The organism is Nonlabens sp. Asnod3-H03 (genome assembly GCF_045063665.1).
Lineage (GTDB): Bacteria > Bacteroidota > Bacteroidia > Flavobacteriales > Flavobacteriaceae > Nonlabens > Nonlabens ulvanivorans.
This window is the reverse complement of sequence record NZ_JBEFOD010000008.1, coordinates 1,341,077-1,802,449: the sequence shown is the minus strand read 5'-3', so window position 1 is coordinate 1,802,449 and position 461,373 is coordinate 1,341,077. Positions and strand designations below refer to the sequence as shown.

The window sequence follows — 461,373 nt, the reverse complement described above, 5'->3', positions numbered from 1 at the left end:
CAGACTGGATTACATTAAAGAGCTTTATAATGACGCTATAGAAAATAACTTTATAGTAGGAGTAAAGATTGTGCGCGGTGCATATATGGAAAAAGAGCGCGCTCGTGCTGAAGAGATGAATTATGAGTCACCTATATGTGCTAATAAAATGGCGACGGATGAGATGTTTAATAGTGCCATGTATTTTATTCTAGATCATCTAGACGTCATTAAGTTATGTATAGGAACGCATAATGAGTCTAGTACATTACAAGCAATGGAAATTCTTACAAAGAAAGGTATTGCTGCAAATAATAAAGATGTATGGTTTGGGCAGCTATATGGTATGAGTGATAATCTTACTTTTAACCTAGCGCAGATGAATTATAATACGTTTAAGATTTTGCCCTTTGGTCCTATAAGAGATGTGATGCCTTATTTAATACGTAGAGCTCAAGAAAACACCTCTGTCGCTGGACAAACTGGACGTGAATTGATATTGATCAGGCAAGAAATGAAAAGGCGTGGTCTTTAATCGTTATCGTTATAAATGATTTTTTCTACCGTTGCATAGCGTTCACAATTCTTTACCCATAAAGTAGTATTAGCTAATTCTTCACGACCAGAAATGTGGTAAAATTTACATGGTGTTGCGTCTCGATCTGATTTTGAAAAATTGACATCTCCATACTTTAAGATCAGTTGAATACTTAAGGTATCGATATCATTTTGAGCTAGATTTTCTCTTAATTCTGGAGAAAGTCTAATGGATTTCTTACCGATGTCTGCAAGTACTCTAGATTCTGGAAACCAGGTACATTGTGTTCTTTTACCAGTAAGAAAGAAAACTAAAAATATTAAACCTATGGAAACACCACCTAGGTAAAAACTCAATCGTTGAATAAATTTCATTGCTGCTCTTTAAAAGATGAGCAAATTTACGTCGCTATAAGGTAAGTTATACCATGAACCTACAGATTTGTTTGTGATGATACCATGATACATATAGATACCACATTTAAGACCTTTATCCATTCTTATGGCATGTTCAATTCCGCCATCTTCAGCAATGTTTAATAAATAAGGCGTAAAAATGTTACTTAAAGAAATAGATGCGGTTTTTGAGTAACGCGACGGTATGTTAGGAACACAATAGTGAGTAACTCCATATTTTTCAAAAGTAGGTTTATCATGTGTGGTGACTTCACTCGTTTCAAAACAACCACCCATATCGATACTTATGTCCATAATTACAGATCCTTGCTTCATATTTTCTACCATCGTCTTAGTCACTACTACAGGAGCTCTATTGCTTCCAGATAAAGCACCTACCACAACATCACATCTTCTCAAGGCTTTAAGTAGATATTTGGGTTGTAGGGTAGAGGTATATAACTGCTGACTTACCTTATCTTGAAGGTTGCGCAATTTTGTAATAGAGTTGTCAAAGACTTTCACATTTGCACCTAATCCTAAGGCCGTACGAGCCGCAAATTCACCTACAACTCCAGCACCCATAATGACAACATCGACAGGTGGAACGCCAGTGATGTTACCAAACAATTGTCCGGTACGATTTGCGCCACTGCTTAATAATTCACTTGCAATAAGAATGGAAGCAATTCCTGAAATTTCGCTTAATGCGCTGACTGCAGGATAATTACCACTGTCATCTTGAATGAATTCAAAAGCAAGTGCGGTTACTTTTTTTGCAGCTAATTTTTCAAAATAAATTTTGTTCCTTGTTTTTATCTGTAGTGCAGATATTAAAACGCTTTGTGGTTTAATAAGCTCTATCTCTTCTAATGATGGTGGAGCAACTTTTAATATAGTAGGACAAGAGAATACTTTACTGCGGTCGGAAGTAAGTTCTGCTCCAGCCTCATTATATTGAGAGTCTGTAAAGTTAGATCCGTTTCCAGCTCCTTTCTCCATTAAGATACGATGGCCATGTGCTGTAAGTGCAGCCACAGCATCTGGAGTTAAAACAATTCGTTTTTCTTGATGTTGTGTTTCTTTAGGAATCCCTAAAAGTAATTCTTGCTTAGAGCGTTGTATCTCTAGGCGTTCCTCTTGTGGTAAGAGTTGATCTTTAGTAAATGGAGATAATTGTTGACTCATAAGAACTAGTATAATCCCTAAAATTAGTCAATTTAACTGAAGAATCGATCACTAGGTTTTTTAATACCATCTTCAATTTCAGAGATGTCTATTCCGTGAATTTTATCAAATACTTTAATACGAGCTAGATAACTAGCAGAAAGCGACCCGATAACTACTGGAATAATAAAATAGATTTCATGATGGTCTATATATTCTAAGTTTGGTAAGAACACCGATATTAATTGGAAAAAATACATAGAAAAAGGTATAATGATAACATGATACCACCAATGTTTGCAGGTTAAAAACCATAAAAAGAATAGAAGAGCTGGAAGTAGTTTTATCATTATTAACCAAGTAGTTACATAAGGATCTCCACCAAAACTTTCATTAACAGCTTTCAAAGCTTCTAGTTCCCATAAGCTTTCAGGAACAGCCTCGTAACTATAAAATAAATAAGGTATAACAGCTAGGATGACAGCAACTACGGTACCGTATATCAGTGAACTTGAACTATTATTTGGCATTTATTTATTTAATCTATTATGTAACAAAAAAAATCTTCGTTTTCACGAAGATTTTTAAAGATAATAAAAACAATGGATTAACCTAATAGTCCGTTTGCTTTTGCAACTGCTAATTTCTTAGCTAGTGTTTTTTTCTCAATTTTCTTCGATGTTGGCGCTTGTGGCGCAAATTGTACTGCAGCTCCTGCTATCGATACACTGAATATCGCTAACAAAGCCATTGCTTTGAGGGACTTGTTGTTCATAATAATTTGGTTTAAGTAAATAAGTGATACTAATGTATAGTGTTTATTCCTGTAAACCAATAAAAAAATAAAGAAAAAGATTAAGGAATTCGATAATCGGGCAAAACGTCAGTTATGTTAAAATGATTAACAATGTTTTTAACAACTGTTAAAATTACATTTATTTAGCAATTATGGAAGTACTACTTTTCTTTGATTAACGCTTAAATTCTCAATCGTTATTGTTGTAAAGCTCTCTAAATAAGGCGTTAACAGTTCTGGCCATTCTACAAATAAATATGCTTCAGAATCAAGATATTCTTCTATTCCGATGTTTAAAAGCTCTTCTTTATCTTGTAATCTATAAAGATCAAAGTGATAAACGGTTACTTTATCGGATTTATACTCGTTAACTATAGAAAAAGTAGGAGAAGAGGTTACTTCATTTATTCCCAATTGTTTACACATCGCATTTATAAGCGTTGTTTTACCAGCACCCATAGGTGCATTGAATAAAATCACCTTCTCTGTGGTATGTGCTAATATTTGACGCGCTACTTGTTCAATATCGTCTATATGATATGTAATATTCATCTATCTCGGATTAAAAACAGCAAATGGTATGAGCATTTCTTCTAGAGAAACACCACCATGTTGATAGGTGTTTCTGTAATAGCTTACATAATGGTTGTAGTTATTAGGATAAGCAAAAAATAAATCACCTTTTGCAAATATGAAGCTACTGCTCATATTGATTTTAGGTAGTTTTATAGTGCTTGGGTCTTTGGCCGCTAAAACATCTTTATCTTCATAACTTAAACTACGACCTGTTTTGTATCTTAAATTAAGGCTAGTATCTCTATCGCCTACAACTTTACTAGGGTTGGTCACGTTAATGGTTCCGTGATCAGTGGTTAATATTAATTTGAAACCTAAATCTTGTGCTCGTTGAATAATCTCTAATAAAGGAGAGTTTTTAAACCAGCTCAACGTTAATGAACGATAAGATTTATCATTACTCGCTAGATCTTTGATGACCTTCATTTCAGTTTTGGAGTGAGAAAGCATATCCACAAAATTGTAAACGACAACAGTTAAATCATTATCCTTTTGAGATTTAAAATTTTCTGCAAGTTTTCTTCCTTGTTGTTCACTTGTTATTTTATGATATTGATGTGTTAATCCTAAGCCCAATCTTTTAAGTTGTGCAGTAAGAAAAGCATCTTCATTCATATTTTTTCCTCCTTCATCTGTGTCATTTAACCATAAGTCAGGATGCCTTTTGGCCATATCTTCTGGCATCAGACCAGAGAACAATGCATTTCTAGCATACTGTGTTGCTGTAGGTAGTATAGAGCAGTACGTTTCTTCGGTTTCTTTTTTATAATGACCATTTATAATGTTTTCAAACACTTTAAATTGGTCATAACGCAAATTGTCTACTACCACTAATAAAACAGGTTTGTCTTTCTTTAAATGTGGTGCAATCCTTTTCTTAAACAAATTATGAGACATAATAGGTGCCTCGTCGTCCTCGTCAAACCACTCAGGATAGTTGCGATCTATAAATTTGCAAAACTGATTATTAGCTTCATTTTTTTGAGTCGTTAAAATTTCAAGCATTCCGCTATCATCAATATCTTCTAGCTCTAATTCCCAATAAATCAACTTTTGATATAATTGAACCCATTCTTCATATGAATTAATCATCGATAAATCCATAGAGATTTTTCTAAATTCTCTTTGATAGTCAGAAGTAGTTTTATTAGATACTAATCTCGAGTGATCTAGATTCTTTTTTAAAGAAAGTAAAATCTGATTAGGGTTTACAGGCTTAATTAAGTAATCAGCAATTTTAGAACCTATCGCTTCTTCCATAATATACTCTTCTTCACTCTTAGTAATCATGATTACAGGTAGTTGAGCCTGTTTTTCTTTAATTTCATGTAATGTTTCTAGACCGGTAAGGCCAGGCATATTTTCATCTAGTAATACGATATCATAATTGACTTCTTCAATGGCTTCTAAAGCTTCTGTACCACTTACTCGAGTATCGATACTGTACCCTTTATTTTCTAAAAATATAATGTGTGGCTTTAATAAATCCACTTCATCATCTACCCAAAGGATTTTTATGTCTGTCATATCAGTATCTTTGTAATTAAATCGCTGTTCCTTTTGAATCAACAGAACAAACTTAAAATATTAAACGATCCCATTTATGGTTTTATTACCATTCCTAATGAGGACTTATTTACAATAATAGAACATCCTTTTTTTCAAAGGTTGCGTCGCATCACTCAAATGGGATTGAGCTACCTGGTTTATCCAGGTGCACATCACACTCGATTTCATCATGCATTAGGTTGCTTGCACTTAATGCAAAAAGCTGTCCAAGTGCTTCGTTCTAAAGATGTTGAAATATCTATAGAAGAAGAAGATGCTCTTTATAAGGCAATATTATTACATGATATTGGACATGGTCCATTCTCACATGCTATGGAACACAGCTTTGTAAATAATGTTAGTCACGAAGATATTTCTATCCTTTTTATGGAGGCTCTTAATAAAGAGTTTAACGGTAGTTTAACGCTAGCCATTAAAATATTTAAGGGAGAATATCATCGTCCCTTTATGATGCAGCTTATATCTAGCCAGCTTGACATGGATCGATTAGACTATTTAAAGAGAGATAGTTTTTACACAGGTGTCGCAGAAGGTAATATTAATAGTCAGCGTTTAATTGCGATGCTTAATGTAAAAGAAGATGAATTAGTTGTTGAACAAAAAGGGATATATTCTGTCGAGCATTTTTTAAGCAGTCGTAGATTGATGTACTGGCAGGTCTACCTTCATAAAACAGGAATAGGAGCAGAGCATTTATTACAATCCGTTTTTGTACGTATTAAAGAGTTGATTAAATCTGGTGAAACAATGGAAATCCCAGCAGATTTATTCTTTTTTCTTAAAAATGAGGTCTCTTTAAGCGATTTTGATCTCGATACTTTAAGTAGATTCTCAAGATTAGATGATACCGATTTGATAAGCACCTTGAAATTTGGTTCTCAACACAATGATTTTGTGCTTAAAGAATTATGTCAAATGATTCTCAACCGACAATTGCTCAAAATCAAGTTTACAAAACAGCCTGTTACCGCTTCAAAACTTGATAAGAAAATCAAAACTTTAAAGACCGTATATGACCTTTCTGACCACGAGGCAAGATATTTTGTTTTCTCAGGTGCTGTTCATAATCTCGCTTACGCGAAAGCAAAACCTATAAAAATCCTTTTCAAAAATGGGAAATTAGTAGAGCTCATAAAGGCTGGCGAGGAAGCAAGCTTTAAAGCACTCACTAAACAAGTGACTAAATATTACTATTGCTATCCTAAGATTCAGGATTAACTAAAATTACTATTTTTGCGATAATGAAATTTACCGTACAACAAATTGCAGATATACTAGAAGGAACTATTGTAGGTGACTCTGAAACCCAAGTTTCTAAGCTCTCTAAAATAGAAGAAGGTGAGGCTGGTAGTATCAGCTTTTTATCAAATACTAAGTATACTCCATTTATATATACCACAAAGGCAAGCGCAGTCATCGTAAACGCTGATTTTGTTCCAGATCAAAGTGTGTCTACAACGTTAATTCAAGTAGAAGACTCTTATAGCGCTTTTACTAAATTGCTTGAATACTATCAAATGATTAAGCTTAATAAAAGTGGCATAGAACAACCTAGTTTTATGCATGAATCAGTGGTTAAAGGCGACGGTTTTTACCTAGCCGCATTTGCATACGTCTCTCAAAATGTCAAACTAGGTGATAACGTGAAAATATTTTCACAAGTTCATATTTCAGATAATGTTACCATAGGAGATAACTGTGTCATACATGCCGGCGCAAAAATTATGTCGGACACGATAATAGGTAATAATGTAACTATTCATGCAGGAGCTGTTGTAGGAGCAGATGGGTTTGGTTTTTCACCTAATCCGGATGGGACGTATAATAAAATCCCTCAAACAGGTATCGTTATTATAGAAGACAATGTTGACATAGGAGCGTTAACCACTATAGATAGAGCAACCTTGGGTGCTACCATTATTAAAAAAGGAGCTAAACTTGATAATCAGATACAAATCGGGCATAATGTAGAAATAGGTGAAAACACCGTTATTGCTGCTCAGACAGGTGTTGCTGGTTCATCAAAAGTAGGCAGAAACTGTCGTATAGGTGGTCAAGTAGGTATCGCAGGACATATAACTATAGGTGATAATGTTGGAATACAAGCACAAAGTGGTGTAGGCAAAAACATTAAAAATGATATGGTGATACAAGGTTCTCCAGCATTTGATTATGGTGATTGGAACCGATCTTATGTATATTTCAAAAATTTAAAAAAGCTAGACAGCAGGATTGCTGATCTTGAGAAAAAGAATTCATAGATGACAACTACAGATTTTAAACAAACGACTATATCTAAAGATATTTCCTTAACAGGTGTAGGATTGCACACAGGAAACAATGTTACTTTAGTCTTTAAACCGGCACCAGCAAATCATGGCTATAAATTTCAGCGTGTTGATTTAGAAGGTCAACCAGTAATTGAAGCAGATGCTAACTATGTAACAGATACCAAACGCGGTACCACGTTAGATAAAAATGGTGTTCACATTAATACTTGTGAGCATGTCCTAGCAGCCCTAGTAGGTTTAGAAATAGATAATTGTCTTATTGAAATAGATAATAGTGAACCACCTATCATGGATGGGTCATCAAAATTCTTTATCGAGGCTTTAGAGAAAGCAGGTATTGATGATTTAGATGTAAACCGTAAAGAATATGTCGTTAAAGACGTTATATCTTATCGTGATGAAGAGACTGGTAGTGAAATTATTCTTATGCCTTCAGACTCTTATCAAGTAACAACGATGGTAGATTTTGGAACTAAGGTTTTAGGAACTCAAAATGCTACCTTAGAAAAATTATCTGACTTTAAATCGGAAATATCAGATTCTAGAACTTTTAGTTTCTTACATGAAATTGAAATGTTATTAGAACATGGGTTAATAAAAGGTGGAGATTTAAATAACGCTATAGTTTATGTAGATAAAGAGTTGTCTACTAAAACGATGGAAAACCTTAAGAAGGCTTTTAATAAAGATAATGTCTCTGTAAAGCCTAATGGGATTCTAGATAATCTAACATTACACTATCCTAATGAAGCGGCACGTCACAAATTACTAGATGTAATTGGTGATCTAGCTTTAGTCGGCACTAGAATCAGAGGTAAAGTTATTGCAAATAAGCCTGGGCATTATGTAAATACTCAATTTGCAAAAAAACTATCTAAACTTATCAAGTTAGAAGCTCGTAATAATGTGCCTAAAGTAGATTTTAATAAAGAGCCTTTAATGGATGTGGTGAAAATTATGGAAGTTTTACCTCACAGGCCACCATTTCTTTTAATTGATAAGATTTTTGAACTATCAGATAGTCATGTCATAGGATTAAAAAATGTGACGATGAATGAGCAGTTCTTTAATGGTCACTTTCCAGGTGCTCCTGTGATGCCTGGTGTTCTTATTGTAGAAGCAATGGCGCAAACTGGTGGTATACTAGTATTAAGTACGGTACCAGATCCAGAAAATTATTTAACATTCTTCATGAAGATGGATAATGTAAAGTTCAAGCGTAAAGTTTCTCCAGGAGACACGCTTATATTTAAATGTGATTTAATAACTCCTATTAGAAGAGGTATATGTCACATGCAAGCTTATGCTTATGCAAACGGTGTACTATGTGCCGAGGCTGAGTTAATGGCACAAATCTCAAAAGTAAAATAATGAATCAACCATTAGCATACGTACATCCAGGAGCAAAAATAGCCAAGAATGTAGTTATAGAACCCTTTACAACAATTCACAATGACGTCATTATAGGTGAAGGGACATGGATAGGATCAAATGTTACTATCATGGAAGGTGCTCGCATCGGTAAGAACGTAAGTATTTTTCCAGGAGCGGTAATAAGCGCCATTCCACAAGATAAAAAGTTTGAGGATGAAGACACCACCACAGTAATAGGTGATAACACAACGATTAGAGAATGTGTAACTATCAATCGAGGAACGTCTGATCGAATGAAAACCGTAATCGGTAAGAATTGCTGGATTATGGCTTACTGTCATATCGCACACGATTGTGTAGTTGGAGATAACTGTATTTTTTCAAACAACAGTACTCTTGCAGGACACATAACCGTAGGAGATCACGTTGTACTAGCTGGTATGGCTGCTGTTCAACAATTCTGTCAGATAGGTAGTCATGCGTTTGTAACCGGTGGATCATTGGTAAGAAAAGATGTGCCACCATTTGTAAAAGCAGGACGTGAACCTTTAAGTTATGTAGGTATCAATTCTGTAGGTTTAAGAAGAAGAGGTTTTGAATTAGAGAAAATCAGAGAAATTCAAGATATTTACCGCATTCTTTATCAAAAAAATTATAACGTATCTCAAGCTGTTCAAATAATAGAAGCAGAAATGAGTGCGACTAATGAAAGAGATGAAATAATAGAATTTATAAAAAACTCAAAGCGAGGTATCATGAGAGGATACGTAGCTAGTAATTAATAAGATATGGCAAGTACAAGCGACATTAGAAAAGGATTGTGTATTAGATACAATCACGATATTTATAAAATAGTTGAATTTTTACACGTTAAACCAGGTAAAGGACCAGCATTTGTAAGAACAAAATTAAAAAGTGTTACTAATGGTAAAGTGATTGATAATACTTTTTCTGCAGGACATAAAATTGAAGATATTAGAGTAGAAACTCAATCATTTCAATTTTTATATCAAGATCCTGAAGGTTATCATTTCATGAATACCGATACTTATGAGCAAATTCAATTACAAGAATCAGTATTAGATGCTCCAGGTCTATTAAAAGAAGGTGAAGTAGTAAAAATTCAAATTAATACTGAAGATGATTCTCCACTTTCTGTAGATATGCCACAATATGTAGTTTTAGAAGTTACAGCAACAGAACCTGGCCTTAAAGGTAATACAGCTACAAACGCTACTAAGCCAGCAACAGTAGAAACAGGTGCAGAGGTTAATGTACCTCTTTTCATCAATGAAGGAGATAAAATACGTATTGATACAGATAAAGGTGCTTATCACGAGCGCATGAAGTAATACATGAAGTTCTCACAAACACATCGTTTAAAGGATATCGCGGCACTCATAGATTGTGAGTATGTAGGTGATGATCAATTTCCGGTTACTGGTATGAATGAGATTCATGTAGTGACACCAGGAGATATTGTGTTTGTGGACCATCCCAAATATTATGATAAGGCCTTGCAAAGTGATGCGACTATTGTTTTAATTAATAAAAAAGTAGAAGCACCTTCTGGTAAAGCTCTTTTAATATCAGATGATCCTTTCAGAGACTTTAATAAACTAACACAACACTTTGCTCCTTTTCATGCTTTCGCGGAAGCGAATACCAAAGCGCCTATAGTAGGTGAAGGGTCCATAATACAACCTAATGTCTTTTTAGGTAATGATGTTGTCATCGGAACAAATTGTGTCATACACAGTAATGTTTCAATTAATGATCGATGTATCGTTGGTGATAATGTAACTATTCATTCTGGAACTGTGTTAGGGGCAGACGCTTTCTACTACAAACGTAGACCAGAAGGTTATGATAAATTACTAAGTAATGGACGCGTTGTCATTGATAACGATGTAGAGATTGGTAGTTTATGTACGATTGATCGTGGTGTGAGTGGTGATACAACGATAGGTAGCGGTAGTAAATTAGATAATCAAGTCCATATAGGACATGACACAGTAATTGGTCAACATGTTCTTATCGCTAGTCAAACTGGTATTTCAGGTTGTGTAATCATTGAAGATGAGGTGAAGATTTGGGGTCAAGTAGGGATACGCAGTGATATAAGACTAGGAAAGGGATGTGAAATAATGGCACAAAGTGGTGTCTCAAAAGATGTTAAACCAGGTGATGTATTATTCGGTTCACCAGCCTCAAATGCTAAAGAAAAGTTTAGAGAGCTGGCAGCTATAAGAATGTTACCTAACTTTATCAAAAATAAATAAATGTCAGCAGCAGCTAAAAAAATTATAAGATCATTCTTAGAATCAGATATGTTTATCAATCCTGATCTATTTAAAGATTTCATACATCCAGATTTTAGAACACACTGGCATGCTAGTTCTGGTTATAGAGAATACGATTATAATGAATATTATAGACTGACTGAGTCAACTGCGTCGTCATATGAAAGTATGAGAACAGAAATCACGCACATGATCAGTGAAAAGGATGAAGTAGCAGCACGATTTACTGTGTTTGTAAAAACCGTAGAAAATCCTCGAGAAGAAATTCCTATAGGGTATTTTATTTCTATCTTTAAAGTCTCAGAAAATAAAATTATAGAGATTCATCAAACGAGTCACCCAAGCGAAAAGTAAAAAAAATAAAACTCAACTTAAATATATATAAATGAGCGTTTTAGTAAACAAAGATTCTAATATTATAGTACAAGGTTTCACTGGTAGTGAAGGAACATTCCACGCTGGCCAGATGATTGAATATGGTACAAACGTAGTAGGTGGAGTAACACCAGGTAAAGGTGGACAGACTCACTTAGATAAGCCTGTTTTCAACACTGTTTCTGAAGCGGTTGAGAAAGTTGGAGCAAACGTAACTATCATTTTTGTGCCACCAGCATTTGCTGCAGATGCAATTATGGAAGCTGCAGACGCAGGAATTGAAGTAATTATCACAATTACTGAAGGGATTCCAGTAGCTGATATGGTAAAGGCTGCAGACTATATTAAAGATAAAAACTGTCGATTAGTAGGTCCTAACTGTCCAGGTGTTATCACTCCAGGAGAAGCAAAAGTAGGTATCATGCCAGGTTTTGTATTCAAAAAAGGAAAAGTAGGTATTGTTTCAAAATCAGGAACACTTACTTATGAAGCATCTGACCAAGTTGTAAAACAAGGTTATGGAATATCAACAGCTATCGGAATAGGTGGAGATCCTATCATAGGAACTACAACAAAAGAAGCTGTAGAATTATTTATGAATGATCCAGAAACTGAAGCTATCGTTATGATAGGAGAGATAGGTGGACAATTAGAGGCTGATGCAGCACAATGGATTAAAGCAACTGGTAACAAGAAACCAGTTATAGGCTTTATAGCAGGAGAAACTGCTCCAGCTGGTCGTACTATGGGGCACGCAGGTGCTATTGTAGGTGGATCTGAAGATACTGCACAAGCTAAAAAAGCGATCATGAGAGAATGTGGAATTCACGTTGTAGATTCTCCAGCAGAAATAGGTAAAAAAGTAGCTGAAGTAATAGGCTAATTTTTAAATCATATGGTCTAGACTTTTCTTTTATGAAGAGAAGTCTAGACTTTTTTAATTGAACCAACTATGAAATTACTTGAAGGTAAAACGGCTCTTATTACAGGAGCTAGTAGAGGTATAGGTAAAGGAATTGCACAAGTCTATGCACAGCACGGAGCAAATGTTGCATTTACATACAGCAGCTCTGAAGCACCTGCCTTAGAATTAGAAAAAGAACTCATCGCACTAGGCGTTAAAGCCAAAGCTTATAAAAGTAATGCTGCTAGTTTTCAAGAATCACAAGACCTAGTTGTACAGGTTGTTGAAGATTTTGGGACTGTTGATATATTAATCAATAATGCAGGTATTACAAAGGATAATCTTTTAATGCGTATTAGTGAAGAAGACTTTGATCAGGTAATAGAAGTGAATCTAAAGTCTGTGTTTAATATGACTAAAGCTGTTCAACGTACGATGTTGAAAAAACGCTCAGGTAGTATTATAAACATGAGTAGTGTCGTAGGAGTGAAAGGTAATGCTGGACAGACTAACTATGCCGCTAGTAAAGCAGGAATCATAGGTTTCTCAAAATCTGTAGCGTTAGAACTAGGATCTAGAAATATAAGATGTAACTCTATTGCTCCAGGATTTATTGAGACAGAAATGACTGGTAAATTAAATGAAGATGTCGTTCAAGGATGGAGAGATGCTATTCCATTAAAACGTGGTGGCTCTCCAGTAGATGTTGCAAATGCGTGTGTATTTTTAGGTAGTGATCTTTCAACTTATGTGACTGGTCAGACTCTTAACGTGGATGGTGGTATGCTTACCTAGTAAATAGATTGATTATATGACTATATTTTGGATTATTCTTGCGGCTATTGTTGCAGCCCTTGTAGCCTTATTCCAGTATGGTTATATATTTTCTAATAAAAAAAATAATAAAAGAAAACCGTGGTTTGCCTTATTAAGGTTTCTCACGGTTTTTACTATTTTAATTCTTTTTTTAGACCTTAAGTTTGATAAAACAACTTATCAAACTATTAAACCATTATTATTATTAGAACTTGATAATTCTAGTTCTATAGTCCAATTAAAAGCTGATGAAGAATTAAAAGCAGATTACAATTCTTTAATCAATCATCCATCTATAAAGGAAAATTTTGAAGTTCAAGAATTTCTATTTTCTGATGTTATTAAACCATTAGATAGTTTAAAATTCGCTGGTGTTGAAACTAATATCTTTAACGCTATTGAACAGCCACAAAAATTATTCAAGGATCGTAATAAAGCCATTATAATCCTTACCGACGGTAATCAAACTAGTGGTAATAGTTATAGCTATGCTTCTATTGATGCAAAATCTGCTGTTTTCCCTGTGATTTATGGGGATACTACAAATTATCCTGATCTTAAGATCACTCAGCTCAATGTTAATCGGTACTCTTATTTAAATAATGAATTTCCTGTAGAAATTTTCACAACTTATACTGGATCAGAGGCCATCACTACTCAGTTTAAAATAACGAATGGAAATACGACTTTGCATCAAGAACAAATACGTTTCTCTAAAGACAACCCTTCTCAGATTGTTAACCTTAATCTAACGAGTAAAAAAGTAGGTACCCAATCTTTAAGGGCATCGCTCACACCACTAACGTTAGAGAAAAACATAAGCAATAATAATCGCAATTTTGCTGTAGAAGTAATTGATCAACAGACTAAAGTATTGATTTTAAGTAATGTCATACATCCAGATATTGCAGCCCTCAAAAAAGCGATAGCTTCAAACCAGCAGCGTGACGTTAGTATTCAAAATACAGACGATAATCCAGATTTAAATGACTATAACATGGTCATTTTTTATAGTCCTGATAACGCTTTCGCGAAAGCGTATAACCAAGCCAAACAGCTTAATAAAAATACATGGACTATTACAGGACCTAGTACGGATTATGAATTTTTAAATAGTCAGATGACCGCTTATAGTATTGAAGTGGATGAAGAAGTCGATGAGGTACAACCCATTTTAAATACATCGTACACAACTTTTAATTTAGAAGACTACAGTTATGACGATTATCCGCCGGTACAAGTTCCCTTTGGAGCAGTAAAGATGAATACAGCACCTGACGTTTTAATTTACAAATCTATAGGTGATGTAGAGACACAACAGCCGTTGTGGTTTACTTATGAAGAAAATGAGACAAGACACGCAGTGTTTCTTGCTGAAGGATTCTGGAGATGGCGAGCACAAAGCTATTTGGACGAAAAAGATTTTAAAAATTGGGATGAGTTAGTAGGTAGTCAGATACAATACCTTGCTTCAAATAAAAGGCGTAATCGATTAGAACTTGATTACAAGACTTTTTATTATCAAAACCAAAAAATCATTATTAATGCTCAATACTTAGATAAGAATTATGAGTTTGAAGATAATGGTATTCTCAATATAACATTAATTCATAAAAAATCTAACAATCGTACGGTAAGACCTTTTATTTTAGATGGGAATAGCTATACAGTGGATTTAAGTGGATTAGAAGCAGGTGATTATAAATTCACCGTTAAGGTAGAAAATGATCAATTGAGTCAAAGCGGTGCGTTAAGTATTTTAGAATTTGACGTAGAAAAACAATTTATCAGCGCACATGATCAAGGTATGAAACAATTAGTGGGCATTGATGGAGTTTATTATCAAGGTCAGATAGATGAAGTTATTACTCAATTATTAAAAAATCCTCTTTTAAAACCTGTGGAACGTTCTAGTACGAGCTATGCTAGTTTAGTAGATTGGCAGTATTTACTAGGTTTCATTCTTTTGTTGTTAGGTCTAGAATGGTTCTTAAGAAAATACAGTGGTCTTGTATAAAAAGGTATTGAACACGTACAATTTTAGATTTTAGTTCTACAGCTTTTTAACTAGACATTGCCATCAATTCATTTGTTGTGTTGTATTTTAACACTTCAAAACTAAATTTAGATTATAATGGAAAAATTACCCAAGGCAGGATTAGTTGCCATCATAGCAGTTGTTTTATTAATCATTGTTATTCTTAAAAGTTCTGTGGTAATAGGAGCAGGACAAGCAGGTGTTTTATTTAAGACTTTAGGAAATGGTGTAGATCTTGAAAATACATATGGAGAAGGTTTTCACATCATCGCGCCGTGGAATGATATGATTATATATCCAACTAGACAGCAATCAGTGTCTGATAAAATGCAGGTTCTATCAGTAAATGGACTGGAAGTAAAAGTAGATGCTACTGTATGGTTTCAGCCAGAATATGATAAATTACCATTTTTACATCAAGAAAAAGGTACTCAATATGAGTCTGAAATTCTTGCTCCAGCTATTAGTGCAGCAGCGCGTAGTGTTGTCGGTCGTTATACACCAGAGCAATTATATTCTAGTAAAAGAGATGTCATCCAACAAGAGATTCTTGAAGAAGTGCAAAAAGAGCTTAAAACTCAATACGTCATTGTGAATAGAGTTTTAGTAAAGGATGTTACTTTGCCTATTAAAATTAAAGAAGCTATCGAGCGTAAGTTAAAGCAAGAGCAGGAATCATTAGAATATGAATTCCGTTTAACTAAGGCAACTAAGGAAGCAGAACGTCAAAAAATTGATGCCGAAGGTAAAGCGGTTGCAAACCGTATTTTAAGTGCCTCACTTACAGATAAGATTTTAACTGAAAAAGGTATAGAGGCAACATTGATGCTTTCTCAATCTCCTAATTCAAAAGTTATCGTAATAGGTGGTAGCGAGAGCGGTGGTTTACCTATTATACTGGGAAATCAATAAGTAAATAAGCAAGTAAAATTAAAAAAGCGCAAATCCTACGATTTGCGCTTTTCTATTTTATGACTTTTAAAGTTTGAGAATTATTTCTCTTTATTTTTAAGTTTTAATAGTGCAGCAGCTTGACCTTTCCAATCATCTCTATGTATACGTCCTGGAAAAAACTCAATAAGCATGGTTATTGCTTCGGTATCCTGATCGCGTAGTTTTGAGAGTTGTTCATAACTGTTTATCCCTATAATTTTAAGTTTTTCTTCTACGAAAGGACCGATTCCAACAATCTTTTGGAAATCATCGGGACGTGAAGGATTGCCTTTACCTATGAACTCTAGGTCTAGAACACTTTCAACAATCTCAGTTTTAGCATCATCAGACAATTTACCAGTTCGATCTCTAGTCTTCATAGCACGCACTTGACCAGGTTCACTTAAATCTGATATTTCGACACGTTTTTCTACACGGTCTAACTTGCGTTCTACTTCTCGCACTTGTGCAACAACCTGTTTAACTTTATCATTAACAACTTGTTTTTCATCCTTTTGATTACCAAAAAGATATCCAATTAAAAAAGCACCTAGTAACATCAAAAAGAGAACTAAGTATATACCCCATTGGGAATTTAAAAATGACTCCATATCTCTATTTTACGATAACTACTATACTGCGATTATTGCCAGTGGCACCAGAAGATTCTTCTCCTTTTGATATAGAAACGATACGATTAGACGTAATTCCATTTTGTATCATTAGACGTCTTGCTGTGTTAACATTATCTTTTCCTATGTTAAAGTTGTCTGTTGCATTACCTACAGTATCCGTATATGCATATACATAAACTTTTTTACTAGGGTTTTCACTTAGATAGTTCTCTATATCTTTTATATAGGCTGTAAAAGCTCTATTGCCATAAAAGAAATCACCTTGATATCCTTTAGTAAATCTCTGATAAGCATATGGTCCTGATCCTGCGGTAACAGATGGTTTTGCTGCCGTTACTATAGTAGATTTTGTAGAATTACTGATTGAAGAATTCTCATTTATGTTTAATACTTGAATATCTATTCCACCTTGTGCAATTCCTGATTTAAATGGAATATCTTTTATGGCACTTTTAAGTGTAATTTGATTTTCGTTTACACCTATGTTAGTTAATAGTCTCTTTACATATTGTGCTCTTCTCATTCCCATATCTGCATCTTCTGTAGATGAGGCATAACCGTTGATTATAATTTGAGATTTAGGATTAGTAATGATAATTCCCTTCAATTCATTACCATATGCTCTACAAGGATATGGTATTTTGACTTTAGGATTGTTTTTATAAATAGTGGTAAAGGTGGTACAACTGGTTAATTGATTTCCATGTTGATCGGTGATTATAAAAGTATTGGCTTCATAAACTGTTGTTTCTTTATTGTTTAAAGCCATGTTTGATTCATCATTCAAATCATGCTGTACCGTATCTGTATCTATAATATTGTTATCTATTGGGATAAGAGAATCTTCACTAGTCAAAATAGAATTAGTCAAGGCTTTTGCAGCAGCTATTGAATCTAATTGTTGATCTAGGGTAGTATTGGTTGAAGGAGTGGAATCGATTTCAATTGCGATTAATTCATCGATAATCGGTTCTTCTTCAATAATATTATTGTCTACTAAGTTCGTATCATCAACAGATAGTCGACCTATAAAAAAATAGCCGAAAACAGCTAAGCATAAGCCTGCGTAGACTATAAAGGCTAATGTGCCTGTAAAAAAGTTCTTCACTAAATTAAATTTAACGCTAAATATAAGAAACCTAGACCTTTGATAAACAAATGATTCATTCTACTTATGTAGGAATTTATCACGTAACTCTTCCGTAGGGATCATACAGCTCTCTTGCTTTCCAAACCATTTATATCTATTTGTGGCTATATAATCATATATCGCATTAGAGATAAACTTTGGAATTATGATTAAAATATAAAGTAGAGGCCACAATCCACTCAATTTCTGAGCAGTGCGCAAGGCAGCACTTGCTTTAACATAAGCACGTTCACCACGTATTAAAACTATACTATCAACCTCTTCAGGATTGATATTATGTTTTTTTAAATATAGGACACCTATATCGCTTTCTAAAGCAGCAAACCTGAAATGATTTTTACGGTCTCTTTTAATAATAAAAGTTACGGCGCCATTGCATAAGTTGCAAACACCATCAAAGAGAATCACATCATTTTGCTTATTCTTCATTATACCTTTTCTAATTGTTCTACAGAAACAATGGTAGTAAACATGCCATAATTAACTGTAGCCTTTCCTTTTTCAATCTGATCTATTGTTCCTACAGATTTTGAGTCCATTAAGCGTACGCGATCATTCTTTTTAAGTATTACCTTAGGTTTAGGAGCAACAACAGGCTTTGGGTTTTTCTTTTTCTGTTCCCTAATTTTTGCAACCTTTTGGATAACCTCATTTTCTAGTTGCTTCTTTTTACCTTGTTCTTGCTTGTGCTTTTTTGCCTCAGCTTTTTTAGGTGCTGGCTGGCGTTTTACGTTTTCAGTGATGACCATCTTCATAAGCTCATCAACTAATAGTTTTTTCTTTTTGTTGTTTGAAAAATCCTTAGCCAGTCCATCAAATTTCTTCCCTAATTGTATATAGCGTTGATAGCTATCATACATTTCTTGAAAGTCCAGTAATTTTTGCTGCACACGATCTTGAGTATCGTCTAACTTATTAACTTTTTGAGTGGCTTTAATCTCACGTTCTCTAAGAGCCTCATTGTTTTTACGCAAATTAGAGCGCTCTTTTTGTAATGCAGCGATAGATTTATCAAATCTTATTTTACCGCGCTCTACTTTCTTTTTTGCTTTATTGATAAGCGAGTAAGGTATACCATTCTTTTGCGCTACTTCAAATGTAAATGAACTACCAGCTTCTCCTAGTTGTAATTTATAAATAGGCTCTAGTGATTGCGCATCAAAAAGCATATTTGCATTAGTCATCTCTGGCAATTCGTTTGCCAGCATCTTTAAGTTCGTATAATGTGTGGTGATGATACCAAAACTTTTACGGCTATAGAGTTCTTCTAGCATACTTTCTGCCAGTGCGCCACCTAGTTCTGGATCTGATCCTGTACCAAATTCGTCAATAAGAAACAGTGTTTTATCATCGGCCTTTTTAAGAAAACCTCGCATATTTTTCAAACGATAGCTATAAGTACTCAAGTGATTATCGATACTTTGATTATCACCTATATCAGTAAGAACATGCTTAAATATGCTCATTCTACTTTTCTCATGAACTGGAATTAAAAATCCAGTTTGTATCATCAATTGTAATAAACCTATTGTTTTAAGAGTAATTGATTTTCCACCAGCATTAGGTCCTGATATCACAATGATGCGATTGTCTGCTTTAAGACCTATGGTTTGTGGATAGGTTTTTTCATTTCGCGCTCTATTAGATACTAGCAATAACGGGTGATAAGCATCAACTAATTCTAGTTCTCGATGTTCTACCATAATAGGTAAAAGAGCATTGATGGATTGTGCATATCGAGACTTTCCCGCGATAATGTCTGTGTGAGTTAAATAATCTCTGTAAATCTTAAATTCTTCCAGAAACGGACGTAAAGTCTCTGTTAGAGCTTTAAGAATACGGTGGATTTCTTCTGCCTCTTCAACTTCTAGTTCAGCAAGCTTTCGCGAAAGCGTTAACACACGTTCTGGTTCGATATAAGAAATGCTTCCCGTTTTAGAACTTCCCATTACCTTACCTTTTACTTTACGGCGGTACATGGCTTTAACGGCTAAAACGCGACGGTTTTCAATCACCGTTTCACGGATTTCATCGAGATAATCCATTTGAGAGTAATGACTGAGTGCTGCGCCAAAGCTACCATTGAGCTGGCCTTTAACACTATTCATTTCTCTTCTTAAGTTTTTAAGATCTGGTGATGCGTCATCTTTAACCTCACCAAAACGATCTAGAACAGCGTCTACTGCTTGTGGTACATATTCATTCTTTTCTATCTTCTCCAGTCTAGAAAATAGTTTAGGAAATAAAAGCTGCTGCTTTTTAAAGAAGGTAAGATGTTCATTTACAGTACGTGGCAGTACTGCTAGTTTACGAATACTGTCTTTTTCTAACGTCGAATTTTCTATACCTAGCAATTGCAATTCCTTCTCTATAGGGTCAAACCCATGATTAGGTATGCGGTACTCACTAGCATACGATTGTAAATACTCATTTGTATGTTGTAAAGAGTCTTTAACCGCATTGCGATAGGTAAGTGGCTCAAGTAAAAGCATGTTTTTCTTACCATCTGTTGTGGTGCAAAAAGAAGATGCCTGATCCAACACTACGTTGAATTCTAAATCTTGAATGGTTTTATTGGAAATTTTACTCATAATTGTTATACAAAAATACACTAGCACAGTGTAGTAGTCGCAGGTTTTAGAATTAATTATAAGTAAGTTTTATAATTATAACTTAAGGATCTATTTTGATCTGCGATTTACAAATTGTTTTGTGATGTATGCCTTTATTACAACAGCTATTTTTTTAAATTTGAAACTATGGAAGTATCAATTGAAAGCAGCTGGCAAAAAGTACTACAAGATGAATTTAATAGTGATTACTTTAAAGAATTATCTGAGTTTGTAAAAGCTGAGTATTCAAATCAAATCGTTTATCCACCAGCTAGTAAAATCTTTGCGTCTTTTGATGCGGCACCTTTAGATCAAGTTAAAGTGGTCATTATAGGTCAGGATCCTTATCATGGTGACGGACAGGCAAACGGTTTGTGTTTTTCTGTTGCTGATGGAATCGTACATCCTCCATCACTAAAGAATATATTTAAAGAGATAGAATCTGATCTTTCCTTACCTATTCCTGAAAGCGGAAATCTAGAACGATGGGCAAAGCAAGGTGTGCTATTATTAAACGCAGTTCTTACAGTACGACAATCTGATGCTGGATCTCATGCAAAAAAAGGTTGGGAACGTTTTACAAATGCCGTTATTAAAACTATTTCTCAAGAAAGAGAAGATGTTATATTTCTTCTTTGGGGTGGATTTGCAAAAGGAAAAGCAAAGCTTATCGATAAGAAAAAACATCACATCCTTACTAGCGGTCATCCATCACCATTAAGTGCAAATCGTGGATACTGGTTTGGGAATAAACATTTTTCTCAGGTGAATGAGATACTTCTAAAGATGGGTAAAGAGGCTATCCAATGGTAAATGAAGTCATTTAATTATTCTTCTTCATCCGTTTTGGGAATATCATAGATCAGCTCATCTAAAGCGACTTTTCTATCGATAATACCTACAGCACTAAATTCCTCATTAATTTTATCGACTGTAGAGTTCCATAATTGGTCATCACTAAATTCTGTGCGTAACAACCATTGTTGTACATCACCAACCTGTAAATCATAATGCGATGCTATAGTCCGGTCTATGGAAGGTATTTGCTTAAAATCTGCTGTATAACGATTTATGATTGCTAGCATTTTTCCTAGGGCTTCTTCTTTTTCTGAAATACAATCTTGCGTTGCAGCAATAACAAAACTAGGCCATGGTGTAGCGATGGTCTCTAACCTTTTAAATATACCTTGATCGACTATAGGTTGTGTCATGTAACGTTCCCATAAGAAAAGTTGTGCTTTGTTTTGAGAAAGAGCTTCAACAGCACCATCTAATGTGTTTACTAATTCAAAGCTTAGGTCTTCAATATCCCAACCATGTCTTTTGGCCAATAAATAGCTCATCAAATGAGAACCACTACCATATCTACTAATTGCAAACTTACCGTCTTCTAGTTGTTGTGTCTTTTCTGCTTCAATAGTTCCTGGTGCATGAACGCCCCATAATAGAGGAGATGCTACATACACTTGTAAAATACGAGTTGGGTTTCCTGCAATAATATCTTTAACGATTCCGTCTGTAAGAATACACGCTACATCCAGTTCTTGAGTGCGCAGTAATTTACTCATGCGTCCAGTACCTTCTGGAACATCTTGCCACTGTAAATCAATTCCTTCTTTTTCAAAGGCTCCATCTTCTATAGCAAAATGCCATGGTAGATTAAAATGCTCTGGTACGCCGCCTATCTTTATTGTAGTCATAATGAGTAAAAGTCTAACAAAGATAGATTACTTCATCCTAATGTTTACTTAATAATTTGTTGGTACTTGTAATAAATAATCACATAATGTGAATAAATAGGTTCCTTGTTCTGTTCGTGTTTCGGTAAGTATGGTATGTTTGTTGAAGGTAATTACTTATAAATACTTTGAAAAATTAATCTTATGAAATCAATATTTATACTACTGACCATATGTTTTATCACTATTTCATGCACACCAGACGATAATTTTGAAACCTTAAGTGGAGAAGCTAATGTCACATTAAATATAGATGAGGAGTTTAAAACCTTACTTAATGGAGCTGCTTACCATGAGATATATGAAATTACACGACAAGCAAATATTTATAATACGAGTGAAATAACACTTGATAATAGTACAGGAACAGACTTATATTTTTATACATTTAAACCAGCGATGTCGTATGAAGGATCACAGTCGGTGATTATCGTAACAAATGAATTATCAGAAAACTCATCCAATGTGAGAAGAGTTTTAACGACCACCTATAATTTTACGATCCGATAACCATCAGCTTGTCGATCCTATCTAATGATGTTTTTTTAAAAGATAAGAGTATATTTCAAATTGTGATCTAATCTCTTTTTCTTGATTATGAACCATTGTATTATCCTCATTTATGGTATGAACACGCGCTTTTACGTTGTCTGATAATTGAATATTTAAAATATCGTCTAGTTCATTAAAGATATCTTCATCATAAATAGGTGTCAGAACTTCAATTCTTCTATCTAGGTTGCGCGTCATCCAGTCTGCACTACCTGTATAAATAAGAGGAGCTCCATTATTATGAAATTTATAAATACGACCATGTTCTAAAAATTGGTCTACAATACTAGTTATGTATATGTGTTCGCTTATTTTATCTAGACCTGGGATAAGTCTGGAAAATCCTCTAACAATTAACCTTATAGGTACACCAGATTGACTTGCTTTATAGAGTAGTTTGATCATCTTCTCATCCTCGAGCTGATTCATTTTTGCGGTGATACCACACGGTTTTCCTGCAATGGCAGCATCTATTTCATTTCTTATAAGTTCTTCAAAGGTAGAGCGAGTGGTAAAAGGTGATATCAATAGATTTTTTGCTCTAGGAATAATCATATCTCCTTGTAGCACTTTAAAAACTCTATGTAACTCTTTGGTAATTTTATTGTGAGCTGTAAATAGTCCATGATCACAGTAAAACTTTGAAGTCTGCGCATTAAAATTACCAGTACCTATATATGCATATCGTTGTACTTTAGCTTTCTCTTCTCGCAGGATTAGTAACACCTTACTATGTACCTTGATTTTAGGATAACTATAAATGACGTGAGCACCTTTTTCTTCAAAGATGCGTCCCCATTTAATATTGTTCTCTTCGTCAAATCTAGCTTTAGCCTCAATAAAAACAGTTAGTTTTTTACCATTTTCTAGTGCCAGAAGTAGAGCATCTGTTAAAGCAGAATGATCTGCAACACGATATAAGGATATCTTAATATCTAAAACATCTTGATCTGTTGCAGCCTGGTTGATTAAATTTTGCACATAGTCAAAGGACATATATGGAAAATGTACTAGTTGATCTTTTTCTTTAATAACTTTAAAATAATCCTTAGTTCCATGTAAAGACCTATGCTCAATAGGATCCAGTTTTTTAGCTTTCAAGGATTTATTATTTGTTAAATCCGGAAACTTAATGAAATCATCAAAGTTGTGATAATTACCACCGGCAACCATGTCTATTTTTCCTAAACCAAGACTTTTCCTTAAGTTTTTACGAACTTCTTTAGGAAGAGTACTGTCATATAGTAACCTAGTAGGTTGACCATTTAATCGCTGACTTAACGACTCATAAATTTGATCTGCTAGCGTTTGATCTACATCCACCTCTTGTTCTAGATACAACTCTGCATCGCGTGATAATTTAATTGCATAAGCTCTTAAAACATCTTGTTTTTGAAACAATGTTTGTAACTGAGATTTTACAATATCATCTATAAAAGCAATCACATGCGTGCCGTCTTTTACCTTTAATGGGATAAATCTTTTTAACTTATCTGACGGTATATTTACGATGCCATAGTGATGTTCTGACATAAAAGTGACGAGAAAATACAGCTCGCTATTTTCAAGAAACACGCCTGAATCTGTAGTAGCTTTAATCGTTATTGGTTCTATTAACTCTTCTATGTGGTCTTTAAAATAACTCTGTGCTTCTTCATTATAATTCTCTATGAGCTCTTCATAAGATAGCAATTGAATACCATTTTCCTTTAATTCTGGTACAATAGACTCATAAAAGATAGCGCCCAATTCTTCTTGCTGCTCATTTACTTTTAATAATATCTCTTTGAGAATTTTATTGGGTCTTAGGGCAAGCTTCTTTCGCAGTTTCTTTTTTACCTTTTTAATCTGGCGCAATTGAGAAACACGCACTCTAAAAAACTCATCAAGATTTGAAGAAAATATACTGATAAATTTTAATCGCTCGTATAGTGGATTTGAAGAATCTTTTGCTTCTTGAAGTACACGGTCGTTAAAGCTTAACCAGTTAAGGTCTCTATGTCTTATGGGATATTTAGTTTGTTTTTTCACATTTGAAAAATACAAACTCTGTTAAAGGATTTGCGTAAAAGCCTTGTTAATTATCAACGATTTGTTGTAAGGTAAATGTTATCAATTTTTCTACAATCGACTTAGGGTTTTTAGAAAATTCTCCAGTCGCTCTATTGGCTAAAATAGCATTTAAAGATACGGCACGATGTCCTAACAGACTGGACATAGCATAGATTCCCGCAGTTTCCATCTCGAGATTTGTTAATTTTTCTCCATCATAGTTAAATGATTCAATACTCGAATTTAAATGAAGATGAGCAGGCTTCAATCGCAACTGTCTACTTTGCGGACCATAAAATCCTACGTTAGTAATCGTATTTCCTATTAATACTTCATCGCTTTTAAAAATTTCAGCAAGTTGTAGATCGCAATTCACAGTATAAGGTCTTGCTGCTAGTTCTGATAGATGTAATTGTTCTGCCACCGCTTTCGCGAAAGCGGAATCACCACCATCATTGTCATACCAGTGAAATAAAGTATCAAAACCAATTCCTCGCTGTGATAATAGGAAAGAATCCACTGGAATATCAGATTGTACAGCTCCAGAAGTTCCAACTCGAATAATATCTAATTGTGTCAATTGCGATTTAATGGTGCGTGTTTCAAAATCAATATTAACTAACGCGTCTAGTTCATTAAACACAATATCTATGTTATCAGTACCGATACCAGTGGATACGACACTAATACGTTTACCTTTTAAAGTACCCGTGTGCGTGTGAAACTCGCGTTTCCCTACACGGTGCTCAATGGTGTCAAAGTGTTTTGAAACTTCACCTACACGATCTGGATCACCTACCGTTATAATGGTGTGTGCTAGTTGATGCGGCTGTAAGTTGAGATGATAGATGCTTCCATCATCGTTTAATATAAGTTCTGATGCTTCTAGAGACATAATTAAAAAGTCATTGCGATTACTGAAATTTCAACGTTTACATACTTAGGTAGATTAGCTACTTCTACCGTTTCTCTGGCAGGTGCAGTAGCTTCATTAAAATAACTGCCGTATACTTCATTAACTATCGCAAAATTGCTCATATCACTCAAAAAAATGGATGTCTTTATCACATTTTCAAAGGTCATATCAACTTGTTTTAATAAACTTTCTAGGTGTTTCATCACTAGATGAGTTTCTTCTTTAAGGTCATCTATTTTTAATTCTCCAGTTGCTGGGTCGATAGCGATCTGTCCACTAGTATATAAAGTTTTTTGATGTGGTGTGTCTACGAGTACAGCTTGATTATAAGGTCCTATAGGACTAGGAGCAAGGTCTGTGTATATGATTTTTTTCATTAGATAAATATAGTTAAAAATAGGAGTAGAGGCGCGTTCTAGAACTGCGGATCTGGTTGCTTACGTTGATCCCACTTAATGTCACTTAATGCACCAGATTTAATACCAATAAAGAAGAACCAGCTGTTTTGCGGTCCTATAGGAGTCCAGTTAAAACTTAATCTCCAGCTTTCTAGGTCTCGGTTAAAACGCAATGTGGTAAAGGATACACCTTTATTTGCAAAATCATAACCTGTATTACCACCGACACTCCATCGTGGAGATAGTTCTACATCACCAGATACCATTAAAGACTGATTGTTGATTTCATTTTGTCTTTGCGCATTATTATAGGTCATCGTGTAAGCAAAGTTCAAATTCCATGGTATTTTGAAACGATATCTAGTTTTGTCTATATCAACGTTTTCTTTTTCAGGTTCTCGTTGATCATAGGTAGTACCGTCGGCATAGTCTATGGATGCTCCAAAGAGATCATCTTCACGTCCACCATTTTGTAAATTTCTATTTTGTAAAGGATCGTCTGGTTTGTCATCCTTTTTATCGGTCTGTTTTTCAAAGTCTGTATTACTCAATCTAAAATTAAATCGAGCACCGGCACGCGTTAAACGGAATAAACTACCACCATTATTGATGTTAAATCGATCGATGCGTTGATTTGTATTATCTAATGCATATGGATCTAAATTTGCATCCAGATTTAAATCTATATTTTTATAAATAGGGATAACACCTCTCAATTGTAAAGGACTCCAGTTTAAAGAATCTCCTGCGAGATTGTAGGATGTGTTAACGTTAAATGATTTGATTAAAGATATCTTTTTGAGTTCGGTTTTAGTAGAATCTCTGTCTCTTACCTTTGCCTCAAGTGTATTTTGAAGACCTATACCTAGACTACTAGAATATACCCTACCAGGCGCATTATAAAGCGTACCTTCAAAACGACTATAAAAACGTTCTTCTTCAGACACGTCTAGCCCTTGCTCATCCAATAATCGATCATAATACTGTTCAAAACTAGGATTTGCACTATAGGTTACACTAGGCCTCATCACGTGTCTTATGGCCTGTATCTTAGACTCTTTATCAGTCGATTTCCAGTTACCATAAACTGTAGTTCCTATACTAGCACCATAGTTATAAGTGCGATATGCGTCAAAACCGCTTACCGTATCGCGTACTGTATTAAACCCACCAGATCCGTTGTCTTCGAGAAACTGTCTATAGGTTTCAAAAACCCATGATTCATCATAACTCGCATTTAAACCAACAGAGAAGTAATTTGCTATTTTAAAATTTGTAGAAATAGGAATGGTGTGACGTAAACCACTTATGGCACCATCAAACATCTTACTGGTTAAAAAGTCATCATCAGTAGTAGCAATACGATTTTCTCCTCTCAAATTGTATTGAAGGTTAATGTTATGGATTAACCCTTTTTTTGCACCTTCCTTAGGTGCAAATGGGAAAACTCTAGACACACTAGCTTGTAAAGTTGGTAAGGTCAGGTTGACTACATCTGTATTGGTGTTCTGGTTATGAGAAACTGTGGTGGTAACATTTACTTGAGGTTCACCAGGAAAAGTTTTTGAATATGAAATAGAGGAACTTAAGTTGTTTACCAGTGTGGCACTTTGATTAACTTGATTAAATGATTGTCTGAAAAATTGACTACTTCCTAGGTTTACACTAGCGCTGAAACGGCTATTAGGATTACTTTTTGCGTCCTGACTGTGTTGCCAGTTGATGTTATAACGATTGGTTTGCTGGAAGTCAGAAAAGCCTCGTTCACTTTGAATTTGATTTTCATATAAAAAACGGAAACTACCATTAAATGCATACCGTTTTCTATAGCTACTCTCGATTCTAGAACCCCAACTACCATTTGTAAAATAATCACCTAATACAGTAAGGTCAACATAATCATTGATGGCAAAATAATATCCACCATTTTGTAAAAAGTATCCTTGATTATTGTTGTTACCAAAAGAAGGAATAATTACACCACTTTTACGATCTGTAGTCATCGGGAAATATGCAAAAGGTAACCCTATAGGTGTTGGAACATCTGCTATATACATATTGACCAGTCCAGTAACGATCTTCTCTCCTGGAACAAATTTTATTTTACGGGCAAGAAAGTAATAATCAGGATTATTTGGGTCCTTAGAAGTCGTGAAAATGGCTCTTTTCATATAGTAAACAGAGTCATTCACTCGCTTTGTTACTTCGGCTTTAACATTAAACTCGCCTTGTGCTGTAATAGAGTTATAAGTAAGAGCCTTGCGTGTGTCTTTATTAAAGATAATAGAGTCTGGTTTAACGACATTTTGTCCTTGAGTAAATATCGGTTTTTGAACATAAACACCTGCTGTGTCAATTACACCGTAGGCAAAAATATCACCGGTATTCATATTCATAATAATCTTACCAGCCTCTAGAGTAATGTCACCGTATATAATTTTTGCCTCATTATAGAGCGTGATGGTATTGTTAATACGGTCAATTTCTTTATAATCTGTTGCACTAGAGATAAGCTTGTGCTCTAGGATAGGTTTACGCTTAGTAGAATCTTTAGGTTTATTAAGTTGTAAAGTGTCTAAATCTATTTCTATAGTTTCTGCAACAGGTTGTTGTGGTTTTTTATCCTCATTCTCAACTGGTTTTTCAGCAGGAATTGGGGTACTGTTATTAGGCAGCTCTTGAGCATGACAGATCAGGCTCGCTGTTAAAAAAACTATTGATAAAATAATGTACCTCTTCAAATAATGCAATCTTCAGTAAACTATATTCGTTAATAGAAATGGTCTGGTTTTTGAAACCTCAAAACTACGTATAATTTTTATGCGTTTTATTGTAATTACGCTTTCGCGAAAGCGTAGTTATCAAAAGCACCTTAACACCTATGAACACTATAATGAAAACGTATATACTTTTAATTATTGCATTAATCACTTTTCCTGTTGTAATTCAGGCAAATACGCCTTTAGATTCTACCATTGTAAGTAGTAAAAAGTTCACTATAGTACTAGATGCTGGTCATGGTGGAAATGATCCAGGAAAGAAAGTAGGAAGCGTAAATGAAAAGGATATCGCTCTCAAAGTGGTTAAGAAAATAGGCGCTTTACTAAATAAAAACCCTGATATTAAAGTTGTTTATACACGTACTACAGATAAGTTTTTAGAATTACATGAACGTGCATCTATTGCAAATAAGGCAAAAGCCGATCTTTTTGTGTCTGTACATTGTAATGCTGCGGCAAATAAAAGTGCCAAAGGAAACGAAACATGGGTGCTAGGCCTGCATCGCAGTGATGATAATCTAGAAGTAGTTCAAAGAGAGAACTCTGTAATTCTATTAGAAGATAATTATGAAGAGAAGTATGCAGGATTTGATCCTAATGACCCTTCGTCATTTGCAGCAAGCCTCTTGACACAAGAAGATTTTTTAGATAACAGTATAGAAATGGCTGCAAATGTGCAGACCAAATTTGAAGAAGCTTTAAAAAGAAAAAATCGTGGTGTAAAACAAGCTGGATTTGCAGTGTTACGATTATCCTACATGCCTAGTGTTTTAATTGAAACTGGGTTTATAACAAATACAGAAGAGCGTAATTTCTTAAATAGTAATGCGGGACAAGATAAAGTAGCACAGTCTATTTTTAAGGCTATTCTTAATTATCAAAAAAATAGGGATATCAATAACTTTGAGGTAGAACCTGTTGATATTGAAGAAGGTAACGGGTCTCAAATTATTGCTCCTAAGGAAAGCGTTGAAAAGGGATCTATCGTTTACATGGTTCAAATTGCTGCAAGTTCTAATGAAGTAGCTGCAAAATCTTATAATTTTAAAAAGCTTCCTGAAATCTCTAGAGAGAAATCAGGCGGTATTTATAGGTATTATACCGGTATATTAAGCAATCTTGAAGCTGCAGTCGAGCTTAAAAAACGCGCCAATAACGCAGGATATGATGGCGCTTTTATAGTCGTTGTAGAGAATGGTGTGACCAGACGTTTATAATGTATTGCTAAATATGTTGAGAATAGGCTACAAAATAGGTAGCTTTATTTAAATTTGTCAAAAACACCGTATCTGTGAAATTATCCAAAGAAGTTAAAGTAGGTATTCTTACCGTAGTAGCGATAGCGCTGTTTATTTTTGGTTACTCGTATTTGAAAGGTAGTAATCTTTTAGAGGATAATAGAGTCTATTATGCTGTCTACGATAATGTTGAAGGACTTACTAAGTCTGCTCCTGTAACTATTAATGGTTTAAGAGTAGGTAATATAGACGATATTAAATTTTTAGATGATAGTGGTAGGCTTATTGTAAAATTTCATGTGAATGGAGAATTCTCTTTTTCATCTGAAAGTACAGCTAGTGTTTACAGTACTAGTCTTATTGGAGGGAAAGCACTGGCTATCGTTCCTAATTTTGAATCTACCGCCATTGCCGCAAAATCTGGAGACACCTTAAAGTCTAAACTAGATAAAGGTTTACAAGGTGAGGTTATGGATCAATTTATTCCTTTAAAAGATAAGATTGAACATATGGTAGTAAGTGCAGATAGTGTGCTAGTTGCGGTTAATAAAACTCTTAATCCTGATGCTAGAGCTGCGATTACTGCCTCATTAGAAGAGCTTAATAAGACACTTGTAGAATTTAAGGCTTTATCTCGCAATGCAAATACATTGTTAGCAGATAATAAAGAAAGTCTAGGGAGAACTATTAAGAACCTAGATGTCACAACAGAGAATTTTGCTAAAATATCTGATACTCTTGCACAAGTAGAAATAGCTGGTACAGTAAAACAGTTAGAGGAAACGATAGGTAAATTTAATACTGTACTTGATAAAGTAAGTAATGGAGAAGGCTCGTTAGGGAAGTTAATGACCGACGACAAACTTTATACAAATTTGGAAAGAGCAACAGAACAAGCAGCAGACTTGTTGCAGGATATGAAGCTTAATCCTAAACGTTATGTCCATTTCTCTGTCTTTGGAAAGAGACCAGGACCATACGAAGAACCAGAAGACCCAACTAAATAATTTTTATACATGGAATACATTCCACAAATCATTTTTGCCCTTTTATTAATCGCTGGTGTAGGTTACTTTACAAGTAACATTCGCAAGATGATACGCAATATCAAGCTAGGTAGAGAAGTTGATCGCTCAGATAACAAAAAAGAACGATGGGCCCAAATGGCACGTATCGCTTTAGGGCAATCCAAAATGGTACGTAGGCCTATTGCTGGTTTCTTACATGTTGTTGTATATGTAGGTTTTGTGATTATCAATATAGAAGTCCTAGAAATTATTATTGATGGACTTTTTGGTACACACCGCATATTTGCACCTTACCTAGGTGGTGTTTATGATTTTCTGATCGGTACGTTTGAAATACTAGCTTTATTAGTATTAGTAACTGTTGTCGTTTTTTGGATAAGAAGAAATGCAATGAACATCAAACGATTCACTATGGGTGAGTTAAAAGGATGGCCTAAAAATGATGCCAACTACATTCTATATTTTGAAGTTGTATTAATGAGTTTATTTTTAATAATGAACGCAACAGATTTTATCCTTCAAACTAGAGGCGTGGAAGGTTATGCTCATGCAGGCGAGATATTTGGATCGTTTCCAGTTTCTCAATTTGTAGCAGTGTTTTTTGAAAACATGGCTGATACTACTCTTATCGTTATAGAAAGAGCGGCATGGTGGATTCACATCGTTGGAATTCTTATTTTCTTAAACTATTTATATTGGTCTAAGCATTTACACATCATGCTTGCTTTCCCTAATGTTTATTTTGCAAAATTAACTCCTAAAGGACAGTTTACAAATATGGAAGCTGTGACTGCCGAGGTGAAACTGATGATGGATCCAGATGCTGATCCATTTGCTGCGCCAGATCCTGCTGCGATGGATGAAGATCCAGCCTCATTAGGAGCTAGCGATATTTTTGACCTTGATCAAGTCCAGCTATTAAACGCATACACTTGTACAGAATGTGGTCGTTGTACCTCAGAATGTCCGGCAAATATTACTGGTAAAAAATTAAGTCCACGTGCCATAATGATGAAGACACGTGATCGACTAGAGGAAGTAGGATCTGTTATTAATAAAGAAGGTGAATGGAAAGATGATGGGAAAAAGCTATTAAATGATCATATCACAACAGAAGAGTTATGGGCATGTACAACATGTAATGCTTGTGTTGAAGCTTGTCCTATTGGTATTGATCCATTAAGTATCATCATGGATATGAGAAGATATCTAGTACTAGAAAATAGTGCTGCACCTACAGATTTAAATAATGCTTTAACAAATATTGAAAACAACGGTGCACCATGGCCATATAACCAGATGGATCGATTAAACTGGGCAGACGAATTATAGTATGAAAGAAAAAAACGAATACCTAGAAGCAAAAAATGATGATGGTTCTTTAGCGAGTCCTATATTACCAGAAGGCGTTAAGAATTATTTAATCGATATTGATGGAACTATTACTGATGATGTGCCTAATGAAGAACCTGAGCGCATGGCAACTTGCGCTCCTTTTCCAGACGCATTAAAAACGCTTAATGAGTGGTTTGATGCAGGTCACGTGATTTGTTTTTTCACCTCTAGAACAGAAGAACATAGAGAGGTAACAGAAGTGTGGTTAAAAAAGCATGGTTTTAAATATCATAGTTTATTGATGGGTAAACCTAGAGGTGGTAACTATCATTGGATCGATAATCATATGGTACGTGCGACTAGATATAAAGGCAAATTTACGCATCTAGTAGAGCAAGAAGTAACAATAGAAGTGTTTAAAAAATAGAAAGATGATGATTTTGCTTTTGCGAAAGCATAGTAAAGATATCTCAACATAACAATTATGAGTGAATTGATAAAAGTACCTACAGCAGCAGAGTTTATAGCTCAAGGAAAAACTCCAGAAGTTTTATTTTGGGTAGGATGTAGTGGAAGTTTTGATGACCGTTCAAAGAAGATTACAAAAGCGTTTGTAAAGTTATTGAATAAAGCTGGTGTTGAATTTGCCGTTTTAGGAGCAGAAGAAAGCTGTACAGGTGATCCAGCAAAAAGAGCTGGAAATGAATTCCTATTTCAAATGCAGGCCATGATGAACATAGAGGTTCTTAATGGTTATGAAATTAAAAAAATAGTGACGGCATGTCCTCATTGCTTTAATACACTTAAAAATGAATATCCTGAATTAGGTGGTAATTATGAAGTTATCCACCATACCTCATTCTTAAAAGATCTTATAGCAAACGGTAAATTAACTATATCTGGCGGGAAATTTAAAGGCAAAAAAATCACTTATCACGATCCTTGTTATTTAGGACGTGCAAACGAGATTTATGAAGCACCAAGAGAACTTATAGAAAAATTAGACGCAGCACTAGTAGAAATGAAGCGCAGTAAGCGCAACGGTTTGTGTTGTGGAGCTGGTGGAGCCCAAATGTTTAAAGAACCAGAACCAGGTAATAAAGATATTAATATTGAGCGCACAGATGAAGCACTAGATACAGGTGCAGATATTATAGCAGCTGCCTGCCCTTTCTGTAACACAATGATGAGCGATGGAATCAAAGCGGCAGAGAAAGAAGGTAATGTGGAGGTTTTAGACATTGCTGAGATGATCGCAAGTGCCGAAGATCTTTAAAATGAACAATAACGAGCCCGATAAAATTCCATGGAAAAATCGAATAGTTCTAGGCTTATTTTCTGGTTTAGTCTATGCAGGAATCATGGCGGCATTTGATTATGCCAGTGATTTACCTTTTCATGAAGTAAAGTTCGTTTTTAGTACATTAATTTTTGGAACATTTATGGCCATTGCTACTCGGTGGATGGTGAAAAAAAAGAAAAAGTAAAACCTGATGAAATTTAAAATTACACTCTTACTATTGTTGGTTACTTTAGTTTCTAATGCACAAAAGTTAGAAGAAGAAGTGCTAGATAAATTATCTAACAGTATATGTACACATCTAAAAGAAGAAGGTGATATGGATAACTTAACCAGTGTTGAAGCCTTGAAGGTCTTCACAGAGAGTATGTTTAAAGCATATGCTACTGATCCAGAGTATTATAAAGAAAATGGATTGGACTTTACCGCTGGTGATGAGGTGCTCGAGGCATATGGAGAACAATTAGGGATGCATATGGTAGTTAATTGCCCGTCATCTATATCATTATTCCTGTCCATGGCAGGTGATGAAGATTTTGAAGAAATGGGTTATACCTCAGAAAGTGTTCCAATGACTTTTACCTTGACAGGTAAGGTTGTAGATTTTTCTAATGAACAATTTTATACCATTAATATAAAAGATGAGACCGGAAGAGTACGTAAGTTCCTCTGGTTAGAATATGTAGAAAATGATCACTTGTTAGAAATAGCAATGAAAAAAAAGAAGAAGTACACCTTTACTTATGTAGAAAAAAACATGTATGATCTGAGGATACAGGAATATAGAAACATGTTAGTACTCACTAAAATAGAAGAATAACTATGCACGCAAATTTTAAAGATTTACCAGAAGAAGCTAGAGTGTGGATCTATCAAGCAAATAGACCATTTACAACAGATGAGCTTAATGAATTAAAGCCTCAAATGGATAACTTTTTACAGCAATGGACAGCTCATGGTAAGGATTTAAAAGCTGGTGTAGAGTATCCATATAATAGGTTTATTGTAATAGGATTAGATCAAACTACAGCTGGAGCAACTGGTTGTTCTATAGATGCTAGTGTACGTTTTATACAATCGATAGAAAAATCTTTTAGGATTGATCTTATGGATAAAATGAATGTCACCTTTAAAAATGGTCAATATGTGGCGCATAAAGAATTAAGCGACTTTAAAAAAATGGCCAAAGCAAAGTCTGTTTCTCCTAACACAATCGTTTTTAATAACCTTGTGACTAATGTAGGTGAGTACCGTGAGCATTGGGAAGTTCCTGCAAGTGAGAGCTGGCACTCACGCTTTTTCTAGTTGATAAACTAGTTTAAAAGTCCGCTATTATTTTCTCTTTATTAACTTAAGATGAAGCGTTAAGTCTTTATCTTGTTGCTTTAGGAACGGTTCTTGAAACCTTTTCCTTAAATGCTATTGTACATTATGAATAGGACACTTTTACAAAGTTTGATTTTGATATTCGCTTTCGCGAAAGCGTATACCTCACAAGCTCAATTCTCTTCTCATGACCCTTTAATTACCAATGATTCTATTGCCCAAATAAAATGGGTTGATAGTGTTTATAACAGTTTGAATCAACGTGAAAAAGTTGGTCAATTGTTTATGGTTGATCTTTTTTCAAATAAAGGAAAAGCCCATGTTGCTGCGGTTAGAAAATTAGTTGAAGAACAAAAAATAGGAGGAATTATTTTTTCTAAAGGTGGACCTCTTCAACAAGCTCATTTAACAAATGAGCTACAAGCTAAGTCTAAAACACCAATGCTTATTGCAATGGATGCAGAATGGGGCTTGAGTATGCGATTAGACAGTACATATGCATTTCCGTGGAATATGACACTAGGAGCAACACCTAGTACACGTTCTAGCTATGATGTAGGTAGACGTATAGGGCAACATTGCAAGAGATTAGGAGTACATATCAATTTTGCACCTGATGTTGATATTAATACAAATCCAGATAACCCGATTATAGGTAATCGTAGCTTTGGTGAGGATATGTATAATGTGACAGATAAATCACAAGCATTTATGAAAGGTATGCAGAGTACAGGAACTTTGGCCTGTGCTAAGCATTTTCCTGGACATGGAGATACAGATCAAGATAGCCATAAAACATTGCCTACTGTGGATTTCAGTGCAGAGCGTATCGATAGTGTAGAGCTGTATCCATATCGTAAACTTTTTAAAGAAGGAATGGCCAGCGTTATGGTTGCGCATTTAAATATACCTAGTTTAGAACCTAGACCAGGTTACCCAACCAGTATAAGTGAGAAAGTAGTTACAGATTTATTAAAAAATAGAATGGGCTTTAAAGGTCTCATTTTTACAGATGCTTTAAATATGAAAGGAGCGTCTAATTTTAGTGAGCCTGGACAGATAGATTTACAAGCTTTTAAGGCAGGTAATGATGTGCTGCTTATTTCTGAAAATGTCCCTAAGGCAATTGATAAAATTATTGCATCATGGAATAGTGGAGAAATTACTGATGAGCGCATAGAGCATTCAGTTAAAAAGATTTTAAAGGCTAAATATGCATCTGGTTTACACAAATATCGTCCTATAAGTACTTTTAATCTTATTAATGATTTAAATACAGAGAGTGATGACGTAGTGTATGAACGAGCTATTTCTGAAGCGGTAACTGTCTTGCGTAATAAAGATTCCATTTTACCACTAAAAAATCTAGAACTTAAAAAAATTGCATATGTTGAATTAGGTGACGATAGTGGAGCTATTTTTCTTAAGGAATTAAATAAATACTCAAAAGTTACACAAGTAAAAGCAACTCAACTAGATGAGTTACTTAGAAAACTAGAATCCTATAATACAGTTATTGTTGGTTTGCATCGCAGCAATGAAAGCCCTTGGAAAGGTTATCAATTGAAATCCACACAATTGACATGGTTGTATGAAATAGCAAGAACGCATGAAGTTATTTTTGATGCATTTGTTAGACCTTATATGCTTGCACAGCTCAATACCATTGAAAACTTTGAGGGTATCTTAATGAGTTATCAAAACAGTGAATGGAGTCAGAAGGTTAGTGCTCAAATTATCTTTGGAGCTAGACCAGCGGTAGGAAGATTGCCTGTAACCGCAGGTAGCCAGTTTCAAGTAGGTGATGGTGTAGATACACCTTACCTGCGTCGTCTAGCTTATGGCAATACGCCTAGCAGTGTAGGCTTAGATACTTATAAACTTTCTAAGATTGATAGTATTGCAAACCATACCGTTAATAGTTTAGGTGCTCCAGGTATGCAAATATTAGTTGCCCGTCGTGGTAAAGTTGTTTATCAGAAAAATTTTGGATATCATACTTATTCCAAAGAGCTTGCTGTTAAGGATGAAGATGTTTATGATATTGCCTCGTTAACTAAAATTATGGGGACCTTACCACTAGTCATGGAGCTTGAAGAAAATGGTGTTATAGATTTAGAAGATTCAATTGGTACTTTAATTCCTGCGCTATCTACTACAAATAAAAAGGACATTACAATTAAATCTATGCTGTCACATTATGCAAGATTACAGGCATGGATTCCTTTTTATAGATATACTTTAGATAGTATAACATCTAGACCGATGTCACAATATTATAGTAGTTCAAAATCATCAGTTTATAATGTAGAGGTAGCACAGAATTTATTTACAAATAGAATTATACAGGATACTATATTCAATAGAATTGCAAATAGTGAACTGAGAAGCCGTCAGGAGTATAAATATAGTGACCTGCCATACTACTTGCTTAAAAAATATATGGAGGATAGGTCTAAAAAAACTTTACATGAATTAACTACTAATCATTTCTATAAAAGAATGGGAATGAATTCTATGGGTTATTTACCATTACAACGTTTTTCTAAAGATGAAATAGTGCCTACTGAAAATGATATGGCATATCGGGGTCAGTTAATACATGGTTTTGTACATGACCAAGGCGCAGCAATGCAAGGTGGGATAGGTGGTCACGCTGGATTATTCTCTAATGCAAATGATGTTGCAAAAATGATGCAAATGTATTTGCAAAATGGTAGCTATGGAGATGTTACTTATTTTAAACCAGAAACAATATCTAAATTTAATACCTGCTATTACTGTGATCAAGAAGTGAGACGTGGTGTAGGGTTTGATAAACCACAATTAGATGAAGTAGGTCCTACCTGTGGTTGTGTTAGTATGACTAGCTTTGGTCATAGTGGTTTTACAGGAGCCTATACTTGGGCAGATCCAGACTCGGAAATAGTATATGTGTTTCTGTCAAATCGTATTTTCCCTAGTGCAGAGAATAGATTTCTTCTATCTGAGAATATAAGAACTAATATCCAGCAAATCATTTATGATGCAATAATTGATTAGTTTTAGTAACCAATTATAAAATAAATTTTAATGAAAATTGCAATAGTATGTTATCCTACCTATGGTGGTAGTGGAGTAGTGGCAACCATGTTAGGGACTGCTCTTGCTCAACGAGGACATGAGATTCATTTTGTGACTTATAAACAACCAGTAAGACTAGAACTACTTGCAAAAAATATTTTCTTTCATGAAGTTAATGTAGAAGAATATCCATTATTCCATTATCAACCATACGATCTTGCTTTATCTAGTAAACTCGTTAATGTCGTGCAAGAATATGATATAGAGTTATTACACGTGCATTATGCCATTCCACATGCATATGCCGGTTACATGGCGCAACAAATGTTGAAGGATTTAGGTATAAAATTGCCTATGGTGACTACCTTGCATGGAACAGATATTACATTGGTAGGTAACCATCCTGTTTATAAACCTAGTGTAACCTTTAGTATCAACAACAGTGATGTGGTCACGTCAGTTTCTGACAGTCTTAAAAGAGATACTTTAGATTTATTTGACATAACAAAGCATATTGATGTAGTACCTAACTTCATTGATATGTCTAATTATAAAACAGAGTTTACAGATTGCGACCGAACAGTGATGGCTTTTCCAGAAGAGCGTATTATAACTCATGTAAGTAATATGAGACCTGTAAAACGTATCATGGATGTGGTGAAGATCTTTGAGAAGATTCAAGAAAAAATTCCTGCTATTTTAATTATGGTAGGAGATGGACCAGAACGATTTGAAGCAGAGGAATATGCCAAATCTAAGAAGTTGCAATTGCAAATTAAATGGGTAGGAAATAGTACTGAGATAGATCGTATTTTATGTTTTACAGATTTATTTTTACTGCCTTCTGAGAAAGAAAGTTTTGGGCTAGCGGCTCTAGAAGCAATGGCAAATAAAACTCCTGTTATATCATCAAACACAGGTGGTTTACCAGAGGTTAACGAAGATGGAGTCACAGGTTTTACGAGCAATGTAGGTGATATTGATGAAATGGCACTAAAGGCTATTCATATTTTAGAAGATGATGCGAGACTATTAAAATTTAAAAACAACGCTTTCGCGAAAGCAAAAGAATTTGACATTCAGTTAATAATACCACAATATGAAAAATTATATAAAAACGTTCTCTCTGCTGTTTCTAGCAATAAGTAGTTTAACTTTAACTACAGGCTGTGGAGGCAAAAAAATAGATACACCAGAAAAAACATTTGGGCTTACTTCTTACTACGATGTAATGCTAGAAGGCAACAATAGTAATCATGAAAATCAAGAGGCTATTATAGTAGTATCTGAAGAAGCCATGCAAGAGATGATGGCGCAAATCAATAGTACTCGCAAACCAGGTTTAAAAATACCTAGCGTTAATTTTAAAAAAGAGGCCTTAATCTTTGCTTATGGAGGTCAGAAATCGACAGGTGGATTCTCTGTCGAAGTTACTGAGGTGCGCAATGAGAAGAGTTTATTACATTTTAACTTTGAGCTCATTAAAGCAGATGGTGACATGGCCACTATGAGTATAACAACACCGTTCAAGATTATAAAGGTGGAACGTGATGATAAAAAAATAACGGCTTCTTTTTAAGAAGCCGTTATCGGTTATTGTTATTTAGATATTTCTTAGAACTGATATCTCAAACCTAATGCGATGTCTAGATCATTACCATCTCTAAAGTCTCCAAAATAAAATTCTGGCCTTACATCGAGCGATATCAATAAAGGAATATCAAAATTGTATTCTATCCCAACTTGCGCTGCTCCAAAAAGAAATGTTTCAGAATCATCGTCAAAATTACCTCTTCCTGGAAAATCGTCATCTAGACTTACTGTTCCTAAACCACCACCAGCACCTGCGTACCAGTTAAAGCCACCTTCAATATTCCAAATCCACTGGTATAAACCTGTTGCTTTAAATCCGTCAAAGTTGTCTCCATCTTCATAACCTAGGTCGATTTCAAGTCTATTGTTATCACTTAAGGCTCTTTGGTAAGATATTTCAGTACCAAAACCATCACCATCACCAGCTCTTATACCTATTGCGTTTTCAGATACTGTTTGAGCATTTGTCATAAATGCTGTGCTAAATGCAATTCCTAGAATCAAAAGTGTTTTTTTCATAATTATTTATTTTGATTCAAATTTACAATGGTTGCTTTGTTGAATGTTTTATATTTTGTTAATTATTGTGAGAATACCTTAAAATTTTAAGATTACCCTTCGAATTCAAAATCATCACCATCACCACCACCATTACTACGACTGTTTTTCTTCTTTTGATTAAATCTATATACAAAACTTAAGTTCACTTGTCTTTCTCTCCATTGAAACTCGCTATCGGTTATAAAATCGTCGGTTATTGTAGTGCTTTGTCTCTTACGACTATTAAATAAATCGCTAACGTTTAAGGATATAGTCGCGTCATCACCCATGATATCTTTACTAGCTGCAAGATTCATAGTGAAAATTCCGTCATTAGTACTTTGTGCGTTCTCTGATGCGCCTCGATAATTTAATCTAGTTTGTAAATCGATACCAGAAGGGATACTAAATTTTTGATTTAATCTAGCAAAGTAGGAAGTATTCTCATTATCAAAATTAGTCCCGTTAAAATCACCATCTGTAGTTGCATGGAATAAATTGAAGTCAGTATTTATAGTCCACCATTTAAAAGGTCTATAGGTAAGTGTTAGTTCATACCCTATACGTTCTTGCGTAGATAGGTTTACTGGTGTACGTCTGATGATAGGGTCTCCATTATCTGTTATCTCACCTGTATCTTCTTGTATGAATTCCCAGTTATCATCACTACGGTTGTAATATATAGAAGTGCTTAAGGTTACTTTTTTCCATCTTCTTAAATATCCTAAATCTAAAGAGTTTGTAAAAGTAGGATCTAAATCTACATTACCTTGAAACACATTAGATTCACTAGATCTACTAGGGAAAGGGTTTAAGAAACGACCACGTGGTCTTCTTACACGTCTATTGTATCCTAAAGTAATATTTTCACCATCTTGGATTTCATAACCTAAGTTAAGAGTAGGGAAGAGGCTGCTATAATCTTTCTTCTCTTCAGTATCAACTGTTTCTTGTCTTATGGTTACATTGGTTTGCTCAAACCTTAAACCAGCAAGGAATGAGAATTTACCATATTCTTTACCGTATTGACCATAAACAGCATTTACTAATTCTTCATAATCAAAGGTGTTATTAAGACCAGCATCTGGCACAAGAGGACCAGTAGGGAAAGTTAATTGTTCTTCTAAGTAAAAGGAGTTACTAATATCGCGGTAATTTCCTCTATAACCAGCCTCAAATTGAGTATCTTCTCCTATAGGTAATACATAGTCAAATTGTGCCGTGGCATTTTGCTCATCTTCCTCACTTAATGTTCTCTCCACATCATTAATCGTATTTGTGGTTGTTTCAGTTTCTAAGATATTTGCATTTTGATCTTCCACTGACGTTGAGTATTGAATACTAGCTGTAATCTTCTGACCATTATCATCAAGATCATTTTTGTAATCTAATGAATACTGTATTCGCGTATCATCTTCTGATTCTGCTTCAGTACGAGAGGTAGCTTCATTTAGGTTACCATTTGCGTCTAAACGGTCAATAATGTTAGTGTTTAAATCATCGTCATTACCTAAACGATAAACAATGTTTGCTACAATACTAGATTGATCATTAATAAAATACTCTGCACCTAAACTGGTAAAAAAGTTTCGACCTAATCGATCAAATACGCGCTCTTCATTCACAAAACTGTTTTGAGCTGTAGGTGATAAATATTCTGTGCTTGTGGTACTATTACCTGGTGTTTCTCTGTATCTAAAACCTGTATTTGTAAATAAGTTCCATTTCTCACTACGTAAGTTACCATTAAATGATAATCCTAACTGTGGATTATAACCGGTGTCTAATTGCATAGAACCATTAAAGCCTAAAAGCTTGTTTTTTCTAAGTATAATATTCAATATACCTGCTGTACCTTCTGCATCATAACGTGCGCTTGGAGAAGTAATTACCTCTATCTTTTCAATTGCGTCAGATGGAATTTGTCTTAAAGCTTCGGCTCCATTAAAACCAACGAGCGCACTAGGTCTTCCGTCGATTAAAATAGTTACATTGTCATTTCCTCTTAAGGCTACATTACCTTCTACGTCTACAGATACTGATGGTACATTGTCTAATACGTCACTGGCGCTACCACCGCGTACAGTTAAATCTTTACCTATATTATATATTTTTTTATCTAATCGTATATCAACAGTCGTTTTCTCTGCAATAACAATTGCTGCATCTAATTCTGCAACATCAATTTCAAGTTCTATTGTACCATAATCCTTATCGGCAGTTAGAACTTCTGCTTTTTTAATTAAGGTCTTAAATGTGATGTATTCCCACTTCACATCATAAGTTCCAGGAGTTACTTGAATATTGTATTTTCCATCGATGTCAGTTATTCCACCTTGAGGAGTTGATCCTGGTTCAGTGCTTAGTAAGGATACGGTTGCAAATTCCAGAGGGCTTTTAGTAGACTGATCTACTAGAGTACCAGAAATGGTTATCATACCATCGGAATCTGGTTTTTGTGCTATCGCAAGAATAGGAAGGATTAAAATTGCGAGAAATAAGTATTGTAGTTTCATTGTAGTTAATTTAGTTTCTACTAGGACTACAAATCTATCAGACGGTTTAAGCCGTCATTACTAAAGTTAAGTTAACTTAATGTTGGTTTTTTTCTCAAATTTAAATTGACAATTGACACTTAACTACCATGTGACTAGGCTTATAACTCATCGGACGGTTTTTCTTGACCACTTTCCATTAAGAAGGCTTTAAGAAACGCATCGATATCACCGTTCATAACGGCATCAACATTACCGGTTTCGTGACCAGTTCTCACATCCTTAACTAACTTATAAGGATGCATTACATAATTACGTATTTGCGAGCCCCATTCTATCTTCATCTTTCCAGATTCTATCTCATCTCTCGCGGCATTACGTTTTTGTAGCTCAATTTCAAAAAGTTGAGATTTCAACATTTGCATTGCTTTTTCACGATTTTCTAATTGAGATCTGGTTTCAGAATTATGAATAACGATACCAGATGGATGGTGCGTCAGTATTGCTTTAGTCTCTACTTTGTTAACGTTTTGTCCACCAGCACCACTTGATCTTGCAAAATCCCATTTAATATCTGCTGGATTAATATCTATTTCTATAGTATCATCTGCAAGAGGATAAACGTAAACAGAGGCAAATGAAGTGTGACGTTTTGCATTAGAATCAAATGGAGATATACGTACTAATCGATGTACACCGTTTTCTCCTTTTAACCACCCAAAACTATAATCGCCCTCAATTTCTAAGGTTACCGTTTTAATACCGGCTACATCACCAGCTTGAAAATTGAGCTCTTTTACTTTATAATTATTTTTTTGCGCCCACATCATGTACATTCTCATCAACATCTCTGCCCAGTCGCAGGATTCTGTTCCACCAGCACCAGCAGTTATTTGTAAAACAGCACTCATGTCATCACCTTCATTAGAAAGCATATTTTTAAACTCTAACTTTTCTGTGATGTCAATCGCGGCATTATATTTAACCATGACTTCTTCTTCAGTAGCGTCACCTTCTTTAAAGAACTCATAAAGAACTTCTGCATCTTCGGCTAGAGTTGTGGCAGTGTCATAATCTGTAGTCCATTGTTTCTTATTACGCAATTCTTTCATGATCAGTTCTGCGGCCTTTGCGTCATTCCAGAAGTCAGGAGAAAAAGTCTTCTCTTCAAGATTAGTAATCTCGATTTCCTTAGCATCTATTTGTAAATAATCTTTTAAAGCGATAACACGTTCTTGTAACGTTTTGAGCTGATCTGTTGTGATCATATATGGACTATGTTTAATTACAAAAATAGGATTATTATCTGTCTTCTCAGCTATAGCAATAGGTCTATAATATATGAGAACTTACTAGGATGATATGTATGGCAGTTGTTATTTTTATCTCGCTTTCGCGGAAGCGTAATTAATACAGACATGAAAATAGATTTAAGGAGTGATACAGTAACAAAACCTACTGCTGCCATGATGCAGGCTATAATTAATGCTAATGTGGGCGATGACGTTTATAAGGAAGATCCAACAGTGAACCTGCTAGAGCAACGTATTGCAGAAATGTTTGGTATGGAAACAGCTTTATACTTTCCTACAGGTAGTATGGCAAATCAGGCAGCTATAAAGCTACATACGCAACCTGGTGAGCAATTGATATGTGATAAGTATGCTCATGTTTATAATTATGAAGGTGGTGGTGTTTCATTTAATAGCGGTGTTTCTTGTAAATTGGTTGATGGTCATCGCGGTATGATTACCGCCCAACAGGTAGAGGATCATATTAATCCGCCAGATTTTTATCATAGTCCTTTAACGACATTAGTATGTTTAGAAAACACTACAAATAAAGGTGGAGGCGCTTGTTATTCCCTAGATACTTTTAGAGAGATAAAAGCAGTAACAGATAAACATCAACTGGGACTACATCTAGATGGTGCACGTTTATGGAATGCACTGGTTGCCACCAATCAAGATCCTAAGTCGTATGGTGAGATCTTTGACACGATATCTGTATGCTTATCTAAAGGAATGGGAGCACCTATGGGGACTGTTTTAATAGGGAAAAATGAAATAATGAAAAATGCCATAAGAGTACGTAAGGTTCTAGGTGGTGGAATGAGACAAGTAGGGTTTATGGCAGCAGCAGGATTACATGCATTAGATCATCATTTCCCACTATTAAAAGAAGATCATAATAGGGCAAAGCAGCTAGCGATTGCTTTATCTGAAATGAGTGCTGTTATCAAGGTGGAACCTGTAGAAACCAACATTGTTATTTTTAATGTGAATAATGAAGATGCCTTTACAAAATACCTTGATAAGCATCAAATTATTTATAGTGATATGGGGCATGGAAAATTAAGATTAGTTACCCATTATGATTACACTGCAGAAATGCATGAACAAATGTTGGCTGTTTTAAGAAAATTTTAATATATTTATAGTTGTAGAGTCCTGTTTTTATGTAGTTGGTCGATGATAGTGGTCATTTTAACAAACTGTTGTCATTTAGTAGAGAAAATATTCTAGTAAAACTTCTTATTGACTGACCTTTGCAACTCAAATTAATTATTAAAACAAATTAACACCTCAAAAATGAAAAGACTAATACTTTCTTTAGTAGCTGTAGCTACTGCGACTGTAGGTTTTGCACAAGACTTACCTTCTAATCCAGAGCCAGGAAAATGTTACGTTCGTTGTACTACACCAGATGTGTATGAAAATGAAACTGTATCCATACAATCTACACCTTCTTATAAGAAGTTAAGTGTTGTACCTGCAACTTATGAAACTGTAACTGAAAGAGTTCTTGTAAAAGAAGCTTCTAAGCAATTACGTGTTATACCTGCAACTTATAAGACTGAAACTCGTACTTATGTAAAGAAACAAGCAGGATCTACTATTACTATTTCTCCAGCTTCTTTTGGTAAGTCTACTGAAACTATTGAAATTAAGCCAGCTTATGCACAATGGGAAATGAGTTCTGTACCACCAGCAGAGTGTACTTCTTCTAACCCAGATGACTGTCGTTACTGGTGTTATAAAGGTTACCCAGCTGAGTATACTACAGTTTCTGTAACTACTCTTGCAAATGATGCTAGCTTTAACAGAGTACCTGTAGCTGAGCAATCAGGTACTTATACTGTACGTGTAGTTGATCAACCAGCTCGTGTTGAAGAAATCGCTATCCCAGAAGAATATGCTAACATTACTCGTACAATCCTTAAGTCTGATGCTGCTACTACAGAGTCTGTAGTTCCTTCAACTCAACAAACTATTACTCGTGAGAAGTTAGTTTCTAAAGGTGGTCTTACTGTATGGTCTGAGGTTGATTGTGCTCTTGTTGAAGAGAACAACCTTCAAATCAACTGGGCAACTGGAAGTTCTACATTAACTTCAGCTGATAAAGCCGAGATCGATGCAAAGTTACTTTCTGTTCTTAACAACACTCCAGGTTCTAAAGTAGAAGTTGCTTCACATACAGATTCTAGAGGTTCTAAGACTTCTAACCAAGCTTTATCTGAAAGACGTGCACAGTCTGTTGCTAACTACTTAATCTCTAAAGGTATCAACAACTCTCGTATCGTTGCAAATGGTTATGGTGAAAACCGTCTTAAAAACCGTTGTGCTGATGGAGTTTCTTGTACTGAGCGTGAGCACAAAGCAAACCGTCGTACTACATTCCGTTTAATCAACAACTAATCATTGATTAGTAGTCGATAGACTATCAAGTATAAAAAAATCCCGTCTAGTTTACTAGACGGGATTTTTGCTTTTACAATGTTTTATAATTTCGCGGCGATGTTACATCGTTTATATTGTAATTAATATTATTTAAACATGTCCATACCAGGTATATTAGGCATTCCGTCCTTTGCAACCGCTGCTACTTCATTTTCATAAATGTCTTCTGCTTTATTTAAAGCTTTATTAAGTACTAAAATCAGATAATCTTCTAACTGTTCTTTATCTTCTAATAACGCATCATCAATATGAATACTTTTAATGATACGACTTGCTGTAACGGTTACATTTAGTAAATCATCAGATGATTTTTCATCGACAAGAACGGTATCCATTCTTTTCTTTGTCTCTTCAACTTTTTGCTGGGTTTCTTTAAGTTTCCCCATCATACCCATCATATCTCCAAACATAATTTATAAGTTTTAATTGTTTGCAACAAAATTATAACATCCGTTAAACCTCACCTAAATAAGAGGTCTGTTTTATATATTGCAACGTTTTTTAATAAGCACGAATGAAAGAGCATCAAGCACCGATTGCAAAGAAAATACCTCACGTACACGAGGCTCATGGACATCAACGAATCGATAATTACCACTGGATGACACAACGAGATGCTCCAGAAGTAATTAATTATCTTAATCAAGAGAACGATTATTATGAAAAGATGACAGCTCATACTAAACAGTTGAAGGTTGATCTATTTGAAGAAATTAAAAGTCGCATTAATGAGGATGATGAATCAGTTCCTTATTTCTGGAATGGTTACTGGTATTACACTAAAATGAAAAAAGGAGAAAGTTATCCTTTTTACTATCGTAAAAAAGAATCTCTTTCTAATAAAGAAGAGCTGCTTTTTAATGTAAACGAGATGGCAATCGGTCATGAGTTTTTTCAATTAACTGGTATGAGTGTATCGCCAGATAATAAAATGGTTTCTTACGGAGTAGATACTGTAGGAAGACGTCAATACACCATTTATATTAAAGACCTGCAAACTCATAAAGTTATGCCTCAGGCATTAGAGTTAACTACCGGTGGTGCTGTTTGGGATGCAAATAATAACACACTATTTTTTGTTAGAAAAGATGAACAAACTCTAAGAGCAAATCAGATTTTTAAATATAAATTGGGTGCTCATCCAGATACAGCCACTATTGTCTATCAAGAGGATGATGAGATTTACAATTGTTATGTATATAAATCAAAGTCTAGAGAATACATCATGATTAAATCATCATCAACATTAACTGATGAAGTAAGATTTATAAAAGCAAATCAACCTGATAGTGAATTTAAAGTAGTGCAACCTCGTACAGACCAAATTGAATATAGTGTACTACATTACGGTGATCATTTTTATATAATGACTAATAAAGATGATGCGACCAACTTTAAAATAATGAAGACTGAAGTTACTAAACCTGAAATGGAGAATTGGGTAGATGTAATTCCTCATCAGTCAGATGTACTTCTAGAAGATTTTGAAATTTTTAAAAAATACCTTGTAATATCTGATCGTTTTAATGGTCTCAATAGAATCCGTATTAAATCCTGGGATGATACCGTAGATTACTTTCTGCCTTTTGATAATGAAACTTATACCGCATTCACTGGCGGTAATTATGATTTTGATACTGTAAAATTAAGATATCAATATAATTCATTAACCACGCCACCTTCTGTTATTGAATTTGACATGGATAATAGGGAAGAAGAAGCACTTAAAATTCAAAAGGTACAAGACCCTAAGTTTACACCTGATGATTACACATCAGAACGAGTTTGGGCAACGGCCGCCGATGGTGTTAAAGTTCCGATAAGCCTTGTCTATAAAAAAAGTCTAAAGAGGAGTTCTGGTAACCCTTTACTATTATATGGTTATGGTAGTTATGGATCGACAATAGATCCTTACTTTTCAATCTCTAGATTAAGTTTATTAGATCGTGGTTTTATATATGCTATTGCACACATACGTGGAAGTGAGTATTTAGGTAGGCCATGGTATGAAGACGGTAAAATGTTTGCAAAACGCAATACTTTTACTGATTTTATTGCGTGTAGTGAACACCTTATTAATAACAACTACACATCGCCATCACATTTATACGCAAGTGGTGGTTCTGCTGGTGGTTTATTAATGGGTGCCATTATGAATATGGCTCCACAATTATATAACGGTATTCTAAGCGCTGTTCCATTTGTAGATGTGGTCACAACGATGCTCGATGACTCCATTCCATTAACTACTGGAGAATATGATGAATGGGGAAATCCCAACCATAAAGATAGCTATGAATACATGTTGAGTTACTCACCATATGATCAAGTGGCTAAACATGATTACCCTAACGTACTTATCACAACCGGTTATCACGATTCACAAGTTCAGTATTGGGAACCTGCAAAATGGGTTGCAAGGTTAAGAGAACTTAAAACAGATAACAATTTATTGTTATTTAAAACAGACATGACTAGCGGTCATAGCGGTGCTTCTGGAAGATATGATGCTTTAAAAGAGGTGGCGATAGACTATGCATTTTTGCTAGATTTAGAACAAATAGAAAGCTAGCAAAATTTTATGTAAATTTGCCAAGTTTTTGGAATGTTCTGAACGTTCAAAAAATTAAACCCTATTTATGAATAAAGACATAAAAGCTTACGATAGTGTGCTAGATCTTATAGGTGATACTCCACTTATTAAACTATCAACTACAACAGCTCATTATACTGGAGAATTTTTTGCAAAAGTAGAAGCATTCAATCCAGGTCACTCCTCAAAGGATCGAATAGCTCTTCATATCATTGAAGAAGCAGAACGTAAAGGAATATTAAAACCAGGCGATACTATAATTGAAACTACCTCTGGTAATACAGGTTTTAGTATAGCCATGGTAAGTCGCATTAAAGGATATGATTGTATTCTTGCTGTAAGTTCTAAATCAAGTGCAGATAAAATTGACATGCTCAAATCAATGGGAGCAAAAGTTTATGTATGTCCTGCACATGTTAGTGCAGATGATCCTCGCAGTTATTACGAGGTCGCTAAGCGTCTACATGAAGAGATTAAAAATAGCATATACATCAATCAATATTTCAATGAACTCAATATAGAAGCTCATTATAGAAGTACAGGACCTGAAATCTGGGAACAAACTGGCGGACAGATTACGCACCTAGTAGCCTGTAGTGGTACTGGTGGTACGATATCTGGTACCGCACGTTTTCTTAAAGAGCAAAACCCTGATATCGAGATTTTAGGAGTTGATGCTTACGGTAGTGTTCTTAAAAAATATCACGAAACTAAAGAATTTGACTCAGAAGAGATTTATCCATATCGTATAGAAGGTCTAGGTAAAAATTTAATTCCTACCGCAACAGATTTTGACAGCATCGATTACTTTGTAAAAGTTAAAGATGAAGATGCAGCACATATGGCTCGTAAAATATCTCAAACCGAAGGCCTTTTTGTTGGGTATACTAGTGGTGCAGCAATGCAGGCAGTAAAACTTCTCAATGACGAAGGGCGATTTGATGAGAACTCTAAAGTAGTCATCATTTTTCCTGATCATGGCTCACGTTACATGAGTAAAATTTATAATGATCAGTGGATGCAGGATCAAGGCTTTTTTGACTCTAAATCGACGGCTACAGAGCAGCATATAGAGTACATTAAGTAATCTTAATATTTTTTTCACATAACATAAGCCACTGTCTTTTAATAAGATAGTGGCTTTTTTTTATGCTTTCGCGAAAGCGTAAAAACTAACACATGTTAACTATCTATTTATCAACAGTTTATTGTTATAAACTTATTTCCTATGCATGCATAATGAATGGTCAATTTGCGTTTAGAATTGTATCTTTGCATGTTTAAAATATTCTTATGAAGGATTTATTTGATAAAATATACAAGGATAAAGGACCATTGGGTAAATGGGCTTCTGTGGCCGAAGGTTATTTTGTGTTTCCAAAGCTAGAAGGTCCGATTGCAAATCGTATGCAGTTTAAAGGTAGAGAAGTAATTACCTGGAGTGTGAATGATTACCTAGGGTTAGCAAATCATCCTGAAGTACGTAAAGTAGATGCAGAGGCTGGTGCTCAATTTGGTAGTGCTTATCCTATGGGTGCTCGTATGATGAGTGGTCATACAGATTTACATGAACAATTACAAAATGAGCTGGCTGCATTTGTACAAAAAGAAGCAGCTTATTTATTGAACTTTGGTTACCAAGGTATGGTGTCTACGGTAGATGCATTAGTATCTAAAGATGATGTTATTGTATATGATGTGGATGCTCATGCTTGTATCATAGATGGTGTTAGATTACACCATGGTAAGCGTTTTACCTATAAGCACAATGATATTGAAAGTATAGAAAAGAATTTACAACGTGCTACTAAAATTGCAGAACAAACTGGTGGTGGAATTCTTGTGATTTCTGAAGGTGTATTCGGTATGCGAGGTGAGCAAGGTCGCTTAAAAGAAATTGTTGCCCTTAAGAAAAAGTATAATTTCCGTTTATTTGTTGACGATGCACATGGTTTTGGTACCTTAGGTAAAACTGGTGCTGGAGCAGGAGAAGAGCAAGGAGTACAAGATGAAATTGATGTTTATTTTGCAACTTTTGCAAAGTCTCTAGCGAGTACGGGTGCTTTTATAGCAGCAGACAAAGAAATCATTGATTACTTAAAGTATAATTTAAGATCTCAGATGTTTGCAAAATCATTACAATCACAATTGGTTGTAGGTGCTTTAAAGCGTCTAGATATGTTACGTACCATGCCAGAACTTAAAGAAAAGTTATGGGTAAATGTTAACGCACTACAAAACGGATTAAAAGAAAGAGGTTTTGACATAGGGACAACACAATCTTGTGTGACTCCAGTTTATCTTAAAGGTAGTATTCCAGAGGCTATGGCACTGGTTAAGGATTTAAGGGAAAACTTTGGTGTTTTCTGTTCCATAGTGGTGTATCCTGTAATACCTAAAGGATTGATCTTATTAAGACTGATACCTACGGCATCGCATACGTTAGAAGATGTTAATGAAACACTAGATGCATTCTCTGCTATACGTGATCGATTAGAAGGTGGTATTTATAAAAGGTTAAGTGCTTCAGTAGCTGCTGCATTTGAATAAATAGATAATTTTACGCTTGCGCGAAAAAATGTTATAAAAAAAGCTCTAGGAAACTAGAGCTTTTTTTGTTGTTTAAAATGACATTACTTTGATATACATTTTTAATTCATGAATATCAGAAAGGTTAATAAATAATCTTAAACTGCAAAATTTTTAAGATGTGATTCAACTTACTACTCTTTATACAACACAGCTTTCTGCATCACAGAAAGCGGATAGTTTTTCACAATGGCACTTTCTTCATTACCTGTCATAGACGTATCTTGAACACGAGCCATGGTAATCATAAACTCCATATAATCATCGTGAAATACTTCTGTACAGTTTAATAGGTTGCCCATTACCTCATAGGTGCTGAACAAAGTTTGATCTGCATATGCCGTTTCTAAAACAATTCCATTATTCTCATCAACTAGGTATAGATTAGGATTATGTGTCTTTTTTAAATTATAAGCTCTTTCAGATCGCTCTTCACCATAGAAGATTTTATATTGATAGTTCAAACTGTCAGTCGTTTCTAATAAGTGAAACTCCATAGGTATGGATTCCTTACCTCTACTAGTGGTAATGTTGAGTTTACCTTTATAAGCACCTAGAAAATCTTGCGGAAATATTTTGTCGGTAGATAGTATGTTTTTATTGGCGGTTAATTGCGATTCTACATTATCGTTATAGACAGTGGTGCTAGATTCTTGCGCCTCTTTACAGCCAACGCTAGAAATTAAAAGTAGTAAAAGGAGTAGTTGTTTCATACCATAAAAATAGGTATAAATGAGGAAATCCCGAGTTGTCGCAATGACTTCTCAGGATTTCCTACTAACCAACCAAAAAACTTTATGAATGTAAATTACTCTAATAATTACCTTCATCTATTAATATTCAAATTGCGTGCCAAACTATTATGCATGCATAATTAATTTATATGCTGACAAATCTATAAAAGAAGAATTCTCAAGAGCATAATGCACCTTGAGAATTCTCACTAACCAACCAAAAACTTTATGAAAGAAACTACTCTTACATTTTCTCTTTCAATTATAACAATTCAATTTGTGTGCCATAAATGGTAAAACTGAATTTACATTTCATAATATGTTAGTCTATGACGAGAGCGGTACCTTACAGTATATATAAGAATTTGAGTAGGTGAGATAAATTACATAATAAACTATTATCCATTACATCATCTTGCTAAAACTTGATATTAGATGTTGGATATCTGATATTGTATAATAATAAAAATTACAGCCATTTTTTCCATTTAAAGAAAGTAAGAAGCACTATAAAGATACCACCGCTCATAATCCAGAAATACTGATAACCGTCCTCCCAACTTAATTCTGGTATATGTTCAAAATTCATCCCATAAATACCAGCTAGAAATGTCAGAGGTATAAAAATAGAAGACATGATGGTTAACACCTGCATGATTTGGTTCATCTTATGGCTTACACTAGATAAATACATGTCTTTAAGTCCAGTATTGATTTCCCTATAGGATTCTATTGTCTCTGTGATTTGTATACAATGATCATAAGCATCATGAAAATAAGTCACGATTTTAGGGTCTATTAAATGACTTTGTTCTTTTAACAATTTACTAATCGATTCTCTTAAAGGATATATAGCACGTCTTAAGGCTAGTAACAATCGTTTATTGCGTTGTACCTTATTAAGAGACTCTTTATCAGGTTCTTCAAAAATTTCGTCTTCTAGGTCATTTAAATATTCACCTATTTGTTCTACAGCAATAAAATAGTGGTCAATTATACTATCAATTAATGCATAAAAGAGATAATCATTTTTGCTGGACCTTATTCTACCACGGCTAGTTTCTATACGTTCCCTAATGTTTTCAAATACATCACCCGTTTTTTCTTGAAAGGTGATTACCGCATTATTTTTTAGAACAATAGATACTTGTTCTTCATTAAGTTCATGCTGCTCAGCATCGTAAGATATCATTTTAATACATTGATAGATACAGTTGTCAAAAAATTCGGTCTTAGGACGTTGAGTCGTATTTGCAATGTCTTCTACTAGTAAATGATGTAGGTCAAAGTCTTTCCCTAACTGTTCTAGTAGTTCAATATCGTGCACACCTTCTATATTAAACCAGTTAACCTGTTCACTTTCGTCACTTACTAGATGAATGTTCTCGTACTTTTTATAAAAAGTTTCATCATAACATATGGTTTCAGTAGCTACATTTCCCTCTCTTTCTAGTCCTACATAGGATATAGTACCAGGTGGTTGAAATACAGAGTTTCTAGATTTGGGTGTAGCTTTACGTTTACGTCTGCGCGCCATAGTTAATGCAATGATGAATAGTAAACTTACTAAAAGTTAATGGGATTATATGATTTAATAATCATGTTTAGAACTATATAAATATTATAGATACGCTTTCGCGAAATCGTATCTATAACATCACATAAACTTTCAAAAGTTAAGCGATTTTTTCTGCAATATGCGGTGCCGTAATGCTCTTTTTAATTTTTGCAACTTCTTCTGGAGTACCCGTTGCCGTTAAATAACCACCATTCATACCACCATCTGGACCTAAATCAATAACATAATCGGCACATTTTACTAAATCCATATTATGTTCTATAACAATAACAGAATGTCCTTTCTCAATCAGTGCATTAAAACTATCAAGGAGCTTGTTTACATCGTGAAAATGCAGACCTGTTGTAGGTTCATCAAATATAAATAGTGTTTTATCTGCTGTTGTTCCTTTTACTAAAAAGCTAGCCAGTTTAATACGTTGTGCCTCGCCACCAGATAGGGTAGAAGAGCTTTGTCCCAAGGTGACATATCCTAATCCTACATCTTGTAAAGGCTTTAATTTTCTGATGATTTTAGAAATTTCAGCTTCTTCAAAAAAGCTGATCGCATCATCAATAGTCATATTTAAAAGATCATCGATATTCTTATCTTTAAACTGAACCTCTAGAACGTCTTTTTTAAATCTTTTACCATTACAAGTCTCACAGGTTAAGGTCACGTCTGCCATAAACTGCATCTCAATAGTAACTTCGCCATCACCTTTACAGGTTTCACATCTTCCTCCTTCAACATTGAAAGAGAAGTGTTTAGGTTTATAGTTTCTTATTTTAGCAACTTTTTGATCTGCATATAGGTTACGGATGTCATCATATGCTTTTATATAAGTTACAGGATTAGATCTTGAGCTGCGTCCGATAGGGTTTTGATCAACAAATTCGACCGTTTTTATGTTTTCAAATTTCCCGTCTATACTGGTGAATTGTCCCGCTTTTTTACCGTAGCCACCTAGTTTTTTGAGAATTGCTGGATATAAAATTTGTTTAACGAGTGTACTTTTTCCACTACCAGAAACTCCAGTAATCATAGTTAGTACACCTAAAGGGAAACGAACATCAATATTTTTAAGATTGTTTTGTCTCGCACCTTTAATGTCTATATAATGTTTGAACTTTCTTCTTTTCTTAGGTAATGGTATTTCTAGATTACCATTTAAATAGCGCGCTGTGAGACTAGATGATTTTAAAATTTCTTTTAAAGTTCCTGCTGCAACTACCTCACCGCCATGAGTACCAGCCTCTGGACCTATATCTATAATCATGTCGGCTGCCTGCATGATTTCCTCATCATGTTCCACAACGATAACTGTGTTACCCAAATCACGCAAATTTTTAAGAACTTTAATTAATCTCGCAGTATCTCTAGGATGCAATCCTATGCTGGGTTCATCTAGTATATACATACTACCGACTAAACTACTACCTAAAGAGGTAGCGAGATTGATACGTTGCGACTCTCCGCCAGATAATGAATTAGACTTTCTGTTAAGTGTAAGATAATTTAATCCAACATCTGATAAGAAATTGAGTCTACTTTGAATTTCTGCAAGTAGTCTTTTTGCTATATCTAGTTCGTTTTGAGATAATTCAACTTTTTCAAAGAATTCCTTAAGGTCTTTAATAGGTTGATTTACTAAATCTGATATAGAAACACCTGCAACTTTTACATAACTGGCTTCTACACGCAATCTTTTTCCTTTACAAACGCTACACTTCGTTTTTCCTCTATAACGAGAAAGCATAACGCGGTTTTGAATTTTATATGCTTTTGCTTCAAGTTCTGCAAAGAAGTCATTGATACCTTCAAAATGCTTATTTCCTGACCATACAAGATCCTTTTGTGCGTCTGATAATTCAAACCAAGGTCTATGAATAGGGAAGTCAAATTTACTTGCGTTTTTAATAAGTTGGTCTTTATACCAGCTCATATTATCACCACGCCATGGGAAAACAGCGTTTTCATAGATAGAAAGAGCTGTGTTAGGAATTACTAACTCTTCATCAATACCTATTACATCTCCATAACCTTCACAGTTAGGGCAGGCACCATATGGATTATTGAAACTAAACAAATGAGGATTAGGCTCTAAGAATTCCATGCCGTCCAACTCAAACTTATTACTGAACTCTCGGTGAGTGCTGCCGTCCATATGTTCTATCATACAAACTCCTTTGCCTTCAAAGAAAGCCGTGTCAATGGCATCTGCAAGTCGATTAAAAAAATCTTCATCATCTCGTTTAATGATACGATCTATAACAATAGAGACTTTATCTGACTTTTTAAAAGAATATTCTAATCCTTCAATACGTTCTACGGTATCATTAATTTTAATACGTGTGAAACCTTGTTGTAGTAAAACGTCCAGTTGATCCTTTACCTCACGTTTACCTTTTACTATGAGTCTAGTAAGCAGTAAAAGTTTAGTTCCTTCATCTTGTGTTTTTACATAATTAACGATGTCTGTAACGGTATCCTTTTTCACTTCATTACCTGAAATAGGTGAATAGGTGCGACCTACACGAGCAAAAAATAGTTTTAAGTAATCATAAATTTCTGTAGTCGTTCCTACTGTACTACGCGGATTTGTAGAATTTACTTTTTGTTCAATAGCGATTGCAGGAGCAATCCCTTTGATATACTCAACCTTAGGTTTATTGAGACGACCTAAGAATTGTCTAGCATAAGAAGAAAGACTTTCTACGTATCGTCGTTGACCTTCTGCATAAAGAGTATCAAATGCTAGTGAGGATTTACCACTACCAGATAATCCTGTAATGACAACTAGCTTATTACGTGGTATTACAGCGTTTAAGTCTTTTAAGTTATGAAGTCCAGCTCCTTTAATAAGTATATTGTCTTTAGGGCTAAGCTCGTCAATGTTTGCAAATAAGGTATCGTGCGTCATATGCACAAAGATAAAACGCTCAACGACCAATAAAAACAATGTATTTCATATAATATGTTAAATTGTTGGGTAGTATTTTGTTGGTTTGGAACAAATGTTGTTATATTTAACCCGTTACTAATTCTAAACAGACTGCGTATAGCTATATAATTACTTTAAATCAGAGATCTTGAACCTTAATTAAGGTCTTAAAGTTTGTTATAGTTATGAAGTTAGAAAACACTACCACAGATGCGGTTCTAGTAACCCAGTACCTTAAAGGTGATGAAAGCGGCCTTGAGGTGCTTATCACAAGACACAAGCAAAGAATTTACAGTTTTATCTATTCCAAAGTATTGGATCGCGATGTGACGGAAGATATTTTTCAAGATACCTTCATAAAAGTAATTCGTACTTTAAAAAGAGGTAAGTATAATGAAGAAGGTAAGTTTCTTCCATGGGTCATGCGTATCGCCCATAACCTAGTTATAGATCATTTCCGTAGAAATAAGCGTATGCCTAAGTTTTCTTCTAGTAATAGCGACTTTGACATTTTTGACGTGATTAGTAATGGTCAAGAAAGTACAGAGAATGAGATGATATCTTTACAGGTGCAGCAGGACGTTAAGAAACTTATTGAAGAATTACCTGATGATCAAAAAGAGGTCTTGATCATGCGCATGTATAAGGACATGTCATTTAAAGAAATAGCAGAATGTACTGATGTAAGTATTAATACCGCGTTAGGTAGAATGCGTTATGCATTAATCAACTTGCGCAAAGTGATTGATAAACACAATATCATATTAACAAATTAAAGGCTTGATTTTATAATAAAGTTTAAAATGCCTCGTTTATATTGAAAATAAACGCAACACATGGCAAAACTTTACAATGAATCAATTCCTGAAAGAGTGACTCCACTAGGACCAAAAGATGACACGGTGAAATTCCTGCTCAACTTCTCAAAAGCATTGAGTGTTATGAAGATAAAGAACATGACGTTTGAGACACTTAACAATTAATTTTTGTTTTCAGCTATAAAAACCCATTGAAACTTTAAGGTTTTAATGGGTTTTTTGATTTAAATGAAGAAATTTTAACATGTGGAGAAATTTAGGTCATAACCGATATTATGAAATTATAACCTATACGTTTCTTCTGATAAGTTCTGTTTAGCGTCTACTTTTTCAACTTCTTATAGTATTCATCTAACACCGTTTTTCTTCCCACAGTTTTAGTAATGATATCCTTTTCTAGATCCCAACCACGCGCAGGACTGTATTCACGACCGTACCAAATAATCTGAAGATGTAAATCATTCCATTTTTCTTCTGGGAAAAGGCGTTTTGCATCTTTCTCTGTTTGAACCACGTTTTTACCGTTGGTCAGATTCCAGCGGTACATTAATCTGTGAATGTGAGTGTCCACGGGAAATGCTGGTATGCCAAAGGCTTGTGACAACACCACCGCAGCGGTTTTATGTCCTACAGCTGGCATAGCTTCAAGTTCTTCATAAGTCTGTGGCACTTTACCATCATGCAAATCAATAATCATGTGTGACAGTCCATGAATTCCTTTTGCTTTCATAGGCGATAAGCCTACAGGTTTTATGATTTCTCTGATTTCATCTATTGACATTCTAATCATGTCATATGGATTATCGGCACGTTCAAAAAGTAAAGGTGTAATTTGATTAACGCGCACGTCCGTACTTTGAGCACTCATTAAAACGGCAATCAATAAAGTATAAGGATCTTTATGATCTAGAGGTATTGGAATTTGTGGGTAAAATTCTTCCAATTTATTTATGATAAAATTGACCTTTTCCTCTTTATTCATTTTTTAAATTTATGCTTTCAACAAAAATACAACTATGACGACATTAAAAGCAGGAGATAAAGCTCCAGATTTTTCAGTACTTAATCAAGATGGTAATACCGTTTCATTATCTGATTTCCAAGGTAAAAAGTTAGTGTTGTTCTTTTATCCTAAAGCGAGTACACCTGGTTGTACTGCCGAAGCTTGTAATCTGAGAGATAATGTATTACGCTTTCGCGAAAGCGGATATGAAATCCTAGGTGCCAGTGCAGATAGTCCTAAAAGGCAATTGAATTTTAAAAATAAATATGAACTTCCTTATGACCTTCTAGCAGATGAGGACCATTCCTTATTGAATGCTTTTCAAGTTTGGGGTCCTAAAAAGTTTATGGGTAAAGAATATGACGGAATTCATAGAACCACATTTGTGATTGATGAAAATGGTATTATTGAAGATGTTATTACTAAGGTGAAAACCAAAGATCACGCAGCTCAAATTCTGTAGTTGAGTAGATTTACAACTTCATAAAAAAAGACCGCTATTAAAGCGGTCTTTTTTATTATTATAATCATATGGTTTGTTATGATGTACCTAATAAATCTACGGTATTACATCCAAATAGATTTTGCTCATCAATAAGGTCAGCAATTCCAGGAGGTAACATTTCTCTCCATCCTTCTTCACCATCTGCAATCATGCGCAATACTTCTCTAGAGAATATATGCATGACTTCTTTATTATAGTCTTCTATATCAATAACGCGACCGTTATATTTAAAGAACTTATAAAGCTCTTTCATACGTGGATGAACTTTTATGTTATCGCTGGTCGTTAATTCACCAGTTTCTGCATCAATCATTGGGTATAGATAGACTCTTAAGTCTTTAAAGAATAATTTACCAAAGGCTTCTAATATCCCACCACTTAAATGTGTATAGTATTTTGTGTCAAAAATATCTACTAGATTGTTGACACCCATAACTAGTCCGATACGCTCTTTGGTATAGTTATTAAAGTACTCAACAAGTCTATAATATTCTTTAAAATTAGATATCATAACTGTCTGCCCTAGAGAACACAATAGTTCTGCACGGTGCATGAAATCTTCTTCATCAATTTCTCCTTGAGCCTTTAGATTAGAAAGTGTTATCTCAAAGATCGTCTCGAGCTTATCTTCTTTAACTTTACCAGACTTTATGAACATGGCCTTTGCAGTTTCATACATATCCATGTTCACTTTTGTAACTGGTCTAAAGCTACCTCTTAATGCTAGGACATTCTTCTTATATAGAATGCGTGCGCTTAATATATTTTTACCGTCTGGACCGAACATGACAGCCTCAGTCATGTCATTACGTAATAACTGTAGGGACATCAGGCGATTGTCCACTTGTTTAAAACGTGGTCCATCAAAGTTGATCATATCTATTTCAATCTTATCCTTATCGATATGATCATATAGATATTTCAATAATTTTTTAGGTTGATCATGTTTATAGAAAGCACCATAAATTAGATTAACACCTAATATTCCTAAAGTAATTTGCTGCAATCGAGCATCAGTTTCTTTAAAACGAACATGTAAAATAATTTCAGAGTATTCTTCTAAAGGAGCTGCTTGAAATTTAATTCCTACCCAACCATGACCTTTATACTTTTTTGCAAAATCAATAGTAGCTACGGTATTTGCATAAGTAAAAAACATCTTTTCTGGATGTTTATCACGTGCAATACGTTCTTCAATAAGGTTAGATTCGTGTTGAAGCATGCGTTTAAGACGTGCCTCAGTCACATAACGGCCATCATCTTGCACGCCATAAACAGCATCAGAGAAGTCTTTGTCATAGGCACTCATGGCTTTGGCAATAGTTCCAGATGCACCACCAGCCCTGAAAAAATGACGTACCGTTTCTTGTCCAGCACCTATCTCAGCAAATGTTCCGTAAATATTACGATTCAAATTGATTCTAAGCGACTTGTTTTTTATTGATGGAACTGATTCAAAATCATTATCTCCAGGTAAGGTAACTCCCATTATGGTGTTGTTATATCGTTTACACAAAGGTAGCAAACCACAACGTAGAACAAAAAAATATAGCTATTTTTAACCTAAAATAGTTCAAGTGAAAATCACAATTTTAGGAACAGGAACTTCACAAGGAATTCCTGTCATAGGAAGTGACCATCCCGTTTGTAAAAGTACTGACTCTAAAGATAAAAGATTGCGAGTAAGTGCTATGATAGAATATAAAGACAAAAGACTCGTAATTGATTGTGGACCAGATTTTAGACAGCAAATGTTGCGACATGATGTAAGCCATTTAGATGGCGTTCTTTTTACACATGAGCATGCAGATCATACCGCCGGACTCGATGATTTAAGACCCTTCTTTTTTAGACAAGGAGAGATTAATTGTCATATGACATCTCGTGTCCACAAAGCGTTGCAGGAACGTTTCAGTTATATGTTTGCTACCGTTAATAAATATCCAGGTGTGGCAGACCTAACGGTTCACGAATTTGAGAATGATTCTTTTATGGCCTCTGGCATTAAAATCATACCAGTACTAGCAGATCATGGATTTATACCTGTACACGGTTTTAGGATCGAGGATTTTGCTTATATGACAGACGTGAAAACCATTAGTACTAGCGAAAAGCAAAAACTGAAAAATCTAGATGTGCTAGTACTTAATATGTTGCGAGAACAAGAGCATCATACACATCTTAATTTAGAAGAAGCTCTAGAATTAGTAAGGGAATTACAACCACAGCGTACTTACTTTACACACATCAGCCATCATCTAGGATTCCATGAAGAAGTAGAGAAAAACTTACCAGAAGGAGTCTATTTAGCCTATGATAATTTAGAAATCAATTTATAATATGAAACGTAACCTTTATTTATACCTATTTATTTTTGCCTCTTTAATAGCATTAATTCTATATGTAAATGGTAGAAATATACAAGAGTCACAAGACCGCGCTTATCGAACATTAGAAGAAAAACTAGAAAACACACAAAAGCAACTAGACGCAGCTCAAGCAGCAAAAGCAGATGCTACTGTGTTTTCACTAGATAATAATGAAGAAGCCTATAATTACTTTGAGTCATCAGGTCTAGATCGTAATAAAATAGAAACCGTGTTACAGGATTACCTACTAGAACAAAACCTTACAGATGGTGGCAATCCGCTTGTTGATTACATAGGTGAAGGACGTGGATATCAAATTAATGATTTACAGGTTTTAAATCACAAATGGTTAATTGCAAATTTTACTGATAATACTAATTGGGGTGAAGTATTGATACAATACAACTTTGACGAGAACAATAATTTATCGATGCAGACTTTAAAAGCGGTACTTTATAATAAGTATCGATAATTAAAGATCTCTTTCTAACCATTCTTTCATGTCGTAAAAATTATCTCTAGCCACGCCGTGTCCTATAGGATAATCTTTAAACACATGGTCAATGTTTAATTTCTTCAAAAAATCTGGAGCCAGTTTTGCCCATGCATAAGGAACGACCTGATCTACTGTTCCGTGAGAGATAAAGTAAGATGGTTGATTTTCGCTTTCGCGAAAGCGAGATTCAAGATCTTCTGGCTGTTCAATCATTTCTTCATTTAAATAACCACTCATGCAAACCACTTTATTGAATAATGCTGGATGAGAAAGGGATAGACCATATGAAAGAATAGCGCCCTGACTAAAACCAAGAATATTGATTTTATCTTTTGAAATAGGGTAGTGAGCTTTTAATTCTTCAATGAATTTAAGTAATAAGGCCATACTTTCTTTTGCCTGATTCACATCGCTAAACTTACCACCGGTTGCGTCAAAGTTAATAGCATACCAAGCTGCACCTTGAGGTACCATATTATATGGAGCTCGTGCAGATACTATAAAAAAGTCTTGAGAAATCTCTGGAGCAAAAGAAAATAAATCTTCTTCATTACTACCATATCCATGCAGGAGTAGAAGTAGAGGTGCATTTTCTTTATTTGCAGGTCTTATGACATGCTTAAGGGATAAATCTGAGAAAGTCTTCATTACTTGATAAAATTAAACCATTTCTGGAATAGTGGACCGACTATAGGTAATTCGTCTTTTTGATTTCGTAAAGCACTAACAAGTCCTAAAACGGCTAAAAGAACAAAGAAGCATATCATTAAAAGAGGTATAATACCCGTAGGGATAATGCTAGAAAAAGTACTTACAATAACTGCAGCAGCTATAATTCCAAACATTTGTCTTAAATGGAAAGCAGCAAATGGTTGATTTTTTCCATTGTTTAGTATTATGGCTACACCAAAAATGGCAATACAAACGATTAAATGAAAAAATAGAAATAGCGCACTTGCATATGCTATGATTGCGATTGATTTACCTGCAGGTTCTTTAACCATTCCAAACTATTTTTTTGTTATTAATAATACCAAGAGCTTTACCTTTTAGTTTATTACCTATAATAGCACTGTTTTTAGAAATTGATAAAATATCTTTTTTCTCAAAGGTGTATTTTACGTCTGGTATAAAAAGACTCAAGTTAGCTAGTTCATCTACTTTAATTTGTGGTCTTTGTAATCCAAAAATTAGGTAACCAGATGTTAAGGCCTTAATCGCTGATTCTGTATCAAGCAATGATTGTAATATACCATAACTACTTTCTAATCCAGTACTACCGTAACTTGCTTGATCAAATTCAACTGCTTTGTGTTCTATGTTCAAAGGTATGTGGTCTGACGTTACTGTGTCGATAACACCGCTCTTTAAACCATTTATTAAAGCGTTTTTTTGTTTCTCATCACGTAATGGTGGTTGGATTTTGAAATGCGTATTAAAGTCTGATAGATTTTTAGTATCTAACAGTAAATGATTAGTAGACACACTACAGGAGATATTAGAATATTTCTTTTTTGCTTCCTTTATTAGTTGTACGCTAGCGGCAGTTGTTATGGTAGGTATATGCAACCTAGCACCCGTATATGCGGCCACTTGAATATCACGCGCGATTTGAACTTCTTCTGCAATTGCAGGTTTTGTTTTAATCCCTAAATGAATGGTCGTTTCATCTTCATTTACCATTCCCTTACCGGCAAGATAATTGTCTTGTGGAAAGGACTGAATGATGCCACCAAAGGATTTTACATATTGCAAACCTACTTTTAGTAAGTTAGTATTCTGTATGGATTGCTTGAAGTCATAGAAAGATATCGCACCAGCTTGTTGCATGTCATACAACTCTGCAAGGTGTTCTCCTTTTTGTTGCAAAGTGAAACTTCCAACAGGTAAAACGGTAACAGCTTCTCCAGATGCTTTCCCTTTTAAATAATTAATACCCGACTCATCTTGTGGATTAGGTTGATTATTTGGGTTTAACATCACTGTAGTAAAACCACTTTTTGCAGCAGTTTCTAATCCATTTTTTATAGTTTGTCGTTCTTCAAAACCAGGTTCTCCAAAACATACACTACTATCGAACCAACCTATAGAAATGTGAAGATTTTCTTTTTCAATGATTCGAGCTTCCTCACTTTCAATACTTGTCCCTATTTGAGAAATCTTTCCATTCTTAATTAAAAGATCTCTTTTCTTAAGATGTAGATCACTACCAGCATCAACTATAGTAACGTTCTTTAATAATATCATTTCAAAAACTTTAAAATCAATAATTCACATATTAAAAAGAAGAGAGCACCGATAACAAAATACCTCCATAGACTTAATACTCCATCTTCTTCATTCAATTTGTATACTAAATCCTCTACGGAATATGCAATATTATTACTGCCTAATTCTGATGCGGTAAAGTAATTAAGCTTATTTTCTTGACGACTGCTATTAAAGCTCAGTGTAGTAATACTTTCATTGTCTTTTATGACTTTATAGTTTCCTGAGTTATTTAATTCATCCTCAACCTCTATTAATACAAAAGATTCAAATGCACGTTGTTTTGGAATTATCGCATTACTTTCGTTTCTTAATTCCAAGATTTCATCACGGATTATCTTTTCTGGTATTGCAATAGAGTTTTTATCTCCTATGTGATAATATAATTGTTGTACTGGTAAACTATTGCGCCCCATATTATATAAAATAGGAACTATTAAAGGAGAATTCTTAAAATTAGAATTTTGATTATTTAATGGAGCTGTAAAGTTAAATACATTGCCTTTTTGAAATAAAAAGCTACTACCATCTTCAAATTTAAGAATCGGATTTAAAGCACTTATAGTGTTTATAGTAGCGTTAACTTTAGGGTATTGAAAGTTTGAAATTTGTTTATTAAATACACCTTTTAATAAAGGATGATTATAATTAATTTCAGTAATACGCTTTTCATTTTCACTAATGTTATCTGTACTTTGAATATTGTTAATAGAGCTATAACCCGATTGATCTAAAGCCGGTATCATTACTAGATAGCCACCATTTCTCAGGTAGGTATTTATTTCTTTAGCGAGATTAACTGATATACTATTTAATTCGTTAAGAATTATTAAGTTTTGTTCCTTTAAAAGGTTGAAGTTTAGATCTCTAGATTTAACCGCTGTAAAGTCAAACTCGTCTTCGGTATAAATCCTTTTTAAAAAATCACCATCAACAGTATTTATAGCTAGTACTTTAATCTTACGATCTATATTGTTACTGATAAAAAGTTCATTGTCAAATGAAAGACTATTGTCTTCAAGGTAAATGCGACCTTGTAAGGGTTGACTAGTTTCAAAATTAAAAACACCTGTATCTTTCAAATTAGTGAGGTCAACACTAGTCTTAGCTACTAGAACATCGTTGTTTTCTAAGCTCAACGTCACTGGATTATTAATGGCTTTATCACTAGTTACTGAAACACTAATATCTATTGAGTTTGTTTCTCTTCTACTAATGTATGCCGTATCAATGGATATATTATTAGAGCCTTCGGCTTCAAGAAATACTAATTCTCTTTTTAAACCTTTAATGGTATCGGGAAAAGTTTCATCAATTTTTTGAAAATCTGAAATAATGATTAATTCCTTTCTCCTCTTATTATCGTTTAATAAGGCATTAGCTTTAAGCTGTATTTGCTCATAACTTAAAGGTTTGGATTGATATTCAGAATTTAATAAATCGTTAGCGACCTCTTTTTTAGTGGTGTTGGTGTAGGTATTACTATTTGTAAAAAGAGTGAATTTTTGATCATTAGGCAATCGCTCTAATAAATCTGTGACAGCTGTCTTAAAAAGCTCTCCTTTTGATCCACTAGATTGCATAGAGTAGGAGTTGTCTAAGTATATGGCAGTTTCTTTTTCTTGGGTAGCGACATTACTACCTGGTATAAATGGTTGAGCAAATGCTATTACAATACAAGCAATCACAGCCATACGTGCTAGTAATGTCAGCCATTTTTTAAGTTGTCTACTCTTGCGTGTTTGAGTAATGAGAGGTTTTAAAAAAGCAACATTTGTAAAAGGTACTTTTGTAAAACGCCTTAATTGAAATAAATGAACAATAATAGGGACGATAAGAAATAGAAGTCCGTATAGTATTGAAGGGTTTTTAAATATCATTTAAATCTAGGATTATTCAAAGATAATATCTTATCTCAGATTCACCTACTTTATTTTGATAGAGTAATGACGAATTCTGTTCCCAATCCAAGTTCAGAATTAACGGTAATCATACCGTTTAATTTTTTGACTAACTTTTGAACTGTGCTCAGGCCTATTCCATTACCACGTTTACCATTACGATCTGGCTGATTAAGAGTTTGAAACATTTTAAAAATCTCATCCTTTTTGTCGTCTGCGATACCTATACCATTGTCTGAAACTTTAATAATATAGTACTCTTCCTTATCAATAATATCTGTTTTAATTTCAATGGTCTTCTTATCATTATACTTTAATGCATTACCAATAAGGTTAATTAAAATTTGCTCCAGAGCACTTTTATTGATTTGTAATTCAATATTGTCCTCTGGTAAAATATAATCGATATCATCTGGTATAGCAAGAATCTCGTGTATATGCTCTAATAATGTATATGCATCAAACGTTTCTTTTTCTTCCACGAGTAACGACTCACTTTCATAGTGTGCTAGTATTTGAGTTACATAATCAGATAAACCAAAGGCAGCATCTTTTATATAATTCAAATAATTTTTCCCAGCCTCATCTATATTACTGCCATATTTTTTTGCAACGATGTCAGTCGTTAAAACCATATTTGCGAGTGGCATTTTCATATCATGAGATACAGTATGGGCAAAACTCTTCAACATCTCATTATTCTCTTCAAGAATAGCGGTCTGTTTTAATAACTCAGTATTTTTTTTATGTAATTCTAATTGTCTTTTTGCTAGATCTGCTACCATTAATAGAGAAGCTCTTTCTTCTTCAGTTAATTTATGAGGTTTATTATCTAAAACACAAAGAGTACCCAGTGGTAGGCCTTGTTCACTTTCTAGTTTAACACCTGCATAAAAAATTAATGGATCAGGCGCATTAACAAACGGATGATCTCTAAATTCTTCTAATTTACGAGCGTCTTCAATCAGGTAAATATCCTCTTCAGAATTAATTGCATGACTGCAAAATGATAATTCCCGAGTGCTGGAATTAAGCTCTAAACCTCTTTGAGATTTAAACCATACTTCTTCCTTATCCACTATGCTTATAAGAGATCTAGGAATTGAAGTAAGACGACATACTAATTCTGTTAAATCATCAAATACTTTTTCTCGCTCTTTAGAAATACCATATTCCTTTAAAGCTTTAAGTCTTTGATTTTCATTCTTATGAGCTATTGCGTTCATTCATTTGCCGGTTAGTGGACACAAAGGTAAACGAAACATTTGCGGTTTAAACTATATTCCTACAAATCATTAAAAACTCCTACACCAAATAATGCAAAGTCATACTTCACAGGATCATTGGGATCTAGTTTACGTAAGTAGGTATCTAATTCTGCGACTGCTTTGCCATCATTTTGCTTTCTCTTAAGCATTTTTAATTTACGAGCAATATTACCGGTATGAACGTCTAGTGGTAAAGAAAGTGCACTCATCGGTATTTGATCCCATATTCCAAAATCTACACCGGCATTATCCTGACGTACCATCCATCTTAAAAACATATTTATACGCTTTGCACTGCTATTTTTCAAAGGATCACTAACATGTTTTTGTGTCCGTGGTAAGTGTTCAATTTCAAAGAATATTTCTTTAAATCTAGAGATAGCATGTTGAAGATGATTTTTTTCTAAATACGCTTTCGCGAAAGCGTTTTCTAAACCATCATATTCTAGTTCTATATTTCTTAATGATCGTATAAAAGTCTTACAGTCCTCACTATTAAAGGTGCGATGCACAAACCCATCAAACCGATCTAAGTCATCAGGTTCATGATTTATTATAAAATCTGCAGGAGCGTGATCCATTAATTCCATCAATTTATTGGAATTATTAATAATAGACTTGCGATTTCCCCACGAGATTGTTGCAACTAGAAAACCTGCAATTTCAATGTCTTTTTTACTTGTAAAAAGATGTGGTATTTGAATAGGATCGTGTGGTATAAAGTCAGGAACATTGTACTGTTCCACTTTTGCATCTAGATATTCTTTGAGCTGTGCTCTATTCATTTGTTAAAAATCTACCATCCTGCATGACTAACTTTCTATCTGCAAGGTTTGCTAGTTCATCGTTATGCGTTACGATAACAAAAGTTTGGTTCAACTCTGATCGCAGTTTAAATATTAATTCGTGTAAATCATTTGCTGTATTACTGTCTAGATTTCCTGTAGGCTCATCTGCATAAATAACTTTAGGATTATTAATTAAGGCTCTAGCAACAGCTACTCTTTGTTGTTCACCACCACTTAAAGCGCCCGGTTTATGGTCGAAACGATCAGAGAGTTTTAAGTAATCTAGTAATTCTTTGGCCCTTTTTATGGCTACATCTTTAGGTGTTTTCTTAATAAAGGCTGGCAGACACACATTTTCTAAAGCACTAAATTCAGGTAATAACTGATGAAATTGAAATATAAATCCCAAAGATTCATTACGGAAACGACTCAACATTTTTGAATTTAACCTGGTAACATCTGTACCGTCTATTGTTAACGAGGTATTTGTATGAAGATCTGGACGTTCTAAAGTTCCTAGTATGTGCAATAATGTTGTTTTACCTGCACCAGAACTACCTACAACGCTAACAATCTCGCCGGTGTTAATTGTAAGATCTACATCTTTAAGTACTTGTAAATCACCAAAGCTTTTATATATATGTCGTGCTTGTATCATGTAAGACAAATGTAGCGAGTTTTAAGCTTTAAACCACTTTCTTGCAGCATTCACATCTAAAAAATAGGTGATGCGCAAGGACAGATTGTGTCGTACTGGTTCCATAAAAAGATTGTCCAGACTTTCTTCAAATTGGATTGCTCCTTGATTATCAAAATTAGAAATAGAATTACGATACAATAAAGAAGCTTCACTACCTGGTGCAAAACGCCATCTATATGATAAATCTAGATTCCACACATTAAAATTAGCATCTGGATTAAAATCCTCTTCAAGCTCATAATCACTATTTTCCAAAGAACCGTCTGATTGCAGTTCTTTAAAATCACGGCTAAAGGTAGCTCGAGACCAAAAGTTTCTAAATGATATACTTAAGGCCTGTCGATTATTAAAATTATAAGTCCCAGTTAATCTATTCTCAACACTATGAGTGTCTCGTTCACTGAGTATAGAAGTGGTATCATCATCAGTTAAAGTGACATAGCTCATTCTGTCATTATTCTTATCCCAGTTTAAACTATAGATAAGTAAGAATTGATCAGAAAAACGATAGCGTGGTGCGATTCTAAAATCATAATTATGCTCTTTCTCATTCAGTCTTTTAAATCGACCAGCTCTTATATCAATTGCAAATTTTTTACGATAATCACTAGAGATAAAACCACCTGTAAAAATTCCTTGTCCATATTTAACGACTAAGTCTTCTATTCTAGATTCAAACTGATCCTTGCGGTCTGTGTAATAATTAAAATCTGCTCCAAACGCAAAACGTTCTTTAGTAATAAAAAACGGATTTAAATTTATTTCAGAACCCGTATGATATCCAGGCGATGCTGCACGTCTATGTCTAGTGCGCAGACTAATTTCATATCTATTAAAAATACCTTTTTGAGTTAACTGCACATAATCCAAATCTGCTGCAAACGTGTGAAAATTAGTTTGAAAGTTTCTTCCTAGATCATTTGGGTTATAATTGCGATCTCTAAAGAAGTGTCCTAATCGAGGACGCCATTTACCGCTGGTTTTTCTCCAATTTGCTTCAGTGGCAAAACCTGTTTCTGTCCCGTCTGGTGTGAAGCGATTGGTCATTTTAACCTCTGCACTTATATTATCAGTTGCGGCCTTATTGTTATGATTAAGAACAATGGCATTTGAATTTGCATCTGTAAAAGAGCCATTGCGCAAGGTACTAGCATTAACTAGGGCGATAGAAGAGTTGTTTCCATATTGCTGGTCTAGTACTAACATATTATAATTAGTTAGCGGTTCTGTCTCTACCTCGCGTCTTGTGCCGTCGACTCTATTTTGTATGGTTGCGTTTGTCTTTTCTGTAATAGCATTAAGAATTCCTATTCCTAGACCTTTCTCTGTACGACCTGTAACCTTAATAGCGTTTAATAATTGAGCGTTTCTAGGATTATTGATGATATCTTCATCATCGAGAACTTCTAGATTTCTAGATCCGCTAGGTCGTTGTCCTATACGTCTAGAGAAAAACAAATCACCTTTTCTAAAAAGGTCTGTTCCTTCTGTAAAGAAGGCTCTATTCTCATTAAAAGTTTGTTCAAATGGGCCCAAATTAAGTACTACCTGATCAAAAGCTACCTGTCCAAAGTCTGGAATTAAAGTGGCATCTAATGTAAATGCATCACTAATACCGTATTTTAAATCCATACCAGCATTAAAGCTAGTAGATTCTATACCGTCAAAACGATCATGTATGACAGATACATATGGATATAGATTTAATCGCAGTGGCGGATCTATATTTTCTATTCCCGTTAATAAGGCATCATATTGTGTATCAGTACCGGTAGTAACATCTATATAATTATATGTATACTCTTCATTAAGTGATTTAATAACACGCAATATTTGAAAACTCCAGTCTTGCACATCTTGTTCTGGAAAACGTAAGGTTCTATATGGAATCTTCATTTCAACATACCAGCCGCGTTCATCAAAAGAGACCTCAGATAAGAAAACTACATTATAGCTAAAATCTTGACTATTACCTTCGGCTATGGCATCTCCTAGAGCATTTGCACTAGTGGCATAAAAACGAGTTTGATTAATCTGGTTGTTATATGTATTAATAAAAAAGCCAAATAGATCTGCTTGCTCAAATACTTGATCACGTTGAGAGAACTGCCTTAAAACAGATTCAGGATTCTCGTCATACATATAACCGGCTACATAAATAGCGGCATCATCATAGGCTACTTTGAATTCTGTTCTGTGTGTGTCCCTTTCGGCGTCACCATTATTAGGTTGTGCCATTATAAAATTACCACCAGTAGTAACTCGATCCCATATTTTATCAAAAGGTTTACCGTCTATTTTGGGTGGTGTAGATATACGAGTAGCTCGGTAAACTTTTCTCGCGATATTGGTTGTGTCTTGTAATGTTGTAGTCGTATTCGCTTTCGCGAAAGCGTAACTAAAAAATAACAATGTGAAAACAATAATTCTGAGCATGACTTTTTATGAATTTCCAAAGCTAAAAGCTAAAAACTATAGATTCATTAAACCCATGTTAATTTAACATATGATTTACAATCTGTAAATTAACTTGCTTAAAAAGCAATCATGAATATAGCAATTCTAGCAGGTGGATGTTTCTGGTGTACAGAAGCCGTATTTCAAAGAGTTAAAGGAGTAGAGGAAGTAAAGTCTGGTTTCTGCGGTGGACATATTAAAAACCCAGCTTATAGAGAAGTCGTAACCCAACGTACCGGTCATGCCGAAGCTGTTAAAATAACCTATGATCCTGAAATTATCAGTTATAAAGAGCTATTGATGGTGTTTATGGCAACTCATGATCCTACCACGCTTAATAGACAAGGACATGATGTGGGGACGCATTATCGTAGTGCCATTTATTATACAAGTGAAGGACAACATGAAATCGCTTTGCATTATATTAAAGAACTCACTGATCAAGGTGTTTTTGAAAATGCAATTGTTACAGAAGTAGCGCCAGCAACACCATTTTATGATGCAGATGACATACACGATGATTATTATAATAATAATCGTTTACAAGGCTATTGCCAATATGTAATCGATCCTAAAGTGCGCAATTTAATGACGCAATATGCAGATCTTGTAAGATAATTATGATTCTACATCGATGACTTGTTTAGGGTCTTCTTTTTTAATAACATAAGTGTAGATCCACGTGATTGTAAATGTAGGGATTACATCTAGTCCTGGAACTAATTCTTCAATAGTGGTTATGATACCAGCGGTTACACCAGTTTTTCCTGGATAAAGTTTTGTCATTAAATAGCCGGCAACGGGTGCCCAACCTATATCGGTAAACTCACCTATACCAGGAATGATATAAGAAGCCATACCGACTAGGTCAAAGATGATTCCGAAAATAAGTTTAGAGCGTTTTGATTCAAACATGTAATTATAATTTAACTACTTAAAGATAGTCAAATAACGTTCCAAAAATGAATCTAGTGTAGTTTTGCCGTGATCAGTTTTAAGAATTCGTTACGTGTTTCTACTTTTTCAAACTGTCCTCTGAAACCACTTGTGGTAGTGACACTATTCTGTTTTTGCACTCCACGCATCATCATACACATGTGAGAAGCTTCAATAACAACGGCAACACCCAATGGTTTTAAAGTATTATGAATACACTCTAGTATATCGTGTGTTAACCTTTCTTGAACCTGTAGTCGACGAGCAAATACATCTACGATACGTGGGATTTTTGAAAGTCCTACAATATGTCCATTAGGTATGTAAGCGATATGTGCTTTTCCAAAAAATGGTAGCATGTGATGTTCACATAAAGAATACAGTTCTATATCCTTAATAATGATCATGTCATTATAGTCTTCTGCAAACATGGCGCCTTTCAGAATCTCTGCAGGGTCCTTATCATAACCAGAGGTTAAGAACTGCATGGCTTTTGCAGCACGTTCTGGAGTTTTAATCAAGCCTTCACGTTCAACGTTTTCACCTATATTTTGAATTACTCCTTTATATTGATTTTTTATATCTTCTGTAACCTCGATATTGTACTCTTCAAAAACTCTGTAGGGCATTATTTAATATTTTTAGTAAAGTTACGTCATATTTGTTTAAGTAAATAAATATTTTGTTAAACATTATTTTGAAGTTTTTATTTTAATAATAAATATTACCAGATGAAAAACCTTGAAATATAGGCTAGTGGAGCACCGATTGTAAAAAGTGATTAAAAACCTTTAATTTTTTAAATAAAATAGAGAGAGAGGTTGTAAAATATATATATATTTGCAACCGCTTAGAAATTAAGTGGTATTAGGTCGCGTAGCTCAGCTGGATAGAGCATCTGCCTTCTAAGCAGACGGTCACAGGTTCGAATCCTGTCGCGATCACAGATTCACAGTATTATTGTGAGCATTCTAAAAAAAGTCCTGATCAATTTATTGATCAGGACTTTTTAGTTTAAATATGTTTTCTAATATTATAAGTTCATTAAAAGAGAATGTATCAATACATAGTATTAGGATTAGCAGCCTTTTTAGGGATCTGTTGAATAGCGTCCCAATGCTCACATATCTTACCTTCCTTATCAAATCTAAAAAAGTCCATGGTCACATATTGATCATCATCGGGCCATATTTGATGTGTGTGTAGTGCTACTAAATCATCTTGTGCAATAGCTCTAACAAACTCAATGGACTTTTGTGGATATTCTATTTGCATTCTTTCAAAATAATCAATAAAACCAGCTGTTCCATCTGCTACATCTGGATTGTGCTGTATATATTGCTTACCTACATACTTTGCTATAGCTTCCTTAGGATTTCCTTCATATGCCATTTTATAAAAAGCGATGGCATTACTCTTGTTAATTTCTAGTGACATAATATTATAATTTAAGTCCAAATCTTGCCAGCATCTTTTTCTCAAAAGCCCAAAAGAATTCAAACTGACCAAAAATCCATCCCATAACTACTAATAGTACTTGATAAATAGGGAAGATAATTATAAGCCTTAATGGCCAGAAAAACCATCCAGACATAGAGTCTCTATCAATTCCTATAACCTCTAATAATGGAGCAGATAGTCTCGCAGATGCTGATCCAGTGATCGCAAACACAATGAATATAGCAATCATTTCCCAACGGTTTTTAATATTCCATTTATTTATTAATTTAGGAAAAACCCACATACAAAACCGATAAAACGCATATGCTAGTACTAGGGTGATTCCATAAATAAAAATATACTCATACGTTACGTCCTCAAAGGTAGAAGGCATGATGCGTGTAGCTACAAAATAGCCACAGCCCAATAAGCCTATAATACCTAAAAAAGGAAAAATGAGTTGCCAGTTACTGGTAATATCCCAGTTTTTTTTGAATGTTTGCATAGTGCAAAAATACACTACCGCAACTTCTGTCCATATCGTTTTTCAAAGAAAAGAAAATAATTATACAACAGATAATTGACTTCATAACCATAATCTACCTTACGATCATAATCGATACGCCATACGTACAGGTCTGGACTATAGTTGATAGAATTGTTAACTCTTAAGTTATACTCTCTTACATAAAAATCATTACGCAGTTCTAAAGTACTTTGTGAATAAAAACCACAAGGTGGTTGTGTTGCCAGCCAAGAGTTAAAGCCTGGTTCTATAATAATAACCTCATACTCTAAACTATCATTTGCAATACGCAATGTGTCCGTTACTGGTCCGTTAGCATTATTATTGTTCACAGTAGGCTGGTATGAGTTGCAGCTTATTATAATTGTGAGCAGTGCTATAAAAAAAAAGGTTGTTTTCATGTGGTAAAAGTACCTACATAAAAACAACCTTGCATGCCATAACTCGTCTATACTATATATGGATGAGCCTATGACCTGTTTCATTGAGTTAAGAATTATTTTCCAAATAAACCTCCTATAAGTCCACCTAGACCGCCTTTCTTTTTATCTCCACCTAGTACCATACCAGCTACATCATCGATGATGCTACCATCACCATCTGCATCAAGAATTTGCTCTATAAAAGATTGATCATGTGAACCAGATTGTCCAAGAACAGATCCTAATAAATCACCTATTCCGTTTTGATCTACATTTGAAGTTTGTTTTTGCTTTCCTATAACACCCATTAAGATAGGAGCAGCTATTTTAATAATCTGGCTTACAGAATCCATATCCATACCACTAGATTTAGAAAGGGCATTTTCTACTTGTGGTTGTTTGGTACCTAAAACATGACCTAATATACCAGCACCATCTTGTAAAAGATCGTCTGGGCTACCAGCACCATCACCAAAAAGACCACCTAGCATATCTAAAACACCACCACTGTGACGTTGATCGCTCAATGCATTATTTAACGCACTAGCACCTTCAGGTGTCGATGCGTTACGTTGCATTGCACCTAGTATTAAAGGCATTGCTTGAGAAAGTACGTTTGCTGTTTTATCTGCAGGTTGACCTGTTTTCTGTGCTGCACCATTAATAAGAGTTTGTCCTATATCTGATTGTAATAAGTCTAATATTGAAGCCATTGTTGTTTAAATTAATTAAGGTTAATAATATGTAAATTACGATATAATAAGACTTTTATGCTTGTTTGGAAGACCTATTTAATTTCGCTTTCGCGAAAGCGTAATTAAAAGCCGATGAAAAGCATGTTATATTTTTGTGTTTTGTGAATTTATCGTCCTTTAACCTTCTTCTTTTTATAACTGGCTATATGCTTTGCGATAACCTCAGAGGTAAGCTCGTTTCCTGCTAATAATGGATAACCTTCCCATACTACTATACCATCTGGGTCAATCAATATAGCATGAGGGATCGCTTTTACTTCTAGAGCTGTTTTCATGCGTTGTTGAGAATCGAGTGCGCTGTAGTATTCTATTTTAGGGTTGCGCTGTCTCAGTACTTTTTCTTTTGATTCATCACTAATGCCAATAACTACCAAGTCATCCTTAAATTCTGTTTGAAATTCATTTAAATCTGCTATCGCTCTTTTACATGGTGCACACCAAGTAGCCCAAAAATCAACTAATATAAATTTACCTTCAGTTTCTGGTTGGTTAGAAACCCATTCTTCTACTACCAATTGCGGAGCAGGTTTATGAAGAAATGATTTTGCCCACATCTTTTTCTTCTGACCATGACACGTAATGCTTAATAATGTAAATGCTATGATAATAAGATGTTTCATAATGTAAAGGCTTTAGTTGCAGAGAATATTTAAAGATACAAAAATGAGAAGTGTAATAGCTTGATTAATTATTTGAGATGATTAGATTATAATCATTAAACCATTAACAAACGTTTAAAAATTTAAAAGTATAATAACCTATAATTAGCCCAAATGATATCGTGAATAGTAAATTAATGAGGTTAGGCTCGGGATGATTGTTTGAGCTCGAGCCAAAATCATAAAAAAGTTCCATCACGACATTAGGATTATGGAAATGATAATAGCACGGATCAGGAAAGAGGACATTGTGTAGCCAGCTGTAATTGAGAACAAACATTAAAACAGCACCTAAAAACATAAAGCTATATTTTAATACAAGCTTTTTCATTTCCAAAATCTCCACCACTTTTTTTCTGCTTTTTCAGTATGATTCTTTTTGGTTTCTGATGAAGCTCTATGGTCAATAAATTTTAAATCATTAAAGTATTTCTTGCCACCTAAAAGGATAACATTTTCATTTAGTAACCACTGTTCGACTTCGTTAACAGCTTCTATTATGGAAGGATAAAATTCATTAATAAGTTGATTTTGCTTAAACGTAGTTAATTCGTTAAAATCATAGGTTCCATATTTCCCAAATGGATAGTTCATATAAAAAGAGTAGTCATAAGCAAGTTTGCTCATAAAGGTATATCCATAATAATCTAGATTATAAAAATTTTCAATGAATTTATAATAATCACCTTTACGCTGCTTTACACAATCTAATTGATGTAATAATGACCAAGTTTCAAGCTGACTTATCGATATTTCTTTAGAAATGAGACTTTTTAAATCATGATAAGCTGTTTCACTTTTATAATTCAAGTCTAAAAAATCAAAATAAGCATCTGCAGATAAATACTCCTTTAGTTCCTCGGATTGATAAACCCATTGTTCAAATTCTGCTATCAACGATTCATTCATCCATACTTTGAATAAATGTTCTTCGATTGAATTAGTGGTGATTGACATAGATTATGAATCTACAATTTAATTATGTTTCTGGAATTACTTTTTTAATTATCAACCTTGATAATCACCTTATTCAAATGTATTTAAAAATAGCTCATAAAAAAAGCGCCCAAGAGGCGCTTTTAGTAAATTATGTAGGGACTGACTACCCTAAATATGACTTAAGGATTTTACTTCTTGAGTTTTGACGCAATCTTTTGATTCCTTTTTCTTTAATCTGGCGCACGCGCTCACGAGTTAAATCAAAAGTCTCACCGATTTCCTCTAGGCTCATAGGCTGCTGATTTCCTATACCGAAGTATAGAGAAATAACATCTGCCTCTTTTTGCGATAGTGTCTCTAGTGCGCGAGTAATCTCAAGTGTAAGAGATTCATGCATCAACTCTCTATCAGGATTAGGCGACTCACCACTACGTACTACGTCGTAAAGGTTAGAAGTTTCTCCTTCTTTAAGAGGTGCATCCATCGATACGTGACGACCTGCGTTTTTAAGAGACTGCTTCACGTCACTTACCGTCATGTCTAGCTCTTTTGCTAGTTCTTCTGGTGAAGGTGGACGCTCGTGCAATTGCTCAAGATGTGAAAATGCCTTATTAATCTTGTTAATAGATCCAATTTTGTTCAAAGGTAAACGCACGATACGTGACTGCTCTGCTAGTGCCTGAAGAATCGACTGACGGATCCACCATACTGCGTATGAGATGAATTTAAATCCACGAGTTTCATCAAATCTTTTGGCAGCCTTTACAAGACCTGCATTACCTTCATTAATAAGATCTGGAAGTTTAAGCCCTTGATTTTGATACTGCTTAGCCACAGAAACCACAAAACGTAAGTTTGCTGTAGTTAATTTCTCAAGAGCTCTCTGATCACCTTTTTTAATAAGCTGTGCAAGTTCCACTTCTTCCTCTGCAGTGATTAAATCAATTTTAGAGATGTCTTGTAGGTACTTATCTAGCGATTTAGACTCACGGTTAGTAACCTGCTTGGTGATTTTGAGTTGTCTCATTTAATGTATAAAGATTAAAAAGTTAATAGTCGCATGACAGCTTTTGCCATACAAAATAATAGTAGCAATAATCATACCAAAACAACTTTCTCTGACACTTATTCAGACCAGTAATAGTGCGAGATACGCTACAATTCATTAGTCGTGATAACGCAGTTTTTGTTACATATATTGTTTGATAATTCTGCTTTCGCGAAAGCGTATACATCAACAGCGCTAGTAATACAAAGACTTTACAATTGATAAATAATTTTTATTTTATTGTTAGAATTGGGTTAAGAATACCTTTTTTGTGATTTCAGAGTACTTTATTTGTTAGTTATTTTTAAATTATGAGACAGGTTACACTCCTTATTATATTGTTGATGTCATGTTTAATTCTGTCAGGGCAAGAGTCTATAGACAAAACAGGTCTGTGGACTCAATACTTTGTAAATAGCAATATAGGTGCTCGATTAAAAGTGGCTGTTGATTTTCAATATCGAACTTATGAAATTCCTGATGATTTTCAACAATTTATAGGTCGTGTATCTATAGGCTATCAACCTAAAAGAACTCAAATTAAATTATATACTGGATATGGCTATTTTAATAGCGGTTCTTTTGGTAGTAGTGACGCTACTAGTTACGAGCACCGCTTACATCAAGACATTTGGTGGGATAGTGAGGTATCGGATTTTTTTGAAATCAAGCATCGTATAAGAATTGAAGAAAGATTTGTAGAGAATCAAGATTTCCGTACCCGTTTTAGATACATGCTATTTGTAAATGTGCCTTTTAATAATAAACAAATTGTCGACGATACCTATTATCTTGCTCTGTGGAATGAGATCTTTATTAATGGTCAGACCAGCACAGGTTTAGGAAGTGTACAGTATTTTGATAGAAACTGGACTTTTGCAGGAATAGGTTATAAGCTTAATGATGACTTTAAGTTTCAGGCAGGCTATATGCATGAATTATCTCCATCGATTAAAAAAGGTCAATTAGTGTTGAGTGTATTTCAAAATATTTAATACAACAAGAATAGATCAAGAACTAAAATAGCATTCCATAATAGTACACGCATCCAGTTCCAGTTTGTTAACTTATTCAATAGTTTTAAATCGGTTGCGTTTTTATCTATATTGGCGTGCATTGGGATAAAAAATATCATAGTTGTTAGCCATGTTAAAGACACTAAAATGGTATATAGGATATTTGGGGCAAGCATCGCTGGATAATACATCCAGAAATACACCATTATAGCTAGCTGTATTATCATCATAGGAGCTACAATAAATGTTATATTACGGGTATAAATACGATGCCAGCTGGATAGTCCTTTATTGCCAAAATATTTAAAACCGGGATATATTAATAGTTGTACCATCCAAATTAGTACAACCAAACCAAAATCTATTGCAAGCCTTATTATTTCAATTCTCATAACACAAATCTATATAATATAATTCTAGAAAGGAAGTCGTTATGGTGGTTAGAAAATTACCATTTGTGAAATAAAATAAGCATGTCTTTTAAAACTGATAATTAGATGAATTTCTTAATCAAATTCATCATTCTTTATCATATAATATCTTCTATATTTGATGCCTGAAATAACGTTGTAGTACTAATAAAATAGCAATGTTTTAAGATATGATAGAGACCGCTAAAAAGATAGAATCCATAAGTGTATTTGACATGCTCAAAATAGGTGTAGGACCTTCGAGTTCTCATACTCTAGGACCATGGCGTGCTGCAAGACGTTTTATTAAAAAATTGCAAGACACTAATAAAATTGCACTTGTTAAAGGTATTGAGGTTGATTTATATGGATCTCTATCATTAACAGGTATAGGTCATGCTACAGACATTGCAGTTATCATGGGATTATTAGATGCAGATCCTGAGACCTGTGAGATTGATCAAATACCTGTAGAAGTTGATTATCTGAAAGAGCATAAGAAACTACAAATAGATGGTGTTCATCTTGTTGATTTTGATCCCAATACTCATATCCATTTTCACAAGAAGTTTTTACCTTATCATCCTAACGGTATGCGTTTTAGAGCGTTTTTAGAAAATGGAAAAATTGTATCAGAAAAATATTATTCTATAGGTGGTGGTTTTGTCGTTCAAGAAGAACGTAAAAGAGCAAAGCAAAAAAGACTGGATTTTGAATGTTTTCCAAGACCTATAGAGAAAGCAAAAGATCTACAAGATTATTGTGATCGAGAAGGTCGTCGTGTATCTGATATCGTTTTAGAGAATGAACTATATCTTCATACTGAAGAGGAAATAGATAAGCGTTTTAAAGAAATATGGGACGTAATGCTAGATTCTATGTACATAGGATGTCATACTGAAGGTACCCTGCCAGGAGGATTAAATGTAAGACGTCGTGCTTATGATACACATTTTAAACTCAAAAAAGGAGCTGAATACTCTGACAAATATGAATGGATTGATGCCATCAGAGCTACTGAAGTAAAATTTAGAGAAATTTTAAAATGGGTTTCTTGTTTTGCGCTAGCCGTAAATGAGGTAAATGCTTCTTTAGGTCGTGTAGTGACCGCACCTACTAATGGTAGCGCAGGAGTTATTCCTGCAGTTATGATGTACTACATGGTAATAGAAAATCATGATGCAGATTTTGAGGATATAAAAAAATATTTACTAGTTGCCGGTGCGATAGGTTCTTTATTTAAAAAAGGAGCAACCATTAGTGCAGCAATGGGTGGTTGCCAGGCAGAAATAGGAGTGAGTAGTGCTATGGCTGCTGGTGCTCTTACTGAATTAATGGGAGGAACACCAGCTCAAGTTCTTATGGCTAGTGAGATAGCGATGGAACACCATCTAGGTATGACATGTGATCCTATAGGTGGACTTGTACAAGTACCATGTATAGAACGTAATGCTATGGGAGCGATAAAGGCTATTAATGCTTGTGAAATGGCACTAGATGCAGACGCTGCAAATGCTAAAGTGCCTCTAGATAAAGTGATCGAGACGATGTGGCAAACTGCACAAGACATGAATACAAAATATAAAGAAACTAGTGAAGGCGGACTTGCTGTTAATGTTGCATTATCTGATTGTTAGAATTGTCTTTCTTTGATATTAATGAATGTGTTATTTTTATGCAGATAAATGCGATTATGTAACATTTCTTAATCTTATTAGACTCATGAATTAATATGACTAATGAACAATTATTATCTCATCAACTTCCTGTAGTAGAACATAGCAATTTTGAAAAACATCCTAGACGTTTTTTAAATAAAAAGTTAGTAGCAAAATTATTCTTTTTTATTCCTGTACTTGCTGGAGTAATTATTCTATTTTTTATGGTAGAGGAATATCCTTGGATTTGGAAAGCTGCAGGTGTTGCTTGGTTCGTATTTTTAATACTCAGTGTTTTTATTTCTTATAAGGAATTCTTTGTTCGTGGATACGTACTACGTGAACATGATATTACTTACAGGCATGGATGGTTATTCCATCATCAGATAACGATACCATTTAATCGCATTCAACATACAGAGATTAATCACGGACCTATCGATAGATATTTTAAGTTATGTGAATTAGATATTTATACGGCAGGTGGATCTAGTAGTGATCTTAGCATATCAGGATTAGATATAGATAAAGCGGTTGCTATAAAAGAATACATTTCTGAAAAGACGGCACAGCATGCTTGATATTTCAAAGCCAACTAGACAAAGTAAACTTTCCATATTATTTTATCTTTTTAAAGGTATAAAAGGTCTGATTGCATTCGTTTTTTTTGCTGCATTTTCTATGCGTTCATGGAATAGTTTTATGGGGATAGCGGCAGTCTCTTTACTAGTTATAATGGCAACTTTAGTGGGGCCAATTGTACAGTATTGGTTTTTTAAATTTCATGTTGAAAACGATGAGCTAATTATCCAAAAAGGATGGATTTTTAAAAAGCGTAAAGCAATTCCTGTAGAGCGTATACAATCCATTAATATCACACAAAATATTGCGCAGCGCGTTCTAGGTCTGGTTGCTGTAGAAATTGATACAGCAGGATCTAAAGCAAAAGAATTAGAAATACCTGCGCTAGATCGACATTTTGCTGAGCAGCTTAAGACATTATTAGGACGAGAAAAACAAAAGAAGGCTGTAGAAGCTAGTCCTATCACTTATGTCGAAACGTCTGATACAGAAGACATCCCTTCTGTAAAAAATGATTCCAAAATTATTTTGCAATTGAGTTTTATAGACCTATTAAAAGTTGGTATAACTCAAAATCATTTGCGCAGTGGTGGACTTGCTATAGGAGTGGTTGTAGGTTTTTGGTATAAAATTAAAGATGTTGTAGAGAATTTTTTTGGTGATATTTTTGAATCTGTAGATGTTGATATTGAACAAGCTGTAAAACAACCAGAAGCTTTCGGTTCATCAATTTTATTAATAGGAATAGGAGCTATTATTATATTTATAATAGCCTCAGTAATGGTGAGTTTAGTAATGTCGATTAATAAGTTTTATGATTATAAAATGGAATTAAAAGATGATTATCTAGAAGTAAGAATGGGCTTACTGAGTAAAAAAGAAATTAAGATTCCATTATCTAAGATTCAACTTTTAGAATTTCATTCCAACCCATTACGCAAGCTTCTTGATTTTAAAACGGCTCGCATTTATCAAGCGCAATCGCAAAACAATCAAATATCTAGTGTAGAAGTCCCGGCATGTCAATCAGTTTTACAGTCTCAATTACAACACCTCATTTTTGAAGATACATTAGAACAGCCAAAGAAAGAATTGTTAGCAAACCCATGGTCTCATGCGAGATTAGATATGTACATCGCTAGTATTTTTGGTTTACCGTTGATTGGTATAGCTATATTTTTTGAGTTTTACTGGGCTATTTTTATACCAGTAGTATTTGTTGGTATAGTAGGAGTCATGGCTTACCAGTACGGTAAGTATAGTAAACTTACCAGAGATGATGATTTTATAGTCTTTTATAAAGGATGGTTATTTAATTCCATCATAATCTCACCAGTTTATAAAACACAAGCGGTTGAGAAATGGCGCAGTATTTTTATTAAACGTAGAGGAGAAGCTCATCTTAAAGTACATACTGCTGGTGGCTCTAGACAACTTAAATATCTGAAAGATGAAGATATTAACGCGATGCAAAACGATATTAATAATCAAGTCATCCAATCTAACAAAAGCTGGATGTAGTCCTTATGGGTACTGTCTAGTGTCTGTAATACCAGCAACCATCCATTTATCATCTATGTAAATTAATGTAAAAACGTTAGTCCCGTTATGTGTGAATCCTTTATTCATATAAAACTCATAACTAGCACTTACCGTGGCAATATCAACACTATTTGTGGTTTTTATTTGAATTAACCGTTCTTCAAAACTTACACTGTCAGGAATTTGAGCAATACCTTTAAGAAAATCATCGACAGTAGTATCTATCACTCTTCTTCCATTACTCTCAGATATGATCAGTGAATTAATTGTTACCTTATCGGCCATCATTTCTCTCATTGCCAGTGTATCTTTTTGATGAAAATATTCAAAAAATTTTATAACAGCATCTGCAGGTTTAACCTTTTCTACTATGCTTACTGTAGTAGTAACGCTGTCTGTAACAGTAGGTTGTTGAGCAAACGCTTTCGCGAAAGCGAGTATCATAAAACCTATCAATAATAAAGAGCTTCTCATGTTGTCCTATTTAGTGTGGTAATATTAGTATTTTTACTAAATATATATTGCCAAAATTATGTCAACTGCAAAAAAAGAGTACAAAAGAATCACAGTAAAATCCCTTACTGAGATGAAACGTAATAATGAGAAAATATCGATGCTTACCGCTTACGATTATACAATGGCGCGCATTATAGATAATGCTGGTGTAGACGTTATTCTTGTAGGCGATAGTGCTAGTAATGTAATGGCAGGTCATGAGACGACTTTACCTATAACGCTAGATCAAATGATTTATCATGCAAGTAGTGTGGTGAGAGCTGTAGAGCGATCGCTGGTTGTTGTCGATTTACCTTTTGGTAGTTATCAGAGTGATCCCAAAGAGGCGTTGCGTAGTGCTATTAGAATCATGAAAGAAAGTGGTGGGCATTCTGTAAAACTAGAAGGTGGTAGTGAGGTTAAAGACTCCATTAAGCGCATATTGCATGCAGGTATACCAGTGATGGGACACTTAGGCTTGACACCGCAATCGATTTATAAATTTGGAACCTATACTGTCAGAGCAAAAGAAAAAGCAGAGGCCGAAAAACTTAAAGAAGATGCTCTGGCATTGCAACGTTGGGGTTGTTTTGCCATTGTTCTGGAAAAAGTTCCCGCTGCATTAGCACAAGAGGTAGCAGACAGTCTTACCATTCCTGTGATAGGAATAGGAGCTGGTAGTGGTGTGGATGGTCAGGTGCTGGTTTCTCATGATATGTTTGGTATGACTCATGAGTTTAATCCTCGCTTTTTAAGACGTTATTTAAATCTTTATGAAGAGATGGGTAATGCTGTTGGTCAATATGTAAAAGATGTGAAGGATGTTGATTTCCCTAACGATAAAGAGCAATATTAACTATCAATAGTGCTTTTTAAAATCTTTAAATCTGCTGGATTTTTAATTCCATTTTCTGCATCATGCATCATCAATTTTAATTGATGGTCTAATGCAGCTTTGTTATCATTACTAAGGTTTTTACATTTTTTCAAACGATTCATCATTTGAATTAACGACATCATTACCGTGAAATCATGGCTGCAGTAATTCCTATATGGCGCAACGATATTATGCATGAAATGATCAAATGGAATAATAGATAGTTTTAAAATGGGTTTGTTATCATTCATGATAATGGAATGATCAGATTTTTTTAATCGTATAGCAAATAGATCTGTAAGAAAGTTAATGGTATTAATAGCGGTTCCAGGATCATTAATTCCCGGAGACATTGCTTTAATACCTATTTCAGTAATTTGTTTAAAGCCTAATACGTAGTTGTCTTTTACAATTTCTGATTCTTGATATAAAAAGTTTTTAAGTATTTCGTCAATTTCCTCTTTGTCTAGTTCTTTATTGCATTTAAACAAAGGACTATCCATGATAAGGTATTCACCTTTATGAAATAATACTTCTAGTTGGATATCATTATCGGCACAATAACTTTTTAAACTTGTAGAGCTTATGTTTTGAATAGTTCCGGACTGTATAGAGTTGTAAGTTTTCCAGTTTTTACTAATAGGAAATTCCTTTTTACCATTATCATGTTCAATTTCCGTTTCTAATTGACTTTTTGAGTTTTGGTATATATTATTAAGAATATTATTGATTTGTATGCTGGTAGAAATACTATGTATAAAGTAAACAAATGCTGCTAGTGCAATTAATGCTGTTATGATACCGATGAGTACTGAAAAACCAGGTATCTGATAATCTTTTCCAGATGGTTCTATACCTATAATGGTTATGATATTGTATATTATACTAGATAAAAATGCCCCTAAAATTACCTGATGAGTTTTGTTAGAAATCAGACTCGGTAGAACTCTAGGAGAATAATTTGTTGCTGCTTGACTCAATAAAAGCATTACCATTGAAAATGAAAAAACTAATATACTAATGCCACCAGCGATAAGTGTGGTTAATATATTTCTTGCCGTTTCAATATCATTAACTACTAATGGGGAAAATGAATTTTGTAAATATCTCGATATACCGATGGATTCTAACCATTTCATAAGAAATGCAAATCCTAATGCTAGAACAGCATATAAAGTAGGGTAGAAGGCAATACTTCCTGTAATAGAATTAAAAAATGATTTTATTCTTAGATAAATGAATTTCATTACCTCAATTTAAGGCTAGATAATATAATAGCTGGTTAAAATAATCACAACTATCCTAATTTGAAATTATAGGTCATTAATCCATACGTGATAAAATGTAAGAAAGGTGGCTCGCCATTGAGCCTCATTGTGTTGTGCTCCTTTTTCTTCAAGATAAGTAACTGTGGCGCCTTTGCGAAGTGTCAAATCATGCATACTCTTCATGTCTATTAACATATCTTTTCCTTCTTCTGTTCCTGCTGCAAAAAAATAATGTTGATTTTTTATTCCTTCAATTTGGTCTATGAGTTGAAAGGATTTTTTGCTCCACCAAAATGATGGAGAAAATATACCTGCTGATTGGAAAAAATTAGGATGTTGAATCGCTGCATAATATGCAAATAAACCTCCTAAAGAACTACCAGCTATGGCAATTTTATTCCTATTGATTTTTAATTCAAATTTTGTTATGGTCTCTGGAAGCGCCTTTTCCATAATCCATAGCAGAAAGTTTTCTGCATCGCCACCACCATATTTTTCATTTTCAAAAGGAGTTAATTCTTCCATACGCAACTCGTTGCCATGATCTATGGCAATCACAATAGATTGCTTATTCTCTGGAAAAGAAGCAATACTTTCGTCTACATTCCACTCACCAGAATAGCTCGTCTGTTCATCAAACAGGTTTTGCCCATCTAACATTACTAATAGCGGTAGTTGATTTGTTTGATAATTATCAGGAAGATATAATCTAACCTTACGATAGTCTTCTTTATACCGGACAGAATCAACAACTACCTTTTGAGCAGAAATAAGTTGAGTAATTAAAAAACAAAAGATTAGTAAAGGTTTCATAGATTAATCAGATTAATTATAGACAGTTACAAATATAGACTCAAATAAATCTATTAAATTGCTAACTGAAAATTAGAAAAATGACTTATACTCTAGAAGAAAAGAAAGCCATATTGAGTGAACTTATTATGATGGCACATGCCGATCAGCACATTAAAAAAGAGGAAATAGCTTTTATTCATGCAATAGGTAAACGACTAGAGTTAGACGAGAAGGAGTTATCACATATGTTGGAACATCCTGAGGAGTTAGAAACTATGATACCCAAACAATTTGTAAAAAGAGTAGTGCATTTTCATAGACTTATGTTGATGATGCACATCGATGGCCATGTAGATGCTGCTGAATTACAGTTATTATATCAGACTGCTTTAAGATATGGGATTCGTAAATCGACTGTAGATACCTTACTCAATACCATGGAAAAGTATCCACATGGAGAGATTCCACCTTCTGAATTGATGTCAATTCATCAACGAAATCATAATTAATTGACATAACGTCATTATTTAATTGAAAAAGCACGACATTATGTCGTGCTTTTTGTGTTGGTATTAGTTTTGTCTAATAGAAAGCAAGTTCAACTTTAAAAATAATAATTATGAAACTTGCACATAGAACAACAACAAACAACTGGTTACCATCATTAATTGATGAAATGTTTACTAATGATTATATGGGTGGCACTGCGCCGATTAAATCATGGAATCCTGCGGTTAATATATCTGAGGCAGATGACAAATTTGAATTAGATATGATCATTCCAGGTTTTAAAAAAGAGAATATTACTATCGAGGTTGATCAAGATGTATTAACCATCTCTTCTGAAGTAATTAACGATAAAGAAGAGAAAACAGAGCAATTTACACGCAAGGAGTTTACATTAAAATCTTTCAGTCGTAGCTTCAATTTGCCAGATACGGTAAATAAAGAAGATATAGCAGCAGATTATAATGATGGTATCTTAAATATTGTACTTCCTAAAAAGGAAGAAGCATTACCACAGCCTAAGCGTATGATTACATTGAAGTAATAACGGATAGAGATTGTGAAATTATAAATGCTGCACAATTGAGAGTTAAGAGGTTTTTTTGGTTAGTTACAAGTCCTTATACTTAACGTAAGGTAAAAAAAATCCCAGCCGATAGGCTGGGATTTTTTGTTGATTGAATTTTTCCATTAGTTATCTCTTATTGAGATTTAACTAAAATATAAGCACTATTAAATCTAACATCTCCTCCTGTATTGCTTGATGTAAATCCTGTTAATTGAATTAAACTAGGGTCTGTGCTTGGATTCCAATTAATCCAATTACTTTCAAATAAAGCTCCAAAAGGAAGAGGAGTTGAAACAAAACTTGTATTAGTTATAGTATAATTAGTTCCATCTGTTACATTATTTGTAGTCAGTTGAAAATTGGCATTTCCTTGTCCAGATGTTACACGAATTATAACTTTTATTTGAAGATTTGCTGATGGATTGATTAATGTAGGGTTAAGTACTGTTTCGCAATTTGATAAATTGAAATCACCAGTGTTTCCTTGAGGAATAACATATTCAGATCCAGCTTGCCATAAACTGTATTGAACAGGAGCAGCAGAATTTGCATCACTCCAACTTGCTGTTCCAGAACCGTCTGTGGTTAAAACTTGACCGGCATTTCCAGAAATAGTAGGCATGTCATATCCGTCGGTAGCATCCTGATTTCTTATGGCAAAACTTCTACCTTGAAACCAACCCGAGTATGAATTTTGTGAGCCATCATTAATAACTGTACTATGTACGCCATATCTTATTCCTGAACTGTTTGTATTTCCTGTTACAGATTTAATTCCATAGGCAGGTCCTGTTGCCGTAGAGTTTCCATCAACGATATTATGAATTCCAAAATTTTCTACGACACTGCTGTTATTAACTAAGACCGTATTTTCGATACCTACATGGCTACCTGTTCCGGTACTACTGATATTTAAAAGAGCACCAGCTTTCTGTCCGCCTGGTGTACTAGTATTGCTCCCGTTGATTAAAGATGTGTTTGTCCCCATTGCTGTACTTGAATTTCTGTTTTCAAGATCCAATAACCTTTTATCTCCTCCAGCAGGTGTTTCGTTTTCTATACTTACAATTGCAGCATTGGATGAGTCTTGCCCAAAAGCTGTGCGTCCGATTCTGTAAGAATCAGAAGATGTATCAACAGTAACATCAGTTGTGGTACCTCGATCATAAAAGGCTCCCGTACCACTAGCACTCAATATATCAGTTACATTTTGAAAAGAGCTTCCATTACTAAAATAGAATCCTGCATTTGCGCCACCTTCAAGATATAATATTGTACCAGATGGTGCTACTGTTGCTGGTAATGCCGTTACTTTAGGAATTATAATTCCATTAAATTCTCCTGCGGCTAAACTAGGTCTAGCCATAATCTCCAAATCAGCAGTTGGAGCAACGGTTCCTATACCGACTTGTGAAAATCCTATAAAGGAAAGTAAAAGTGCGAATAATAATATATTTGGTTTGAGCATGGTGAACGTTTTAAAGTATCTCAATATACTTGAAAACTATCGGTTTACATAGGCTCAATGGTCCTGCTTCTAAGGTTTTATGTTCTTAATCGTGATTTATATCGATATATCGAATAAAAACGTTAAAAACCGATTAAAATCGTTGAAAAAGATTGTTTTTTTAATGAATAAGTAAGTATTAAGCTTCTTTTACTTTTTCTTGTAGCATTTTAATCTGATCTCGCAGTCTCGCAGCCTCCATAAAATCTAATTCCTTTGCTGCTTTCTCCATTTGTTTGCGTGTATCCCTTATTTTTTGCTCTAGTTTATCCTTACTTAAATAAGTAGCTTCTTCTTCAGCAGCAGCTAGATTAAGAGATTTTTCGATGGTATATGTCGCTTCCCGCTTTTTAGTAAGAGCTGTTTCTAAACTTTTCTTGATCGCCATAGGTTTTAAACCATGAGCTTTATTGTAAGCAATTTGTTTGGATCTTCTATATTCAGTCTGGTCTATGGTCTGTTGCATGCTGTTTGTAATCTTATCTGCATAAAGAATTGCTAGTCCGTTGACGTTACGTGCGGCACGTCCTATAGTTTGCGTTAAAGATCTATTATTTCTTAAAAAACCTTCTTTATCTGCATCTAAAATGGCAACTAATGACACCTCTGGTAGATCTAATCCTTCTCTCAATAAATTAACTCCGATTAGTACGTCAAAAATACCACTACGTAAGTCGTGCATTATAGCAACACGTTCTAAAGTGTCTACGTCACTATGGATATATCGACATCTTATAGAAATACGCGACATGTATTTCGTTAATTCTTCAGCCATTCTTTTAGTAAGTGTAGTTACTAAAACACGTTCATCAAGATCAACACGCTTTTGAATTTCTTCTACTAGATCATCAATTTGATTTTGACTAGGTCTCACTTCAATAATCGGGTCTAACAGTCCTGTAGGTCTTATAATTTGCTCCGTATATACACCTTCAGTTTTTGCAAGCTCATAATCTGCTGGTGTTGCACTCACATATAAGACTTGGTTTTGCAGCATCTCAAATTCTTCAAATTTTAAAGGTCTGTTATCCATTGCTGCAGGCAAACGGAAACCATAATCGACTAAATTTTCTTTCCGAGAGCGATCACCACCGTACATAGCACTTACCTGAGGTACGGTAACATGACTCTCATCAATAACCATTAAAAAATCTTCAGGGAAATAATCAAGAAGACAAAAAGGTCGTGTGCCTGGTAATCGTCCATCTAAATAGCGACTATAGTTTTCAATACCAGAACAGTAACCCAATTCTCTTATCATTTCTAAATCAAATTCTGTACGTTCCTGAAGTCGTTTAGCCTCAAGTGGTTTTCCTATTTCTTTAAAATAATCAACCTGCTTTACCAGGTCTTCTTGTATGCTGTGTATGGCATTTTGCAATACATCTGGTGATGTAACAAACATATTTGCAGGATATATGGTGATTTCTTGCCATTGTTCCATCAATCGTCCATCGACAGGATTAAAAGTTTCTATTAACTCAATTTCATCGCCAAAAAAATGAATTTTAAAAGCATAATCTACATAACTCGGAAACACGTCAATCGTATCACCATTGATTCTAAAATTACCTCGATTAAAATCTGCAGTGGTTCTAGAATAAAGGCTTTGAACTAGTTTATGTAATAATTGTGTGCGAGCTATAACTTCATCGCGCTTTAGTCTAATAACGTTTTTCTGAAACTCAACAGGATTCCCTATACCATATAAACAAGATACAGAAGCCACTACAATAACATCACGACGACCTGATAACAGGGCAGATGTAGTGCTCAATCGCATCTTTTCAATATCCTCGTTTATAGAGAGATCTTTCTCAATATAAGTACCGCTACTAGGTATAAAAGCTTCTGGCTGGTAATAATCATAATAAGACACAAAATATTCTACAGCATTATCTGGAAAGAAAGCTTTCATTTCAGAATAGAGTTGTGCGGCTAGTGTTTTATTATGTGAAAGGATTAATGTAGGACGCTGTGTTTGTTGAATCACATTTGCCGCAGTAAATGTTTTACCACTACCTGTAACACCTAAAAGTGTTTGATATTGATCTCCATTATTGATTCCTTCGACTAATGATTTAATCGCTTTAGGTTGATCACCTGTGGGCTTAAATTCTGACTGTATCTTAAATTTCATGTGTTGTAAAAATAAGATTTTTTGAATTCCGCTTTCGCGAAAGCGAAGTTAAAAACTTACCTCTTCAAACTAAAATGTCCTCTAAAAGATTGACCATCATTTAGCACCACCTTAAACCAATAATCGGTACTAGGCATCGGGTTTCCATTGTATGTACCATCCCAACCGATACCTGTAGGAGAGAGCTGTTTTAATAATTTACCAAATCTATCAAATATAAATATTTGTGCATCGGGTTCAGTTTCTATGGCAATTACTTGCCAGTAATCATGAAATCCATCTTGATTAGGTGTAAAAAAGTTAGGTGCTGCAATTATTGTTGCTGGAGCAGTTACTTGATCACAGCCATTTAAAGAACGTACATAAACATCATAATAACCTGGTAATAAATTAGCGAAAACTGGTGACGATTGATAAAAGAAGTTATCGATGCTATATTCCCATGGGCCACTACCGGTAACACTCACTTCTAATCGATTGTCTCTTAAAGTAAATTGTCTTACCTCAATATTGGTAATGACTGTAGTTTCATAATTTGAGACTGTGATGGTTTCTGTATCTGTACATCCATTATCATCTGTAACGGTTACCGTATAATTGCCTGCCGCTTGAACATTTATACTGCGCGTTGTTTCTCCACTATCCCAACTATACTGGTTAAATCCAGGAGTTGCTGCTATAGTGACCACATCATCTACACATTTAGTTATATTTTCAGGTAAATCAACCACAGGATGCGGAAAAACAGTAATTTGTAATGGTTCAATTGTGTAACAAACTTGCTGTTGATTATTTTCTAATCGTGCCCATATCATGGTTGTCCCAGAATCGATATTATTAGGTAGCGCATTAATATTTTGTTCTGCCTCCATCATACTATTGTGATAGCTAATAACAAATGTTGATGGTTGATTGCCTAACACTTGAGCATCCATTGTTGATAAATCAAAATTTTCGATTCCGTCGTTACTCTCATCATCACACAATTCATAATCATTTAAAAGATTAATTTCTGGCTGTTGTATTAGGTTAATGGTAAAGTTATCTATGGCATAGCAGTTCGTATTATTTACATTTTCAATTCTTAACCATATTGATTCGTTGATTGTATTGTTATCATAAAATGAGCTAATCGAATTTGAATTAGTCATTGCGTCGCCCATACCATTGTGATATGAAATATCAAATACTATAGGGTCTTGAGTTCCTAGAGCTTGTAAACCGGCGATATTAAGATCAAAATTTTCTACATTATCATTATCTATATCGCACAAGTACAAATCATCTATATTATTAATTATAGGTAGAGGATTGATAATAATATCGAATGCTGTAGTAGCATAGCAACCGTTTGAGACACTACTATCTATTCTGGCATAATATGTACCACTTATAGCATCATAACTATCTGGTAAAGCATTAAAATCATTTTGTGCATCTGTAAGCGTTTCATGTATGGTCACTTGAAAATCTGTACTGGATTGAGAGCCTAAAACAGTAGATCTAATTGGTACTAAATCTAACGTTGCTATTCCATCGTTGCTCATATCATCGCAAATTATAATATCACTGACTGTATTTGTTACAGGTTGTGGTACTATAGTGATTTCTTTACTGGTCGTATAATTGCCTCTAATTGTATCAATACTCAGTGTCACATTAAAAGTACCAGCACTATTGTAAATATGTGTTGGGTCTGGTAATGTTGATGTGTTATTTAAACCGCTAGAAGGATCTCCAAAATCCCAAATAACGCTGCTGCCAGGACAGTTTGCAATATCATCTGCAAAAAACTGACTAGCGTCTGTTTCACAAGCTTCTATAAAAGAGAAAGACGGATTAAAAAAGGCATTATAGAATGGAGGCAATCCTTCATTCACTTGTGTTCCTGTAGCAACTTGTACACCATCAAACATAAAATTACTGGCAGCGCCTAATTGATCAGGATCATTAATAACGCTTAACCATTGTGTAGATTTACGTGAGTAGTATATTTTATTATCTGGGCCTATTTGTAAAGCGCCGCGTGCGACATCATCTGTAAAATCTGTAGGATCTGTGCTATAAATTGTTAAAGGGCTATCTTCAAAATTAGGAGCGTCCAAATTGTATTGTAGTAAAATACGATCTCCATCATTTCCATTGCTTTGAGTATTGATATCCACATAAATTTTTCTAGAGTCAGGAGAAAATTCAGTACCGTAAGCCTGATGTGTTAAAGGAAAATTGAGTCTTACTGAATTACTAACCAATCCAGTACTATTATCAAAGTCAAATAACCAAGCACCACGACCAGTCTGTCCTACTATTCCTGGAGTTACCGGTAATTGAGTCATGATTGCTATTTTTGATCCATCTGGTGAGATTCTTAAATAACCTCGACGATCGTCTGCTTGAACATTATTAAATATAGAGGTAACGGTAGCACTTAAATCCATACCGCTAGATGTTAATTTAAAGGCGTAAAAGGTATCAAATAAGCCAGAACCTATAACATCTTCTGCATAAGTAACAATCCAAGCATCGCCATTATCTGTAACTGCTGCAGCTACTTTTTCAGTGCTATCTGCAATCAAATTAATGTTTTTTTGAGAAGGAATTATATCACCTAGTCCACCGTTAAGAGTCATATCCACCACACTATAATTAAGTCCATTTCTAGGGTTAAAATCTCCTACCGTAAATATGTAATACAAATCTGGTGTATCTGGTTGCGGAATTATTAACGCAGATTGTGAACTCGATGGATCGCCTAATAAATTCATACCATTAGGCATTACTATATGATTTTGATTCCATACAGTAATACCATCGGTATAAAAGAGTAGGGCACCACAGGCATCTGCAATGGATGCACAACCTTCATTGGTGCTCAATTGTCCTAGATTATTGGGAATAGGTGTGCCGGTATTAAAGTCTAATCCTGAGTTATTCCCAAAAAACCACCAGTTTGCTTGATTCTGGCTATAGGAACTTATAGATAGTATAAGAAAACAGATGTAGAGAAGATTCTTTTTCACATCTATAAAAATATGGAATTGTTAGTTATGATTTTTATCGCTTTTGCGAAAGCGTTATTAAAAATTAGACTCATAAAAAAAGCGAGCCTAAGCTCGCTTTTATATATAGATTATTGGGTTATCTCTTCAGGGCAAAGTGTCCTTTAAAGCTACGTCCATCGCTTAGTTCTACTAAATACCAGTAGTCACTAGATGGCATTGGGTTACCATTATATGTTCCATCCCAATATCCACTAGAGTCGTGATCGTTTCCAAGTTCTGAACCAGAGCTGTAAAATCTAATTGAGTCGTTACACCATCTTCATCGGTATAATCCAAATTCGTATCATCAGCATTCAGCACTAAAGTCGTAAGCGTCTCAGCAGCATTCGTATCAATGGTAACTGGCGTTCCAGCTTCATTAGTATACGTAAACGTACCATCGGTGTTATCCACTAGAGTCGTGATCGTTTCCAAGTTCTGAACAACGGTGGTTAAATCTAATGTAGTGATTACTCCATCCTCATCGGTATATTCTAGCCCAGTTTGGGAAGCATTTAAACCTAATGATGTAAGTGATTCAATAAAAGATGTATCGATTATTGTCTGGTTACCTAATTCGTCGGTATAAGTATAAGTCCCATCGGTGTTATCTATTAATGTAGATATACTTGTGTCTGCTATAGTAACTGTATTACCAGCGGCATCTGTAAATGTATATGTACCGTCTGCATTATCGATTAAAGAGACATTAGATGCGAGTCCACTTAGTTCATCGATAGCATCTTGAATGTTCATTGCGGCTAGACCTGATGTTGCATTGTTATATGGATTAGCAATGGCGTTAGTATCAATAGAGACAATACCACCGTTATCATTAGTAAAAGTGTATGTTCCATCATTGTTATCTACTAGAATACCACCGTTACAAAGACTTTCCCAGTTGTTATTTCGGTATTGAAATAAACAGTTTTGCGAGGTGTTGTAAATAATCGCACCATTAAGTGGTAAAATGGCAACCATCTCTGCATCAGTGATACGAGTAACGACTAATACAGTTTCAGAACTTTCTAACTCTAAAATAGAGAAAGGATCAATTGTATTAGGGTTGTTTCCTATCTTAACTTGTGCGGTTGTAATTGCACCCATTAGGAGAAACAAAACACACAATAAATTCAATAATAATTTCATAATAAAAAATTAACTTCAAACAAAAATCACATATACTTTTCTCAAAACGCAATGCGTTAAATCCATTTATAAATAATTGGATGAAATACTGAGTTTAACGCTGTAATACGTTAAATTGTTCATTATTGAACGTTTCTTGAAAATATTCTTGGTAAGTCGAATTGGTTATTAAGTATTGATATTAAATTGTTATTTTCACTTTCGCGAAAGCGATATGAAATGGAATTACATAAAAAAAACAGCATATTCTTACATAAAGAATATGCTGTTTTATCATTTTGTGCCTATTAAATTATACTTCTACAGCGTCTGTTTCATTCCTAAAAACTATTTGACTTTCAAAAGCATCGATAAGGACGATACTTTCTGTAGAAATTTCTCCAGAAAGAATCTGTTTTGAAAGTTCGTTGAGTACATTTTTCTGTATGACTCTTTTAACTGGTCTAGCACCATATTGTGGATCATAGCCTTGTATAGCAAGTAGTTCAATCGCAGCTGGTGTAGCATCAATAGTAATACCTTGAAGGGCTAACATTTTAGTAACACCTTTTAACTGTAAACCGACTATTTGCTGAATCTCCTTTTTTGTGAGTGGTGTAAACATTACAATATCATCAATACGGTTGATAAATTCTGGTCTAACACGTTGTTTTAAGGCTACTAAAACCTCTTTTTTTGTTTCCTCTAATAAAGATTCGGTCACAGAACTTGCGTTTTCAAAACGATCTTGTATTAAATCTGCTCCCATGTTAGAAGTCATTATAATGATAGTGTTTTTAAAATCTGCTACTCGTCCTTTATTATCTGTTAATCTTCCTTCATCTAGTACCTGTAATAAAATATTGAAGGTGTCTGGATGAGCTTTCTCAATCTCATCTAAAAGAACTACACTATAAGGCTTTCTTCTAACAGCTTCTGTTAATTGTCCTCCTTCATCATACCCTACATATCCTGGAGGTGCACCTACAAGCCTGCTCACGCTGTGACGTTCTTGATATTCACTCATATCAATACGTGTCATAGAATTCTCGTCGTTAAAGAGGTAGTCTGCTAACGCTTTTGCAAGTTCTGTTTTACCTACACCTGTGGTACCTAAGAATAGAAACGATCCAACAGGCTTTTTTTGATCTTGTAAACCTGCACGACTGCGTCGCACGGCATCACTCACAGCGATAATTGCCTCTTGCTGACCTACAACACGCTTATGTAATTCATCTTCTAATTTCAATAATTTGTCACGCTCACTTTGTAACATTTTTGTAACAGGTATACCAGTCCATTTTGCAATGACTTCGGCAATATCATCATAAGTAACTTCTTCTTGTATTAAAGATTTACCGGTATCATTATGCGCTACTTCTTTTTGTAATTTATCTAGCTCTTCTTGAGCTTCTTTTATCTTTCCATAACGCAGTTCTGCTACTTGACCATAGTCTCCATCACGTTCTGCACGTTCTGCCTGTTGTTTATAGTTTTCTATGTCACTTTTTGCATTTTGAATGGCATCGACAATGTCTTTCTCATTCACCCATTGAGCATTAATCTCATTACGAGATTCTTTGAAATTTGCTAGTTCACTGCGTAAAGCCTTTAATTTAGTCTCATCATTCTCACGTTTAATGGCCTCAATTTCAATTTCTAATTGCATGATCTTGCGATCCAGTACATCTAGTTCTTCTGGCTTTGAGTTAATTTCCATACGCAACTTTGCAGCAGCCTCATCCATTAAGTCAATAGCTTTGTCTGGTAAAAAGCGATTTGTAATGTATCGTTGTGATAATTCAACAGCACCTATAATGGCTTCATCCATGATTCGTACTTTGTGATGCGTCTCGTATTTATCTTTAATACCACGCAAAATGGATATAGCGCTCTCTGTATCTGGCTCATCTACTAATACACGTTGAAAACGTCTTTCTAATGCTTTATCTTTTTCAAAATATTTCTGATACTCATCTAGAGTAGTGGCTCCTATAGCACGTAATTCTCCTCGTGCTAGCGCTGGTTTTAAAATATTAGCAGCATCCATAGCACCTTGTCCACCACCAGCACCTACTAGTGTATGTATTTCGTCTATAAATAAAACAATATCTCCAGAACTTTCTGTAACCTCTTTAATAACTGCTTTTAATCGTTCTTCAAATTCCCCTTTATATTTTGCACCAGCAATTAGTGCTCCCATATCAAGTGAAAATATTTGTTTATCCTTAAGGTTTTCAGGCACATCACCAGCAACGATTCTATGTGCAAGACCTTCTGCAATAGCTGTTTTACCTACACCAGGTTCTCCAACTAACATAGGGTTATTTTTAGTACGTCTGGAAAGGATTTGTAAAATACGTCTGATTTCTTCATCTCTGCCTATCACTGGATCGAGTTTTCCCTGATCTGCGAGCTGGTTTAAATTTTTAGCATATTTATTAAGACTATTATATGTTTCTTCTGCGCTAGCACTGGTTACACGACTGCCTTGTCTTAGTTCTTCGATAGCCTTTTCTAGTTGACTTTTAGTAATTCCTTGATCTTTTAGAATATGTGCGGCTGTTGATTTACCATCAAATAAAGAGAGTAATAGATGTTCTAAGCTTACATATTCATCATCCATTTTTGTAGCAATACTCATGGCGCTATTAACGGTTTTAGAAGCATCTCTAGATAATTGAATATCACCGCCTTCTACTTTAGGAAGAGCGCTAAGACTACTGTCTATAAGCTGTATGACCAATGCTAAGTTTACATTTAATTTTTTAAAGATAAAAGGAAGTACATTTTCGTCTATTTGTATCATTCCTTTTAAAAGGTGCAGGTTTTCTATAAATTGATGACCTGACTCTTGTGCAAGTTGTTGCGCTGCATGGAGCGCTTCTTGCGACTTTATTGTAAGTTGATTCATGTTCATGTCTTTTTCTTTGTTTCCTTTTAGTAGTCAAATGTTATACCTCTTCTAAAAATTGCCAAAAAGTCACATGAAACGCAAATAAATACGACAAACTGTCTGTTAGTAAATCATTAGCGAGATTTAATTGTTACATCCCTTATCTTTGTAATTTAGTAGTGGAATGAGTTAGGTTCCGCTTTCGCGAAAGCGAGATAATTAATAAATATACAACATGGGATTGTTAGATAAGTTGTTTAAGTCACAACGTGATATTGCAAAAGATGAAATTCAAGAAGGATTACCATGGCAAATGCTGGAGTCTGAAGATCAATTGAATAACTTGATCTCAAATTCAAAAAGAATTCCTAAGGTAATCTTTAAACACAGTACTAGATGTGGTATTTCTAGAATGGTACTCAAGAATTTTGAAGCCGGTTATTCTTTAAAAGATGAAGATGCTAGTTTTTACTTATTAGATTTATTAAATCATAGAGAATTAAGTAACACTATAGCTAGTAAGTTAAATGTGATGCATCAATCGCCTCAAATTATTGTTATTGATAATGAGGAGATTATACACACAGATTCCCACCACGGAATCGATATTAAAAGAGTTGAACAATTAATAAAAAAAGAGAAATAATATGAGGTTTAATAAATTACTGATCCTTACCATCGCGGTGACCTTGTTTTCTTGTAAAACAAACGTTTTTACTGGTAAAAAGACCCTTAATTTTATGTCTAATAGTCAGTTGTTTCCTATGGCTTTTAGTCAGTATGGAGAATTTCTCAATACTAATAAGGTAGTCACAGGTACGGCAGACTCTGAAATGATTAATCGTGTAGGAAGTAAGATAAAGGTAGCTTCTCAACGCTGGTTGAATGCATTAGGAGAAGAACAGTATTTAAAAGATTATGCGTGGGAATATAATTTAGTAGATGACCCAACGGTAAATGCATGGTGTATGCCTGGTGGGAAAATTGTTTTTTACACAGGTATTTTACCTATTTGTCAAGATGAAACAGGTGTTGCTATAGTAATGGGTCACGAGGTGGCGCATGCCCTTGCTGATCATGGTGCACAACGCATGAGTGCTGGTCAAGTTCAAGCACTAGGTGCTGTAGGTGTTGCTGTAGGTGGACAACTAGGTGGTCTTAATGAAGGTACACAACAAATATTAAATCAGGCTTATGGTATTGGTTCTCAGGTAGGTGGAATGCTACCTTTCTCAAGGTCTCATGAAACTGAAGCAGATAAAATAGGATTGTACCTTGCTGCAATTGCTGGTTATAACCCAGACGCAGGCTCTGAATTATGGGAACGTATGAAAGCTAATAGTGGTGGAGAAGCACCACCAGAATTTATGAGTACGCACCCATCTAACGATAGTCGTATCGCATTTTTGAAAGAACTAGCACCGCTAGCAAAAGCTGAAGCTCGTAAATATGGTGTGACAAGTTTCAAATAAACGCTCGTTTTTATATACTTTTAAAGGGTTCTTAATAGAACCCTTTTTTTATGAAAAATATTTTACCGAGAGGTCACAAAAAGTTACTACATGCTTGGGCATTTTATGATTGGGCAAACTCTGTTTATTCCCTAGTAATCACCAGTGCTATATTTCCGATATTTTATTCGGCCGTTAGTAAAACAGCCTATGAGGAAGGAAATGTGCCTGATTTTCTTAAGGATGTTAATAATGAGAATATCATATTTGTCACCACGGCAATCGCCTTTTTAGTAGTCAGTGTATTGTCTCCTATCTTATCTGGTATTGCAGATTATTCTGGGCAAAAAAAGCGATTCATGCAGTTCTTTTGCTATTTAGGTGCGTCTTGCTGTATCGGTTTAGCCTTTTTTAGTTTTGATTATTTGTGGTTTAGTCTTGCTATGTATTTTCTTGCTTTGATAGGTTTTTGGGGTAGCTTGGTTTTTTATAATAGTTATTTACCAGATGTTGCTTTACCAGAACAGCAAGATGCAACTAGTGCCAAGGGTTTTTCTTTAGGTTATATAGGTAGTGTAATTTTGTTGGTTTTTTGTCTAGCAATGAATGAATTTGGTCTTTATCCTGAAAGTGGCTATTTATTAGGACTTGATGCCGTACAAATGTCATTTATTCTTGTAGGAGTCTGGTGGATGGGATTTGCTCAATATACATATGCCTATTTACCTCTAGGAAATAAAAAAGACACCAGTGAGGTTAAAAACATTTTTACAAATGGTTTTAAAGAACTACATAAAATCTGGGATCAACTAGGTGATAATATACAAATGAAACGTTATCTAGCTGCATTTTTTGTCTACAGTATGGCAGTCCAAACAGTGATGCTGGTCGCTACCTACTTTGGTACAGAGGAAGTACAATGGGAAGAAGGTGGCGCAACTATGGGATTAATTGTATCTATATTACTCATTCAAATAGTTGCTATTGCTGGAGCTTTTATAGCAAGCAAATTATCTAACTATTATGGTAATATAAAAGTGCTTATAGGTATCAATATGATATGGGTAGCTATATGCATTTATGGATATTTTGTGTATTCACCAATGGAATTCTATTTAACAGCCGCGGCAGTGGGATTTGTCATGGGGTCCATTCAATCGCTTTCGAGAAGTACATTTTCTAAAATGATACCAGAAGGTAATCCAGATACTGCTTCTTACTTTAGTTTTTATGATGTTGCCGAGAAAATAGGAATTGTAATCGGTATGACCATTTTTACCTTAGTTACACAATGGAGCGGTTCTATGCGTGGTAGTATTTTATTTTTAGTAGTATTTTTTGCAATAGGAGTGGTGCTTTTATTAAGAGTGCCTAAGATTAAAACAGCAATCTTAGATCATAAAGTTTAGAAAGGTTTAGGATGTTATTAATAGGTTAAGGAGTTTTACGCACTCCTTCTAATAAATCTTGGTGTAGAGAATCTTCACCTTCTGTGCGGTGTAAAACTGAAATATCACCAGTAGATTCTAATACAACAGCTTCTACTTGATCAAAACTCATAACATTAGCCTCTCTTAATTTTGCAATAATCTGTTCTTTTTCAATTCGAGCGTGTTTTAAATTTTCATTTAAAATTTGATTACCATTCATTAATAGTAATGGTTTATTAGACGTTAGTTTTTTAATACTAGGAAGTACTCTTTGTAAATACGAAAATATAAACGTTAAAAACAGAAGAGTAGCAATCGCGGTAACTCCATGAACTACTGTTGTGCTTGAAGTAAGCGTCGCAGATATAATACTACCTATGGCTATGGTAAAAGCAAAATCATAAGCAGTAAATTTAGCAAAAGACCTCAAACCTACGAGACGTGTGATAATGATAATGGCAAAGAATATTAAAAAGCTTCCTGCTATTGTGATTAAAATTGGGTCGTCCGATTGATAAATCCAGTCCATATTAATATTTTATGTAAATAGTTGATGTTTATATCATAAAAATAAAAGTATTTAAGAGTTATTAAGTGAGTATTATGTTAAATCATTATTGATAATTGATTTTCTTTAAAAAGAAACTAAAGGGTTGACTTAATGTCAACCCTTTAGTAATAATGATTTTGGTCAATCTGTAGGATTACACAAAAATATTAATAGACTCTAATGTAGTCATTGTTGTAGGCCTCGTATCTGATGTATGTAGGATCTCATCTAATTTCTGTTTCCAGCTATGAGCCAGTGCTATTTCACCATCGAGTTGTGAGTTATCTTCATCGTTATAAAGTTCAAATTGTTCTTCTTCACTGTTTTTTGAGTTGTAAAATACTAATTTAACTCGTTCGATTAATTCATAATTCGACTTACCATTTGTGATACGCTTTGTAACTTTCACAACCTGACAGGTAGAAATTTGAGTTAGTTTGATCTTTTTAAATTGTTCCATCTCGCTCTTTTTAATATAAAAATAAATGAGACTGTTATTGCTGTCTATGCCGATAGCAAAACTATTATGAACTTCGTAATCCCCTAAAATCTTATTGTCCTTTTGAATTTTAGTTTCGAGAGTTGATTTAATTAATTGAGCTCTCTTTTTGGCCTTACCATTTATGATTAAAAAAGGTAAGACGCATATAATTATAAGTGTGATTGAAATAATCACCTTTGATGTTTCCATAATTTGAAATAATTTGATAATATAAATAGTTAGCAACCATTCATTATACTAATAATGATGGATGCCATAATCGAAGTAAGGTCAACTATGAGATTACCAAAATGTATGAAAAGGAAATATTAAAGCTTTTTTATAAGAGTTCTGAAAGGATAAGTGAGCATATAATAACAGACGATTTATACTCACGGAAGTTAATAACTGACTTCTTTTTAAAAGACCTTTTATCGTAATAGTGAAGTAATCTAATGAATAAGAATAACCATCAGTAGTGGATGTATTTACGACTAATTCTGTTTGAGAATCAATAACAAACAGTTTTGTGATGCTTGATTTCTGTTGAACAGTAGATTCTACATTAATTGATGTGACTATGGAGGATTCACTTAATAAAGGTCCATGAGCACTTGCTTTTCCTAGAAAAAGAAGGGCTAATGCTGTAAAAATAAATATGTTGTGAATCGCTCTCACTATAATTTGAATCCTTAGGTTATATAAAACTTGTCAGTTTTGAACTCTTAAATCACATAACAAATGAAAAGTAAATAAATTAGTTCTATTATAATTTTACGTTATTTTTTAGATGTCATTATTAACTTCTATCCAATAGGCATCGGGATCCTGAAAGTAAACTTGTTGAATTCCATCTTTTCGTATATAATCTTTGAGAGCTGTTCCTAGCCAGTCCGAATATTCAATATTTAATTTTTTTAACCTTAAAACAAAATTTTCAAATTCAGAAGTAGTTAAGGCAAAATGAACTGCTTTATTTGTTTTAATTAAAGCATTTGGTCGCGGTATTAAATGTAATTGCATACCATTTCCTATGGAAAGCCATCTAGTTAAAGAATTAGAAGCTGTGTTCTCAATCTCTTTAAAATTAAATACTTTTTGATAAAACGATACAGATTTATCTACATCCTTAACAGATAATGCGATGTGATTGATAAAGAATTTTGACATGAAAAATAATATTCTTTTAAAGCTAACTGATTTCTATTATTACTCTTCAACTTGCGTGTATCCCGCTAATCCATGTAAACACTTTATTATTTGGTTGCCACCAGGTTCTCCGGCGTGATAGTGATATCCTCTGATTTCATCTGAATGTCCACCACATTCATCTAAATCTGTAGGTTGATGACCTTGTTCATCTAACATTGAATAAATACCAAATCCATCAATAGCATATCCAATAATAGCCGAATGTAAATCTGTTTGAGAAACTTCTTTTGTGGATCCTGTAGCGGCATGATAATGATAACCGCCATGTGGATTTACATGTCCACCATGATCATCTAATGGAGCTATAGTATGTGCTGCAAGGATGGCGTCAGTAGGAGCAGGCGGATCATAATTAACGCCATTAAAAGCAACACCTATAGCACCTCTTCCAAAGCTTTGAGAGGTATTAACGTAAACTGGTGTCACAGGTATAACATACGTGGTGATTTGATCCTTGAAATATTCTGGTAAGCATTCTACACAATAATTTTGATAGGCTTCTTCAACATCTGGCTTTGCAGCTGCTAAACAACCTTCTTTGGTATCTGTATATTTCACAGTTCCATCTTCGCGATAAAGTTTCCATTTATCATCATTATAGAAATCATCTAAACTAGCAATAAAATGACCAGAAACGTCATAAACCTTACCACCATCAAACCATATTCCAGCTTTTTCATCGGTATCAGTGATTAATTCTGGGCACCATGGACCCATTTGATGTTCCGTAGCTTGTGAGTTGGTCTTGAATACATAACAAAGGGTTTCTATTCCATTTAAATTAATCAATTGTTCTTGAATGCCATCAATCATATTTTCTGAAATAAAATAATCTGTATTTACAGGAACAACCTTGATATCATGATTAACCTCTTTTGATAAATCCTTATCGTTGTTAGATGGTTTAGGAGGCCTATTTCCTGGATTTGTCCCTGTAGTATTTAATTCTTTTAAGGTTAAAAAGCCATCTTGATCTGTATCTATATTTTTAAAATCACTAGATATTGGTCCTTGAGCCTCTTCCTTAGATAATCGACCATCGTTGTTACGGTCCATTTCTGTTATCAATTGCGCTGCAGATGGTTTGTTGTCTTTAGATAAGTTAGAACTGCCTTGTTCTTGATTTGATTTACAAGAAAGTAAAATAAATAATAAGAAAAATAAGTAGATATAAGACTTCATAAGTGTGATATTATTTATTTGAGACTTAGCTATATTGAATTAGTTTAAAATTACTAAAACTATTGTTAAGTGGCGATGATTAAAAAAAACAAAACCCTACCAGCACATGCCAGTAGGGTTTTAAATTGTTTAAAATAAATTTTATGCTAGAGTAGTGGGCTACTACTAGAATAAACCTTCATTATTATTGTTGAAGTAATTAAAATCATGATTGTTTTCAATCTTTAATAAAGACTGATAGATCATTTTAATCACATTTTCAACATCATCTCTATGTACCATTTCAACAGTAGTATGCATATAACGTAGAGGTAGTGAGATAAGCGCACTAGGGACACCACCATTAGAATATGCAAACGCATCAGTGTCAGTACCAGTAGAACGTGATGTCGCACGTCGCTGGTATGGAATTTCATGAGCATCTGCTGCATCCATTATCAGGTTGCGCAAGTTATTTTGTATTGCTGGCGCATAGGCTAGTACAGGACCTTTTCCTATAGCAGCCTCACCATTTGATTTTTTATCGATCATTGGTGTAGTCGTGTCATGGGTTACGTCAGTAACGATAGCTACATTAGGCTTTATAGTCTGCGTGATCATTTCTGCACCTCGTAATCCTATTTCCTCTTGAACAGAATTGGTTACATAAAGGCCAAAGTCTAATTCTTGTTTATTTTCTTTCAATAGACGAGCTACCTCTGCAATCATAAAACCACCCATGCGGTTATCTAATGCACGACATACAAATTTATTTTTGTTCAATACAAAAAACTCATCTGGATAGGTGATTACACAACCTACATCCACACCTAGAGCAAGAACTTCTTCTTTAGTCTCACAACCAGTATCTATAAAAATATTATCAGGTTTAGGCGGTTGCTCTTTTGCACGTGATCGTGTATGAATTGCTGGCCAGCCAAAAACGCCCGTCACGATTCCATTCTTAGTATGAATATTTACTTTTTTAGACGGTGCAATCTGGTGATCTGATCCACCATTGCGCACAACATATATAAGTCCATCGTCTGTAATATAGTTGACGTACCACGATATCTCGTCTGCGTGTCCTTCAATAACAACTTTAAACTTAGCATCCGGATTTATCACACCTACTGCTGTACCATAATTATCTGTAATAAACTCATCTACATACGGTTTCAGGTAGTCCATCCATACTTTCTGACCATTCCATTCATAACCAGTCGGTGATGCCGTGTTTAGGTATTTTTCTAGAAAATCTAGAGATTTTTTATTTAAAATGCTTTCTTGAGCCATGTGATAAAATTTAGTTTGTGAAGATAATAAACACCTTCATAAATCGCTATTAATAGACAGCTTTCTTATTTTTGGAATGCTTTTGGCAATTAACATTTTATGATCAATAAGATAATTATTATAGGACTAGTATTGTTGGGTTCCGCTTTCGCGAAAGCGCAAACAACACCTACCACATTGCCTATAGAATCAGATACGATTCAAACACCACAGTACTTTTTTATAGATGGTGATTCTTTGAGTGCGATAGAACTGGATCGAGTAATGTTATTACAATCTCTAAAATTTGATAGCCGGTATGAAAATATACGCTACCAAATCATCAAGCGCAAGGTTAAAAAAGTGTGGCCTTATGCAAAACTAGCGGCAGAACGATTAACCGAGCTAGATCGTAGGCTTGCATCGCTAGAGTATGAAAGCGATAAAAAGAAGTACACAAAAATAGTCCAACGCTATGTAGAAGAAGAGTTTACAGCCGAGCTTAAAAAATTAACCACAACAGAAGGTCAGATATTAATTAAGCTATTGCATCGTCAAACTGGTATGACCACTTTTGAACTTTTAAAACAATTGCGTAGTGGCTGGAGTGCTTTTTGGTTCAAAAATGCGGCAAGTCTCTTTGATATTGATTTAAAAGCAGAGTATAGCCCAGAAACTAATATCGAAGATTTTTATATCGAAGATGTCTTGCTCAATGAGTTCAAAAAAGAAACCCTTGAAGAACAAGCACCTGCAATAGATTATGATTATTTTAAAGGTCGTACTGCATGGAATGAATATGAAGATAATCTACCCAAAGACTATGATTCTATACAATTGGCAGAGCGTGCCAGAATACGTAAAGAGTATCTTGAAAAAAAGGCTAAAGAAAACGAGAAGAAACGCAAAAAACTAGAGCGCAAAAGACGTCGTGCTAGTAAACAATAACTAAATCTGTGTCGGGATTAATAGGATATCTTTCTAATAAACCATGCCCACCATATAAGTAATGGGTGGATAATTAACAATCTCACCCATGCAATCCATGGTGCAATGCAAAAAGTACCTGCACAACTACCTTGTTGTATAAAATATACATGTGATATAGTAAAGGCTAGTAACATGGCAATTGTAATGTAAACGGCAACTACACGAGTATTTTTAGAGTAAGCAAGTATGGCAACCAGCAGTTCCATAGCACCAGCGAGGTAATTAATGATTACTTTATTACCCAGCCATTCAGGTATGACTTCTAGATATAAATCTGGTTGAACAAAATGTAAAATACCAGCGATGCCATATAAAAAGATAAAAGAATAGAGTAGTAGTTTATGGATCATGTTAGTCTCCATTTATAGTCCGTATGGACTTTTTTCAAAATTAAGAAGAATGGTATCCACCAGATAAAATCATTAGTTATTAGAGTATAACTAAATTCAAATGGTACTACATCTTGCAAATAATTAAAGATAAAACCTAATGGGCCAAATATTTTTCCTAAAAAACCTACAGCAACTATAGGCCAGTGGCGCATCGGATTATAACTAGCCCACCAATATCCCAATCCATAAACACCTATAACCATTCCCATACCTTGCCACACCATGGGATGGTTTAAAGGCTCCATACCTACAAGTTCAAAAAAATGATTGGGCATAAGGACTACCCATGCACCCCAAATAAGGTTATAGATTGCCGCTAATTGTAAGGTAAGTTTCATAATCTTTTTTGTGTAAGTCCGATAGTAAGACGAATCATTACACAATTAGAATTATGAAATATCTTTTCTATAAGTACGCCTGCGTTTGTGCAGTATAGGGTCATAATTTTTCCAAGATGCTTGTACTGCAAGATTATCCTCTAGTTCTGGATTGGTCTCACATAAGGTGATACCGTAGTCTATGAAATTTTGTGTAACATTTCTAAACATCATAGCAGTAACGCCTTTACCTTGGTACTCTGGATCGATACCTATCAAATAAAAAGCGGCTCTGTCATTTTTCTTTTTGGCTTTCAATAAATGTAAAAAGCCTAAAGGAAATAGTTTGCCATTTGCTTTTTGTAAGGCTTTAGAAAAAGAAGGCATTGTGATTGCAAACCCGATTAGTTTTCCTTTCTCATCTACCACTAACTCTAGGAAATCAGGATTAATAAATGGTAGGTATTTTTCTTTATAAAGATCAATCTGATATTGTTGTATAGGAACAAAAGTAACCAGTTGACTATAAGTCTTGTTTAGTAAATCAAACATGTCATCTACATAAGGCAGAATCTCTTTAGTAGATTTAAATTTAAGGGTTTTCAACTTATAACGTCTACCTATGATGTCAGCAAACTTGTTGATTTTTTCTGGTATAGGATTTGGCGGTTTAAATTTAAACTCTACCCATTCTGCTGCTTTTTCATAACCTAACTGCTCTAAATGCTCTTTGTAGTAAGGAGCATTGTACCAAGTGATCATGGTGCTTAATTCTTCAAATCCTTTTATTAGCAAGCCAGCTTTATCCATGTTAGAAAATCCTACCGGACCTTCTACAAATTCGAGCTCTTTTTCTTTTCCTATTTGGTGTACTTTATCGAGTAGGGCTTTTGTAACTTCTATATCATCAATCATGTCCAGCCATCCAAAACGCATCTTAGATTTTTTCTGTTCATTGATTTCTACATAGTTAATAATAGCGGCAATACGTCCTACGATCTTTTTACCTTCATATGCTAGAAAAAGCCAGCAGTCTGCATTTTTAAATACTTGATTCTTTTCAGGATCAAAGTTGGACATTTCGTCATTGACGATAGGCGGTACATAATAAGTATTGTCTTGATACAGCTCTTGCTGGAATTTGACAAATTTTTTGATATCAGCTTTTGCTGTAATTCTCTTGATTTCAATCATAATAGATTCCTAGAAATCGATTTTTTTCTTTTTTTCTTTTTTGGCTTTTCTACCGCTATCGTCACCAGTACCTTTCAAATTCTTTTTCTGGCTTATTGTTTCATCATCTTTATGAAAATCAAAACGATAAGACATTCCTACATTTGCTTGAAATACTGAAGGTGTGTCTTTAAAATTAAAAGTAGCACTAGCATCAACTTGCCAGTCTTTAGTGATTAAATAAGCTAATCCACCACGGCCTAAATCATCACTATAAAAGTCTGATTTAAATCCTTGATATTCTCCAAAAACAGCCCATCGTCCGTTAATACTATGTGTCATCGTTAGTATCCATTCATAAGAAGGATAGTCTGTGGTAATGCGATCTACAATAAAATTAGTCACAAATACCCATTGTCCCCAATTGTTTTGAGTTATTAATTCAAAGCGCGGTGAGAATGTTGGATCATTAGGCGGCGTTAATAAATTATTATCTGATAAATCAATATTTGCACCAGCATAGACAGATATCGCTGGTACAAAATCTCTCCAGTTCAATCTATTGTTTGCTTTCCAACTCATGATATTTACTTTTTTCTCTCCAAAGAATTTTAAAGGATCAAATACTAAATATTTTGCTCCTATTGTACTTCTAGAAAAATTAGAAAAGCTGCTCTCGACATTACCAAAACCTCTGTTATCCATTTGATTTACAGAAGCAAAGCTACCTATAAAAGAAAATTCTAGTCGTTCCATAAATACACCATAACGTAGTTGCATACTTAATCCGGTATAATCTCTTTCATATCGTTGCAAATCATGTTGTTCTGTTCGATAGAATAGATTTCCCTCAATTTGAGCAACTCCTTTACCTACTGCAAATGCGCCTTGAGATAAACCAGGATTGTTAGTATTAATAGTTTCTGTGTATTGCGCCGTTGCCATCACACTTAATAGGCATAGGGATACAAATAATAGTTTTTGCGTAAAAGCAGTCATAAAATGATTCCTTAAAAGTTCAAATTTAAGATATATTAAAGAGTAATAATAAAATGACTTTTTAATTTTACTTAAAATTACTTCTATTGAAACTTCTTCAAGTCATACTTATTGTTTTAGTGATCTATGTATCTGTGCGATTAATACTTAAATATTATGGCGCTAGTATTATAAAGTGGTTAGGTAAAAAGGCAATGCAGCGCATGTCTCGCAGCTTTGAAAAACGCAGTGGCATGTCTACAGATGACTTATTTAATCAACAACAAGGCTCTAATACAAATCAGAAAAAAGTTAATAATCCTAAGGAAAAGAAAACCGTAGGTGAGTATGTGGACTTTGAGGAAATTGATTAATTTTCAACTTTCATCCACCTAGACGACTTCATGACTTTTAATTTTAAGAAATTAGTACCACATCTGGCTGTTCTAGCCGTATTGGTTATTGCTGCATTAGCTTATTTTAATCCAGTGTTAAGCGGTAAAAAACTATACCAAAATGATATTGTTCAATATAAAGGTAACGCCAGACAACTTATAGAGCATCGCGCTGCTACTGGTGAGGAATTGTATTGGACGGATTCCGTCTTTGGAGGAATGCCTACATATCAGTTAGGAGCAAGATATCCTTATGATTTTATAGATGGATTAGATCGTGCTTTAAGATTTTTACCTCGTCCGGCAGATTACCTATTTCTGTATTTCTTTTCTTTTTATATGCTCATGCTTGTCATGCGTGTGAATTGGAAGATAGGTTTGTTAGGTGCATTAGCCTTTGGTTTTTCAACTTATCTCATAATTATTTTAGGTGTAGGGCACAATGCCAAAGCTCATGCCATTGCTTATTTCCCACTTGTACTCAGTGGAATTATATTAGTCTTTCAGAAACGATATTTATTAGGGTTTATCGTGACTGCACTAGCTATGGCACTAGAACTACAGGCTAATCATCCACAGATGACTTACTATTTATTATTAGCTGTTTTGATTTTAGGTATCGCATATCTAATCGATGCAATTCGTAAAAATATGGTGCCACATTATTTTAAGTCTATAGGTATCATGGTGGCTGCTGTCCTATTAGCTTTAGGAACTAATGCTGGAAACCTTATGGCAACTAGCGAGTATTCAAAAGAAAGTACTCGTGGTAAATCTGATCTTTCCATCAATGCTCAAGGCGAAGAAGTAATTCCACAATCAGGTCTAGATTATGATTATATCACGCAATACAGCTATGGACTTAGCGAGAGCTTAAATTTATTAGTCCCTAGATTTGCTGGTGGTGGTAGTAGTGCAAGACCAGATGAGGATTCTAATACGGTAAAGTATCTCACAGATCAAGGCTTACCTAAAGCAGACGTGGTGCGTTTTGTAAACGACAATGTACCTTTATATTGGGGTGATCAAATAATTGTTGAAGCACCACCTTACTTAGGGATAGGTGTAGTATTTCTTGCAGTGCTAGGATTGTTTTTAATTAAGGGTAGATTAAGATGGTGGACTAGTTCTGTGATTATTCTTGCCTTGCTATTATCTTATGGTAAAAACGCAGATTGGATTACTAGTTTTTTCATTGAGGTTGTACCGTTGTATAATAAATTCCGTGCCGTTACATCTATCCAGGTTTTAATTGAATTGTGCGTTCCCATATTGGCTGCAATAGGACTTTGGCAGTATTTCAATGAAAAGAATACCGAAGAGACAAAAGCAAAAGCCCTAAAATATGCTGGTATAATTGTCGGTGGTTTTCTATTAATTTTAATCACTTTAGGTGGTCAATTATTTGATTTTGCCAGTGCTATGGATCAGTATTATATGGATAGTGATCAATTAGGAATCGGTTTTGTAGATGCGTTACGAGATGATCGATTTGAAGTTATGCGAGCAGATGCATTACGATCTTTGTTAATTGTAGGAGTAATCGCTGGTGCTTTATTCTTATTGCTTAAAAAGAAACTATCAGAAAATCTAGTTTTAGTAATTGCTGGAGTCGTTATTCTATTTGACTTAGTGAGCTTTGATATGAACTATGTCAACAGTGATGATTATGTAACAGCTAGTGAATATGACAATGCACATCGCAAAACTCCTGCAGATGATATCGCTATGAAAGACGCACAAGCTGGTGACCATTATCGTGTTTATGACTTATTGCTTAATCCGTTTAACTCAGGTAGAGCACCTTATTTTCATAAATCTATAGGTGGTTATCATGGAGCAAAGCCTAGACGTATTCAAGAATTATCTGAATTTTATCTTTTTGATGATAATGGAATAGCTCCTATAGGTCGTGAAAATATTGAAATTTTAAGTATGTTCAACGTACGTTATGTCATCGATACAGAAGAAACAGGCTATGTTGCTAAAGAAAATCCTATGGCGATGGGTAATGCTTGGTTCGTCGATTCCTTAAAAACGGTATCTAGCGATAATGAAGAGATAACAGGACTTTCTGAACTTAATGGAAATCAACTTGCGGTTATACAGCAAAGTCAAAAAGAATTACTGGATCTTACGACCACACATGCAGATTCTACAGCCAGCATACAATTAGTAGATTATGATACGCAACGATTGGTCTATAGAAGTAGTAATACTCAAGAAGCATTAGCTGTTTTTAGTGAGATGTTTTATCCTTATGGCTGGAAAGCAACTATTGATGGGTCAGAAACACCTATTGCTAGAGTTAATTATACCCTACGTGGTATTAAAGTACCTGCGGGATCACATGAAATTGTTATGAGTTTTGAGCCTCAGGTTGTTAAAACAGGAAGCAATATCATGCTAGGAAGTAATATTATGTTGTTGCTTATCATTTTAGGTGGGTTATTCTATACGTTTAAGAAAAATTCTTAAATGAAAAATCCTGTTCTTATTATAGCTTATTACTGGCCACCAGCTGGTGGTCCTGGTGTTCAACGTTGGTTAAAATTTGCTACATACCTAGGTCGACATAATTTTGATGTAACGGTAGTCGTACCAGATAATGCAGATTATCCAGTGGTTGATGAATCACTAATAGCAGAAGTACCTGATCATATTAGTATTATTAAAGTTCCTATTAATGAGCCTAGTCGTCTGGCGAGTTCGCTTTCGCGAAAGCGAACTAAAAATCTACAAAAAGGTATACTACCTAAGAATGCTGGACCTTTACAACGCGCAATGATATGGATGAGAGGTAATTTATTTGTGCCAGATGCTCGAGTAGGATGGAAGTCTAGAGTTCTTAAAGGGATACATCCTTACCTATTAGCACATAAAAATCCAACAATTATTACGACTGGTCCTCCACATTCAATTCATTTAGTAGGATTAGAACTTAAGAAAAAATATACAGGTTTTAAATGGCTGGCAGACTTTAGGGATCCATGGACAACAATAGGCTATCATAAACATTTAAAAATAGGAACGAGAGCTCAAAAAAAGCATGAAAGATTAGAGCAAGAGGTTTTAGATAGTGCGGATATGATAATTGTTACCAGTCCGCATACTGGAAGAGAATTTGCGTCTAAATCTAGTACACCTATCCAGGTAATTACTAATGGGTTTGATATAACAACAGCTTCAACGACACGTCAACCTGATGGTGCTTTTACACTATCACATGTAGGTACATTATTATCAGACCGTAATCCTTTAGTTTTATGGGAAGTTCTTGCAGATTTGTGTAATGATGATGCTAGTTTTAAGGCTGTTTTTCAATTGCAATTAGCTGGTAATGTAAGTGATGAGATTATAGGTTCCATTAAGGAATATGGTCTAGGCACGAATTTAAAACAGTTAGGTTACCTTTCTCATCAAGAGGCTGTAGAGGTCATGTTCAACTCACAATGTTTATTGTTAATTGAAATTGATAGCCATGATACTAAAGCGATTATACCAGGTAAGATTTTTGAGTATTTTGCCAGTGCAAGACCCATTATAGCGATAGGACCAAAAGATGCCGATATCGAAAACCTTATTCAACACACGCACTCTGGTCAATATTTTAATTATCTTGAAAAGCAAAATCTTAAAAATTATATTCTTGAAAAATATAAGTTATATAAGAATGGTAATAATGAAGGTCAATTGAATGATAACATTACCAGCTATAAAAGAGAAAACCTTTCAAAGACACTAGCTAAAACGATCGCCTATACATGGGAATAGTTATTAAACAATCTGGATGGAATCTTGCTATTACTGCGGCTGGGTTTGTATTAGGTGCGCTTAATGTATTGCTACTAGCAACGACTTATCTAGATGATGAATATTATGGGTTATGGGGCTATATATTATCGACAGCTTTTTTATTATTTCCTTTAATGTCTTTTGGTATTCATAACACTATTGTGAAATTCTATTCTAGATATGATGATAAGAAAGAACGTGATTCTTTTTTAACCCAAATGTTATTATGGCCACTTATTGTTATTATTCCAGTATTTATCCTCATCTATATTTTTTATGATCCTATCCGATTGTATATCGCAAATCGCAATCAAATAACGAGTGATTATGTGTGGTCTATTGCTATCATAGCAGTTTTTCAAGCCTATTTTGAAATATTTTATGCTTGGACTAAGGTTCACATGAAAACCATAGGCGGGAATTTTTTAAAGGAAGTCTTTTATCGGTTTGGTGCTACTATAATGTTAATATTACTAGCACTGGACAGTATTACGCAGGTACAATTTATATATAGTCTTGTTTTAATATATGGATTAAGGGCTTTTATAATGAAAATGGTTGCTTTGAAAACATACACACCGCAATGGCAGTTGGGTAGAATTAAAGCTAGTAAGGATTTAGTTAATTATTCATTATTAATGATTGTCGCAGGTTCTGTAGGTACAGCACTGCTAGATCTAGATAAATTTATGATTAATGATTATCTTATAATAGATAATATATCCTGGTACAATGTCGCTGTTTTTATCGCTACTGTAATTGCTGTCCCTGCGCGTGGTATGGCTCAAATTATGCATCCTTTAACGGCTGGCCACTTTAATCGAGGTGAGATGGTAGAGGTAGAGCATCTTTACAAGCGCAGCTCACTTAACCTAAGTATTATAGCTGGATTTTTAGTAATTATTATTGTGTGTAATGTTAATGAATTTTACGAGTTGATGCGTCCAGAATATCGCGTGGGAATACCAGTCGTAATGTTGATTGCTGTTGTTAAATTTTCAGAAAGTCTTTTAGGTAGCAATAATGCCATACTATATAATTCTGATTTATATCGTGTGACTTTATGGTTAGGTTTATTGCTAGCGGTTTTGGCTATAGTACTTAATATGTGGTTGATCCCACTTTATGGGTTGATGGGAGCAGCTATTTCGACATGTATAGCTTATGTTTCCTACGCTTTCGCAAAAGCGTTATATGTATATCATAAATTAAATATACATCCTTGGACTGCTAGAACTAGCCATTCGATTTTATTAATCTTAATATTTATCGGGATATTTTATTTCTGGGATTTTAATTGGCATCCTGTGGCTAATATATTTTTAAAGAGCGTTCTACTTACCATATCTTATATTTTGATTGTCAGGAAACTAAAATTATCTGATGAAATAAATGGATTGCTTGCTAAATATCTACTATAAAAAAAGCCAACTCTTTATTGAGTTGGCTTTTTAATGCTTTATCAAATATAATATTAACTTCTTCCAGATCTTCTCGTTGAAGTTGAACGTTTTCTAGTTGTTGTAGCTTTACGACTGCTAGAATTGGTAGCTCTAGTATTTACTCTCGCTGAACTATTTCTTGAAGTAGCCGTATTAGACCTTGAACTTCTGGAAGAACCAGAAACAGTACTAGTGCTTCTGTTAGTTCTAGATGAACTACTTACTGCAGGCGTAGACCTTCTACTTGTTCTAGAATTAGAGACTGCTGGTGTCGATCTACTACTGCGATTAGAAATTGCAGGTGCGCTCGTTCTATTACTACGAGTTGTCGTTGCTGTAGTTGCTCTTCTCGATGTTCTACTATTTCTAGCTACTTGTGGTGATCTTGTCGTTGTAGTAGTCGCTCTTGAACTTCTATTACTTCTACTAGATGTTACATTATTATCACTACGCCTGGTTGATCTAGCCTGACTGTTACGACTATTATTAGCAACACGGTTATCACTTCTGGTAATAGTTCTACGACCTCTAGTAATTGCCTCACGATCTCTTCTAGCATCTGTAGTAGCTATCGCACGACCATTGTTATTTCTACGACCTCTTTCAAAATTACGATAAGTTACTCTATCGTTAGGTCTATGGAAAGAACGTCTAACATTAGCTCTTGTAAATCGACCGTTATAATAGTTAGGTCTGTTCCAGTTTGTACGGTGATAGCTCCATCCATATCTATAAGGATTATAGTATAGACGATAAGGATTATTCCATACAATACAATTGTTCACTAATGGGATTCCATAGTAACCATGCCATGGTTGATAAACATAATGTCTATTAAACCTATTGATGTATCCGCTGGTCCTTAAAATTATTCCAGGTCTATTATAATAAACACGTAGGTTTCCAACACGGTTTACATAACCATTGCGATAATTTATAAAAACGTCTCCTGCTTGAATAATGCGACCATAACTATCATAATAGATAGGAGTGTTTTCTATTTGAATAACAGCTCCATATGTATCATATTGTACATAAGCATCATAGTCATATCCTGTATTAAATGATATACTTACGTTAGGAGTATTGATAACGGCTCCAAATTGAGGACCATCATTAAGATAATTAAAGTCAAATTGACCATCAGGAAAAACTGCAAATTCAATTCCACCTTCATTGAATATAAAACTGTTATCATATCCTTGATAACGATCATCTTCAATTGTGGTTGCATAGCTTATCCCGATTCCCATCAAGAATACTAATAGTAGGGTAGATAGCTTTTTCATAATTACTGGGTATTATAAGTAGACTTCAATGTCGTACTTGATTATGTAATTACAATCAGCGTGCCAAAAACCGAAATCGTTATAGTTACTCCTTTAAATATGAAGTAATAATTATAAATAAAAAAGGTCACTATTTCTAGTGACCTTACTTAATTAGGGGATATTAGGGTTCTATTATTTTAAAATTGAGATAAGGCATCGATTAATTCTGATTTACGATTTCTACTTAATGGTAACACTTCACTACCCAATTCAACTGCTTTAGAATTAAACTTTTCTATTTTACGTAAATTAACAATGTATGACTTATGAATACGTAAGAACTCATCTGAGGGAAGTTCGTTTTCAAAACTTTTCATTGTAGATAAAACAACTAGGCTATCATCTTCGGTTATTAGTTTTACATAATCACCTAACGCTTGAATATATTTTAATTCTTTAAGGTAGACTTTACGTTTCTTCAGATTACTTTTAACAAAAATAAATTCTCCACGATCTTCAATCATTTCTGTACGTAACTTGTGCGCAAGTAATGCTCTTTCTACAGCATAAAGAAAACGATCTTTCTTAATAGGCTTTTGTAAATAATCTATCGCGGCATAGTCAAAAGCTTTAAAAGCATATTTCGTCTGACCGGTTACAAAAATAACGCCTGGTTTTTCTGTAATATCATCTAGTAAATCAAAACCAGTAAGTATAGGCATCTCTACATCTAAGAAGATAAGATCTACTTTTTGATCCTTAATAGCCGCTTTAGTTTCAATAGCATTACTAAATTCACCAATTAATTTTAAATTAGGATGATTCTCAATCATCTTCACTATAGCAAGGCGTTGAATACTTGAGTCATCAACTACATAACAGTTTAAAATAGTGTTGTTCATCGTTTAAGTGTTATATTAACGTGACAATGTTAACACTTTAACTGATGTAATGCAAATAAATCTGTTGTTTAAACGATTTTATTTTGTTTTTCATCGAATTTATATGCAAATATGTTGTGCTGAATTATTTTATCTCTATGGTTTAAAAGTGTTGCGAGAACAAAAGAAAAGGAGTATTTTTGCAACCGTTTTAAACAATATATTATGAATCAATACGAAACTGTTTTCATTTTGAATCCCGTTTTATCTGATGATCAGGTAAAGGAAGCAGTAAAGAAGTTTGAAAATTTCCTTACTACACGTGGTGCAAAAATGGTAGCCAAAGAAGATTGGGGCTTGAAAAAACTAGCTTACACAATCGAAAACAAGAAGAGTGGTTTTTACACACTTTTCCAATTTGAAGTACCAGGTGAGGTAATCAACGACTTTGAAGTTGAATTCCGTCGTGATGAACGTGTAATGCGTTATCTTACTGTAAAACTTGATAAGTATGCTATCGAGTGGGCTGGTAAAAGAAGAGATAGAATGTCTAACAAAGCTAAAGCGTAACCGATGGCAACTTTACAACAACAAGCTAAAGGAAAAAAAGATGGTGACATCCGTTACTTATCTCCTTTAAAAATTGAAACTCAACAAAGAAAAAAATACTGTCGTTTTAAGCGTAGCGGTATTAAATACATAGACTATAAAGATCCTGATTTCTTAATGGGCTTTGTTAACGAACAAGGTAAATTGTTACCACGTCGTTTAACAGGTACTTCATTAAAATATCAACGTAAAGTGGCTGTAGCTGTTAAGCGTGCGCGTCACATCGCTATCATGCCTTACGTAGGTGATTTATTAAAATAAAACCAGATTAACGATATGGAACTTATATTAAAGAAAGACGTAGAACATTTAGGTTTTACTGACGATGTAGTAACTGTTAAGCCTGGATATGGTCGTAACTTCTTAATTCCTAACGGTATGGCTATTATGGCTACACCTGGTGCTAAGAAACAATTAGCTGAAACCATCAAGCAACGTGCTCATAAAGAAGCAAACAATATTAAACTTGCTCAAGAGCAGTCTGATAAGTTAAACGGTCTTGATGTTAAAATCGCCGCCAAAACTGGTGACGGTGATAAGCTTTTTGGATCTGTAACTACACAAGATCTTGCAGATGCACTTGCTAAGCAAGGTGTTGAATTAGATAAGAAATTTATTACTGTAGCTGGTGGAAACATCAAGCGTCTAGGTCAGTATGAAGCAACTTTACGTTTCCACAGAGAGGTAACAACTGCTTTTAGTTTTGACGTAGTTGGTGCTAAGAACTAGTCATTTCAATTTAGAATAATAACTAAGCCGTTCCTTTACTGGAGCGGCTTTTTTACATCATATTATGAAGTATAGAAGGTTAACAAAAGAACAATTAGAAGAATTACATCCAGAATTCATCAATTTTCTAGCGACACAAACCATCACAGCTGGAGAATGGGATGAAATAAAAAATAATAAACCAGAAGTTGCAGAGCAAGAACTCGATGTCTTCTCTGATTTGGTATGGGAAGGAGTACTTACTAAAGCTCAGTACTTGGAACATATCTCACCTCAAACCATGAATTTATTTCATTTACAAGAAAAAGAAATTTCTTTAATATCTGTAATGGTAGGTGATGAGCTGATCGATATAACTACCAAGGAAGGTTATGCCTGGTTACAGAAGAATTTGATGGACGACACTGTAAAGTTATTCACAGCAGTAAAAAAATATAGTGATGATCCTAACGGCGATAAATTTAAGTTGATTGAACAAGGAGCGGTAATCACAAAAGGTGATCTTTTCAACTACTTTGATGATTTAATGGAACTAGGAAAAGAAAAAAACGGATTCTAGAATAAATTTAATTGTCCTCTATTTAAAGCTCCTTCAATTTGTAGGAGCTTTTTCTTTACAGTTAATCCACCTGCATAACCTGTTAATTCACCATTAGACGCAATCACTCGATGACATGGTATGAGTATAGATAAGGCATTTGCACCATTTGCACTAGCTACTGCTCTAATAGCTTTTTCATGGTTTAGCTTTCGCGAAAGCGTTAAATATGAAATTGTGTGCCCATATGGAATTTTCATTAACTCATTCCAGACTGTTTGTTGAAATGCGCTTCCGGTTAATAGTAGAGGAATTTCAAATTGTTTACGTTTTTTACAAAAGTATTCTTGTAGTTGCTCAATAACCCTTTGGTGAAGTGGATGATCTTCAAAAATATAAGAAGCATCTAAATACTTGGTAACTCGGTGGTCAATAGCCACGCGTTGTTTGCGATATTGCCAGTCTAATAAGCAAAGTTGATGATCATAAATACCTATTAATACATTACCTAGATGAGATTGGTAAGGCTTTATAAATATTTTATTCATGCCTTAAAGCCTCAATAGGATCTAATCGAGCAGCTTTAATTGCAGGGATTACACCAGAGAAAATGGCTATAATAATAGAAATAATCGTGGCCCAAATCACTGGTGTCCATGGCATCATAAATTCAACTTCCAGATAATTTGAAACGGCATATCCTATAAGGATACCGAATAATATACCCAAAATACTTCCATACTGACTGATGAGCATGGTTTCTATAAAAAATTGCCACGATATGGTAGAACGCTTTGCGCCCAAAGCTTTTCGTACACCTATTTCTCGAGTACGTTCTGTAACTGATACAAGCATGATATTCATCAACGCTATAGAGCTTCCAAAGATTGTAATGATACTAATAATAAATCCTGCAGCATATAGGGCTACTTTTATCTCATTTGCGGCACCTAGTAATTGATCACTTTGAATCACACCAAAGTTGTTCTCCTCTACTGGTGCAAGACCTCTAATATTACGGAAAAGGACAACAGCACGATCTTTAGCTCCTTCCATAAATTGATCATCTTTAACTTTCACACTTAAATCATAATTGATATTAGGACTAGTGTATATACTACGTGCAACATCTATGGGAATTAATACTCTCAAATCTATATTGTTTCCAAACGTGGAACCTTTTTCCTCAAGTAAACCTACAACTGTAAACTTATTACCTCTTATACTTAAAACCTGTCCTATAGGATTAAGACCTTGAAAGAGTTCATCTTCCATATCACTTCCTATAATACAAACACGGGCATTATTCTTTATGTCAAAACTTGAAAATCCACGACCTTCATTAATTGTTAATCCCGCATTCTCAACATAGTTTGCATTAACACCAGAGATGATAACCTTAGGTTTTGTTTTGCGATCTTCACTTTTAACTTCGGCTTGTGACGTGGCCTGAAAAGATACTCCTACTTGAGAAAATGGGTAGTCCCATTGATTTTCAAAATCTTTCACCTCGCGGTAACTAATGATTGGATTTACTTTTACACGTTCACCACCACCACGACGCTGCATGGTGAAGGGATAGCGTTGCATGCTAAAGGTATTAGCACCTATACCAGAAAAGCCACCACCGATAGTGCTTTCTAAAGCACGTACTGAGCTTAAAATACCAACTAGTGCCGTAATTCCTATAGCTATAATTATAACAGTAAGAGCAGTTCTCAAGAATTGTCCCTTAATACTTTGCTGTGCAATATTGATATTTTGCCTTAATAATCCTGCCATACGTTGTTAGACTCATTTTTCTACACAATGTTACAAGTTCTAGAAAGTAAATCCCATTACTTTAAAATATAATTATGAAGTCTAGCCTGATTGATGTGTTTATATTTGCATCTTTAAATAAAGTTATGGCACAAAAACCTTCTATACCTAAAGGAACTAGAGATTTCAGTCCTGTTGAAGTACAGCGACGTCAATATGTTATGAATACCATTAAGCATCATTTTGAGCATTATGGTTTTATGCCTATTGAAACACCTAGTTTTGAGAATAGTGATACTCTACTAGGTAAATATGGTGAAGAAGGTGATCGTCTCATTTTTAAAATTTTGAATAATGGTCAGTACTTGAGTAAAGTAAATGATCAAGACCTACAATCTAAAAATGAATATAAAGTTTCACCACAAATCAGTAAACGTGCTTTACGTTATGATTTAACGGTACCATTTGCTAGATATGTCGTACAACATCAAAATGATATTGCTTTCCCATTTAAGCGTTATCAAATCCAACCGGTATGGCGAGCAGATCGACCACAGCATGGTCGTTTTCAGGAATTTTATCAATGTGATGCCGATGTGGTAGGAAGCGATTCTTTATTGCAAGAAGTTGAGCTAGTCAAATTATATGACGCTGTATTTTCAGATTTAAAATTAGATGGCTGCACTATAAAGATTAATAATAGAAAAATACTGGCAGGTATTGCTCAAATGATAGGTGCAGAAGATCAACTGATCGATTTTACCGTAGCACTGGATAAACTAGATAAAATAGGGGCAGATAAGGTTAAAGAAGAAATGGTACAAAAAGGTATTTCTGAAACAGCCATTGAAAAGCTTAATCCTGTTTTTAGTCTTCAAGGTGACTTTGCGACAAAACTTCAGGTAATGAGATCTCTATTATCAGAATCTGAAATAGGATTAAAGGGTATTGAAGAGCTTGAATTTATTAATCATAAAGTTGTGAAATTAGGCTTAAAATCGGCAACCTTAGATCTAGATATCACTCTTGCTCGTGGACTTAATTATTATACAGGTTGTATTTTTGAAGTAGCTGCTCCAGAAGGAGTGAAGATGGGTAGTATAGGTGGTGGTGGTCGATATGATGATCTTACTAGTATGTTTGGCTTAAAGAATGTGAGCGGTGTTGGGATTAGTTTTGGATTAGATCGTATTTATCTAGTGATTGAAGAGTTAGGGTTATTCCCAGATTCTGTAAGAGCTGGAGTTGACGTGTTATTCATAAATTTTGGAGATAAAGAAGCAGCGCATGCTATGGATTTAGTATTCCGTTTCCGTGATAACGGTATCAAAACAGAGTTATATCCTGAAGCTACCAAAACTAATAAACAAATGAAGTATGCTGATCGTAACCAGATTCCTTATGTCATATTACTAGGTGAAGATGAAATGGCTGCAGGAGCTTTACTTTTAAAAAATATGGAAACTGGTGAGCAAGAATTGTTACAACCAGAAGCCGTTATTGAAAAGTTTAAATAATTTAAAAATAAACGTATAAAAAAAGCGCCCATCGGGCGCTTTTTTATTTTCATTTAACTTAGGAAATTAATCTTGTGGTAAGATTTCCATTTCAAAAATAAGCTCAGTATTAGGTGGAATTACATTTCCAGCACCACGCTCACCATATCCTAGATCAGATGGTACAAAAGCCACAATCTTATCACCATAGTTCATCGTTAAATAAGCATATTTAAAACCTACAGCACCCATAGGTGTTGCAGGATCATATTTAACAGGTATTTCTTGATAAGCTCCAGCTTGATCTTTACGCTCATTATAGTTTCCATAAGTCTGAGCAATTTCTACATCACTAGTGTCAAAAAGTTTACCATCCATAAAGAAGCCGCTATAATCTATGAAAACTTCAGATCCCATCGCTGGTTGAACGCCACTACCTTCAGAAATTTTATAAACTAATACATCACTATCTTTAAGTTTAGTTGCTTTAGCCTTCCATTCTTTTAATTGTGCAGCTTTTTTAGCTTGCATCTCTGGCGCTTGTGCCATTCTTTTTTGTAAAAGTTCTGCGGCCTCTTGTGCAGCCATAGCTTTGTCTTCTTGAACTGTTTTGAAAACTTCAACAGCATCCCATTTTTTTGCAGCTTTACCTTTTCTAATAATGCGAATAGTTTGCATTTTAACATCGTCAATAGGTCTGTTATTTGCTTGAGCATTCACTGGTACTGCAGCAATAGAATCGATAACAGCAAGGCCTTCTACCACTTTTCCAAAAACATTATACTTACCGTTTAAGAATGGAGTTTCCTTATGCATGATAAAGAATTGAGTTCCATTAGTATTGGGACCAGCATTTGCCATAGAAAGAATACCTTTTGCATTATGGTTTAAGGTGTCAACAATTTCTTGATCAAATTTATAACCTACGTTCCCTGATCCAGTGCCTGTATAATCACCACCTTGAATCATAAAATCCTTCATTACCCTATGAAACAATAATCCATCATAATAAGGTTTTCCTTTAAGGCTATCCACGCCTAATTGTGGATGGTTTCCTTCTGCAAGGGCTACATAATTTGCAACAGTCAACGGTGCAGCCTCATAATATAATTCAGCAAGCATAGTTCCTTTATCGGTAACTATTTCGGCATAAATTCCATCTGGAGCATCTGCATATTTATCCTCGCAAGATGCTGCTGTAAGAATGACAGCTAGTAATAAAAGTAATCCGTGTACTTTTTTCATTATTCTAATTTTTAATAATTGGGTTGTTATTTTAAATTCTAGTTTGAAACTTGTTTTGTTACTGATAATTACGCTTTCGCGAAAGCGAATATCATATACCAATCGCAATGATAAGAATTATTCTTCTATATTAATACCTAGTAATTTGACATCACTTTTAAAAGGTACATTAGTTCCTATACGGTTTTGATCACCATAATATCCGTAACCTGTGTATGATGGAAAATAAAAGGTAGCTTCTTCACCGGTTTGCATCAATTTTAAAGCATCACGCATACCGCGGAAGATCCCATATTCTTGCTCCATACTTTTAGTAATAGGTGAAAGTTCATCTTTACTATAAATCGTATCACCATTAAGCGCTATAACATTGTATTCAAAAGTAACACGATCACCAAAAGCAGGAGTTTTTCCTTTTAGACTATCCTTATGAGTAAAGGAGTAATAGAATCCATAAGTTGAGCGCTCAAACTTTTGATCTAATCCGGCAATAACTTTTTCAATGGCGGCTTCTTCGGCAGCATATATTTGTTTATTGTTTTCGATAGATAATTCTGTAGTAGAACTGGTAGTACGACTTATAGGTTTACGAGGTTCTGGTGTTTTACAACTATAGGTAACTAGTACAAATAGTAATAGTATAGCTTTAAATAATGGTATCGCTAAGTGCTTTTTCATAAGAAGGCAATATACTAATTAATTTTCGCTCTGTAGCTTTCATATCTAGGTCTGAACGCCCACCAGCTGCATTTTTATGACCACCACCGTGAAAGTGTTCTCTTGCTAATAGATTAACGTCAAAATCACTTTTAGATCGTAAAGAAATTTTTATAATTCCGTCGTCTTTATTCTCTATAAAAATAAGAGCAAACACGATACCTTTTAAACTTAATCCATAGTTTACAAAACCTTCTGTGTCACCTTTTTTAAAATTATTATCGTTAAGCTCTTGCTGTGTTAGAGTGATGTAGGCTGTTTTAAACTCTGGTAATATCTGTAAATTATTAAGCGCTACACCTAGTAATTTCATACGCGATGGCGTATTTACATCATATATATTACGATTAATCGCCTCGCTGTCTGCACCTTTATCTTTTAAATGAGCTGCGACTCTTAATGTTGCACTGGTAGTGGATCGGTATTTAAAATTACCAGTATCTGTGATAATACCGGTGTACATTGAAGAAGCCATGTCTACCGTAATAAGGTCTGTATGTCCCATCATATCTATGAAATGATAAATCATCTCGCAAGTAGAACTCATAGATGTGTCGCTATACATATATGTTGCAAAATCATCTGGTTGCTGGTGATGATCAATCATTACATAAGTCGTGTCAGTGGCAGTAAGTATGGTTTCCATATCACCAGCTCTATGAAAAGCATTTTGATCTAGTATAAAAATAAAGTCTGCGTCCTGAATTAATGAATCGGCTACAGTCTTTTGTTTTTCATAAACCATAATCTCATCTGTAAATGGCATCCATTTTAAAAAGTCTGGATAATCGTTAGGTGAGATAATAGTACAATTGTGGCCTAATTGCTTCAAGTAACCATATAAAGCAGTGGTAGATCCTATGGCGTCACCGTCTGGATTACGATGTGGTACGATTACAATTTTTTGAGGTGTGCTCAAGTGATTTTTGAGCTCTTGAATTTGTGCTGTGTTCATAATTACAAAAGTAATCCATAGTCATTGAAATAGGAGTGTAGCGGGCTGGAAATGCAATGGATTGTAGTTTAAGCAAGCAGTCCTTAAAAAACTAAAGGCTATTGTATTGCCACTGCGACTTTTAATAGTACTTTTGCAGCCTATTTAAAAAAATAAAGATGGCAACTAATAGAACATTTACAATGATTAAGCCTGATGGCGTTGAAAACGGACACATCGGTGCTATACTTGAAAAAATCACAGCAAGCGGTTTTAGAATCGTAGCGTTGAAGAAAACTCAAATGACTAAGGCAGATGCTGAGTCTTTTTATGCTGTGCATAACGAGCGTCCGTTCTTTGGTGAGTTAGTTGAATTTATGACTCGCGGACCTATCGTTGCTGCTATTCTTGAAAAAGAAAACGCAGTTGCAGATTTCCGTACGCTTATAGGTGCTACTAACCCAGCAGATGCTGCAGAAGGTACAATCCGTCAGTTATATGCAACTAGTATGGGAGAAAATGCTGTTCACGGTAGTGATAGCGATGAGAATGCTGCTATAGAAGGCGCGTTCCATTTCTCTGGTCGTGAGATGTTTTAATTAGAAGACATTTATCATATTATCTAGGGCTGGTCTCTAGAAAAAAAATCCACCGATAGGTGGATTTTTTTGTTTATAAAGATTTGAACTAGATGGCTTTGTTCTGAAAGTCTTGGTTGTTTATATCATTATTGAATTTTATATCTGTCCAATTAACATATATCCAAGGAGCATCTGTTACCGTTCCTTGCCAGTCGGATGCTTTATATTTTCGTTTTGTAGGTATTAATAATCCATCAATATTTTCATATTCCATTTGCATCAATGAAGGTTCCATTTTATTGAAGTCTGCAACGGTAAACAAAAATTGGTCAACTAATTTTGTATCGCGATTGATATACAATTGATAAATATCCTTAAGTGAATTATCTGTTGATTCAAATGATACTTTTATGATATCATAGGTATTATCACCTATAGACTCTTCCTTTATATAATCATAATTTACACCAGGATCTAATAATTTAGGCATCATGGTGAACCAGTAATAATTTGTAGGCCTATTAAAAGCAACCCTTTTTAATTTTTGTTCATCTAGAATGTTATGGTTGTTATGATTGAGCCAGTAATTGGTTCCATCATATCCTTGTACAATAGTTCCAGTTAAATCAGGGAAAGTACGTTCATGTTTTTGATAGGCACCATAAGAAAGCTCGCCTTCAAATTGATACATTTCTGTTGACTGGTCTGTCTTACCATCAGGCGTTTGGTAAGTATACGTGTAAATAACGTTTTGTTTTTCTAACAGTTGATTATAGTTGCCCACATTTTGCACCATATCATAAACTAATTGATGAGCTTGATTTGCAAATTGAACATCTGTTTCTAAGTCAGGTTTCTGATCGTTTGTAGAAACATTGGTTTCCATCTGTTCTTTGCAGCTGGTAGTTATCAAACTGGCGATAAAAGCTATGGCTAAAAGTTTTTTCATTTTATTCTTAATATAAGTTAGAGAAGTTTACTTTTTATTTTTAATTATGGTGTCTAGCGACCAATTATTATAATTGATGTGCCATAAAAGAAATGCAAAAACGGCTGCATGAATAAGTTGTGAGTTAATCACAGACCAGTTTTCAACCATCGTGCTTCCTAAGACTAATAACATCATCGTAATGATGCTACCGGTTAGTGCTTGTCTAGTAAACAATCCAATTACTAATAAAACACCTAGTAAAAATTCTGCTATTGTCAGAACATAACCAAAGGGTTCTACTAAAAAGGATGGGATCATAGATTCACTGAATTTTGCCACCATACCGTTGCTAAATGCTACAATCTTAGGTAAACGTACTAATCCATGACCCAGCATACTTATACCTATTATAAGACGCATTAATAGATAGGTAAGGTTTTTATCTTTCATAATTATAATTTTATTGATTATTAAACGACAGCTCCGTTTGCTAGTATGACCTGACCAGATATCCATTTTGAATCATCACTAGCGAGAAATAATACCACCTTTGCGATGTCTATAGGGTCTGCGATTCTATCAAATGCAGACATACCTTTTAGTTTTTCTATAAATTCTTCTGATTTTCCCTCTAAAAAAAGTTCCGTTTCTGTAGGACCTGGCGCAATGGAGTTTACTGAAATTCCACGACCTATTTCTTTTGAAAACACTCTAGTTAGTTGCTCTACAGCTGCTTTAGAGGCAGAGTATAACCCATAAGTAGGCAACATCATTTTTACAGTGCTCGAAGAGAAATTAATGATGTTTCCGTGATCTGCTAATTTTTCATCAGCTTCTTGTAGCCCGTTAAAAACACCTTTAAGGTTGACATTCATAATAGCTTGAAAATCATCTTCTGTATAATCTTTAACATGCTTGTTAATCATAATACCAGCATTATTAATAAGAACGTCTACTTTACCATAAGCCTTTATCGCAGTGTCAAATAATCTAGTAAAATCTGCTTTAACACTTACATCTGCTTGAACAGCAATGGCTTTACCACCTAAGTTAAGGATTTCTTTAACTGTCCGATCTGCGGCATCCTTATTTGAATGATAGTTCACGACTAATTCTGCACCGTTTTGAGCGAGTAGAAGAGCAATTTCCTTACCTATTCCTTTGGAGGAACCTGTTACGATTATGGATTTGTTTTTTAGTTTCATAATTCTTGTATTTATGAACTATAAAACTAAACAATCGTTTAGTAATCGTATAGCATTTTAACTTTTTAGAAAGTTTAAGTTTGCTTTCGCGAAAGCGTAATCACATCAAGTTTGTGTAATTAATTATTGACTTTCATCTTTTTTCCGGCTCCATCGTTTGCCATGCCTTAACGAGATAAAGCCACTAATAGCTCCTACTACTAGATAAAATAATAGCTCACTGGCCCATACTTTAAAATTAAAGGCATCTATTTGAAAGGAAATACGTGAGAAGTAAAAAAGTGTCCCCAACGCAATGGATAGAATGATGATTAATAGAATGACTTTTTTCATTTTATAAACTCTTCAAAAACCCATACACCTTAGGCAATGGTAATCCCATTACATTGTAATAGCAGCCTTCAAGCCTGGTAACCGCTGCATAGCCTAACCAGTCCTGAATACCGTATGCACCGGCTTTATCCATTGGTCGGTATGTTTTTACGTAATATTCAATCTCTGCAGCAGTTAAATTTGCAAAATGCACTTTAGTACAATCGTTAATTACGGTTTGTTGAGTAGTAGAGGTAAAACAAACTGAGGTAAAAACTTCATGAACTTGACCACTCATTGAAGTAATCATGTCGATAGCATGCTGATCATTTTTAGGTTTTTCCAGCGGTGCATCATTGAACCAAACAATCGTATCACTTGTAATTAATAGTTGATCATCCTTTAAATCATTTATGAAGGCATCAGCTTTAAGAACTGATAGGTAATCAGTGATTTGTGCACCTTTTAAATCATTAGAATATACTTCATTTACTGGTCTGGTCTCAATCTTGAAATTGATGTCTAGTCCTTTTAAAAGCTCTTGTCTTCTAGGTGATTGCGACGCTAGAATGATTTCGGTATTCTTAAATTTTTCTTGAAGCATAGTTATACAGTTAGGGAGATGACTGCCATAGAGCATATTCCGGCAAATAATACGATTTTAAGAATCATACTCAACAGTGTGAATTGAGCTGTTTTTTCAGAACTCCATAGCCTTAACATCACATACATAAGTGGTGCAATAATGATAAATACAAAGTAGAATAGTGCTATTTGATTTTGATAAAGGTAATTATAGATGTACCACACAAATAAGGCTATCACGCCTAATAGAAAAATACTTACAACTCGTGCAGCTCTTATTCTGCCTATGGCAATCGCTAGCGTATTTCTACCACCAGAATGATCTCCATTAATATCCTCGCAATCTTTTACCCATTCACGAGCTAGATTTATTAAAAATGCACCAGTGGCAAAATCAAATAATATCTTTAACATGACTTGTTGCGCACTTTGATTTACCGGTGTTATCACTGGATATAATTCAAAGATTCCAGTAATCATAATCACTAATCCCACTAATATTGAAATCAACAGGTTGCCTAACAATAACATACTTTTTAAGGTAGTTGCATAGATGTAAAGTACAAAGGCTATAAAAACAAAAACAGTGGCCATGATAGGTTTATCAAGACTGTTTGAAAGAACAAAACCAGCAATAACCGCTATAATCGTTAATACACCATAGATGGTAAACGCATTATTCTCGCTAATTACTTTGCCTACTAGAACTTTTTCAGGTTTATTGACTTTATCGATTTCTACATCTTGTATATCATTAATAACATTACCACCAGCGGTTAATAATGCGGTCGATAGAATAAGTAATGTAAGTTGCCACCAGTTTAAAGCGAGATCAACACCAGACGGATTTAAAATAGCATAAACGATGACCAATTGTGTAAGTATGGTCATCAAAACATTAGGCCAGCGAATTAATTTAAGAAATGTAAGCATTGTCATTATAATAGTAGAAAGTGTATAATCTATTTAAGATGATTGAATATTCTTTCCACCAGCCACATGCCATTTTCCTTGTACTTTGAGAACCTGCTCTATGACATCACGCACACAACCATCACCACCATGCTTGTGTGATATATAATCGCTTACAGCTTTAACTTCGGCAATGGCATCTTGTGGGCAAGTTCCTAGGCCTACAAACTCGATAGCCTCGACATCTGGCATATCATCACCCATGTAAAGCATTTGTTCGGGTTTTAAATCATGTGCAGCAGCATATTGATGAAGGTATTTCATTTTATCATGCGCATCTAGAAATACATCTTTAACGCCTAGACCTTCTAACCTAGACTTTACTCCATTATTACGGCCACCAGTAATAATACAAACATTAAAACCTTGCTGTAGCGCAGTTTTAATTGCATAACCATCTTTGGCATTCATCGTTCTTAATAACTCGCCACTTTCTGATATTAACATTCTACCATCGGTAAGTACGCCATCTACATCAAAGAAGAAGGTTGTAATCTCGTGTAATAATTCTTTATAACTAATTGCCATAGGTGTTTTTAATTGATTGTGTAATCGCGTCATACATATTGCGATCATTAGATTTTAAAGCTTCAAGATGTCTCGCAATGGTTTGCACATCGTTACGTCTTGCAGGACCTGTTTGCGCCTCATATGGGCTTATTTCTTGTGCTTTTGCAAGCGTTTCATTCATTAAAGGATATAGTAAAGAAGCATCAATATTAGCTTCATTTAAAATTTCATCGGCTTTTGTATAACAGTGGTTGACAAAGTTATTCATATAAACGGCAGCGATGTGTAAACGTCCACGTTGTTGTGAATTAAGATATGTAAGCTTGCTAGACAACTGATTGCCTAATTTCTCCAATCCTTCTTGAGCAATACTGTTATTAAACTCGACACAGATAGGCAATTCTTCAAAGTTCATTTCTCTAGACTTACTGAAACTTTGTGGTATATAAAAAACACCGTGATTAACATGGTTAGATACAGCCTGCATTGCAACGCTACCACTGGTATGAGCAACAATGGCGTTACTGTTAATAGTAGTACTTACATTAACAATGTGATCATCTGGTGTTGCGATAATAACCAGATCTGCTTTAGGAAGAGCCTTAATAGAGTAGAGAAGTGGTGCCTTTAGAGTATCTATACACATAGCGCTCGTGTTGTAGTAACCTATTAATTTTAGGGTATTTTTAACGTTCGTGTTTTTTGCTTTCGCGAAAGCGGAATCATTATTAACGTATTGATTTTCAATAGCCTTACATAGATTTAAACCTAGGTTACCAGTACCGATTACAATTATCTCCATCATGTTGTAAAAATACAAACTGTGGAACGACCTACAAGCTAGGTGAAACGGGTTTTGTAAAGTATCTTTGCAAACTGTAAAACAGCGCTATGAAAGACCACTGGATTGTCAAGTTACTCTTCTCTACTAGAACCATGACTTTTTTATTATTTGCATTTGCGTTGAGCATGGCGGTAGGTACATGGATAGAACATATTTATGACACACCTACTTCAAAAAAGTGGATTTATAACGCATGGTGGTTTAGTGCAATGATGTTCTTATTGGTGCTCAATTTTATAGGGAATATAAAGCGTTATCAATTATTACAGTGGAAAAAGTGGGCAACGCTAACTTTACATTTATCATGGATACTTATCATTATAGGAGCTGGTATTACACGTTATATTTCTTTTGAAGGAATGATGTTGATACGTGAAGGAAATACAGAAGAGGCTTTTTATTCTGATGAAACTTATATGAGTGTGATCATGCAAGGAATGAGTCCAGATGGGCAAGAAATGCAGCGTGAGATAAAGGATAAGATGTTAATCACACCATACGATTATGATTACTCTTTAAATGAAGAGTTTTATGATAAAGACATTTCCATAACAATCGACACATTGATTTTTGATGCTGTAGAAGGTTTAATACCTAGTGAAGATGGAAAAGAACGTTATCTTAAAATTGTAGAAGCCGGACAAGGAACACGTCATGATCACTTATTGAAAGATGGTGAAAAGGCTTTAATACACAATACACTTTTTGGAGTTAATTTAGATCCAGAACTAGCAGCAGCAGAGGACATTGTCAATATTGTAGAAAACTGGAATGGTTATACTATTCAAACTCCTTTTGAAGGTCAGTTCATGCGTATGGCAGATCAGATGCAAGGAGAAGTTTTTAAAGATAGTATTCAGACTTTAAATTTAAGATCTCTATATACTTTAGGGAATATGCAGTTTGTGATTCCAGAACCGATTACAGCTGGTAACGTTGGTATTATTAAATCACCTGAGCCTACTGCGGCAAAAGCTTATGGTATAAAGGCAACGGTAACATCTGGTGGTGATAGTAAGAGAATAGAAATGCTAGGTGGAAAAGGTATAGTGTCTGATTATGTAGATGTTGAAGTTAATGGAGTGAATCTTTACATTAAGTATGGTTCTATCATGCGTGAACTTCCATTTTCTATCACTCTTGAGGATTTTATAGCAGATAAGCATCCTGGTACCGAGAAGGCGTATGCCGCTTTTGAGAGTAAAGTTTTAGTAAACGACGATAATGGGAGTACCTCAGAACGTATTTATATGAACAACGTTTTAGATAAAGAAGGATATCGATTTTTTCAAGCAGGATTTGATCCTGACGAACTAGGAACTCACTTATCTGTTAATTATGATTTTTGGGGTAAGACTGTGACTTATGCTGGTTATTATCTTTTATATCTAGGATTACTAGCCCTATTATTTGATCCTAATACTCGATTTGGTGAATTAGGACGATTGATAAAACGTGTTAATAAAAGAAAAGCCAAATTGAATATCACCGCTGTTCTCATCTTATTGATGTCTACTTTTAGCTTTGCCCAAGATGGACATGAAGGTCACGATCACGCTCCTGGAGAACATCAAGAGGTAACGGCTACAAACACTAAATTAAGACAAACGCCAGTATCTAGGTTGGATAGCATCATTGTTGCTAATATGATACCGCAAGAACAGGCAGATAAGTTTGGTGAAGTGATTATACAGGATAATGGTCGTATGAAGCCTATTAGTACACTAGCTTCTGAATTATTGCGTAAGATATCAGAGCGTGATTATTATGAAGCAACGGTAGGAGATAGTGTTGTGCGTCTATCGCCAGAACAGACTTTGTTAAGTATGATGCAGTTTGGTAACCTATGGTATGAGGTTCCATTGATTAGATTAAAAAGAGGTAATGATTCTATCAGAGATATTTTAGGTATAGATCGTTCTAGAAAATATGCTGCTGGTATGGACTTTTTTAGATCTCCAGACGGTGAGTTTATAGCTTTCAAACTTGCACCATATCTAGATGAAGCAAATCAGTCGGATCGCAAAAATGCTTTTCAAAAAGATTTTATCGATGTTAACTCAAACCTAGGAATACTAGATCAGGTGGTTTCTAGTTCTATGATTAGAATATTTCCTAAACCTAATGATCCTATCAATAAATGGTATTCTTATCCAGAATTGAATGATGCAGGATTTAAATCTACTGACTCTGTACTAACTAAACAGTTTATACCAGCATATCTTCAAACATTGAGATATGGAAAGGTAAAAGGAGATTATACCGAGGCCGATCAAGTATTAGCAAGTCTTAATCGTTTTCAAAAAGCATATGGAGGCGAGGTGATGCCTAGCGAGAATAAAATTAAAGCTGAAATCCTCTATAACAAATATGATGTTTTTAGAAACCTTTACATGTGGTATGCATGGTTTGGTGTTTTCTTAATCATTCTACTGGTTTCTGAAATTTTAATGAAGAAACCGTTGAAAGAATTACGATACGCTATTCAATTTCATAAAGTAGTGATTATTGGACTGTTTGTCGTTCACATGGCAGGTTTAGTTACTAGATGGTATATCAGTGGTCACGCACCATGGTCTGATGCATATGAGTCTTTGCTGTATGTAGCTTGGGCAATCATGCTATTCGGTTTGCTATTAGGTCGTAAGAGCGAATTAACGATGGCAGCGGCAGCTTTTGTGGTAGCTATAGTATTATGGGTTGCACATTTAAACTGGTTAGATCCAGATGTGGCAAACATACAACCAGTCCTAGATAGTTATTGGTTGATGATACATGTTGCTGTTATTGTGGCTAGTTATGGACCATTTGCTTTAGGAATGATTTTAGGAATTATCACTTTTATACTTATGATTTTTTCAAATGATAAGAATAAAAAGCGCATGGATTTAAATATTAAGCAACTTACTTATATCAATGAAGCAGCCATTACCATAGGATTAATAATGCTCACCATAGGTAACTTTTTAGGTGGTATGTGGGCAAATGAAAGTTGGGGACGTTACTGGGGCTGGGATCCTAAAGAGACCTGGGCGCTTATTAGCATCTTTGTTTATGCCATTGTACTCCACTTAAGATTAGTACCAGGACTAAAAAGTAGGTGGACATTTAATTTGTGGTCTATCCTTGCTTTTCTATCGATTTTAATGACTTATTTCGGTGTGAATTTCTACTTATCTGGCTTACATAGTTATGCTAGTGGAGATCAAGTCTTGTCTTTAAAATATGTTGGATACTTCTTAATATTTGTTGCTGCCATCGGTATACCAGCTTATATAAAAGAAAAGAAAGTCTTTAAAAAGAAGGATCGAGAAGAATAATCCTTGAATGAAACTATGCATAAAAAAAGCCTCATCATTAACGATGAGGCTTTTTTTATATATTACTTTTTGTAAGAGTTCCGTTTCTCCTCTTTTTCACGTTGTGTTTTACGCTGAATTTGAAAGCCTTTTAAAAACTTACGTAAGTATTGATCATTTAAGTATTTATACTTAGCATGTGTTTTTTTTCTAAAGAAAGCACTTAGTTCTGTTTCACTTATTTCGACATCTGCCTTTTTCCAGATATAAATTAATTCATCTGACTTAAAGTTAAAAGCAATTTTAAGTTTACGCAGAATCGTATTGTTGTCCAGAACCATTTCTGCTTCAGGAGTAACGCCATCTTTTTTACCACGATAATTAACAATCACACCATTGAGAAAGGTCGCTAGATTAACATCTACAACTTCTTTAAAATCTACATCTTCTTCCTTTTTAAGCCAGTCACTTACTTCAGCACGTGTAACTGGTGCGCCACCTTTTGCATAAGTATCAATCATTGCATCATCACTCAAATTGAGTATAAATCGCAAGCGTCTTAAAATGTCATTATTGTCCATAAAATGTTATTGGATTGCAAAGGTAAGGATAGTGTTGTGTTGTTACGCTTTCGCGAAAGCGTATTTATCTAGCATAAAAAAACCGAGAAAAATATCTCGGTTTCAATAATTATTTTAATACTTTAATTAAAAACTATAGTCGTGGAAACCTTTGATATTAATACCACCAGTGAAATTAGCATCAAAAAAGAAAAATATTTCTGTACTGTCTAATATATGTTTGGTGATATGTATAGTCCCACTTTCCAATTGTGCCTTGTTTCCAGAGGCATCTATATAATAACCGCTAAAATCTCCAAGACCTGAGGAAAGATCATAAGAACCAGTTCTAACATTCAGAGGAACTCTTATAACCAATAAGTAATCACCATTATTGTTAAAAGCAATGGCTTCATAGATATCAACGTCTGTTTCGCGTAAGATAACTTCACTATCTAAACGTTTATCAAAATTAGGAGTATTATTAATGATAATCTCATCGTTTGTAAGTCCCAAACTACTACTAACTTCATCAAAATCAAATACATTATTAAAGGAACCATTAGAAACAATCGCTGTATTAATTATAGGATTACCACTACTGTCTGTATCTATACCACCATTTGCATCCAGTTGCTCTCTGCTCAAGGTTCCACTAAACGTACCACTATAAGTTAAATTTGTAGGGTCTTGTGATATATTTAATACACCAATATCACTGCTTGCAACTCCAATTATGTAACGATCTTGAACTGGAAAGTCATCATCAAAAAATCGCATAGTTTGTTCTCCATTAGGTAACGTTATTGGAAAATTAAAAGCACCTGGTGTGAAATCATCTATATTAAATATTACACTTTGATCATCAGCAATAAAATCATTTATCTCTAAACTTAAACTAGGTGAACTGGCTCCTTGTACCCTTAAATCTATAGAAACAGGAGTTGCAGGAATCCCATCAGCATCAAAATTAAAATTAGTATTGAGAGCGTTATAAGTTTGACCTGTTTTTAAAGGGTCAACCATTAGATATGGTAAACAAAATTCGCCCATGGTGATTGCAATTACATTATTAGAATCATCATCATCAATAACATTTGCTTCAAAAGTACCACTCGCTGATCTAGATGACAAATCCACATTAATATCTAATACTCCTGACTCACCTGATTCAGGAATTAATCCATTAAGTGATATTGAATCATGTGTCCTATCATCTGCCTCGAAATATCTAATTTCTACAATCCTTAATGCGCCACTTGTACCGACCGTGTATGTTCCAGTAGTAGGAGTATTTGTAGTAATTGCAAGTTGTCTTCCTGTCAACGGATCTCTACCGACTAATGTGTTAATGGCAATGAAATTATTGAATTCTTCCAAATAAAATTCTGTTGCCTCAAAAAATTGGCCATTAATCTCTGCTCTAAAGAAATAATTACCACAAGTACCTGTTCCTCCATTTCCATTTCCATTTCCGTTTCCATTTCCATTTCCGTTTCCAGAACCATTGGGATTGAGACCTGGGTCGATGGGTTCAATGTTATCAGAACAGGAAATAACTAGAGTAATTGCAAATAAGGCTAATAATAATTTTTTCATTAAAATAATTTTAGAAGTGTAAATATAGGAGTAAAGTAAGTAAAAAACTACATCAAATTAAATCTAAGCATTCATCTATTTATCCTAATATCTCAATAATCTGATCTGCAAGTTCAGTTCCTATACGGTCTTGAGCTTCATTAGTCGCAGCACCGATGTGCGGACTTAAAGATAGATTAGAATTCATAAGTAAGACCATTTCTGGTTGTGGTTCTTTTTCAAAAGTATCGAGTGCGGCAAATGAAATATGCTCAGATTCCAATGCGTTTACAAGTGCCACCTCATCTATAACACCACCACGAGCTGCATTTATAATAGCAGCGCCTTTTTTCATTTGATTAAATTCTAGCTCGCCAATTACGTAATCTTTTTGAGCAGGAACATGTAAAGTGACAAAGTCTGATTGTGCTAGCAATTCTTCTTTACTAACTAATGGAATCTCTACAGAAACGGTTTGTCCGTCAAATAATTCCCAAGAAACGGTAGGAGCAGTGTCTGCATAAGAATCATGAGCCACAACTTTCATTCCTACACCAGCAGCAATTTTAGCAACTTCTTGACCTATACGACCTATTCCTATAATACCGAGAGTTCTACCACGTAGTTCAGAACCTTTTGCATATTGTTTTTTCAATCCTTTAAAATTCGTATCTCCTTCTAGAGGCATATTGCGGTTACTGTCGTAAAGGAAACGGACACCACCATAAAGGTGAGCAAAAACTAACTCAGCCACACTGGCGCTACTTGCAGCTGGTGTATTGATAACCTTTAAGCCTTTCTCACGTGCATATTCTACATCGATGTTATCCATTCCTACACCGCCACGACCTATAATCTTAAGGCTAGGGCAGTTATCTATAAGTTCTTTGCGAGCTGTCGTTGCTGATCGCACTAACAATACTGCAATTTCATGTTTATTGATATAACTTTCTAGTTGATCTTGTGCTACGTTGGTAGTAATCACCTCATAACCAGCTGCTGTTAACTTGTCTATTCCGCTTTGTGAAACTCCATCGTTTGCTAATACTTTTTTGCTCATCTTAATTGTATTGTCTATTGTCAGTTAATCAATAACTGTAGTTTTTAATTAGGTTTTATACTACTCTTTATTTCTATGAGATTCGTGATAAAATTTTATCAGTAAATCTCCCTTTACGCATCTATAAAATCTGTACTGCTTATGCCTTTTTTTCTAATTCTTTCATTACATCTACTAGCACTTGAACACTTTCTAAAGGTAATGCATTGTACATACTCGCTCTATAACCGCCTACAGATCTATGACCGTTAAGGCCGCTTATGTTTGCTGCATTCCATAAGTTATCAAATGCTTCTTTATGAGCCTCATCTTTTAGAGAGAAAGTAGCATTCATATTAGAACGATCTTCTACAGCTGCAAATCCTTGGAATAGTTCATTACGATCTATTTCACCATAAATTAATGCTGCTTTTTCATTGTTAGCTTTTTCTATGGCATCAATTCCTCCATTATTTTTCAACCATTCTAGGGTTAACATGCTTACATATATAGGAAATACAGGTGGCGTGTTAAACATAGAATCTTTACTGATATGTGTTTTATAGTTTAACATAGAAGGAATGTGACGTGTCACTTTTCCTAAAAGATCCTCATTAACTACTACTAATGTAGCACCAGCTGGTCCCATATTTTTTTGAGCTCCTGCATAAATCAAATCAAACTTCGTAAAATCTAGTTGACGAGAGAAAATGTCACTACTCATGTCGCAAACTAGAGGAATATCAACTTGAGGAACTGTTTTTAATTGTGTGCCAAAGATGGTATTATTGCTAGTGATATGAAAATAATCTGCATCAGTAGGCACCTGATAATCCTTAGGTATAAAATTATAATTAGCATCTTTAGAAGAAGCTACTTCTATAATATCACCAAAAGCTTTAGCTTCTTTAATAGCTTTATCTGACCAAGTTCCTGTATTTAAATAAGCTGCCTTTTTCTCTAATAAGTTATAAGCAGTCATTAAAAACTGCATACTTGCTCCACCACCTAAAAAGAGTGCTTTATAGCCTTTATTAGTAAGGCCTAAGTGCTCTAATGCCAGTGATTGAGCCTTTTCCATAACAGCAACAAAGTCTTTACTACGATGCGATATCTCAAGAATACTAAGGCCGTTAAAGTCTAAAACCGCTTTTGAAGCTTGTTGAAATACGTCTTGTGGTAGAATACATGGTCCTGCCGAAAAATTATGGATTTTCATAATTGAGAGTTTACGATATTTACAAAAATGCAAATTATCAACCCAAAGCACGTTAGAAAATCAATAAATGATTAAGATAATGTCAACAAGAAATCAACCGTATCCACACCATCTGCATAATCGTTTAACATAGGACATTGTGTTGTGCCAAAATCTACCACAGCTGGAGCAGTTAAATTTCCAAGATTTGCTTTAATTGTTTGTGCAGCTTTTCCTTGAGCAACTACACATTGTAGCTTATCAGCGTCGTTTTTGATTTGGTCTGCCACATCACTGATATCATCATAAAAACTGTACCCTAAAGAAGCTATTGGTGAACTATAACTCTCATTTTCTTCCTTAATTAATAAGAATTCATTGTCCAATAAATCAAATTCACTCATTAGATAAACAGCTTTGTTATAGTCATAGTTGTTGACATACTTTTCGTTCTTTATCAAGTGTTGCTGTTTAAACATACCGTTAAAGAATAAATCAAAGTTGTATCCACGTGGCACCATTAAATGACTAACGCTACGACATCCTAAACCAAAGTAATTGAACACATCTTCACTTAAAGCCTCCATGTGATTAATAGTTTCAGAACCGGTAAGCACAGCAATACTATTTCTGTTTTTACGTATAATATTAGGTTTAGAACCAAAATAATACTCAAAATAACGAGCCGTATTGTCGCTTCCAGTGGCAATTACAGCATCATAGCCCGTAAGTCGACCATCATTATAGCTGTAAGATGGTGATAATTCTGGTAAATGATCTGTCGCAAGTTGCAATAACATAGGAGTTAACACATCATCATTACTACTATTTTTAATCATGGCATGGTGACCTGTAATAATTACAGATAACACATCATGAAATCCTACTAATGGTAAATTACCTGCTGTGATAATGGCAACCGTTCTCGGTGAAATATTTTTAAGATGGTATGGTGCAGTCCATATTTTAAGAGCATCTTCAGTGAGAGCTAGAGACCATTGCTCAAAGGCATGATTTAGATTTTCATCTGTAAACCATGAGTTTTTAGCCTGTGCTTTATAAAAAGCAGCTTCAATTCTAGTCGTTGCGTCTGTAGGCTCCTTTTTTAAATAGGAGGTAAGTAGAGATCCCGCTTTCGCGAAAGCGGAAATTCTATCATTTAACGTGGTATTAATTGCCAGTGAGTTCAATGGGCATTATTTTTGCACAAAAGTAAATAAAACAGCTATGGCAATCATCATAACAGACGAATGTATTAACTGCGGTGCTTGTGAACCTGAGTGTCCTAATACCGCAATCTATGAAGCAGCAGACGACTGGCGCTATGCAGATGGTACAGATCTAGATGGAAATGTAGTTCTTCCTAATGGAAAAGAAGTAGATTCTAATCAGACTCAAGAACCTGTAAGTGACGAGTTTTATTATATCGTACCAGATAAATGTACAGAGTGTGTAGGTTTTCATGAGGAGCCACAATGTGCGGCAGTATGTCCTGTAGATTGTTGTGTGCCAGATGATAACCATGTGGAAGATGAAACAACTCTTAGAGCAAAACAGGCGTTTATGCACAAAGAATAAATTTATTATTTGATATAATTAAGGCCATAAGTTCTATAAACTAGAAGTTGTGGCCTTTTTTTATAGCTGTTACGCAACTATTATAATTACTTTGCATCTATTGTAAAATAGGAAACATGAAATATTTAATATGCTTAAGCCTTATAGTATTATTAATTTCTTGCGAGGCCAGAATTGATAATAATAAAAGAGCATTGTTTTCTACAACTGTTGTAGATGGAGCTAATAATCCTGTTGAGAATGTAGAAGTCGTTGTGTATAGCGGATTTTATTCTTATGATTTTCAATCCAGTAGCTTTACTAAATTTAGTCCTGCAGATGAGGATTTTATTCTAGGTTCTGGTATTACTGATTCTAATGGTGATGTTTCTTTTTTAATGCTTGTTAATACAGATGAGCAAACCAGTTTTAGTCTTACATCTACAGATTATCCTAGACGTAACATAAGTATTAGTAATGGAAATTATGCCGGTACGTTAGATTATAATATTCCAACTCAGACATTGAAACAGTCGGCCGTGGTCAACTTAAGTTTCTCAAACACAACTGCCGTGACAGAGGTTTTTAATGCTTCAATATTTTTTGAATCATTAAACTGTTCCCAGTTTACAGAAGAAGGAATTACAACTGAGGTTGTATGTGAAGATCGAGAGTTTTTACCTTTTAATCAGTCGTCTAGCGATACATTTATCGATATTGAAACGGTTTATCCTTCTATAATGACGGTTGAATATGAAGATGCTACAGGTGCTTTAATTACAGAGCAATTTATGGTTACTAATGCAACAGAGAATTATGTCGTTCAATTTTAGATTCTTAATTATTGCAATAACTCTATTGCTTTCTAATAGCATGTTTGCACAAACAGATTCAATATCTGATCCAGAAAGTAGTCGGTTAAGAAGAAATGTGACTGATCTTTTTATACAGCGAGGTACGCCTATGGGTGATAATTATATAGGTAATGGATTAAGCGGTGGTTTAGGCTTTGGTATTCGTACACAGGCATATCTTTATAAAGGTCTTTATATCGGTGCAGCATTATCTAATGATTTTATGAAAGTTAACGATATGGATATCGTTGGTAATTATGATAGAGCTACAAAATTTAACGTATACCTGTTTGCAGGATATGATTACCGCTTTACAGATTTATGGCATGTTACTGGAGACATAGGGATAGGATACAGCCAGAATAAGAATCGTCAAACAACAGCTCAAGGCGGCGCAAAATTTAGAGATAGTGGAACTCTATTCAGGTTTACAACGAGTATTGAATATGAGTTTACTCCAGCGATATCTGTATTTGCTAGTCCTAGCTTTGAAATGGTAGATTATAAAATAGCGACAGCACCAGCTTTAAGTAATACTTTTAATAGCGGTAATTACTTTAATGTTGCGATAGGAGTAAGAATTAGTGATAATATAGCAAGTATCGACCGATTAAAAAGAGATATCGATAGGATAGAGGCGATACCTGAAGATCAACGTGGTGGAGTACAGCGTATCCGTTTAAAGATTTATAAAAAACGTCTCGCTAGAAGATTAGCGAGAAAAAATTAAATCACGGTAAAGTAATATGCTATTAGTATCATGAACAAATATCCCGATGCTAGATAATAGCAAATGGTAGAAAGATTTTTGTTTGATTCACGCTTTAAATAACCAAAGGTAAAGAGAGTTATAGCAGGTCCTAAAATGATGATACTAGCAATTATAATAGCTAATGGACCAACGGGTGAATGAATGAGTAGCATATTTTAATATCTGAATAGAATTAATATTCTAATTTAGGCTTTCTAAAATTATTCAGACTATGCGATTTTTTTACTTATTTCTTTTTATAAACGCTTTTATCTTACAAGCTCAAGAATTAACAGGACAACAATTGCTAGATAAGGCGATCCAACATCATGATCCTGATGGGAACTGGCGAACGTTTCAAGATTATTTTCAAGTAACTATGACTACTCCTGGGAATCCTGATCGTGTAAGTAATATTGATATAAACCTACCAGCTGAGCGATTTGCATTAGTGGTCAACCGTGATAGTATTACAACCTCATATGTAGTAGAAAAAGGTGATGCTACCGTACTCAAGATAGATGAGAAGAAACCAATGGCTCAACTAGAAACCACTTTTAAAGATGAAGAACGAGCGTTATTTATGCAAAACTATTACACTTATCTCTACGGCTTACCTATGAAGCTAGAAGATCCAGGAACTTTTATAACAAATCAAGTAGAACGTAAAAGCTTTAAAGGTAAAGAATACCTAGTCCTTGAAGTGATGTATGATGAAAATGTAGGTAGCGACGTGTGGTACTTTTATTTTGACCCTACGACCTATAAAATGGAAATATATCAGTTTTTCAAGCGTGATCAAAAAGGTGATATCGATAGAACTAGTGGTGAATACATTATTCTAACTGAAAATTATGAAACCAGCGGAATCAATATGCCTAAAGTGCGCCAATGGTATTATAATAAAGATGATAAGTTCTTGGGGACTGATGTGATAACGAATTAAAATAAAATAGTAACGCCAAAAAGGAACAATAATGCTCCTGCAAAGGAAAACACAAAATCTAAAGTTCTAATTTTTCTTCCGTTTTGATGCTGTCCCAAACGATTACCAGGTCCAGTAATGATTAAATCATCTTTATATATGAATCGATTTAATAGATTAAATAAATGATAAGAAATTAACATGGCTGGTAAGAACAAGAGTGTACTTAAATATGTTCCTCCAATTCTATCAAAAAAGATGGATTCATTTTTGAAACTTACATAAATAATAATTTGAATTATAGAAAATACAATAAAGCTTGTTACAATAAAAGGTTGTTTTAATTTTTTGTAAAATAATCCATAAAGCATAAATGACCATCCGATACCAAATGCAACAAATAATTTGTGAATGACCGCAATAGGCAAAAGAGCATAATAATATGTTACAAAAAGTAACAAACCAGATAATAGATAAAGAAGCACTACTATTTTATCCCATATCGTAATAATGGTTCCAAGTCCTTTCAATTTAATCCTCCATCAACAACCCTAAAATATCAATTGCTGCATCACTGATTTTAGTACCAGGACCAAAGACAGCAGCTACTCCAGCGTCAAATAAATACTGGTAATCTTTGCGTGGAATCACACCACCAACGACGATCATTATGTCTTCACGCCCATATTTTTTGAGCTCTTCCATTACTTGAGGAACAAGGGTTTTATGTCCTGCAGCTAAAGAGCTTACGCCTAACACATGCACATCGTTTTCTACAGCCTGTTTTGCAGCTTCGGCTGGTGTTTGAAACAGTGGACCTATGTCTACGTCAAAGCCTACATCAGCATAACCAGTAGCGACTACTTTTGCTCCACGATCATGTCCATCTTGTCCCATTTTGGCAATCATGATTCTAGGGCGGCGACCTTCTTTTTGAGCAAATTGGTCAGCTAGTTGTTGCGCTTTCGCGAAAGCAGGATCATTCATAATCTCTTTTTTATAAACACCTTGAACACTTTTTATTTGTGCACGATATCTTCCATAAACGCTCTCCAAAGCATCTGATATTTCACCGAGAGTAGCACGTTCTTGAGCAGCTATAACAGCGAGTTCTAGTAAGTTGCCATTCTTGCTTCTTGCACAATCTGTAAGATTTTCAAGCGCTTTCTGAACCTTTTCGGTATTTCGAGAAGCTCTTATCTCTTTTAAACGATTGACTTGTTCAATGCGCACGGCAGCATTATCAACTTCTAGCGTATCAATCAGATCTTCATCTGGACTTGGGTATTTATTAACGCCTACGATGGTGTCTATACCGCTATCTATGCGCGCTTGCTTCTTAGCAGCAGCTTCTTCAATACGCATTTTAGGAATTCCGGCTTCAATCGCCTTGGTCATTCCGCCTAGTTCTTCTACCTCTTCTATAAGTTCCCAGGCTTTATGAGCGATATCGTTAGTTAGAGACTCGACGTAATAAGAACCAGCCCAAGGATCTACTGTTTTAGTAATTCCAGTTTCTTCTTGTAAGAACAACTGTGTATTACGAGCTATGCGTGCGCTGAAGTCTGTAGGCAAAGCAATAGCTTCATCTAGTGCGTTGGTGTGTAGGCTTTGTGTACCACCAAAGGCGGCCGCAGCAGCTTCAATAGTCGTACGCGCCACGTTATTAAAAGGATCTTGTTCTGTAAGCGACCAACCAGATGTCTGGCAATGTGTTCTTAAAGCTAGAGACTTAGCGTTTTTAGGATTAAACTGTTGAATCATTTTAGCCCATAACATGCGTGCAGCACGCATTTTGGCTATTTCCATAAAGTGATTCATTCCTATGGCCCAGAAAAACGATAGTCTAGGAGCAAAGGTGTCGATGTCCATTCCGGCAGCAAGCCCTTTACGCACGTATTCCAATCCATCTGCTAGCGTGTAGGCAAGTTCTATATCACTAGTCGCACCAGCTTCATACATGTGATAACCCGATATAGAAATCGAGTTGAATTTAGGCATGTTTTTGCTCGTGTATTCAAAGATGTCAGAGATAATCTGCATACTAGGCGATGGCGGATAGATATAAGTATTACGCACCATAAATTCCTTTAAAATGTCGTTTTGTATTGTTCCACTTAATAAAGCAGGATCTACGCCTTGCTCCATAGCAGCAACGATGTAAAATGCCATGATAGGTAACACAGCACCATTCATGGTCATAGAAACAGACATTTTATCTAATGGTATTCCATCAAAAAGAACTTTCATGTCTTCAACACTATCGATTGCAACACCAGCTTTTCCTACATCACCAACGACACGATCATGGTCAGAATCATAACCTCTGTGAGTTGCTAGATCAAAGGCAACAGAAAGTCCTTTCTGCCCAGCAGCAAGATTACGTCTATAGAACGCATTAGACTCTGTAGCACTTGAGAAACCAGCATATTGGCGAACGGTCCATGGACGACGCACGTACATTGTAGAATAAGGACCACGTAAATTAGGCGCAAGTCCAGCTACAAAATTTAAATGTTCTAAATGTTCAGTATCTTCTTTAGAATAGTACCTTTTGATATCAATTCCTTCAGATGTTTCATAAACTGGTAAATCAGCTTTTTGAGAAGAAGCAAAATTAAAATCGGCTTTTACTTGAGATATATCTTTTCTTTTCATTACAACTGTGCTTTTTCAATAGACTCGGCTAGTCGAGTAGGAACAATAGGAGCTATAAGAGTCTTACGAGGATTTGCTTTTACAAATGGGTATAATTCATACTCCTTCTGTAGTGGTAAATCTGCATTTGGATATTTATTGACACCAACGAGAATTTTTTTACCATTGCCTAAGTCACTTAATTCTTGTGCCGCACTTTCTTTTATTTTGCGTTGTATCGTGCCATCAAATAACGATTGTACAAAACCACCGCCATTTTCAATCATTTTAAAAAGCTCTAAGGCTTTTTCTGTAAGTTGTTTTGTTAGCGTATCGATATAGTAAGAACCATCTGCTGCATTATTTATTTTTTCTAAATAAGCTTCATCTTTTAAGATGCGTAGTTGGTTGCGAGCTATACGATCTCCAAACTCATTTTCTTTATTAAAGAACGCGTCATAAGATAAATTATATACGGTATCTGCGCCTCCTAAGACGGCACTCATACATTCTGTCGTGGTGCGTAATAAGTTGACATTATAGTCAAGTAAAGATTTATTTCGGAGACTTGGACTCGCTGTGATATAGCATTTTAAGTCTACACTATAGAGGTTACCTATAGCTTTGGTTATTAACCGATATGCTCTATATTTTGCAATTTCCATAAAGTAATTATTACCTATGGTAGTGTCTATGTTGATTCTTTTTTCTGCTTTCGCGAAAGCGTCATAAACACCTGCATCATGCTCTTTACTGGTATCGCAATAGTGATTTAAATACTCGTTTAAATGTGCTGCATAGTAGCCTAATTCTTGAGTGGTAGTAGCACCAGTATTTTGATATAAACTCGTGTTTACTGTAAACTGAGAAAAGTATCCTGAGAATGATTTAATGAACTCAGCATAGTTGTAATGATCCTTTTTAGAATCATTAAACCAGTTTCCATCACTTGCTAATTGATTGATAATATCAATATGTACGTAAGCTTTAGGATTGATATCATGTACCTGTTTTATGTAATCCAAGTCCATAAATTGTGGATGGATTTGAATTCCATATTCCGGTAATCCTTTAAGTAAAACCGTTGGGTCAATTTCTTTATTAGGGATAACAAAAAGTACACCTTCACTACCACGATTTAATACGTCTTTTGCTTTCTTGTTTGCTGCCGTAGCATTACCAGCATAGATTCTTTGAGAAATAAACCAGTTATCTGTGGCACGAGCAGGAATATTTAATTGTGGAGCACTGTCACTGTGATATATCGGTTTAATATCGATTCCAGTATTTGTTTTAGTGACTAGTGTCTCGTTATAATCTGCACCTTTAAGGTCCATCTGGATTTTTTGTTTCCAGGCTGTTTCTGAGACAGGTTCAAAATCTTCAAACAATCGATTACTCATTTGTGTCTTTTTTTAGGGAATCTGCGTGTTGTATGATAAACACTTCTTCATTTTCTCTTTTCATTAAATACCGTTCACGAGCAAATTTTTCAATGCCAGCGCTATCTTTTAATGCCTTAATTCTATTTTGATCCTTCTGGATACCTCGTTTATAGAAATCAACATTTTGTTCTTTTTCTACGATTTGTTGGTCCAGTTCTCTATGGGAAGTAAGCCAAGCGTTTGCATCTAAGAACAAAATCCATATCACAAATATGATACTGATAAGTACGTACTTATTAGTAAAAACTTTCCAATATTTATTCTGTTTTAACTGATTCCACTTCATTATGTGAAATTTAAGAAAATTCAGCCAATCGTTGGTCGATTATACCTCTTAAGATTTGAACACCTACTGTATTAAATCGATTAGTAGGTATAATCACATCTGCATAGGCCTTAGTAGGCTCAATAAATTGCTGATGCATGGGTTTTAATGTGTTTTGGTAACGTTCCAGAACTTCTGTGAGATCACGACCGCGATCTGCGATATCTCTTTTCAACCTGCGTATCAATCGTTCATCACTATCACAATCTATGTAGACTTTAATGTCAAATAGATCTCTAATGCGTGGTTGGGTAAGTATTAAAATCCCTTCAACGATTACCACTTTAGAAGGTGCTGTTTTAACCACTTCACCAGTACGGTTGTGCTCGACAAAAGAATAAACTGGTTGATCAATTGTTTTACCTTCTTTAAGCTCCAGCAGGTGTTTCTCTAATAATTCAAAGTCGATACTTCCTGGATGATCAAAGTTGATTTTCACACGTTCTTCATAACTCAAATGGGAAGTGTCTTTATAATAGGAGTCTTGCGAGATTACATTTACTTCATGATCTGGATAGGTATGGACCATTTGGTCCACGACTGTGGTTTTTCCACTTCCAGTTCCACCAGCTATTCCTAGTATAAGCATTTGATTTTTTTATTTGTGCAAAAATAGGGATTTGAACTTGAATTTGAACTCGAACTAATGGGCTAACTTTAATTTGAAATTAATGGTTATTTCAAATAAATTTTCTGATTGAAATGAAATTTTGCATCTTGGCAATTAATTGAATTTCATTGATGGATACAATTGTCTAATTTTCTCTCATCGCCATCATTCTTTGATATAGTGTAGGATGCGAGTAGTTGAAGAAGACATAAGCTGGATGCGGTGTAAGATTGCTTAAACTGGTTTTATTCAATTTTTTAAGTGCATCGATGAGCGGTTCTCCTTTATAAGTATCTTTTGCAAAAGCATCGGCTTCATATTCAAATTTTCGCGAAAGCGAACTCATCACTATTCCAGTAATCGTAGAAATAGGCGAGTAGAGCAGTCCAAATGCCACTAAACCGACATGGAAAGAAGGTATGGCCACACCTAGAGCCTCTGAAAGTGTAGCGCTATCGACAAATAATGAAAACAACCAAAGTGTAAAACCTGTCGTTATAGTACTTGCTATCAAGTTATAAATGATATGTTTACGTTTATAATGCCCAACCTCGTGAGCTAGTACGGCAACGATTTCTTCTTCAGTTAATTTAGAAATTAATGTGTCATAAAGTGTTACACGTTTCTCACTTCCAAAACCACTGAAGTACGCATTAGCCTTAGTAGATCTTTTACTACCATCAATCACAAAAATCTTATCGAGTTGAAAACCTACACCTTGTGCATAATTTCCAATAGACGTTTTTAAAGTTCCTTCTTCTAGAGGTGTTTGTTTATTAAAAAGTGGAACAAACCAGCGCGCATAGAACATATTCATCAATAGAGAGATCGCAAAAATCAAAATCCATACATACCACCAGAAATTTGCTCCAGCCCAATCATAACATACAATTACGAGAGACAATATTCCACCGCCTAGAATTGCGGTAAGCAACCAACCTTTGATTTTATCGATGATAAAAGTCTTTATCGTTGTTTTATTAAAACCAAATTTTTCTTCAATCACAAAAGTAGAGTAGTAGGAAAAAGGTAGTGAGATGATTTCACCAGCGGCCGCAATGACTGTAAAAAATAATAAGCCAACTAGTATATCGTGATTTACTAAAGTGCGTGCCCATGTGTCGATAATAGCAAATCCATCATAAAATAAAAAAATCAGAATTGCAATAAAGGAAATACTGCTGCTTAAAAGACTGAATCGATAATTGGTCTTTTTATACTCTTGTGATTTAGCATACTCATCGGCATCATAGACGTCATTCAATTCTTGGGGAACATCTTTAGAATACCATGTATAATTAAGATAACCTAATAATTGATCTAATATAAAATCAAAAACAAGTATTCCTATAATAAGATAGAACAATGAAATAGCGTCCATAGGTTAATTTTTCACAAATGTAATGGTAAATAAGAAGCTTTGATTATTTAAAATCTCGTTGCCTTTTTGCTTCAAATATTAATATCGCTGCACTTACTGAAAGATTCATAGAATCTATAGCACCACTCATGGGGATAATTATGTTTTTCAAGGCAGCGTCTCGCATTTCTTGAGATAATCCGGTTGCCTCAGTTCCTAGTGCAATGGCGCTTCCGGTAGTATAATCCATGACATCATAGCGTTCACTAGATTGTAATGTAGCTGCATATAAGTTGATGTTTTTGGACTTTAAGAAATCCACTACTTCGCTAGTTGTACCTGTTGCAGTAGGAACGGTAAACACACAACCTACGCTAGATCGTACTACGTTAGGATTAAAAAGATCTGCTACTGGATTTGCGATGATAAAGGCATCTACTTTTGCAGCATCTGCAGTTCTTAAAATAGCACCTAAATTCCCAGGTTTTTCAGGTGATTCTGCTATAAGGATTAAAGGATTCTTAGATAATTTTAAATCTTGTAGTTGTTGAGATTTCGCTTTTGCGAAAGCGATAACACCTTCTGTTCCTGTCCTGTATGCAAGTTTCTCATACACTTCTTGAGTAACTGATATAACTTCTGGATTACTATTGATATTTATTTTGTGGTAGACATCACTAGCTTCAAAATCTTCTGTATTTAATAGAATAGATCCACAGACTAATAATTGCTGTAACTCAAAACCACCATGATCACCTAGCATGATCTCGCGTTGTCCTTCAATAAGAAATAGGCCTTCTTTTTTACGTGCTTTACTCTTGCGTTGCAATAATTCTGCATGACGGATGATGGCGTTGTGTGGACTGGTAATGTGTTTCATTAAAGCAAAGGTAAGTGGAAATTGAGTGATATTTAAAATGATGATACAATCTTTTAAATAGATAATAGATTGCGTTTATAGTCAGTTTTTCTTATTTAATTATTGATTTTGAGTATCTACTTTTACTCGGCTGCAACCATGATTCTATTATCTTTATATTAAAATAAATGTTATGAATTTTCACACTAGAAAATGGATCAAACCCGAAGATTTAAATCCTAATGGCACCTTGTTTGGTGGCCGATTGCTAGAATGGATTGATGAGGAAGCAGCGCTTTATGCTATAATCCAAATAGAGAATCAAAAGGTGGTAACTAAATACATGAGTGAGATCAACTTTAGAGCCAGTGCAAAACCTGGAGATATTGTTGAAATAGGACTAGAGGTTAACAAATTCGGTAGATCATCTATAGATCTTAAATGCGAGGTGCGTAATAAGATGACTTATGAAACAATCATTACTATTGAAAACATCATCTTAGTAAATCTTGATGAAGATGGTAAACCTCTCGCACATGGAAAGACCGAAGTTGAATATCAATCTGATCGAATGAAAAAGAAAGGCTTTTAAGCTTTTACTTGATTATCGTTCAAGTATTTTTCTTCCATCCAGAAAGTTCCAAATGGTACAACAGACATCGCTAAAACAATAAGTAAAGTTTTAAAGCTCCATTTATTTAATTGAGCTACTAATATCGCTACGACTATGTAAGAAAGAAAAAGGACACCATGTGCCATTCCTATAATCTTGTTAGGCATAGGCATTGCTGCTAGATACTTCAACGGCATGGTTACAAAAAGGATTAATAAAAAAGAATAACCTTCTGTAATGGCTAGATATTTGAAAAACTTGTTCATAGCAGTGAATTATAAATGCAAAGATAAGCTCTAGCGATTTTTTTACTGCTTATCATGATTGTAAAAGCATGTATTTGTTGGTAAAATATTTGTTAAAATGGAAGTAGATGATGTCGCGCTATTATCTTTGTATTCTTAATAAATATTGATGGCTCATAAAGACGTAAAGATTCATATAATAGGTGCTGGTGTAAGTGGACTAGCTGCGGCTCTTACATTAAAAAAAGCTGGTTATAATGCTCAAGTATTAGAACAGGCTGCTACAATTGGTGGTCGAGTAAACACAACTATCAATGGCGCAATGAAGCTTGATCATGGTTTCCAGGTCTTGTTAGATCATTATCCAGCAGCGCAAGAGTTCCTTAATTTAGATTCTTTAGACTTAGTAAAGTTTAGTCCTGCGTCTGTCATTTATATAGATGGTAAAAAGCACGTAATAGGTGATGCGCAACGTGATATGAAGTATGCGTGGAAAACGATTGTTGCTGGAGTAGGTAGTGTCAGTGATAAATGGAAGGTATACACGCTTTCGCGAAAGCTAAAACAGAAAAATCTAATAGATATTTTTAAAAGCCCAGAAAAAACTACTCTTCAATATCTTCAAGATTATGGTTTTTCTGAAAAGATGATCAAAAGCTTTTTTAAGCCTTTTTATTCCGGTATTTTTCTAGAAACTCAACTGCAAACGAGTAGTCGTATGTTTGAGTTTGTCTTTAAAATGTTCAGTGAAGGAAACGCAACTATTCCTGCTGCTGGAATCAAAGCAATACCTGAACAAATGGCTCATCAATTAGATGGACAAATCCAATTAAACACCACCGTTAAAGAAGTTGTTGCAGATACAATTCAACTAGTTAACGGCGACAATCTTAAGAGTGATTATACTATTATAGCTACTCCTGCAGATGTTTTAGTGCCCAATTTACCTAAGTCAAATAAGCCATGGCACAGTGTTCAGACTTTATATTTTGATACAGATGATCATGGTTTTGACCAGCCTATCATTGGTTTAATTGCTGGTGATGATTGTTTAAGTAATAACTTTCATTTTCTAAATGATGTTTTTGAAAATCATCCAAAGGTGATTAGTGTAAGCGTTGTGGCAAAACATGATCTCACTAAAGATCAACTAGAAGAACGTGTGCGTAAAGAACTTATAGAGCAGGCTCATATTAAGGCTGGCGATTTGATTCAAATGATGGAAATTAAAAAGGCATTGCCAACCTTTGATAGCATTCAATATGCTATGAGCCCTACTGAAACTCAACTTACTCAAAACATCTTCTTAGCTGGTGATCAATTGAGTAATGGATCGTTAAATGCAGCAATGCTGAATGGTAAGGCTGCAGCGCAAGCGGTAATTAGTAATATCGAGAATGGAATTTTTGTTTAACTAAAAGTGCGTGATTTCTATAATTTGAGATGTAGAAAAATCAATATGATATACTTTTCCCATGATTCTGAATAGTTCTTCAGTTATTTCTACGGTTGTAATTTGATTTCGATCGTATTCCTTAGAGTAGTTAGATTTATATTCTAGCTCTTTAGAGAAACCGTTTTTTAATAATAGAGAATAATTGGGTTCTATAGTTCTGACAACTGTTTTATTAAAATCACCACTTGAAGCCTCGCAATAAATAGGACGTGGCTTGATATCCCTTCTTGAATAGATGGCATATTGTACATAATCATTATCAAAAGCTATTACAGCACTTCTGTTTTTATTACTGTCTTCATAGAACAGATTAGTAAGGTATTGTTGTAATTCTTTTCTTTGAGTTAATAAATCAAATGTATTTATTGTTTCGTTTGAAATCCATTGATTTTTAGAACGATCCTTAAAGAAATTGCTATATATGATATAAAATAAAGCACTAGCAATTGCTAAAGTACCTGCAATGTTGAAAACATAATCTATCACAGTCCGTTTATCTTGCTGTAGGATCAGCATCTACATGGTTAATATCAAAAACAGACTCTTTTTTATTTCCTAGAATGCTAACACCTTTTTGCATTAGTAGGTTATTAGGGTAGGTGATGGTCTCGCCATCATTAGTTTTAAGTACGGTATAAAAGCCTTTAATGTCTTCTATTACAGCAGTTACCGGTAAATCTTTATCATGTATTCTAATACGATCACCTATTTTAAATGGAAAGGCAAAATATAGTATAAAACTAGAGGTTAAGTTGCTTAAAATACTCCAGTTTGCAAACAACGCAACACCTATTACTGCAAACGTAGATGCCAGTGCTGTCCAGAAACCGTCTTTAGAAATTCCCCAAACAAAAATAATTGCAATGGTTGATAACGTCCATAGTAAGTAACCTACATATCTATTGATATACTGACGTCTTAATTTTGATCGATTAAGATCTTTTGAAAGTTTTGCAGCACTCCAAGTCACAAATCGGTGTACACCTATTGTTAGTATTAGGATAACAATTGTGAATATAACTTCAGTCCTAATTAAGAAATCGATCATAATTGTAAACTATCTCTTAAAACTTGATACTCACTACCTTTTTGCGACCAGTATGGTGTATTTAATGTTTTAATTAACGTACCTGTAGAAACGGCAGGTTTACCATTATCATTATAACGCTCCATCCAAGAAAGGATTTTATAAGGAGCCTCTTTTTGAGTTTTAAAAGCAATAATACGATCTAAGTCTTTGTACCTAACACTGTATAAATAACCATCCTCAATCTCTCTAAAACTTGCAGTTGCTTCATAAGGTTTAGTCTCGACATGCTTTAATCTTAAATACTCAAGACTAGGAATTAATTTTAAATCGCCTGTAGGCATTGAAGTCGGGTCTATCCTTAATTGCACAGGAATTTGATTTTCAGTCATGACATGCTCGACTTCAAAATAATCTTCTTGTTCAGACTGGAAATAAGAAAACAAACTTACATCATACACCTTATCGTATTGATTTAATTGCATGTATGTATGTCCACACCATTCTTGAATACTAGAAGATATTTTAATCGCATTATCCTTCTTATCTAATGGTAAAAAGGTGCTACTCATAATAGAATAAGGATAGATACCTGTATTAAAATCTCTAGTTACATTTAGTTTCATAATAGGACGATTATCATCTGATGGATTATCAGCCTTAACTTCATCTACTGTATTGAATGGTTCAGTAACAAAAATCATCACAGATTTTCCATCACGCATTTCTCCATATCTAGATTGTGAGAGTTCATAACTAGAAATTTCTGCCTTACCACTGTACCAATAGTCTTTAAAGTCTTGTGTTAAGGTAAGATCTTCTAGTGATTCTAGACGATTGTTATCAGTACTATGATCTGTATTGGTGCTTGATGTTTTAGAATTACAAGAAGTTATAATTAAAGCAATAGCGATGTAGAGAAATTTATTCATGGTTTTTAATCTTATAGTAAAGATACTGTTTGTCATTTCAATACTAATTTAAAATGGCGTTAAGTATTTCTTTTTAAAATTAAACACTTTATGATTTCTCTAGTACCATCAATCAATAATTTTTATAAATTTTGTATCTACAATTAATAACTATGAAAGAAGTAAAAGCATATGCAGCATCTGCAAACGATGCGCCTTTAAAAGAAGTTAATATTAACCGCCGTGATTTATTAGATAACGATGTTTCCATAGACATCATGTATTGCGGTGTATGTCATAGTGATATACACGCAAAGCTTAATGATTGGGGAAATGCAAAATATCCTATCGTACCAGGACATGAGATAATAGGTAAAGTGACAGCTGTGGGAAGCAATGTTTCTAATCATAAAATAGGAGACTTAGTAGGAGTAGGCTGTATGGTTGACTCTTGTCAGGAATGTAGTGCTTGTAAGGAAGATCAAGAAATGTGGTGTGAGAATGGTTCTACCAGTACTTATAATAGTAAAGATCCACATTTAGGAGGTCATACACTAGGAGGATATTCTAAACTTATAGTGGTAAGAGAGGAATTTGTTCTTAAAGTACCGACTAACCTTGATACTAAAGCAGTTGCACCACTTTTATGCGCTGGTATTACAACCTATTCACCATTAAAACACTGGAATGTTAAAAAAGGTGATAAAGTAGGTATTATTGGCCTTGGTGGTCTAGGTCACATGGGAATCAAATTTGCTGCTGCAATGGGAGCAGAAACAGTGATGATTACCACTAGTGAAGAAAAAGCAAAGGATGCTAAAAGACTAGGAGCAGATCAAGTAATTATTTCAAAAGATGAAAGTCAAATGAAAGAACACAATGATTCTTTTGATTTTATTCTTAACACGATACCGGTAGGCCATGACGTTAATCCTTATCTAGCCTTGCTTAAAAGAGATTGTACCATGTGTTTAGTAGGAGCCATTGAACCTTTAGAGAATGTGCACGGTGCAAATCTTATTTTAAGAAGAAAAAAATTAGCTGGATCATTAATAGGTGGTATTAAAGAAACGCAAGAGATGTTAGATTTCTGTGGTGAACATAATATCACATCAGATATTGAAATGATTGACATGCAAGATATTAATAATGCCTTTGAACGCGTTCAGAAAAACGATGTTAAGTATCGTTTTGTAATTGATATGGAGACGTTGTAGTATCTCGCTTTCGCGAAAGCGTATTTATTAAAACTCTTAAAAACTCAGCATCTATGGTGCTGAGTTTTTTTTTATGCCTGTTAAGAGTTAGTTTTACCATTCATCTTTATATATTTTAATGAATTCATTTACTGCCCAACAAGTTTGTGACGTTTTAGAAGGTACCCTTATAGGATCTACAACTCAAGAAATCACAGGAATAGAAGAAATAAGAAAAGCTACAAAATCTGACTTAACCTTTATAGGAAATAAGAAGTATGCAAAATTCTGGGCAGATTCTAAGGCATCAATTGCAATCATTAGTGAAAATATTGAACTAGCGCCAGGTGATAATCGCGTTTTAATAAAAGTAAAAAACGCAGATCTAGCTATGGCTAACATGTTAGAAGCTTTTTTACCACCTACACCTGTTTTTGAAACAGATATTCATCCTACAGCAGTGGTACACGAAACGGCAACTATAGGAAAAGGTGTCCAAATAGGTGCGCATTGCTATGTAGGTAAAAATGTAACCTTAGGCGATGGAGTGAAATTATATCATAATGTAAGCGTGTTTGATGACTCTACTATTGGTTCACAAACAGTTGCCTGGTCTGGAACAGTGATTAGAGAACGTTCTCAAATAGGTGCTCAATGTATATTTCATAATAACGTGAGTATAGGTGCAGATGGTTTTGGATATCGTCCATCAAATGATGGTCGTGGACTTATTAAAATACCACACATAGGAAATGTTGTAATAGGTAATGCCGTGGAGATAGGTGCTAATTCTTGTGTGGATAGAGCTAAGTTTAATTCAACCATAATAGGTGATGGTTGTAAAATTGATAATCTAGTACAAATTGCACATAATTGTATATTAGGAAGATGTTGTATCATGGCAGGTCATAGTGGTCTTGCTGGGTCTGTAACCTTAGGTGATGGAGTAATTATAGGTGGTAGTGCATCTATAAAAGATCATACAACTATTGAGTCAGGAGCAACGGTAGGTGCTGGTAGTGGCGTTATGAATAATGTAGCTGCTGGTAAAACAGTACTGGGCTATCCAGCAACGGACTCTCGAGAGATGCTTAAGCAATGGGTTGCACTGCGCAAGCTTGCTAAATAAAGATGTTTTTTAATATTACTATTTGATCATGAATCAGTTTGTGAAGTTATTATCATTACTATTATTTGTGAGTGTTTCAAACGCGCAAACAGATCAATTAAAAGGATTTAAAGATTATTATCCAATATCAGTAAGACCAGAAGCGTCTATAGGATTAGGTAATAATCCATATGAACAAATTCTTTTAGAGGCAACTCCTGTGGTTTACTATGGTTTCTATAATGATATGCGTCGTTCTTTAAATCAGGATACAATTACTAGCGGTGATGCAGTTTACTTATCTTTTCAGCCTCATTTTAGAATCTATAATGAAGAATCTAAGCCAGTTAAAACACCTAGTTATAAAGTTCTTATAGGATGGCAACGTATTATTAAAACTGATGATGATAACTTCCTAACGGCAGCTATAGAGTCAGGTCATTTCAGTAATGGGCAAGCAGGCAGTGCTTTCAGTACTGAGTTTGAAGATAATTCTGAAGAAAGTATAGCTATCTATGATAGTATTACTGATGATACTGATCTTGCAGCGCTACTTAATAGGAGTACAGGTAATTTCTCTACTAACTTGACTCGTTTTAGTTTTAATTATAGATTAAATACGTTTAACGAAGACAATATTCCCCAAAAAATACATTCTATGACGGCTACCTATCAATTGTATCATGATAAATTTATGGGCTTAATTGATTTTGGTGGTTATAATCCACAGGATATTGACATTTACGGTAGACATAAGTTTGAGCTAGGATATGAGTTTACTTCCCATCTTAAAAAAATGCGTTTTACATTAAGTCAGCAGTTTGATTATACCATAGGTTCTCATCCTTCCAGTGTCCCGTATCGATCAGTCACTACTGGAATTTTATATCCATGGGATAATGATTTAGGCTTTTTTACAAAATTCTCTTTTGGAAGAGATAACTATAATTACCGTTTTGTAGATAATTTTCCTCGCTTTACAGTTGGTGTGACATGGGATTGGTTTACGCCATTTGTGATTAAACCTAAAAAATTACAGTTAGATCCTAACGAACTTGAAAATAAAAATCAAGGCTAGCATATTTAACGTAATTATCGTTAAAGAATAGACTACTTTTGCGCGCTATAAAAAAGTAGAAAATGAAGCGTATTAATCAGTACAAGAAGATGTTCAGTGTTGAAAAGAATATTGATCTTAAAGAACTTAAGAAGAGTTATCGCAATCTTGTAAAGGAATGGCATCCAGATAAATTTCAGGATGGTGATGATAAGAAGGAAGAAGCAGAGGTTATGAGTCGTCAGATTATTGATGGTTATCATTTTCTAGTAAGTATTGCTCCAGAAACTAAGGAAGCAAACCTAGAGGCTTATACAGAAACAATAACTAATACAGGTATTGAAGACTTTGATCATAAAGGTCAAGTACTAGAAGTAACCTTTACTGATGGGTCAACTTATGAATATTTTGGTGTTCAAAAGCCTGTTTTCCGTAAGTTAGTAAACGCAGACAACCGTTATAGATTTGGTAAACGTAATATCTTTAGTAATTACCTTTATCGCAAGTCTAAAAAAGATCAAGACCAAGATCAAGCATAATTATATCCTTGTATTTTTGTTTTAATAGTTAGGGCCATGGCAGAATTTAAATCATCTCAACAATCTTTATCTCCAGAAGAGATACAACAGTGTATTGATATTCTTAATAGATTGAATACAGATACTGATGAGATATTTGAAATTCCTATGGAGACGCGTATAGAGCTTATTAAACAAGCTGGAATGCTCTCTAGACCTAGTCGTGACGAATATAAAAGAAGAAAAAAGGATGCTGTAAAAGCTGCAAAACGTAAAAGAGCAACTAGAGATAAACACGCTCGTAAAGAAACTGGAATACGTAGTGCTCGTGAAGCTAGTGTCTTTGTTGCTCCACAAATCTTACTGCAACAACAGCTTGAACAACAGGAACCAGGAGAATTAAGTACTCCAAGAAACTGTTATGTCTGTAAAACGATGTTCACAAAGTTGCATCATTTTTATGACCAGATGTGTACAGATTGTGGTGATTTCAATTACGCAAAGCGCTTTCAAACTGCAGACGTTAAAGGTCAGGTAGCTCTAATTACAGGTTCAAGATTGAAAATAGGATATCATATATCCTTAATGTTACTACGTGGTGGCGCTACCGTAATTGCTACAACACGTTTCCCTGCAGATAGTGCTATACGTTTTTCAAAAGAACCCGATTATAATGATTGGGCACATAATTTGAAAATTCATGGTTTAGATTTAAGACATATTCCTAGTGTAGAAATCTTTTGTAATTTCATAGAACAACGCTATGAAAAGCTAGATATTCTCATTAATAATGCAGCACAAACAGTACGTAGGCCATCCGGTTTTTATGCGCATTTAATGCCAAATGAAAACTTAGACTACAGTGAGTTACCACCTTATGCTCAAGAGTTACTTAAGGATCATCAAGATTGCCTTGCAGAGATTAAAGCACTTTCACCAGCAGCTTCATCAAATAAGAACATGCCTGTAACATGGCATGGTCCAGAACCTGGAATAGGATTAAGAGCTAGTGCTCAACTTTCTCAAATTCCTTATAGTTTTGACAAAGCCCTTAGTGCTCCAGAAGTTTTTCCCGAAGGTGAACTGGATGCAGATTTACAACAGGTAGATTTGAGGAAAACAAACAGCTGGAGACTAAAATTAGGGGAAATTGAAACAACTGAGATGATTGAGGTACAGTTAGTAAATTCTGTGGCTCCATTTGTACTTTGTAATCGTCTTGCTGAGTTGATGAAAAAAGAAAATACTGGTAAAAAACATATTATCAATGTTAGCGCCATGGAAGGTAAGTTTCATACCTTTTTTAAAGAAGATCGTCATCCACATACTAATATGGCAAAAGCAGCCCTTAATATGCTTACCCATACTGCTGCGGGAACACTAGCTAAGGATGGAATATACATGAATGCTGTTGATACCGGATGGGTCACAGATGAAGATCCGGCCGAGCTTTCAAAACGAAAACAAGAATTACACGATTTTCAGCCACCATTAGATATTGTAGATGGTGCGGCACGAGTTTTAGATCCTTTATTTGACGGTATCAATACTGGAAAGCATTGGTGTGGTAAGTTCTTAAAAGATTACAGACCTATAAGCTGGTAATGGAAAAGAAACCAGTATTAATCATCCTTTCTTTTTTTGCGGTTTACGTTTTTTGGGGTTCTACATATTTATGGAATAAAATGGCGGTAACAGAACTGCCACCATTTATGCTTGCTTCCATAAGATTTAGCACAGCAAGTGCTATTATATTTGTTATTGCAGTTTTGTCGGGTAAAAAACTTACCATCACAAAAAAACAACTTCTCAATACTGTCTTAGCTGGGTTTTTATTTCTAGCCTATGGAAATGGTGTTTTTGTATGGGCATTAAAATATGTTGATAGTGGTTTTGCTTCTTTATTAGCTTCATTACAACCGTTAGTCTTGTTATTAATGATGCGATTTGTACAACGCAAATCATTAAAAATTAAATCTATAATAGGTGTTCTTCTTGGTCTTTTTGGAATGTATTTATTGGTAAGTCAGAAAGATTTACAGATGCAAGAAGATAGTTGGATAGGAATTCTCATGATTATGAGTTGTATCATAAGTTGGAGTGCTGGTAGCTTATTTGTGGCAAAAGCTGATACTCCATCTAATTTTTTTATAACAACTGGATATCAAATGTTGAGTGCAGGAGTTATACTAGCCATAGGAAGTTGGGCGTTTGATGAAAGTTGGTCAGAACCATTGAGCTGGCAATTGAATACACAAATTGCTATAGTCTGTTTAATTTTATTTGGTAGCATTGCGGCTTTTACAGCTTTTAACTATTTACTTAAAGTAGTGAGTACAGAAAAGGTAGCTACATCATCTTATGTTAATCCAATTATCGCTTTGTTACTGGGTTGGTATTTTCTCAATGAAAGCATTACAGTACAATCTATGATTGCAGCAGCAATAATGTTAACAGGTGTATATTTTATAAATTCTCGTAAAGTACGTTGATTTAACAATCCCTAACAGTAATTATTATAGTCTTAAGACATGTATTACTTTAAGTGTAGTACATTGTTAGAAAATTAAGAACATGAGAATTACCATACTATCTTTTTTAATATTATTTATCTACACCACGGCTAGTTGTCAGGAGCAGTCGGACAAAGTGCCTCAAGTGGTTCTCAATGCTTTTCAAGCTAAATATCCTGGAGAAAATGACCCAGATTTTGAGCTAGATGATCATGGTTATTGGGAAGCTCATTTTAAAAAAGATGGTGAAAGTTATCGTGCCGATTTTCATGCCGATGGTTCATGGAGAGAAACTGAAAATTCAATTAAGAAATCAGAGATTCCTAAAGCCATTCAAGATGCAATAGAAAAAGAATATCCCGATAAGAAAATCACTGAGGCAGAACACGTTATTAGCGCAACACAAGGTGAATTCTATGATATTGAATTCAAACAGGAAGGAAAAAATATGGACGTCATGTACCGAAAAGACGGTACTAAAGTCTAAGTTTATAATTTAAAATTTAGAAACGTTGAAATAAAATTTCAACGTTTTTTTTATACCTCTTTTTTAGGAAGAAAAATTTTAAATTCAGTCCATTTTCCTAATTCTGAGCTTACTTCAATTCTACCATTCATGTGTTCTAAAAGTCTAGCGACGGTAGCAAGACCAATTCCTGTCCCTGGTTTACCATTCTTATCCTCTTGAGTGGCTATATAGAATAACTTAAAAATTGATTGTATTCTATCTGGCGCAATACCCATTCCGTTATCTTTAATATGTAGTTCATATTCATTAGAATGATTTATCAGAACAACGTCTATAGCTGTTTTTGATTTATCGCTGTATTTTACAGCATTAGTAAATAAATTAATTAGAATTTGTTGAAGTGCTATTTCATTAGTTACCAGCGTTGTGTCTGTTTCTGGTATATAAATAACCTCTACACTATCATCCATTATAGTCATAGAAATAACATCTTCAATTAAATCCACGTAACTTACATTATCATAGTTCTCAGTAACCAATTCTTCACTGCGATAAAATTGCAACATGCCGTCTATATAACGGCTCATACTTTTAGTACTATCTTTAAGAATACCTAGATACTCTATAGATTGTGAGGATAGGCTATTTGAATCTTCTTTAAGTAAATCTGATATCATAAGGATATTGGACAACGGTGCTTTTAAGTCGTGTGACACAATACCTGCAAAATCTTTTAACTCATCATTTCGCTCCTTTAATATGTTGCCTAATCTATCTAATTCAAAAGTTTTAAATCGTTCTTCAAAGAGAGACATCACCTGTTTAGCCATTGCTTTAAGAGCACTAATTTGATGACTAGTTAATACTCGTGGCTTATGATCATAAACGCATAAAGTCCCTAATTTATAACCGTTTACATCTACAAGAGGTACACCTGCATAAAATATAGCCTTTAAACCTTCTACTAATGGATTGTCTTTAAATCGTTCATCTTCTCTAGCATCAGGCACAATCATTATATCTTCCTCACTTACAATAGCATGCCCACAAAAAGAAATATCTCGTGGTGATTCACTTAAATCAACACCTTGTCTTGATTTTAAAAAATTCCTGTCTTTATCCACTAGAGTAATCAATGAAATAGGAGCCTCACAAATACTAGAAATAATAGAAGTGATGTTATCATAGTTTTCCTCGGGCATGGTATCTAGTAATTTATACTTTTCTACAGCAGCCTGTCTTTGAATCTCATCTTTAGGAATAGGTGGAGCTATCATTGTTGTCAAATTATAAATGCAAATTAAGAGTATTATCCATTGATATATACTCTGAAAATCACTTTTTTAAAGACTATATGTTATTACTTATCATTATTATAGTTAATGTTATATAGATCATGATAATTGCGCTTTCGCGAAAGCGAGATCGTTAAAAACCTCACAGATTAAAATAAAATATTTAATTAAACACTTTGGTTGCTGTTGCTTACTTTTGCCATTCGTTTGAAATAAAACAATGGCGTCTTCTAAAAAAGTCAATAATTATCGCAGGAAAATCATGAAATCTCTAACGAGAAAGTTAGGGAGCAATCATGAACCGATGCCTGGCGATTTAAAAGACCTTAAAGAAGTAAAAAGAGTGTTAATCGTGCGCACTAATCATAGATTGGGCAATCTTATTTTAATAACACCTTTAGTACAAGAAGTCATACGTACTTTTCCTAATGCAAAAATTGACCTAATTGTTCAAGGGTTTCTAGGACCTATAATCTTTGAAAATTATGAAGCAGTTGATCATATCACTAGACTTCCTAAAAAGCCATTTAAGAATCTTAAAGATTATATTAAAGGAGCAACATCAGTTCGCAAATACAAATATGATTTTGCTATTAACGCTGTGATAGGCTCTTCTTCTGGTCGATTATATACACAAATGGCTAGAGCTAAGTATAAAGTCTTTGGAGAAGAAGGACAAGACTTTACTCAACAGTTTGAGGATGGACGTCATATCGCAAAAGAACAAGTCTATGCCTTCAGAGCTTATATGACAAGATTAGGTTTTATTAGTGATAATTTACCAGTACCTAACCTAAGTTTAAAACTTAGTAATAAGGAATTACAAAGTGGACTAAAAAGACTACGAGAAATAGTTGATGATTCAAAGAAGGTCATTTCAATTTTCACATTTGCTACTGGAGATAAATGTTATCAACCAGAGTGGTGGATACCGTTTTATAAAAGATTACAATTAGAGTATCCAGATTATCACATTGTAGAGGTGTTGCCTTATGAAAATGTTTCACAAATCAATTTTACAGCGCCATCTTATTACAGTAAGGATATAAGAGAAATTGCAGCTTTCATTTCTCATACTGATGTGTGGATAGGTGCCGATTGTGGAATCATGCATCTTGCAAGCGCATCTGGAGCACCTGTTGTAGGATTGTTTTCAAGAACTAATCGTCACGTATACGAACCTTTTAACGGAAAGAGTTTTTCCTTATTTACAGGAGACTTAACCTATGATGAAATAATTAAAGCCGTAGATGGCGTTATTAAATAAATTTAAACTTTATATATTATGGCAAGACCAAGTGCTACATCGCTTAAAATGAGAATATTTCACCGCTATTTAGGGTTTTTCCTTGCAGGAATAATGGCTATTTATGCAATAAGTGGTATTGTTTTAATTTTCCGTGATAGTGATGTAATGAAACGCGAGGTTTCCTATACAAAAACAATTAATGCACAACTCAATGAGAAAGCTTTAGGACAGGCTATAGGTGATAAGCGATTAAAGATTGAAAAAGTGAATGGCGATGTATTGACCTTTAAAAATGGAGATTATAACAAAGCAACTGGTACTGTAAATTATACAAAAATGGAATTACCATATGTTTTGGATAAAATGACTCACTTACACAAAGCAAAATCTAGCCAACCTTTATTCTTTTTAAATATCACATTTGGTCTTGGATTATTATTCTTTGTATTATCCAGTTTCTGGATGTTTATGCCTGGTACTTCTATATTCAAAAAAGGAATGTATTATACGGCAGCTGGTATAGTGCTAGCCTTAGTTTTGTTATTTATTTAAAGAATTGAAGACATTTAAAAAAATACTACGACGCATGATTTGGACCATCCTTAGCATCATTATTTTACTTGTTGTAGTATATTTTGTATTTGTCAATTTCTATCCCACTTTTGGAGGTGATGTAAATGAAGATAGACAACGTTTATATCAATCATCATCAAACTTTTCTGATCATAAGTTTAGAAACATTGATGCTAGTGTACCGCCTGATTTAGGGTTAAGTAAAACTTTAGGTATCGCTTATAAGTTCTTTACTACTAAGGTTCCTAATGGATCACCATCACATGATCTTCAGGTACAAAAAGTCAATAAAAAGATATTAAAAGAACAGGATTCTACACAATTGATATGGTTTGGTCATTCTGCTTTTTATTTAAAAATGAATGATAAAAGCATTCTCATAGATCCTATGTTTGGTAAAGTGGCAGCTCCACATCCATGGTTAGGTGCAAATCGTTTTAATAGTGAATTACCTATTGAAATTGAAGATTTACCGTCTATTGATGCCGTTATTATATCTCACGATCATTACGATCACTTAGATTATGATTCTATTATAGCTTTAAAAGATAAAGTTTCTCATTATTATGTCCCATTAGGTGTAGGCGTTCATTTAGAAGCATGGGGAATAGAGTCCAGTGCTATTACAGAACTAGACTGGTGGCAAGAGGTGACACTAGGTGATATACAACTAGCGTGTACTCCCGCACAACATTTTTCTGGTAGAAAGATAGGAGCAGAGCAAAGTACTTTATGGAGTAGTTGGGTGATACAAAATGAGACTGAAAAGTTATTCTTTAGTGGTGATAGTGGCTATAGCGATCATTTTAAAGCTATTGGGAATCAATATGGTCCATTTGATCTAGCTTTAATGGAATGCGGTCAGTACAACGAGTTGTGGTCTGATATTCACATGATGCCAGAGGAAACAGCTCAAGCTGGTAAGGATCTTAATGCTCGCGCAATAATGCCTATTCACTGGGCAGGATTCAAACTAGCTTTACATGATTGGCGAGATCCAGTGAATCGTGTTACTACTGCTGGTGAATTATTAAATCTACCTGTTATCACACCTCAAATTGGTGATGTGATACATCTTGATGATACTGCATCAGCTTATGGGCAGTGGTGGAAGTAGAGGTTCTATTTATTGAACATTACATTGCATAATATCCGTCTTTAACCTCGCTTTCGCGAAAGCGGAACACCTATTTACTGAACAAGTACATCATCAAATTCACTTATGATCATTCTTAAGGCATCACCTTATAAGAAACGACTACTTTTGCACTATGTCAACAACTATAAAGAATCAAGAACAAATACTTGCAAAATTAGGAATCACAACACTGAATCCTATGCAAGAACAGGCCTTACTAACCATACCTGCCTATCCTAATACTATTTTACTGTCACCTACAGGTACCGGAAAAACGCTCGCTTTTCTATTACCCGTCATTGATTTATTAAAACCACAAATTAAAGAGGTACAGCTCCTTATCATAGTTCCGTCGAGAGAACTAGCTATTCAAATTGAGCAAGTGATACGTGATATGGGAACTGGTTTTAAGGCAAACGCGGTATATGGTGGACGTCCTATATCAAAAGATAAAATAGAACTTGCCCATACACCAACTATATTAATAGGTACTCCAGGTCGTGTGCTAGATCATCTAGATCGTGAAAGTTTCTCAATTGATGATCTTAAAACAATTGTACTTGATGAATTTGATAAGTCTCTAGAAATAGGGTTTGAACGTGAAATGAGTGATATCATGAGTATCCTAGTCAATGTTAAAAAGCGAATTCTAACTAGTGCTACTCAAAACATACGTATACCAGATTTTGCGAGAGTTAAAAATCCTAAGGTAATAGATTATACCGCTACAGGTGTTAAAGAGTTGGCTATTAAAAAAGTGAGCTCTCCAGATAAGGATAAATTAAAAACGTTAGTAGAATTATTACATCATATAGGAAACCAGCCAGGTATCATATTTTGTAATTTTAAGGATACGATCAATTTTGTTAGCGAATACTTAAGTACTCACGATATTGAACATGGACTTTTCTATGGTGGTATGGAGCAACAAGAGCGTGAACGTGCACTGATAAAATTTAGAAACGGTACTCACCAAATTATCATTGCAACAGATCTTGCAGCACGTGGATTAGATATTCCAGAATTGAAATATATCATACACTATCAATTGCCTCTAAAAGCAGAAGAGTTTACGCATAGAAATGGTAGAACAGCACGAATGAATGCTGCTGGAACTGCATATGTATTGCAATGGAATAAAGAAACAGTGCCGGAATTTATAACAACAGAAGACGTTCTGGTACCAGATGCTATTAAAAGTTCTTTACAAACAGAATGGGCTACCGTATTTATTTCTGGTGGTCGTAAGGATAAAATTTCTAAAGGTGATATCGCTGGGTTATTCTTTAAGCAAGGTGGATTAAATAAAAATGAGTTAGGAGTTATAGAGTTGAAACAGGATTGTGCTTTTGTAGCCGTACCTAAGAAAAAACTTTATGATGTGATTGAAAAGACTAATAATACGCGGCTTAAAAAGAAAAAGGTGCGCATTTATGAACTTTAGTTAATCTAATTGCTTGAAAAAGAATGCCTTTTAGTAGTGATATATTAGTTTTATAAGCTTGAAAGGCTTGTTAAACCTCAATAAATGAAGATATATCAAAAAATAAAGCCGATTAGCAGTTTAATGGCTCTATCTTTGCAACTTACATTATATAATTTAATTACATTAAGATGAGTAAAGGAACAGTAAAATTTTTCAACGAGACTAAAGGATTTGGTTTTATCACTGAAGAAGGAGTAGACAAAGATCACTTCGTACACATTTCAGGATTAATCGACGAGATCCGTGAAGGTGACGAGGTTGAATTTGACCTTAAAGAAGGTAACAAAGGATTAAATGCAGTGAACGTAAAAGTTCTTTAAGACATATATTCAAAGTTTAAGAAAAAGCCCATCCATGTGATGGGCTTTTTTATGCGCTATTTTTTGTGAATTGGTGATGAGTGGTATTCATAAGAATAGAGATATGATTATAATAAATGTTTTAAAAGATGGCACGTGCTTTGCTAACTAAATATTATAATAAATTTAATTACATTACAATGAGTAAAGGAACAGTAAAATTTTTCAACGACACCAAAGGATTTGGATTCATCACTGAAGAAGGAGTAGACAAAGATCATTTTGTACACATTTCAGGATTAATCGATGAGATCCGTGAAGGTGACGAAGTAGAATTTGATCTTAAAGAAGGAAACAAAGGATTAAATGCCGTGAACGTTAAAGTTCTATAGGAAATATATTTTTAAAGTTTTAGAAAAAGCCCATCCATAGTGATGGGCTTTTTTATGATCTATTTTCTAGAATAATCAGTAATTAGAGATAAAGCTTGAGATAAGTTTAACAGCACATCACAACTCAAATGATAATTAATATTGAAATTTGTATTTCCAAAAAAATAAAATATAATTATGAAAAAAATCTTACTGATATGGGTCTTAGCCATAGCTATTACGAGTTGTAAGGAAGCACAAAAAGAAATTGAGATAACAAAAGAAACGACCAAAGTTACTGATATAGTTGATTTAGAGCCTATTAGTGAGTTTACAGCAGCGATTGAAATGGCACACAAAAAAGATGCTTTTTTAAATAAGGATGCAGTACAATATGACTTTAGTGTAGCATTTGGTGGTAATACAATCTTTGAAGGTGTAATTACTCAGGAAACAGATGGTTCAATGATACATATGGTGAAAAACGATGGTAGTGTAATTGTTTTTGATGGTGATAAAGTATTTGCTAGTAATGAAGCTGATTTAACTAACCCAATGACTAGATTTCACATCTTCACTTGGCCATATTTCTTTTCTATGCCATATAAATTAAATGATGGCGGTACGATTTGGCAAGATGAAAAAGCAATGACATGGGGCGATACAACTTTTCCGACAGCTCGATTATCTTTTGAAAATGGAGTAGGTGATACCTCTGAGGACTGGTACGAGGTTTACAAAAACCCAGAAACTAATGTTCTTGCAGGAGTTGCTTACATCGTTAGTTATGGTAAAGGAGTTGAGGCTGCAGAAAAAGAACCACATGCTGCAAAATATAACGAGTTAACTATGGTTGACGGTGTGCCGTTTGCTACTAATTGGTCTTTTCATAATTGGAATCCACAAGATGGTTATACCAATCAAATAGGTCTGGCTACTATAAAAAATATCCAGTTTGTTAATAAAGAAGATTCATTCTATGCACAACCTGATGGTGCTGGAGAGGTTGCTATGCCTGGTGAGTAAAACTTATCTGATATAAAAAAAGCCTGTCACGAGACAGGCTTTTTTTATATCAAAATTTTAACCTTGTAGAGATACGCTCGCATTACATGCTGCACAAGTCATAGCTTTTCCTGCAGTCAAATCCTTTGTTTTAAAGCTTATTATCGTGCCGCAGTCAGGACATGGAATTGTTGTTTCATTAACTTTTTTACTTTTAGTAAATAGTTTCAATTCTTTAAGCTTTTGAGCATCGACATCAGTAGGCTCATTTATTCCTAGAATAGTGTCACATTTTGAACAAGTAAATGTTTGACCTTTTAAATATAGCTCTGTGTCTACAGCGATAGGTGTGTCACATTTAATGCATGGTATATCATTAATCATATTCAATAGGATTTTAAGTATGCAAAATTATTCTTTAAACTTATCATATACTATTAAGTGCTATGAATAAATGATATTTACATAAATTAGTAATTCATAAAAGATATTACACTATCGCGCTTCAATATTTATTCATATGTTCTGCAAATAAGGATCGATCAAAAACGGCCGAAGACTTTTTCAGTTCTCAATATAGACAAATGTCCTTTGAATCTGCAGGCACAAATGATGTGACTTGTAAAAAGTTAGGGACGAACCTAGTTACAAAAGATATGATGGAAAAATCCCATAAAGTATATGTTATGGAGACCAAACATCAGATCTCTTTACAAAAGAAATTTGGGAATCAATTCTTTAATAAGATTACAATTCTACATATTCCCGACATCTATAAATATGGATCTTCAGAATTAATAGATATTCTTAAAAAAAGAGTTTGTTTTGATTCTTAGATTGATTTTAACATAAATTCATACATGTTCCTTTAAATTTATTAAAAATATAAAGAGAGTATTTAAATCTGCTTTCGCGAAAGCATAATAAAAAAAACATGGAATATTTTATCATCGCCCTTAAGGCTGTAGTAGCAATTAGTTTATTAAATGTATGGTTATTACAATTTAATAAAGCCACCAAATGGCGCGGTGGAAATGCACAAAATATGATTGAAGAATTTAGGGTTTATGGTTTACCAGCATGGATGTGCTATGCTGTTGGCTTTTTTAAAGTAACTCTATCGTTACTCTTAATAGCTTCTATATGGTATTCTAACTTAGAAAATATGGCTGCAATAGGTCTTGCTTTATTGTTATCGGGTTCTATATCTATGCATATTAGAATTAAGGATCCAATGTTTAAATCTATTCCTGCAGCTATATTTTTAGCAATGTGTTTAATCATTGCTATTATATAAAGGTTAAAGCATAAGGAAAAAGCGGTAGGCCAAATAAGCATTTAATAAACCAAACAGAAATGCTGGTGCAGATAGCACAAAACTATCCTTGATTTTTAAACGTACTCCAAATCCTAAAAACATCAGTAAGGATAAGCCTAGAGCACCCATAAACCCAAGTATCGATATGGTATAAAGGCCTAGTATTATACTTAAACCACCTAATATTTGAAGTATACCAGTCAAATTGCGATATTGTGGAATACCAAATCGCTCAAACTCTAATACCATACGGTTAGAAAGTAGACAACTGAAACCGTAAAAAAGGAAACAGGCGCCAGAGAATAAGGCTATTACTGTAAAGGAAGTCATATATTATTAATGAGTTAGTAATTTACTCTTATTGAATTTATATCACAAGCTTTTACAGAAAGATTAGGATTGTACTATTCATTTAATTTACGTGAGATATTTAATAACATAATTAGCTCAGCTTCTCATAAAGCGGTAACAAAAAAGGTTCCTAAGAATTACTTAGGAACCTTTTTTTAAACCATTAAACTTCATAAATATCATGAAGGATAGAGGATACGTTTTAGTTCTAAAAATGGAGTTGCTTATAAAATAAAATTAAACTCTTTTTAATTTAATAACACCTATTGAATTCAATACTTTAATGACTAAGTAGGTCATGTCTATTTCATACCATTTCACACCAAAATTTGCTCTACTAGCATGTTTATGATGATTGTTATGATAACCTTCTCCCATCATTAAAAAATCAAATCGGAATAAGTTTTTACTCGTGTTTTTCATTTTAAAGTTTACATAGCCATATATATGACCGAACCAGTTGATGATCACACCATGAACAGGTGCCATCAAAAAAGTAAGCGGTAATAATAACCATTGCCACCAGGCTGTTGCAAATAGGGCAAAGAATAATACATAACCAGTAATCCATAAAAGTCTAGAGAATCTAGAACTAGCAAATTGATCAAAGCCTTTCCACTGTGGCACGTCTTTAGTAAAACGTTGATCTACCTCAATACGTTGTTTATTAATATCTTGATATATGGTTTTAGTCTTCCACATCATGGCAAATAAATTTGCGTCATGTGATGGAGAATGAGGATCTTTTTCAGTGTCTGTATAGGCATGGTGCATGCGGTGCATAATCCCATATCCATAAGCACTTAAATAACTAGCGCCTTGAAATATCCAAGTAAGGATAAAAGTAATGCGCTCCATCGTCTTAGACATCGTAAATACTTGATGAGCAGCATATCGATGCAGGAAAAACGATTGAAAAAACAAACCGCCATACCACAGCACCAAAACAAAAATTATAATAGTCATGTTTTTTTTACAAAGGTAATTTCAGGCAGCAAGCTAAACAATGAACCTAAATCAATTAAATGCGCTTTCTTATCCTACTTAAAGCTTGTGCGGTTACACCTATATAAGAACTGATATACTTTAACGGTATATCTTTTAAAAGCTCTGGACGCTCTTTAAATAGCTTGATGTAACGTTCTTCAGCAGTAAGATTAAGAAGATTTTGTTCTCTCTTTGATTTTATTAAAAATAGACGTTCTGCAGTAAGTCGACCTATAAGATTACCTATTTGAGTGGTTTGATAAACCGACTGTAAATCTGCATAAGTAATGCTTAAAATTGTGGTGTCTGTTAAAGCTTGTAATTGATATGCCGACGGAGATTGTGTTAAGAAAGAATCATAAGCACTTATAAATTGATCCTTAAAACTAAAACCAAAAGTGATTTCTTTCTCGGTATCTTCTTTAGGTATGTATAAACGTACCACACCAGATTCTATAAATGAAATATGATTCTCTATTTGATTTATTTTTAAGAACACCTCTTTTTTGGCAACAAAACGGCGCTGTAATTTTGACATAAAAAACTCCCAATCTTCATTAGATATGGAGGCAATTTGCTCGAGATATGCTTTAATCTGCTTCACTAGAATAGGGACTTTAATAGAATTCGAAGATAGTAATTCATTAGATTTATAATCTATGACGATTATCATTTAAGCCTATGTAATTATAGTTCATATCAAGTAATGCATTAAGGCTAGTCCATTAAAAAAGCTCTCCTAATGCAGAGAGCTTTGAATGAATTATATTTTTGTGACCATTATCGGGCAGCATCGTCACGTTCTAGGTTGTTTTTGCGTTCAGATCCCTGACTATGCAATTTATTTTCCTCATCATTGAGTCCATTAGAGCCATGATTTTTTTGTGCACTTGTGCGTCCTGGTATATCAAGATTTTTTCCAGTAAAATCGACCTTTTCTTCTCGATTGATTAATTGCTGATCTGATTGATCATCCGTATGAATGTTAGCATTATCATTACGTAAGGTTTGTAAATCTTCTTGAGTCACGTCTGGATTATAAGGTAAGTTTTCTTTGTTTTTTGATTCTTCAGTCTTCATAATTTTTCCTTTTACTTAAAGATAAAGAACTCATAGAAGACCTAGGTCTCAATTAACAATACCACAACAATGATTAACAATAGATTGTAATTTATATAGCACTTCTGTTAAAGTAGTTAAGATAAATCAACGATTTACTAATAGAGTCAAATACTAGCTCGGTATAATGCTGTGTGATGATATAATTACGCTTTCGCGAAAGCGTAATTCATAGTCCAGTTATGCCATAATATCCTTAAAACTTGAATTACTAGGATACTCAAAAATCTCAAGATTGAAATAAGGAACAGCTGCAATCGTGTGGTCAAATATATCTGCCATGATATATTCATAATTTTTCCATCTCTTATCACTACTAAAGGCATAGATTTCTATAGGAATTCCGTGGGCAGTAGGAGCGAGCTGTCGTACCATGATCATCATGTCTTTATTTACACCACTGTGTTGTTCAATATAGGTTTCAAGGTACTTTCTAAATACACCGATATTAGTCAGGTTGCGGCCATTTAACAAGACGTCTTTATTGATATTTTGCTCACTATTATAACTGTCTATGTCTGATTGTCGAGTCTCTAGATAACTCGATATCAAGCTTATATCTTTTAAGGTATCTACTTCATCTTTAGTCAAATAACTAACGCTATCTAATTTAATGTTTAAGGCTCTTTTAATACGTCTACCATCAGACACTTCCATACCACGCCAGTTTTTAAAAGAGTCTGATATTAACGCATAAGTAGGTATTGTGGTAATAGTTTTATCAAAGTTTTGAACCTTAACGGTTGATAAGTTAATTTCTATCACGTCGCCATCTGCACCATATTTTTCAAAGGTGATCCAGTCACCTATACGCACCATATCGTTAATAGAGACTTGTATACTTGCCACAAATCCTAAAATAGTATCTCTAAAGACCAAAATAATAATAGCAGATGCAGCACCTAGAGTGGTAAAGAATTTAATAAACTCAACACTGGTTATAATAGCAAACGCAGATAATAATCCCAGTGCCCAAGCAAAGATCATAAACACCTGTATATAGCTGTCTATGGGCTTATCTCTTAATCGAGGTAAGGTTTTAAAATAATCTTTAAGCGCGTTTAATAAACTGCGTACAATCCATAATGTCAATATGATAGCAAAAACTTTAAAGCCTTTTTCTACCATGTTTTCAAAATAAGGAAAGTCCTGAAAAACAATAGGAATAAACTCAAGTCCAAAAATAAGTGGAATGATATGCGCTATGTTTTGAGGTACTTTATTAGAAACTAAAAAATTGTCAAAATTAGTCTTGGTCTTTACCGTAAACTGTGTGAACAGCTTTATAAATATCTTTTTAATGATATAATCCACTAAAAATGCAATGACCAGTAAAGCTACAAGAAGAATGAGCATATTTAAATACTTAGCATACACTGCAGTCATACCAGTCTCTACTAGATAATCATATATAAAGTGTTTCATACTCATAGTTGTACCGTTTTAATCTTGTACTGTGTATCAATGATTTGATCAAGCTAACAGGCTGTAAAATTAACCATCAATAAATCAATAAAAGTCTGTTTAACAATCTTTATGAAATCTAGTGGATTATGGAATCTTTAAGCACTCCATTAGCCTAGAAAAAGGGTAGGAGCTTATGGTTAGAAAACTTAAAAGCCCAACAATCATCGATGATTGTTGGGCTTTTATAAAACTATAAAAAATATTACTCCTCTTCGTCTGCAGTAGCGAGAACATCTGCCATTTCTAGATCTTCATCCATAGCGTGATTTGCCGGTACTGAATCTTTAAGAGCTACAAAAGCTTTTAAACGTTCCATATCTTCATCTTCACCCGTAAAATATGGAAATACATCCATAATAGGTGATTCTGTAATGGCAGGTATGGTATATTCTCCCATGGTATCCTTCATGGTACTCACGGTATTATCATATGCCTCTTTTACATCGTTTGCCTGTACTAATAGATACAGGTTGGTCTTACGTTCTTTACCACTTTCTTCATCAAACGCGATTAGGGACACACGTGATTTAAACCATCGATCAGTATTCTCAAACGGATGGATTTCGGCAAAATTTGCCACTTTTATATTAGTGATTTTAATCTCTTCACTTTCTGGCAAGTAAGCTGCCATTTCTTGAGTGATTCTACTTTCTGCCTCTGTATAAGAAATGGCATCTACTAGAAACGGTTCTGTTTTAATTTTTTGTGTGCCTGACGCTTCATCAAATTTTCTATATTTCACTTTACATTCGTACCAGGTTGCGCTCATCTTTTTTGTTTTTAGGGTGCCAAATATACCCTAGCACAACAACTCAAATCTTCAAAAAACCGAATAGATATTCACAATTTGAAGTGGTCGTTTTTAGGTGGTTTAATCCTAGTGGTTTAGGAGATTTATTTTTTTTTAAATAATGGATTGCAATAATCTCGCTTATGCGAAAAGAGAATCATAAAAAACATTGGAATTATGCATTTACTAAACTTTCTAGCGCATAAAACAATCGATTCTTAGCATTATCTTGAGAACCGAAGATAGAACGGTAAAGCTCACCTGTTGCGGTGATGAGTAACCATTGTGGTGTACCTTCTGCTTTAAACTGGTCATATACCTGATGATGCTGGTCGATGTAAATAGGAAATGGGATCTCACCACTGGTAAAAATAGCTTTAATATTCTCTTTTGTGCCTTCGCGATTTGTAAAGTCACTGTGTATAGCAGCTACTTCTATGTCTGGATATTGTAATTGGAATTCATAGGCGAGTGGTATGGCACGTCCAGTACAGCCTAGACAGTCATTATTATAAATAAGTAATAATTGCACCTTACCAGAGTGCTGTTGTATCAAGTCTACTTGATTTAAATCTAGATCTTTAACGTCTATGGATGTGATAGAAGAATACATCTTTTAATTTTAATGATGATGATAATAGGTTACTTTAAAAAGACGTTTGTGCTGCGTTAAGGATTGTAACGGCATCCTTTTGCGATGGAGCAAAAGATATAGTGAAAAGCCTGACCCAATAGGGAAACGTCCTAAAAACATTTATAGTTATAAATGATCAAGGATTATTTTTTAAAGATTTGCTTTATTGATTTAAGTAAACGAGTTTTGATATGGTCTAAAGACTTTGGATTCATGGCAGTGATGCTAGTAGTAGCTACGGGCGCATCTTTTGACGTTTTGTTGATATCATAAACTGCTGCCTCAATAACATAGGTCGTAACTTGATCGGTCTCATACTCTAGATCGTCATCATAACCTTCTATACTTAAGGCATGTAAATCGTTCATATAATTATGCAAGGATTTACTCATTACAGTATCTACAGTTTGGGACTTTTTTGAGGCAAAAAGTATTTTGTTGATTTGCTTTTCTTTACAATGTTTTAGAAAAGCGGCAATTTCTTCTTGTGTTCTCTCTTCTTTATAGGTCACGTCAGGAAAGGTATCATGCATTTTAAAGGTAGTAATATCTAGATCTGATAAAACCTGTGCTGTCTCATTTTCAAATTCTTTTTGTAAAACGATATCTGGTGTACTGGCATAGATTAGTACTTTATCTGTAGGTTGATTATTAAAATCGTCTGCTAACCATTTTGAAGTCGTCATTTTTGAAGAAGAACATGCTACACAAAGTATGATGATTCCTATAATAAAAGTAATTTTTTTCATGAAGCTTGGTTTTACCGCAAGTTAAATAAAATCATAATATCAATTGATCTATAGCTATTTCATTAAAAAGTATGTCGCATCTCACCGGTTGATGAGGCTCCTAGAAGTTGATTAAAGGTTTTAATGCTATTAAAATCTTGTTGTATGGCTTCTGATACAACAAGTCCAGAGATACCTGTATCTAGTAAGCTATTTACATCGGCCGTTGTGATGTCGCCATAAGCGAGTAGTGGTGTCTCTGTTTTTAATGTTTCTATGAGTACTGAATAAGCTGTGAGATCTAAAGCTTTTATAGAATCATTTGTTGAATTTTTAAATGGACCTAGTACAATATAATCTACATCGCTATTTTTTAAATCCTCGCAGTCTTGCAGATGATGTGCTGCGGCACCAATGGATTGCCAGCTATGCAATTGCTCGCGTACATGAGTAGGGCTGGAGTCACTAGGCAATAGATAGACACCATCTAACTTAAGTTCTACAGCAATTTTATAATGGGACCTGATGATTAATCTAGTTTGAAAATGAGAGGTGATTTTAAGAACCTCTGTGGCTAGTGTCATTCGTTCATTTTCTAAAATGTGTTCGAGATCCAGTTGTATTAGCTCAGCTCCTGAACTACAGGCTTTTTGAATGTTTTCTAGGTGAAGTGCGGCGGTTGCTGCTTGTGATATGTAATGAAGTTTAGGTATCATTTTTAGAATCTGAGTATAAGGAATATCATTATAATATTGATAAATATCGATTTAAAATCAATCCTCAAAAGTATATCAATAATATGGGATTATAGAAAGCGTTGACTAGAGATAATAGCTTCAAAAAATAGACAAAGAATCGATAAACCAGTACTATTATATTAATTAAAAGAAGATGGATTCATCGTTTGTAACTATCAGAAAATGGTGGGTAAAATCCTTAGTTTATACTATATAAAGTACGTCATCTGGCTTTTATGAAAATTTTAATTTAATCTTAAAACATTGATTATTAATTATTTGTGTTGTATTGTGATTATTAAAAAGGTACTATCATTTATGACCGTTATTGTGTGCAAAGTATACTATACATACTTTTGTCACTATACTTTTGATAGTATGATTTTAATCAATTAAAAAATAACAGATGAATTTAAAAGAAATATTAAACTGGAGATACACAACTAAGGAATACGATGTAACTAAGAAAATATCTGAATCAGATATGTCAGAGGTTAAAAACTTGCTAAGGATGAGTCCATCAAGCGTAAATCTTCAACCTTGGCATTTTATAATTGCTGAAACTGAAGAAGGAAAAACACGTATGGCAAAAGGAGCACAAGGTTTCTTTCATTTTAATGAGCCTAAAATCACTAATGCTTCAGCTGTAGTTTTATTTTGTGTTAAAACGGATGCAGATGACGAGTATTACCAACATATTGCAGACACTGAAGATAAAAATGGTAGGTTTCCAAATGAAGACATAAAAAACGGTTTTCTAGGAGCTGTTAAAGCTTTTGCAGGTATTCACAAGTATGATTTAAAAGATCAACAACACTGGATGGAAAAACAAGTTTACTTAAACATAGGAAGCTTTTTATTAGGTGTTGCTAGTTTAGGTATTGATGCTACTCCAATGGAAGGTATAGATGTAAAGGCATTAGATGAAGAATTCGGGTTAAGAGAGAAAGGTTTTACCGCTTTAGTAGCTGTTTCTATAGGATATAGAGCCGAATCTGATTTTAATACTACAGATAAAACACCAAAATCAAGATTACCTGAAAGTGAAATTTTTACGGTGCTTTAATTAGTGTTTAAATTTAAGCTTAATATGATGAGAAAGTATATTTTAATACTATTAGTATTTGTGATAACAGCATTTGCTGAAGCACAAACGCCAACAACAGACGATATTAAGTCTATAAACGAAGTAGTCACTGCAGATAATGTTGAATGGGGTTGGTTAAATCCGTTACGAGGCGATAAAAGTCCTGCAGCTGGAAAACTTTGGGGAGACAGGACCAAAAACGAACCAGCAGGTTTTCTAGTGAAATTCAATAAAGGATTTTCCTCGCCGCCACATATTCACAATATCACGTATCGTGGTGTAGTCATTAAAGGTTTATTGCATAATGATGATGAAAATGCCGAGAAACAATGGCTACCAGCAGGTTCTTACTGGCAACAACCGGCAGGAGAGGCGCATATTACAGCTGCTGATGGTGAAGATAATATGGCTTTTCTAGATATTCAAGAAGGACCATACTTAGTACAACCTACATCGGAAGCTTTCGATAATGGTGAAAGACCTATTAATGTCGATGAATCCAATCTAGTGTGGTTAAATGCCAACGATATCGAATGGGTTTCTGAAAAAAGTAATGTAGAAACCGCTTTTTTATGGGGAAGTCATGAAAAAAATCAATTACGAGCTACTTTAATAAAATTACCAGCTGGTTTTAAGGGAAAGATTAAAAATTTAAGTACAAATTTTAGAGCTGTGCTTATTTCTGGGGAAGTCACTCATCAATTTTCTAGAAAAGATGATGAAAATATATTGGAACCAGGTTCTTATTTTGGTGCAGAAGAAAAAGCTACACCTCTTATAAAAACTGATGTAGAAACGGTCATATACATCCGTAGTAATGGGGATTTTAAGGTGAAATAACCATAAGAATTGTTATGAAATGGAATGATGGGGATTACTATTAGGTATTTCCCCTTTTTTGTTTTAATTTTTAAAGAATGGCAAGAACTATTTTAGAAAATATCGTTATACAACAATATAAAGACCAAACTTTCTTTTCATTTTGTGAGTATACCAATATTCGTTTTTTTGAAATCTTATATTTTGAGAAGGGTAGTGGCAGTATAAAAATAAATGGAAAAACCATTAGTTATACTTCCGGTAGTGTCTTTGTATTTATCCCAGATGACACTTACATCGTAGAAGCTAAAACACCTTCAAGTACCATTGCTATTAAATTCTTAAAAAGTTTTTTTAGAAATACCAGTACGGTAAGCCAAGGACTTCCGGTAAACGATTGGTTTCGTAAAATCGAAGAAATCTTGAACAGTGAAAGCCATCAATTAAGAGAAATGCAGTTTGAAACGGCTTTGGATAGAGCGCATCTTATATCGCTTACAAATATGGTTGCTGCCGAGTATTTAAATAAAACATCCCACGATATTTTTATCATTCAAAATTCATTGTCCGTAATTCTGCATTTAATTGCACGTAATATTCAATATTTAAACGCTTCTGAAGTAAAGGAAGTTAAGTCCTCCAAAATCCAGCAAATCATTAATTACATTCATTCCAACATTTATAATACTGATTTGTTAACTACTAAACGTTTGGCCAATGAGTTTCATATGGCCGATAATTATATCAGTGAGTACTTCAAAAAACATACGGATGTGTCACTAAAAAAGTACATTATCAACTACAAATTAAAATTGGTAGAAACCCGATTAAAGTATACCGATGCACAAGATTCCGAAATTGCTGCAGAACTCGGTTTTACAGATTCTAGCCACTTAAACAAAATCTTTAAAACCTATCGTGGCATTAGTCTAAGTGCATTTAAGGCCAATCTGGTCTAAGTCTTTACCAGAAACCTTATTTTTTACTAATACCTCTGGTTTTTGTACCAAAGGCAAGCAGTTGTACGTGCTTAATTTTGTTACAGATAAAAACAATAGCAATAGCTATTCTTAAAATAGATATTATGAAAACAATGGAACATACAAATGCACTTGCAGAAGCTAGAGCTCTAGAAGTACCATCACGAGAATTATCATTACGACGCGACCCTTCTGTTTCTCAATTTTGGAATAATAACCGAAGATTACTTGAAGAAGCTTGGGCAGAGTGGGAAATAGAAAACAAAGACGATTTACTAGTTCCTGATGAAACACTACTTGATCCAAAATTGCGTAAAGCAATAAATGACGCTTGGGAAAACCCAGAAAAAGAAAATGCTGTAGCCGATTTATGGGAAGAAATTATTCCTGGTGTTTATGTTGCACAGTTTTTTGATGTGGAACGCTTAGCAGATTTCCGGACTTATTTAGAAGCTGTTGCAAACTCAAGAGTGCCAAAACGTGCACCTTACGGTATACAGTTAAACCGATATGGTTTGATGCTAGATCCACGTTCTGAAGGTCATTTAGCTGCACCAAGTTTCCAAGCCTTTTATAACGACATGATGGATCGTTTTATGCGTCCAATTGCACGTTTATTACTTGGTACTTATGGTTACGATAACCAAACTTTTGGTTTTTCAATTCAATATAATCCAGATAAGGACAAGGATTTACATGCACATACCGATGCTTCAGCAGCTACTTTAAATATTAATATTAATTTACCTGATGAAGTATTTACAGGATCTGAAGTTGATTTTTATGATAAAGCTTCAAGAAAAACAATACAAGCTATTTTTGAACCAGGTAAAGCTATCATCCATAGAGGTAATGTGCCACATGCAACGCACCCAATTACAAGCGGACAACGCAGTAATTTAGTGGTTTGGCTATATGGCGATAATATGGAAATACCACGTGGAAGCACAAGTAGTTATGGAAATACTAGCAGTAATTCTATCAAGGATGTTGCTTTAGAAAGCGTTACGGCTCGACAACGATGGAGTTTGCCAGATGGTCCTAAAGATACTGTTGCACCGTTTTAAAAATGAGAAAATAATTGAAATGTAAGTTCGAGTGATTGTTCTCAAAAAGATATTCTGAAGAAAAAGTATCGAGAATATCTCTCGAACTGACAATTCATTAAAAAATAAATAAATAAATGAAAACTATATTAATAACAGGAAGTACCGACGGCATAGGGAAACTTACAGCCTTAAAACTAGCCAAAGAAGGACACAAATTATTTCTTCATGGTAGGAGTGAAGACAAGTTAAATACAGTGATTAATGAAATACAAGAGGCTTCAAACAACGAAAACATCAAAGGTTTTGTAGCGGATTTTTCAGATCTAAATGCTGTAAAACAAATGGCAGAAAATATCAAAAATGAAGTTGAAAAATTAGATATAATTATCAATAACGCCGGAATATTTAAAACAGCTTCAGATAAAACCAAAGATGGTTTAGATATTAGAATGGCAGTAAATTACTTGGCACCTTATATATTGACAGAAAGCATTATTTCAGTATTAGAAAAAGGTTCAGAAACTAGAGTTATCAATTTAAGTTCTGCAGCACAATCTACAGTTAAAAAAGGTGTTCTTACAGGAGCTGTAGCTATTAACGCAAGCGATGCTTATGCACAAAGTAAATTAGCTTTAACGATGTGGAGTTTTCATTTTGCAAAACAGCATCCTAATATTACGACCATAGCCGTAAACCCAGGATCTTTATTAAATACAAAAATGGTCAAAGAAGCGTATGGACAACATTGGTCTCCAGCAGATAAAGGTGCTAATATATTGTTCAATTTAGCTTTATCAGAGGAATTTAAAAATGATTCTGGAAAATATTTTGACAATGATAAAGGAAGTTTTGCCATGGCTCATCCGGATTCTACTAATCAAGAGAAAATTAATATTTTATTGAATCTTACTAATGAAATAATTAGAGGCAATTAATGTAGTTTTTTAGATTGGTTACAACAATATTCAAAATACTTAATTATCAAACCTTAATTAATGATCAATTGATGTTCTTTAACAAACAAGTAAAAGAATTTTATTTTTTTTAAAATTAATGATCTTGTGACAATCCACGAGAATCGTCTAAAATTTTTTATCACGTACATTTTATCGAATACGCGATTTTTAATTAAAGTAGTAATGAATCCCAAGTTCCAAGTATTCTTATAAAAAGTATACTTCAGGTATACTTTTCATAATACTACATTATAGCTGTCAAATGGATAAAGTGCTCTTATGAACTAAACTATCCTTTTGTTCTATAATTTATATTATGTCAAATAGAATATTTGTGAATAATACTACTCTTTTAAAAGAGCTTTCAAATCTTTTATATGATTATGGATAATAAATTCAAACTGATATAGTATCATTCTATAATGGTAATTCTTTAATCTGCTCCATTACACCAGTATATCTGATATTAGAACGATGTGAACTGCTCACATTTATATTTGCCTTGCGGTTTGTAAATATTTCAATGGTAATGTCAAATGATTCTGCCTGATTGCTGATTTGATATTCAACTCGTACTAAGCCTTTTTTATAATCGATATATTGTGTATAGTTGGTCGGTATGCCATTAAATTCGATTCCAGTATCTTGATTTCCATAACCTGATGATATGCGTCGTTCTCCATAATATGATAATTCACCTTTTACAGATTTGTTTCCTAACTCGATATAATCATCTCGATCAGATAAATCAATACGGTTTGCACTATCGCCGTTAGGAATTAAAATACCGTTAAGAACATTAGTCACAGCATTAGTTGCTAGTGGATAAGCAGTATTCATCACAATTTGAAAATCGTCTTGTTTTACCTTAACCGCTATCTGTTCAAGCTGTTGGTTTTGTTGTGCAATCTCTGCACTATTAAGGTTTGACTTACAACCTATTAATGTTAATACTACAAGAATGGCTATTGTTATATGTTTCATTTAAAATTAGTTGATATAAAATAGTACGCTCTAAAAGGTAATTGCAACATGGACCTTATAATTACGCTTTCGCGAAAGCGTATATAAAATTTACCTTATAAAAATACAGCATCAGAATTAAATACAATCTTTTCTTTAAGGAAATTGCCTCATTGATTCAGAAAAAGACGACCAAATGAATAGCTATAATCCATATTAACCGATATTCAGGTGATTTAACGATTGTTAATGAACTTTTAATAACTCTATACATCTCTTACTATTAAAGGGTTTACCGACAACTTATTTTTGCAAGTTGAATAATAGATGACTATTTTTTATGAAAAAAAACTTACTCACTAGCTGGACCAAAAGAAAATTGCTGTTCATTGCACTTTTAGGTCTACCTTTTTTAAGCATACAGGCACAATGCCCAACAGTACCGATTTCACCTCAAGTGATTTGTGATGCTTCTCAACTTACCTTTAATGATTTAGATGCATTTGTAACATCAGGACCAAATGCTGTACGTTGGTTCTTAAATCCTACTGGTGGTAGTGCAATACCACAAACACAACTAGTTCGACAAGGAACATACTATGCTGGTGATACTACAGGTGCTTGTGGTACTAGATCACCATTAGTCATTGATTTTACTGTAGATCCTAGTGGACAAAGTCTAGATGCTATTTTTTGTTCTAATGAAACGCCTACCGTACAAAGTTACATAGACACTGCTCTTGCGGTTAATATACCTGCTGGTGGTAGCGTTGAAGTTTATTCAGACTTTGCATTGACAATGATGGTTAGTCCATCGAGCGCTTTATCTGGAAATGCAAACTATTTTATAGTTTTTGTAGATGCTACAGGTTGTAAAGGACAGATAGAATCTGGTAGTACTGCTGTATTTCCTTCCCCTAATGCTCCTACTCCACCTTTAACTCAAGAATTTTGTAGTGATACCAATCCTACTGTTGCCGATTTGAATCCTGGAACTACAGATAATTTTAATTGGTATAGTGATGTTGATATAGCAAATAATCCTATTCCGCCAGCATTACAGCTTACGACTCCATTAATAGATGGTGAAACATATTACATACAAGCAGATAATTTCTTTTGTGAAAGTGATGTCGTTGCGGTAACGGTTCAAATTGATGACCCTGCAAATCCTGGTATAGGAGACACGATAGAGTATTGTGTTGATAGTTTACCAGCTTCAGATTTTGATTTATTTCCTCTATTAACGGGTATGCCAGATACATCAGGTACGTGGTCTGGTCCTACTACTATAACAAATGGTAATCAAGGAACAACTAATATTAGTACTCTAATTGCGGGAACATATAATTATGTCTATACTGTTCCTGGACCAGGTGCATGTCCAGATGAAAACACAACGATAGTCATTGTTATTAATGATGTTTTATCATCAGGAATAGCATCTGCAATCGTTCCTCTTAATTTTTGTGAGTCACAAGCTCCTACTGCTTATGATTTATTTTTATTATTAGACAATGAAGATGCTGGTGGTACATGGACACAAGGTTCTACAAGCGCTTCGCCAGTTATCAATTCACCATTTGATTTTACTGGATTAATGCCTGGTACGTATGCTTTTACTTATAGTCAAAACCTAAGCCCTAATCCATGTCCAGAAGAATCTACAACGGTTCAAGTTACGGTTCTTCAAGATCCTAATGCAGGAACCGCAATCGCAACTGAGTTTTGTGAGAATGATTTAGTAACTAATTCACCATATGATTTATTTAGTTCATTAGATGGAACACAAGACAATAACCTAGGAACATGGATGGATGCTTCAAACTCTGTAGTAGCCAACCCTATTGACATAACTGGTTTAACTGTTGCAGGAAGTCCTTATAATTATACTTATACGATTGATAACGGTTCTTGTACAGATACAGAATCGATTGTTATTACTATTTTACCAGCACCAGAGTCTGGTAATTATATAGGAACACCATTTGAGATTTGTGAAGATCAAGTAGCAGCTAACTCTCCATATGATTTATTCAATTTACTAGATGGAACTCAAGATACAAACGGTACATGGTATGCTGGGAATTCTTCAACAGGAACAGCAGTAACAAATCCTATTGACTTAACAACACTAGGAAACGGAACCTTTAATTTCACTTATAATGTTCCAGCCATAGGAACTTGTACTGATGTTGATGTAACGGTAACGGTTATTATTAATCCACTACCAGATACAGGAGTTCCTACTCCACTTTCAGTATGTATCAATGATCTAGCAGCTAATTCTCCTGTTGATTTATTTAATCAATTAACAGGTCAGGACGCAGGAGGAACATGGTCTGATGATAATGCAACTGGTGCCTTAACAGGTAGTACTGTCGATATCACTGGATTTGCTGTAGGTACTTATAACTTTTCTTATTCTATAACAGATGTTAATGGATGTATGAATAGCTCAACAGTTGCTATAACTATAGAGCCAGCACCAGAATCGGGTAATTATGTAGGAACGCCATTTGAGATTTGTGAAGATCAAGTAGCGGCTAACTCGCCATATGATTTATTCAATTTACTAGATGGATCTCAAGATACAAACGGTACATGGTATGCTGGAAACTCTTCAACAGGAACAGCAGTAACAAATCCTATTGACTTAACAACACTAGGAAACGGAACCTTTAATTTCACTTATAATGTTCCAGCCATAGGAACTTGTACTGATGTTGATGTAACCGTAACGGTTATTATTAATCCACTACCAGATACAGGAGTTCCTACTCCACTTTCAGTATGTATCAATGATCTAGCAGCTAATTCTCCTGTTGATTTATTTAATCAATTAACAGGTCAGGACGCAGGAGGAACATGGTCTGATGATAATGCAACTGGTGCCTTAACAGGTAGTACTGTCGATATCACTGGATTTGCTGTAGGTACTTATAACTTTTCTTATTCTATAACAGATGTTAATGGATGTATGAATAGCTCAACAGTTGCTATAACTATAGAGCCAGCACCAGAATCGGGTAATTATGTAGGAACGCCATTTGAGATTTGTGAAGATCAAGTAGCGGCTAACTCGCCATATGATTTATTCAATTTACTAGATGGATCTCAAGATACAAACGGTACATGGTATGCTGGAAACTCTTCAACAGGAACAGCAGTAACAAATCCTATTGACTTAACAACACTAGGAAACGGAACCTTTAATTTCACTTATAATGTTCCAGCCATAGGAACTTGTACTGATGTTGATGTAACGGTAACGGTTGTAATTTATGAGTTGGCAAACTCAGGCACAGTGACACCTTTTCTTGTTTGTGAAACCGATTTGGCAGCAAACTCTCCTTTAGACTTATTTGGTCAGTTGACAGGTGAAGATATAGGTGGTAATTGGAATGATGATAACGCTACTGGTGCTTTAACTGCTGCAAATGTAGATTTAACCTTACTTGCAATAGGAACTTATAATTTTAGCTATACAGTAGTTAATGGTAATTGTACCTCTACATCAATAGTTCCTGTGACTGTAGAGATAGCTCCTGAAGCTGGAACAGCAACTAATTTTGATATTTGCATTAGTGACATAACTACAGGACAAACGTTAGACTTGTTTAATCAACTAACTGGTAATGATGCTGGTGGAGCATGGAATGACGATGATACTACTGGAGTTTTATCAGGTTCAAATGTGGACCTGACACTTTTGTCAACTGGATCTTATGATTTTACATATACTGTTCCAGCCTTAGGAACTTGTGCAAGTGATTCTGTTACTGTTACTATAACTTTAAATGACATAGCAGCACCTAGTGCTTCTATGAATCAAGATTTTTGCGACAATGCTACAGTAGCAGATTTAGTCGCGACTGGAAATAATATTCAATGGTATGAAGATGCGGCACTAACGATGTTATCAAATTCTACGGATGCACTTATTGATGGAGAAGACTATTATGCGACTCAAATAGATGGACTTACAAATTGTGAATCCTCGGTTGCGGTAGCTGTAGTTGTTACTATTTCTAATACACCTAATACTGGAATTGTTGTACCATTAACCGTATGTAGTGATGTGACAGCAGTAGATTTATTCTCAGCGTTGGATGGTTCACAAGATAATGGTGGAATTTGGTTAGATACAGATGGAACTGGTGCTTTAACTGGTAATTTGTTTAATGCTTCTATGGTTGTTGATGGAAGTTATGATTTTGAATATGCAATTACTGGAAATGCTCCGTGTGCAGATAGTTCTACTGTCGTAACTATTGTTGTACAATCACCAGTAACAGCAGGTAGTAGTACATCTATAGATTTGTGTAATGATAATGGAATGATTGACTTATTTACTTTACTTGGAAGTGCTGATATAGGAGGTACTTGGACTCCTATGTTAAATAGTACTACAGGTGTTTTTGATCCTTTAGTAGATAGCGCAGGTTCTTATCAATATACAGTGATGAATGATTGCAATACAGATACAGCTACAATTACTGTTAATCTGACTACAGCGCCTAACGCTGGTTTAGATAGTACATTAGATATCTGTGTGATTGATGCGCCCATTGATTTATTAACGCAATTAGGTGGTACTCCTGATTCAACCGGAACATGGTTGCCTATGTTAAACGGTGGTGGAAATATTTTTGATCCGTCCGTAGATACCGCAGGTGTATATGTTTACACTGTTGCCGCTACAACACCATGTAGTGCTGATGCTACATCGCAAATCGTAATACAAGTCGATGATAGTGCTGCTCCAACGGTTGTAAATGCTACCCTTGAATTTTGTGCCACTGATGATGCCATGGTAATGGATTTAGATGCTGCTGTGAATGGTACAATGATTACTTGGTATAATTCTATCGATAGTACAACTCCATTGGCAGATGCAGACTTGCTAATAGATGGAACTACATATTATGCAACTCAGACGAATGCTACAGGATGTGAATCTAGTGTAAGAGCTCAAGTTTCAGTAGTAGTTGGTGATGCACCTACTCCTACTCTATCTATAGATGGAAACTTATTCTGTATCAATGATAGTCCAACCTTAGAAAACTTGATTGTCAACATTAACGAATACGATATGATTAGCTCTAATGTGGTCTGGTATGATGCTGTTGATAGTTCTACGGCACTTTCTTTATCAACGATTTTAGTTAATGGAACTACGTATTATGCTGCTCTTATTGATTCTGTTACCGGATGTGAGAGTAATGTAAGATTAGCCGTGACAACAGATTTAACGGCATGTGGTAAAGTAATAGTCCCTGATGGTTTTTCACCTAATAATGATGGTGTAAACGACACTTTTGATGTCGAAAACTTAGGCTTTTTATATCCAAACTTTAAAATGGAAATCTATAACAGATATGGAAATCTAGTTTATGAAGGAACTAACAGCACTCCAAGATTTAATGGTTTTGCTAATCAAAAAGCCCTTTTAAGTGATGGTGAACTGCCTGTAGGAGTATATTTCTACATTTTAAATTTTAATGACGGAAGCACAAAGCCTGAACAAGGAAGACTTTACCTAAGCCGATAGTGGTTAGAAAGAAAACAAACATGAAAAACATTTATACAATATATATATTCCTAGCAGTAGCATTATGTACTGCGTGGAATAGTACTGCACAACAAGATCCACAGTTCACGCAGTATATGTACAACCAAAACATCATCAATCCAGCTTATGCTACTGGTAATAAGTCCGAATTAAACATAGGAGCTTTATACCGTACTCAATGGGTAGGATTAGAAGGTGCTCCTAAAACAGCCTCCTTATTTGTACATTATCCAGTAAGTGAGCGCATTGAATTAGGCCTTTCATTTACAAATGATGATATCGGTAATGTTGTTACTGAAAATAACATTTATGCTGATTTTGCGTACATTTTACCAGTTTCAGAAGAGGCAAAATTATCTTTAGGGATAAAAGCTGGTGTTACATTATTTGATGCCAACTTTAATGGATTTAATTTACAGTCTGGTGGTGTAGATACAGACGTAGCATTCAATGAAAACGTAACTCAAACCTTTCCTAATGTAGGTCTAGGTGCCTTTTACTTTACTGATAAATATTACGTCGGTCTATCTGCTCCTAATTTATTGACAACAACCCATCTAGAGAATGAAAATGGAATCCAATCCACAGGTGTTCAAGACATTCATTTCTTTTTAACTGGTGGTTATGTCTTTGACATTAATAATGATTTGAAGTTTAAACCGGCATTTATGGTAAAAGGTGTTAAAGGGTCTCCTCTTAGTTTAGACCTGACAGCAAATGTTTTATTTAATGAGAAATTTGAAGCTGGTCTAGCATATCGTTTTGGAGATGCTTTAAGCGGATTAGTCAATTATAGAGTAGCACCTAATTTGAGAATTGGATATGCTTATGATTATACGGTTAATAATTTAGGTAACTACAACACAGGTTCGCATGAAATCATGTTACTCTTCAATGTAAAATCAAAATTCTGGAAAAGTGGTTATGACCGCTCACCTAGATTCTTTTAAAAAATATTATATCTACTATTATGAGATTAATCATAACCTCTATACTGATTATTTTATGCTCCACTAGCCTTGTTGGAGCACAAAATTTGAGCTTAAAAAAGACCAATAGGCTTTTCAAAAATCAAGCTTATAAAGAAGCAATTGAAAACTATAAGAACCTCAAACAAACGGAAGAAGTTCTTAAGAAATTAGGTGATTGTTATTACTACACTGGTGATATGGCACAGGCTGCTTTCACCTACTCTTCTATTGAAGATAATAATGGACAAATAACAGATTATAATAGGATCTATCGATATGCTCAATCTCTTCTAGCTCTTAAAGATTATGATAAAGCAGATAGTTATTTACTCTATTATCAAGGTAAAGATTGGGATACAAAAGAGTTTTTAAAAGAATTAGAGAAAAGTACACCACATAATTTTACTGTAGCTACTATACGTAATGAAGGATCTAACAGCGATTTTGGAATGAGTTTCTTAAACGATACTGAAGTGGTTTTTGCCTCTTCCCGCAATATGGAAAGACCTGTATATGCATGGAATGGATTACCATATCTGGATTTGTATAAGGCAACTCTAGAACGAGATGGAGCTCTTAAATCCATTGTGCCATTCTCTGATATTAATACAGACTTACATGAGAGCAATGCCGTTTTTACTGAAAACGGTACTGTAATGTACTTTAATAGAAATAATGAGAAACGTGTTAAAATTAATGACATACCAGTTTCTAATATGAAAATCTATAAGGCAGAATTAGTAGATGGTATATGGACCAATGTACAAGCTCTTTCCTTTAATAATGATATGTATAGTGTTCAACATCCTGCAATTAGTAAAGACGGTTCTACTTTATATTTTTCAAGTGATATGCCTGGTGGATATGGAGAATTTGACTTATACAAAGTTAGCGTCAATAGTGATGGAACATACGGTGAACCAGTAAACTTAGGAAAGGAAATTAATACACAACATCTTGATCAATTTCCTTATATCAGTGATATTAATACCTTATATTTTTCTACTAATGGTAAACAAGGTGTTGGTGGATTAGATATACATAGAAGTGATATGGTAAACGGTGAATTTACCACACCTATCAATTTGGGAACTACTATTAATAGTTCGAGAGATGATTTTGCATTTATCATAAATGAAAACCTTAATAAAGCATATTTCTCGTCTAACAGAACTGGTATTGATAAACTATACAGAACAACGAGAGAAGAAAATGTTCTTACTAAATATGCGGTAAAAGGTATCGTTAAAGACAGTATTTCTAATAAATTATTGCCAGGATCACTAGTATCATTGCTTGACGAACGCGAAATTCTAATCGATGATATGATTGTAGGTGATGACGCTACATACTTCTTTAAATTAGAACCTAATAAAAAATATACCTTAAGAGGTACGCGTAAATTATACATTCCTCAAGATGTTCAATTTTCAACAGACAGAAATGGCCGCATAAGTCATGATATTTACTTAACCTTATTATCCTATCAAGATGCTGAAGCTACAATTAAACCAGATCGTAAAGGTGATGTGCAGGTAGAACTAGATCAGATATTCTTTGATTTTGATGAGGCTATTATCAAGCCTGAAGCGGCACATACTCTTGATGAGTTAGTAGATATCATGAAGAAATATCCAGCGATGTATATTGAAGTATCTGCGCACACCGATGTACGTGGACCTAGTGCATACAATCTTGAATTATCTAAGAAACGTGCTGCGTCAACGCTTGAATACTTGGTAAGCAAAGGTGTAGAAAGACGTAGACTTAGAAGTATAGGTTATGGAGAAATGCAACCACTTAATAATTGCATCCAAGAAGGTATTTGTACTGATAAAGAATATGAGATCAATAGACGATGTGAGTTTAAAATTGTTCAGTAATCATCTTTATGATTACTGATAAAAATCCCAATAGGCCTTTGCTTATTGGGATTTTTTTATATCATAAAATTTAGATTAATCCGCTTTCGCGAAAGCGGAATACCTACCAACCACTAACCCATTATCTCTTTAAAGTAACATGTCCCGTTAGCACCTGATTGTTATAATGTAGTTTATACCAGTAATCACTGCTAGGTAACGGTTGATTATCATACATCCCATCCCAACCTACTACAAGATTGTTAATTTGCTTAAGTAGTTTTCCATGTCGATCAAAAATCTCTAATATAGCTCCTGGAAAAGCTTCTATATTATTAATGTCCCATGTATCGTGATATCCATCATCATTAGGTGTGAAAAATTGAGGGATTTTTATACGGTTATAAGTAAAAAATGAAACCTCACAACCAGTTCTATCCTTTACTCTCACATTAACCTGTAGCAAACCACTAATATTAAATATAGAACTATTATAATAATCTAAACCATTGATACTATATTGAAAATCACCCGTGTTTTCTGTGATAATATTTAGCTCATCATTATTAACTTCAACACCAGCTATTATAGGTGTTTCAATATATTCTACTTGAAATATTGCGGTACTAGTGCATCCTTCTAGGTTAGTTACCTCACACGTATAAATGCCAGCAACATCTACACTAATACGATCTGTAGTTTCCCCACTACTCCATCTATAAAAACCATTTGGAAATTGAGTGTTTAGTAAAGCTATTTCTTCAGGACATAGTAAAAAGTCTTCGCTATTTACAATGGGTGAAGATCGATTTATAAAATTAACAGGTACTCTAGAATTACTGATACAACCGGAAACAATATCTTCTGTTTCAACCCAGTAAGTGCCATCGATTTGCGTGGTGTAGTCTAAAGAATCATCATGTATAGAATTACCACCTGTTGCGTTCTCATACCAGTATGCCGTTGTACCAGGAGAAACATCTACTATTAAATCGACCAGTTCGCCATCACAAGATATATATGGACTTTGTCTAGGAACGGCTAGTGGAACTACGACATTTCTAAATTCAAAAATTTGTGAAAAAGAATAACAACTAGAATTAGTAAGGTTTGCAGGTGCGCCTGCTATTTTAACTCTATAATAAGTTGTAGAATTTAATGGTGGTGTGGTAAACGAAAAGCTGTTCTCACCTACTATATCTGTAAAGTTACTTCCATCAGCACTTTGCTGCCATTGATATGCTGTTAAAGATGGAGCGCCGTTTTGAACAGTTGCATTAAGTTGTAAACTTTGTGCAGGATCATTTTCACATTTTGTTACTACAGTTTCGCCAGTAATCGTCGTTACTAAAACATCATCACCGCATACATTAAAACTTATATCATCAATGGCGAGATCATTACCACAGCCGCCAGCACCTACATTAATCATTTTAAGAACAACACCGTTCTGTCCAGTGCTTGTGGTAAATTTTAAACCATATTTAATCCATGTAGGACGTTGATCTGCAAATTTAGGACTCATGGTACCATTTGCTAATAAAATTGTGTCTGTAGCATCCCATATTTCAAAACGCACTTGTATCGGTATTTCTGTATTACCACACACATTTTGTACGCCATCGAGTACATTCATAATCCATGCACTAAATTCATAAGGTGTGTTTTCACACAATCCATTTATAGGCGTTCTATAAAACTGACCAGCATTAAAACCAGCATTAACAATAAGCATTTTACCATCATTATTACCTGTATGATCAGGGAAAGAAAACCAACTACCCAATTGACCAGAGTCACTAGAAATAGTGTATTCACCATCTTGCGGTGCAGCATTTACATATTGATATGAAGTTACTGCATTAGAAAGTGATGGACCATTATTTGTGCCTGACCCAAAATCTTCTGTAAATATGGCTGGACCTAATATTCCATCACAGAATTGTAATTGCGCTTTCGCGAAAGCGTAACTCAATAAAGCCAGTAAGGTTAGAGTAATCCTATTTATCATACTGAAAATATACGGTAGAATTTTATATGATTGCCCAACATAATCAAAGATTAATCATAGAAAACAGAATAACAAAACAATACATCTTTAATAGAATTGGTATAAATTTATGAATACGTCTGTAAATCTCATAATTTCTTACTAATAACACGTTAAAGCTTTATGAAAGCACATGTAATAATCAGATATTGAATGTAACTTCAATAAAAAAATAATATGCAAATCCAATTCAATTATCAGCATGTCTCTGGAAGTACAGAGCTAGAAAATTTTACTAAAGAAAAATTGCAAGTTATTGCAGATCGATATAGCTGGGTAACCAGAGCAGATGTTTTTTACAGAGTAGAAAATACGGAAAGTAAAGAATCTGGAATGATTGCAGAAATAAGGCTAAGCGCACCAGGTCCTAGATTATTTGCAGAAGAATCACAATCTAATTTTAACGATGCTGTTTCTAAAGTAGTGAATCAATTAAAAACGCAGTGTGAGAAACGTAAATCAGAACTTATAGACCATGCCTAATCAGATGTCAGTACTCAATACCAAAGAAAACTTATTAATCCTTTTTTATAATTCTGAGATAAAGAATCACAAGGAAATCTATGCTTATACTAAAAGTGCAGAAAAGGATTATCATGCCGTGGACATTAGCAAAACAAAAGTAACAGGTACCGTATGGGCAGAAGTAGCTGAAAAACTTTCTATAACCGTACATGGACTGATTGATACAGATCATTCTGCCTTTGAGAATCGATATGGTAAGGAAAAAGAACTTAGTGCAGACGATACTATAAAGATTTTACAAAACGATCCCGAGATGCTCATCTTCCCTATTATGGTGAAAGATGATACCGCTAAAATCATTAAGAATTACAGCGAAGTAACTAGGTTTCATGACCCTGACAGCATAGGAATTGATAAAACAGAAATAGGAAAAGAAAACGATTATTAATTAATAATCATAATTTTAAAAAAGGCTTTGATTTGCATAAATCAAAGCCTTTTTACATGTAACTGTATTAACTTTGATATTATGACAATTTGGATATCCTTTATAATATTTGTGACCATTCTGCTAGCATTAGATCTGTTAGTCTTCAATAGGAATGCACATGTAATATCAACAAAAGAAGCAACGAAATATACTATACTATGGGTTTCTATAGCACTAGCGTTTACAGGTGTTATTTATTTGATCTATAACGGATCTTATATGGCAAATCCTGAAGGTTTATCTGCTAATAAGGCTTCTATAAAATATATTACCGGTTATCTAATTGAACTATCATTAAGTATTGATAACATCTTTGTGATAGCTATAATATTTAAGTCTTTTGCGATTGAACAACGGTATCAACATCGTGTTCTATTTTGGGGTATCGTTGGAGCTTTAATTTTTAGAGCTGCTATGATCTTTTTTGGTGTAGCCTTGATAAGGGAAATAGACTGGATGACTTATATTTTTGGTGCTTTTCTATTATATACAGCCTTTAAAATGCTAGTTAGTAAAGATGATGATTTCAATCCAAAGGAATCTGTAATCTATAAACTTGCACGTCGCTGGTTTCCTGTTACTGATCGTATTGAAGGACAAGACTTATTTATTAGAAAAATGGGGAAATTAATAGCGACTCCTCTTTTTTTAGCCTTAATCGTAATTGAATTAACAGATGTACTATTTGCTTTAGATTCTATTCCTGCAATCCTAGCCATTACCTCTGATCCATTTTTGGTCTTCTCTAGTAACATTATGGCTATAATCGGATTACGTAGTATGTACTTCTTCTTATCTAATCTATTAGATAAATTTCAATACATCCATTATAGTCTTATAGCTATTCTAACTTTTGTAGGTCTTAAAATGATATTAGTACACTACATTCATTTCCCTGAATGGGTATCCTTAACTTTTATCTTTACTGCTTTACTGGTAGGCGCACTTACCTCAAAATTTCTACCTCATGAAAGCTAATAACGATTGATTAAAATAAATACAGATTATTAAGCTCTCTATTTTTAACATTTTTTTCAAAACCATATGGTGACATTCTAGCGTATATCTATAAAATATGCTCGATGATTACGTACACTTATAAACATACACAACAAAAACAACGACTTGAAAATTTATTTCAACAAGAATTATTGCCGGTATTTGAATCCAATGCCATAGAGCATGTTCAGGTTGATTTTCAACTTGTTATAGATCATAACGGACGAACAAAAGAATCTGCCTCCATATACTTGAGATATAATAATCGTTTAATATCCTTTAAAGCTATTAAAGGACGATTTAAAAAATCTGCAAGTATCATTATTGAGGATGTTAAAAGCTATTTTGATCAAACAGATCGATTTTTATCTGCATAAAAAAAGGCTCCTAATTGAATTAGGAGCCTTTTTAAGTTTGTAATCATTTTATAAAGATTCTCTTTCTATAAAATCACCGTTAAAGAGAAATTCATCTTGTTTTTTACGTTTTCTAGGAGTATTTTCTTCTTTTTGTAAGTCTTCATTTAAATCATCATCATTTCCCCCATAATAACCAGCGGTTATTGCTGTAGCAACATGATATTCTTCAGGAAATCCAAAATCTTCTTTTGCAGACTCAAAATCCACACCGGCCATTTGGTGTATAGCTATTCCCATACTGTGTGCTTGAATAGCCATATTTGCTGTAAATTGACCTAGATCATGTAAGGCGTGATAATTTTCTTTACCATCAGGAGTTTTAGTATTTATTACTCCTAGCATTAGTACTGGCGCATTAGTCGCCCACGACTGGTTAAATTCCACAAGATGATTCATTATACGATCATATGTTTCACTTCCTTTTATTCCCCAAACGATATTCCATGGCTGAAAGTTATTGCTGCTAGCAGCCCATCTTCCAGCTTCAAACATTGATTGTAAATCTGTTTGAGAAACTGGCATATCTGCAAATACCCTTGGACTCCATCTATCTTTAATATTGTCAATTATAGGATGGTCATTAGGTGTTTCTTTAAGAGCTGTATTTTCTTTATTCATCTTTTTATTTACAAGATAAAACCATAGGGTTTAGATATCACTACCTTTTAAATAGTATTATTATAATATTAATAGATATTTATGAAAATACAATTTAATAGTTTAAAAGTTTAAGGTTTTAGTTTTCTTTGAACAATCTGGACAGAATCTGATACGGTCTGCATTGCTTCCATATCGCTTTCATCTAAGGTGATATCAAAAGCATCTTCAACATCTAAAGCAATATCTACTAGGTGAGCACTATTTATTCCTAGATCCTGCATTAGATGGCTATCAGCCCGTATGTCATCAGCATTTACATCTTGTGGTAAGTATACTTTAACGATATCATGTAATTGATTCTCTATTTCTTCTTTTTTCATTTATAATTATATTCTAGACCTTAGTCATTATTTAATTCATCTTTCCATCGTTTTAATACTACAGCGGCGTTCACATCACCAAAACCAAAACTTGCTTTAATTAAAATGTCTATATCTGTTTGAACCACTTTAGTCGGTATTTTCTCAGCTGGATAAATAGCATTAATATCAGAGTGTAATTTTGTTATATTTTGATTAGGAAATATCTCTTGATGCTTTAATTGTAATATAGCACCTACTAATTCAATACTACCAGCTGCAGCAAGACAATGCCCTACTGTTGATTTAAAGCTATTTAAATAAGGGAATTGATTAATCAATTGCAATCCTTCAACCCAGTTACTTACTTCATAACCATCTTTGCCAGTAGCTGTTATATGACCATTTATGGCGTCTATATCCTTATTAGAAACACCTGATTGCTCGACCGCTTGCTGAATACATTGTTGCACGGCATCACCATTAGGAGCAGTCATACTACCACTACCGCGATGGCCACCAGAATTTAGTGAACCACCTAAGACCTCTCCATATATAGTTGCTCCACGTTTTAAAGCACTGTCCAATTCTTCAAGAACCATTACTCCAGCGCCACTACCAGGCACAAAACCTGCTGCATCATCAGAAAATGGTCGACTAGCTTGTTCTGGATGATTATTATAACCTGTAGGCAATATGCGCATGGCATCAAAACCACCCCAAATATATGGACCAGAATCACTTGTAGAGCCTACAAGCATTTGAGTAGCTTTTCCATAAGCTATGCGCTCATATCCCATTATAAAAGCTTCTGTACCCGTACAACAAGCACTAGAATTGCTTGTGACCATATTCCCAGCTCCTAGTTCACCTGACAACCATGCACTTACACCACTAGTCATAGTTTGGATCACACTGGTACTTCCTAACCTGCGCACACGACCGTCGTCTATCAAGTGAATTGCTTCTCTGAATTTTTCACCACCACTTTGGCCAGTTCCCATTACGATTCCAAAATCAGACAATGCACAACCTTTATCAGCTACGGTTAATCCAGCGTCCTTAAAAGCGTCTTTTCCTGCGATAACACCATATACTAATCCGCTTGCCTTTAAACCTCTAAGCTGTAACGGTGTAAAATATTTTGCAATATGTTCTACAGTTAAATGAGGTGTACCAGATACCCGACATCCAAAACTTAAATCTGCTAACTGCTGGTCATATGTTAAGCCACTTTTGCCAATTTTCAATGATTTGTAAAAATCGGAAACATTAATAGCATTAGGAGCTACCACGCCCATACCTGTTATTACAACTCGTTTAAGGATTTGCTTACTCATCATTTTCCAGTTTCATCAGACTTTATAATCATACCACTCACCCAACCTTCTGCAATTTTCTTCTCGTTTTCATCCATCATCTTTACTAGACATTTTAATTTTCCAAATCTGAAATATTCCTTTCTAGCACTAACTATAACTGCGGTTCCTGGCTTAACGATTGAATTAAACATTACATGACTTTCATTAAAAACAAAATCAAAAGATTGTGTGTTATTTTTATTTAAATAAGTACCTAGACAAGCTAGTCCGATTTGTGCCATGCATTCAATAAGAATAACTCCTGGAGTTACTGGGTTTTGTAAAAAATGATGCTTGTAGAAATATTCGCTTTCGCGAAAGCGGTAAACACCTATCACATGGTTATCATCCATTTCTAAGATGTGGTCCACAAATTTAAATCCGTCACCATAGGGTAAATTTGCTACTATTTTTTCAAAGGGATCTAAAAGCAATTTGTAAAGTATTAGTTAATATGATTAAATATAATATGTTTAAAATCAAACTATTGTAAAGATTCTCCACCATCAACTTTAATTACATTTCCTGTAATCCATTGGGATTCTTTAAGAGCTAATAAATAAACGACGTTTGCGACATCTTCTGGCTGTGTAAGCCTGTGATTAGGATTACGCTTTAGACTCGTCTTTTTAAGAGCTTCATACATAGGTATGCGTTTAAGACTATCTGTATCTGTAACACCAGCCTGTATACAATTACAGGTGATTTGTGATGTAGCAAACTCTATAGCCATACTTCTATTAATCGCCTCAAGAGTTGCCTTTGCGGCACTAACCGCAGCATAGCCTTCCATAGGCTTTAAACTGCCTTCACTAGTGAAACTAATTACTCTTGCAGGAGTTGCAAACATAGATTGTGAATGTAAATTAGAAACCCAACTGTAGAGACTTATTCCCATGGATTGCACCGTTTGTTGAAAATCACCACTAGACAATCTATTTTCACCAGTCATAGGCTTTAAATTACCTTTAGAAATACTATGAAGTAAAACACTTAGCTTGTTCTCGTTTAAAAATGGTTTGATTTGAGATAGTGCTTCGATAATTTTATCCTCGCGAGCGGCATCCATATTAAGAGTTAATAATTGATTCCCAAAACTTTTTATCTTTTGAAAATCTGCTTCAATTTTTGAAGTTTGTAATCGAGAGGCTCTATAAAGAATGATAAGATTCATGCCATGCTGTGCTAGTTTTAGAGCGCTTGCATACCCTAGACCGCTACTACCGCCTAGAATTATTCCATACTGACCTTCAAATTCTTTTACCATTCTAATAAAATGCGTTGTGCTGTGAAACCTGGACCAAAACTAAGCATCAATCCTCGCTCACCAGTTTGTAGATTTTGAGTCATAAATCGTTCTAATACAAATAGAACGGTCGCACTACTCATATTACCATAAAGTCTCAAAACCTCTTTAGTATCATTAATATCTTTACCTAGTCCTGCAAATAGCTCCTCTACGGTTTGTACAATCTTTTTTCCTCCAGGATGAAATATTAAATGATCAATATCTTCAATAGACAATCCTTGTTTTTCAAGAAACGGATGAATTATCGCAGGAAAATGACTGGCTATCGTTTCTGGTACAGCTTTATCGAGCACCATTTGTAATCCACTATTTACTAAGTCAAAACCCATCATATGCGTTGCATCAGGGAAGTGATACATCTCGTGTGCTTTCATTACAGGTCCATCATCATCATGTGATGATAATAGTACACATGCGCATCCATCGCCAAATATGGCTGCACTTACCATATTTGCCATAGAATAATCCTCTAATTGAAATGTAGCTGTTGGTGCTTCTATCGCTACAACAGCAGCTTTTTTGCCAGGATTTGCTGTTAAAAATTGTTGTGCATAAATTAAACCAGATACGCCAGCAACACAGCCCATCTCAGTAACGGGTAGTCGATAAATATCAGGCCTCATTCCCATGCTATTAATTAAATATGCATCGATAGAAGGAATCATTATACCCGTACAACTTACCGATATGATATAATCTAAATCAGTTGCTTGCCAGCAGGCTTTATCTAATGCTTTTTGAACAGCCTTCTCGGCTAGTGGTACTACTTCTCTTTTATAGATGGCGTTACGATCCTCAAAAGATGTTTTTGTAAAAACCTCAATAGGATCCATTATAGAGTACCTTTTATCAACTCCAGCACCTTCAAATATCTTGATCGTTTTACGTCTCAATCTATCATCTTGATCTGCAAGCCAGGTTTCAACAAAAGGTAAAATCTCTTTAGTTTCTTTATAATACTTAGGTAGTTGCGTTGCAACCGCTTTAATTTTTACGCTCATAGATAGGTATTAACCATATAAATCGGAATGACCACTTCCATTGTATTAAGTCATTTTTAAAAGGTACCAATTTTGCATATCGTTTAAGATCTGCACGCTTGAAACCACTTGCGATAGAAATTAAGCCATCGTGTTTTGAAATTTCATTTCTTATAAAAATAAGACATACTAGTTGAAATAGTATAAAAGCCGTTCTGCTTCTATGTAAATCATTAATAATTATAGAGTAAGTCGTTATTTCCTTAAATTTCTTTAAAAAATCAATGATTTCTATATCATCAAAATGATGCATGGTTAAAGTACTTATAAGTATATCACATTCAATTTCTGTCGAATCGATTTTTAAAATATCGCTTTCGCGAAAGAGAATATCCTTAAATCCTTCACTCTTTAAATATCCTTTCTTGATTGAATTTGCACTAAAATCTAATCCCAAGAACTGAACTCTAGAATCATTAATATTAGTGGAAAGATAACGTAACATCTCACCATCACCGCAACCAGCGTCAACAATCGTTATGGTTCTCTTATTTATTTTTTTAAGTTCTTTTTGAACAGCTTTTAAGGTAAATTTAAATCCACCTAGCCATTTATTAACTCTATTAATATCATCAACAGCATTTTGTAAAGTTTGCTCATCAAGATTGGGATCATCCATCCACTCTGGATCAGAGTTTCTTTTATGGTCTACGTAAATCATGGTTGTATCTCTTTACCGTGTGTTTTTTTAATGATTATAGGAAGTAGAAACGGTAAACGCTCTAAGATCCAATAAGATAATGTTGTTAATTTTTTATGTAATAAAACCTTTTGCAGCAACCTTCCATAAAGCAATCTAGATGAAAATGTTTTTCTCCAGCTTTTAGAGTACTTAATTAACATTTGATCTCTGGTTATTTCATCTTGTAAATACTGAGTCACATACTTAGACGCAATCTGCGCACTGTGAATAGCCATTGCCATACCATTACCGCATAATGGATGAATTAATCCTGCGGTATCACCTATCATTAATAATTTAGCTTCTACAGGTTGTTTTTGTTCAAATGAAATCTGAGAGATAGTGATCGGCTTTTCCCATATTGGAACAGCCACTTTAAAGAATTCTTTCAAAGCTATATTTTGTGTTAACACCTCTTTATTAAAGGCATTAATATCTTTATACTCTTTAAAAGATTCAAAATTTACTAAATAGCATAAATTCACATTACCGTTTTCTATCTTAGATAACCCTGCATATCCACCTTTAAAAGCATGTAATTCCACGATATCATTAGACATTTTAAACTTATAATGCATTTTAACGGCGAGCCATGGAGATTTTTTCTGAATAAAAGGTCTTGCTAACTTTTTGTCAAGTAATGATCTTTTACCTGTAGCGATGATGACTTGTCTAGCAGTTAATTTTTGATCAGTAGTAATTACCTCATAATGATTATGATTCAAAGTTATATCTGAAACACGATCGAGAAGAAAATCTGTCTTTTCTTTGGCTTTATTATATAATTCTAAATCTAAAGAATATCTAGATACACCTATGCCTCCTAAAGGTAACGTGGCCGTTTTAATAGATTGCGATCCACGTGTAAATCTAAAATTATTAATAGTAACTTGAGAAAGATCATTAATTTGAATACCTAACGATTTTAAATATGAATCAACCTCCATACTTAAATACTCTCCACACATCTTGTGACGTGGATACGTATCAGGATCAATAACCAGTACTTTAAAATGTTGAGATAGGTGTATAGCGGCCGTTAGTCCGGCAAGACCACCACCAGCAATAATGACATCATAGTTCTTCTTCACCTGTTAAAGGTAAGAACTTTCATATCATTTAAGAATTAAATCTAATTAATTGGAATTAGACTTTTCTGCTTCTTTTCTCTTGTTGCGCTTATAGTTGTATTTTAATAGTAAATACAATCCTAGAAGCGATGCAAAGAGACATAGTAAGATTTTGCCTGTAATACCTAATGAACCATCACTAGGACCAAAAGTTACCAAGAAGGTGAATAAAACAGTAAGAATCCACAACGCATAACGAAAGTTGTGTAATTCATTAAGAATACCTAATAATTTCATTTTTACTTTTATGTAGTTATTCAGGGGAAACCAAATTTATTAATTCCTACAAATAAAAGCTTAATAATCTAACAATTCTTTTACACAAATTTTAAGTCTACTTGTTGGTAAGTAGTTATTTTCCAATCCTTTTTCAAAAGGTATAGGCGTATCTAGGCTTCCTACTCTTCTAATGGGAGCGTCTAAATACTCAAAACATTCTTCACCTATAAAACCAGCAATATCAGCTGCTACACTACCGGTAAGATTATCTTCGGTTAAGATAATTACCTTACCTGTTTTACGTACAGATGCTTTAATAGACTCTGTATCGAGAGGTGCTAATGTTCTTAAATCTATAAGATCGATATCAAAATGCATTTCATCGATTAATTGCTTTGCCCAGTGAACACCAGCACCATAAGTAATTATCGATAGGTCATTTCCATGATTAATTGTAGCTGCTTTCCCTAAAGGCAGATTATAATACCCATGAGGAACATCTCCATAAACACTACGATATAAAGCCTTATGCTCAAAGAATAAAACTGGATTAGGATTTTCTATCGAAGCTGTTAGGAGTCCTTTTGCATCGGCAGGAAAAGCAGGATAAACTATCTTAAGACCAGGAATGGTATAAAACCAAGCTTCATTAGTTTGTGAGTGAAACGGTCCTGCTCCTACACCAGCACCGCAAGGCATTCTTACTACAATATCGGCTTTTTGATTCCATCTATAATATGATTTTGCTAGATAATTAACTATTGGATTAAAGCCACTACTTACAAAATCAGCAAACTGCATTTCAACAACGGCTTTCATACCAGCGATACTTAATCCCATCGCAGCTTCTACAATAGCACTCTCACAAATTGGTGTATTACGAACTCGTTCACGACCAAATTTTTCTACAAAACCGTCAGTAATTTTAAAAACACCACCATATTCGGCGATATCTTGTCCCATGATTACTAAATTATCATAACGATTCATAGATTCTTCAAGTCCATCTTTAATGGCGTCTACTAATCTTATGTTGGTGTTTTCACCACTAGGCTCAACTTGAACATATTCATGTGGCGCAAAGACGTCTGCTAGTTCTTGTTGTGGTGTGGATTGAGGTAACGCTTTCGCGAAAGCGGTTTCTAAACCTGCATTAATATCATTTTTAATCTCATTTCTCCAATCTTCAATCTGATCGCTAGTAATGATATTTTCATCTATAAGATACTGCTCAAAACGAGTTAATGGATCGCGCTGTTCCCAGTATTGCATCAGTTCATCAGGAACATACTTGGTTCCACTTGCCTCTTCGTGTCCTCGACGTCTAAAGGTTTTGAACTCCACAAGCACTGGTTTTGGATTTTCTCTAATATCATTTAAGATTGATGATATTTTTGTATAAACTTCAACAATATTATTACCATCAATAATATGTGATTCCATACCATAACCTATTGCACGGTCTGCAAGATTCTCGCAGTTGTATTGTTCACTTGTGGGCGTGCTTAATCCATAACCATTGTTTTCAATACAAAATAAAACAGGCAAACTCCATACACTAGCAACGTTAAGAGCTTCGTGAAAATCGCCCTCACTGGTACCACCTTCACCCGTAAATACAGCCGTTGCAAGCCCAGTATTTTTTAATTTTTGAGCAAGTGCAATCCCATCTGCGACACCTAATTGTGGTCCCAGATGAGAAATCATACCGACAATATTATAATCTTGGGTACCAAAGTGGAAACTGCGATCTCTTCCTTTAGTAAAACCATCTTCTTTACCTTGCCATTGTGCAAACAACTTCCATAATGGAATATCACGAGTTGTAAAAACTCCTAGATTGCGATGCATGGGTAAAATGTACTCGCTCTTTTGCATAGCCATGGTTACACCTATCGCGATAGCTTCCTGTCCTATTCCCGAAAACCATTTTGAAATTCTTCCCTGACGCAATAGAATAAGCATCTTTTCCTCAATTAATCGAGGTAACAACATTCTCTTGTACAAATTTATTAATGTATCTGTATCAAGATTATTCTTATATAATTCTGTAAGTTTAAGAGGACTAGTTTCTATCATGATGTTTTGCTGTATCCCAAATGTAGTATAATCAACGATTATACCTAGAAAAGCTATTAAAATGTGTGAGGCATTTACTAACTTTGTTATCAACACAATTTTTTATCATGAATAATATTCCAAGCGTTGATCTAGCAGACTTCCTGAGCGATGACCCTAGTAGAAAACAAAAATTTATAAATGAAATTGGTAAAGCTTATGAAGATATAGGTTTTGTAGCTCTCAAGAATCACTTTTTATCTGATCAATTAGTTGAGAATCTATATAATGAAGTTGAGAATTTTTTTAAACTTCCCGTAGAAACCAAAAAAGGATATGAACGTCCAGAAATAGGCGGACAACGTGGTTATGTATCTTTTGGTAAAGAACATGCAAAAGGCAAAAAAGAAGGTGATTTAAAGGAGTTTTGGCATTTTGGCCAAGAGGTTGCGCCAGACGCTAATATTGAAGAAGACTATCCTGAAAATGTAATCGTTAAGGAATTACCTGATTTTAATAAAACAGGTATGGAAGCGTATCGAATGTTAGAAAAAACAGGGATTTACGTTTTAAGAGCTCTTGCTTTACATATTGGTATAGATGAGCACTACTTTGATCATTGGGCTAGTAATGGTAATTCTATTTTGAGACCTATACATTATCCACCTATCACTAGAGAACCGGATAACGCTGTGCGCGCTGGTGCACATGGTGATATTAACTTAATTACGTTACTAATGGGTGCAAGCGCCCCAGGTTTACAAGTTCAGAATCGTCAAGGCGAATGGCTAGACGCTATCGCGCAAGAAGATGAACTCGTTATTAATGTAGGTGATATGTTGCAACGTCATACTAACAATAAATTGAAATCAACAATTCATAGAGTCGTAAATCCGCCACGTGAATTATGGCACACTAGCCGCTACTCTATTCCGTTCTTTTTACATCCTCGTAGTGATATGAAATTGGATTGTCTAGAAGAATGTGTTGATGAGAATAATCCAAAACAACATGATGATATTACTGCTGGAGATTTCTTACATCAACGATTAGTTGAAATAGGATTAATAAAGAAGTAAACTGTTTAAATTATCAGATAAAAAATAAAATTTTGGACTTAAGCGATCAATTAAAAAATTTATTCCCTGAACATCAATTTAAGGAAGAAGTAGAACCTGAAAAAAGTAATGTGTGGTTACAAGAGGATCCTTTACAATGTAAGTTTGAAAAACGTAAAGGAAAAGTAAACACGATTATAGCTGGTTATACGGGTGCTACTTCGGATTTTAAAATTCTTGCTAAAGAGATTAAAACCATGCTAGGTGTAGGTGGTAGTTTTAAAAATGACGAAATCATCATTCAAGGTGATTATCGAGATCGTATTATGGATTTCTTAAAAGAGAAAGGTTTTAAGGTCAAACGCGTCGGTGGTTAAACCATAAAACCCTACTAATAATAAAAAAGCGCTCTTATTTCAACATAAGAGCGCTTTTTTATGTGAATTATTCATTAAATACTATTCCTACAAAATATTCGTTGTGTAAATTCATAACCTGAAACTTAACTATTCAGATTATTAACCAAACTATTGAGTAACTAAATCAATCATTATGAAAAAACACTATCTAAGTCTGTTAGGAATAGCAGCTTTATTAGTTGTGGCATGCGGTGGTCCTAAATCAACTACAGCAAATAAAACCACTACTACAACCACAACAAGTACTGCTACCAGTACCACGACTAGTGCAGCTGAAGCTGCATTGACTGCAGTTGGTATTGACTTAAATGCAAAAATACCGTTAGACCCTACCGTAAAAACAGGAGTACTTTCAAATGGTCTTACATACTATATCCAAAATAATGGTAAACCAGAAGATAAAGTAGAACTACGACTTGCGATCAACGCAGGTTCTATTCTTGAAGATGACGACCAGCAAGGTCTTGCTCATATGATGGAACATATGAATTTTAATGGAACGACTAACTTCCAGAAAAATGAGCTAGTAGATTACCTTCAAGGAATAGGTGTCAAATTTGGTGCAGATTTAAATGCATACACCAGTTTTGATGAGACTGTATACATTCTTCCTATACCTAGTGATGATCCAGAAAAATTAGACAATGGATTTACAATTCTTTCTGATTGGGCAGGTGGAGCGTTGTTAGAAACTGAGGCTATTAATGACGAACGTGGAGTAATTTTAGAAGAATCTAGAACTGGTAAAGGTGCCAATGATAGAATGAATAAAGTTACTTTTCCAGTCATCTTTGCGAATTCTAAATATGCAGAGCGTCTTCCTATAGGAAAAGATGAAATCATAGCAAATTTTGATCCTGACGCAATCAGACGGTTCCAAAAAGACTGGTACAGACCAGACTTAATGGCTGTTATTGCTGTTGGTGATTTAGACGTTGCAACACTTGAAGCTAAAATTAAAGAACATTTTGGGGATATTCCAGCAGCTGAAAACCCAAGAAAACGAGAAGAATTTGGTTTACCTAATCATGAAGAAACTCTTATCGCAATAGCACAAGATCCTGAGGCAAGTTTTGCTCAGGTAAGAATTCAATATAAGGATTCAAAGAAGGCTGAACCTACCACAACGGTTTCAGATTTAAGAGATGATTTAGTAAATGGATTATTCTCTCAAATGATGAATAATCGTTTACAAGAACTGACCACAAAGCCTAATCCACCATTTATATTTGGATCTTCTAGTTATGGTGGCACTGGTATACGAGGTAAGAATTCCTATTCTTCTTTTGCAGGAACATCACCAGATGGTCAATTAACCGCTTTGAAAACTTTATTAGAAGAAAATCAAAGAGTAAAGTTATATGGTTTTCAGGCTAGTGAATTTGAGAGAGCTAAAACTAGTTATAAGTCATTTTATGAAACATTCTATAAGGATAGAGACAAAAGAGAAAGTGGTCGTATTGTAGGAGCTTATGTAAATCATTTCTTAGTCGGTGATATGGTACCAAGCGTTGAGTATAGTTATGAAATGGCTATGAAATTAATGCCTACTATTACTATAGAAGAGATTAATGCAAAAATGGCAGACTATATTCATGATGACAATCGTAGTATTGTTTTTACGGGACCAGAAACAGAAAACAAGCCTACAGAAGCTGATATCTTAAAAATCTTGAATGATGTAGCAAATAGTAAGATCGATAATTATCAAGATACTGAGGTACGTGAAAATTTAATTGAAAAATTACCTATTGCAGGTGCTATTGCCAAAACCACAAAAAATGATAAGCTAGGTACAACAACTTATACATTAAGTAATGGAGCAACAATAACAACTAAAAAAACAGACTTTAAGAACGACGAGATTCTAATGACTGCTTATTCTTATGGTGGGACTAGTTTGTTCTCTGATGCAGAATATAAAGCGGTGAGTCAAGCAATGGGCGGTGTTACTCAAGGTGGAGTTGCTGGAATGAATCAAACAGATATGGGTAAATATATGTCTGGGAAATTAGTCAGAGTAAGCCCACGAGTAGGATCGATAAGCGAGAATTTTAATGGTAGCTCAACACCAGACGATCTTGAAACAATGTTTCAGTTGATTCACCTTTATTTTACAGATATTAATAAAGATGATGAAGCTTATCAATCATACATTGATAAACAAAAATCCTTTTTGGGTAGTTATTTATCAAGACCAGAAAGCTACTTCAGTAATGAGGTAAATAAATATAGATTCGAGTCTAGTCCTAGATATACAGGCTTCCCTACTCCAGAGATGATGGATGCTGCAGATTATGATAAGGCATATGAACTTTTTAAAGAACGTTTTTCAGATGCTGGAGATTTTAATTTCTACCTAGTTGGTAATATAGATGATGCACAAATTCAAGAATTTGCAAAAACCTATATTGCTAGTCTTCCAAGTTCTGGTAAAAAAGAAATGTATAAGATGAACGAATGGAGAGAAGATACTTCTAAACCACGTAAGAAGATTGTAAAGAAAGGACTTGAGGAAAAAAGTACTGTGCAAATTGTGTGGACTGGTGAAGCAAATTCTTATAGCGCTAAAGAAAACATGGCTCTAGATGCTCTAGGAGAAATTGCTACAATTAAAATCATCGAGACGCTACGTGAGCAAGAAGGTGGTATCTACGGTGGTGGCGCTAGAGGTTCTTTAAGTAAGATTACATATCCACGTTATAACTTCAGCATTTCTTTTCCTTGTGGACCAGATAACGTAGATAAACTAGTTGCTGCGGCTCTTAATGAACTAGAGATGATTAAGAATGATGGCCCTACAGATAAGGATATGAATAAAGTGAAAGAAGCCTATTTATTAGAGTATAAAGAGAATCTTGAAAGTAATAGATTCTGGTTAAACTCTTTATACAGCGCTGACTATGAGCAAAAAGATCCAAATAAAATACTTGACTTTGAAGCATCAGTTGCTAAGTTAACAAAGGCAGATGTTCAAGCCGCTGCTAAAAAGTATATAGATGAAAATTACCTACTAGCGGTACTTTTACCTGAAGACAAATAATAAATAGTATTACAACTAAATTAAAAAGGTGCTATAATAATAGCACCTTTTTTTATTCTCTTTAATCCACAAAAAAACCGTCCAGATATACTCTAGACGGTTTTTACTATATGATAATCAGGTAATTATGCGTTACCTGTTTCCTGAGCATTTTTCTTAGCTTCTCTTTTCATTTTCATTTTTTCCATTAGTGAGCCTGTAATCCAGTACGGAATTACAAATGCTGTTAAGAAAATCATTAACCAGAATCCTATGGTTAATATTCCTAAAAATGCTAAAAATCCTAAGTATTGATCAAATTCAAACATCGTAATTGTATTTGCTGCAAAGATAAAAGCTTTCCGTAAAAAAATGAAACGATTTCTATGATTTATTAACAGGTTATTGTTAGTAAGGTGTTGATGGCATTACGCTTTCGCGAAAGCGTTTAAAAAAACAAGCCTAAAGCCTTCTAAAATTGATTCATTAAAAGAATTACACCTATTATATTTGTGAAAAATATGAAATCATGGCATATCGTATAGAAAAAGATACAATGGGACCTGTCGAAGTTCCTGCAGATAAATTATGGGGCGCGCAAACACAGCGTTCTAGAGACAACTTTAAAATAGGTGTCGCTGGTAGCATGCCGCTAGAAATCGTTTATGGATTTGCTTATCTTAAAAAAGCAGCAGCCTACACCAACAGCGAACTAGGTGTTCTTGCGGAAGAAAAAAGGGATCTTATCGCACAGGTTTGTGATGAAATTCTTGCTGGAAAGCATGATGACCAATTTCCTCTTGTAATATGGCAAACGGGATCTGGTACACAATCTAATATGAATGTGAATGAGGTCATTGCAAACCGTGCGCACCAAATCGCTGGCAAAACAATAGGTGAAGGCGAGAAAACAATACAACCTAATGATGATGTAAACAAGTCTCAGTCCTCAAATGACACCTTCCCTACTGGAATGCATATTGCATGTTATAAAAAGATTGTAGAAAGCACCATTCCTGGTGTAGAACAATTGCGCAATACGTTACACGCCAAGGCGGTTGCTTTTAAAGACATCGTTAAAATAGGTCGTACTCATTTAATGGATGCTACACCTTTAACTATAGGACAAGAGTTTTCTGGTTATGTATCGCAACTAGATCATGGAATGATTGCTCTTAAAAATACACTAGCTCATTTAAGTGAACTTGCATTAGGTGGAACAGCTGTAGGTACCGGTTTAAATACTCCTGCGGGATATGATGTAAAGGTTGCTGAGTACATCGCACAGTTTACCGGTTTACCTTTTATCACTGCTGGTAATAAATTTGAAGCTCTTGCTGCACATGATGCCCTAGTAGAAACACACGGTGCATTAAAGCAAATAGCAGTATCTCTTAATAAAATTGCACACGACATAAGAATGCTGGCTAGTGGTCCACGTTCTGGAATAGGAGAATTAATTATTCCAGCAAATGAGCCTGGTAGTTCTATCATGCCAGGAAAAGTAAACCCTACGCAAGCCGAAGCTATTACAATGGTTTGTGCACGTGTTATGGGTAACGATACTACTGTAACTGTAGGTGGTATGCAAGGTCATTTTGAACTTAATGTTTTTAAACCAGTAATGGCGGCAGCAGTTCTAGAAAGCGCACAGTTAATAGGAGATTCTTGTAGAAGTTTTGAAGAGAATTGTGCTGCAGGAATAGAACCTAATCATGATAAGATTAAATCATTATTAGACAATTCATTAATGCTTGTAACGGCTTTAAATACAAAAATAGGATATTATAAAGCTGCGGAAATTGCCAACAAAGCACATGAAGAAGGTTCTACATTAAAAGAAGCTGCGCTTGCATTAGGCTATGTAACTTCTGAAGAATTTGATGCTTGGGTTAAACCAGAAGATATGGTAGGACATAAATAAAGTTCTCATAATCATAACATTAAAAAGCCACTTTTCAACAGTGGCTTTTTTTTATAAAACATATTTTCTTAGCTTTTAATTAAAAGAATTCTCAATAAAAAATGGGTTCTTTGTTTAACCATAAGGTGATTATAAAAAACACTGATAAACAAATTGTTATATTAGTATCAATCAGTAAATGAAATGATGAAGAGATATTTTTCTATTGTATTAGTGATTCTACTTTTTAGCTGTGAAGAGAAAGTGGAAATGAGTTCTATTAATCCAGAAAACTGGAAGAAAAGAAGTGTATCCATAGAACAAACAGACTCTTTAGAGTATGGGAAATCATATCTTTCTATTTACTCTCAGATTTATAGTATATCAGAAAGCCGTACACAAAATCTAACCGGAATGGTAAGCTTGAGAAATACAAGTGATTTAGATACCATTTATTTATTAAAAGCAGAATATTATGATACACACGGTAAGTCTGTTAGAACATACTTTGACTACCCTATTTATTTAGCTCCACTAGAAACTACTGAGATTATTATTGATGAAAAAGACATATCTGGTGGTACTGGTTCTAATTTCATATTTGAATGGCAAAAGCCTCACGACTCTCCTGAACCTATATTTGAAGCAGTAATGACTTCTATTCTAGGTCAACAAGGTTTATCCTTTACAACTCAATCCAAAAGAATTAAGTAACATGGCCGAAATTTTAACCGCTATATTTTTCTTATTTGCAGTAATAGATCCTATAGGTACTGTACCTGTATATCTAGAAGCTACTAAAGAATTTGATAAACTTCATAAACGCAAAGTGGCCATAAGAGCGTCTGTTGTAGCATTTTTGATATTGTTATTTTTTATAGTAATAGGTCAAATCATTCTAGAAGGAATGGAAATAACGCTAGATGCTTTTCAAATATCTGGTGGTGTTATTTTATTTTTATTTGCACTTACGATGATATTTGGTGGAGGAAAACCTGAAGATGAAAAAAGTCATATCTCTGACTATAAACATGTTACCATTTTTCCGGTTGCGATTCCGTCCATTGCCTCACCAGGTGCAATTCTAGCAGTTGTACTTCTTACTGATAATCATATCTATTCTATAGAGCAACAAGCGTTTACTACGCTATTGGTACTTTTAGTAATAGGTATAACGTGCGTCACTTTATTACTTGCAAATAATATTCAAAAAGCAATAGGTAGTTATGGTATTACCGTAATTAGTAAAGTTATGGGATTAATACTAGCTGCTTATGCAGTACAAAGTATATTATCTGGTATTGCAGACTATTTTAAGTAATGCAGACATTTATACATTACTTTTTACATTTTGTAGCACCATTAGGGATAGCCCTATTATTCTTTAAAAAAGATTGGAAAACTGCGTATATACTATTTCTGTTGACAATGCTAGTAGATTTAGATCATCTACTCGCCTCTCCTATTTTTCAAGCTAACCGCTGTAGTATTCATTTTCATCCTTTACATACTTACTATGCAATGATTGTTTATGTAGTGATGTTATTCTTTAAAAAACCAATTCGTATATTAGGAATTGGTTTGTTATTTCACATGTTGACTGACTATGTGGATTGTTTGATGATGTAATGAAACAAGGTTTAGATTATATTTAAAACTTTAATTAAAAATACCCCAAAAAGGGTATTTAACAATCCAATAAAAATACTTTTCTTTATCAAGTATTATATTAACATTTATATATGACAACTCTTAGAACAAGCATTACGGTTGCTATTTTTACAGTATCAACATTATGTTTTGGCCAAGGATCTGCTGTGAAAATTGAAAATAAAGCAACTAATGAAGAAACTAATAGAAGTATAATTTTACAGGAAATTGATGTTAAAAGGAATCAATTAAAAAAGGAAATTGCTTCTGCAGGCTTTAGATATATTTATCCAAATAGTATATGCTATGACATTGACGGTTGTGAAAAGGAAATAGCTAAAATTCAAAAGAGAAAACAACTCATTAATAAAATAAATTATGTAGCTAAAGCGACTGAATTAGATAACTTATATAAACAAATAGGAATAGAAGGAGGTTTTGTTGAAAATTACCACACAGCATTACATAAGTACGATAGGTCAGAACTTCTATTGAACGAAAAGATTGATGAAATAAATGGTAAGGTGACTGAGAAAATCGTAAAAGCTAAAAGCGATCGAAGAAAAGATTTGGATATAGCGAATGAAATTGTTGAAGTCGCTAACATGACTGACCTTTCTACAAACTTAAGTAAGACTGTTTCCTTAAATGATTTTTTAGCAGAAAATGTAGTTAATTTAAAACCATCTACCACTGAAGATTTTCTAAGTGATTATAATACTTATTCTGATGATGAAGATTTCTTAGAAGAAGCTTCAATTAAAGAAAAAGATAGTTTCAAAATTTATATTAAGAACGGTAAGATGGGCGTAGAAGATTTAAATGGTAATATTCTTATACCTTATAAATTTGAGCGTATCCTAGAGTATCAAGATGGAGTAGCAAAGGTTTCAAGTGTTTTAGAGAGAATTACATTAGATAAAGGAGGCTATGGGGTTTGTAATAGTGTGCCAACAAGTGTTTACGTGTCTGAAGTTGGGTTTGTAAACTCAACAGGTGAATATATTTTACCTCCTAAAAAAGAAATTGACATATCTTATTCCTTTGATGGCGGTTGTTTAGAAGTTATTTTAGAAGGTGACAATCGTACATCAGAAGAACGTAAAGCTGATAGCAATCGAGCAAACAAAAGGGAAGAATTATTTTTTGAAAGGCAAATTATTATAGCTCAAAATAAACTTATTAAAAAACATAATATTAAATAAATGAAAAATTTACTCATCATAATTATTCTTTTAAGTCATTCCATGATAAGTGCTCAAACTTTAGATATAAAAACTAAGAATATTATAACTGCCAAATTTATAGAGGCTAAAAATTATTTTGAGGTAGAGAAATTTAACGAAGTAATTTCAAACATTGAAGAAATTGAAGAATTAACTGGTAAGCCTACCCTAGCAACAGCAATCGACTTAAAAGTTAAAACTTTAATTGAGTTAGATCAATTAGAGCTGGCTGAACAGCAAATCGAAGTATTGATGAATATGAATTTATCTACGGAAATAATTAAAAACATTGCTATCTATAACTCTGATATTTTAGAAAGAAAGAAAGAAATTGAAATCGAAATATCTAGAAAGAAAGAAATTGAAAGAAAGAAAAAAGAGGAAGATGAAGCTTTAGCCAATGCTTATAAAGACTTTAGATACATCTCTTGTACTAATAGTCGTTGTGATGGTGGTCAGATTCATTATACCGAAAGAGTGAAATGTGGTGGAGATGATGACCCTGAATCTTATCGTGGCGTTGGGTGCAGAGGAAAGGGTTACATAATGGTTGGAGTATTGAGAGGTCCCGGCATACCATATGATAGTGGAAGAAGAACTCACGAAAAGTGCAAAGGCACAGGAAATATTACTGTTAAAAAATCAAAAACATGCAATGTTTGTAAAGGGGAAAATAAGTTATTGGATTACACTGGTGACTATCCTTTTAGCTCCTCACAAATAACAAGTATAATTGAAAATCAAAAATATTCTATTGATAAGGCATTGCTTACCAAGGCTAAATTTTTAAATAATACTTCTCTTAAATTACTATCTTTTAAATCTGGAGGTAAAGTTGGGTTTATAAATGAAAGCCTTGATATAGTTATTCCCGCACAATATGATCATGCTGATGATATGATTGATGATAGAGCAATTGTTCGAAAAGATGGCTTACAAGGGATTATTAACATGAAGAATGAACAGATTACTCCTATCGTTTTTGACAACATTAAACGTTATGATAATTTTTACATTTTCAAAAAAGATGGAGTTTATATGAAATCGAATTTTGATGGGGAAATTGAAGATGAAAAATTTTCATCACTCACGCAAATATTTGATGATGTGATTTTGCTTACTCCAATCGGTTCTAACAGTTCTAAATTAATTACCAGAAATTCAGAAATAGATAAAGTCGATAGCGCTGTCTATTCATATCTAAATAAAAATATAATTTATAGTAAGAATGGTTTATTTGGTATGCTGGATATTAAAGGATATCAGATTTTAGAACCTATTTATTTGGAAATTGACAATATTGGTGATTATTTGTATCGTTGTAAATCGAGTATGAATAAATGGATAATTTTTGATATTAAAAATAGTTTTAAATCTGTGGAATTTGATGAGGTAACCAAAGGTAAAACCAATTCATTTATAAATATAAAAAATGACAACAAGTATGGTATTTATAGTGATGGCCAATTAACAGATCCCATCTACAAAATGATTTATACTCCTGAAAATTCTAATTTTCATGGAACCTTAATAGCCACTAATTTCTTATCTCAAAAAGGTGTAATCAATAATAAGGGAGAAATTATTATTCCATTCAACTTTTATGATATTAAAATGGTAGAGTATGAATTATACAATAGATTTTTATGTATGGAAACTGAAAAAAGTAAACGAAAAAGGCTATTGTATAGTGTTACAGGCGAATTTGTTAAAAAAGTGAAAATTGATCGTTAAATAAATATTGAATTAAACTATTTATTCTTCTCCTCGATCCACTGACTGAAATATTTAGTGCTATTAAATGCTTGTTGTTGCAGCAATTGCCCCATAAAATTTTGCAAACGATGATGTTCTAGATTTATCATCACATCATTAATTCTAGTGATAAATTTATCTTTAAATAATGTTATTTCAAACCTTTTGCGAAGTGTTTGAAAACCTAACTCTTGTTGTTGCTTCCATAAGTTTTCGTGAGAATATAGCTCTATGGCTTGTTGAGCAAAATCTGCTGGAGTTTGATTTAAGCTTGACGTTGTTGTTGAATAGATACCTTCCATCGCTATAGGTGTTCCCACAAATGGAGTTCCGGTTTCCATGGCTGTGAAAAGTTTTCCTTTCAATCCTGCACCGAACCTGATAGGAGCCAGTACTACTCTACTGTTCTCTATTACCTCTTTTGCTTCTATCGCTCTACCATTAATGTAAAATCCTTGCTTCTCATTTTGTAATTGCGAAACTTTTGGACTCTCATAGGCACCGTAAACTTGCATTTCTGCTTTGGGAAGTTCCTTTCTAATTAAGGGCCATATTTTGGTCTTTAAGTAAAGAACAGCATCATAATTAGGCTTATGAATAAAATTACCAATGGTAGAAAAATGACTGCGCTCTTGAAAGCTTTTAAAATTGGTTGATTTTAAGTTTTTTAGTGTTCCCGAACCAACTAAGAATGGTAAATAATGTAATAACTCTCTAGGTATACGGAATTGATTTTGAAGTAATTCCATTTCATATTCAGAAATAATCAAACTTACATCACAACGATACATACTAGCTATCTCACGCATAGCCTGCTCGCTATGCAAGTGTTTTAAACTTACCTCTTCGTTATTTTTAAGAGCTACTTCCCTAGCCTTTCTTAAAAAATGTAAATCTTCTGTATCAAGGATATTGATACTGTTAGGGCAGCTTTCGCGGAAGCGCCATCCAAACTGCTCCTCTATCATAAAACGATCATACATGACCGCATTGAATTGTTCTTCTTTAACCCAATCATTAAAGCTATGATTGTTTAATAAAATAGCCTTTTCTTCAACTTCAATACTGGCAAGTTGAAAGCTATAATCACTACGTGATGCTGCACTGGCAAAGGTTATTGCAAAACCAGCATCTTTAAACAATTCAATTAATTGCAACATGCGCGTTCCGGCAGCTGTGCTTTGAGGTTCTGGCCAAGTATGACCTATAATTAAGAGTTTATTTTTCACCAGTCAAAGGTAAGAAAATGAAGAAGGCTTTTATTTTTCAAAATGATTTCACCTACTTAAAGGCTTAAAATTAAGAGCTTAAATAAGTTGAGTAATTCTAAGAATAAAGTTTCATGTAAGTCATTTTTTAAGAACTACCATTCTCATGTTCAATATGATGAAATACAACTCATGGATATCGTTAATAAAGTATATGGTAAAGCACTTTTTTTAAGTTGTAAATTTTTACCTTAGCAGCTTAAATTGATTCGTTTTAAATGGGTAAAATAATAGCAATTGCTAACCAAAAAGGTGGTGTAGGTAAAACAACTACAGCGGTAAATCTAGCGGCATCACTAGGTGTACTAGAGAAAAAAGTACTTCTTATTGATGCAGATCCGCAAGCAAACGCTACATCGGGTCTAGGTATTGATGTTGAAACTGTAGAGAATGGTACTTATCAATTGCTAGAACATACTGTTCCTGCTCTAGAATTAGTTATTAAGACCGATTCTCCTAACTTAGATATTATCCCTGCTCATATAGATTTAGTAGCCATTGAGATAGAGCTAGTTGATAAGGATCAACGTGAGTATATGATGCGCGAGGCTGTAGTGCCTCTGAAAGAAGTTTATGATTATATTATTATCGACTGTGCTCCATCATTGGGCCTTTTAACTCTTAATGCACTTACTGCTAGTGATTCTGTATTAATACCTATACAATGTGAGTACTTTGCACTTGAAGGTTTAGGTAAGTTATTGAATACGGTAAAGAGTATTCAAAAAATTCATAATGATCAATTAGATATTGAAGGTTTATTACTTACGATGTATGATAGTCGTTTAAGACTTTCTAATCAAGTTGTAGAAGAAGTTAATAAGCACTTTAAAGCCTTAACGTTTAAGACAATTATACAACGCAATGTGCGTTTAAGTGAAGCACCATCATATGGTGAAAGTATTATCAATTATGATGCTGCTAGTAAAGGTTCTGAAAATTACCTGAGTCTAGCTAATGAATTGATTCAAAAAAATGCCTCTAATTAATTATGGCCAAAGCAACTAAAAAACAAGCATTAGGTCGTGGTCTTTCTGCATTATTGAAAGATCCATCTAACGATATCACTAATGCAAACGATAAGAACGCAGACAAAATCGTAGGTAATGTAGTAGATCTCAATCTAGCAGATATTGAGATGAACCCTTTTCAACCACGTACTAGTTTTAATGAAGAAAACTTGCGTGAATTAGCCTCTTCTATAAAAGAACTAGGTGTTATACAGCCCATCACTGTGCGTAAAATGGGCTTTAATAAGTATGAATTAGTAAGTGGTGAGCGTCGCTGTCGTGCTTCTAAACTATTAGGACTAGATACGATTCCGGCTTATGTGCGTATTGCAAATGACCAGGAATCATTAGAAATGGCACTGGTTGAGAATATACAACGTCAGGATTTAGATCCAATAGAAATTGCTCTATCCTACCAGCGTTTAATAGAAGAAATAGATCTTACACAAGAGCAAATGAGTGATCGTGTAGGTAAAAGTCGTAGTGCTATTACTAACTATTTAAGGTTATTAAAACTGGACCCTATTATTCAAACAGGAATGCGTGACGGGTTTATTTCCATGGGTCATGGACGTGCCTTAATCGCGGTTGATAGTTTAGATAAACAACTAGATATCTATCAACAAATATTATCAAACGGTCTTTCTGTAAGAGACACAGAGGCAATTGTTAAAGCAGAAAAAGGTGGTGATACGCTTCCGCGAAAGCAAGCTAAAACAAATAAACTGCCATCTGAAATAGTTGATGCTACTAAAGAATTATCAGAAGCCATAGGTGCTAAGGTAAATGCTACAGTAGATGCAAAAGGGAAAGGGAAATTAACTATTTCCTTTAAATCTCAAAAAGAATTAGAACGTATTATCAAACAATTGAATGCGTAATTATTTATTTTACATATTCATTATTTTAGGAGCTTTAACGGCTGGTGCGCAAGATGATACATCTCTACCACCTGGTGAATTTAAGGTTATAGCAGCCGACTCAGTAAACACGGCAATAGATGCTAACAGACCTGCAAGAGCGGCATTTTATAGTGCCATTTTACCAGGATTAGGGCAAGCATATAATGGTCGTTACTGGAAGGTGCCACTTGTCTATGGAGCTCTAGGTACTAGTGTTGCTGTATATCTTTATAATGAAAATCAATATCAAGAATTAAGAGACGCTTTCAGAATAAGACTAGCCGGTGGGACCAATGATGCATTCTCTGATGCAGATGGAAATCCTATTATCTCTGATGCAGGATTAGAACGTGCACAACGCACAGCACAACGTAATAAAGAATTAACCCTATTGATAACGGCTGGTATTTATATATTACAAATAATAGACGCTAACGTAGATGGCCACTTAGATGATTTTAATGTTGATCGTAATTTAAGTCTTACTCCTACTATTATCAACATTGAACATGTACCATCAGGTGCAAATGTTGGTCTATCACTTATTTATAACTTTTGATATGAAAATAGCTTTACTGGGTTATGGAAAAATGGGGCAAACAATAGAACGTGTTGCCTTAGAACGTGGTCATGATGTTGTGACTCGTATAGGTAGAAATGATTCTATTGAGGACATTCAAAAAGCCGACGTGGTTATCGAATTTACAGCTCCAGATAGTGCTGTAAGTAATATTAAATTTTGTGCAGACATGGGTTTACCTGTGGTTTGTGGTACAACTGGATGGAATGAAGAATTACAAGAGGTCACAGATTATATTAATTCCAAAAATGGAACTTTAGTTCATGCCTCAAATTTTAGTCTAGGCGTTAATTTATTCTTTGAACTCAATCGCAAACTCGCTGCAATGATGGCGCCATATGAAGAATATAGAATTAGTATGGAGGAGATACATCATACAGAAAAAAAAGATGCTCCTAGTGGTACAGCTGTTACTCTTGCTCAAGGAATATCTGAATTTACTAGATTGAATAAGTGGCATTTAGGCATAGACAGTGAAAGTGATTCTTTACCTATTGATGCACAGCGTATTGAAGATGTTAAAGGAACTCATAGCATACATTACAGTAGTATAATAGATGACATTGAAATAAAGCACACGGCTCACAGTCGTGATGGTTTTGCCATAGGCGCCGTTATCGCTGCTGAATGGATTACAAAACATAAAGGAATATTTACTATGAAAGACGTTTTGAACTTATCATAGTAGCTATCATTAAAAATATTAAAGAGTAAACAGATGAGTTGGACAGGATGGTTAATTTTTTTCTTAGTACTTCAAGTAGTACATGCATTAGGTACTTGGAAAATGTACGTCGCCGCTGGTAGAAAAGCATGGGAAGCATTTGTGCCTGTGTACAATGCTGTGATCTTCATGAAGATATTAAATAGACCATGGTGGTATGTTTTCTTACTTTTCTTACCTGTTGTAAACTTAATCATGTTTATAGTCGTCTGGGTAGAAGCCTTACGTTCATTTGGTTATAACAAAGCAAAAGATACAGTCTTAGTTATTGTGACATTAGGACTTTATTTATATTTCATAAACTATACACAACCATTAAACTATATTGAAAATCGTAGTCTTCATCCACGCACAAGTGCTGGTGAATGGACTAGTTCTATATTATTTGCGGTAATTGCAGCGACAATAGTACATACCTATGTGATGCAACCTTTCATAATTCCATCGCCATCCTTAGAAAAAACCTTATTAACTGGTGATTTTTTATTTGTGAGTAAGATGCACTATGGACCTCGTATCCCTATGACACCAGTGGCTTTACCAATGGTACATGATACTATACCAGTCTTACATGTTAAAAGTTATCTAGAAACACCACAAATACCATACACTCGTATTCCTGGTTTTTCAAAAATAAAAAGAAATGACATTGTTGTTTTCAACTGGCCAGCAGATACCTTATACGGATTTCCTTCTATAGATAATTTACATCACGATAAGCCTATTGATAAAAAATCTAATTATGTTAAGCGATGTGTGGCTATCGCTGGTGATCTATTTTCAATAGTAGATGGTAAAGTCCATATCGATGGTCAACCTACTGTTTTACCAGAAAGAGCGAGATTACAGCACACCTATAAGTCAGTCACAACACCACAACCTATAGATCCTGCCATGCTCAAAAAAGAGTATGATATTACAGATGCAGTTGGACATTATTACGATACAGAAAATGATAATGCTCCTACTCTAGCAGTAAGTGCTGCAACTGTAGAAGCCGCAGCTGCTTTACAGGCTAATCCTAATATTCTAGACCTTAATAAAAGAATAGACAAGAAAGGAAGTTGGGATCCAGCAATATTCCCGTATGATTCTAAAATTGCTAATAACAATGATAATTTTGGCCCTGTACTAATCCCTCAAAAAGATGCTACTGTAGAAATCAACTATAACAACATCGGATATTACAAAAGAATTATTGAGGTGTATGAAGGTAGTGAGATGAATATCATAAACACTATTTCAGTTAATGGTAAATCGGTTTTACTCAATGGTAAGCCATTAAATGCATACACTTTTAAACAAAATTACTATTGGCTAATGGGTGATAACCGCCATAACAGTTACGATAGTCGTGGTTGGGGTTTTGTACCAGAAAATCACGTTGTTGGTAAACCTGTTTTTGTGTGGATGAGTATGGACTGGAGCGGTAGTTTCCCTTCATTGAGATTTGACCGTATGTTTACGACTGTAAATGGTTCAGGACAACCTACATCATATTTATGGATATTGATAGTTGGACTATTAGGATATTTTGGTTACAAGAAATTTATCAAAAAGAAAAGTAATAAGTAAGCTATGGAGCTGATACTACATCCTAGCTATTTTATAGATGTAGTGAGTTTAGTGCACCTGTATCATTGCAACCAGTTGATGCTGGAGACTCATGATAACTACGTAAAACAGACTTATCGTAATCGTTGCTATATCGCAGCTGCAAATGGTAAACTGGCTCTAAACATACCTATAGTTCATCAAAAATCAGGTCACTCTGTACCTTACAATAGTATTGAAATCAACCAGACAGATGATTGGGTTACACAACATTTAAAAAGTATAAAAAGTGCTTACAACAGTAGTCCTTTTTATGAATATTATGAGGCTGATTTACATGATTTATTTAGTGATATTCCAAAGCTATTAATAGACTGGAATATTAAAACACTGAAATGGTCGCTTCATCTACTACATATTACAAAATCAATTATATCATCAGAAGAATACCTGGATGATATAAGAGCTAGACAACTAATTACTGCAAAGCAAGATCCTATTCTATCAACTGATTCTTACATTCAAGTATTTCAAGAGAAACATGGATTTTTAAATGGATTAAGTGCTTTAGACCTATTATTTAATTTAGGTCCTAGTGCTGGCGTTTATTTGAAAGAACAGCAATATTTAATAAAAGAATAAATAAATGGCTCAAAACGATATTCAACGGTTTAGAGCCTTTTTAAAAACAGCAAGCCTATGGAATGGTAAGCTTGCAGGTGTACAACAGTTTCCTCTAAATAAATTAGACCTATCTCATTTAAAAGATGATGATATCCTTACAGGTTTTCCAGAGATTCCTGTAAATACGGTTTTAGGTAAACGAGCAGAATATTACTATGAGTATTGCATAAAGCAAAGTTTGAATTATCAATTAATTGATTCAAATATTCAAATCAATGTAGCAAAAATCACTAAAGGCGAATTAGATTACCTGATCAGAGAAGTCAACACCAATAAAATGTACCACGTAGAATTAGTTTATAAATTCTATTGTTATGATCCTGATGTTTCAGAAAAATCGAACTATTTAAATGAAGACCATGCAACCGAATTATCTAAATATGTGGGACCTAATAAGCGTGATAATTTCGTTTTCAAATTTGACCGATTAGTAGATCATCAATTACCTCTACTCTACAAGCCAGCTACTTATCAAGCATTATCTTCTTTAAATCTAGAAATTGATTCTATAGAACAACGTGTTTGCTATCTAGCCCATGTGTATATACCTCGGGATTTATGGAAACATAATTTTAAGTATATCAATAAACGATGTATTGCTGGTTATTATATGAATTATGACGCTTTCGCGAAAGCGAATACCAACAACCTATACTACTTACCTAAAAAGCATCTATGGATTGGTAACTGTCACGCCTTAAAAGATTCTTATAACTATGAAGAAATGTTACTAATCGTAAAGGATAGTCTGGCACGAGGCTTTGCTCCCATGGTCTGGATGCAATTAGAATCTGAAGAATTTGAGTCCTTTTTCATTATTGCATAATTCACAATAAATTCTACATATCATTAAATAATCTATGCTTATTTAAGATAACATAAACATGTTTTAACCTTTTATTCTCAATGCTCAGGTCATATCATTATTATCTTTATATCAAATAATAATAAACGCCATGCAAACTAAATTTAAAAGAAAAAGTCAAGATCGTCCTTTAGGAAATCTAGGCAAAGTGAATAAAAACAAAGACTTTGATATAAAGTCAGAAACATTAACTGAAAAGAACCAACAAAAGACTAAATAATGAATTACCTAAATCTAGACAAAGATAAAACTGAAAAAACAGTTCAAGAATTAAATGTATTACTATCAGACTATCATGTTTACTATCAAAAATTAAGAAATTTTCACTGGAATGTAGTGGGGAAAAACTTTTTTGATTTGCATATTAAGTTCGAGGAAATGTATGATGATGCAAAATTAAAAGTAGATGAGATAGCAGAACGGATTCTTACGTTGCGATACCAGCCTACTTCTAATTTATCTGACTACCTGAAGAAGTCTAATTTAAAAGAATCTAAATCAGAACATACAGATGTTGAAATGGTGAATACCTTGCTAGAAGACCACGGTACGTTAATACAACAAATGCGTAAAGTGGTAGAACGTGCAGATAAAGCTGGTGATGAAGGTACTATAGATTTAATAGGTGCATATATCAGAGAGTTAGAAAAAACAAGCTGGATGTTAGATGCGTGGAGAATGAATACAAGTGACAATCATCAATCCGTATAATTAATTTTATAAATTAACTAAACACCGTCTAAGTTATTTATTTACTTAGACGGTGTTTTCGTTTGACTATAATATGAAAGTATTTCAATTACTATTATTTACAATTCTATTTCAAAATGCTAGTTGCCAGGACTATGGTAAACTTACTTATTTAGAACATCTACCAGAAGACCTTGAAGAAATAAGTGGAATGGAGTCTATCGAGGGCTCTGATTTATTATATGCGGTTAATGATTCTGGAAATGAACCAGTACTTTACTTATATGATCAAGAATTAGGTTATTATGAGCTTACAGCTCCCATCTTAAAAAATAATGACTGGGAAGATTTAAGTAGTTATACTAATACCGTTACTGGCAAAACCTATTTGTATATAGCTGATTTAGGAAACAACAAAAATAAACGTAGAGACTTAGCTATTTATGAAATTGATATTACTGATCTAGAACCTAAAGACCAAGAACTAGTTAACATTCGCGAGATTTCTGTATTCTATTCCAATCAAAAAGACTTTCCTCCTAAAAAGAAAGAACGCTTCTATGACTGTGAGGCTTTTGTGCGCGTTGAGGATTATTTCTATTTATTCAGTAAGAATAGAAGTAGTGATTTTAATGGTAAAACTCAAGTATACCGATTGAAAGCTGACGGAACTTCAAATAATGCTCAATTTCTCGTAGAAATTGAAATTTGTAACGATTCAAAAGATTGTTTAATTACCAGCGCAGATGTGAATAGTCATGGAGAAATTGCTCTACTTACCAGTGACAAAGTATTTATACTCTCTAACTATGACGAAGATTTCACTAATTATGATATCGAAAGACATGATCTCAATCACTACTCTCAAAAAGAATCTATTATTTATAAAACTGACAACATTTTATGGATAAGTGATGAACAGACTAAAAAAACTGGTGGAAACCTTTATCAATTGAAACTATAAACTAGCGTTTCCTATTTTTCCAGAAAATATAAGCACCAGCAAGTTCTACCGCTATACCTAGTAAGATCATACCAGTTGCTCCTATAATCTCCATTAAATAGAGCACTATTCCTATAAACACTATTGCACTACCTAGTGCAATAAGCATGACACCACTTTTCTTATCATTCATTTGTTAAAAATACAAAAGGCTCGCAATAACTGCGAGCCTTTATTATAATAAAACAGGTATTAACTTTAGAAACTGAACCCAACTTGAAAACTAAATCTTAAACCATCATCACCATGAAAGAAATTAAAATTAGCTCCTATAGCCTCAGCTGAGTTTACCCAAAAACCACCACCAAAATCATTGTGCCATTGATCACTAAACTCTCCATCTACCCAAACACGACCTACGTCTGCACCGGCAAATAATCCCATCTGTAAAGGAATTAAACCAGTTTTAAATTCATTAAAGCTATATCTCAAATCACCACTTGCAGCAAATGATCGTTGACCAGAGAATCGTTGTGTACGATAACCTCTTAGTCCGTTATTCTGTCCCAACTCAGCTAATTGAAAAAATTGATAATTGTTACCTACATTAATCTGACCTTGAATAGTAGATTTTATAACCCATTTGCGATTTCTAGATATGGCGTTATAGAAACCTAATTTTGGTTTAAAGTATAATAGACTTTGATCTACATCTTCTGTAGCAATGGTACCACCTATGGTGGTTTCAAATATCATACCTCTAGTAGGATTAAGTTTGTTATCATAACTTTCGTAATTATAGGTTGCTTTTGTGTCCACGTACCATTTGCGTTCATAAAAATCAGAATTAGTTTCAGGATCGATTAAATCAGTAATAAAACGCTCATTACCTTCCTCTACCTCTATTCCTTGTAAATTTGATAATATTGTTAAATTAGAACCATATTCACCATTATACTTAATCCCTAGACCAACGGTAGCCTCACTGATACGAACTCTATTGTAGTCAAAATTAAAATCGTCTTGTAAATTTTCAGAATCATTTCCTATCCCAAAAAAGTTCTCAGTAAAAGTAGGTCCTGCAAATCGTCCATTTACAAGTAAGTTTACACCATTAAAAACACCAGCAAATTCACCTGTGTAATTAATGTCATAACCATTAGTAGCAAAATAATAACCTGCTGTTATTTTATGAACTCTTGTATGTGGATTGCGATTAAAACCATTTACCGTATAAACATTTTGAATTCCTAATTTAAAACCATCATCTGGATTAAAACCTATTGCTGGTGTTAGTGCATTACTAGTCAATATGTTTTTACGTGGATTGTATAAATTAGTATCATAATTATCAGATAGCCTTACACGAGCTCCATTTTTAGCTTTAAAAGTGTTATCCTTTGATTTATGATCATAAATCGATATTGCCTTTCCTTCTTCAAGATCATAAATATCATTATTCTGTCCACCAATTACTCGCACTTTAATTTTGTTTTTCCCAGTTCCCATCGCTTTAATGATGTCATCATCATCTAATGCATAAATCCAAATTTCATTAGTATCCTTACTATCAAAAACTCTTTGCGCAACGATATCTGCTTTTTCTCCATCTTTATTACGATAGATAGTAACCTCTGTTTTACCATCTTCTATACGATTGATTTCTATAATATCATCCTTATCGGTTCCCGTCATGATAGCTAGGCTTGCGAGATAATCATAGTAGTCATTAACGGTTTCTAATAAATTATCACGACGTTTCTTCATATTCTCTACAATTACTTGAGTAGATTCATGTGGATAGATTTCGGCTGGTAAATTTTTAAAAGCGTTTTCTATTTGTTCATCAGTTAAGTTTTCTTGTATATACCTGGCTTGTGATTCCCATACAAAACGATCACTGTTTTGAGCAAGTGCTCTATCTAAGTAATTTGCAGCAGTATTAAACCACTTTACATCTGTAAGTTGTTCATCATAAGTAGCAAATTGATTTGTAATACCGATCATAGTGCGTAATGTCGCAAAAAGAGCTCCATCAAAGTTTGAATAAACTTGATCACGATCTCTGGGAATAGCACGGAAAAGGTGTGTTCCATCTTCTAATTCAAACTCTGACCAGCGCCATTGATCCTGATGTCTATCCCAATCACCTATAAGCATGTCAAAGATTCTAGCCTTAATATAATGAGGCTCGTCAATCTTATATTTCTCGTCTCTGCGTAGACGCTCAAAAACATCTGCAGTACTCTCTATATCATCTGGCTTACCAAAACTTAATAGATCTTTGTGATTTTCTTCAGGTCGTTCTACTAATAAATATAATTCATCTCCATAGTCATTATTATATTTTCCTAAGGCTTGTTGTTTTGGCAAATAAAAGACTTCTGGATTAGTATGATATACACCTACTGCACTTGCTAAATCCGGTATTGTTAATGCTGCATAAGGATGCGCTGCGGTATAAAAGTCAAACAATAAGTCCTCTGTCGTAGTGTTTTCAAAACCTTCAACAACTTGATTCTCCTTAAAAACAGTCGTTTGTAAAAACTGTACAGCGCTTTTCTTAAGAGCTCTTATATTATATTCTTTACCGTCTTTATCCTTTAACCTTAGTGCTCTCGTCTGGTGTCCACCACCAGCTCTTACTACTTCTAATCCGCCATATAGAGTATCTAATAGTGCTACTTTGGCATTAACTTCAATACCGTATAAATCTCGATATTTATTACCCCATACAGATTCGTAAAAACCTGAGACATCGGTACGTTCTGTTTCATATATACTCGCTTTCGCGAAAGCGGGATAACTACTAGGTAATTGTTTTATATCAAATTCCTTAGGTTTCTCAATCGCTTGTACCGTATAAATTAATTCAACTTTACCATTACGCAAGGTGTAATATCTTACCCAACCACTACCATCTTTAAGAATATCAAATCTTGCAAAACCTTTACCACCGTATGCAAAAAGTCCATCATTGCTTAAGGTAGCATAACTTTGCTTAGATCCACTACCAGAAACAATCTGGCGTATTCCATCGTTCTCAATATATTGTAAGGTATGCTCGTGACCGCTGGCAAAGATTATACGTGCTGCTTGTGACGACCTAGCAAGAGTGGTTACCCGATTGACCATTTCTTGATAACGTTCATTTTGTTTGTCTTGAGAGCTTATCCCACCACTAGTGCGCACTTGATTTACTAGAGATGCAATAAGCGGTAGCGGTATGTTTCTTTGAGTTGGAAACAAGTGCTTTGTAGCAGCATATTGACCACCATGTACACCATTAGTGTATAATGGATGATGCATCGCTACAAGAATAACCTTATCCTGATTTTTTTTGAATTCTCCTTCTATCTCTAGAAATAATTGCTCTCTTGTCTTGATTTGATCGCAATCATCATTAATTGTAGGGTGCTTATCCCATTGGGCTAGATACCACTGACTATCTAAAATAATAAGTTGAACATCATCTGATATTTCTATACTTTCTAATGGACAACCTACTTTAGGTTCCCATATATTTTTATCCTTAAGAGCTTTTTCTATATAGTCCTTTTCCCTTTCTACATTCTTTAAGCCTTGATCATACCAGTCATGATTTCCAGGTATAAAAATAGTTTTACCATCAAAAGCTTGAGCAACCGCAATTTGTGCGTTCAAATGATTTTCTGCCAGTGATCTAAAAGAATCATCCTTATCTGGCATCCCTACAGGATAAATATTATCACCTAGAAAAATCAAATGCGCTTTCTTTGTATCTTGATTTTCAATATGTTGTTCTAGCGCAAGTAAACCTTCACTTTTACCATTAATTGGAGATTTACCTGCATCACCTATAAGATAAAATGATTTGGTAATCTGTGCATTATCAGGAAAAGCGTTCTGTGTTTCCTCCCTATATTGCTCCTTGTAAGAGGCACATCCTACTAAGATGAAAACGGCAATAAAAAAAAGAGTAGTATTTTTAATCATAAATTAAGAGGTTTTTATTCCATTTTGAGGTATCATTGAGATTATGACAGATAACATTTTTCTAAAAGTAGACGATTTTGTTCTTGAGTTGTTTAAAACACAACTTGATGAAACTTATGTGTATCATAACTACATGCATACCGCAAGAGTTGTTAAAAGTACTAAAGAGATAATTGAAAACACCGAAATCGATGTTAAAGAAGAACAAGCGTTAATAATTGCGGCATGGTTACATGATACAGGCTACATACATGGTGCAGATGGTCATGAAGAACGTAGCGCAACTATCGCTGAGGATTTTTTAAAAGATAATGGTGCAGATCAATCCTTAATTGAACTGGTTAAACAATTAATATTAGCCACAAAATTCAATGGCACACCTAAAACTACTTTAGAAGAAATCTTAAGAGATGCAGATGCCTCACATTTTGCAAAAGATTATTATGATGAAACTAGCGAACTTCTCAAAAAGGAACTTGAACTGCGCGGTATAGCTACCTATACCAATAAAGAATGGCGTAAGGAAAACATAAGAGTATTTACAGAAAAGCACCGTTATTATTCTGACTATGCTATCAAGAACTGGAATAAGGATAAGAATGAAAACCTTATGAAGTTGTTGAAGAAAAAGAAAAAGAATAAACAAAAACTAAAAAAGGAAAAATTAAAGGTAGACCTAAAGAATCAAAGTCCTGAACGTGCGATTCAAACACTTTTTAGAACAGCATTACGTAATCATATCAAACTTAGCGATATAGCTGATACTAAAGCAAACATACTTCTATCTGTAAACGCGATTATTATCTCACTAGCACTAGCTAATTTGATACCTAAATTAGAACAGGTAAGTAATAGACACTTGCTATGGCCTACTCTTATTTTAGTTTTGTTTTCAGTAGCAAGTATTGTACTCTCTATAATGTCTACCAGACCTAATATAACATCTGGCGAGTTTACAGACGATGAAGTCCGAGAACGTAAGGTAAATTTACTTTTTTTTGGTAATTTTCATAAAATGCCATTGAATAAGTACAAGGACTCAGTAATGGATTTACTTGAAGAAAAAGAGGAAGTTTATGAATCTCTTATCAAGGATTTATACTACCTAGGTGTTGTACTTGCAAGAAAATACAAATTATTAAGGCTTACTTATACCATCTTTATGATAGGAATTATAGGATCAGTACTTGCGTTTGTTATTGCCTTTGCCCTACTCGATCTAGACTCTATTGTTGATGTAATTCCTGCAACAAATCCTTAAAGGTAAGACGTTTTTTATCTTCAGATTTTTTGTTGTAAAGCACGCCTACTCGTATCGCTTTAAGACCTATAACACCTTGTACGTCTTCTAGTTCTAGTAGTTCGATTTTATCGTTGAGATATTTTTGATCTTGAAGAAATGAAATGTATCTTAAGTACTCCAGTTCGCTCTCATGATTTGTATAGATGATTGAAATTTTACCTTTTTGGGTAATTCTTTCTTGAGTTCCTTTGATATTTGCTTTATCAATTCTCTTTTTAATCACCTCATACCTTGCGTTATAAGCTCCGTCGACATCAAAACGTTTCTCATCAATACGGTATCGAATACTTAACGTATTACCAAAGACTAAAACCATAGACGCTGCCTCTATTTGAACAGGAAGACTCTCTTGATACTGATAAAATTTATTTTCCATCTGTATCATGGTCTGTAACTGCCATAATCTAAGGTTATATAAATAGACCGGATTATAAGATTGACCTCTTACAATACTTGACCCTACATATATGTTGTGCTCTACACCGTCAGTTTTATAGCGTTCAAAGAAATGAGGATAAATTTCCTGAGCTTCCTTTTGCTTACGGTCTAAGAAACGAGCTAGTCTTTCATTAACAACCTGAACTGTTGTGTCGTAATTATCTCTATTAGTGAAGACAACGCCAGAGTCATGATTTAAAGTATTTTCATAATCTGTAACAAGCTGTTTTAATTTCTTAGATAAATCCTTAATATGAACCATAAAAGGATTTACTTCACTTTCAAGAATACTAATTATCTCACGTTCAGTATTTGCATTAATACTATTCAACTCAAGTTCGACTTGGAATTTGTGGATCCTATGAATAATTTGATCATAAATAGGTAATGGTTCATTCGCTTTCGCGAAAGCGAAAATCTCACTGACCAATTCGAGTTGTGATATTAAGTCGGTTTTAATCGCTTCATTACGTGCATCACTACTACCTACCACGTCAATTTGCCCATATAAGGGACTGACATCTTCAAATACTAAATCATTAAAATTGTCATCAGAAGACTCTGCTCGCGATCTAATCAACCTACGAGCTTCTTGTTCAAATTTCCACTGCACACTAGGATGAATAGATGTACATTCTGTTTGTATAAGCGCTTTAATAGTCGTCTCATATTCTTGCTCTGAACGGATTAAAGCCATTTTAAGATAGTCTGAAATACCTTCTAATTTCTGTGCATTAAACGTGTTTAACAAATATGGTGTATAGCTGGCTAGTTCTAATATACCTAGCAATCTACCTTCGTGAGATATAGGATAAAATATAGCACTATTAAAACCAGCCTCAATTAAATTATCAGGTAGAAAAGTGTTTTCAATGTTATCGCGATAATTTTTAACGTCCGTTATTACTAGCGGTGTAAAATCTCTTAAAAGATGAGCATATGAATCTGCACAAAGAGCATTATTACAATTTTTTTCGTGACTAGAGCCTAGTAAAAAACTGCTTGAATCACTATAAACCATATTTTCAAAAAGCATGTCTACATTATTATAAATAGTAAACCCAACATGCAAATCCTCCATATTGAACATTTGCTTGAATATCTTTTCTACTTTTTCTGTCTCATGATTTGACTTTTCACCTAAATTACCAAGTAAAACTGTTTTTAAATCTGAAATAGCGTTATCCATAGTTACATCAGTAAGACTGATGATACCGAACCCTTTAAATGTGTAACTATTCTTAGGGAACTTAGATTTCCATAATTTTTTGTTTTCAGGATTGCGCAATAACTCTTTAATATCAACATCTGTCAGTCTGTACTTTTCATCCTTAAGGGCTACTTCAACAAAATCTGCATTGTAAGTGATGCGATAAGTTTTTAAATTACCATTTCCATCAGGTATTTGACAATGTAAAGGTTTACTTAAATCGATTTGAGCATTGTATACATCCTTAAGTATAACGCCGCTTGCCATAGAGAAATAGTCAAAGTCTGTGTTAGAAAGAAGTGAAAATTTCTCATCTTTAATATGAGATAATAAATTTTCAAAGCGTTCTGATTTATTGAATAAGAAATCAGAAAATGGTACCGTTGCTGCTTTTATTTCGTTAAGTGTTAAAGCTCTTGGAAAAAGATCTGATAATAAAGTATTTATGACTTCTTTCTCTTGCTCAATCTCTTCAACCTGTAATCCTTCTTCTAATCGTGGATGGTTGCTTACATAATCTAACGTAGCAGTAAGAAATGCAATTGCAATAGGATTGGTCTCGGTCTTGAGACGTTCCCTATAATGATCTATTACCTTATGAAAACTTAAGGTAACTTCCATCATAAAATCTTCAGGTAACATATTCATAGGTACAAAGGTAAAACTATTGCGTCTAGGATAACTATAGGTCCTATAGTTTTAGAAAGTTTTAACCTGTTCTATAGCTGTAAAACCACTATTTTTGAAAAAATAATTAGCATGAGATTTCTACTTCCTATTGTCGCACTTTTATTAATAATTTCTTGTAAAACTGAAACTAGTAATGATAACACTCACTTTATTGAAGGTACAGCGCCTGGTGTTTATAATGGAATGAGAGTATACATGAATAAACTGAACAGTACTAATAAACCTATGATTATTGATACTGCGGTAGTTATGAATGAGAAGTTTTATTTTGAACAAGGAGAAAAGAAAGATTTTGCCGAGGTACGTTTCTTATCTATGGAGACTGGTAATGATCGTATGATTTTTATTGAAGGAGATGAACCTTTAAAAATCACATTAAACCAAGACTCGTTATGGGCTAGTTCTGTTACAGGAAGTGAAGAAAATAGAATTCTTTATGACTTTAGAGCTGACCAAGCTACTTATCAAAAAAGAACAAACGAATTTAAAACTGCTCGCGGTAATGCTTACCGATCAGGTGATCAGCAAAAAGGCGATGATGTTACAAAAATATGGATGGATGCTGAAGAAACTTATAAAAACGAGGTGTTTAACATCGTAAAGTCTAATCCTAATAAGTTAGTAAGCAGTATGATAATAGGCGATTTAGTGAATTCTAAATTAATTGATACCGACAAGGCTTTGGAATTATTTAATGTGTTAGAAGGTGACGTAAAGGAAACAGCTATCACTAAGAGTCTAGAGAGTTACCTGACTAAATTTACTACTACAGCCATAGGTGCAAAAGCACCATTATTTGAAGGTAAAACACCAGATGGTGATGTTTTAAAATTAGAAAATGTTTTAGGAAAAGTGACACTTATTGATTTCTGGGCTTCATGGTGTGGACCATGTAGACGTGAAAACCCTAATGTGGTTAGAGCTTATAAAGAATATCACGATAAAGGATTTAATATCATAAGTGTATCTCTAGATCGACAAAATGCTGAAGCAGCATGGAAAGCCGCTATCGAAAAAGATGAAATGGACTGGTACCATATTTCTAGATTAATGCACTGGCAGGACCCTATTGCCAAGCTATATAATGTAAGCAGCATACCTGCTACATTTTTACTAGATGAAAATGGAGTTATTATAGCAAAAGATTTACGAGGTCAAGCTTTACATAACAAACTAGCAGAGCTACTATAATTTGCCCATTTTTTTGAGTATAAATAAGGCTACTATCGGCAATAGCATTAAAACCACGGTAAGCGTTTGTTCAAATATGATATGGTAATTATATAGAATAGTCACAACATAACCGGCTACTGCTCCACCAAAATGGGCATCATGTCCAATATTATCTGATTTATTTTTCATACCATAAATAGAATAAGCTAAATATCCTATTGCAAAAACAAATCCTGGTATTATACCATATATATATATGCCAGGCTCTAACAATATTGCTGAATATATAATTCCCATTACTGCACCACTCGCTCCTATGGCACTATAGTGATATTCATCTTGATGAAAAAGATAACTGAGAACACCACCACCCAATAAGCTGGCAAAATAAACTACTAGAAAACCTATATCACCTAAATCTACAACTACGTAATGTGCAAAGAAATACAAGGTTAACATATTAAATATGAGGTGCTGTAGATCTGCATGTAAAAAACCGCTGGTTAAAAACCTTAACTGTTCACCACGCTGAATTCCTGCAATATTAAATTTGTATTTATCGAAGAAAAAACGGTCTTGAAACCCTTTAAAACTTACTAATGCACATGCTACTATAATCACTATAGTTACTATATCTAATCCTTGATTCATATCATTCTTTTACTACGCAACAAGATAGTATATTTGTCCAAATTTTATTTATGCAAGCGATTGCTTTTTATTTGTTTTATCCACTACTCTGGATCATTTCTAGACTTCCAGCACGATTAACGTATTTATTAAGTGATTTTGCATTTCTGATTGTTTACTATATGATTGGATACCGTAAAAAAGTAATTATTAATAACTTAAAAATTGCTTTTCCTGAAAAATCAGAAATTGAGTTAAAAGAACTATGCCGGAAAACAACGCAGCATTTTTGCGATAGTTTTATTGAGGTTATCATGTCTATGTCTATGAGTCATGATGAGATGTTGAGTAGATTTGAATATACAAATCTTGAATTAATACATCAATTTAGAGATCAAAAAAGGCCGATTATAGTCATGTTTGGGCATCAAGCTAGTTATGAGTGGACAATGTGTATAGATGGTCTAGTCGATTATAAAATCATTGCTGTATACAAACCACTAGCCAATAAGTATTTTAATAAACTAATTGTTGATATAAGACAAAAGTTCAATTCTACTATGATCACTATGCGTGAAGCTAGTAGTAATATCTCTCAAAGTATAAGTAATGGTGATATGGCAATGTATGGCTTAATAGCTGACCAATCACCAGCTAAGTATAGAGCACAACATTTCACAACTTTTTTCGGTAAAACAAGCGCCGTCTTTATGGGTAGCGAAAAGCTTGCTAAGGCTCATGATACAGCTGTAGTATATCTAGCTGTAGAGAAAATTAAAAGAGGTCACTATAAAGCTAATTTCCAAACCATAACGGAAAATGCTGCGCAAACTAAAGATTGGGAAATAACAGATACTTTCTTGGACTTATTAGAAAAACAAATCAGAAAGCAACCAGAGTATTATCTCTGGTCGCATAAAAGATGGAAGGCAACACCAGAAAACATTAAGCGTAAGCCTGTGCTATCGCCTCGAGTTCAGCAATAAAACGATTTGCTAGATCATCAGCTTTAGTTTGGGTTGGTGCTTCTGTATATATTCTAATAATAGGTTCCGTATTTGATTTACGCATGTGAACCCATTCTGTTGGGAAATCTATTTTAACACCATCTATAGTGGTTAACTCTTCATTTACATATTGAGTAGCAATATCTTTCATGATATCATCTACAGGCATGCCTTTAGTTAATTGCACTTTATTCTTACTCATATAATACTCAGGATAACTTGCTCTTAAGGCACTTACTTTCATTTTCTTTTCAGTAAGTAATGATAAGAACATCGCTATACCTACTAAAGCATCACGACCATAATGAGAGTCTGGATAGATAATTCCACCATTACCTTCACCACCGATAACGGCGTTCATTTCCTTCATTTTAGTTACAACATTCACTTCTCCTACTGCTGCAGCATAATATATACCACCATGTGCTTCAGTAATGTCTCTCAGTGCACGAGAAGATGATAAATTAGAAACTGTATTTCCTTTATGATGACCTAAGATATAATCTGCACAAGCGACAAGTGTATATTCCTCACCAAACATTTCTCCTTCTTCAGTCATAAAAGCAAGTCTATCCACATCTGGATCTACAGTTATTCCAAAATCTGCCTTATGCTCTACTACTGCAGCAGCAAGATCACCTAAATGCTCTTTTAAGGGCTCTGGATTATGTGGAAAATGACCTGTAGGATCACAATATAACTCAACTACTTCTACTCCTAATTTCTTTAATAATGCCGGCACAGCAATTCCTCCAGTAGAATTCACACCATCAACAACAACTTTTAAGTTCATTGCTTTTATGGCATCTACCTTAGTTACAGGCATATCTAAAACTAAATCAACATGCCTATCTATATAGTCCGTAACCACTTTTACAGTTCCTAGATCATCAACTTCTACATAATTAAAATCTTCTGCAGCCGCAGTATCTAGAATTTTCTGTCCTTCTACACCATTTAAAAATTCTCCTTTATTGTTTAAGAGTTTAAGGGCATTCCATTGTTTAGGATTATGACTGGCCGTTAAAATAATTCCTCCATCTGCATTTTCTATAGGCACTGCTACTTCTACCGTTGGTGTAGTACTCAAACCTAAATCTATGATGTGGCAGCCCATACCAACTAAAGTATTTTGAACTAAAGCTTGAATCATCGCACCGCTTAAACGAGCGTCTCTTCCTATTACCACTGTTGGATCACTTTTCCCAGAGGCTTCTTTAATCCATTTTGCATAAGCAGATGCAAATTTTACTGCATCTAATGGTGTTAAATTATCACCTGGCTCACCACCAATGGTTCCGCGAATTCCAGAAATAGATTTTATAAGTGTCATAGAAAAAATACTTTACATTTACCACAAAAGTAAGAGTACTCAACGCCATCTACAACTGCAACCATGAATTATCTCGCACATATTTATCTTTCAGGAAATGATACTGAATTACGTATTGGAAACTTTATCGCAGATTCTGTACGTGGTAAAGATTTTACTATGTTTCCAGAACGTGTTGCTCAAGGTATTATTTTACATAGACATATTGATACGTTTACAGACTCACACCCTATAGTTAAGTTAAGTAAAGACCTAATACGCAGTGAGTACGGACATTGGAGCAGCGTCATCGTTGATTTATATTATGATCACTTTCTTGCTGCAAACTGGGCTGATTTCCATAAGGAACCGCTTGATATATATGTTGAACAATTCTATTCTGATTTAAAAGAGAATTATAACATACTTCCAGAAAAGGTTCAGAAGTTTTTACCTTACATGGTAGATCAAAATTGGATTAGCAGCTATGCAACTGTAGATGGGATTTCACGCATCTTTCATCAAATGAATCATCGTACAAAAAACCGGAGTAAAATGAACTTTGCGCCTATAGAGCTTGTTAAATACTATAATGAAATGGAGCGTCACTTTAGAGAGTTTTTTGAGGATCTAGAGTTTCATGTGAAGAAGCAGTTAGTTTACATTGATAATGGATAATACGCTTTCGCGAAAGCGTAAAAAAAAAGCCTTTGTTGTAAAACAGAGGCTTTTTTAATAGAATTTTTTTTTATTTAATCTAGTATAATCTTATGCGATGAAAGTCGATTTGCATCCATAATATTCATAATGTAAGTTCCTTTCTTTAAAGTAATAGGTAAATTGATTTTTAACGTATTACCTATAGAGCTAATCGATTGAGGATCAATTTTAATTTCCTGACCAAGCATGTTTGATAATTTGAAGTTTGCTTCATCTTTTAAACCAGAAATATGAATAGTATGATCATCTGTAGGGTTAGGATATACACTAATTTCATTAACTAAATTGAAGTTATCATTTGATAAGGTTACATTAGAAAATTTAATTTGAAAACGATTTTCATTTACACTTTCAGGTATAGATGAATCTATAGTAAAACTATAAGTTGTGGAACCATTTGACGATAAAGCAGTATATGAATCTAAAAATGAATCATATAAATATGCTGGAGTAATAATTCCCTCTATTGAAATGTTCAAATCATATTGAGACGATCTATAATTAGTTGCAATTAAATCGATATTATCACCATCTTGTATAGATTGTCTATTTTCAATACTTAATAATTGACCAGCATTTTTAATAGATATGTTTTCATCAATGTTAGTGAATTTTAAAGCATCTCGTGAATTAACTAGATTACTAGAAGTAGCATTAACATTAAGGATCACGGCATCTCTTTCTCTAGATCCTTGTGCAAATTCTGTAGATTCAAATAACTGAATTTTTAAACGAGAATTATTGATAGGTACTGAAAAGATATTTAATGCTTGTTGATTTACCTCTTTATTATTTTCTTCAAAAGTCAAGCTTGTTGAACCATTATTTAAAGTGGTTACAAAAAATGCAGAATTAGGTTGAAGATAATTATTAAAACCACTACTAACATTTGAAGTATTATTACTAATATCAACAGTGACATAAGATCCTCTAGTGTTAATAGTAGGATCCCAGAAATAAACAAAATTTGAATTAAGGTTAGTAGAGGCTCCTAGAACCTGACTTAAATCAACAGGTGCTTGATATGGATTACCAACAAAATTAAATTCTCCTGCAATTGAACTTAAATTTGTGATTGTTTCGGCACCTGTCTTTAAACTTCCTGTTGCTCTTAATACAGTGTTAGTTGCAACCGCAGTATTGATGGATAGGTCGGTAGTACGGTCACCTCTGACAAATAATCGATAAGGTGATCCCGCAACAAGAGTCGTTACATCTGTATTTTGAGGAGTTGTCCAAGACTGATTTATATTATCATATCCAAATAAAGAAGGACTACCAGTAGCCGTAATGTCAAAACCATTTGCACCAGTTATTGAACCTGTAATATGAGTTCCAAATGATCCTAAAGTAGATCCGTTTTCTTGCCAATTTTCATAGATACTTCCAGTAGAATTTACAGAAGAAGATATAAATCTGAATGCTCTCTTTGCAGGTATGAAACGCTCTGTTGTGAATAATCCATTTACTATACCAGTTACTTCATCAACAAAGGCTGTTCCATTAATATCACTTTTTAAGGTTATAATATTATTGCTGTTGACGGTTAAATCATCTTCAATACTGAGTAATTCTGTAATGTCTAAATTGAGATTAACCGTGGTTTCATTTTCTATTATAAATACATTAATATTAAAATCATTACCATTAACCTGTTGAGGAACTGTTCCCGACATGATGATACTCGTTCCAAGATCTGTTATCGACCCATCATTATAAAGGTTTTCTGTAATAGTTATTCCTCCATTAGACAAAGCTAAATCTGCTCCACTATCGATAGTAACATTTTTAAACAATGTCATATCTGAAATTAAACCAGATCCATTTTGAATTGTTGCATCCGTAGCTTGATAGCTTGATCCACTTGGATCATAAGGTGTCCAACCGTTATCATAAATAAAATTAATATTTTCTCCCATTCCATCAGTAGTTTCATTATAACTTGTGATGCCTTCTATAATCCATTCTGATGCAATCCAAGTATCACTAGCTTGAGATACTGTAATTTTTCTAATTGCTCGAGAATCATTGTAATCCCAAGCCTGACCATCTCCATTCTGACCTACTACACCATAAATATCGACAATTTGTGATGTTCCAGTATGTAATATATAAGCATCATTACCATTACCATTGATATAACTATAAGCTACAAGATCTGGGTTTGAGGATCCTTCTGCCCTACCAATTGTATAGTATTGACCAGGCTGTAAAATACCTGTTAAACTAACGGAATTGAAATTTGAACCACCGTCGTAAGTTATAGCTAGTTTAAAATCTTCGGACAGTAAATCTACAGGACTACTTCCATAATTAAATATCTCAACGTAGGCGTCATTAACATCTGTGCTTACCACCTCTGATATAATTACAGTTGGCTCTAAAGAAATAGTTGTTGTTGCATTTGCCTCTGGAGCGGCTTGAGTCGTTAGAAAATCAATATCTAATCCAATATTAGCATATGCAGTAATTTGAAAATAGTAAGTTGTATTCTCATCAAGATCATCAAATGAATACGTTTCTAAACCATTATTAACCAATACTAAACCACTACCGTCTGCTATATCTAAATCCTGAGATGGTTGAGTACCATCGATAAAAACAGGAAAATTACCTGATGTAGTACTAATTGCAATAGCATAACCATCTGCAAGATTAGTCCCTATTACATCTGTCCAATTGAGAACTATATCTAGTCCTGCATCAGTAGCAGTAAATCCTGTTACTTGATTAGATGGTTCTGGGAAAACTTGATATTCAAATTTAAATACTGCACCTGGGTTTTGAATCGTTAAAAAAGAACTTCCCGATGGTCCAGAAGTCGATCCACCACTATCCGTGACTGCATAAATAGTATTACCATCAGGTGAAATTGCGATATCTCTATATCTATCTATTGAAGAATGAAATTCTATTAAATCTGTATTTACAGTATTAGTTGCATCAACACCATATCTATAGATAGCTCCTTTTTTCAAGGTAGGCACAAAGATATTTTTTGAAAAAGGGAAGTTTCCGTTATCTTCATAAATATCAATACTAGAAGGTGCAACAGTAGGCCATGATAAAAAACCTCCTTGAGGAACACTAGATACAGTACTACCATATGTCGCAATAGGTCCTTGAAAATCTACTGGTAAGGTAAAATCTGTTTCCTTATGAGTTACAGAACCTGCTGGACACTCGTTGTCATTAGTATTACATCCAGGTGCAGAAGCTTTAATACATTGCTCATATCCCTGATCATCCTGCTCACCTACAATTAGTGGCCATCCATAATTTTTACCTGGTACTATAATATTCACTTCATCATCAACACGATCACCATGTTCTGATTGAAATAAAGTTCCGTTGCTGTCAAAAATGATACCTTGAGCATTTCTATGACCATAAGTATAGATATGACTTCTTACTTTATCAGAGTCTGGACGATTAGTATCTGCATTATCAGGCAAGGGAGAATTTGAGAATGGATTTGCCACAGAGCCATCAGGGACTTCAAATGGATAAAACTTTGGATTATCAGAAGGTATAGATCCATCTAAATTGATTCGAAGTAATTTTCCTTGATAACTACTCCAATCTTGACTGTTAACCTGAGATTGTGTTGGTAAAGCTTGCGCCTGCACAAGTTTACATTTATTTGCAAATTGATTATGTCCTTGATCACCTACAGTATAATAGATTTTTAAGTCAGGACCAATTTTCATTCTTCCAGAATTATGATCATTACTTGCATTTATTCCTTCAATAAGTACAAATCTTGAAGCTGGAATTAAAGTTGAAGTTGCATTATCATACTCAAAACGAGTTATTCTTAATCTACGTGGTTGTCCTGTTGTATCTGTATTATCATAATATGTATAAGCTAGATAGACATAATTATTAACTGTAGTAGTAACATCTGAAAATAAATCCGGATGAATAGCCATTCCCATTAATCCATCTTGACCTGCATCACTATACACCTCATTATGAAGATCTAACATTATAGTTTTTACACCAGTAGTGGGATTTACTCTTACGACTCTTTCTCCGTATAACGTGCCATCATCATTATTATCATTTGTAGCTCTCTCTGTTATCCAAAGCCAAGCATCAGGCCCATAAGAGATTTCATTTGGGTAAGATACTAACTGATTTGTATTAGCTAATTTGGTCACTGTCCAATTCCTACTATTTGTTTCTGGGTTCTGTGCAAACAAAATGGTAGTACAGCATAGTACTATTAAAAAAATAGATTTTTTCATTAGTTATAAATAAATTGATTGGTTAGTAAAATAATTATTGAACAGCTAGTTTTACTGTTCTATTGGAGTCATTAGTGCTAAGAGTTACCAAATAAATACCCGTTGAAATTTGAGGGACTTTAATACCTGATTGCTCGTTAATTAATTCGCTTTCGCGAAAGCTTGAAATTAGTTTTCCTGATAGGTCATAAATTTCTAAACCAGTCAATGATTGATTTAATCCTTGAATTGAAATTATCGAACTATCATTATCATAGTACACTAATAAATCATCAATCTCTTGAGATGAATTAGATAAAGTCGTCGGGTTATAGAATACAATATCAAATCGATCTTCATCAAGACCATCGATACTAAAATAAAAATGATAATCTGATGTTCTTATATCATGGTATACATTTAACTCATTGTCCTTTAACCAAACCTCTTGAGTTAAATCTATATTAGTAAAGTCAGTTGATGTAATTTTATATAAATTACCCGTGATTCCTTTAACTGCGAGATTTACTACTTTATCATCAGTTATATCATTAAATGATTTTATGACAAATTGTTGGCCTTGAGAAGGTACAAAGAAATCAGTTTCATTCAATGTTCCCGTTAAATAAGCATCATAACCATAATCATAGCCATCAGAAAGTCCACTATCAAAACCAATTGCTATTTGACGACTAGCACCAGTATCTGAAATTAACTCAAGACGAATTAATTTAATACTCAAGTCTTGATAACTAGACCTGTCAACAGTAGCCTGATTAGAACCAGGAGCTGCTAAAAATATACTTTCATTTAATGCCTCTTGTTTAAATACCCTTTGAGAATTATTAAACTCAATAGACCCATTATTTGTAATAGTTACAAAAAACGCCTGAGATACTGGTAAGAAGAATGTAGGTAATATAGCTGGACCAGCACCACCATTAAGATACCCTAAACCTGCATATTGCGCTGCTTTAACGGTTGTCATTTTAGTGATTGTAGCATATCCACCTTCATAGTAGGCTAATTGATGATTTGTGCCTCTAAATTGATCCCATAAATAAACAGCTCCATCTATCACACCTGCATTATCATCAATAAATTCTCTTGCATCAAATGCAGATGGGTAAGGATTACCTAATAAAGAAGATGTTATATTTCCACTTATATGAGGTGTTGCAGGAATACTAATTAAACCGTTATTGGGTTTACCTTTAAATAAAAACTCTTGATAGCCTAAAACATTTCCAGTTCCTTTTTGTGACCATCCTTGTCCGGCTGCAATTTGAGTAACTGATGGATCGATTCTACTCCAGTCAGAATATGTAGCACCATTTATGAAAGTATGTAACCATCTTCCACTAATAGTAACAGGAGATGTTACTGGTGGTGTTCCTATATTGATACCCGTAAATTGCACAGGTCCTACATTATCTTCTAAATTAGATAATTGAAAAGAATTATTATTAGTTGTTGAGTTAATCTCACCTACCGGAGAACTCCAATAATTATAGGAATAAACATTTGCTTCTCCTTGCTGCTTTCTAGTAATAAAACCATTACTAGTTACGTCTAAATCACTACTAATAGTTTGGACTAATTGAGCATCACCTTCTAAATCTATATTCCCTTCTAGTAAAACATACCAAGAATTCTCTATATAATTACCATCATTAACATCAATAGACCCTAAAGTTTCAAGCACAATACCAATAGTTGAAATACTATTGTCTAATACGGTTTCATGATTAATTCTTAAAATGGTATAATCATAATTAAAAAGATCACTAGCTTCCCATACTGTATTTTGAACAAACGTATTATTTGATGATAACAGTCCATCTTGAATGGTTACATAAGGAATAGGTGCTGTTTGAAGTACAATTTCCTTTACATTATACATTTTGATGTCCATATTATTGGTAACATCGTAAACAATATCACCTTCAATACGAGTGAAATCATAATAAATTGCTAATTCATTCCACAATATGCTAGTATCCTTAGGTAACACTACTCCTGTCACATAAGAACCATTTGCCTCAATCTCTTGATACATAATTCTTCTCAAGTCATTGATATCTTGTGCACTATTAAAAACACGTATTTCATCCAGATATCCTCGATAGTAATTAGAACTACCTGCTATAGAAGAATTTCCAACCGTAAATGAGTTACCAGATAAGGATGATAATGGTAAACCTGTTGTACCTATTACTCCTTCTTCTACTCCATTGATATAGAGTGTCATATTTACTGAATCATAACTTGCCGCTATATGCATCCATTTAACGTCTGAAATAGTATTAGTTGATGTGATAGAGAAATTACTTCCTCCACTATCTACTGCGCTTAATATAACATTTCCAGAAGGGTTTAATACAATGTTAAAGTTGTCCTCTCCCATTATGACAGCATCAGAAGCTGTATGATCTGCTAAAACCCAAACCATCATTGATGAACTATTTAATCCAGCTGTTACGGGTACAGCAGTTTGTAAGTAATCGTTACGTCCGTCAAAATATATAGATAAGTCATCATCAAGATCTATAGGTGCTCCATAAATTCCAGTATCAAAATCATTATTACCATCATTAATACCATCCCTATCTACATCGCCTGTATCATCAACTCTTCCATCATTATCCAAATCTTGATCAGCATAGTAAGAGTTATCTATATCACTTCCGTCAGATAAATCATTAGTTGCATCGTCACTATCAATATCTAAATAATCTGGAATACCATCATTATCTGTATCTAGAGGTAAAACAAAAGATGATGTTCCGTGATCAATATCATCTGTATCATCATCATTATTATCAATACCTGATAGTAAACCATCTCCATCAAATTGATCATCAGATATTCCAGTTGTGTTATCAATTCCTTCTCCTATACCATCACCATTTACATCTAGATCTCCTAAACCATCGTATTCTAATACATCAAAAATACCATCGTTGTCACTATCTAAATCTAAATAGTCAGGTACAGAATCACCATCACTGTCATCAGGACTATAAGTATCATAGGCGTCATGTAGCCCATCATTATTAAGGTCTACCCAAGTAGCATCGCCAAAAGTGGTACCATCTAAATTAGTGTCAACGGTAGATAGGGCCATTGGTTGTCCTATCTCGTAAATATTTGGAATACCATCATTATCATTATCTAAGTCAATAACATCAGCAACTCCATCACCATCTAAATCACATAAAGTTTGGGTGATTTTAATATCGTCTAGTGCTAAATCATTACCTAAACCACCTGGCGAGTTATTAACCATTTGAATAATAAAATCACTATCTGCTAATGTGATAGTTGTATTAAATTGAATCCATTGTGATAAAGACCCACAACCATTATGAGAACCATCTGTACATCGCTCTACGTCACCAGGATTATAAGTAGCAAGTAATGCTGATTTATCAGAATTGAAAAAATTAACTGTTACATTAGGTAGAATTCGCGGTAATTCACCTGCTGAAAAGTCAGAGTCCTGTCTATCTATGTTCAATGCCCAAAACTCATAGAATATCGGTGCACCTGGAACCGTTCCTACTATTTCTGTTTCATAAAAAACTCCTGGATCCACATCGGCATTAAAAATAGCCATTCTTCCATTCACATCTCCAGTAGTATGATCTTCACCATAATACCATACACCTTCTGCCCAATTAGAAACATCAGGATTTGATGGACCGATGTCAGTCACTCCATTGTTATCACTAATTGAGTAATGAACTGTATAGTTACCATCACCAAGATTCACTTCTGTATCACATTCATCTGGACCTTGTACAATAGTACCATCTTCATAACAATAATCAGTTGTTACACCAGGTGTGGAACCGTCAATAGTAACTCTGTTCAAACCTGCACCAAAAGTCTCATTCAAAAATATAACATCTGCTGTAGTACTTAACGGACTCATTAAACAGGCATTTTGTTCATCTATATCTCTTATACCATCATTATCATCATCAACATCTACATTATCCGGCACACCATCACCATCACTATCTGGATAGATTTGAGCTCCTTCACCTTGGATTGCAAAAACAAAAGGGTTTTCATTAGCATCATCACTCGCAATCTCTATAGTTGCATTGTGTTGCCCTACAGTTCTAGGTGTATATCTTACTTGAAAAGTTGTTGATGCACCTGAACTAATAATTGTACCAGGAGCTGGCGTATTTAATAATGTGAAGGAACTATGGGATCCTATACCAAAGTTAACCGGTCCTATCAATCCTAAGGTTAAATCAGTAGAACCGTTATTTGTAATCACAAAAGTATGATCATCTTCTCCTATATTGCTATCAACTACACCAAAGTTGGTCCCATCTGCAAGCGATGTAGTAGTACTATTATGAGAGATTGCTACAGCATTTCCTGACAACGAGATATTAGCACCAGCGATAGGCAAAATATCTATTACATAATCTTCAAATTCTTCTGAATTCCCTGAATCATTTCCACAAGACTGAACACTAGCCCAATATCTTCTACTACCTATTCTTAATACTCTTCTACCGGTAGTTGCAGATGTAGGTATAGTAATGGTTCTAACAACATATGGTACTGCTTCAGTTCCACCAGTTCCATTGGTAGCATAAATATTATCACCGACATCATTAAAACTTCCATTATTATTGTAGTCAATATAGGCTGCCCAACCAGAATTATTACTTCCAGTATTAGAAACTTCTAAATCTATAGTATAAGAGTTACCTGGTATCATGTCAGCTGGTGGAACAGAAATATAATTACCGTAACCACCATCATCACCAGAACTATTATCAATATTTTGCGATTCCCCTGAAACTTGAACTCTAGTTATATAATGTACCTCATTACCCGTTCTCTCATTAGAATTGGAAGTTGGTACACAGGCACCAGAATTAACATAAACATTTACTATCGCCGTATCACAATCTCCTAATGCGTCACATATTGTATAAGTAAATGAGTCACCGCCTATGAAATTCATTGCAGGTATATATTCAAATACACCATCTGTTAATTCAGTCACTGTTCCACCGTTTACAGTAGTCAAAGGAAGAGCGCCGGTAGAAATAGAATAATCGTCTATATCTCCACCATCTGTTCCGATTATATCATTCGTACTCACATCAACTTGTCCAACACCTCCTGTTGCTACCGATAAGTTATCATCGGAAGCGATAGGATCGTCCCCAACAGGTACAGTTATAGTATAATCCTCAGCTTCTCCGTTAGCCCAGCTAAGATTTGGGCAAGCGCTATTTATGTTACTGTAACGAACAGCCAAAATCCTTAGTCTATAATCACCAGGAGATAACGTAGGCATTGTAAATGAAAGTGTTTGAACTACGTTTGTATTTTGATTTGCATCATCTAATAAAGTTTCAAATACAGTATTTCCTGAAACATCATCTAACCATAATCCATATCCAAAATTTTCATTAACATTTTGGCGGACTACTTCTATTTCTACCACATAGTCTAAGCCACCAATAAAATTACCACTTATAGAAGTGTAATCAGAATTACCATTGGCTCCAGTAGGTGCTCCAGTATTTGTATTTGTTATTACTATATTATTGGTAAGGACATCTTTTATAATTACATCGTTAATGTAATGGGTTGAATTACTATTATTAAAATTAGCTGAGCAAGGTGTCTGTGAATAGCATAAATAACTAAAAAACATAAACCCAACTAAAGTCAGGAGCATTTTAATCTCTACTCTATTTAATTTTGAGAACAATGTAGGAAATAATATAGGCGAGTAATAGTTTCTCATAACATTCAACTAATAATTACTTTACGAATTTATTCGGTAGTAAGCAAATAATTAACAAGTTAATGTTATCAATAACATTTATCGATATAATACATTTTAAAAAGGTAAAATACATTGTTTGCATTAACAAATGTGTATTTCCTCGATAAATAATGTATTAACATCTTAACATTTTATTAAAAACAAAAAAAAATCTGTAAATTAATACAGATTTTTTAAATTAATATTTCTAGAAGTTTAATACCTTCAGAAAACTCTATAAATTAGGAATTACTAATTCTTGTCCTGGATGTATCACATCTGGGTTAGAAAGTACGCCAGTATTTGCAGCAAATATTTGCTTATACTTCATTGGGTCTTTGAAATAGTGCTTTGCAATAAGGCTTAATGACTCACCGCTTTTGACAGTGTGACGTGCATAAACAGATGCATCTTCAACCTTAATGTCTGCCATTAAATCACTAGGATTTTCTCCACCTACCTTTTTAATTTCGTCCCATAATTGATCTTTGTCATAAGGAGTCGCCGCTGTACCTCTTATTTCAAGACGCTCTCCATTTACTTGAACATCACCATCTTTAATTGCTAATTTCTCTCCTAAGTCAAGAACGCTTTGATATTTTGCTTTTACCATTTTAGTTGTTTTAATTAATATGTTTAAAGTTAAGAATGATTTGTGATAAAAAAGATAATCAGAAATGAAAACTTTTTCATTCGATGAAATGTACGATTATTTCTTTAAAATACGCTTTCGCGAAAGCGTAACTTAAAATTAATTATTCTTCATCCTGCATGGTCGTGTATACATTATTCACGTCGTCGTCTTCATCCAGTTTTTCAAGAAGTTTCTCTACGTCCTCGCGCTGTTCTGCAGTGACTTCTTTTTGCATAGTCGGTATATATTCAAATCCGGAACTAAGTATCTCGTGTCCTAACTCTTCAATACCTTTCTGTAAAGCTCCATAATTTTGGAATTCTGCATAAATCATTATTCCATCTACTGAGTTATCATCTTCTTCATCTTTCTCGTCTAGAAATAATTCTTCAGCGCCAAAATCAATCAACTCTAACTCTAATTCTTCTAAATCCACATTACCAGCCGGGATTCTAAAATGACATTTATGATCAAACATAAATTCGACAGAACCCGACGTACTTAAATTCCCGTCACATTTAGTAAAGTAACTGCGCACATTTGCAACGGTTCTATTATTATTATCTGTAGAAGTCTCTACAAGAATCGCTATTCCATGAGGTGCATAACCTTCAAAAAGAACAGTTTCATAGTTTGCTGTGTCCTTATCTGTAGCTTTCTTAATTGCTCGTTCAACATTTGCCTTAGGCATGTTAACGGCTTTTGCATTTTGTATTACCGCACGTAACTTTGCATTGGATTCTGGATCTGGTCCGCCTTCTTTTACTGCGATAACGATATCCTTACCTATTCTAGTAAATGCTTTAGACATAGCGCTCCATCTTTTCATCTTGCGCGCCTTGCGGAATTCAAATGCTCTTCCCATTTAATGTTTTGTTATTTGTTAAAGTTCAAATTTAAGATTCTGTGACTATCCTTGCAAGTACATTGATATTCTTATATTATTCTAACTCTGATAATAATATTTTTAAATATTGACTCGTACCATATGACCATATAGTATATGCTTTTTTTCTGTTTATATTAAACCAGGTTTTTGATTGATTAAATGCGTCTGTTTTTTGTAAAATATCTGTTCTATCATTATTAGCAGCTGCTGTTAGATAAACGGTAATGGGTGATGTTTTCTCAAAAAAGGTATGGCTATACAATTTTGTAAAATCATTATAAACACTTTGCAAGCTAGCAATATCAATAGATTCTGATAATTCTATTGCTTTATTATTATTAACTTCAATGGTGTTTTTAAGTTCTATCAGTCTATTATTAAATTGTTGTGGTGTTAACTGGGATATATCTTGCCATAGAAAGGCCTCGGCGTTTTTAATTTGCAGCACCAACATATTCATCTCATTATAATAATCATATATCTTAATGGTTGCAGCCATTTTTTGAGCTAGTTCATTATCATTTTCTGAGATAATTAAATTATGCCTTAACCCATAATTTACAACTGCTCTATCATAATCTTTACGCAACTGATACATAGCATTTCTTATCTTTCTAAATATGGTACTCTTATCTACTAATGGCTCTTTAGAACTGTCTAACTTAAGGAGTTGTACATAATCTTCCTTCACAATAGCTAGATTACCATTCAAATATTTTACAGCAGCCTGTTGAAAATCTGTATCAAATGGGCGATCTTTTTCAATATTGCGTATAGCTCTTTTTAATACATTTTCTAAAACCTTACGTTGCCCATTGCGTTTTTGTAAATTAGGTTCTTGAGAATACCTGTACATATAGTTCCACGTTTGCTCAATAACTTGTTCGTGATTTTTATCTACAAATTCTAGATAAGTCTTCGGTGAATTGTAGCGCTGTGCCTGAACATTTATTCCTATTAATATAAAAAATATAAAATATCGCATAAAAAAATAGCTGCCCTTTAATGGGACAGCTACAATATTACAAAATGAATGCCGTAATTACTCGTCACCAACGATATGCTCTATAGCAGCAGCCAGTTTGAAGTCGTTTTCTGTTAGGCCGTTTACGTCATGAGTACTTAGAGTAATCTCTAACGTGTTGTAAACATTATGCCAGTCTGGATGGTGCTCCATTTTCTCGGCTATTAATGCGATGCGTGTCATTACAGAAAATGCATCCATAAAATTATCAAATTCAAAGGTTGTATGAATGGCATCATCATAATAATCCCAACCTTCAATATTTTCTAAATGCTTGTATATCTGATCTTCAGTTAATTTTTCCATTGTTTTTTATTTATCGTCAAAGGTATTTTTAATTTTTCTTTTAGCCTCACCTAGACCTTCTTTAATTTCACCTTTTACTTGATCAGTTTTACCTTCTGCTTCAGTAGATTTATCGTCAGTTAATTTCCCAAATTCCTCTTTAGCTTTTCCTTTCGCCTGATCCCATTTTCCTTCTAATTCTTTATCGCTCATAGTATTTGTTTTTTGAATGAGTTTAAATTTACTTATGATAGCTTAAAATGTGACACAATAAAATCTTAATCCTTCATTAAAGTATTCCCAATACAAGTAGGAACTCCTATATTTAACCCATGAAAAAAATCGCTCTACTCCTATCGTTAATAAGCACCATTGCTTTTTCACAAGATGACCTCAAACAGGTAAAGCCAGAAACAGCTGTACATTTAAGAGAAATCCCGAGACATAACTTATCACTCGCCTTTGGTGTCGCACAACCATCTGGAGATTTTAGTGACATTGCTAGATCAGGTCTTAATGTAGGTCTTGAGTATACTTACTACACAAATAAATATTTAGGACTTAGTGCTGGTTTAAGACATCAATACAACGAGTTTGGATATCTAGACACAGATACTAATCCTGAAAATAATATTAGCTCAAACAATTATACCACTACCAGCATTTCTATAGGACCCAGTTTTAGTTACACTAGAAATAGATTTCAACTAGATGTGATGTTAAAGGGTGGAATAGCTTTTTACAATAATCCAGATAACGTTGTATCTAATAATGAATTGCAGGATGCACCAACAACCATATTATATCAATCTGATGCTGCAAACTCAAAATCTGCAAGTGCTTATCTTGAAGGTGGATTAAGATTTAACTATTATTTCCGTAGATCTGTACAACTATTCTTCTCTCCACAATACAATACTACCTTAGGTAATCCTATAGGTTATAATTATATAGATGAGAATAGCACGACATTTATACCAGAAGAAGTACGCACGATTAATGCTTCTAATTTCACTTTAAATTTTGGTATTAAAATAGCTTTATCACCAGAATATACAAGTGGTGAGGACCGCTACGACGGTGATGAGTAGATTTTAATCTATTATTAAATTAAAGGAGCATTCCCTACTTTTTCATAGTATAAAGTAGGGAATGTATATTTTAACAAACTCTTACTAAAACACATTTGTTTAATGTTTAACTTTATAACCTAAACAAAACAAGTGAAACTATATCAATTCTCATCACAGCAAAAGTTACCAATTTCCATAGATGAGGCATGGAAATTCTTAACGGATGCAAATAACCTTAAATTATTAACACCGCCAGAACTGGAGATGAAAGTCCAGTATGGTACAGAAAGAGGCATGTATCCAGGTCAGTTAATAGAGTATTCGGTAAAACCATTACCTCTCTATCGTACAAATTGGGTGACACATATCACACAAGTAAAAGAAAGAGATTTTTTTGTAGATGAGCAAATGTATGGACCATACGCAACATGGCATCACAAACACTTCATTAGTGAAATACCTGGAGGAACTTTAATGGAAGATTTAATTCACTATCGCTTACCATTAGGTTTCATAGGCAAGATAGGTGCACCATTTGTTAAGAAGCAATTAGATGAAATATTCCGCTTTCGCGAAAGCGCACTAATTAAGCATTTTGGTGAATATAAAGAAAATGCTCACATACAAAACGATTTACAAGAAACACAAAAACACGAAATACTAAACTAAAATGTCTAAAAATATATTACTTATAGGTGGAAGCCACGGAATAGGAAACGCTATCGTGCAACATATGCATAGTGATAATAATTTATTTGTCGCGTCTAGGGAAAATGAAAATTTACCTGATGGTGTTACTCACATAAGTTTTGATGCATTAACAGATGAATTGGATACAAGCTCTTTACCAGAATCTTTAGACGGTTTTGTATACTGTCCTGGAAGCATTAATTTAAAACCTTTTAAGATGCTTAAACAACAGCATTTTGAAGATGATATGAATATTAATTTCTTTTCAATGCTTAAGGTAACACGAGCAGTTTTACCTTTATTAACTAAAGAAGGAACTAGTAGTATGGTCTATTTTTCAACTGTTGCGGTAGGTACAGGAATGCCATTTCATACTAGTGTTGCAGCTGCTAAAGGTGCAATTGAAGGTTTTGCAAAGGCACTTGCTGCAGAGTATGCACCAACTATACGTGTTAATGTGATCGCCCCATCGTTAGTAGACACACCACTTGCTGGTAGATTGCTTAACAATGATGCCAAGAAAGAAAAAATGGGAGAAATGCATCCTTTAAAACGTGTAGGTACACCAGATGATATCGCTAGTGTTGCAGCATTCTTACTAGAGCAAAACGCAGGTTGGATTACTGGACAGGTTATAGGAGTTGATGGTGGAAAAGGCACCTTGAATCTGGGATAAATAATAATAGAATTTAGCACAAAGCTATGAAGTAGTAATTTCTTTAAATCAGTTCTATCAAGCTACAAACTAACCTAACAAAATGAGTGAAAAAGTAAATATTTTTTGGTTCCGCAGGGATTTAAGATTGGATGATAATGTAGGTTTTCTAGAGGCTCTTAAAAGCGACTTACCCGTCTTACCTATTTTTATTTTTGATAAAGAGATTCTAGATCACTTACCAGAAGATGATGCTCGTGTCACTTTTATATATGAAGAATTGCAACGCATGCGTAGCAATCTTCAAGAAAATCATGATAGTTCACTAGCTATGTTTTATGGGAAACCGTTAAGTATATGGCAAGAGATTATAGATAATTATGAAGTTAATGCTGTCTTTACCAATAGAGATTATGAGCCCTATGCACAAGAAAGAGACCTAAAATTAACCTCTTTCTTTAATGACCAAAAAATAGAATTCTTTACTTTTAAGGATCAAGTTATCTATGAAAAAGATGACATCGTAAAAAGCGATGGCGATCCCTATGTGGTTTATACACCTTATAAAAATAAATGGCTAGAGAATTTCCGCAATGATTTTGGTAAAGCTGATAATCTTACCATTCATTATACTAGCGAGTATTTGGATAATTGTATTAAAAATAGTCGATTACCCAACTTAGATTTATCTGATATGGGATTTAAAAAATCAGATATTGAGATTCCTGATTATAATGTAAAGCCTACACTCATAGAGGATTATGAGAAGACAAGAAATTTCCCTGCTTTAGAAAATGGTACATCGCGTTTAGGCGTGTATTTAAGATTTGGTGTCGTTAGCATCCGTAAAATGATGAAAAAGGCAGATTTGGCAAGTGAAAAAACTTTTATGAGCGAGCTCATTTGGCGTGAGTTTTTTATGACTATACTGTATCATTTTCCTCATACAGTAGATAACGCCTTTAGGTCAAAATATGATCGTATAGAGTGGAGAAATAATGAGGCCGAATTTGAGAAGTGGAAAAATGGACAAACAGGATATGCCATCGTTGATGCTGGTATGCGCCAATTAAATACTACTGGCTATATGCATAACCGAGTGCGTATGCTAGTTGCCAGTTTTTTATGCAAACATTTATTAATAGATTGGCGTTGGGGCGAGCGTTATTTTGCAGAGAAGCTTCTGGACTTTGACCTTTCTGCAAACGTTGGTAACTGGCAATGGGCTGCTGGTAGCGGTGTAGATGCGGCTCCATATTTTAGGATATTTAATCCTATCACTCAGAAAGATAAATTTGATAAGAATTATAAATATATCAAGCAATGGGTTCCAGAGTTTGATACAGATAATTATGTAGAGAAAATGGTAGATCATAAAGAGGCACGTGAACGATGCCTAAAAACCTATAAAGAAGCTGTGGCTTAAGACTGTAGATCAGATACAATCACAACCGCTAGGCTAAACATCATTCATTTGTCAATTTGAAACAATCCATTAATATAGTTTGGTTTAAAAGAGATTTAAGAATTCTAGATCACGAGCCTTTATTAAAGGCAATGCAATCTGGACTGCCTACACTCCTACTCTATATTTTTGAACCTATGCTGCTTAAAGATTGCCATTACAGCAAGAGACACTTTGATTTTATAAAGCAATCGTTAGAAAACATGAACGATAAGCTAGCATCTTTAGATACTAAAGTATTAACCATAGAGTCTGAAGCACTCACTGCTTTCAAAATATTAGAGCAACAGTACCAAATCAAAAATGTATATTCCTATCAAGAAACAGGATTACTAAAGACCTTTAAAAGAGATCTTGCAATTGCTGGATATTTTAAGAAAGTTAGTATTCATTGGGAAGAAAGCATTTCTAATGGTGTGGTACGAGGAATAAAAAACAGAACCAACTGGAAAGAACAATGGATTCAATTTATAAATGCAGACTTACAACATCCAGACTTTGATAAAGCGATTGTCATTAAAACCAAAACCATAACTCAACTTGAAGAACACTTCAACACTACCGATTTAACCACTTCAAAAACTACTCATTTTCAACCTGGAGGAACCACCACAGGCTTAAAATACTTTGATAGTTTTCTTACGGAGCGCATTACCGGATACAATCACCATTATTCAAAACCACTGACCAGCAGATTGCATAGCAGTAGGTTATCACCATACATCGCATGGGGCAATATAAGTGTGCGCATGGTTGCTCAAAAGGCTAGTGCTGCAAAACAATATGTAAAAGATAAAAGAACACTCAATTCCTTTCTATCAAGACTAAGATGGCAAGCTCATTTTATTGAAAAATTTGAAATGGAGCATGAAATGGAATGGCAGAGCGTTCATATGGCATATCGTGATATAAAAAAACCTATCAATAAAGAGTTTCAGCAAGCCTGGCGTGTAGGTAGAACAGGTTATCCTCTTGTTGATGCCGCCATGCGTTGTTTAAATACTACGGGATTTATCAACTTCAGGTTACGGGCGATGCTCACTGGATTTTTCACCCATCATTTATGGCAACCATGGCAAGATGCTAGCAATCATCTAGCGTCTCAATTCTTAGATTTTGAGCCTGGTATTCATTATCTGCAATTGCAAATGCAGGCTGGTGAAACCGGAATCAATATAGTACGCGTTTATAATCCTGTAAAAAATAGTCTCGAGCATGACCCAAAAGGCATTTTTATTAAAAAATGGGTTCCAGAACTAGCTCATCTACCATTACGATTTATTCACGAGCCATGGAAAATGACAATGATGGATGAACAGTTTTCTAACTTTAAACTTGGGATTGATTATCCAGTAAGGTTGGTGGAAAATACGCTTTCGCGAAAGCGTGCTCAAGATATTCTCTATGGAATACAGAAAGACCTTAAAAGTAAAGCCGAATCAAAACGTATTATCTCAAAACATACTAATCCTAATCGTGAAATATGGCCAGGTGGTCATGAATTGAAGTAAATAATTCTCAGGTTTCCATTATGCTTATTAAAATTTTTATAACTTGATAAACATTAATACAGTAAACCTTAATGGAACAAATCAACATCATATTTTTTGCTATTCTATCTTTTTTTAACGTTGAAAATGGACGCATTGCAGCGACCAAAACAACAGTCACTGTAGATACATCTCGTAAAACGGTGCTGATTGAACAAGAAAACTTATTCTCTATTATTAAAAATGAATCGGAAGATAATGTCGTTGTAGATCAATGGAATCACTTCATAACTATGATGGATAATGATATTATATGGTCTGAGGATCTGAAATCTTTCACTGATAAGAAAGTTATAGTTGATACTGTTGAAGAAGGTATTCTACCTAAAATAACTTTAAGCTACAGCCATACTGATGATTTACGTGATTTGGGAATTTGGTTTAATGAATTGAAAAATGATTACTCTATTAATAATGTACCTGTTCAAAACTTAAAGACTAGCGATGGAGTATTACATGGTAATTATTGGGTATTTGAAGGTGACCAAGTGTTCTCATTTACTTTAGAACCTTTTTTAGACTTACCAGAAGGATATCAATCTTTTGTAAAACCACTAGAAGAAATATTATCAGAAGCCAAAAAGTAATTATATTTTCGTTGTTTAAAAATTAGGAATAGATATGGCTTCAGGATTTTTTGCATTACTAGATGATATTGCAGTACTTATGGATGACGTAGCAGCGATGAGTAAAATTGCTACTAAGAAAACTGCTGGTATTCTAGGTGATGATCTTGCGGTAAATGCAGAGAAAGCGTCTGGATTTGTGTCTTCACGAGAGATTCCTGTTTTATGGGCTATTACTAAAGGCTCCTTTATCAATAAACTTATCATCTTACCTCTAGCCTTTCTATTGAGTGCCTTCTTGCCTATCGCGGTCACCATTATATTAATACTAGGTGCGATATACCTTGCATATGAAGGTGCAGAAAAGATTTATGAATATGCTTTTCCACATGAACATCCCAAAGCTCATTTAGAGTCTAAAGAATATACTGAAGAAGAAATATTGACCTTTGAAAAAGAGAAAATAAAATCTGCAATTTTTACTGATTTTATATTATCTGTAGAGATTGTTATCATCGCTTTAGGAACTGTTTTAGGAGAAGATATTACAACTCAAATTATGGTTGTATCGTTTGTTGCTATTGTTGCTACCATCGGAGTTTATGGAATAGTTGCGTTAATTGTAAGAATGGATGATCTAGGTTATCGTTTAATTAAAGCTAGTAAGAGTGAAAAAAGTTTTACTAAAACAATAGGTCAACTATTAGTAAAAGCCTTACCACTTATTATTAAAGGATTAGCTATTGTGGGAACTATCGCATTGTTACTAGTGGCTGGTGGTATATTTCTTCATAATATCGAGTACTTACACGATTTATTACACGGTTTACCTTCTATTGTTGCTGAGTTTTTAGTAGGTCTAGCGGTAGGTATTGTCACTCTTGTTATTATTAAGGCCTTTAAAAAAGTATTTTTAAGCAAGAAATCAGTTTCATAAAAGAAAGTTTTAGTAACAGTCTACATCTACATTACATCTTACAGAATTGAATCCTTTAATAGATTCAAAACTGCGCTTTACTTTACGGATATAATCTTTTATGGTATTGGGATGATGTTGTTTTCCCATTTTAACCATGACGTGTACTTGATACAAATTACGTACACGAGCTACAGCAGGAAATTCTGGTCCTAACACTTCTACTCCATGCTCAATTTGATTTAATGCGTTTACAAACCATTGTCCTGCCTGTAACGTCGTATTATAATCACGATTTTTAAAAGTTAATCTTATCAATCGCTGATATGGAGGATATTTAAATTGATAACGATCTTCTAATTGGTCTTTAAACATCGCACCATAGTCATAAGTACTAACCTGTTGTAGGATTTGATGCTCTGGATTATAACTCTGAATCAATACTTTGCCACGCTCTGCAGTACGTCCTGCACGTCCAGACACTTGTGTTAATAGATGAAAGCATCTTTCATGTGCTCTAAAGTCTGGAAAATTAAGCATGGTATCTGCACTCAAAACACCGACTAAACTTACATTTCTAAAATCCAAACCTTTAGTAAGCATTTGTGTTCCTACAAGACAATGAACCTCACCAGTATCAATTTGCTCAATAATTTTTTCAATACTATTCTTTCCTCTGGTCGTATCTAAGTCCATACGAGCAATCTTAAGATCTGGAAATAATTCTTTAAATTCTTCTTCAATTTGCTGTGTACCAAAACCTTTAGTATCAAGAGATGTACTAGAGCAAGAAGGACATTCTGGAGGCACAATTGTGTGATAGCCGCAATAATGACATCGCAACTGTTTTTTATATTGATGGAATGTTAAGCTCACATCACAGTTAGGACATTGAGGAGCATTACCACAAGTGTTACATTCTAGGATAGGTGCATATCCACGTCTATTTTGGAATAAAATTACTTGATTATTATTCTTAAAAGCCTCTTGCATTTGCTCTATTAAGCTATCAGAAAAATGACCTTTCATTTTCTTACGCTTATGCTTATCTTTTATATCAATTATTTGAATTTCAGGCATTAACACTTTACCATAACGCTCTTTTAATTCAACTAATCCATATTTTCCTAACGTTGTATTATAATAACTCTCTAATGATGGAGTCGCAGACCCTAATAAGACATCAGCTTTTTTCATATGTCCTAAGACTACCGCTGCATCACGTGCATGATATCGAGGATCTGGATCAAACTGTTTAAAACTCGTTTCATGCTCCTCATCTACAATAATGAGCTTTACATTTTGAAATGGTAATAGAATAGCACTACGAGCTCCTACAATTACATAGGGCTCTTTATTTTCAATAACATGATTCCATACTTCTAATCTTTCATTAAGATTATATCTAGAATGATAAACGAGCACCTGATGTTTGAAATAATGCTTTAAACGAGATATAAGTTGGGTAGTTAAAGCTATCTCTGGTAATAGATATAACACCTGGTTACCTAACTCTAACTGTTCTTGAATAAGTCTTACATAAATTTCGGTTTTACCACTTGATGTGACTCCATGTAACAAAGTTGTTTTACCGGCTGCAAATTGCTCTCTAATCTCATTAAGTGCTTCTTGTTGCGCTGGTTGAAGTTCAAAAAGTTCGCTTCCTTGTTCTTTTTCATCGAGAACACGATCTATAGCTTGTTCTTCTTCAATAAAAATGTTTTTATCTATTAAAGCTTTAATGGTTGCTCTAGAAACTCCTGCTCTATCCTGCAATAATTTTGATGTGACTAATTTGTTTCCTGTTTGTAACATGAATAATGACATTACAGTATCACGCTGTTTTGGCGCTCGAGTCATATCATCTAGCAAATTTTTAAGCTGCTCTTCATCTTTATATCTTTTGTTGAGAAAGATATACTTTACCGTTTTTGGCTTATAAGTAGAATAGACTTCTTCTTGAAGAATGATCCACTCTTGTTCGAGCATCTTTTTAAGAATAGGCAATACAGATTTTCTGTCTAAAATATCCATTACCTCTTTTACCTTCAAGGCTGGTCTATGAAGTAGCGCTTCCATTATTAAGAATTGCTTATCATCTAAAAAATCATCATTAACTTCTGTATCTGGATTTTTAAGAATAATTGTCTCACTCTCCAGTAGTAATGACTTAGGCAATGCAGCACGCATCACTTGACCTATACTACATACATAATATGAGGCTATCCATTCCCAAAACTTTAGTTGATCTTTTGTTACTGTAGGTAACTCATCAACTATGAGTTCAATATCTTTTACCTCATAATTAAGTGGTGGTGATTGATGAATGTGATGAACAATACCAGTGTATATTTTAGATTTTCCAAACGGGACAGCAACACGCATTCCAGGTTCTAAAAAATCAGCCTCGGCAGCAGTAACTCGATAAGCAAAAAGCCTTTCAAGCGGTAATGGTATGATAACATCAATATAATGGGACATAAAAAAATCTACTATGTAAAAATAGTAGATGATTTAAAGTGTTGCATGATAAATATCGGTTATTTATCCAATAATTATTTTTACTTGAGTCTTACCCAAGTCTGTGTGCGATATAAAAATAGAATATATCCTCTAACCATTAACAGATCTGGATTATCCTCATTGAGCCAAATCTTGCAATCGTATGATTTACCATTTTCTGGGTCAAGCACAGTACCATTTTTATAGACCTTACCTTTTGCCTCTAAGTCATTAATAATGACTAGACCTTCAATCGGTGCGTCCTTTAAGTCACCATCACAACTAATACATAGCGGTTTTTCAGGTGCTTCTGGATCAAGTACTTTTAATACTTTACCATAGTATTTCCCATCTTTCTCAAAGATTTCTACATGCGATTTAACAATACCAGATTCTTCGTCAACAGTTTTCCAAACACCCGTGATATCTTGTGAATACGCTTTCGCGAAAGCGATAAAAATAAAAGCTACGGTAATCAATAATCTCATATCTGTAAATTAAAAAACCCACGCAAAGTTACTTCACGTGGGTCATAATATTCTAAAAGTAATATTAAGACTTACCTAACATTCCTTCTTTTAAATCTTCATCTGCTGGATCGTCTCCTAACCAAATTCCGAATAAAGCTCTTTTAAATTCAATACCAGCAATAGTACCTAAAGCTTTACCGTTTTTAGAAACCATTGTCCCTTTTCCTGGTACATAAGCGATTTGAAACTCATCACCTTCTACTATAGCATCTTTAAAAAATCCTATAAATCTTGTAATATCTCCTTTAATTGCAGCACGCTCTGCATCAGTACAGCTATCTTCAAAGCCATCTTCTACAGCACTCTTCATTTTGTCCTGAGTCACTTTACTATCAGTAATATCTAGTGTGATAGCCATAGCTAAATCTGCATCTACTAGTGTAGAGCCATCACCAGACTTGACCGTTGTGTATAAAGCACCTACATATAGATCAAACCATAATTTTTCTCTAAGTCCTGCTCCATTAAGCATCAATTCTTGTCCTTCAACAGTAAGTGATTTTTCAACCTTTACATCATTAATGGTTACTTGAGCATTTGTAGTAAAAGTAGCTACTAAGGCTACCGCTAATAAAATTAATTTTTTCATTGTGATTCTTATTTTGGGTTTTTAAAGATAATATTAAGTATTCAAATTCTGTGCCTTTAATTTTCTTAGTGAAGCATTTAATTCAAAACCTAATAGTAAAATGTTGGAATTGAGCCATATATAAATCATTAAGATTAGTAAAGCACCTATCGATCCATAAATTTCATTATACGAAGTAAAATTATCTATATAAATACCGTAAAGAACTGACAATAAAACAATTAATACTGTAGTTACGGTCGCTCCGATTGAGAAAAATCGAGATTGTCGTCCATCTCTTGTCCCAAAATAATAGAGCACGGCAACAAAGATATAGGTAAGTATTATCACAATTAAATATCTAACAAATACTAGTGTTCCACCTTGACCGGTTTCACTCATAATATTAGATTTACGCAACTCCTCTAGTAAGTATTCCACATAACCAGCTACAATTACCATAATTAAAAGAAAAAAGGTAAGCATCACCGATACGGCAAGTGAAATAGCATATTGCCTAAAAAATCCACGATTGAAATCTGTATGATAAGATCTTTCAAAGCCGTTAAAAACAGCATTAACACCGTTAGACATAAAGATTAATGAAGATACAAATGCGATGGTTAATAAACCTGTATTACCTTGAAGTGCAATTTCTTTAAATATTTGATCAAAAATACTTACCGCTTGTGCTGGTAGTAATTCAATTACAAATTCTAAAAACTCATTCTGAAAATTCTCAATAGGAATAAAAGGTATAAGATTTAATACAAATAGAAGAAAAGGAAATATGGCCATAAAAAAGCTATAGCTAATAGCACTAGCCCTTGCAGAAAAAGCTCCTTGTGCAATTCCTATAATGTAGGTCTCTGCTACATCATAAAGAGTCATCCCTTCTAATCCAGGTATACGTATTTTATTTGCAAGATTAACTGGCCATCTTAAAACCGGTATACGATCTAGTAAATCTTTGGTTTTACTCATGGACCGCTTTAAGACTTAAATCTAAATTATAAACGCTATGTGTTAAAGCGCCACTTGAGATAAAGTCTACTCCACAGGCTGCATATTGAGGTGCGGTGTCTAAAGTGATACCACCGCTACTTTCTGTAAGGCATTGATCACCTATTAGTTCGACAGCTTTGCGTGTATCTTCATAATTAAAATTATCAATAAGAATGCGGTAAACACCATCATTTGTAAGGATCTCTTTAATCTCATTGAGATCCCTGGCCTCAACAATAATCTTCAAATCACGATTAGTATCTTTAAGATATTGTTGCGTTTTTTGGATCGCTTTACTAACACCACCGGCAAAATCTATATGATTATCCTTAAGCATGATTACATCATAAAGGCCAAATCTATGATTAACTCCACCACCAATCTTTACAGCCCATTTTTCAAGTACTCTAATACCAGGCGTCGTTTTTCTAGTATCAAGTATTTTTGTTTTTGTACCTTCTAAAGCATCAACAAAAGTTCTTGTTTTAGTAGCAATAGCACTCATGCGCTGCATTGCGTTTAATGCTAAACGTTCTGCCTTTAAAATAGACTGTGATGAACCTGTTACATAAAACGCCTCGTCACCATATTTTACAGGACTGCCATCCTCTATTCTCACATCAATCTTTAAATCCGGATCTACTTCATGAAATACAGCTTTTGCAAATTCTACACCAGCAAGAATACCATCATCTTTTACTAATAAACGGGCTTTACCTGTCGCTGTTCTAGGAATACAGGATAAGCTACTGTGATCTCCATCACCTACATCTTCTCTTAAGGCATTAGTGATAATGCGTTTAATTTCTTCCTTAAATGCTGTGCTTCCGTATTCCATTAGTATATTTTATTAATCAAAAATAAGCTAAACATCTGTTTTTACATATTGTTAAAATGCAATTAACTTTGTCAATATGAAAATTACACTCCTAGCCGTAGGCAAAACAGATGATTCTCGAATCGAACAACTTACACAGATGTATGTCGATCGCCTAAAGCATTATATAAACTTTGAATTAGAAATAATTCCAGATTTAAAAAAAACAAAAAATCTGAGTGAAGATCAACAGAAAAATGAGGAAGGCAAACTAATCTTAAATAAACTTGAAAAAAGTGATTTTGTCACCCTTCTAGATGAAAGAGGTAAAAAACTATCCAGTCTTCAATTTGCTGAGTTAATTAACAAACGTAGTGTATCAGGCTTAAAAAGGCTGGTCTTCATAATAGGAGGCCCTTATGGATTTTCTAGTGATGTTTATCAAAGAGCAAATTCAAAATTATCTTTGAGTGACATGACTTTTTCTCATCAAATGGTACGGTTATTTGGCACAGAACAAATTTATAGAGCTTTTACTATTCTAAGAAATGAGCCTTATCATCATGAGTAAATAAAAATACCCCATAAAGGGTATGTCTATTTTCTACAAAAATTTGTTAATTGCAGATTATAAACCAACGAATTATGAAAAACCTTCTATTATTAATGCTTGGAATGCTTTCTTTACAAGCAATTGCTCAAATTGAAATTAATGATGATAATGCCGAAGAAAAATTACTAATAAATAATGATAAACTTATCATTGTAGACTTTTATGCTACGTGGTGTGGTCCATGTAAAAGAATGGATCCGATTATAGAACGTCTCGCTGAAAAATATGGTGACCGTATTTCTATCTACAAAATTGATGTTGATGAAAATGAGGTTGATGACGCTTTAAGTGTCACGTCAATACCAACTTATTACTTTATAAAAAATAAGGAAACTCTAGATTATATGGAAGGTGCTATGTCTGAAGAAGATTTTGAAGATCTTATCATTGAACATGGTGGTTTTTCAAGTAGTTCTTCAAATGCTGGGAATTCTGAAGGTACAGAAGGTGAATATAGTCAAGACAGTATAGATGCGATATGGTATGATAGCAACGCTTTAAATAGTAAAGCATGGCATGCTTATCTAGAACACTCTGAAATTGATGTTTTATTAAAATCTATTAAGATGGTAAAACGATCTATAGAGTTAGATGCTAACTACAATAATACCGATACTTATGCAGCATTATTATATAAGACAGGTCGATATGATGAAGCATGGAAACAAGCTAAAGCAGCTATTTTACTAGCTAAAGAAGAAGACGTAAGTTATAGTAGCACGCAAGAATTATTACTTAAGATTGTAGATAAAATGTAAATTATCAAACACCAGTAAAAAAGCCGTTCTACACATAGAACGGCTTTTTTTATGTCATTTTTCTTCCTCTTAACATCTCACGTTTGCCTGGTGGACCAGGTAACCTCTCTATGATAAAGCCTGCTTCTTGCATATTTCTACGCGCTTGACCTTGTGCACAATAGGTAGTTAAAATTCCTTCGGGCTTTAATGCTTTAAAAGCTGCATTAAATATATCTACCGTCCACAATTCAGGTTGAACTCTAGGCCCAAAAGCATCAAAGTAGATAATGTCAAAACGTGACACATCATTAATCTGATCAAATTTTTTCTCTAACTTTTTAATAGTAAACTGATCTGTAAGCTGCACAGATTGCTCCCATTCACATTGATGAAGTTTTTCATACAATACTTGATTTCCTAACAACTGTCCATAATTAACTTCAACAGCTTCAGATACAGCTATAGGAAAAGCTTCTACGGCGGTGTAATAAATAGAGTGTTCAGTTGGAAACTGTGCCGTAATCATAGCGTTAAGTCCAGTCCCTAAACCATATTCTAATATAGAAATAGGTTGTGTTTGTTCACGCTTTCGCGAAAGCGTATCCTTAAGACCCATCTCTATAAAAACATGAAGCGCCTCTTGTAAGGCGCCATGTTTTGAATGATATTGTTCATTCCACTCTGGCATATGAATAGTTTTGGAACCATCGCCAGTAGTGATTATTTCACGTTTCATCTACTCTTCTGTAGTAGGTTCCATACCTTCTACATCTGGATTTTCAAATTCTTCCACCAAAGCACCGTCTGCCATAAAAGCATAGGTTACTTTGTCCTCAGTAATCTTTGCTATTTCTTCTTCACTTTCTCCAGCGTCTTGTGCATAATGAATCAACTCATCTTTAGGAGTAACACTTTTATAAGCCTTACCTCTTAAAATAACTTCTTTATCTGTACCATTTTTAGGCAAAAAGAAACCATAGTCTTTAAATTTTACAAAAGCAGACTCTGTATCATTAACAGGTAATTTAATCCAGCATCCTTTATTGACACATACCTCTTGAATCATTCCTTTTACTTTAACTTGCATGGTATCTCCTTCTTTCATCCCTTCATAAAAGCTACCTAACTTTGCCGCTTCAATGGCGTCAGATGCGTCAATTTTTTCTCCATAGCTCATATAAGCCATTTCTTGAACTTGCTCATCGTTGACAGCTGGTGTCATGTCTTCTTTTACCTCTTCTTTACATCCTACCATAGCAGCTGCTGCTAGTAAGGCGAATACAATTTTTTTCATAATGTTGATAGTTTAATGCAAATTTAAGAATTCGTTTAGGTAATTGATGTATAGATATCCAGTATCTTTGCAAAAAACTTTGACAAGCCATGACAGACGCCTACGAAATCGTTATCGATAAGATTCAAGAATCAAAATTAAGCCATACTGATTTTGATAATTTGACATTCGGTAAAACATTTACAGACCACATGCTAGAGTGTACATGGCGTGATGGTAAATGGGAAACTGCTGTTATAAAACCTTACGGCCCTATAATGGTAGAGCCTAGTTGCAAGGTATTCCATTATGGACAAGCGATTTTTGAAGGAATGAAGGCGTTTAAAGATGATGCTGGAGATGTTTTTCTTTTTCGCCCAGAAGATAACTGGATACGTTTTAATGAAAGTGCAAAGCGTCTAGCAATGCCAGAAGTACCTGAAGAAGTATTTATTGAAGGTCTTAAAACACTTGTCAATTTAGATAAAGATTGGGTACGTCATGGTGAAGGATTATCTCTTTACTTACGACCTTTTATGATTGCTAGTGAAAATGGTGTGGCAGCTGCCCCATCAACTGAATATAAATTTATGATTGTAATGTCTCCTGCATTTGCTTATTACAAAGGTGATGTAAGAGTTATTATCGCGTCTGATTATTCTCGTGCTGCAGATGGTGGTGTAGGATATGCCAAAGCAGCAGGAAACTATGCGGCTAGCTTCTACCCTAATAATCTTGCACTAGCAGAAGGTTATCAACAAATCATTTGGACTGATGCTGCCTCTCATGAATATCTAGAAGAAGCAGGCACGATGAACATTTTTGTTCGTATAGGAGATACACTTTTAACGGCACCTAATAATGATCGTATTCTTAATGGAGTTACCAGACGTAGTGTTCTACAGTTAGCGAAAGATGCAGGTTTAACAATTGAGGAACGCAGAATAAGTGTTAAAGAACTTAATGAAGCTGCACAAAACGGCAGCCTTAAAGAAATATTTGGATCTGGTACCGCTGCGGTTATTGTACCTATTAAAGGTTACAAGCATAAAGATTTTAAATATGAGCTTCCTATTTTAGAAGACAGCTATGCAGAACAGTTTAAAACTGCTTTAAAAGATATACAATACAATCGTGCAGATGATCAGCACGGTTGGAGAGTAAAAATATAAGTAAATAAAATATCCTAATTCAAAAAAAGCCATCAACTAATGATGGCTTTTTTTTGATAATACTTTATGAAGTCTTTAAAATCTTCTCAAAATTAGGTTTGAAATAATTAGGCCCTTTAAGTACTTTACCATCCTCACGATAAATAGGTTTTCCATCTTCTCCCAATTTACTCATATTAGATCTTTGTATTTCATCAAATACATCTTCAATAACGTCTTGCATACCATGCTCTATAATAGTACCGCAAAGTATATATAGCATATCACCCAATGCATCTGCAACCTCTACTAAATCATTGTTTTGTGCAGCCTCAAGATATTCCTCATTTTCCTCTTTCATTAATTCAAAACGTAATTTATTTCGACGTTCTGTAATATCACCTTGTGGTTGATGATTCATTCCTAGTTTAAATGCTGTGTGAAATTCTTCTACTGCTTTAATTTGTTTCTTCATGTGCTGTTATTGATAAGATCGTGTTGTAATTTTGTCAAAAATAGTTATTCTATGTCTCATTTATTATTACTTGCAAAAGACTCTATGTTCTCTAGTGGTCAAATTACCTTTGGTATTATATTCTTTATTGCTTTTGTAATAATCATATCATTCATGTATTTGAAAGATAAAGGAATGCATAAAAAAAACTATAAAGGCGTTAAATGGATTCTTGTAGGCTTTATAGCCTTCATTCTTTTACTTTTCATTATTAAAGTCTCCCTAAAAAGTTAAGTTACATTTTAAATATACCCTTTAAAGGGTATTGACTTGAAGCATTGATTAGGTTTAATTTTGAATTTAAACTTAACCAATGAGAAAATTATTTTATAGTGCTATAGTGTTCTTAATAAGCTTTTTAAGTATCGCACAAAGTTATTCTGGAAAAGAAACTGATAATTATTCAGGCATTACTAGCCTTTCTTTTAATCCTGCAAATCTGGCAGATTCAAGATTTAAAACGGATATTAATTTATTTCAAGTATCCTCTACAACCTCTAATGATTACTATGCTTTCAACTTTTCAGAACTTTTTAATGATGCTAGCGGTATCAGTTTTGAAGAATCTGGAATGCGTTTCCCTAGTCAAAATAATAATGTGTATCAAAACTTAGATGTACTAGGACCATCTTTTCTTTTTAATCTATCAGATAAGCATAGTCTAGCTATATCGACTCGTGTTAGAGGTTATTTAAATTTAAGAGAGGTAAATGGTAATCTATTTGAAACCTTACAAGATGGCGATATCCTCAATAAAGACTTTAACATCGATATGGAAAACCTTAATGGTACCGCACATGCCTGGGCAGAGGCTGGATTAACCTACGGATTTGTAGTGATGAATAAAAAAAATCATTTCTTAAAAGCTGGTGTAACAGCAAAATATTTATTGGGAGCTGGTGGCTTTTTCATGAACTCAAATAGTATCAATGGTTCTTATGATTCTGTTGCTGAAACTATATCTGCAAATGGTGATTTATCATATGCCGCTGCTAATTCGACAGATGAAGATGACGACTTTGATTTTGGTAACGGTAGTTCAAGTATAGGTGGTGATATTGGTTTAATTTATGAGTATCGTCCAGAACTTAAAAAGGACCGTAAATTAGACTCACTAGCTTTAAGAGGTCATAATCAATACCGCCTTAAACTAGGTTTAAGTATAACTGATATAGGAAGCATTACTTATCAAGACGTCAATATCGACACATACTCTGTATCTGGTACGGTAAGTGCTTCAGATTTTGACGAGGATTTTGAACAAGGTCTTGAAGACAATTATTCTTTTATTTCTAATACACAGGATGTGACTGTTCAATTACCTACTGCTCTCAGATATGCCATAGACCTACGCGTTGATCGCAATATTTACATTGCTGCAACAGGCGCTGTGGGATTAAATGCATCGACAGATCCTTATAGTAATAATCAATTGAATTACACAACTATAGTTCCTAGATATGAATCAAGACTATTTACATTATATACTAATATTAGTTTTGTAGAATATGCTGATATGACTTGGGGCGCAGGATTAAGGTTTGGCCCATTGAGCTTTGGTTCTGGATCTATTCTTAGTAACCTTATTTCAGAAGATTCTCAAGCTGCTGATTTTTATATAGGTCTCAAAATACCATTCCATCATCGTTTAAAATCAAAAAAGCAAAAGAATAAATTTAAAGAGTTGATCTAAAAGAAATCAAAAAACTATTTTATTTAAACCAAAGTAAAGAGGCTCATAAAAAGATTTTATAATCTTTTTATGAGCCTCTTAAATTTTAAACTATAACTGATTAGTCTAGATGACCATACTTTTCTGAATACATCAACATTTGATCTGCAAACGTCTCTGGTTGTTCGATGGTAAACGATGTAATCTCATCACCTTCCATAATTGGTGTAATCATAGGATTTACAAAACCTCTATAAGCTGGTGTTTTAAATTGACTATTACGATCTAACACCTCACGATGTAAATCTTGATCTACCTTAACACCATAGTCTTCAACTAGTGCTTGTGCAGCCTCAAAATCACCTTCACTAGTAATACGTTGAGTCTCTCTCAATAATTCACCAAAAAGTGTTCTCAACTTTTCGTAATCTTTAATGTCATAATAGGTCTTTCCGTCTTTAGTTACTTTTTCAATAACATTATCTTCTAGTCCTCTTTCATAAACCCATGCACTCACCCATTGTCTATTACGCATATGGTCTTCTTCTACATCTTGACCTAACTCTAAACGTACTAATTGAGAAATCAATCCATTTCTTATATAACCATCATATGCAGCTGTTCCAGTTTTTTTCCAATCTTTTACAAGACCTAGCTCTTCTAGTTTAGGGTCCATTAAGTAATATAGACCAAATAAATCGGCTCTACCTTCCTCAATAGTAGATTTATAACTTTTTAAAGTTTCTTTAGGCGTTGCAACACCTTCATTAATTTGTCCAGATGCGTGACCTACTACTTCATGTAATGCAGTATGTAATTTATCTGCAAGCGCACCATATTCTTTTTCAAGTGCAATCTCTTCATCATCAAAGGCAAATTCTTCTAATCTACCTGAGCTACCAGAACTACCATAAGCCTCGATAATGTTACCTAAAGAAACCGATTTACTACCATGCACTTCTCTAATCCATACATTATTAGGTAAATTAACTCCTATTGGAGTCGCAGGGCTAGCATCTCCAGCCTCACCTGCCACATTTACCGTTTTATAACTTACACCGGTAACTTTCTCCTTTTTATGTTCATCCATTAAAGGCGAGTTATCTTCAAACCATTGAGCATTCGAACTTAACACTTCCATCTTACGTGACATATCAAAATCCTTAATCTGTACAATAGTTTCATAACTACCCTTATATGCGATAGGATCATTATAAACTTCTACAAAACCTGTTATCCAGTCTACTGCACCATCTGTTGATTTAGACCATACAATAGCGTATTCATCCCATTTATGTAAATCACCTGTTTCATAATACTCTATAAGCAAACCTATAGCTTTTGCTTGTTCAACGGTTTCTGCCACTCCTTGAGCTTTTTGCAACCAGTAAATCATTTGATCCATCGCTGGACCATATAAACCGCCACTTTTGTAAGCTTTCTCTACGAGTTTACCATTCTCTTTTACAAGTTGAGAATTTAATCCCACTTCAATAGGTTCATTAGGGTCGACATTAATACTTTTATAATATGCTCTGGCTTCTTCCTCAGTTACATCAGGACCATAAAAATTTACCGCACTCGCTAGTACAATATCTTTTCCTTTTGCTTTATCAACTTTTTTAGCATCTTGATCATTAAACATGACCATCCACACGTCTTCAGCTATAGTCACATTAGTCTGTGCCATTAAACGCTTAAAATAGTCCTCATCAAATCCTGGTTTCATCTTATCCATACTGTAGTGATGATGGATTCCATTTGCAAACCATACTCTATGAAGATAAATTTCAAACTCTTTCCAGTCTACATCATTTACATCACCTTTATAAGACGTGTAAATAGATTCTAGACCTTTACGCAGTTCTAGATTATGGCGATAATTTTGATCCCAGATAATATCTCTACCACTCAATCCTGCCTGAGTTAAATAATAAACAAGTTTTTGTTGTTGAAGATTTAATTCTTCCCATCCTGGGATTTGATATCTTAAAACTCCTATGTCAGCAAATTCAGTCACATCATAGCTAAATTCTGTAACAGGAGCCTCCATTGTTTCAGGTACTTTATCATTACAAGAAATTAACGCTGTTGTTGCTAGTACGATGCTAGCAATCTTTAAATATTTCATAAAATACAATTGTTTAAAATGATTTAATGGTTTGGATTACGCTTTCGCGAAAGCGTAACATGATAACCCATACTAAATGAAACCAAATTTAAGAAAATAAACAAGTAGTAATTAACGTGTAGGAATAGATTTTATAAGAGGAAGATTCCTAACCGATAGTTTATTATATTTGAAAGTATAACGTTCCCTACTTATATAATGGCTCGACTTTTCCCTTACAATCACCAATCGACAACTCGATTTATAATCACTATCGTGTTAATCCTTACATCTATTCAGCAGGTTATTGCGCAAGCACAACCACTAGATAGTGTCATGAATATATTGAACCGTAATGACATCGCGCAATTAAGAGAAATAGTAAAAAATCACGATGTTAATGACCTAAATAAAAGTGATCAAGCACTTTATTTTCTAGCTACTGGCGGTATTAAATGTGCCATAGATGATTTTGAAAATGCTTATAAAGATTTACAAAAAGCAAAAAATCATTCTGATGATAAGCGTGTCATTTTTATGGCAAACGACTATATGATGGAACTTAGTAATTCAGCATCAGAATTACAGGTAGCGCCAGAGTCGCTAATGATTGAAAATCTATCTATCGCGACAGAGCTTAACGACCCTACTCTTTTGATTAAAAGTAAATTCTATTTCATGTTCAAAGAAATACAATTGGGTAATTATGCACAAGCACAAAATATTTGTTATGAGATGAGAAACATAAGTATCGAGAATGATTTAAAACAAGAATTGATTGATACCGAATTTAATCTAGGAACCTTACATTACTATCAGGCACAAAATGATTCTGCTTTATTCTATTATCAAAAAAATCTTGCAGACGTCATTGCAAAAAAAGACACTTTTGATATCGCTGTGAGACTTAATAATCTAGCCATGTTACAAATGGCTATAGGTAAAAATCAAGCTGCGGTAGATAATTTAATTGAAGCCAAAGAACTGATTAAAAATAAAAACGATAAAGAATTAAGTGTAGGCTTGTTGCGCAACATAGCCGATGCTCAAACGGCTGCTGGTAATTACAAAGAAGCAATTGATTACTACAATCAGTTCATATCAGAAGAGGATTCTTTGGAACGTAGTGACATCGCTCAAAACTTAAAGGAACTACAGACCAAATATGAAACAGCAGAAAAAGATCTTGAAAACGCTGAGCTAACTGCTAAAAACCTGACTAGTAAGAACAAAATTTATTTATTGCTCTTTATTCTTGCCTGTATTACGGGAATAGGTGCTTATCTATTTAATAGAATGAGACAAAAGCAAAAATTACTTGCCGCACAAGCTGAAGCTCAAAAACAAAGAGAAGAAAAATTACTGCGTGATCAAGAATTAGCAGGTATTGATGCCATGATCACTGGACAGGAAAAAGAACGTAAGAAAATCGCTCAAGATTTACATGACGATATAGGCAGTTCCTTGACTACTGCTCGTATGTGTATTGAAAATGTTATAGGTAAAAGTAATCAAGTAGAAAATAAAAAAATACTAGAAAACGCCTATGATTTATTGAATGACACGTATACTAAAGTTCGCAATATATCACACGCTCAAAAAAGTAGTGTTCTAAGTTCACATGGTTTAATAGGTACATTAGAGCAACTTGCTAGCCGTATTAACGCCGGTAAGTCCATACAGGTTGAAGTTATACATCATGGTTTACAAGGTAATTTAAGCAATAGTATGGAGTTAGGTCTTTTTAGAATTATTCAAGAACTGCTCAACAACACTATCAAACATGCCGAAGCACAAAACGCAAGCATTATATTAACTGGCTATGAGGACCATGTAAGTATTATGGTGGAAGATGATGGTAATGGTTTTATTCCAGAAAATTTAAATAATAATGGAACAGGTCTTGATAGCATTAATACTAGAGTTCAAAACTTAGATGGTACTATGGAAATTGATACTAAACTAAAACGTGGAACCACTATTAATATTGAAATTCCCCTAGTATGATATTTATAACTATTGCCGAAGATCACATCTCGCTCAGTGATGGTCTTAAGGTTTTTCTAGAACAAGATTCTAATATCGAGGTCATAGGGAACGCGCCTAACGGAAAAGAAATGTTAGAAATGCTCAAGTTTGTAAAACCACAAGTGGTACTTACAGATATTAACATGCCTATTATGAATGGTGTTGAGTTATGCACTGCTATTAAATCTTTAAATAAAAACATTAAAGTAATCGCTTTAAGTATGTATGATAATCCTGGCGCCATTAAGGAGATGATAGATGCAGGTGCAGATGGATATGTCCTTAAAATAAGTCCCTTAACAGAACTTAAGAAAGCGATTGAAACAGTCGCATCTGGTAAAAATTACTTTGATCAAGCAATTGACCTTGAAGAGGTCAATAAAAAAGAACAAAATGATGATGTACAACCTTTATCGCGCAGCGAGACTGAAATCCTGAAGCTTATTGCATTAGGAAAAACATCTGCAGAGATTGCCGAAGAAAGACAAACCGCAGTGAGTACCGTTGTTAAACATAGAAAAAATATGATTCATAAATTACAATTAGAAGGTAAAAATGAGCTCTACAAATATGCCTTACAACGTTATGGCCATTATAACCAGTAAACATGAAAGCATTTAAATATCTTCTTTTCATTTTTATAATTATCTCCTGTAAAGATCAGTCGCCCACTAATGTATTTACACCTATCGCGACAACAAATATCAGTAGTTTTGAAATTCAAAATCCAATAGAGAACGACACTATTCTATATTTTAATAACTTTAAGTCTAGTTATGTTGACCAGCGTCAACTAGAAATCTGGTTACCGCAAGGTTATCCTTTGACCGGCGTAGATTATAAATTATTATATATGCATGATGGGCAAAATGTATTCAACAAAAGTTCTTCAAATTATGGCAAAGCATGGGAAATAGATGAGAAAATGGATTCCCTATCTGTCATTAATGCTATTAAGCCTACCATTGTAGTTACGACGTGGTCACATTCTAAGAAGCGCATGAATGAGTATATGCCACAACAACCTAAGGAATTAACACAATCCAAATTTGCAAAATCTGAATTAAAGAAAAACACTGGTTATGACCAACTCTACTCAGACGAGTATTTAAAATTTGTAACCACGGAAGTATTACCTTTTGTAAGAAACAAATTTCAAGTATCTGAAGAACCTAAAGATAATATCATCATGGGAAGCAGTATGGGCGGATTAATATCTCTGTATGCAATGATGGAATATCCTAACATTTTTGGTAACGCAGGTTGTTTGAGTACACACTGGCCTGTTCCTTATTTAGGTGAAGCTTTTATAGAAAGTCTACCGGAAACCATACCACCGGCAAAGAATCATCGCATTTACTTTGATTATGGAACAGAAACACTAGATAAAGATTATGAACCATACCAACTGCGTGTTGATAGTATGTTTATAGAAAAAGGTTATACATCAGTTAATTATAGGTCTATCAAATTTGAAGGACATGAGCATGATGAAAACTATTGGAGACAAAGAGTAGCACCAGCATTAGTCTACTTACTAAACTAATTGAAGTATTTAATTAGTTTAAAATATAAAAAATCCCATTTCAAAAAAGACATTTGAAATGGGATTTATAATTAAAGATAGACCTAATTTAAAATTGGTACCTCACACCTACTTTATATGTTCTACCTCTAGTTTGATATCCAAACAATTCTTGGAAATCAGTATCTGTAACGTTGTTGATACCAGCAAAAAATGTAGCCGATACATTTTTTAACCCGTAAGTTAGGTCTAGATCCACTGTATGATAACTACTCAATACCACAGCATCATTAGTAAAAGTATTTGAGTTAAAGAAAGAATCTCCTCTATCATCATTGTACTGATATCTTAAGGTTATAAATCCTCTTGCGATAGCTTCAACTCTTGCACTAGCATTAACTTTGTGTTTTGGTATACGGCGCAATAAAGATTGATCATTACGTTCTATAAAACTATAGTTTGCTGTCAGCATTAATTTATCAAACAATGTGGTCTGACCACTAACTTCTATACCTTTTGCAGTTAACTCTTCTTCAACATTCTGATATTGTGAAATAAAATTTAAAGGATCAATGGTTACGAACTGTACAAGATTATTTTCATCACGTTGAAAAGCACTTACAGTGACTGTACTCTTACCTTTAGTCCAAGATAAACCAGCTTCAAGAGTAGTATTTTCTTCTGGTTCTAGCTCATCATTGCCAAAACCGGCAGCATATAATTGAAATAATGATGGTGTAATATAAGCCGTACTATAACTACCATAGACTTTAAAAGTAGATTTACCTAAATCAAATCTATATGATGGATTTAAATTATAAACCACCTGTCCATCATAATTACTATGCTTATTATAACGAGCACCAGCATTTACATTGAGACCAAAATCACTGATATAAACAACATTTAAATACGGATCATAAATCTGTGCATTAACGTTATCTTTATCAGCATTTTGTTCAAAACTAGAACTTCCGAAAGGGATGCTAAAATCCTCATAGCGATCTGTTCTAAAGTTAAATCCTAATATCGTTTTTAATGAAGATTCCTCTCCTAGATCAAAGGTGTACTTATTATATAAGTCTAATGAATAACCATCTGCATTATAAAGTGATGGAAAACTACTTCTCGTGTCACGACGGGTATGTGTACTCACATCTGTATAAACAATTTCTCCTTTTTTAGAATATTTCCAGTTGACATTAGTTCCCCATCGTACCTGACGGCTATAGGTTTCATTATTTGCGTCAACTAATGTAAAATCATCAAATTCGGCAGTATACTCATCAAAAGACAAATAACTAGAAATTTTAAAGTTTTCTCTGTTGTCATATCCTATTCTACCTAATAGGTTGACCCTATTAAAGTCGTCAGACTCATTAGGTGAGGCTCCATCTGCAGCTTCGGCAGCACTTAGACCACCATTAGTTGCTTGATGGTTAAAACCTACTCCATAGGTCAAACCATTTTTTGCAGTACCTTGTAATTGAACACTATTAGTAAACTCATCGGGACCATTATTAGCTTGTTCTACGCTTTTATTAGTACCTATAAATGAGGCAACAGTTACACGCACACCAGTTACTGGCGACTTGCGCAGCTTGATATTAATTACAGCAGTACTAGCATTTGCACCATATAAAGTACTCGCAGCTCCTTTAAGTATTTCTATTTCCTCGATTTGATTAAGGTCTACTAATCTTATATCAAACTCATTACTGATGTTACTTGCATCACTGACTTGTGCACCATCAATTAAAAATGCGACCTGTCTAGTGCTACCACCACGTACAAAATATCCTAGATTCTGTCCAGCATTGCTGCGTGCGCCATTCATTTCAATACCAGCATATTGATTTAATAAGTCTGCTAGACTTGCTGCGCTTTGTGCTTCAATGTCTGCTCTGGTAATTTTGATAACAGGTTTACCGCTATCTTTTCTTGTTAATTCAAATTTAGAATCTGCACTAATAAGTACTTGATCCAGTTTAGTTGCAGTAGAATCCACTTGTGCAATTCCCGACACAGCAGCTACCATCATAGCGCTCATGGCAATGATTTTTTTGTTCATTTTAATGATTTTAAATACGGGAAAAGAGAAGAGAAATCATATCAAGCACGGTACTAATGGGTGATCATATAAGAAAGGATCAACCATTAAACTTACTTAAAAGACTCGCTACCTTTATCCCGAAGGTTAACAATTAGTTTGTGTAAGCTGGCAGGTCTCCTGACTTATTTATTTCTATCGCCTTCCCAAGTACAAGACTCAGTGACTTTTTGATAGAAATCTCTACGAGACATCTTATTAAAAGATGTAAACTTTACAGTTGCGGGAACAGTTCTAGATTTACACTAGATTCCCTTTTAATTCTCTAATCTTCATTTATCTCGCTTTCGCGAAAGCGTAATCCAACTAGAGAAACCAATTTTACAGGGCAAATGTATGCTAATAATAGTATTTTTGAGGCGCTATGAAGAACTTATATTTTCTGTTATTTTCCATATTCTTGATCACGTCGTGTAAAAACAGTGATACCTCAACAACAATAGAAAAGGTTAAAGCATCTAAACTTAAATATCCAGATGTAGAAATAAAATACGCTACTGGATTTAGTATTAATTCCACAGATACAGGATATTACATCACTATAAAAAACCCATGGCCAGAAGCAGATTTAGAATATTCTTTTAAATTAGAAAACGGTAATTCTACAAATCGCATACCAGAACCTGATGCACCTCAGATTATTAACATTCCTATTAAAGAAATAATTCTAAGCTCTACTACTCATATACCACCAGTCGTTTTAATTGATGAGCAATCTTCAATTATAGGATTTCCTGGTACTGATTACATCAGTGATAGCAGCGTTAGAGCACTTATCGATAAAGGTCGTATTGAAGAACTAGGACAAAATCAGACCATAAGCGTTGAAAAAGTATTAACCATGCAACCAGATCTAGTAATGGGATATGGAATTGATGGTGATAATCCTATCTATGAATCAATTCAAAAAGCTGGAATACCGGTTATATACAATGGTGACTGGATAGAGAAACATCCATTAGGTAAAGCAGAGTGGATTAAGCTTTTTGGTGTGTTATATGGTAAAGAAAAAGAAGCAGATCGTATTTTTAAAGAAATTGAGAAAGAATATCTTGAGACCAAAATACTTGCTCAAACCTTAGAATCACCTAGTGTCATCGCTGGTGCAACTTGGAAAGATACTTGGTATCTACCTTATGGAAACTCGTGGCAAGGTAAAATTATTGCAGATGCAAATGGTAATTACATCTATACAAATACCACTGGTACAGGTTCTTTATCGTATAATGTAGAACGTGTACTTACAGATGCGCAAAATGCTGACATATGGATAGCGCCTGGGCAGTATACCAGCTATAGAGCCATGGAGAAAGATAATAGCGCTTACAGCCAGTTTGATGCCTTTAAAAACAGACAGGTCTATACCTTTGCACTTAATGTAGGTGCACGTGGTGGTGTTACTTATTATGAAGAGGCTTCTATGAGACCAGATTTAGTATTAAAAGATCTGGTTAAAATACTGCATCCTAATAGTTTACCGCAACATCAACTCTACTTTTTTAAGCCGCTTAACGATTGAAAAATAAAGTCCTTTTTTTATTAATTATAGCTGTCATTGTACTATTTATAGCAGACATATGTCTGGGCACTGTGTTTATTAAACCACATAAAATTTGGGACGTATTGATAGGCGCAAATAATAGCGCATCAGAGAATTATATTATCACCCAAATGCGTTTACCACGTGCCGTAATGGCCATTTTAACTGGTGCTGGACTTGCGATTGCTGGGTTATTAATGCAAACACTATTTAGAAATCCGCTAGCAGGACCATTTGTACTGGGAATATCATCTGGTGCAGGATTAGGAGTTGCACTTGTTGTTATGGGCAGTGCTGTATTAGGGATAAGTGCTGTGTCAGGATTAGGGCTTGTTACGGCTAGTGTTATAGGTAGTATATTAGTAATGATGCTTATTATTCTCATGTCGTTGCGCATTAAAGATACTATGGGATTACTTATCGTTGGGTTAATGGTAGGAAGCTTAAGTAGCGCTATAGTTGGTATTTTATCATATTTCAGTTCTAGCGAGCAATTGAAACGTTATGTATTCTGGTCTTTGGGTAGTTTAGGTAATCTCGAATGGAGCGATATTTTAATCTTGACAGTTATTTTGTTGATTTCTAGCTTACTAGTTATTATCATATTAAAACCACTCAATGCGATGTTGTTAGGTGAGACCTACGCTCGCAGTTTGGGAATCAACATTAAATCTACTCGATGGATCATTATAATAATTACTAGTCTACTAGCTGGTAGCATAACCGCATTTGCAGGACCGATAGCATTTATAGGACTAGCGGTACCTCATCTAGCACGATTACTATTGCCTACGGTAAATCATAAAATATTAATTCCCACCGCTGCTTTATTAGGTGCTTCACTCCTATTAGCTTGTGATATTATATCACAATTACCTTTTTCAAATTACTCATTACCTATTAATGCTGTGACGTCATTACTAGGCGCGCCGTTAGTAATTTGGCTTATATTAAGAAAACGTAATCTACATTTTTAATGATCCGTTTAGAGCACTTACAGATAGGATATGGTCATTGTGTTATTGCACATAATGATAAAGAAATCGCTTGCGCGAAAGGTAAATTTATCACACTTATAGGTGCTAATGGAACTGGCAAATCTACTTTGTTACGAGCTATTTCTAACAACCAACATGTAATTAAAGGCACTGTTTATATTAATAACACTAACATAAATAATATTAGCGATTTAGATAAATCAAAATCTATTGCTGTTGTTCTTACGAATCGTGAGTTCAGTCAATTCTTAACTGTTGAAGAAATCTTATATTTAAGTCGTGCACCTTACACTAATTTTTTAGGAAAGCTTACACCATCAGATATCGCTTTTGTGGAAGAAATCATGACTGATTTTGAGATCTTAAAAATGAGGTCGCGTAGGCTATCAACGTTAAGTGATGGACAATTGCAACGCGTACTTATTGCAAGAGCTTTAGTTCAAGACACGCCTTATATTGTCATGGATGAGCCTACCAGTCATCTCGATGTACATCATAAAGCAGAAATATTACTAAAACTTAGAGATTATTGCCATCAACATCAAAAGTGTATCATATTCTCTAGTCACGAGTTAAGTATTGCTCTAGCATTAGCAGACGAAGTACTCGCCATAAATGATTTAAAGCTTACTCATCAAAGTAAAGCTGAATTCGTAGCAACAGGTATGCTCTCTAAAATGTTTCCATCACCATTATTAGATTTTAAAGATGGTAAACTTGGTTTGAGGTTTAAGCAAAGTAAATCTACAGAATTATAAATCCAATCAACTTAAACATAACAGCAAAAACTCTAAAAATCAGTCTAATGAAAAACTTATTTACGATATTTATTTTTACTCTATGTTTAATGAGCTGTGATAGCATTACCGGTGAAGAAATAGGCAGACTATCCATCAATGAAATAAGTACTGGTAACGATAACAAAATATTAAAAGAATTTACAGTAGACCTTAAAAAGGGTGATGAAATTGGTTTATGGTCCGATATGGATATAGAGTATAATGGTGAAGTTACTTTGACCTTTAAACTAACTATGTTTAAGAATCGTAAAAGGATCGCCACCATAGATATCGATCCTACTGATAAATACATTACCATAGGTGAAATGCAAAAAAGTATCAACGGTAAAACAGACTGGAGTTTTCTTGGAAAAAACACCTCTTTAACCATAGATGATGATGCTACTTATACATTTAAAGGAATTCTAGTAGCTACAGAAAATCCTACATTACGTATTAATCAAGCTGAAGTTGTTTTTAAAAGGAGTTAGCATAACATAGAGCTTAATTACCTTTTTATTATTATTCTATAGTTTTAAGGAACGATAAACAAATTAAGAATGATTTATAAAGGATTCAGATTCATCTTTACATTTTCAATACTTCTAGTAATCACAAGTTGCAACCCTAATAATTTTAAAGAAAAAGCAAATCAACAGTTTGGTGATCAGCATTTTAAAACAGCTATATCTCTTATAGAGTTACATAAGCTGCGAGAAGGTAGCTATCCACCATCTTTAGATAGTTTAAAATATATAGGTGATTGGGATAAAATAATATTTACTTCTGTAAAATATAAAAAGCTAGATAATGGTTATCAACTAGACTTAACCAATGGATGGATAGGTAAACCTAAAGAATTAAGCTATCCAGATGAATTCTGGAAAGGACTCGGATTAGTAAAATCTAATATGAAAAAGAAGTCGCAATAACAGCTTTTGATTGAACTACATTCCTTTCAATTTAGAATTTCATTAAATTAGATTCATGAATAGAGACAAAAAACCATTGTATCGAAAAGTAAACACACGTGCAAGAGGTGTTATTCACAATTTTGGAAGTGATTTTAAATATTCTAGAAATAAAAAGCGAGAAACTGTAGAACAGACCAAAGGTTCTATGCACGGTAAAAAAGAAAGAGGACTTGATTACACTCCTTTATTCAGATTTTTACTATCCAAGGTCGGAAAGAACTGGGATGACATATTTAGTGAGGCTAGTTCAAGACTAGATAAGACAGAACCTATATTTTGGATTGTGGCACTAGATGAAAATGAAAAAGAAGAATTTGTAAGAACTGGAGAATCTTCTTTTTTCTCTGGATTGTATGTTGATGTGGAAAATAATTTACAATTAACCAATCCAGAATTAATAGCCAAAGATATGGTCCCATACTGCAATTGCTGCACGCATACCTTAAATGGAAAAGTATTTGGAACAGAATAGAGCTTGTGAATTTGATTATAGGACTATTACAAATTTTAATTTTTGACTAACTATCACTCCAACAAAAGATTTAACTATGAAAGTAACCGCTGAAAAGAATGAGAAAGTAGCCCAAATGATTTTTGGGTCTGTTTATCCACACTACTTGAGTAGAATAGAAAAAAATGGAAGAACAAAAGCAGAATTAGATCAGGTAATAGAATGGCTCACTGGTTATGATGCAAATCGCGTTCAAACCTTGATTGATGAAAAAGCAACTTTTGAAACCTTTTATAATGAAGCAAATATGCATCCCAACGCTCATTTAATTAAAGGCGTTATTTGTGGATACCGTATTGAGGATATTGAAGATGATTTTTTAGTATATAGACAATGTAGATATTTAGACAAACTAGTAGATGAACTTGCCAAAGGTCGTAAAATGGAAAAAATCTTGCGTAAATAATTCTATCCATGCGCTTTAAAAATATCGTAAAAACTATATTGCTATGGTTACCTAGTATTCCCGTTATTATCTTCTTTGTGCAAAATGCATTTGAAAAGATAGTAAAGCACGATCAACTAGATAAAATAGGCACGAGCCCTACTCTACTAATCACAACGGGTTTAGTTTTACTAATAGCTATCGGGCTATTTCTATATCATAGAACGGTACTTTATGGAACACTCATTTTAAGTCTTTATATGACAGCTATTGTAGCAATACATATCCATAAGGGAAAAGGCTTTTATCTAACCATGTTGATTATTATTGGAACTTTAGTGGCTGGATGGTTAAGAAAAACCTATTTACCCATTAAGCCAGATTAACGATAATCCATGAGTCGTTACCTATTTTAAGCATTAAATTTGTAATGTAAATTAAATACTTCATGTCCATTAACAATCGTATTCTATTTGAAGATAATCACCTTATTGCTGTGAACAAGCAATCTGGTGATCTAGTACAAGGCGATAAAACAGGTGATGTCATTTTACCTGATATGATTAAAGAATACATTGCTGTAAAATATGATAAACCAGGAGCCGTCTTTCTAGGTGTTACACACCGACTGGACCGTCCAACTAGTGGTGTAGTAGTTTTTGCCCGAACCTCAAAGGCATTACCACGCATGAACAAGTTATTTGCAAATCACGAGACGCGCAAGACTTATTGGGCAGTAGTAGAAGGTACAACGCCCAAAAATCAAGATCGATTGATTCATCACTTAGTACGCAATACAAAGCAGAATAAAAGTTATGCTCATGACCACGCTGTACCTAATTCTAAAGAAGCCATTCTATCATATAAAGTTGTTCAAAAACTAGATCGATATACCTTATTAGAAATAGCGCTAGAAACTGGTAGACATCATCAAATTAGAGCTCAATTGAGTAAAATAGGTTGTGTGATTAAAGGTGATTTAAAATATGGTGCGAGGCGCAGTAATAAGGATGGTAGTATTCATTTACACGCTCGCCAGTTAGAATTTAATCATCCTGTAAAGAAAGAGCCTGTGAAGATAATTGCGCCTGTACCCGTTGGTGACGCAATATGGAAGGCCGTATCTGATTAGCTGTTAATATTTGATTAGTTCTAACATAAAATTGGCTAGACATATTACGCTTTGGTTCTATTTTAGTGATTAAATTGAATGAAATGAAATCACTAAAAATTGCTTTAGATTGGACTCCTAACGCAAATCATGTAGGCTTTTATGTGGCACAACAAATGGGTTTTTATAAAAATGCTGGTATCGATCTACAAATTATACATGCTGGAGAAGATCATTATAAAATCACACCTGCAAAAAAGGTAGAACTAGGATTAGTAGACTTTGCTTTGTGTCCGCTAGAAAGTGTCATGAGCTATCAGACTAAAGCAAGTCTTTTTTCACTTCAAGCGATAGGGACACTTTTTAAAGAAGATCTAAGTGCAGTGGTCTGTAAGTCAAATAGAGGAATTGAATCACCTAAACATCTTGATGGTAAATCATATGCAAGCTATAAGGCACGATATGAAGATGCTATCATAAAACAAATGATTATTAATGATGGTGGTTCTGGCTCTATCGAACTCCAATATCCTGATAAGTTAGGAATATGGAATACTATAGAAAATAATCAAGTAGACGCAACGTGGATCTTTATGAATTGGGAAGGTGTACAAGCTCAACAAAAAGGTCTAGATCTTAACGTTTTTAAATTAAAAGATTATCAGATACCTTATTCTTACTCGCCTGTAATTGTAGTAGATAGCAATAAAATAAAAGAAGAACAAACGATCTATTCAAGATTTCTTAAAGCCACTAAATTAGGCTTTTTATACGCTCAAAAAAATCCAGATCAAGCCGCAAAAATTTTAAAGCCACACTTACCAGAAGCAGATAAATCAATCGATTTGAATGAATGCATTAGGATTACATGCAACGCCATGGGTGATGAAAAAAATTGGGGAGTTATGGAACCTTTAAAAGTGCAAGAATTTTTAAAATGGTTACAAGAACATCACTTAGAAAATCATAACCTTAAGGCAGATTCTCTTTTTACAAATTCATTACTAATCCATCACTAATGACTGAGATTAATCAAATACACCATTTCCATCAGGTACAGCAAGAGTTTTTTAAATCACAACAAACTAAGGATGTTATATATCGCATTACCGCACTGCAAAAACTAAAGGCGGTTTTAAAGCACAAAGAACAAGAAATCTACGACGCGCTTGCTAATGATTTAGGTAAAAGTGAATTTGAAGCATTTATTACAGAATATCAAGTGATTACTGGCGAACTGGATAAGTATATCAAAAAGACCAAAAAATGGGCAAGTCCAAGAAAAGTGCGACCTTCATTGCTTAACTTTCCATCAAAAGCACGTCAATATCCCGAACCTTACGGCAATACTTTAATCATATCACCGTGGAATTACCCTTTTCAATTGGCACTAGCTCCTTTAATCGGTGCTGTAGCTGCTGGTAATACCGTAATTCTTAAACCTAGTGAATTTTCTACCGCTACATCCCAACTATTGCAAGATATTATCGATGAAGCTTTTATACCACAACATGTAAAAGTCATACAAGGTGATGCGGCCGTTGCCAAAGAGCTGACCAGTCTCAAATGGGATTATATATTCTTTACAGGTAGTCCACCAGTAGGGAAAGCTATTTATCAAGCCGCTGCAAAACATTTAACGCCTGTAACACTGGAATTAGGTGGTAAAAACCCGTGTGTCATACATGAAAGTGCATCGCTTAAAGTGGCTGCACGTAGAATAGTCTGGGGAAAATTTCTCAATGCTGGTCAGACCTGTATTGCACCAGATTACATATTGATTCATGAAAGTATGAAACGAGAATTTATTGAACATGTACAGACTGAAATAAATAATTTCTTTGGAGTAAACCCTAAAGAAAGTCCGGATTTTCCTAGAATTATAAGGAAACAACATTTTGAAAAACTAGTAGAAATGTTAGATGATCAACAGATTCTTATCGGTGGTGATCATGATATAAATTCTTTGTTCATAGCTCCTACTTTATTAGATGAACCATCGAGAGAAAGTACCGTGATGCAACAAGAAATTTTTGGTCCTATACTTCCGATAATAAGTTATAAGAATCAAGGTGATATCATTCAGTGGATTGACTCTTATGAAAAATCATTGGGTGCATATATATTTAGTAATAACACTAGGTTTGAGCAATGGTTCATTCAGCGATTTTCATATGGTGGTGGCGTTATAAATGACAGTATTGTACAGTTTGTGAATGAGCGATTACCCTTTGGCGGCGTAGGAAATAGTGGTATTGGTAATTATCATGGTAAAAAGACTTTTGAAACTTTTTCACATATAAAAAGTATAGTACATCGTGGCACCTGGTTAGATATTCCTGTAAAGTATGCCCCATACGATGGTAAATTAAACATCATAAAAAAAGCATTGCGATGGCTCTAACCTTCATAAAATTCTCATAATGAATCCTTAAGATGTTGTTATTACGCTTTCGCGAAAGCGAGATTGCTCTTATCTTTAAAATAAAAAATGATTAGAGAAGGTAGTAATGTATCATGGAAATGGGGAAATGGGACAGCAGAAGGAAAAGTAAAAGAAACTTATACAGAGTCTGTTACCAAAACAATCAGTGGTAATGAAGTCACCCGTAATGGTGAAAGTGGTAATAAAGCACTCTATATTGAACAAGATGATGGAGATATGGTGTTAAAGTTAGAAAGTGAAGTTAAAAAAGCCTAGTTATAAAGTTTTATGATTAACTTTATAAGGAATTTTTATATCATGTTTTACAGTACAACATCTACAGACTTACAATTTCTCTTAATGTCATCTACAGACTGGATGACCCTATTAGTCATTAGTAGTGTCATAGCGCTGGGGACATTTGTGGTTTATAGACTTTATGACGAGGATGCTGACAAGGCTAAAAAATCGGTTATGATTAAAATAGATCGCAATGGGAAACATAGATATGAGATTAAGGAAAATCTAGATAACGGTAAGGTCTACTTCTGGATGAAGGTGATTTTTTTTATTATCGCTTTAGGTTTACTTTTTATCCCTATTCATAGTTGGTTTTATAAATCATAATACATCATGGCACAATTAATACGTATATATGAGGACAATCCTAGTCCCAAGGAGTTACAGCGTATCGCAAAAGCTATGAAAGATGGCGCTCTAATTATTTATCCTACAGATACCGTTTATGGTCTAGGTTGTGACATTAATCATAAAGGAGCATTAGAAAAAGTAGCTAAGATTAGAGGTGTAAAACTTGAAAAAGCAAATTTTTCTTTCATTTGTGAGAGCTTAAGTGATTTAAGTGAATACGTAAGTCAAATTGACACGGCTACTTTTAAAATTCTAAAACGTAATTTACCAGGTCCGTATACTTTTATTTTACCGGGTAATAATAATCTTCCTTCGGTATTTAAAAAAAAGAAAACAGTTGGTATACGTGTACCAGATAATTCTATAGCTATAGGATTAGTTCAGGCACTGGGCAATCCTATTATTTCTACTTCTATAAAAGATGATGATGAAGTTATAGAATATACTACAGATCCTAGTCTTATTGTTGAGAAGTGGGATCATCTGGTGGATTATGTCATAGACGGTGGTTATGGTGATAATGTTGCTTCTACAGTGATAGATTTAACAGGTAATGAACCAGTATTGATTAGAGAAGGAAAAGGTAGTGTAGAGTTATAGTCATGCGTGTAGAGCGATTAGTTTCTTATTTACTCTTTGGTATCGTTGCTATTCTAGTAATTACAGCTTTTTACAATCCCATTGAAACTATACAATACGTAGAAACAGATACTTATTTTAAGGATGCGCATCGTGAGGCTTTATTAATATATGCTGCGTTTATTTCTATACCAGGTTTTATGTTTCTTTTGTGGTCTGATAAAAACAACTCCTTTATTGCATACCTATGCTGGTTGATGCTGGCATCAGCAATTATTATTTGTGCTTCCATTTTATATCTTACTTATTTTGTAAACCCATATGATATGGGATTTGATGATTATACAACATATAGCTGGTACATTGCCTATGCTCTCATTGCGCTTATTATTCTCAATATCATCTATTTAGTTGCTAAGCTTTTTAAAGTAGGCAAGGATTAATTCAATTTATATTTATCGATTTTGAAGACTTATTGCACACAAAACACCCATCGAGGTATATCTTTTATATTCTTATTATTTGCTTCAATTAGTACAAGCTATCTTATCTTTAATCATGGATTAGATTTGTTAAACATAAACATAGGCGACACTTATTATGTTTATGCACAGTATCAATATATTACTCTAATTAATGTGTTTCTAATTGTTATGGGTTTGTCTACCTTATGGATTTCATACGGTAAGAATAGGAAAGTCCTTTGGCTACTTGTCATTAATATTTTCTTTGTAACGTTATTTCTTATCATGAATATTCTATTGCAAATGGATATAGTTACAGAGCAACCATTTGATATAAACACCTATGATCCAAAGGCTATTGATTATGTAAGTCGTTATCGATTTTCACTCATCATTCAAGCTCCTATCATTCTGATAACAGCCCTATTATATCTTCTTATTAATCTAATTTCTAAATTGAAACAGGTATTAATAAAGTCATAATTCACATTAAATTAGATTCTACTTTTATCTAGTTTTTTATCTTTAATAAAAAATAATTTTATGCCCTATTTAGAAAAAACGACTGCACAACACGATGCAGATGTTAGTATATATTTTGAAGATCAAGGAGAAGGACAACCTATCATTCTTATTCATGGATGGCCATTAAGTGGTGCTATGTGGGAATATCAAGTACCTACGTTAATAGAAAACGGATATCGAGTGATTACTTATGATAGACGTGGTTTTGGTAAGTCATCACGTCCTTGGAACGGTTACGATTATCATACCATGGCTGAGGATTTAAATGATCTCATTGAGCAACTAGAAATTGAAGATGTGATTTTAGTCGGGTTCTCCATGGGTGGTGGCGAGTTAGCTCAATATGTAGATACATTTGGAACTAGTAAAATAGACAAACTAGTCTTTATGAGTTCAATTGCACCATATTTATTAAAAACAGATGATAATCCTAGCGGTGCTCCAGATGACGTATTTAAAGGAATGGAAAATGGCATTAAAAATGACCGTGCCGGTTTCTTAAAAGGCTTTGGTTCTGGATTTGTAAATTATGAGGAAAACAAAGAACGTATTTCTCAAGCACAGTTAGATTATAACTTTCAAATTGCATTAGATGCAAGTCCTAAAGGGACATTAGATTGTATCAATGCTTTTGGTCGCACAGATTTAAGAGATGCGCTTAAAAAAATTGATGTCCCTACTCTATTCATTCATGGTGATACTGATAATATTGTACCTATTGAACCTAGTTCAAAACAAGGTCATTCTATTGTAAAAGATTCTAAGTTAGAAATTATAAAGGATGCTCCACATGGCCTGTATGTGACACATAAAGATGAAGTGAACAAAATTCTATTGGATTTTATTAAATAAAATTATATCCATTTGATATTAAAAAGGATTGAGCATATTCTATTATGATCAATCCTTTTTTTATAAATAACCTTATTAATCATTAGGACCATGTGTTTTAATAGTAGAAATGTCATACTATTTCTTTATTTTTCATGCTAGAAAAAACAGGTATGAAAAATATAAATCAAATTTTTGACAATAATAAAGAATGGATCAAGTCTAAACTTGCAACAGATAGCACTTACTTTGATAAGTTAGCATCTGGTCAAGATCCTGAAATATTATATATAGGTTGTTCTGACAGTCGTGCTACTGCAGAAGAAATAATGGGACTAGGTCCAGGAGATGTATTTGTACACAGAAACATCGCAAACATGGCATCTAATCTAGATCTTACGGCGATGGGTGTTATTAACTATGCCGTTGAGCACCTTAAAGTTGATCATGTAGTTGTATGTGGTCACTACGGTTGTGGTGGTGTAAAAGCTGCTATGCAATCTCAAGATTTAGGAATCTTAAATCCATATTTGAGAAACATACGTGACGTATATAGAATGCATAAAGATGAATTAAATGCCATTACCGATGAGGATTTACGTTATAGACGTCTTGTAGAATTAAATGTACAAGAACAATGCATCAACGTCCTTAAAACTAGTGATGTTCAAATCGCATTTAAACGTCGTGGTATCACTGTACATGGTTGGGTTTTTGATCTTGCCACCGGTGAACTTATTGATCTTAAAATTGATTTTGCTAAGATTCTAGAAGACATTATGGAAATCTATCATTTAGACTAAAACGATAGACCATATCATTAAATATTTATATTATCACGCTTCCGCGAAAGCGTAATTAAACAACACATATATTACTAAAAGCGTTTCCTTGTATAACGATCACGGCGCTTATTTTTAGTAGTATATGTGTTTTATTTTTCTTGTATGAAATTATTTGCTCCTGCAATGACACTAAGTTTATTGCTCCTATTATCTAATACTGTAAACGCTCAAAAAGACAAACCTACCGCACAAGAGGTGTCCAAAGCTAAAACGCTTAAAGAAAAATATGAAGATGAAGATGTCGTTATATCTGACAAAAAGACTGAAATCACATTTTCTCGCAACAGTAGAACTAATAAAGTAGAAGTTAGAGAAGAGATTACAACTACTTTTTTTTCAATAGCTTCTAGAGCAGACATAGGCTACAGTACAGGTTATGATAATGAATCATCTATAGAAACATTAAACCTTACTGATAAAAGAAATAAGAGAATTGCATGGAATATCAACGATGAGGCCTACTCTACTCAGTCTATTTTCCATAACGATTACCGTGTCAAATATGCAAAACTCACCTTTCCACTACAAGGCTATCTAAGAACCGTTAAAGAGGTTAAAGAATATAAGGATATAAAATACTTTACTACAGACTATTTTGTAGAACCTTATAGAGTTATCAAAGGAACGATGTCGATCACCATACCAGAGTGGTTAGAAATGGAGATTAAAGAATACCATTTCGGTAATAACGACATCAAAAGATTATCAAAAAAAGTCGGCGCAGATACACAGGTGACTTTTAAAATTAATAATCTCTCACCTATGAAAAGTGAATACCGCATGCCTGGTAACTCTTACATATATCCACATGTTCTTTATTTGACACAGTCCTTTAAAGATAGTAAAGGTGCAGAGATAACGTTGTTTAAAGAAACACAAGACTTATATAATTGGTATTCATCTTTAGTTAATGATGTAGATATACAAACAACTGATATAGCCGTTAAAGTAAATGAACTTACTGCAGGTCTTACTACCGACGATGAAAAAGTAAAAGCTATCTATTATTGGGTACAAGATAATATTAAGTACATCGCCTTTGAAGATGGTATCGCAGGATTTAAACCAGACAGTCCACAAAATGTTTTTAGTAAAAAATATGGAGATTGTAAAGGAATGGCAATACTGTTGAAAACAATGCTGATAGAAGCTGGCTATGATGCTCGATTAGTATGGATAGGTACAGATCATATATCTTATGATTACTCAACGCCATCACTTAGTGTAGATAATCATATGATTACCGCAATTATGGTAGATGGCAAACCTATTTTCATTGATGGTACTGAGAAATTCAATTCTTATGGCACATTTGCTACTAGAATTCAAGGCAAACAAGCCTTAATAGAAAACGGAGATTCCTTTTTACTTAAAAAAGTACCACAGGCTACTCCAGAGTTTAATAAAGAAATATATCAAGGTACTTTCAAGATTAATGGAAATGATCTAGTGGGAATTATGAATAAAGAGCTTACTGGTGAGCAAGCAAGTAGTTTCCTTTATGGCTTTACAGGTATGGAGCAAGATAAACGTCAAGAAGTCATGCTAAAAGTTCTAACTGATGGTAACGATAATGCTACGGTAGAAAATGTAAGTGCGTTCGACCCAACAGATAGAGATGCTATTCTTAAACTCAATTATGACATGAAAGTATCTAATGCTGTAAGTAGCTTTGATGACAATCTATATCTTGAACTAGATCCGGTACGTTATCTAGCAAACTGGACCATGGATGAAGACCGTCAGAACTCTTATAAAATGAATAATACCCGAGTTGAACAAAAGAATATCTCGCTAGAACTACCGGCAGGATATACAGTAGAAACTCTTCCTGATGCCATATCAATTGATAATCAATTTCTTAAAGTTGAAGCTCATTACACGCTAGACGGTAACCAAATTAATTATAACTCTCAAATTAAAATAAAAACTCGATTGATTGAAAAAAATCAATTTGATACATGGAACACAGCTATAGAACAAATCAAAAATTTCTATGACGAGCAAATCGTGTTGAAAAAAGCTTAATTACCCAACTAACCAAAGTAATATACTACTAGTACTATGAGATTAATTTTATTAACGATTACCACCTTGTGCTTTACGATCATTGCGCAAGGGCAAAGCAAACTAGAAAAAGAACTACAAGAAAAATTTTGGAATCAAACAGGTTCTCAAATAACCGCCATGGAGATTCCTGTAAAATGGAATGAAGAAAGTGCTGTTATTCTTAAAGATCATCGATATATACAATATATCAATAGTGGAAAAGTAGTTTACTTCAAATCAAATAAACATCAATTAATTAAAATACAAGATCAAGCTTCTCTTGAAGGTTTTTCGGAAATTTCACTGAATAAGGATTCTAAGATTTCTTTTGGATGGACGACAACATCTCGCAAAGAAACCACCATAGGAATACGCATTATTAAAAGTGATGGAACGGTAAGTGTCGTTAATGTAGAAAAGGAAGAAGTTGAAGAAGATGATAAGCGTAAAATAGCAATCCCTAATTTAGAGATAGGTGATATAATCGATATATATATCCAGACTGATCGTAAGGAAAGAGATTTTGATGGATTAGATATTTATCCAGCAGTAGAAACTACCATTAAAGACAACTACCCTATTCTAGACTATCGTATTGCTGTAGAAGTAGAAAATGATTTCTTCTTAAACATGAATACCTATAATGGCGCACCAGCAGTAAAAGAAGAAGAAACAGAACGTAGCGCTACAAAGATGTATGTTGTTGAAGCTCAAAACGTAGATAAATTAGAAACTAATAGATGGTATTTTCCTCTAGTAGAAGAGCCTTCTGTAAAATTACAAGTAGCTTTTGCTAGAAAAAGGTCTAATGAATATGCTGCACAAATCTTTAAAGGCGAAGACGGCGAGCGCAAGGCAACAGTCGACAAAGCAGATGTTCTAGATTATTTTGATCGTAAATTTAATCGAGCTTATAGCTATAGTGCAAAAGAAGTGATCGCTTATATCAAAAAAGGTAAGTTCAAAACCAAGGCTGATAAATTAAAAGCTGGTCTAGATTATATAAGATTCAATAGATACACCAGATTTTTTGAACCTATTTTTGCTTATCAAGCAGATATTGTTGCAGGAACACCACGTACAAAATGTTATAATTTATACTTCGGAATCTATGAAAATGATGCACAGGTAGTAAATGATTTAAGAGCTATTAGTGAAGAATTTGATATTGATTATGACATAGTTCTAGTTCAACCACGATATGATGGTGAATTAGATGATTTGCTGATTAAATCAAATGCGCGTGTTGGTCTTAAATTCAATACACAACCAGAATTATTTTTCTTTGACTTTAGTGAAAATATGACTTTAGAGCGTTTTCCAGAACAATTAGAAGGTGCAGAAGCGTATATAGGATCCGTAGTGAAAAAGAAGAAAATATCTTCGGTCACACGAACAACACTTAGATCTTCAGCAGCAAATGAGAATGTCTATCAGGAAAAAATAAATCTATCATTGAGCGATGATAATAAAGGTTTTAAAATGGATAGAGAACTGTCTGCGACTGGACACTTTGAAAGAGAATATATTTTTTCATGGATTCACTGGACAGACTTTTTAAAAGAAGATTATAGTATATATAAAGATCAAGAGCATTTCTATGAATGTGGTAGTAAAAAAGAATTATTAAGATATGCAGAGCAGTTCACAGCGTTAGAAGACAAGAAAATCGAAGAATTTAGAGAGCGTAGAGAAAAATCAACAGATCGCGAATGGGATGCTGCAACAGTTAAGGACTACACCTCTACCGTTATAGAAACTGGTAGATATGGTGACAACTCACCATTAATTGTAAAAGAGACCATGACACTTAAAGATGGTTATATTAAAAAAGCAGGTAAAAACCTTATCATCGAGATTGGTAAATTTATAGGCGGACAAGTTGAACTTGAGAAAAAAGAAAGAGAACGTACGGTAGATGTCTATCTAGATCATGCTAAAACATACATCTATGAAATAAACCTTGAGATTCCGGCAGGTTATACGGTCAAAGGTATGGATGCCTTAAATAATTCTGTAGATAATGCAACTGGTAATTTTATTACTACCGCAGTTATCGATGGTAATGTGCTTAAGGTAAAGACTATTAAAACTTATAAGAGCAATTACCTTAAAAGTGAACAATGGAATGATATGGCACTGTGGCTAGATGCCGCATTTGCTTTTAATCAAGCAAAAGTCCTTTTGGAAAAACAATAAATTAAGAATTGCTTATAAATTAAAGCGCTCTAGAGATTTTTCTAGAGCGTTTATTTTTTGCTCCATTTTATTAAAGAAAATGGAACGCTCTTTTAAAGAGCTGTCTTTTATCGAGGTAGATTGTCGTATCTGATGTTTAAAGAAATCATTCATTCTATTAAGTATATTACTACCGCTAAATCTGATGTAACCCAACATAGTCATCGTAACAAAGCCTGCAACAGGAATGCCTTTTTTACGTACTACCGCATTATTACTCATTAACAAAAGTTCATGATAATAGATACTGTAAGATTCTTGTAATAAGTCTGCTGACGCATTTTTTAGTAATTCTCTTAAATCATTGCATAACACCTTAGCCGTATCGTGATCAATATAACCAGCCTCATGATAAAAGTGTATTTGCTGCAAACTACTCGATATCGTGGTGTCATTCCATATTTCAACTCTTTTGAATTGCTCAAATAACGATTTATTTATTTTTATTTGTTCCTTAATAGATAGCGGTAAGTGAAAATCTGCAAAACGCTTGCCTTCCATGGTGTCATCTAGCAAGTGCAACCAGACATATATTTTAAATCGACCTAACAAAGAATCATTAAAATGATGAAAAACAGGTATATCCTTGGCACTATAAATCCACTCGACATCTTCTTTACCAGCTGCTTTTAAATTAGTTTCCATATCCTTAAAATACTTTTCAAGGCTTTCTATAGAATTAATAGTATCAGTAGCAGTTCCTAAAGCTGTCAAATCTTGTTGAGAGGTCATGATCTGATCTAGCGAAAATTGACCAACTTTTGCCAGCTTCATAGATTCTTCTATATCCAACTTAGCTTTACCTTGTATACGGCGATAAGCAGCATCATAGCTTATTTCTAACACATCTGCTAGATGTTGAATAACAGATTTGGTCTTGGGTACGCTTTCGCGAAAGCGTTCTATAATCATCTCTTGAACTAGCATCATATTTGCGATTTTCACAAATTAAAGATAACACAATCTCGCTATTCACGATTAGAATGGTGAAAATGAATATAAATTTGAGTAAAAGAAACCAAGATGAAAACGAAACGATTTAATAATCCCGAGGTAGAATCTTATATAAAAGATACCTTAAGACAACTCAAATACTTAAGGTCTAGATGGTGCTTTACTCAGCAGACAAAGAATCTAGGTAAAGGTAAAAATCATCTTTAAATTTTAAGTAAGAATCACCTGTTGCCTTACCATTAAATCCTGTATGGATACGTCTCACCTTTCCATTTTTATCGATATAAATTGTAGTAGGATATGATAGTACATGATTTAGCATTGGTAATTTCTCTTGTGCTACTTTCTTATCTATATTACCATATTGTGCTAGCAATACAGGATAAGGAATTTCTAATTGCTTTTTCATGCGCTCTATAGATTGAAATGCTTTTTCTTCTGTACGAGCATATTCAAAAGCGAGACCTATGATTTGTACATCGGTATCTGGATTTGCCTTTAAATAGTCAACATAAAATTGAGTTTCTTCCATACAATTAGGACACCAAGATCCTAATAATTGTACAAGTACTACCTTATTATCATATTGAGAGTCACTTAAAGAAATACTTATACCATCTGAATCTTTAAAACTGAAGTCTAATTGTTCATAGCCTTCTTTAAGAAAGGTCAACTCCTTAGCGTCTGGTAATTCATAAGTATTATTAAGTTGTGCTGTAAAAGGCTCTTGCCAGTGATTGCCACTGTAAAAAACACCATTCAAGGTTGAGTCTGTTACCGTTGCTTCTAATAAGAAAGCATGTGCACCATCAAAAGTCGAGAGCTTTAATTGATCACCTTCTATCGCGCCATCTAGGTAACGATAATCACCTGTGGTTGTTCTAAATGTTCCGGTCACATGCTGGCCATGCTGATTAAAAATACCTAAAGCAATATATCGATCCTCATCACTATCAGGACTGAAAACGGTTTCCCATTTACCAGTAATATTTGTAGTAGGCTCTTTTGTTCCTACTTGAAATCTATGTTGATCACCGTATTGCATAGTAAATGGCACTACTCTATCTAGACTAGGTTTTATAAAATCTCCTTTAATGATAATCTCATCTACAAAAACACCTTTAAATATTCCCTCAAAAATGGGTGGTTGAAATGTTATAGAATCACCTTTAATAGAGATATCTTCCACCTTAATACGTTCTTTATCGTTAATAAGAATGATCTGTGATTCTTCTGTGACCTCTATTAATACAGGTAGTTCTTTTGCATTACCTAGATCAAGTGTCAATCGCCACGAACCCGATTTTAATTCTTTTGTTACATTAGACTGACAACCAGCTACTAAAATAAAAAGTAATAAATATAAATTTTTCATGTGCAATGTTACCTCTTAATTATCACAGAAACTTCATCTATATAAATTCTAACATTACTTTATAATTCTGCATTTTTGCAAGATGCACAGACATTTTTTGATTTATAAACCTTATCGCATGTTGAGTCAATTTATGACTAATGATAAACATCAAAAAAACAAAAGGTTTTTAGGTGAACTCTATGATTTTCCTGAAAATGCAATGGCTGTAGGAAGACTAGATGAACAATCTGAAGGTCTATTAATAATTACAACAGATGGTCAATTAAGTCATCATATCAATAAATCTGGTAAAGTAGATAAAGAATATGCTGCTTTAGTAGATGGTTTAATAACTGATAAGGCTATCACACAATTGCAAAATGGTGTTACCATTAGTATCAATGGTTCAACCTATGATACAAAGCCATGTCAGGTACAAAAACCACATCAGACTCCAGATTTACCAGAGACGAAGCAAAAAATAAGAGATGAACGCCATGGCCCAACATCATGGGTAAATGTGACCTTGAGTGAAGGCAAATTTAGACAAGTGCGAAAGATGACAGGCGTTGTAGGCTTTCCTACTTTAAGACTTGCTCGAGTAAGAATCGGGCCGTATAATATTGATTCATTAAAAAATCAAGAGGTTATTGAAATATCTGATCAAGAGATTAGATCGCTACTCTTTTATGACTATTAATAGAGATTTTACTCCTGGGTTTATCCATGCTAGTTTTTGGTCAAGAATGTTACCTTCTTCATCTCTAACAGTAATACCTGAAGTATTAGGAGCATAATGCCCATGATTCAATGCCTCAATTTCAATTTTATTGAAACCAGGTTTTAAATAAACATAAAAACCTTGAATTGCATTGGTTAAATGCATATCTGTAACCAAAATTTCATCGTTAAGCCATATACGAACACGATCACCATCTTGCGCACCTGGATCCCAAATTTCCATTGATAAAACTTCTACACCAGTTCTAAGCTCACCTAAAAAGGTATCATTGATAAAATTAACTGGTGGCACATCTTTTTTAAATTTTTGACCTTGAAAACGTACACCTGGATCAAGTAGATCTGTTTTTTGAGTAAGGTCTATGGTAGGCGTTTCAATAGGTCTTACATACTTCTTCTCTTCTGTACTATTAGGAAATAACATAGAACCACTAGTATTAGTTCCAGAAGGTACTGGTTCGATGGTACGTGGTGTGGTAGTTGGGATTTCTTGCGCAGTTGTAAATGCACTAGTAAGTACGATAAGAAATATAAAAAACTTGTTCATGATTTAAAGCTAGCAAAAGTTTTGCCTAAAACGTTGAATTTTAGACATAATTATGACTTAAGTAATATAAAAAGGTTTAATCACGCTTTCGCGAAAGCGTAATTAAACCCATTATATAGAAAATGAAGTTATGCTAGACGTTCAATCTTAGCACCTATTTTTTTCAATCGGGTATCAATATTTTGATATCCGCGATCAATTTGTTCAATGTTATGTATGGTGCTAGTACCTTTTGCACTTAAAGCTGCAATTAGCAATGAGATACCTGCACGTATGTCTGGAGAAGTCATGGTAGTCGCTTTTAAACTAGACTGAAAATCATGTCCTATAACACTAGCTCTATGTGGATCACAAAGAATGATTTTTGCACCCATGTCTATCAATTTATCGACAAAGAATAAGCGACTTTCAAACATTTTTTGATGAATCAATACACTACCTCTAGCCTGTGTTGCCACAACTAAAATAATACTCAAAAGATCTGGCGTAAATCCAGGCCATGGTGCATCAGATATAGTGAGAATAGAACCGTCGATATAATTTTGAATTTCATAACCATCTGTATGAGCTGGAATAAAAATATCATCACCTTTACGTTCTATCGTAATTCCTAATTTTCTAAATGTATCTGGAATAATACCTAATTCATCATAAGCAACGTTCTTAATGGTGACTTCACTTTTAGTCATTGCAGCAAGTCCTATCCAGCTACCTATTTCTATCATATCTGGAAGTATGGTATGTGTCGTACCACCTAATTTTTTAACACCATTAATAGTTAACATATTAGAACCAATTCCTTTAATATCAGCACCCATACGTACTAACATTTTACAAAGCTGCTGTAAATATGGTTCACACGCTGCGTTGTAAATGGTCGTTTCACCAGTAGCCATTACAGCTGCCATAACGATGTTAGCCGTTCCGGTAACAGATGCTTCATCCAGCAACATATAGGTTCCATGAAGCTCATCTGCCTCTACTCCATAGAAATATTCTTCTTTGTTATATCTAAATTTTGCTCCTAGTTTAATAAATCCTTCAAAGTGCGTGTCTAGTCTTCTACGACCTATTTTATCACCACCTGGACGTGGAATATAACCTTTACCAAAACGTGCTAATAAAGGTCCTACTAACATAATTGAACCTCTTAATCCACGACCTTGCACTTTATACTCTTCAGATTGCAGGAAATCTAAATCGACTTGATCTGCTTGAAAGGTATATGATTCAGGTCCATTTTTAGTAACCTTAACGCCTAAGTTATTTAAGAGAGCAATCAATTTATTAACGTCTATAATATCTGGAACGTTATTGATGCGTACTGGTTCATCAGTTAATAAAACGGCACACAATATTTGTAACGCCTCGTTTTTTGCTCCTTGTGGTTGAATATCACCCTTTAATTGGTGTCCACCTTCTATAATGAATGTTCCCATTTTTGTATCTTATTAATATTTTAAAAATACGAGTATAGTGACGGCTTGAAAAGCTTTCTAGCGATAACTATTCATATTTAATTAACAATGCTATTAACTAAAAAAAGCAGCCCATGGGCTGCTTTTTTTTTGATTACATTATAATTATCTAGATCGTTTATGATTGCGATTATTAGATTTATAATTACGTTTATTATTACGTCGTGGTGGATTAGTACTATGATCTCTACGACCTACTGTTTTGTGTATTAAGGATTTTGAATCTAGAAGATCTTCTTCTTTTGCAGCTAGATTGATCTGGCCGTTACTCATTTCAAATAGATGCTTAAAAATCACATTATCATCAACCGAATCCTTATTCCAATTAAGGAAGGATTTTTTCATGTGATTTGCGATAATAAAAGTAAGTGCTTCACGCTTTTCACCTTTTTCCCAGCTCAACGCTACATCAATCATGTTTTGAATATTATTCCCATAAAAACGATATTTAGGTCGTTTTTGAGGATAAGGCATGCGCTCTGGTGAAGCTGCTAATTGCTCTGGATCTGGTAATGGATATGGAGAATCTGCATCTAAATCAAAATCTGCTATGACAAATAATTGATCCCAAAGCTTGTGCTGGAAATCTGCTACGTCACGTAAATGAGGATTAAGGTTACCCATAACGCCTACAATTGCTGTAGCCATGCGGTTGCGTTCTTCCTTAGTTTCTAAAGCTTTGCAATGCTCAACTAATTTTTGAATATGTCTCCCATATTCAGGTATATTGAGGTGATTACGCTCTGTATTGTATTCTAATGATGGTACCAAAATGATTTTTTAATTACTTGTGAAGAGCTGCAAAATAAACAATTTACAGCAATTATATGATATATTATTTATAAAGAAATAACACCATCTATTTCTCCTACTTCTTTATATTTTTCAATTACAGCATCAGGAGATTTCATGGTTACTTTAATTGAAATACTGGTATAAGTTCCTTTACTTGAAACCTTATTGTCTATAATTGCTCCTAGCCCATCAAATATATTTGAAATTTTATCTAGCTTCTCTGGTAAAGAAGGTACAATAAATTTATACATATATTTTGCAGGCCAGACACTAGTTTCAGCTAGTTGATCTTTAAGGTTTTTGTAAAACGAGTCAGAATTATTTTTGTCCATAATATAAATATCTACAAATATAAGTCAACATATAACGCTGCACTAAAATTGAATTTAGTTATTTTGTACCTGTTATGACAGATTGTAAAAGAATATTACTAATAGGTGGACCAGGATCTGGTAAAACCACCCTAGTGAACTATATAGAATCCCATGGTTTCATCGTACATCACGAAATATCTAGACAGGTAACTCTAGAAGCTCAAGAAAAAGGAATAGAACAGTTGTTTTTAACTGATCCGTTAGCTTTTAGTAATAGTTTATTGGCTGGCAGAATTAACCAATTTAAAAATGCAACTTCAGGAATTAATTACTATGACCGTGGCATACCAGATGTACCTGCATATCATGTATTTACCGGCGATCCTATACCAGATAATTACATAACTGCCTGCAAGGAATATCAGTATGATGTTGTTTTTCATTTACCGCCATGGAAAGAAATTTATGAATCTGATAATGAACGTTATGAGACCTTTGAGCAAGCACAACAAATCAGTAATATTTTAGTAGATTATTATAAAAAGTTTAATTATAAACCTATCGATGTGCCTCAAGGCACCATAGAACAACGTTTTCAATTTATACAAGATCAACTTAACTCTTGAATCTAGAAGCAAAGAACATATTAAAAAACACCTTTGGTTTTGATCAATTTAGGCCACAGCAAGAAGAGATTATAAATGCCGTTATTGAAGGTAATGATGTCATGGCTCTCTTACCTACTGGTGGTGGAAAATCTCTATGTTATCAAATTCCAGGATTAGTACGCACTGGAATTTGTATTGTAATTTCTCCATTAGTAGCATTAATTAAAGATCAGGTAAATGCCCTTAAACAAAAAGGAATAAAAGCTACTGGTATCACTGGTGGCATAAGTTATAAAGACCTCGATGATATTCTAGATAATTGTATTTATGGACAATATCAATTTCTATATTTAAGCCCAGAACGATTGCAACAAAGTCTCGTGCAAGAACGTATATCTAAAATGCGAGTTTCTTTAATCGCAGTAGATGAAGCTCACTGTGTAAGTCAGTGGGGTCATGACTTCAGACCTGCCTACAGAGACATTAACTTATTACGTACCATTCATAAAGAAATCCCTATAATAGCAGTTACAGCAACGGCTACAGAATCGGTGCAACTCGATATTATCGATAACCTAGAATTAAAAAGTGCTCAAGTATTTAAAAACAGTTATTTGAGGCCCAATATATCTTATCAAATAAATAATACTACAGATAAAAACGACTCTTACATCAATTTTTACAAAAAGTATGTAGGTAGTTCGGTTACTTATGTACGTAGTAGAAAAAATGCCATTACCTACTCTAGATTACTTACCACGAATGGTATTTCTTCTGGTTTTTTTCATGGAGGATTGCCTAATAAGGTAAAAGTCGATACCGCGCAACGATGGATGAAGAATGAAACCCAAGTCATAGTTGCTACTAACGCTTTTGGGATGGGAATAGATAAACCAGATGTGCGTACAGTCACTCATCTACAACTACCAGACAGTATAGAAAGTTATTATCAGGAAACTGGTCGTGCAGGACGCGATGGTAAAGAAAGTATAGCACAGTTCTTTTATAATATTAATGATATTAATCACGCTCAAAATCAATTCATCAAATCTCTACCTACTGTAGAAAATATCAAATTTGTTTATCGCAAACTCAATAATTACCTGCGTATTGCGATCCATGAAGGGGAAAATACGACTCATCAATTAAGCTTCTCAGACTTTGCAAGCACCTACTCTATTAATGGAATGATGTGTTATAATGCACTTTTGACGTTAGACCGTTTTAGTGTGATTAGTTTATCACAAAGTTACCATAGAAGGTCTAATATACGCTTTCGCGAAAGCGGGAAAAATATCATTGATTTTCTAGGAAATCAAAAAGATATGAATGCCATTGTTCAAGCTATTTTGAGGACATACGGTAGCAGTACTTATCAAGATTTAGAAATCAACACCTCAATAATCGCGTTACGTAGTAACACGAGCGAGCAAAAAGTGATTGAAACACTACAGAAACTTGAAGAACGAGAACTGATAGAGGCTAATATTATTGATGCAGATACCCAAATTAACTTCTTAGAACCACGTGATGACGATCGCACTATCAACAGATTTTCTAAAGAACTTACTAAACAGAATAAAATAAAAAAACAAAAGTTAGAGCAAATGTTCTACTTAGTTACTCAAAAACAAAAATGTATTAATGTTCTTATCCTGAGATACTTTGGCGAGAAATCCCAACCTTGTGGTAAGTGCTCTGTTTGTATCGGTAAAGTGCCTCAAATTCTGGTACTAGATAAAATTAAAGATCTGCTAATTAATAAGGATTTAAATAGCGGCGATATCGCATCTTTGCTACCACAAATAGATAAAAATAATTTAATAGAAACCATAAGCTTGCTATTAGAGCAAGGAAAAGTTTCTCTTCTGGACAATCATAAATATCACTGGAATGGATAAACCCTTAAAAATTGTGTTTTTTGGCACACCTGAATTTGCTACAGGTGTATTAGAGACTTTACATAATTCTCATCATCAAATCGTTGCGGTTGTTACTGCTGTTGATAAACCTGCAGGACGTGGTAGGAAGTTAAATGAAAGTCACGTAAAACAGTTTGCTATTCAAAACAACATCCCTGTTTTACAACCTAGTAATCTAAAAGCGCCAGAATTTATAAAAGAATTAAAGAGCTATAATTCAGATTTACAAGTGATTGTAGCTTTCAGAATGCTTCCTAAGGTAGTATGGGATATGCCTGCCATGGGAACTTTTAATCTACATGCTAGCCTTTTACCAGAATATAGAGGTGCCGCACCTATTAACTGGGCTATTATTAATCAAGAATCGCAATCTGGTGTTACGACATTTTTCATTGATGAAAAAATAGATACTGGAGCTATTATAGACCAACAAAGTTGTGAGATTGATGAAAACGAAACGGTAGGCACCTTATATAAGAAGCTTATGGACATGGGAAGTATCTTATCGCTTAACACCGTAAATAACATTGCAGCTGGCAAGATTACAACGCAAACACAGCCTATGAAGGACACTCTTAAAGAGGCTCCAAAGCTTAACGCTGCAAATACTACAATAGACTGGAACAATAGTACCAAAGCCGTAAATGCTATGGTGAGAGGATTATATCCTTTTCCTGTTGCAAAAGCTGTTTTAATACAAGAAAATATAGAAACAGTTAAAATTTATCAGACATCAGTAAGATTAGAAAAGCATAAAATGAATCCTGGAAGTATTGTTATTGAAGATGATATTTTTAAAGTAGCATGTACCGATGGGTTTTTAATCATAGATGAAATGCAATTACCCAATAAAAAAAGAATGGATGTAAAAAGTCTATTGAACGGATATAACTTTAGCGCTGACGCTAGATTCCACAACGGATTGCTGTAAATTCAGTTAAAAAGTCTTAACTTATTAACAATCGTCCAGTTTTATAAACAAATTTTATCATTTATCGCTCTAATCCTTGTGTGGTAGCATAATCCGTATAAATTTGTTCCACGTTTTAGTTTAACCAACATTAATTTAATTTCAATTATGAACAAAACAGATTTAATCGAAGGAATGGCAGAGCATGCTGGTATTTCAAAAGCAGCAGCTAAAAAAGCATTAGAATCTTTCTTAGGTAACGTAGAAAAGTGTCTTAAAAAAGGTGATAGAGTATCTTTAGTAGGATTCGGATCTTTCTCAGTTTCTAAAAGAGCTGCACGTGAAGGTAGAAACCCACAAACTGGAAAAACTATCAAAATCGCTGCTAAAAAAGTAGTGAAATTCAAAGCAGGTAGCGATTTACAGAAAGCTGTAAACTAATTACCACTTTGTTGAAAGTATCAACCCGATTCTGAAAAGAATCGGGTTTTTCTTTGTCTTAAAATGTCAGTGAAATAGAATTATAGAAAATTATAGTGAACTGCATGGGTGTTTTTAAAAATAATTATTTAAGTTTAAGAATAATTAATTCATGAAAACAACAGAACTACATAAAGGAAGCTTACTTGTTTCAGAACCTAATATTATAGGTGATGAATCTTTCTCTAGATCAGTAGTGCTATTAACTGAATATGATGAGAATGGAATTGTGGGCTTTATTCTTAATAAACCGTTACAATTCACACTTAATGATTTAGTTCCAGAAATAGGCTTAGAACTTCCTGTTTTTCAAGGTGGTCCTGTAGAAATGGATAATTTATATTTCTTACATTCAATCCCAGACTTGATTCCCAACTCACACCTTATAGCAGATAATATTTATTGGGGTGGTGATTTTCAACGTGTACACCATCTTATAAGTGAAAATAAGATCACTGGTGATGAGATTAAATTTTTCTTAGGATATTCTGGATGGCATAAAGATCAACTGTTACAAGAGATTAATGAGCGTTCTTGGGTTATCAAACCTAATACCTCGTCAGAACTTATCTTATCTGATGAAATTCATGGCTTGTGGAAGAAGGAAATGTTAGAATTAGGCGGTAGTTATGAGTTATGGTCTAATGCACCTGAAAACCCTTCTTATAACTAATTGAAAAATTTATCATTAAAAATTTCTAATAATTCTGTTGCTAATTCTTTATTGAATTCTTTTTTTCTGTACTTGTTTACACTTTGAATTCCCTTTATGACATTAGTTGTGAAAATTTCATCAGCACGTTGTAATTCAAATGGTGATAATGTTTCTTCTATAATATCATAATCGAGCATGCGCTTCAATTGCTGTATGACTTGTTCTCTCATTAAACCATTAAGACAACCGTCTAATACTGGTGGAGTTTTTACTTTATTACCTGTTCTAACAAAGACATTTCCAGAAATACCTTCGGTAATCATTTTTTTCTCATTTACCAGAAACATTTCTTGGTAGTCATTATCTAATGCATACCTACCAGCAAGAACATTAACAATCTTATTTGTGGATTTAATGGTATTTAATAATCCAGATAAAACGTAGTGATCTTTAAATAACTCGGCTATACGATTTGTATTATTTTGATAAATACCATCTAATTCTGTAGATTGAATGCTGTAATGTACACCATTATCTAAAGGTGTATAAAGACCACCAGACTTACGCCATACCGTAAACCTCACTCTAGCATGTCCTGTATTGAAGTTATTTTGATTTAATATATCAATTATTGAATCTTCAATAAACTCTGGTGTGAAGGATGCCGGAATATCCATTCTTAAAATACGCATACCAGACATAAGTCTAAAATAATGCGCTTCATAAAGTAATGGTTTCCCGTTAAAACATCTTATTGTTTCAAATATCCCATCTCCATAAAATGTTCCTCTATTATTAAATGCAATGGTAGCATAATTACTAGATTTTAACTCACCGTCAATATTTACCATAAAAAAAGCCCTGTTTAATTCAGGGCTCAAAATTAGGTATAGAAATTAGGTTTAACTAGAACCTAGTACTTTTTTTAACTCTCCAATTTGATTTTCCCAAAACATTTTTTGATCATCTACCTCATCTTCATCATCTCCAAAATCAGTAATCATTAAAGAAACATCCTTTGTAATCTCATCAACTTGAATACTCATTTCAAAATATTTTTTAGTATCCTCATCATAATCCCATTGAAAACGAGCTCTTTCTTCACTAACTCGTTTGATAATTTTTGCTTTTTCCTCAGATCCATCCCAGATAAATCTAAAGTACTCACCTCTACTATTTACATTATCTGCAAACCATTCTGACATTCCTGATGGTGTTGCGATGTATTGATACAATAATGCTGGTGAGACGTGAATAGGAAACTCCAGGTTAAATTTGATTGGTTCTTGCATGAGATAATTACTTTGATGGCAATATAGTAGATAAATCCTGAAAAGAAAAAATCAATTTCAGAAAAATATTAAGAGAATTAGATTTGGTTAGAATAAAGAAATAAGTATATATTTGCAGCCGCTTAGGCAAGTTTGCTTAACATGGCGTGGTAGCTCAGCTGGTTAGAGCGCAGCACTCATAATGCTGAGGTCGGCGGATCGTGCCCGCCCCACGCTACGAAAGTCCTCTTTTTAAGAGGACTTTTTTATTTTCTAGTAGTTCCTCTTTCTAGTAATGTAGTCTTTAAGGTATGAATACGAGTCACTTGTACCTCATCTTTATTCTTCATTAAGTTTAAAATTCTAGTAAAGGTTTTTTTACCTAATTCTTTTGAATGTTGATCTACTACGGTTAATTGAGGATATGAATATTTTGCCATTGTACTATTAGAATAGCATATAATCTGTAATTGTTCTGGAACTTTAATATCTAATTCCTTTGCTTTATTAAGTGCCATAATACCTGATCGTTGATCTAAGGCTATGATTGCATCAGTTTTTTTACTGGTCAAGGTTTCTTCCATTTTCTTCATAAAAATGTCATCCTCATCTTCTAATACATATTCAAGCTTTAAATCTGGACAATTATCGACTTTTAACCTTATTCCTTTTTCTCTAAGTTGTCCAACACTTAATTTACTAATAGTTGAAGCAACACATAAACTACGATCTCCCTTTTTCTTTAAAAAGTCTACTAATCTAGATCCAGAAGCAGCATCATCAACTATTATCTTATCACAGTCTAAATCATCAATAACTCTATCAAACATGACTAATTTTAAATCGGAGTTGAGGATATCATTGTAATGCTCATATTGATTAAGCTCTTGTGTTTCCATTGATGCAGCAATGATAAATCCATCTACAGCACCGTTAGAAAACATTTCTATATAATCCCTTTCCTTTATATAAGATTCATTGGAAATACAAATTACAATTTTGTAATTGTGTTGAGAAGCCTCTTCTTCTATTCCCATCAATACTTGTCCAAAAAAATCATTCACTATTTCTGGAAGTACTACGGCAATTGTTCTGGTCTCTCTATTTCTTAGAGACGCAGCTGCCGTGTTAGGCCTATACCCCATTAATTTAGCTAGTTCTTTAACACGTGTTTTGGTATCTATACTAATCTCTGCACTGTCCTTCAAAGCTTTGGACACTGTAGATGTAGATAATTGCAATTTCTCAGCAAGTACTTTTAGCGTTGGCTTTTGATTCATTGTAGTAGTTCTAAAGAGTAAAGATAAGTTTAAATCGTAATATTTTTTGAATTAATGCTTTCGCGGAAGCATAAAAAAAACTTAACCTTTTTAAACATTTGTTAATTAAATCGATGAAATACACTTAAAACGGGTTGTTTGACGATTTTATAGATGAAATGCGAAATTACATCGGTATACTACGTTAATTTTACCGCACCCGAAAAATTAATTGTAGACGATTATGAAAAATTTTACCTTCCTAAATTGTAAAAATCTATTACTTAGTACTTTATTATTCTTTATTACTTTAATATCCGTTGCACAGACTAGCGAGGTGATAGTAACTGTTAACTGGCCAGCCTGGTCAGGTGAAAATTATTTACGTGTATACGACCCGAGTGGTACTACTCTATTAGATCTGTGTAACCCTGCAAGTTGTTACACTGGTGCAAACACAAGTTACAATACATCTGTGAATATAGGTTGTTTAACTGATGCTAATAATTATAGAATCAGAATGTATGACAGATATGGAGATCAATGGAATGGTACAGGTGCAAATGTAACCATCACTTCTGGTGGTAATGTAGTATTGAGCACTAACCACGGTGGTGGTGCCAGTTCTACCGCTAATTTTAATGTATATGGTGGTGGATCTGCTTGTGTATCGGGACCTCAAGAAATTGACATTTACGGTAATGGAGTTTTAATAGCAGATAATGATACAACACCAGATACCACAGATGGTACTGATCTAGGTATCGTTGAAGGTAGTGGAACATTAAGTTCTGTATTTGTGATTACCAACTCTGGGAGCAATAATTTAAACCTTACAGGAACACCTAGAGTGGATATTACCGGTTTAAATGCGGCTGATTTTTCAATAACGACCCAACCTAATGCTACTATCGCTGGTGGTGCTACACAAGACATAATGATAAACTTTAATAGAGCTACTGCAGGTATTAGTACTGCTACTGTTACTATATTAAGTAATGATAGTGATGAGGCTTCCTATAACTTTAATATCACCGCTCAATCTGTAGCACCTCAATACACCATGTATTATGAAAATTTTGATAATGGTGCTGCTGGATGGACATCAAACACGGGTTCTTTTAACTGGACACTAGGTACTACTTTTGAAAAAGGTGAAGGAGATTACTGGTATACCGATAATTTTAATAATTACCCTAACAATGCTGAGGCTGTATTAACTAGTCCTACGATATCAACATTAGGATATACTAATTTAAAGTTCTGGATAGACTTCAGGACAAATACTGCAGATACTGAAGATGGAATGCGCATTGAATATAGTGCAAATGGCGGTACTACTTGGAGTACTCTAGGCGCAGTAGGTAGTGGAGATAATTGGTATAATGGTAATGATGCTGATGGTATAGCAAATAACGCTCATGCATGGGTAGGTGACAATTCTAACTTAGATTCTAGCCTTAGTAGATTTGAAGAAGCATCACACGAGTTACCTGCTACTTTATATAATAACCCATTAGTAAGATTTAGAGTAAGATTTGAATCAGATAATAATGGACAACGTGATGATGGAGTTTTAATTGACAATGTTATCATTACTGGTTCTCCTCTAGCCTTACCTATGGCTACTGATGGACCAGCAGATGTTAGTGATAATTTAACTTTATGGTTAAGATCTCAAGACATACCTCAGACCGATGGTAGTTTACTTACTAACTGGAATGACATGGCAATAGGTAATGATGCTAGTGAGATTGCATCTAGTGCTCCTACTTTTGCTAATAATATTGATCAAAATATTAACTTCAATCCAACTGTAAACTTTGATCGCTCTCAACAACAACATATGAGAGGTAAAGGTGGATTTAATTCTAATGATTACTGGATAGTTGTTAGAAGTTCTATTAACATGACTAATTCTCTTGCAGGAGAGACAATGTTATTAGGTGCAAAATATGCTCCTATTAACCCTGCAAAAGACCCATCTGGACTAGGTTGGGGACCGGTGTCTGCAAGATATACAAATGAGGTTCTTGCTCATAGTGTAGGTACCGTTTCTGAGAATGATGCAAATAGTGGTTATGGTCGTGCATTTTCTGATGCTTCAAGAACATTTGATGACGTACACATTATTAATGTAAAAAACAATCCTTCAAATAATCAAACAGAAATGTATTTGAATGGTCGTAAAATTGATAACGCTACTGGACAAACAACAGTTAGTAATCAAACCTTAAATTTTGAAGGTTTTACAAATAAACCATTTTATCTAGGTGCAGGAAGGTATCAATTAAATGGACTTCCTTTTGAAACCCATTTAGATGGTCAAATCACTGAGGTTTTCAGTTATAGAGATAAATTAGATGTTTCTGTACAACAACGTATTTATTCATACCTAGCTATTAAAAATGGTGTTTCACTTCACAACCCTACTAGTACTTTGGACGATCATAGAGCAGACTGGGATTATCTTAATAGTGACAATAATATCATATGGGACTACAGTCTAAATACAAATTATAATTATGACGTGGCTGCTATAGGTAGAGATGACGATTCTGATCTTAATCAAAAGCAATCTAAAAGTGAAAATTCTACTTCAATTGTAGCTATAGGTCTTGATAAAGTTGAAGATTTAGGAACAGATAATAGTAATACTTTCCAAAACGATAAGGACTTCCTTGTATGGGGACACAATGGCCAAGACTTAAATGCTTACGCAACTGTTCTAGATTATGATTTAGGTATTGTAAACGCCGTTGAAACTAACATAACAAGAATCAATCGTATATGGAAAATTAATGAGGTTGCGACCACTGATGTTGCTAAAACCGAAGTAAGAATTTCTACTACAGACTTCAATGGTCTACCAGCACTTACTGCTGACAGTAAATATGTTTTAATCGTCGCAGACGACGAAAACTTTACAACTAATCTAGAAACAGCATTCTTTAAAGAAGATGGATCTTACCAGCGCGCTAAGTACGATTTTGATGGTACAAAATACTTTACTATTGGTATTACTTATGTAAAGAAAGAAGAGCGCAGTATCTCTTTTGATGGTATAGATGATCATATTGAAATTCCAGAATCTGATGGATTAGGTGGTCGTTTTACATGTTCCGTTTGGATTTATAGTGAAGGTGCTAATAGTACTAGCTCTAATAAGACCATTGTTGCAAAAAGAACAGGGAATTCTGGATTCCAAATGTATTTAAGACCAGATAATAGAGTTGCTGTATGGTGGAACAATAGCGGTGCACAAGAAATTATCTCTAACACTGCTGTAGCAGATAATGCATGGAGACATATCGCTGTTACTTACAATGGATCTGATGTTACACTTTATATTGATGGTGTGATTGATAATACAGCTTCACTAGTGCCTCTGACTGCAGATTCAAATACTTTAAGTATAGGTGCTCGATTTGAAGACGAAAGTAATGTTATAGAGCACTGGAAAGGTGAACTAGACGAAATTAGAATGTGGAACATTCCTCTATCTACAGATCAAATTAGATTTATAATGAATCAAGAACTAGAAAATAATTCTGATTTAGTAAATGGAACCATCATACCTTATACAGTTTCTAAAAATGAAATTGCCTCTTTAGACTGGGATGAGCTTAATGCTTACTATAGTATGAATAGCTTTATCGGTACAGCTCTTAACGATGAATCTGTAAATGAAGGGTATGGTCGTATGGCAAACGAAAACTTTTTTGAACTTAAAAGTCAGACAGCTCCACTTCCTTATGAATCAAATGGAAATGGAACATGGGAAGATCAAAGCTCTTGGGAAAATGGTAGTAAGCAATTTACTCCTGGTAGTTACAGAAATATAGATGGTGCTACAGTAAAAATCGATTGGAACATTGTTAGATCTAACCATGACCTTGATATTTTAAATACAGATGTTGCATTATTAGGATTAATGTCACAATCTGGACAGATTAATGTTGATAATGATCATGGACTTACCATTACACATTATCTTGAATTAGATGGTATTATTGATTTAAAAGGTGAATCTCAATTAATACAGACCGAAGACAGTGACCTAGTTGCTACTAGTGCTGGTCACCTAGAAAGAGATCAACAAGGAACTGCAGATAAATTTAACTACAATTACTGGACATCACCAGTAAGTAGAATCAGCAATACTAATAACAATGATGGTTTCAGTATAGCAGGTGTACTTAAAGATGGTACTTATGTTAACAATCCTCGCGACTTAAACTTTACAAACTATAACACACGTGATGGTGCAGCAGGAACCGCTAGTACAGCTGCTACTATTTCTTCAAGATGGTTGTATAAATATGGTAATCAGACAGGTGGTCAGTATTCTAACTGGCAACTAGTCGATCAAAACACAAACCTTAGTCCTGGTGAAGGGTGGACTATGAAAGGTACCGGTGCTGGTGGAACCGCAGATGAGCAAAATTATGTATTTGTAGGTAAGCCTAATAATGGTGACATCGATTTACCTATAAATAACGGTAACGATTACCTAGTCGGTAATCCTTATCCTAGCGCACTTGATGCACACGAGTTTATTAATGATAATCCTAATATTGATGGTACTGTTTACTTCTGGGAACATTGGGGTGGTAACTCTCACCAGTTACAACAATATCAAGGTGGATATGCAATGTATAACCTATCTGGTGGATTAGGTAACGCAACCTATGGTACCTCTCACCCATCAATTAATCAAGGTGGGATTGCGACAAAAGAACCAGGACGTTTTATTCCAGTTGCACAAGGATTCTTTGTTTCAGGAATATCTGATGGTACTGTAAAATTTCGTAATGATCAACGTCAGTTTGTAAAAGAGTCTTCTGGTAATAGCATCTTTGTTGCAGCACCTGGTAGTAATGCAAACAGTAATCCATATTCTGGTTATAATACTCAAGGTGATATGCGACCTAAATTTAGATTTGGCTTTGATTCTCCTAGTGTTATTCACAGACAATTATTATTAACGATAGATCCTAATGCTAGTAGTGCATTTGATAGAGGATTTGATGGTTATCAATACGATACTCAGACCGATGATATGTCATTCAAAATAGGTAGTAAGAGCTTAAATATTCAAGGTATTGATCAAATCTCTCAAAGTACTATTTTACCTTTAAATGTTAAGATAGGTACGACTGGAGTCATTACCATTAAAATAGATGAATTAGAGAATGTAGATCCTACTCAAGGAATATATCTTAAAGATGGTCTTAATAATACTTACCATGATTTAAGAGCTAGTGATTACACTAGTCCACAACTATGGGCTGGTAATTATAATGACAGATTTTTCATCGTATTTGATGATCCTACAACACTAAGTAATGATGATGTAGTTTTAAATGAAGATGATCTAATCATTTACACTCCTCAAGGAATGCAAAGCCTTAACATTAAAAAAGGTGTAGAAATGACAATCGACTCTATCACCTTAACTAATATGTTAGGACAACAAGTGAAGACTTGGACTGTATCAGATCAAAACGGAATCATAACTGTACCTACAGATCAAATCGCAAGTGGTAATTATATAGTTTCAATGGTAACTAACTACGGTGCTCAATCTAGAAAAGTAATTATCCAGTAAACTCATCTCAATTAAAAAATTTCAGGATTTAAACTATGATTAGTTTGAATCCTGAAATTTATTCTATCACGCTTTCGCGAAAGCGTTTATCTATAAATCTCCCCATACTTAAGACCATATCTTATGAAACTTAAATTACTTTCTCTACTATTCTTCTTATTAAACACAGGAGTTTTTATTTCTAATGCTCAACAAAACAATGTATCAATAGATATCAACTGGCCTAGCTGGTCAGGTGATAATCAAATAGAAATATTTGATCCTAGCAATAACTTAATTGCCACTTATTGTGATCCCGCCAGATGCTTTAACGGTACAAATGGTAATTACAATACCACGGTGTCATTGGGTTGTTTAGCTGTTGCAAATAACTATAGGGTCGTTTTACGTGACTCCTATGGTGATGGGTGGAATGGTGGTGGAAATATTGTTATTAACATAGGCACATCGAATTCATATGTTTTTGCCTTAGGAACAGGGAATAATTCTACAGAGAATTTTGATGTTACAGGTAGTAATATTTCCTGTAATACACCAGACATTTCTATTACCGCAAATAATATTGAAATAGCTGATGGTGCTACCGGAACAAGTACAGCTAACAATACAGATTTTGGGAATGTAGAAGGTCCTAAAAGAATATATAGAAAATTCACCATCAACAATTTAGGAGGACAAGAATTAATAATGTCAGGTAGTAATCCAGTGACATTTTTTGGAGCAGGTGGTGCATTTTATGATGTTGTAGAACAGCCTACAGGAATAATTCCTGGTGGTGGCTCCTTAAGTTTTTTTGCATATGTTACTAGACCTACGCCTGGTACAAGTTCTGCAACTTGTACTATTAACTCTAACGATCCAGATGAAGCCTCTTACACCTTTGAAGTAACCTCTACCTCTACTGCTAAAAAAAGTACATTCTTTTATGAAAACTTTGATTCTGGAGCAAATGGATGGACTAGTAATGGAACAAATCTAAATTGGACTTTAGGTACCACTTTTGAAAACGGAGAAGGATTATATTTTTATACAGACAACTTCAATAATTATCCTCGTGATGCTAGGGCGACCCTAGAGAGTCCAACGATTTCTACATTAGGCTATACAAATCTAGAATTTCAACTTGATTTTAGAACTAACACCAATGATGTAAATGATGGTATGCGCGTAGAGTACAGCGCAAACAACGGTCTTACCTGGGATGTATTAGGTGCACAAAACTCTGGCGTGAACTGGTACAATGGTAATAATGTGGATGCATTATCCAATGATTCACATGGTTGGGTAGGTGATAATTCTACCTTAGGTACTGCAGATAGTCGATTTGAAAATGCTTCTCATGAATTACCTGCTATACTTAATAATAATCCTTTAGTAAAATTTAGAGTTGTATTTGCATCAGATGGAGATAACACTAGAGATGATGGTGTATTAGTCGATAATATCATGTTAAGAGGTATTCCTAATACAATCCCTGTTGCACCTGATGGACCAGCAAATGTTAGTGATGATTTATCCCTATGGCTTAGAGCATCAGATATTGCAAGTACTGATGGAACACAAATTTTAACTTGGGAAGATTTAGCCTTAGATAACGACGCTAAAGAAGCTAGTCTAAATGCACCTTTTTATGTAAATAATGTCGACAAAAATGTGAATTTTAATCCTGCAGTTGATTTTGATAGAGCTTCTCAACAGCACATGAAGGGAAAAGCTGGATTTAATTCAAATGATTATTGGATCGTTGTTAAATCTACTTTAGATATTAGTAATTCAAATGCTGGAGAGACGATGCTTCTAAGTGCAAAAGTATCTTCAGAAAACCCGGCAAAAGATCCTTCTGGTCTAGGTTGGGGACCAGTCTCTGCTAGATATAACGATGAGGTTCTAGCTCATAGTGTGGAAACAGTTCCGACAGCATTAACAGATAACCTACTAAGCTATGGAAGAGCATATAGTGACCCCACAAGAACTTTTAATGATGTTAACATCATTAATGTTAAAAATGACCCATCTAATAATAGTACCGAAATTTACATTAACGGTAGAAAGGTAGATAATGCAAATGGTGTTACATCATCTAGTGGTGAAACATTACTTTTTAATGGATTTTTAGATAAAGCATACTACTTAGGTGCTGGTAGGTATCAATTGAACGGTTTACCTTTTGAGACACACTTGAACGGTCAGATAACAGAAGTTTTTAGTTATTCTGATCGACTGGCTATAGATGATCAGCAAAAAGTTTACTCTTACCTAGCTATAAAGAATGGTATTACCTTACATGAACCAGCAAGTACATTAGATGATCATCAGGCAGACTGGGATTATATAGATTCTAGTAACAACATGATTTGGGACTATAGTTCTAACACAAGTTATAATTATGATGTCGCAGCCATAGGAAGGGATGACGAATCAGAGTTGAATCAGAAACAATCTAAAAGTGAAAATTCTACTTCTATTATTGCAATAGGACTAGGTGATGTTGAAGATATAGGGTCTGATAATCTAAATACTTTTGAAACGGATAAGGAGTTTTTAATTTGGGGACATAATGGTGGTGATACAGACACAAGTCCTACTCCTGTTGCATATCAAGTTGGTTTAACAAACACAGTAACAACCACTACAGATAAAATGAATCGTGTTTGGAAAATATCAGAAGTGAATTCAGATATTCCTACCGTTGAAATAAGAGTTCATAAAAATGATTTAACGGGTCTACCAGCTGTTACCGCAGACATGGAATATGTTCTACTTGTAGCAGATGACGAAAACTTTAGTACAAATTTTAAAACACTTTTTTTTGAAGAAGATGGTGATTACTATAGAGTTAAATATGACTTCAATGGAGTAGAGTTTTTTAGTTTAGGAACAGCAGCAATAGTATACACATCAAGAGGTTTAGAATTTGATGGTACTGACGATCATTTGAATGTTGAAAAAGGTGTTGATTTAAATAACAACTTTACAATTTCTGCTTGGGTAAACAGTTATGGCGATAATGACCGTAATAATGCTAAAACTATTTTATCAAAAAGGCAAGGTGGTTCTGGATACCATTTCTACCTTAATAGAGGTAATAGATTAGTGATGTGGTGGAATAATGGATCCAACCAAAGTCTAACTAGTAATACTGCTTTAACAGATAATGTATGGAGACATGTTGCGGTAACTTATGACGGTACTATAAAACTATACATTGATGGTGTATTAGATAAAGAAACAACTAAAACTGCTCCAATTACAAATTCAAATCTATTCACGATAGGTGCCCGTAGAAATAATAACGGTTCTTTAAATAATGAATGGAAAGGTGGATTAGATGAGTTAAGAATATGGAATCAAGCTCTGACAGAGTCACAATTAAGATATATCATGAATCAAGAAATTCAAGATATTTCTAACCAAGTAGAAGGAGAAATTTTACCGACTACGGTCACTAAAAATGAAGTTGTATCTATAGACTGGGATCAATTATCAGCTTACTATGACTTGAACAGTTATATAGGTACAGCACTTAATGATAATTCTATTAATAAAGGATACGCTCAACTCTTTGATAGAGATCGTTTCTCTATGGATCTTCAAAAGGCTCCACTACCCTACATCTCAACCGCCAACAATGATTGGGAAAATATAAATGCTTGGGAAAACGGATCAGAACTTTTCACTCCTGGAAGCTTTAGAAATATTAATGGAGCTACGGTAAAAATTGATTGGAACATCGTAAAAACAAATCATGAATTAGAAATTAATAATACAGATATAACATTATTAGGGCTTATAGTGGAATCTGATCAAATTAATGTGAACAACGATCATGGACTTACGGTTACCCATCATTTATTACTAGATGGAACAATTGATTTAAAAAATGAGTCTCAATTAATTCAAAATACGGATAGTGATTTAGTAGCGACTAGTACAGGTAAAATCGAAAGAGATCAACAAGGAACTTCAGATAAGTTTAGCTATAATTACTGGTCTTCTCCAGTAAGCTTAATAAATTCAAGCAGCATCAATACTAATTTTTCAATTAACGATGTTCTTAAAGATGGAACTTTTGTAGATACTCCTAGAGATCTTAACTGGACATCTACAGCGGTTAGAGATGGCGCTGCAGGTAATGCCACGACAGCTGCCACAATATCTGGTAGATGGCTCTATAAATATACCAACCTACTTGCCGGACAATACTCTAACTGGACTTACCTAGGGCCTAACGGCACCTTAAAAGCTGGTGAAGGATGGACTATGAAAGGTACAGGAGCCTCTACAAGCAATCAAAATTATGTGTTTGTTGGAAAACCTAATAACGGAGATATAGACTTAACTGTTTTTGATGGTAATATATATCTTGTTGGTAACCCATATCCTAGTGCCCTTGATGCACATGAATTCATTAATGATAATCCAGATCTAGATGGTACCATATACTTATGGGAACATTGGGGTGGGAACTCACACCAGTTACAATTGTATCAAGGTGGTTATGCAATGTATAATCTATCCGGTGGATTAGGTAACGCAACAATAGGAACATCTCATCCATCTGTTAATCAAGGTGGTATAGCTGTAAAACAACCAGAAAGATTTATTCCTGTTGCACAAGGTTTCTTTGTGACAGGTATTGCAAATGGTAGTGTGCGCTTTAGAAATGATCAAAGACAGTTTGTAACTGAAGCTTCTGGTAACAGTATCTTCGTGGCAGCACCAGGAAGCAATGCAAACAACAATCCCTTTTCTAACTATAATACGTCATCAGATTTAAGACCTAAGTTCAGATTTGGATTCGATTCTCCTAATCTTATTCATAGACAGTTATTATTGACCATAGATCCTAATGCTAGCAATGGTTTTGATAGAGCTTTTGATGGTTATCAATATGATCCACAAATTGACGATATGTCTTTTAATTTAAATAACGAAGAGTTAAATATTCAAGCCATTGATCAAGTAGACATCACTACGGTACTACCTCTTCACGTTAAAGTAGGAACTGCAGGATCAATTTCAATTAAAATTGATGAGCTTGAAAATGTTGATCCTTCACTAGATATTTATCTTAAAGATGCTCTTAATAACACTTTTTATAACTTAAGAAATGCTAATTATGTAAGTGATCCACTTGCAGTAGGTGACTATAGTGATCGATTTTCAATTGTATTTAATGATCCTACAACCCTTAGTAGTGATAGCAGTCAACTGTCTGAAAGTGATATCATAATTTTCACACCTGCTGGACAAGATGCTTTACACATTAAGAAAGGTATTCAGATGGATATCAATACCGTAACTTTTGCAAATATGTTAGGTCAACAAATTAATACTTGGGACGTTAGCGATCAACATGGAATTATAAAAATACCAGTAGACCAAATTGCAACGGGCAACTATATTGTCACAATGCAAACTAGTTATGGTACACAAATAAGGAAGGTAATCATAAAGTAATCGGGACTTTATGATTCCATAAGAAAGCCCCAACTGGTTAAACAGTTAGGGCTTTTCTTTTATCCTATTGAGTTGACTAGTCATCAACAACCATTAAATTTTGGGAATATCTTTCAATATCTCTATTAAATACTTCCAGAATTTCTGAACTGAAGGAATCTCAACATGTTCATCAGGGCTATGCGCTCCTCTAATATTAGGGCCAAAAGAAACCATATCTAATCCTGGATAACGTTCTCCTAAAATCCCACACTCTAGTCCAGCGTGACAAGCCACTACTCTAGGAGTATGATTAAATAAAGTCTCATACTTTGCTTTAGCAATTTCTAAAATAGCACTATCAGTATTAGGTTGCCATCCTGGATAATCTCCAGAAAGTACCACATTCATTCCTGCAAGTTTCATTACTCCACTTATTGATGAAGCAAGATCAGTCTTAGAACTATCTACAGAAGAACGTGTTAAACAAGCTATCTGTAAAGATCCGTTGTCCAATACTACCCGAGCAAGATTATTAGAAGTTTCAACTAGATCTGCTATATCTGGACTCATTCTGTACACTCCATTGTGAATTCCTAATAGAGTAAAAACTAAGTTGCGGCTATCACTTGCACTCAACACTAGTTTAGATGCTGTAGTGTCTGTTAAAGAGATATCAAGTTTTGCCTCTAGTGATTTATATTCATCATGGATGGCTGCTTTACAACGTTTAAATTGATCCATTAACTCATCAGTTTTCTTAAAACTGATGATCGCATTTGCTTCGCGTGGTATCGCATTACGCAAGCTACCACCATGAATGCTTTCTACATGAACATCTTCTACCTTTTGCATCGCGTCTAGCAAGCGCGTCATCATCTTATTTGCATTACCCAAGCCCTTAATAATATCCATACCACTATGTCCACCATTAAGTCCCTTAACCGTCAGAACTGCTGTAGTATAATCCACAGGTATGTTTTCTAGTTCGTATTCCTTGGTTGCTGTAATGTCTACACCACCAGCACAACCTATATCAATCTCATCATCTTCTTCAGTATCTAGATTTAAAAGTATTGTACCAGATAAAATGGTCTTATCCAGTTCTTTTGCACCTGTCATACCTGTTTCTTCATCGATGGTAAATAATGCCTCTATCGCTGGATGAGCAATATCACTTGAGGATAATACAGACATAATAGCCGCTACTCCTATTCCATTATCGGCACCTAGTGTTGTTCCATGAGCAGCAATATTATCTCCATCTACATACATATCAATACCTTGAGTAAGGAAATCAAAATCTGTGTCATTATTTTTTTGATGCACCATGTCTATATGCGACTGCATGATTATCGTTTTACGATCTTCCATTCCGGGACTGGCAGGTTTTTTAATAATTACATTACCTATCGCATCTTCTATAACCTCGAGACCTAGTTTTTTACCAAAATCTACCATAAAAGCTCGTACACGTTCCTCCTTTTTTGAAGGTCTCGGTACGGCGTTTAAATCTGCAAAATGATTCCAAAGCACCTGTGGTTCCTGCTTTCTTACTTCTTCTGACATAGCTTCTTTATTTTGAAGGGCTAAGATAAGATAGCATAATGGCTCTACCATTTGATTACCGCTTTTTTTCCTAACAATTGTTATATTGCTCGCATGAATTTAAAACGAAATATACTTCTTGCTTTAATCGCTAGTCTCACATTAGGTCTAGCACCATTTAGTCCAGAACCTCATATTTGGGGTAAGTTAAAATGGATTGCTGGTGGTGGCGATGGTATGGGATTAATGGATTATTGGGACACCTTCATGCATGGTGCACCATGGATGGCTTTAATACTTTTCTTATTTCTTTATTTGGTAAGAAGTTTTAAAAAAGCGACAGATTCTTAAATTTTCTATTAACTGACAGCATCTTATTGGATTTAATAAAACTATGTAAATCATTCTTCAAGGCTCAATTTCATTAAACAATACTTGACATTATTCACTCTATACAACGGCTAGCGTCAGTATTATTTAGATACTGTGTTATTATACGCTTTCGCGAAAGCGAGACCAATACAACTTTAGAAATGCCATTTTTACAACAATAATGACATCGTGTCACTAACACTGTCATGGCACAAACATTGACCTAAGGAAAGTGTAAAAAATTGAACATTAAAATTAAAATACATTTATAATGAGTAAAATAATCGGAATAGACTTAGGGACGACAAACAGCTGTGTTTCTGTAATGGAAGGAAGCGAGCCTGTAGTAATTCCTAATGCTGAAGGAAAAAGAACTACTCCATCTGTAATCGCCTTTGTTGAAGGTGGTGAGATTAAAGTAGGTGATCCTGCAAAAAGACAAGCGGTAACTAACCCTACTAAAACGGTTGCATCTGTAAAGCGTTTTATGGGTAACAAATTTAGCGAGTCTAGCAATGAAGCTTCACGTGTACCTTACAGTGTAGTTAAAGGCGATAATGATACACCACGTGTAGATATCGATGGTCGTTTGTACACACCTCAAGAATTAAGTGCTATGATTCTTCAAAAAATGAAGAAAACAGCAGAAGATTATTTAGGACAAGAAGTAACTGGTGCTGTAATTACTGTACCTGCTTACTTTAACGATTCTCAACGTCAGGCAACTAAAGAAGCTGGTGAGATCGCAGGTCTTAAAGTAGAACGTATCATTAATGAGCCTACTGCTGCGGCACTAGCTTATGGTATGGATAAAAAAGATACAGATCAAAAAATCGTTGTATTTGACTTCGGTGGTGGAACACATGATGTTTCTATATTAGAATTAGGTGATGGTGTATTTGAAGTACTATCTACTGATGGTGATACACACTTAGGTGGTGATGATGTAGATCAAAAAATCATCGACTGGTTAGCAGATGAATTTAAGACTGCCGAAGATATCGATCTTAGACAAGATCCTATGGCTTTACAACGTCTTAAAGAAGCTGCTGAAAAAGCAAAAATTGAACTTTCTTCTAGCGCACAGACAGAAATTAACTTACCATATGTAACAGCTACTGCTAGTGGTCCTAAGCACCTTGTAAAAACACTTACAAAATCTGCTTTTGAGAAACTTATCTCTGACTTAGTAAAAAGAACTATCGAGCCATGTCAGACAGCATTAAAAAATGCAGGTCTTTCAACTGGTGATATTGATGAAATCATCCTAGTAGGTGGATCAACTCGTATTCCTGCTGTACAAGAAGCCGTTGAGAAATTCTTTGGTAAAGCTCCATCAAAAGGTGTAAATCCTGATGAGGTTGTAGCGATAGGTGCTGCAATTCAAGGTGGTGTTTTAACTGGTGATGTAAAAGACGTTCTTTTATTAGATGTAACTCCACTTTCTTTAGGTATTGAAACTATGGGTGGTGTCATGACTAAATTAATTGAGTCTAACACAACCATTCCTACTAAAAAGTCACAAGTATTCTCTACAGCGGCAGATAATCAACCTAGTGTTGAGATCCACGTGATTCAAGGAGAACGTTCTATGGCTGCAGATAACAAGACGATCGGTCGTTTCCACTTATCTGACATTCCACCAGCACGTCGCGGTACTCCACAAATTGAAGTTACTTTTGACATTGATGCTAACGGTATCATTAAAGTAAGTGCAGAGGATAAAGCAACTGGTAAGAAACAAGATATCCGTATCGAGGCTTCTTCTGGACTTAGTGAAGAAGAAATCGAGAAAATGAAGCAAGATGCTGCTGCAAATGCTGATGCTGATGCAAAAGCAAAAGAAACTGCAGACAAGTTGAACGCAGCAGATCAGATGATTTTCCAAACTGAGCAACAGTTAGAAGAATTTGGTGATAAGTTACCAGAAGACAAAAAAGCACCAATTACTGAGGCGCTTACTGAGTTAAAAGCAGCTTATGAAACTAAAGATATCGCAGTAATCGATCCTGCTCTAGAAAAACTAAACACAGTTTGGACAGCAGCAAGTGAAGAAATGTACAAAGCTCAAGCAGATGCTCAAGGTGGACAACCTGGACCAGACGCAGGCGCACAACAACAAGCTGGTGATGACACAAGTGATGTTGAAGATGTAGATTTTGAAGAAGTTAAATAAGCATAGCTAATTTAATTAACAGTTAATTGAACTCAGTTAACTGGATATATTTAAAAATCCTTGAACTTATAGTTCAAGGATTTTTTTTTATACTGTCCAATACCTAACAAATATGATAAAAATGGTAACGATGAAGTTATATACTGTGTGTTATCATTAAGATACCTCTATTCTCACTCCATATAGATTCAAAACATTCTTCTAATACCAAATTGTACCATGAATAGGTGAATTACTTTGAATAATATTTTAATAGAATATATTTATAGATAATTATTATTGATAGATTGTAATTATGATAAGTTTGCGAACAAATCAATAAACATGAAAACAATTTTAATTTATTCAAGTATAGCGATAGTCGCTTTACTAGGTCTTTTTGGAGGCTATTATTACACCTTCCACATGAATAAGCCTACTGATGTAGCAACAGCAAGTAAGGCTGAGTGTCCACTTGGCTTTGGTAGTACAAAGTCAGCAGGATCAATGACTAAAGGTGAAGGTAAAACCAACCAGCAATGGTATCCTAATTCTTTAGACTTAAGCGTCCTACGTCAAAACAGTGATATGTCTAATCCATTAGGTGAAGAATTTAACTATAAGAAAGAATTTGAAAGCCTAGATTATGATGCGCTTAAGAAGGATATCGAACTAGCTTTAACAGACTCAAAAGACTGGTGGCCTGCAGATTTTGGTAACTATGGCGGACTGTTCATAAGAATGGCGTGGCACAGTGCTGGTACTTATAGAACTGGAGATGGCCGTGGTGGAACGCGTGAAGGTAAACAACGATTTGCACCACAAAATAGCTGGGCAGATAATGCTAACCTTGATAAAGCAAGAAGGTTATTATGGCCGGTAAAACAAAAATATGGTCAGAAAATATCTTGGGCAGATTTAATGATTCTAGCAGGAAATGTTTCTTTTGAAAATATGGGATTTGAAACACTAGGATTTGCTGGTGGTCGTGAAGATACATGGGAACCACAGACTAATGTTTATTGGGGTTCTGAAAGCGAAATGTTAGGTGATGAGCGATTCAATGAAGATAGAGAATTAGAAACACCACTAGCAGCCTCACAAATGGGATTAATCTATGTAAACCCAGAAGGTCCTAACGGTAATCCAGATCCAGTATTGGCGGCACACGATATCCGTCAGACTTTTGGACGTATGGGAATGAACGATGAAGAAACTGTAGCACTAATTGCAGGTGGTCATACCTTAGGAAAAACACATGGTGCTTCTAGCGGTGAGAATTTAGGTGCCGCTCCAGAAGGTGCAGCAATTGAAGATCAAGGTATGGGATGGAAAAGCGCTCATAAAAGTGGTAAAGGAGCAGATGCTGTTACCTCTGGTTTAGAAGTTACATGGACTAATACACCTACACAATGGGGAATTGGTTATTTTAAAAGTCTTTTTGAACACGAATGGAAACTAACTAAAAGTCCTGGAGGCGCTCACCAATTTGAGGCTGTAAACCCAGAAAAAATGTATCCTCATGCATTTGATAAGGATAAGCAAGTTGCTCCTACAATGCTAGTGACCGATTTATCTTTGATTAAAGATCCAGAATACTTAAAGATTTCTAAGAGATTTTATGAAAACCCTGAGGAATTTGATGCCGCTTTCGCGAAAGCGTGGTTCAAACTAACACATAGAGATATGGGACCTAGCACTACTTATCTAGGACCTGAAGTGCCTCAAGAGCAATTTATCTGGCAAGACCCAGTACCAACTAGAGATTACAAATTAGTATCTACTAGCGATATCAATATACTGAAAGGTAAAATAAAAGCATCTGGATTAACGACTAATGAGCTAGTTACAACTGCATGGAACGCCGCATCTACTTACCGTCATGGAGACCGTCGTGGTGGATCAAATGGTGGTAGAATACAATTAGAACCTCAAATAAATTGGGCTTCAAACAATCCAGCTCAATTGAAAAAAGTACTCAAGGTTTATCAAGATATTAAAAACGATTTTGATACTTCAAGTACAAAGATATCTATAGCAGACCTTGTGGTATTAGGTGGTAATGTGGCTATTGAAAATGCTGCGAAAAAAGCAGGTTACTCTATTGAAGTGTCTTTTACACCAGGAAGAACTGATGCAACACAAGATCAAACAGATATCGATGGCACTAACTTATTGAAGCCTATGGCAGATGGATTTACTAACTTTCAGCAAAAGGAATATACTCTTACATCAGAACAGTTATTAGTAGATAAAGCACAACAGTTAACATTAAGTGCACCAGAAATGACTGTATTAGTAGGTGGAATGCGTGCACTAGGTGCAAATTATGATGGTTCTAAAACTGGAATCCTTACAGAGCAGCCAGGAACGTTATCAAATGATTTCTTTAAAAATCTATTGAGCATGGATTATAGTTGGAAACCAGTAGAAAATAATAAGAATTTATTTGAGATTGTAGAGCGCAATACAAATAACAAAAAATGGGATGCGACTCGCGTTGATTTAATATTCGGTTCTAATTCTGAATTAAGAGCACTGTCTGAAGTATATGCAAGTGAAGATACAAAAGAGCGTTTTGTAAATGATTTTGTAGCAGCATGGACTAAAGTGATGAATCTAGATCGATTTGATTTAGAATAAGACAAATAAATTTTAATATTAAAATCCCCAAACCATATGGTTTGGGGATTTTTTGCATGATGGATAAAATATCTAGATTATAATCTGTGACAGAATTGAGATAGACACACAATCTTTATCTTTGAAGCAATTAGATTATTGATACCATATGAAAAATATCACCACTGCCCTATTTCTACTTTTATTCTTCCAATTGAGTACTGCGCAAAACGAAACGGTCAACTTGATGAAGAAAAAAGCTTATGAGTTAATTGAAGATATCAGTAATCGAGAAGCTTTTGGTTTATCGACTTATAAAAGTCATATGGTTTCATTAATTCTTTTAAATAAAGCTGCAGACTCACCAGATTTATTAATGTCTGATGAGGATAAAGAAATTATAAAAGCAGTGAGTAGAACTCGATATGCAGAACTACTTAAAGAGGATCATGACGCTATTAGAGAAGCCGCACAAAAGTTCAATATCAACTGGAAGAAGGTTGAATATGTGGATTTTCTCTATAAAACACGAGCGATATTCAAATTAGGACAGCCAGGTTATGAAGGTTTATTAATTTTTAAAGATAAATCTCAAAAGAATGTACTCTTCACATTGCATGTAGACTTTATCATGTTGGGTACAGAGCCATACATCATTGAAATGGTGGATTTAAAAAAGGAAGAGAAATAATTAAAACATTTACTTAGATGAATAATGCCATCATAATTGCAATTACAATGGTGGTTACTCTAGCCATTGTGATTTTCTTCTTCTACTATTTATCAATAATAAAAAAGAGAGATGCTAAAACTATAGATGCTGACTGGCATCATTTTCAAAATGCTGTGAAGCATCATCGTATTCAGGCGATAGAGAAATATGGAACTCAACTAATCTGGAATGAGCACATAACGGTAGAACAAGTAAAAGAAATGTCTGCAGTGATGAAAAAGCTAGAAAAAAGCCATCCCGAATTGAATGAACTCAAACTAGTGATTTATAATAAGCGTAAAGATTGGAGTAAAAAATATCCTAGACATTATGGTGGTAATCCTTACATGTAAAGAAGCTCGAGTATTTAATATTTTTTACTAGTAAAGTTGTCGTTTTTTGAAGTTCTTAAGGAATGTTTAAATTACTTTTTCGCGTAAGCGAACTGTATAAATCGCTTTACCTTTACATTATAAACAAATAACGTGGCGAGAAGAGCACCAGCATCCATAAAAGAACAAAGTAAAAAGGGAAAAACGTTCTCTTTTAGCGCATTAAAGACCTTACCTAGATTTTTTAAAGAAATATGGCGTGCGAGTCCTAAATTGTTTGTGACCAATTTTGTGGCAAGATTGCTTACAGCTATTAGTCCTGTAGCACTTTTGTGGGTCGGTAAATTAATCATCGACGAGGTGATTTTACAAATCTCACTGGATCAACAAGACCTGACGCAATTATGGACCTATGTAGGTATTGAACTAGGAATAGCCATTATAGCTGATTTATTGAATCGATTGATCAATTTAACAGACGGACTTATAGGTGATCTATATTCTAATGCTTCTTCAGAAAAAATCATTAGAAAAACTAATGAACTCACTCTAGAACAATTAGAAGATCCTGATTTTTATGATAAACTAGAGCGCGCAAGACAACAAACTAGTGGTCGTGTAGGATTGATGAGCGCCTCTTTAAGTCAGATACAAAGTATCATTTCTATAGGATCGTTAATTGCTGGTTTAATTTACTTTGAGCCTTTACTAATCATCCTATTAGTATTAAGTATCATACCATCATTTATAAATGAGGCAAAATACAGCTCTCACCGCTACTCTGTGGCACGCAGCTGGACGGCAGAACGTCGTGAACTGGACTATCTAAGGTTTATAGGAGCTAATAATCAGACCGCCAAAGAGGTCAAGCTTTTTGGGCTAACCGATTATATCGCTGCACGATTTAGAAAATTATCTGGTGATTATTATGAGATCAATAAAAAGCTATCTTTAAAGCAAAGCATTTACGGCTCTCTATTTAACGTCTTGGGAATATTATCTTATTATGGAGCTTATATTTTCATCATTTTTAAAGTGATTTCAGGTACCTTAAGTATTGGTGAATTAACGTTCTTATCTGGTTCGTTTAATAGACTGCGCAATAATTTACAAGGCTTCTTTTCAAGATTTACAGCCATTTCAGAAAGTTCTTTATATCTAAGAGATTACTTTGATTTTCTCGATATTGAGGTTATTGATGAAGCGACTGTCTACACTCCTATTCCTGCTGAAATAAAAGAAGGTTTTGAAATTAGAAACGTTCATTTTGGATATGCAGGTAGTGACCTAGAAGTCTTAAAAGGCATCAGTTTTAAAATTAGAGCTGGTGAGAAAATGGCATTTGTAGGACAAAATGGTGCAGGAAAAACTACCTTGATCAAATTGATTCTACGTTTCTATGAACCTACAAAAGGGGAAATTTTACTAGACGGAATCAATATTTCTAAATTTAATAAACAAGAGTATAGAAAACGTTTTGGAGTCATATTTCAAGATTTTTTTAAGTATGAATTCAGCTTACGCGAAAACATTGCTGTCGGAAACATTGGTGAATTAACTAACGATCCTATGATACACGACGCAGCAGATCGCAGTCTCGCTAACCAAGTAGTCGAAGTTATGAAAGATGGAATCGATCAACAATTAGGTAGACGATTTGCAAAAGGGCAAGAACTAAGTGGCGGACAATGGCAAAAAGTAGCACTTGCTAGAGCATATATGAAAGATGCAGATGTAATTGTACTCGATGAACCTACTAGCGCACTAGATGCACAAGCAGAATATGACGTGTTTGAACGTTTTATAGGACTTACTAAAGGTAAAACTAGTATCATCATCTCACATCGATTTTCTACCGTTAGAATGGCAGACAGAATATTGGTCCTTGAAAACGGTACAGTAGCAGAAATAGGAACGCATGAAGAACTTATGTCAGAACCTAAATTATATGAAAAGCTATTTAATTTACAAGCAGCAGGCTATCAATAAAAGTACTTTATAACAATGAACGAATTAGCACAATTAGGCAAACGTAGAACCATCTTAATTTCTATTAGTATTCTGTTAATTTCTCTTCATACCATATATTTCTATCAATCTGCCCTACCAGAAATAAATACGTCAAAACTGATACAGCAATGTGTAAGGTTTGTACTGACAGTTGTTTTGTTACTATTTGTTTTTCAAGCAAAACGATGGGCCAGAATTATCGCTATTGTTCTTTTTTCTTTAGCACTATTAGCTGCTACCATCGGACTTGTAGCTTTATCCGGTGCTTTTGTAAATAAAATCCCAATGCTAGTTATGATATTCATTTATGCTATCGCGATTTATCATTTAGGATTTTCTGAAAGTTACAAGGCCTATTTTCAATATAAAACCCAAGAAAATAATTCTTAGACACTTGCCATTTATTCACAAATGATTAATATAAACAAGATCGCTACAACCATTCAAAATGCATAATTTAGCCATCCTAAAAGACATTCATTAACTCAAAATAGGACACAACAACAGTTCATTTATTTTGATTATACACATATTCTAAAACTAAATACATGCAAGATTTAACAGGTAAAAAAGCATTAATCACCGGTGGTAGTCGTGGCCTAGGAAAAGCGACCGCAATAGCATTTGCAAAAGAAGGAATAGAAGTAGCCATTACAGGAAGAAATGAAGAAGCTCTTAAGGCTACTGTTTCTGAATTAGAACAGTTAGGAGTTAAAGCTACTTATGCCACATTTGATGTAGGCAATTATGAAGAAGTTCAAACTGGTATAAAATCGTTAATAGACACTTTAGGTTCTATAGATATATTAGTCAATAATGCTGGTATTGCAGCTTTTGGAACTTTAAACGATATGCCTGTAGATCAATGGAGTCAGATTATACAAACTAATGTCATGGGAATGTATTATGTGACTAAAGAAGTATTACCACACCTAATTGAACAAAACCATGGGGAAATCATTAATGTATCTTCTACAGCAGGATTAAATGGTAATGCTAGTACATCAGCATATTCTGCATCAAAGTTTGCGGTAATCGGTATGTCAGAATCTTTAATGAAAGAAGTACGTAAAAATAACATTAGAGTTTGTACTCTTACACCTAGCACTATTGCATCTGATATGTCTATAGATTTGGGTATCGCTAGGAAAGACTCAGAAGACAGTGTTTTACAACCAGAAGATTTTGCAGAGTTGATTGTTGCAGGACTTAAATTACCTAAAAGAGCAATGCTTAAGAGTGCCGCATTATGGTCCACTAATCCTTAATGATTTTTAGTAATCTATAATGACCGTATACAATTCCATGATATCTCAAATCTTTAAAGACATTGTACTTTCTCAAAATGAAAGTAGAATGATTGATGAAAAAATGGAACGTATTGTGTTAAAAAAAGGTAGCTCTTTACTACAGGCGCATGACACCGTTTATCATCAATATTATGTTGATCAAGGCTGTCTGCGCACCTATTTTATAGATACTGCAGGTAAAGAGCACACTATACAATTTGCCATTAATGATTGGTGGATTAGTGATTACACGGCTTTTTTCAATACCGGTAAATCCATAATGAATATTGAAACTATTCAAGACACCATAGTATATAAAATATCTAGGTCTAATATGGAAAAACTGTTGCTCGAGATTCCGCAGTTAGAAACCTTTTTTAGAAAAAAAATGGAAGGTGCTTTTGCGAGTTTTCAGAAAAGGATTCTCGCTAGCCTCTCGCAAACGGCCAAAGAACGATATTTATCTTTTATTACTACCTATCCTAATATCGAGCAAAGTGTAAAGAATTATCATATTGCTTCTTATTTAGGAATTACAACAGAAAGTTTAAGCAGAATTAGAAAAGAAATTACACATAGCAGTGTTTCTTAACATACATCAATTTTTAAGGCTACTATTCATCATAATTTTGTATTAACAATATCAATTATTATAAATGAATAAAATAACTTTAGTTTTTATCGCTACATTATTATTGAACTCTTGCGGTTCAAAAACACAAGAGAAAGATAATCCTGTAGAAAATAAAGAGATAACAGAAACAAAAAACACAGCTATGAAAAATGTATTATTTGTATTAACGAGTCATGATGAATTAGGAGACACTGGAGAGAAAACAGGTTTTTGGGTAGAAGAATTTGCTGCACCATATTACCTGCTCACAGATAAAGGTGTAAACGTAACACTTGCATCACCTAAAGGTGGACAACCACCTATCGATCCTAAAAGTGAACAACCAGATTTTCAAACACCTGCAACAAAGAGGTATTATGAAGATCAAGAAACACAAGATAAAATTTCTAAAACAATTAAATTAAGTGAGGTTTCTCAATCAGACTATGATGCGGTATTCTATCCTGGTGGTCACGGACCATTGTGGGATCTTGCAGAAGATGAAAACTCTATTAAACTGATTGAGTCATTCTATAACAATAATAAAACGGTTGCTGCCGTATGTCATGCACCAGCAATCTTTAAGAATACTAAAAACACTGACGGTTCTCCACTAGTAAAAGGTAAAAAAGTTACTGGCTTTACTAACGGTGAAGAAGATGCTGTACAGCTTACAGATGTGGTACCTTTTCTAGTAGAAGATATGTTGATAAGCAACGGTGGTATTTATTCTAAAAAAGACGACTGGAATCCCTATGCCGTTGAAGATGGTTTACTGATTACAGGTCAGAATCCTGCTTCATCAGAGCTTGTTGCAGAAAAGTTACTTGAGAGATTGAAATAATCCATAAGTAAGTATATAAAAAAGCCCAAAGCTATTAAATAGCTCTGGGCTTTTTTTATACGCTTTCGCGAAAGCGTATAATTTTAAATTATTCAACCTTAAATTTTATGGACGTGTTCATAATTACGTTTCACAAAGTCTAAAACGTTTGCTAGCACAGATCCCATATTACGAGATCTTTTAAACTTCACATCTTTAGTAAATTCATGTAACTCGCGACCTAGTTGTTTTGTTTTTTCTGGAGTACTCACTTTATCTGCTCTCATACATTTCATAAGACTGCGATAACGACTCTGTGTGTTAATCAATCTTTTAGAAATTAAAGCTCGCTCTTCTTTTTTATACTGATCGATACTTTGGTTTTTTAAACGATCGGTAACATTCTGAACCATAGGTAGGTTCTCTTTAAAAAACTGTGGCCGATAAACTTTTAATCTACCTTCATAACATTGTTGATCAAAGTCAATCGCTCGTATGGCATAACTAACACGATCAAAATCATGTGTAGGAATCACAACATAATTATAAGCTCGCATATCACCTAAAAGTCTAATGAAACATCGCTCATTAAATTTTACAAACTCTTTTGCAATTTGTGTAAGTTCAGACTCAGTACAATCTTTAATATAGTCTGCAATAAATTCATCTCCTGGTATACCGGCAATATGCTCTTCAATGAGCGTATTATCATAAACTAAAAAGTTGATACGGTGTGGTGATAAAAGGTGCTCTAACTCTAATCCATAAACACGTGACGCATCTGCTTTTTTCACATAGAAATATGTAAAACCATCATTTAAGATGTTTCTAATCTTAATACGGAATGGTTTTGTGTTACCAAAGGTGCAATAATCAACAGCATCTACACTTAAATAATCTAGTAGATCATCGCTACCATCACTGTGTAAAATATCATAGACTTTTTTAAGAGCAGCATCTATAATATCACGCTCTGAGTCTGAGTAATAACATCTTACCCATAAGGTATCTTCCTCATTTTTATCATAGACTGTAATACAGCCTTGAAACCTTAATAGATCATCATAAGACACTTGTATACTAGTTTGTCTATTATATCTTTTTAGATACGCATTAAGTGCTTGACTTACAGGATAAGTAGGTTTTTTACGTGAAAGTAATTTTTCTTCTATCATAGATTTGTACCTTTTTACGGTAACAATTTTATTATTTTACAGTCATACATAATAACCAAAATAACTCGCTTGTGAAAACTATTCTAGAAATAAAAAACCTTTCTAAAAACTACAGCGGTCTCAAAGCTGTAGATAACGTAAGTTTTAAAATAGAAAAAGGTCATGTATACGGTATCCTAGGTCCTAATGGTAGTGGTAAATCCACTACACTAGGAATGGTACTTAATGTTGTGAATCCTACTTCTGGTTCTTATGAATGGTTTGAAGGGACCACCACAAATCATGATGCACTTAAACGTATAGGAGCTATTATAGAACGACCTAATTTCTATCCTAGCATGACCGCTGTTCAGAACTTAGAACTGGTCTGTAAAATTAAAAACATCGCTAAAGATAAGATTGAAGAAAAGCTGGCAGTAGTAGATTTGCTAGCACGCAAGCATAGTCCATTCAGTACTTATTCTTTAGGTATGAAACAAAGACTGGCTATTGCCAGTGCACTTTTAAATGATCCAGAAATTCTAATCCTAGATGAGCCTACTAATGGTCTAGATCCGCAAGGTATACGTAAGATTAGAGATATTATTCAAGACATTGCAAAGTCAGGAACCACAATTCTACTAGCTTCTCACCTACTGGATGAAGTTGAGAAAGTATGTACACATGTTATCGTATTGCGACAGGGAAAAACTCTTTATTGTGGCGCAGTAGATGAAATGAATCATAATCATGGTGTGGTACATCTAGATGCTACAAATAGAGATGGTCTTTTTGAATTTTTAAAGGGGCAACCATATGCTGTATCTGTTAAAGAGGAAATCGAAGGTTTTAAAGTAGTCCTTAATCAACCTGTTGATCTAGGTAAAATTAATGCTGCTGCTTTTGAAAAGAACATTTCACTTAACAAGCTTTTCCTTAAAAAGCAAAGTCTTGAAGATCAATTTATTCAACTTACTAACCACAACTAGCCATGAAAAGATTACTCGATATAGAATTTCATAAATTTAAATATAGTAAAAGCTCTAAAGTCCTTACTATAATCTATTTAGTCATCGTTATTTTATTAATGTTTACTGGATTAATTCAGGTGAATATCAATGGATTTAAAGGTAGCTTATCCGACTTAGGTATTTTTAATTTTCCATATATCTGGCACTTGAGCACTTATATGGTAAGTTTCCTGAAAATTTTCATTGCGATAGTAATTGTTTCTCTTACTGCAAATGAATATAGTAATAGAACTTTAAAGCAAAATCTTATCGATGGACTAAGCAAGAAAGAATTGATACTATCAAAATTATATCTAGCGATTACACTTGCACTACTTACTACAATGATTGTATTTATAGCATCTTTAATACTAGGTCTATTTCATTCTGACTATTTAGAAATTGGAATAATTTTTTCTAAAATGGAATATTTGCCTGCTTTTTTCATCAGTCACTTAATGTTTTTCTGTTTTTGTCTATTTGCTGGTGTACTAGTAAAACGTAGTGCATTTGCATTAGGATTAATTGGTGTATGGTGGATTTTTGAGCTAGTTATCAGAGGCTTAAGCTCTTTTATTGATTTTAAATATGATGTGGACACTTGGAATATTATTCAACATATTTTACCGTTAGAATCTGCTAGCTTACTTATAAAAGAACCATTTACTAAGATTTCAATCGTTCAAGGAGGTATAGAACAATTAACTCAAGGTCAGTATATTAAAGATTATGGTGTTAATGTAATAAACGTAGTGACTTCAATGGCTTGGAGCTTTTTGTTTATTTTTTGGTCTTATAAAATCTTAAAACGTAGAGACTTATAATTAGCATAAAATTGTGATAAGTATGTACTATTTTCGCAACTATGATTTTTAGGAAAAAGAAAATAGTTGCGATAGTAGTTTTACTAATAATCGCAGTATCTCAATTATCAACCGCTCAATTAGAAGCCTCAAATTGGTATTTTGGGTTTAATGCTGGTATTTCTTTTGATCCAGTTACAGGTGCTGTGACACCGGTAACTAATGGTCAACTTAATACGTTTGAAGGTTGCGCCTCTATATCTGATTCTAACGGGAATTTATTATTCTATACTGACGGTATTACTGTATTTGACAGTACACACATGATCATGCAAAATGGACAAGGTCTACTCGGAAACCCTTCTAGTACTCAAAGTGCTATAATCATTCCTAAACCTCAAGATCCTAATCTCTATTATATTTTTACGGTAGACACCAATGCTGGCGGAGGACAAGACTCAGGTTTGCACTGGTATGAAGTAGATATGACTTTAAATGCTGGTCAAGGTGCTGTTACAACCTCATTAAGTAATCCTAATAACTTAATTTCTACATGTTCGGAAAAAATTACCGCTATCAATCACGCTACCAATGATGAAATACTATTAACAACACTTGCTTCCTTTAATGGAGTAACCACAACATTTGATACTTACTATACTTTTACCATTAGTTCAACAGGTGTTAATCCTACACCATTATTATCAACAGTTCCTTCTACTGTATCTGATAGACGTGGTAATCTCAAAATATCTCCAGATGGTCAGTACATGGTGTCTTGTAATATGACTTCTGCTAGTTTTCTTTATGATTATGACCAATCAACAGGGGCTGTAAGTAATGAAAGGCAACTCCAATTTACAGGAGGAAATGACAGAGGTTATGGTGTAGAGTTTTCTCCAGACAGTAGCTTATTATATGTAACAGCTTCTAATGATACAAATAGTAATGATCCCGCGGCACACTCTTCTACTCTATTTCAATTTGATATGACTAGTCCTAATCCGGCCTCTTCAACAGTTGTTATTGATACCAGAGCTGGTTATAGAGGATCTTTACAATTGGGAATCGATAAGAAAATTTACAGAGCATTATCTGATACATATAATGATGGTCGTAGCTTTTTAGGTGTGATCAATAATCCCAATGTTGCAGGGCAAGGTTGTAATTATGTCCATGATGCAATACCACTAGCAGGACGATTATCTGCTCAAGGTTTGCCTCCATTTATACAAAGTTTCTTTGCCTTAATAGATGTAGAATTTACCTGTTTAGGTGATAACACTACTTTTGAATTTGACTCTGACACACCACCTACATTAGTAAACTGGGATTTTGGTGATGGAACAAATTCGTCTGTCGAAAGCCCAACACATGTCTATGCAGCACCTGGTGTATATAATGTCGTACTTACCTTAACCATTAATGGATCTGTAAGAACCTACCGTAAAAGTGTTCAGATATTTGATACTCCAATAGCAAATGCGGCAACTAATGTAAATGTTTGTGATATAAACAATGATGGCTCAGAATCCTTTGACCTTACGACAACAGCAACTCCACAAATTTTAGGTGCTCAAGATGCCACTATATTTAATGTAGAATACTATTTATCACAGGCAGATGCAGACAATGGTGCAAATCCTGTAACACTTCCTTATATCGCCACTACAACGACACAAACAATATTTGCTCGTGTTAGTAATAATAATAACGAAGATTGTTATGATACCACAAGTTTTGATATCGAGATTTTTGCGCAACCAACAGCTAATTCAGTAAATGACCTAGAAGTATGTGACGATGACTTTGACGGTTTCCAAACTTTTGATTTAAGTATTCAAACGCCATTAATATTAGATACTCAGTCCACTGCAGATTTTACTGTAAGCTATCATGAATCTCAAGCAGATGCTGATTCTGGAAACAATCCACTTGCAACGACCTACACAAATACCACTGCTTTCAGTGAGAACATATTTGCTAGAGTCGTTAATAGCAATGAAACAAGCTGTGTAGACACCACCAGCTTTGATCTAATCGTTAATCCTAAACCAGTCGCTAATGACACTAATGCTTTTCAATGTGATGAAGATGGTGTTTTAGATAGTAGGACTATTTTCAATTTATCTGAGTTTGATGAAACCATTACCGCTAGCGCAACTGGTGTTACCGTAACCTATCATATCAATCAAAGTGATGCAGACAACAATCAGTCACCACTAGATAATACTAGTTATACAAATACAACTCCATTACAAATTGTATATGCGAGAGTTACAGATGATACTACTAGTTGCTACACCACATCTCAAATTACTTTATCGGTTAGTGCAAGTGATGCACAAGACACTATTCTTACTGGTTGTGATGATGATGGTGTTGCAGATGGTATTACCACTTTTAACCTTACTGATGCTGATAGTTCTGTATTAATAACAGCTCCTTCTAATGTAACCTTAAATTATTATGCAAGTTTAAACGATGCATTGACAGAACAAAATGTGTTACCAATCACTTATGATAATACGACTCCAAATAGTCAAATTATATTTGCTAGAGCAGAATCACCTGACGGAAACTGTTTTGGAATTAGTGAAGTAGAACTTATCGTTAATGACTTACCAATTATAGAACCAGTAGCTCTTATAGATTACTGTGGTAATAATCCACAGCCACTTACTATTGATGCAGGTATCATAACAGGTTCTCCATCTGATTATACTTACTTATGGAGCACCTCAGAAAATACATTTAGTATACAAGTAACCACTGGTGGTGATTATGCAGTAGCAGTTACTGATGCTAATGGATGTACTAGTAACAGGACAGTAACAGTAATTATAAGCGAGACCGCAACTATAGATAGTATTGACGTTATACATGCCGGTACCTCAAGTAACGGAACAGCAACCGCAAATGTTAGTGGTTTAGGCGATTATGAATATCGAGTAAGTCTAGAAGAACCATTCCAAGACAGTCCTATATTTGATGATCTTACACCAGGTTTTTACACTTTATATGTAAGAGATAAAAATGGTTGTGGTACAGTACAACAAGAATTTAGTGTCATAGGATATCCTCGTTACTTCACGCCTAATAATGATAATTATCACGATTACTGGCAGTTGATAGGTACTTCATTCACGTTTGAGCCAGGCGCACAGATTTTTATATTTGATCGCTACGGTAAGCTATTAAAACAAATCGCAGCAGATGGTGTAGGATGGGATGGTACTTATAATGGTAACCCTATGCCTTCTAGTGATTACTGGTTCACTGCAACTTTAATGGATGGAACGACCTTTTCCTCACATTTCACTTTAAAAAGATAAAATCAAATTGCCTATTTTTACTTCTAGGCAATGAGATACATTTTAATAGGTTTTATAATTTTTTGTTCCGCTTTCGCGAAAGCGCAACTAGAATCATCCCAGTGGTACTTTGGAGTTACTGCTGGAATCGACTTCTCGTCTGGTACCGCTACGGCTACCGGCATAGGACAATTAGTTACTGGAGAAGGTTGTGCTACAATTTCTGATGATTTAGGTAATTTACTATTCTATACAGATGGATCGTTAGTATTTGATTCCACACACAATTTAATGCCTAATGGTACAGGACTATTAGGTGATTCTTCAAGTACGTCTAGTGCGATCATCGTTCCACAACCTGGTAATGATGATTTATATTATATTTTTACGGTAGACACCAGCGATCAACAATATCGCATGAATGTAGGTTTCCACTACTCTATTGTGGATATGTCTTTAAATGGAGGAACTGGAGATATTGTTTCTTTACAAAAAAACATCAATCTCTTGCCGCTTACGTCAGAAAAACTGACTGCAATATCCAATGCAACAGGCGATGGGTTTTGGGTACTTACACAGTTTGAAGACACCTACTATGCTTATGAAATTACGGCAGCTGGTCTCAACCTAGCACCAGTAACAAGTATTGTTGGACCAACTATAGAATTGATCTCTACTCCTATTACTAACGTAGATGTCGCAGCAATGCGAGGATACATTAAACTCAATGCTCGAGGAGATAAATTAGTCGCAGCTCATTTTTCAAACAACACTACGGCCGAATTTTCTGGAATCACTAATGTGCTAGAAGCGCGTAGTCTTGCTTATGCACAAGGTGGCGAGTTATATTTATATGATTTTGATAATGCGACCGGTGTGGTTTCTAATCCACAACCATTAATGACTCGAGCAGATGGCGCAAGCTTTTATGGAGTAGAATTTTCTGGTAATGGAAGATATCTTTATGCTGAGGCTGACTATATGTTACCATCTACAACAGTCATATATGAATTTTTAAGAGGAGAGATTTTACAATATGACCTAACAGCAGCAAATATTGCCGCTAGTAAAACTGTGGTCCATACTGATATGATAGCTCCTTTTAGAGGTGCGTTACAGTTAGGTCTAGACAACAGGATTTATCATTCCCGAATTAATGAAAGTTTTTTAAGTGTCATTAATAATCCTGATGATGGCGGTACAGCATCTAATTATATCTATAATGACTTTGCTTTAACTAATGGAGCACAAGCGATTTATGGGCTACCTATTTTTGTTCAATCATTTTTATTAAATGGAGATATAAATGCAGTAGACCATTGTTTTGGAGAATCTCAAGCATTTACTTTTAATACAAGTGCACAAGTTGAAAGTATATTATGGGACTTTGGTGATATAAACAGTTCTAATAACATCTCGATGGATTTAAATCCTAGTCATATTTTTAGTGCTCCAGGAACTTATACGGTCACAGCAAATGTTGAAACACTTGTATCCAGCTTTACAGAGACTATAGAAATTACAGTATTTGAACCAGCGATTATCGATGCAGTTCCTATGGATATTGAGTTATGTGATGAAGGTTTTGATACTTCTAACTTTGACTTATCTATTATAGAATCACAGGTCAGTTCTACCTTAAACCAATCAGTCTCCATTCACGAGACTGATGAAGAAGCTAGACTAAATATTAATCCAATTAACACAAATCTACCGTATCAAAATATAAGTTCTCCACAGACATTGTATGTAAGAGTAAGTAATACAAATTGTTATGACATCACTTCTTTTAACATTAACGTAGAAAACTGCCCTGTTAAAGTGTTCAATGTCCTTACACCTGACGATGATGGGATAAATGATACGTTCATCGTTTCTGGATTGAGAGACGTATATGATAAACATAAAATTTTTATATTTACCAGATATGGTATGAAAATTTGGGAAGGTGACAATGATACGCCTTCTTGGGATGGAACCAGTAACCGTGGACTAGCACATAATTCAAGCAAAAGACTACCTACTGGAACTTATTTTTATATTATAGAATTTAACGAGCCTGGTTTAAAACCCATTGCTGGATATGTTTATTTAAATTAGAAAACTAACAACCCTAAATAACTCTACTCCTAATCAAGTACATTATGAAAAAAGCAATACTCTTATTACTGACATTAGTAATTTCATTTAGCGTCACAGCTCAAGAAGAATCATCCTGGTGGATTTTTGGAGATGGTGCTGGTGTTGAATTTAATCCAAACCCACAGAATAGATCAAGTGATCCAGCCGTAACAACTTCTGGTTATGATACTGATGAAGGAGTTGCTTCTATCTCTGACGAAATGGGAAACCTTTTATTTTTTACAGATGGTTCAACCGTTTGGAACCGTAATGGTGTTGCTATGCCTAACGGGACTGGATTAGATGGGAACTTCTCTTCCACTCAATCTGCTATTGTAATTAAAGCTCCTGAAACTGCTGGTGTTTATTTTGTAGCGACCGTAGGTGCTGGAAACACCTCACCTCTTTCTTATTCTAGAATTGAGATGGCTCTTAATGGTGGATTAGGTGACGTTGTACCAGGTGTTAAGAATGTAACTCTACTTGCTGCTTGTGCTGAGAAAGTAGCTGCAACAATTCAAACAGGTACGAATAACGCTTACATTATGACTTTTGGTAGATCTAACGCAACGAGTGTTTCTACAGGTTCTGGTGATAACAATGCGTTATTTGCTTGGGAAGTAAGAGGTATCGCTGGTCCTAACGTATCATTTGTACTACCAGCTCCTATTGCACAATCTGCAAATGGTGGTTTACCATATTTTTCTACTCCACTAGCTGCAACTAATGGTGATCGTGGTATGTTAAGAGTTTCACCTGATGGAACTAAACTAGCCATAGGTACTCAAAACTTAACAAATCAAGGTTTATTCTTGTATGACTTTAATCCTGGTAATGGTCAATTCAGTGGTGCAGGTTTACAATTAGACAATGGACCTGTTTATGGCGTAGAATTTTCTGCTTCTTCACAATACTTATATCACGATTTAAGTGACAATTATAGTCCGACCACAGGATCTAATAAAAGACTAGTACAATACGATCTTTGTGACCAAGCAAATATTGTAGCCTCTAGAAATGAATTTGCAAATGTTCCAGAATCTAGAGGAACACTACAACTAGGTAGAGATGGAGAGATTTATGTAGCTCGTTTTGATCAAACCTTCCTAGGTAGAATTGAGAATTCTGAGACTGCCACTCCTACATATAATACTACGGCCGTAGATATTTCTCCAGGAGTTGGAAAACAAGGACTTCCTGTATTTGTTCAATCTAGTTTTGCTAGTTCGTTTACCGTAAATGATCAATGTCAAGGTGATGCTACAGAATTTATACTTGCTTGTTTACCTCAAGTTGCGGCATCTAATTGGGACTTTGGTGATGGACAAACTCAAATGGTTACGGGACCAGGAGTTGTTACTAATATTTATGCTACTGCTGGTACTTATACTGTTCAGGTTAATGTAACAAACGTTTCTGGAGATGTTAGAGATTTTACTCAAGATATTACTATTTATGAAAACGGAATTGTAGATCCAGTAGATGTTACTTTATTAGACTACTGTGATGATGACAACTCTGGTGATGAAATCGTTGATTTATCACAATTCACATCTGATGTATTAGGTACTCAGGACGCTGCAACTTTTAATATTTCGTACTATGCAAACTCTGTTGATGCAGACGCTGGTCAGAATCCATTACCACTAAATTACAATGCAACTTTAGGTTCTAATACCATTTGGGTACGCATTGAAAACAACACATCACCTATTAATGATGGTTGTTCTGCAATCGGTTCTTTCGTGTTAACTGTGAGTTCTGTGCCTACAGTTAGTAACATTCCAGATTATGAGATTTGTGATGATGCAAGTCAGGACGGAATTGAAGATTTTGACTTAGCTAGTTTCTTACCTACTATAGCAACACAAGCTGGTGATCCAGTAGATGTAGACTATACAATTCATGAGTCACAAGCTGATGCAGATATGAATATGGGAGCTATCGATACAACAGTTCCTTATACTAATACGACTTCTCCACAAGTTCTTTATGTAAGACTTCAAAACATTAATGATATAGATTGTTTTGGAACTGCTCCATTTAACCTAGTAGTTTTAGGAGCACCTACATTAGGTACAGTTGCTAATATTGAAGTTTGTGATGATGCTCCATTAGATGGAAGTTCTGATTTCACTTTATCAGACCAAGACGCAACCGTTGCAAATGGCTCTGCTGGTACGGTGACCTACCACTCCACTCAAGCAGATGCTGATAGTGGTGCCGCAGCACTTCCTAATGTATATACTGTAAGTGGTTCTGAAACCATTTATGCAAGATTTGTGAATGACGCAGGTTGTGCTGGAACAACTAGTTTTGACATTACTGTACAAGCGGCTCCTGCTATAGGAAATGCTCCAGACTTAACAAATATCTGTGACGCTACTGTAGATCTTAATCAAAATCTTTTTGAATTATCTGTTCAAGATGCGGCAGTTTTAAATGGACTTAACCCAGCAGACTATACTATAAGTTACTATACAACTGATAGTGATGCGCAAAACGCAACAAATGAGTTACCATTAAGTTATACAGTACCGTTCCAATCAGGAGTAACGACTGATCTGTTATTTGCTAGATTAGAGAACAATACAACAGGATGTTTTAACACATCCCAGTTCACTATCATTTTTGAACGTTGTGAAATTGTTTTCCCAGAAGGCTTCTCTCCTAATAATGATGGTATCAATGATACATTCTCTATTCCTGGACTAGCAGAGCAATACAATAACTTTAATCTTCAGATTTTTAATCGTAATGGTTCTGTAGTTTATGAAACTAGCGCAAGTAATTATGAAGAATTTGCAGGAATCCCTAATAAAGGAGCTCTTGCTGGTGATGGTTTACTACCAGTGGGAACTTACTTCTACGTGATTCAATATAATGATCAAGATGAAGAAGACACGGCAAGTTGGGTTTATATCAACTACTAGTCTTTAAATTATTAAATACAAAATCCCAGTTAACCGCTGGGATTTTTTATTTTTAATCAAATTCTTACAATGAAAAATTTTATAACTTTTTTTGTTTTATTCATTTCGTTCTTTTCATTTTCACAAAAAGAAAGCGCTTGGTGGGTTTTTGGCGACGGAGCAGCCATTGAATTTACAGATACAGGAATTCAAAATAGATCCAATAATACTAATATCGTAACGTCTAATTTTAATACTGATGAAGGTTGTTCTTCTATTAGTGATAGTCAAGGAAACTTACTGTTTTTTACAAATGGCTCAAGTATCTATGATAGGAATGGTTCAGTAATGCCCAATGGAATTGGGATTTTAGGAAATGTATCTTCTACTCAATCTACTATGATTATTAACGCACCAAATACAAATGGAGTTTACTTTATTTTTACCGTAGGCGGATCGGGAAATGGACCGTTTTCTTATAGTCGGTTAGAAATGTCTTTAAATGGTGGTTTTGGAGATATAGTGCCTGGAGTAAAAAATATTATACTCCTAAATTCTTGTAGTGAAAAACTTAATGGCATACAGAAACAAAATAGTAATGATGTTTATGTGACGGTATTTTCTCAAAATAATGTTACAGCCACACAATCCGGAACTGGTGATTTTAATTCCCTTTATACTTTTGAAGTTAGAGGTACTGGCTCTGCATCATTTATTCTACCTAACCCTATACCACAAACCAATAACTCTAATAGTAATAGGTTTGAATCTTTAGTATTTGCAAGTTCTAGAGATAGAGGTCAACTTAAATTCAGTCCTAATGGAAACTATGCAGCCATAGCTATTCAAGGTTTTCAATCTTCAACTGCACAAGATTATGGTGCTTATTTATTAAATTTCGATAATAGTACAGGTCAGTTTAGTGGTCCTGTACTAACTTTAGAATCTCAACAACCTTGTTATGGTATAGAATTTTCCATAGACTCAAATTATGTCTACTATGACATTAGTGATGATTTTGCGCCTACTAGTACTACTTCTAGATCTATCATCCAGTACAATCTAAGTGCACCTAGTAACATCTTAAATACTCGAAATGTTATTTCAAATGAACCTGCTTTTGCAGCAAGAGGCTCCTTACAGTTAGGAATGGATGGAGAAATATATTCTGCTCAGATAGGAAACTCCTTTATAGGTCGTATCAATAACAGTACAACAGCAAATGCTACCTATACCAAGGACTTCTTTAATGTTTCACCTGGAATGGTACGTCAAGGATTACCGAATATCTTACCTAGCACCATTCTATCCAATTATACGTTGAGTAATCAAACGGTGAATACTTCTGAAATCCAGATATTTCCAAACCCTACTTCAGATTATTTAGGAATTACGGCAAGTGAGGAGCTAGAATCTGTTGAGATTTTTAATATGGATGGGAAATCTGTTTTATCAAAATCATTACAAACAAACAGCGCTCACATTGACTTTACCGACCTTTTCCCAGGACTATACATTGTTAAGGTGGACAATCTAACTGGTAGTACTCAAGTATTTAAAGTAATTAAGAAGTAAGTTATTTACCTTTCGCGAAAGCGTAATTATAACTATCTTCATATCACGAAAACGTTGTAAAATTTATCATTTTATTATGCATGCATAGTATTTATTTACTATCTTTGAATGTAAGATTATTAAATGAGAGATAAAACAATAGATTATATACTAAGAGCGACATGGATGTCCATCTCTAAAATGTATAATGAACAAGCCGCTGTTAAAGGTAGCACTATGGCTACCGGATTTGCGCTCATAAGCATTGACCCCATAGAAGGTACACCTAGTACTGCTCTTGGACCTAAAATGGGAATGGAAGCTACTTCCCTATCTCGTACTTTAAAGACCATGGAGGAAAAAGGTCTTATCTCAAGAAGAAAAAATCCAGAAGATGGACGCAGCGTATTAATTCATTTAACAGACTTTGGTAAAGAAATGAGAGACTTCTCTAAAAACGTCGTAAAATCATTTGATACCGTAGTAAAACAAAATATCGAAGCCGAAAAATTAAATACCTTTTTAGAAGTTGCTTATCAAATCAACGATCTAGTAGGTCAAAAAAATATTTTTAAACAAGAAGCCATAGCTGATAAATAATATGGGAAAACGTAGAATTAAACATGTAACCGTAATAGGTTCAGGAATTATGGGAAGCGGTATTGCTTGCCATTTTGCAAACATAGGTTGTGAAGTACTCCTACTGGACATCGTCCCAAGAGAACTTACTGACAAAGAAAAGGCCAAAGGTCTAACTCTAGAAGACAAGGTTGTTCGTAACCGTATGGTAAACGATAATCTTACCGCTTCTATAAAGAGTAAACCAGCACCTTTATACAATAACTCATTTGTAAACAGGATTTCAACTGGAAATCTAACAGATGATTTAGCCAAAATAAAGGATACGGACTGGATTATTGAAGTCGTTGTAGAAAGGCTAGACATTAAAAAATCTGTTTTTGAACAAATTGAGAAGTACCGTAAACCTGGTACATTAATTACATCAAATACTTCTGGTATTCCTATTTCTTTCATGAATGAAGGACGTAGTGAAGATTTCCAAAAGCACTTTGCAGTAACACACTTTTTCAATCCGCCACGATATTTAAAATTATTTGAAGTTGTTCCAGGTCCTAATTGTGATCCAGCGGTTACTGACTTCTTAATGGAATATGGAGAGAAATACCTAGGTAAGACATCAGTTCTTGCAAAAGATACTCCTGCATTTATAGGAAACCGTATCGGTATATTCTCTATTCAGAGTTTATTCCACACGGTTAAAGAAATGGGTCTTACCGTTTCTGAGGTGGATAAACTTACTGGTCCTGTTATAGGTCGTGCTAAGTCGGCAACTTTTAGAACTGTAGATGTTGTAGGACTAGATACCCTTGTACATGTTGCAAATGGTGTTTATGCAAATTGCCCAGAAGACGAGCATAAAGACACGTTTAAATTACCGGACTTCATCGATACAATGATGGAGAATAAATGGTTAGGTTCTAAAACTGGTCAAGGTTTTTATAAAAAGAACGTCACTAAAGAAGGTAAAAAAGAGATTCTAGCATTAGATCTAGACTCTATGGAATATGTAGTACAGCCACGTGCAAAGTTTGCTACACTAGAATTAACTAAAACAATTGATAACGTTGCAGATCGTTTTCCTGTATTAATTAAAGGAAAAGATAAAGCTGGTGATTTCTATAGAAAATCATTTGCGTCACTATTTGCATACGTACAACATAGAATTCCAGAAATAAGCGATGAATTGTATCGTATAGACGATGCGATGAGTGCAGGTTTTGGTTGGGAACATGGACCATATCAGGTTTGGGATGCCGTAGGTGTTGCAAAAGGTGTGGAATTAATGGAAGCAATCGGTAAAAAACCAGCTGCTTGGGTAACAGAAATGCTAGAGAAAGGATTTGAGTCTTTCTATACCGTAAAAGATGGATCTACCTACTACTACTCTATCCCAGATAAAGATTATGTAAAGAAACCAGGACAGGATGGATTTATCATTCTAGACAATTTACGTGCAAATGCTCCAGTATTTAAAAATTCAGGTGTAACCGTTCACGATATAGGCGATGGTATCCTTAATGTAGAATTTACTTCTAAGATGAATTCTATAGGTGGCGATGTGCTTGCCGGTATGAATAAAGCTATTGATATTGCTGAAGATCGTTTTGACGGTTTAGTAGTAGCAAATAATGGTGCAAACTTCTCTGTAGGGGCAAATATCGGTATGATATTTATGATGGCTGTAGAGCAGGAATATGATGAGCTGAATATGGCTATCAAACAATTCCAAGATACAGTTATGAGATTGCGTTACAGTAGTATTCCTACTATAGTCGCACCACATCAAATGGCACTAGGTGGTGGTTGTGAAATGACCATGCACAGTGATGTTGCTGTTGCAAGTGCAGAGACTTACATCGGTCTAGTAGAATTTGGTGTAGGTGTAATTCCTGGTGGTGGTGGATCAAAAGAGATGGCACTAAGAGCTAGTGACACTTTTGAGAAAAACGACGTAGAATTAAATAGACTTAGAGAATACTTCCTTACTATAGGAACAGCCAAAGTTGCAACAAGTGCTTATGAAGCATACGATCTAGGCATCTTGAGAAAAGGTGTAGATCATGTTGTTGTAAATGATAACAGACGTATTGCTTTTGCAAAAGCACAAGCGAGACTTCTAGCTGACAAAGGTTATACACAGCCTGCTATGCGCAAGGATATAAAAGTATTGGGCCAGCAAGCATTAGGAATGTTCTTAGTAGGAACTGACGCGATGAAAGCTGGAAAATACATAAGCGAGCATGACTTAAAAATTGCAAATAAACTAGCTTATGTTATGGCTGGTGGAGATTTAAGTGCTCCTACTCTAGTGTCAGAGCAATATTTATTAGATCTAGAACGTGAAGCATTCTTAAGTCTTACTGGAGAAAGAAAGACATTAGAAAGACTTCAACACATGATCCAGAAAGGTAAACCTTTAAGAAACTAAGAAAATGACAAACGCATATATAGTTGCCGCAAAAAGAACGGCAGTAGGAAAATCAGGTCGTGGTGTTTTTAGATTTAAAAGACCCGACGAACTAGCAGCAGAAACTATTCAAGGAATGTTAAAAGATCTTCCTGATTTTGATAAAGGACGTATCGACGACATGATCATAGGTAATGCAATGCCAGAGGCTGAGCAAGGACTTAACATGGCACGTCAGATATCACTTCTAGCATTAGAAAGAGTTGATATCCCAGGTATAAGTATCAATAGATGGTGTGCCTCTGGACTAGATGCTATCGGTGCAGCCGTAGCAAGAATACAATCTGGAATGGCTCAATGTATAGTCGCTGGTGGTGTAGAAAGCATGAGTTATGTTCCTATGGGTGGTTATAAACCTGCTCCAGCTTATAGCCTGGCAAAGCAAGGTCACGAAGACTACTATTGGGGAATGGGACTTACTGCAGAAGAGGTTGCAAATGATTATAAGGTTTCTAGAGAAGAGCAAGATCAATTTGCTTATGACTCTCACATGAAAGCCTTAAAAGCACAAGCTGAAAACCGTTTCCAAGATCAAATTGTTCCTATCGATGTAGAAGAAACTTACCTAGACGAGAACGGAAAAAAGAAAACGAGAACCTATACAGTAACTAAAGATGAAGGACCTAGAAAAGGTACAAGTCTAGAAGCTCTTGCGAGATTACGTCCAGTATTTGCTGCAGGTGGTAGTGTTACAGCTGGTAACTCTTCTCAAACTAGTGATGGTGCTGCTTTTACACTTGTAATGAGTGAAGAAATGGTAAATGAATTAGGTATAAAGCCTATTGCAAAACTAGTAAGCTTTGCTGTAGCAGCTGTAGAACCAAGAATAATGGGTATTGCGCCTATAGAAGCTATTCCAAAGGCATTAAAACAAGCAGGTCTTGAAAAAGAAGACATGGCTCTTATTGAGTTAAATGAAGCTTTTGCAAGTCAATCTGTCGCTGTGGTTAGAGAACTAGGTCTTAATAAAGACATCGTTAACGTTAACGGTGGTGCTATTGCCCTAGGTCATCCACTAGGTTGTTCAGGTGCTAAACTATCGGTGCAAATCTTTGATGAGATGCGTAAGAGAGGAAACCAAGGAAAACACTGTATGGTTACCATGTGTGTAGGTACTGGACAAGGTGCTGCTGGTATTTTTGAGTTTTTAAATTAAGAATTACGCTTTCGCGAAAGCGAGATAACAATACATATTATGTCAACAGAAAATAAAATAGAAATGATACGCGGTGGACAATTCATCGTTAAGGAAACAAACCCATCAGAAGTATTTACTCCAGAGGACTTCTCTGATGAGCAAAAGATGATGCGCGATAGTGTAGAAGAGTTTGTAGATAAAGAAATCGTACCGCATAAGGAACGTTTTGAAAAGAAAGACTATGCACTTACTGAAGAAGTAATGCGCAAGGCAGGTGAAATGGGATTCTTAGGAATTGCTGTTCCTGAAGAATATGATGGATTAGGAATGGGCTTTGTCTCTACCATGTTAGTTTGTGATTATATATCAGGTGCAACTGGATCTATAGCAACGGCATTTGGTGCTCATACAGGAATAGGTACAATGCCTATTACTCTTTATGGTACAGAAGAACAAAAGAAAAAATACGTTCCTAAATTAGCTACTGGTGAGTGGTTTGGGGCCTATTGTTTAACAGAGCCTGGTGCAGGATCTGATGCAAATTCTGGAAAAACAAAAGCAGAACTTACAGCAGATGGAAAACACTACAAGATCAATGGTCAAAAAATGTGGATTTCTAATGCTGGATTCTGTAATGTATTTGTGGTATTTGCTCGTCTAGAAGATGATAAAAATATTACTGGGTTTATTGTAGAGAATGATCCTAGCAATGGTATTTCTATGGGTGAAGAAGAGCATAAACTAGGTATACACTCCTCTTCTACTCGTCAGGTATTCTTTAATGATTGCTTAGTTCCTGTAGAAAATATGCTTGCTGGCCGTGGTGAAGGATTCAAAATCGCCATGAATGCACTAAACGTAGGACGTATTAAACTAGCTGCTGCATGTCTAGATGCACAACGTCGTGTGATCACTCTAGCAACTAATTATGCAAATGAGCGTGAGCAATTTAAAACACCTATCGCAAAATTTGGTGCGATTAGAAAAAAGCTAGCTGAGATGGCTACTAACGCCTATGTAGGTGAAAGTGCTTCTTATCGCGCTGCTAAAGATATTGAGAATAGAATTCACTTACGTCAAGAAGAAGGAGCAACATTTGCAGAGGCAGAATTGAAAGGTGTAGAAGAATTTGCTATTGAATGTTCAATCCTTAAAGTTGCGGTATCTGAAGATATGCAAAACTGTAGTGATGAAGGTATTCAAATTTATGGTGGTATGGGCTTCAGTGCTGATGCACCTATGGAAGCTGCATGGCGAGACGCTCGTATCTCACGTATTTATGAAGGTACAAATGAGATTAACCGTATGCTAGCAGTAGGAATGCTTGTTAAGAAAGCGATGAAAGGACATGTAAATCTTCTTGAGCCAGCAATGGCAGTAGGAAATGAATTGACTTCTATTCCTTCTTTTGATACTCCAGACTTCTCAGAACCATTATCTGAAGAAATGGACATGATTAAGAAACTTAAAAAGGTTTTCTTAATGGTGGCAGGTAGTGCCGTTCAAAAATTCGGGACAGAACTAGAACAGAATCAACAACTGTTATTAGCAGCATCAGATATTCTTATTGAAATCTATATGGCAGAGAGTGCTATTCTTAGAACTCAGAAGAACATTGCACGTACAAGTGTAGAAGAGCAAAAAGAGCAAATTGCAATGTCTCAACTATATTTATATAGTGCTGTAAAAATAATACAAAATAGAGCTGAAGAAGGTATTTCAAGCTTTGCTGAAGGAGATGAACAACGTATGATGCTTATGGGCCTTAAGCGTTTTACTAAGTATATCAACCTTCCTAACATTATCGAGCTACGTAATGTAGTTGCAGATAAAGTAACTGGAGAAAATAAATATCCATTTACTAAAGCGTAGTGTATAGTTAAGTTAGATTAAGTTAAGTTGGAACCGCTATCAATATCAATTGATAGCGGTTTTTTTTATGTTAAAATAGCTAGAAGTATTAACAAATCATAAACGTAGATGATATATCCTTAATTTACTTTTGTGCCCTATGAAAGAATTATTAGAAAATTTTAATTTAGAAAAAGGATTTGAACTGATCCTAGAATACGGTATACCTTTAGTTAAGGCAATTCTTATCTACCTGATAGGTAGATGGCTTATTAATAAAGTGCTAAGAGTCACACAAAAATTCATGCTTTTAAGGAAATATGATGTGACGCTTGAAAAGTTTCTTTTAAATCTTATTAAGTGGGGACTTTGGATTCTTTTAATTGTTTCAATAGTAGGGACATTAGGAATACAAACGACCAGCTTTGCAGCAATTATAGGAGCTGCAGGTCTTGCAATAGGATTAGCATTGCAAGGATCATTATCTAATTTTGCTGGTGGTGTATTATTACTTCTATTCAAACCTTTTAAGGTTGGTGATACCGTTGAAGCGCAAGGGATCATAGGTACAATTAAAGAAATTGATATTTTACAAACTAAAGTTATAACTCCACAACGTAAACTAGCTATTATACCTAATGGACCATTACTGAACGGTAATATTATTAACTTTAATACAGAAGGTATTCTTAGATGTGACACGACTATAGGTGTGAGTTATGATGCCGATATTACAAAAACAATCGAGGCACTACGCAAATTAGCTACTGATCACCCATTAGTTCTCGAGGACCCAGCACCACAAATTGTAGTCGCAGCAAATGCAGACAGTTCTATAAATATACACGTGAGACCATATACACTTACTGATGATGTATGGACAGTACATTGGTATTTACAACAAAACTTCAAACCTACCCTAGATGCAATTGGTGTTGAAATCCCTTATCCACATCAGGTAGAAATACAAAAACAAGGATCATAAAAATTCTTCCTAATTGATAAAGCCACTTTATATGAAGTGGCTTTTTTATGCGCTTTTATTGTTCAATGGTATTTATTTTACGATAAAAAACTATTTATACAAAAACTCAATTCTTTTTCAGGCTACTCACTTATCGTTATTAAATTCGTTTTTTTTTAAATCAAAACAATAAAAATGATGCAAGAACCAATCGTAGAAGCAAAAAACGTAGATGTTAATATTGACCCTAGTGGATTTAGTATTGAGAACCTGACAGGCTATGCCTTAGAATATGGAGTACCTTTATTAAAGGCAATACTGATTTATATCATCGGTGCATTTATAATAAAAAAGCTAGTTAAAGTAGTTAGTAAACTAATGGATAAAAAGGATTATGATTTAACCCTTAAAAAATTTCTTACTAACTTAATTAAATGGGTTTTAACTATACTATTAGTCGTTACAGTAGCTGGTACATTAGGCATAGAAACGGCTAGTTTTGCAGCTATATTAGCAGCAGCAGGTCTTGCTATAGGTCTTGCTTTACAAGGTTCATTATCTAATTTTGCTGGTGGTGTTCTTATCTTAATTTTTAAACCTTATAAAATAGGAGATTTAATAGAAGCACAAGGTGAATTAGGTGCTGTAAAAGAAATTGATATTCTAGTTACTAAGTTGATTACACCAGCAAATAAACTAGCCATTATCCCTAATGGTCCTATGGCAAATGGAAATATTGTTAACTATACTGCTGAAGGTAAAATGAGAGTTGATACCACTGTAGGAATAGGATATGGAGAAGATATGAAACAGGCTAAAGATGCTCTTCTTGCTATGTTAGAATCTAATCCTAAGGTACTTAAAGACCCGGCACCTTCTGTTAATGTGAGTGAGCTAGCAGAAAGTTCTGTAAACCTAGCGGTAAGACCATATTGTACACCAGAAGACTATTGGGACGTTTATTTCTGGACTATTGAAAATACAAAACTTGTATTAGATAGAGAGAAAATTGAAATCCCTTATCCACATGCAGTTGAAATACAGAAAGAAGCTTAATCAATTCTTTCTTTTATGTAAAGCCTCAATTTATTTTGGGGCTTTTTTTTTACGCTTTCGCGAAAGCGTTAAATGACATCAATCCTTTAACAATTTACTAAATATTTGTAATGTTCTAGGTATTATCTTAGGGCAAAATTATCAATCATGAAAAACGGTTTTCTTTTATTGCTGTTCATCAGTATGTTTTCAACAGCTCAACTGCCTAGTGCACATCAACAAGATTTATATAAAATTATAGATGAAGTAAGTGCTGATAGAATTGAAAATGATGTAAAAAAGTTGGCTGGATTTGGAACAAGAAATACGTTTTCAGATACCGTATCCAATACTCGTGGAATAGGTGCTGCAAGAAGATGGATAAAAGCAGAGTTTGATAAAATATCTGCAGATTGTGGTGGTTGCCTTGAAGTATTTTACCAAAAAGATCTAGTTACTACAGATATGGGAAATCGCGTTCCTAAAGATGCTTATGTAGTTAATGTAGTTGCCATACAACGTGGAACTACAAATCCTAACGACATGGTCATGATGAGTGGTGATATAGATTCTAGAGCTAGCGATACAATGGACTTTACAACAGATGCGCCTGGTGCAAATGACAACGCAAGTGGTATGGCTGGTACTATAGAAGCCGCTAGGGTTTTAAGCAAGCGCAAGTTCAAAAATAGTATTGTGTACGTAGGTTTAAGTGGTGAAGAGCAAGGACTATTTGGTGGTAAAGGACTTGCCGACTATGCGAAAAAGAAAGAATGGAATGTCATAGGCTTTTTAAATAATGATATGATAGGAAATATTAAGGGTGTAGATGGAGTCATTGACAACAGAGAGTTCAGAATATTCTCAGAGCCTACTGACCCAACTGAAACAGAACGCCAGCGTAATGGTCGTAGGTTTTATGGTGGTGAAGTTGATGGTATTTCTAGACAACTAGCACGTTACATTTATAAATCAGTAAAAACTTATATGCCAGAGATGAAGCCTATGATGGTATATAGATTAGATCGTTTTGGCCGTGGTGGACATCACAGGCCGTTTGCAGATTTAGGTTTTCCAGGTATACGTATCATGGAGGCACATGAAAATTATACACAGCAACATCAAGATATTAGAACAGAGAATGGTGTGAATTATGGTGATGTTGTTGAACATGTCAATTTTCCATATGCCCGTAAATTAACTGCTGTCAATGCTATAAATCTAGCACAATTAGCCTGGGCTCCTACCCGACCTCAAAATGTAAAAATTGGTGGGATTGTAGAAGCTAATGTAAGATTAAAATGGGATCCTGTTAAAGATGCAGTGGGATATAAAATATACTGGCGTGATACAACGAGTCCTACATGGGATCATTCTAGATATGTAGGAGACGTCAATGAATATACTCTAAATGAAATCGTAATTGATAACTCGTTTTTTGGAGTTGTTGCAATAGGTAAAGATGGAATTGAAAGCATGGTCAGTTTCCCTAGTGGCGTTTTTAGGTAGTATATCTCGATTAAAAAATAAAAAAGCCTGTTCTTAATGAACAGGCTTTTTTATGGAATACTTGTTTATTGAACTTAAAATCAGTTACTTTATTAGTTGTAATTATAAATACCCTTTATGGGGTATATAATATCATCACATAATCAACCATATTTAACCAACCAAAAACTCAACCCTATGAAAATTAGAATTGCCATTTTATGCTTATGTACTTTTGCCATATTTTCTTGTAAAAATGAAATAAAAGCAGATGAAGATATTGAAAGTAATGAGCGCAAAAAAAAGGATACAAATAGCGCTATTTTAAAAACCAATCAAGATCCTTATGATTACTGTAGTATTCTAGAAACTTCTGTTCAATTAGCAAATACAGATATGGAAACCTACCATATTGCAGAAACCGGTATCAATGATAATATAGGTTTATCTGCAATGATTTATATGGACGTCAACACTAAAACCATTACTCAGATTGATTTTGAATCTAAAAATAATTTTAAGAATGTAGAAACTGCATCATTTGAAAAAGTTGATGACGAATATGTACTGAAAATAACGCTCTATGAATCACCACAAGCTGGTGATGTATTAACGACTATCACAGCTGCAGTTTTAAACGACGTAAAGCCTACTATGGATTTTAAAACCATTATCGATATTAATGAAGAAGGACTACAGTGTGAAAAGAATAATGTGCTCATTTACATACCTCTTAAAAAAGGTCACTCCTTTAAAAGACCTAGTTTGAGTAGTGGAAACTAGATTTTTTCTATACATAAGCTTGATTTTGTGCTTTACTCAGATAGGGAATTCCCAATCTACCCAATTAGAGTCGTTAGCAAAATTAAATGCTGCATCTAATTTTGTAGAGTCGAAAGAACTAATAAAAACCATGGATACTCTTGCTTTTTCAAATACTGAAAAAGCAAGGTATTATTATGAAAATGCTATAATAGAATCCAATACATCGACTGATTTAATGCATTCTTACAAGCTGTTATTGTCAGCAAAAAGAAATGTTCCTGAAGACTCTCTAGAGCTTAGGTTTAAGATCAATGACGAACTTATCTATACTTACCTTTCAACTATTGAAAATGCGCTGCCGTTTGAAGATCTAGTTAGAGAAAACTGTGATATTGCTCACCTCTCACAAGATCCTAAAATGCTGGTGAATTGTGACTTTTATTATATATATAATGAAGATTATGAGACTGAGGCAAGTATTGAGCGTTCAATAGGCAGATTACACCATTCAAAATATATCGCTAAAGAAAATGATTTAATAGATATGGTGAAAAGCATTGAATTGAATCTAGGTATTTTATACGACCTCGCAAATCGCAAAGACTCTGCTTTATATTATTTTAATTCATTAATCCCTTACTATGAACAGCAAGAAGATTTTGAAACACTTAAAGATTTATATAACAGTAAGGCTCAAACTTTAAAGCAATCTAAAAGATACGAAGAGGCTATTTATTACTACAATAAATCTTTAAATGACCACTACCCTATTGATAATCAAGAAAAAATGGTCATGGTAACTCGAAACTTAGCTGAGGCTTATTACCTTAATAAAAACTATGAAGAAAGTGCCACATTGTATCGTGATAAAATAAGAATTTCAGATTCTCTGAAAACCGTCGCGGCGGCAAGATCCTTAGAAGAACTAGAAGCAAAATATCAAACCACTCAAAAAGAAAAAGAAAATCTAGAACTTAAAGCTGATAAAGAAAAACAACGCAATCAAATTTATGCACTCTCAGGAGCAGCAATAATTTTGTTACTATCTGGTGGCCTCATCTACAACAACCAACGAAAGAAAAAATTAATTGCTCAGAAAGAGCAAATAATCCAAAAAAGTCGTGCCGATACCATTCTTAAAAATCAAGAATTAGCAACCATAGATGCTATGATTACGGGACAAGAAAAAGAACGTAAAAGACTCGCAGAAGAATTACATGATGATCTAGGAAGCACATTAACCACTGTCCGACTATACTTTGAAAACTTAAAAGAACAATTCAGTGAAGAAAAATCCGAGCTAGTTTTTAATCGAACAGAGAATCTACTAGATGAAGCATATGAAAAAATACGTCTAATGTCTCATACCAGAAATAGCGGTGTCATGGCTAGTAAGGGATTGATTCCTACTTTGGAATCGCTAGCACACAAAGTTTCACAAGGCGGAAAAGTACATGTAGAGGTATTACATCATGGTCTGGATCAATCCTTAGAAAATAGCCTAGAACTTACTATCTTTAGAATATTGCAAGAATTATTAAGTAATATCATTAAACATGCACAAGCTACAAATGCTGTAATCAGCCTTACCGCATATGAAGACAGTATTAATATTATGGTCGAAGATGATGGTATAGGGTTCAAAAAAGAATCAAATCAAGAAAATGCTGGTATAGGTTTACATAATATTGAAAAAAGAATTGAAGATTTAGATGGTACCATAGAAATCGATTCTCAATTAAATCACGGAACTACTGTTAATCTAGATATACCCCTAAAATGATAAGATTACTAATAGCCGAAGATCATCAATCGCTCATAGATGGTCTTTTATTACTATTTAAAGATGTTCAAGAGATTGAAGTCGTAGGTACCGCAAAAGATGGTAAAGAGTTACTTGAAAAATTAGATTTTAAAAAGCCAGATGTTCTATTAACAGACATTAGTATGCCACGTATGAATGGTGTTGAATTGTGTAAAAAAGCATTAAAAATACGTCCTACCTTAAAAGTAATTGCCTTCTCCATGTTTAATAACGAAGATGCGATACGAGAAATGATTAAAGCCGGCGCTTATGGTTATATATTAAAAACCAGTAGTCTGCAAGAAGTCAAAACTGCTATAATTAAAGCAAGTAAAGGACAACGATACTTTGATGCTTCTATTAATATCAATGAAATAGAAAGCAATGAAATTTCTAATAATAAAACAATACTGTCACCTAGTGAAACGAAAATTTTAAAGTTAATAGCACAAGGAAAAACATCATCAGAAATTGCCGAAATACGATTTACAGCTGTTAGCACAATTATTAAACATCGTAAAAATATTATTCAAAAACTAGGCTTACAAGGCAAAGGAGAGCTGTTAAGATATGCTTTACAAAAACACCAGCATTACAAGTGATTCACAATTGTTAAATGAAATATTTGTTTTTACTAGAAATACTTTAAAATATACCCATTAAAGGGTATTTTATAAATACACAAACTACTTTAACTTTGAACTGTTATACAAGATTGAATAGGAATTATTTCCTTATACAATAATTTTAGGGGGAAGGAAGTCCTGATAAGACTTTCTCATTTACGGTCGGAAATCTTTTCCGGCCGTTTTTTTTATGCTTAATCGTATATTTGATAAATCAAAATTCCCTAAATGAAAGTCCTTAAATACCTCTTTCTCTTTATACTAGTAATTATCATAGGTGCAGCAGTATATTTTTCTTTACAAGATGGCACGTATTATATCACAGAAAAGAAAATAATTAAAGCACCACCAGAGATGATTTATGAAGAAATTTCAGATTTTAAAAACTGGAACCATTGGAATCCATGGACTAATTCTACTGAAGTAACTAACACGTTAGGTGATATAACGACAGGTATTAATGGAAACTATAGTTTTAAAGATGAATACGGTAATGGTTCTATGACAATTACTGCTTTAGAACCCAACAAAAGTGTGGAGTCGGAAATGGAATATCATACTAGTATTTCTGATTCAAAAAGTGTCGTAACAATGACATTAAACCCAGTGCCTGAAGGGACAGAAGTTGTTTGGAATATTAAAGGTGAAGATGGCTTCAAAAATAAGGTTATGAATTTTATTCTAGGATTAGATCTAGAAGAGGAAATCAGACCTATGTATAAAAAAGGCCTCAATAATATAGAAGAATATCTATTAGTAGAAATGAAAAAGTACGAAATCAGTAATCCTGGATTAGTTGATTATGGAGGTGGTTATATACTTTATCAAACAACCTCTACTAGCATGGATAAATTTTCTGGTGAAATGGCAATCATGTTACAAGATATTATGAAGTACATGAAAGAAGAAAATATATCTATGTATGGAATGCCTATGAGTATTTATGAAAAATTTGATCATAATAACAACAGTGTAATTTTTTCTGCAGCTATACCGGTAAGAGATCGTGTAATTCCAGCGACAGACGCAGCGGTATTATGTACTTATATAGAGCCTACAAGAGCGGTTAAGGTTACCTTAAAAGGTACTTATGACCACTTACAAGAAACATGGGATAAGGGACAATTATTTATGGCACAACAAGGATATATACCTGGATTACAAGCACCATTTGAGGTTTATAAGACAGATCCGGCTTTAACACCTAATCCAGCAGATAACATCACTGAAATATATTTACCAGTTGTAGAAAATGATTAAGCAGCTTCTTTTAGTATTTATTGGTGGAGGCTTCGGTTGTGTACTACGTTTTTTATTTTCTGTATGGATTAATACAGATCAGATCAAATGGATACCTACTATTGTTGCTAATGTTATAGGCTGTTTTTTGTTAGGTTTATTTCTATCACTTTCTCATAAAAACATACTAGATAGTCATGGCTATATTTTATTAGGAATAGGCTTTTGCGGTGGCCTAACAACTTTTTCTACCTTTTCTGTAGATGTATTTAAACTCACTAATGAATCTAATTATTTAGGAGCCTTAATTTATCTACTATTAACTATTATTCTAGGATATATAGCCGTTTACTGTGCTTATTATCTAGGCAAACAACTTAATTAATGCCTAAATTATTTATCACCACACTGTGCTTTTTCATTTTGATATCGTGCCAGCAAGAACAAAAACCTGTATTAACCACCACGAGCTCAACTCAGCACAAAGCTCCTACTCTATTAAAAGACGCCTATAATGTAGGTTTTTTAGTGATGGACGGTACTTTCAATACTGAACTGACTGCTCCATTCGATATTTTTCAACATACACGCTTTCGCGAAAGCGTAAAACCAATGAACACATTTACAGTTGCACAGTCTAAAAATATTATCACAACATTTGAAGGATTGAGGCTGCAGCCAGATTATGATTTTACTAACGCACCTCGAATTGATATTTTAGTTATTCCAAGTGCCGAGCATCATCTAGATAGTGACTTAGATAACATTGAGGTAATAAATTGGATTAAACAAACTGGTAGTGCTGCCACTTATATAACATCACATTGCGATGGCGCGTTTATGCTTGCACAAGCAGGCCTATTAGACCATGTGGTGTCAACCACATTCCCTAGTGACGTCCATAAAATGAGGGAAAGATTTCCAAATCTAGACATACGCGAAAATGTATGGTTTGTACACGATGGTAAAGTAATTACAAGTGCTGGTGGTGCACGATCTTTTGAAGCTGCTATGTATTTATGTGACGTACTTTACGGGCCAGATGTTACAAATGATCTTGCTGGTGGTTTAGTGTTAGAATACAATCTTGCAGACTATCCACATCTTATAATAAATCAAGAAAAAGAAAATTAATCGCCTGCATCTTTTATAGCATCAGGTAACTCTATAAGATTTTCTATTCCGGATTTTTTCATTTGTTTTTTCACATCTTGCCAGTCCTCTTTTGTAGGTTCTTTAGGTGCTTGATCTTCCGCCAGTTCTGGTTCAAAAGTTAATATAGCCCATGATGGAAAGTGGTCACTTTCAAAATTAGTACCTGTTCCAGCATCCTTTAACCTAAATTCTGGAGAGGTAAGAATATGGTCTAGTGGCCATCGCATTAATGGGTACTGTGCATGGTAAGTGTTATAAAAACCTCTACCTATCCTTAAATCTAACAGCTTACCAATCGTTTTAGTAAGTTGAGTGCTATCAGACCAGGCAACATCATTAAAATCCCCTAAGACGATTACTGGAATTTCAGAATTATGACTTGCCATAGCCGTTAAAATCAACTCTTTATCGCGATCTGTACTCATAGGATTGTGCTGTGGCATCGGTGGCGTGGGATGTATGGCATATAGCTGAAACGGTTTTCCATTTCTCATAATCACTTTAGCCTCTATAGAAGGTATATCTGGATCGACTTTAAATCTAATTTTAGTATCGGTAAGTTCTAATTTTGAATAAACCAACATACCATAAGTATTATCCTGTGGTTGTTCAATCTTAAAAGGATAGGCCTCACCGATTTGCTGATTGATTTCTTCACTCCATCTTTGGTCGGTTTCTGTAAAAACAATAAGGTCTGGTTTTTGCTCCTTAATTTCTTGATAAAGATTATCACCGCTATCATTTTTCTGTAAAACATTAGCCGTATAAATCTCAATTATTGAATCCTCATTGACATGCTCAGAACTATCTTTTACCTCAACTTTTACAAAAGGTGTGTAATCGATAAACTTTACAAATTGAAATATAAAACAGCCTATTAAAATACTTATGTAGGCATAATCGTTTACCCATTTGGGTTTAAACGTAAAGAAATATAGAAGGATGGCCAAAAGTGTAAAAGCCGTGAGCTGTAAATGTGGAAAGTCAAAGATGCGTATCCACCAATAGTCTACAGCAATAAGAGGTAACAAACTTAATAAAGCAGCTATTAAGCCTAAAACCTGAAAAATTTTCCTCCACATAAACGTTTTATGTTAAAGATAATGAGTATTACCATTTAACCGTTTATAGTTGAGGAAAATTTAAGTTTATTTGTTAAATTTTAATAATATATTAAAATTGGTTCCTGTTAAAATCATCATTCCCTATTCCTTTAGGATTAGGTCCCCATTGATTAGCTCCGTGCTTACTATCTTCAATCAGCCAGATTAATAAAATAACAGTACCTACTAATGGGATCATAGAGATAAAGTAAAACCAACCACTACGACCAGTATCATGTAATCTCCTTACGATAACAGCTAGTGACGGAATGATTGTCGCTAGAGTATATAATAGGAATAGTATCCCAAAAGGAATCGCGATGGCTTCATTTTCTGTAACAGCACCTATGATCATAGGTACATACAATATCATGAATACAATAATATTAAATAATTGCCAGTACCAGTATTCTGATCTTCTTGCACGACCTGTAAAATCAGTATATTTATTAAAAACCGATTTTACTGCTTCCATCATGGTCATTCCATTGGATTCTGGCATAAACGGTTCTCTCTCACGACGTGAGCGTACTTCTGTGTTTTGGGGTTGGTTATTGGTTTCCATATGTTAAATTTAAGAAGGCAATTTAAGCACTTATTTTCTTAAATCTAATAGTGAAATGTAAGATTTTTTTTACTATGCTTTCGCGGAAGCGTTATCTAACAAGACATCTTTAAAATGGATAACCTATAGCAAAATTGAAAACTGGGTTTTCTATATCAAAATTCCATCGCTCACCAGACGGCATAGATGGGTCATGCCATGGAGCAGCAAGATCAAAACGTATTACAAAACCCTGCACGTCAACTCGCATTCCTAATCCTGCTCCTATCCCAAATTCATTATAAAAATCACTAGAAAATTCACCACCTGGTAATCCATTACCTGCTGTGGTCCATACATTACCTGCGTCTACAAAAAGTGCCCCTTTAAAATAACTGTAAATAGGGAAACGGTATTCAATGTTTGCTTCTAATCGTACATTACCAGATTGATCAAAAAAGGAACGGTCGTCATCGTCCTCTGGACTATAAACTCCTGGCCCTAATGATCTAGTTCTAAAAGCACGAACACTATAAGCTCCACCTGAAAAATATTGCTTACTAAACGGTAACACATCGCTGTTACCATACGGTAAGCCATAACCAGCAAAAAATCGAGTGGCAATACGAGAATCTTTATTTAGTAAATAGTGAAATCTGAAGTCTACATCTGCCTTTGCATATTGTGCATATTCTAGTCCTAAAAATTCATTCTTTCCTTCTTCATTTTCTTTACTTAATAAGCTGATGCTATTACCAGCTATATCTACTGTACTATTGACATAAAACAAAGCTTTTTTACGTTCATCTATAAGCTCATTATAAGTAAAAGAATAGGTTAAACCAGAAATGAATTGCTGCTCAAAACTATTTTGTAAAAAGGTATTCTCATCTAGTATTTCTTCAAATTCTGTAGACGTATTTAACAGATTTACATAGTTAATAGAAATAGGATTGAACTCGTGTGTTACATATCGATTTGCTTGCCAAGTATAACCAAAACTACCTGAAAAAGTCAACAAGCTATATAGTTGACTTCTATTTAAAATAGTTGCGCTGAGACTGGTTTTGGTCTTAGGAATTGCATATTCGAAATAATCACTATCTACGTTTATAGGCGCCAGCATGCGTGGAAAGATTAAATCTGCTCCTAGTCCGAATTCTGTACTAGTCTGTCCGGCATCACTATTTCCTGCTATTTGCACTTCATAAGTACCAGTTGCTTTTATATTAAGGACTTCACCACCTTTAAAAAGATTACGGTTAGAAAACGTAAGTCCTAAACTAGGACCCGTAAAATCATTGGATTTAGTTACCGCCTGTAATTCTGCACGGATAGCTCTTTTATTCAAAGGCGATAAATAAATACTAGCTTCTAAATAATTAAGACTGTCGTTGGATTCTTGTAGTTCTTTATATTCTATATTGACAAATTTATAAGCACCTATGGATCCTAGTCGTCGACTAGTGGCTCTAGACTTAGTAGGATTGTATAAATCACCTGGTTCTAACAATATAAAAGGATCTAACCGATCTGGTCTAAAAAAATCAGATTCCTGTATGTAATCCTTATCAGCAAAATGTACACTATCCATAACCACAGTATCATTACTTGTTACATTATATGGGTAGACTTTTACAGCCTTTATTTGATAAGGCTTTATTGCTTTAGTAGGTACGTCTTTTTTAAGCTTTAAAAATAAATCAAACCTTCTATTATCATACTGATTAGTATCTGCCTGAAATATTAAAAACCCAGAATTAAAATTATAATAGCCTTTGCTTTTAAGGTTACTATCTATACGCTCTCGCTCTTGCGTTAAGGCCGACAGATCAAAGCGAGATCCCACTTTAATGGGAGAATCTGACAATTGATTTTCTAGAACTTTATAAAATGGTATAGAATCATTATCAACCTGATAGGTTTTTAATCTATACGGATTAGGTAAACTTACTTGATAGGTTACACTACCTTCTTTTTGCTTTTGGTTTTCAATAGTTTTTGAAGTTATATTAGAGAAGAAAAAACCTCTATTCTCTAATCTATTGCGCAATAGATCTTTAGTTGCCTCTTGTTCTACATCAGATAAATAGACAGGCTTCTCTCCTATCTTTCTATTCATAAATCGCGCTATAAAGCCACCACTATCCCTTTTAACCTTATAATAGTAATGCAAGCCTGGTCTCATTCCTAAAAAAGTGCTATTAGGTTGCGGTGATATGGTAAGATCTAATTGAGCTTTTAACGCAGCAACATCTTTTACATCTGTAAGTGAATCTAGCTTAATATCAACATATGTCTCATTAAGTAATAGTTCATCTTCAGGCACATATTTTTTAACAGCGCAAGAAGTTATAATTAAGAAAAAACTTAAGGTTATAAAACCGTGTATGTAACTATTTGCTTTCAATGGCCTGATTTACTTATTATTTGATTCTGATGATTTTATGTCTTCTTGCTGCTCTTCTTCTTCCTCTTTTCGAGCCTTTTGATTTTCTTCAAGAACTGTTTTAGCAAATAAATTTTTGAATTCATTAAACTCTCTAGTGAATATTAATGATATACCACTAACAATTAACTGCCCGTCGATGACATTATCATACTGATTTCTACGAAAACCCTTTAAACGCCATTGACCAGTTTGAGATAACAAATACTCAATACTCACATTACCTATCACTGGAGTTTCTTCACCATCTTGTGCAGATCCTTGAATATCCACCTCGCTACCTACACTCACAACCAGACGATCATTCAGTAATTTTTTGCTAGCTGTGACATCCAGCTGTGTACGTTCTTGAGAACTGGCACCTTGATAATCCGTATAACTATCTACACCAAAGCTAAAATCTATACCGGTCTTACCCAATAGCTTACCTCCATATTGATTCAATTGATCACTTAAAGCTTGATTTAAATTATCTCTTGCAATAGTTGCCGTGCCGCCATTACTTCCATCTGCACCAGAGGTAGGGAAAAATCGGTTAAGTACGAGAAGAGAAAAAACTTGTTTATTTAATTCTTGATCCTGACTGTTGAGTTGTTGCAATCTACCATATACCTGACCGCCCACAGCACCTTGTTCATCATTTGGTAAATCTATTTTAAAACTGATCTCTGGCTGCATTAATTCACCATCAACATTTAAATACACTAAGAAAGGTAATTGCTGTCGGAAACTATTCTTAGTACTCAAATCTGCACCACTAGTTTGACTCGCCATTAAAGCGCTGGCACTAGTTTCTACCTTATAAATGGCACTAACATCTAGGTTTGCATCAAATGGATCACCAGACCAAGTAACGCTACCACCTTTGGCTAGATCAAATCTTCTAGATACTATCTCATATAAATTGAGTTGATAGTAACCACTATCGATTTCATATCGTCCCGTTAGCGTCATTCTACCGTTAGGTGTCATTCTATACTTAAGATCACCACTTCCAGCCACTTGTAAATTATCGCCTGTACTAGGATCAATGATAATCTTTAGTTTTGCGTCGTCTCTTATTTTAAAATTTGCTGTAATATCAAATCCTGTAAGCGTTGCAGATTCCTCTTCAGTCTGCGTTAAAATTGCATCGGGATTTTGCCTATTCACAAATTGTACGATACCATCACGTTGAACCACATCTAACTCTGTTGCTGGAACAACATAGGTGACATCTGTAACGTCTTTAACGGTAAGATCTAAGTTAATAACTGGCACCGTAAGATTACCAGTTATAGCCGCACTGGCGTCAAAGGTTGCCTGACCATAATACAGGTCATTATCTTCTTCACTACTATTTAATGCAGTGAAATCTTTAGCCTTTAATTTTAAATTAAAAGTCGGTACTAATAAGTTCTCAGTACCAATATTACCATCAACAGTAAATATATCACCTTGAGCGTCTGCGATACGCAACTTTTTTAGAGTAATACCTGCATTATCCACAGCTATTCTTTCATCTTTTAAAGTAAAATTAGTATCCAACATCGTGACATTTACACTAGCATTATCAAATCTCAATGATCCACTATAATTGGGGTCAATTGTTGTACCTGTAACTTTGAAATTACCATTAATTGATCCACTACCATCCTTGAAAAAATCATCTGATAGCCCAGCAATGGTCGACATATTTACTTTACTGATATTTAAATCGAGGTTCAGGTTTGCTGTAGTATCTGTGGCTTGATAATCACCGCTAAGATCAAAATCAACGTCATCTCCTTTAACAGCTAGATTCATATCATAACGTGAACCATTTAATGATTTTGCATTTAGGTTTAATTGACCTAAAGGTACTTCCATCGCATGTAAATCATTAATCTGTAAATCAGCAAGTATACCTGTCGCCCCATAAATATCATTAAGTATAAATTCCCCATTAACAGTTCCGGTTGCTAATTTCTCATCAGAATTTAAATAACTTAATAAGCCTTGAAGCTTAAAGTTCTTAAGCAACAGAGCGATATGTTCCTTATCCGTATTAGGACGATCGCTTCTTAATTCTATACTTTGATTATCATTACTTAATTTAAAATTACTGAATAGCAATCGTTGCTCACCTACTGCTATTTCATTAGAATCAGGTATGGTCCACGGTTGTTTATTAAGAATTAAATCATCTATGGATAGATTAAATATAAGGTTATCAATTCCATCGATATCACGCTTTCGCGAAAGCGTGCTCGCAAAGTGAATTAATCTTTCATCATCATCATAAGAAGTGAAATCTAGGTTAAGTTTATTCTCTGCAACGATACCTGTCAAGGCTGTGCGCTTAATATTTATAGGTCCTGCAGCAATATTTTTAAATCCTAATTGAAATTGTAAATTTTGAGCGTCTGACTGAGATGAAATCACTAAACTATCGATCTCGCTATCTGCATATTTGATATAATCTACCTTAATATCACTATCTAATTTACGCTCTTTTTCATTAAAATCCACTGCTATATTGATCGTGTCTAAGGATTGTAATTGTGGTAAAATCACATCACGTAAGATAGGTGCTGGTCTTATGTTACCTTTAATTTTCATTACAACCGGTTGTAAGGTGTCCATGTCCTGATTGGTCGTTAAATACCTATCTATATGGCGTTGCAATGCTGCAGTTAAATTTGCTGGATCTGCATTAGATCTCAATTCTAGATCTAGCATTTTGTTATTCACATTTAAAGAAGTAGAATCGTTGGTTACAAAGGCATCCATACTTAAGGTACCTAACAAATATGACTGTTCATCAAATACAGCAATTCCTTCTTCTACAGTAGAATTAATTTTATAACTAGCTTCATTACCAGAATAAGACATCTCTACTTTACCAGCAGCTTTTACATTTTGAGAAGTGATACCGAAAGCTCTCAAATCTATTCCAGCGATATCGATAATGGCATTTACATCATTTGCATTTTGGTTCAATTTAAGATTTGCGTCTAACGCTATATTGATATTATCGTCCTTAAATTTTGAAGTAATTATCCCAGCTCCATTATTCATACTTCCTTTAATCGGGATATTAGTTAATGGATAGTCGTTGTAAGCAAAGCTAGTTATAGTACCTTCAATACTAGCATCTAGATCATTGACATTAGAACCATTACCACTTGTCTGAAGTTGTAAGCTTAAGTTCCCCAATTCTGGCATGGAAAGCATTTTTGATAGCTCTAATTCTTCCAGAAATAATTTAGAGTCAAACTTAATTTTTTCACCATTTTTGAAATCACCATCGATTATCATTGAACCATAACTGGTCATTAGATTTGCTTTTCCCTGCACATTATTAACATTACCTGATACATTTGCTGTTAACTGTGCTTTTTGTGGTAAAGTAATGCCTAGATCTTTTTCATTTATGAATGGTAACAATGAATTTCTATCGGTAACAACTTTTATGTTAGGTAAGTTAAACGTTAGTTGATCTACATCGGTAACTTGAGTTAAAGTACCATTTGCGGTTACAGAATTGCGTCCCCAATTTAAAGTAAAGCGATCTATTTTTAAATTTTCAGTGCTACCAGTAGCAGTCAGTCGTCCTTTTAACGGTTGTTTAGCAAGCTGCTTTATATACACATTACTCGATAAATCAGGCTGGAAACTATAAAGATCTTTTAAGTCAAATATATACGATGGTATCGTTGCGTTTACTTTCAATGATTCTGGATTATTAACAAGCTGGTCAATACCATTGTATGCTAAACCAATTGATCCATCAATGGAACTATTATTAACTCTTGCTATTAAGTCTTTTATAATCAAATCATTATCTGTCACATTAATTTCACCACTTAATTGATTAACCGTCAATCCAGAGTACTCCTTAAGTGAAGTATTATCTAACACTACACGCGCACTTTTATCGGCAAGGTTAAAATTGCGTAAATCAACATTAATATCTGTCAACGAAATTGCGTCTGGCGATAATTGAGTAGTTGATGGTTGCGCACCATTTAGGCTATATAAAAAGCTGTTGTTTTTAAAATTTAACTTATTTAAGGAAACATTTAAATCTGGCCATTCAATTGCTATAGGTTCATTGTTTGATTGTAGAGATGAATCTGCAATTTCAATCATAGATAATTCTATATGACTATCCTGCAATTTCACACCATCTACCACATATTGACTATTCTGAACGTCTGCCTTAGGAATAGATGATTCTAAAACGCCAAAATGAGTTTGCAGCACAATGGCTTCTGGTTTTGAATTGTAATTTAATTCAACATTTGTCAATTGTATATTACGAGCTGATAACAATGGTAATGGAGAATCATTTGCATCATCTGTAATGGCCTCTGCTAGGTTCGTATCTTGCTCAGGGAAATTATCTTTTTCAGATTTAGCAAATGAGGTAACTACATCTTGCTCATAATTGATGATGGCATTTTTAAGTGACAGGTTTTCAATGTCAACTACCATGCGCTCTAGATCTAGTTCATTCATTTCTAGAATTATCTCATCAAAGATTGCAGTTGCATCCATCTCACCTACTTGATCTTTGTAAATAACATCAAAATTTGTAAGAACGATATTCCCTATATTAAGATTTAATGGTTGACTAGCCGTTGTATCTGGTGCGGTAGCAAACGCATCCATTAAAAACTGATAATTAAAACCTTCAATAGAATCTTTTCTAACAACTCTAGCTGTAAGACCATTCCATTTAAGATAATCTAAATATATACCGGTACCATTTATCAATGGCCATAATGCCATGTCAGCTTCTAAGCTACGAGAATACACTAGTGTGTCATTGTTAACATCACCCATATATAAGCCATCAACTTGAATATTACCATCAAAAGTGATGAAGGCACGATCTAACTGGATTTCAGTTCCTGTTTTGCCTTTCACAAAATCGATTACCTGTCCTACAATGATACTTTGTCCCCATGGACTGCGTATGAACAGCAGCAATAAAATGAGGAAAATAAGTATTCCTAACATGGTGCGTGCAAATCTGCGCAGCCATCTATATCGTGGTTTATTTGTGGATTTTAATTCTTTTTCTTGCAATTATTGACGGTATAAGACCTTAAGTTCTTAATAGATTGCAAATTGATAAAAGTTCAATGATTTAACATAATTGGCCACGGTAAATTTCTGTTAAGAATGTATAATCAGATAAAAAATCAGGCTAAAAACGTTTTTAATAAGTAATTGATTTAAATAAAGCAGTAAGGTATTATAAGTATGCTTTCGCGAAAGCGTATCTGAGAAAAGCTATTCTGAATATATATATAATATAAACTAAGCTTTTTTAGTAGGACGTTCTCCTAGATCATATTTAAAACCAAGACCGATGACCTGTCTAATTTGAAAACCTCTGGTTGTATTATCATCATATATCGCCTGAAACTCAAAGTTTCCACTGATGTATTTATTGACCTTTAGAAAAAGATTGAGGTTATAATCGATATCAATATTCTCTGGATCTGCTAGATAGTCACTATATAAACTTATTACATTTTCCATTTGTATATTTTTGGCAACCTCAAATTTTGTGTAACCACGGAAAGAGGCTCCTACTTCCCATCTAGCTGTTTTATTAGCCTCTACCCCAAAAAATGGTGTGTAGTCATCAACCGCATCTGGATCATTGATATCGACGTCAGTGAAGCTAGATGATACGGTTATTAATCTAGTAGTAGCAGGTGCGATGTTGAAATTGAAGTTTTTAGATTTTTTCCATAAAAAACCTAAACCTAATTGAAAATATGAAGGTGAAAAACCGCCTGAGGTCTCGCGTCGCTTTTGAATAGATCTGGTAACGCCATCGTCACCTGTTTCTTCTTCTGTAAAGAATTCATATCCAGAAATAAATTGTGATCTAAAATTGAAAATCGTACTATAATTCCAGTAGCTCTGTTTAATTTGATTACCTAGTATACTATTCAATTCTAGACGATCAGTCGTCTTGCGCAAGTAGCGCTGATCTTTTACCTGAGAAAGACCAAAATCACTAATTAATTTAGTATCCCACGATAACTTCTTACGCTTGTATTGCATGTCATAACTGATCCCTAGGTTACCTGATACATTAGTAACTCCACCACCTTGCCAGTCGTCATTAAAAGCACTTTGATTAAATAAAAAACTTACTCTTCCCCATGATGCCCAGTTCGTACTTTGAGCAGTAGGAATACTATCTTGAGCAAAGATTATTGAACTGAATAAAGCAAAGAATATGAGTGAATAAGTAGACTTCAAACTATAATTTTAAAGGTAAAAAGCAAATATATAATTACTGTACTCTTATGTATGTCTTCATCATTACTTTAAGTTTTCTTTAAGTTTTAGAAACCTTCTATTAAAAGGATTAATACAGAAAAGGCCTCTAGTTCACGAGAGACTTTTTTTAAATTATTATAGAATAAATATTATTCCACAACCAACTTCTTTACCTTTTGTCCTAGGTCACTTTGAATAGTAACAAAGTAAATTCCAGAGCTTAAGTTTTCTAGAGAAATACTTTGATCAGTTGAATTTCCAGTAAAATTAGTTTGTGATAATGTTCTACCGTTTATATCCATAATCGTCACGCTTTCAAGGCTATTTGAAGCAGATAAATTGATGAAGCTTTTCGCAGGGTTAGGATATACTTTTATAGAACTGTCTGTAGATTCTCCTACGCTTGCTGTGCTCATTACCGTTACCGTTTCGGTATTGGTGATGATCGGGAAATTAAAGTCAAAGAAAATCTCTGCAGTGTTATCAAAAGTATCTCCTGCTAACAGAGTATTTAGTGTCTTGATTTTAAATAATACATAACCATCGTTAGTCGCATCATTAAAATCCAGATTAATGTCTTCATGAATAAATTCTACCACATTTCCTTCCCTAATTCTCGTGTAATAATCATGACTACCACCTAGGGGAATCAACGTCGAGATATCAAATTGAGTCAAATCAATTTCATCCTTAACCACAATATTCACAGCACTTGCTGTTCCTGTATTCTCAAAACGGATCATATAATGAACATACTCACCAACATCTGCTGGGTCTATGGTCTCACCTTCTAGACAGGTCTTGTCATTAGGATCATAAGAATTGACAACTGTTTGATCAAAAACCATCACATTATCTGCCGGCATGGCGTCTGTTCCAGTTCCTGTAACCGTTCCAGTAAAAGTTAGGATGTCACCACCATTTAAAGGATTGATAGTTGCCGTAGGCGTATTCAATGTCATTGTGAACTCATACTCTTCCATTTGGAATGGTTGCAAATTGCTAAAAGACCAACTCAACTGATTACTAGGTGTGCTTCCAGCATTTGGATTAGTGGAAAGTAATGTCATAAAATCTTCTTCAAAGTCTAGAGTTACAGAACCACTTGAAGTTACATTTCCTTTATTCTTAACGACTACTTTATAGTCAGTATCAAATCCTGGTCGGGCTTGCTCTATTGGTACAACGATTACTTCTAGATCTTCTATAGTTCCATTTGCGGTAACACAAAAATCTTGAGTGAATGGGCTGGCTTGGGTTGGGAAATTAAGGCTAGTACTTTGGGGATTGATCATCCAGTGATTCGTTCCTATAACCTCAGTATTCAGAATATGAGCTCCTTCTGGTAATGTATAAGAATATTGATTTGAACTATCAGGGTAAAATACATCTGTTGAAATACCATCTGTAACAGTAAACTTTACATCAATGGTAGAAAGATTGGAATTTGTGACACAACCTGAGCCTATATCTAAAAGCACACTTCCTCTTATCTCGTAATAATCACCGCCTAGCACAAAAGTACAATAGGGATGAATTACAGCTGGCAAAAGAGAATTTGAATATCCATTTTGAACTATTTCCATCTCTTCGTTATCGACACAAATGAATTGAATATCCGTGCCAAAACCACTATAGAAATATTGAAGAACATCACCATTTTTTAAATTCAATTCAGAAATTGAACAAGCACCTAGATTTATATTTTCTGTGTGAACATTAGATAAATCCAAAGGAACTGATGTGATAACATTCTGCATTCTCAAAAATTTCAATCCCATTAAGTTTTCAAGAAAAATCTGATTAGAATCAATTCCTGAAATCTGAAGAGTTGCATCTAAAGAACTATTCACATAATTAAAATTGCTATTCTTTACACTTATACTATCATTAATAAAATATAAGTCTAGAGAACCGATATCTGCTATATTATTGTCTATTGAAATATTCTTTGCACCGCGAATCAAAACTGATTTTAAACTTTGATTGTTAAAATTTAAATCTAGATTAGAAGGTGTATTATGAGAATTATCTTGAATAAAATCTATTTTCTCTAATAGTGGCGAAGAATCAATCCCAGTAACATTATTTAAATTATTGGTATATCTAAATGAAAACTCTTTTAAGACTGCACAATTTGTTAAATCTAGTGACGAACCTACAAATTCACTAATACTTAAATACTCAAGCGACGGCATTGATGACAAATTAAGTGTAGAAAAAGTTCCAGCGGCAATATTTAATTCAGTAAGATTATTGTGAACTCCGAAGATCAAATTATCTGTTAAGTGACTGCTTTGAACTCTCACATACTCCAAATTAGGCAGATTAGTCAAATCAAAAAGAGGATTATTAAAACCAACATTTTGTAACTCAAAATTCGTCAAAGCTGGGTTGTTAAAATTAAAACTATCGATTGATGAAGATAATTTGATAGATCTTAATGACTGCCATATGCTTAAATCTAATGAGTTTACTTGAATAGTTGTTACTTCTAATTCTTCTAAATTGACAAAGTTTTCAAATCCTCCCAAATCTTGAATCCCATGAGCTAATGTATTAAAAGAGAACCTCAAAACTTGTTGAGCTTCATTTAACTGAATTTGTCCATCATTATTAAAGTCTGCATTCGAGTCAGAGATACCATCAGCATTGGTATCTACACAAAGTCTAGTTGTTAAGTAAGTTAAAAGATCAGGATCAGAAAATTGAATATTTTGAGAAAAAGAGAATGATGTAAATAATAATAACACAACGAGTATCAATCCTTTCATAATCAATTATTTCCTACAAGAAAAGAAGAATATTTGAATTGAGATTGAATGAACTTATTTTTTAGAAAACATTAACATTCTATTCTTAAATTAAAAAAGCGCAAACCAATAGGTTTGCGCTTTTAGAAATAATGAGATGATTTGGGTTTACTCCACAACCAACTTCTCTACCTTTTGTCCTAGGTCACTTTGAATAGTAACAAAGTAAATCCCAGAGCTTAGGTTTTCTAAAGAAATGCGTTGCTCTGTTGCATTTCCAGTAAAGTTGGTTTGTGATAATGTTCTACCGTTTATATCCATAATCGTCACGCTTTCAAGGCTATTTGAAGCAGATAAATTGATGAAGCTTTTCGCAGGATTAGGATATACTTTTATAGAACTGTCTATAGATTCTCCTACGCTTGCTGTGCTCATTACCGTTACCGTTTCAGTATTGGTGATGATCGGGAAATTGAAGTCAAAGAAAATCTCTGCGGTGTTATCAAAAGTATCTCCAGCCACTAGTGTATTTATTGTTTTAATCTTGAACAATACATATCCGTCATTAGTTGCATCATTAAAATCTAGGTTTATGTCTTCAAAGACAAACTCTACTAGGTTTCCATCTTTAATGTTAGTATAATATTCGTGACTGCTTGAAATAGGAGCTAGTGTTGAAATATCAAATTGCGCTAAATTTATTTCATCTTTAATAACAACATTCACAGCACTTGCTGTTCCTATATTCTCAAAACGAATCATATAGTGTACATATTCACCTATATCTGCTGGATCGATGGTTTCTCCTTCTAGACAAATTTTATCATTAGGATCATAACTGTTAACAGCGATTTGATCTAACACCATCGTATTATCTGCAGGAGTGATATCAGAACCTGTTCCAGTAACTATTCCAGTAAAAATAAGTATATCTCCAAAATTCAAGGGATTTGTAGGATGCGTAGGTGTATTTAACATCATCGTAAACTCATACTCTTCCATTTGGAATGGTTGCAAATTGCTAAAAGACCAACTCAACTGATTACTTGGTGTATTTCCAGCATTGGGATTAGTAGAAATCAATGTCATAAAATCTTCTTCAAAATCTAGAGTAACAGAACCACTCGCTGTTTGATTTCCTTTATTATTAATTACAACCTTATAATCTGTATAGAATCCTGGTCGGGCTTGCTGTAATGGTATCACCGCAACTTCGAGATCCTCAACCACTCCATTAGGTGTAAGACAAAAGTCTTGAGTAAAAGGACTTGCTTGAGTCGGAAAATTTACTGTAAAATTAGGAGGAGTCAAAGTCCAGTTGTTAATATACTGAGATAATGGAGCCACTGTAAATGATCCATTAGGAACAGTACTTAAATATTCCCCAGAACTATTACTAAATGAATAGGAATTAAAATTAGTAGATGTAATTGTAAATAGTGTATTAGGAACTTCAGGATCTGCAACTGTACAGCCATTCCCATCAAGATCAAGTCTTATAGTCCCTTTAATGGTATTAAACGTGCCACTATATGGTTGAGTTGCTATATTAGGTAAGCCTTCTCTAGAATTAGTTGCTTGATCTAGTGCAACACCATTATCTATATAAGTAGCTCCAGTACCTATAACCGTAGGATTTAATATGACACCTAACCATGGTTTACAAGTTCTTGCAAAATATATCTTGCCGTCTGGAGCTAATTGTAATGAACCTCTTCCAGAAACACCATTATTAGATCCACCTAACTCAATAGGATTTGAGTTCCATCCCGAAGATCCATTAATTTCATACTGAAAAATTTCTCTGACATTTGCTTGACCGCAACCGTTTCCTGTATCTGCAATGTTAGCATTTAAATATACGAGTCTAGAATCAGGAGAAAACTCTGCACCGTAGAAACGATTTAAATTTGATGAACTAGACAACCCGATAGGGTTTGAGACTTGCCCAGTAAGTGTATTAAAATCTGCTAAATATGCAGAACCAGCGTTACCTATACTTGTATTAACTATCTTGTTTCCGTCAGGTGATAATTTTAACATTCCACGAGCATCTGTTAAAACTGATGTAGTTGTTAATGTGGAAACTACAGGATTTAATATATCTATAACTCCGTTTTGTAGACGATGAGCATAATAGACACCAGCATCAAATGTTATGATCCAATTAAGGTTTACACTAGGATTGATATATGCAGTTACTTTCTCACGAGCATTTGGGTTCATAAGAATGTTTTTTCTATTAGGATCTATATCTCCCAAACCATTATCCATAAGCATATCAACTATGCTATAGGATAATCCATTAGCACTACTTACTGATAGAATATAAAATTCATTAGTGGTTACTCGGTTTCTAACTATAAGCTGCTGTGCAGCAGATGCATTTCCATTAAGACCTGTTCCATTAGTCATTAAAACGTGATTTGCATTCCAGACGTTTGAACCATCTGTATAAAATAATAAATTTCCAAGATCATCACTTATAGTACTACAACTTTCAAAAGTATCTAGTTGACCATTATTTAATGCTGTAGGCGGCGAAGTAGAAAAGTCTAATCCAGCATTCTGACCAAAATACCAAAATCTACCGTGATTTTGAGATGTTGCATAATTAGATAAGAGTAGTAGCGAAAGTAAGAGTAATAAATTTTTCATAGTTAGTGGTTTTAATTAAGATGCAATTTCTTACAATGGGTTGCGTTATAATTTAAAAGAGTTGTTTTTTAAGTCTATTTATGCAGCATTTTATTTAGAAAAATATTATCAAAAAAGCGCAAACCAATAGGTTTGCGCTTTTAGAAATAATGAGATGATTTGGGTTTACTCCACAATCAACTTCTCTACCTTTTGTCCTAGGTCACTTTGAATAGTAACAAAGTAAATTCCAGAGCTTAAGTTTTCTAGAGAAACACGTTGATCTGTTGAATTTCCAGTAAAATTGGTTTGTGATAAAGTTCTACCGTTTATATCCATAATCGTCACGCTTTCAAGGCTATTTGAAGTAGATAAATTGATGAAGCTTTTCGCAGGGTTAGGATATACTTTTATAGAACTGTCTGTAGATTCTTTTACGCTTGCCGTGCTCATTACCGTTACCGTTTCAGTATTGGTGATGATCGGGAAATTGAAGTCAAAGAAAATCTCTGCGGTGTTATCAAAAGTATCTCCAGCCGTTAAACTGCTCAATGTTTTGATTTTAAACAAAACATACCCGTCATTGGTCGCATCATTAAAATCCAGATTGATGTCTTCATGAATAAATTCTACCACATTTCCTTCCCTAATTCTCGTATAATAATCATGACTACCACCTAGGGGAATCAACGTCGAGATATCAAATTGGGTTAAGTCAATTTCATCTTTTACTACAATATTCACAGCACTTGCCGTTCCTGTATTCTCAAAACGAATCATGTAATGAACGTACTGACCAACATCTGCTGGGTCAATGGTTTCTCCTTCTAGACAGGTTTTATCATTTGGATCATAAGAATTGACAACTGTTTGATCAAATACCATCACATTATCTGCCGGCATGGCGTCTGTTCCAGTTCCTGTAACTGTTCCAGTAAAAGTGAGCATATCTCCACCATTTAAAGGATTGACAGTTGCCGTAGGCGTATTCAATGTCATTGTGAACTCATACTCTTCCATTTGGAATGGTTGCAAATTGCTAAAAGACCAACTCAACTGATTACTAGGTGTGTTTCCAGCATTTGGATTAGTGGAAAGTAATGTCATAAAATCTTCTTCAAAATCTAGAGTAACAGAGCCACTTGATGTTACATTTCCTTTGTTCTTAATTACTACTTTGTAGTCTGTATCGTGACCTGGTCTTGCTTGTTCTAATGGTAAAACGAATATTTCTAAGTCTTCAATTGTCCCATTTGCAGTAACACAGAAGTCTTGAGTAAATGGACTGGTTTGAGCTGGAAAATTTACCACTATGTTGGGTGGTGAGAAATTCCAGTATGTTGGGTTTTCTGGGTTTGGGGTCATAATATACTGACTATCTAGAACGTAAACAGAATACTGACCTAACTGATTTGAAGATATAGTTTCGGTTATAGTTCCATCAGTAACTGCAAAGTTAAAATTCGAAATTAACGGATCTGTTGGGTCACAACCATTGTTGTCTACATCCATAGAAATATTGCCCTGTATTTCGTTGATATGGCCAGCACCAAAAAAACTACAATATGTTGAAACCACAACATTCGGATTACCATTATAAAGATTAGCTGTAAAGTTATAATCAACACCTTCATCCACACAAACTTTGACTATTTCACCAGGAACTTCTGAAAAAAATACCATTCCTGCCAGACCGTTTTTGGCATTAATATAAGTCAGGTTGGGATTATTCCTTAGATCATATCTGTGTGCATACATATTCATGCTAGCCCTACTCAAATCAATTTCTGTTAATAACGTATTACCAATTTGAAGTTCTATTAGATCTGGATTATTATCAAAAATCACACTAGATAAAGGGCTGTGGGACAAAGTAACATAGCGTAATAGTGGATTAGATGAAAAATCAATACTGGTAAGATTATTACCAGCTAAAATCAAAGTATTTAATAAAGGAAATTGGGATACATTAAATGTGCTAAGATTGCAATAAGATTTGAGAGAAAGCAGATTATTTACATTATTCATCGATAGAACAGATGCATTAGGACAGTTTAAATATACCTCTCTTAAATTTAAAAGATTATCTAAACTAATACTTGTGACACCTGCAGATGCAATTGATAAAGTATTTAAATTTGGAAAGAGTTCAATTCCTGTAATGTCTAAAATTGCATCATCATTTATAGTAATTCCATATACATTTTGAGCTTCACTAACTTGAATTTCTCCATCACCATTGCTATCTATATCAATCACATTTGCAGAATGGAAAGTGACAGGTCCATCGTGAACATTCCCATAAGTCAATAGTTGAGCTTTAAAAACAGGATCTGGAACATTGATGATTTGACTTGTAGCGGTTAAACTAATAAGTAATATAAGTGAGAGTAGCAGTAAATTTTTCATATCATTGGTTTATGAAATAGATGTGGATTCTTACAAAAGGTTGCGTCTAAGTTTAAAAATTAAACAATAACAAGCTTTCCTTTCCTACAATTATCAATACTGCAGAGATTTGAAATTTTAATGATCAAATACAGTCCGACTACATAACAATACCGAAACAAGTTCAATAGAACAGTTTTTAAATAAATAAGCGCAAACCAATAGGTTTGCGCTTTTAGAAATAATGAGATGATTTGGGTTTACTCCACAACCAACTTCTCTACCTTTTGTCCTAGGTCACTTTGAATAGTAACAAAGTAAATACCAGAGCTTAAGTTTTCTATAGAAACACGTTGATCAGTTGAATTTCCTGTAAAATTGGTTTGGGATAAAGTTCTACCGTTTATATCCATAATCGTCACGCTTTCAAGGCTATTTGAAGCAGATAAATTGATGAAGCTTTTCGCAGGGTTAGGATATACTTTTATAGAACTGTCTGTAGATTCTCCTACGCTTGCCGTGCTCATTACCGTTACCGTTTCAGTATTGGTGATGATCGGGAAATTGAAGTCAAAGAAAATCTCTGCGGTGTTATCAAAAGTATCTCCAGCCGTTAAACTGCTCAATGTTTTGATTTTAAACAAAACATACCCATCATTGGTCGCATCATTAAAATCCAGATTGATATTCTCATGGATAAACTCGACTATATTTCCTTCTCTAATTCTCGTGTAATAATCATGACTACCACCTAGGGGAATCAACGTCGAGATATCAAATTGGGTTAAGTCTATTTCATCTTTTACTACAATATTCACAGCACTTGCTGTTCCTGTATTCTCAAAACGAATCATATAATGCACATACTCACCAACATATGCTGGATCGATGGTTTCTCCTTCTAAACAAGTTTTATCATTTGGATCATAACTATTAACTACGGTTTGATCAAATACCATCACATTATCTGCTGGCATAATGTCTGTTCCAGTTCCTGTAACCGTTCCTGTAAAAGTTAGAATGTCGCCACCATTTAGCGGATTGGTAGCTTGAGTAGGTGTATTTATAGTCATCGTGAACTCATACTCTTCCATTTGAAATGGCTGTAGATTACTAAATGACCAACTCAACTGATTAGTTGCTGGTTGACTAGCCGTAGGATTAGTGGAACCTAAAGTCATAAAGTCTTCTTCAAAGTCTAGAGTAACAGAACCGCTTGCTGTTTGATTTCCTTTATTTTTTACAATCACTTTATAATCTGTGTCAAATCCTGGTCTTGCTTGTTCTAATGGTACAACAATCACTTCTAGGTCTTCAACTGTTCCATTTGCAGTGACGCAAAAGTCTTGAGTGAATGGACTGGTTATGGTTGGGAAATCTACGACTACGTTTGATGGTGAGAAATTCCAGTAGGATGGGTTTTCTGGGTTTGGTGTGATGGTGTGCTGCCCGTCAGTGACAGGAATTATATAATCACCATCTGAATTTGTGGAAATAAAGCCTGAAACATTTCCATCAGTAGCATTTAAAACCAAGTTAGTAAATGACGGATCCATTACATCGCATCCATCATTATTATCATCAAAAATTAAGGTTCCATTAATTTCGCTTGTAACTCCACCAGCTCCAAAAGAACAATAGTCATTAACAACGATATTTGTAATTCCTTGCTGGGTAATTTCTGTATTTATTAAGTATAAATTAAAAATATCATTTGAAACACATATATATCTAGATAAATTATTGTTACTCAAAGAAAGATTGAAATGAGAAAATTCCGTATTTTGCAAGAACAACCTCTGAAAATTACCAACAATTTCTATGTCATTTAAAGATGAATTATTGTTCAAGTTCAGCTCTCTCAGTGTATTACTAAAAATCCTTACATCTTCAAGATTAACTACGTTCTCAAAATCAAGAAAATAAATATTATTATAAGATAAAATAATTTGCCTAAATTCCGAATTTGAATGATTGATAGTGCTTAAGACCGGATTATTACCTGCCGCGAACCCATATAATGAGGAATTAGTTATGTTAATTGTATTCAAAGTATTGTTAAAAAAAGATTTTAAATAGTAAATATTACTATTACTTGTGTCTATTAAATTAAGAGCATCATTATATGAAACAGTGACGTGACTTAAAACACTATTAGTTATTACAATACTAGTTAAAAATGGATTGTCATTTATATTATGACTATTATAAGAATACTGATCATTAAAAAGTGAGTCATCAATGTTGTCTAATTGTAGTGTGGTTAATTCCGTTTCTTCAATGTACAATGAATGCAGAGGCTGACCGCTTAGCCCTGTTAAACTGGTTAACGGAACGTTACCTATATACAGATATTCTAGATTCACATTCATTGATAAATCCAAACTTGAAATATTTGTATTATATAAATTTAATGAAGCTAGGCTTGTAAGGTTTGACAAATCAATAGTAGTTATAGAATTATTTTTAATATGTAAAGTCCTTAATGAAGTAGAATTTAAGATCGGTACAACTGTAGCAATAACATCTTTTAAATATAAAACTTCTAGATTAGAAAAGAACTGTAGTCCTTCAAGATTTGATACTGTATGCGTTGCTCCTGCTCCATTTGAAGATGTGGTATTACCTAAATCTATATATACCACTTGTTGTGCCTCATTTTGATCTATTTCACCATCGTTATTTAAATCCGCATCAGTATCCGTTAAACCATCGTTATCTGAATCAACGAGATTATCAGCGGAAATTAGATAATTTTTAAATCTTACATCTGGAATATTGATATTCTGCCCAACAACATAAAATGAACAAGACAAGGCAATTAGAAATATTAGTTTTCTCATAATCAATTATTTCCTACAAATAAAAGAAAAAACCCGCTAACTAACTACATTCATAAAGTTTTAATAAATCATTGCGGTTGTCATTACCGAATTCGCTCTGCACCGGATTGACATATTGCATATTACATTGAACCATTATTTATGATTCATTCTCGACTTTCGCTCGAACTAATATTTAGGTTATTACTGAGCGAATCGATTATGTATTAGATTGACCATAGTTAATCATATTACAATATGTCAATCTGAGCTTGTCGAAGATGAATTGTATCCTGTTATGATTTTCGTTTATCACACTTCGACAAGCTCAGTGTGACAATAACTTTTATGGATTTATCTAAATAGAACAGATGCCGAAAAAAAGTTCGATATAAGCGGAATTAACAAGACTGTAGAGCTGAAAATCATTTTAGGTTCAAAAGATCCCGAAGCAAATTCGGGATAAAGGAGATTCACACTTTTCAATGCGCTTGCGCTTTTGAAAAGTGGAATTCTGCTTACATATTTCTTCTATACTGTCCACCTACTTCAAACAACGCATCCGTTATCTGACCTAGCGTACAGATCTTCGTCGCTTCCATTAAGTGTTCAAAGATATTTTCTTGAGCTACGGCGGCTTTTTGGATTGCAGATAATTGTTCTTGTTGCGCTTTCGCGAAAGCGGTATGTAGATTATCCTTAGTAGCAATTTGTGCTTGCTTCTCTTCTTCTGTGGCACGCACTACCTCAGCTGGTAAAACCGTTGGGCTACCTTTTGAACTTAAGAAAGTATTTACTCCTATAATAGGGAATTCACCAGTGTGCTTTAACATCTCATAGTGCATAGATTCTTCTTGAATCTTACTGCGCTGGTACATGGTTTCCATCGCTCCTAGTACGCCACCACGTTCTGTAATTCTATCAAATTCTTCTAATACAGCAGCTTCTACAAGATCAGTCAACTCTTCAATGATAAACGCTCCTTGAATAGGGTTCTCATTTTTAGCAAGCCCTAATTCCTTATTGATAATTAATTGAATGGCCATCGCACGTCTTACAGATTCTTCTGTCGGTGTTGTGATCGCCTCGTCATAAGCGTTTGTGTGTAACGAGTTACAGTTATCATTTATCGCATACAGCGCTTGTAAGGTCGTACGTATATCGTTAAAATCTATCTCTTGTGCATGTAAAGAACGACCACTAGTCTGAATGTGGTATTTCAACATTTGTGCACGAGAGTTAGCTCCGTATTTGTTCTTCATTGCTTTGGACCAAATCTTTCTAGCCACACGACCGATTACAGAGTATTCAGGATCGATACCGTTTGAGAAGAAGAAACTTAGGTTAGGACCAAATTTATTGATATCCATTCCACGACTCAAGTAATATTCTACATAAGTGAATCCGTTTGCTAGTGTGAAAGCCAATTGTGTGATAGGATTTGCTCCAGCCTCGGCAATGTGATAACCAGAAATCGATACACTATAAAAGTTACGTACTTTTTCTTCAATGAAATACTGCTGTACATCTCCCATCAAACGCAGTGCAAATTCTGTAGAGAAAATACAAGTGTTTTGTGCCTGATCTTCTTTTAAAATATCTGCTTGAACGGTTCCACGTACTTGTGCAAGTGTTTCTATCTTAATGCGATTATAGTCTGCTGGATCCAGAATTTGATCTCCTGTAAGACCTAAAAGCATTAAACCAAGACCATCATTTCCTTCTGGTAGTTTACTAGTGTCTACCGCACCGTTTTTAGAATATACTTTTTCGCCTTGAGCGTTTAAATAAGAAGGACGTTCTACATTGTTATCGTCATATACTTCCTTAAGCTTTGCCTCTACTTTATCGCCTAGTCCGTTTTCTGTAATGAATCGTTCACAGTTCTGGTCTATCGCAGCATTCATAAAGAACCCTAATAACATAGGTGCTGGACCATTAATAGTCATAGAAACCGAAGTCATGGCATGTGATAAATCAAAACCAGAATACAATTTCTTTGCGTCATCTAGACAGCAAATACTTACTCCTGCATTACCGATTTTACCATAAATATCTGGACGTAATCCTGGATCGTTACCATATAAGGTTACACTATCAAATGCCGTTGATAAACGCTTTGCTGGCATCCCTAAACTCACATAGTGAAAACGCTTGTTTGTACGTTCTGGCCCACCTTCTCCAGCAAACATTCTGGTAGGATCTTCTCCAGTACGTTTAAACGGATATAATCCTGCGGTATATGGAAACTCACCTGGTACGTTTTCTTGCAAACACCATTTTAAAATATCGCCCCAAGCGCTGTATTTAGGCAACGCTACTTTAGGAATCATTTTGTGAGATAGTGACTCTGTATGTGTTTCAATTTTAATGACTTTGTCACGTACTTGAAACTCATAATTAGGTTGTTTGTATTTATTTACTTTTTCATCCCAACCGGTAATTACTTCCCAGTTATATGGATCAAGGTCTTTTAATGATTTGTTGAATTGTGCGATTAGAAGATTCATAAAATCTACATCATCTGCCAAAACTAGAGATAAAATGTACTCTTCATTTAATCCTTTATCAGTAATTAAACGCTCTCTGTTTTCTACCGCAGGTGCATTTTCATTTTGATCTAATAAAGTATTGACCGTTTGAAAAACACCATATAATTTCTGTGCCACTTTAGATTGAGCTGCGGCAGTATTATCATAAGCTCTATTACTTTCGGCAATCTCACTTAAATAACGTGTTCTTGCTGGAGGAATTACAAATATTTTTTCGCTTTGCGCTTTATTAAGTTCATTTTGCGAACTTAAATCTACACCTGTTTTCTCAGTAACCTCAGCCATTAGCGCTTCATACAACGCATTCATTCCTGGATCGTTGAATTGGCTTGCTATGGTTCCATAAACTGGTAGCGTTGCAGGATCTGCTTCCCATAAGTTATGATTGCGCTGGTATTGTTTTTTTACATCGCGTAATGCATCTAGTGAACCACGTTTATCAAATTTATTGATTGCCACTACGTCTGCAAAATCAAGCATGTCGATTTTCTCTAGTTGTGTCGCCGCACCAAATTCTGGAGTCATAACATATAAAGACACATCACTGTGTTCTAGTATCTCCGTATCGCTCTGCCCTATTCCACTAGTTTCTAAAATGATTAAATCATAGTCTGAAGCTTTTAAAACGTCAACAGCTTCTTGCACATGTTTAGAAAGTGCTAGATTTGATTGTCGAGTTGCCAGAGACCTCATGTAAACACGATCGTTATTAATAGCATTCATGCGTATTCTATCACCTAGTAATGCACCACCAGTTTTACGTTTTGATGGATCTACAGATATGATTCCTATATTTTTCTCTGGAAAATCGATTAAAAACCTGCGTATTAATTCATCTACAAGTGATGATTTACCAGCACCACCGGTTCCTGTAATTCCTAGAACTGGTGCTTGTTTTTCAGTTTTATCGGCTTCTGCAAAATGTTTGGTAAAATCATCGTGACGGTTTTCTGCTAGCGAGATTAATCTAGCAATGGTAGGAACGTGATTTTCTAGTAGCTCTCCGTTTAATTGCGCTTTCGCGAAAGCAGGTACAGGAACATCACATTGCTTCACTAAATCATTAATCATTCCTTGCAATCCCATCTCACGTCCATCGTCTGGTGAATAGATGCGTGTGATTCCATAATCCATCAATTCTTGAATCTCTGATGGTAGAATCACTCCACCACCACCACCAAAAATCTTGATGTGTCCTGCGCCTTTTTCTACTAATAAATCACGCATATACTTAAAGTACTCGTTATGACCACCTTGATAAGAGGTCATGGCGATACCATTTGCATCTTCTTGAATAGCAGTATTTACTACTTCTTCTACACTTCTATCGTGACCTAAATGAATGACTTCACAACCGGTAGATTGAATGATACGACGCATAATATTAATTGCGGCATCATGACCGTCAAAAAGACTAGCTGCAGTAACGATACGTACTTTATTTACTGGGATATATGGAGTTTGATCTTGCATTATGATATTCTCAATTTATAAAAGCAAAATTACGAAATCGATAGCGTAGTATGATATATTGTAATTAAACTTTTACATTTATTTATAGTCTTAATTTTATTCTTATTCTTGTTACTCATTCATTATAAAACAACCGATTATCATGAAAGTATTTTTATCTATATTTTTACTAAGCATTTTTATAGTAACCTCTTGTAGTTCAAATGATAATAATGATGACGATATCATAATAGACCCGATAGAAGTAAATTATTTCCCACCATTAACTGGTGACACTTGGGAGACAACTTCTCCAACAGATTTACAATGGGATGATCAAAAGCTTACTGAACTTAACACTTTTTTAGAGCAAAATGAAACGCGTGCATTTATCATTTTAGTAGATGGTAAAATCGTCGTTGAAGAATACTGGAATAATGACTTACTAGGTCAGCCATTTGATAGAAATAGCGTCTGGTATTGGGCAAGTGCTGGCAAGTCGCTAGCTAGTACTGTGGTAGGTATCGCACAAGAAGAAGGTTACTTAAATATAGATGATAAGACATCTGACTATCTAGGCAATGGATGGACGAATATGTCACAAGATAAAGAAGACTTAATTACTATAAAAAACCATTTATCGTTTACCACTGGTATCGACTACAATGTAACCGATGAACAATGTTATGATCCAACATGTTTAAATTATCTAGTAGACGCTGGGAATGAATGGTACTACCATAATGGTACTTACCTTATCACCCATGATATCATCGAAGCAGCAACTGGTGTCACTAATAATCAGTACACAAATAATACTGTACTAAGTAAAACAGGTATGACAGGACAATGGACGAATACAGCATTATTTACCAACGTATTTTTTAGTAACGCAAGAAGTACCGCAAGATTTGGCTTATTAACACTTGCCGAAGGGAATTGGGACGGAACAACTGTTTTAGGCGATAGTACCTATTTTAATGCGATGACAAACACTTCTCAAAATATTAATGAAGCATATGGTTATCTATGGTGGTTAAATGGTAAAAGTACCTTAAGATTTCCTGGATCTACAGCAACTATCCCGTCATCCCTAACGCCATCTGGACCAGTGGATATGATTAGCGCCTTAGGTAAAAATGGACAGTTTATAGATGTCGTACCTAGCTTAAATATGGTAGTCATAAGAATGGGCAACGAGCCTTCTGGAAGTTTAGTTCCTGTTATATTACATGATGAAATGTGGGAAAAGATCGTAGAAACGATAAATTAAACAACTAAAGTTTTGTTACTTATAATAAGACGTTATCTATCGGATGTTATTTTTGAAGGAATTAAAAACAACGATTGAAAAATTACAGAAGATTTGCAAGAATAGGAATAGCTACTAAAGGTGCCGTTTTTTTATTGATGGGAATAACCGCACTAATTACAGCGTTTCAGCTCACCTATGCGCTTAAAAGTGGTGATGACGTTTTAAAATGGATCTCTCATTTAAGCTTTGGATGGTTCTTAATTTTATTAATGAGTATAGGTCTAGCTGGTTATATTTTCTCCAGATTCTTTCTAACTTTTAATATGCAAGATTATGACAGTGATTCTGGAAAACCAACTTTCCGTAGAGCAGCATATTTTATAAATGGTATAGGATACTGTCTACTCTTATTTACTTGTTTAAAATTACTGTTCGGTATGCCAGACGATGATGGTAATCCTGGATGGAAAATCAAAATACTACAATCGGTATGGGGAAAAATCATTGTATTTATAATCGCTACTGGACTGGCTGTAAGTGCTATTAATGAATGGTGGATCTCTTTTTCAACCATGATGGACAAAATGACGCATAAAGAAAATCTTACTGATCATCAATACAAATACCTCATGCTTTTAGGTCGCATAGGTAGGTTCAGTCGCGGAATTGTATTTGCTGTTTTTGCGTATATACTAGCGCGATCTGCATATTACAATATGCAAAACTTACCTAAAGGCGCAGACGCTGCCTTTGCGTTTATGCATGTCGAGTATGGAGCTATAATTATGGGACTAGTCTCTAGCGGTGTACTTTTCTATGGTCTGTTTTTAATTCTAAGTTCTAAGTACAGAAATATACCTATTAGATAAGGTTATGAAAGATCTTGCTCCTAACCATAGACTCAATAAAACCTTCCTACCCATTATCTTTACATTTATAGGTTGCTTAATATTCATTGCTGCTCTTAAAAACCATTTATTTTTCTTGGGACCTGTAATTCTAATTAGTGTGATTATAGGTTATTTAATTGCAAGACGATCTTATAATGAACATGCTAATGCCTTTTATGATTCTGAATTTTTATATCTCACCTATAAAAGTGGGACTATCAAAATAAAGTTACAAGACATTATTAGTGTTAGACTTTCTAAACCCGAAGTAAAACTGATGGGCATTCCCTATCACGATTATATGATCACTTATCAAAATGAGGACCGATCAAAAAATTCTTATAGCTTTTTGGTGAACTCTATCAACTACAATATTGAATCGTTTGAGAAAATGATCAACTACTATTCACCTAACACTCAAATAGAACACTATTAGAACTGGAAAATACGCTTTCGCGAAAGCGTATGTAATCAACTGGTAATATTTATTAAAACATTGATGGTTCAAAGATTATAAATCAGAACATTCTCAAATACGTCTAGATGTGATAAAGAAGTTACAAATCTTCACAAATTTTTAAGAATTGAAAATTCTATCTTCACACGCAATATGAAGAAACTAATTTTTACTTTTATTGCGTCCCTTTTATTCCTAGGTCACGCCACAGCTCAAGAAAATCGATTATTCCCTACACAACCCAATACCAGTGAGATATATCACAATCTAGAGAAGTTAGGTTTTTTAGGTACTGCACTATACATAGCCGCTCATCCAGATGATGAAAACACACGTTTAATCTCATGGCTTTCTAATGATAAGATGGCACGTACTGGTTACTTATCATTAACCAGAGGTGATGGTGGTCAAAACCTTATAGGTCCAGAATTGCGTGAGCAGTTAGGTATGATACGCACACAAGAATTGCTAGAAGCGAGACATCGAGATGGCGGCGAGCAGTTCTTTACACGTGCAAACGATTTTGGCTATTCTAAACATCCAGATGAAACCCTAGAAATATGGAATCAACAAGAAGTTCTTGAAGACATGGTGCAAATCATAAGAACGTTTAAACCAGATGTCATCATCAACCGATTTAATCATCGCACGCCTGGTACCACTCATGGTCATCATACAACCAGTGCTATGTTAAGCATGACTGCATATAAAAGTGCAGCACTTAAAACAGCATATGCGAGTCAATTAAGTCGCCTAGACACATGGCAACCTCAACGTATATTTTTTAATACTAGTTGGTGGTTTTACGGAAGTCAAGAAGCTTTTGAAAAAGCGGACAAAACCAACTTACTAGAGATCGATGCCGGAACTTATTACCCATGGAATGGTTTATCTAACAGTGAGATTGCCGCATTAAGTCGCAGTGAGCATAAATCACAAGGTTTTGGTAGTAGTGGTTCTAGAGGATCACAAACTGAATATCTCGAGTATTTAGAAGGCTCTTTCCCAACCGATAAATCAGATTTGTTCTCGGGCATTAATACTACATGGACACGAGTATCTGGTGGATCTAAAATTCAAACCCAACTTAATAAAATTCTATCGAGTTATGATTTTAAAAATCCTGAAGCTAGTCTACCAGCACTAGCTGAGTTGCATCAAGCCATTTCTAGACTTAAAGATGAGCACTGGAAAGCCATCAAATTAAGAGAACTTGAAGATATTATTCTTCAAATCACTGGTGTTTATTTAGAAGCGAGCTCAAATCAACAATATATTACTGATGGTGCTACCACACCTATTAATATTGAGGTAACAAATAGATCTAATGATGAGATAAATATTTCCTTAACGGCTAATAATATGATAGCGTTAGATCAATCTCAAATTAACACCACATCTAATTCCAGTACAATTGTAAAAGGTACCCTAACGATACCGCAGTACTTCCAGCCCACGTCACCTTATTACCTTAATGAACCAGCATCCCTAGGTATGTATACTGTTAAGGCTATGAATGAAAGAGGTTTGCCAGAACTTGAATCACCATTTGCAGTAAAGGCAGTAGTAACCATACAGAATATAAAAATCTATAGAGACTTAAAAATTCAATTTAAATCAACTGATCCTGTACGAGGTGAGATACATGAGCCATTAAATGTTGTACCTGCCGTATCTGTAAGTGTTCAAAATCCTGTTTATATTTTTAATGAAGAATCTAAAATAATACAGGTAAGCATGACCGCAAATACAGATTTAAAAGCAGGAACTATTGAGCTATGCGCTCCTAATGACTGGATGATCAAACCTTCTAAAATTGAATTTGACGCCATGACTTCTGGAACCGTGCGTACTTATAATTTTAACATAGTACCTCCTAAAAGAGCCTCACGTGGTGTGGTAAGTGGTCTGGTAAAAATAGGTGATCAATCATTTTCTAAAGAGGTTATTTCTATAGATTATAACCATATACCAGATCAACAGTTAGTGCGCAACAATGAAGCTCAAGTTGTTAAACCTAATCTTAAAAATAGAGCTACCACAGTGGCTTATATTAATGGCGCCGGCGATGATGTTGCCACCGCGATAGAAGCGATAGGATCAAAAGTTTTCCGTTTTGAACCTAGCGAGGTTCCTAGTGATTTATCAAAATATGATGCTGTTGTGGTAGGAATTAGAGCGTTTAACGTCGCACCTACTGAAATGGCAGCATTACAAGAACGTATCGATACCTATGTAAAAAATGGTGGGACGTTAATGATGCAGTACAACACAAGCAGACGTATAAATCCAGATGCACTAGGGCCGTTATCTATTACGCTTTCGCGAAAGCGTGTAACCGATGAAAATGCTGCTGTAACTTTATTAGAACCTAACCATGCGATTTTAAACAAGCCTAATAAAATTACAAGTGTTGATTTTGAAAATTGGGTACAAGAACGTGGATTGTATTTTCCAGAAAAATGGGATCCAGCATTTACTCCTATTCTAGGAATGAATGATAACGGTGAAGAGATGACTAATGGTAGTTTAATTGTTGCGAGATATGGCAATGGGCATATTATATATACAGGTCTCAGCCTTTTTAGAGAGTTACCTGCTGGTGTTTCTGGAGCTTACAAATTACTTGCTAATATGGTAAGTATAGGTGTAGATGATCAACCTGTTAAAAAGAATAGTGATGAAAAGTTCTAAGAAATGGAATTGTATTTACATTCTTGTGATTGTTGCAAACATCATTTTTGCAGCTATATTTTACTTAATTACTGCCGTTTATGGAAATAATTGATTGGACGATTCTTACATCAACACTAGCCTTTATAGTGTTGTATGGAGTTTATAAAACTCGAGGAAAACAAACCAGCGAAGAGTATATTAAAGGTGGTGATGCAAGATGGTGGACGGTAGGACTATCGGTAATGGCAACACAGGCTAGTGCTATAACATTTTTAAGTACACCAGGACAGGCTTATACAGATGGTTTAGAATTTGTCCAGTTCTATTTTGGTCTGCCTATTGCGATTATCATAATTTGTGTGACATTCATTCCCATTTATCATAAGCTTAAAGTATACACTGCTTATGAATTTTTAGAAAAGCGATTTGATGTTCAAACCAGATCACTAGCCTCAATCCTATTTCTTATACAACGTGGACTAGCTGCAGGAATTACCATTTATGCACCAGCTATTATACTGAGTGCCGTACTGGATTGGGAACTAAAATATCTAAATATAATTATAGGAATTCTAGTTATAATTTATACCGTATCTGGTGGAACTAAAGCGGTAAACGTTACCCAAAAACAGCAAATGATCATCATCATGGCCGGTATGATTACTGCCTTTGTTCTTATTGTTACACAGTTACCTGATAATGTAACCTTTGACAATGCATTAACCATGGCCGGTAGCGCAGATAAGATGAAAATTTTAGATTTTGATTTTTCGTTAAATGATCGCTACAATGTATGGAGCGCGATTTTTGGTGCTAGTTTTTTAATGTTGAGCTATTTTGGAACTGATCAATCGCAAGTACAACGTTACCTGTCTGGTAAATCTATTAAGCAAATGCGTATCGGCTTATTATTTAATGGATTACTTAAAGTACCGATGCAATTCTTTATTCTTATGGTAGGTGTCATGGTTTTTGTATTCTATCAATTTAATGATACACCTTTGAACTTTAATCCTGCTGCCGAAAAAGCTGTTATGGAAAGTGAATATGCAGCAGATTATGAAGCCTTACAAGAGCGCCACTACTCTATCCTGAATGAAAAGCAAACCATGCAAAAGAACTATGCCAAAAAGCTGAATAATCAATACATAGCACCTGAAGATAAATTAGAGTCACGTCTGAATTACTTCCGTCAGGCAGAAGAAGAAAACAGAGAAGCTGCAAGACAATTAATAGCCAAAGCAGACGATGGTATTGAAACTAATGATAAGGACTTTGTTTTCATTCATTTTATTCTACACCATTTACCTAAAGGCTTGATAGGTCTTTTACTAGCCGTAATTTTAAGTGCTGCAATGAGTTCAACAGCGTCAGAGTTGAATGCCTTAAGCTCCACGACTGCCGTAGATATTTATAAGCGTTTTAATCACAATGATACTAAGGATGATGATCATTATGTGCGCATGAGTAAATGGTTTACACTTATGTGGGGAATAATAGCTATTATATTTGCTAGTGTTGTATCGTTATTTGATAATTTGATACAGCTAGTAAATATTATAGGTTCGCTATTTTATGGAACTATCCTTGGGATTTTCTTAGTGGCTTTCTATTTAAAAAAAGTACGTGGTCGTTCGATATTTATTGCCGCGTTAATTTCAGAAGCTATTGTGATAGCATTCTATTGTGTAGATGAGTTTGTTCCTGATGTGAAATTATTACCGTTTTTATGGTTGAATCCATTGGGTGCATTGATTACTGTGGGACTAGCATGGTTGATAGAATCTAGTGGTTCTAAAAATGATACTGAAGAAATTACACATTTTCAAGACGTTTAAATTTTAAAATCATATGATACATTATTATTACTCAGACGGCATAAATGAGTTCGGCCCGTTTCATCTAAATGAGTTAAAAGAAAAAGCATTACGTCCTGATTTTAAGATTAGAACTGAAAATAAAAGTTTTGTAGCAACTGCCTCTAGCATTGCTGAATTAGATGTTTTATTTCAAAAGCCTACTGCAGCTGTTCAAAATGTAACCTTTCATAAGCAAACTAATTTACAACCGGCTACCCAGAAGTCATCAAGCGATAAATTATTGATTGCAACCCTTATTTTGTGGTTATCAACAATGTTGTTAAATGCTATTGTGAGTGCCATTTTTAGTTATAGTTACTCTTCAAATTCTCAATATATTTTTTTGGGATTAGTTAACTTAATTTCGGCTGCATTACCATTATTGATAGCTTTAAGTATACAGGATAAAACTCTTAAAGTCATCGGGATTATTATCTCCGTAATCTTGATGATTAGGTTTATTTTTGGTGCTGTGCAATTAATGACATTCTCTTTTTAAAACAAAAAACCACTTAATTTCTTAAGTGGTTTTTTAAATACGCTTTCGCAAAAGCGATATTATTTACAGGTTATTACATCTTAACGCCCCATTCTTTAAGGCTATCTTTATTCATCTTTACATAGTCAGCATTACCTGCAGCAGTAGCTAATTCTAGAGACTGCTTTGCAGATGCAATGGCTGCATTCGTATTGCCCAATTTAGCTTCTATAAGTGATTTTTTACGGAACATCCAAAACGCTTTAGGGCTCAATACAGTTGCCTTAGTAATCCATTCGTGTGCTTTTTCTAAATCTTTATCTGCATCAAGATAAAAAGATGCTGCAGAATAGTAATCGTTTGCACTAGGACCTGCCATTACTTTATCAATACTAGCTTCAGTTTTTGCTTTAGTAGGCACTGAGAAAGGAACTGCTACCGTAGTATTAGCCCACATAATTTGTAAATGAGCACCTTCCATGTTAATCTCATTAATTGCCATGGTAAAACTTTCTTGAGTATTTTTTAGTTTGCTTACGGGCACGGTAACCATTGCAGCTACTTTAGAATCGTCCCACTCACTAGGTGTTCCCCAATTAGAATGATCAGTATAAAAATAAACATCCCATTCTTTTTTACCAGGCTTAGTAAATACTGCATAAGTCCCAGCTTTTAATTCTTTCCCAGCCACCATCACATCATCAGAGAATGAAACCTCAGAGTTAGCATTTGCACCGGTTCTCCACATTTTATCAAAAGGTACTAAATCGCCAAAGATATCTCTATCTCTCATAGCCGGTCTAGAGTACTCCAGTGTAACTTCCGTAAGACCAACGGTTTGTTTTACCATAGCACTAGGACTAGGTTGTGGTGCTTCTATTTGTGCTGTAAGAGTTGTAGCTACAAATAATGACATAAAAGCAAGTAATGTATATTTCATAATTGAAAAAAATTGAATTAATTTAAATGTAAATAAACAGCTTTTATCGTTTATCTATTGTTAGGGTTTTCTTAATACATTAAGCTTTGGCGCTAGAGAAAAAAATCATTTTAACGGCTACAATAATTAAAATAACTCCAAAAATCTTTTTTAATAACTGTTGATTTATACTTATTGCTAATTTAGTTCCAAAATAACCACCAAAAACAAAAGCAACAGCAATCACTAATGCATAACGCCAGTCGAGTTCATGACCATTTTTATGATACGTATATGCAGCAAGAAATGTGACAGGAACTGCTAATACAGCAAGACTTAATCCTTGTGCTTGATGCTGACTATAACCTAAAAACCATATTGCTAGTGGCACCATAATAACGCCACCACCTACTCCTACACTACCACTTAAAAATCCTGCTAATAAGCCTAATAGCAATAAGAGTAAAATAATTTCTAATGTCATTTTCTTTTTTGGTTTCATAGTTATAATAAAGGAGCCCACAATCTACAAAAAGACTCTTTAAACTTATTTGCTTTATCTCTTTTTATCCACAGCTCTAATAAAACTTCTTCGCAATATTCTAAATCCTTTTGAAATTGGACATTTAATTCTTGTGAAACCTCTTCATCATAAATTAATGCGTTAATCTCAAAATTAATATCAAAACTGCGATAATCCATATTTGAAGTCCCTATGGTACAAAACATATCATCAACTACCATTGTTTTTGCATGTAGCATTCCCCTATGATACCAGTGAACATATATACCACTTTCTAATAAATCCTGGAAATATGATCTAGACGCATATCTTGCTGCCCAGCTATCTCCTTTTTTAGGCACCATGATGTGAATTTCTACACCACTGCGTGCAGCACTTTTTAGGCTAGTTAAAATCGCTTCATTGGGTATAAAATACGGTGTGGTGATATAAATACTTTTCTCTGCTGTGTTAATAGCAATAAAAAGTGCTTCCATAATATTTGCCCAGTCTGTATCGGGACCACTAGCAGCTATTTGAACGGCTTTATTTTCAGGAAAATCAATCTCTGGGAAGTAGCTTGATGGAATTTCATAATTTTCATCTTGTCGTTTCACAAAGTACCAGTTCAACAACCATTGCGCTTGCAGGCTTTTAACAGCATGACCTTCTATTCGCAGGTGTGTATCACGCCAGAACTGACCATTGTGATTTACGGGCTCATTCACATAATCATCACTTATATTCACGCCACCTATATAACCTATACTACCATCTATAATAAAAATTTTACGATGATCGCGATAATTTGCCTTACGTGTAAATTTTGAAAAAAGAACAGGCATAAATGCCTCATACTCGATACCTACAGCATTCATTCTGCTCTTATTAGCTCTAGAGATAGAACTTCCTACAGAATCATAAATAATTTTAACTTTAATTCCACGTTTTGCAGCTTCTATTAAAGCATCGATCACATCGGTCCCGATATGATCGTCACTCAAAATAAAATACTCAAGATGAATATGATTTTGAGCGTTTTTAATATCCTCAAAAACACGATCAAATTTTGATCTACCGTTGATTAAAACATCTAAATTATTGCGTAACGTTAAGGGTGCTGCCTGGTTATGTCTTAACAGCTTCACCATTTTAAGACGATCTATTAAAAAAGTCTCTTCATATTTATCAAGATCATCATTTGATACATGCAAACGTTTATTCCAGTCTTGAATAAGTTCATTTGCATTAAGATCTTTTCTTTTAAAAATTTTAGATTTTCGGTATTCAAGACCAAAAAAGTAATAGATACCCAATCCTAAAAAAGGTAAGGCTACTAAAAACAATAATGAAGAAACTGTTTTACGTGGGTTCTGATTACTACGTATCAAGAAAAACGCTGCACTTAACGCAACGACATAATTGATAATAAGAAGACTTAAAAACCAATTACTAAGAACCCAGTTTAACATAACTAGTCGTAGTAACCATTTTCTGGAATTTCAATTTCGTATAATTTCCCAGACTTGTTATTCAACTTATTTTCTCTCAACCATGGATTATGGATTTTTAAAATTTTATAGTTTATAGAGTTCGCTTTCGCGAAAGCTGCTAAATCATCAATCTCATAATCCACTAAGATTTTTTTAGTAGGTACTTGATAATAGTATTGCTCAGGCTCCACATTAAAACCAAAGCTTTCTGGACTTTTAAGAATCTCTTTTAACGCTAGAATCCTAAACACATATCTACCTGTCTCCTGTCCTAGCAATAAATCATAATAAGAAGTTACTTGTTGTCGCTCTAACTCGCGATTTATCCCAGCATTTCCCGCATTATAGGCAGCAGCAGCAAGTGTCCATGTTCCCATTCTTTCTTTACTATCCTTTAAGTATTTACAAGCAGCACGTGTCGCTTTCTCTAGGTGGTAACGTTCATCTACATTACTATTTACTTCTAAGTCCAATTCTTTACCAGTTGCGCTCATTATTTGCCAGAAACCACTAGCTCCTGCAGGTGACTTTACATTATCGAGACCACTCTCAATAACCGCTAGATATTTAAAGTCATCTGGGATTCCTTCTTCTGCCAGTATAGCTTCTATAATAGGAAAATATTTTTTTGATTTTTTAACTAGCATGATTCCGTTAGATTGCCAGTAGGTATTCACTAAAAATTCACGGTCTGCACGCTCTTTAATATCAGGATGATGTAAGGGTACAGATTCTCCTGCAAAATCTAATGTTTTAGGAAGCTCTAACGCATATACTCCATAATCGCCCACTCGTGATGGATCTTTTAACTCTGGAGTCTTCATAGGCTCCATTTCTTGAAGACTAGAGTTTTGTTGCACAGCACTTACTGCTAGCAATAAAACGACTACTATTCCTGCTCCTAATAATATCTTTTTCATGCGTTCTATTTTTGGTTTAAAGATAAGGGAATCCCATTGAGTCTAAAACTGTTATTGTGAAATGATTTGAGGTAAGTTATCATTAAACCAGCGGAATCTATTAATAATCATTATATGAGTTCCATCTGGTACTATAGTCACATTTTTTATGTATTTGATGGGAAAAATCGGGTCTTTATCTCCATGAATATGTATTACATCTTCAGGCATATCTTGTTGATCCCAGTTGATTATCGTATCCAGTGCCCAATCTAGATAATGTCTATCATTAACTGATAAATATTTCTTGTACAGCTCAAGCTTTTTAGGTGCAATTCCAAAGGTATACTTAACTAAAGAATCCATATTTTCAAAAAGACGAGTAGGCACGATCTTATGAAGCTTAGTGACTTTGCTAAAATGCATACGTCTAGGGAACTCGCTGTTACTTTTTGCACTAGAAATGATAATGGTTTTACGTACTATAATTTGTTTTGCAATCTCTTGAACAATGATACCACCAAATGAGACTCCTATAACCACAGGGTTTTCATGATGGATTTGTTTTATTAAACGTGTAACATAATTCTTTAAAGGCTCATTTTTTTCAGGAATGATCCAGTGCATAAAAAACATTTCAAATTGTTCTGGTGGAAGCTTAATATTCTCAAATATCAAATCAGACGCAGCCATACCAGGCATAAAGTAAACAGGAATCATATTTTAAGAATAGATTTATAATCAATGTTTTAACAGATGCTATGATTAAGAAAATGTTATTTTAAAGTATCTTTACAAAGTTAATAAGAGCAATTTTTATGCTTTCACTAATCAACCACAAAGTTTTAATAAACTTATCCTTTAGTGAATATACCTAATCATATTTAGGAGTTAAAAAGAATGAAAATGGAAACATCAACTACGATTGAAATTACTGACAACACCTTTTTACGTCAGTATGAATGTACCAAAAATGGAGATTTAGCAAAAATTGAATATTCTCAACAAGAGCGAAAAATTTTCTTGACTAAATTTATCATTCCAGAGTCTTTAGAAGATGATGCTGATTTTAAAAATGAATTTTTAAGAGCTGTATTTCTTAACATTAGAGATGAAAAGAAAATTAAAGTAGTACCTACACATCCTAAAATAGCTGGATTTGTTCGACGCAATCGTCATGAATTTAAGGAAATGCTACCTGTGGGAATTAGTATTTAAACTTAATTAATACTTAACCACATTTGTCTAGCTGCATCTAAATCTGATGGTGTATCGATACCTATACTTGCATGGTCAGTAATGATCATGCTTATTTTTTTACCATGCTCGAGATACCTTAAGCACTCTATCTTCTCTTTTAATTCTAATGGTGTTGCACTTGAATTGTAAAAATCAATCAATGCCGCTTTTCTAAATGCATAAATCCCTATATGTTTATATACTGGCACCTCTACGTCAGTTGCTCTATTAAATGGGATTGGACTGCGAGAAAAATAGATAGCGTTACCTGATAAATCAGTAATAACCTTAACGTTATTAGAGTTATGAATGTCTTTCTCTTCTTTTAGCTCATGCATTAATGAAGCTAGAGCTATTGTCTCATCATCATCATTTTCAAATACTTCTAGCAATTTTTTTAAATCTGCCTGATTAGTAAATGGCTCATCACCTTGCACATTGATGATAATATCTGCGTCTATATTTTCAACAGCCTCGGCAATACGATCACTACCACAATCATGTTGCTTTTTGCTCATTACAGCCTTACCACCATGATCTGTAATCTCTTTAAATATAATTGAACTATCTGTAGCCACAATTACCTGATCAAAAAGATTTGTAGCTAGCGCAGCCTCATAAGTTCTTACTATGACAGACTTACCGCATAGATCTTGCATCAATTTTGCTGGAAATCTACTTGCTTCATATCGTGCTGGTATTACAGCAATAACTTTTAAACTCATGAATTAAAAATTAAGTGGTAATAAATTGAAAGTGGTACGTTCCCTTACCGGAATAGCTATCTCTTTAAAAGAGTCTATGATTAAATTGATATCAGATTGATTCATTATAATAAGGTTTCTATATCGTTCTGATTTCAGTTTTAAAGTTAAACGTCTATCATTTTTAGAGAATAGCGTTATGGAAATCAATTCTTCAATTTCATTAAATGGAATTGATTTAACAACCGATGACTTAAAGAGATAATAATAGATTGCAAATAGAGCTACTGCTATATAAGCTCCTATTAAAAATCCTAACCAGAAAGAAGAAATATCATTTATGATAATCACTGTACACCATAAAATTGATGAACACAATAATACTATTTGCATCATTCGATAAGACCTTAAGTGGTCTTCAATGCTTAATATTTGTTTTTCAGTATCAAATCTTAATACCGAAGACTTTCGACCTTTTATTACAGACATTATATGTTGAATGGTTTATGAAATTGGCTTTCGCGGAAGCGGTTTTTTCTTAAATAACTTCTTGTACAGTTTTCTAATTGCAATAAAAATCAACACAACAATTACTGCTGCAAAAATAGGTGCTATTAAAGAAAGAAAGCTTAGAATACCACTAAAACCTGCCTCGGCAGTACTTATTACAGGATTACCTATACCACCAGTGGTTGCTGTACTGGTTAAACGAGCAGCACCAGCAGTGCTAGCTACACTTGCTGCAGTTCCACCACCTGCAATAATCGCTAGTGTCCAGGTGTATACAGGATCTAAATCTCCTACTACACTTACCATAACTGCAGTGCCAGCAATGGCCGCTAGCGGTACGGTGATAGTGTCTAATAAGTTATCTACATAGGGTATATAATAAGCCATTAACTCTACAATCGCTGCAACACCTAGTATGAGAACGGCGCTTAAACTACCTGCCCAAGCCCAATCTGGATTAAGCGGTACCATACCCATGTAAGCCGCGATACTTAAAAATAAAAGCGGTACAAAAACTCTAAATCCAGCACTAGCAGAAAGTCCTATTCCCAGGCATATACTGACAAAAATTTCAAAATTTGATGTAATCCATTCCATGGTTATGATTCTATAAAATAATCTTTATTAAAGCCTATAAGATACAAATTTGTTTTGGCACGCGTCACAGCGGTATACAACCAGCGCAAATAATCCTTTGATGGACCATCTGGTAAATATGGTTGTTCTACTATCACATTTTCCCATTGTCCACCTTGTGACTTATGACAAGTTATTGCATAAGAGAATTTAACTTGTAGCGCATTAAAAAACGGGTTTTCTTTAATCTCTTTATATTGTTTCCATTTTGGTAACTTAAGATAATCCATTCTCACTTCTTGATATAGTTTATTTGAATCATCATAAGTTAAAGATGGAGATTCTGACTCGAGTGTATCAAGCAATAGTACTGTTTCAAAAGGTTTTTCATCTGGATAATCTACCATACGCACCTTTACCTCTGCAAATCTGAAGCCATAAATATTTTTAAAATTATAAATTTCTAAAATTTCTATAATATCTCCATTTGCTATAAAACCAGCAGCACTACTGGGCTTTAACCAGTGGTAATTGTTTTTTACCACCATAAGGTAGTCGCCAGATGCTAGTTCGCTTTCGCGAAAAAGAATCCTAGACCGAATTTGTTGATTATATAAATTTGCTCTTTTATTAGACCTAACGATAATGGCAGTTTCCTCATGTCCTTGAGTGTCATAAGCTGTTTGAATAGCCTCCATAATCTCGTGACCATCGATAAGTCTATTAATATCAATAAATGGGTCTACATCAAATTTGAAGTCGTTATCTAGTTCTTCTATATGATTTCTAATACGTGTAGCATTTAGCAATATGCCAGAATCCTCTTCTTGTCGCTTTACCTCATCCAGTTCAATACAAGTAACCTCTTTTAAATAACGTTGTTCTAATAGAGTAGGTTCTAAAGCAGGAGAAACATCTAGTTTTACAGGTGGTAATTGAGCTGTATCTCCTATTAAGAGAAGAATACAACCTACACCAGAATATACATACTCAATTAAGTCATCTAGTAAAGAACCATTACCACCGAACATTTTGTTCTCACTAGCAACATCAGGTATCATTGAAGACTCATCTACTATAAATAAGGAATTACGATGCTTATTTTGTTTTAAGGTAAACTCTACATTTCCACCTTTACCTTGTGCTTTGGGATAATAAATTTCACGATGTATCGTACTAGCCGTTTTATTACTATAACTACTAATTACTTTTGCCGCTCGACCTGTAGGTGCAAGCAGCACACAACTCATTTTGGCTTTCCATATATTCTTAACAACGGCACTAATTATAGTCGTTTTTCCTGTTCCGGCATATCCTTTTAATAAAAATAGTCTGTCCTTATCTTTATCAATGACAAAAGAAGAGAGCTCCTCTAGTGCTCTATCTTGCTCATTAGTAGGGACAAAAGGAAAATCGGTGTGTATTATTTTGTAATATTCTGCTGCAGTCATGAATTATTGGTGAAAACCTGATGATAAACTTAACTCAAATTTGAAATGTGACGCTAGGATGAGTCAAAAAATATTGTAGATTTGTTAGCTTTGAAACCAAGATAATTATTTTAAAAAATATGACTGCTCTCATTACATCAATAGTATTAGGAATTTTAGCATTAGTAGGACTAGCTTTTCTAATTAATAAATTACCTAAGAAATTACATATTGTTATTATAGTGTTCTTATTAGCATTGATTGGCTACTTTGGATATGAACTATTTGATTCAATAGCAGCTCCGGTAAAGTTTGAAAAAGTAAAAGAAGAAAGATATAAGAAAGTAATTGCCCAATTGATTAAATTACGTGAGGCAGAAAATGCTCATAAAACAATTACTGGAAAATATACAGATGACATTAATAAACTTGCAAAGTTTGTAGACACTGCAAAATTTGCATTAGTACAAAGAAGAGATAGCTCTGTAGCTGATCGCGATAAGAACAAACGTTTTGGACTTAACGCAGACAATGGTGGTTACTACAAAGAAATTGTTGTTACAGATACACTAGGATATAAATCTGTGAAAGATTCATTATTCCAAAACGTAGATATTGCTACTTTACTAGACTATTCATTTACGACAGAAGGCAAGAAGATTGAAACTCCTGGGAAAATTTCTTTGGAAACAGGTACTTATTTTGATGATGATAATGCCATTAGTGTATTTGAAGCTAGAGCAAAGAAATCAGATATCCTATTTGATCAACCAGAAAGGTTACTTGAACAAGAATTAAGAACTAAAGCTGTAGAAGGTGTTACTGGAGAAGAAATTGTTGTAGGAAGCTTAACTGAAGTAACAACAAGTGGAAACTGGCCTAGACAATATGCCACTAGCCCAAAGTAATATGTCTGCAATGCATAAAAAAATGTCCGTCTTGATTCATCAAGATGGACTTTCTTTTTTTATCTACTCATCAAAGGGTATTGAAAATCGCATTCTTAAATCTTTTAAGCATGAGTCTAATCCGATTGAAATACTACAAGAGATTGAAAATATTTACGAAACTGAGGTAAATTTAAATCAACAGTTTGAAGAAGTCACTTTAATATATAATCACCCGATTTTTACAGGTGTCCCATCTAGCATTTATGATGAGCAACACCAGTCTGATTACTTAAAGTATAATGTACGCCTATTAGAGACAGATGTGATAAGTACGGATGACGCTATCGAAGTATTAGACTATAAAACAGTTTATATCGCTTATACTAATATTAATAATTACTTTTTTGATAAATATGGTGATTTTAATTATTACCACTACTCTACTCTTGCTTTACAAAAACACTATTCTAGAAATGACCTGTCCAAGTCAGAAGTTATCATTGATATAAAAGAGTCACAATTTTATATCACTATTTTTGAAAAAGGAAATTTGAAATTACATAATAGTTATCCTCATCAAGCAGCAGAGGATATTCTCTACTATACATTATTTACCGCACAGCATAACCAATTGGATCCTGAGAATATGGCTTTAAAGATTATAGCAAGTGCAAAAAACGATGCGGTTTACAATTTACTTTATACCTATGTACGTGAGGTTAATTACGTCATCGACTCAAACACTTATATAGAAGACATTTTATGCGTATAATTTCAGGAATACATAAAGGGAGAAGAATACAGGCTCCAAAGAATTTACCAGTAAGACCTACTACAGATATGTCTAAAGAAGCCCTATTCAACATTTTAAGGCATCGCAAGCATATTCCAGGTATCAAAGTATTAGAGCTATTTGCTGGAAGTGGTAATATGAGTTATGAATTTGGTAGTCGTGGTGCATCTAGTATTCTAGCAGTAGACCAACATAAGCCGTGTCTAGATTTTATAAAAAAAACAGCAAGCGCTTTAAATCTACCTATTGATACCAATAAAGCAGATGCTTTTAGTTTTTTAGAAAAGCATAAAGGTAGTTATGATTTAATTTTTGCAGATCCACCATACGGACTAGAAGAAGAGCAATTTCACTCTATTGCAACCTTAGTCATGGAAAACGAACTCTTAGTACCTGGTGGTATTTTTATCATGGAGCATTCTAAACATACTGATCTTTCAAATCATCAGTGGTTAGAAAGTTCTAGAAGATATGGTGGTACCGTATTTAGTTTCTTTGAAAATCCTGATGAGGAAGAATAATTAATCATTTACATATATTTTAATATGATAAGATTAATCATCCTTATAATATTCATCAGTTCTCAACTGGTAGTGGCTCAGAATGAATTCATTGAAGTAAAAGAGTTTCTTTCAAAAATTGAAAACTCTGACTCTTTACTTATTAAACTTAACAGGCATAAATTTAAAAATGGCAGTTTTGATTTTAGTTATTCTGAATTCAGCAGAAAAATAGATTTTGGTTACTTGCAACATAGAATTAGCGTAGGTAAAGATTTTTACACAGAATTTAAATTAAACTTCTTTAGTAAAGATGACGTAATCAAATTTGGATGGATATCAAAATATGATAGTAGTGAAGAAAAGCTGAGTGAGTCAGAAAATTTCAAAGAAAATCAGATTGATTTCCGAAATTATTTAAACCAGCACAATGCTTTCTATGGGTCAAATTTATCTCATAATGAATTCAAAAATCAAATAATAACCGAATACGCAGTAGCATTTGGTTGTGGATATAGTGGAAATTACTTATCAAAGGAGAGTTATCAGACTCAAGAATATATTGATCAAAAAGATATCAAATCCTTAAAAAAACTTCTTACATCTTTCTCTCCTGAATTACAAACTCTTGGCGCAATTGGTTTAACCCAATTGAAATCTAACGATGGTAATAAAATCATTAGACATTTAAAAAATAGAAAATCAGTATTATTTAGTTGTAGAGGATGTTCCTTAAGTCATGATGAAACTTTCATACAACGGATAGGTCTTTATGAATAGTAATTCTGTTTAGCCTATCCCATCAAATTAATATCAGCGATGTTTTTAATTCTATTTCTTTCTAAGAACGCATCAATGGTTTCAAAGTGTTCTATCACACGTTGATCTTTAAATTCAAATACTTTTTCTGATAAGCCTTGCAAGAAATCTCTATCGTGAGATACCAAGATTAAAGTACCATCATAAGTAGATAAAGCTTCCTTTAAAACATCTTTTGATTTAATATCTAAATGGTTTGTAGGCTCATCGAGAATTAACAAATTCACAGGTTCTAGTAATAACTTTACCATAGCTAGCCTGGTTTTTTCACCACCAGACAAAACACTTACCTTCTTTTCTAAGTCATCACCACTAAACATAAATCTCCCTAGAATATTCTTTAATTGTGTACGCACATCGCCTTCTGCCACTTCATCAACTGTCTGCCATATCGTTAAATTATTATCTAATAATGCTGCCTGATTTTGCGCAAAATATCCAACTTTTACATTGTGACCTAGTTGACAATTACCTTCTACTTCTATCTCGTTAAGAATAGCTTTGATCATCGTTGACTTTCCTTCACCATTACGACCTACAAAGGATACCTTTTCGCCTCGAGCTATAGACATATTTGCATCTTTAAAAACCACGTGATCTCCATAAGATTTTGATACATCTTTAACGGTTACAGGATAATCACCAGATCGTGGAGATGGTGGGAAACTGAGTTTTAATGCAGACGTATCTACCTCGTCAATCTCAATAAGCTGTAATTTTTCAAGCATCTTCTCTCTAGAATTAACCTGATTAGTTTTAGAATAAGTTCCTTTAAATCGTTCTATAAAAGCTTTCGTATCGGCGATAAACTTTTGTTGTTCTTGATATGCTTTAATTTGATGTGAACGACGATCTGCTCTTAACACAAGGTAATGGGAATAGGTTGCTTTATAATCATGGATTTGTCCCATGGTAACTTCAATAGTGCGATTAGTGATGTTATCTATAAATGCTTTATCGTGTGAGATAACCATTACAGCGTCTGCTTTATTAACAAGAAAATCTTCTAACCAAATTACAGATTCTATATCAATATGATTGGTAGGCTCATCGAGTAAAATCAAATCTGGTTTTTGTAATAGAATTTTAGCAAGCTCAATACGCATACGCCATCCACCACTGAATTCACTAGTTGGTCTTGTAAAATCTTCTTGTTTAAATCCTAGACCTTTGAGAGCTTTTTCTACTTCGGCATCATAATTTACTTCTTCTAGAGCATAGAATTTTTCTCCTAAATCTGTTACACGTTCAATGATTGCCATATACTCTGCACTTTCATAATCTGTACGAGTCGTTAAAGCCTCATTAAGTTCATCCATTTCCTTTTTCATAGATGTGACGTGTTTAAAGGCTTTGGCTGTTTCTTCAAAAACGGTACAATCATCTGAGGTTAACAAATGTTGTGGTAAGTAAGCAATAACGGTATCTCCTGGAGTTCTCACATGACCACGAGTAGCTTTTTGTTCACCAGCGATGATCTTCATCATGGTAGATTTTCCTGCTCCATTTTTACCCATCAGTGCTATTTTATCTGTTGGATTAATGACAAATGAAACATCACTGAAAAGTGTGGTACCACTAAATTCTACGGCTATATTTTCTACTGTAATCATGTTGAAGTTTTTGCAACGGCAAAAGTATGATTATTCTATACTTATATAGAAATCTAAATATGATTAAAGAGAAGGAATTTGTAAAAATTACTAAACGTAAAAAAAGCAGGTCTATAAGCCGGATTCTGTTACTTGATTTCTCAAGCACTCTATCATTTATCTAGAATTACAATTACTTGCAACCTCTATCTGTTTACCCTTCAGAATCGCGCGGATCGCGCTCAAGCTCTGATATACGCAACATTTCACCGTATAGAGTTTACCTGGTTTCACTACAGCATTACCTGTACATACTTTCTGTTGCACTAGTCCTATTACGCTTTCGCGAAAGCGTAATGACGGCCATTAACCGTTATACTATCCTATGGTGCCCGGACTTTCCTCTTCATAAGAAGCGATAGAGCGACCTGCTGACGCAAAATTACTTTAAATATTGATACCGATGTTGATAATTTAATGAAATAAAACAGTAGAAATAATAGCCAAATTTAACGAGGCGTTTATCTTTGAATCGATGGAGCCATTTATAGTATCTGCTAGAAAATACAGACCCGAGACTTTTGAAGATGTCGTAGGACAAAGCGCTATTACTAAAACGCTTGAAAATGCAATTGCTAGTAATCATCTAGCACAAGCTTTGCTATTTACTGGTCCTCGTGGTGTAGGAAAGACAACCTGCGCCCGTATTCTTGCAAAAAAAATCAATCAACAAAATGCCGAGGTTGATCCCGATGAGGATTTTGCCTTTAATATTTTTGAACTAGATGCTGCTTCTAACAACTCTGTAGACGATATACGTAGTCTTACAGAGCAAGTACGTATTCCTCCACAAGTAGGTAACTTTAAGGTCTATATTATTGATGAGGTACATATGCTCTCAACAGCAGCTTTTAATGCGTTTCTTAAAACCTTAGAAGAACCGCCAGCACATGCTATATTTATTCTAGCAACTACTGAGAAGCATAAAATTATACCTACCATTCTATCTCGTTGCCAGATTTTTGATTTTAAGCGCATTACAGTGGCAGACATGCGTGGACACTTAAAACGTATCGCAGGTATAGAAGGGATCGCCGCAGACGATGAAGCATTACATATCATAGCTCAAAAGGCTGATGGTGCCTTGAGAGATTCACTTTCTATATTTGATAGGGTTGTCAGTTTCTCAGGTAAAGATCTGACTGTACAAGCGGTAACTGAAAATTTAAACGTACTTGATAGAGAAACTTATTTTAACATCAGTGACCTTATCATAACTGGTAACATACCGCAATTACTGGTAGATTATGATGTGATCATGTCTAAAGGTTTTGACGGCCATCATTTTATCGCTGGCCTTGCTTCTCATTTTAGAGATTTAATGGTTTGTAAGGATGAGAGAACTCTTCATTTATTAGACGTGTCTGATACAGTGAAAGAAAAATATGCCGAACAGTCTAGAAAAGTCGATTTAGTATTTTTAAGAGAGGCCATTAACTTAAGTAATGAAGCAGATTTTAAATATCGTAGCAGTCGGAACCCAAGACTACATATTGAATTGTGCCTTATGCAGCTTGCCTCTATCTTAACAGATGGAGAAAAAAAAAATGATGTAAACTACATTATTCCAGCTTCCAATTTTAAAAACCAACCTGTCGCTGCGGAGGCTACTAGCTCTTATCAAATACCTCAAGAACCAGTAAGTAAACAAGTTAAGGAAGCTACAGCGGTGCAAGATAGTCAACCTTCAACAACTGAAGCGTCTAACGCACTGAATCGTACTAGTAGTAATCAAAGTGTCGATATCTCTACAGATAAAAAGGAGCTAACTAAACCTATTATTGAGTCATCATCCGTTTCTCATCAAACATCTAGACAAGATACCACGACTGCCCAACAAAATTCTAATAAATCTATTGAGGAAGCTCGTAAAGCCTTATTAGATAGAAATAAAAATAATGTTAGCGGTTTATCTTTAAAAGCGATTAATGCAAAGAAAGCACATGTCGTTAAAAACAATCAAGACCAGGTTCAAACAGACGCTTTACCTGAAGAAAGTTTTACAGAGCAGGACGCTCAACAGTGCTGGTCATCTTATGCTGCACATTTAAGAGAACGTGGTCAATTAATTCTAGCCTCTATTATGGAAGCTGACACACCTAAACTTAAAGATCACAAACTAGTATTGCGCTATCCTAACCTTTCCATGAAAGAAGATTTAGAGAAAGCACAAGGCCAAGTTCTAGAACATATTAAAGCTGCTTTAAAAAATTATACTATAGAATTAGAAATTCATGTAGACAAAGCCGTTCAAAAGAAGTACGCCTATACTGATCATGAAAAATTTCTAAAACTGGTAGAAAAAAACCCTGCGATAGATTTATTGCGTCGCAATTTTGATCTAGAGTTTTAAAACAAAAAAAGTCCTCAATTGAGGACTTTTTAAATATTTATCATTTCTACGTACTAAAGCTTATAAGCTAGACCTAATTGAAAGTATCTATTATTTGCTTCGTTAAGTTCTCCAAACTCTCTATCAAATACATTAGATAAACCATAACCGTAGCGTACATCAATAGCAAAACTATTGCTGAAATTATAACCAATACCACCTACCGCGGCAAAATCGTAGTTATAATAATCATTGTTATCTCTTTGTCCTACATTCACACCTACTTGAGGACCTAATTGTAAAAATAATTTTTGCCCTAAACTTACCTTAGCAAGCACACCTACTTGAAGCCAGTTTGTTTTAAGCTCTACATTATCACCAGATTCTAACCTGATTTCGTCAGCCTTTGCACCTAGTGCAGACAGACCTATCTCAGGCACTAAAGAAAAACTTGAGCTTACTGGTATATTAGCAAAAAAGTTTGCGTGAAAACCGATGCGACTGTCTAAATCGATATCGTCACCTTCTAAAGAAGAGTAATTCAATCCAGTTCTAAATCCGTAGCTAGTTGTTGTTTGAGCAACACCTATTACAGGGATAGATATTAAAGCAATTAAAAGTAATAATTTTTTCATTTTTAAATAATTATGGGGACAAAGTTAACAGAAACATTGATTTTGTAGTAAATATAATTTAAAACTTACCTTCTATCGTTCATCTGCATTAAAAATAGATTTAATGATACCATCAGCAAGACCAATTTTAGGCACATATATATTTTTTGCACGGCTCCATTTCATGGCACTTAAATATATACGACAAGCTGGGATGATAACATCTGCCCTATCTTGATTAAGATTTAAATAGTAAACTCGCTCTTCATAAGTATAAGATTGAAGCTTTTCATAATAGCTAGACAAGTACAAATAAGACAATGGTTTACCCGTAGATTTTTGACTAGATTTATAAATATTATTGATGTTACCACCAGATCCTAATAGTTCAACTTTAGCATAAGGCTGGCATATTTCCTTAATCCATTGTTCTGCTTCAGACCATAGTTTCTTAGTAACCATATCATTAAGCAGTCGTACTGTGCCTATTTTGAATGACCTCGAAGCCTTTGCTTCACCATCTGCAAAAAGAGTAAACTCGGTACTACCACCACCTACATCAACATATAGATATACTTTGTTGTCATGTATCATAGAGTGTAAATCTGTCATCGCAATAATAGCTGCTTCATGAGATCCATCTATAATTTCAATATTGATTCCGGTTTTTTTCTTTATCACTCTTGCTACCTCTTCTCCATTTTGCGCTTCACGCATTGCGCTCGTTGCATAAGCCTTATAATTTTCTACTTTATGAACATCCATTAGTAAAGCATACGATTCCATACTTTTTACCATCCTGTTCATATTCACTGATCCTATCTCTTTAGTTGTAAAAACATCTTGTCCTAAACGTATAGGTACCCTAACTAGGCTAATTTTTTTAAATACTGGAGGCTCATCATCAAATAAGGTAACCGATGCGATTAATAATCTAATAGCATTAGATCCTATGTCTATGGCTGCATATTTACGAATTCTAAAACTCATGTATTAAAGTTGATTTTTGTAATAATCATATGTTACAAATTGGGATCGTATAGGGCTATCATCCTGTTTTACATATAAATTAAGTTGTTCTGAACATATCTCTCTGGCTTTTACATTATCATTCCAGCAGATATCTAAGGTATCTAAAATTTCTTTCTTAACAGATTCATCATATATAGGACAAGCAATTTCAACACGGTTATCGAGATTGCGCCCCATCATATCTGCACTCGATATATATACTTCGACATCTCCATCATTATAGAACTGATAGACTCTTGGGTGCTCAAGGTACTTATCTACGATACTAATAACCTTAATATTTTCACTCATACCTATCACTCCTGGAATTAAACAACATATACCTCTAATGATAAGATCTATTTGAACACCTGCATTAGACGCTTCATAGAATAGTTCTATCATCTTAAAATCAGAGAAACTATTCAATTTCATTCTTAAATGTGCTTTTTTTCCCGCTTTCGCGAAAGCGATTTCTCGACGAACCTTTTTCTCTATATTATTTCTAAGTGAGTGAGGAGATACTAGAAGATGTTTGTATCTATATAACTTATAATTGACTTCAAAAAAGTCAAATACTTTATCTACTTCTTTAAGTATTTTTTTATTTGCAGTAAACAAGGTGTAATCTGTATAAATACCTGCTGTAGCTTCATTAAAATTACCAGTAGATATGAATCCATATCTTACTATTTTACCATCCTCTTCTCTATTTATAACACAAGCTTTACAATGCACTTTAAGACCAGGAACTCCAAAGATGAGCTTAACTCCTTCTTCCTGCATTAGTTCTGCATAATTAATATTTGCCTGTTCATCAAATCTTGCTTGAAGCTCTATTGAAACTGTAACTTCTTTACCATTTTTTGCAGCATTTATTAATGATGCTGCGATTTGGGAAACTTCTGCAAGTCTGTAAATTGTAATTTTAATGTTAAGCACTTTAGGGTCTAAAGCAGCTTCTCTTAAAAATTTAACCGTATTAGAAAAGGTATGATATGGTGCATATTGTAAAATATCTCTTTGAGAAATTTTCTCTAATAGACTACCTCTCATAGATACTCCTTTTATAGGTAATGGAGTTTTTTTCTCATACAATAAATCTGTCCTACCTAGTGAAGGAAACTTTAAATAATCACGTCTATTGTGATAACGACCACCTGGTATTATAGAATCTGTATCATCTATTTCTACCTTGCTCATAATAAAATCTAGTGTTTCTTGATGAATCGATTTATCATAGACAAATCTTACTGGATCACCGTCTTTGCGATCTTTAACACTACGACTTATTTTTTCAATGAGACTTTTTTTAAGGTCTATATCGATATCCAACTCTGCATCAAGAGTCACTTTAATCATGTGCGCTTCTAGATGGCTGTATTCAAAAATATTGAAGATATAGTGCATCCTATCTCTAATCAAATCATCTAAAAGGATAATATATTGTTTATCATCACCATCAATTGAAGGTAACTCTATAAAACGATTTAGTGATTTTGGAATTTCTAGGAGCGCATATCTTACAGGTAAACTTGAATCTTTCATTACCATTCTTACAGCCAAATATCCTAAACCGTCTCGCAAGGTTGGAAATTCAGACTCATCACTTACCATTATAGTTGCAAGTGCAGGACTCACATAATTATTAAAATAAGATCTGATGTAATTTTCATGTTGGGGAAGAATTTCAGTTTCATCTACTAGAATGATATTTTCATTTCTTAGTTCCTCTTCAAGTTGGTTTAGCACTTCAAAACTCTTGGCTTGATCTTTTATAACCTCGGCAGTTATTTTTTCTAATAAGTCCGCCGCAGTAACTCCACCTAATGATTTTGTAGCATTCTTGCCAGCTCTTAATATACGCTGTATGGTTGCATATCTAACTCTAAAAAACTCATCTAAGTTGTTAGAAAAGATTCCTAAAAATCTTAATCTTTCAATTAAAGGAACATTTATGTCTGCAGCTTCTTGTAAAACACGATTATTAAATTTTAACCAGCTTAATTCTCTATTGAAATATCTAGGACTCATTTTAGATTTTTTGGGAAAAAGTGTGCAATTGTTTGACCGTTACTTATATCTGACCATTGAGTTGTATTAAACTCTATAATTACCACGCCGGTAGTAGGTATATTATCAAAATAATTGGAACCTAGTGCATTCACCGTATCAGTAAGGCCGTGATTATGTGAAAAAACCATAAGTGTATCTATATCATTTGTGCAAGACTTAATTTGACTAATTAATTCACTACTATCAAATGTATAAAGCTCTCTTTTCAATTTAAATGATAGTAAATTATAATCGATATATTCACTTACAATAACGGCAGTTTGAAGCGCTCTGGCAGCGGTGCTACTCCATATCTGTTGAGAGCTTATGAAAGCCGAATTGAGATGTTTTCCTATTAGATGAGCATCATTGATACCTCGTTCCAGTAGAACACGATCGTGATCACGAACGTTTAATTCCCAACTCGATTTACCATGCCTGATTAAAATTAATCTTTTCATAGTAAAGTCTTTATGGAGCTAAACGATTACTAGTCCATTCTTTTCCTTCCATCATATATAAGAATCGGTCATGAAGCCTATTAGGGCGACCTTGCCAGAATTCAAACGATATAGGAGATATAGAGTAGCCACCCCAATTATCTGGTAATGGAATTTCTTGATTTTCAAATTTAATCTTATAATCTTCTAGTTGCTTCTCTAGTTCTGCTCTAGTTTTTACTATTGAACTTTGGTTGCTTGCCCAAGCTCCTAATTGACTACCTCTAGGTCTTCTATGAAAATATGATAAAGATTTTTGCCTTGAAACCTTACTAACATCACCCTTAATAATAATCTGTCTTTCTAATGCAGGCCAAAAGAAATTTATTGAAACCTTGTGATGTAAATCCATAGACCTTCCTTTCTCAGACCCATAGTTTGAATAAAAAATAAAGCAACCTTCTTCAATTTCTTTAAGTAAAACAATACGAGATTTAGGATATCCATCGACTCCTAGTGTGGTTAAACTCATTGCATTTACTTCATCAATTGACATATGTGATTTAGCATCATTAAACCACTCTTCAAATAATTGATATGGATTTTCAGGTATACTATCTTCTATTAAGGAACCTTTGCTATAGTTTTTCCTAAGATTTTGAAGGTCTCTTTGCATATAAATTGCTTTATCGCAATTTACATAATAAAGGTATTATAGAATAAATATGTACATTAAAACTGAAACAATATTTACTTAAAACTTTGAAAGCAGAATCAATCAAAAAGTAATGATTTATCTAATTGTCTACAGGCATTTTCATAACCAATATCAAACATTTTACGCAAAGACCTAAAGCTAAATAAGCCAAATGGATAAAGTTCTTCTGGTTCAAACATTAAATCAGCTTGATAAAACTTAGAAGAATCTCGATGATATTGACTAATTGAATAAGCACGTCCTGCAACATCATAAGAATGTTTCATTTTTTTATTTAATGGCTCTATCTTGTTAACATAACTACCTAATTTTATATCACAATCTTCTAATAAATCAATAGGAAAGTTATTAATTACTCCTCCATCAATGTAAACATTATCATTGATAGTTACCGGTGTAAATACTCCAGGAAAAGCTGCACTCGCTAAAATAGCCATGTACAACTCTCCAGAATCAAAAAGTTTAAGTGTTGCCTTATTGAGGTCTGTTGCAGCAACAATTAATGGTAGTTTTAAAGACTCAAATGAATCAACAGGAATATAGGAACTAATATGATCAATGAACACATTAGATTTTATAAAACCTGGTTGCCCAAACGCAAACTTACTAGGGTGAAATAAATTAGAACTTCTGAAAAATTTATAGATATCTTCAATATCTATGTCAGCAGCATATAAGGCGCCTATTAAAGCTCCAGCACTTGTACCTGAAATTTTATGAACTAGTACATCATGCTCTTTTAAAGCCTTAAGAACACCAGCATGGGCAATCCCTTTTGCACCACCACCAGAAAGGGCTAATCCTACTTTCATAAAATGGAATTTAAAAATAAAAAAAGCCTTAAAATCATAAGATTGAAAGGCTTTTTGTCGGGGTGGCAGGATTCGAACCTGCGACCTCCTCGTCCCAAACGAGGCGCGATGACCGGGCTACGCTACACCCCGAAAAGATCATCTATTATTTAGAAAATTGCGGAGAGACAGGGACTCGAACCCTGGCGACGGTTGCCCGTCGACAGATTAGCAATCTGCTCCATTACCACTCTGGCACCTCTCCTAAATAAAAAGAACTTGCGATTGTTTCCAAAAGCGGTTGCAAAGGTAATTGATATTATAGTTCCTGCAAGCATTTTTGAAACTTTTTTGTAAAAATTATTCTGGGTATTCTATTCTCAAATGATAGATATTAGCTAACTTCTTTTTAATCACTGACTTGATAATTTCAATTTGTTTAAACGTTATGTCAGCATTTATAAATTGTTTTTCTTCTACTTGTTTGTTAATGATATTTTCTACTAGCATATTAATACTTGTGGAAGTAGGATTTTTCAAACTCTTAGAGGCTGCTTCAACACTATCTGCAATCATTAAAATTGCTGTTTCTGGACTAAAAGGTTTCGGTCCCGGATATTGATAATCCTTAATATCTAAATTAGGATTACTTGCTAATGCTTTTTTGTAAAAGTAATAAACGGTAGAATCACCATGATGAGTTCTTATAAAATCAATAATTCGGTCGGGCATTTTGTATTTCTTTGCTATCTCAATTCCCGTAATCGTATGATTAATAATAATGGAAGCACTCTCTTCGGGATCTAAGTCGTCATGGGGATTAATACCACTACCTTGGTTTTCAGAAAAATATGTTGGATTCCCCATTTTACCAATGTCATGATATAGAGCTCCCACTCTAGCTAACATTGCATTAGCATTTATAGCGTCTGCCGCTGACTCTGCAATATTAGCAACATTTAAAGAATGATGAAAAGTACCTGGCGCTTTATTAGAAAGCTCTTTTAATAACTTGGAATTTGTATCTGACAATTCTAATAAGGAAACATCACTAACTAAACCAAAAAGCTTTTCATAAATATAAATAAGCGGCCAAACAAACAACATCGCTAATCCACATAAAATGAAATAACTTACTTTATTCCACTCCCAACCTATTACACCGCCTTGATTAATCGCGTAAAATGCAAAATAAGAACTTACGTATATCAAAACAATTTGACCTATAGTAATAAAGAGATTAGCTCTTTTATAAATTTCTGAACTAGATAAAATAGTTACAATTCCGGCAATTATTTGAAGAAATAGAAATTCCTCTCCATTAGGTACTATAAAGCTTAATATTAAGATTGTCAAAACATGAGTAAACAGACCTACTCTTGCATCAAAAAAAGATTTAAGAATCAATGGTAAAATACAGACAGGAACAACATATACATAATGAGAATTTATGTTTACAACTAAAGTTGTAAGTAGGATAATTGTCAGTAAGTTGAAAAATATAAAAAGTAATTTCCGAGAGTTATTATAAATATCAGGTCGATAATTAAATAAGAATAATAGTAAAATCGTAAAGGTTAGGGCAACTAAAATTATATAACCTATTAATCTCCAAACATATTGAGATTCCGACCAAGTTTGCGCTTGATAAGTTTCATTCAAAGTATTTAGTATTTGATATTTTTCTCCTTCAACAATTTCGCCTTGAGCTATTATACGAGAATTTAGAGGCACTACACCTCTCGTAGGTAATACTTTACTCACTTCATCTTCTATAATTTGATTAGTAAGATTCAGATTTAGATTTACATTGGATTTAATGTTTTTTAATAAAACCTCAGCAAGCCACTTTTTATCCTTAAATTCTGTTTCTTTAACTAAAGAAGTTATTTTGTTTTTAAGGTCCTTAGGCTTCAATATTTTATGATAAGCAACCTCTTCAAAACCTTCCTTTGTTTGAATTATAACGGGTTGATTTTCATCTATTTCAAGTGGTTTTTCTAGATAATAATTTGTGTAAAATTGATCTAAAACAAAGTCTACTTCATTAAATTCTCTATCTAAATTTGATGTAAGGATAGTATCAGGAATGATAATTCGATACTCATTTTGAACGATTTCCTTGACCACATAGGATATATTAGGTTCGATATCAAAATACTTAGGCGTATTCTGCTTAATAAAATCAATTTCTTGTTTAATAGCATCTGGACTTTTCTTTATAGGAAAAGAAAACGGAGCATATAATGTCTCATATTGCCATGGCTCACCTTTTTTGTAATCGTATTTGAATCGATCACTTTTAGGGAAAAAGTAGATTGTTATAATCGTGGACGCAATTATTATGGCAATTCGGATTAAAATATCCTGATACTTATAGAAACTAGAATTATTCTTTTTCATCATTTACAAATTAACAATTTAGTTTGGAGATCTGTTTAAAAGCTACATAAAATATGTTACTCTATTAATTACAGCTCTAATTAAGTATAAACTTCACTTTTTATCATATGAATATTGTTTATTTTCGCGCTAAAAGAGATTGTAATGAAGAAAGTTGTTATTGTATCATATGCTAGAACACCCATAGGTAGTTTTATGGGGAAATTATCTACTATCCCTGCTACTAAATTGGGTAGTATCGCTATAAAAGGTGCTCTTGATAAAATAAATTTAGATTCAAATTTAGTAGGAGAAGTTATAATGGGAAATGTAGTTCAAGCAGGCACTGGTCAGGCGCCGGCAAGACAAGCTGCATTAGGAGCAGGATTATCTATGGATGTTCCGTGTACCACCGTTAATAAGGTATGCGCAAGTGGAATGAAAACAGTAATGATGGCTGCTCAAGCTATCGCCTGTGGTGATAAAGATATTGTAGTCGCTGGTGGTATGGAAAATATGAGTATGATTCCGCATTACGTACATATGAGAACAGGACAGAAATTTGGCCCAGCTACTTTAATAGACGGAATGCAAAAAGATGGACTCGTTGATGCATATGATCAGAATGCGATGGGTGTTTGCGCTGATTTATGTGCGCAAGAACATGATTTCTCAAGAGCTGATCAAGATGATTATGCCGTACAGTCTTACCAAAGGTCAGCACTTGCTTGGAAAAGCGGGAAATTTGATAATGAAGTCGTTCCAGTTGCTGTTCCTCAGCGTCGTGGTGAAGATATTATTGTAGATCATGATGAAGAATATACTAACGTTAAAATAGAGAAAATTCCAGCTTTAAGAGCTGCATTTAGCAAAGATGGTACCGTAACCGCAGCAAATGCTTCGACTATCAATGATGGTGCTGCTGCTTTGATTTTAATGAGTGAATCAAAAGCTTTATCTCTAGGCTTAACTCCAATTGCTACTGTGTTAAGCTATGCAGACGCAGCACAAGAACCAAAATGGTTTACAACTGCTCCTGCAAAAGCTTTACCTATTGCATTAGCAAAAGCAGGTCTCACTCAAAATGATGTGGATTTTTTCGAGTTTAATGAAGCTTTTGCCGTTGTTGGATTAGCTAACATGAAAATTCTAGGATTAACAGATAAAAATGTTAATGTATATGGTGGTGCAGTTTCATTAGGTCATCCATTAGGATGCAGCGGTGCACGAATTATCACAACCTTATTAAGTATATTAAACCAAGAAAATGGTTCTATAGGAGCTGCAGCAATCTGTAATGGTGGCGGTGGCGCAAGTGCAATGGTAATTAAAAAAGGTTAATTTTTTTATGAAGTACGGGATTTGCCCTATTTCGGTTGCGCCAATGCGTCTTGAAGCAAAGGATACTAGTGAAATGGTATCTCAAGTAATCTATGGAGAATATTTCAAAATAATTGAAGAACGAAAGAAATGGGTCAAAATTAGATTAGCTCATGATTCTTATGAAGGGTGGATCGATATTAAACAAATTATTGAAATAGAAGCTGAAACGTATCATGAAATTGATCGTTCTAAGCATGAATATGCTAAAGATTTAATTAGTCATATAACTCATCATAATGAATCTTTGAGTACAATCACAATCGGCGCTCAGGTTTCAACTTCAAAATACCTAGCAGATTCTTATCAGCTTGAAAGTACTTCAGGAAGTAATAAATCAGATTTAATTAATAACGCCTTATTATTACTTAACTCTCCATACTTATGGGGTGGAAGAACTCCGCTAGGAATAGATTGCAGCGGCTTTACCCAATTGGTTTATAGATTATGTGGATTTAAATTAAATCGAGATGCCAGTCAACAAGCTAAGCAAGGAGAAGTACTTAGTTTTATAGAAGAAGCAGAAGAAGGAGATTTAGCTTTTTTTGATAATAATGAAGGTCACATAACACATGTAGGTTTAATAATGAGAGATAATTACATTATTCACGCACACGGTAAGGTCCGAATAGACCGGTTAGATCAAAGCGGAATATTTAATGTGGAAAGACATTTACATACTCACAAATTAAGAGTTATTAAAAAAATTATGTAATAAAAAAAGCCTGCTTTTAGCAGGCTTTTTTTTATAAAACGAATTAACGAAAAATGTAAATTACATTTTTGCTTTAAATTCGGCTACCTTTTCTTTATCCTTCAATACCTCATAATAATAAACTAAGACATTAATAATATCTTTTTTAGATGGATCTATTTGATGTGCTTTTTCAGCATAAGAAACAACTGATTTAATATTGTTAATACGCATTTCTTTCAATTCCATTATTTCCTCGTTAGATCCTCCAGATTTAATAAGCTTATTAACATCTTCGGTTAGTTGATCATCGGCATCCATAAGAGTCTGTGTAGCTGCTGTAGCATAGCTATAATTGTCAGGATCTAATGCCAGAGCTTTAGAAAATGCTTTAACAGCATCATCATATTTCTTAGATTCAGATGCCTTTATACCTAAATTAACAAAAACACCAACTTCATCTATATTAGAATTCAATAAATTATCGAAAGATGTACGATACTTATCCATCATCCCTAAATCAAGATAAATGGAAGCCTCATTTATCATAAGAGATTTATCATTAGGATTAGATTCCTTCGCTTGCTGTATAGCATTAAGAGCCTTTTCTCTATCACCTTTCTGAGCATAAATCATGGCAATAGATTTAGTAATATCAGAAACTTTAGATTCGCTTACTTCAATTCCAGGATTTTTTAAAACACCACTTTTAACTCCTGCTTGAATCGCTGATTGAGTCCAATTTACTCGATCTCCGGTCTCTATAGAATAGGCAAAGTATTGGACATTTTGACCCGTATAGCCCATATTGATCAATTCTTCTAAATGTGCTAGTGAACCATCCAGATCTCCAGATGCTTGTGCTAGTGAAGCCGCTTGATATAACCAAATTGTATCTTGTGGAAACTTATCATATAATGATGTCATAATATCATAACCTTGGTTAAAATTCTCCTCCTTCACACTTTTGTTTGCGATATCTACTAACCTTTGCTTAGCATTTAAAATCAAATTATCTAAAGGAACATCCCCATCATAATTTAATTTCTTAGCTGTTCTAAAAGATTCAATTGCTTTAAAAGTTTCATCCTCACTCACCTTAATATCAAAGGGATCTTCAAGAGTAATGACTCCTGAAGCTAATTCGTAATCTGCTTTATATTTCTGCTCAACTGAAGCAGGATCTATCGTATTAAAAATTTCAGCTGCTTTGTCATAGTCTTGTGAAAGAATTGCTTTTTTAATGTTTTTCAACTCTTTCTTTTGCGCAAAACCTATAGTCGCAAAGGCCAAAACCAATATCGTTAATCTAATTTTCATCTTGAAATGTTTTTAATTTATTCTTCGCTATCATCATTTACAACAGTCGTGCCATCACTATTCAAATCAGCGTCACTACCGTCTTCATTGATTTCAGAGTCTTCTTCCTGAGCAACTTTCGCGACAGCGGCAATTGAATCGTTTCCTTTTAAATTAATTAAACGCACTCCTTGGGTTGCACGTCCCATAACTCTCAGGTTTTTAACATCAATACGTATAGCAACTCCTGACTTATTGATGATCATAAGTCCATCATCGTCCGTTACATTCTTAAGAGCTACTAATCCTCCAGTTTTTTCAGTAACAGAAATTGTTTTCACACCTTTTCCTCCACGATTGGTTTCTCTATAATCATCTAGACTAGACCTTTTACCATATCCTTTTTCGGATACTACTAAAATATTAGAATCCATATCATTTACAGCAACCATACCGATTACCTCATCACTATCATCTGCAAGTCTTATTCCTCTAACACCGCTAGCATTTCTACCCATAGCACGTGTTTTTGCTTCGTCAAATCTGATAGCCTTACCACTTTTAAGACCTAACATCACGTGACTATCACCAGTTGTAAGCTTAGCCTCCAATAAAGTATCTCCTTCACGAATAGTTATTGCATTAATACCGTTAGTACGTGGTCTGGAATACTGTTCTAAAGATGTTTTCTTCACCACACCTTTTTTAGTACACATGATCACATAATGACTATTAATATAGTCTTCATCTTTAATATCTTGAGTACAGATGACAGCTTTTACATTATCGTCTTGTTCAATATTTATTAAATTTTGAATCGCTCTACCCTTAGAAGTACGACTACCTTCAGGAATTTCATAAACTCTCATCCAGAAACACTTTCCTTTCTCTGTGAAGAACAACATATATTGATGATTGGTCCCTACAAAAATATCCTCTAGGAAGTCCTCATCACGTGTTGTACTTGCTTTTTGCCCAACTCCACCTCTATTTTGAGTTTTATACTCAGTAATAGGAGTTCTTTTAATATATCCTGCATGAGAAATAGTTATAACAACCTGTTCATCAGCAATCATATCTTCTATGGATAAATCACCACCTGCATATTCTATTTGAGAACGACGTTCATCTCCATACTTTTCCTGTACTTCAATTAATTCTTCTTTAATAATCGTCATACGACGATCTCTATTTGCAAGAATATCTTTTAAGTCAGTGATTGTAGCCATTAAGTCTTCGTATTCATTACGTAACTTATCCTGTTCAAGACCGGTAAGTTGTCTTAAACGCATTTCTACAATTGCTCGAGCTTGAATTTCTGATAGCTCAAAGCGCTCAATTAGTTTTTCGCGAGCCTCTTCTCCATTCTTACTACTTCTTATTAAAGCAATAACTTCATCTATATTATCAGAAGCAATAATTAATCCTTCAAGAATGTGTGCTCTTTCTTCTGCTTTACGCAATTCAAATTGTGTACGTCTTACAACTACTTCGTGTCTATGTTCCACAAAATAGTGAATCATCTCTTTTACATTAAGAAGTTGTGGACGTCCTTTTACAAGGGCAATATTATTAACACTAAAAGAAGATTGTAAAGCCGTATGCTTATATAATTTATTGATGACAATATTAGGAATTGCATCACGTTTTAAAATATAAACGATACGCATTCCATTACGGTCAGACTCATCTCTAATCATAGAGATACCTTCTAATTTCTTCTCGTTAATTAGATCTGCCGTTTTCTTAATCATATCAGCTTTATTCACCTGATATGGTAATTCATCAACGATGATACATTCTCGACCTTTTACTTCTTCTAGTCTCACACGACCACGTATTTTAATACGTCCTCTTCCTGTATGCATAGCATCCTTAACACCATCATAACCATATATAATACCACCAGTAGGAAAATCTGGAGCTTTTACATGCGTCATTAATTCATCGATCTCAATGTCATTATTATCTATGTAAGCAATAGTTCCATCAATAACTTCTGTAAGGTTGTGTGGCGGCATGTTAGTAGCCATACCTACAGCGATACCAGAAGCTCCATTAACTAATAAGTTAGGGATTCTAGTAGGCATTACAGTAGGCTCATTTAATGTATCATCAAAATTGAGCTGTGTATCTACAGTTTCTTTATCTATATCTGCAAGAATTTCTTCAGATATTTTTCTCATTCTAGCCTCAGTATAACGCATAGCTGCTGGTGGATCACCATCAACACTACCAAAGTTACCTTGACCATCAACAAGCATATATCGTAGTGACCAATCTTGCGCCATACGCACCATAGTGTCGTAAACAGACGTATCACCATGTGGGTGGTACTTACCTAATACTTCACCTACTATTCTCGCACTCTTTTTATATCCTCTATTAGACAATACACCTAGCTCATACATACCGTAAAGAACACGCCTGTGTACTGGTTTTAATCCATCTCGCACATCTGGCAGTGCTCGTGACACTATGACTGACATCGAGTAATCGATGTATGCTGATTTCATCTCATCCTCGATGTTAATCGGGATTAACTTTTCTCCATCTGCCATTTAAAAAACGTTTAATTAATACTTTTTTAATAAGCAAGCAATTTAATGAAAAACCTAGTCTTAATCAGGCTTTACACCATCATAACCACTCTTTTTATTAACATACTAATAACTTAAATGTGGATAAGTTTAACAATTGGGTTATTGCGGTGTTTTAAAGGGTTTTGTCCTACGCTTTCGCGAAAGCGTGTTCTTTAAAATCATCATTTAACAAAATGGTATACATATTGAACTAAGAGAATTCATTACATTTAACTCAAAGTAGCAATATGGACGATAATTTTTCACCAAGAGTCAAGGACGTGATTGCCTACAGCAAAGAAGAAGCGCTTAGGTTAGGACACGATTTTATAGGAACAGAACATTTAATGCTAGGTCTATTAAGAGATGGAGATGGCAAAGCCATCGATATATTGAATAACTTAACAGTAGATTTAGATCATTTGCGTCGTAAGGTTGAGATACTGAGCCCAGCAAATCCTAATACCCACATAGCAGCAAATGAAAAAAAGAATTTACATTTAACAAGGCAAGCAGAACGCGCTCTCAAAACGACGTTTCTGGAAGCTAAATTATTTCAAAGCTCATCAATTAACACGGCTCATTTATTATTGTGCATCTTGCGCAATGAGAATGATCCGACAACTAAATTACTTAATAAGCTTAAAGTTGATTATGACAGTGTTAAAGAAGAGTTTAAAACACTATTATCACAAGAAGACGGATATACTGAAGAACCTATAGAAGGAGCATTTAGTGATGACAATGATTCTAATGATGATAATCCGGGAGAAGAAAAAGAAAACTTATTCTCTCAAAGCGGCTCCACTAAAGGCGGTAAGAAAAGTAAAACGCCTGTTTTAGACAATTTTGGACGCGATTTAACCAAAGCTGCCGAGGACGGTAAACTAGATCCTGTTGTTGGACGTGTGGAAGAAATACAACGTGTTTCTCAAATCTTAAGTCGTCGCAAAAAGAATAATCCACTTCTAATAGGAGAAGCAGGTGTAGGTAAAAGTGCTATTGCAGAAGGTCTAGCATTACGTATTGTAGAGCGTAAGGTATCTCGTATACTTTATGATAAAAGGGTAATAACATTAGATCTAGCTAGTCTGGTTGCCGGAACTAAATACAGAGGTCAGTTTGAAGAGCGCATGAAAGCTGTAATGAATGAATTAGAAAAGAATAAGGATATCATTCTTTTCATAGATGAAATTCATACAATCGTAGGTGCTGGTGGTGCTGCCGGATCACTAGATGCTAGTAATATGTTTAAGCCTGCACTAGCTCGAGGCGAAATTCAATGTATAGGAGCAACTACTCTAGACGAATATCGTAATAGTATTGAAAAAGATGGCGCTTTAGAAAGACGTTTTCAAAAAGTGATGGTAGAACCTACAAGTGTAGAGGAAACGATTACTATACTTAATAATATAAAAGAGAAATATGAAGAACACCATAATGTGTCGTATACCGATGGTGCTATTGAAGCTTGTGTAAAGCTTACAAATAGATATATGACCGATCGTTTTCTTCCAGACAAGGCTATCGACGCACTTGATGAAGCTGGTTCTCGTATCCATATTACAAATATAGAAGTACCACAACAAATTCTAGATCTTGAAAAACAACTAGAGGAAGTAAAAGAAGAGAAGACTGCAGTAGTTAAAAAACAGAAATATGAACAAGCTGCAAAGCTGCGTGATGATGAGAAAAAATTAGAAAAAGCTCTTACTGAAGCTCAAGAAACTTGGGAAGAAACATCAAAACTTCATAAAGATACTGTTACCGAAGAAAATGTGGCTGAAGTAGTAAGTATGATGACCGGTATACCAGTGAATCGTATTGCTACTAAGGAGATGAAAAAACTGTTTAATCTAGGAGATTCTATTAAAAATAGAGTAATTGGACAGGATAAAGCGGTAAAACAGGTTGTTAAAGCGATACAGCGTAACCGTGCTGGATTAAAGGATCCTAATAAACCAATCGGTTCTTTTATATTTTTAGGACAGACTGGTGTAGGTAAAACACAACTTGCAAAAGTGATTGCAAGTGAATTATTTGATTCTTCAAACTCATTGATACGTATTGACATGAGTGAATACATGGAGAAATTTGCGATATCTAGACTTATAGGTGCTCCTCCTGGATACGTTGGATATGAAGAAGGTGGACAACTTACAGAGAAAGTAAGGCGTAAACCTTATGCGGTTATACTTCTAGATGAGATTGAAAAAGCACATCCAGATGTATTCAACATGCTACTTCAAGTGTTAGATGACGGATATCTTACAGACAGTTTAGGACGCAAGATTGACTTTAGAAACACGATTATCATCATGACTTCTAATGTAGGTGCGCGTAAATTAAAGGATTTTGGATCTGGTGTTGGATTTGGTACCGCTGCTCGCAAAAGTGCTGAGGACGATAACGCACGTGGCGTTATTGAAAGTGCTTTGAAAAAGACATTTGCACCTGAGTTCTTAAATAGGATTGATGATGTAATTGTATTCAATGCATTAGAGAGAGACGATATACACAAGATAATTGATATCGAATTAGTAAAGCTATTCGATCGTATTAAAGGTTTAGGCTATAACTTAACCTTGAGTGAGTCTGCAAAAGATTATATCGCAGATAAAGGTTTTGATAAACAATATGGAGCAAGACCTCTTAACCGAGCAATTCAAAAATATATTGAAGATGCCCTTGCAGAGGCTATTGTAAATAGTGAATTGCAAGAAGGTGATTCTATATTTATGGACTTAGATAAAAAGTCTAATGAGCTCAAAATTAAAATAGAAAAACCTAAAAAGTCAGATAAACCAGAAACCACTTCTGAATCTACAACAGATAATTCTATAGAATCTGAATAATTATTAAATTTCAATGTAAAAAACGTCTTAGTCATCACTAAGACGTTTTTTTTGGCTTTAAATAATGGAGGCTTTTAGAGGATTAAAACTATCAATTATCAGTAAACTACTATTAATCAGTTAATAAAGTCATTTCATCGAATTACTAAATATGTGATACAACGCTTTTATAGAAATTCTTCTACCTACATATCTTTAGATTAATAAAAATCACAATATGAAAAGAGTTGATTTAAATTTTGGGGTATTTGAACTTCATTCTCAAATAATCATAGGTAAAATGAATGAAGGGATTCACTATGATGTTTATAAAAACAAAGTATTTAATAATCTAATCGATACGTTTTACGGTACTTTAAAACCTTTCTCTTTTATCTGTATAAGAGATAAAAACTACAGTCTAGATCCAATGATCCATAGATATAATTCAAAATATGAAAATTTCTGTAGTATCGCGGTTGTAGAAAGAAATCTAATGAATAAAAGCACGGTACAACTAGAAAGTATATTTTTTAAGCCTGGTAAATTCTGTAAATTCTTAAGTGTCACAGAAGCCATTTTATGGGCTAATCATCAGATCGCTTTAAAAAGACTTGAAACCGAAAAAATAAACTTACTTAACTAAAACAAACTTATCATCAACAGATAGAAACGTCTAGATTCATATTTTGATATTTCTACATGATAGCTGTTATTGCTTTTAATCGAATAAAGACAAATGGTATAATATTGATATAGAACTACAACGTTTGAGTCATAAATTTTTGTTTCTATTAAGGATTAATTAATCAATTTATTACATTTTTATTATGCGCGCATAATAAAAAACACGTAGTTTTGCACGCTTTTTAAAAGTAGAATTATGAAAACAGTTGATTTACAGTTTGGTGAATTTCAATTTTATCCTGAAGTTATTATAGGTAAAATTAAAGAAGGGATTCACTTTGACATGTCTAAAAATCAAGAACTCGTGCAAGTAGCTATAGAACACTACGGTCTAGACTTTCCACTTTCTTATATCAGTTTAAGGGAAAATGATTATAGCATTGACCCATTAGTTCACACTAATAATTCAAAATTTAAAAATTTGTGCGGTATTGCTATCGTAGAAAAAAGACTTCAAGGTAGTAGTACCGCTAGTTTAGAAAGTAAATTTTTTAAACCTGGTAAATTATTAGCTTTTCAAGATGTTGAAGAAGCAATAGTGTGGTCTAACAAAGAAGTTTCTCAGAGAGTAATTGATATCAATACTGGATTATCCCTTAATTAAAAATAACATCAGCATCAATTTTAGTATGCTCCATCATCTGTTTAGCTTTTACTATATCATCATGCAAGACGCGATCAGTATCCAAAGTTGAAACACTCACTCTTAAACTAGATTTAAGATGTTCTAAAAAGGTAGACGTTTTTTTAGGGTGACGTTCCTCAATACCTTGTGCAGCGGCTAATAGTTCTATTGCAAGCACAGATTGAACATTTTTAATAATGCGGTTTGTTTTAGTTGCGGCATTAGCTCCCATACTTACATGATCTTCTTGCCCGTTTGAAGATACTATACTATCAACACTTGCTGGTGTAGCATATTGTTTATTCTGGCTTACGATACTTGCAGCAGTATATTGTAAAATCATCATACCACTATTTAATCCAGGATTATTTACTAAAAATGCAGGTAAGCCTCTAGTACCACTCATTAACTGAAAGGTTCTGCGCTCACTAATGCTAGCAATTTCGGCCATGGCGATACCCAGATAATCTAAAGCTAGTGCTAACGGTTGTCCATGAAAATTTCCGCCAGAAATAATCGCTTCTGATTCTGGAAAAATATTAGGATTATCCGTCACAGAATTCACCTCAGTTAATACAGTTCGTTTTACAAATTGTAAGGTATCCCATGTTGCTCCATGCGCCTGCGGTATACATCTAAAGCTATATGGATCTTGAACATTAACCTTCTCGCCTACCGCAATTTGACTATCTTCTAATAAAGAAAGTATCAAATCTGAACTGCGCAATTGTCCTGCATGTGGTCTTATAAGATGAATGCGTTTATCAAAAGGAGATAGGTTACAATCAAAAGCATCAACAGACATAGCACCTGTGACATGAGCCCAATACCATAATTTATGAGATTGGATTAAAGTATGCACTGCAAAAGCTAACATAAATTGTGTACCGTTAATCAGTGCAAGTCCTTCTTTAGATTGAAGCTTTAATGGTTCCCATCCCATTTTTTCATTCAATACCGCCGCATTAATTTTTTCTCCTTTAAAGTAAACTTCTCCTTTGCCTATTAAAGGTAATGCAAGATGTGCTAGAGGCGCAAGATCACCACTTGCACCTAGCGATCCTTGCTCGTATATCACAGGATAAATCTCATTATTAAAAAATGCAATTAAACGTTCTACTACAGCTCTACTAATTCCACTATGTCCATAACTTAAACTTTGAATTTTTAGAAACAGCATCATTCGCACGATTTCTTGTGCAACCTCATCACCGGTTCCACAAGCGTGTGACATCAAAAGATTATGCTGTAATTGCTGCAGTTCACCAGGACCTATGTGCGTATTACATAAAGATCCAAAACCTGTATTAATACCATAAGTAGCAGCAGCATCTTCACCACTGAAACGATCGTCTAAATAACTTCTGCACTTATCAATACGTTCCTTAGCATCAATCGATAAGGTTAATTTTACTGGCTGTTCTACTATATTATATAACTGTTCTAGAGTTAATAACTTAGACGATATAAGATGTTCCATTTAATAGGGCTGTTTATGGATATGCAATTATAAGTAAAGTAAAGTTAAACGAGACAGAATTCTTATTGTTGCTGCGGTTGTTGAGGTTCTGGTCTAAATAAATCTAGTATTGCAGCACCTACAAAATTTGATATAATACTTGCCTTTAACCCTTCATGGGCATAGGTTTGACTAGCTATATCTCCAGCTCTACCATGCAAAAACACCCCAAATACAGCTGCCGTAAGTGCATCGTATTTTTGAGCCAGTAAGCCAACTATTATACCAGATAGAACATCTCCACTACCTGCTGTTGCCATTCCAGGATTACCTGTATCATTAATATAAAGATTCTTACCAGATACGACTATAGTGTGTGCTCCTTTAAGAACTATAATAACGTCTTTATCTATTGATAGCTTTTTAGCTTTCTCTAAACGATCATAGTCATCCTTCCACTGCCCTATCAGTTTTTCTAACTCACCATCATGTGGTGTTAAAATGGAGTTTTTAGGAATTAATTTCCAATAATCAGAGTTATCAGATAGAATGTTTAACCCGTCTGCATCGATTACTACTGGTAGAGACTGTTGTGATAACGCTTTCGCGAAAGCGGAACTCACATCATCACCAGTACCTAATCCAGGACCTACACATAAAGTGATGTCTTTTATATCATGCTCAAAATCAGTAATGAAATCTTCACCTAAACTAGATATGGTCATGATTTCTGGTAAGCTACTTTGTAAAATGACATTTGCATGTGCAGGAATATATGCAGTCACTTTTCCAGCTCCCATGTTCAATGCTGCACTATTGGAAAGCACTGCAGCGCCTACTTTTCCTTTACTACCAGCCATTGTGAGCACATGCCCATAATCGCCCTTATGACTAAATTTATCGCGTGGCTTATACATGCTTTTTGCAGCATCTGGTGTAATGATTTGTGCCAGCGGTGCTGCTTTCATCATGTACTCTGGATCAAGTCCTATTTGAACAACCTCAAAAGTACCTGTAAATTTACCTGTCTGTGATAAGAAAAAACTAAGTTTAGGTGTCTCAAATGAGAATGTGTGCTGTGCCTGTATTATAGGTGTGGCTATATCTTGTGGTGTGTTTGCATACAAGCCACTAGGCATATCTATCGCAAGTTTAAAGGCAGGCGTTTTATTAAGATAATGTACTAGATCTGCCATCCAGCCATCGATAGGTCTATTAATTCCAGTTCCAAATATGGCATCTATTATTATATCCTGTGGATGCAAATCAGGAAAATCTTCCTTACAAGAAAGTAAAATAGGCCAGTCTTTAGTAACCTCTTTTATTTTATCATAATGATATAAAAATTCTGGCGCACGCTTTTTACTGCAATTGGTCACATAAGTCGTAACATGATAACCATGTTGAATCATTTGTCTCGCAAGAGCTAGTCCATCACCACCATTTTTTCCTATACCACAAAATATTTTAATAGGCACAGGTGATCCCTGCAATCGCTGGTGAATCTTATCAAATATAAGTTTTGCGATATGCCCCATTAAATCATTGCTCGAGATCTGGTTCTTATCTATGGTAGACTGATCAGCTTCTGCTAGCTGTTGTGCGCTTAGTATTTTCAATGTATTTGTTTTAACAGCTTGCAATTTAACAAATGAGTGTCTATTCTTTTAATGCTTATGGTAGTATTTCACATTTTTCTATGACTATGTTTTTTAAAATTAAAAGGTTTAATCCATACATTTGCTGCACTGAAAAAAACACCTCATGAAAAATACAGCACTTACAGGAGTACACGAAGCGCTAGGCGCAAAAATGGTTCCTTTTGCAGGTTTTAATATGCCTGTACAATATGAAGGAGTTAATATTGAACACCAGACCGTACGTGATAATGTAGGTGTATTTGATGTTTCTCACATGGGCGAATTTTTGATATCTGGTCCTGAAGCTTTTAATTTAGTTCAGAAAGTATCTTCAAATGACGCGTCCAAACTTACTGTAGGTAGAGCACAATATGCATATTTACCTAACGAGACTGGTGGTATCGTTGACGACATGATTGTATATAAAATCAAAGAAGATCAATATTTACTAGTTGTTAATGCGTCTAACATAGATAAAGATTGGGCTCATATCACAAATCATAATACCATGGAAGCTGATATGAGAAATCTATCTGACGATTACTCTTTACTTGCTATACAAGGTCCTAAAGCAGTTGAGGCCATGCAGTCCTTAACACCTGTAGACTTAAGCGCTATAAAATTTTATCATTTTGAAGTGGCAGAATTTGCTGGTATAGAGAATGTCATTATTAGTGCTACTGGCTATACTGGTTCTGGTGGTTTTGAAATTTATTGTAAGAACAGTGAAGTAGAACAAATCTGGAATAAGGCATTTGAAGCAGGTGCAGACTTTGGAATTAAACCTATAGGTCTTGCTGCTCGTGATACACTGCGACTAGAAATGGGTTATTGTTTATATGGTAATGATATCGATGATACAACATCACCATATGAGGCTGGTCTAGGTTGGGTAACTAAGTTCACAAAAGAGTTTGTGAATCACGAACAATTACTAGAGCACAAAGAGAAAGGAGTTGACAGGAAGTTAATCGCTTTTGAAATGGATGAGCGTGCTATACCTCGTGGAGGTTATGAAATTAAAGATAGTAACCAACAAGACCTAGGGATTGTAACCAGTGGTACCATGTCTCCATCAATGGGAATAGGTATAGGTATGGGATATGTACCACCGATATTTGCGACACCTGGAAGCAAAATTCACATCCAAATACGCAAGAAATTAGTACCTGCTACCGTTATTAAATTACCATTTTATAAAAAGTAATTAATTGAATCGTATTCTTATTTTAGGAGGTAGTGGCTTTATAGGTAATGCACTCTACAAAGAGCTTGCACCCTATTATGATGTCCATGCTACATATAAAACAGATCACAAAGACTTTGATAAGAATCAACATTTCCACCAGCTGGATATGGAACTAGAAGATATTCATGGTCTTTTAGATTCTCTAAAGCCTAAATTTATAGTTAGTGCAGTGCGTGGTAATGTTAACTCGCAAGTACATTTGCACATGAGACTTATAGATTGGGTTCTTAAAAACGATTCTAGAATTATATTTATGTCTAGCGCAAATGTATTTGATCGTTTTACAAATTTCCCTAGTTATGAGTATGATAAAACATTCTCTGAGAGTGTTTATGGTAGATTTAAAATAAAAATAGAGAACGCCTTATTGAGGTTACATCCATCTAAATATGTGATTTGTAGAATCCCTATGATTTTTGGTAATAACACACCACGAGTAGATGATTTGAAACAACAGTTAGAACAAAAGGAAGCTATTGAAGTGTTTCCAAATGTAGTTATTAACGCTACTCATATTAATAAATTAACACAGCAAATTCACTATTTGATTAATAAGCGCCGTCGTGGTGTTTTTCATTTAGGCAGTATGGATTTAATACATCATATTGATTTGATACGCGAGATATGTCAGGCATTAGGCTATCCACATCCATTATTAAAACAGGTATTTAATAGTAATGAGGACCGTCAATTATCTGTACTTCCTAAGGATAATATGCTGCCTAAGCATCTACAATTAACTATTGAAGAAGTTATTGAAAGCTGTGCTGTTCTTTAAGGTTTGCTTTCGCGAAAGCGGTTCCTAAAAGAATTAATCCTTAACAGTGTTTCCCAACATTTTATAAGTAAAACCGCCTAATATTAAAATAACGATTCCCATGATGGACCAAAGCCATATTTCATTATCAAATAATGAAGTCTTGCTTTGAACATTCTTCTTTGATATCTGATTCTCATTACCTACGGTGAGTGCTTTAATATTTACTGGCACATTGTTTTTAAAATTAATAATATCATATTGTGGTTTATGAACTGATTTATTTCCATAAACAAGTTTATAGTCTGCAGACTCTGTAAATCTCGCAATCAATTCATATTTAAATCCTTTTACCTCAACAGATTTGATATCCAATGGTTGATTATCACCGTTAGAAATCACAATTTTAAATTTCTTAGCCATCGTGCTATTAAATTCAAATTCATTATCTTCTAAAGATGTTAATGTTCCTCTTTTAAATGTTGTATAATTATAGAGATATCCTTTCTCCGTTTTTACACTATCTAATAAATATCGCATACTGATAGGTCTAAAATAATCATTGCTACCATTTACATTTATCTTCATAGAACTTACCGGTACCGGATTTACTAATTCAAATTCGACCTCGCTGGACTTCATTTTTTTGTCTTGTGAAGTCTTTATTTCTTTTACTTTATAATCTATTAAAATACCATCTGTCAGTTTTTGCATAAATATATGGACAGACGTTAAGGTAGGTTGCTTATCACTCTTAACTGCGATACGATAGTACAGGTAGTTAGCGGTTGGAAACTTTAAGTTGGTATAACTGTAATCTGTAGATGTATTATCTATATCTAAAATTCTATAGTTTTCTAGAATATTAAACCATTGCTTCTGGTCGTGACTACCTTCTAAATTTACTTTCCAGTCAAAGTTTGCGTCTGCAAATAGAAGTTTAATGTCACTTATATCTGATTGTTGATTTAACTTAATAGTGTAAAAATACCCGTCATCTGTTTTAGAAGAGTTGATGATCTGACAACTATGTTCTTTTATAACTAGATGATCTTTATTAACCTTTAAATAATAAGGAACCTCAATTGTATCCATCTTTTCATTAATACCATAAATGCGTATATCTTGAAATGATGGTTGTAATTTACCAAAAACATTATCTGGTATGGTAACGCTATGCCAATCATCACTTATACCTTTAAGAGAGCGTTCATAATTATAATTTGGTATTTGAGCAGTAGCACACCAACTTATCAATAGTATAAAGCTAACGCACAATTTAATTTTTATATGAAACATTTTAAATATCGTTTTGGTTGTCAAATTCATCAATGAATTCCTTTGTTTCTTCAATAGATTTCTCGGATTTTGTATCGCTGGTATAGTTAATTTTATTCTTATTCTTATTGTATAAGAACGAGATAATTAGCAATAGTATCCCTAGAGAAACGAAAACAATCGTTTTTGATATAGTATTTAAATGCGCTATATCATAAAAGAATAACTTAATTAAGGTAATTGCAAATAGTGCCATTCCTCCTATTCTCAAATATGGTTTATTCTTTAAAATACCGAAACCTATTAAAAGGAAAGAATAAACACCCCATAGAATACTTAATCCTAATTTATAAGAATCTCGTGCACCTGCCAGGTCTAACCAATGAATCAACTCACTACTCACCACCCAAACTATTGTTATGTGTAAAATAACATCATAAGCAATCTTGAAGCCTTTATGAATATCATCTTTTTTAATGTAACGATATAAGGATAGCATTGAAAAACCTAGAAACGCAAAAGATATATAGCGTATTATTAGATAAAACGAACCTCTATTATAGTAGATGGACGGTTCTATATAAGCATCTCTTAGTTCACTTAATGCATATAATCCTTGTGTTAGAAATACAACAACACTTATAATTGTCAGTACCAAGATTGAATTTTCTAGGACTATGTTTTTAATCTTTTTATAGTTTAAATACCCAATGAAACCTAAAAATAGTAGCGTATAGTTAATAACCCAAACTATTTTAAAATCCCTTAAACTATAATCATTAACGGTAACTACATAATCACTGATAGATTTATTCTCTAGTTCTGACAATGAAAACAACTGATTCCAATAAGCTTCTATCTCCAACCTAAAAGAATAGTACAAACTGAATACAAACAATATAGGAACAGCATATGACACTATCTTTAACCAAGTGCTACCTTCTTTTAATGACGATATGAAATCACCCTTACGTTGTAAGAATACTATAAAACCGATTGCAGTTGTAAATAGTATAGAAGTTAGAAAACTAGTATTTAACAATGGTGTTATTAAGTTATCCTCTAGATGGTAATAGCTATCATAATTATATGACCAGTCATGTATCAAACTTATGAAAGCAAGTGCTATCAATGGGTAAGATAGCTTTTCATAAATAGAAATCTTTTTTGATGTACCCAGCCAAAACAATAATGCAGCTTGAGCTGTCCATAATAAGGTAACCCAATTACCATCTAGTTGTACTGGTATAGCAATCGATATAAATGCTAGTACTAGTGCTGTTGCTAGATAGAATAACTTCCTATCACTCAATTGCTTTTTATAAATGATAGTAGCTACTATAAAATGGATCACAGCATTTCCTAAGGTAAATAGTCCTAGATAGTCCTCGCCAATTGCGTTATCATTAAGAATTGCATAACCTAATCCATAAAACATGAACGAATTCATTAAAAGCATTACGATATCAGTAGCTGCAAATCCTTCTTTCTTGACCAATTTATAAGCTAAGAAAGTCAAATAAAAAGTGAGATAAAAAAGTAGTAAGAAACTTAAAGCAAGCATAAAGTGAGAATCATTGCTATAGTCCATCACAAACCATGATAGATAAATTAACCAAGTCAATCCAAAAGCCGAATAATACAATGGTTTCCAATACTTTTTAAAGGCAATTATTAAAATCCCAATATTAATAATAGCGATATAGCTGAACAAGACTTGTACTCTACCAGAATCATTACTTAATAAAAATGGAACTGCATAGGCACCTACTAAACCTAGATGTGCTATAATCTGGCGGTTATAATTTAAAGATGCCACTATAGTAAATACCGTAAATAAAACCATCATCGCAAATGCTACCGTCTGCGGTACTAATTCATAAAAACTATAAGCAAAAAAGGTAATAAAGTAAAGAATAACTATCGCGCCACTTACCAATACTGCGCTGTAAGACTCGTATTTCTTCTTTAACTTAATCCCAAATCCTAATAAGCCGATAGCAGATAAATAACCTAATACAATACGCGTTAAAGGACTTATTAATTCATTCTCAATTGAATATTTTGCTCCTATTCCTATCCCTATCACTAATATTAGAATTCCTATTTTGTTTAATAAGTTTTCACCTATAAACTTTTCTAGATTAGATTTTCTAAATGGTGAAAGCTTCTTAGACTGTTGAGGAGTATTATGAGTTACTTTACTATTTTGATTTTTCTGATGTTGAAAACTTGGTTGTTTTATTGTCGCTTCATCATGGACTTTGGAATCTATCCATTCCCTATGTCCACTCGCAATAGGTTCACTTTTAACCACATAATCGGTTTGATCTAATGTTGCTTTTTCAACATTATCAGATGCATCAATAGTAGATTGTAATTGATCTAGTTTATTTTTTAACTCAAATATCTCATACTTAAAAGCCTCTTGCTTTCTAGAGAGTATTCCTATTTGTTCAATCAATTGCTTGATTGTCTCTTGATGATTTGTCATAACGGAATTCTTGTAGGAGATATATTGCTAGATATCAACTGCTAATTTAATTAAAAACAGAGTGTTAGTTTATGCTTACACAATACGTGGTTTGATAATCTTAAATCAATAAATGACTAAATACTCTATTGTTTAAAAAATCATACACTCATATATCAAATAAAAATAGGTCAGCTTGTATAATAAAGATGACCTATTATTTTTAAAATATTACGATTAAAACAGATTTACATCATATTCCGATCATTATGGAATGTATCGATCTGTTCCCCAATTAGGTTCACGTTTTTCTAGGAAAGCCTCACGACCTTCTCGAGCTTCATCAGTCATGTAAATAAGACGTGTCATTTCACCTGCAAATACCTGCTGCCCTACCATACCATCATCTGTTGCATTCATAGCAAATTTTGCCATTTTAATTGCTATAGGAGATTTTTTAAGTATTTCTTGTCCCCAATCATAAGCTGTTTGATCCAGCTCTTCATGCGGTACTACAGCATTAACCATTCCCATATCCATAGCCTCTTGAGCGCTATAGGTTCTTCCTAAAAAGAAAATCTCACGTGCTTTTTTCTGTCCTACCATCTTTGCTAGATATGCACTACCATAACCAGCATCTACACTAGCCACGTCGGTATCTGTTTGTTTAAAAACACCATGCTCTTTACTAGCGATGGTCATATCACAAACTACATGTAGACTGTGTCCACCACCTACAGCCCATCCAGGTACGGCACATATTACCACCTTAGGCATAAAACGGATCATGCGTTGTACTTCTAGAATATTTAATCTACCAGTACCAGAATCATCCTTATAACCATCATGACCACGAGCATTTTGATCGCCACCACTACAAAAAGCCCATCCACCATCTTTTTTAGACGGTCCTTCACCTGTTAAAATAATCACACCTATAGATAGATCTTCTTGTGCATCATAAAATGCTTTAATCAATTCGGCAACCGTTTTAGGTCTAAAGGCGTTACGTACCTCTGGTCTATTAAAAGCTATACGGGCAATACCGTTACTTTTTTTATAGGTGATATCTTCAAAGTCTATGGCAGTCTTCCAGTTAATGGACATATATATAATTTTAGATTACAAATATAAGTCCTATCCTATTGATACCATACTCTCACCACCTCAATCATATAAACATAGCCGCCGCCCATATTCAATTTTTTGGTGTTTGTTTTCTTTTTTGTGTAGCTCATTGTGGGAACTAATAAGGTTTCTACATTAATGATTTTGAAATTGTAATTCTTACGGATCCATTCATTAACGTGCTCTAGAACCACTTCTGTTGATTCATAGTCATTTCCCGACCAAAAGCTTTTTTTAATTACTTGTGGTTCAAAATCTTTAAAGTGTATTTCGTTTGTCATATTTCATTAGTAGCAGATAAGGCATAATTGTTACGCTTTCGCGAAAGCGAGATCACTTCATCAACATTTTATATTAAAGCATTACCGTTCCTCAACTCAAAATAACCGTTCCTGAATTTACTCTAGTATCCACCTGTTTTTCTTATCAGTTTTACTTCAAATACTACAATCATGAAAATCAAAATTTCACTCTTAATCCTGATCGTTATTTCATTTTCTTGTACAGAAGATGACGGGACCGCTACAACTATAACTTGTACAGATAATACCTACTATGCTTTAAGAAGTAGTAATATGGGAAATCCGAATGGTGTAATAGATGTAATTCAAAACACAACTTCAAATATTACCACTAGTTCGTTTACTGTAAACGGTGGAATAGGAATAAGTAACTCTTTACGCAACCATCCTAGCGCATGGGATAAAATAAATAAAAGGTTTGTATGGCTTGATCAAGAAGAAGGAGTAGATGGGTTTGTTTATGATGAGACATCTAATACCCTGAACAACTTTAGTTTACCAGTAACTGCACAGACTAATCTAGGTAGATTTACAGCACCGGTATTTTTTCAAGGCGTTTTATACGTTCTAGATTTTGATGCTAACCCAGCCGCACCTCGATTTGATATTCATATAATGAATCCTTCTAATGGTAGCATAGGTCCATCTTTAGGACAAGTGTTATTTAATCCGGGAACTTTAGTAACCGATGGCTCTTTTACGTTTGCCACTAGTACAACTAATGATGTAGACACCATTTACTTTAGAGTAGGAAATGATATTATCTATTTCAACCCTATAAGTGGGATAATAACAGATTATAGAAGTATTAATGGAATTGGAGGCTTTACCACAGGATTAGAATACAACGCCGATAAAGATGTATTCTATGCAGTGACGGATAATCAAGGAAGCATCGATTTATTAGAAATTAAAATCAATGGCGCTAATAACTATTCAGTAACCGTGTTAGAAGATAATCTAAATATCAATATGGATTCTGTAAGTATAGAGTGGAAAGATTGCGGAAAGAGATTGCACATAGTTACTAATTTCCCAGGTAGTCCTTCATCTGGTGGGCAGGATATTAGTGAAATCATAGAATTTAATCTAGACGCAAGTCCATCATTTGTAACACAATCGTTTAATGGTTTCATTTTTGGATTTGTGCACAAGCAAGTTTAAAGTTATTAACCATAAGTTTTATGAGTAAATGCACTCGAATGAAAATTAAATTTATGAAAAAATTCATCCCTTTATTTACGTTTTTAATATTGTCAATTCAGTTGCAGGCGCAAACAATTAGTGCCAGTAGTCAAACGGGTGAAGCGACCATCCAAAAATCGACTCCTCAAGTTGCCAGCATCGCAACAGGTGAGCCATTTGCTTATAAAATAGATTTTCAAAATTTAAATCCAGCAAACACATTAACTATTACTGATATATTACCAGCTGGATTATGCTATACAGCTAGCGATATAACAGCAGATAATACTTTTGTAGATTTTAATGGTAATCCAGTATCAAGTTCAATTACTGGATTGATAGACACAAGTTCTTTACCTGCCGTAGTATTCAGTATTCCTAATAATATACAACGTGGTTCTTTTACCATTAATGTAACTTTCTGCGCCGGTGATACTCCTGACGGGTTTACCGCAACTAATAATATAACTGCAGATTATACGACAACGACAGGAACAGAAAATTTTGGACCTACGACTGGTATAACAAGTACCGCAAGCGCCATCAATCCTTGGGGAAAAATTTCCAAAACGCCTTTATTCCCAGCTGTAACTAATCAAAATGGAGATTTCTTTGTTCCTACTACTGGAGGAAAAGCTCAATTTAATATTATCGTAGAAAAGGATCCTAGCTATCAAGGAATTTCATTTGGTATGCTTAATCTTCAAAATCCCACTATTTCAGAAATAGTATCACCACCATGTGCTACTGCGACGTTAATAAGTGGTCCTGGAACACTTGATCCGGTAACGAACATTATTACTCTTAATAATAACCTAATAGGTTCTAATCCTTTTGAGAACGTTCAGTTTATTGTGGAAGTAGATTACAGCAATTGTCCAGCATTCACAAATGGACAGATTATTTCAAATACTGTTGAATTAAATGGTACACCGATAGGTGGTACTCCTGTAACAGCTATAGCAAGTGATACGGCAACTGTAACGGCTGTTGATAATTTACCACCGCCTACTTTAGGTAGTTCAATGGTTAAGAATGTTTTTATAACTAATCCAGTGGCAGGTTGTCAAGGTGTATATGATATTTTGTATTCAAATACTGATAATAGACCTGTTTTAATGGTCGATATCATAGATAATTTACCTTTTGATATCATACCTCAAACTGTGCAAATAAGTGGTCTTATAAATAGTGCTTCTCAAAATACAAACTTTGATCTCATCCTGAATGGAAATCCTGCTATTCCTGTGGACCTAAATACTGGCTATAATGGTGTTTTTACTCCTGTAACAACAGGTAATAGTTTACAGTTGAGCGCACAGAATAATACACTTCTTTTTCCTGGTGATCAATTAAACATTACCATAATATTTACAATTGACCCAGCTTTAACCATCGGTACCGTAGTTACAAATTGCTCAGATTTTCAAGGTGAAATATTACTTGAAGCTCCTGCGACAAATGTCGCTTTTGCTAATAATAGTTGTGCGTCATTTACTGTAGCTGCCGAAGAAGTAAAACTATGTGCTGTTAAAAAAGTACGCAAAGCTAATACCAGTGATCCCTATCAAACCAGTATCACAAACATAGTTCCTACTGATGAATTGGAGTTTGAAATATGTGTTCAGAACAACGGTAGTCTGGACTTCAATGGTGTTCTTACTGATGTTTTAGATTCTAAGTATGAATTTATTTCTGTAGATAATTCTAATATGCCTGCTGGAACTACTTTTACTCAAAGTGGTCAAAACCTGACTTGGAACTCTTTAGATTTAGTTGAAAATTGCTCCAGCTTCTTTGCTGCAAATACCTGTATAAATACTGCAAATCAATTCTTTTGTGCTGTAGTTAAAGTAAGAGTAAAACCATTTACAGTACCAGGGAATATAGATAATGTCGCGACAATAACAGATAGCTCAAATAACTTATCTGTAACCACTGATTTTGCAAAAGTTAATGTCATAGAATCTGTAGTCATATCATTAAAAAAACAAATATCTGACGATAATATTACTTTTCAAGATGGTCCATTGATTTATGACCCTACATGTAATATTGATGTGTACTATAGAATGACGGTTGAAAACTTTGGGAACAAAGTGTTAAATCAATTCCAAATTATTGATGAGCTACCTGCTGCAGGTGATGTCTATTTCCCAACAGTTTTACCACGGAATAGTAGTTTCTCCATGGTAAATATTTCATCTATTGCTCCTGATTTTAATGTGTCTTACCTCAATACCACTCCATCAAATACTACGCCTTCAAATAATTTTAATTGTAATACAGTATCCACAGGTAGTAGTAATTCTTCCAGTACTACTCAGACAGTTTTATATGAAAATAATACGATTCTTAATCCTGGGAATAGTTTCACGATCGATTTAAACGCTAGTTTTCCTTCGATTAATGCAGGAACAAATTCTATTGTATTAAACAGTGCTTACCTCGTTAATTGTGATGCAGGAACAGGTATTATAATTCCAAGTAATCTTGTTGAACTTTCCATAGACTCGCCTCTTGATCAATGTGAACCTCTTGATTTCTTGCCATATCAAACCGCAGCTGGTAATTTATTTCCATTAGCGATTGAACAAGAATTAGATACTGATCGCTTTAGCACTCTCGATAAGGAATATGGTGATATAGACAATGATGGTGACACAGATATTCTATATTCTAAAATAGATAGTTCTACTGGCTTCCCAGTATTACACTGGTTAGAAAATACAGCTGGTACAAATACCACTCCTGTTTTTAATATGCCGCCAGTGAATATGAATATTCAAAATGCTCTTTCCTACAGATTATACGACTGGAATAATAATGGATGTTTAGACATCGTAGTATATGGTGTTAATACATCTACTGTAGTATACTATAATGACTGTTCTGGTAATTTTAGTTTTGGGGTACAATTATTATTTGATAATATAGATTATCGATATGGTCCAGCATTACTTGCCGTAGGAGATATTAATAATGATGGATTGCCAGATATTTTGCTATCCTCGCAGAGTGTGAATTTCCCTGGAACTGTTTACTTTGAGAATAATGGTTCAACTTCTTATCCGTTTTTTAATTTAGTTAGTCCACAAAACTATACCTCATTTGGGAATGGAATAACTAACCCATTCATTCCTGAAAACAGTGGCAGCTATCCTACTCCAGAACTCTTCGACGTAGATTGTGATGGCGATATAGATTTATTACTAAGTGATCCGCTATTACCTAATAGTTCTGGAGGAAGAATGTATTACCACGAAAATAATGGTGCATTTACAACCGGCACTTTCCCAAATGTCAACACAACCGGAATTGGTAATCAATTCGGGCTCAATGATACCTCATCAGGCATAAATGACTTAAGATGTGATTGGGTAGTTACTAGAATCGTGGACTATTTTTCTAATGGTTGTCCTATAGCAATAAGCTATAATCCATGTCAACGAAAATTCTTTTACTATTCTCAAGATGATTGTGGTTGCGCATTACTATCTAATGATTCATTTATCTCACAAAAAGAAACCTTAAAACTATATCCTAACCCTATGGTTAGTCAATTTTATATTCAAGGTGAGACTCTAGATGATAATCAATTTATTATTTACGACATCAACGGTAGAATAATAATGGAAGGTAATTATAATACTAATGATGGAATTGATAGCAGTAATTTTGAAACGGGAATTTACTTTGTAGCCATTAAGAATAACTATGTATGGCAATCATTAAAATTTGTGAAAAAGTAAGTTAATGTATTACGCTTTCGCGAAAGCGTATTTCATCAAGTCAAACTAAGGTTTCATAGAATGAGAATGACATAATATGATTTTACCACGTATTTTACACCTAATAATCAATACTTTAGTAAAATGATTCAGCAATTGTAGGGGATTGATGAGTTATTAAAATCGGGATAGGCGCATCTGTCTCGATTTCTTGTTTAAGAAATTCATGTTAATCTTATACAAAACAAGTGGACGTATCGTAAATTTGTAACATGAGCGAGGAAAAAAAACCAGATTATGTTGTGTATGATGAAGAAACTGGCACTTATAATGCCGCACTTCTTCCCTATTCTAGTGGCGTTGCAGCTCCTAAAATAACAACACCTGATATCACATCATGGAAGCAAACCAATATTAATAAGGTCAACCATGAAATCAAATCCAAATTTGAACAACTCAAAGCAGAGTATGATGCCATGGTTAAAAAATTTGAGGATAACCAATTGGTATATGGAGCAAAATTCTCTTTTGAACCTATTGTAGGTGAAATCTACCACCTATATTTAGGTAAAGACGGCAGGCATTTCCTATCTGTCATTGCACCACAAGAATGTAATTGGGATTTTGTAGGTACCTATCGCTTATCGAGTGAAAAGCTTTGGGAGCAAATCTAACTCTTTGTTTTTCGCAAATTTATACGTTCCTTAAACGAGGATCGACTTCTCCAGTGATACATAGTCCCTATTCCAGGGATAAAGACCATTACCCAAAAAGCAATCAATTCTTTTCTTCTCCTATATGGTTTTGTCTTACGATAAAACCAAATACAACTCATCCAGAATAAAAGTATTATCAATATCATGCTCTAAAAGTATTATAACAAATGTAAAATTCACCTCTTAAAAGTGAATTAGACGATTATAAACTTCTCCTTTCTTAAATAATGCTAAAAAAATTAGCAACACAATCGCTTAAAGTACAGCGTTTTATAAATTTTTAACTACTATGTTTTACAAAGTAGTGTAACATTTAAAAAAAAGTGTCGTCATATAAGCATAACAACAAAAAACAATTATTATGAAAGCGAGCGACACCTTTAAAACCATCACTGAATTAACGAATAAAAGATTCCGTCCAGACAGAACTTACAGCGATAACTGGAATGCAAAAAGACGTTACAGATTAGCATAATACATGCTATTAACTACTCTAATATTATAACCACATAAACTTACTATCATGCGTATTACTAATAGATTTATCGACTCTGATTCTGATTTTCCGATGTTATCACGTAACAGAATAACACCTAGAACAGGAAATGCTACTGACGATTGGGGAATTTCACCTTATCAAGCATAGTACTCTATATTAATTTATCATTTAGGATTTAGTTTGAATTAGCCTTCACTCGCCTATCACATAAATTATAACTAACCATAAACTGTAAAATCTCTTTTCAAATTGAAAAGAGATTTTTTTATGCTTTTAACTTTATTAAGAACGAGCTGTAGTATTTTTAAAGAAACATTCTAGGTCATGAAATTCTATCCTTCTCTCATTCTTTTTTTATTGATTTTGAGTTCTTGTAAAGAATCTTCAAAAGACCATGAAATTGTTTCCACGACAATCAATACTGAAATGCCAGCTGCTAGTAATGCTCCTCAAGTAGATAATATTCCCTTAATTGACGATCAAAAAAACTATAGCATTACACCTATTGTTGAAGATCTTGATAATCCCTGGGGAATGACCTGGTTACCTAATGATAACTTGCTCTATACAGAGAAAGAAGGACGACTTTACAAGTTCAATGGCTCAAAAAGCATAGAAATTAAAGGTGTGCCAGAGATTTACTTGCGTGGTCAAGGTGGATTACTAGATGTGACTTCTCATCCACAATTTGAAAAAAACAACTTCATTTACATCTCTTATGCTTCAAAAATGGGTGGTGGTGATGGAGGAAATACCACTATCGCAAGAGCTGTACTTAAAAACAATAAGTTAGAAAACCTAGAAGTCCTTTATAAAGCGATGCCCAATTCTAATAAAGGGCAACACTTCGGTAGTAGATTTACATGGGATGACGAAGGACATTTATATTTCACCATAGGTGATCGAGGTAACCGTGATGTGAATCCGCAAGATATTTATAGAGACTGTGGTAAAATTTACCGTATTAATGATGATGGCAGTATTCCTGACGATAATCCATTTGTAGATGCCGCTGGTGCAAAAACCGCAATCTACAGCTATGGAAATAGAAATCCACAGGGAATGACGACTCATCCGGTAACTGGGAAGATTATAGCACATGAGCATGGACCACAAGGTGGCGATGAGATTAACATTATAGAATCTGGAAAGAACTATGGCTGGCCAGTCATAAGCTATGGTATTAATTATAGCGGCACGACATTTACTGACATTACAGAAAAAGAAGGCATGGAACAACCTATTTACTATTGGGTACCTAGCATTGCACCTAGTGGTTTTGCTATTATTAATAATCCAGCTTATAAAGAATGGAATGGTAACTTCTTAGTGGGATCATTAAAATTTCAATATCTTGAAATGCTTTATATGGACGGTAATCGAGTGACCAAAAGAGAAAAAGTTGCCGATAAAATAGGTCGTTTGCGCAATGTAAAAATAGGTCCTGATGGACTGATTTATATTGCTGTAGAAGGAAAAGGAATATTTAAAATCGAAAAAAAATAATATGAAATATTTAATTACTCTAGTTGCTCTTATGGTGTTATCCAGTTGTGGCGATTCTAAAAAAGAAACTACTACTGCCGCTCCTGTAGAAAAAAAGGAAATTAAAAAAACACCTCTAGAAGCAAGTGTTGCAAGAGGTAGAGAAATTTATAGAGAAAATTGTGTTAGTTGTCATATGACCAGTGGTAAAGGTGTTCCAGGTGCTTTTCCTCCTCTTAATCCATCAAACTGGCTTACTGATAAACGAACGGAAAGTATCCATGCTGTAAAATACGGTCTTAAAGGACCTATTGAAGTAAATGGACAATCCTATGATAATATTATGCTACCACTAGGTCTAGAAAATGATGAAGTCGTTGACGTGATGAATTATACTATTCAAACTTGGAACAGCGGTGATATGGTGACACTAGAAGAAGTTGAAGCGGTAGAGAAGTAAATGAGATATTGGGTTTTATATATCATTTTAATTGGGCTGGCTTCTTGTGAGGAGAAAGTGGAGACCGATATTCTCCCTTACGGTTATTATGAAGATAAACATTGGTCAGATTTAGAATCCTATGATTTGAAAGGCGATGTCAAAAGTCGAGAATCTTTTCATATTGATTTTTATACAGATAAATACACAATATTAGATACAACACCAGAATTGTTTCAAGTCTTAAATTTTAATAAGAAAGGTTATCTAACTTATAGAAAAGGATACGATTGGAATTCAACCTATGACAAGGATACATCATCCGTTACAATTAATTACCATTACCATGAGGATAGTAAAAGTGATTTATTGTATATTATTCAAACAGATTCAAATCAAAAATATATTACTTGGGACGAGCAAAATCGGATTAAAAAAATTGAATATCAAAATATTTCTAATGGAGAGATAAGCACTAATTCTTCAGTCAAGTATGAGTATTTCAAAAACAGCTCTTTTCGTATTAAAGAATCCCGATTTAGTGGAAATGATAGCTTGACTTCATATGTTAATTTTAATTTTAATGATAAAGGTAAGTATCTAGGATGGGAACAATATTGGGGTCATCCGTTAAGATTAGCTGAATCTATTAAAATGCATTATGATGAAAACAATAATGCAGTTGCTACCACTACGTATAATGCAATTTATGATTCTATAGAGTCATCAAGTAATTATAGCTTCATTCATATAAATTCTTATAATCAACCAACAGATTTTAATTATTATAATAAAGATAGTACAGCAATTATTGCATCAACAACTTATAGATATGATGAGAAAAACAGATTGATTTATAAAGAATATAGAAATAAAGAAAGTAATCAGTTTGAAATAGAGGAATTTCATTATAGAAACGACCTATTAATGATCGAAAAAAACACCAAATGGCAACCATCACGGGATACTATTCAAAACAAATCTGTCATGAAATATGACAATCATGGTAATGTTGTTGAAAGACTTGAGTATTTAACTGGAAAAGTATTTTCAAAGTTTGTTCATAAAATCGAGTACTATCAACAGTAGTCAAAATAAAAAATCCCAATGCTCACGCATTGGGATTTTATATGTTTATTAGTTCATTTCTAGTTGTATACAGATTCTTTTCCGTGGTGTACACAAAGCATGTAATAGATACAAGCGCGATACTTTGCACGCTCACTCTTGCCGTACTTTTCAATAACAGCCTCTACAGACTCCATTAAATTATCACCAGAAAGACCTAATTTTTTCTTCAAGTAGTTAGTTACCACACGTTCCATCTCGCTTTTTTCAGCACTTACAGTTTCAGCATCTTTGTTATAGATTGATGGCCCTAATCCTTTAGTTACTTTTCTCAATAACTCTTCATCTAGTTTACCACCTACTTTTTCTTTGTAAGCTTTGGTATACTTCTCTACTCTTTCATCAAATTTACTCATTGTATTTTACGTTTATTAGTTAAGACTTTAAATGTAAGAATTAATAAGATATGATGAAATTCTATTTGAGAAATTTAAAGTAGTCTAGAAGAACGGTATCATTTTCAAGTCTAGGTGTAAATATTTCTAGTAATTGAGGTTTTGAATCATCATTCAGGAATTTTTCATACGCTTTTGCGAAAGCGTCTTCTCCATCAACCCTATGATAATTAATATCATACATTTTACATAAATGACTAGCGTCTAACTGGTGAGTCGTTTCAAAATAAGTATCAAAGGTGTGATTATCTTTTTCACCAGGTAGAATACGGAAAATTCCGCCACCACTATTATTGATAACAATTATTTTAAAATTTGCTGGAATGTAATTATTCCACAAAGCATTGCTATCATACAAAAAGCTTAAATCACCTGTGATACATACAATAGGTTTATCTTGAGCAACAGCAGCTCCTATGGCTGTACTCGTAGAACCATCGATACCGCTAGTTCCTCGATTAGAAAATACGGTGTGCGTCGGGTTCATAGGGAAAAGCTGCGCATATCTGATTGTACTGCTGTTTCCCAACTGCAAAACGATATCATCAGGCAAACTATCAAATATCAAATTGAAGGCTCTAAAATCGCTCCATGGTATTGCAGCTAGGTAATCCATTCTTTTGATTAGATAATTATTAAAAAACTGCAGCCAGTAATCTCTATAACTATCTGAAGTTTCATTTATAGATAATTGATCGACCCAATGTGATGGAGCTGTTTTAATGTGTCCAGCTAACTTGAAAAAAGTATCATATGCACGACCATTACCGATGTGGTAATGATATTGTGTCTCAAACCTGCGCAGGTATTGTTTGATTTTTTTAGAAACGATCATTCCACCTATGGTAACGACCATATCAGGTTGTAAATGCGCAATAGCATCTTCATCATTTTCAATAGGCGCGATTAGGGTATCTATTCCCCATATAATTTTCTCATGACTGATGTTAGAACTCACCTCACTCATTACCAACACTGTTGGATCACTGGTTAATAGGTTCAACTGATCTTGAGTAAACACATCAGGATTTAAAGTAGATAAAATGACCAACTTACGATTAGCTTTCTCCCATCTATCTATAAATAAGGATGGTATGCTTGCATTAGTTTCAATAATAGGATCAACCACCTTAGGATCGACTTGAGGAACATTTACCGTATTGTAGAGCGGTTCTTCAAATGGTACATTGATATGTACAGGTCCATGATTTGTTATGGCGACATTAATTGCTTTATTGATTAGCCTTTCATTAGTCGCCATCGCTTCTTGATCATCTAGACTATTAATCATCTCTAGATGTGTATCATAAAGAATATGGTTAGCATAAACATGTTGCTGTCTGATCGTTTGTCCATCACCTATATCTATTTTATGTGGTGGACGATCTGCACTAAGGACTATTAATGGAATCTCACTATAAAAAGCCTCAGTAACAGCAGGATAGTAATTTAACAAAGCACTACCACTAGTACAAATTACTGCTACAGGTTGCTTTAATTGTTGTGCGATACCCATTGCAAAGTGTGATGCACACCGTTCATCAACGATACTATAACACTTAAAATAAGAATCGTTTGTAAAACTTATGGTAAGAGGTGCATTTCTAGATCCTGGAGAAATAACAATATGTTGCACTCCTCTTTTTTTAAAAAGAAGTAGTACCTGTTGCGCGTGAAGTATGTCTGATAGCATTCTAGCAAAGGTAAAGCAGGCTTCAACAATCTTCAAATATGAAGTGCTAAATGAATTACAATTATTTCAAATATTATGAGTCACTTCAACTGTTTATACAGACCTTTTGACAATAGAAATGTCATTTTCAAAAAATTGCGCTTTGCTATTCAAAATAAAATCATCATCTTTAGTTCTCTTAAACTGACCAACCTATGAGAATATTCAAATTTGTAATCTTCTACACCTTTATAGGAATATATGAATCGGTACTATTTGTAAGCTCAACAGCTTCAAAGGTTAAGAACTCATTTACAAGAACAATTTCTCAATCTAAAACACAAACATCTAGAACTACTGCCCCACAAAGAATGCGTGGTGCTTTACTTAAAACAGCATTTAGAAGTATTTTATAATAATCGATGCATTGTTTGCAACTTTGCCCTAGTCTCTTGGTATTCTAGCAAAGCATCACTTTTTGCTGTAACGCCACCACCTACATAAATAATAGCCTTTTTATCCACCAGTTGCATACATCTTAAATTAACAAAGTAATGGTGTGAAGCACCGTTTACAATCCCTAAATAGCCTGTATAATAACTTCTATCATAGTTTTCGTTATTAACAATAAACTCCATAGATTCATCTCTAGGTAATCCGCAAACTGCTGGTGTAGGATGCAAAGCACCTAACAGATGCTCTATCTGATTTGTACTAGATCGAGCTTGTATAAAAGTTCGTAAATGTATTAGATGTCCAGCTTGAACCGTTTCTACTGGTGATTGTTTAATATCTATTGCACCAGACTCCTTAAATTGAGAGATGATAAAGTCTGTTACTAATTGTTGTTCTTCTTTTTCCTTATCGCCCCATACATGATTTAAACTACCATCATCAACTGCTGTACCTGCAAGTGACATGGTAGAAACCTGAAGTGGTATGGCATCAGTTCTCGATTGTGCTGAATACAAACCGTCACTCTGAGCATTCATCAATAATTCTGGAGTTGCACCCATCCATTTACCTACCTGTGGATGATAGAAAAAATATCCATTTGCGGTTGTATAGGTATCTAACAATCTCTCAAAAATAGTAAGATCAGAATCCTCAATAGCAAACTCTTGTTTTCTAGAAAGCACAACCTTACTTAATTGCTTTTTTTCTAATCGCGTCATGGCCTTTTCAAAAAGCTCTAAGTAAGCTTTTCTACCATCTTCTGGAATTATCGACTGTTTAATTTCTGGTGGTGATGCAGAAACATCATACCTAAAGTTTAAGACCTTATCAGCATGAATATAAACCTGATTTTCATTACTTTGGAATTTTGAAAAAACAGCATAAGCCACTTTGTCAGGTGTTGTTTTATGCCAGGTTTGATCATTTTGAGCAACTACTTTTACCTCAGTTGAACCTGCCATTTTAAGTGCCAAAAACGGAAGGTCTTGCTCAAGAAGGAAGTTTAAATATTGGAATAACTTTTCGCGCAAGCGGTATATTTTAAAAGGTTTAAGAGTCTTTTTTTAGAGCGATTGTGGTGAGCTTACAGATTGATATCAATCTATCTTCTTCATCCACTATTCTGATTTCCCAAAGCTGTGTCGTTCGACCTTTATGCAAGAATCGAGCTGTCGCAAATACATCACCATCCTTTTTTGATTTGGTGTGATTTGCACTTATCTCTAATCCTCGTATTGCAAACTCTTTTGTATTCAAAAAAACATAACTCGCCGCACTACCTACAGACTCTGCTAAAGCGACGCTAGCACCACCGTGTAACACTCCATCTGGTTGATGAACTCTCGATGTCACTGGCATGCGAGCTGTTAGAAAATCCTCACCTACATCAACAAACTCAATCTCTAGAGTTTCCATAAGTGTATTTTTACATATCTGATTGCAACTAGCAAGTATCTGTTCTTTGTCCATATCTTTACCAAAAATAAGGAACAGTCATCAAACTATGGTAAAAACAATCTCTTATCAACATACTAATTCATACGAGGTATTAAATCCTGTAACTGAAACTACAGAGAATATATGGATTTGTTTTCACGGCTTGGGATACCTCGCTAGGTTTTTTAAAAGATATTTTACTGATTTAGACCCGTTAAAAAATGCAGTGATTGTTTTACAAGCGCCTTCAAAATACTATCTAGGTAAAAACTTTAAGCACGTAGGTGCTAGCTGGCTTACTAGAGTTGACACAGATCAAGAAATGCAAAACAACCTTAATTATGTAGATGCTGTTTTAAAAGAAGAAGGCTTACACCGCGATAAAAGAATGGTAATCATGGGTTACTCACAAGGTGTTTCAATTGCCACAAGGTTCTTATTACACTACAATTCACCAGTTAAAGCTTTAGTAATGCACAGCGGCTCTATACCTAACGAATTCAATGAATTAGATGGTGTAAAATTCAAATCGTTATCCACTAGAAACATTCATATATCTGGAACCAAAGATGAATATGTCACTGCTGATTTAATACAACGAGAAAATAAAAAAATCCAGATGCTTTTCGGCACGGAATGTGAATTACACAGACCAGATATAAAACATGAAGTTGACACTCAATTACTAGTCGACATCTCAAACACATTTTAAAAATGGAAATCATATTTGCTACTCATAATAAGAATAAACTCAAAGAAGTTCAAATCATGATGCCAGAAAACATCAAACTATTAAGTCTTGATGATATAGGAATGCATGAAGATATTCCCGAGACCTCAACAACTATCTCTGGTAACGCAGCACAAAAAGTTCAATTTATCAGACAGCGTTATGACCTACCTGTTTTTGCTGATGATACAGGATTAGAAGTCTTTGCTCTTAATAATGAACCTGGTGTTTATAGTGCCAGATATGCTGGTGAGCATAAAAGCAGTGAAGACAACATGAAACTTTTACTCAAGAACCTAGAAGACAAACGAGATCGTAGCGCCCGATTTGTAACTGTATTTGCACTAGATATGGATCGATGTCAGACGCTTTTTGAAGGTGTTTGTGATGGTGTAATAACTAAGTCCTATCAAGGCGATAAAGGTTTTGGGTACGACCCTATTTTTATGCCTAATGGTTATGAAAAAACCTTTGCTCAAATGAGTTTAGTAGAGAAAGGTGAAATAAGTCATCGTGGTATTGCGTTGAAAAAGCTAATTGCTTATTTAACTTAAGGTAGTTAATTAATTAATAAACCTCATTAAAACCCAACTCGTTACATTATTTTAGCTCGCAGAATGAAAGCATTACAACAACTTACCCTACTATTAATTCTCTTGATTACAAGCATAGGTCTTGCTCAGGAGAATACGACTAGCACTGAAACATCTAAAAGCACGTCTGTTTTTGGTAAAATACTCAATGCCAAAAATGATAGCATCATCAGCAATGTGAATATCGTTAACCTTAATCAAGTAAAAGGTACGATCTCTACAGAATCTGGAGCTTTTAAAATTCCAGCTCGTGTTAACGATACGCTATTCTTCTCATATATAGGCTTTGAGACCATCACAGTTAAAGTAACAGAAGACTGGCTCAAATTTGGAGACGTCACTATTTCTATGACCGAAAAAGGAATCGCATTAGAAGAAATCGATATTAAAGTCGTGGCGCTTACAGGATTTTTAGAGATCGATGCTCGCAAAGCTCCTATCTATAATAATAGACGCTACAGCATTAGCGGTTTACCTAAAGCTTATGAAGCTGGTAATGATGAACCAGGCGCTGTAACTAAGGTATTAGGCTCTATATTTAATCCAGCAGATTTCCTCTATAATGTATTTGGTAAGAAAGGTACTTCCATGCGCAAATTAAGGCAGATTAAAGAACAAGATGAGATTCGTAACTTGCTACAAAGTAAGTATGATCGAGAGACCTTAATGAACTTACTTCAAATGGATAAAGTAAGTATTGATGCTATCTTACGCAATTGCCAGTACTCTAAATCCTTTATTGATACCGCAAATGATCTTCAAATACTAGACGCTATAAGCGAGTGTTATGAAGAATACAAGGTCCTTAAACGCAATTAAATTAAACCAACACTAAACTATATTATCTTGAATTTTAAACACACCATACTAGCCGTAAGCGCTGTTGCCCTTATCGCTTCTTGCTCTAGCAAGAAAAAATCCAACGAAGAAAAGGATAAAAAAGAAATGGTATCTACAAACGCATATGCAGATGTAGACGCTATGAAGTATGCTAATACAATTACTTTAGACGAACTTAGAGACCAACTATATTACTATGCTAGTGATGAAATGGAAGGTCGCTATACTGGATCTCCAGGACAGAAAAAAGCTGCAGAGTACTTGCAATCACTTTATGAAAAAATGGGCGTCGCTGGTGGAAATCTGGACGGAAGCTATTTTCAAACGGTTCCTGGTAGTTACTTCAACAAACCAGACCTTACCTCAGAAAATGTTCTAGGATTCATTAAAGGAACTGAAAAGCCTGAAGAAGTACTGGTAATATCTGCTCACCTAGACCATATCGGTACTAAAAACGGTGTCGTATTTAATGGTGCAGATGATGATGGTAGTGGTACGATTGCACTTATCGAGATTGCCGAAGCTTTTAAGAAAGCAGCAGAAGATGGATACGGACCTAAACGCTCTATCCTATTCTTACACGTTACTGGTGAGGAGATCGGACTTTATGGTAGTAAGTACTATTCTGAGAATCCTGTATATGCTATGGAAAACACGATTGCAAATCTTAACATAGACATGATCGGTCGTATCGACCCTAAAAGAGAAGCAAAAACAGACTACATCTACTTAATAGGTAGTGATATGTTAAGTCAGGACTTACATGATCTTTCTGAAATGGCCAATGAAAAATACATGAAGTTGGATCTAGATTACACTTATAATGGTAAAGATGATCCTAACCGTTTTTACTATCGCTCTGACCACTATAATTTTGCAAAGAATGATGTGCCAGTGATTTTCTATTTCAATGGTACCCATGAGGATTATCACCGTGCAGGCGATACACCTGATAAAATTGAGTATGAGCTTTATCAAAAAAGAGCTCAACTCGTGTTTGTAACTGCTTGGGAACTTGCAAACAGCCAAAGCAGACCTACTTTAAAATAGAGTTCTTACCTTAATAAAAAAAGCAGCTTTCTAAATTAGAAAGCTGCTTTTTTTATGCAGTTATTTTTGATATCTCGCTTTCGCGAAAGCGAACTAATTAAGCATCTACACCAGCAAACTCTTGTTGAATTGCAAGGCGTAATCTACGGTAGTAGTCCTCTTCTAACCAATCCTTATAGTTGTTTGTATTATTGATGATGCAATAAGAGTAACGACGGATTCTATCTTTAATATCTTCCTTAAGTAGTTTTGCAAGAATACGTGCATCAAAAACGTCTTCACTATTCTCCACACACCATTGTACGTGTTGTGCGATAGATTCATCTAAGACTTCTTTGGACTTACGATTTTCTTTAGTAATGCGTTTATAAGCACCTTTTACATCAAAAGTAAAATCAGTGGTGTTAGGAAACTCTGCTTTTACATCGACAGGCATTCTGTAAACAAAATTACGTTCAATCTCTTCATCAGATACGATGTTCTCTACATAGAAATCTGGAGATCTGAATACTTGTTGCCAGTCCACAGGCTCATTCCATAAACCAAATCGAGCCACATTATTTCCTAGATCGACAATATGGAACTCTTTTTTATCTTTAAGGATACGAGAACCACGACCGATCATTTGATAATACAACGTCAATGATTTTGTCGCTCTGTTAAGTATAATACACTCTACACTAGGTTCATCAAAACCAGTTGTTAAGATACTTACCGACGTAAGAACAGCATCTGGTTTATTTTTAAACCACTTAAGAATCTCTTTACGCTCTTCTTTAGTATTGGTATTATCTAAGTGTCTTACTTCTATTCCTGCTCTTTTAAAAGTCTCTTCTACCTCTATTGAAGTACGAATACCATTGTTAAAGATTAGGGTTTTCTTCCCTTTACACACATCGTTATAGGATTGCAGCAGCTTATCTTGCATTGATGAGTCGATGTAAAGCTTCTCACTAGACTTAACAGTATAATCACCGTTCATACCTATGGTAAGTCCACTAAGTCCTACATCATAAGTATGTGTAACAGCTTGTGCTAAGAATCCTTGATTTACAAGAGATGATATACTATCTCCTACGATAAGTTCTCTATAGTTATCCTTCATAGGTAACTTAAAGTTAGAACTTAAAGGTGTTGCTGTAACTCCTAAAATAAAACAGTGCTCAAAGTACTTGAATAATTTTCTGAAACTATTGTAGTGAGCTTCATCAATAATCACAAGACCGATATCCTCTAACTCAAGTTTATCATCTTGTAATCTATTGTTCAATGTCTCCACCATCGCCACAAAACATTCATACTCATTTTGATCATCGAGCTCTTTTACCTTAGAGTTGATCACTTTATTCTTCACATTAAAGCCATTCAGCATTTTAGAGGTTTGCTTACATAACTCGATACGGTGCGTGAGAATAACTACTTTTTTCTGCTTCTCTTTAAGATACTTTCTTACAATTTCTGAGAAAATAACCGTTTTACCACCACCTGTAGGTAGTTGATATAGAAGGTTATAATCGTCTGATTTATTATCGATACGGTCAAAAATCTCTGCAAGATCACGTTTCTGGTAATCATACAACGACTTTACTTTAGTATCAGGATTAGTGGTCATCAATGGCTTTCTTTAGATTTTGAGATTTGCAAAAATAGCGCTTTTAAATACTTTATACAGCCCATTTTTCTAGGTTTAACTAATAATTTTTTCTTCCCATTATATTAACAATGAACACCGCCTAAAATCATTATTTTTGTAGACTTATTCAATTCACAGTGTCAGATACAGCTAAAAGACATAAAAGCAAATTTAAATTCAATAGAGCGCACCGCTATTATAAGCTTACTGGGTTCTATTCTTTTGTAGTAGAGAGCATTAAAAAATCAATGCCGCCAGTACTTGTTGTGGTAGGTATTCTTGCTGCCATTCACTTCTGGGTAATGGATATTCCTTCTATGCTAGAACTAGCGGTAGAGAAATTACCAGATTATGGGGTTTTAGCTTTTTTCTATCTATCAGAAACGATTCTTGGATTGATTCCGCCAGAGTTATTTATTGCCTGGGCAGGAAAAACCGCTACACCTATTTTAAACTTATCTTTAATTGCACTGTTCTCTTATCTAGGCGGAATGACCGCTTATTTCTTAGGACGTCGTGCTCTTAAAATTCCTAGTATACATTATTACCTTGAGGTAAGAATGGCAAAACAATTAGTAATGGCCAGAAAATGGGGTGGTATTCTTATCGCTGTAGGCGCCTTACTTCCACTGCCTTTTTCTATTTCTAGTCTTGTGGCAGGTATGTTGAAGTATGATTTTAAATGGTGGCTTATCATCGGTCTATTGCGTTTTGTACGCTTTGCTATTTATGGTGCCGCTATTTTTCAAGTAGTGTAATTTTTGATATTTAGTAGTTAGACGATTCAGGTGTTACACACCTACTTTTCCATCATTTGCAAATGCTGAAATAAATTCAGCATGACAGGTTTTAAATAGAACATAAAAAAAACGCTTCAATTTCTTGAAGCGTTTTTTCTAATTCTAAGTATTTAAAAATACTTACTGCTTTTTAGCATCTATTTTTGCTTGTTCCATTCCAGACTCGATCATATCAAAGAATTGATCTAGTTTAGGAAGGATGATAATTCTAGTTCTACGGTTCTTTGCTCTACCTTCTGCAGTGTCGTTACTCGCAATAGGCACATAGTAAGAACGTCCAGCTGCCGTCATTCTAGCAGGATCGATTTGTTCTTTCTCTTGTAAATAACGGGTAATCGATGCCGCACGTGCAGTACTTAAATCCCAGTTATCCTTAAACTTTCCTGATGCAATAGGTTGACTGTCTGTGTGACCTTCAATCATTACTTCCATGTTGGACTTATCTTTAAGTATCGTACCTACTTTACCTAACACATTATAAGCGTTACTGTTAATCTGATCACTACCGCTCGAGAATAATAGTTTATCACTAATAGAGATAAATACCACACCTTTTTCTACGTTTACGTTGATATCTTCATCATTAACGTTACCTAGTGAGCTCTTAATACTTGTTACTAAAGCAATCGTTACACTATCCTTTTTAGTAAGTGCATCATTTAAAGAACGGATTTGTAAATCTTTCTCTTTGATACGTTCTAACGAAGTTTCTAAAATCTCTGCATCTTTTTTAGAAAGAGTCGCTAGATCACCTACATTATTTAATAAAGACGCATTACTTTCTCTCAGGTTTTGGATTTCGCTCTGTAAAGCACTTAGTCTTGCTTGTGCAGCTTTCTCATCAGACAAACAGGCGTTAAGTTTAACGGTTGCGGTATCTAAAAGTTCTTGAGTAGATTGCTGTTTAGCAAGTGCTGCTTCCAGGTCTTTTTTTGATGCACAAGAAAATAGTGTTCCTGCACACAAAATCGCTATGATTATTTTTTTCATTGTTATTGTTTAATTTGAATTCAAAAATAAGAAAATGACAATTCTTGTGTTAATACTTAACAGACATTTATCAATTATTATTTTACAGATTGATAATTTGAACGGTTTTTAACAAAAAACTGATAAACTATAGAGAATACCTCAGGCTTAGTTGATGTTTTCTTAGCATATCGTTTTACTTCTTGTCTTTTTTGAAGCATGGTTCTTAGTCCACCATAAAACGATGCGTGCGCTTTTAATATTGCCATAAAGTGCGCTGGTTTTGCCTTAAAGAGAAATTGCAAACCAGCAAGCCCATCCAGTACCATGCGCAAGAATAAGATTCCTAACCAGTTAGCACTATGATCGTTCTTTACGATATTATAAAGACTGTTTCTAAAATTGTAAAAAGTCTTACGTGGATTGAGTGCCGCAAGCGTTCCACCACCTAGATGGTATACGGTAGCATCTGTGGCGATCGCTATTTTATAACCGGCATGACGCAATCGCCAGCACAGATCGATTTCTTCTTGATGGGCAAAATAAGCCTCATCCAGTGCGCCTACTTCTAGAAAAGCTTTCTTCTTGACAAATAATGCGGCACCACTAGCCCAATCCAGATTTATACTATCGTTATACTGTTGATGGTTCTCTTCTACCTGGTCAAAAATGCGACCTCTACAATAAGGATATGCGAGTCTATCCAGATAGCCACCTGCCGCACCTGCATATTCAAAATGGGTGCGTCGTTTATCATCCAGCAGCAATGGTTGTGCTGCTGCTATAGTAACATCAGACTTAAAAAGTGTGGTGATAGGTGCTAGCCAGTTCTCAGTAACCTCTATATCATTATTTAATAAACATATGATTTCTTCATCGACAGATCGTAGGGCGACATTATAGCCACCGGCATAACCGCGATTTTCATCCATCGCTATGATCTTTACAGACGGATACTGCTCTTTTACCCATGATAGCGATGCGTCTGTTGAGGCATTATCTGCCACATAAACGGTATGCTCTTTACTATATAAGACGACGCTGGGTAAATAGCGTTGCAATAGCGCTAGACCATTCCAGTTTAAGATAACGATTCCTATTTTCATGTATAATCTGGTAAATCTGGGATAAATTGATAACGTTGCGCCTCATAATCCATAGTGCAAAAGTAATGTTCCATTCCATTAGTGACCATTAAATACTCAGATTCTAGTGCGAGATTGTATCGCGCGATCTGGTCAAACACGGATTGATCTATTTTTATTTGCGGCGCTTTACACTCAATCACCGCATATATAGAACCATCTTTATTAAAAACGAGGATGTCATATCGCTTCTTTGTTCCTGCGACATTGAGCTGTTTTTCTACGTTAATAAGACTGTGTGGTATACGCTTTCGCGAAAGCAGCCAAAACACCACATGCTGCCTCACCCATTCCTCTGGTGTGAGATGGACAAATTTTTTACGTATCTGGTCAAAAATCAACCGACCTTTTTCAGTACTTTTAACCCTGAAATTTCCTGCCGGTAGTCGTAATGGCGTCATACCGCAATATTACAAAAACCACCACGGCTCTTTATGAGTGATACCAAAAAAATTATAGAAGATATAAAGAATAGGAAACTTGCGCCTATTTACTTTTTATATGGTAATGAACCTTATTTTATTGATGAGATAAGTGATTACATTGCTGCAAATGTACTGGACGAAGGCGAGAAAGGCTTTAACCAGATGGTGCTGTATGGTCGTGATATAGACATGGGCGAACTGGTTGAAAATGCCAAGCGTTTCCCGATGATGGCAGACTATCAGGTGATCATCGTTAAAGAGGCGCAAGATCTGGCACGTCACTGGGATAAGTTTGAATCTTATGCAAAACAGCCGCAACCTACCACGATTCTAGTCTTTAATTATAAATACAAAACGCCAGACAAGCGCAAAAAGGTATTTAAAGAAATGGCAAAAAATGCGGTCTTCTTTGAAAGCAAACCGCTGTATGAGAATAAAGTCCTGCCATGGATCAACAGCCATTTAAAGAGTAATGGCTATAACATTGAGCCCAAAGCTGGACAGATGCTGATTGAGTTTCTGGGAACTGAGATTGCCAAAATCAAAAACGAACTGGATAAATTAATGATTATCGTCCCTGCAGGAACGATGATCACACCACAGCTGATTGAAGAAAATATAGGAATCTCAAAAGATTATAACAACTTTGAACTGCGCAAGGCGCTGGGATCTCGAGATACGGTAAAGGTGAATCGCATTATCAACTATTTTGCCGAGAATCCTAAGGATAATCCACTGGTCGTGACCATAGGACAACTGCACAGTTTCTTTGTACAGTTATTAAAACTGCACGCGATGACCGACCGCAATCCACAAACGGTCGCAAGACAGATAGGTGTGAGTCCGTTTTTTGTACAAGAATATTTTACAGCGGCAAAGCATTATCCTATGAAACACTGCAGCCACGCGATTAAGATCATACGCGATATAGATATGAAGTCCAAAGGTGTAGGCACCAATAAAGCACAACAAAAAGATCTTTTACAAGAACTCACCGTTAACATCATGCATCCATAATGAGTACCAAACTAAAAGCCTGGATCAGTGCTGCACGATTGCGCACGCTGCCGTTGAGTATAAGCGGAATTCTTGTGGGAAGTGCTTATGCGTATTTACAAATATCCTTTCAAAACAAAGAAATGATGGAAATTAGAAATAACAATTTATTTTGTTGTTTCTGTTTTGACCGTTATTTTGACTACCTCATTCCTGTTCTAGCACTCATCACAACTCTCGGGTTTCAAGTGCTGTCTAATTTTGCAAACGATTATGGCGATGGCGTTAAAGGAACTGATAATGAAGATCGTGTAGGACCTATGCGAGCGTTGCAAAGCGGTATCATTCTCGCACACGAGATGAAACGTGCGATGATCATCACTGCTGTGTTGACCTTAATAAGTGCGATAGCATTGATTTATGTGAGTCTAGGTATAGAACAATTATTGATTTCGCTTTTCTTTTTGGTATTGGGAATTGCTGCTATTTGGGCAGCGATCAAATATACCGTAGGTGATAATGCTTATGGCTATCGCGGTCTGGGCGATGTGTTTGTTTTTATCTTCTTTGGTCCTGTAAGTGTGATGGGTATTTTTTACTTGATTACCAAAGCTGTGGACTGGAATATGATCTTGCCATCCATCACCATAGGATTGCTAAGTGTTGCTGTATTGAATCTCAATAACATGCGCGATATTGAGAGCGATAAAAAAGCTGGTAAAAACACCATCGTGGTAAAAATGGGTTCCATGAAAGCCAAGCTGTTTCATTATACCTTAATCACTATCGCACTAGTGACCGCATCACTATTCTTTATCAACTTATATTATAAAGAAGTCATGGATGAAAACATGACACAACCATCGTTATTCATGTTCTTACCACTACTCGCTTTTCTACCGCTATTCTTACATTTAAAAGTGGTAGAATTAAACAAAGTACCAGCCCTACTCGATCCAGAATTAAAAAAGGTCGCGCTGTCGACTTTTGCCTTTGCGTTATTATCTGTGCTATCGGTATGGATCGTTAGTTGATCATCTTATCAACAGATTAACGTTTTGTTTTCCAGTTGTTTAATGAAAAAAAGACAAATAATAACTTTTGCTTAACAGTTTGTTTTAACAAATGTTAAGCATGGATTTGCGATTATGTTTTAAATTAGAGCTGAATTTAAAACGCAGAACATTTGAATATACTTTACTTTAACTAAATCCTGAATTGTTATGGCTAGAGCTATGTTTGAGTACACTAAAACGGTACTAGAAAAGGTTAGTTTTAATCCTACACTCTTTTGCAAAGAATTACAGAAGGCTGTAGAACGTTTATTACCATTTGAAATCGAAGAATTGATGATATGGATGAAACCTATGTTGTTGCAGCATCCAGAGCTTGCAACCTGCGTACCGTTACTACCCAAATAGAAATTTGACATTTTAAGAAAGAAATCCCATTGAAGTAGATCTTTAATGGGATTTTTTTGTTACCCATTTTTTTGAAGGAATTATCCTTAGTTAATGTTGATAAAGTATTCATTTTAATTCTTTTGGGACATGATGGGTGAGTAGGATTTTGCTTAGGTTTGGATATACTATTGTTATGCCATATCATAAAAAACATTACGGTTTAAAAATCAATGAATTAAGGATTAACCAGTCCTAAAAGACGTTAAGGTTGCTGTATTAAATTTCGTCTTTTTTCAAATAAAAAACGCGCAACATCAAATATTATTTAATAAATATGGAAACTGTTATATAATTTTAAAATCAAGTTTAACCAGTCAATCAATCTTAAAACAAAATCTGATTGACTAGAACAACAACAACAACATGAAAAATAAATTTTATAAGTACTTGCCTTTTTTTATATTGCTTTTAGCTATTGGATTCAATTCATGCAGTAGCGACCAAGTAATAGAGGAAGAAAACCGACAAGAAAGTATAACTGAAAACTTTTATCTAAAAAGTGAAGTAAATTATATACCTTTAAGATATCAGACCGCTGAATGGGAAGCCATAGAATACCCTTATCAACCTCTAGATGAGGAAATTCAATCAGTAAGTAAATTGCTAAATGGAGATAATGAAGAAGCTTATGTTATTTACACAAATAAGCAACAAATATTTTTAGAAATAATTGATGACAAAATGGAAATAATTGATTTAAACAATGGGATAAATCATATTGTAGACTATCAGTTTGATAATGATTTGGGTTATAATAGAATAACATTCCCTAATCCTGAACCTGGCAATGTTACTGAAGGAGACTGCCATAATGGTTGTACTCTTATTTTTGTGGCTAACCAAGTTGGTATAACAGCTGGTTTTCTAGCGGCATGCGCTGTTGATGGACCTTTACCTTTTGCTGATGCTTTAGCAACAACTGCCTTTCTTTCATTTTCTTTAGCAAATGCTGCTAGCTATGAAACATGTAAGGATGATTGCAATAAAGATTAAACTTATGTATATCAAGTATTTTAAAAACAAGCCATTAAATAGAGCCTCTTGGTTACTCGCTACGAGAGTAAAGGTTGCTTTTAATGATGGTTATTTATTTTTGGGAGAAAAGAAAATTATTCCTAGTGATATAAAATCGGTTGAAAAAAAATCATGGTTTACAAGGAATTATTATTTAGTTTTCTTTGAAAATAACGGTGATAATTACACTTTATCATTAAGTAATAAATTATATCTCAAACTTGAAAATTCATTCCAAGTAAATAAAACTAAAACAGTGAATAATACCCCTCAAAACATTTTTTGGGGTATTTTAATTGTTGGTATCATATACAGTTGGTATTATTTATTACAATTTTTTACTAACAATTGAGATAGAAAGAATTTATAAATATCAGATAGAGCGCTTGGTTTAATATCTTAAACTAAACGCTCTATTTTTAATAGAAAAAATAAGTAAGTTTGCAAATTTGACATGGCATAACAACGTATATAGCTCATAGCTAGTTAGTTACTTAATCGAGATTAAGGCATATTTGGAAGGTCGCCAAATTTTTAAATTTGACGATTTTCAAGAAAAAATAAATAGTAAAATTTAAAAATCTAGCTTGTGCTCAACCGAAAATAATTTTCTAATTTGCACGCTACGAGCCATATACAAGACCGTTGTAAAACATATGGAAAACCCAATTGAAAAGTGGATTAATGAAGATAAAGATCTTTACAATTTAGTGGTCGAAATTCAATCAATGAATAAAACTGAAATTGAACAAGCGGAAATCGCTTTTAATAAACTTTGTGAATTATATGACCTTCCAAAAATGCCGAATGATTTAGAACGTTATGAGGAATATTATGAAAATAATGATGTTGAAAACCCAAGGTCAGTATTTGAGGAGCACGCGTTGTTAAAATATTTAGAACCTAATAATGACCCAAGAGGCTTAGTATTATCGGCTATTTACCATGTAAAAAATGGATTTGGTGTTGAATATGAGGAGATTGCTGAAAAGGAGTTCGGTGAAGAAGTTCCGGAAAATCTTCAAATTGGTATAAAAGGAAGTGGGATTAATGGAGTAATAGTTTTTCCACTAAAAGAAGGAAAAAGCTGGTTTGATTTAGGATGTATAGTTAATACAAAACTGGTATAAATACGTTTTACAAAAGTGTATATAAAAAATAGCACACATATTAGCTAACACAAAAATTTGGTATAATTAAAAAGAGAAAAGATAATTAACAAAATTTAGAAATTCGGCTTGTGTTCAACCGAAACATAATCGCTAATTTACACGCATCGATCTATAAACAAGATCGTTACTTACCAATAGAATAAACTATGAGACCACCAAGATGGCAAAGAGACGAAATTATACTTGCACTTGACTTGTACCATAGCATAGAGCCAAGGGAAATGGATAATAAGAATCCTAAAGTGATTGAGTTATCTGAGATTTTAAATAAGCTACCTATTCATAAAGAAAGAGAAGAAAATATCAAATTTAGAAACCCTAATGGTATTGGTTTAAAACTCAGCAATTTTAGAGCAATAGACCCAGATTTTGATGGAAAAGGAATGTCGAGTTATAGTAAAAGAGATAAAGAAATATTCTTTGAGTTTAAAGGTGAAAATAGCAAACTTAAATCTATAGCGAATCAAATAAAAAACACTGTCTCTAATCAAAAAGTAAAATCAAAACTTTATCAAATACCAGATGATGAAAATGACGAAACCCATTCTGCCAAAGAAGGAAAAGTAATTTATAAACTTCATAAACTAAGAGAACGAGATAATAAATTAAATCAGAAAAAGAAAGACCTATACTTTAAAAAGTATGGTAAACTAGATTGTGAAGTCTGCGGATTTGACTTTTTTGAAACTTATGGAGATTTAGGAAAAGGATTTATTGAGGCGCATCATAGAATACCTTTATCTGAGATAGATGGAGAAACAACAACGAATTTAAAAGACTTAGCTCTTGTGTGTCCGAATTGTCATAGAATGTTGCATAAAGCAATTGACACTTTAAGTGTTG

General features: G+C 34.3%; 418 protein-coding genes, 4 tRNA genes, 1 other RNA gene and 1 riboswitch (2 of these 424 only partly in view). Of the genes, 227 read left to right on the top strand and 196 right to left on the bottom strand.

Annotated elements, in window-relative coordinates:
- A protein-coding gene (locus ACJJVI_RS11385; protein ID WP_036579125.1) for a proline dehydrogenase family protein crosses the window boundary here: on the top strand, nt 1-514 show its 3' end. It extends 653 nt beyond the left edge of the window; the window shows 514 of its 1,167 coding nt (coding positions 654-1,167); its start codon lies off the left edge, out of view; its stop codon occupies nt 512-514.
- Here the strand turns inward: ACJJVI_RS11385 and ACJJVI_RS11380 are convergent.
- The 6 genes from ACJJVI_RS11380 to ACJJVI_RS11355 form a co-directional block, all read right to left on the bottom strand.
- Nucleotides 511-891 carry a hypothetical protein gene (locus ACJJVI_RS11380; protein WP_036578995.1) on the bottom strand — a complete coding sequence of 127 codons (381 nt, stop codon included), beginning with the start codon at nt 889-891 and terminating at the stop codon, nt 511-513. The two genes, ACJJVI_RS11385 and ACJJVI_RS11380, sit on opposite strands and share 4 nt — an antisense overlap.
- 9 nt (nt 892-900) lie before the next feature.
- Entirely contained in the window at nt 901-2,100 is a 1,200-nt protein-coding gene (locus ACJJVI_RS11375) for an alanine dehydrogenase (RefSeq protein ID WP_036578996.1), read from the bottom strand.
- 32 nt (nt 2,101-2,132) lie between these two features.
- On the bottom strand, nt 2,133-2,609 hold the full coding sequence (locus tag ACJJVI_RS11370; protein ID WP_042248989.1) for a hypothetical protein: 477 nt from the start codon (nt 2,607-2,609) through the stop codon (nt 2,133-2,135).
- Between the two features lie 77 nt (nt 2,610-2,686).
- Nucleotides 2,687-2,854 carry a hypothetical protein gene (locus tag ACJJVI_RS11365; protein WP_160165375.1) on the bottom strand — a complete coding sequence of 56 codons (168 nt, stop codon included), beginning with the start codon at nt 2,852-2,854 and terminating at the stop codon, nt 2,687-2,689.
- A gap of 171 nt (nt 2,855-3,025) precedes the next feature.
- Complete coding sequence (gene tsaE / locus ACJJVI_RS11360; RefSeq protein ID WP_042296831.1) at nt 3,026-3,427, bottom strand: tRNA (adenosine(37)-N6)-threonylcarbamoyltransferase complex ATPase subunit type 1 TsaE; 402 nt, start codon at nt 3,425-3,427, stop codon at nt 3,026-3,028.
- On the bottom strand, nt 3,428-4,978 hold the full coding sequence (locus ACJJVI_RS11355; RefSeq protein WP_042271672.1) for a bifunctional response regulator/alkaline phosphatase family protein: 1,551 nt from the start codon (nt 4,976-4,978) through the stop codon (nt 3,428-3,430).
- Between the two features lie 33 nt (nt 4,979-5,011).
- On the opposite strand from ACJJVI_RS11355, the gene ACJJVI_RS11350 reads away from it, so the two are divergent.
- The 11 genes from ACJJVI_RS11350 (at nt 5,012) to ACJJVI_RS11300 (ending at nt 16,033) form a co-directional block, all read left to right on the top strand.
- Nucleotides 5,012-6,238: an HD domain-containing protein gene (locus tag ACJJVI_RS11350; RefSeq protein WP_036578999.1), complete on the top strand. Its 1,227-nt coding sequence runs from the start codon at nt 5,012-5,014 to the stop codon at nt 6,236-6,238.
- 23 nt (nt 6,239-6,261) lie between these two features.
- Entirely contained in the window at nt 6,262-7,281 is a 1,020-nt protein-coding gene (gene lpxD / locus ACJJVI_RS11345; RefSeq protein WP_042248997.1) for a UDP-3-O-(3-hydroxymyristoyl)glucosamine N-acyltransferase, read from the top strand.
- Complete coding sequence (locus tag ACJJVI_RS11340) at nt 7,282-8,682, top strand: bifunctional UDP-3-O-[3-hydroxymyristoyl] N-acetylglucosamine deacetylase/3-hydroxyacyl-ACP dehydratase (protein ID WP_348021053.1); 1,401 nt, start codon at nt 7,282-7,284, stop codon at nt 8,680-8,682.
- Nucleotides 8,682-9,467 (top strand): acyl-ACP--UDP-N-acetylglucosamine O-acyltransferase, encoded by a 786-nt coding sequence (gene lpxA, locus ACJJVI_RS11335; RefSeq protein ID WP_036579003.1) that lies wholly within the window; start codon nt 8,682-8,684, stop codon nt 9,465-9,467. Before ACJJVI_RS11340 ends, lpxA begins: the two co-directional genes overlap by 1 nt.
- A 6-nt stretch (nt 9,468-9,473) precedes the next feature.
- On the top strand, nt 9,474-10,037 hold the full coding sequence (gene efp, locus ACJJVI_RS11330; RefSeq protein ID WP_006794937.1) for an elongation factor P: 564 nt from the start codon (nt 9,474-9,476) through the stop codon (nt 10,035-10,037).
- Nucleotides 10,038-10,040: 3 nt separating this feature from the next.
- Entirely contained in the window at nt 10,041-10,967 is a 927-nt protein-coding gene (locus tag ACJJVI_RS11325; RefSeq protein WP_036579007.1) for a UDP-3-O-(3-hydroxymyristoyl)glucosamine N-acyltransferase, read from the top strand.
- On the top strand, nt 10,968-11,342 hold the full coding sequence (locus tag ACJJVI_RS11320; RefSeq protein ID WP_042249003.1) for a nuclear transport factor 2 family protein: 375 nt from the start codon (nt 10,968-10,970) through the stop codon (nt 11,340-11,342).
- 31 nt (nt 11,343-11,373) lie between these two features.
- On the top strand, nt 11,374-12,246 hold the full coding sequence (gene sucD, locus ACJJVI_RS11315; RefSeq protein ID WP_036579009.1) for a succinate--CoA ligase subunit alpha: 873 nt from the start codon (nt 11,374-11,376) through the stop codon (nt 12,244-12,246).
- A gap of 69 nt (nt 12,247-12,315) precedes the next feature.
- A complete protein-coding gene (gene fabG, locus ACJJVI_RS11310; RefSeq protein ID WP_036579010.1) occupies nt 12,316-13,062 on the top strand; it encodes a 3-oxoacyl-[acyl-carrier-protein] reductase in 747 nt (248 codons plus the stop codon).
- Nucleotides 13,063-13,078: 16 nt separating this feature from the next.
- Nucleotides 13,079-15,100, top strand: a complete 2,022-nt coding sequence (locus ACJJVI_RS11305; RefSeq protein WP_405351995.1) for a vWA domain-containing protein — start codon at nt 13,079-13,081, stop codon at nt 15,098-15,100.
- 117 nt (nt 15,101-15,217) lie between these two features.
- Complete coding sequence (locus tag ACJJVI_RS11300) at nt 15,218-16,033, top strand: prohibitin family protein (protein ID WP_036579012.1); 816 nt, start codon at nt 15,218-15,220, stop codon at nt 16,031-16,033.
- Nucleotides 16,034-16,113: 80 nt separating this feature from the next.
- On the opposite strand, the gene ACJJVI_RS11295 is transcribed toward ACJJVI_RS11300, so the two are convergent.
- From ACJJVI_RS11295 to ACJJVI_RS11280, 4 genes are read right to left on the bottom strand one after another with little or no spacing between them, the layout of a single operon-like run.
- Complete coding sequence (locus ACJJVI_RS11295; RefSeq protein WP_405351993.1) at nt 16,114-16,665, bottom strand: hypothetical protein; 552 nt, start codon at nt 16,663-16,665, stop codon at nt 16,114-16,116.
- Nucleotides 16,666-16,669: 4 nt separating this feature from the next.
- On the bottom strand, nt 16,670-17,797 hold the full coding sequence (locus ACJJVI_RS11290; protein WP_405351991.1) for an OmpA family protein: 1,128 nt from the start codon (nt 17,795-17,797) through the stop codon (nt 16,670-16,672).
- A 60-nt stretch (nt 17,798-17,857) separates the two neighbouring features.
- Entirely contained in the window at nt 17,858-18,268 is a 411-nt protein-coding gene (locus tag ACJJVI_RS11285; RefSeq protein WP_405351989.1) for a thiol-disulfide oxidoreductase DCC family protein, read from the bottom strand.
- Nucleotides 18,268-20,430 carry an endonuclease MutS2 gene (locus ACJJVI_RS11280; protein WP_405351987.1) on the bottom strand — a complete coding sequence of 721 codons (2,163 nt, stop codon included), beginning with the start codon at nt 20,428-20,430 and terminating at the stop codon, nt 18,268-18,270. The genes ACJJVI_RS11285 and ACJJVI_RS11280 overlap by 1 nt, the downstream gene beginning before the upstream one ends.
- 168 nt (nt 20,431-20,598) lie before the next feature.
- Here ACJJVI_RS11280 and ung point away from each other — a divergent pair, with 168 nt between their 5' ends.
- Entirely contained in the window at nt 20,599-21,264 is a 666-nt protein-coding gene (gene ung, locus ACJJVI_RS11275; RefSeq protein WP_405351985.1) for a uracil-DNA glycosylase, read from the top strand.
- 14 nt (nt 21,265-21,278) lie between these two features.
- Here the strand turns inward: ung and ACJJVI_RS11270 are convergent, their stop codons facing one another.
- The gene (locus ACJJVI_RS11270) at nt 21,279-22,151 is read right to left on the bottom strand and encodes a substrate-binding domain-containing protein (protein WP_042296838.1); all 873 of its coding nucleotides are present in this window, start codon (nt 22,149-22,151) and stop codon (nt 21,279-21,281) included.
- Between the two features lie 183 nt (nt 22,152-22,334).
- Here ACJJVI_RS11270 and ACJJVI_RS11265 point away from each other — a divergent pair, with 183 nt between their 5' ends.
- Complete coding sequence (locus ACJJVI_RS11265) at nt 22,335-22,700, top strand: hypothetical protein (protein WP_405351983.1); 366 nt, start codon at nt 22,335-22,337, stop codon at nt 22,698-22,700.
- Nucleotides 22,701-22,721: 21 nt separating this feature from the next.
- Here ACJJVI_RS11265 and ppk1 (ACJJVI_RS11260) read toward each other — a convergent pair whose 3' ends face one another.
- The 4 genes from ppk1 (ACJJVI_RS11260) to ACJJVI_RS11245 are packed head-to-tail and all read right to left on the bottom strand — an operon-like array spanning nt 22,722 to nt 28,849.
- On the bottom strand, nt 22,722-24,773 hold the full coding sequence (ppk1, locus tag ACJJVI_RS11260; RefSeq protein ID WP_405351981.1) for a polyphosphate kinase 1: 2,052 nt from the start codon (nt 24,771-24,773) through the stop codon (nt 22,722-22,724).
- A 46-nt stretch (nt 24,774-24,819) separates the two neighbouring features.
- On the bottom strand, nt 24,820-25,689 hold the full coding sequence (locus ACJJVI_RS11255) for a nucleoside phosphorylase (protein ID WP_397299368.1): 870 nt from the start codon (nt 25,687-25,689) through the stop codon (nt 24,820-24,822).
- 2 nt (nt 25,690-25,691) lie between these two features.
- Entirely contained in the window at nt 25,692-26,087 is a 396-nt protein-coding gene (locus ACJJVI_RS11250; RefSeq protein ID WP_036579026.1) for a Rid family detoxifying hydrolase, read from the bottom strand.
- A 38-nt stretch (nt 26,088-26,125) separates the two neighbouring features.
- Entirely contained in the window at nt 26,126-28,849 is a 2,724-nt protein-coding gene (locus ACJJVI_RS11245) for a putative LPS assembly protein LptD (RefSeq protein ID WP_405351979.1), read from the bottom strand.
- A gap of 152 nt (nt 28,850-29,001) precedes the next feature.
- On the opposite strand from ACJJVI_RS11245, the gene ACJJVI_RS11240 reads away from it, so the two are divergent.
- From ACJJVI_RS11240 to ACJJVI_RS11190, 11 genes are all read left to right on the top strand, one after another.
- Nucleotides 29,002-30,105 (top strand): N-acetylmuramoyl-L-alanine amidase, encoded by a 1,104-nt coding sequence (locus ACJJVI_RS11240; RefSeq protein WP_405351977.1) that lies wholly within the window; start codon nt 29,002-29,004, stop codon nt 30,103-30,105.
- Between the two features lie 74 nt (nt 30,106-30,179).
- Nucleotides 30,180-31,133, top strand: a complete 954-nt coding sequence (locus tag ACJJVI_RS11235; RefSeq protein ID WP_405351975.1) for an MlaD family protein — start codon at nt 30,180-30,182, stop codon at nt 31,131-31,133.
- A 9-nt stretch (nt 31,134-31,142) separates the two neighbouring features.
- Entirely contained in the window at nt 31,143-32,486 is a 1,344-nt protein-coding gene (locus tag ACJJVI_RS11230) for a (Fe-S)-binding protein (RefSeq protein ID WP_042249036.1), read from the top strand.
- A gap of 1 nt (nt 32,487) precedes the next feature.
- Entirely contained in the window at nt 32,488-32,916 is a 429-nt protein-coding gene (locus tag ACJJVI_RS11225) for a phosphoheptose isomerase (RefSeq protein WP_042271600.1), read from the top strand.
- A gap of 57 nt (nt 32,917-32,973) precedes the next feature.
- Nucleotides 32,974-33,765, top strand: coding sequence for a (Fe-S)-binding protein (locus ACJJVI_RS11220; protein WP_036579033.1), 792 nt, complete (start codon nt 32,974-32,976; stop codon nt 33,763-33,765).
- 1 nt (nt 33,766) lies between these two features.
- On the top strand, nt 33,767-33,976 hold the full coding sequence (locus ACJJVI_RS11215; RefSeq protein ID WP_036579034.1) for a hypothetical protein: 210 nt from the start codon (nt 33,767-33,769) through the stop codon (nt 33,974-33,976).
- Nucleotides 33,977-33,982: 6 nt separating this feature from the next.
- On the top strand, nt 33,983-34,609 hold the full coding sequence (locus ACJJVI_RS11210; RefSeq protein ID WP_152556311.1) for a hypothetical protein: 627 nt from the start codon (nt 33,983-33,985) through the stop codon (nt 34,607-34,609).
- Nucleotides 34,610-34,611: 2 nt separating this feature from the next.
- Nucleotides 34,612-35,094 carry a hypothetical protein gene (locus ACJJVI_RS11205; protein ID WP_036579039.1) on the top strand — a complete coding sequence of 161 codons (483 nt, stop codon included), beginning with the start codon at nt 34,612-34,614 and terminating at the stop codon, nt 35,092-35,094.
- A gap of 126 nt (nt 35,095-35,220) precedes the next feature.
- A complete protein-coding gene (locus tag ACJJVI_RS11200; RefSeq protein WP_405351972.1) occupies nt 35,221-38,157 on the top strand; it encodes a glycoside hydrolase family 3 N-terminal domain-containing protein in 2,937 nt (978 codons plus the stop codon).
- 30 nt (nt 38,158-38,187) lie between these two features.
- Nucleotides 38,188-39,327, top strand: a complete 1,140-nt coding sequence (gene bshA / locus ACJJVI_RS11195; protein WP_042271610.1) for an N-acetyl-alpha-D-glucosaminyl L-malate synthase BshA — start codon at nt 38,188-38,190, stop codon at nt 39,325-39,327.
- Nucleotides 39,278-39,757, top strand: coding sequence for a protease complex subunit PrcB family protein (locus tag ACJJVI_RS11190; RefSeq protein ID WP_405351969.1), 480 nt, complete (start codon nt 39,278-39,280; stop codon nt 39,755-39,757). Before bshA ends, ACJJVI_RS11190 begins: the two co-directional genes overlap by 50 nt.
- 35 nt (nt 39,758-39,792) lie before the next feature.
- Here the strand turns inward: ACJJVI_RS11190 and ACJJVI_RS11185 are convergent, their stop codons facing one another.
- The 3 genes from ACJJVI_RS11185 to prfB form a co-directional block, all read right to left on the bottom strand.
- Entirely contained in the window at nt 39,793-40,290 is a 498-nt protein-coding gene (locus tag ACJJVI_RS11185) for a hypothetical protein (protein ID WP_036579044.1), read from the bottom strand.
- A gap of 92 nt (nt 40,291-40,382) precedes the next feature.
- Nucleotides 40,383-42,827, bottom strand: coding sequence for an outer membrane beta-barrel family protein (locus tag ACJJVI_RS11180; protein ID WP_193741962.1), 2,445 nt, complete (start codon nt 42,825-42,827; stop codon nt 40,383-40,385).
- 140 nt (nt 42,828-42,967) lie between these two features.
- Nucleotides 42,968-44,074: a peptide chain release factor 2 gene (prfB, locus tag ACJJVI_RS11175; RefSeq protein WP_036579050.1), complete on the bottom strand. Its 1,107-nt coding sequence runs from the start codon at nt 44,072-44,074 to the stop codon at nt 42,968-42,970.
- Between the two features lie 150 nt (nt 44,075-44,224).
- Here prfB and ACJJVI_RS11170 point away from each other — a divergent pair, with 150 nt between their 5' ends.
- Together ACJJVI_RS11170 and ACJJVI_RS11165 are read left to right on the top strand one after the other, a co-directional pair.
- On the top strand, nt 44,225-45,235 hold the full coding sequence (locus tag ACJJVI_RS11170) for a threonine aldolase family protein (protein ID WP_405351966.1): 1,011 nt from the start codon (nt 44,225-44,227) through the stop codon (nt 45,233-45,235).
- Between the two features lie 162 nt (nt 45,236-45,397).
- Nucleotides 45,398-46,504 carry an OmpA family protein gene (locus ACJJVI_RS11165; RefSeq protein WP_042249056.1) on the top strand — a complete coding sequence of 369 codons (1,107 nt, stop codon included), beginning with the start codon at nt 45,398-45,400 and terminating at the stop codon, nt 46,502-46,504.
- A gap of 128 nt (nt 46,505-46,632) precedes the next feature.
- Here ACJJVI_RS11165 and ACJJVI_RS11160 read toward each other — a convergent pair whose 3' ends face one another.
- Nucleotides 46,633-46,956: a YbaB/EbfC family nucleoid-associated protein gene (locus ACJJVI_RS11160; RefSeq protein ID WP_405351964.1), complete on the bottom strand. Its 324-nt coding sequence runs from the start codon at nt 46,954-46,956 to the stop codon at nt 46,633-46,635.
- 104 nt (nt 46,957-47,060) lie between these two features.
- On the opposite strand from ACJJVI_RS11160, the gene ACJJVI_RS11155 reads away from it, so the two are divergent.
- The 3 genes from ACJJVI_RS11155 (at nt 47,061) to ACJJVI_RS11145 (ending at nt 51,689) form a co-directional block, all read left to right on the top strand.
- Nucleotides 47,061-49,118: a S9 family peptidase gene (locus ACJJVI_RS11155; protein ID WP_405351962.1), complete on the top strand. Its 2,058-nt coding sequence runs from the start codon at nt 47,061-47,063 to the stop codon at nt 49,116-49,118.
- A 67-nt stretch (nt 49,119-49,185) separates the two neighbouring features.
- Nucleotides 49,186-50,226 (top strand): PLP-dependent cysteine synthase family protein, encoded by a 1,041-nt coding sequence (locus ACJJVI_RS11150; RefSeq protein ID WP_042249059.1) that lies wholly within the window; start codon nt 49,186-49,188, stop codon nt 50,224-50,226.
- Between the two features lie 206 nt (nt 50,227-50,432).
- The gene (locus ACJJVI_RS11145; protein WP_036579059.1) at nt 50,433-51,689 is read left to right on the top strand and encodes an aminotransferase class I/II-fold pyridoxal phosphate-dependent enzyme; all 1,257 of its coding nucleotides are present in this window, start codon (nt 50,433-50,435) and stop codon (nt 51,687-51,689) included.
- Nucleotides 51,690-51,862: 173 nt separating this feature from the next.
- On the opposite strand, the gene ACJJVI_RS11140 is transcribed toward ACJJVI_RS11145, so the two are convergent.
- The 3 genes from ACJJVI_RS11140 to uvrA form a co-directional block, all read right to left on the bottom strand.
- Nucleotides 51,863-52,441 (bottom strand): hypothetical protein, encoded by a 579-nt coding sequence (locus tag ACJJVI_RS11140; RefSeq protein WP_042271618.1) that lies wholly within the window; start codon nt 52,439-52,441, stop codon nt 51,863-51,865.
- Nucleotides 52,442-52,931: 490 nt separating this feature from the next.
- A complete protein-coding gene (gene corA, locus ACJJVI_RS11135; RefSeq protein WP_348021073.1) occupies nt 52,932-53,999 on the bottom strand; it encodes a magnesium/cobalt transporter CorA in 1,068 nt (355 codons plus the stop codon).
- 139 nt (nt 54,000-54,138) lie between these two features.
- On the bottom strand, nt 54,139-56,943 hold the full coding sequence (uvrA, locus tag ACJJVI_RS11130) for an excinuclease ABC subunit UvrA (RefSeq protein WP_405351958.1): 2,805 nt from the start codon (nt 56,941-56,943) through the stop codon (nt 54,139-54,141).
- A 206-nt stretch (nt 56,944-57,149) separates the two neighbouring features.
- Between uvrA and ACJJVI_RS11125 the strand changes: the two genes are divergently transcribed.
- Both ACJJVI_RS11125 and ACJJVI_RS11120 read left to right on the top strand, forming a co-directional pair.
- A complete protein-coding gene (locus tag ACJJVI_RS11125) occupies nt 57,150-57,740 on the top strand; it encodes an RNA polymerase sigma factor (protein WP_036579066.1) in 591 nt (196 codons plus the stop codon).
- Between the two features lie 60 nt (nt 57,741-57,800).
- The gene (locus ACJJVI_RS11120) at nt 57,801-57,947 is read left to right on the top strand and encodes a hypothetical protein (RefSeq protein WP_170062963.1); all 147 of its coding nucleotides are present in this window, start codon (nt 57,801-57,803) and stop codon (nt 57,945-57,947) included.
- 157 nt (nt 57,948-58,104) lie between these two features.
- On the opposite strand, the gene nth is transcribed toward ACJJVI_RS11120, so the two are convergent.
- Nucleotides 58,105-58,764 (bottom strand): endonuclease III, encoded by a 660-nt coding sequence (gene nth, locus ACJJVI_RS11115; RefSeq protein ID WP_036579069.1) that lies wholly within the window; start codon nt 58,762-58,764, stop codon nt 58,105-58,107.
- A gap of 34 nt (nt 58,765-58,798) precedes the next feature.
- Here nth and bcp point away from each other — a divergent pair, with 34 nt between their 5' ends.
- Entirely contained in the window at nt 58,799-59,248 is a 450-nt protein-coding gene (gene bcp / locus ACJJVI_RS11110; protein WP_036579071.1) for a thioredoxin-dependent thiol peroxidase, read from the top strand.
- A 76-nt stretch (nt 59,249-59,324) separates the two neighbouring features.
- On the opposite strand, the gene ACJJVI_RS11105 is transcribed toward bcp, so the two are convergent.
- Entirely contained in the window at nt 59,325-60,779 is a 1,455-nt protein-coding gene (locus tag ACJJVI_RS11105; protein ID WP_317291347.1) for a TonB-dependent receptor, read from the bottom strand.
- A gap of 88 nt (nt 60,780-60,867) precedes the next feature.
- Between ACJJVI_RS11105 and ACJJVI_RS11100 the strand changes: the two genes are divergently transcribed.
- Together ACJJVI_RS11100 and ACJJVI_RS11095 are read left to right on the top strand one after the other, a co-directional pair.
- The gene (locus tag ACJJVI_RS11100) at nt 60,868-61,629 is read left to right on the top strand and encodes an MBL fold metallo-hydrolase (protein ID WP_317291348.1); all 762 of its coding nucleotides are present in this window, start codon (nt 60,868-60,870) and stop codon (nt 61,627-61,629) included.
- A gap of 1 nt (nt 61,630) precedes the next feature.
- Nucleotides 61,631-62,131 carry a hypothetical protein gene (locus ACJJVI_RS11095; protein ID WP_405351956.1) on the top strand — a complete coding sequence of 167 codons (501 nt, stop codon included), beginning with the start codon at nt 61,631-61,633 and terminating at the stop codon, nt 62,129-62,131.
- Here ACJJVI_RS11095 and ACJJVI_RS11090 read toward each other — a convergent pair whose 3' ends face one another.
- The 8 genes from ACJJVI_RS11090 to ACJJVI_RS11055 are packed head-to-tail and all read right to left on the bottom strand — an operon-like array spanning nt 62,132 to nt 71,516.
- Nucleotides 62,132-62,803, bottom strand: a complete 672-nt coding sequence (locus ACJJVI_RS11090; protein WP_405351954.1) for an alpha/beta hydrolase — start codon at nt 62,801-62,803, stop codon at nt 62,132-62,134.
- A complete protein-coding gene (locus ACJJVI_RS11085; RefSeq protein WP_036579080.1) occupies nt 62,803-63,159 on the bottom strand; it encodes a hypothetical protein in 357 nt (118 codons plus the stop codon). The genes ACJJVI_RS11090 and ACJJVI_RS11085 overlap by 1 nt, the downstream gene beginning before the upstream one ends.
- On the bottom strand, nt 63,152-64,402 hold the full coding sequence (locus tag ACJJVI_RS11080) for a dihydroorotase (RefSeq protein WP_405351953.1): 1,251 nt from the start codon (nt 64,400-64,402) through the stop codon (nt 63,152-63,154). Before ACJJVI_RS11080 ends, ACJJVI_RS11085 begins: the two co-directional genes overlap by 8 nt.
- The gene (locus ACJJVI_RS11075) at nt 64,399-66,303 is read right to left on the bottom strand and encodes a BatA domain-containing protein (RefSeq protein WP_405351952.1); all 1,905 of its coding nucleotides are present in this window, start codon (nt 66,301-66,303) and stop codon (nt 64,399-64,401) included. Before ACJJVI_RS11075 ends, ACJJVI_RS11080 begins: the two co-directional genes overlap by 4 nt.
- A 50-nt stretch (nt 66,304-66,353) precedes the next feature.
- Complete coding sequence (locus ACJJVI_RS11070; RefSeq protein ID WP_405351950.1) at nt 66,354-67,550, bottom strand: ATP-binding protein; 1,197 nt, start codon at nt 67,548-67,550, stop codon at nt 66,354-66,356.
- Between the two features lie 59 nt (nt 67,551-67,609).
- Nucleotides 67,610-68,377 (bottom strand): TIGR02757 family protein, encoded by a 768-nt coding sequence (locus tag ACJJVI_RS11065; protein WP_036579086.1) that lies wholly within the window; start codon nt 68,375-68,377, stop codon nt 67,610-67,612.
- Complete coding sequence (locus tag ACJJVI_RS11060) at nt 68,370-69,038, bottom strand: ABC transporter ATP-binding protein (RefSeq protein ID WP_036579088.1); 669 nt, start codon at nt 69,036-69,038, stop codon at nt 68,370-68,372. Before ACJJVI_RS11060 ends, ACJJVI_RS11065 begins: the two co-directional genes overlap by 8 nt.
- Nucleotides 69,039-69,059: 21 nt before the next feature.
- Entirely contained in the window at nt 69,060-71,516 is a 2,457-nt protein-coding gene (locus ACJJVI_RS11055) for a DUF5916 domain-containing protein (protein ID WP_405351948.1), read from the bottom strand.
- A 111-nt stretch (nt 71,517-71,627) separates the two neighbouring features.
- On the opposite strand from ACJJVI_RS11055, the gene msrA reads away from it, so the two are divergent.
- Complete coding sequence (msrA, locus tag ACJJVI_RS11050) at nt 71,628-72,155, top strand: peptide-methionine (S)-S-oxide reductase MsrA (protein ID WP_405351946.1); 528 nt, start codon at nt 71,628-71,630, stop codon at nt 72,153-72,155.
- On the opposite strand, the gene ACJJVI_RS11045 is transcribed toward msrA, so the two are convergent.
- Both ACJJVI_RS11045 and folE read right to left on the bottom strand, forming a co-directional pair.
- The gene (locus tag ACJJVI_RS11045) at nt 72,156-72,452 is read right to left on the bottom strand and encodes a hypothetical protein (protein WP_036579092.1); all 297 of its coding nucleotides are present in this window, start codon (nt 72,450-72,452) and stop codon (nt 72,156-72,158) included.
- 53 nt (nt 72,453-72,505) lie between these two features.
- A complete protein-coding gene (gene folE, locus ACJJVI_RS11040) occupies nt 72,506-73,102 on the bottom strand; it encodes a GTP cyclohydrolase I FolE (RefSeq protein WP_405351944.1) in 597 nt (198 codons plus the stop codon).
- A 241-nt stretch (nt 73,103-73,343) separates the two neighbouring features.
- Between folE and ACJJVI_RS11035 the strand changes: the two genes are divergently transcribed.
- A tRNA-Arg gene (locus tag ACJJVI_RS11035) sits at nt 73,344-73,417 on the top strand.
- Between the two features lie 115 nt (nt 73,418-73,532).
- Here the strand turns inward: ACJJVI_RS11035 and ACJJVI_RS11030 are convergent.
- The 7 genes from ACJJVI_RS11030 to ACJJVI_RS11000 all read right to left on the bottom strand — a co-directional run bounded on the left by ACJJVI_RS11030 (nt 73,533) and on the right by ACJJVI_RS11000 (nt 78,241).
- Entirely contained in the window at nt 73,533-73,910 is a 378-nt protein-coding gene (locus ACJJVI_RS11030) for a nuclear transport factor 2 family protein (RefSeq protein WP_042271676.1), read from the bottom strand.
- Nucleotides 73,911-73,914: 4 nt separating this feature from the next.
- Complete coding sequence (locus ACJJVI_RS11025) at nt 73,915-74,418, bottom strand: DUF6787 family protein (RefSeq protein WP_405351942.1); 504 nt, start codon at nt 74,416-74,418, stop codon at nt 73,915-73,917.
- Between the two features lie 14 nt (nt 74,419-74,432).
- Complete coding sequence (locus tag ACJJVI_RS11020; RefSeq protein ID WP_405351940.1) at nt 74,433-74,840, bottom strand: DUF6146 family protein; 408 nt, start codon at nt 74,838-74,840, stop codon at nt 74,433-74,435.
- A 95-nt stretch (nt 74,841-74,935) separates the two neighbouring features.
- Nucleotides 74,936-75,574, bottom strand: a complete 639-nt coding sequence (locus tag ACJJVI_RS11015) for a DUF937 domain-containing protein (protein ID WP_036579098.1) — start codon at nt 75,572-75,574, stop codon at nt 74,936-74,938.
- 149 nt (nt 75,575-75,723) lie between these two features.
- Nucleotides 75,724-76,236, bottom strand: coding sequence for a TlpA disulfide reductase family protein (locus ACJJVI_RS11010; protein WP_042249079.1), 513 nt, complete (start codon nt 76,234-76,236; stop codon nt 75,724-75,726).
- Nucleotides 76,237-76,602: 366 nt separating this feature from the next.
- A complete protein-coding gene (locus tag ACJJVI_RS11005) occupies nt 76,603-77,232 on the bottom strand; it encodes a hypothetical protein (protein WP_405351938.1) in 630 nt (209 codons plus the stop codon).
- Nucleotides 77,233-77,377: 145 nt separating this feature from the next.
- Nucleotides 77,378-78,241, bottom strand: a complete 864-nt coding sequence (locus ACJJVI_RS11000; RefSeq protein ID WP_006795068.1) for an RNA polymerase sigma factor RpoD/SigA — start codon at nt 78,239-78,241, stop codon at nt 77,378-77,380.
- Nucleotides 78,242-78,573: 332 nt separating this feature from the next.
- On the opposite strand from ACJJVI_RS11000, the gene ACJJVI_RS10995 reads away from it, so the two are divergent.
- Nucleotides 78,574-79,257 carry a DUF2490 domain-containing protein gene (locus tag ACJJVI_RS10995; protein WP_405351936.1) on the top strand — a complete coding sequence of 228 codons (684 nt, stop codon included), beginning with the start codon at nt 78,574-78,576 and terminating at the stop codon, nt 79,255-79,257.
- Here the strand turns inward: ACJJVI_RS10995 and ACJJVI_RS10990 are convergent.
- On the bottom strand, nt 79,254-79,670 hold the full coding sequence (locus ACJJVI_RS10990) for a hypothetical protein (RefSeq protein WP_405351935.1): 417 nt from the start codon (nt 79,668-79,670) through the stop codon (nt 79,254-79,256). The two genes, ACJJVI_RS10995 and ACJJVI_RS10990, sit on opposite strands and share 4 nt — an antisense overlap.
- A gap of 209 nt (nt 79,671-79,879) precedes the next feature.
- Between ACJJVI_RS10990 and ACJJVI_RS10985 the strand changes: the two genes are divergently transcribed.
- The 3 genes from ACJJVI_RS10985 to ACJJVI_RS10975 all read left to right on the top strand — a co-directional run bounded on the left by ACJJVI_RS10985 (nt 79,880) and on the right by ACJJVI_RS10975 (nt 83,449).
- Nucleotides 79,880-81,325, top strand: a complete 1,446-nt coding sequence (locus ACJJVI_RS10985; protein ID WP_036578911.1) for an L-serine ammonia-lyase — start codon at nt 79,880-79,882, stop codon at nt 81,323-81,325.
- 95 nt (nt 81,326-81,420) lie between these two features.
- Nucleotides 81,421-81,927, top strand: coding sequence for a PH domain-containing protein (locus tag ACJJVI_RS10980; protein ID WP_405351933.1), 507 nt, complete (start codon nt 81,421-81,423; stop codon nt 81,925-81,927).
- 154 nt (nt 81,928-82,081) lie between these two features.
- Nucleotides 82,082-83,449 carry a PH domain-containing protein gene (locus ACJJVI_RS10975; RefSeq protein ID WP_405351932.1) on the top strand — a complete coding sequence of 456 codons (1,368 nt, stop codon included), beginning with the start codon at nt 82,082-82,084 and terminating at the stop codon, nt 83,447-83,449.
- 3 nt (nt 83,450-83,452) lie between these two features.
- On the opposite strand, the gene ACJJVI_RS10970 is transcribed toward ACJJVI_RS10975, so the two are convergent.
- Complete coding sequence (locus ACJJVI_RS10970) at nt 83,453-83,944, bottom strand: hypothetical protein (protein WP_051788585.1); 492 nt, start codon at nt 83,942-83,944, stop codon at nt 83,453-83,455.
- 58 nt (nt 83,945-84,002) lie between these two features.
- On the opposite strand from ACJJVI_RS10970, the gene panB reads away from it, so the two are divergent.
- Nucleotides 84,003-84,821 carry a 3-methyl-2-oxobutanoate hydroxymethyltransferase gene (panB, locus tag ACJJVI_RS10965; RefSeq protein WP_042296876.1) on the top strand — a complete coding sequence of 273 codons (819 nt, stop codon included), beginning with the start codon at nt 84,003-84,005 and terminating at the stop codon, nt 84,819-84,821.
- On the opposite strand, the gene ACJJVI_RS10960 is transcribed toward panB, so the two are convergent.
- On the bottom strand, nt 84,818-86,089 hold the full coding sequence (locus tag ACJJVI_RS10960) for a DUF2254 domain-containing protein (protein ID WP_405351930.1): 1,272 nt from the start codon (nt 86,087-86,089) through the stop codon (nt 84,818-84,820). The two genes, panB and ACJJVI_RS10960, sit on opposite strands and share 4 nt — an antisense overlap.
- A 66-nt stretch (nt 86,090-86,155) precedes the next feature.
- The gene (locus tag ACJJVI_RS10955; RefSeq protein ID WP_348021092.1) at nt 86,156-86,923 is read right to left on the bottom strand and encodes an alpha/beta hydrolase-fold protein; all 768 of its coding nucleotides are present in this window, start codon (nt 86,921-86,923) and stop codon (nt 86,156-86,158) included.
- A gap of 80 nt (nt 86,924-87,003) precedes the next feature.
- Here ACJJVI_RS10955 and ACJJVI_RS10950 point away from each other — a divergent pair, with 80 nt between their 5' ends.
- The gene (locus ACJJVI_RS10950) at nt 87,004-87,414 is read left to right on the top strand and encodes a hypothetical protein (protein ID WP_036578903.1); all 411 of its coding nucleotides are present in this window, start codon (nt 87,004-87,006) and stop codon (nt 87,412-87,414) included.
- A gap of 110 nt (nt 87,415-87,524) precedes the next feature.
- Entirely contained in the window at nt 87,525-87,956 is a 432-nt protein-coding gene (locus tag ACJJVI_RS10945) for an Hsp20/alpha crystallin family protein (RefSeq protein WP_036578901.1), read from the top strand.
- A gap of 157 nt (nt 87,957-88,113) precedes the next feature.
- Here ACJJVI_RS10945 and ACJJVI_RS10940 read toward each other — a convergent pair whose 3' ends face one another.
- From ACJJVI_RS10940 to clpB, 6 genes are all read right to left on the bottom strand, one after another.
- Nucleotides 88,114-89,448: a hypothetical protein gene (locus ACJJVI_RS10940; RefSeq protein WP_405351927.1), complete on the bottom strand. Its 1,335-nt coding sequence runs from the start codon at nt 89,446-89,448 to the stop codon at nt 88,114-88,116.
- Nucleotides 89,449-89,626: 178 nt separating this feature from the next.
- On the bottom strand, nt 89,627-91,627 hold the full coding sequence (gene uvrB / locus ACJJVI_RS10935) for an excinuclease ABC subunit UvrB (protein ID WP_405351925.1): 2,001 nt from the start codon (nt 91,625-91,627) through the stop codon (nt 89,627-89,629).
- 56 nt (nt 91,628-91,683) lie between these two features.
- Nucleotides 91,684-94,647: a T9SS type B sorting domain-containing protein gene (locus ACJJVI_RS10930; RefSeq protein ID WP_405351923.1), complete on the bottom strand. Its 2,964-nt coding sequence runs from the start codon at nt 94,645-94,647 to the stop codon at nt 91,684-91,686.
- Nucleotides 94,648-94,765: 118 nt separating this feature from the next.
- The gene (locus ACJJVI_RS10925; RefSeq protein ID WP_238566942.1) at nt 94,766-94,846 is read right to left on the bottom strand and encodes a hypothetical protein; all 81 of its coding nucleotides are present in this window, start codon (nt 94,844-94,846) and stop codon (nt 94,766-94,768) included.
- On the bottom strand, nt 94,819-95,817 hold the full coding sequence (locus ACJJVI_RS10920) for a hypothetical protein (RefSeq protein ID WP_405351921.1): 999 nt from the start codon (nt 95,815-95,817) through the stop codon (nt 94,819-94,821). The genes ACJJVI_RS10925 and ACJJVI_RS10920 overlap by 28 nt, the downstream gene beginning before the upstream one ends.
- Before the next feature lie 292 nt (nt 95,818-96,109).
- On the bottom strand, nt 96,110-98,716 hold the full coding sequence (clpB, locus tag ACJJVI_RS10915) for an ATP-dependent chaperone ClpB (protein ID WP_405351919.1): 2,607 nt from the start codon (nt 98,714-98,716) through the stop codon (nt 96,110-96,112).
- A gap of 211 nt (nt 98,717-98,927) precedes the next feature.
- Here clpB and ytxJ point away from each other — a divergent pair, with 211 nt between their 5' ends.
- Genes ytxJ through ACJJVI_RS10900 form a run of 3 tightly spaced genes read left to right on the top strand, consistent with a single transcriptional unit; the run spans nt 98,928 to nt 101,552 of the window.
- Complete coding sequence (ytxJ, locus tag ACJJVI_RS10910) at nt 98,928-99,338, top strand: bacillithiol system redox-active protein YtxJ (RefSeq protein WP_042272677.1); 411 nt, start codon at nt 98,928-98,930, stop codon at nt 99,336-99,338.
- 1 nt (nt 99,339) lies between these two features.
- On the top strand, nt 99,340-100,164 hold the full coding sequence (locus ACJJVI_RS10905; RefSeq protein WP_036579308.1) for a M48 family metallopeptidase: 825 nt from the start codon (nt 99,340-99,342) through the stop codon (nt 100,162-100,164).
- Between the two features lie 50 nt (nt 100,165-100,214).
- Nucleotides 100,215-101,552: an MFS transporter gene (locus tag ACJJVI_RS10900; RefSeq protein ID WP_405351917.1), complete on the top strand. Its 1,338-nt coding sequence runs from the start codon at nt 100,215-100,217 to the stop codon at nt 101,550-101,552.
- A gap of 25 nt (nt 101,553-101,577) precedes the next feature.
- Here the strand turns inward: ACJJVI_RS10900 and ACJJVI_RS10895 are convergent, their stop codons facing one another.
- The 6 genes from ACJJVI_RS10895 to ACJJVI_RS10870 all read right to left on the bottom strand — a co-directional run bounded on the left by ACJJVI_RS10895 (nt 101,578) and on the right by ACJJVI_RS10870 (nt 106,273).
- Nucleotides 101,578-102,102 carry a DUF421 domain-containing protein gene (locus ACJJVI_RS10895; protein ID WP_042272672.1) on the bottom strand — a complete coding sequence of 175 codons (525 nt, stop codon included), beginning with the start codon at nt 102,100-102,102 and terminating at the stop codon, nt 101,578-101,580.
- Between the two features lie 175 nt (nt 102,103-102,277).
- Nucleotides 102,278-102,583, bottom strand: coding sequence for a hypothetical protein (locus ACJJVI_RS10890; protein WP_405351916.1), 306 nt, complete (start codon nt 102,581-102,583; stop codon nt 102,278-102,280).
- A gap of 324 nt (nt 102,584-102,907) precedes the next feature.
- Nucleotides 102,908-103,282, bottom strand: coding sequence for a hypothetical protein (locus ACJJVI_RS10885; RefSeq protein ID WP_042272598.1), 375 nt, complete (start codon nt 103,280-103,282; stop codon nt 102,908-102,910).
- Between the two features lie 108 nt (nt 103,283-103,390).
- Nucleotides 103,391-103,774 carry a VOC family protein gene (locus tag ACJJVI_RS10880; RefSeq protein ID WP_042272601.1) on the bottom strand — a complete coding sequence of 128 codons (384 nt, stop codon included), beginning with the start codon at nt 103,772-103,774 and terminating at the stop codon, nt 103,391-103,393.
- A 39-nt stretch (nt 103,775-103,813) separates the two neighbouring features.
- Nucleotides 103,814-104,998 (bottom strand): YHYH protein, encoded by a 1,185-nt coding sequence (locus ACJJVI_RS10875; RefSeq protein WP_405351914.1) that lies wholly within the window; start codon nt 104,996-104,998, stop codon nt 103,814-103,816.
- Between the two features lie 165 nt (nt 104,999-105,163).
- Entirely contained in the window at nt 105,164-106,273 is a 1,110-nt protein-coding gene (locus ACJJVI_RS10870) for a M42 family metallopeptidase (RefSeq protein ID WP_036579290.1), read from the bottom strand.
- A gap of 99 nt (nt 106,274-106,372) precedes the next feature.
- Here ACJJVI_RS10870 and ACJJVI_RS10865 point away from each other — a divergent pair, with 99 nt between their 5' ends.
- Nucleotides 106,373-107,200 carry a DUF4294 domain-containing protein gene (locus tag ACJJVI_RS10865; protein ID WP_348021130.1) on the top strand — a complete coding sequence of 276 codons (828 nt, stop codon included), beginning with the start codon at nt 106,373-106,375 and terminating at the stop codon, nt 107,198-107,200.
- Nucleotides 107,201-107,217: 17 nt separating this feature from the next.
- Here ACJJVI_RS10865 and ACJJVI_RS10860 read toward each other — a convergent pair whose 3' ends face one another.
- The 4 genes from ACJJVI_RS10860 to ACJJVI_RS10845 are packed head-to-tail and all read right to left on the bottom strand — an operon-like array spanning nt 107,218 to nt 110,123.
- The gene (locus ACJJVI_RS10860; protein ID WP_235183306.1) at nt 107,218-107,592 is read right to left on the bottom strand and encodes a hypothetical protein; all 375 of its coding nucleotides are present in this window, start codon (nt 107,590-107,592) and stop codon (nt 107,218-107,220) included.
- On the bottom strand, nt 107,589-107,972 hold the full coding sequence (locus tag ACJJVI_RS10855) for an alkyl hydroperoxide reductase (protein ID WP_348021131.1): 384 nt from the start codon (nt 107,970-107,972) through the stop codon (nt 107,589-107,591). Before ACJJVI_RS10855 ends, ACJJVI_RS10860 begins: the two co-directional genes overlap by 4 nt.
- 51 nt (nt 107,973-108,023) lie before the next feature.
- Nucleotides 108,024-109,145, bottom strand: coding sequence for a GNAT family N-acetyltransferase (locus ACJJVI_RS10850; protein WP_036579282.1), 1,122 nt, complete (start codon nt 109,143-109,145; stop codon nt 108,024-108,026).
- A gap of 9 nt (nt 109,146-109,154) precedes the next feature.
- Nucleotides 109,155-110,123 (bottom strand): transporter, encoded by a 969-nt coding sequence (locus ACJJVI_RS10845; protein WP_405351910.1) that lies wholly within the window; start codon nt 110,121-110,123, stop codon nt 109,155-109,157.
- Between the two features lie 86 nt (nt 110,124-110,209).
- Between ACJJVI_RS10845 and ACJJVI_RS10840 the strand changes: the two genes are divergently transcribed.
- The 4 genes from ACJJVI_RS10840 to ACJJVI_RS10825 are packed head-to-tail and all read left to right on the top strand — an operon-like array spanning nt 110,210 to nt 115,713.
- Nucleotides 110,210-110,476 (top strand): DUF4834 family protein, encoded by a 267-nt coding sequence (locus ACJJVI_RS10840; RefSeq protein WP_036579276.1) that lies wholly within the window; start codon nt 110,210-110,212, stop codon nt 110,474-110,476.
- A 30-nt stretch (nt 110,477-110,506) separates the two neighbouring features.
- A complete protein-coding gene (locus tag ACJJVI_RS10835; RefSeq protein WP_405351908.1) occupies nt 110,507-112,975 on the top strand; it encodes a YfhO family protein in 2,469 nt (822 codons plus the stop codon).
- The gene (locus tag ACJJVI_RS10830) at nt 112,976-114,271 is read left to right on the top strand and encodes a glycosyl transferase family 1 (protein WP_405351907.1); all 1,296 of its coding nucleotides are present in this window, start codon (nt 112,976-112,978) and stop codon (nt 114,269-114,271) included.
- A complete protein-coding gene (locus ACJJVI_RS10825) occupies nt 114,262-115,713 on the top strand; it encodes a polysaccharide biosynthesis C-terminal domain-containing protein (protein ID WP_405351905.1) in 1,452 nt (483 codons plus the stop codon). Before ACJJVI_RS10830 ends, ACJJVI_RS10825 begins: the two co-directional genes overlap by 10 nt.
- Nucleotides 115,714-115,766: 53 nt before the next feature.
- Here the strand turns inward: ACJJVI_RS10825 and ACJJVI_RS10820 are convergent, their stop codons facing one another.
- On the bottom strand, nt 115,767-117,023 hold the full coding sequence (locus ACJJVI_RS10820) for a hypothetical protein (protein WP_348021137.1): 1,257 nt from the start codon (nt 117,021-117,023) through the stop codon (nt 115,767-115,769).
- 179 nt (nt 117,024-117,202) lie between these two features.
- On the bottom strand, nt 117,203-117,907 hold the full coding sequence (locus tag ACJJVI_RS10815) for a LytTR family DNA-binding domain-containing protein (RefSeq protein ID WP_036579265.1): 705 nt from the start codon (nt 117,905-117,907) through the stop codon (nt 117,203-117,205).
- A 204-nt stretch (nt 117,908-118,111) separates the two neighbouring features.
- Between ACJJVI_RS10815 and rpsF the strand changes: the two genes are divergently transcribed.
- From rpsF to ACJJVI_RS10795, 4 genes are all read left to right on the top strand, one after another.
- Nucleotides 118,112-118,456 carry a 30S ribosomal protein S6 gene (gene rpsF, locus ACJJVI_RS10810; protein ID WP_036579261.1) on the top strand — a complete coding sequence of 115 codons (345 nt, stop codon included), beginning with the start codon at nt 118,112-118,114 and terminating at the stop codon, nt 118,454-118,456.
- A 3-nt stretch (nt 118,457-118,459) separates the two neighbouring features.
- Nucleotides 118,460-118,756, top strand: a complete 297-nt coding sequence (gene rpsR / locus ACJJVI_RS10805; RefSeq protein ID WP_036579259.1) for a 30S ribosomal protein S18 — start codon at nt 118,460-118,462, stop codon at nt 118,754-118,756.
- Between the two features lie 15 nt (nt 118,757-118,771).
- A complete protein-coding gene (gene rplI / locus ACJJVI_RS10800; RefSeq protein WP_036579256.1) occupies nt 118,772-119,224 on the top strand; it encodes a 50S ribosomal protein L9 in 453 nt (150 codons plus the stop codon).
- A gap of 64 nt (nt 119,225-119,288) precedes the next feature.
- Entirely contained in the window at nt 119,289-119,783 is a 495-nt protein-coding gene (locus ACJJVI_RS10795; RefSeq protein WP_036579254.1) for a DUF6495 family protein, read from the top strand.
- On the opposite strand, the gene ACJJVI_RS10790 is transcribed toward ACJJVI_RS10795, so the two are convergent.
- On the bottom strand, nt 119,780-120,310 hold the full coding sequence (locus ACJJVI_RS10790; protein WP_348021138.1) for a methylated-DNA--[protein]-cysteine S-methyltransferase: 531 nt from the start codon (nt 120,308-120,310) through the stop codon (nt 119,780-119,782). The two genes, ACJJVI_RS10795 and ACJJVI_RS10790, sit on opposite strands and share 4 nt — an antisense overlap.
- The gene (locus ACJJVI_RS10785; protein ID WP_036579249.1) at nt 120,303-121,544 is read right to left on the bottom strand and encodes an ABC transporter permease; all 1,242 of its coding nucleotides are present in this window, start codon (nt 121,542-121,544) and stop codon (nt 120,303-120,305) included. Before ACJJVI_RS10785 ends, ACJJVI_RS10790 begins: the two co-directional genes overlap by 8 nt.
- A gap of 125 nt (nt 121,545-121,669) precedes the next feature.
- On the opposite strand from ACJJVI_RS10785, the gene hisS reads away from it, so the two are divergent.
- Nucleotides 121,670-123,040, top strand: a complete 1,371-nt coding sequence (hisS, locus tag ACJJVI_RS10780; protein WP_036579246.1) for a histidine--tRNA ligase — start codon at nt 121,670-121,672, stop codon at nt 123,038-123,040.
- 66 nt (nt 123,041-123,106) lie between these two features.
- On the opposite strand, the gene ACJJVI_RS10775 is transcribed toward hisS, so the two are convergent.
- From ACJJVI_RS10775 to ACJJVI_RS10765, 3 genes are all read right to left on the bottom strand, one after another.
- A complete protein-coding gene (locus ACJJVI_RS10775; RefSeq protein WP_036579244.1) occupies nt 123,107-124,264 on the bottom strand; it encodes a peptidylprolyl isomerase in 1,158 nt (385 codons plus the stop codon).
- A gap of 117 nt (nt 124,265-124,381) precedes the next feature.
- Nucleotides 124,382-124,942 (bottom strand): gliding motility-associated peptidyl-prolyl isomerase GldI, encoded by a 561-nt coding sequence (gene gldI / locus ACJJVI_RS10770; protein ID WP_405351901.1) that lies wholly within the window; start codon nt 124,940-124,942, stop codon nt 124,382-124,384.
- Entirely contained in the window at nt 124,911-125,936 is a 1,026-nt protein-coding gene (locus ACJJVI_RS10765; RefSeq protein WP_405351899.1) for a bifunctional oligoribonuclease/PAP phosphatase NrnA, read from the bottom strand. Before ACJJVI_RS10765 ends, gldI begins: the two co-directional genes overlap by 32 nt.
- Nucleotides 125,937-126,094: 158 nt before the next feature.
- Here ACJJVI_RS10765 and ACJJVI_RS10760 point away from each other — a divergent pair, with 158 nt between their 5' ends.
- Nucleotides 126,095-126,514 carry a nucleoside-diphosphate kinase gene (locus ACJJVI_RS10760; RefSeq protein ID WP_036579237.1) on the top strand — a complete coding sequence of 140 codons (420 nt, stop codon included), beginning with the start codon at nt 126,095-126,097 and terminating at the stop codon, nt 126,512-126,514.
- Nucleotides 126,515-126,602: 88 nt separating this feature from the next.
- Here ACJJVI_RS10760 and ACJJVI_RS10755 read toward each other — a convergent pair whose 3' ends face one another.
- From ACJJVI_RS10755 to ACJJVI_RS10720, 8 genes are all read right to left on the bottom strand, one after another.
- Nucleotides 126,603-127,445: a hypothetical protein gene (locus ACJJVI_RS10755; RefSeq protein WP_405351897.1), complete on the bottom strand. Its 843-nt coding sequence runs from the start codon at nt 127,443-127,445 to the stop codon at nt 126,603-126,605.
- A 27-nt stretch (nt 127,446-127,472) separates the two neighbouring features.
- Nucleotides 127,473-127,877 carry a DoxX family membrane protein gene (locus ACJJVI_RS10750; RefSeq protein WP_397299582.1) on the bottom strand — a complete coding sequence of 135 codons (405 nt, stop codon included), beginning with the start codon at nt 127,875-127,877 and terminating at the stop codon, nt 127,473-127,475.
- Nucleotides 127,878-127,897: 20 nt separating this feature from the next.
- Nucleotides 127,898-128,632, bottom strand: a complete 735-nt coding sequence (locus ACJJVI_RS10745; protein WP_405351895.1) for an SDR family oxidoreductase — start codon at nt 128,630-128,632, stop codon at nt 127,898-127,900.
- Between the two features lie 123 nt (nt 128,633-128,755).
- Nucleotides 128,756-128,965, bottom strand: a complete 210-nt coding sequence (locus tag ACJJVI_RS10740; RefSeq protein WP_042272394.1) for a hypothetical protein — start codon at nt 128,963-128,965, stop codon at nt 128,756-128,758.
- A gap of 1 nt (nt 128,966) precedes the next feature.
- Nucleotides 128,967-129,548 (bottom strand): Maf family nucleotide pyrophosphatase, encoded by a 582-nt coding sequence (locus ACJJVI_RS10735; protein ID WP_042272391.1) that lies wholly within the window; start codon nt 129,546-129,548, stop codon nt 128,967-128,969.
- A gap of 2 nt (nt 129,549-129,550) precedes the next feature.
- Nucleotides 129,551-130,462: a geranylgeranylglycerol-phosphate geranylgeranyltransferase gene (locus ACJJVI_RS10730; RefSeq protein ID WP_405351893.1), complete on the bottom strand. Its 912-nt coding sequence runs from the start codon at nt 130,460-130,462 to the stop codon at nt 129,551-129,553.
- Between the two features lie 33 nt (nt 130,463-130,495).
- A complete protein-coding gene (locus ACJJVI_RS10725; protein ID WP_036579222.1) occupies nt 130,496-131,029 on the bottom strand; it encodes an HAD family hydrolase in 534 nt (177 codons plus the stop codon).
- Nucleotides 131,019-131,816 carry a Rossmann-like and DUF2520 domain-containing protein gene (locus tag ACJJVI_RS10720; protein ID WP_405351891.1) on the bottom strand — a complete coding sequence of 266 codons (798 nt, stop codon included), beginning with the start codon at nt 131,814-131,816 and terminating at the stop codon, nt 131,019-131,021. Before ACJJVI_RS10720 ends, ACJJVI_RS10725 begins: the two co-directional genes overlap by 11 nt.
- Before the next feature lie 86 nt (nt 131,817-131,902).
- Here ACJJVI_RS10720 and ccsA point away from each other — a divergent pair, with 86 nt between their 5' ends.
- Complete coding sequence (gene ccsA, locus ACJJVI_RS10715) at nt 131,903-135,175, top strand: cytochrome c biogenesis protein CcsA (protein WP_405351890.1); 3,273 nt, start codon at nt 131,903-131,905, stop codon at nt 135,173-135,175.
- A 62-nt stretch (nt 135,176-135,237) separates the two neighbouring features.
- Here the strand turns inward: ccsA and ACJJVI_RS10710 are convergent, their stop codons facing one another.
- The 5 genes from ACJJVI_RS10710 to ACJJVI_RS10690 all read right to left on the bottom strand — a co-directional run bounded on the left by ACJJVI_RS10710 (nt 135,238) and on the right by ACJJVI_RS10690 (nt 140,719).
- Nucleotides 135,238-135,735 carry a DUF1456 family protein gene (locus ACJJVI_RS10710; protein ID WP_036579216.1) on the bottom strand — a complete coding sequence of 166 codons (498 nt, stop codon included), beginning with the start codon at nt 135,733-135,735 and terminating at the stop codon, nt 135,238-135,240.
- A 126-nt stretch (nt 135,736-135,861) separates the two neighbouring features.
- Nucleotides 135,862-137,313 (bottom strand): hypothetical protein, encoded by a 1,452-nt coding sequence (locus ACJJVI_RS10705; RefSeq protein WP_405351888.1) that lies wholly within the window; start codon nt 137,311-137,313, stop codon nt 135,862-135,864.
- Between the two features lie 79 nt (nt 137,314-137,392).
- Nucleotides 137,393-138,352, bottom strand: a complete 960-nt coding sequence (locus ACJJVI_RS10700; protein ID WP_405351887.1) for a D-2-hydroxyacid dehydrogenase — start codon at nt 138,350-138,352, stop codon at nt 137,393-137,395.
- A 139-nt stretch (nt 138,353-138,491) separates the two neighbouring features.
- Entirely contained in the window at nt 138,492-139,550 is a 1,059-nt protein-coding gene (gene serC, locus ACJJVI_RS10695) for a 3-phosphoserine/phosphohydroxythreonine transaminase (RefSeq protein ID WP_405351885.1), read from the bottom strand.
- 71 nt (nt 139,551-139,621) lie between these two features.
- Nucleotides 139,622-140,719 carry an acyl-CoA reductase gene (locus ACJJVI_RS10690; RefSeq protein ID WP_405351884.1) on the bottom strand — a complete coding sequence of 366 codons (1,098 nt, stop codon included), beginning with the start codon at nt 140,717-140,719 and terminating at the stop codon, nt 139,622-139,624.
- Between the two features lie 37 nt (nt 140,720-140,756).
- On the opposite strand from ACJJVI_RS10690, the gene ACJJVI_RS10685 reads away from it, so the two are divergent.
- The 4 genes from ACJJVI_RS10685 to ACJJVI_RS10670 all read left to right on the top strand — a co-directional run bounded on the left by ACJJVI_RS10685 (nt 140,757) and on the right by ACJJVI_RS10670 (nt 143,637).
- Entirely contained in the window at nt 140,757-141,107 is a 351-nt protein-coding gene (locus ACJJVI_RS10685; protein WP_036579206.1) for a 4Fe-4S binding protein, read from the top strand.
- Nucleotides 141,108-141,223: 116 nt separating this feature from the next.
- The gene (locus ACJJVI_RS10680) at nt 141,224-141,919 is read left to right on the top strand and encodes a hypothetical protein (protein WP_405351882.1); all 696 of its coding nucleotides are present in this window, start codon (nt 141,224-141,226) and stop codon (nt 141,917-141,919) included.
- A complete protein-coding gene (locus ACJJVI_RS10675; protein ID WP_405351881.1) occupies nt 141,903-142,670 on the top strand; it encodes a hypothetical protein in 768 nt (255 codons plus the stop codon). Before ACJJVI_RS10680 ends, ACJJVI_RS10675 begins: the two co-directional genes overlap by 17 nt.
- A gap of 253 nt (nt 142,671-142,923) precedes the next feature.
- A complete protein-coding gene (locus tag ACJJVI_RS10670; protein ID WP_405351879.1) occupies nt 142,924-143,637 on the top strand; it encodes a DUF6503 family protein in 714 nt (237 codons plus the stop codon).
- Here ACJJVI_RS10670 and ACJJVI_RS10665 read toward each other — a convergent pair.
- The 7 genes from ACJJVI_RS10665 to ACJJVI_RS10635 form a co-directional block, all read right to left on the bottom strand.
- Complete coding sequence (locus tag ACJJVI_RS10665) at nt 143,634-144,146, bottom strand: hypothetical protein (RefSeq protein ID WP_042249200.1); 513 nt, start codon at nt 144,144-144,146, stop codon at nt 143,634-143,636. The genes ACJJVI_RS10670 and ACJJVI_RS10665 overlap by 4 nt on opposite strands.
- 1 nt (nt 144,147) lies before the next feature.
- Nucleotides 144,148-146,274: a methylmalonyl-CoA mutase gene (gene scpA / locus ACJJVI_RS10660; protein ID WP_152557957.1), complete on the bottom strand. Its 2,127-nt coding sequence runs from the start codon at nt 146,272-146,274 to the stop codon at nt 144,148-144,150.
- Nucleotides 146,274-147,656 carry a methylmalonyl-CoA mutase subunit beta gene (locus ACJJVI_RS10655; protein ID WP_405351877.1) on the bottom strand — a complete coding sequence of 461 codons (1,383 nt, stop codon included), beginning with the start codon at nt 147,654-147,656 and terminating at the stop codon, nt 146,274-146,276. The genes scpA and ACJJVI_RS10655 overlap by 1 nt, the downstream gene beginning before the upstream one ends.
- On the bottom strand, nt 147,649-147,984 hold the full coding sequence (locus ACJJVI_RS10650) for a septum formation initiator family protein (RefSeq protein WP_042249206.1): 336 nt from the start codon (nt 147,982-147,984) through the stop codon (nt 147,649-147,651). Before ACJJVI_RS10650 ends, ACJJVI_RS10655 begins: the two co-directional genes overlap by 8 nt.
- Nucleotides 147,985-147,994: 10 nt before the next feature.
- Nucleotides 147,995-148,612, bottom strand: coding sequence for a uridine kinase (gene udk / locus ACJJVI_RS10645; protein WP_006795138.1), 618 nt, complete (start codon nt 148,610-148,612; stop codon nt 147,995-147,997).
- Between the two features lie 166 nt (nt 148,613-148,778).
- Nucleotides 148,779-150,014, bottom strand: a complete 1,236-nt coding sequence (locus ACJJVI_RS10640) for a M48 family metallopeptidase (RefSeq protein ID WP_036579190.1) — start codon at nt 150,012-150,014, stop codon at nt 148,779-148,781.
- A gap of 43 nt (nt 150,015-150,057) precedes the next feature.
- Nucleotides 150,058-150,873: a TrmH family RNA methyltransferase gene (locus tag ACJJVI_RS10635; protein WP_405351874.1), complete on the bottom strand. Its 816-nt coding sequence runs from the start codon at nt 150,871-150,873 to the stop codon at nt 150,058-150,060.
- A 172-nt stretch (nt 150,874-151,045) separates the two neighbouring features.
- Between ACJJVI_RS10635 and ACJJVI_RS10630 the strand changes: the two genes are divergently transcribed.
- Nucleotides 151,046-151,444 carry an acyl-CoA thioesterase gene (locus ACJJVI_RS10630; protein ID WP_036579187.1) on the top strand — a complete coding sequence of 133 codons (399 nt, stop codon included), beginning with the start codon at nt 151,046-151,048 and terminating at the stop codon, nt 151,442-151,444.
- Here ACJJVI_RS10630 and ACJJVI_RS10625 read toward each other — a convergent pair.
- Nucleotides 151,441-151,731, bottom strand: coding sequence for a DUF3817 domain-containing protein (locus ACJJVI_RS10625; RefSeq protein ID WP_036579186.1), 291 nt, complete (start codon nt 151,729-151,731; stop codon nt 151,441-151,443). The genes ACJJVI_RS10630 and ACJJVI_RS10625 overlap by 4 nt on opposite strands.
- Nucleotides 151,732-151,879: 148 nt before the next feature.
- Here ACJJVI_RS10625 and ACJJVI_RS10620 point away from each other — a divergent pair, with 148 nt between their 5' ends.
- On the top strand, nt 151,880-153,124 hold the full coding sequence (locus ACJJVI_RS10620) for an FAD-dependent oxidoreductase (RefSeq protein WP_405351871.1): 1,245 nt from the start codon (nt 151,880-151,882) through the stop codon (nt 153,122-153,124).
- On the opposite strand, the gene ACJJVI_RS10615 is transcribed toward ACJJVI_RS10620, so the two are convergent.
- The 3 genes from ACJJVI_RS10615 to ACJJVI_RS10605 are packed head-to-tail and all read right to left on the bottom strand — an operon-like array spanning nt 153,125 to nt 155,125.
- Complete coding sequence (locus ACJJVI_RS10615; RefSeq protein WP_405351869.1) at nt 153,125-153,682, bottom strand: hypothetical protein; 558 nt, start codon at nt 153,680-153,682, stop codon at nt 153,125-153,127.
- Nucleotides 153,660-154,214 carry a mechanosensitive ion channel domain-containing protein gene (locus tag ACJJVI_RS10610; RefSeq protein WP_405351867.1) on the bottom strand — a complete coding sequence of 185 codons (555 nt, stop codon included), beginning with the start codon at nt 154,212-154,214 and terminating at the stop codon, nt 153,660-153,662. The genes ACJJVI_RS10615 and ACJJVI_RS10610 overlap by 23 nt, the downstream gene beginning before the upstream one ends.
- Entirely contained in the window at nt 154,211-155,125 is a 915-nt protein-coding gene (locus ACJJVI_RS10605; protein ID WP_405351865.1) for a septum formation inhibitor Maf, read from the bottom strand. Before ACJJVI_RS10605 ends, ACJJVI_RS10610 begins: the two co-directional genes overlap by 4 nt.
- Nucleotides 155,126-155,277: 152 nt before the next feature.
- Between ACJJVI_RS10605 and ACJJVI_RS10600 the strand changes: the two genes are divergently transcribed.
- The 7 genes from ACJJVI_RS10600 (at nt 155,278) to ACJJVI_RS10570 (ending at nt 161,983) form a co-directional block, all read left to right on the top strand.
- The gene (locus tag ACJJVI_RS10600; protein ID WP_405351863.1) at nt 155,278-156,321 is read left to right on the top strand and encodes an NAD(P)-dependent alcohol dehydrogenase; all 1,044 of its coding nucleotides are present in this window, start codon (nt 155,278-155,280) and stop codon (nt 156,319-156,321) included.
- A gap of 118 nt (nt 156,322-156,439) precedes the next feature.
- Nucleotides 156,440-157,429 (top strand): UDP-3-O-(3-hydroxymyristoyl)glucosamine N-acyltransferase, encoded by a 990-nt coding sequence (lpxD, locus tag ACJJVI_RS10595; RefSeq protein WP_405351861.1) that lies wholly within the window; start codon nt 156,440-156,442, stop codon nt 157,427-157,429.
- A 28-nt stretch (nt 157,430-157,457) separates the two neighbouring features.
- On the top strand, nt 157,458-158,486 hold the full coding sequence (locus ACJJVI_RS10590; RefSeq protein WP_405351859.1) for a hypothetical protein: 1,029 nt from the start codon (nt 157,458-157,460) through the stop codon (nt 158,484-158,486).
- Between the two features lie 62 nt (nt 158,487-158,548).
- Nucleotides 158,549-159,004 (top strand): KTSC domain-containing protein, encoded by a 456-nt coding sequence (locus tag ACJJVI_RS10585; RefSeq protein WP_036579175.1) that lies wholly within the window; start codon nt 158,549-158,551, stop codon nt 159,002-159,004.
- A 36-nt stretch (nt 159,005-159,040) separates the two neighbouring features.
- Complete coding sequence (locus ACJJVI_RS10580; protein WP_036579174.1) at nt 159,041-160,588, top strand: SDR family NAD(P)-dependent oxidoreductase; 1,548 nt, start codon at nt 159,041-159,043, stop codon at nt 160,586-160,588.
- Nucleotides 160,588-161,475 (top strand): EamA family transporter, encoded by an 888-nt coding sequence (locus tag ACJJVI_RS10575; RefSeq protein ID WP_348021156.1) that lies wholly within the window; start codon nt 160,588-160,590, stop codon nt 161,473-161,475. The genes ACJJVI_RS10580 and ACJJVI_RS10575 overlap by 1 nt, the downstream gene beginning before the upstream one ends.
- A gap of 82 nt (nt 161,476-161,557) precedes the next feature.
- On the top strand, nt 161,558-161,983 hold the full coding sequence (locus ACJJVI_RS10570) for a PepSY-like domain-containing protein (RefSeq protein ID WP_405351856.1): 426 nt from the start codon (nt 161,558-161,560) through the stop codon (nt 161,981-161,983).
- A gap of 50 nt (nt 161,984-162,033) precedes the next feature.
- Here the strand turns inward: ACJJVI_RS10570 and ACJJVI_RS10565 are convergent, their stop codons facing one another.
- Nucleotides 162,034-163,242, bottom strand: coding sequence for an ATP-binding protein (locus ACJJVI_RS10565; protein ID WP_405351854.1), 1,209 nt, complete (start codon nt 163,240-163,242; stop codon nt 162,034-162,036).
- 280 nt (nt 163,243-163,522) lie between these two features.
- On the opposite strand from ACJJVI_RS10565, the gene ACJJVI_RS10560 reads away from it, so the two are divergent.
- From ACJJVI_RS10560 to ACJJVI_RS10530, 7 genes are all read left to right on the top strand, one after another.
- Entirely contained in the window at nt 163,523-164,527 is a 1,005-nt protein-coding gene (locus ACJJVI_RS10560) for a glycosyltransferase family 9 protein (RefSeq protein ID WP_405351852.1), read from the top strand.
- Nucleotides 164,528-164,545: 18 nt separating this feature from the next.
- Nucleotides 164,546-165,061 (top strand): membrane protein, encoded by a 516-nt coding sequence (locus ACJJVI_RS10555; protein WP_042249244.1) that lies wholly within the window; start codon nt 164,546-164,548, stop codon nt 165,059-165,061.
- Between the two features lie 34 nt (nt 165,062-165,095).
- Complete coding sequence (locus ACJJVI_RS10550; protein WP_405351850.1) at nt 165,096-166,199, top strand: MBL fold metallo-hydrolase; 1,104 nt, start codon at nt 165,096-165,098, stop codon at nt 166,197-166,199.
- 154 nt (nt 166,200-166,353) lie between these two features.
- Nucleotides 166,354-167,664: a DEAD/DEAH box helicase gene (locus tag ACJJVI_RS10545; protein ID WP_042272324.1), complete on the top strand. Its 1,311-nt coding sequence runs from the start codon at nt 166,354-166,356 to the stop codon at nt 167,662-167,664.
- Between the two features lie 170 nt (nt 167,665-167,834).
- Nucleotides 167,835-168,026 carry a cold-shock protein gene (locus ACJJVI_RS10540; RefSeq protein WP_036579162.1) on the top strand — a complete coding sequence of 64 codons (192 nt, stop codon included), beginning with the start codon at nt 167,835-167,837 and terminating at the stop codon, nt 168,024-168,026.
- A 179-nt stretch (nt 168,027-168,205) separates the two neighbouring features.
- Complete coding sequence (locus ACJJVI_RS10535) at nt 168,206-168,397, top strand: cold-shock protein (protein ID WP_042288823.1); 192 nt, start codon at nt 168,206-168,208, stop codon at nt 168,395-168,397.
- Between the two features lie 177 nt (nt 168,398-168,574).
- Nucleotides 168,575-169,402, top strand: a complete 828-nt coding sequence (locus ACJJVI_RS10530) for a heat-shock protein Hsp90 (protein WP_348021162.1) — start codon at nt 168,575-168,577, stop codon at nt 169,400-169,402.
- Between the two features lie 57 nt (nt 169,403-169,459).
- Here the strand turns inward: ACJJVI_RS10530 and ACJJVI_RS10525 are convergent, their stop codons facing one another.
- Nucleotides 169,460-169,765 carry a hypothetical protein gene (locus tag ACJJVI_RS10525; protein ID WP_042272322.1) on the bottom strand — a complete coding sequence of 102 codons (306 nt, stop codon included), beginning with the start codon at nt 169,763-169,765 and terminating at the stop codon, nt 169,460-169,462.
- 200 nt (nt 169,766-169,965) lie between these two features.
- Between ACJJVI_RS10525 and ACJJVI_RS10520 the strand changes: the two genes are divergently transcribed.
- Both ACJJVI_RS10520 and ACJJVI_RS10515 read left to right on the top strand, forming a co-directional pair.
- On the top strand, nt 169,966-170,217 hold the full coding sequence (locus tag ACJJVI_RS10520; protein WP_238566702.1) for a hypothetical protein: 252 nt from the start codon (nt 169,966-169,968) through the stop codon (nt 170,215-170,217).
- A 98-nt stretch (nt 170,218-170,315) separates the two neighbouring features.
- Nucleotides 170,316-170,678: a DoxX family protein gene (locus ACJJVI_RS10515; RefSeq protein ID WP_405351846.1), complete on the top strand. Its 363-nt coding sequence runs from the start codon at nt 170,316-170,318 to the stop codon at nt 170,676-170,678.
- 3 nt (nt 170,679-170,681) lie between these two features.
- Here ACJJVI_RS10515 and ACJJVI_RS10510 read toward each other — a convergent pair whose 3' ends face one another.
- From ACJJVI_RS10510 to ACJJVI_RS10470, 9 genes are all read right to left on the bottom strand, one after another.
- Nucleotides 170,682-171,029 carry a DoxX family protein gene (locus ACJJVI_RS10510; protein WP_042296360.1) on the bottom strand — a complete coding sequence of 116 codons (348 nt, stop codon included), beginning with the start codon at nt 171,027-171,029 and terminating at the stop codon, nt 170,682-170,684.
- 258 nt (nt 171,030-171,287) lie between these two features.
- Nucleotides 171,288-172,016 carry an acyl-CoA desaturase gene (locus ACJJVI_RS10505; RefSeq protein WP_405351844.1) on the bottom strand — a complete coding sequence of 243 codons (729 nt, stop codon included), beginning with the start codon at nt 172,014-172,016 and terminating at the stop codon, nt 171,288-171,290.
- A gap of 55 nt (nt 172,017-172,071) precedes the next feature.
- Nucleotides 172,072-172,641, bottom strand: a complete 570-nt coding sequence (locus tag ACJJVI_RS10500) for a Crp/Fnr family transcriptional regulator (protein ID WP_036579319.1) — start codon at nt 172,639-172,641, stop codon at nt 172,072-172,074.
- Between the two features lie 176 nt (nt 172,642-172,817).
- Entirely contained in the window at nt 172,818-173,117 is a 300-nt protein-coding gene (locus tag ACJJVI_RS10495; RefSeq protein WP_405351842.1) for a hypothetical protein, read from the bottom strand.
- A gap of 219 nt (nt 173,118-173,336) precedes the next feature.
- Nucleotides 173,337-174,587: a mechanosensitive ion channel family protein gene (locus tag ACJJVI_RS10490; RefSeq protein WP_405351840.1), complete on the bottom strand. Its 1,251-nt coding sequence runs from the start codon at nt 174,585-174,587 to the stop codon at nt 173,337-173,339.
- Nucleotides 174,588-174,825: 238 nt separating this feature from the next.
- Complete coding sequence (locus ACJJVI_RS10485) at nt 174,826-175,392, bottom strand: DUF4494 domain-containing protein (RefSeq protein ID WP_036579147.1); 567 nt, start codon at nt 175,390-175,392, stop codon at nt 174,826-174,828.
- A gap of 196 nt (nt 175,393-175,588) precedes the next feature.
- Complete coding sequence (locus ACJJVI_RS10480) at nt 175,589-176,026, bottom strand: TlpA family protein disulfide reductase (protein ID WP_405351838.1); 438 nt, start codon at nt 176,024-176,026, stop codon at nt 175,589-175,591.
- A 164-nt stretch (nt 176,027-176,190) separates the two neighbouring features.
- On the bottom strand, nt 176,191-176,796 hold the full coding sequence (locus tag ACJJVI_RS10475) for a hypothetical protein (protein ID WP_405351836.1): 606 nt from the start codon (nt 176,794-176,796) through the stop codon (nt 176,191-176,193).
- 62 nt (nt 176,797-176,858) lie between these two features.
- Complete coding sequence (locus ACJJVI_RS10470; RefSeq protein ID WP_405351834.1) at nt 176,859-177,491, bottom strand: thiamine phosphate synthase; 633 nt, start codon at nt 177,489-177,491, stop codon at nt 176,859-176,861.
- A gap of 427 nt (nt 177,492-177,918) precedes the next feature.
- Here ACJJVI_RS10470 and nfsB point away from each other — a divergent pair, with 427 nt between their 5' ends.
- From nfsB to ACJJVI_RS10445, 5 genes are all read left to right on the top strand, one after another.
- Entirely contained in the window at nt 177,919-178,578 is a 660-nt protein-coding gene (nfsB, locus tag ACJJVI_RS10465; RefSeq protein ID WP_397299699.1) for an oxygen-insensitive NAD(P)H nitroreductase, read from the top strand.
- Between the two features lie 27 nt (nt 178,579-178,605).
- Nucleotides 178,606-179,439, top strand: coding sequence for a DUF4437 domain-containing protein (locus ACJJVI_RS10460; RefSeq protein WP_405351831.1), 834 nt, complete (start codon nt 178,606-178,608; stop codon nt 179,437-179,439).
- A 77-nt stretch (nt 179,440-179,516) separates the two neighbouring features.
- On the top strand, nt 179,517-180,377 hold the full coding sequence (locus tag ACJJVI_RS10455) for an AraC family transcriptional regulator (protein WP_405351829.1): 861 nt from the start codon (nt 179,517-179,519) through the stop codon (nt 180,375-180,377).
- Nucleotides 180,378-180,502: 125 nt separating this feature from the next.
- The gene (locus ACJJVI_RS10450) at nt 180,503-181,465 is read left to right on the top strand and encodes a 2OG-Fe(II) oxygenase (RefSeq protein ID WP_405351827.1); all 963 of its coding nucleotides are present in this window, start codon (nt 180,503-180,505) and stop codon (nt 181,463-181,465) included.
- Nucleotides 181,466-181,581: 116 nt separating this feature from the next.
- Nucleotides 181,582-182,382 (top strand): SDR family NAD(P)-dependent oxidoreductase, encoded by an 801-nt coding sequence (locus ACJJVI_RS10445; protein WP_405351825.1) that lies wholly within the window; start codon nt 181,582-181,584, stop codon nt 182,380-182,382.
- A gap of 438 nt (nt 182,383-182,820) precedes the next feature.
- Here ACJJVI_RS10445 and ACJJVI_RS10440 read toward each other — a convergent pair whose 3' ends face one another.
- Complete coding sequence (locus tag ACJJVI_RS10440; protein ID WP_405351823.1) at nt 182,821-183,387, bottom strand: DUF4251 domain-containing protein; 567 nt, start codon at nt 183,385-183,387, stop codon at nt 182,821-182,823.
- Nucleotides 183,388-183,706: 319 nt separating this feature from the next.
- Between ACJJVI_RS10440 and ACJJVI_RS10435 the strand changes: the two genes are divergently transcribed.
- Genes ACJJVI_RS10435 through ACJJVI_RS10425 form a run of 3 tightly spaced genes read left to right on the top strand, consistent with a single transcriptional unit; the run spans nt 183,707 to nt 191,795 of the window.
- The gene (locus tag ACJJVI_RS10435; RefSeq protein ID WP_405351821.1) at nt 183,707-188,920 is read left to right on the top strand and encodes a gliding motility-associated C-terminal domain-containing protein; all 5,214 of its coding nucleotides are present in this window, start codon (nt 183,707-183,709) and stop codon (nt 188,918-188,920) included.
- A gap of 20 nt (nt 188,921-188,940) precedes the next feature.
- A complete protein-coding gene (locus ACJJVI_RS10430) occupies nt 188,941-189,891 on the top strand; it encodes a type IX secretion system membrane protein PorP/SprF (protein ID WP_042271977.1) in 951 nt (316 codons plus the stop codon).
- Between the two features lie 20 nt (nt 189,892-189,911).
- On the top strand, nt 189,912-191,795 hold the full coding sequence (locus tag ACJJVI_RS10425) for an OmpA family protein (RefSeq protein ID WP_405351819.1): 1,884 nt from the start codon (nt 189,912-189,914) through the stop codon (nt 191,793-191,795).
- A gap of 121 nt (nt 191,796-191,916) precedes the next feature.
- Here ACJJVI_RS10425 and ACJJVI_RS10420 read toward each other — a convergent pair whose 3' ends face one another.
- A complete protein-coding gene (locus ACJJVI_RS10420) occupies nt 191,917-193,785 on the bottom strand; it encodes a T9SS type B sorting domain-containing protein (RefSeq protein WP_405351817.1) in 1,869 nt (622 codons plus the stop codon).
- Between the two features lie 216 nt (nt 193,786-194,001).
- Between ACJJVI_RS10420 and ACJJVI_RS10415 the strand changes: the two genes are divergently transcribed.
- The 4 genes from ACJJVI_RS10415 to ACJJVI_RS10400 all read left to right on the top strand — a co-directional run bounded on the left by ACJJVI_RS10415 (nt 194,002) and on the right by ACJJVI_RS10400 (nt 196,155).
- Nucleotides 194,002-194,307: an HPF/RaiA family ribosome-associated protein gene (locus tag ACJJVI_RS10415; protein WP_036585168.1), complete on the top strand. Its 306-nt coding sequence runs from the start codon at nt 194,002-194,004 to the stop codon at nt 194,305-194,307.
- A gap of 4 nt (nt 194,308-194,311) precedes the next feature.
- Nucleotides 194,312-194,737 carry an arsenate reductase family protein gene (locus ACJJVI_RS10410; RefSeq protein WP_405351815.1) on the top strand — a complete coding sequence of 142 codons (426 nt, stop codon included), beginning with the start codon at nt 194,312-194,314 and terminating at the stop codon, nt 194,735-194,737.
- A gap of 81 nt (nt 194,738-194,818) precedes the next feature.
- The gene (locus ACJJVI_RS10405; protein WP_405351813.1) at nt 194,819-195,757 is read left to right on the top strand and encodes a TerC family protein; all 939 of its coding nucleotides are present in this window, start codon (nt 194,819-194,821) and stop codon (nt 195,755-195,757) included.
- 104 nt (nt 195,758-195,861) lie between these two features.
- Nucleotides 195,862-196,155 (top strand): hypothetical protein, encoded by a 294-nt coding sequence (locus tag ACJJVI_RS10400; protein WP_042271963.1) that lies wholly within the window; start codon nt 195,862-195,864, stop codon nt 196,153-196,155.
- Between the two features lie 48 nt (nt 196,156-196,203).
- Here ACJJVI_RS10400 and ACJJVI_RS10395 read toward each other — a convergent pair whose 3' ends face one another.
- The 10 genes from ACJJVI_RS10395 to ACJJVI_RS10350 all read right to left on the bottom strand — a co-directional run bounded on the left by ACJJVI_RS10395 (nt 196,204) and on the right by ACJJVI_RS10350 (nt 204,976).
- Complete coding sequence (locus ACJJVI_RS10395) at nt 196,204-196,815, bottom strand: nitroreductase family protein (protein ID WP_405351811.1); 612 nt, start codon at nt 196,813-196,815, stop codon at nt 196,204-196,206.
- Nucleotides 196,816-196,925: 110 nt separating this feature from the next.
- Nucleotides 196,926-197,177 (bottom strand): acyl carrier protein, encoded by a 252-nt coding sequence (locus ACJJVI_RS10390; RefSeq protein WP_405351809.1) that lies wholly within the window; start codon nt 197,175-197,177, stop codon nt 196,926-196,928.
- Nucleotides 197,178-197,197: 20 nt separating this feature from the next.
- On the bottom strand, nt 197,198-198,499 hold the full coding sequence (locus ACJJVI_RS10385) for a beta-ketoacyl-[acyl-carrier-protein] synthase family protein (RefSeq protein ID WP_405351807.1): 1,302 nt from the start codon (nt 198,497-198,499) through the stop codon (nt 197,198-197,200).
- Nucleotides 198,496-198,951: a 3-hydroxyacyl-ACP dehydratase FabZ family protein gene (locus ACJJVI_RS10380; RefSeq protein ID WP_405351805.1), complete on the bottom strand. Its 456-nt coding sequence runs from the start codon at nt 198,949-198,951 to the stop codon at nt 198,496-198,498. Before ACJJVI_RS10380 ends, ACJJVI_RS10385 begins: the two co-directional genes overlap by 4 nt.
- Nucleotides 198,952-199,001: 50 nt before the next feature.
- Entirely contained in the window at nt 199,002-199,784 is a 783-nt protein-coding gene (locus ACJJVI_RS10375) for an SDR family oxidoreductase (RefSeq protein ID WP_405351803.1), read from the bottom strand.
- Nucleotides 199,778-200,827, bottom strand: coding sequence for a type III polyketide synthase (locus ACJJVI_RS10370; RefSeq protein WP_405351801.1), 1,050 nt, complete (start codon nt 200,825-200,827; stop codon nt 199,778-199,780). The genes ACJJVI_RS10375 and ACJJVI_RS10370 overlap by 7 nt, the downstream gene beginning before the upstream one ends.
- Nucleotides 200,811-201,527: a methyltransferase domain-containing protein gene (locus tag ACJJVI_RS10365; RefSeq protein ID WP_405351799.1), complete on the bottom strand. Its 717-nt coding sequence runs from the start codon at nt 201,525-201,527 to the stop codon at nt 200,811-200,813. Before ACJJVI_RS10365 ends, ACJJVI_RS10370 begins: the two co-directional genes overlap by 17 nt.
- Nucleotides 201,524-202,639: an NAD(P)/FAD-dependent oxidoreductase gene (locus ACJJVI_RS10360; protein ID WP_405351797.1), complete on the bottom strand. Its 1,116-nt coding sequence runs from the start codon at nt 202,637-202,639 to the stop codon at nt 201,524-201,526. The genes ACJJVI_RS10365 and ACJJVI_RS10360 overlap by 4 nt, the downstream gene beginning before the upstream one ends.
- A gap of 45 nt (nt 202,640-202,684) precedes the next feature.
- Nucleotides 202,685-202,915, bottom strand: coding sequence for a hypothetical protein (locus tag ACJJVI_RS10355; protein WP_036585146.1), 231 nt, complete (start codon nt 202,913-202,915; stop codon nt 202,685-202,687).
- Nucleotides 202,916-202,975: 60 nt separating this feature from the next.
- Nucleotides 202,976-204,976, bottom strand: a complete 2,001-nt coding sequence (locus ACJJVI_RS10350) for a thiamine pyrophosphate-dependent enzyme (protein WP_405352617.1) — start codon at nt 204,974-204,976, stop codon at nt 202,976-202,978.
- A 107-nt stretch (nt 204,977-205,083) separates the two neighbouring features.
- Between ACJJVI_RS10350 and ACJJVI_RS10345 the strand changes: the two genes are divergently transcribed.
- From ACJJVI_RS10345 to ACJJVI_RS10335, 3 genes are all read left to right on the top strand, one after another.
- Nucleotides 205,084-206,034 (top strand): isopenicillin N synthase family dioxygenase, encoded by a 951-nt coding sequence (locus ACJJVI_RS10345; protein WP_405351795.1) that lies wholly within the window; start codon nt 205,084-205,086, stop codon nt 206,032-206,034.
- A gap of 32 nt (nt 206,035-206,066) precedes the next feature.
- Nucleotides 206,067-206,390, top strand: coding sequence for a translation initiation factor (locus ACJJVI_RS10340; protein WP_348021185.1), 324 nt, complete (start codon nt 206,067-206,069; stop codon nt 206,388-206,390).
- A gap of 175 nt (nt 206,391-206,565) precedes the next feature.
- Complete coding sequence (locus tag ACJJVI_RS10335; protein WP_405351793.1) at nt 206,566-209,475, top strand: M16 family metallopeptidase; 2,910 nt, start codon at nt 206,566-206,568, stop codon at nt 209,473-209,475.
- 125 nt (nt 209,476-209,600) lie between these two features.
- Here the strand turns inward: ACJJVI_RS10335 and ACJJVI_RS10330 are convergent, their stop codons facing one another.
- Entirely contained in the window at nt 209,601-209,783 is a 183-nt protein-coding gene (locus ACJJVI_RS10330; protein WP_036585142.1) for a hypothetical protein, read from the bottom strand.
- Between the two features lie 200 nt (nt 209,784-209,983).
- Between ACJJVI_RS10330 and fumC the strand changes: the two genes are divergently transcribed.
- The 6 genes from fumC (at nt 209,984) to ACJJVI_RS10300 (ending at nt 215,967) form a co-directional block, all read left to right on the top strand.
- On the top strand, nt 209,984-211,378 hold the full coding sequence (fumC, locus tag ACJJVI_RS10325; RefSeq protein WP_405351791.1) for a class II fumarate hydratase: 1,395 nt from the start codon (nt 209,984-209,986) through the stop codon (nt 211,376-211,378).
- Between the two features lie 186 nt (nt 211,379-211,564).
- Nucleotides 211,565-212,071, top strand: a complete 507-nt coding sequence (locus tag ACJJVI_RS10320) for a DUF3124 domain-containing protein (RefSeq protein ID WP_348021188.1) — start codon at nt 211,565-211,567, stop codon at nt 212,069-212,071.
- Between the two features lies 1 nt (nt 212,072).
- Entirely contained in the window at nt 212,073-212,678 is a 606-nt protein-coding gene (locus tag ACJJVI_RS10315; RefSeq protein WP_036585139.1) for a MarC family protein, read from the top strand.
- Nucleotides 212,678-212,986, top strand: a complete 309-nt coding sequence (locus ACJJVI_RS10310) for a DUF6122 family protein (RefSeq protein WP_405351789.1) — start codon at nt 212,678-212,680, stop codon at nt 212,984-212,986. Before ACJJVI_RS10315 ends, ACJJVI_RS10310 begins: the two co-directional genes overlap by 1 nt.
- Nucleotides 212,987-213,099: 113 nt before the next feature.
- Nucleotides 213,100-214,212 (top strand): WG repeat-containing protein, encoded by a 1,113-nt coding sequence (locus tag ACJJVI_RS10305; RefSeq protein WP_405351787.1) that lies wholly within the window; start codon nt 213,100-213,102, stop codon nt 214,210-214,212.
- Nucleotides 214,213-215,967 (top strand): WG repeat-containing protein, encoded by a 1,755-nt coding sequence (locus tag ACJJVI_RS10300; protein ID WP_405351785.1) that lies wholly within the window; start codon nt 214,213-214,215, stop codon nt 215,965-215,967.
- Nucleotides 215,968-215,984: 17 nt separating this feature from the next.
- On the opposite strand, the gene ACJJVI_RS10295 is transcribed toward ACJJVI_RS10300, so the two are convergent.
- A complete protein-coding gene (locus ACJJVI_RS10295; protein ID WP_042271933.1) occupies nt 215,985-217,217 on the bottom strand; it encodes a glycosyltransferase family 4 protein in 1,233 nt (410 codons plus the stop codon).
- 257 nt (nt 217,218-217,474) lie between these two features.
- Between ACJJVI_RS10295 and ACJJVI_RS10290 the strand changes: the two genes are divergently transcribed.
- From ACJJVI_RS10290 to ACJJVI_RS10250, 9 genes are all read left to right on the top strand, one after another.
- Complete coding sequence (locus ACJJVI_RS10290; protein ID WP_036585133.1) at nt 217,475-218,245, top strand: ParA family protein; 771 nt, start codon at nt 217,475-217,477, stop codon at nt 218,243-218,245.
- Between the two features lie 2 nt (nt 218,246-218,247).
- Nucleotides 218,248-219,147: a ParB/RepB/Spo0J family partition protein gene (locus ACJJVI_RS10285; RefSeq protein WP_405351783.1), complete on the top strand. Its 900-nt coding sequence runs from the start codon at nt 218,248-218,250 to the stop codon at nt 219,145-219,147.
- On the top strand, nt 219,140-219,727 hold the full coding sequence (locus ACJJVI_RS10280; protein WP_348021192.1) for a DUF5683 domain-containing protein: 588 nt from the start codon (nt 219,140-219,142) through the stop codon (nt 219,725-219,727). The genes ACJJVI_RS10285 and ACJJVI_RS10280 overlap by 8 nt, the downstream gene beginning before the upstream one ends.
- Nucleotide 219,728: 1 nt before the next feature.
- On the top strand, nt 219,729-220,433 hold the full coding sequence (dapB, locus tag ACJJVI_RS10275; RefSeq protein ID WP_405351781.1) for a 4-hydroxy-tetrahydrodipicolinate reductase: 705 nt from the start codon (nt 219,729-219,731) through the stop codon (nt 220,431-220,433).
- A 33-nt stretch (nt 220,434-220,466) separates the two neighbouring features.
- Nucleotides 220,467-222,047, top strand: a complete 1,581-nt coding sequence (gene lepB / locus ACJJVI_RS10270; protein WP_405351779.1) for a signal peptidase I — start codon at nt 220,467-220,469, stop codon at nt 222,045-222,047.
- 3 nt (nt 222,048-222,050) lie between these two features.
- Nucleotides 222,051-222,668: a WbqC family protein gene (locus ACJJVI_RS10265; protein WP_405351777.1), complete on the top strand. Its 618-nt coding sequence runs from the start codon at nt 222,051-222,053 to the stop codon at nt 222,666-222,668.
- 4 nt (nt 222,669-222,672) lie between these two features.
- Complete coding sequence (locus ACJJVI_RS10260; protein ID WP_405351775.1) at nt 222,673-223,536, top strand: DUF1853 family protein; 864 nt, start codon at nt 222,673-222,675, stop codon at nt 223,534-223,536.
- Between the two features lie 258 nt (nt 223,537-223,794).
- Nucleotides 223,795-224,286 carry a DNA starvation/stationary phase protection protein gene (locus tag ACJJVI_RS10255; RefSeq protein WP_317291517.1) on the top strand — a complete coding sequence of 164 codons (492 nt, stop codon included), beginning with the start codon at nt 223,795-223,797 and terminating at the stop codon, nt 224,284-224,286.
- Nucleotides 224,287-224,359: 73 nt separating this feature from the next.
- Nucleotides 224,360-225,229, top strand: a complete 870-nt coding sequence (locus ACJJVI_RS10250) for a hypothetical protein (RefSeq protein ID WP_405351773.1) — start codon at nt 224,360-224,362, stop codon at nt 225,227-225,229.
- A 1-nt stretch (nt 225,230) separates the two neighbouring features.
- Here the strand turns inward: ACJJVI_RS10250 and ACJJVI_RS10245 are convergent, their stop codons facing one another.
- Both ACJJVI_RS10245 and ACJJVI_RS10240 read right to left on the bottom strand, forming a co-directional pair.
- The gene (locus ACJJVI_RS10245; RefSeq protein WP_156779999.1) at nt 225,231-225,401 is read right to left on the bottom strand and encodes a hypothetical protein; all 171 of its coding nucleotides are present in this window, start codon (nt 225,399-225,401) and stop codon (nt 225,231-225,233) included.
- 65 nt (nt 225,402-225,466) lie between these two features.
- A complete protein-coding gene (locus tag ACJJVI_RS10240; RefSeq protein WP_405351771.1) occupies nt 225,467-229,183 on the bottom strand; it encodes a metallophosphoesterase in 3,717 nt (1,238 codons plus the stop codon).
- A 43-nt stretch (nt 229,184-229,226) separates the two neighbouring features.
- On the opposite strand from ACJJVI_RS10240, the gene ACJJVI_RS10235 reads away from it, so the two are divergent.
- The gene (locus ACJJVI_RS10235) at nt 229,227-230,444 is read left to right on the top strand and encodes a Pycsar system effector family protein (protein WP_036585118.1); all 1,218 of its coding nucleotides are present in this window, start codon (nt 229,227-229,229) and stop codon (nt 230,442-230,444) included.
- Here ACJJVI_RS10235 and ACJJVI_RS10230 read toward each other — a convergent pair.
- On the bottom strand, nt 230,410-232,782 hold the full coding sequence (locus tag ACJJVI_RS10230; protein ID WP_405351769.1) for a GAF domain-containing protein: 2,373 nt from the start codon (nt 232,780-232,782) through the stop codon (nt 230,410-230,412). The genes ACJJVI_RS10235 and ACJJVI_RS10230 overlap by 35 nt on opposite strands.
- 111 nt (nt 232,783-232,893) lie before the next feature.
- Between ACJJVI_RS10230 and ACJJVI_RS10225 the strand changes: the two genes are divergently transcribed.
- On the top strand, nt 232,894-234,015 hold the full coding sequence (locus ACJJVI_RS10225) for a TlpA disulfide reductase family protein (RefSeq protein ID WP_042271915.1): 1,122 nt from the start codon (nt 232,894-232,896) through the stop codon (nt 234,013-234,015).
- Here ACJJVI_RS10225 and ACJJVI_RS10220 read toward each other — a convergent pair.
- On the bottom strand, nt 234,010-234,648 hold the full coding sequence (locus ACJJVI_RS10220) for a rhomboid family intramembrane serine protease (protein WP_405351767.1): 639 nt from the start codon (nt 234,646-234,648) through the stop codon (nt 234,010-234,012). The genes ACJJVI_RS10225 and ACJJVI_RS10220 overlap by 6 nt on opposite strands.
- Nucleotides 234,649-234,698: 50 nt before the next feature.
- Here ACJJVI_RS10220 and ACJJVI_RS10215 point away from each other — a divergent pair, with 50 nt between their 5' ends.
- Complete coding sequence (locus ACJJVI_RS10215; protein ID WP_042271911.1) at nt 234,699-235,613, top strand: lysophospholipid acyltransferase family protein; 915 nt, start codon at nt 234,699-234,701, stop codon at nt 235,611-235,613.
- On the opposite strand, the gene glmM is transcribed toward ACJJVI_RS10215, so the two are convergent.
- Nucleotides 235,573-236,967 (bottom strand): phosphoglucosamine mutase, encoded by a 1,395-nt coding sequence (gene glmM / locus ACJJVI_RS10210; RefSeq protein WP_405351765.1) that lies wholly within the window; start codon nt 236,965-236,967, stop codon nt 235,573-235,575. The genes ACJJVI_RS10215 and glmM overlap by 41 nt on opposite strands.
- 63 nt (nt 236,968-237,030) lie before the next feature.
- On the opposite strand from glmM, the gene ACJJVI_RS10205 reads away from it, so the two are divergent.
- Nucleotides 237,031-237,624, top strand: coding sequence for an ACP phosphodiesterase (locus ACJJVI_RS10205; RefSeq protein WP_042271907.1), 594 nt, complete (start codon nt 237,031-237,033; stop codon nt 237,622-237,624).
- Nucleotides 237,625-237,698: 74 nt separating this feature from the next.
- On the opposite strand, the gene ACJJVI_RS10200 is transcribed toward ACJJVI_RS10205, so the two are convergent.
- From ACJJVI_RS10200 to ACJJVI_RS10170, 7 genes are all read right to left on the bottom strand, one after another.
- A complete protein-coding gene (locus ACJJVI_RS10200; protein ID WP_405351763.1) occupies nt 237,699-241,916 on the bottom strand; it encodes a PQQ-dependent sugar dehydrogenase in 4,218 nt (1,405 codons plus the stop codon).
- A 34-nt stretch (nt 241,917-241,950) separates the two neighbouring features.
- Nucleotides 241,951-247,686, bottom strand: coding sequence for a LamG-like jellyroll fold domain-containing protein (locus ACJJVI_RS10195; protein ID WP_405351761.1), 5,736 nt, complete (start codon nt 247,684-247,686; stop codon nt 241,951-241,953).
- A gap of 256 nt (nt 247,687-247,942) precedes the next feature.
- Nucleotides 247,943-248,320, bottom strand: a complete 378-nt coding sequence (locus ACJJVI_RS10190; RefSeq protein ID WP_397299808.1) for a LysM peptidoglycan-binding domain-containing protein — start codon at nt 248,318-248,320, stop codon at nt 247,943-247,945.
- Nucleotides 248,321-248,462: 142 nt separating this feature from the next.
- Nucleotides 248,463-249,206 (bottom strand): YebC/PmpR family DNA-binding transcriptional regulator, encoded by a 744-nt coding sequence (locus ACJJVI_RS10185; RefSeq protein WP_042296410.1) that lies wholly within the window; start codon nt 249,204-249,206, stop codon nt 248,463-248,465.
- A 76-nt stretch (nt 249,207-249,282) separates the two neighbouring features.
- Nucleotides 249,283-250,215, bottom strand: a complete 933-nt coding sequence (locus ACJJVI_RS10180; RefSeq protein WP_405351758.1) for a hypothetical protein — start codon at nt 250,213-250,215, stop codon at nt 249,283-249,285.
- A gap of 57 nt (nt 250,216-250,272) precedes the next feature.
- Nucleotides 250,273-250,560, bottom strand: a complete 288-nt coding sequence (locus ACJJVI_RS10175) for a 4a-hydroxytetrahydrobiopterin dehydratase (RefSeq protein WP_036585102.1) — start codon at nt 250,558-250,560, stop codon at nt 250,273-250,275.
- Nucleotides 250,561-250,566: 6 nt separating this feature from the next.
- Complete coding sequence (locus ACJJVI_RS10170) at nt 250,567-250,752, bottom strand: CsbD family protein (RefSeq protein WP_036585100.1); 186 nt, start codon at nt 250,750-250,752, stop codon at nt 250,567-250,569.
- 119 nt (nt 250,753-250,871) lie between these two features.
- On the opposite strand from ACJJVI_RS10170, the gene ACJJVI_RS10165 reads away from it, so the two are divergent.
- From ACJJVI_RS10165 to ACJJVI_RS10135, 7 genes are all read left to right on the top strand, one after another.
- Nucleotides 250,872-251,630, top strand: coding sequence for an outer membrane beta-barrel protein (locus ACJJVI_RS10165; protein ID WP_036585097.1), 759 nt, complete (start codon nt 250,872-250,874; stop codon nt 251,628-251,630).
- A gap of 132 nt (nt 251,631-251,762) precedes the next feature.
- Nucleotides 251,763-252,281 carry a cell division inhibitor gene (locus tag ACJJVI_RS10160; protein WP_405351755.1) on the top strand — a complete coding sequence of 173 codons (519 nt, stop codon included), beginning with the start codon at nt 251,763-251,765 and terminating at the stop codon, nt 252,279-252,281.
- A gap of 1 nt (nt 252,282) precedes the next feature.
- Nucleotides 252,283-252,978, top strand: coding sequence for an SDR family NAD(P)-dependent oxidoreductase (locus ACJJVI_RS10155; protein ID WP_405351753.1), 696 nt, complete (start codon nt 252,283-252,285; stop codon nt 252,976-252,978).
- An 82-nt stretch (nt 252,979-253,060) separates the two neighbouring features.
- Nucleotides 253,061-254,383, top strand: coding sequence for a cryptochrome/photolyase family protein (locus ACJJVI_RS10150; protein ID WP_405351752.1), 1,323 nt, complete (start codon nt 253,061-253,063; stop codon nt 254,381-254,383).
- 56 nt (nt 254,384-254,439) lie between these two features.
- Nucleotides 254,440-255,933, top strand: coding sequence for a deoxyribodipyrimidine photo-lyase/cryptochrome family protein (locus tag ACJJVI_RS10145; RefSeq protein ID WP_405351750.1), 1,494 nt, complete (start codon nt 254,440-254,442; stop codon nt 255,931-255,933).
- Nucleotides 255,934-256,004: 71 nt separating this feature from the next.
- Entirely contained in the window at nt 256,005-256,559 is a 555-nt protein-coding gene (locus ACJJVI_RS10140) for a hypothetical protein (protein ID WP_397299830.1), read from the top strand.
- Between the two features lie 34 nt (nt 256,560-256,593).
- Nucleotides 256,594-257,475, top strand: a complete 882-nt coding sequence (locus ACJJVI_RS10135; RefSeq protein ID WP_036585086.1) for a DUF808 domain-containing protein — start codon at nt 256,594-256,596, stop codon at nt 257,473-257,475.
- A gap of 9 nt (nt 257,476-257,484) precedes the next feature.
- Here ACJJVI_RS10135 and priA read toward each other — a convergent pair whose 3' ends face one another.
- From priA to nadC, 5 genes are all read right to left on the bottom strand, one after another.
- Nucleotides 257,485-259,935: a primosomal protein N' gene (gene priA, locus ACJJVI_RS10130; protein WP_317291536.1), complete on the bottom strand. Its 2,451-nt coding sequence runs from the start codon at nt 259,933-259,935 to the stop codon at nt 257,485-257,487.
- An 80-nt stretch (nt 259,936-260,015) separates the two neighbouring features.
- On the bottom strand, nt 260,016-260,444 hold the full coding sequence (locus tag ACJJVI_RS10125) for a DUF2147 domain-containing protein (protein WP_042271868.1): 429 nt from the start codon (nt 260,442-260,444) through the stop codon (nt 260,016-260,018).
- A 64-nt stretch (nt 260,445-260,508) separates the two neighbouring features.
- Nucleotides 260,509-261,075: a chalcone isomerase family protein gene (locus ACJJVI_RS10120; RefSeq protein ID WP_036585078.1), complete on the bottom strand. Its 567-nt coding sequence runs from the start codon at nt 261,073-261,075 to the stop codon at nt 260,509-260,511.
- Between the two features lie 33 nt (nt 261,076-261,108).
- Nucleotides 261,109-262,038, bottom strand: a complete 930-nt coding sequence (locus tag ACJJVI_RS10115) for a YihY/virulence factor BrkB family protein (RefSeq protein WP_405351748.1) — start codon at nt 262,036-262,038, stop codon at nt 261,109-261,111.
- A complete protein-coding gene (nadC, locus tag ACJJVI_RS10110) occupies nt 262,031-262,897 on the bottom strand; it encodes a carboxylating nicotinate-nucleotide diphosphorylase (RefSeq protein ID WP_405351746.1) in 867 nt (288 codons plus the stop codon). The genes ACJJVI_RS10115 and nadC overlap by 8 nt, the downstream gene beginning before the upstream one ends.
- A 76-nt stretch (nt 262,898-262,973) precedes the next feature.
- Here nadC and rlmH point away from each other — a divergent pair, with 76 nt between their 5' ends.
- Both rlmH and ACJJVI_RS10100 read left to right on the top strand, forming a co-directional pair.
- Nucleotides 262,974-263,447: a 23S rRNA (pseudouridine(1915)-N(3))-methyltransferase RlmH gene (gene rlmH, locus ACJJVI_RS10105; protein ID WP_405351744.1), complete on the top strand. Its 474-nt coding sequence runs from the start codon at nt 262,974-262,976 to the stop codon at nt 263,445-263,447.
- A gap of 74 nt (nt 263,448-263,521) precedes the next feature.
- A complete protein-coding gene (locus ACJJVI_RS10100) occupies nt 263,522-264,247 on the top strand; it encodes a co-chaperone YbbN (RefSeq protein ID WP_081866625.1) in 726 nt (241 codons plus the stop codon).
- Nucleotides 264,248-264,296: 49 nt separating this feature from the next.
- Here ACJJVI_RS10100 and mnmD read toward each other — a convergent pair whose 3' ends face one another.
- Together mnmD and ACJJVI_RS10090 are read right to left on the bottom strand one after the other, a co-directional pair.
- The gene (gene mnmD / locus ACJJVI_RS10095; RefSeq protein WP_405351742.1) at nt 264,297-264,965 is read right to left on the bottom strand and encodes a tRNA (5-methylaminomethyl-2-thiouridine)(34)-methyltransferase MnmD; all 669 of its coding nucleotides are present in this window, start codon (nt 264,963-264,965) and stop codon (nt 264,297-264,299) included.
- A complete protein-coding gene (locus ACJJVI_RS10090; protein WP_042271857.1) occupies nt 264,966-265,523 on the bottom strand; it encodes a DUF4920 domain-containing protein in 558 nt (185 codons plus the stop codon). It abuts the gene before it with no gap.
- An 89-nt stretch (nt 265,524-265,612) separates the two neighbouring features.
- On the opposite strand from ACJJVI_RS10090, the gene ACJJVI_RS10085 reads away from it, so the two are divergent.
- Entirely contained in the window at nt 265,613-266,674 is a 1,062-nt protein-coding gene (locus tag ACJJVI_RS10085; RefSeq protein WP_042271855.1) for a branched-chain amino acid aminotransferase, read from the top strand.
- Nucleotides 266,675-266,738: 64 nt separating this feature from the next.
- Here the strand turns inward: ACJJVI_RS10085 and ACJJVI_RS10080 are convergent, their stop codons facing one another.
- Entirely contained in the window at nt 266,739-267,128 is a 390-nt protein-coding gene (locus tag ACJJVI_RS10080; protein ID WP_036585064.1) for a nucleoside triphosphate pyrophosphohydrolase family protein, read from the bottom strand.
- A 51-nt stretch (nt 267,129-267,179) separates the two neighbouring features.
- Here ACJJVI_RS10080 and ACJJVI_RS10075 point away from each other — a divergent pair, with 51 nt between their 5' ends.
- Both ACJJVI_RS10075 and ACJJVI_RS10070 read left to right on the top strand, forming a co-directional pair.
- Nucleotides 267,180-267,401, top strand: coding sequence for a hypothetical protein (locus tag ACJJVI_RS10075; RefSeq protein ID WP_405351739.1), 222 nt, complete (start codon nt 267,180-267,182; stop codon nt 267,399-267,401).
- 79 nt (nt 267,402-267,480) lie between these two features.
- The gene (locus tag ACJJVI_RS10070) at nt 267,481-268,860 is read left to right on the top strand and encodes a DUF5723 family protein (protein WP_042271853.1); all 1,380 of its coding nucleotides are present in this window, start codon (nt 267,481-267,483) and stop codon (nt 268,858-268,860) included.
- A 100-nt stretch (nt 268,861-268,960) separates the two neighbouring features.
- Here the strand turns inward: ACJJVI_RS10070 and ACJJVI_RS10065 are convergent, their stop codons facing one another.
- Complete coding sequence (locus ACJJVI_RS10065; RefSeq protein ID WP_405351737.1) at nt 268,961-270,970, bottom strand: dipeptidyl-peptidase 3 family protein; 2,010 nt, start codon at nt 270,968-270,970, stop codon at nt 268,961-268,963.
- 198 nt (nt 270,971-271,168) lie between these two features.
- On the opposite strand from ACJJVI_RS10065, the gene ACJJVI_RS10060 reads away from it, so the two are divergent.
- Genes ACJJVI_RS10060 through ACJJVI_RS10050 form a run of 3 tightly spaced genes read left to right on the top strand, consistent with a single transcriptional unit; the run spans nt 271,169 to nt 274,523 of the window.
- Complete coding sequence (locus tag ACJJVI_RS10060; protein ID WP_081908557.1) at nt 271,169-272,956, top strand: sensor histidine kinase; 1,788 nt, start codon at nt 271,169-271,171, stop codon at nt 272,954-272,956.
- Complete coding sequence (locus tag ACJJVI_RS10055) at nt 272,953-273,582, top strand: response regulator transcription factor (RefSeq protein ID WP_036585058.1); 630 nt, start codon at nt 272,953-272,955, stop codon at nt 273,580-273,582. Before ACJJVI_RS10060 ends, ACJJVI_RS10055 begins: the two co-directional genes overlap by 4 nt.
- 2 nt (nt 273,583-273,584) lie before the next feature.
- Nucleotides 273,585-274,523, top strand: coding sequence for an alpha/beta hydrolase (locus tag ACJJVI_RS10050; protein WP_053234218.1), 939 nt, complete (start codon nt 273,585-273,587; stop codon nt 274,521-274,523).
- 88 nt (nt 274,524-274,611) lie between these two features.
- Here ACJJVI_RS10050 and ACJJVI_RS10045 read toward each other — a convergent pair whose 3' ends face one another.
- Nucleotides 274,612-276,573 carry a TonB-dependent receptor domain-containing protein gene (locus ACJJVI_RS10045; protein ID WP_348021217.1) on the bottom strand — a complete coding sequence of 654 codons (1,962 nt, stop codon included), beginning with the start codon at nt 276,571-276,573 and terminating at the stop codon, nt 274,612-274,614.
- A 131-nt stretch (nt 276,574-276,704) separates the two neighbouring features.
- A riboswitch (cobalamin riboswitch) is annotated at nt 276,705-276,947 on the bottom strand.
- A 29-nt stretch (nt 276,948-276,976) separates the two neighbouring features.
- Between ACJJVI_RS10045 and ACJJVI_RS10040 the strand changes: the two genes are divergently transcribed.
- The 20 genes from ACJJVI_RS10040 (at nt 276,977) to ACJJVI_RS09945 (ending at nt 293,478) form a co-directional block, all read left to right on the top strand.
- Nucleotides 276,977-278,131 (top strand): ABC transporter substrate-binding protein, encoded by a 1,155-nt coding sequence (locus ACJJVI_RS10040; protein WP_405351733.1) that lies wholly within the window; start codon nt 276,977-276,979, stop codon nt 278,129-278,131.
- Nucleotides 278,128-279,129 (top strand): iron chelate uptake ABC transporter family permease subunit, encoded by a 1,002-nt coding sequence (locus ACJJVI_RS10035; protein ID WP_405351732.1) that lies wholly within the window; start codon nt 278,128-278,130, stop codon nt 279,127-279,129. Before ACJJVI_RS10040 ends, ACJJVI_RS10035 begins: the two co-directional genes overlap by 4 nt.
- A complete protein-coding gene (locus ACJJVI_RS10030) occupies nt 279,129-279,908 on the top strand; it encodes an ABC transporter ATP-binding protein (protein WP_042272704.1) in 780 nt (259 codons plus the stop codon). Before ACJJVI_RS10035 ends, ACJJVI_RS10030 begins: the two co-directional genes overlap by 1 nt.
- A gap of 47 nt (nt 279,909-279,955) precedes the next feature.
- Entirely contained in the window at nt 279,956-280,420 is a 465-nt protein-coding gene (locus ACJJVI_RS10025; RefSeq protein ID WP_042272702.1) for a hypothetical protein, read from the top strand.
- A gap of 69 nt (nt 280,421-280,489) precedes the next feature.
- Nucleotides 280,490-280,861 carry a hypothetical protein gene (locus ACJJVI_RS10020; RefSeq protein WP_042272699.1) on the top strand — a complete coding sequence of 124 codons (372 nt, stop codon included), beginning with the start codon at nt 280,490-280,492 and terminating at the stop codon, nt 280,859-280,861.
- Nucleotides 280,862-280,916: 55 nt separating this feature from the next.
- The gene (locus ACJJVI_RS10015) at nt 280,917-281,375 is read left to right on the top strand and encodes a hypothetical protein (RefSeq protein ID WP_348021219.1); all 459 of its coding nucleotides are present in this window, start codon (nt 280,917-280,919) and stop codon (nt 281,373-281,375) included.
- A gap of 76 nt (nt 281,376-281,451) precedes the next feature.
- On the top strand, nt 281,452-281,820 hold the full coding sequence (locus ACJJVI_RS10010; protein ID WP_042247037.1) for a DUF2200 domain-containing protein: 369 nt from the start codon (nt 281,452-281,454) through the stop codon (nt 281,818-281,820).
- A gap of 8 nt (nt 281,821-281,828) precedes the next feature.
- Nucleotides 281,829-282,185 (top strand): hypothetical protein, encoded by a 357-nt coding sequence (locus ACJJVI_RS10005; RefSeq protein ID WP_348021220.1) that lies wholly within the window; start codon nt 281,829-281,831, stop codon nt 282,183-282,185.
- A gap of 62 nt (nt 282,186-282,247) precedes the next feature.
- The gene (locus ACJJVI_RS10000; protein WP_042272694.1) at nt 282,248-282,931 is read left to right on the top strand and encodes an RluA family pseudouridine synthase; all 684 of its coding nucleotides are present in this window, start codon (nt 282,248-282,250) and stop codon (nt 282,929-282,931) included.
- 83 nt (nt 282,932-283,014) lie between these two features.
- The gene (locus ACJJVI_RS09995) at nt 283,015-283,929 is read left to right on the top strand and encodes an ABC transporter substrate-binding protein (RefSeq protein ID WP_405351728.1); all 915 of its coding nucleotides are present in this window, start codon (nt 283,015-283,017) and stop codon (nt 283,927-283,929) included.
- Nucleotides 283,929-285,314 carry an aldehyde dehydrogenase gene (locus ACJJVI_RS09990; RefSeq protein ID WP_348021222.1) on the top strand — a complete coding sequence of 462 codons (1,386 nt, stop codon included), beginning with the start codon at nt 283,929-283,931 and terminating at the stop codon, nt 285,312-285,314. The genes ACJJVI_RS09995 and ACJJVI_RS09990 overlap by 1 nt, the downstream gene beginning before the upstream one ends.
- A gap of 87 nt (nt 285,315-285,401) precedes the next feature.
- Nucleotides 285,402-285,611: a DUF2945 domain-containing protein gene (locus tag ACJJVI_RS09985; RefSeq protein WP_036585035.1), complete on the top strand. Its 210-nt coding sequence runs from the start codon at nt 285,402-285,404 to the stop codon at nt 285,609-285,611.
- 12 nt (nt 285,612-285,623) lie between these two features.
- A complete protein-coding gene (locus ACJJVI_RS09980; RefSeq protein ID WP_348021223.1) occupies nt 285,624-285,962 on the top strand; it encodes a hypothetical protein in 339 nt (112 codons plus the stop codon).
- Nucleotides 285,963-285,968: 6 nt separating this feature from the next.
- Nucleotides 285,969-286,586 carry an L-threonylcarbamoyladenylate synthase gene (locus ACJJVI_RS09975; RefSeq protein WP_348021224.1) on the top strand — a complete coding sequence of 206 codons (618 nt, stop codon included), beginning with the start codon at nt 285,969-285,971 and terminating at the stop codon, nt 286,584-286,586.
- 2 nt (nt 286,587-286,588) lie between these two features.
- Nucleotides 286,589-287,008, top strand: a complete 420-nt coding sequence (locus ACJJVI_RS09970; protein WP_042296449.1) for a hypothetical protein — start codon at nt 286,589-286,591, stop codon at nt 287,006-287,008.
- Nucleotides 287,009-287,314: 306 nt separating this feature from the next.
- Nucleotides 287,315-287,512 carry a hypothetical protein gene (locus ACJJVI_RS09965; RefSeq protein ID WP_348021225.1) on the top strand — a complete coding sequence of 66 codons (198 nt, stop codon included), beginning with the start codon at nt 287,315-287,317 and terminating at the stop codon, nt 287,510-287,512.
- Nucleotides 287,513-287,572: 60 nt separating this feature from the next.
- Nucleotides 287,573-288,406, top strand: coding sequence for an alpha/beta fold hydrolase (locus ACJJVI_RS09960; protein ID WP_042296452.1), 834 nt, complete (start codon nt 287,573-287,575; stop codon nt 288,404-288,406).
- A 152-nt stretch (nt 288,407-288,558) separates the two neighbouring features.
- On the top strand, nt 288,559-289,188 hold the full coding sequence (locus ACJJVI_RS09955; protein ID WP_042247134.1) for a carbonic anhydrase: 630 nt from the start codon (nt 288,559-288,561) through the stop codon (nt 289,186-289,188).
- A gap of 144 nt (nt 289,189-289,332) precedes the next feature.
- Nucleotides 289,333-291,258, top strand: coding sequence for a transglutaminase family protein (locus ACJJVI_RS09950; RefSeq protein ID WP_405351724.1), 1,926 nt, complete (start codon nt 289,333-289,335; stop codon nt 291,256-291,258).
- 36 nt (nt 291,259-291,294) lie between these two features.
- Nucleotides 291,295-293,478 carry a DUF3857 domain-containing protein gene (locus tag ACJJVI_RS09945; protein WP_042296454.1) on the top strand — a complete coding sequence of 728 codons (2,184 nt, stop codon included), beginning with the start codon at nt 291,295-291,297 and terminating at the stop codon, nt 293,476-293,478.
- A gap of 12 nt (nt 293,479-293,490) precedes the next feature.
- On the opposite strand, the gene ACJJVI_RS09940 is transcribed toward ACJJVI_RS09945, so the two are convergent.
- Together ACJJVI_RS09940 and ACJJVI_RS09935 are read right to left on the bottom strand one after the other, a co-directional pair.
- The gene (locus ACJJVI_RS09940) at nt 293,491-294,447 is read right to left on the bottom strand and encodes a hypothetical protein (RefSeq protein ID WP_042247021.1); all 957 of its coding nucleotides are present in this window, start codon (nt 294,445-294,447) and stop codon (nt 293,491-293,493) included.
- 184 nt (nt 294,448-294,631) lie between these two features.
- A complete protein-coding gene (locus ACJJVI_RS09935) occupies nt 294,632-295,846 on the bottom strand; it encodes a peroxiredoxin (protein ID WP_042296458.1) in 1,215 nt (404 codons plus the stop codon).
- Nucleotides 295,847-295,928: 82 nt separating this feature from the next.
- Here ACJJVI_RS09935 and ACJJVI_RS09930 point away from each other — a divergent pair, with 82 nt between their 5' ends.
- Nucleotides 295,929-296,528 carry a pseudouridine synthase gene (locus ACJJVI_RS09930; protein ID WP_405351721.1) on the top strand — a complete coding sequence of 200 codons (600 nt, stop codon included), beginning with the start codon at nt 295,929-295,931 and terminating at the stop codon, nt 296,526-296,528.
- Here the strand turns inward: ACJJVI_RS09930 and ACJJVI_RS09925 are convergent.
- The 4 genes from ACJJVI_RS09925 to ACJJVI_RS09910 form a co-directional block, all read right to left on the bottom strand.
- Nucleotides 296,508-297,116 (bottom strand): hypothetical protein, encoded by a 609-nt coding sequence (locus tag ACJJVI_RS09925; protein WP_052408484.1) that lies wholly within the window; start codon nt 297,114-297,116, stop codon nt 296,508-296,510. The genes ACJJVI_RS09930 and ACJJVI_RS09925 overlap by 21 nt on opposite strands.
- 128 nt (nt 297,117-297,244) lie before the next feature.
- On the bottom strand, nt 297,245-298,555 hold the full coding sequence (murA, locus tag ACJJVI_RS09920) for a UDP-N-acetylglucosamine 1-carboxyvinyltransferase (RefSeq protein WP_006795269.1): 1,311 nt from the start codon (nt 298,553-298,555) through the stop codon (nt 297,245-297,247).
- A 144-nt stretch (nt 298,556-298,699) separates the two neighbouring features.
- The gene (locus tag ACJJVI_RS09915) at nt 298,700-299,365 is read right to left on the bottom strand and encodes a DUF4290 domain-containing protein (RefSeq protein ID WP_036585012.1); all 666 of its coding nucleotides are present in this window, start codon (nt 299,363-299,365) and stop codon (nt 298,700-298,702) included.
- Between the two features lie 68 nt (nt 299,366-299,433).
- The gene (locus ACJJVI_RS09910; protein ID WP_036585010.1) at nt 299,434-299,721 is read right to left on the bottom strand and encodes a DUF493 family protein; all 288 of its coding nucleotides are present in this window, start codon (nt 299,719-299,721) and stop codon (nt 299,434-299,436) included.
- 74 nt (nt 299,722-299,795) lie between these two features.
- Here ACJJVI_RS09910 and ACJJVI_RS09905 point away from each other — a divergent pair, with 74 nt between their 5' ends.
- The 5 genes from ACJJVI_RS09905 (at nt 299,796) to ACJJVI_RS09885 (ending at nt 304,296) form a co-directional block, all read left to right on the top strand.
- Complete coding sequence (locus ACJJVI_RS09905; protein WP_405351718.1) at nt 299,796-300,329, top strand: AAA family ATPase; 534 nt, start codon at nt 299,796-299,798, stop codon at nt 300,327-300,329.
- Complete coding sequence (locus ACJJVI_RS09900) at nt 300,326-302,212, top strand: ATP-dependent DNA helicase RecQ (RefSeq protein ID WP_405351716.1); 1,887 nt, start codon at nt 300,326-300,328, stop codon at nt 302,210-302,212. The genes ACJJVI_RS09905 and ACJJVI_RS09900 overlap by 4 nt, the downstream gene beginning before the upstream one ends.
- Nucleotides 302,205-303,164 (top strand): methionyl-tRNA formyltransferase, encoded by a 960-nt coding sequence (fmt, locus tag ACJJVI_RS09895; protein WP_405351714.1) that lies wholly within the window; start codon nt 302,205-302,207, stop codon nt 303,162-303,164. The genes ACJJVI_RS09900 and fmt overlap by 8 nt, the downstream gene beginning before the upstream one ends.
- 147 nt (nt 303,165-303,311) lie before the next feature.
- A complete protein-coding gene (locus ACJJVI_RS09890; protein ID WP_036585005.1) occupies nt 303,312-303,584 on the top strand; it encodes an HU family DNA-binding protein in 273 nt (90 codons plus the stop codon).
- A 151-nt stretch (nt 303,585-303,735) separates the two neighbouring features.
- A complete protein-coding gene (locus ACJJVI_RS09885) occupies nt 303,736-304,296 on the top strand; it encodes a YqgE/AlgH family protein (protein ID WP_036585004.1) in 561 nt (186 codons plus the stop codon).
- Here the strand turns inward: ACJJVI_RS09885 and ACJJVI_RS09880 are convergent.
- On the bottom strand, nt 304,293-305,129 hold the full coding sequence (locus ACJJVI_RS09880; RefSeq protein WP_042247006.1) for an aminotransferase class IV: 837 nt from the start codon (nt 305,127-305,129) through the stop codon (nt 304,293-304,295). The genes ACJJVI_RS09885 and ACJJVI_RS09880 overlap by 4 nt on opposite strands.
- Nucleotides 305,130-305,180: 51 nt before the next feature.
- Complete coding sequence (locus ACJJVI_RS09875; RefSeq protein WP_036585002.1) at nt 305,181-305,570, bottom strand: START-like domain-containing protein; 390 nt, start codon at nt 305,568-305,570, stop codon at nt 305,181-305,183.
- 143 nt (nt 305,571-305,713) lie between these two features.
- Here ACJJVI_RS09875 and ACJJVI_RS09870 point away from each other — a divergent pair.
- Nucleotides 305,714-305,787, top strand: a tRNA-Met gene (locus tag ACJJVI_RS09870).
- 28 nt (nt 305,788-305,815) lie between these two features.
- On the opposite strand, the gene ACJJVI_RS09865 is transcribed toward ACJJVI_RS09870, so the two are convergent.
- A complete protein-coding gene (locus ACJJVI_RS09865; protein ID WP_042247002.1) occupies nt 305,816-306,829 on the bottom strand; it encodes a LacI family DNA-binding transcriptional regulator in 1,014 nt (337 codons plus the stop codon).
- 223 nt (nt 306,830-307,052) lie between these two features.
- Between ACJJVI_RS09865 and ACJJVI_RS09860 the strand changes: the two genes are divergently transcribed.
- Together ACJJVI_RS09860 and ACJJVI_RS09855 are read left to right on the top strand one after the other, a co-directional pair.
- The gene (locus ACJJVI_RS09860) at nt 307,053-312,419 is read left to right on the top strand and encodes a LamG-like jellyroll fold domain-containing protein (RefSeq protein WP_405351710.1); all 5,367 of its coding nucleotides are present in this window, start codon (nt 307,053-307,055) and stop codon (nt 312,417-312,419) included.
- A gap of 123 nt (nt 312,420-312,542) precedes the next feature.
- On the top strand, nt 312,543-317,879 hold the full coding sequence (locus tag ACJJVI_RS09855; protein WP_405351708.1) for a LamG-like jellyroll fold domain-containing protein: 5,337 nt from the start codon (nt 312,543-312,545) through the stop codon (nt 317,877-317,879).
- A 93-nt stretch (nt 317,880-317,972) separates the two neighbouring features.
- Here the strand turns inward: ACJJVI_RS09855 and ACJJVI_RS09850 are convergent, their stop codons facing one another.
- A complete protein-coding gene (locus tag ACJJVI_RS09850) occupies nt 317,973-319,427 on the bottom strand; it encodes an aminoacyl-histidine dipeptidase (RefSeq protein WP_405351707.1) in 1,455 nt (484 codons plus the stop codon).
- Nucleotides 319,428-319,520: 93 nt separating this feature from the next.
- Here ACJJVI_RS09850 and ACJJVI_RS09845 point away from each other — a divergent pair, with 93 nt between their 5' ends.
- The 10 genes from ACJJVI_RS09845 (at nt 319,521) to ACJJVI_RS09800 (ending at nt 330,355) form a co-directional block, all read left to right on the top strand.
- Nucleotides 319,521-319,757 (top strand): hypothetical protein, encoded by a 237-nt coding sequence (locus tag ACJJVI_RS09845; protein WP_036585444.1) that lies wholly within the window; start codon nt 319,521-319,523, stop codon nt 319,755-319,757.
- 292 nt (nt 319,758-320,049) lie between these two features.
- Nucleotides 320,050-321,954, top strand: coding sequence for a molecular chaperone DnaK (gene dnaK / locus ACJJVI_RS09840; RefSeq protein WP_036584995.1), 1,905 nt, complete (start codon nt 320,050-320,052; stop codon nt 321,952-321,954).
- A gap of 324 nt (nt 321,955-322,278) precedes the next feature.
- Nucleotides 322,279-324,576, top strand: coding sequence for a catalase/peroxidase HPI (katG, locus tag ACJJVI_RS09835; RefSeq protein WP_405351705.1), 2,298 nt, complete (start codon nt 322,279-322,281; stop codon nt 324,574-324,576).
- A gap of 148 nt (nt 324,577-324,724) precedes the next feature.
- Nucleotides 324,725-325,246, top strand: a complete 522-nt coding sequence (locus ACJJVI_RS09830) for a hypothetical protein (RefSeq protein WP_405351703.1) — start codon at nt 324,725-324,727, stop codon at nt 325,244-325,246.
- 17 nt (nt 325,247-325,263) lie between these two features.
- Nucleotides 325,264-325,620: a hypothetical protein gene (locus ACJJVI_RS09825; protein ID WP_397299938.1), complete on the top strand. Its 357-nt coding sequence runs from the start codon at nt 325,264-325,266 to the stop codon at nt 325,618-325,620.
- Between the two features lie 132 nt (nt 325,621-325,752).
- The gene (locus tag ACJJVI_RS09820) at nt 325,753-327,588 is read left to right on the top strand and encodes an ABC transporter ATP-binding protein (protein ID WP_317291581.1); all 1,836 of its coding nucleotides are present in this window, start codon (nt 325,753-325,755) and stop codon (nt 327,586-327,588) included.
- Between the two features lie 15 nt (nt 327,589-327,603).
- A complete protein-coding gene (locus ACJJVI_RS09815) occupies nt 327,604-327,999 on the top strand; it encodes a hypothetical protein (protein ID WP_405351700.1) in 396 nt (131 codons plus the stop codon).
- Between the two features lie 158 nt (nt 328,000-328,157).
- Entirely contained in the window at nt 328,158-328,877 is a 720-nt protein-coding gene (locus ACJJVI_RS09810) for a 3-ketoacyl-ACP reductase (RefSeq protein ID WP_405351698.1), read from the top strand.
- A gap of 19 nt (nt 328,878-328,896) precedes the next feature.
- Nucleotides 328,897-329,490, top strand: a complete 594-nt coding sequence (locus ACJJVI_RS09805; protein WP_042246987.1) for a Crp/Fnr family transcriptional regulator — start codon at nt 328,897-328,899, stop codon at nt 329,488-329,490.
- 64 nt (nt 329,491-329,554) lie between these two features.
- Nucleotides 329,555-330,355, top strand: coding sequence for a type 1 glutamine amidotransferase domain-containing protein (locus tag ACJJVI_RS09800; RefSeq protein WP_042246985.1), 801 nt, complete (start codon nt 329,555-329,557; stop codon nt 330,353-330,355).
- Between the two features lie 98 nt (nt 330,356-330,453).
- On the opposite strand, the gene ACJJVI_RS09795 is transcribed toward ACJJVI_RS09800, so the two are convergent.
- The gene (locus ACJJVI_RS09795) at nt 330,454-331,509 is read right to left on the bottom strand and encodes a hypothetical protein (RefSeq protein ID WP_193743656.1); all 1,056 of its coding nucleotides are present in this window, start codon (nt 331,507-331,509) and stop codon (nt 330,454-330,456) included.
- Between the two features lie 71 nt (nt 331,510-331,580).
- Here ACJJVI_RS09795 and ACJJVI_RS09790 point away from each other — a divergent pair, with 71 nt between their 5' ends.
- The 19 genes from ACJJVI_RS09790 (at nt 331,581) to ACJJVI_RS09700 (ending at nt 358,295) form a co-directional block, all read left to right on the top strand.
- Nucleotides 331,581-332,477 (top strand): ABC transporter ATP-binding protein, encoded by an 897-nt coding sequence (locus ACJJVI_RS09790; protein ID WP_405351695.1) that lies wholly within the window; start codon nt 331,581-331,583, stop codon nt 332,475-332,477.
- 2 nt (nt 332,478-332,479) lie between these two features.
- Nucleotides 332,480-333,322: an ABC transporter permease gene (locus ACJJVI_RS09785; RefSeq protein WP_042297270.1), complete on the top strand. Its 843-nt coding sequence runs from the start codon at nt 332,480-332,482 to the stop codon at nt 333,320-333,322.
- 41 nt (nt 333,323-333,363) lie between these two features.
- Nucleotides 333,364-336,636 carry a T9SS type B sorting domain-containing protein gene (locus tag ACJJVI_RS09780; protein WP_405351694.1) on the top strand — a complete coding sequence of 1,091 codons (3,273 nt, stop codon included), beginning with the start codon at nt 333,364-333,366 and terminating at the stop codon, nt 336,634-336,636.
- A gap of 30 nt (nt 336,637-336,666) precedes the next feature.
- A complete protein-coding gene (locus ACJJVI_RS09775) occupies nt 336,667-338,715 on the top strand; it encodes a gliding motility-associated C-terminal domain-containing protein (RefSeq protein ID WP_405351692.1) in 2,049 nt (682 codons plus the stop codon).
- Nucleotides 338,716-338,759: 44 nt separating this feature from the next.
- Entirely contained in the window at nt 338,760-341,669 is a 2,910-nt protein-coding gene (locus tag ACJJVI_RS09770) for a gliding motility-associated C-terminal domain-containing protein (RefSeq protein WP_405351690.1), read from the top strand.
- A 69-nt stretch (nt 341,670-341,738) separates the two neighbouring features.
- Nucleotides 341,739-343,223 carry a T9SS type A sorting domain-containing protein gene (locus ACJJVI_RS09765; protein ID WP_405351688.1) on the top strand — a complete coding sequence of 495 codons (1,485 nt, stop codon included), beginning with the start codon at nt 341,739-341,741 and terminating at the stop codon, nt 343,221-343,223.
- A 123-nt stretch (nt 343,224-343,346) separates the two neighbouring features.
- The gene (locus ACJJVI_RS09760) at nt 343,347-343,802 is read left to right on the top strand and encodes a MarR family winged helix-turn-helix transcriptional regulator (protein ID WP_036584968.1); all 456 of its coding nucleotides are present in this window, start codon (nt 343,347-343,349) and stop codon (nt 343,800-343,802) included.
- Between the two features lies 1 nt (nt 343,803).
- The gene (locus ACJJVI_RS09755; protein ID WP_348021243.1) at nt 343,804-346,212 is read left to right on the top strand and encodes a 3-hydroxyacyl-CoA dehydrogenase/enoyl-CoA hydratase family protein; all 2,409 of its coding nucleotides are present in this window, start codon (nt 343,804-343,806) and stop codon (nt 346,210-346,212) included.
- Between the two features lie 4 nt (nt 346,213-346,216).
- Complete coding sequence (locus tag ACJJVI_RS09750) at nt 346,217-347,407, top strand: acetyl-CoA C-acyltransferase (protein ID WP_036584964.1); 1,191 nt, start codon at nt 346,217-346,219, stop codon at nt 347,405-347,407.
- 39 nt (nt 347,408-347,446) lie between these two features.
- Entirely contained in the window at nt 347,447-349,261 is a 1,815-nt protein-coding gene (locus ACJJVI_RS09745) for an acyl-CoA dehydrogenase family protein (protein ID WP_036584962.1), read from the top strand.
- A 139-nt stretch (nt 349,262-349,400) separates the two neighbouring features.
- Nucleotides 349,401-350,225 (top strand): mechanosensitive ion channel family protein, encoded by an 825-nt coding sequence (locus ACJJVI_RS09740; RefSeq protein WP_036584961.1) that lies wholly within the window; start codon nt 349,401-349,403, stop codon nt 350,223-350,225.
- A 174-nt stretch (nt 350,226-350,399) separates the two neighbouring features.
- Nucleotides 350,400-351,260 carry a mechanosensitive ion channel family protein gene (locus ACJJVI_RS09735; RefSeq protein ID WP_042272034.1) on the top strand — a complete coding sequence of 287 codons (861 nt, stop codon included), beginning with the start codon at nt 350,400-350,402 and terminating at the stop codon, nt 351,258-351,260.
- Nucleotides 351,261-351,407: 147 nt separating this feature from the next.
- On the top strand, nt 351,408-352,748 hold the full coding sequence (locus ACJJVI_RS09730) for a M28 family peptidase (protein WP_405351685.1): 1,341 nt from the start codon (nt 351,408-351,410) through the stop codon (nt 352,746-352,748).
- Nucleotides 352,749-352,925: 177 nt separating this feature from the next.
- A complete protein-coding gene (locus ACJJVI_RS09725) occupies nt 352,926-353,510 on the top strand; it encodes a hypothetical protein (RefSeq protein ID WP_042272031.1) in 585 nt (194 codons plus the stop codon).
- Nucleotides 353,500-355,275 carry a sensor histidine kinase gene (locus tag ACJJVI_RS09720; protein WP_348021246.1) on the top strand — a complete coding sequence of 592 codons (1,776 nt, stop codon included), beginning with the start codon at nt 353,500-353,502 and terminating at the stop codon, nt 355,273-355,275. Before ACJJVI_RS09725 ends, ACJJVI_RS09720 begins: the two co-directional genes overlap by 11 nt.
- A complete protein-coding gene (locus ACJJVI_RS09715; protein ID WP_036584952.1) occupies nt 355,272-355,898 on the top strand; it encodes a response regulator transcription factor in 627 nt (208 codons plus the stop codon). The genes ACJJVI_RS09720 and ACJJVI_RS09715 overlap by 4 nt, the downstream gene beginning before the upstream one ends.
- A gap of 252 nt (nt 355,899-356,150) precedes the next feature.
- Nucleotides 356,151-357,182, top strand: coding sequence for an SRPBCC family protein (locus ACJJVI_RS09710; protein ID WP_405351682.1), 1,032 nt, complete (start codon nt 356,151-356,153; stop codon nt 357,180-357,182).
- Nucleotides 357,175-357,546, top strand: coding sequence for a fluoride efflux transporter CrcB (gene crcB, locus ACJJVI_RS09705; protein ID WP_036584950.1), 372 nt, complete (start codon nt 357,175-357,177; stop codon nt 357,544-357,546). The genes ACJJVI_RS09710 and crcB overlap by 8 nt, the downstream gene beginning before the upstream one ends.
- Entirely contained in the window at nt 357,546-358,295 is a 750-nt protein-coding gene (locus ACJJVI_RS09700) for a DJ-1/PfpI family protein (RefSeq protein ID WP_405351680.1), read from the top strand. Before crcB ends, ACJJVI_RS09700 begins: the two co-directional genes overlap by 1 nt.
- On the opposite strand, the gene ACJJVI_RS09695 is transcribed toward ACJJVI_RS09700, so the two are convergent.
- From ACJJVI_RS09695 to ACJJVI_RS09650, 10 genes are all read right to left on the bottom strand, one after another.
- Nucleotides 358,292-359,398 (bottom strand): endonuclease/exonuclease/phosphatase family protein, encoded by a 1,107-nt coding sequence (locus tag ACJJVI_RS09695; RefSeq protein WP_405351678.1) that lies wholly within the window; start codon nt 359,396-359,398, stop codon nt 358,292-358,294. The two genes, ACJJVI_RS09700 and ACJJVI_RS09695, sit on opposite strands and share 4 nt — an antisense overlap.
- Nucleotides 359,399-359,489: 91 nt before the next feature.
- Nucleotides 359,490-359,984, bottom strand: coding sequence for a DUF805 domain-containing protein (locus tag ACJJVI_RS09690; protein WP_348021250.1), 495 nt, complete (start codon nt 359,982-359,984; stop codon nt 359,490-359,492).
- 109 nt (nt 359,985-360,093) lie between these two features.
- Nucleotides 360,094-362,373, bottom strand: coding sequence for a BamA/TamA family outer membrane protein (locus tag ACJJVI_RS09685; RefSeq protein ID WP_405351676.1), 2,280 nt, complete (start codon nt 362,371-362,373; stop codon nt 360,094-360,096).
- Between the two features lie 9 nt (nt 362,374-362,382).
- The gene (locus ACJJVI_RS09680; protein WP_405351675.1) at nt 362,383-367,467 is read right to left on the bottom strand and encodes a translocation/assembly module TamB domain-containing protein; all 5,085 of its coding nucleotides are present in this window, start codon (nt 367,465-367,467) and stop codon (nt 362,383-362,385) included.
- 234 nt (nt 367,468-367,701) lie between these two features.
- A complete protein-coding gene (locus ACJJVI_RS09675) occupies nt 367,702-368,661 on the bottom strand; it encodes a DUF3078 domain-containing protein (protein ID WP_397299992.1) in 960 nt (319 codons plus the stop codon).
- 170 nt (nt 368,662-368,831) lie between these two features.
- Nucleotides 368,832-371,456, bottom strand: a complete 2,625-nt coding sequence (locus tag ACJJVI_RS09670) for a T9SS type A sorting domain-containing protein (protein ID WP_405351672.1) — start codon at nt 371,454-371,456, stop codon at nt 368,832-368,834.
- A 147-nt stretch (nt 371,457-371,603) separates the two neighbouring features.
- On the bottom strand, nt 371,604-374,093 hold the full coding sequence (locus tag ACJJVI_RS09665; protein ID WP_405351670.1) for a T9SS type A sorting domain-containing protein: 2,490 nt from the start codon (nt 374,091-374,093) through the stop codon (nt 371,604-371,606).
- 165 nt (nt 374,094-374,258) lie between these two features.
- On the bottom strand, nt 374,259-376,481 hold the full coding sequence (locus tag ACJJVI_RS09660; protein WP_405351668.1) for a T9SS type A sorting domain-containing protein: 2,223 nt from the start codon (nt 376,479-376,481) through the stop codon (nt 374,259-374,261).
- 239 nt (nt 376,482-376,720) lie between these two features.
- On the bottom strand, nt 376,721-379,303 hold the full coding sequence (locus tag ACJJVI_RS09655; RefSeq protein ID WP_405351666.1) for a T9SS type A sorting domain-containing protein: 2,583 nt from the start codon (nt 379,301-379,303) through the stop codon (nt 376,721-376,723).
- A 497-nt stretch (nt 379,304-379,800) separates the two neighbouring features.
- Nucleotides 379,801-383,307 (bottom strand): methylmalonyl-CoA mutase family protein, encoded by a 3,507-nt coding sequence (locus tag ACJJVI_RS09650; protein WP_405351664.1) that lies wholly within the window; start codon nt 383,305-383,307, stop codon nt 379,801-379,803.
- 142 nt (nt 383,308-383,449) lie between these two features.
- Here ACJJVI_RS09650 and ACJJVI_RS09645 point away from each other — a divergent pair, with 142 nt between their 5' ends.
- The 6 genes from ACJJVI_RS09645 to ACJJVI_RS09620 all read left to right on the top strand — a co-directional run bounded on the left by ACJJVI_RS09645 (nt 383,450) and on the right by ACJJVI_RS09620 (nt 390,922).
- Nucleotides 383,450-384,559, top strand: a complete 1,110-nt coding sequence (locus ACJJVI_RS09645) for a serine hydrolase domain-containing protein (protein ID WP_405351663.1) — start codon at nt 383,450-383,452, stop codon at nt 384,557-384,559.
- A 74-nt stretch (nt 384,560-384,633) separates the two neighbouring features.
- Entirely contained in the window at nt 384,634-385,410 is a 777-nt protein-coding gene (locus ACJJVI_RS09640) for a DUF1206 domain-containing protein (RefSeq protein ID WP_397300013.1), read from the top strand.
- 4 nt (nt 385,411-385,414) lie between these two features.
- Nucleotides 385,415-385,867: a hypothetical protein gene (locus ACJJVI_RS09635; protein ID WP_405351661.1), complete on the top strand. Its 453-nt coding sequence runs from the start codon at nt 385,415-385,417 to the stop codon at nt 385,865-385,867.
- A 174-nt stretch (nt 385,868-386,041) separates the two neighbouring features.
- Entirely contained in the window at nt 386,042-388,582 is a 2,541-nt protein-coding gene (locus ACJJVI_RS09630) for a PIG-L family deacetylase (RefSeq protein WP_405351659.1), read from the top strand.
- Between the two features lie 80 nt (nt 388,583-388,662).
- The gene (locus ACJJVI_RS09625; protein ID WP_405351658.1) at nt 388,663-390,402 is read left to right on the top strand and encodes a sodium:solute symporter; all 1,740 of its coding nucleotides are present in this window, start codon (nt 388,663-388,665) and stop codon (nt 390,400-390,402) included.
- Between the two features lie 13 nt (nt 390,403-390,415).
- A complete protein-coding gene (locus ACJJVI_RS09620; protein ID WP_405351657.1) occupies nt 390,416-390,922 on the top strand; it encodes a hypothetical protein in 507 nt (168 codons plus the stop codon).
- A 73-nt stretch (nt 390,923-390,995) separates the two neighbouring features.
- Here ACJJVI_RS09620 and ACJJVI_RS09615 read toward each other — a convergent pair whose 3' ends face one another.
- The 5 genes from ACJJVI_RS09615 to ACJJVI_RS09595 all read right to left on the bottom strand — a co-directional run bounded on the left by ACJJVI_RS09615 (nt 390,996) and on the right by ACJJVI_RS09595 (nt 395,434).
- Nucleotides 390,996-391,841, bottom strand: a complete 846-nt coding sequence (locus ACJJVI_RS09615; RefSeq protein WP_405351655.1) for a DUF2911 domain-containing protein — start codon at nt 391,839-391,841, stop codon at nt 390,996-390,998.
- Nucleotides 391,842-391,920: 79 nt separating this feature from the next.
- The gene (locus tag ACJJVI_RS09610) at nt 391,921-392,304 is read right to left on the bottom strand and encodes a sulfite exporter TauE/SafE family protein (protein WP_006795324.1); all 384 of its coding nucleotides are present in this window, start codon (nt 392,302-392,304) and stop codon (nt 391,921-391,923) included.
- A 20-nt stretch (nt 392,305-392,324) separates the two neighbouring features.
- Entirely contained in the window at nt 392,325-393,794 is a 1,470-nt protein-coding gene (cls, locus tag ACJJVI_RS09605; protein WP_317291612.1) for a cardiolipin synthase, read from the bottom strand.
- Between the two features lie 2 nt (nt 393,795-393,796).
- Complete coding sequence (locus tag ACJJVI_RS09600; RefSeq protein ID WP_405352614.1) at nt 393,797-394,744, bottom strand: lytic transglycosylase domain-containing protein; 948 nt, start codon at nt 394,742-394,744, stop codon at nt 393,797-393,799.
- A 42-nt stretch (nt 394,745-394,786) separates the two neighbouring features.
- Nucleotides 394,787-395,434 carry an alpha/beta hydrolase gene (locus ACJJVI_RS09595; RefSeq protein WP_042271366.1) on the bottom strand — a complete coding sequence of 216 codons (648 nt, stop codon included), beginning with the start codon at nt 395,432-395,434 and terminating at the stop codon, nt 394,787-394,789.
- Nucleotides 395,435-395,620: 186 nt separating this feature from the next.
- On the opposite strand from ACJJVI_RS09595, the gene ACJJVI_RS09590 reads away from it, so the two are divergent.
- Nucleotides 395,621-395,932 (top strand): acetyltransferase, encoded by a 312-nt coding sequence (locus tag ACJJVI_RS09590; RefSeq protein ID WP_036584917.1) that lies wholly within the window; start codon nt 395,621-395,623, stop codon nt 395,930-395,932.
- Nucleotides 395,933-395,934: 2 nt separating this feature from the next.
- Here the strand turns inward: ACJJVI_RS09590 and kdsB are convergent, their stop codons facing one another.
- The 4 genes from kdsB to ACJJVI_RS09570 are packed head-to-tail and all read right to left on the bottom strand — an operon-like array spanning nt 395,935 to nt 399,194.
- Nucleotides 395,935-396,678, bottom strand: a complete 744-nt coding sequence (gene kdsB / locus ACJJVI_RS09585) for a 3-deoxy-manno-octulosonate cytidylyltransferase (RefSeq protein ID WP_036584916.1) — start codon at nt 396,676-396,678, stop codon at nt 395,935-395,937.
- A gap of 3 nt (nt 396,679-396,681) precedes the next feature.
- On the bottom strand, nt 396,682-397,146 hold the full coding sequence (locus ACJJVI_RS09580; protein ID WP_405351652.1) for a hypothetical protein: 465 nt from the start codon (nt 397,144-397,146) through the stop codon (nt 396,682-396,684).
- A gap of 15 nt (nt 397,147-397,161) precedes the next feature.
- Nucleotides 397,162-397,764: a DUF4126 domain-containing protein gene (locus ACJJVI_RS09575; RefSeq protein WP_036584912.1), complete on the bottom strand. Its 603-nt coding sequence runs from the start codon at nt 397,762-397,764 to the stop codon at nt 397,162-397,164.
- 2 nt (nt 397,765-397,766) lie between these two features.
- On the bottom strand, nt 397,767-399,194 hold the full coding sequence (locus tag ACJJVI_RS09570; protein WP_405351650.1) for an ATP-dependent RecD-like DNA helicase: 1,428 nt from the start codon (nt 399,192-399,194) through the stop codon (nt 397,767-397,769).
- 119 nt (nt 399,195-399,313) lie between these two features.
- Between ACJJVI_RS09570 and ACJJVI_RS09565 the strand changes: the two genes are divergently transcribed.
- The 4 genes from ACJJVI_RS09565 to ACJJVI_RS09550 all read left to right on the top strand — a co-directional run bounded on the left by ACJJVI_RS09565 (nt 399,314) and on the right by ACJJVI_RS09550 (nt 402,136).
- Nucleotides 399,314-400,081, top strand: a complete 768-nt coding sequence (locus ACJJVI_RS09565) for a hypothetical protein (RefSeq protein ID WP_052408588.1) — start codon at nt 399,314-399,316, stop codon at nt 400,079-400,081.
- Nucleotides 400,041-400,835, top strand: coding sequence for a DUF3822 family protein (locus tag ACJJVI_RS09560; RefSeq protein ID WP_405351648.1), 795 nt, complete (start codon nt 400,041-400,043; stop codon nt 400,833-400,835). Before ACJJVI_RS09565 ends, ACJJVI_RS09560 begins: the two co-directional genes overlap by 41 nt.
- Nucleotides 400,826-401,377, top strand: coding sequence for a 16S rRNA (guanine(966)-N(2))-methyltransferase RsmD (rsmD, locus tag ACJJVI_RS09555; RefSeq protein WP_036584906.1), 552 nt, complete (start codon nt 400,826-400,828; stop codon nt 401,375-401,377). Before ACJJVI_RS09560 ends, rsmD begins: the two co-directional genes overlap by 10 nt.
- Before the next feature lie 72 nt (nt 401,378-401,449).
- Nucleotides 401,450-402,136 (top strand): hypothetical protein, encoded by a 687-nt coding sequence (locus ACJJVI_RS09550; RefSeq protein ID WP_405351645.1) that lies wholly within the window; start codon nt 401,450-401,452, stop codon nt 402,134-402,136.
- A 14-nt stretch (nt 402,137-402,150) separates the two neighbouring features.
- Here ACJJVI_RS09550 and ACJJVI_RS09545 read toward each other — a convergent pair whose 3' ends face one another.
- Entirely contained in the window at nt 402,151-403,788 is a 1,638-nt protein-coding gene (locus tag ACJJVI_RS09545) for an ABC-F family ATP-binding cassette domain-containing protein (RefSeq protein ID WP_405351643.1), read from the bottom strand.
- Between the two features lie 98 nt (nt 403,789-403,886).
- Nucleotides 403,887-404,202, bottom strand: an RNA gene (gene rnpB, locus ACJJVI_RS09540) — RNase P RNA component class A.
- Nucleotides 404,203-404,302: 100 nt separating this feature from the next.
- On the opposite strand from rnpB, the gene dnaX reads away from it, so the two are divergent.
- Entirely contained in the window at nt 404,303-406,180 is a 1,878-nt protein-coding gene (gene dnaX, locus ACJJVI_RS09535; RefSeq protein WP_405351642.1) for a DNA polymerase III subunit gamma/tau, read from the top strand.
- 53 nt (nt 406,181-406,233) lie between these two features.
- On the opposite strand, the gene ACJJVI_RS09530 is transcribed toward dnaX, so the two are convergent.
- The 9 genes from ACJJVI_RS09530 to ACJJVI_RS09490 all read right to left on the bottom strand — a co-directional run bounded on the left by ACJJVI_RS09530 (nt 406,234) and on the right by ACJJVI_RS09490 (nt 414,191).
- Nucleotides 406,234-406,794: a porin family protein gene (locus ACJJVI_RS09530; RefSeq protein ID WP_036584899.1), complete on the bottom strand. Its 561-nt coding sequence runs from the start codon at nt 406,792-406,794 to the stop codon at nt 406,234-406,236.
- A gap of 72 nt (nt 406,795-406,866) precedes the next feature.
- A complete protein-coding gene (locus ACJJVI_RS09525; protein ID WP_042246913.1) occupies nt 406,867-407,763 on the bottom strand; it encodes a Ppx/GppA phosphatase family protein in 897 nt (298 codons plus the stop codon).
- A 3-nt stretch (nt 407,764-407,766) separates the two neighbouring features.
- Nucleotides 407,767-409,818 carry a polyphosphate kinase 1 gene (ppk1, locus tag ACJJVI_RS09520; RefSeq protein WP_036584895.1) on the bottom strand — a complete coding sequence of 684 codons (2,052 nt, stop codon included), beginning with the start codon at nt 409,816-409,818 and terminating at the stop codon, nt 407,767-407,769.
- A complete protein-coding gene (locus ACJJVI_RS09515; protein ID WP_405351639.1) occupies nt 409,815-410,300 on the bottom strand; it encodes a SixA phosphatase family protein in 486 nt (161 codons plus the stop codon). Before ACJJVI_RS09515 ends, ppk1 (ACJJVI_RS09520) begins: the two co-directional genes overlap by 4 nt.
- 10 nt (nt 410,301-410,310) lie before the next feature.
- Nucleotides 410,311-410,955, bottom strand: coding sequence for a pyridoxamine 5'-phosphate oxidase (pdxH, locus tag ACJJVI_RS09510; protein ID WP_348021271.1), 645 nt, complete (start codon nt 410,953-410,955; stop codon nt 410,311-410,313).
- A gap of 98 nt (nt 410,956-411,053) precedes the next feature.
- Nucleotides 411,054-411,809, bottom strand: coding sequence for a patatin-like phospholipase family protein (locus ACJJVI_RS09505; protein WP_042247121.1), 756 nt, complete (start codon nt 411,807-411,809; stop codon nt 411,054-411,056).
- 57 nt (nt 411,810-411,866) lie between these two features.
- Nucleotides 411,867-411,941: transfer RNA gene (locus tag ACJJVI_RS09500), tRNA-Pro, on the bottom strand.
- A gap of 28 nt (nt 411,942-411,969) precedes the next feature.
- Nucleotides 411,970-412,053 (bottom strand) — tRNA-Ser (locus ACJJVI_RS09495).
- Between the two features lie 95 nt (nt 412,054-412,148).
- Entirely contained in the window at nt 412,149-414,191 is a 2,043-nt protein-coding gene (locus ACJJVI_RS09490; RefSeq protein WP_405351636.1) for an HD family phosphohydrolase, read from the bottom strand.
- 144 nt (nt 414,192-414,335) lie between these two features.
- Between ACJJVI_RS09490 and ACJJVI_RS09485 the strand changes: the two genes are divergently transcribed.
- Together ACJJVI_RS09485 and ACJJVI_RS09480 are read left to right on the top strand one after the other, a co-directional pair.
- Nucleotides 414,336-415,511 (top strand): acetyl-CoA C-acyltransferase, encoded by a 1,176-nt coding sequence (locus ACJJVI_RS09485; RefSeq protein WP_405351634.1) that lies wholly within the window; start codon nt 414,336-414,338, stop codon nt 415,509-415,511.
- Between the two features lie 7 nt (nt 415,512-415,518).
- Nucleotides 415,519-416,265 carry an NlpC/P60 family protein gene (locus tag ACJJVI_RS09480; protein ID WP_405351632.1) on the top strand — a complete coding sequence of 249 codons (747 nt, stop codon included), beginning with the start codon at nt 415,519-415,521 and terminating at the stop codon, nt 416,263-416,265.
- Between the two features lie 60 nt (nt 416,266-416,325).
- Here the strand turns inward: ACJJVI_RS09480 and ACJJVI_RS09475 are convergent, their stop codons facing one another.
- A complete protein-coding gene (locus ACJJVI_RS09475) occupies nt 416,326-417,564 on the bottom strand; it encodes a tetratricopeptide repeat protein (RefSeq protein WP_405351630.1) in 1,239 nt (412 codons plus the stop codon).
- 17 nt (nt 417,565-417,581) lie between these two features.
- Nucleotides 417,582-420,104, bottom strand: coding sequence for a DNA gyrase subunit A (gene gyrA / locus ACJJVI_RS09470; protein WP_036584884.1), 2,523 nt, complete (start codon nt 420,102-420,104; stop codon nt 417,582-417,584).
- Nucleotides 420,105-420,373: 269 nt separating this feature from the next.
- Between gyrA and ACJJVI_RS09465 the strand changes: the two genes are divergently transcribed.
- The 3 genes from ACJJVI_RS09465 to ACJJVI_RS09455 all read left to right on the top strand — a co-directional run bounded on the left by ACJJVI_RS09465 (nt 420,374) and on the right by ACJJVI_RS09455 (nt 424,250).
- Entirely contained in the window at nt 420,374-422,980 is a 2,607-nt protein-coding gene (locus ACJJVI_RS09465; RefSeq protein ID WP_036584883.1) for an ATP-dependent Clp protease ATP-binding subunit, read from the top strand.
- A gap of 217 nt (nt 422,981-423,197) precedes the next feature.
- The gene (locus ACJJVI_RS09460) at nt 423,198-423,605 is read left to right on the top strand and encodes a hypothetical protein (RefSeq protein ID WP_042246899.1); all 408 of its coding nucleotides are present in this window, start codon (nt 423,198-423,200) and stop codon (nt 423,603-423,605) included.
- A 237-nt stretch (nt 423,606-423,842) separates the two neighbouring features.
- The gene (locus ACJJVI_RS09455; RefSeq protein WP_036584880.1) at nt 423,843-424,250 is read left to right on the top strand and encodes a hypothetical protein; all 408 of its coding nucleotides are present in this window, start codon (nt 423,843-423,845) and stop codon (nt 424,248-424,250) included.
- On the opposite strand, the gene hutH is transcribed toward ACJJVI_RS09455, so the two are convergent.
- Nucleotides 424,243-425,751, bottom strand: coding sequence for a histidine ammonia-lyase (gene hutH, locus ACJJVI_RS09450; RefSeq protein WP_405351627.1), 1,509 nt, complete (start codon nt 425,749-425,751; stop codon nt 424,243-424,245). The genes ACJJVI_RS09455 and hutH overlap by 8 nt on opposite strands.
- Nucleotides 425,752-425,813: 62 nt before the next feature.
- Complete coding sequence (locus ACJJVI_RS09445; RefSeq protein WP_405351626.1) at nt 425,814-427,349, bottom strand: NAD(P)H-hydrate dehydratase; 1,536 nt, start codon at nt 427,347-427,349, stop codon at nt 425,814-425,816.
- 145 nt (nt 427,350-427,494) lie between these two features.
- Between ACJJVI_RS09445 and gcvT the strand changes: the two genes are divergently transcribed.
- Both gcvT and ACJJVI_RS09435 read left to right on the top strand, forming a co-directional pair.
- A complete protein-coding gene (gene gcvT / locus ACJJVI_RS09440; protein ID WP_405351625.1) occupies nt 427,495-428,577 on the top strand; it encodes a glycine cleavage system aminomethyltransferase GcvT in 1,083 nt (360 codons plus the stop codon).
- A 4-nt stretch (nt 428,578-428,581) separates the two neighbouring features.
- The gene (locus ACJJVI_RS09435) at nt 428,582-429,397 is read left to right on the top strand and encodes a sugar nucleotide-binding protein (RefSeq protein ID WP_042246893.1); all 816 of its coding nucleotides are present in this window, start codon (nt 428,582-428,584) and stop codon (nt 429,395-429,397) included.
- 33 nt (nt 429,398-429,430) lie between these two features.
- Here ACJJVI_RS09435 and ACJJVI_RS09430 read toward each other — a convergent pair whose 3' ends face one another.
- The 4 genes from ACJJVI_RS09430 to ACJJVI_RS09415 form a co-directional block, all read right to left on the bottom strand.
- The gene (locus ACJJVI_RS09430; protein ID WP_405351624.1) at nt 429,431-430,675 is read right to left on the bottom strand and encodes a DUF3999 family protein; all 1,245 of its coding nucleotides are present in this window, start codon (nt 430,673-430,675) and stop codon (nt 429,431-429,433) included.
- A gap of 1 nt (nt 430,676) precedes the next feature.
- Nucleotides 430,677-433,148 carry a DUF2339 domain-containing protein gene (locus tag ACJJVI_RS09425; RefSeq protein ID WP_405351622.1) on the bottom strand — a complete coding sequence of 824 codons (2,472 nt, stop codon included), beginning with the start codon at nt 433,146-433,148 and terminating at the stop codon, nt 430,677-430,679.
- A 246-nt stretch (nt 433,149-433,394) separates the two neighbouring features.
- Entirely contained in the window at nt 433,395-434,234 is an 840-nt protein-coding gene (locus ACJJVI_RS09420) for a 1,4-dihydroxy-2-naphthoyl-CoA synthase (RefSeq protein WP_405351620.1), read from the bottom strand.
- Nucleotides 434,235-434,269: 35 nt separating this feature from the next.
- The gene (locus ACJJVI_RS09415; protein WP_405351618.1) at nt 434,270-434,536 is read right to left on the bottom strand and encodes a hypothetical protein; all 267 of its coding nucleotides are present in this window, start codon (nt 434,534-434,536) and stop codon (nt 434,270-434,272) included.
- Between the two features lie 171 nt (nt 434,537-434,707).
- On the opposite strand from ACJJVI_RS09415, the gene ACJJVI_RS09410 reads away from it, so the two are divergent.
- The 7 genes from ACJJVI_RS09410 to ACJJVI_RS09380 all read left to right on the top strand — a co-directional run bounded on the left by ACJJVI_RS09410 (nt 434,708) and on the right by ACJJVI_RS09380 (nt 443,701).
- Nucleotides 434,708-435,721, top strand: a complete 1,014-nt coding sequence (locus tag ACJJVI_RS09410; protein WP_405351616.1) for a hypothetical protein — start codon at nt 434,708-434,710, stop codon at nt 435,719-435,721.
- A gap of 53 nt (nt 435,722-435,774) precedes the next feature.
- Nucleotides 435,775-439,494, top strand: coding sequence for a T9SS type A sorting domain-containing protein (locus ACJJVI_RS09405; protein WP_405351614.1), 3,720 nt, complete (start codon nt 435,775-435,777; stop codon nt 439,492-439,494).
- A 251-nt stretch (nt 439,495-439,745) separates the two neighbouring features.
- On the top strand, nt 439,746-440,147 hold the full coding sequence (locus ACJJVI_RS09400; RefSeq protein WP_036584862.1) for a DUF2452 domain-containing protein: 402 nt from the start codon (nt 439,746-439,748) through the stop codon (nt 440,145-440,147).
- Nucleotides 440,148-440,712: 565 nt separating this feature from the next.
- Nucleotides 440,713-440,835 (top strand): hypothetical protein, encoded by a 123-nt coding sequence (locus ACJJVI_RS09395; protein ID WP_262496362.1) that lies wholly within the window; start codon nt 440,713-440,715, stop codon nt 440,833-440,835.
- A gap of 177 nt (nt 440,836-441,012) precedes the next feature.
- Nucleotides 441,013-442,194 carry a PQQ-dependent sugar dehydrogenase gene (locus ACJJVI_RS09390; protein ID WP_348021312.1) on the top strand — a complete coding sequence of 394 codons (1,182 nt, stop codon included), beginning with the start codon at nt 441,013-441,015 and terminating at the stop codon, nt 442,192-442,194.
- Nucleotide 442,195: 1 nt separating this feature from the next.
- Entirely contained in the window at nt 442,196-442,633 is a 438-nt protein-coding gene (locus tag ACJJVI_RS09385; protein ID WP_348021313.1) for a cytochrome c, read from the top strand.
- Nucleotides 442,634-443,701: a hypothetical protein gene (locus tag ACJJVI_RS09380; protein ID WP_348021314.1), complete on the top strand. Its 1,068-nt coding sequence runs from the start codon at nt 442,634-442,636 to the stop codon at nt 443,699-443,701.
- Between the two features lie 59 nt (nt 443,702-443,760).
- Here ACJJVI_RS09380 and ACJJVI_RS09375 read toward each other — a convergent pair whose 3' ends face one another.
- Together ACJJVI_RS09375 and menD are read right to left on the bottom strand one after the other, a co-directional pair.
- Nucleotides 443,761-444,096, bottom strand: a complete 336-nt coding sequence (locus tag ACJJVI_RS09375; RefSeq protein ID WP_006795449.1) for a DUF2853 family protein — start codon at nt 444,094-444,096, stop codon at nt 443,761-443,763.
- Between the two features lie 61 nt (nt 444,097-444,157).
- The gene (gene menD, locus ACJJVI_RS09370; RefSeq protein WP_405351610.1) at nt 444,158-445,828 is read right to left on the bottom strand and encodes a 2-succinyl-5-enolpyruvyl-6-hydroxy-3-cyclohexene-1-carboxylic-acid synthase; all 1,671 of its coding nucleotides are present in this window, start codon (nt 445,826-445,828) and stop codon (nt 444,158-444,160) included.
- Between the two features lie 194 nt (nt 445,829-446,022).
- On the opposite strand from menD, the gene ACJJVI_RS09365 reads away from it, so the two are divergent.
- Nucleotides 446,023-446,223, top strand: a complete 201-nt coding sequence (locus ACJJVI_RS09365) for a hypothetical protein (RefSeq protein WP_405351608.1) — start codon at nt 446,023-446,025, stop codon at nt 446,221-446,223.
- Here the strand turns inward: ACJJVI_RS09365 and ACJJVI_RS09360 are convergent.
- Together ACJJVI_RS09360 and ACJJVI_RS09355 are read right to left on the bottom strand one after the other, a co-directional pair.
- The gene (locus ACJJVI_RS09360) at nt 446,218-447,294 is read right to left on the bottom strand and encodes a chorismate-binding protein (RefSeq protein ID WP_405351607.1); all 1,077 of its coding nucleotides are present in this window, start codon (nt 447,292-447,294) and stop codon (nt 446,218-446,220) included. The genes ACJJVI_RS09365 and ACJJVI_RS09360 overlap by 6 nt on opposite strands.
- A gap of 19 nt (nt 447,295-447,313) precedes the next feature.
- Complete coding sequence (locus tag ACJJVI_RS09355; RefSeq protein WP_405351605.1) at nt 447,314-447,733, bottom strand: PaaI family thioesterase; 420 nt, start codon at nt 447,731-447,733, stop codon at nt 447,314-447,316.
- 34 nt (nt 447,734-447,767) lie between these two features.
- Here ACJJVI_RS09355 and ACJJVI_RS09350 point away from each other — a divergent pair, with 34 nt between their 5' ends.
- The 4 genes from ACJJVI_RS09350 to ACJJVI_RS09335 all read left to right on the top strand — a co-directional run bounded on the left by ACJJVI_RS09350 (nt 447,768) and on the right by ACJJVI_RS09335 (nt 450,913).
- On the top strand, nt 447,768-448,412 hold the full coding sequence (locus ACJJVI_RS09350; RefSeq protein ID WP_405351603.1) for an alpha/beta hydrolase: 645 nt from the start codon (nt 447,768-447,770) through the stop codon (nt 448,410-448,412).
- 2 nt (nt 448,413-448,414) lie between these two features.
- On the top strand, nt 448,415-448,984 hold the full coding sequence (locus tag ACJJVI_RS09345; protein ID WP_405351601.1) for a non-canonical purine NTP diphosphatase: 570 nt from the start codon (nt 448,415-448,417) through the stop codon (nt 448,982-448,984).
- 63 nt (nt 448,985-449,047) lie between these two features.
- On the top strand, nt 449,048-449,842 hold the full coding sequence (locus tag ACJJVI_RS09340; protein WP_036584843.1) for a carboxypeptidase-like regulatory domain-containing protein: 795 nt from the start codon (nt 449,048-449,050) through the stop codon (nt 449,840-449,842).
- 27 nt (nt 449,843-449,869) lie between these two features.
- Entirely contained in the window at nt 449,870-450,913 is a 1,044-nt protein-coding gene (locus ACJJVI_RS09335) for a M28 family metallopeptidase (protein ID WP_405351598.1), read from the top strand.
- 97 nt (nt 450,914-451,010) lie between these two features.
- Here ACJJVI_RS09335 and ACJJVI_RS09330 read toward each other — a convergent pair whose 3' ends face one another.
- Entirely contained in the window at nt 451,011-452,525 is a 1,515-nt protein-coding gene (locus tag ACJJVI_RS09330; protein WP_036584841.1) for a DEAD/DEAH box helicase, read from the bottom strand.
- Nucleotides 452,526-452,683: 158 nt separating this feature from the next.
- Between ACJJVI_RS09330 and ACJJVI_RS09325 the strand changes: the two genes are divergently transcribed.
- Nucleotides 452,684-453,304: a YqaA family protein gene (locus ACJJVI_RS09325; protein ID WP_036584839.1), complete on the top strand. Its 621-nt coding sequence runs from the start codon at nt 452,684-452,686 to the stop codon at nt 453,302-453,304.
- A 162-nt stretch (nt 453,305-453,466) separates the two neighbouring features.
- Here the strand turns inward: ACJJVI_RS09325 and ACJJVI_RS09320 are convergent, their stop codons facing one another.
- From ACJJVI_RS09320 to ACJJVI_RS09310, 3 genes are all read right to left on the bottom strand, one after another.
- Nucleotides 453,467-454,336 (bottom strand): OmpA family protein, encoded by an 870-nt coding sequence (locus ACJJVI_RS09320; protein ID WP_036584837.1) that lies wholly within the window; start codon nt 454,334-454,336, stop codon nt 453,467-453,469.
- 77 nt (nt 454,337-454,413) lie between these two features.
- Nucleotides 454,414-455,421 carry a glycosyltransferase family 2 protein gene (locus ACJJVI_RS09315; RefSeq protein ID WP_405351595.1) on the bottom strand — a complete coding sequence of 336 codons (1,008 nt, stop codon included), beginning with the start codon at nt 455,419-455,421 and terminating at the stop codon, nt 454,414-454,416.
- Nucleotides 455,418-455,861: a type I restriction enzyme HsdR N-terminal domain-containing protein gene (locus tag ACJJVI_RS09310; protein ID WP_036584833.1), complete on the bottom strand. Its 444-nt coding sequence runs from the start codon at nt 455,859-455,861 to the stop codon at nt 455,418-455,420. The genes ACJJVI_RS09315 and ACJJVI_RS09310 overlap by 4 nt, the downstream gene beginning before the upstream one ends.
- Nucleotides 455,862-455,894: 33 nt before the next feature.
- On the opposite strand from ACJJVI_RS09310, the gene holA reads away from it, so the two are divergent.
- The 7 genes from holA to ACJJVI_RS09275 form a co-directional block, all read left to right on the top strand.
- Entirely contained in the window at nt 455,895-456,902 is a 1,008-nt protein-coding gene (gene holA / locus ACJJVI_RS09305; protein ID WP_405351593.1) for a DNA polymerase III subunit delta, read from the top strand.
- A complete protein-coding gene (gene menA, locus ACJJVI_RS09300; protein WP_405351591.1) occupies nt 456,902-457,915 on the top strand; it encodes a 1,4-dihydroxy-2-naphthoate octaprenyltransferase in 1,014 nt (337 codons plus the stop codon). Before holA ends, menA begins: the two co-directional genes overlap by 1 nt.
- 189 nt (nt 457,916-458,104) lie before the next feature.
- Nucleotides 458,105-458,302: a hypothetical protein gene (locus ACJJVI_RS09295; RefSeq protein WP_042271435.1), complete on the top strand. Its 198-nt coding sequence runs from the start codon at nt 458,105-458,107 to the stop codon at nt 458,300-458,302.
- Between the two features lie 405 nt (nt 458,303-458,707).
- Nucleotides 458,708-459,337: a hypothetical protein gene (locus ACJJVI_RS09290; protein ID WP_405351590.1), complete on the top strand. Its 630-nt coding sequence runs from the start codon at nt 458,708-458,710 to the stop codon at nt 459,335-459,337.
- Nucleotides 459,318-459,710: a hypothetical protein gene (locus ACJJVI_RS09285; RefSeq protein WP_405351588.1), complete on the top strand. Its 393-nt coding sequence runs from the start codon at nt 459,318-459,320 to the stop codon at nt 459,708-459,710. Before ACJJVI_RS09290 ends, ACJJVI_RS09285 begins: the two co-directional genes overlap by 20 nt.
- A gap of 304 nt (nt 459,711-460,014) precedes the next feature.
- On the top strand, nt 460,015-460,488 hold the full coding sequence (locus ACJJVI_RS09280; protein ID WP_405351586.1) for a hypothetical protein: 474 nt from the start codon (nt 460,015-460,017) through the stop codon (nt 460,486-460,488).
- Between the two features lie 188 nt (nt 460,489-460,676).
- Nucleotides 460,677-461,373 carry the 5' portion of an HNH endonuclease gene (locus tag ACJJVI_RS09275; protein ID WP_405351584.1) on the top strand. The gene runs 32 nt beyond the window's last position, so 697 of the gene's 729 nt are visible here — the first part of the coding sequence; its start codon is at nt 460,677-460,679; the stop codon falls past the right edge of the window.

Coding starts and splice junctions, on each gene's coding strand:
- ACJJVI_RS09925 (WP_052408484.1), bottom strand. CDS start 297,116: ATGAACAAGTTTTTTATATTTCTTATCGTACTTACTAGTGCATTTACA.
- ACJJVI_RS10250 (WP_405351773.1), top strand. CDS start 224,360: ATGAAAGTATTTCAATTACTATTATTTACAATTCTATTTCAAAATGCT.
- ACJJVI_RS10415 (WP_036585168.1), top strand. CDS start 194,002: ATGCAAATCCAATTCAATTATCAGCATGTCTCTGGAAGTACAGAGCTA.
- ACJJVI_RS11280 (WP_405351987.1), bottom strand. CDS start 20,430: ATGAGTAAAATTTCCAATAAAACCATTCAAGATTTAGAATTCAACGTA.
- fumC (WP_405351791.1), top strand. CDS start 209,984: ATGGCATATCGTATAGAAAAAGATACAATGGGACCTGTCGAAGTTCCT.
- ACJJVI_RS10635 (WP_405351874.1), bottom strand. CDS start 150,873: ATGAAACACATTACCAGTCCACACAACGCCATCATCCGTCATGCAGAA.
- ACJJVI_RS09480 (WP_405351632.1), top strand. CDS start 415,519: ATGAAGTACGGGATTTGCCCTATTTCGGTTGCGCCAATGCGTCTTGAA.
- ACJJVI_RS10850 (WP_036579282.1), bottom strand. CDS start 109,145: ATGATTGAAATCAAGAGAATTACAGCAAAAGCTGATATCAAAAAATTT.
- ACJJVI_RS09975 (WP_348021224.1), top strand. CDS start 285,969: ATGGCACAATTAATACGTATATATGAGGACAATCCTAGTCCCAAGGAG.
- ACJJVI_RS09575 (WP_036584912.1), bottom strand. CDS start 397,764: ATGGAATGGATTACATCAAATTTTGAAATTTTTGTCAGTATATGCCTG.
- pdxH (WP_348021271.1), bottom strand. CDS start 410,955: ATGCAAAGAGACCTTCAAAATCTTAGGAAAAACTATAGCAAAGGTTCC.
- ACJJVI_RS09765 (WP_405351688.1), top strand. CDS start 341,739: ATGAAAAATTTTATAACTTTTTTTGTTTTATTCATTTCGTTCTTTTCA.
- ACJJVI_RS11295 (WP_405351993.1), bottom strand. CDS start 16,665: ATGGAGTCATTTTTAAATTCCCAATGGGGTATATACTTAGTTCTCTTT.
- lpxA (WP_036579003.1), top strand. CDS start 8,682: ATGAATCAACCATTAGCATACGTACATCCAGGAGCAAAAATAGCCAAG.
- ACJJVI_RS10200 (WP_405351763.1), bottom strand. CDS start 241,916: ATGAAAAAATCTATTTTTTTAATAGTACTATGCTGTACTACCATTTTG.
- ACJJVI_RS10975 (WP_405351932.1), top strand. CDS start 82,082: ATGGCAACTTTAGTGGGGCCAATTGTACAGTATTGGTTTTTTAAATTT.
- ACJJVI_RS10835 (WP_405351908.1), top strand. CDS start 110,507: ATGACTTTTAATTTTAAGAAATTAGTACCACATCTGGCTGTTCTAGCC.
- ACJJVI_RS09710 (WP_405351682.1), top strand. CDS start 356,151: ATGAAAGTCCTTAAATACCTCTTTCTCTTTATACTAGTAATTATCATA.
- ACJJVI_RS09355 (WP_405351605.1), bottom strand. CDS start 447,733: ATGGACAAAGAACAGATACTTGCTAGTTGCAATCAGATATGTAAAAAT.
- ACJJVI_RS11180 (WP_193741962.1), bottom strand. CDS start 42,827: ATGAAACTACAATACTTATTTCTCGCAATTTTAATCCTTCCTATTCTT.
- ACJJVI_RS10140 (WP_397299830.1), top strand. CDS start 256,005: ATGGAACAAATCAACATCATATTTTTTGCTATTCTATCTTTTTTTAAC.
- tsaE (WP_042296831.1), bottom strand. CDS start 3,427: ATGAATATTACATATCATATAGACGATATTGAACAAGTAGCGCGTCAA.
- ACJJVI_RS10870 (WP_036579290.1), bottom strand. CDS start 106,273: ATGGCTCAAGAAAGCATTTTAAATAAAAAATCTCTAGATTTTCTAGAA.
- ACJJVI_RS10085 (WP_042271855.1), top strand. CDS start 265,613: ATGACAGACGCCTACGAAATCGTTATCGATAAGATTCAAGAATCAAAA.
- ACJJVI_RS10620 (WP_405351871.1), top strand. CDS start 151,880: ATGGCTCATAAAGACGTAAAGATTCATATAATAGGTGCTGGTGTAAGT.
- rpsF (WP_036579261.1), top strand. CDS start 118,112: ATGAATCAATACGAAACTGTTTTCATTTTGAATCCCGTTTTATCTGAT.
- ACJJVI_RS10925 (WP_238566942.1), bottom strand. CDS start 94,846: ATGCCATCTAGTGACTACTGGTATTTAGTAGAACTAAGCGATGGACGT.
- ACJJVI_RS09430 (WP_405351624.1), bottom strand. CDS start 430,675: ATGTTTCATATAAAAATTAAATTGTGCGTTAGCTTTATACTATTGATA.
- ACJJVI_RS10890 (WP_405351916.1), bottom strand. CDS start 102,583: ATGGAACAATTTAAAAAGATCAAACTAACTCAAATTTCTACCTGTCAG.
- ACJJVI_RS10410 (WP_405351815.1), top strand. CDS start 194,312: ATGTCAGTACTCAATACCAAAGAAAACTTATTAATCCTTTTTTATAAT.
- ACJJVI_RS09665 (WP_405351670.1), bottom strand. CDS start 374,093: ATGAAAAATTTATTACTCTTACTTTCGCTACTACTCTTATCTAATTAT.
- ACJJVI_RS09855 (WP_405351708.1), top strand. CDS start 312,543: ATGAAACTTAAATTACTTTCTCTACTATTCTTCTTATTAAACACAGGA.
- ACJJVI_RS10950 (WP_036578903.1), top strand. CDS start 87,004: ATGACTTATACTCTAGAAGAAAAGAAAGCCATATTGAGTGAACTTATT.
- ACJJVI_RS10015 (WP_348021219.1), top strand. CDS start 280,917: ATGAATAGAGACAAAAAACCATTGTATCGAAAAGTAAACACACGTGCA.
- ACJJVI_RS09405 (WP_405351614.1), top strand. CDS start 435,775: ATGAAAAAATTCATCCCTTTATTTACGTTTTTAATATTGTCAATTCAG.
- ACJJVI_RS10720 (WP_405351891.1), bottom strand. CDS start 131,816: ATGATGGAGATAATTGTAATCGGTACTGGTAACCTAGGTTTAAATCTA.
- ACJJVI_RS09810 (WP_405351698.1), top strand. CDS start 328,158: ATGCAAGATTTAACAGGTAAAAAAGCATTAATCACCGGTGGTAGTCGT.
- ACJJVI_RS09650 (WP_405351664.1), bottom strand. CDS start 383,307: ATGCAAGATCAAACTCCATATATCCCAGTAAATAAAGTACGTATCGTT.
- ACJJVI_RS09905 (WP_405351718.1), top strand. CDS start 299,796: ATGACAGATTGTAAAAGAATATTACTAATAGGTGGACCAGGATCTGGT.
- ACJJVI_RS10080 (WP_036585064.1), bottom strand. CDS start 267,128: ATGAAGAAACAAATTAAAGCAGTAGAAGAATTTCACACAGCATTTAAA.
- ACJJVI_RS10115 (WP_405351748.1), bottom strand. CDS start 262,038: ATGAGTAAAACCAAAGATTTACTAGATCGTATACCGGTTTTAAGATGG.
- ACJJVI_RS10075 (WP_405351739.1), top strand. CDS start 267,180: ATGTCTCATTTATTATTACTTGCAAAAGACTCTATGTTCTCTAGTGGT.
- ACJJVI_RS09770 (WP_405351690.1), top strand. CDS start 338,760: ATGAAAAAAGCAATACTCTTATTACTGACATTAGTAATTTCATTTAGC.
- ACJJVI_RS11215 (WP_036579034.1), top strand. CDS start 33,767: ATGAACAATAACGAGCCCGATAAAATTCCATGGAAAAATCGAATAGTT.
- ACJJVI_RS11080 (WP_405351953.1), bottom strand. CDS start 64,402: ATGATATTATTAAAGAACGTTACTATAGTTGATGCTGGTAGTGATCTA.
- ACJJVI_RS10985 (WP_036578911.1), top strand. CDS start 79,880: ATGATAGAGACCGCTAAAAAGATAGAATCCATAAGTGTATTTGACATG.
- ACJJVI_RS09735 (WP_042272034.1), top strand. CDS start 350,400: ATGATGCAAGAACCAATCGTAGAAGCAAAAAACGTAGATGTTAATATT.
- ACJJVI_RS09930 (WP_405351721.1), top strand. CDS start 295,929: ATGCACAGACATTTTTTGATTTATAAACCTTATCGCATGTTGAGTCAA.
- ACJJVI_RS10280 (WP_348021192.1), top strand. CDS start 219,140: ATGCGTAATTATTTATTTTACATATTCATTATTTTAGGAGCTTTAACG.
- ACJJVI_RS10135 (WP_036585086.1), top strand. CDS start 256,594: ATGGCTTCAGGATTTTTTGCATTACTAGATGATATTGCAGTACTTATG.
- msrA (WP_405351946.1), top strand. CDS start 71,628: ATGAATATAGCAATTCTAGCAGGTGGATGTTTCTGGTGTACAGAAGCC.
- ACJJVI_RS10845 (WP_405351910.1), bottom strand. CDS start 110,123: ATGACTGCTTTTACGCAAAAACTATTATTTGTATCCCTATGCCTATTA.
- ACJJVI_RS10650 (WP_042249206.1), bottom strand. CDS start 147,984: ATGAAGTGGAATCAGTTAAAACAGAATAAATATTGGAAAGTTTTTACT.
- ACJJVI_RS10670 (WP_405351879.1), top strand. CDS start 142,924: ATGCGATTTTTTTACTTATTTCTTTTTATAAACGCTTTTATCTTACAA.
- ACJJVI_RS09620 (WP_405351657.1), top strand. CDS start 390,416: ATGATACATTATTATTACTCAGACGGCATAAATGAGTTCGGCCCGTTT.
- ACJJVI_RS10585 (WP_036579175.1), top strand. CDS start 158,549: ATGAAGCGTATTAATCAGTACAAGAAGATGTTCAGTGTTGAAAAGAAT.
- ACJJVI_RS09645 (WP_405351663.1), top strand. CDS start 383,450: ATGAAAGTATTTTTATCTATATTTTTACTAAGCATTTTTATAGTAACC.
- ACJJVI_RS10495 (WP_405351842.1), bottom strand. CDS start 173,117: ATGAAGACTGAAGAATCAAAAAACAAAGAAAACTTACCTTATAATCCA.
- ACJJVI_RS10435 (WP_405351821.1), top strand. CDS start 183,707: ATGAAAAAAAACTTACTCACTAGCTGGACCAAAAGAAAATTGCTGTTC.
- gldI (WP_405351901.1), bottom strand. CDS start 124,942: ATGAAAAAGCACTTAGCGATACCATTATTTAAAGCTATACTATTACTA.
- ACJJVI_RS11120 (WP_170062963.1), top strand. CDS start 57,801: ATGGCAAAACTTTACAATGAATCAATTCCTGAAAGAGTGACTCCACTA.
- ACJJVI_RS10090 (WP_042271857.1), bottom strand. CDS start 265,523: ATGAAAAAAATTGTATTCGCCTTACTAGCAGCAGCTGCTATGGTAGGA.
- ACJJVI_RS10365 (WP_405351799.1), bottom strand. CDS start 201,527: ATGATTTACGTAGACCATAAAAGAAACTCTGATCCAGAGTGGATGGAT.
- ACJJVI_RS10535 (WP_042288823.1), top strand. CDS start 168,206: ATGAGTAAAGGAACAGTAAAATTTTTCAACGACACCAAAGGATTTGGA.
- ACJJVI_RS10775 (WP_036579244.1), bottom strand. CDS start 124,264: ATGAAAAAAGTACACGGATTACTTTTATTACTAGCTGTCATTCTTACA.
- dnaK (WP_036584995.1), top strand. CDS start 320,050: ATGAGTAAAATAATCGGAATAGACTTAGGGACGACAAACAGCTGTGTT.
- ACJJVI_RS09695 (WP_405351678.1), bottom strand. CDS start 359,398: ATGTGGAGGAAAATTTTTCAGGTTTTAGGCTTAATAGCTGCTTTATTA.
- uvrA (WP_405351958.1), bottom strand. CDS start 56,943: ATGACGCACGATACCTTATTTGCAAACATTGACGAGCTTAGCCCTAAA.
- ACJJVI_RS10705 (WP_405351888.1), bottom strand. CDS start 137,313: ATGAAAAAATTATTATTAGCCTTATTTGCAATTACTCTAGTTATTTCC.
- ung (WP_405351985.1), top strand. CDS start 20,599: ATGGAAGTATCAATTGAAAGCAGCTGGCAAAAAGTACTACAAGATGAA.
- ACJJVI_RS09845 (WP_036585444.1), top strand. CDS start 319,521: ATGAATTTAAAACGAAATATACTTCTTGCTTTAATCGCTAGTCTCACA.
- ACJJVI_RS10700 (WP_405351887.1), bottom strand. CDS start 138,352: ATGAGCAAAAAAGTATTAGCAAACGATGGAGTTTCACAAAGCGGAATA.
- clpB (WP_405351919.1), bottom strand. CDS start 98,716: ATGAACATGAATCAACTTACAATAAAGTCGCAAGAAGCGCTCCATGCA.
- ACJJVI_RS11070 (WP_405351950.1), bottom strand. CDS start 67,550: ATGAACGCAATAGCTCATAAGAATGAAAATCAAAGACTTAAAGCTTTA.
- ACJJVI_RS11375 (WP_036578996.1), bottom strand. CDS start 2,100: ATGAGTCAACAATTATCTCCATTTACTAAAGATCAACTCTTACCACAA.
- crcB (WP_036584950.1), top strand. CDS start 357,175: ATGATTAAGCAGCTTCTTTTAGTATTTATTGGTGGAGGCTTCGGTTGT.
- ACJJVI_RS11095 (WP_405351956.1), top strand. CDS start 61,631: ATGAAACGTAACCTTTATTTATACCTATTTATTTTTGCCTCTTTAATA.
- ACJJVI_RS09625 (WP_405351658.1), top strand. CDS start 388,663: ATGGAAATAATTGATTGGACGATTCTTACATCAACACTAGCCTTTATA.
- ACJJVI_RS10960 (WP_405351930.1), bottom strand. CDS start 86,089: ATGAAATTCATTTATCTAAGAATAAAATCATTTTTTAATTCTATTACA.
- ACJJVI_RS10875 (WP_405351914.1), bottom strand. CDS start 104,998: ATGAAGTCTTATATCTACTTATTTTTCTTATTATTTATTTTACTTTCT.
- ACJJVI_RS10305 (WP_405351787.1), top strand. CDS start 213,100: ATGACAACTCTTAGAACAAGCATTACGGTTGCTATTTTTACAGTATCA.
- ACJJVI_RS10820 (WP_348021137.1), bottom strand. CDS start 117,023: ATGAAAAAGCTATCTACCCTACTATTAGTATTCTTGATGGGAATCGGG.
- ACJJVI_RS09610 (WP_006795324.1), bottom strand. CDS start 392,304: ATGACATTAGAAATTATTTTACTCTTATTGCTATTAGGCTTATTAGCA.
- uvrB (WP_405351925.1), bottom strand. CDS start 91,627: ATGAAATTTAAGATACAGTCAGAATTTAAGCCCACAGGTGATCAACCT.
- ACJJVI_RS11325 (WP_036579007.1), top strand. CDS start 10,041: ATGAAGTTCTCACAAACACATCGTTTAAAGGATATCGCGGCACTCATA.
- ACJJVI_RS10455 (WP_405351829.1), top strand. CDS start 179,517: ATGGCAAGAACTATTTTAGAAAATATCGTTATACAACAATATAAAGAC.
- ACJJVI_RS09700 (WP_405351680.1), top strand. CDS start 357,546: ATGCCTAAATTATTTATCACCACACTGTGCTTTTTCATTTTGATATCG.
- ACJJVI_RS11165 (WP_042249056.1), top strand. CDS start 45,398: ATGAAAAGACTAATACTTTCTTTAGTAGCTGTAGCTACTGCGACTGTA.
- scpA (WP_152557957.1), bottom strand. CDS start 146,274: ATGAAAAGAAAAGATATATCTCAAGTAAAAGCCGATTTTAATTTTGCT.
- ACJJVI_RS10425 (WP_405351819.1), top strand. CDS start 189,912: ATGAGATTAATCATAACCTCTATACTGATTATTTTATGCTCCACTAGC.
- ACJJVI_RS09590 (WP_036584917.1), top strand. CDS start 395,621: ATGGAAACATCAACTACGATTGAAATTACTGACAACACCTTTTTACGT.
- fabG (WP_036579010.1), top strand. CDS start 12,316: ATGAAATTACTTGAAGGTAAAACGGCTCTTATTACAGGAGCTAGTAGA.
- ACJJVI_RS09880 (WP_042247006.1), bottom strand. CDS start 305,129: ATGGTAAATATTGACGGTGAGTTAAAATCTAGTAATTATGCTACCATT.
- ACJJVI_RS10955 (WP_348021092.1), bottom strand. CDS start 86,923: ATGAAACCTTTACTAATCTTTTGTTTTTTAATTACTCAACTTATTTCT.
- ACJJVI_RS11085 (WP_036579080.1), bottom strand. CDS start 63,159: ATGGTTAAAGAACCTGCAGGTAAATCAATCGCAATCATAGCATATGCA.
- ACJJVI_RS09490 (WP_405351636.1), bottom strand. CDS start 414,191: ATGAAAAAGAATAATTCTAGTTTCTATAAGTATCAGGATATTTTAATC.
- ACJJVI_RS09730 (WP_405351685.1), top strand. CDS start 351,408: ATGAAAAACGGTTTTCTTTTATTGCTGTTCATCAGTATGTTTTCAACA.
- ACJJVI_RS09380 (WP_348021314.1), top strand. CDS start 442,634: ATGAGATATTGGGTTTTATATATCATTTTAATTGGGCTGGCTTCTTGT.
- ACJJVI_RS10385 (WP_405351807.1), bottom strand. CDS start 198,499: ATGATGAGTAAGCAAATCCTTAAACGAGTTGTAATAACAGGTATGGGC.
- ACJJVI_RS09860 (WP_405351710.1), top strand. CDS start 307,053: ATGAAAAATTTTACCTTCCTAAATTGTAAAAATCTATTACTTAGTACT.
- ACJJVI_RS10220 (WP_405351767.1), bottom strand. CDS start 234,648: ATGAATCAAGGATTAGATATAGTAACTATAGTGATTATAGTAGCATGT.
- ACJJVI_RS11225 (WP_042271600.1), top strand. CDS start 32,488: ATGAAAGAAAAAAACGAATACCTAGAAGCAAAAAATGATGATGGTTCT.
- ACJJVI_RS09715 (WP_036584952.1), top strand. CDS start 355,272: ATGATAAGATTACTAATAGCCGAAGATCATCAATCGCTCATAGATGGT.
- ACJJVI_RS10565 (WP_405351854.1), bottom strand. CDS start 163,242: ATGATAGCTCCACCTATTCCTAAAGATGAGATTCAAAGACAGGCTGCT.
- ACJJVI_RS09595 (WP_042271366.1), bottom strand. CDS start 395,434: ATGATTCCTGTTTACTTTATGCCTGGTATGGCTGCGTCTGATTTGATA.
- ACJJVI_RS11185 (WP_036579044.1), bottom strand. CDS start 40,290: ATGAAAAAAACACTTTTGATTCTAGGAATTGCATTTAGCACAGCATTT.
- ACJJVI_RS10100 (WP_081866625.1), top strand. CDS start 263,522: ATGAAAAACCTTCTATTATTAATGCTTGGAATGCTTTCTTTACAAGCA.
- ACJJVI_RS09415 (WP_405351618.1), bottom strand. CDS start 434,536: ATGACAAACGAAATACACTTTAAAGATTTTGAACCACAAGTAATTAAA.
- hisS (WP_036579246.1), top strand. CDS start 121,670: ATGGCACAAAAACCTTCTATACCTAAAGGAACTAGAGATTTCAGTCCT.
- ACJJVI_RS09320 (WP_036584837.1), bottom strand. CDS start 454,336: ATGAAAAAAATAATCATAGCGATTTTGTGTGCAGGAACACTATTTTCT.
- ACJJVI_RS10215 (WP_042271911.1), top strand. CDS start 234,699: ATGCAAGCGATTGCTTTTTATTTGTTTTATCCACTACTCTGGATCATT.
- ACJJVI_RS09580 (WP_405351652.1), bottom strand. CDS start 397,146: ATGTCTGTAATAAAAGGTCGAAAGTCTTCGGTATTAAGATTTGATACT.
- ACJJVI_RS11205 (WP_036579039.1), top strand. CDS start 34,612: ATGCACGCAAATTTTAAAGATTTACCAGAAGAAGCTAGAGTGTGGATC.
- ACJJVI_RS09785 (WP_042297270.1), top strand. CDS start 332,480: ATGAAAAGATTACTCGATATAGAATTTCATAAATTTAAATATAGTAAA.
- ACJJVI_RS11355 (WP_042271672.1), bottom strand. CDS start 4,978: ATGACAGACATAAAAATCCTTTGGGTAGATGATGAAGTGGATTTATTA.
- ACJJVI_RS10740 (WP_042272394.1), bottom strand. CDS start 128,965: ATGAAAAAAGTCATTCTATTAATCATCATTCTATCCATTGCGTTGGGG.
- ACJJVI_RS10300 (WP_405351785.1), top strand. CDS start 214,213: ATGAAAAATTTACTCATCATAATTATTCTTTTAAGTCATTCCATGATA.
- gcvT (WP_405351625.1), top strand. CDS start 427,495: ATGAAAAATACAGCACTTACAGGAGTACACGAAGCGCTAGGCGCAAAA.
- ACJJVI_RS09385 (WP_348021313.1), top strand. CDS start 442,196: ATGAAATATTTAATTACTCTAGTTGCTCTTATGGTGTTATCCAGTTGT.
- ACJJVI_RS10205 (WP_042271907.1), top strand. CDS start 237,031: ATGAATTATCTCGCACATATTTATCTTTCAGGAAATGATACTGAATTA.
- ACJJVI_RS09825 (WP_397299938.1), top strand. CDS start 325,264: ATGAATAATGCCATCATAATTGCAATTACAATGGTGGTTACTCTAGCC.
- ACJJVI_RS10790 (WP_348021138.1), bottom strand. CDS start 120,310: ATGAATAAAATATTTATAAAGCCTTACCAATCTCATCTAGGTAATGTA.
- ACJJVI_RS11265 (WP_405351983.1), top strand. CDS start 22,335: ATGAAATCAATATTTATACTACTGACCATATGTTTTATCACTATTTCA.
- ACJJVI_RS10040 (WP_405351733.1), top strand. CDS start 276,977: ATGAAGAACTTATATTTTCTGTTATTTTCCATATTCTTGATCACGTCG.
- ACJJVI_RS10710 (WP_036579216.1), bottom strand. CDS start 135,735: ATGGACAATAATGACATTTTAAGACGCTTGCGATTTATACTCAATTTG.
- kdsB (WP_036584916.1), bottom strand. CDS start 396,678: ATGAGTTTAAAAGTTATTGCTGTAATACCAGCACGATATGAAGCAAGT.
- ACJJVI_RS11160 (WP_405351964.1), bottom strand. CDS start 46,956: ATGTTTGGAGATATGATGGGTATGATGGGGAAACTTAAAGAAACCCAG.
- ACJJVI_RS10355 (WP_036585146.1), bottom strand. CDS start 202,915: ATGAAATTATTAGGTATTCTTAATGAATTACACAACTTTCGTTATGCG.
- ACJJVI_RS09455 (WP_036584880.1), top strand. CDS start 423,843: ATGAAAACAGTTGATTTACAGTTTGGTGAATTTCAATTTTATCCTGAA.
- ACJJVI_RS09485 (WP_405351634.1), top strand. CDS start 414,336: ATGAAGAAAGTTGTTATTGTATCATATGCTAGAACACCCATAGGTAGT.
- ACJJVI_RS09965 (WP_348021225.1), top strand. CDS start 287,315: ATGAATATTCTATTGCAAATGGATATAGTTACAGAGCAACCATTTGAT.
- ACJJVI_RS10450 (WP_405351827.1), top strand. CDS start 180,503: ATGAAAACAATGGAACATACAAATGCACTTGCAGAAGCTAGAGCTCTA.
- ACJJVI_RS09940 (WP_042247021.1), bottom strand. CDS start 294,447: ATGATGCTAGTTCAAGAGATGATTATAGAACGCTTTCGCGAAAGCGTA.
- ppk1 (WP_036584895.1), bottom strand. CDS start 409,818: ATGAGTCCTAGATATTTCAATAGAGAATTAAGCTGGTTAAAATTTAAT.
- ACJJVI_RS09615 (WP_405351655.1), bottom strand. CDS start 391,841: ATGAAATATACATTACTTGCTTTTATGTCATTATTTGTAGCTACAACT.
- ACJJVI_RS10490 (WP_405351840.1), bottom strand. CDS start 174,587: ATGAGTATGAAACACTTTATATATGATTATCTAGTAGAGACTGGTATG.
- ACJJVI_RS10170 (WP_036585100.1), bottom strand. CDS start 250,752: ATGAGCGATAAAGAATTAGAAGGAAAATGGGATCAGGCGAAAGGAAAA.
- ACJJVI_RS09980 (WP_348021223.1), top strand. CDS start 285,624: ATGATTAACTTTATAAGGAATTTTTATATCATGTTTTACAGTACAACA.
- ACJJVI_RS11230 (WP_042249036.1), top strand. CDS start 31,143: ATGGAATACATTCCACAAATCATTTTTGCCCTTTTATTAATCGCTGGT.
- ACJJVI_RS11105 (WP_317291347.1), bottom strand. CDS start 60,779: ATGGGAGTTACCTTACCTGGAGATAATGATTTTGAATCAGTTCCATCA.
- ACJJVI_RS11125 (WP_036579066.1), top strand. CDS start 57,150: ATGAAGTTAGAAAACACTACCACAGATGCGGTTCTAGTAACCCAGTAC.
- ACJJVI_RS09745 (WP_036584962.1), top strand. CDS start 347,447: ATGTCAACAGAAAATAAAATAGAAATGATACGCGGTGGACAATTCATC.
- ACJJVI_RS10750 (WP_397299582.1), bottom strand. CDS start 127,877: ATGAAAGATAAAAACCTTACCTATCTATTAATGCGTCTTATAATAGGT.
- ACJJVI_RS10180 (WP_405351758.1), bottom strand. CDS start 250,215: ATGCGATATTTTATATTTTTTATATTAATAGGAATAAATGTTCAGGCA.
- ACJJVI_RS10735 (WP_042272391.1), bottom strand. CDS start 129,548: ATGCTTCAAGAAAAATTTAAGAATACCGAAATCATTCTAGCGTCGCAA.
- ACJJVI_RS10725 (WP_036579222.1), bottom strand. CDS start 131,029: ATGGCAATTAGTTATAAAGAATTATTACACGAGATTACAACCTTCTTC.
- ACJJVI_RS10185 (WP_042296410.1), bottom strand. CDS start 249,206: ATGGGAAGAGCATTTGAATTCCGCAAGGCGCGCAAGATGAAAAGATGG.
- ACJJVI_RS10825 (WP_405351905.1), top strand. CDS start 114,262: ATGGGAATAGTTATTAAACAATCTGGATGGAATCTTGCTATTACTGCG.
- ACJJVI_RS09850 (WP_405351707.1), bottom strand. CDS start 319,427: ATGTCAGAAGAAGTAAGAAAGCAGGAACCACAGGTGCTTTGGAATCAT.
- ACJJVI_RS11060 (WP_036579088.1), bottom strand. CDS start 69,038: ATGATACAAGCACGACATATATATAAAAGCTTTGGTGATTTACAAGTA.
- ACJJVI_RS11005 (WP_405351938.1), bottom strand. CDS start 77,232: ATGTCAATCACCACTAATTCAATCGAAGAACATTTATTCAAAGTATGG.
- ACJJVI_RS11015 (WP_036579098.1), bottom strand. CDS start 75,574: ATGGCTTCAATATTAGACTTATTACAATCAGATATAGGACAAACTCTT.
- ACJJVI_RS09740 (WP_036584961.1), top strand. CDS start 349,401: ATGAAAGAATTATTAGAAAATTTTAATTTAGAAAAAGGATTTGAACTG.
- ACJJVI_RS10990 (WP_405351935.1), bottom strand. CDS start 79,670: ATGAGAATTGAAATAATAAGGCTTGCAATAGATTTTGGTTTGGTTGTA.
- ACJJVI_RS10755 (WP_405351897.1), bottom strand. CDS start 127,445: ATGAAAAAACTTTTAGCCATAGCTTTTATCGCCAGTTTGATAACTACC.
- menD (WP_405351610.1), bottom strand. CDS start 445,828: ATGCTATCAGACATACTTCACGCGCAACAGGTACTACTTCTTTTTAAA.
- ACJJVI_RS09395 (WP_262496362.1), top strand. CDS start 440,713: ATGCGTATTACTAATAGATTTATCGACTCTGATTCTGATTTTCCGATG.
- ACJJVI_RS10880 (WP_042272601.1), bottom strand. CDS start 103,774: ATGTCAAAATTCTTTATCAATCACATCGCATTATCTGTTAAGGATGTA.
- ACJJVI_RS10980 (WP_405351933.1), top strand. CDS start 81,421: ATGACTAATGAACAATTATTATCTCATCAACTTCCTGTAGTAGAACAT.
- ACJJVI_RS10460 (WP_405351831.1), top strand. CDS start 178,606: ATGAGAAAGTATATTTTAATACTATTAGTATTTGTGATAACAGCATTT.
- lepB (WP_405351779.1), top strand. CDS start 220,467: ATGAGTTGGACAGGATGGTTAATTTTTTTCTTAGTACTTCAAGTAGTA.
- ACJJVI_RS10745 (WP_405351895.1), bottom strand. CDS start 128,632: ATGAAACTAAAAAACAAATCCATAATCGTAACAGGTTCCTCCAAAGGA.
- ACJJVI_RS09410 (WP_405351616.1), top strand. CDS start 434,708: ATGAAAATCAAAATTTCACTCTTAATCCTGATCGTTATTTCATTTTCT.
- ACJJVI_RS10065 (WP_405351737.1), bottom strand. CDS start 270,970: ATGAAATATTTAAAGATTGCTAGCATCGTACTAGCAACAACAGCGTTA.
- ACJJVI_RS11365 (WP_160165375.1), bottom strand. CDS start 2,854: ATGAACAACAAGTCCCTCAAAGCAATGGCTTTGTTAGCGATATTCAGT.
- nth (WP_036579069.1), bottom strand. CDS start 58,764: ATGAATAAAGAGGAAAAGGTCAATTTTATCATAAATAAATTGGAAGAA.
- ACJJVI_RS11140 (WP_042271618.1), bottom strand. CDS start 52,441: ATGAAACAACTACTCCTTTTACTACTTTTAATTTCTAGCGTTGGCTGT.
- ACJJVI_RS10860 (WP_235183306.1), bottom strand. CDS start 107,592: ATGATCCATAAACTACTACTCTATTCTTTTATCTTTTTATATGGCATC.
- ACJJVI_RS09910 (WP_036585010.1), bottom strand. CDS start 299,721: ATGGACAAAAATAATTCTGACTCGTTTTACAAAAACCTTAAAGATCAA.
- ACJJVI_RS11155 (WP_405351962.1), top strand. CDS start 47,061: ATGAAAGAGCATCAAGCACCGATTGCAAAGAAAATACCTCACGTACAC.
- ACJJVI_RS11300 (WP_036579012.1), top strand. CDS start 15,218: ATGGAAAAATTACCCAAGGCAGGATTAGTTGCCATCATAGCAGTTGTT.
- ACJJVI_RS10405 (WP_405351813.1), top strand. CDS start 194,819: ATGACAATTTGGATATCCTTTATAATATTTGTGACCATTCTGCTAGCA.
- ACJJVI_RS10920 (WP_405351921.1), bottom strand. CDS start 95,817: ATGAAATTATTATTGAATTTATTGTGTGTTTTGTTTCTCCTAATGGGT.
- ACJJVI_RS09365 (WP_405351608.1), top strand. CDS start 446,023: ATGAGAATATTCAAATTTGTAATCTTCTACACCTTTATAGGAATATAT.
- ACJJVI_RS10555 (WP_042249244.1), top strand. CDS start 164,546: ATGGCAAGACCAAGTGCTACATCGCTTAAAATGAGAATATTTCACCGC.
- ACJJVI_RS09400 (WP_036584862.1), top strand. CDS start 439,746: ATGAGCGAGGAAAAAAAACCAGATTATGTTGTGTATGATGAAGAAACT.
- ACJJVI_RS09805 (WP_042246987.1), top strand. CDS start 328,897: ATGACCGTATACAATTCCATGATATCTCAAATCTTTAAAGACATTGTA.
- ACJJVI_RS09295 (WP_042271435.1), top strand. CDS start 458,105: ATGGCTAGAGCTATGTTTGAGTACACTAAAACGGTACTAGAAAAGGTT.
- ACJJVI_RS10480 (WP_405351838.1), bottom strand. CDS start 176,026: ATGTATTCTTCTATCACATCCATAGACGTTAAAGATCTAGATTTAAAT.
- ACJJVI_RS11305 (WP_405351995.1), top strand. CDS start 13,079: ATGACTATATTTTGGATTATTCTTGCGGCTATTGTTGCAGCCCTTGTA.
- ACJJVI_RS10570 (WP_405351856.1), top strand. CDS start 161,558: ATGAGAATTACCATACTATCTTTTTTAATATTATTTATCTACACCACG.
- ACJJVI_RS10400 (WP_042271963.1), top strand. CDS start 195,862: ATGATTACGTACACTTATAAACATACACAACAAAAACAACGACTTGAA.
- lpxD (WP_042248997.1), top strand. CDS start 6,262: ATGAAATTTACCGTACAACAAATTGCAGATATACTAGAAGGAACTATT.
- ACJJVI_RS09290 (WP_405351590.1), top strand. CDS start 458,708: ATGAAAAATAAATTTTATAAGTACTTGCCTTTTTTTATATTGCTTTTA.
- ACJJVI_RS10315 (WP_036585139.1), top strand. CDS start 212,073: ATGGCCGAAATTTTAACCGCTATATTTTTCTTATTTGCAGTAATAGAT.
- ACJJVI_RS10900 (WP_405351917.1), top strand. CDS start 100,215: ATGAAAAATATTTTACCGAGAGGTCACAAAAAGTTACTACATGCTTGG.
- ACJJVI_RS10940 (WP_405351927.1), bottom strand. CDS start 89,448: ATGCTCAAACCAAATATATTATTATTCGCACTTTTACTTTCCTTTATA.
- ACJJVI_RS10240 (WP_405351771.1), bottom strand. CDS start 229,183: ATGATTAAAAATACTACTCTTTTTTTTATTGCCGTTTTCATCTTAGTA.
- ACJJVI_RS09425 (WP_405351622.1), bottom strand. CDS start 433,148: ATGACAAATCATCAAGAGACAATCAAGCAATTGATTGAACAAATAGGA.
- bcp (WP_036579071.1), top strand. CDS start 58,799: ATGACGACATTAAAAGCAGGAGATAAAGCTCCAGATTTTTCAGTACTT.
- serC (WP_405351885.1), bottom strand. CDS start 139,550: ATGAAAATCCATAATTTTTCGGCAGGACCATGTATTCTACCACAAGAC.
- ACJJVI_RS09505 (WP_042247121.1), bottom strand. CDS start 411,809: ATGAAAGTAGGATTAGCCCTTTCTGGTGGTGGTGCAAAAGGGATTGCC.
- ACJJVI_RS10045 (WP_348021217.1), bottom strand. CDS start 276,573: ATGAACAAAAAAATCATTGCCATGAGCGCTATGATGGTAGCTGCTGTG.
- ACJJVI_RS10165 (WP_036585097.1), top strand. CDS start 250,872: ATGAAAAAAATCGCTCTACTCCTATCGTTAATAAGCACCATTGCTTTT.
- ACJJVI_RS09460 (WP_042246899.1), top strand. CDS start 423,198: ATGAAAAGAGTTGATTTAAATTTTGGGGTATTTGAACTTCATTCTCAA.
- ACJJVI_RS09315 (WP_405351595.1), bottom strand. CDS start 455,421: ATGAAAATAGGAATCGTTATCTTAAACTGGAATGGTCTAGCGCTATTG.
- ACJJVI_RS11065 (WP_036579086.1), bottom strand. CDS start 68,377: ATGAATAGAGCACAGCTCAAAGAATATCTAGATGCAAAAGTGGAACAG.
- ACJJVI_RS11240 (WP_405351977.1), top strand. CDS start 29,002: ATGAAAACGTATATACTTTTAATTATTGCATTAATCACTTTTCCTGTT.
- ACJJVI_RS09885 (WP_036585004.1), top strand. CDS start 303,736: ATGAAAACAACAGAACTACATAAAGGAAGCTTACTTGTTTCAGAACCT.
- katG (WP_405351705.1), top strand. CDS start 322,279: ATGAAAACAATTTTAATTTATTCAAGTATAGCGATAGTCGCTTTACTA.
- ACJJVI_RS10430 (WP_042271977.1), top strand. CDS start 188,941: ATGAAAAACATTTATACAATATATATATTCCTAGCAGTAGCATTATGT.
- ACJJVI_RS10150 (WP_405351752.1), top strand. CDS start 253,061: ATGAGTGAAAAAGTAAATATTTTTTGGTTCCGCAGGGATTTAAGATTG.
- ACJJVI_RS10865 (WP_348021130.1), top strand. CDS start 106,373: ATGATCAATAAGATAATTATTATAGGACTAGTATTGTTGGGTTCCGCT.
- dapB (WP_405351781.1), top strand. CDS start 219,729: ATGAAAATAGCTTTACTGGGTTATGGAAAAATGGGGCAAACAATAGAA.
- panB (WP_042296876.1), top strand. CDS start 84,003: ATGTCAACTGCAAAAAAAGAGTACAAAAGAATCACAGTAAAATCCCTT.
- ACJJVI_RS10070 (WP_042271853.1), top strand. CDS start 267,481: ATGAGAAAATTATTTTATAGTGCTATAGTGTTCTTAATAAGCTTTTTA.
- ACJJVI_RS11170 (WP_405351966.1), top strand. CDS start 44,225: ATGAAAATAGATTTAAGGAGTGATACAGTAACAAAACCTACTGCTGCC.
- ACJJVI_RS10370 (WP_405351801.1), bottom strand. CDS start 200,827: ATGAGCGTAAAAATTAAAGCGGTTGCAACGCAACTACCTAAGTATTAT.
- ACJJVI_RS10345 (WP_405351795.1), top strand. CDS start 205,084: ATGAATAATATTCCAAGCGTTGATCTAGCAGACTTCCTGAGCGATGAC.
- ACJJVI_RS10970 (WP_051788585.1), bottom strand. CDS start 83,944: ATGAGAAGCTCTTTATTATTGATAGGTTTTATGATACTCGCTTTCGCG.
- rlmH (WP_405351744.1), top strand. CDS start 262,974: ATGAAAATTACACTCCTAGCCGTAGGCAAAACAGATGATTCTCGAATC.
- ACJJVI_RS11045 (WP_036579092.1), bottom strand. CDS start 72,452: ATGTTTGAATCAAAACGCTCTAAACTTATTTTCGGAATCATCTTTGAC.
- ACJJVI_RS10505 (WP_405351844.1), bottom strand. CDS start 172,016: ATGACTATTATAATTTTTGTTTTGGTGCTGTGGTATGGCGGTTTGTTT.
- ACJJVI_RS10615 (WP_405351869.1), bottom strand. CDS start 153,682: ATGCTGATCCTACAGCAAGATAAACGGACTGTGATAGATTATGTTTTC.
- ACJJVI_RS10945 (WP_036578901.1), top strand. CDS start 87,525: ATGAAACTTGCACATAGAACAACAACAAACAACTGGTTACCATCATTA.
- menA (WP_405351591.1), top strand. CDS start 456,902: ATGAGTACCAAACTAAAAGCCTGGATCAGTGCTGCACGATTGCGCACG.
- ACJJVI_RS10905 (WP_036579308.1), top strand. CDS start 99,340: ATGAGGTTTAATAAATTACTGATCCTTACCATCGCGGTGACCTTGTTT.
- ACJJVI_RS09630 (WP_405351659.1), top strand. CDS start 386,042: ATGAAGAAACTAATTTTTACTTTTATTGCGTCCCTTTTATTCCTAGGT.
- ACJJVI_RS11200 (WP_405351972.1), top strand. CDS start 35,221: ATGAATAGGACACTTTTACAAAGTTTGATTTTGATATTCGCTTTCGCG.
- gyrA (WP_036584884.1), bottom strand. CDS start 420,104: ATGGCAGATGGAGAAAAGTTAATCCCGATTAACATCGAGGATGAGATG.
- ACJJVI_RS10510 (WP_042296360.1), bottom strand. CDS start 171,029: ATGACTTCCTTTACAGTAATAGCCTTATTCTCTGGCGCCTGTTTCCTT.
- ACJJVI_RS09830 (WP_405351703.1), top strand. CDS start 324,725: ATGAAAAATATCACCACTGCCCTATTTCTACTTTTATTCTTCCAATTG.
- ACJJVI_RS10580 (WP_036579174.1), top strand. CDS start 159,041: ATGGCAGAATTTAAATCATCTCAACAATCTTTATCTCCAGAAGAGATA.
- murA (WP_006795269.1), bottom strand. CDS start 298,555: ATGGGAACATTCATTATAGAAGGTGGACACCAATTAAAGGGTGATATT.
- ACJJVI_RS09960 (WP_042296452.1), top strand. CDS start 287,573: ATGCCCTATTTAGAAAAAACGACTGCACAACACGATGCAGATGTTAGT.
- ACJJVI_RS09760 (WP_036584968.1), top strand. CDS start 343,347: ATGAGAGATAAAACAATAGATTATATACTAAGAGCGACATGGATGTCC.
- ACJJVI_RS10440 (WP_405351823.1), bottom strand. CDS start 183,387: ATGAAACATATAACAATAGCCATTCTTGTAGTATTAACATTAATAGGT.
- ACJJVI_RS10230 (WP_405351769.1), bottom strand. CDS start 232,782: ATGAATATGTTACCTGAAGATTTTATGATGGAAGTTACCTTAAGTTTT.
- ACJJVI_RS10055 (WP_036585058.1), top strand. CDS start 272,953: ATGATATTTATAACTATTGCCGAAGATCACATCTCGCTCAGTGATGGT.
- ACJJVI_RS09795 (WP_193743656.1), bottom strand. CDS start 331,509: ATGATAGAAGAAAAATTACTTTCACGTAAAAAACCTACTTATCCTGTA.
- ACJJVI_RS09345 (WP_405351601.1), top strand. CDS start 448,415: ATGGAAATCATATTTGCTACTCATAATAAGAATAAACTCAAAGAAGTT.
- ACJJVI_RS10485 (WP_036579147.1), bottom strand. CDS start 175,392: ATGAGCGCAACCTGGTACGAATGTAAAGTGAAATATAGAAAATTTGAT.
- ACJJVI_RS11010 (WP_042249079.1), bottom strand. CDS start 76,236: ATGAAACATCTTATTATCATAGCATTTACATTATTAAGCATTACGTGT.
- mnmD (WP_405351742.1), bottom strand. CDS start 264,965: ATGAAACGTGAAATAATCACTACTGGCGATGGTTCCAAAACTATTCAT.
- ACJJVI_RS09815 (WP_405351700.1), top strand. CDS start 327,604: ATGAACGAATTAGCACAATTAGGCAAACGTAGAACCATCTTAATTTCT.
- ACJJVI_RS10655 (WP_405351877.1), bottom strand. CDS start 147,656: ATGAGTAATCGATTGTTTGAAGATTTTGAACCTGTCTCAGAAACAGCC.
- ACJJVI_RS09350 (WP_405351603.1), top strand. CDS start 447,768: ATGGTAAAAACAATCTCTTATCAACATACTAATTCATACGAGGTATTA.
- ACJJVI_RS11000 (WP_006795068.1), bottom strand. CDS start 78,241: ATGAGACAACTCAAAATCACCAAGCAGGTTACTAACCGTGAGTCTAAA.
- ACJJVI_RS09660 (WP_405351668.1), bottom strand. CDS start 376,481: ATGAAAAATTTACTGCTACTCTCACTTATATTACTTATTAGTTTAACC.
- ACJJVI_RS10995 (WP_405351936.1), top strand. CDS start 78,574: ATGAGACAGGTTACACTCCTTATTATATTGTTGATGTCATGTTTAATT.
- ACJJVI_RS09340 (WP_036584843.1), top strand. CDS start 449,048: ATGAAAGCATTACAACAACTTACCCTACTATTAATTCTCTTGATTACA.
- ACJJVI_RS10030 (WP_042272704.1), top strand. CDS start 279,129: ATGATCCGTTTAGAGCACTTACAGATAGGATATGGTCATTGTGTTATT.
- nfsB (WP_397299699.1), top strand. CDS start 177,919: ATGAATTTAAAAGAAATATTAAACTGGAGATACACAACTAAGGAATAC.
- ACJJVI_RS10020 (WP_042272699.1), top strand. CDS start 280,490: ATGATTTATAAAGGATTCAGATTCATCTTTACATTTTCAATACTTCTA.
- ACJJVI_RS10600 (WP_405351863.1), top strand. CDS start 155,278: ATGAAAGAAGTAAAAGCATATGCAGCATCTGCAAACGATGCGCCTTTA.
- ACJJVI_RS10640 (WP_036579190.1), bottom strand. CDS start 150,014: ATGGACGCTATTTCATTGTTCTATCTTATTATAGGAATACTTGTTTTT.
- ACJJVI_RS10895 (WP_042272672.1), bottom strand. CDS start 102,102: ATGGACTGGATTTATCAATCGGACGACCCAATTTTAATCACAATAGCA.
- ACJJVI_RS11220 (WP_036579033.1), top strand. CDS start 32,974: ATGAGTGAATTGATAAAAGTACCTACAGCAGCAGAGTTTATAGCTCAA.
- ACJJVI_RS09465 (WP_036584883.1), top strand. CDS start 420,374: ATGGACGATAATTTTTCACCAAGAGTCAAGGACGTGATTGCCTACAGC.
- ACJJVI_RS09530 (WP_036584899.1), bottom strand. CDS start 406,794: ATGAAAAAATTATTACTTTTAATTGCTTTAATATCTATCCCTGTAATA.
- ACJJVI_RS10685 (WP_036579206.1), top strand. CDS start 140,757: ATGGCAATCATCATAACAGACGAATGTATTAACTGCGGTGCTTGTGAA.
- ACJJVI_RS11210 (WP_152556311.1), top strand. CDS start 33,983: ATGAAATTTAAAATTACACTCTTACTATTGTTGGTTACTTTAGTTTCT.
- ACJJVI_RS10575 (WP_348021156.1), top strand. CDS start 160,588: ATGGAAAAGAAACCAGTATTAATCATCCTTTCTTTTTTTGCGGTTTAC.
- ACJJVI_RS09990 (WP_348021222.1), top strand. CDS start 283,929: ATGACTGAGATTAATCAAATACACCATTTCCATCAGGTACAGCAAGAG.
- ACJJVI_RS09420 (WP_405351620.1), bottom strand. CDS start 434,234: ATGTCCATTAACTGGAAGACTGCCATAGACTTTGAAGATATCACCTAT.
- dnaX (WP_405351642.1), top strand. CDS start 404,303: ATGGAGCCATTTATAGTATCTGCTAGAAAATACAGACCCGAGACTTTT.
- ACJJVI_RS11285 (WP_405351989.1), bottom strand. CDS start 18,268: ATGAAGAATAAGCAAAATGATGTGATTCTCTTTGATGGTGTTTGCAAC.
- priA (WP_317291536.1), bottom strand. CDS start 259,935: ATGTCCCATTATATTGATGTTATCATACCATTACCGCTTGAAAGGCTT.
- ACJJVI_RS10175 (WP_036585102.1), bottom strand. CDS start 250,560: ATGGAAAAATTAACTGAAGATCAGATATACAAGCATTTAGAAAATATT.
- ACJJVI_RS10515 (WP_405351846.1), top strand. CDS start 170,316: ATGGAATATTTTATCATCGCCCTTAAGGCTGTAGTAGCAATTAGTTTA.
- corA (WP_348021073.1), bottom strand. CDS start 53,999: ATGGCGCGCAGACGTAAACGTAAAGCTACACCCAAATCTAGAAACTCT.
- ACJJVI_RS10310 (WP_405351789.1), top strand. CDS start 212,678: ATGCAGACATTTATACATTACTTTTTACATTTTGTAGCACCATTAGGG.
- ACJJVI_RS10290 (WP_036585133.1), top strand. CDS start 217,475: ATGGGTAAAATAATAGCAATTGCTAACCAAAAAGGTGGTGTAGGTAAA.
- ACJJVI_RS09800 (WP_042246985.1), top strand. CDS start 329,555: ATGAATAAAATAACTTTAGTTTTTATCGCTACATTATTATTGAACTCT.
- ACJJVI_RS09475 (WP_405351630.1), bottom strand. CDS start 417,564: ATGAAAATTAGATTAACGATATTGGTTTTGGCCTTTGCGACTATAGGT.
- ACJJVI_RS10225 (WP_042271915.1), top strand. CDS start 232,894: ATGAGATTTCTACTTCCTATTGTCGCACTTTTATTAATAATTTCTTGT.
- ytxJ (WP_042272677.1), top strand. CDS start 98,928: ATGGGATTGTTAGATAAGTTGTTTAAGTCACAACGTGATATTGCAAAA.
- ACJJVI_RS10350 (WP_405352617.1), bottom strand. CDS start 204,976: ATGATAGAAACTAGTCCTCTTAAACTTACAGAATTATATAAGAATAAT.
- ACJJVI_RS09970 (WP_042296449.1), top strand. CDS start 286,589: ATGCGTGTAGAGCGATTAGTTTCTTATTTACTCTTTGGTATCGTTGCT.
- ACJJVI_RS11270 (WP_042296838.1), bottom strand. CDS start 22,151: ATGACTACAATAAAGATAGGCGGCGTACCAGAGCATTTTAATCTACCA.
- cls (WP_317291612.1), bottom strand. CDS start 393,794: ATGTTAAACTGGGTTCTTAGTAATTGGTTTTTAAGTCTTCTTATTATC.
- ACJJVI_RS11320 (WP_042249003.1), top strand. CDS start 10,968: ATGTCAGCAGCAGCTAAAAAAATTATAAGATCATTCTTAGAATCAGAT.
- ACJJVI_RS09935 (WP_042296458.1), bottom strand. CDS start 295,846: ATGAAAAATTTATATTTATTACTTTTTATTTTAGTAGCTGGTTGTCAG.
- ACJJVI_RS10795 (WP_036579254.1), top strand. CDS start 119,289: ATGAAGTATAGAAGGTTAACAAAAGAACAATTAGAAGAATTACATCCA.
- ACJJVI_RS10375 (WP_405351803.1), bottom strand. CDS start 199,784: ATGGTAAAAGAATTTGAAGGTCAGTATGGAATAATTCTAGGCGGTAGT.
- ACJJVI_RS10540 (WP_036579162.1), top strand. CDS start 167,835: ATGAGTAAAGGAACAGTAAAATTTTTCAACGAGACTAAAGGATTTGGT.
- ACJJVI_RS10235 (WP_036585118.1), top strand. CDS start 229,227: ATGACAGATAACATTTTTCTAAAAGTAGACGATTTTGTTCTTGAGTTG.
- ACJJVI_RS09690 (WP_348021250.1), bottom strand. CDS start 359,984: ATGGAAACCAATAACCAACCCCAAAACACAGAAGTACGCTCACGTCGT.
- ACJJVI_RS10260 (WP_405351775.1), top strand. CDS start 222,673: ATGGCTCAAAACGATATTCAACGGTTTAGAGCCTTTTTAAAAACAGCA.
- hutH (WP_405351627.1), bottom strand. CDS start 425,751: ATGGAACATCTTATATCGTCTAAGTTATTAACTCTAGAACAGTTATAT.
- ACJJVI_RS09875 (WP_036585002.1), bottom strand. CDS start 305,570: ATGCAAGAACCAATCAAATTTAACCTGGAGTTTCCTATTCACGTCTCA.
- glmM (WP_405351765.1), bottom strand. CDS start 236,967: ATGACACTTATAAAATCTATTTCTGGAATTCGCGGAACCATTGGTGGT.
- ACJJVI_RS10390 (WP_405351809.1), bottom strand. CDS start 197,177: ATGAAAAAAGAAGAAATAGAGAATCAATTACATGATATCGTTAAAGTA.
- ACJJVI_RS10550 (WP_405351850.1), top strand. CDS start 165,096: ATGATTTGGACCATCCTTAGCATCATTATTTTACTTGTTGTAGTATAT.
- ACJJVI_RS09865 (WP_042247002.1), bottom strand. CDS start 306,829: ATGAATCAAAAGCCAACGCTAAAAGTACTTGCTGAGAAATTGCAATTA.
- ACJJVI_RS11025 (WP_405351942.1), bottom strand. CDS start 74,418: ATGCAAACATTCAAAAAAAACTGGGATATTACCAGTAACTGGCAACTC.
- ccsA (WP_405351890.1), top strand. CDS start 131,903: ATGAAAGACCACTGGATTGTCAAGTTACTCTTCTCTACTAGAACCATG.
- ACJJVI_RS10520 (WP_238566702.1), top strand. CDS start 169,966: ATGTCCTTTGAATCTGCAGGCACAAATGATGTGACTTGTAAAAAGTTA.
- ACJJVI_RS09950 (WP_405351724.1), top strand. CDS start 289,333: ATGAAATTATTTGCTCCTGCAATGACACTAAGTTTATTGCTCCTATTA.
- ACJJVI_RS09310 (WP_036584833.1), bottom strand. CDS start 455,861: ATGACGCCATTACGACTACCGGCAGGAAATTTCAGGGTTAAAAGTACT.
- ACJJVI_RS10760 (WP_036579237.1), top strand. CDS start 126,095: ATGGCAACTAATAGAACATTTACAATGATTAAGCCTGATGGCGTTGAA.
- ACJJVI_RS09945 (WP_042296454.1), top strand. CDS start 291,295: ATGAGATTAATTTTATTAACGATTACCACCTTGTGCTTTACGATCATT.
- ACJJVI_RS10855 (WP_348021131.1), bottom strand. CDS start 107,972: ATGAAACTTACCTTACAATTAGCGGCAATCTATAACCTTATTTGGGGT.
- ACJJVI_RS10025 (WP_042272702.1), top strand. CDS start 279,956: ATGAAAAACTTATTTACGATATTTATTTTTACTCTATGTTTAATGAGC.
- ACJJVI_RS09995 (WP_405351728.1), top strand. CDS start 283,015: ATGAAATCACTAAAAATTGCTTTAGATTGGACTCCTAACGCAAATCAT.
- ACJJVI_RS10680 (WP_405351882.1), top strand. CDS start 141,224: ATGAAATATTTAATATGCTTAAGCCTTATAGTATTATTAATTTCTTGC.
- ACJJVI_RS10475 (WP_405351836.1), bottom strand. CDS start 176,796: ATGAAAAAAATTACTTTTATTATAGGAATCATCATACTTTGTGTAGCA.
- sucD (WP_036579009.1), top strand. CDS start 11,374: ATGAGCGTTTTAGTAAACAAAGATTCTAATATTATAGTACAAGGTTTC.
- ACJJVI_RS11020 (WP_405351940.1), bottom strand. CDS start 74,840: ATGAAAACAACCTTTTTTTTTATAGCACTGCTCACAATTATAATAAGC.
- ACJJVI_RS10060 (WP_081908557.1), top strand. CDS start 271,169: ATGGCTCGACTTTTCCCTTACAATCACCAATCGACAACTCGATTTATA.
- rpsR (WP_036579259.1), top strand. CDS start 118,460: ATGGCAACTTTACAACAACAAGCTAAAGGAAAAAAAGATGGTGACATC.
- ACJJVI_RS11340 (WP_348021053.1), top strand. CDS start 7,282: ATGACAACTACAGATTTTAAACAAACGACTATATCTAAAGATATTTCC.
- ACJJVI_RS09775 (WP_405351692.1), top strand. CDS start 336,667: ATGAGATACATTTTAATAGGTTTTATAATTTTTTGTTCCGCTTTCGCG.
- nadC (WP_405351746.1), bottom strand. CDS start 262,897: ATGGAATACGGAAGCACAGCATTTAAGGAAGAAATTAAACGCATTATC.
- ACJJVI_RS10530 (WP_348021162.1), top strand. CDS start 168,575: ATGAAAAAAATCTTACTGATATGGGTCTTAGCCATAGCTATTACGAGT.
- ACJJVI_RS09725 (WP_042272031.1), top strand. CDS start 352,926: ATGAAAATTAGAATTGCCATTTTATGCTTATGTACTTTTGCCATATTT.
- ACJJVI_RS09330 (WP_036584841.1), bottom strand. CDS start 452,525: ATGACCACTAATCCTGATACTAAAGTAAAGTCGTTGTATGATTACCAG.
- ACJJVI_RS10155 (WP_405351753.1), top strand. CDS start 252,283: ATGTCTAAAAATATATTACTTATAGGTGGAAGCCACGGAATAGGAAAC.
- ACJJVI_RS11030 (WP_042271676.1), bottom strand. CDS start 73,910: ATGTCACTAGAAATTAACAAGAGTAATGCCATCGCTTTTTATAAAATG.
- ACJJVI_RS09525 (WP_042246913.1), bottom strand. CDS start 407,763: ATGAGTTTTAGAATTCGTAAATATGCAGCCATAGACATAGGATCTAAT.
- ACJJVI_RS09545 (WP_405351643.1), bottom strand. CDS start 403,788: ATGATTACAGTAGAAAATATAGCCGTAGAATTTAGTGGTACCACACTT.
- ACJJVI_RS09565 (WP_052408588.1), top strand. CDS start 399,314: ATGACTGCTCTCATTACATCAATAGTATTAGGAATTTTAGCATTAGTA.
- ACJJVI_RS11055 (WP_405351948.1), bottom strand. CDS start 71,516: ATGCTCAGAATTATTGTTTTCACATTGTTATTTTTTAGTTACGCTTTC.
- ACJJVI_RS10050 (WP_053234218.1), top strand. CDS start 273,585: ATGAAAGCATTTAAATATCTTCTTTTCATTTTTATAATTATCTCCTGT.
- ACJJVI_RS09985 (WP_036585035.1), top strand. CDS start 285,402: ATGATTAGAGAAGGTAGTAATGTATCATGGAAATGGGGAAATGGGACA.
- ACJJVI_RS11370 (WP_042248989.1), bottom strand. CDS start 2,609: ATGCCAAATAATAGTTCAAGTTCACTGATATACGGTACCGTAGTTGCT.
- prfB (WP_036579050.1), bottom strand. CDS start 44,074: ATGATCACAACAGATCAGCTCAAAACGTTACAAGAACGTGTTATCGCT.
- ACJJVI_RS11380 (WP_036578995.1), bottom strand. CDS start 891: ATGAAATTTATTCAACGATTGAGTTTTTACCTAGGTGGTGTTTCCATA.
- ACJJVI_RS10765 (WP_405351899.1), bottom strand. CDS start 125,936: ATGAACACAGCACAAATTCAAGAGCTCAAAAATCACTTGAGCACACCT.
- ACJJVI_RS10420 (WP_405351817.1), bottom strand. CDS start 193,785: ATGATAAATAGGATTACTCTAACCTTACTGGCTTTATTGAGTTACGCT.
- ACJJVI_RS09755 (WP_348021243.1), top strand. CDS start 343,804: ATGGGAAAACGTAGAATTAAACATGTAACCGTAATAGGTTCAGGAATT.
- ACJJVI_RS10730 (WP_405351893.1), bottom strand. CDS start 130,462: ATGCTTACATTTCTTAAATTAATTCGCTGGCCTAATGTTTTGATGACC.
- ACJJVI_RS09635 (WP_405351661.1), top strand. CDS start 385,415: ATGAAAGATCTTGCTCCTAACCATAGACTCAATAAAACCTTCCTACCC.
- ACJJVI_RS10525 (WP_042272322.1), bottom strand. CDS start 169,765: ATGATTAATGATATACCATGCATTAAATGTGACACACCTATCGCTGTA.
- ACJJVI_RS10470 (WP_405351834.1), bottom strand. CDS start 177,491: ATGATACCTAAACTTCATTACATATCACAAGCAGCAACCGCCGCACTT.
- ACJJVI_RS09285 (WP_405351588.1), top strand. CDS start 459,318: ATGATTGCAATAAAGATTAAACTTATGTATATCAAGTATTTTAAAAAC.
- ACJJVI_RS09515 (WP_405351639.1), bottom strand. CDS start 410,300: ATGAAAAGATTAATTTTAATCAGGCATGGTAAATCGAGTTGGGAATTA.
- lpxD (WP_405351861.1), top strand. CDS start 156,440: ATGAATTCATTTACTGCCCAACAAGTTTGTGACGTTTTAGAAGGTACC.
- ACJJVI_RS09390 (WP_348021312.1), top strand. CDS start 441,013: ATGAAATTCTATCCTTCTCTCATTCTTTTTTTATTGATTTTGAGTTCT.
- ACJJVI_RS10190 (WP_397299808.1), bottom strand. CDS start 248,320: ATGGTAAAAGCAAAATATCAAAGCGTTCTTGACTTAGGAGAGAAATTA.
- ACJJVI_RS10285 (WP_405351783.1), top strand. CDS start 218,248: ATGGCCAAAGCAACTAAAAAACAAGCATTAGGTCGTGGTCTTTCTGCA.
- ACJJVI_RS11075 (WP_405351952.1), bottom strand. CDS start 66,303: ATGATATTTAAAAACCCTTCAATACTATACGGACTTCTATTTCTTATC.
- ACJJVI_RS11145 (WP_036579059.1), top strand. CDS start 50,433: ATGAAGGATTTATTTGATAAAATATACAAGGATAAAGGACCATTGGGT.
- ACJJVI_RS10195 (WP_405351761.1), bottom strand. CDS start 247,686: ATGAGAAACTATTACTCGCCTATATTATTTCCTACATTGTTCTCAAAA.
- fmt (WP_405351714.1), top strand. CDS start 302,205: ATGGATAAACCCTTAAAAATTGTGTTTTTTGGCACACCTGAATTTGCT.
- ACJJVI_RS10560 (WP_405351852.1), top strand. CDS start 163,523: ATGAAATCTCTAACGAGAAAGTTAGGGAGCAATCATGAACCGATGCCT.
- ACJJVI_RS10125 (WP_042271868.1), bottom strand. CDS start 260,444: ATGAGATTATTGATTACCGTAGCTTTTATTTTTATCGCTTTCGCGAAA.
- ACJJVI_RS10785 (WP_036579249.1), bottom strand. CDS start 121,544: ATGGCAGGATTATTAAGGCAAAATATCAATATTGCACAGCAAAGTATT.
- ACJJVI_RS11090 (WP_405351954.1), bottom strand. CDS start 62,803: ATGAAGACTTTCTCAGATTTATCCCTTAAGCATGTCATAAGACCTGCA.
- ACJJVI_RS10590 (WP_405351859.1), top strand. CDS start 157,458: ATGAATCAGTTTGTGAAGTTATTATCATTACTATTATTTGTGAGTGTT.
- ACJJVI_RS10610 (WP_405351867.1), bottom strand. CDS start 154,214: ATGATCGATTTCTTAATTAGGACTGAAGTTATATTCACAATTGTTATC.
- ACJJVI_RS10335 (WP_405351793.1), top strand. CDS start 206,566: ATGAAAAAACACTATCTAAGTCTGTTAGGAATAGCAGCTTTATTAGTT.
- ACJJVI_RS09655 (WP_405351666.1), bottom strand. CDS start 379,303: ATGAGAAAACTAATATTTCTAATTGCCTTGTCTTGTTCATTTTATGTT.
- ACJJVI_RS10330 (WP_036585142.1), bottom strand. CDS start 209,783: ATGTTTGAATTTGATCAATACTTAGGATTTTTAGCATTTTTAGGAATA.
- ACJJVI_RS10120 (WP_036585078.1), bottom strand. CDS start 261,075: ATGAAAAAATTAATTTTATTAGCGGTAGCCTTAGTAGCTACTTTTACT.
- ACJJVI_RS09375 (WP_006795449.1), bottom strand. CDS start 444,096: ATGAGTAAATTTGATGAAAGAGTAGAGAAGTATACCAAAGCTTACAAA.
- ACJJVI_RS10675 (WP_405351881.1), top strand. CDS start 141,903: ATGTCGTTCAATTTTAGATTCTTAATTATTGCAATAACTCTATTGCTT.
- ACJJVI_RS10625 (WP_036579186.1), bottom strand. CDS start 151,731: ATGAACAAGTTTTTCAAATATCTAGCCATTACAGAAGGTTATTCTTTT.
- ACJJVI_RS10630 (WP_036579187.1), top strand. CDS start 151,046: ATGAATTTTCACACTAGAAAATGGATCAAACCCGAAGATTTAAATCCT.
- ACJJVI_RS10605 (WP_405351865.1), bottom strand. CDS start 155,125: ATGAATAAATTTCTCTACATCGCTATTGCTTTAATTATAACTTCTTGT.
- ACJJVI_RS10830 (WP_405351907.1), top strand. CDS start 112,976: ATGAAAAATCCTGTTCTTATTATAGCTTATTACTGGCCACCAGCTGGT.
- ACJJVI_RS09280 (WP_405351586.1), top strand. CDS start 460,015: ATGGAAAACCCAATTGAAAAGTGGATTAATGAAGATAAAGATCTTTAC.
- ACJJVI_RS10010 (WP_042247037.1), top strand. CDS start 281,452: ATGAAAGTAACCGCTGAAAAGAATGAGAAAGTAGCCCAAATGATTTTT.
- ACJJVI_RS09780 (WP_405351694.1), top strand. CDS start 333,364: ATGATTTTTAGGAAAAAGAAAATAGTTGCGATAGTAGTTTTACTAATA.
- ACJJVI_RS09670 (WP_405351672.1), bottom strand. CDS start 371,456: ATGAAAGGATTGATACTCGTTGTGTTATTATTATTTACATCATTCTCT.
- ACJJVI_RS10395 (WP_405351811.1), bottom strand. CDS start 196,815: ATGAATAAAGAAAATACAGCTCTTAAAGAAACACCTAATGACCATCCT.
- ACJJVI_RS09570 (WP_405351650.1), bottom strand. CDS start 399,194: ATGACTGCAGCAGAATATTACAAAATAATACACACCGATTTTCCTTTT.
- efp (WP_006794937.1), top strand. CDS start 9,474: ATGGCAAGTACAAGCGACATTAGAAAAGGATTGTGTATTAGATACAAT.
- rsmD (WP_036584906.1), top strand. CDS start 400,826: ATGCGTATAATTTCAGGAATACATAAAGGGAGAAGAATACAGGCTCCA.
- holA (WP_405351593.1), top strand. CDS start 455,895: ATGAGTGATACCAAAAAAATTATAGAAGATATAAAGAATAGGAAACTT.
- rplI (WP_036579256.1), top strand. CDS start 118,772: ATGGAACTTATATTAAAGAAAGACGTAGAACATTTAGGTTTTACTGAC.
- ACJJVI_RS10000 (WP_042272694.1), top strand. CDS start 282,248: ATGTCCATTAACAATCGTATTCTATTTGAAGATAATCACCTTATTGCT.
- ACJJVI_RS10320 (WP_348021188.1), top strand. CDS start 211,565: ATGAAGAGATATTTTTCTATTGTATTAGTGATTCTACTTTTTAGCTGT.
- udk (WP_006795138.1), bottom strand. CDS start 148,612: ATGCTTATACTAGGAATAGCTGGTGGAACTGGAAGTGGAAAAACCACA.
- ACJJVI_RS11250 (WP_036579026.1), bottom strand. CDS start 26,087: ATGAAAAAAATCATATACACAGACCTTGCTCCTAGTCCTATAGGACCT.
- bshA (WP_042271610.1), top strand. CDS start 38,188: ATGAAAATTGCAATAGTATGTTATCCTACCTATGGTGGTAGTGGAGTA.
- ACJJVI_RS10255 (WP_317291517.1), top strand. CDS start 223,795: ATGAATTACCTAAATCTAGACAAAGATAAAACTGAAAAAACAGTTCAA.
- ACJJVI_RS10445 (WP_405351825.1), top strand. CDS start 181,582: ATGAAAACTATATTAATAACAGGAAGTACCGACGGCATAGGGAAACTT.
- ACJJVI_RS09750 (WP_036584964.1), top strand. CDS start 346,217: ATGACAAACGCATATATAGTTGCCGCAAAAAGAACGGCAGTAGGAAAA.
- ACJJVI_RS10815 (WP_036579265.1), bottom strand. CDS start 117,907: ATGAACAACACTATTTTAAACTGTTATGTAGTTGATGACTCAAGTATT.
- ACJJVI_RS10245 (WP_156779999.1), bottom strand. CDS start 225,401: ATGAATGATAAGAAAAGTGGTGTCATGCTTATTGCACTAGGTAGTGCA.
- ACJJVI_RS09955 (WP_042247134.1), top strand. CDS start 288,559: ATGAAAAATATAAATCAAATTTTTGACAATAATAAAGAATGGATCAAG.
- ACJJVI_RS09890 (WP_036585005.1), top strand. CDS start 303,312: ATGAACAAAACAGATTTAATCGAAGGAATGGCAGAGCATGCTGGTATT.
- ACJJVI_RS10005 (WP_348021220.1), top strand. CDS start 281,829: ATGCGCTTTAAAAATATCGTAAAAACTATATTGCTATGGTTACCTAGT.
- ACJJVI_RS11255 (WP_397299368.1), bottom strand. CDS start 25,689: ATGTCTCTAGAAGCATCAGAACTTATATTAAACGATGATGGAAGCATC.
- ACJJVI_RS10545 (WP_042272324.1), top strand. CDS start 166,354: ATGTCAACAACTATAAAGAATCAAGAACAAATACTTGCAAAATTAGGA.
- ACJJVI_RS11150 (WP_042249059.1), top strand. CDS start 49,186: ATGAATAAAGACATAAAAGCTTACGATAGTGTGCTAGATCTTATAGGT.
- ACJJVI_RS10265 (WP_405351777.1), top strand. CDS start 222,051: ATGGAGCTGATACTACATCCTAGCTATTTTATAGATGTAGTGAGTTTA.
- folE (WP_405351944.1), bottom strand. CDS start 73,102: ATGCCCTACAGAGTTTTTGAAGAGTACAATATCGAGGTTACAGAAGAT.
- ACJJVI_RS11190 (WP_405351969.1), top strand. CDS start 39,278: ATGAAAAATTATATAAAAACGTTCTCTCTGCTGTTTCTAGCAATAAGT.